A 449,302-nucleotide genomic window follows, 5' to 3' on the forward strand; every position below is an offset into this window, starting at 1 on the left:
AGGAGGTAGTCGTAGCCCTCGACCAGCGAGTAGCCGTAGTTGAGCGCCCCGACCTTCTTGTCGGGGTTCTTGCCGATGTCGTGGACGAAGACCTCGGTGAACTGCTCACCCAGGTCGTTGGTGATCTGGTGTGGGCCGGCGAACTCCGAGGCGACCTTGACGGTGGCGTCGGAGGAGTTGTTGACCACGACGTGGATGACGTCGGGCACCCGGGTCTGACCGAGGAGGGACTCGATGACCCCGGCGATCGACTCCTCCTCGTTGTAGGCGGGGATGATGCAGCCGATCGTGGAGCGGTGCCCGGTGAGGTTCTCCAGCACCGAGGAGAAGTCGTCGGCGAACCCGGGCTCCAGCGGCACATCGACCGGGGGACGGGGCACGGCCGACATGGGCGCGGTGCGGGGAAGGGCGACGGGGGAGTTCTGCTCGGTCATCGTGACATCCTGTGTCGTTCAGAGCGGCCTGCTTCTGCCGGGTGGCGTCCTGCCGCTGAGACCACAGTGCCCGCCCGACCGCGACATCAGGCCGAGGTCTCACCAAGCGCCCCGCAAGGTTGCCTCAAGGCTGGGTGGGGGGACCCGCCACCGCGGCGGAGCCGTCGGGGTAGATGGCGACCGGAAGGTACTGGTAGACCGTCTGCTGCGAGAAGGAGTTCTCGTCGTTGGCGTTGCCCTCGACCCAGACGGTGAGGGCGAACTCCAGCGTGATGCCGTAGGTGTCGGCGGGGAGCTGGCTGATCGTCGTCTCGGGGACGAGGAGGCCGCCCTGGAAGCTGTTGAGCAGCAGGCCGCGGTCCGAGCGCAGGGTGTCCGTCGGAACGAGCGTGCGGGGGTCGGCGCTGAACTGGAAGGGACTCTGCACCTGACCGCTCGTCTGAGCGGTCTGGGAGGTCACCGAGACCGAGGAGAGGTAGACGCGACGCTTGTCGGTGAGCACGGCCTTCTCATCCACGCGGTGATCGTGGACGTTCACGGCGAAGCCGAGCGTCTTCGCTCGTGTCGGGGTCCACTCCTGCGTGCGCTTCGGGTCGGCGGCCCACACATCCAGGCGCACTTCGAGCTGATCGGCCACCTCGGTGGACAGCGCGACCGAGCCGTCGTAGGTGAACTGCGAGTCGAAGTCCATCGACGGCGAGGCGAGCGGTGTCGGAGTCGCCGCCGCGGCCGGTGCGCCCGCGGATTGCTGGAACTGGTTGAACGCATCGGCGACCTGGGCGCACCCCGTCATCGCCACGGCGAGCGCGCCGGCGACGGCGACGACGAGGAGTCGCCGGGGGCGGCGGGTACGGGGGGCTGAGATACGCACGGCGGGACTCCTGACGGGCCGGAGGTGACGGGGTGGGGGCCGGTCGATTCCGCGAACTGTGGGCACACCGCCCGGTTCGGGTTCGAGCGGTCTGCGGAAGCAACCGGTCCCACCCCTCGCCGGTTACACAATCACGCCGATCGGCGATCTTGAGGATCTTGAGGTGATCTTGCGTCAGCCTTGCGCTGGGAGGTCCGTAGACTGACGCCACTGTCTTCCCCGCCGGAAGGCTTTCGCACTCATCCGCCTCCGGGAGGTTCCATGGGCACCCATCGTCGTGCCGCCGCGGGCGCTGCGGGAATCGCCTTCACCCTGTCGCTCGGTCTCGTCCTGACCGGCTGCGGGCCCGCGCCCTGGGACTTCGGCGCCGAGCCGACTCCCTCCGCCTCCACCAGCTCGACCCCGACCGAGGCCCCCACGCCGGTGCCCAACGACCTCTCCAGCGGGTCGACCGCCCGCGAGCTCGTCGCGGGCGCGGTCGCCGCGTCGGTGGATTACTGGTCGACGCTGTCGATGGATCGGTGGACCGCCGAGGCTCTCAAGCCCGTCAACCTGTCGATGACCACGACCGTCACTCCCGACGACGGCCAGAAGGTCTATCTCCAGCGTGCGGTCATGGTGGCGGTGCCGCAGGGACCGGATGGCGCGATGGCGCCGTTGGAGGCCCAGGTCGACCAGTCCTCGGTCGCCCCGGGGTATCTGGTGCTCTCGCCGTACAGCTACTCGCAGACGTTCAACGTGGGATCGGTGCCCGCCGATGCGACGCACGTCCAGCTGCAGTTCAGTTACGACTTCCTCGTGCAGACCACCCCCACCTCGAGCGAGTTCGCCAAGCAGACCGCGAGCGACACCGTCACGGTGGCGATCGCCGCGGCGCCGGACTCCGCCGACGACGCCGGGTCGGAGTCGGACGGCTGAGACGTCTCCGACGTCAGACGCCGACCCGCTCCCACCGGTCGCCGCCGGCGCGGCTCGCCGTTTCGGCGGCTGCCTCGGCGCGGTCCAGGAGCGCTTCGACATCGCCCTCGGCGGCGCTGTCGGGGTCCACCGCGACCCAGCCGACGCTGGCGGAGACCTGGATCTCCATGCCGCCGGCGTTCTCCATCCGCCCGACCCGCCCGAGCGCGCCGCGCAGAGCGGCGCGCAGCACCGGCTCGGGGCGGGAGACGAGCACCACCACCGTGCCCGGACGCCGTTCGGCGACGTCGGCGTCGGCGGGGAGGTCGACCAGGATCTCCTGCGCGAAACTCGTGCAGACCGCGTCGAATCCGGCCACGCCCACCGCATCCCGCACGTCGGCCTCGTCATCGAGCCGGAAGACCAGGAGCGCCCAGGAGCGCTCCCCCCGCCGGGCGGCGCGGGCGATGCGGTCGCGGCATCCCGAGGCGAACTCCTCCCACGGGGTGCGCTCCCCGGGACCGACCACCCGTTCACGGCGGGTGGCGAACCCCACCAGCGACACCAGTGCGCACACCATGTACACGATGAACCCGAGCTGGTTGACGGAGCGGACGAACTGCAGATCATCGCCGCTGGACGCGGGGAAGACGAAGCCTGCGATGGCGACGAAGGCGGCCAGCGCGGAGTTCAGCACCGAGATCACCACGAGGGGGTAGAGCACCGCGTCGCCGCGGTCGGGGAGACGCAGCCACTCGACCAGGAGGAGGAAGGCGAAGACCGCTGAGAGGAAGAACAGGATGCGGAAGGCGACGCTGTAGGCCTCGGTGGCCCCGGCCGCGACCAGGACGATCGGGCTGAGGACCGACAGCAGCGCCGCCAGCCACCACCGCGACGGCGCGCCCCGCAGCGTGCGGAAGCCCGCCCAGAAGAACCCCGGCGCGCCCAGGAGAGCGCCCAACGCCACCCGGCGCATCGTCTCGGAGTCGACGGTCTCGGCGAGAACGACGCCCCATGAGGATGTCATCGCCACAAGGAACGCGATCGACCACAGCAGCGTCGAGCGATGCGGTCGATCCAGGAACGCCACCCCGATCATGATGACGACACCGAGCGTCGCGACCGTGGCCTGCGCCAGCGCGAGATTCGGCCCGCTGAACGAGGGGATGCCGTCGATCATGCGTCGGCCGCCCGGGGCAGGACGACCTGGGCCGTGGTCCCCGCACCGACTTCCGAAGCGAGGGTGAGGGTTCCGGCATGCGCCTCGACGATGTCGCGGGCGATCCCGAGGCCCAGGCCCGTCCCCTGCGCCGTCTGCCCCGCTTCGGGCGAACGGAAATACGGCTCGAACACCCGGTCGATCTCGTCGGCCGGGATCCCGATCCCCGAGTCGATCACGTCCACACGCACGACGTAGCCGGCGACGGCCGCCCGCACCGAGACCGTCCCCTGGCGAGGCGTGTACTTCACGGCGTTCGTGAGCAGGTTGTCGAAGACCTGGCGAAGGCGGAAGGCGTCGCCCCGCACCGGCAGGACCGGCGGCAGCTCGGTGTGCAGGGTGATGTTGCGCGCCCGCGCGTTGGCCTGCACCCCGACCAGAGCCGCCTCCAGCACGCTTCGGAGGTCGATCTCATCCGTTCCCCGTGGCGCGGTGAACGACGATCGAGAGTCGCGGAGGGTCTGTTCGAGCATCGTGAGCATCCGCTCGGCCGAGGCCTCGATGACGGCGAAGTCGTCTCTGCTGACGGGGTCGACGTCGCGTTCGAGCGCGAGCTCGGCGCGACCGAGGATGACGGTCAGGGGGTTGCGGATCTCGTGGGAGGCCATCGCGACGACCTGATCCCGCGCGCGCTGCGCCTGCAGCAGCGCGGTGACCTCGCGCGCGACCAGGAGCATGCTGGCCTCACCCTCGCTCCGCGATGCCAGCGGGCTCGCCGACACCGTCACGGCCCGCCACGCGCCCTCGGCGTCGAGGAGCCAGTAGGTCTCGGGCTCGAAGGCCTCGCCGCGTGCCGCGCGGGCGAACGGGCGCTCGTCGACCGGCACTTCCGGTCCGTCGATGCCGGTGTGCTCCACCACGGCCGCGTCGGCCAGGCTCTCCTGCTCGCCGAGTCCGTAGAGACCGCGGTAGGCGGCGTTCAGCGCAAGCAGTTCGCCGGTGGGAGACAGACGCACGATGCCCAGATCGATGCCGTCGATCATCTCGGCGATCCGCCGCTCCTGCGCGGTCGCGCGATCCAGCGTCGACCGCAGTCGGCGTGCCTGCTGACGCAGCAGCCGCTTGAACGCCCGGGTGCGCCGGGACCCCACGTGCAGGGTGATGCCGATGAAGCTCAGCACGATGACGATCAGCACCACGCGGATCGTGGAGTCGGTGCCGGGGCCGAGGCTGGCGACGACGAGGAGGAAGAGGCCGACCGCACCGAGCGCGACGGCGAGGGTGCGGGCGCCGTAGTGCAGCGCGATCCACACGATGGGGAAGGTCCACAGGAACGCGAACCGCAGGTCGCCCTCGAGGTTGAGCAGCCCGACCGCGAAGAGGTCGGCGAAGGGCACGATCAGAACCGCCGCGGCCGACAACCGCCCCCACGGCGCGATCATCGTGGCCGCGGTGATCGCCACGAGCAGCAGGATGCCCCCGGTGAAGGTCCAGCTGGCCAGCTGCCCCGGCTGGATGAACAGCAGCAGGATGACCACGGCGAGAACCGTCGCGCCGAGCACGAGCTGGCTCAACCAGATCGATCGGGTTCGGCTGGAGATCGGCGCCGGAGCCAGCACGCGCGTATCCGGAGAGGTCGACCACGTTGCGGACGGCGCGGGGGCGACGTCGACCGTTCGCGACCTGCCCCCCGCTGACATACGCAGAGTTTAGCCACGGACGCCGAGGCACTCAGCCCGCCGTCGGAACCTCCGCCGGCTGCGCCGCCGTGATGTTCGCCGTCACCAGGATCGGCAGGTGATCCGACAGGCCCTGCGGAAGGGTGCGGACCCGATCGATCGTGAATCCGGATGAGGTCACGAAGTCGTAATGGCCGCGGAAGAATCGATAGCGGGTGTATGTGCGGGAGTCGCTAAGGCTGAGCTCGTACCCCTGCTCGCGCACCTTCTGCCCGAGGTTCTCCTTGAACACCGGGTAGTTGTAGTCGCCCACCATCAGCGTCGGAAGGCCCACCCCCAACTGCTCCAGCTCCGACAGCGCCGTGCGGATCTGATGTCGGCGTAGCGAGTTGAGTGCCGTCAGGGGCGCCGCGTGGAAGGACGCCACGATCAGGTCGGTGCCGTGATCGATGTCGTGCAGCCGCACCCCGAGCATCCGTTCCTCGGCGGGCTTCAGCAGGTGATCGTGCAGCGACTTCTTCAGCGCCAGGGCCCGCACCTCGACCGCGCGGAACGTGTTGGCGCGGTAGTAGACCGCAAGACCCAGCCGGTTGCGCGAGGTCGCGTCCGCGAGGCGGAGCCCCGCGATCTCGTCGGGGATGTCGGAGGTGTCGTACTCCTGCAGACACAGGACGTCGGCACCGTGGCGTTCGACGAGCTCGGCCAGCTCGCCCGCGGCGCGATGCTTGCGCAGGTTGTACGAGATCACTCTCATCGACGCCCAGCCTACGGCCGCGACGGGAGACGCGGGCTGACCAGGAGGTGTCCCATAAGCGATGATCAGGTTTCGTCACTCCGCTTCGCGTCGCGCCCGGGTCTGCTCGGCGCGGGCGGCGAGCAGGTCGTCGGAGGGGTAGCCCACCTCGGCGAGGGTCAGTCCGCGCGCGGCGAGGACGTGGATCTCGGGCACCTTCCCGCCGCGATCGCGGATCGCGGCGAGGTCTCCCGGATCGAGGCGCCCCTCCCCCACGGCGACGCACCCCCCGACCAGGGCCCGCACCATGCTGTGGCAGAACGCGTCGGCCCTGACGTCGGCGATCAGCACGCCGTCGGCGTCGCGGCGCCAACCGAAGTCCAGCAGGGTGCGGATGGTCGTCGCCTCCTCGCGCGGCTTGCAGTAGGCCGCGAAATCGTGGAGTCCGATGAGCGAGCGTGCCGCGGCATCCATCCGCTCCTCATCGAGGTGCGACCGCACGCTCGTGGTGCGGTGGCGCTCGAGAGGGTCGTATCCTGTGGCGCGGTCGGCGATGCGGTAGACGTAGCGCCGCCAGACCGCCGAGAAGCGGGCGTCGAACCCCGCGGGGGCGAGCGTGGTCGCCCGCACCGCCAGATCGGCGTACGCGCCCAGCACCCCGTTGATGCGACGCGCGAGCTGCGCGACGGGACCGTGCGTCGTGCCCGGACTCGCCGCGCCGCGCGGCGCGCGCGCGGCGGCCAGACGTTCCTCCTGCGCCGGGTCGAGGTCGAGGTGGGCGACCTGCCCGGTGGCGTGGACGCCGGCGTCGGTGCGCCCGGCGACCACGACGCGGGGATCGCCTCTGAGCACGCGGCCGAGGGCGGACTCCAGCGTCCCCTGCACCGTCCGAAGGCCCGGCTGACGGGCCCACCCGCGGAAGTGCGTGCCGTCGTAGGAGAGATCGAGGCGGATGCGCACCGCACCAGCGTAGTTCGCCCCGGCCGAACGCCCCGAGCCATCGCCACGGGGCGTTCGCGAGAGCATCGCTCTCGGAGATTCCTCGGGGGCCGGGACGAGGACCGACGTACACTGTGGTGTCCCCCCGCAGGATCGTCGACCTGACCGGTTACCTCATGACGCTCACCGCCCCCATACGTCTCAGCGCCCCCAGCTCGCCGACCGCCGATCTTCCGCGCCGGTATGCGGGATTGGACGGGATGCGAGCGGTCGCCGTGGCGCTCGTGGTCATCTACCACCTCTTCCCCGCCATGCTGCCGGGCGGGTTCATCGGCGTGGACGTCTTCTTCGTCATCAGCGGGTTCCTCATCACGAGCCTGCTGCTGCGCGAGCACGCTCGGAACGGCCGGATCGCGCTGGTCGGGTTCTGGCGTCGACGGGCACGGCGGCTCCTGCCGGCGCTCGCGCTGGTGGTGCTCGTCTGCTCCAGCGCGGCCCTCCTCGTCGGCGGCGATGTGCTCGTGCGCCTGGGGGCACAGGTGCTCGGAGCGGCGACCTTCAGCTACAACTGGGTCTCACTGGCCGGTGACAGCGGCTACTTCTCCGCCGCCACCCCCGAACTCTTCCGCAACTTCTGGTCGCTCGCCGTCGAGGAGCAGTTCTACGTCATCTGGCCGCTCCTGCTGCCGCTCTTCCTCCTCCTCCCCCGCGCGTGGGCGCGTGCCGGGGCGGCCGTGCTGCTGGCGGCGGCCTCGGCCGCGTGGATGGCGGTGCTGGTGACCTCCGCTCTCGGCACGCCCGGCGGCGACCTCACCCGCGTGTACTTCGGCACCGACACCCACGCCTTCGGCATCCTGCTGGGGGTGGCCCTGGCGTTCGCCACGACGAGGGTGCTCGCGCGTCCGTCGGCGACGTCGCGTCCGCAGTGGACCGGGCCGGTCGGCGCGGCGGCGATCTCGGGACTCGTGCTGCTGTCGTTCCTCGCACCGGTCGACGGGGTGGTGACCTTCCCCGGCGCGCTGGTGGCGGCGAGCCTCCTCTCCGCCGCGGCGATCATCGCCGGGGTGTGGCCCGGTTCGCGGTTCGGCGCGGCGCTCGACACCCAGCCGCTGCGGTGGATCGGCGACCGCTCGTACGGCATCTACCTCTGGCACTGGCCGATCCTCGTCCTGCTCCTCGCGGGGCTCCAGGGCACCGGCGCCGAGGCCGGGGTCCCCGGGAGCGTCGGCCTCACCGCCCTCGCGCTCACCCTCCTCGCCGCCGAGCTGTCGTATCGCTTCGTCGAGACGCCGGTGCGTCGGCACGGGTTCCGTGGATCGCTCCGCCGGCTCGGGAGGGCGCTGCGCGCTGGTGCGGGCGCGCGCATCGGTGCGGTGACCGCCGGCGCCGTCGCGATCGCACTCGTGGCCGGGACCGGTGCCGCGGTCGCCGCGGCACCGACGGTGTCGTCGGGACAGGCGATGGTGGATGCCGGTCAGCGCGCGCTCGCCGAGGTCGACGCCCCCGCAGCGCCCGCTCCGACCCCGTCACCGGAGGCGACGGGGTCGACCGGCGCGGAGGGTGCCCCCGCGGCATCCGGATCATCACCTCCTGCCGTGCCGGGCGTCCCGTCCGGCGACAGCGTGCCCCGCCCCGCCCCGACGCCTGTGACGGGGGATCAGATCTCGGCGGTCGGCGACTCGGTCATGCTCGCCTCTGCCCCGGCGCTGCTCGAGCGCTTCCCCGGCATCGCCGTCGACGCGGCCGTGTCACGCTCGGCGTGGGCGGGCCCGGGCATCCTGCAGCAGCTCGCCGACAGCGGGCAGCTGCGCCCGTACGTGGTCCTGGGCCTCGGGACCAACGGTCCGGTCGATCGCGACGCCCTGGAGCGGATGGCGACGATCGCGGGGCCCGAGCGCACCCTCATCCTCGTCAACGCCTTCGCGCCGCGCGACTGGATCCCCGGCGTCAACGCCGAGCTGGCCGACTTCGCCGCGACGCACCCGCGCGTGTTCATCGCCGACTGGTCGGGGGCGATCACCCCGAAGCCCGAGCTGCTCGCCGGCGACCAGATCCACCCCGACTCCGGGGGCGGGACGGTCTTCGCCGACGCCGTCGGGCAGGCCGTCGAGCGCGCGGAGGAGCATCGCGCCCTCCTCGCCTACGAGCAGGAGCTGCGCGCCTGGCGGCGCGCGCACTTCACCGTCGGCCGCGAGTTCGAGTAGCCCCCGGCGGGCCCCCGCACCAACGACGAGACCCGCCGCCCCTGGGGGCGGCGGGTCTCGGTACGACCGGGGTCGTTACTTCTTGTCGGCGTCGGCGTCGGCGGTGGAGTCGCCCTCCACCACGGCGTCCTCTGCGGCCTGCTCGGCGGCGGCACCCTCCTCGGGCGACTCCGAACCGGCGTCGGCACTCTGGTCAGCGGTGCTGTCTTCCACGGCGGCCTCCTCGGTGGTGTCCTCCGAGACAGTCTCCTCCGCGGCGGCGTCCTCCGAAGCGGGCTTGACAGCCGGGGCCGCGGTGGTCGACGTGCGCGAGCTCTTCACCTTCGGGGTGACCGGCTCCAGCACGAGCTCGATGACCGCCATCGGGGCGTTGTCACCCTTGCGGTTGCCGATCTTGGTGATGCGGGTGTAGCCACCCGGGCGGTCGGCGACCAGCGGCGCGATCTCGGTGAAGAGGACGTGCACGACCTCCTTGTCACCGATCACCGACAGCACCCGGCGACGCGCGTGCAGGTCGCCGCGCTTGGCGAAGGTGATGAGGCGCTCAGCCAGGGGACGCAGCCGCTTGGCCTTGGTCTCCGTGGTCTGGATCGACTTGTGGGTGAAGAGGGCCGCGGCGAGGTTCGCAAGAAGCAGGCGCTCGTGGGCGGGGCCGCCTCCGAGGCGGGGACCCTTCGTGGGCTTGGGCATGTCAGTTACTCCAGTCGAAAGTCAGTCGGGACGCCGCAGCTCAGGCGGTCTCGTCGTCGTAGCCGCCGTAGAAGTGCGCGCCGTCGAACCCGGGGACCGAGTCCTTCAGCGACAGGCCGAGCGAGACGAGCTTGTCGCGCACCTCGTCGACCGACTTCTGGCCGAAGTTGCGGATGTTCATCAGCTGCGTCTCCGAGAGGGCGACGAGCTCGCTGACGGTGTTGATGCCCTCGCGCTTGAGGCAGTTGTACGAGCGCACCGACAGGTCGAGGTCCTCGATCGGCATCGACAGCTCGTTGGACAGGACGGTCTCGACCGGCGCGGGGCCGATCTCGATGCCCTCGGCCTCGACGTTCAGCTCGCGGGCCAGGCCGAACAGCTCGGTCAGGGTGCGACCGGCCGAGGCGACGGCATCGCGCGGGGCGATGGAGGGCTTGGACTCGACATCCAGCACCAGCTTGTCGAAGTCGGTGCGCTCACCGGCACGGGTGGCCTCGACGCGGTACGACACCTTCAGCACGGGCGAGTAGATCGAGTCGATCGGGATCTGCCCGGCCTCGGCGTACTCGTTGCGGTTCTGGGTCGCCGACACGTAGCCACGGCCGCGCTCGATGGTCAGCTCGAGCTCGAAACGCGCGGTGTCGTTGAGGGTCGCGATGACCAGCTCGGGGTTGTGCACCTCGACGCCGGCGGGAGCGGAGATGTCGGCCGCGGTGACCTCACCGGCGCCGGTCTTGCGCAGGTAGGCGGTGATGGGCTCGTCGCGCTCGCTGGAGACGACCAGCTGCTTGATGTTGAGGATGATCTCGGTGACATCCTCCTTCACACCGGGGATGGTGCTGAACTCGTGGAGGACGCCGTCGATGCGGATCGACGTCACGGCAGCGCCGGGGATCGACGACAGGAGGCTGCGACGCAGCGCGTTGCCGATGGTGTAGCCGAAGCCCGGCTCCAGCGGCTCGACGACGAAACGGCTGCGGAACTCCCCGATCTTCTCCTCGGTCAGAGTGGGACGCTGTGCGATGAGCACGATGTGTTCCTTTCAATCACGTGCCCGCTATATGACACGTGCGGTGGGTGAAGTATTGAGTTGTGTTCAGGGATGCCGCGGGGGCGCGCACCACGAGGGACCGCGCCCCGCGGCATCCGTGAGTCAGAGAGCGAGCGTCAGACGCGGCGACGCTTGGGCGGGCGGCACCCGTTGTGCGCCTGCGGGGTGACGTCCTGGATCGAACCGACCTCGAGGCCGGCGGCCGTCAGCGAACGGATCGCGGTCTCGCGACCCGAGCCCGGACCCTTCACGAAGACGTCGACCTTCTTGACGCCGTGCTCCTGCGCCTGGCGGGCGGCCGACTCGGCGGCCATACCGGCGGCATAGGGGGTGGACTTGCGCGAGCCCTTGAAGCCCACACCCCCCGAGGACGCCCAGCTGATCACGGCGCCCGACGGGTCGGTGATCGAGACGATGGTGTTGTTGAACGTCGACTTGATGTGGGCCTGACCCACGGCGATGTTCTTCTTCTCCTTGCGGCGCGGCTTGCGCGCGGCGGACTTGGCCTGTGCCATGTGCGTGTTCTCCTAAACCCTGCAGGCCGCGCTCAGCGCGCCTTCTTCTTGCCGGCGACGGTGCGCTTCGGGCCCTTGCGGGTGCGCGCGTTGGTCTTGGTGCGCTGTCCGCGCACCGGGAGGCCGCGGCGGTGACGCAGGCCCTCGTAGGAGCCGATCTCGACCTTGCGGCGGATGTCGGCGGCCACCTCGCGGCGGAGGTCACCCTCGACCTTGAAGTTGGCCTCGATGTAGTCGCGGAGGGCGATGAGCTGGTCATCGCTGAGGTCCTTCACGCGGATGTTCTCGTCGATCTGCGTCTCGGCGAGGATCGCGTGCGAACGGGTACGGCCCACGCCGTAGATGTAGGTCAGGGCGATGACCACGCGCTTATCGCGCGGGATGTCGACGCCGGCAAGACGTGCCATGCGGCTCTCCTAGGAGTTGGTGGAGGTGTGGAGCAGGATCGGTGCCCGGGCCTCCGCCCCGAGGTGTCCCCCTTGCGGGTTCTGATCCTGCCTGTGTGTGTTCAGTTATGGGTCTTCGTCGTGAGGTCTGCGCTCAGCCCTGACGCTGCTTGTGGCGCGGGTTGGACTTGCAGATCACCATCACGTTGCCGTGGCGACGGATCACCTTGCAGTGATCGCAGATGGGCTTGACGGAGGGGTTGACCTTCATGATGTTCCTGTTCGCTGTCTTCGCCGGGCACGCGGGCTCTCCCGAGCCGCGAGGGGCGTTACTTCTCGACCGGTCTAGCGGTAGCGGTAGACGATCCGGCCGCGGGTGAGGTCGTAGGGGCTGAGCTCCACGACCACGCGGTCCTCCGGAATGATGCGGATGTAGTTCTGCCGCATCTTGCCTGAGATCGTGGCGAGCACCTTGTGACCGTTGGTGAGCTCCACGCGGAACATCGCGTTCGGCAGCGCCTCGGAGATGACACCCTCGATCTCGATGACACCGTCTTTCTTCGCCATAAACTCGCTAACGCTTGCATGCAGACCGGCCGGTCTGCGGTGGATGGGATTGTGGTGCGGCGACACGCCGATAAAGGCGCAACGCACCAAAGATCAACTATAGGTGATATCGCGTGCCGCGGCAAACCGTCCTTGCCCTTCGCCCGCGCACATCAGCCGCCCGCCCTTCCGCGCCACGCCCTTCCGCGCCACCATGGGGATTCATCCGTCGCAGATGCACGCTACATGCGCCCTCGGCGTACATCTGCGACGGATGAAGGAACGGAGAGGGGCGCGCGAAGCGCGCGGGAGCGGGTGGGCGCGGGTCGCGGGTCAGGAGAAGAGCGGGGCGAGATCGACCAATGGATCGCCCGTGAGTTGCAGGAACTCACCGTTCAGCAGGACCGTCGGCGTTCCCACTCGCCCGGTCTCGGGATTCGGCGGCGTCTGCTGCGTCATCGATGACACGAACCCGCTGTACCGCTGCTCGCTCACGCACGCGTCGACACCCTCGGCGCCGACCGACCCCGCGATCTCGATCAGCTGCGCGTCCGTCAGTCCCGACGAGCCCTCCGCCGGCTGGTTCGCGTACAGCGCCTGCATGTACGACACCGCGGAATCGGGCGCCGTCTCGGCGACGCAGTACATGGCGTTGGCCGCGCGCGTGGAGTACTCGGTGCCCTGGGAGTACCGGTCGAGGATCGCGATCGGATGGATGCCCAGGGTGATGGTCCCGTCGTCGACGAGCTGCTGCATCGACTCGCCGTAGGCCTGCTCGAACTGGTTGCAGATCGGGCACATGAAGTCGATGTAGGTGTCGAGGGTCTGCTCGCCCGTCCCGACCTCGATGGCACCGGTCTCGGCGTTGATCGAGGCCGACTGGGGTGCCGGCCCCGCGTCATCCGTCGCGTTGTTCGACCACACCACGATCGCCGCCGTCACGACGAGCGCCAGAACCACGGCGACACTCACGAGAATCGCGAACCAGTTGACCTTGCGCGTGGCGGTTGCCATCGGCGTCCTCCCTGAAAATCCCGGCGCTACCGGATCGGTGCCGGGGTGACGCCGAACGGCGCGAGCCCGGCTGCGCCGCCGTCGGGCGCGGTGAGCACCCACACACCCTCATCATGCACCGCGACGCTATGTTCCCAGTGTGAGCCGGCCGAGCCGTCGACGGTCGAGACGGTCCAGCCGTCGTCCTCGACGAACGTCGCATCCGACCCCGCGACGACCATCGGCTCGATCGCGAGGGCGAGCCCGGGCCGCACCTCGGGGCCGGGGTCGTCGACGCGGTAGTTGAACACCGACGGCGACTCGTGCATCTTCCGGCCGATGCCGTGACCGACGTACTCGCGGAGAATCCCGTAGTCCTCGCCGTGAGCCCGGATGTAGTCCTCGATCGCCGCGCCGACGTCGGCGATGTGCCGGGCGGAGGCGAGCGCCGCGATGCCCGCCCACAGCGACCCCTCCGTTACCCGCGAGAGCTGCTCCCGCTCGGCGACGAGCTCGGGGCGCGACGGGTCGGGCAGGACGACGGTGAACGCCGAGTCGCCGTTCCAGCCCTTGTACTCCGCGCCGGCATCGATCGAGAGGATGTCGCCGGGTTCGAGCGGGCGGTCACCGGGGATCCCGTGCACCACCTGCTCGTTCACCGACGCGCAGACGGTGTGCCGGTACCCGCGCACCATCTGGAAGTTCGATTTCGCCCCGCGCGAGACGATCAGATCGGATGCCGCGGCATCCAGCTCCCGCGTCGTGACGCCGGGTGCGATGAGGGCCTTCACGGCGGCGAGGGCATCGGCCGTGATGAGGCCGGGTTCGACCATCGCCCGCAGCTGCGCGGGGGTCTTGTAGATCGAGCGGCGCAGTCCCACGTTCAGACTCACGCGGCCGCGGGGCTCCCGAGCCCTCGGGCCCGGAGCGCGGCGAGGATGCGCTCGGTGATCTCGTCGACCGTGCCGGTGCCGTCGATCTCGTCGACGATGCCGCGCGTGGCGTACACGCCGATGATCGGCGCCGTCTCGCTCTCGTAGATCGCCAGGCGCTGCGCGATGACGGCCTCGGTGTCATCGGCGCGTCCCTGCTCGAGCGCACGCTTGCTCAGGCGGGCGATCGACTCCTCGCGGGGCACCTCGAGCACGATGACCGCGTCGAGCTCCTCCTCGCGGCCGCCCAGGAACTCGTCGAGGTGCATGACCTGCGGAAGGTTGCGCGGATATCCGTCGAGGAGGAAGCCGCTCGCGGCATCCTCCTTTGACAGTCGATCGCGCACGACCGCGCTCGTCAGCTCGTCGGGGACGAGCTGCCCGGCGTCGATGATCTCCTTGACCTGCACACCGAGCTCGGTGCCGCCTGCGACGTTCGCGCGGAAGACGTCGCCGGTCGAGACGACCGGCACGCCGAGCGCCTCGGCGATGCGGACGCCCTGGGTGCCCTTGCCCGAGCCCTGCGGCCCGACGATGAGGAGACGAGCCATCAGCGCAGAAGCCCTTCGTAGTGACGCTGCTGCAGCTGCGCGTCGATCTGCTTCACGGTCTCCAGACCCACACCGACGATGATGAGGATCGAGGCGCCGCCGAACGGGAAGTTCTGGTTCGCCCCCACGAGCGCCAGCGCGAACAGCGGCAGGAGCGCGACCAGGCCCAGGTAGATCGAACCCGGCAGGGTGATGCGGGTCAGCACGTAGTCGAGGTACTCCGCCGTCGGACGTCCGGCGCGGATGCCCGGGATGAAGCCGCCGTACTTCTTCATGTTGTCGGCGACGTCGACCGGGTTGAAGGTGATCGCGACGTAGAAGTAGGTGAAGCCGACGATCAGCAGGAAGTACAGCGCCATGTACAGCGGGTGATCGCCCGAGACGAGGTACTGCTGGATCCACGCCACCCAGCCCGGAACCTCCTGGCCCGGCTGCGGCTGGTTGAACTGCGCGATGAGCGCGGGGATGTACAGCAGCGACGAGGCGAAGATGACCGGCACCACACCGGCCATGTTGACCTTGATCGGGATGTAGGTGTTGGTGCCGCCGTAGGTGCGCCGGCCGACCATCCTCTTGGCGTACTGCACCGGGATCCGGCGCTGCGACTGTTCGACGAAGACCACCAGCGCGACCACGACCATGCCGACGGCGAGGACGAGGAGGAAGACCTCGAAGCCGCGCGACTGAGCGATCGCCCACATCGAGGCGGGGAACGCGGCGGCGATCGAGGTGAAGATCAGCAGAGACATGCCGTTGCCGATTCCTCGCTCGGTGACGAGCTCGGCGAACCACATGATGAGGCCGGTACCGGCGGTCATCGTGATGATCATCAGCAGCTGCGCCCACCACACGTCGTTGGTGAGCAGCTGCTCGCACTCGGGGATGCCGGTGATGCCGAAGAGCTGGCCGCTGCGCGCCACGGTCACCAGGGTGGTGGACTGCAGCAGCGCAAGCGCGATGGTCAGGTACCGGGTGTACTGCGTGAGCCTGGCCTGACCCGCCTGGCCCTCCTTGTACAGCGCCTCGAAGTGCGGGATGACCACGCGCAGCAGCTGCACGATGATGGTCGCCGTGATGTACGGCATCACACCGAGCGCGAAGATGGACAGCTGCAGCAGCGCACCGCCCGAGAACAGGTTCACGAGCGACAGCAGGCCCTCGGTCCCGGCGCTGTCGCGCAGGCAGGACTGCACGTTCGGGAAGTCCACGAACGGCGCCGGCACGTGCGCACCGAGTCGGTACAGGGCGATGATGGCGAGGGTGAAAGCGATCTTCCGCCGCAGATCCGGAGTGCGGAAGACACGCGCGATGGCGCTGAACAAGAGGCTGCCTCCATTGGGGATGCCGACGACCACGCGGGCACGCCGACTCCCAGGGTAACGCGAGGAGGGGCCGGAGCGAACTCCGACCCCTCCTGCAGGCCTTACTGGGCGGTGCCCGCCGACTCGCCGGCGGAGACCGAGCCGCCCGCGGCGACGATCTTCTGCTCAGCGGAGCCCGACACCTTGTCGACCGAGACGTTGAGCGCGACCGAGATGTCGCCGGTGCCGAGCACCTTGACCTTCTCGTTCTTGCGCACCGCGCCCTTGGCGACCAGGTCGCCGATGGTCACGTCGCCGCCCTGCGGGTAGAGCTCGGCGAGCTTGTCGAGGTTGACCACCTGGTACTCGACGCGGAACGGGTTCTTGAACCCGCGCAGCTTCGGCGTACGCATGTGGAGGGGCATCTGCCCACCCTCGAAGCCGACCTTGACCTGGTAGCGGGCCTTGGTTCCCTTGGTACCGCGACCGGCCGTCTTGCCCTTCGAACCCTCACCGCGACCCACGCGGGTCTTGGCGGTGTGAGCACCGGGGACCGGGCGGAGGTGGTGCACCTTGAGCACGCCCGGGCGCGAAGCCGGGGCATCCTTCTTCGGCGCGCTCTTCGCAGCGGTCTCCTTCTTGGGCGCAGTCTTGCGCGCCGTGGTCTTCTTCGGCGCGGACTCGACGGCCTCGGCCGTCTCTTCCTTCTTCTCCGCCATCAGTCGATCTCCTCAACCTTCACGAGGTGGGCGACAGTGCGCACGTACCCGCGGGTCTGGGCGTCATCGGGACGGACGACGGTGTCGCCGATCCGCTTGAGACCCAGGCTCCGGAGGGTGTCGCGCTGATTCTGCTTCTCGCTCACCTTGGACTTGATCTGCGTCACCTTCAGACGCGCAGCCATCAGGCACCTACCTTCGCTGCTGCCGCGGCCTCGGCCTCGGCGCGGACCAGACGGGCGGGAGCGACCTGGTCGAAGTCCAGTCCACGGCGCGCGGCGACGTGACGGGGCTCCTCCAGCTGCTTCAGCGCCTCGACGGTCGCGTGGACGATGTTGATCGTGTTCGACGAACCGAGCGACTTCGACAGCACGTCGTGGATACCCGCGCACTCGAGGACGGCACGCACCGGGCCGCCCGCGATCACACCGGTACCGGCGGCGGCGGGGCGCAGGAGCACCACACCGGCGGCAGCCTCACCCTGGACGGGGTGCGGGATGGTCGAGGCGACGCGGGGTACGCGGAAGAAGTTCCGCTTGGCCTCTTCGACGCCCTTCGAGATCGCCAGCGGCACCTCTCGGGCCTTGCCGTAGCCGACGCCCACGAGCCCGTTGCCGTCGCCGACGACGACGAGCGCGGTGAAGCTGAAGCGACGACCACCCTTGACGACCTTCGACACGCGGTTGATCGTCACGACGCGCTCGAGGAACTGGCTCTCGCTGCGGTCGCGCGACCCACGGTCGCGGTTCGGGTTGCGCTCACGTCCACCGCGGCGCGGCTCGCGCTCACGCTCGGCGGGAGCGGTGGCGGCCTCGGCCGGAGCCTCGGCAGCGGCCTCTGCGGTCACGTTGTTCTCCTTGTTGTCACTCACAGGTTGAGCCCCCCTTCGCGGGCGCCGTCGGCGATGGCCGCGACACGACCTGCGTATCGGTTGCCGCCGCGGTCGAACACCACGTCGGAGACGCCGGCGGCCTTCGCGCGCTCAGCGACCAGCTCGCCGACCTTGCGGGCCTTGGCGGTCTTGTCACCGTCGAACCCGCGCAGGTCGGTTTCGAGCGTCGATGCGGATGCCACGGTGTGGCCCTTGCTGTCGTCGACGACCTGGACGAACACGTGGCGTGCCGAACGGGTGACGACCAGGCGGGGACGCTCGGAGGTGCCGACGACCTTCTTGCGAAGGCGGGCGTGACGGCGCGACCGCGCGTCGGACTTCGTCTTCACAGCCATGGTTACTTACCAGCCTTTCCGGCCTTGCGCCGAACGACCTCGCCGGCGTAGCGCACACCCTTGCCCTTGTACGGCTCGGGCTTGCGGATCTTGCGGATGTTCGCAGCCACCTCGCCGACGGCCTGCTTGTCGATGCCGCTCACGGTGACCTTGTTGTTGCCCTCGACCGTGAGCGTGATGCCCGCGGGGGGCTCGACGAGCACCGGGTGCGAGAAGCCGAGCGCGAACTCGATCGAGCTGCCCTTCTGCGCGACGCGGTAGCCGGTGCCGACGACCTCGAGGCCCTTGGTGTAGCCCTGGGTGACGCCGATGATGTTGTTGTTGATGAGCGTGCGGGTCAGGCCGTGGAGCGACCGCGACTCGCGCTCGTCGTCGGGACGGGTGACGATCACCTGGTTGTCCTCGACCTTGACTTCGATGGGACGGGCCACGGTGAGCGCGAGTTCGCCCTTGGGGCCCTTGACCGCGACGTCCTGTCCGGTCACCGTGATGGTGACGCCGGAGGGGATGTCGATCGGGAGACGTCCGATACGCGACATGTCAGATCACCACACGTAGGCGAGGACTTCCCCACCCACGCCCTTCTGCTCGGCCTGACGGTCGGTGAGAAGACCGGAGGAGGTGGACAGGATGGCAACGCCCAGACCGCCGAGGACCGTGGGGATCTCGGAGGACTTCGCGTAGACGCGCAGGCCCGGCTTCGACACGCGCTTGATGCCGGCGATGGACCGCTCGCGGTTCGGGCCGTACTTCAGCGTCAGGGTCAGCGTCTGGCCGACACGGGCGTCCTCGACGGCCCAGTCGGAGATGTAGCCCTCCTGCTTGAGGATGTCGGCGATGTGGGTCTTGAGCTTCGAGCTCGGCAGCGACACGGAGTCGTGGTGCGCCGAGTTCGCGTTGCGCAGACGGGTCAGCATGTCAGCGACCGGGTCTGTCATCGTCATTTCTTAGCTTCTTTCGTTCATGAGGTATCGGCAGCCGTTACACGACTGACGACCTTCCATGGTCAGGTGTTACTGCTGTGCGCCCTCGGCGCGGAAGGGGAAGCCGAGGTGGCGCAGGAGCGCGCGGCCCTCGTCATCCGTCTTCGCCGACGTCACGATCGTGATGTCGAACCCGCGGACGCGGTCGATCTTGTCCTGGTTGATCTCGTGGAAGACCGACTGCTCCTGCAGGCCGAAGGTGTAGTTGCCGTTGCCGTCGAACTGCGTGCCCGACAGGCCGCGGAAGTCGCGGATGCGAGGCAGAGCCAGGTTGACCAGGCGGTCCAGGAACTCCCACGCGCGGTCGCCCCGCAGGGTGACGTGCGCGCCGATGGCCTGGCCCTCACGCAGCTTGAACTGCGCGATGGACTTGCGGGCCTTGGTCACGACCGGCTTCTGACCGGTGATCTTGGTGAGGTCGTCGACCGCACCATCGATCACCTTGCTGTCGCGAGCTGCCTCGCCGACACCGGTGTTGACCACGACCTTCACGAGGCCCGGAATCTGCATGACGTTGGCGTAGCCGAACTCGTCCTGCAGCTTCTTCTGGATCTCGGACTTGTACTTCTGCTTCAGGCGGGGCTGGATTTTGCCAGCCTCGACGGCAGTTGCGCTGCTCATATTCAGAGGTCCTTGCCTGACTTCTTCGCGTAGCGCACGCGGACGGTGCGCTTCACGCCGTCCTTGACCTGCTCCTCGACGCGGTGACCGACGCGGGTCGGCTTCTTCGTCTGGGGGTCGACCAGGGAGACGTTGGAGATGTGGATCGGGGCTTCCATCGTTTCGATGCCACCCGTCTTGGTGCCGCGCTGGGACTGGCCCACGCGGTTGTGCTTGGTGACGAAGTTCACGCCTTCGACGATCACGCGGTTCTGCTCGGGAAGGACCTCGAGGACCTTGCCCTGCTTACCGCGGTCTCCGCCGCGCTCGGGCTTGGCGCCCGAGATGACCTGAACCAGGTCGCCCTTCTTGATCTTCGCCATGATCAGATGACCTCCGGGGCGAGCGAGACGATCTTCATGAACCGCTTGTCGCGCAGCTCACGGCCGACCGGCCCGAAGATGCGGGTGCCGCGGGGCTCCCCGTCGCTCTTCAGGATGACGGCGGCGTTCTCGTCGAACTTGATGTATGAGCCGTCGGCACGTCGGGTCTGCTTGACCGTCCGGACGACGACCGCCTTGACGACGTCACCCTTCTTGACGTTGCCGCCGGGGATGGCGTCCTTCACGGTGGCGACGATGACGTCGCCCACGCCGGCGTACCGACGGTTGGAGCCGCCGAGCACGCGAATGGTGAGCAGCTCCTTGGCGCCGGTGTTGTCGGCGACCTTCAGCCGGGATTCGTTCTGAATCATGTCTTACTTCGCCTTCTCGAGGACCTCGACCAGACGCCACCGCTTGGTGGCCGACAGGGGTCGGGTCTCGTTGATGAGGACGAGGTCGCCGATGCCGGCCGTGTTGGCCTCGTCGTGCGCCTTCACCTTGGACGTGCGGCGGATGACCTTGCCGTACAGCGGGTGCTTCACGCGGTCCTCGACCTCGACGACGATGGTCTTGTCCATCTTGTCGCTGACGACGTAGCCGCGGCGGGCCTTGCGGTACCCGCGGGCATCGGCGTCGCGCACATCGTGCTCGGCGCTCTCGTGGCCCTTGACCTGCTCCTTGGCGGCGTCGGCCTTCTTCGCGGTGGCCATCACTCAGCCCCCTCTTCCTTCGCGGCCGAGTCAGCGGCATCCGCCTTCTTGGCCTTCGTCTTCTTGGTCTTCGTCGCGGTCTCCACCGGCGCGGGCGTGGCACGGATGCCGAGCTCGCGCTCACGGATCACGGTGTACAGCCGCGCGATGTCGCGCTTGACGGCGCGAATGCGGCCGTGGCTCTCGAGCTGGCCGGTGGCCGACTGGAAGCGCAGGTTGAACAGCTCTTCCTTGGCCTTGCGCAGCTCCTCGACCAGGCGCTGGTCTTCGAACGTGTCGAGCTCGCTCGGTGCGAGCGTCTTGGTGCCGATCGCCATTACGCGTCGCCCTCCTCGCGCTTGATGATGCGTGCCTTCAGGGGCAGCTTGTGGATGGCACGGGTGAGCGCCTCACGAGCGAGCTGCTCGTTCACGCCCGAGACCTCGAAGAGGACCCGGCCCGGCTTGACGTTGGCGACCCACCACTCCGGCGAACCCTTACCGGAACCCATGCGGGTTTCGGCGGGCTTCTTGGTGAGCGGTCGGTCGGGGTAGATGTTGATCCACACCTTGCCGCCACGCTTGATGTGACGGGTCATCGCGATACGAGCGGACTCGATCTGACGGTTCGTCACGTACGCGGGGGTGAGGGCCTGGATGCCGAACTCGCCGAAGGAGACCTTCGTGCCGCCGGTGGCCTGGCCCGAGCGACCCGGGTGGTGCTGCTTGCGGTACTTGACCTTGCGGGGAATGAGCATTACGCCGACGCTCCTTCTGCGACGGGGGCCTCGCTGCGGGGGCCACGGCGGCGGTCGCCGCGGTCGTCACGACCGCGCGACTTGGGCGCGTTCGCCTGCTCGCGTGCGAGTTCCTTGTTGGTGAGGTCGCCCTTGTAGATCCAGACCTTCACGCCGATGCGGCCGAAGGTGGTCTTGGCCTCGTAGAAGCCGTAGTCGATGTTCGCGCGAAGCGTGTGCAGCGGCACACGGCCCTCGCGGTAGAACTCCGAACGGCTCATCTCGGCGCCGCCGAGGCGACCGGAGACCTGGATGCGGACGCCCTTGGCGCCGGCGCGCTGCGCGCCCTGCAGACCCTTGCGCATCGCGCGGCGGAACGCCACACGAGCCGAGAGCTGCTCCGCGATGCCCTGGGCGACCAGCTGAGCGTCGGCCTCGGGGTTCTTCACCTCGAGGATGTTCAGCTGGATCTGCTTGCCGGTGAGCTTCTCGAGGTCGGCGCGGATGCGCTCGGCCTCGGCGCCGCGACGACCGATCACGATGCCCGGGCGGGCGGTGTGGATGTCGACGCGGACGCGGTCACGGGTGCGCTCGATCTCGATGTTGCTGACACCGGCGCGGTCGAGCTGCTTCTGCAGCAGCTGACGGATCTTGATGTCCTCGGCCACGTAGTCGGCGTAGCGCTGACCCGGCTTCGTCGAGTCGGAGAACCACCGCGACACGTGGTCGGTGGTGATGCCGAGGCGGAAGCCGTACGGGTTGACCTTCTGTCCCATTACTTGCTCGCCTTCTTGCTCGTGGCAGCCGGAGCCGTCTCGGCGACCTCGGGGGTCGACAGCACGACGGTGATGTGGCTGGTGCGCTTCTTGATCTGGAACGCGCGACCCTGGGCACGGGGCTGGAAACGCTTGAGCGTCGTGCCCTCGTCCACGTACGCGTTCTTCACGTACAGGTCGGCGTCGTCGAGGTACTCGTTCTCCTTGTCGGCCTTGACGCGAGCATTCGCGATGGCCGACTCGACGAGCTTGTAGATGGGCTCACTGGCGCTCTGCTGAGCGAACTTCAGGATGGCCAGGGCCTCCTGAGCCTGCTTGCCCTTGATGAGAGCGACGACACGACGAGCCTTCTGAGGGGTCACGCGGATGTGTCGCACGCGTGCGATGGACTCCACCATTTCTCTCTCCTTGCGCCCCCGCGTCAGCGGCGGCGGCCCTTCTTGTCGTCCTTCTCGTGACCGCGGAAGGTGCGGGTGGGCGCGAACTCGCCCAGCTTGTGGCCGACCATCGTCTCGGTGACGAAGACCGGGATGTGCTTGCGGCCGTCGTGCACGGCGATCGTGTGGCCGAGCATGGCCGGCACGATCATCGAGCGACGTGACCACGTCTTGATGACGTTCTTGGTTCCCGCCTCGTTCTGCGAAACAACCTTGCGAAGCAGGTGCTCGTCGACGAAGGGGCCCTTCTTAAGACTGCGTGGCATCTGAAGTTCCTACCTACTTGCGCTTCTTGCCGGCGTTGCGACGGCGGACGATGAGCTTGTCGCTCTCCTTGTTGGCGTGGCGGGTGCGGCCCTCGGCCTGACCCCACGGCGACACCGGGTGACGACCGCCCGAGGTCTTGCCCTCACCACCACCGTGCGGGTGGTCGACCGGGTTCATGGCGACACCACGCACGGTCGGGCGGACGCCCTTCCAGCGCTTGCGGCCGGCCTTGCCCCAGTTGATGTTGGACTGTTCGGCGTTGCCGACCTCGCCGATCGTCGCGCGGCAGCGGACGTCGACGTTGCGGATCTCACCCGAGGGCAGACGCAGCTGGGCGTACGGGCCGTCCTTCGCGACCAGGCGCACAGCGGCGCCGGCCGAGCGGGCCATCTTCGCGCCGCCACCGGGGCGGAGCTCGATGGCGTGGATGACGGTACCCGTGGGGATGTTGCGCAGCGGCAGGTTGTTGCCCGGCTTGATGTCCGCAGACGGACCCGACTCGACCACGTCGCCCTGCGCCAGCTTGTTCGGCGCGAGGATGTAGCGCTTCTCACCGTCGACGTAGTGCAGCAGCGCGATGCGTGCGGTGCGGTTGGGGTCGTACTCGATGTGCGCGACCTTGGCGTTCACGCCGTCCTTGTCGTCACGACGGAAGTCGATGACGCGGTACTGGCGCTTGTGGCCACCACCGATGTGACGGGTCGTGATACGGCCCTGGTTGTTGCGGCCACCGGTCTTAGCCAGCGGGCGGAGGAGGGACTTCTCGGGCGTCGATCGGGTGATCTCGGCGAAGTCCGCCACCGACGAGCCGCGGCGACCGGGGGTCGTGGGCTTGTACTTGCGAATAGCCATGTTCTCGTCCTTATCCCGCCGGTCAGCCGACCGCGGTGAAGATGTCGATGGTGCCCGACTTCAGGGTCACGATGGCGCGCTTGGTGTCCTTGCGCTTGCCCATGCCGAAGCGGGTGCGACGGGCCTTGCCCGTGCGGTTCAGCGTGTTGACCGAGGCCACCTTGACGCCGAAGATCTTCTCGATCGCGAGCTTGATCTCGGTCTTGGTCGCCCGCGGGTCGACGAGGAAGGTGTACTTGCCCTCGTCGATGAGCCCGTAGCTCTTCTCGGACACGACCGGCTTCAGGATGATGTCGCGCGGGTCCTTATTGACGGCGATGTTGCTCATGCCGAGACCTCCTGGGTGGTGGCCGTGCGAGCCGAGACGAAGGCGTCGTACGCGGCCTTGGTGAAGACGATGTCGTCGGAGACGAGCACGTCGTAGGCGTTGAGCTGATCGAAGGACAGCACGTGGACGTACGCGAGGTTGCGGACGCTCATGACGCTGACCTCGTCGGTGCGCTCCACCACGACCAGGACGTTCTTGACGGCGCCGAGTGCGGTGAGCACGGACGCCGCGGCCTTGGTCGAGGGCGCATCGGTCACGCCGAGGGACTCGACGATGTGGAGGCGCTCACCACGGGCGCGGTCGCTCAGGGCGCCCAGGAGCGCCGCGGCGATCATCTTCTTGGGGGTGCGCTGCGAGTAGTCGCGGGGCTGCGGACCGTGGACGGTGCCACCGCCGCGGTGCTGCGGCATGCGGACCGAACCCTGACGGGCGTTACCCGTGCCCTTCTGCTTGAAGGGCTTGCGACCCGAACCCGAGACGTCGCCGCGGGTCTTGGTGGCGTGCGTCCCCTGGCGGGCGGCGGCACGCTGGGCGACGACGACCTGGTGGATCAGCGGGATGTTCGTCTTGACGTCGAAGAGCGCGGCGGGCAGCTCGACAGAGCCGGCCTTCTTGCCGTCGGCCTTCAGGACGTCGAGCGCGAGAGTGGAGTCAGCCATGTCGATCAGGCACCCTTCACTGCGTTGCGGACGTAGACGGTACGGCCACGGGCACCGGGGACGGCGCCCTTGACGAGCAGCAGACCCTTCTCGGCGTCCACGGCGTGCACCGTGAGGTTGAGAACGGTCACGCGCTCGCCGCCCATACGGCCGGCCATGCGCATGCCCTTGAAGACGCGGCTCGGGGTCGACGATGCGCCGATCGAACCGGGCTTGCGGTGGTTGCGGTGAGCACCGTGCGAAGCCGAGACACCGGCGAAGTTGTGACGCTTCATCACACCCGCCGTGCCCTTGCCCTTGCTGGTGCCGACGACGTCGACCAGCTGGCCGGCCTCGAAGACGCCGTCCACCGTGAGCTCCTGACCGAGTGAGTAGTCAGCGGCGTCAGCGGTGCGCACCTCGGTGAGGTGACGGCGGGGGGTGACGCCCGCGGCCTCGAAGTGGGCCGTCAGGGGCTTGTTCACCTTGCGGGGGTCGATGGCGCCGGCGGCGATCTGGACGGCCGAGTAGCCGTCCTTCTCCGCGGTGCGGATCTGGGTGACCACGTTGGGGGTCACCTCGATGACGGTGACGGGAACGAGCTTGCCGTTCTCATCCCAGACCTGGGTCATGCCGAGCTTGGTGCCCAGCAGAGCCTTGGAGACTTTTTCGTTGATGTGTGCCATGTCGACGAACCTCAGAGCTTGATCTCGATGTTGACGTCGGCCGGCAGGTCAAGGCGCATCAGCGAGTCGACGGCCTTGGGCGTGGGATCGATGATGTCGATCAGACGCTTGTGGGTGCGCATCTCGAAGTGCTCGCGGCTGTCCTTGTACTTGTGGGGCGACCGGATGACGACGACGACGTTCTTCTCCGTCGGGAGGGGCACGGGGCCCACGACCGTCGCGCCGGCACGGGTCACGGTGTCGACGATCTTGCGCGCCGACGAGTCGAGACCGGCGTGGTCGTACGACTTCAGTCGGATGCGGATCTTCTGTCCCGCCATGTGTCTGCTCACTCTCTTTCCGCGTCGTACCGTCCCGGAGGGCCCGGGGGCATTGGACGCACGGTGGCGCTGACGCGCCGTGGCACTTTCGCACCGCTTGCGCAGTGCGTGCTGCACCGCTGTTCTTCTGTCAATCCGGGCACGCGCGGCACCCGGCTTCCATGTCCCCTTCGGCACGCGAACGCGCGGCTCACGAGCCGGATGGGGAAGGATGTGTGCTGTTCTGCTGCCCGCGGCCTAGGCCTGTGGCGCTTGCGCACCGCCTATGCACTGCCCTGGCAGTGATCCGTCGCACGCCGAAGCGCGCCGGAATGTGGAACTGGAACAGTCTACGTGTCGCCCGGGCGTGTCGCAAACTCGGGCGTGTCGCGCCCGCGTGTCGGACGCCGCGCCGCCCCCGACCCGCGAGGGTGCACGCCCAACCCGCGAGGGTGCACCCCCAGCCCGCGACGGTGCACGTTTCACATCCGGGCGCGGGCCGACCACCCCTGGCCGAGCAGCGAGGCCCACAGCGTCGTCGCATCCGCTCTCTCCGGCCACCCCCAGTGCATGCCGGTCCATCCCGTCGCCGCCTCGATCGCGCCGAAACGTTCGCGCTGATCCGCCACGACCTCCGACCCCGACCGACCGCGGGTGAAGCGCGGGTCGCTGGTCTTGACCATGCCGTCGAACTCGCCGAATCGTCGGAGCGCCGGCCACGCGAAGTCCAACCAGAAGCGGCCGAGTGAGGTCTCGACCGGCATCTGGAGGGCGGGAGCGGGCATCCCGAGCTCCCACATCAGGTATCGGCTCTCGCTCTCGCCCGGCAGCTGAGCGCGTCCGTCGGCGAGCTCGATGATCGTGCGTGCCACACGAACCCCCCGGCCGCCCCGGGCCGCGGTGATCCGGTGTCGCACGAGCCGTCGGAACCCGTCGGCCGCAGCCGGATCGAGCTCGCGCCGAGCGTCATCCCACGCCACCAGGCGCAACGCACCGTCGAACGCGGCGAGCGCAGCCTGCGCGGGCAGCATGCGGATCACGTCGGCGACCGTGCGATCCAGGCTCGTCACCAGCATCCCGTTGATCTCGGCGATGTCCTCATCGGGGAGGGCCAGCTTGTGCCTGACGACGTCGCCACGCGTTTTGGGCGGATTCTCCCCACGGGGGATGACATGCACACGATCGTGCGGCCGACTCAGCGGCAGGCCGTGCAGCGCCGCCGCCGTCACGTGCGAGAACACGATGGCGGACCGCGCAGACGCCGCGACAGCCGTGGCTCTCAGGACCTGCCGTTCGTCGGCGAAGGCTCCGGCCCAGGCTTCGGTGCGCACCAGAGCACCGGCGCGCAGCCGGGAGAAGCCGTGTGGCGGCGAGCGGAACTCCGCGCTGCGAAGGATGTCGGGGGTCGGCGTGATCGTCACGCGTCGAGCGTGACCCACCCGGACGATCGGCGGGCGGGATCGCCGGCGATCGGTGGAGACGAACCGAAGACCCCGGTCTGTGCAGGAGCGGTGGACGCCTACTGGTTGCCGATGTGCTTGTCGACGTTCGCGCGGACGTTGTCGACGTGCTGGTCCACGGAGTCGGGCGCGACCTTCTTGACGAACTCCGCCGCCGCGTCGAGCGCCTTGTCACTGGCGTCCTCGGCCTGCTGGCTCTTGAGTGCTTCGTCGATCTTGTCTTTGTGCTGGTCGAGGAACTGCTTGCCCTGGTTGACGAGGTCGTCGATTCCCATGAAGGACTCCTTTGTGCCGTTTGACCCATCATGGCCGTCTTCCGGTGGACGCGGGTAGACCCTTTCACCGCATATGAGGGCACCCTCGCGGGGAGGGAGGGCACCCTCGCGGGGAGGGAGGGCACCCTCGCGGGGGAAGCGAGAACCCCCCGGGCATGAGCCCGGGGGGTTCTCGTGGGTGCGCCTAGGGCGCGGAGATCACTTGAGGATCTTGGTCACCGTGCCGGCGCCGACGGTGCGGCCACCCTCACGGATCGCGAAGCCGAGGCCCTCCTCCATGGCGATCGGCTGGATCAGCTCGACCGTCATGTCGGTGGTGTCACCGGGCATGACCATCTCGGTGCCCTCGGGCAGCGAGATGACGCCGGTGACGTCGGTGGTGCGGAAGTAGAACTGCGGACGGTAGTTCGTGAAGAACGGGTTGTGACGGCCGCCCTCCTCCTTGGACAGGATGTACGCCGTGCCCTCGAAGTTGGTGTGCGGGGTGACCGAACCGGGCTTCACGACGACCTGGCCGCGCTCGACGTCGTCGCGCTTGAGACCACGAAGGAGCAGACCACAGTTCTCGCCGGCCCACGCCTCGTCGAGCTGCTTGTGGAACATCTCGATACCCGTGACCGTGGTCTTCTGCGTCGGGCGGATGCCGACGATCTCGACCTCGGAGTTGATGGCGAGGGTGCCACGCTCGGCGCGGCCCGTGACGACGGTGCCACGACCGGTGATGGTGAAGACATCCTCGATGGGCATGAGGAACGGCTTGTCCTTGTCACGCACCGGGTCGGGGATGGACTCGTCGGCGGCGTCCATCAGCTCGACGATCGACTCGACCCACTTGTCGTCACCCTCGAGAGCCTTCAGGCCCGAGACGCGGACGACCGGAGCGTCATCGCCGGGGAAGCCCTGGCTGGACAGCAGCTCGCGGACCTCGAGCTCGACGAGCTCCAGGATCTCCTCGTCGTCGACCATGTCGGCCTTGTTCAGCGCGACCATCAGGTAGGGCACGCCGACCTGCTTGGCGAGCAGAACGTGCTCACGGGTCTGAGCCATCGGGCCGTCGGTGGCGGCGACCACGAGGATCGCACCGTCCATCTGAGCGGCACCGGTGATCATGTTCTTGATGTAGTCGGCGTGACCCGGGGCGTCCACGTGAGCGTAGTGACGCTTGGGGGTCTCGTACTCGACGTGCGAGATGTTGATCGTGATGCCGCGCTGACGCTCCTCGGGAGCCGAGTCGATCGACGCGAAGTCGCGCTGCACGTTGGTGGCCGACGGGTACTTGTCGGCGAGCACCTTCGAGATCGCGGCGGTGAGCGTGGTCTTGCCGTGGTCGACGTGACCGATCGTTCCGATGTTCACGTGCGGCTTGGTCCGCTCGAACTTGGCCTTAGCCACTGGGTCCTCCTCAGGACGGTCGTGTAGAAGTTCCGGGCACTGGTTTGCGACCGGTCGTCTACGGGGATGGCTCTCAGTGTAGTAGAGAGGGTTTCTGGTGGTTGGTGTGCGCGTGGCCCCGGAGGGTCACTCGCCCTTGGTCTTCTGGACGATCTCGTCCATGACGTTGCGCGGAACCTCGGCGTAGCTGTCGAACTCCATGGAGTACACAGCACGGCCCGAGGTCTTCGAGCGCAGGTCGCCGATGTAGCCGAACATCTCCGACAGCGGCACGTTGGCACGCACCACCTTGACGCCGGCGGCATCCTCCATCGACTGGATCTGCCCGCGACGGGAGTTCAGGTCGCCGATGACGTCGCCCATGTACTCCTCGGGAGTACGCACCTCGACGGCCATGATCGGCTCGAGGATGACGGGGTTCGCCTTGCGGATGGCCTCCTTGAAGCCCATCGACCCGGCGATCTTGAACGCCATCTCCGACGAGTCGACGTCGTGCGCCGCGCCGTCGAGGAGGATCGCCTTCACGCCGACCATCGGGTAGCCCGCCAGGACACCGACGTTCATCGCGTCCTGGAAACCGGCGTCGACCGAAGGGATGTACTCGCGCGGGATGCGGCCACCGGTGACCTTGTTCTCGAACTCGTACGTCTTGTCGGCCGTGACCTCGAGCGGCTCGATCGCGAACTGGATCTTCGCGAACTGACCCGAACCACCGGTCTGCTTCTTGTGGGTGTAGTCGTGACGCTCGACGGTCTTGCGGATCGTCTCGCGGTACGCGACCTGGGGCTTTCCGACGTTGGCCTCGACCTTGAACTCGCGCTTCATGCGGTCCACGAGGATGTCGAGGTGCAGCTCGCCCATACCGCGGATGACGGTCTGGCCGGTCTCGGCGTTCTGCTCCACACGGAACGTCGGGTCCTCTTCGGCGAGCTTCTGGATCGCCAGACCCAGCTTCTCCTGGTCGGCCTTGGTCTTGGGCTCGATGGCGACCTCGATGACCGGCTCGGGGAAGGTCATCGACTCCAGGACGACCTGGTTGCTGCTGTCGGACAGCGTGTCGCCCGTGGTGGTGTCCTTCAGGCCGATGACGGCGTAGATGTGCCCCGCGGTGACCGAGTCGACCGGCATCTCCTTGTTGGCGTGCATCTGGAAGATCTTCCCGATGCGCTCCTTCTTGCCCTTGGTCGCGTTGACGACCTGGGCACCGGAGTCGAGGTGACCCGAGTACACGCGGATGTAGGTGAGGCGACCGAAGAACGGGTGCGTGACGATCTTGAACGCCAGCGCCGTGAAGGGCTCATCGCGGTCGGGGTGACGCTCGATGATGATCTCTTCGTTCTTGGGGTCCTTCGCCTCGATGGCGGGGACGTCCAGCGGCGAGGGGAGGTAGTCCACGACCGCGTCGAGCATCGGCTGCACACCGCGGTTCTTGAACGCCGAGCCGCACAGCACGGGGTAGACCTCGCTGGCGATCGTCATCTTGCGGATGGCGCCCTTGATCTCCTCGTGGGTGAGCTCCTCGCCGCCGAAGTACTTCTCCAGGAGGACCTCGTCGCTTTCGGCGACGGTCTCCATGAGCTTCTCGCGGTACTCGTTGGCCTTGTCCACGAGGTCGGCCGGGATCTCCTGGATCTCGTACTTCGCACCCATGGTCACGTCACCCTTGGCGTCACCGGGCCACACCAGCGCACGCATGTAGACGAGGTCCACAACGCCGACGAAGTCGTTCTCGGCGCCGATCGGGATCTGCAGGACGAGGGGCTTTGCCTTCAGGCGGTTGACGATCGTGTCGACCGTGAAGTAGAAGTCGGCACCGAGCTTGTCCATCTTGTTGACGAAGCAGATGCGGGGGACGTCGTACTTGTCGGCCTGACGCCACACCGTCTCGGACTGGGGCTCGACGCCCTCCTTGCCGTCGAAGACGGCGACGGCACCGTCGAGCACGCGGAGCGAGCGCTCCACCTCGACGGTGAAGTCGACGTGCCCGGGGGTGTCGATGATGTTGATCTGGTTCTTCTCCCAGAAGCACGTCACCGCGGCGGAGGTGATCGTGATGCCACGCTCCTGCTCCTGCTCCATCCAGTCGGTGGTGGCAGCGCCGTCGTGGGTCTCGCCGATCTTGTGGTTGACGCCCGTGTAGAAGAGGATGCGCTCGGTCGTCGTCGTCTTGCCGGCATCGATGTGCGCCATGATGCCGATGTTGCGGACCTTCTTGAGGTCGGTGAGCACTTCTTGTGCCACGGGGTGTCTTCCTTACCTTGTGTCGGGCTTCACCGGCCGGAGGGGTGGCCTCCGGCCGGTGAGAGGATGCTGGTTACCAGCGGTAGTGCGCGAAGGCGCGGTTCGACTCGGCCATCTTGTGGGTGTCCTCGCGACGCTTGACCGCGGCACCCAGGCCGTTCGAGGCATCCAGGATCTCGTTCTGGAGGCGCTCGGTCATGGTCTTCTCGCGACGGCCCTTGGCGTAGCTGACGAGCCAGCGGAGCGCGAGCGTGTTGGCGCGGTGCGGCTTGACCTCGACCGGCACCTGATAGGTCGAACCGCCGACGCGGCGGCTCTTGACCTCGAGGGTGGGGCGGACGTTGTCGAGCGCCTTCTTGAGGGTCGCGACGGCGTCCTGGCCGTTCTTGGCCTCCACGCCGCGCAGGGCGTTGTAGACGATCGACTCGGCGATGGACTTCTTGCCGTCGACGAGGATCTTGTTGACGAGCTGGGTGACGATCGGCGCACCGTAGACCGGGTCGTTGACGACGACGCGGCGAGGAGCGGGTCCCTTACGAGGCATCTAACTCAACCCTTCTTCGCGCCGTAGCGGCTACGGGCCTGCTTGCGGTTCTTCACGGCCTGGGTGTCCAGGGCGCCGCGGACGATCTTGTAGCGGACACCGGGGAGGTCCTTCACACGGCCGCCGCGGACGAGCACCAGCGAGTGCTCCTGCAGGTTGTGGCCCTCACCGGGGATGTAGGCGGTGACCTCGGTCCCGTTGCGCAGCTTCACACGGGCGACCTTGCGCATCGCCGAGTTCGGCTTCTTCGGGGTGGTGGTGTACACGCGGGTGCACACGCCCGCCTGCTGCGGGTTCGCCTTCAGGGCGGGCGCCTTGGTCTTCGAGACCTTGGGCGAGCGACCCTTGCGAACCAACTGCTGAATGGTTGGCACGTTCTCTCCTTGTCAGTGCTGCACGGTGACAGCGTCGTGGTTTCACCACAGATCCACCGGCGCAGCAGAATGACCTGACGCGATTTCAAGGGTGGATATGCCGTGGGGGTGGCCTGTTCGCAGAACCAATCCCTGTGCGGCGCCGGGACGGCCGCTCGCCGGACCCAATCGTCGTGAGGCACAGCGGACGGCGCGCGTGAGCGCACACCCGCTCAATGATACGCCCCTTTCCGGGACCGGGCAATTCAGACCGGAAGGGAGAGCAGTGCGACGATCGCGACGACGGCCGCCACCAGGACCACGACCGCCACGATCACCGCCACCGCGGCCCGCCACCGCGACCGCTGCCGCCGCTCGGCCGCCGCTCGGCCGGCATCCACGACGGGCTGCGCAGGTTGGGAGGCGGGGGCGGTGCGCGGCACGCGGGCAGCCGTGTCGGCGCGGGGGCCGTAGACGTCGGTCTCGGGACCGGGCCGTCGCGCCGTCCGCGCAGCCCCGTCGCCATTCGTCGCGCCGCCGGCGTCGGGGGCAGGACGGATGACACCGGTCGACCGCGCATCGGCGGTGCGCACCGTCCATTCGTCCACACCGTCGCCGCGGCTGCGCGCCCGCCCTGAGACGACCGTCTCCTCGGCGGGGGCATGCCGGCTGGAGGGCGCGGTGGTCTCGACCGGGGCCTGACGCCGCGAGAGCAGCGTCTGCTCGACAGGGGCCTGAGAGTCGAGCTCCGGCGCGCCGGGCGCCTGACGCTTCGAGGGCGCCGTCCGTTCGTCGGGGACGTCGGTCATCGTCAGCTGTTGCTGCGCACCAGGCGGATCTCGGCGTCACCGAGGAAGAACCGGTCCCCCGCCTCGACCTCGACCCCCGAGGGAGCCTCGACCTCGGTCCCCATCAGAGTCGCGAACACGACGCCGTTGGTGGAGCCGAGATCGAGGATGTACCAGGTGTCCTTTCGCAGTTCCAGGCGGGCGTGCGTGCTCGAGACCGTGGAGTCGTCGATCCGGATCAGCTGAGCCCGCGGGTGATCGGGATCGGGCAGGGGCTTACGGCCGAGGATCGCGACGTCGGAGGTGATCGCGATCGACTCCCCCGCGGGCGTGACGACCGCCCAGTTCGTCCGGCGGCGGCGCGCGACGATCGTCTGGTCGAGACCGTCGTCGAGGTCGGGCACCCCGGGCCGGGCGTACTGCGCCGAGACCGCTCCGCCTGCGGCCCGGGGGGTGCCGGCCACCGGTGCGCCGGCGATCGCGGACACCGGACCGGAGGTCTCGGGGAACGGCTCGGATTCGGGCATCGGCGAGTGCGCGGGCCGCCACGGCTCGTCATCGTCGGGCGCCGAGGGCGCAGGGCCGGCCTCGGGAGCCGGATCTGCGGACGGCATCCGGGTCAGGGGCGCCTGGAAGAGCGGGACGGATGACGCGGGGTCGGCGTCTTCGCCGGCATCCGTCGTATCGGCGGTGCCGCGACGACGGATGCCCGGGACGTCCTCGCCGCCGGCGGACGGCGTCGCGCCGTCGGAGGGAGCGGCGCCGTCGGAGGGGGTGACGGCGCCGGGGACGGCGGCGATCGGTGCGGGCGCCCCGGTGACGGCTCCGGTGACCTCTCCGGTGACGTCCTGGTCGAGGACGAATCCGTTCCACACCGACGCGGAACGACGGATCTCGGCGCGCGAGGCGGCAGCGCCGCCCGGTTCCGACGCGGCATCGGGCTCGCGCTCGTCGGCGCGGGCGCCGGAGACCCCCGCGGCGACGGCCTCGGCCCCGGAGGCGCCCTCGACCGGCGGGGCGGGGGGCGCCTCGTCGACATCCCCGCTCGCTGCGGGCTGCTCCGCCGGGTCGGGGTCCCACGACCGCACCGGGCGGAAGGGCTCGACCGACGGCCACACCGGTCCGGAACGCACCGGGCTGTCAGGTCGAGATGCGGCCGGCGCCGACGGCCACGACGGGAGGGAGGAGGGGTCGGATGCCGCCGGCGCGGCCTCCGACGCAGGCTCGGGATCCGTCGCCGGATCCGCTGCGGGCACGTCCTCCGCTGCGGGAGGGGTGAAACGCGGCGGCTCGGGCGCGGCGAACAATCCACTCAGCACGTCGTCATCGCCGGACTCCCGACCGGCTCCGGCCGACGCCGTCGCGATCGGCGCCGTGTCGCTGGGTTCGACCGCGAGGGTCGCGGCAGGAGGGGCCGCCCGGCGCGCCTCGTCGGTCGAGGATTCCTCGTCCAGTTCCGGATCGCCGAGATCGGCGTCAGCGGCCTCCCCCGCGCCGGCGCCACGGACGGTGTCCTCCCACGACGCCTCACTCCGGGTCGTCTCTCGCGAGCCGGCGTAATCGGGGGCCGGAAGGAGCGGGGTGTACACCGCTCCGCGCGCGGTCGGGACTCCGTAGACCCGGTCGTCGAACTCGTCCTCGTCCGAGCCGCCGGCCACGGAGACCGAGCCGCCGAGGTCGGGGTTGACGCTCCGGCGCGGGCCGGCGTCGTCGGTTCCCACCCACCGGGCCGATCCGAAGCCGAGTACCGAAGCCCACACCGGCAGGAGGAGCGCCGCCAGCACCGTCATCCCGGCGCCGTAGCCGAACTCCCGTCCGATGCGGTAGCAGGCGACGATCATCGCCACCCACATCAGCAGCGGCCCGAGCACGGGCAGCAGCAGGAGGAGCACCAGCCACCCCGAGAAGCCGCCGAGCTGCAGCAGCACCGCGATGTTCAGGATCGGCACCCACGCCTTCCAGCTCTGCTCGCCGGACTTGCGGAAGACCGCGCCCAGAGCCAGGGCGGTCCACACGTAGAGCACGACCGCGACGAGGGCGCTGGAGACCCCCAGTGTCACGACCAGCGATGCGTCGGTTGCGCTCATGTCGTTGCGCGCGCAGGGAGGAGTCCCCGGCGCTTCCCCCTCTCGACGGTGCGCGGGCTGTCGCCCCCAGGCGACAGATGTCGGATGAACGATCTCAACGATACGGTCGCGGCAAGTCCGCGCCAGAAGCCACGCTCACGGCGCAGCCGCCGCCGCTCCCCGTCGACGCCCCGCCAGAACTCGCGGACGTCGGCGTCGGAGAGGTCGGATCGCGAGAAGACCGCGCGATCGGCGGTGACCGCGAGCGCCCGTCCCGTCGGCGAATCGAGGCCGGCGGCGAACTCCGTTCGGGTCAGTGACGCGGGGGCGTCCCGGCCGGCATCGACCGCCGCGTCGACGTACTCGTCCCACCCGGAGGCCACGCGCGTGAGCGCGTCTCCGCGACGACGCCGGCCCCGCCGCCGCAGCGACTTGGCGAGGATGATCGCCAGGAACGGCCCGAGGACGAGCACCAGGATGAGGAGCACGAGGCCGGTGATCCGCAGGATCGGCCAGAGCCATGCGAGGTCCAGACCCGCCTGATCCTCGTCGGTGTCGTCGCGCGCCGAGTCCTCCTGGGTCGGGTCGGGCGGCACGACCTCCTCGACCGGGTCGGGGAGCACCTCCGTGACGTTCTCGGGGTCCCGCTGCTCGGTGACCTCGAGGCTCGGTGACTGCGCGTACTGCGGGGTGACGTCGATGGGCACCCAGCGTCCGTCGCTTCCCTGCACCTCTGTCCAGGCCGAGATGTCCTGCGCGCGGCACGCGCCGGACTCGCACACCGACACACCCGTGTCGGCCGATGCCAGTCGCGCGCCGACGACGACCCGCGAGGGGAAACCGACCTCTCGCGCGATGAGGGCGACGGCGACCGCGAACTGCTCGTCGTCACCGATCGCGGCGACGTAGTTGCCGGTCTCTGCGGCGCGCGGGTCGCTCTCTCGTTCGAGGAGGGTGTCGAACATGTCGTCGATGCGGGCGAGCGAGTGCCCGGCGGTGCTCGGCTGGAACCGGTAGTCGGGCAGGTCGCTCATCCACAGCGGGGGCTGCTCGCCGATCTCGAGCGCGTGGCTGAGGTAGCCGCGCTCGCGCAGCAGCGACACGAGACCCTCGAGGGCCGCGCCGCCCTCTCCGGCGGCATGCCGCTCGACCCATCGCGAGAGGTTCTCGGGTGCGGCCGGGGCGCCGTCATTCGGGGCGCCCGGCGCGGTGAGGCTCGACAGGGCGGGGAGCGCGGGCTCGACCCCCGCCACGGTGTACCGGTCGCCCGGGGCGAGCCCGCCGTCGGCGGTCTGCACGGCCGCGGCGAGCTCGGCGTTGTAGTAGAACCGGTCGGTGAGGGCGTCGGCCCGATCGCCGTCGAAGCGCACCGAGGCGACCCGGCCGAGCGTCGGCATCCAGATCCCCTCCCACTCGCCGATCTCGATTCCGGCCGTCGCCGGAGTGCCGGCTCCGGGATCGAGCGCGGAGGGGAGCCGCACGAACCGGGATGCCGCATCGGCGCCGCTGCGGAAGACCTCGCCGTCGTAGGTGTCGAGGGTCGCCAGCCGCACGCGATCGGGCACCTGCTCTGCGTCGGTGGTGACGGTGAAGAGCACGTCGCCTGCCCGATCGTCGGCGAACAGGGCACGGTATTCGGCGAGGGGGCTGACCTCGCGCGAGAGGTCGAGGTCGGGTCCGGTCGTCGAGCGCAGCACGTCGCGCGACCCGCCCTGAACGAGGAGCGGCACGACCCCGGCGCCGACCACGAGGGCGATGACGATCATGCCCGCGCCGAGCAGGGTGCGGCGCCGCTCGCTCCGCGAGGGGCGGCGGGTGATGCGGACTCCGCTGGAGAGCGCCGCGCGCTGCAGGGCGCGGGTGCGTTCGTCATGGCTCCGCCACGCCATCCACAGGATGCCGGTGAGCACCGCCAGGGCCCCGACCGCCGTCTCGACGGGCGCGGTCAGGGTGAACGGCCCGATCGCGAGCGGAGGGCTCACGACCGCCTGCCCGAAGAGCAGGCCGAAGCCGGTCATCGCCAGACCCACGGGCACCGCGGCGTAGGCGAGGCGGTCTTCGCGCCACGACAGCCGGAGCGCGGCCGCCGTGCCGACGAGGAAGACCACGAGGGCGGGGACGAGGAGGTTGCGGTACGACCCGACCGGCAGCTCGACGGTGACGAGGTCCTTCCAGCCGACGACGGCGCCCGCACCGAGCTCGGCGAGCCCCCTGAGGAACTCCCCCGGGCCGGTCAGGCGGGCGGGGACGGCGACGGGGACGCCCACGACGACGAAGACGCCCGCCAGGAGGGCGGCCACGAGCCATCCGCTCCATCGCCGCAGGTGCGCGAGGACCGCGATCGCGGCGGCGAGCGAGGCGGCGACCGCGACGAGGAGGATGAACGAGGTCGACCGGTAGACCGGCCATGCCGCCACGGCGGCGATGAGCACCATGAGCAGGGTGAACACACCCCCCGCGATCAGGCGCGGGATGTCGCCCTGCCGCTCCGTGCGGTTGTCCGAGACGCGCTCGGGTGCCTCGGCGACCCGGCTCACGAGGCCGCTCCCCGCACCAGGAGGCCCGAGAGATCGTCGAGCGTGCCGACGGTGAGCACGCTCAGCCCCGTGAGCACCCGCATGCGCGGGTGGGCCCGCTCGTCGCAGATGACCGCGGCCACGGCGGTGTCGGCGGGGAAGGTGAGCGCGGCCTGCTGCAGGCGTGGCAGGGTCACGGTCGACCCGACGACGAGGAAGGCCACCGACAGCCGCTCATTGGCCTCGGCCGTCAGCCGGCAGACGTCGACGATCGGCATGGTGCTCTCGAGCCGTTCGACCCCGCTGAAGCCGTCGAGCATCGCGCGCGGCGAGATGGTCGGCAGGTGACGGATGGCGCGGAGCCGCCCCCGCACGACGCGGGGGATCTCCGACCCCACCACGATGTCGAGGTCACGGGCGTCGCGGACGGCACGGAGGCCGAGCGAGGCGGCGGTGCTGACGGCGAGCTCGAACTCGTCGTCGTCGAGGTACTCGTTCTCGGCGACGCCGAGCACCACCGCCATGCGCGAGCGCCGCGTCTCTTCGTACTGGCGCACCATCAGGCGGCCGGTCTTGGCGGTGGACTTCCAGTGGATGTGCCGGCGGGAATCACCCGCGGTGTACTCGCGGATGGCGTGGAACGACATGTCCGCGTCGACGAGCCGCCGGGTGGGGCTCCCCTCGAGGTCGCGGACGAGACCGGCGCTCGTGGAGGGCAGGGCGACGGTGCGCGGGTGGACGAACACCTCGTGCACGTCGTCGAAGCTGTGCTCACGGCGGAGGAGCCCGAGCGGGTCGGATCGCACCGTCGTCGCGGGCCCGACCGGTACGATGCCGCGCCGGAGCGAGGGGATGTCCAGCGGCTGGGCAACGGTGTGGCCGGGGCGGAGGAGCGGCACGCCGAACTCGATCAGCCCCCGGCCGACCGGGATATCCAGCCGCCCGGGGAGGGCGATCCGCCGGCTGTCGTTGCGGACGGTGATCTCACCGGAGATCCCCTGACCGGCGACGACCCGCTCGTGCGTGAGGGCGAGGTCGACGTCGTAGGCGCGGGCGCCGAAGAGGAACGGGATGCTGAGGACGACCAGCACCAGCGAGATGCCGCCGGCGACCACCCACTCCGTCCAGCCGAACACGATCCCGATCACCAGGCCCACCGTGGCGGCCAGCGCGACGAGCGCGCCCGCGGGACGGATCGTCCGCGCTGCCCACGAGGCGGCGACCCGCGAGGCGTCGCCCACGGCCCGCCCGGCCGCGGTGACGGCGACCGCCGCGCGGACGAGGCGACCGGAGCGTCCCCCTGGCGCCAGCTGCGTGGTGCTCTGCAGCCCCGTCCCCTGCACGGTGCTGTGCAGGGTGTGCCCGCCCGCGCCCGTCCGCCCCCCGGTGCGGGAGGTGCGGGTCACGCGGGATTCGGTGGCGCTCATGGATCGGGTTCAGGCCTCAGACCGTGGCTTCGCGGCGGGTCGGGGGCGCGACATCCAGCAGCACCTGGCCGACGACGGCCTCGGGGGTCACGCCGTCGAACTCGGCCTCGGGCTGGAGGATGAGGCGGTGCGAGAGCACCGCGACGGCGAGCGCCTTGACGTCGTCGGGGGTGGCGTAGGTGCGGCCCTGCGAGGCGGCGCGGGTGCGGGTCGCGCGGGTGAGGGCGAGGGCGCCGCGGATGCTGACGCCGAGCCGCACCTCGTCCGCCGAGCGGGTGCCGTCGACCAGTCGCGCGATGTAGTCGAGGACGAGCGCGTCGACGTAGACGTTCGCGGCGAGATCGGCCATCCCCACGAGGGCCTGCGGGGTGATGACCGCCGGCAGGTCGGAGGTGGCGACTGCAGCGCCGTCGAGGATGCGCACGGTCGCGGCGTGGTCGGGGTAGCCGAGCGAGGTGCGCATGAGGAACCGGTCGAGCTGCGCCTCGGGAAGACGGTAGGTCCCCGCCTGCTCGACCGGGTTCTGCGTGGCGAGCACGAGGAAGGGCACACCCACCTGACGGCTCACGCCGTCGACGGTGACCCGGCCCTCCTCCATGACCTCCAGGAGCGCCGCCTGCGTCTTCGGGCTCGCGCGGTTGATCTCGTCGGCGAGGACGATGTTGGCGAAGATCGGACCGGCGTGGAACTCGAACGTTCCGCTCTTCTGGTCGTAGACCGAGATGCCGGTGATGTCGCCGGGGAGCAGGTCGGGGGTGAACTGGATGCGGGTGTTGGTGCCCTGCACCGACTGCGCCATCGCCCGGGCCAGCGAGGTCTTGCCGGTGCCGGGGACGTCTTCGAGGAGCACGTGACCGTCGCTGAGCATCGCCGTCAGCACCAGCTCGACGACGTGGCGCTTGCCGAGCACCGCGCGTTCGACGTTGTCGGCGAGCTGGCTGAAGGTCTGCGCGAACCAGGTGGCCTGCTCCTGCGTGATGGTCATCGTGTCGTTCCTCGGTTGTCGGTGGAGCGTGAGATCAGGGGGTGGGAGGGGCGCCGCCGTCGCCGGGCTGGCAGTCGGCCGGGAACCGTTCGGTGACGTTCTGCAGGCCCCAGCCGCGAGCCGACCAGTCCACGGTCACGGTGATGCCCTCGACACGGTCGGCCCCGACCGGCACAGCGAACGAGTCGGCGGTGTGCGGCAGGACGTTGTTGTCGGCGTCGAAGTACCGCAGGTTCGCCGGGCTGAAGGTGATGGCCGCGCCGTTGCCGCCGGGCCCCGTCGACGAGTCGCCCACGAGCGTGAGGGTGCTCCCGCCGACGCACGAGGTCGCCCGCCACGTCGCGGTCATCTGCCATGGGGCGCTCCCCTCGCGCGGCGTCACGGTCGCCTCGGCCGAGCGGGTGCCCCAGAACTGGTGCTCGTACCACACCCGGACGCGGGGGTCCTGTCCGAAGACGCTCGAGGGCAGGCCGGAGAAGCGCACCTGATTGCGGTTGGGGATCTCCTCGTTCGAGGTCGGCTGGTCGCGGATGACCCAGTCCGCCCGGTTGCCCGAGACGTTCGGCCGACCGTCGACGACGAAGGTGTACCCGGTCGGTGCCGCCGCCGACTGCGCCGCGCGGACCGTCGCGGTCGCGGTCGCCGTGCCGTAGACCTCGCCCTGGTAGACCGATTCGACGCACATCTCGAACTCGTACTCTTCGCCGTCCTCGAGGCCCGGGAAGGTCGCGGTCGCCCCGTTGTCGGCGGGGACGCAGCGGTCACCCTCCGGGACGATGCCGAAACGCAGGGTGGAACCCGCACCGTTGGGTCCGGCGCTCGCACGTGCGGTGACCGTCGAGGTGCCCTCGCCGTCGGAGACGGAGTCGAGGTCCAGCGCGGGGTTCAGCGGTGCGCCCACGCCGTTGGCGTTCACCGTGACCGAAGCGCCGGCGTTCACGCCGCCACCGCCGAGGCCGGGCGGACGGTCGAAGCGCGAGTACGGCGTGACGGTCACGGGCGTGGGGGCGTTGGATCCCACACGGTACGAGCGGACGTCGACCGTGGTGTCACGACTGCCGACGTTCACCACCGAGCGGTCGCCGGTGGGACTGGTGATCTCCAGCGACCCGGTGCGGGAGGGATCGATCCCCTCGATCCGTAGCGAGACGTACCCGCCCTCGCCGCGCGTTTCGAGCGGGGCCCACTGCACTCTGCCCGGCGCGGGCGGCGCGTCGTAGGCCCACGCCTCGGTGCGCACCGGACCGCGCGACTCGCCGACGGCGTTGACCGCGACCGCCTCGTAGGTACGTCGCTCGCCGTTGGGCGCCGAGATGGGCGGGCACGATCCGGCAGGACCGCATTCGGCGACCACCTGGCCGTTGAAGCGGATGCGGAAGCCGCTCAGCCCCGGGTAGGCCAGCCGGGCGTCGCCCGGGTCGACGCGGAGCGTGACGGTCTCGTTGCCGAACGCCGTCTGCACGAGCGCGGCCGGCGGCCGCGGGAATCCCTGGAGATCCAGCAGAAGGCGGCCGTCGCGCTCGCCCGCAGTGCGCCGGCCCTGCGCATCGACGACGGAGAACGTCGCCGAACAGGTCGCTCCCGGAGCATCCGGCGCCCACGACGCCACGACCGTGCGCGGCGACGACACCTGGAAGCTCACGCCCGCGCACGCGCCCGTCGGGCGGACGTCGACGACCTCGAGGGGCGTGCGCGGCAGCGGATTGATCTCTCCCGCACCGCCGATGACCGTGATGGTGCACGACGACCCGCTCGCCTGCGAGCACTGCTGGGTCACCGACCCGCCCTGCGGGAGGGTCGACGGCGCCTGGCCGACCCGCAGGATGAGCCGCGACGGCGCGGTGTTGGGGTGGCTCGACGCCGAGACCCCGACGACCTCCTCGCGTCCGGGCACCGCGGTGTCGGTGCCCGTCACGGTGACGATCGAGCCCTCGAGCGACACCTCGAACGCGCCGCCCGGGTACGACAGGGCGTACGCGATGCCGTCCCAGTCCTCGCGGAGCTGCCACGTGGTCATGTTCCGCAGATCGAAGGTGGCGGTCTCGCCCGGTCCGACGGTGAGGGCGCCGGGTCGCAGCTCGGGCTGCGGGTCCTGCGCCTCGACGAGGATCGGCACGGCGAGATAGCTGAAGTCCTCGGTCCCGGCCACCCGCACCGGCACCTGGCAGGCGTCGGTCCACGGCGCCCCCGCCCCGGCGTCGTACCGGATCTGCCCATCGCCGACGGCGGTGCAGACCGCCTCGCCACGCGCGCCGGAGGCCCGCACGTCGTCGCCGACCTCGAGCTCGGCGGTCCGCGGGATCGCGACGAGGTCGTCCATATCGAAAGTCACCGAGTCGAGCTCGGGCACCTCCACGGGGCGTGCGGACGACCGCAGCGCCAGCGACAGGTCGGCGTCGCCGGGAACGCGGAGGAAGCCGTAGCTGGTCACCTCACCGGAGGCCCCTTCACCGCTGACCGAGAACGGGATGACGCGGGTGGTGTCGGGGAGCGGACCCGAGATCTCCGCTCCGCGAACGGTGACATCGTCCGGTTCGCCCCAGAGATCCAGCTCGAGGTCGTTGATGTCGCCGCCCGACCAGGAGACGTTCCCCGAGAGCACGTCGACGCCGTCGACGAAGTCCTCGCGGGTCTCGGCGGTGAGCACAGTGTCCTCCACGATCGGGAAGTCCGGCACGCTCTCGCGCACGACCGTGACGACGATGAGCCCGCGACCGGTGTTGCCCGAGCTCGACGAGACGTCGTAGAGGAACGACATCGTGCCGGGCTCGGTTCCCGCCGCGATCACGACCTGGCTGTCGCCGACGGATCGGATCCGCTCCTCGAGCCGGGCGAACTCGGGGTTCTCCGAGCCGTCCTCGAGGGTCTCGGGCACGTCGGGCCGCACGTCGTCGACCGTCAGCTCTCCCATCGTGGGATCGCTGTCGTTGGAGAGCGGGTTGACGCGGATGGTGCTCTCGGCGCCCGCCTGCACCTGCACGTAATCGGTGAAGGTCACCGGGCTCGGGTTGGCGTCGCTGTCGAGCACGCCCACGCGCGCGATGCCCTCGCCGCGCTGACCGAACTCGTCGACAACGCGGTAGGGGAAGGTCACCTGGCCGCTGAAGCCCGACACGCTGGTGTAGACGATGGCGTCGCCGTCGGCCGAGATGGTGGCGACCCCCGACTCCGGCTGGGCGATGATGCGGTCGAGCGCCACCGCATCGCCGTCGGGGTCGACGCCGTAGCCGTCGAACTCGATCCGCGTCGACTGGCCGCTGAGGACGCGACCCTCCAGGGTGTCAGGAGCGGGAGCGCGATTCTCGTCATCGGGCAGCACCTGCACGATCACGCGCGCCTGATCCGACAGCGACGGCGCACCCGTGGTGTACACGTCGTAGTCGACGGCGTATTCGCCGGGCTCGTCGGGGGCGAGGTAGCGCAGCACGTCACCTGACCCGAAGGCCAGGGCCGCTGCGGAGGACGACGTCACCGTCGCGGGGTTGAGCGTGGGGCGTCCGCCGGCAGGGGCGACGTCGTTCTCGAGCACGGGGATGTCGATCTGCGTGCCGGCACGCACGACGACGGTGTCGTCCACCGCGATGGGAGCGAGCTCGGGTGCGGGAGGCAGCAGGTAGACGGTGGCCTGCCCCTCCACCGAGGAGCCCTGGTTCTCGGTGCCGTCGGTGACGGTGTAGGTGATCGTGCCGAGCCGCCCCGGCGAGCCGTCGGCGGTCGAACCCGACACGCGCAGGTAGTTCTGCGACAGCGTGTCGAACGACAGCGACGCTCCGGCGTCGGGCTGCGCCTGCACGTCGCTGAGGAGCAGGACGCGCCTCGTGGGGTTCGACACCGCGGCCAGGATGTCGAGCGTGGCATCCTGCTGCGGGCGGACGAAGGCGACCACCGGCGCCGTGGCCAGTTCGGTCGGGGCATCCGCTGCCAGCGCTGTGACGCGCACCGTGCCGTTCTCCTGTGTCGTGCCGTCGGTGACCGTCACATCGACGCGGTAGGTTCCGGGCTCTTCGGCGCGGAAGTCGAACGAGGTCGAGCCGCCGACGATCGTCGCGCTCGCGCGGGCGTCATCGAGCACGCGGACCGCATCCAGACGGACGGTTCCGGCGGTGCCGGTGACGTGGGGACCGACGTCGACGGTGGTGGTCGCCCCGATGATGTCGACGACGGCGAAGGACTGCATCGACAGCGTCGGCTGCGGCGACACCCGGATGACCAGCGACTTCGTCGCCACCGCGCCCCGGGTGTCGGCCACCGACACGACGATCTCGATGAGCTGCTCGGCGCCGCTGCCGTCGTCTGCATGCTGGTAGACGATGTCTCCCGCAGGGGTCGCGGCGACCTTGCCGACCCCCGAGGCGTTCTCGGCTGACAGCAGCAGCATCGGATCACCGTCGGGGTCGACCCAGCCCGTCATGACCGGCACGGTCACCGTGCCGCCCCGCGCGACCTCGGGGCTCGGCCACTCGGCGAGACACCGCTCGACGCCGCACCATACGGGAGCGCCGTTCTGCTCGTCACCGGCCACCAGCAGCGAGACCGTCGTCGGGCTCGAGGCGAGGCCGCCGGGGGCGGTGCCATCGGTCACGGCGTAGGAGAAACTCGCGGCCCCGCTCGCCCCGGGAGCGACGCGGACCGCGAGGCGCTGGCCGTCGTCGGTGATCGACACCGTCCCGAAGCCGGGGTCGAGCCCGGTCACCGAGGCCGGGTCGACGCTGAGGACGTCCTCGTTCGGATCGTGATCGTTCAGCAGCACGGGAAGGCTCACGAGCGCTCCGGGGCGCACTCCGAACGCGTCGGGCTCGGCGATCGGCGCCTTGGGGTCGATCACGACGCTCAGCTGCTCTTCGCTCGGCTGCGCATCGGAGACGACCTCGTCCTCGAGGCTCCACTGCTGGCTGGAGGGGACCAGACGCCCCTCGGGAACGGTCCAGACCCAGCCCGTCCGCGTCTCGTTGAGGATGACGGTGTCGCCGTTGGACGTGAAGACCGGGCGCCGCTGATCGGAGAGCTCCTGCCCCGCGTAGTCGAGCGGGCTGAGGGTGCCGCGCTCGGAGGTCCACAGCTGGCCGCCGAGGTCCCCCTCCGCCAGCCACGCGGCGTGGACCACGCCGTCTTGCACGAGAGGCTGGGCCGGGGTGCCGAGGAGCGTGGTGTCGCCCACCACCGGTTCGGGATCGCCGCCGTCGACGGGGATGCGCGCGAGCCCGGTGTCGGAGGCGAGGTACACCGCCTCCCCGTCGGGGTCGGGGGAACCGGCGACCACGGCTCCGGTGACCGGCGCGGGGCGCGCGGCATCCGTCCCCTCCACCAGGTACGACCCGTCCTCGCGATCCACCAGCACCCACGTGTCGCCGGCGCCGGTGATGGCGGGATCGGCGAGATCGTCGATCGACACGGCGTCGCGGGAACGCACGGTGGACGCGCCGATGTCGTAGGTCAGGACCGAGCCGTCGCCCTCGGAGAAGCTCAGGAGGATGCCGCGGTCATCGAGCGCGACGGCGTCGGCGGCGTACGACGGGGCGTCCTCGTCGTCGGACGGGAACGGCTCGAGCCGTGTGGCGGAGCCGCCCCCGTCGAGCGTGCCGGTGTACAGAACGCCCGACTCGGTCCGATAGACCACGAAGTCGCCCGCGGTGACGACCTCGACGGTGCCGTCCGGGGTGCTCGGCGACTCGCGAAGGGCCTCGTCGTCGAGGTCGACGGGGAGCGCCTCGTCGACGCGGGTCACCCGGCTGTTGCTTCCGGTGAAGAGGAACGTGCCCGAACGGGACTGGGCGACCTGGCTGGGGTCGGAGACGGTGCGGACGGTGTCGAGCTCGAGGATCGAGGTGTTCACCCGCGCATAGCGCGTGCCCTCGCCGGTCTGCAGCGCCCACACCGACGTGTCTACCGGCGGGGTCTCCTGCGCGTCGAGCCCCGGCCAGACGATGCTGGCCACCACGACCGTGGCCACCGCGACGCCGCCCGCCACGAGGGCGAGGAGAGGGCCGCGGCGGGGGATCCGCGCCGCGCGGGGACGCACGGCGTGCGCGGGTCGAGCCCGCCGCGCCGCCATCACAGCACCCCTGCCGCACGGAGGGCGGCGAGGACGACGGCGATGAGCGCAGCGGCGCCGGCACCGCCGAGGATCCACGGCAGGGCGCGGTGCGGTGCGGGCGCGGGGGCCGGTGACGACAGCGAGGTGTCCTCGTCGCGCAGCAGCGAGGCAACCCCCGTCGTCGCGGTCCGTTTGCGGGTCACCTCCCGCTCGAGACGGCTGCGCGCCGGGCCCCGCAGGGCGTCGTCGGACAGGTCGATGCCGCCGCTCGCGGCCCAGTCGGCCACGGGCACCTCCAGGGGGGTCGGCGACAGGCCGAGCCCCGCCTGAACCTCGCGGAGCGCGTCGGCGAACTCTCGCGAGGTGGTGTAGCGCTCACGCGGGTCGCGGCTCATCGCGCGGGCCAGCACGTCCTGCAGGGCATCGGGCACGTCGGCGCGGTTGATCGGGGTGTAGCTGGCCTTGGCGATGCGGCGCCGGAGGAGCTCCTTGGTGTTCTGGCCCTTCTCGCGCCGCTCGAACGGACTGTGGCCCGCCAGCAGCGAGTAGATCGTCGCGCCGAGACTCCACACCTCACTGGCGATCGTTCCGGCCGTCTCCTCGGCGACCACCTCGGGGGCACTCCACGGGATCGACATCGCCAGCACCTCTCCGGCGGTCACCCGCGCGAGCGAGGAGGAGATGCCGAAGTCGGCGAGCACCGGGGCACCGAAGGTGGTGACGAGGATGTTGCTGGGTTTGACGTCGCGGTGCACGAGCCCCGCCCGGTGGGCGGACTCCAGGGCGCTGGCCATCTTCACACCGATGGTGAGGACCTCGTCCACCGGCATCCGCTCGATCCGGTAGCGCTGGGCGAGGGAGCCCGGGCAGTACTCCATCACGATGTACGGGCGGCCGTCGGCGGAGATCCCGGCCTGGTAGACCGTCACGATCGACGGATGTGCTGACAGGTGGGCGAGGACGTCGGCCTCGGCGTTGAACATGCGCCGCAGCTCGGGGTCGCCCACGTCGCTGGGGAGGACCTTGACCGCGACGTCCCTCCGGGGCATGTCCTGCCCGTAGAGGAAGACGTCGGCGAAACCACCCGAGCCGAGGGGCCGGATGTACGACAGTCCCGGCAGGATCGGGGGTGCGGAGGGCAGGCGAGTCGTCACCGTATCCCCTCCCCGCACATCCGCCCGCCGACCGGCGGGATCACAGCGCAACGACGCTGGAAACCCGGCCATGCTAACAAAGCCTGCCTGCACCCTCGTCCAGGGCTGCGGAGAGCCTCGGTAACGGCTCGGGGATCCTCACAGACCCGCTCGCCCGCTCAGGGCAGAGGATTGGGGTCGTTCGGGTCGAACGGAGCGTCGAGCGACCGGGTCAGCTCGTCGAGCATCGCCTCGATCTGGGGCTCGACGTATTCGGTGACTCCGGCCTGGATGCGCAGGCGATGGTGCAGCAGGATGGTGCAGACTTCGCGCCCGACCATGTTGGCGTAGTCGTCGGCGAGCCCCACCTCCTGGCGGAGCGCCGCCTTGGCCTCCTCGGTGAGCGGGGGAAGCTCGGGCACGTCCGAATCGGCCTGGGCGGCGAGTCCCGACAGGGTGAACAGGAACGGCGCACCGGGCGTCGGTTCCGGGTCGAGCGGCAGACCTTCGAACTCGGGCTCGAGCCCCTCGGCGGGCCGGTAGCTGCGTGCGCGGTTGCGGGCGGCCTGCTGGTCGAGCTCGGCCTGGAGCATCGGGAGGTTCACGGCGGTGTACTCCGCGACGGCGTGGTCGACGATCGTCTTGATGCGGGTCGAGAGGCCGTGCTGCACCCCGTGCGGCACATCGGCGCCGAGCCCGGCGGCCGACAGGACGGGTGAGCCGAAGCAACGCCGGCACGGAGCGACGCGCCCTCGATGGGTCGCCGGCTCCCAGCGCGGCAACCACCGCAGCCAGGCGTCCACCGCCTGGCTGACCTGGGTCTCGAGCGACCGCTCCACCCCTACACGGTATCCCTGCGGATCGGCGGCGTCATGCGTCATCCCGCTCCTCCCCCTCCCAGGGCCACTGCGGCCGGCCGCCGCGGGTGCGCACCATCGCCACGCCGCTGACCCCGGCGATCGCCCCGGCCGCGGCGAGGACGAGTCCGAACCAGGATGCCGCGATGCCGCCGGCCACGGTCGAAGCGGTGCTCAGCTCCTCACCCGAGGCGACGACGGCGATCCAGACCACGACGACGTAGCCGAGATAGGCGCCGAGCCCCGTCCAGAGGGCGACGGAGTAGCGGGGCGACGCCGAGGCATTCGCGGGAGGCGGGGCGTCGGGCTGCGGAAGGAGCGGACGCGGCATGGCGCTCAGCAGAACGGCGGCGACCGCGAGTGTCGAGGCCGTGGCGGCGAAGACCCCCGGGAGCGGACCGAGACCCTGCACCTCGATGACGCTGCGATCGAGGGCGAGGCTGGTCATCCCCAGCCCGAAGATCATCAGGGCGACGTATCCCACGGTCGCGAACGTCACCGCGATGAGTGGGGGCACCGGCACGCGGGGGCGGTCGTCGACAGGCTCGATCACGTCAACCCGTCACTGCCGGCCGTCGCCTGCGTTCCAGCCTCGTCGCCTCAGCGCGCCCGGCTCACTGCCGGACGAGCTGGGGCCCCGCCTCGAGCGTGCGCTCGTACTCCCGCTGCGCCTCGTCGTTCAGCTCGGTGACCCGCCGTCCTCGCGATGCCACCCACGCGCCGAACCAGATCGTGAGCTCGCGTCCGAGGATGAACGCCACGATCGCCAGGGGTGCGAGCACCTGCTCGGCCGTGATCTCGGCACCCTCGCGCGCGGTGAGCGTCCAGAACGGCGCCTGGAAGAGCTGGCCCAGGATGTGACCCGCCCACGCGGCGAAGCCCACCAGCAGGCCGAAGATCACCCACGCGCCCCAGCGTCCGCGGTTGATGACGGCGCCGAGCAGCCAGAATGCGAGGAAGAAGACCAGGACGGGGATCCACAGCGACCAGCTCGCGAGGGCCGTCAGGGTCGTCGACACGAAGGTGTCGACCGTGACGTCTCCCGCGAGGGCGCCGAGACCCACCCAGGCGGCGAGGTAGAGCAGACCGAACACCAGTGCGGCCAGGAGGCCGATGGCGCCGGCCGCGGCGCGGTTGCCGCGGGGCCGGGGCGCCTCGGGCGCCTGCACGAAGATCGGCTGCGGCGCCGCGGTCTGCTGCGGCGGAAGGGGGGCGGAGACGACGGTGGGGGCGTCATATCCGCGGTCTGAGGCAGGTTCGCTCGGGGTCACCTGCGGGCGCGAGGATGCCGCGGCGGCACCGGCGGCGGCGCCTGCGGCGGCGGCGGGCGCGACGGAGCGGTCGGCGGAGGTGTCGGCCGAGGCCTCGTACGCCGCGAAGCGGTCGCGCTCGGCGTCGTCGCGGTAGTCGGCGGCGTCACGGTCGCCGGGAGCGTCCCACCGGGCGGTGGCGGGCTCGCTCGTCGGGGCGTAGGGCCGGTCATCCGCGGCGGGCGCGGCGGCCGCGCGGCCCTCACCGGCGTCGGTGTGCGCGGCGGAGTCGTGGGGCGAACCGTCGGTGGGGTGGCCGGGGTCGGCCTGGTCGGCCGCGCGGGCGGCGTCCTCGCGCACGGCGGCCTCGCGGGCGGCTTCGGCGTCGGCGAGACCCTCGTTCGCGCGCGTGACGACGTCGTCGTCCGCCGGACGGGGCTCCTCGACGGGGTCGCCGTACGACGACTTCGAATCACTCATCGTTCGCACTCCTCACGCGGGACTGGCGCCCCGCAGAGCGAAACTAGCGGCATCGATGCCCGGAACCGTGCAGGCGTGCCGCGCGGCGGCGGACCGATTCGCCGATCTGGCGCGAACCGACCCCTCCGGCGCCATTCCCGGATGGGAATATGCGGCCGACGGGCTTCTCCCGCGCGTCGCCGAGAGCCGTCGCGACGGGTTCGTAGAGTGTGGCCATGACGCACCGTGCGGTCGTCGCGGCAGCGGCGGCATCCGTCCTTCTTCTCACCCTGGTTCTCGGCGGCTGCGCGCCCGAGGAGGGTGACGAGGGTGCGTCCACCCCCTCGGCCGGGGCCTCGGCGACACCGACCTCCTCGAGCTCCGGTTCTCCCACTCCCTCCGCGACCCCCACGCCGTCTGTCGCCGTGGGGGCTGCGGCCGTGCCCGAGGATTGCGAGGCGCCGCTGTCGGAAGCTGTGCGCGCACAGCTGAGCGACGTGCCGCTGAACGATCCGGTGAACGGCGTGGCCGTCGGCCCTCAGACCGACGGGTCGCTGGTGTGCCTGTGGCGGGATCCCGGCGCCGACACCACCTTCCTGGAGACCTCCTACCTGCCGATGAACCGCGGGCCGGCACTCGACCTGCTGAACCAGCTGGCCGCGGACGAGGGGTTCACCTGCTACACCCCCGACGGGGGCACCCGCTGCGAGAAGACGTGGCAGAACGAGCAGTACCCCGTCACCGACGGACGGACGCTCTTCTGGCGTGACGACCTGCTCATCGACACGCGCTACTCGAATCTGGCCCCGAGCGGCTACACGGCGTCGATCGTCTCGTCGATCTGGCCTGCGGCGTAAGGCAGCCGATCAGCCCCAGAGTCGCGCCGCGATACGGCCGGCGTAATCCTCGGGGTGCCAGCCGCGCTCGACGCTCACGAGCCACCACCCGTCACGCAAGACGTGCGTCTCGATCGCGTCCGCGGTCGTCCGGGTGCAGGTGAGGCCGGGGGCGACGACGTTGCAGGCGAAACCCGCGCCGCGCAGGGCGGCCTCACCCGCGGCCGAGGCGTCGGGGGCGATGGTGGCGAGTGCCGTCTGCAGGGTCGCACCGTCGCGGGTGTGCCACCGGCACGAGACGCGGATGTCGGGGGCCAACGCCTCGACGAGGGGCGGCGCCGCGGTCTCGGGGACCGCCCCCGACTGGGCGAGCAGCGCCCCCGGGAACCAGGCGAGTTGCCGCCAGAGGTCGTCGGGGTAGATGTCCCGGCAGTCCAGGGGCGCCTCGCCGGCGAGGGCCGCCACCAGGGGGTCATCGGGCGGCGCCGCTTCGGCGCGGGCGGTGGCAGCGCGCAGGGTGTCGCCGGCCCAGGTCACCACGGTCGGGACCATCGGGGCGGCCAGCCACACCAGTGCTGCGACGACCGCCGCGCAGAGAAGTCCGACCGGAGCGGAGAGCCACAGGCTCCGACCCGGGATGCGCGCCACCTTCTTCCACCTCCGGATCCACGGTACGGCGGCGCACCCGCGCCGCGCGTGACGGCTCGCCGGGACGCGCACCTCTCCCGCCAGCCCCCGCGCGTCGGCGCTGCGCACATCAGCGCCGCCGCGCCGCGGCATCCGTCCGTCCCTCGCCGAGACACCACAACTCCGCCGAGGCACCACGCCGCGGGAGCGGACTCGGCGCGGATACGGTTTCTCGTCGCAAAGCCGAAGGGCCCCGGCGGATGCCGGGGCCCTTCGGGACGTACTGCGGAGATTCGACTCAGTTGTAGGTGCCGAAGTCGTCCGTGGAGAAGCTGTCGAAGTCGACGTAGCTCAGGTCCGCGTCGCTGTAGGCGCCGTCCGAGGCGAAGATGCGGTTGGGGTACCGCTCGCTCTTGGCCTCCTCCGTCGCCTCGACCACGACGTTGCGGTACTTCGCAAGGCCGGTGCCGGCGGGGATGAGCTTTCCGATGATGACGTTCTCCTTCAGGCCCACCAGCGGGTCGCTCTTGCCCTCCATGGCGGCCTGCGTGAGAACACGCGTGGTCTCCTGGAACGACGCGGCCGACAGCCACGATTCGGTGGCGAGCGACGCCTTGGTGATACCCATGAGCTCGGGACGACCCGACGCCGGACGCTTGCCCGAACCGACCGCTTCGCGGTTGATGCCCTGGTAGCGCTTGAGGTCGACCAGCTCGCCGGGAAGCAGCGTCGTGTCGCCGTGGTCGACCACGGTGACCTTCCGCAGCATCTGGCGCACGATGACCTCGATGTGCTTGTCGTGGATCGGCACACCCTGCGAGCGGTACACGCCCTGGACACCGTTCACGAGGTACTTCTGCACCTCGCGGGCACCCATGACGCGCATGACCTCCTTGGGGTCGAGCGTGCCGACCTGCAGGGGCTGACCCACGGTGACGTGCTGGCCGTCCTCGACCAGCAGCGTCGCACGCTTGAGCACCGGGTAGACCACCGGCTCGTCGCCGGAGTCGGGCGTGAGGATGATCTTCTTGCTCTTGTCGGTCTCCTCGATCGTGATGCGGCCGTCGGCCTCCGCGATCGGGGACGCACCCTTGGGGGTACGGGCCTCGAAGAGCTCCTGCACGCGGGGAAGACCCTGCGTGATGTCATCCGCCGACGCCGAACCACCGGTGTGGAAGGTACGCATCGTCAGCTGGGTACCGGGCTCACCGATCGACTGGGCCGCGATGATGCCCACGGCCTCACCGATGTCGACCATCTTGCCGGTCGCCAGCGAGCGGCCGTAGCAGCGGGCGCAGACACCGACGGCGGAGTCGCAGGTGAGCACGGAGCGCACCTTGATGGTCTCCACACCCGCCTCGACCAGCGCGTTGATGACCACGTCGCCGACGTCCGAGCCGGCCGCGGCGAGCACCTCGCCGGAGGCGCTGACCACGTCGGCTGCGAGCGTCCGTGCGAACACGGAGTTCTCGACGTTGGCGTCCTTGACCAGGGTGCCGTCGAAGCCGGGAGCGGCGATCGGCAGCTCCAGCCCCTTCGACGTGCCGCAGTCCTCCTCGCGGATGATGACGTCCTGCGAGACGTCGACGAGACGACGCGTGAGGTAGCCCGAGTCGGCCGTACGGAGGGCCGTGTCGGCCAGACCCTTACGGGCACCGTGCGTCGCGATGAAGTACTCCGCCACCGACAGACCCTCGCGGTACGAGGAGATGATCGGGCGCGGGATGATCTCACCCTTCGGGTTGTTCACCAGGCCTCGCATACCGGCGATGTTCCGGATCTGCAGCCAGTTACCACGCGCGCCCGACGAGACCATCCGGTTGATGGTGTTGTCCTCGGGGAAGTTGTCGCGCATCGCCTTCTGGACCTCGTCGGTCGCCTCGGTCCAGATCTTGATGAGTTCCTGACGACGCTCGGCGTCGGTGGTGAGACCCTTCTCGAACTGCGACTGGACCTTCGCGGCCTGCTTCTCGTAGCGACCCACGATCTCCGCCTTGTTCGGCGGGGTGAGGATGTCGCTGAGCGCAACGGTCACACCCGAACGCGTGGCCCAGTAGAAGCCGGCGTCCTTGATGCGGTCGAGCGTCGCGGCGACCTCCACCTTGGGGTACTCCTCGGCGAGCTTGTTGACGATCTGCGAGAGCTTGCCCTTGTCGGCCTGCTCGCGCACGAACGGGTAGCCCTTGGGCAGCGCGTCGTTGAAGATCGCCTGGCCGAGCGAGGTGTCGACGAGGCCGTGGCGCTCGTAGCCCTCGGGAGCCTCGCCCTCGAGGAAGGCGAGCCCGGGGATGCGGATGCGAACCTTCGCCTGCAGGTCGAGGGTGCCCTCGTCCTTGGCCAGGATCGCCTCGGAGACCGAGCCGAACACGCGACCCTCGCCCGCGGCGCCCTCCTTCACCGTGGTGAGGTGGTGGAGGCCGATGATCATGTCCTGCGAGGGCAGGGTCACCGGGCGGCCGTCCGACGGCTTCAGGATGTTGTTCGAGGCGAGCATCAGGATGCGGGCCTCGGCCTGGGCCTCGACCGACAGCGGCAGGTGCACGGCCATCTGGTCACCGTCGAAGTCGGCGTTGAACGCCGCACACACGAGCGGGTGGAGCTGGATGGCCTTGCCCTCGACGAGCTGCGGCTCGAACGCCTGGATGCCCAGACGGTGCAGGGTGGGCGCGCGGTTGAGGAGCACGGGGCGCTCGCGGATGATCTCCTCGAGCACATCCCAGACCTCGGGACGGGTGCGCTCGACGGCGCGCTTGGCGGCCTTGATGTTCTGCGAGTGACCGAGGTCGATCAGGCGCTTGATCACGAAGGGCTTGAACAGCTCGAGAGCCATCTGCTTGGGCAGACCGCACTGGTGCAGCTTCAGCTGCGGACCCACGACGATGACCGAACGGCCCGAGTAGTCCACACGCTTTCCGAGCAGGTTCTGGCGGAACCGGCCCTGCTTTCCCTTGAGCATGTCCGACAGCGACTTCAGGGCGCGGTTGCCGGTGCCCGTGACGGGGCGACCACGACGGCCGTTGTCGAACAGCGCGTCGACGGCCTCCTGCAGCATCCGCTTCTCGTTGTTGACGATGATCTCGGGGGCACCGAGGTCGATCAGGCGACGGAGGCGGTTGTTGCGGTTGATCACGCGACGGTAGAGGTCGTTCAGGTCGGAGGTCGCGAAGCGGCCACCGTCCAGCTGCACCATCGGGCGCAGCTCCGGCGGGATGACCGGGACGACGTCGAGCACCATCGAGGCGGGGCTCATGCCGGTCTGGAGGAAGGAGTTGACCACCTTCAGGCGCTTGATCGCGCGGATCTTGCGCTGACCCTTGCCCTCGGCGATCTGCAGGTGCAGGCTCTCCGCCTCAGCGGCAAGGTCGAACGCCTCCAGGCGGCGCTTGATCGACTCGGCGCCCATGTGGGCCTCGAAGTACTGACCGAAGCGGTCCTGCAGCTCCTGGAAGATCTCGTCCTCGCCCTTGAGCGAGCCGACCTCGAGGGTGCGGAAGTCCTCCCACACGCGCTCGAGCTTGGCGATGGCGTCGTCGGCCTGCTTACGGGCCTGCGCCATGTCCTTCTCGGCGGCGTCCTTGACCTTCTTCTTCTGGTCGGCCTTGGCGCCCTCCGCCTCCAGGGCGGCGAGCTCCTCCTCCAGCTTGGAAAGGCGCGCGGCGATCTTGGCGTCCCGGCGGTCGCCGAGCGTCTTGATCTCCAGGCGGATGTTGTTCTCCTGCGTGGCGAGGTCGCGGTGGCGCGCCTCCTCGTCGACGGAGATCACCATGTAGGCGGCGAAGTAGATGACCTTCTCGAGGTCCTTCGGCGCCATGTCGAGCAGGTACCCCAGGCGCGAGGGCACGCCCTTGAAGTACCAGATGTGGGTGACCGGGGCGGCCAGCTCGATGTGACCCATCCGCTCGCGGCGGACGGAGGACTTGGTGACCTCCACGCCGCAGCGCTCGCAGACGATGCCCTTGAAGCGGACGCGCTTGTACTTGCCGCAGGCGCACTCCCAGTCGCGGCTGGGCCCGAAGATCTGCTCTCCGAAGAGGCCGTCCTTCTCGGGCTTGAGCGTGCGGTAGTTGATGGTCTCGGGCTTCTTGACCTCGCCGAACGACCAGCGGCGGATGTCGTCGGCCGTGGCGAGGCCGATGCGAAGCTCGTCAAACGTTGTTGCGTCGAGCACTAGTTCTCCTGTTGTCAAAAGTGGGTTGCGGTCGGCGTCGACGGATCAGATCTCGTCGATTGACGACGACTCGAAGCGGCTCGAGATGTTGATGCCGAGCTCCTCAGCGGCGCGGTACGCCTCGTCGGTGCTGTCGCGGAGGCTGACCACGGTGCCGTCGGCCGAGAGCACCTCGACGTTCAGGCACAGCGACTGCATCTCCTTCATGAGCACCTTGAACGACTCGGGGATGCCGGGCTCCTGCAGGTTCTCGCCCTTGACGATCGACTCGTACGCCTTGACGCGGCCGGGGATGTCGTCGGACTTGATCGTGAGGAGCTCCTGGAGCGCGTACGCCGCGCCGTAGGCCTCGAGTGCCCACACCTCCATCTCACCGAACCGCTGACCGCCGAACTGCGCCTTACCACCCAGCGGCTGCTGCGTGATCATCGAGTAGGGGCCGGTGGAACGGGCGTGGATCTTGTCGTCCACGAGGTGGTGCAGCTTCAGGATGTACATGTACCCGACGGAGATCGGTGCCGGGAACGGCTCACCCGACCGGCCGTCGAACAGCTGGGTCTTGCCCGACGAGTCGATCAGGCGCACACCGTCGCGGGTGAGCGTCGTCGAGTCGAGCAGACCCGCGATCTCCTCCTCGGCGGCACCGTCGAACACGGGGGTCGCGACCTTGGTGCCGGGGGCGGCCTCGCGAGCCTCCTCGGGCAGGCGCACAGCCCACTCGGGGGTGCCCTCGACCTTCCAGCCCTGCTTGGCGATCCACCCGAGGTGGGTCTCCAGCACCTGGCCGAAGTTCATGCGACCGGGGATTCCGAGGGGGTTCAGGACGACGTCGACCGGCGTTCCGTCGGCGAGGAACGGCATGTCCTCGACCGGCAGGATCTTGGCGATGACGCCCTTGTTACCGTGGCGGCCGGCGAGCTTGTCGCCCTCGGTGATCTTGCGCTTCTGGGCGATGTAGACCACGACGCGGCGGTTGACGCCCGAGCCCAGCTCGTCGTCGCCGTCCTCGGCGTTGAACTCCTTAACGGCGATGATCGTGCCCTGCTCACCGTGAGGAACCTTCAGCGAGGTGTCGCGCACCTCGCGGCTCTTCTCGTTGAAGATGGCACGCAGCAGCCGCTCCTCGGCGCTCAGCTCGGTCTCACCCTTCGGCGTGACCTTGCCGACGAGGATGTCGCCGGGGCGGACCTCGGCACCGATGCGGATGATGCCGCGCTCGTCGAGGTCCTTCAGCAGGTCGGGGCTGACGTTGGGGAGATCACGGGTGATCTCCTCCTTGCCGAGCTTGGTGTCGCGGGCGTCGACCTCGTACTCCTCGATGTGGATCGAGGAGAGGGTGTCGTCCTTCACCAGCTCCTGGCTGAGGATGATGGCGTCTTCGAAGTTGTGACCCTCCCAGGTCATGAACGCCACGAGCAGGTTCTTGCCGAGCGCGAGCTCGCCGTTCTCGGTCGCCGGGCCGTCGGCGATGACCTCGCCGGCCTCGATGCGGTCGCCCGCCGAGACGATCACGCGCTGGTTGTAGCTCGTGCCCTGGTTGGACCGGTCGAACTTGCGCAGGAAGTAGTCCTGCGTGCCGCCCTCGTCGAGCTGGACGGTGACGACGTCGGCCGACACCTCCATGACCACACCACTCTTCTCGGCGGTGACGACGTCACCGGCGTCGACGGCGGCGTAACCCTCCATACCGGTTCCGACCACGGGCGACTCGCTGCGCAGCAGCGGCACAGCCTGACGCTGCATGTTCGCACCCATGAGCGCGCGGTTGGCGTCGTCGTGCTCGAGGAAGGGGATGAGGGATGTCGCGACCGACACCATCTGGCGCGGCGAGACGTCCATGTAGCCGATCTCGTCGGCGGGGATGAGGTCGACCTCGCCGCCGATCTTCCGCGCGAGGACCCGGTCCTCCTGGAAGTGGCCGTCCGCCTTCAGGGGGGCGTTGGCCTGGGCGATGATGTAGTCGCTCTCCTCGCTGGCCGTGAGGTAGTCGATCTGGTCGGTGACCTTGCCGTCGACGACCTTGCGGTACGGGGTCTCGATGAAACCGAACGAGTTGATGCGGGCGAACGAGGCCAGCGACCCGATCAGACCGATGTTCGGGCCTTCCGGGGTCTCGATCGGGCACATGCGGCCGTAGTGCGAGGGGTGGACGTCACGGACCTCGACGCCGGCGCGCTCGCGCGACAGACCGCCGGGGCCCAGCGCCGAGAGGCGACGCTTGTGGGTCAGACCCGCGAGCGGGTTGTTCTGGTCCATGAACTGCGACAGCTGAGAGGTGCCGAAGAACTCCTTGATCGCGGCCACCACGGGGCGGACGTTGATCAGGGTCTGCGGGGTGATCGCCTCGATGTCCTGCGTGGTCATGCGCTCGCGGACGACGCGCTCCATGCGGGAGAGTCCCGTGCGGACCTGGTTCTGGATGAGCTCGCCCACCGCGCGGATGCGACGGTTGCCGAAGTTGTCGATGTCGTCGACGTCGAGACGGATCTCGACGTTCTTGCCACCGCGCACACCCTCGAAGGTCTCGTCGCCGCGGTGCACGCGCACGAGGTACTTGATGGTGGCGACGATGTCGTCGACGGTCAGCACCGAGTCCGACAGCGGAGCATCCAGCCCCAGCTTCTGGTTGATCTTGTAGCGACCGACCTTCGCCAGGTCGTACCTCTTGGGGTTGAAGTAGAAGTTGTCCAGCAGCGCGCGGGCGGCCTCGGCGGCGACCTGCTCGCCCGGACGGAGCTTGCGGTAGATGTCGCGGAGCGCGTCCTCCTTGGACAGGATCGTGTCCTTGGAGAGGGTCTCCTCGATGGAGTCGAAGCCGCCGAACTCGTTCAGGATGTCTTCGCTCGACAGGCCGAGGGCCTTGAGGAACACCGTGACCGACTGCTTGCGCTTGCGGTCGATGCGGACGCCCACCTGGTCGCGCTTGTCGATCTCGAACTCCAGCCACGCACCGCGGCTGGGGATGATGCGCGCCGACACGATGTCCTTGTCGGAGGTCTTGTCGGGGGTCTTGTCGAAGTAGACGCCGGGCGAGCGCACGAGCTGCGAGACCACGACACGCTCGGTGCCGTTGATGATGAACGTGCCCTTGTCGGTCTGGAGCGGGAAGTCGCCCATGAAGACCGTCTGGGTCTTGATCTCACCGGTCTGGTGGTTCATGAACTCGGCCTCGACGTAGAGAGGGGCCGCGTAGGTCTTGCCGCGCTCCTTGCACTCTTCGATCGAGTACTTCTCGGGCTCGAGGTAGGGGTTGGTGAACGAGAGCTGCATGGTCTCGCTCAGGTCCTCGATCGGCGAGATCTCCTCGAAGATCTCCTCCAGTCCGCTCATCTCGGGCACATCGGTGCGACCGGCGGCCTTGGCCTCGGCCACCCGGGCTCGCCACTGCTCGTTGCCGACGAGCCAGTCGAAGGACTCGGTCTGCAGCGCGAGAAGGTCGGGAACCGTCAGCGTGTCGGAGATCTTCGCGAACGAGAGCCGCGATGCGCCGCGGCCGTTCTTCGGGGTGGTGGTGGGATTGGATGCGTTGGGCGCAGCAGCCAAGGGATAACCTCCGTGAGCCCGGATCGGGCTTCGTTTCCTTGTCGTCAGGTGGAGTGCTCAGTCCTCCCCGAAGCCTGCACGTCGCTCACCGCGGTGAAGCGGGGGCGTGCAGTCACAGCCGACCACCATATGAGGGCAGGGGGAAACCAAGAGCGCAACTACCAAGCATAGTCCGGATGACGCGCCGTGTCCAGCGCGATCCTTGACGAGTTGATGTTCCTCGGGTATAACCCCGCGAAAACCCCCGGCATTCCCCGACATCTGGCGGAGAACCCCTGGTGGGACCATGATGTCTGCATGACGGGGGGCGACGCCGCCACCGCCGGGCTCGTCGAGTCCGCGACCGTGACGGGGCACGAGCGGGTGATCCGCACGCCCGACCAGCGCCTGCGGATCTTCGTCAGCTCCACCCTCCGCGAACTCGCCGACGAGCGCGTCGCGGTGCGCAGCGCCATCGAGGCCCTGCGTCTGGCGCCGGTGATGTTCGAGCTCGGCGCCCGGCCGCATCCGCCCCGCGCGCTCTACCGCTCGTACCTCGCGCAGAGCGACGTGTTCGTGGGGATCTACGGTGACAGCTACGGGTGGGTGGCGCCGGAGGAGGAGGTCTCGGGTCTGGAGGACGAGTACAACCTCGCTCCCCGCGAGATGCCGAAACTCATCTACATCCGCGCCTCCGAGCACCGCGACCCGCGCCTGGTCGCCCTCATCGACCGCATCCGCGAAGACGACACCGCGGCCTACCTCTCCTTCACGTCGATCGACGAGCTCCGCGACCACGTCCGCGACGACCTGGCCACGCTCCTCGCCGAGCGCTTCGATGCCTCTCGTCCCCTCGCCGATCGAGAGATCTCCGATGTCGTCCCCGCCGCGGCGCCGAAGGTGCCCGTCCCCTACACCTCGACGATCGGACGGGAGGAGGATGTCGCGGCGGTCCGCGACCTCCTCACCGGGTCCGCCCACGTGGTCAGCCTCATCGGCCCCGGCGGAGTCGGGAAGAGCCGGCTGGCGATCGAGGTCGCCCGCGCGAGCGAGGACCTCTTCCCCGACGGGGTGTACTTCGTCCTCCTGGAGGGCGTGCTCGAACCGGGACTCGTCGTGCCCACGATCGCCTACTCCCTCGGCGTGCGCGACAACGGCGAGGCCCCGCTGGAAGAACGCATCGCCCGGGCACTGTCCGGCCGTCGCGTGCTCGTCGCCCTCGACAACTTCGAGCAGGTGATCGAGGCCGCTCCGCTGCTGGTGCGCCTCTCGCACGCCTCGCCTATGGCGACCTTCCTCGTCACCAGTCGCATCGTGCTCCACATCCGCGGAGAGCAGGTCTACGACGTCTCGGGGCTGCCCGTGCCCGACTCGTGGACGCGCGCCACGAGGGAGCGGGTGCGCGACACCCCCGCGTGCCGCCTGTTCGCCGACCGCGCGAGCGCGGTGAGTCCCGACTTCACCCTCTCCGACACCAATGCGCAGGATGTCGCCGACATCTGCCGTCGCCTGGAAGGCCTGCCGCTGGGCATCGAGCTGGCGGCGGCGAAGGTGCGGGTCCTCGGCACCCGCGGGATCGCCGAGCGCCTGGAGCAGAGCCTGCCGCTCCTGACCGCGGCGGTGCGCGACCTCCCCGACCGGCACCGCACGATGCGGGCCACCATCGAGTGGAGCGTGAGCCTCCTGCCGGCCTCGCAGCGCGCCATGCTCGAGGATCTCGGCGTCTTCGCCACCCGGTTCACGTTCGACGCGGTGGAGGCGATCGGACGGAGCCGACCCTGGGGCGCAGGGGCGATGGAGGATCTCGCGGCGCTCGTCGACTCCTCGCTGGTCAAACCCGTCGACGTCGACGGGCGTCCGGTGTTCTCGCTGCTGGCCCTGGTGCGCGAGTACGCGGTGGGGCGACTGAAGGAGCGGGGCGACGCCGCCGCGGTGCGGACCGCGCATGCCGATCACTACCGCGAGCTCGTCGCGCGCATCGCCCCCCGGCTGGGCGGACCGGGGCAGGCGGACGCGGTCGCGGAGCTGGGCCTGGATCTGCCGAACCTCCGCGCGGCGGTGCGTCACCTCATCCACACCGACCGGCTCGACGACGCCGGAGACTTCGCATGGTCGCTCCTCATCTACTGGTGGGTGGCCGGCTTCTTCGCCGAGGTGCGGGTGTGGATGCTGGAGCTTCTCGGCAAGGACCAGCCGATCACCCAGCACACACGCGCGGTGGCGTGGTTCTTCGCCCTGTGGGGCGAGATGTGGCAGCGTCCGAGCGAAGAGGCGGTGGCCGGTCTCGGGGAGTGCATCCGGCTGTTCGAGGAGAGTGGCGACGATGATGCCGCGGCGATGGCGCTCGCCGCGCGGGCGACGGCGCGGCTCCAGCTCGAGCTGCCCGACCTCGACACCGCCGACCGTGAGCTCACGACCGCGGTCGAGCGGCTCCACGACCTCGGCAACACCTGGGCCGAAGCCATCACCGAGGTCGCCCGCGGACGACTTGCGTGGCTCCGCGGGCTCACCGACGACGCGCTCGGACACTTCGACCGCGCCACCGCGGCGGCCGCCGCCGGCGGCGACCTCTTCACGACGTCGGTCGCCGGCAATCACCTCGCGCGACTGCAGCTCGTCCGCGGCGAGATCGACACCGCCGAAGCGCAGTGCGTGCGGACACTCCTGGTGTCGCTGCGCCTGCACTTCGAAGAGGGGATCGCCTACGGACTCGAGGGGCTGTGCGCCGTCGCCGCGGCCCGTGGGGACGGTGAGCGGGCGGGCGCGCTGTCGGCGGTGGCCGCCGTCATCCGCCACCGCATCGGCGTGTTCGATGCCGAGGCCTTCACCGTCCACACCCCTCAGCTGGACGCCATGCGCGCCGCCGACCCCGATGCGGTCGCCGCCGGGGAACGTCGCGGCGCAGAACTCACTCTTGCCGAGGCGCTGGCGCTGGCCCTTCCGGCCGACGCACGGGCCGAGGCATCGTCGCTGGTCGCCCGCTGGTGAGCCGAGGAGCGACCGCCGCTCACTCGGCCGGTCGCGCGTGGCGGAAGCGGATGCGGCTGCCCGGCCGGGCCTGGGCGAGAGCGTCGCGGGCGGCATCCGCCACGACCGCGATCACAGGGTAGCCGCCGGTGACCGGGGCATCGGGTCCGAGGATCGTCGGTCGACCGGAGGGCGGCACCTGCAGGGCGCCGGGCACCATCCCCTCGCTCGGGAGTTCGCCGCTGCGCACGCGGGCGAGAGACGGACCGTCGAGGCGGATGCCGACGCGGTCGGCGGCGCCCGAGACGGTCCACGTCGCCTCGAAAAGGGTCGCGCGGGCATCGTCGGTGAACCAGTCCGCGCGCGGCCCCGGCGCGAGGTCGATCTCGAGGTCGTCGCCGTCGGGCGCGCCCCACGGCGCGTCGGGGGCGGGCGGGACGGGGGCGTTCGGGTCGGCGCCGACGCTCAGCACGCAGCCCGCGGCGAGGGGGGCGGGCCCGAGACCCGAGAGGATGTCGGTGGCCCGCGACCCGCGGACCACCGGCCCGTCGACGCCGCCGCGGAGGGCGAGGAGTGCCCGCGCGCCCCGCTCGATCCACCCGACCTCGAGCTCGACGCCGGCGGGCCAGCGGTGCGCCACGTACGGGTCGATGTCGCGCCCCGCGAGCCGGAGCGGACCGCCGCCGCCGGTGACGGCGAACACCAGGTCGGCGCGGGCGACGGCGCGGAACCCGCCGAGGGTGATCTCGATCGCCGCCGCATCCTGGGGGTTGCCGACGAGACGGTTCGCGGCGCCGAGCGCGCGGCGGTCCATCGCCCCCGAGCGGGAGATGCCGAGGGCCGCCGAGCCGGGACGGCCGAGGTCCTGGACCGTGGCGAGCAGTCCCGGCTCCTCGACGCGGAACCCCCGCCCCGTCCCCGCCCCCGCTCCCGCTCCCGCCCCCGCTCCCGCCGCGAGGGTGCGCTCCTCCCCCGCGAGGGTGCGGTCCTCACCGGCGAGGGTGCGCACGTTCCCGGCGAGGGTGCGCTCGCCCCCCGCGAGGGTGCGGAACCGCACCCGCATGCCCGGGACGAGGAGCGCCGGATTCTCGCGCGCAGGGTCGAAGAGCGGCGCGTCCGTCGTGCCGAGGAGTCGCCACCCTCCGGGGGTCTCGCGCGGGTAGGCCCCCGAGAACACCCCCGCGACCCCCACCGCCCCGGCCGGGACGCGGGTCCGCGGGGTGTCGAGCCGCGCCACGTCGAAGGGCCACTCATCGCTGACGAGGTACCCGAATCCGGGCGCGAAGCCGGTGAACGCGACGGTCCAGGTCGCGGCCGCGTGGCGCTCCGCGAGCTCCGATGCCGACACTCCGAGGAGCGCCGCGGTCGCGTCGAGGTCGGGGCCGTCGTAGCGGATGTCGACCACGACCTCCGGAGCCGCCGGCGCGTCCGCCGTCGGGGCGGCGGCCGTGGCATCCGTCACCCACGCCCGCGCGCGCGACAGGCTCAGCACCGCGGGGTCGACGGTGATGAGCACGGTGCGCGCCGCGGGGACGATGTCGACGACCCCCGGCGGCACCGCGGCGACGAGGCGGGCGTGAAGCGACAGCACCTCGTCGAGTCCCGCGACCTCGACGAGCATCGCGCGGTCACCCATCGGCAGCATGTTCACCACGGCGCCCGCACGGCGACGCCGGCGTCATCCAGCGCGCGTCGCACCGCCTCTCCCATCGCCACCGCGGCCGGTGAATCGCCGTGCAGGCAGAGCGACGCCGCCGCGACGGTCAGCACCGACCCGTCGGCGGCGACGACCTCGCCCGATCGCGCCAGCCGGACCGCCCGCTCCGCAGCCGCCGCCGCGTCATCCAGCACCGCACCCGCTCGCCCCCGGGGCACGAGACCCCCGCCGGGCAGATATCCGCGGTCGAGGAACGCCTCGACGACGAAGGGCAGGCCGGCCGACTCGGCCGCCCAGGCGATCTCCCCCGGCATCCCGAGGATCGGCACGGCGCGTCCCTGCGACGCGGCGAGCTCGGCGACCGCCTCGGCCACCGCCCGCGCCGCCCCCGCGTCGGCGGAGACCGCGTGATAGAGGGCCCCGTGAGGCTTGACGTACCGGATGTCGGCCCCCGCCGTCGCCAGCGACCGGAGCTGCACCGCGACCTCGGCCCGCAGATCCGCCGGAGCGAGCGCCATCGGCACCCGGCCGAAGTTCACCGGGTCGGGATAGGACGGATGCGCCCCGACGGCCACGCCGTGAACAGCCGCGCGTGCCACCGCCTCGCGCATCGACCTCTCATCGCCCGCGTGTCCGCCGCAGGCGATGCTGGCGCTGGAGATGACGGCGAACATCGCGTCGTCGTCGGCCGTCGGCATCCCGTCGACCGTCTCACCCAGGTCGGCATTGAGGTCGATCACGCCCATGTCTTCACGCTACGCCGCGCGGCAACGTTACGGATGCGTAAAGGCTCCCGGCGCCGGATGCGCCGAGACCCGCGCCGGGGCAGGATGGGGGGATGCCTCGATCTTTCGAGCGGCCCGCGGCAGGGACGCCGCTGCTGCAGGTCCGCGACATGGCCGTGGAGTTCCGCACCGTCGACGGGACGGTCCACGCCGTCGAAGGCGTCGACCTCGATCTCGCCGCCGGTGAGACCCTCGCCATCGTCGGCGAGTCGGGGTCGGGGAAGTCGACTACGGCGATGGCGGTGATCGGTCTCCTCCCGGGCAACGGGCGGGTGACGCAGGGCAGCATCCTCTTCGAGGGCGAGAACCTCGTCGGAGCCCCCGAATCGGTGATGCGCCAGGTGCGCGGCCGTTCGATCGGCCTCGTGCCGCAGGACCCGATGTCGAACCTCAACCCGGTCGCGAAGATCGGCACGCAGGTGGCCGAGACCCTTCTCGCGCACGGCCTGGCGACGCGCAAGGACGTCGACCGCAGGGTCGTCGAGACCCTCGAGGCGGCGGGTCTTCCCGACGCCGCCGCCCGCGCCAAGCAGTACCCGCACGAGTTCTCGGGCGGTATGCGCCAGCGCGCGCTCATCGCGATCGGTCTGGCGTGCAACCCCAAGCTCCTCATCGCCGACGAGCCCACGAGCGCGCTCGACGTGACGGTGCAGAAGACGATCCTCGATCAGCTCGACCGGATGACCAGCGACACGGGCACCTCGGTGATGCTCATCACGCACGACCTCGGCCTCGCCGCCGAGCGCGCCTCGCGCGTGGTCGTCATGCACCGCGGGCGCATCGTCGAGCAGGGGCCCGCGCGACAGATCCTCGAAGACCCGCAGCAGCCGTACACCCAGGCGCTGGTGAAGGCCGCCCCGTCGGTGGCGGCGGTGCGACTGCGTCCCGAGGCCTTCCGCCGGCCCGAGAAGACGGATGCCGCCGCGTCGGCCGCGCCCGCGGCATCCGTGTCCGTCGTCGAGAGCGCGCCGGCTGCGCCGGCCGGCGCGCGTGCCGAGGCGGCCCCGGATCACATCGTCGAGGTCGAGGGGCTGACCAAGGTCTTCCCGGTGCGGGGGCAGAAGGACGACTTCGTCGCCGTGAAGGACGTCTCGTTCGCGATCCCGCGCGGGCAGACCGTCGCGATCGTCGGTGAGTCGGGGTCGGGGAAGACCACGACAGCCCGGATGATGCTGAAGGTCGTCGAACCGACGAGCGGCACCATCTCGTTCGACGGGGTCGACGTGTCGACCCTCAAGGGGCGGGCGCTGAAGGACTTCCGCCAGAAGGTGCAGCCGATCTTCCAGGACCCCTACTCGTCGCTGAACCCGATGTTCACCATCGAGCGACTGATCGAGGAGCCGCTGGAGTTCTACCGGCGCGGGTCGTCGACCGAGCGCACCAAGCGGGTGCGGCAGCTGCTGGATGACGTGGCGCTGCCGGCCTCGATGATGCGCCGGTACCCGTCGGAGCTGTCGGGAGGCCAGCGTCAGCGCGTCGCGATCGCCCGGGCTCTCGCCCTGTCTCCCGAGCTGATCGTCTGCGACGAGCCCGTCTCGGCGCTCGACGTGCTCGTGCAGGATCAGGTGCTGCGGCTTCTGCGAGACCTGCAGCGCGAGTACGGGCTGAGCTATCTTTTCATCTCCCACGACCTCGCGGTGGTGCGGCTGATCAGCGACTACGTCTGCGTGATGAAGGACGGGCACCTCGTCGAGGCCGCGTCGGGCGAGGAGATCTTCACCAACCCGCGCGACCCCTACACGCGGCGTCTGCTCGCCTCGATCCCGGGCAACGAGCTCGACATCGCGGTCTGACCCCGCGCCGCGGCATCCGCTCCTCCACTGCCCTGCCCCTCCCGCGGCGATGGCTGCTCCCCCGTCACGATCCGCCCCTCACCCGCGCGCGGAGGGGCCGAACGTGACGGGGGAGACGCGGGGGTGTTCGCTCCCCCGTCACGATCCGCCCCTCACCCGCGCGCGGAGGGGCCGAACGTGACGGGGGAGTGGATGCGGGGGTGAGGCGTGAGGGCGCGGCGGGAGGGCGCGGCGCTAGCGGGCGCGGGTGCGGGGATCCATCGCTTCGCGCAGCGCCTCGCCGAGCAGGGTGAACCCCAGCGCGGTGATCGTGATGCAGGCACCGGGAAGGAACGCCAGCCACGGCGCGATCGCGAGCTCGAGCTGCGCGTAGGTGAGCATGCGCCCCCACTCCGCGGTCTGCGGAAGCCCCCCGCCGAGACCGAGGAACGACAGCGCGGCCGCCTCGATCACCGCGGTCGCCAGCGACAGCGTGCCCTGCACGATGACCGGACCGATGGCGTTGGGCAGCACGTGGCTCATCGTGATCTTGCCGCGGCCGAGGCCGAGCGTCTGGGCCGACAGCACGTAGTCGGCCGACCGCTGCTGGAGCATCGACGCCCGCAGAAGCCGCGCGAACACCGGCACCTGCGCGGCACCGATCGCGATCATCACCGACAGCTGGGTCTGCCCGAGGATCGCCGCGATCGACACCGCCAGCAGCAGCGACGGCACCGAGAGCAGGATGTCGACGAAGCGCATCACGACGACGTCGACCCAGCCGCCGAACGCGCCGGCGATGAGGCCGAGCAGCATGCCGCCGAGAAGACCGAAAGCGGTCGAGACCACGCCGATCGTGAGCGACGCCTGCGCGCCCCAGATGAGCTTGGACAGCACATCGCCGCCGAAGCGGTCGAGTCCGAGCGGGAACTGCGGGAGCTCCCCCGGACCCGGGATGTAGGTCGGTGTGATGTACCGCTGGCCCGGCAGTTCGGTCGGGCCGTAGGGCGCGAGCACGGGCGCGAGGGCGGCGACGAGGATGAACAGGGCGATGATGACCGCCCCCACCCATGCCGAGGGGTTCCGACGCAGCCGCCGGAACACGTCGCGCCAGAAGCCGCCGCGCACCTGCGCGCCCAGCAGCTCCCGATCATCGATCGCGGTGTCGTCGACCGGCCCGCCGCTGGGGGCGGGGGGAAGCATCGCCGAGGTCATTGGACCCTCACTCTCGGGTCGATGAAGCTGTACGAGACATCCACGATCAGGTTGATCAGGGCGTACGCGATCGCGATGAAGATGATGAAGCCCTGCAGCACCGGGAAGTCACGGGTGAAGATGGCGCGGGCGAGGAACGATCCGATGCCGGGGAAGGCGAACACCGTCTCGGTGAGCACCGCCCCCGAGATGAGCAGTCCCGTCTGCAGACCCACCGTCGTGACGACCGGGAGCAGCGCGTTGCGCAGGATGAACCGCCCGCGGATCGTGCCCCGCGGCACGCCCTTGGCCATGCCGGTGCGGACGTAGTCGGCGTTCTGCACCTCGAGCACCGAGGCGCGGGTGATCCGCACGATGATCGCCAGGGGGATCGTCGCGAGCGCCACCGCGGGCAGGATCAGGTGCAGGATCGCGTCCCACGCGGCATCCCATTCGCCGGTGATGATCCCGTCGAGGATGTAGAAGTTCGTGTAGTGGGTCGCATCGATGCGCGGATCCTGTCGACCCTCCGACGGCAGCCAGCCCAGCTGCACCGCGAACACCCACTTCAGCAGGAACGCGAGGAAGAACACCGGGATCGTGATGCCGAGGAGGCTCGCGGCCACGGTGAGATGGTCGGTGGCCTTGCCGTGCCGGCGGGCGGCCCAGTATCCGAGGGGGATGCCGACGCCGACGGCGATGAGGAGCGCGGCGCTGGAGAGCTCGAGGGTCGCCGGGAAACGGCGCCAGAACTCTTCGGTGACGGCCCGCCCGGTCTGGATCGACGTGCCGAAGTCGCCCTGCAGCAGGCGCCCGAGCCAGACGATGTACTGCTCGAACAGCGGCCGATCGAACCCGTAGAGCCGGTTGATCTCGGCGACCGCCTCGGGGGTCGCCCGCTCACCGAGGAGCGCGACGGCGGGCCCGCCCGGCAGGGCGCGGACCCAGAGGAACAGCAGGATGGACAACCCGAACAGCGTCGGGATGAGCAAGAGGATCCTCTTGCCGATGGTGCGTATCACGGAAGGCAGCCTTCGAGGACGAGCGCCCCGGCTCCGGCAAGGGGGCCGGGGGCGCGGTCGTGCGGAGGAGAAGACGAGCGGATGTCGCGGCGCGGCGTGCGAGGCCGCGCCGCGACATCCGGATCGTCGTTACTCGGAGAGCTCGACCAGGTTGTAGACCTCGTCCTGCACGGGGCTCGCCGGGTACGAGGTGACGCGCTCGTCGAAGACGAGGGTCGGCACCGGGTGGGCGAGCGGAATCCCCGGGAGGAACTCCATGATCTGCGCGTTCGCGTCGGCGTAGGCCGACTCCTGCTCGTCGGCCGTGGCCAGGCCCCGACCGGTGGTCAACGCGCTGAAGATCTCGGCGTTGTCGAAGCCCCACTCGTTCGACGGTGCGCCGAAGAACGTCCCCACGAAGTTGTCGGGGTCGTTGTAGTCACCGGTCCAGCCGAGCAGGTGGATGCCGTGCTCGCTGCCGCCCTGGATGAGGTCGAGGTACTCGCCCCACTCGTTCGAGACGGGGTTGAGCACGATGCCGACGGCCTCGAGCTGAGACTGCAGGTTGGTGAAGATCTGCTCGGGGTTGGGCATGTACGGCCGCGAGATGTTGACCGGGTAGTTGAACGTGATGGTGAGGGGGTTCGACTCGTCGAAGCCCGCCTCGGCCAGCAGCGCCTGGGCCTGCTCGGGGTCGTACTCGTAGGTGGCGACGTCGGGGTTCCAGCCGATCACGCTGTCGGGCATGAACTGCGTGGCGACCTCGGTGCCCTCGGGGAGCACCTGCGAGATCAGCTGCTCCTTGTCGATCGCGTGGGCGATCGCCTGGCGGACGCGCTCGTCGGCGAGCTCGGGAACGGCCTGGTTCATGCCGAGGTAGAGCACGTTGAACGGGTCGCGGTTGATGAGGGTGAAGCCCGCCTCCTCCAGCGCGCCGAGGTCGGCGGGGGCGACGAGGTCGTAGCCGTCGATGCTTCCGGATTCCAGCGCCTGGCGCCGCGCGGTGGTGTCGCCGATCACCTGGAAGATGATCTCCTCGACGACGCCCTGCTCGCCCCAGTAGTCCTCGTAAGCGGTGAGGGTGGTGGTGCTGCCCGGGTCCCACGACTCGAACTGGAACGGACCGGTGCCGGTCGGGTGCCCCGTGGCGTACTCGCTGAGGGTCGGGGCCTCGGAGGTGCCGCCGACGTCGTCGGCGCCGTACTCCTCCAGCGCGGTGGGGCTCTGCATCGCGAAGGCGGGGAGCGACAGCGCAGGGATGAACCCGGCGAAGGGCTCGGTCAGCGTGACGGTGACCTCGGTGTCGCCGTTCGGCTCGCACCCGCCGTAGATCGAGGTGCCCGTGTCGGCGTAGCCGCGCATGAGCTTGCCCCAGTAGTACGACAGGCTCTCGCTCTGGGCGATGCCGGTGAAGTTGTTCTGGCGGTCGAAGTTGAAGCACACCGCTTCGGCGTTGAAGGGGGTGCCGTCGTGGAAGGTGACGCCCTCCTCGAGGGTGAAGGTGTAGCTCAATCCGTCCTCGGACTGCTCCCAGCTGCTGGCCAGGAGCGGCGCGGGGTCGGCCGTCCCAGGCTCGACGCCCACGAGGCCTTCGAAGATCTGCCTGGAGACGCGGAACGATTCGCCGTCGCTGGCGAACGCCGGATCCAGGCTCGACACGTCACCGGAGGCGCCGAAGATGAACGTCGAGTCGACGTCGCTCGGCTCCTCGCTTCCGCCGCCCTCCTCGCGCTGGCTCGCGCAGGCCGTCAGGATCAGCGATCCGACGGCGATGGCGGCAGCGCCGGCGAGCAGGCGCTTTCTCGTTGAGTGAAGCATCGTGTACTGCACCTTCCTTTTCGAGGGTCCCTTTCGGGTCGCGAGCACAGCGACGTGTGTGACAGCACCGGCCCACGGAGTGTGATCCCTCGACCGTACCCGCGCGCCGTCGCACGGATGGTCACGGTGAGGTTGCGATTCTGTTTCGGCGGCTGGGGGGAAGAAGGAGGGATGCCGCGGACTAGCGTTGAGCCATGGCGCGCGCTCGGGTGGAACAGGTGCGACCCTCGGCGCGGCTCGGCGACGGGACGCTCGCGATGATCGCGCCGTCGGAGTACGACACCGGCTGGGAGCTCATCGTCGACGGCACGCCGCAGTCGCACGTCGACCTCGACGACCCCACGCACCTGCACTTCGAGTACGTGTCGCGGATGGCGGCGGTGATCGACCGCCTGAAGCTCCCGGGTCAGCCCCTCACCGCCGTGCACCTGGGCGCCGGCGCGCTGACGGTGCCGCGGTACATCGAGGCGACCCGGCCGGGGTCGCGCCAGCAGGTCATCGAGCTCGAACAGCCCCTGGTCGACCTCGTGCGCGAGCATCTGCCCCTTCCGCGCGGGGCGGCGATCAGGATGCGGATCGGCGACGCCCGACGGGGCCTGGCCCGGCTTCCGCGCGCCCTGGTCGGCGCCGTCGACGTGCTCGTCTCCGACGTCTACGCCGGCGCGCAGACCCCGGCGCACCTGACGACGGTGGAGTTCTACCGTGAGGCCGCCGCACTCCTCGCCCCCGACGGAGTGCTGCTGGTCAACGTCGCCGACGGCGCCGGGCTCGCCTTCGCCCGCCGACAGGTCGCGACGGTGCGCGAGGCGCTCCCCCACGTCATCGTGCTGGCCGAGGTGCAGACGCTGAAGGGTCGTCGGTTCGGCAACCTCGTTGTCGCCGCCTCACCCACGCCCCTGCCGACCCAGTGGCTGCCGCGGCTGATGGCCGCAGGCCCTCACCCGGCGAAGGTGGCCGAGGGCGAGGAGGTCGTCGAGTTCGCGCGCGGCGCGCGCATCGCGACCGACGGCGACGCGACGCCGTCGCCCAAGCCCGCGGCATCCGTCTTCGAACGGTGAATCGCGATCCTGATGCCGCCCTGCGGCGTGCCACGCCGGCGCCGGCGCCGCGGTCGCGCAGACTGGGGGAGCGTGGGCGCGGGACCCTCGAGCGTGGAAGGAGTCGATCATGAGCTACATCCTGGGATACGACCCCGACACCCTGCGGGAGCAGGTCGACCCTGTCCGCTGCGAGGGGCGCCTGGACGAGATCGGCGAGCAGCGGAGCCTGCCGGCTCTGCTCGAACGGGTGTGGCTGCTGAAGGTGCTCGATCGACTCGATGACGCGCTGGTGCTCTCGGAGCAGTCGGTGCGGGTGGCCCGGATGGCGGGGACGCGGAAAGACCTGCTGCGCGCCCGCATTCTCCACGCCACCGTGCTGCAGGTGCGCGGACAGCTCGCCGCCGCCGAGCAGGAACTCACCGCGTGCGCCGAAGAGGCCGATGGTCAGGGCTGGTCGGGCATCGCGGCCTTCGCGTACCAGCATCGCGGCAAGACCCGCTACGACGGCGAGGACTACGACGCCGCGCGCACCGACTTCAAGCGCGCCCTGTTCCTCCGGCAGGAGTCGGGGGCCCCGGACGATCAGCTCGAATCGACGCTGTTGGCGATCGATGCGTCCGAGCGGCGGCGCATGCGGTCGTCGGTCGCGAGCTGAGTGTCGTAGGTACGTTCTACTGTTTCGGGCATGTCAGAACCTGAACGTGTGCGCGTCTGGGCGAACGCCCTGATCGACCAGCATCTCGGCCCCTCCTGGACCTTCGGCTTCGACAACGCCAAGCGGCGTGCCGGCCTCTGCGATTTCCGGCGCAAGCGCATCAGCGTCTCGCGCTACCTGTCGGCGCGCTACGACGACGACACCAACCATCAGACCCTTCTGCACGAGGTCGCCCACGCCCTCGCGGGGCCTGCGGCCGGACACGGCGCGGAGTGGAAGCGCATCGCGCGGAGCCTGGGCTACGTCGGGGGAACGACCCACGACGGTGAGACGGCTGTCGAGCTCGCGCCCTGGGTGGGGGTGTGCCCCGCCGGGCACACCGCGTACCGGCATCGGCGCCCGCCGCGCGCGACGTCGTGCGTCGCGTGCGCGCCGCGCTTCGACCGCCGTCATCTGTTCACCTGGACGCGGCGAGAGATCTCGGCGGCGACCCGGCTGGCGGCGATGACACCACGAGGGGATGCCGCCCCGGTCGAGTCAGATCCCGACGATGCGGGCCCCGCGCACGATCGGCACCGCTTCTGAGGCATCGATCTCGGCGGCTCGGACGACGTCTGACCGCAGGTCTTTCTCGATGAGTTCCTGGCCTGAGCCGCTCGCGGTGAGGAGGTGACGCACGGCGCCGCGGAGGCCGCGGAACGCTTCGCCCGCCGTCGCGGCCTCGGGTGAGGAGTGGTCGATCCCCCGGGTCGTGAGGGCGTCGATGACGGCGCCCGCACCGAGGAGATCCTCGACGGCGAAGCGCAGCGGCGCGCCGCCATGACCGAGCTCACCGGCGGGGATGATCGAGATCGAGGTGCGGCGGCCACGGCGCTCCTGCTCATCGGCGATCGCCTGAGCGACGGCGGAGGCGTTGCGAAGTCCCGCGAGGAGGACGACCGGGGCGGAGGGTTCGTCCTCGACCGCGTGGGGGCCGGTCTGGTCGGGGCCTGCGGCGGCTGCGGCCGCGGCGACCCGGGCGCCGTTGAGTGACACGGCGAAGGCCGCGTCATCCAGCATCATCTCCTCGCCTCGCTCGACCACGTCGATCACGGTGCTGGAGAAGCGGAGCACGTCGACGACGACCACGATGTCGGCGGGCGCGAGGCGCGCGAGGGCGTCGAGCCCCCAGTCCAGACGCACCTGGTACCGGGACTGATCGAAGGGCGAGGCCATTCCGTCAGCCTAAACGGGCGAGGCGGGCGACGCGGAATGACAGAGTGGGCACATGCGGATCATGCTCAAGCTCGTCATCGACTGCGATGCGGATGCCGCCTGGCGGGCGCTGCACTCCCCGCGCGCGGTTGCGGAACTGTACGGCCCGCTGGTGCAGCTGGCACCCCTCGAACCCGACGCGCTCCCGACCGCCTGGGAGCCGGGAGCGGAGGTCGGGGTAGAGATGAGCCTCGGCGGGCGGGTGTCGCTCGGCCGCCAGATCATCCACGCGAGCGACCGGACGATGAAGGGCCCGGACGGGCCGATCCGCATCTTCCGCGACAGCGGCATCCCGATCTCCGGGCCGCTCGCGGCCCTCGACGTCTGGGACCACCAGATGGCGGTGTCGCCGGCGCCCGGCGACCCGACGAAGACCCTGTGGCGCGACCGCCTCGTCATCGGCGGGGCGGCCGCGCCGGTGCTCTGGCCGGGCCTCTGGGCGGCGTGGCAGTGGCGCGCGGCACGCATCCGCGCACTCGCCCCGACGTGGGCGCACGAGCCGGCACCGGAGGATCCGGCGGCGGGCGCCTGACCGCCCGCCCCGCTCGATTCGTCGCAGCCGCCGCACCCACCCCGGCCGCGGTGTGGTGCGGCGCGCGCGGCGCGTCACTCGGCGAGCGCCTCCACCGGCGCGACCCGGGTCGCGAGGCGCGTGGGCACCACCGCGGCCACGAGGGTGAGCACCGCGGTCGCCGCGACCACGATGAGCACCGGAACGAGCGGCACCGCCGGCCACACGAAGGTCGGCCCCGGCGGAAGGCTCGGGTCGCCGGACACCGAGCCGAGCAGCGACTGCGCGCCGGCCCACCCGTATGCGACGCCGAGGACGAGACCGGTCGCGAGGGCGGCGATGGTGAGGTGCGCGGCTTCGAGCAGCACGACCCGGCGCACCTGGGGCGCCGTCAGGCCGAGGGCGCGGAGGAGCCTGAGCTCGCGACGGCGCTGCACGACACCCAGGGTGAGGAGGTTGACCAGACCCACCGCGGCGATCACCGCCGAGACGGCCACGAGCCCCATCATGACCGCGGCGAAGGTGTCGAGCACCGCTGCCATCTCGGTCAGCAGCTCGCCACCCGCCGACGCGGTGAGCACCGCCTTGGTCGACTCGATTGCGACGGCGAACATCGTCACGAGCGTCACCCCCATCACCACCCCGATCGCCATACGGCTCGAGCGCTCGGGGTAGCGGAGCGCGTTCTCGGCGGCCAGCCGCGCCGTGGCCGACCCGCCGAACAGCCGACCGATCAGCCGCAGGACCGGCGGCATGAGAAGGCTCGCCCCCAGCGCGATGCCGGTGAAGGAGAAGATGCCGCCGATGAACGCGACCGCGACCCCCAGCGGAGTGACGAGCCCGAGCGCGATGCCGGCCGCGAGGAGCGCACCGCCGACCGCGAACAGCGCGACGGCGGTGAGGTTGCGCCCGGTGCGACGGACGACCTCCTCACGCGTGACCTCGACGGCGCCCCCGAGGGCCTGCATCGGGGTGACGGTCAGCACACGCCGCGATCCGGCCCACGCCGCGACCCAGGTGGTGAGCGCGACGATCGTCGCGGGCACGAGCAGTTCGCCGGTGACGACACCGTACGAGACGCCGTCGAGCCCGAGCAGCTCGGTGCCGACGACCACGCCGAGCGCGGCGACGCCGGTACCGGCGACGAGGCCGCCGAGAGCGCCGATGACGCCGACGACGAGTCCCTGCCGGGCGACCTCCTGACGCTGCGCGCGCGCCGAGGCGCCGATGAGGCGCATGAGCGCGATCTGTCGGGTGCGCCCGGCGACCACGGTGGCGAAGGTGTTCGCGGTGACGATCCCGGCCACGTAGACCGCGACGCCGACGAGGATGACGGTGAGGAAGCTCAGCACGAACGCCAGCGTCCCGCTGTCTCCGAGGTAGGGGTCGGCGCGGAGGATCGCAGCGAGGAACCCCGTGACCGAGACGAGGAGCACGCCGAAGGCGCTCGAGATGCCGGCGACGAGGATGCTCGCGCCCATGCCGCGTTCGCGCAGGAACGCCCATCGCGGGGCGGCGGTCCGCGACATCCGGTCTGTTCTGTCGTCCGCCAGGGCGACCGCGCTCATGCCGTCACCTGCGCGGATGCGGGGCCCGACAGCTCGCCGGCGAGGAGGAAGGCCGAGATCTCTTCGGCGCTCTGTCGCGGCTTGTCGGCGGCGATGCGGCCGTCGCCGAGCACGATCACGCGGTCGGCGTGGCTGGCGGCCACAGGGTCGTGGGTGACCATCGCGATGGACTGGCCGTGCTCCCGGCTGGCATCGGCGAGGAGGCGCAGCACCTCGCGACCGCTGCGGGAATCGAGGTTGCCGGTCGGCTCGTCGGCGAACACCACGTCGGGGGCGGTGGCGAGGGCGCGGGCGATCGCGACGCGCTGCTGCTGGCCGCCCGAGAGCTGGTGCGGACGGTGGCCGAGCCGAGAGGCGAGCCCGAGCGATGCGACGAGCCGGTCGATGCGCGCGCGCTCGAGCGCAGAGGGACGCCTCCCGTCGAGGTCGAAGGGCAGCAGGATGTTGCCCAGGGCGTCGAGGGTCGGCACGAGGTTGAACGCCTGGAAGACGAACCCGACGCGCCGGCGCCGCAGGATGGTGAGCTCGAGGTCGGTCAGGCCGCTGATCTCGGTGTCGCCGAGCCACGCACGGCCCGACGTCGGGGCGTCGAGTCCCGCCATGACGTGCATGAGCGTGGACTTGCCCGAGCCGGACGGCCCCATGATCGCGGTGAACTCGCCGCGGCGGATGCCGATGGTCACGCCGTCGAGCGCGCGTACCGCGCTGTCGCCCGTGCCGTAGGTCTTGGTCAGCTGCTGCACCCGGGCAGCCAGGCCCAGGTCAGTGGAGGTGATGTGCATGCCTTCGACGCTAGGAATCAGCGGGGTGCGGGCGCGTCGGCCCCGCGGCCGATCCGTGTACATCGGAAGGATGACGCGGGGCGGCCGCACTGGTCGGGCGCGGGGCGTTTCGACGCGCTGCGCTCAGGCGAGGCCGTGCTCGAAGGCGAAGACCACCAGCTGCACGCGATCGCGGAGCGCGAGCTTGGTCAGGATGCGACTGATGTGCGTCTTGACCGTGGCCTCCGAGAGGTACTCCCGGGCGGCGATCTCGGCATTGGAGAGCCCGCGCGCGGCGAGCGCGAAGATCTCGCGCTCGCGCTCGGTCAGCTCGCCGAACGCGGCCGGTGCCGCCCGCGGCGCGGCATCGGCGAAACGGGCGAACAGATCACGGGTCGCCGAGGCGGCGATCACCGCCGACCCCGCATGCACGGTGCGGATCGCGGCCAGCAGGAACTCGGGGTCGGCGTCTTTCAGCAGGAATCCGCTCGCGCCCCCGCGGATCGCCCGCGCCGCAGCTTCGTCGAGGTCGAACGTGGTCAGCATCACCACCCGCGGCGGGTCGGGATCGCGCAGCAGTTCGGCGGTGGCGGCGAGGCCGTCCATCACCGGCATCCGGATGTCCATCAGCACCACGTCGGGCCGCGCCGACCGCACGACCGCGAGCGCCTCGCGTCCGTCGGCGGCTTCGCCGACGACCTCGAGGTCGGGCTGAGAGTCGACAACCATGCGAATCCCCGCCCGGAAGAGCGCCTGATCGTCGACCAGCACGACGCGGATCACGGCCTTGTCCCCTTCGCGCGACCCGCGGTCGTGCGCAGCCGAGGGGTGCGCGGCCGGGAGCGGGTCATGCCGGAACCTCCACCGGGATCCAGGCCCGTACGGTGAACGCGCCAGTCTCCTCTGCCGCGGAGAACTCTCCGCCCGCGAGCTGGGTGCGCTCGCGCATGCCGATCACCCCGTGCCCCGTGCGGGTCGGGACCGATGACCCGGCCGCGACGGGGTTGCTCACGGTGAGGTCGACACGCTTCGCGCCCCACGACAGCTGCACGTCGACCGGGCCGCCCGCCTCCCCGTGCCGGAGCGCGTTCGTCAGCGCCTCCTGCAGGATGCGGTACACAGCGATCTGCACCGATGCCGGCGGCTCGCCCGGCGGGGCGGGATCGATGTCGACGCGCAGGTCGACACCCGCGGCGCGCACCTGCGCCCACAACTCCTCGAGGTCGGCCAGGCCCGGCTGCGGGCCGTCGCCCTGGCTGTGGCGCAGCTGCGTCAGCAGCAGCCGCACGTCGGCGAGCGCGGCGCGAGCCGTCGACGAGATCGTCTGCAGGGCGGCCGTCGCCGCCTGCGGATCGGCCGCGGCGGCGTACCGCGCCCCATCGGCCTGAGCGACGACCACCGCCAGCGAATGGGCGACGACGTCGTGCATGTCGCGCGCGATCCGCGCGCGCTCGAACTCCGAGCGCGCCTCCTCCTCGGCGCGCTCCTGGGCGAGGCGGTTCTCGCGCGCGCGCCGCGCGGTGCGCACGAGGGCTCCGCAGGTCCAGGCGAGCATCAGCGCGAAGGTCGCTCCTCCGAGCACGATCACCGCGATGGGCAGCACCGACAGGTCGAGGGGCGCCGAGGAGAGCGGCCCGAGGTACAGATAGAGGGTGATCACGATGGCGCCCGTCACCGCCGACGCGAGCCCGGCCCAGAACACGCGGATGCTGCCGTAGGCCGCCGTGGCGTAGAGCACGCCGAAGATCGCGACGTCGACCAGGCTCGGCCCGCGCAGCAGGCTCATCTGCAGAACAGCGCCCGCCCACGCCAGCGCCAGCGCCACCCCCGGCGAGAACCGGCGGAACCCCAGCGCCACGCTGAACAGCAGCACGTAACCGACGACCCCGAGCACGGTCAGCGTCCCGGTGGGTGGCCCGAGCACCCCGACACCCGCGTTCAGCTCGAAGACGACGGCGACGAAGAAGAAGCCGGCCGCCAGCGCGATGTCGGTCGCGGTCTGGAGGGGACGAAGCGGTCGGAACACCGTTTCACGCTAGAGGAGTGGATGCCGCGTGGCATCCGTCCTCCGATGTATCTCCGCGACGCGGACACCGCCCCTTGTGGGCGCGCGGCCGAGGCTTTACTGTCCGGACACAGGCCGAAACCGGCGGGAAACGTCCGGGAAGAAGGATCAGTCCACGGGGTGAGTACTCACCGGACGGTCCCGACACCGGTCCCCGTCGGCGTCAGCACGAAGAAGTACTGGACGACACGGATGGAGATGCGTAGATGACGACGGTGCGCGCAGCGATCACACAGACCACCTGGACCGGCGACAAGGAGTCGATGCTCGACAAGCACGAGGGCTTCGCTCGGGATGCCACCGCACAGGGCGCACAGGTGGTGTGCTTCCAGGAGCTGTTCTACGGGCCCTACTTCGGGATCACGCAGGACAAGAAGTACTACCGCTTCGCCGAGGCCGCCGACGGCCCGATCGTGCAGCGCTTCGCCGCGCTCGCCAAGGAGCTGGGCACCGTGATGGTCCTGCCCATCTACGAGGAGGCCGAGACCGGGGTGTACTACAACACCGCGGTTCTGGTCGATGCCGACGGCACCATCCTCGGGAAATACCGCAAGCACCACCTCCCCCACCTCGACCGGTTCTGGGAGAAGTTCTACTTCCGTCCGGGAAACCTCGGCTACCCCGTCTTCGACAGCGCTGTCGGCCGGATCGGCATGTACATCTGCTACGACCGGCACTTCCCGGAGGGGTGGCGCGAACTCGGCCTGAACGACGCGCACATGGTGTTCAACCCCAACGCCACCAAGCCCGGCCTGTCGAACCGGCTCTGGGAGGTGGAGGGGCCCGCGGCCGCGGTCGCCAACGGCTACTTCGTGCTGCAGCCCAACCGGGTGGGCCGCGAGGACAACGAGTACGGCGACCTCGCGGTGGACTTCTACGGCACCAGCCAGGTGATCGACCCGCGGGGGAACTTCGTCGGCGAGCGCGGTTCGGGCACCGAGGAGGAGATCCTCGTGCGCGACCTCGACATGGAGATGGTGCGGGAGATGCGCGACGACTGGCAGTTCTACCGCGATCGTCGCCCCGACTCCTACACGAAGATCGCCCGCCCCTGACATCCATACCCATCGACATGAGCACGCGGACGAGCGGAGCGGCGCAGGCAGCGCCGACGCTGGCATCGGGTCTGGCGGGAGCGCCGGCCGAAGGCCGACGCGGGGGCATGCGTCGGCGCTGCCTGCGCCGCGCAGCAACAACCAAGGAGATCACTTCATGACCACCACACTCATCACCGGAGGCACCGTCGTCTCCGCGACCGGCCGCGGCGACGCCGACGTGCTCATCGACGGCGAGACCATCGTCGCGGTGCTGGCACCCGGTTCGCAGCTGCTCGGCACCGACCTGGCGGCATCCGTCGACACCGTCATCGACGCGACCGGCAAGTACGTGATCCCGGGCGGCATCGACGCCCACACCCACATGGAGCTGCCGTTCGGGGGCACCGCCGCCTCGGACACCTTCGAGACCGGCACGCGTGCCGCAGCATGGGGCGGGACGACGAGCATCATCGACTTCGCCGTGCAGCGCTACGGCGAGCGCGTCGAAGACGGACTCGCCGCGTGGCACGAGAAGGCCGCCGGCAACTGCGCGATCGATTACGGGTTCCACCAGATCATCGGCGGGGTCGACGACGACTCGCTCCGGGCGATGGACTCCCTCATCGACGAGGGGGTGACGAGCTTCAAGCTCTTCATGGCCTACCCCGGGGTGTTCTACTCCGACGACGCCCAGATCCTGCGGGCGATGCAGAAGTCGGCCGACACGGGCCTGCTGACGATGATGCACGCCGAGAACGGCCCCGCCATCGACGTGCTGGCCGCCCAGCTCGCCGAGGTCGGCAAGAAGGCGCCGTACTACCACGGCATCGCCCGCGCATGGCAGATGGAGGAGGAGGCCACCCACCGCGCGATCATGCTGGCGAACCTCACCGGCGCCCCGCTGTACGTGGTGCACGTCAGCGCCAAGCAGGCCGTCGACCAGCTGGCCTGGGCCCGCGATCAGGGCTGGAACGTCTTCGGCGAGACCTGCCCCCAGTACCTCTACCTCTCGCTCGAGGAGCAGCTGGGCGCCTTCAGCGAGGAGTGGGGTCAGTTCGAGGGCGCGAAGTGGGTGTGCTCCACGCCGCTGCGCAGCCGCAGCGAGGGCCATCAGCACCACATGTGGCAGGCCCTGCGCACGAACGACATCCAGATGGTCTCCACCGACCACTGCCCGTTCTGCATGAAGGGGCAGAAGGAGCTGGGGAAGGATGACTTCCGCGCGATCCCCAACGGGATCGGCTCGGTCGAGCACCGCATGGACCTGATGTACCAGGGCGTCGTCACCGGGAAGATCACACTCGAGCGCTGGGTGGAACTGACCTCCACGACGCCGGCGCGGATGTTCGGCCTCTACGGCAAGAAGGGGGTGATCCAGCCCGGCGCCGACGGCGACGTCGTGGTCTACGACCCCCACGGGCACACCACCATCTCTGCGGCCAGCCACCACATGAACATGGATCACTCGGCGTGGGAGGGCTTCGAGATCGACGGGCACGTCGACACCGTCATCTCCCGGGGCAAGGTCATCGTCGACGGCGGCACCTACCACGGCGGCAAGGGCGACGGGCAGTACCTGCGCCGTGGCCTCAGCCAGTACCTGGTGTGACGGCCATGGATTTCGGTGTCGTCCTGCAGACCAATCCGCCCGCGGCCCGCACGGTGCAGCTCGCGAAGCTCGCCGAGGCGCACGGGTTCAGTCACGTGTGGACCTTCGACTCGCACCTGCTGTGGCAGGAGCCGTACGTCATCCACTCGGCGATCCTCGCCGAGACCAAGCGCGTGATCGTCGGGCCGTTCGTGACGAACCCGGCCACCCGCGACTGGACGGTCACCGCCTCGGTGTTCGCGACCCTCAACGAGATGTACGGCAACCGCACCATCTGCGGCATCGGCCGGGGTGACTCGGCCGTGCGGGTGACGAACGGCAAGCCCACGACGCTGAAGGAGCTGCGGGAGTCGATCCACGTCATCCGCGAGCTCGGCAACTCGCGCCCGGTGGAGTACAACGGTGCGACCCTGCAGTTCCCCTGGAGCCGCGGGTCGGAGCTCGATGTGTGGGTCGCCGCCTACGGTCCGCTCGCCCTGAAGCTCACCGGCGAGGTCGGCGACGGCTTCATCCTGCAGCTGGCCGACGTCGACATCGCCGCGTGGATGATCACGACCGTGCGGGACGCCGCGGAGGCAGCCGGACGCGATCCCGACAGCATCGCGTTCTGCGTGGCCGCTCCGATGTACATCGGCACCGACCGCGCCCACATGCGCGAGCAGTGCCGGTGGTTCGGGGGCATGGTCGGCAACCACGTCGCCGACATCGTGGCCAAGTACGGTCAGCACGGGGCCGTTCCCGACGCGCTCACCGAGTACATCGCGGGGCGCACCGGGTACGACTACAACACCCACGGCAAGGCCGACAACGACCACGTCGACTTCGTGCCCGATGAGATCGTCGAGCGGTTCTGCATCCTCGGCACCGCCGAGGAGCACATCGCCAAACTCGAGCAGCTCCGGGCCCTCGGAGTCACCCAGTTCGCGGGGTACCTGCAGCACGACAACAAGGAGGAGACCCTCCGCGTCTACGGCGAGACCGTGATCCCGGCTCTGCAGGCGCACGTGGCGGCCAAGAAGTGAGGTCGGGATGACGAGAACGGATGTCGCTCCCGACGTCGTCACCGCCGCCAGCCGGTCCACATCGGTCCGGGCCGCACGCCCCGGCGGGCCACGCGGTGGCCGCCGGGGCGCGGCGTGGCTGTGGGGCGTCGTCGGGGTCGCCGCGGTCATCCTGCTGTGGGAGGCGTACAAGCTCCTGGCGCCCGAGAACGGGGTGCTCGTCGGCGACGTGCGCGTCCTCCCGCGCACCACCGACCTCGCGATGCCCCACGTCTGGGACATGGTGATCCGTCTCGCAGAACCCGTCACCCGGCAGGACGGCTCTCCGCCGCTCTGGGCGGCGGTGGCCCTCGCCGCCCTCACCACGCTGGGGATCGCGGCGGCCGGATGGCTCGTGGGCCTCGTGGTCGGCATGGCGCTCGCCCTGGTGATGCAGCGCTGGCAGCTGGCGGAGTGGGGACTTCTCCCCTGGATCATCCTCAGCCAGACCGTTCCGCTGATCGCCTTCGCGCCGATCGTCCGCAGCTGGGGATCGCGGATCGAGATCGCTGGCGCCCAGTGGCAGGACTGGATGTCGGTGGCCGTCATCGCCTCGTACCTCGCGTTCTTCCCCATCGCCGTCGGCGCCCTCCGCGGGCTGCAGTCCCCCGAACGCCTCCATGCCGAGCTCTTCCACACCTACTCCGCCGGATACTGGCAGACCCTCTGGCGCCTGCGGCTCCCCGCCGCGGTGCCCTACCTCCTGCCGGCCCTGCGCCTCGGGGCGGCGAACGCCGTGGTCGGCGCGGTCGTCGCCGAGGTGTCCACGGGCCTCCAGGGCGGGATCGGCCGGCTCCTCATCCAGTTCGCCGGCCAGGCCTCGGGCGACCCCGCCAAGGCCTGGGGCCCGATCTTCGGCGCTGTGGCCCTCGGGCTCATCGCCGCCGGGTCGATCGCGGTCCTCGGCGTCATCCTGAAGAACTATCGACGAGGCGAGGTCACCGCATGAGCGCCCCCACCCCCACCGCCCCACCGGTCACCACGACAGCAGCGGTCTCGGTGAGCGACGTGACCAAGACCTTCGCCTCGGCGTCGGGTGAGGTGCGCGCCCTCACCGCCGTCGACCTCACCGTCGCCCCCGGCGAGTTCGTCTCGCTGATCGGCCCGTCCGGCTGCGGCAAGTCGACGCTCCTGCGTCTCATCGCCGACCTCGACACCGCGTCATCGGGGCGCATCGAGGTCTTCGGCAAAGACCCTTCCCGCGCCCGCCGCGACCAGGACTACGGCATCGCCTTCCAGCAGGCGGGCCTCCTCCCCTGGCGCACCGTGGCGGCGAACATCGCCCTGCCCCTCGAGATCCACGGCGTCGGCGCCGCCGATCGGCGAACGCGCGTGGCCGAGCTCACCGAGATGGTCGGCCTCACCGACTTCGCCGACCGGTACCCGGACCAGCTGTCAGGAGGGATGCAGCAGCGCGTCGCGATCGCGCGCGCCCTCGCCGAACAGCCGCGGCTGCTGCTGATGGATGAGCCGTTCGGCGCCCTGGACGAGATGACGCGCGAGCGCATGCAGACCGAGCTCGCGCGCATCGCGACCGAGACCGGCGCGGCCGTCGTCTTCGTCACCCACTCCATCCCCGAGGCGGTCTTCCTCTCGGATCGGGTGGTCGTGATGTCGCCGCGCCCGGGACGGATCACCTCGGTGGTGGATGTGAGCTTCGGGGCCACCCGTCGCGATGAGGCCCTGCGCGAGGCATCCGTCTTCTTCGACAGCGTGACCGCGGTGCGCGCGGCCCTCCACGGCGAGACCGACGGCGAGCGCGCCGCGACCCGGGAGATGCGATGACAGCCGCGACCGCCGAGCGCCTCCGGATCATCGCCCCGATCGTCGTCGGGCTGGTCTTCCTCGGCGTGTGGCAGCTGCTCGTCGGGGTCGTCGGCGTCTCGGACTACCTGCTTCCCAGTCCCGCGGCCATCGCGGAGGAGTTCATCGCCTTCGCCCCCGCGATCGCCGACGCGACCCTCGTCACCGGCACGAACGCGCTGCTCGGACTCGTCGTCGGCACCGTCCTCGCCGTGGTGCTGGCGGCCCTCGCTGCACGGTGGCAGGCCGTCGACGGGATGTCGGCGCCGGTCGTCGCCGCGCTCGCCGTCGTGCCGATCGTGGCGCTGGCCCCGGTCCTGAACTCGATGTTCGGTGCCGACAGCCAGTTCGGGCGGCAGGCGATCGCGGCCCTGGCGTCGTTCGTTCCCGTCTTCGTCAACACCCTCCGCGGCCTTCGTCAGACCCGACCGGTGCACCGCGACCTCATGCGCAGCTACGCCGCCAGCTCATCCCAGGCCTTCCGCGTGGTGACGCTCCCGACGGCCGCGCCGTTCCTTCTCACCGGCATCCGGATCGCCAGCTCGCTCGCGGTCATCTCCGCCCTGGTGGCCGAGTACTTCGGCGGGCCCCGCGGAGGCCTGGGGAGCTTCATCTCCACCTCGGCGGCCACGAGCGCCTATGCGCGCGCGTGGGCCTACGTCGCCGCAGCCATCGCGCTGGGGCTCGTGTTCTTCCTGGCCACCGCGGCGCTCGAACGTCTGGTCCTGCGCCGCCTCTCTCCCGGGGGTGCGCGATGACGCCCGCCCCCGACAGCGTCCCCGCACCCGGCGGGGCCGGCACCGCACCATCCCATCGCACGACGTGATCCCGGAGGGGATTCGAAGGGAACCACCATGAGACACAGCACACGCCGCGGGCTCGCGGCCGGAGCGGCCGCGCTGACCGCGGCGCTCGTCCTCACCGCCTGCTCGGGCGGCGGCTCTGATTCGGGTTCGGGTGACGCCTCGGGCGACGGCTCCGACGGCGAGCTGACCCCGGTGACGCTCCAGCTGCAGTGGCTGCCGCAGGCGCAGTTCGCCGGCTATTTCGCCGCCGCCGATCAGGGCTTCTTCGAAGAGGAGGGCCTGGAGGTGGAGATCATCCCGTCCGGCGGCGACATCGTGCCGCAGGACGCCCTCGCCGCCGGCGACGTCGACTTCGCCATCGCCTGGGTGCCGAAGGTGCTCGGCTCGATCGAGGCGGGGGCCAACCTCACGAACATCGCCCAGATCTTCCAGCGCTCGGGCACCCTCCAGGTCTCGTGGGCCGATGCGGGCATCGAGTCGGTCGCCGACTTCGAGGGCAAACGGATCGGCTCGTGGGGGTTCGGCAACGAGTGGGAGATCTTCGCGGCGATGGCCGCCGAGGGGCTGGACTCCACGACCGTGGAGATCATCACGCAGGACTTCAACATGAACGCCTTCCTGCAGGGCGACATCGACGCGGCGCAGGCGATGACCTACAACGAGTACGCCCAGCTGCTCGAGACCGTCGACCCCGACACCGGTGAGCTGTACCAGCCCGAGGACTTCTCGGTCATCAGCTACCAGGACACCGTCGGAGCCATGCTGCAGGACGCCATCTGGGCCGACACCGAGCGTCTGGAGTCCGACGAGGCGTACGCCGAGACGGCCGTGGCGTTCCTGAAGGCGGTCATCAAGGGGTGGGCGTACGCGCGCGACAACCCCGAGGAGGCCGCCGACATCACCCTGGCGTCGGGGTCGGGGTGGGGCCCGAGCCACGAGCTGTGGATGATGAACGAGACCAACAAGCTCATCTGGCCCGCGGCCGACGGCATCGGCATCATCGACGAGGCCGCATGGGCTCAGACCGTCGAGGGGGCCCTCGCCGCGGTCAACGAGACCGGGGCGCGCCTCATCACCGAAGAGCCACCGGCGACGGCATACGACAACCAGTACATTCAGCAGGCGCTCGACGAGCTGGAGGCCGACGGCGTCGACGTGTTCGGCGAGTCGTTCGAACCCATCGAGGTCGAACTGCAGGAGGGCGGCAACTAGGCCCCGCCGCGCCATCCTCCGCCCGCGAGGCTGCATGTGCACGTCGAACCGAGAGGCCGCGATCGGTCTCGACGCCGCAGTGCAGTCTCGCGGGACCTTGGGCCCGGAGCCGCGTCGCACGCGACGCGATCATGGAGGTGACCGGCGGGGCGAGGGAGAAGTGAGGTCAGCTCGTGGCATCCGACAGTCGTGTCACCGTCGTGAACTCCGGCGCGTGGGGCTTCTTCTTCTTCCTGGCGTACATCGGCGCGGCCGTCTACTTCGTCTCGGTGTCGGACGGATCGTTCTGGGGGTTCATCCTCGGACTCCTCCAGGCGATCGTGTGGCCGGCGTACGTGCTCTACCACGCGCTCATGCTCCTCGGCGCCTGAGACGGAGCCGGCTCGGCGCGACCCTCTCCCCAACACGCCCGCGATCAGCGAGACTGCATATGCGCGCCGAGACGACGTTCGCCGCAGTGGGTCTCGTCGCCGCAGGGCGGTCTCGCGGGTGGGACCGCGCTCATCGATGAGGAGACAGCATGACCACCGACATCCAGACCGATCTCGACGTCCGAGCCAAGGAGCTCGATCGCGCGCATGTCTTCCACTCGTGGTCGGCGCAGGCCGGGCTCGACCTTCCCGTCATCGCCGGCGGGTCGGGGACGACGGTCTGGGATCACGCCGGCAATCGGATGCTGGACTTCTCGAGCCAGCTCGTCAACGTCAACATCGGTCACCAGCATCCCGCGGTGGTCGCCGCCATCCAGGAGCAGGCCGGGCGCCTGGCGACCATCGGTCCCGCGACGGCCAACCTGCAGCGCGGCGAGGCCGCCGCCCGCATCGTCGCCCGCGCCCCCGAGGGGATGAACCGGGTCTTCTTCACCAACGGCGGAGCGGATGCGATCGAGAACGCCATCCGGATGGCGCGGCTCCACGCCGCCGCCAAGGGCGAGGTGGGACGTGAGAAGGTGCTGTCGACCTACCGCTCGTACCACGGCAACACGGGGGCGGCGATCGTCGCGACCGGCGACTGGCGGCGCATCCCGAACGAGTACGCCCGCGGGCACGTGCACTTCTTCGGCCCGTATCTCTACCGCTCGGAGTTCTGGGCGACGACGCCCGAAGAGGAGAGCGCACGGGCGCTCCACCACCTCGAACGCGTCATCCAGGCCGAAGGGCCGGCGAGCATCGCCGCCCTGCTGCTGGAATCGGTGCCCGGCACCGCCGGGGTGCTGCTGCCGCCGCCCGGCTACCTCGCCGGGGTGCGCGAACTCGCCGACCGCTACGGCATCCTCCTCATCCTCGATGAGGTCATGGCGGGCTTCGGACGCACCGGCCGCTGGTTCGCGTTCGACGGCTACGACGTGGTGCCCGACCTCATCACCTTCGCCAAGGGCGTCAACTCCGGCTACGTGCCGGTCGGCGGGGTGATCATCTCCGACGAGATCGCCGCCACGTTCGACGAGCGGGTCTTCCCCGGCGGGCTCACCTACAGCGGACACCCGCTCGCCGCGGCATCCATCATCGCGGCCCTGGATGCGATGGAGTCGGAGGGCATCGTCGACAACGCCCGCCGCATGGGCGCCGAAGCGATCGGCCCCGGGCTCCTCGCCCTCGCCGAGAAGCACGAGGTCATCGGCGAGGTGCGCGGCGAAGGCGTGTTCTGGGCGATGGAGCTGGTCGCCGACCGCGAGACCCGCGAGCCGCTGCCGGCCTCGAGCATCGGCGCGCTGAAGAAAGACCTGATGGCGCGGGGCCTGCTGCCGTTCACCGCCGACAACCGCATCCACGTCGTGCCGCCCTGCGTGGTCACCGCCGACGAGGTCGCCGAAGCGCTGGAGATCTACGACGCCGCGCTCGCGACCGTGCGCCTCTGACGACACACTCGAACCACGTGTCCCTCACGAGGGGACCCACCGAAAGGATGAGATGACCGACACCACGACTCTGGAGCAGACGACGCCGTCCGCGACCGCGATCCTCGATCACTGGGTGGGAGGCGCCCCCTGGGCGGGAGCGGGCGACCGCACCGGCCCGGTGTACAACCCCGCGCTCGGCGCGGTGCAGAAGGAGGTGCGCTTCGCCACCGCCGACGACGTCGACCACGTGGTCCAGGTCGCCTCGGCCGCCGCGGCGGAGTGGAAGAACGCCAGCATCGCCAAACGCCAGCAGGTGATGTTCGCCTTCCGCGAGCTGGTGAATCAGCGCAAGGACGAGCTCGCCGCGATCCTCACGTCCGAGCACGGCAAGGTGATCTCCGACGCGCAGGGTGAGATCGCGCGCGGCCTGGAGGTCGTGGAGTTCGCCTGCGGACTCGGGCACCTCACCAAGGGGGCGTACTCCGAGAACGTCTCGACCGGCATCGACGTGTACACCCTGCGTCAGCCCCTCGGCGTCGTCGGGATCATCAGCCCGTTCAACTTCCCCGCGATGGTGCCGATGTGGTTCTTCGCGATCGCCCTCGCGGCAGGAAACGCCGTGGTGCTCAAGCCCAGCGAGAAGGACCCGACGGCGGCGAACTGGATGGCCGAGCGCCTCACCGAGGCGGGCCTGCCCGACGGCGTACTCAACGTCGTCCACGGCGACAAGGTGGCCGTCGACGCGCTGCTCGAGCACCCCGAGGTGCGTGCGATCTCCTTCGTCGGGTCCACCCCGATCGCCCGTTACGTCTATGAGACCGGAACCCGCCACGGCAAGCGCGTGCAGGCTCTCGGCGGAGCGAAGAACCACATGCTGGTCCTTCCCGACGCCGACCTCGACCTCGCCGCCGATGCGGCGGTGAACGCCGGCTTCGGCTCGGCGGGCGAGCGGTGCATGGCGATCTCGGTCGTTCTCGCCGTCGACGCCGTCGCCGACGCGCTGGTGGAGAAGATCTCGGAGCGGATGGCGACGCTGCGGACCGGCGACGGCACGCGGGGCTGCGACATGGGTCCGGTGATCACCGCGGCGCACCGCGACAAGGTCTCGTCGTACGTCGACGTCGCCGCCGGAGACGGCGCGGACGTCGTGGTCGACGGGCGCGGCATCGAGGTCGACGGCGACCCCAACGGCTTCTGGGTCGGGCCGACCCTCATCGACCGGGTGCCCACCTCCTCGGCGGCGTACCGCGACGAGATCTTCGGACCGGTGCTCTCGGTCGTGCGCGTGGACGGCTACGAGGAGGGGCTCGAGCTGATCAACTCCGGCGCGTTCGGCAACGGCACCGCGATCTTCACCAACGACGGTGGCGCGGCCCGGCGGTTCCAGCACGAGGTGCAGGTGGGGATGATCGGCGTGAACGTGCCGATCCCCGTGCCGGTCGCCTACCACTCCTTCGGCGGGTGGAAGGCGTCGCTGTTCGGCGACGCCAAGGCCTACGGCCCGCACGGGTTCGACTTCTTCACTCAGGAGAAGGCCGTGACGAGCCGGTGGCTCGACCCGTCGCACGGGGGCATCAACCTGGGCTTCCCCCAGCACTCCTGACGCGAGGTCGCTCTCGCGGATGAGGGCGGAGAGCGGGAGGAGGGATGCGGGGGGTCAGCGCGGGCGCGGGGCGAACACCGTCAGCGCGGCGGGGATGACGGTGAAGTGCAGCGTGAACTCCTCGCCGAGCGGCTCTTCGAGCTCGCCGTCGTGCACCCACACCTCGGGGCGACCCGGGCCCGGCCGCACGGTCATCGCGAATCCGGTCTCCAGGAGGCGCTCGACGTCGCGCTTCTCGGGCATCAGTCTCACCGCACGGAGCACGGCCGCCGTCCGCTTGCCGAAGGCGAGCGAGGCGATCGCGCGGAGGCGCGTGCCCCGGGCGTGATGGATGCGGATGTCGAGGACGGGATCCTCGAGGTTCTCGCGCTGCATCGTCGCGACCCGCTTCGGATCGTTCGTGCCCACACCGACGAAGACCGACCAGACGCGCGCGCGCCGGCCGTCGCGGATGACGTCGAGCGGCTCGGCGGTGCGCATCGTGCGCCACGCGGCGACGATGCCGCCGAGCCACTTCCCGAGCCGGCGGCGCCGGGTGTCGCGCTCCTCGATCAGCTCGGGATAGGCGCCCACCGACGCGGCGTTGAGGGCGAGCACCGGCTCCCCCTCGCCTTCGCGGACCTCCATGGCGCTCACCTCGACGGTGTCGCGCGCGAGGTACGCCTCGACCGCGGTCTCGACGTCCTCGAGGCCCGCCGACCGGGCGAAGTGGTTGAAGGTGCCTCCCGGCATCACCAGCAGAGGGACGCCGTGCCGCCGCGCCAGGCCCGCCATGCGCGAGACCGATCCGTCGCCGCCGTAGATGCCGAGCGCCGTGGGCGCGTCGCCTCCCGCGAACGCCGCGTCGACGACATCCGCCAGATCTTCACCGTCGCCCAGCTCGTGCACGCGCGCCGCGGGAAGGCGCTCGGAGAACAGCTCGGCGGGGTCGGTGCGGATCACCGCTGTCCCCGACCGGCTGTTGCGGAGGATGAGCAGGCCCGAACCGGCGGTCGTCATGCGTCGACCGTACCCCGCGGCACCCGGATCGGCCGGTTCTCGTAGAAGGTCTGCAGCACGACGGTGGTGCGGGTGTTCACCTGGGCGGCGGCACGGATGTCGCGGATCAGCGTCTCGAGGTGACGCGGGCTCTCGACGCGGACGAAGAGGATGTAGCTGGCGTCGCCGGCGATGGAGTGGCACGCCTCGATCTCGGCGAGGTGCTCCAGGCGCTCGGGGGCGTCGTCGGGCTGACCGGGATCGAGCGGAGTGATCTCCACGAACGCCGAGAGGGGCTTGCCGACCGCTTCGGCGTCGACCTGCGCCCGATACCCGGTGATGACCCCGCGCGCTTCCAGGCGCCGCAGGCGCGTCTGCACCGCCGACACCGAGAGGCCGACCGCGGCGGACAGCTCCGCCAGTGTCGCGCGGGCGTTCGTGCTCACGACCGAGACGATCCCCGCGTCGATGTCGTCGTCGAGGCGGGGGCCCGGGCCGTTCGCGTCGCCTCCGGTCATGGCCTGAGCGTAGCAGTGCGCTCCCCTACGACAGGAATTCCTCCTGCCGAGATGACACGGCGCAGGAATGTTTCCTATACTGAGGCGCATGAGCACCGTCATCCCTGCGCCCGCGGCGTCGCTGTCCGCGTCCGGAGTCGAGACCTCGGCCGAGTGGCTGGCCCTGAAAGCGGCAGCCGTCGAGATCCAAGGCCTCCAGGTGAAGGACGGTTCGATCCCCGATCCGCAGGTGCACGCGCGGGCCCGCGAGCTCGTGACCACCGTCGCCGAGGCCATCACCGCCCTCGCACCGCGCTTCCCTCACGACGAGGCCTACCTCGCCGCATCCGTCGTCGACCTCCGCCGCTGGGCCGACGGCGGCTTCGCCGAGCCCGACTTCCTCGACTCGCTCGTGGCCTTCCAGCCGCAGGAGCACCGCGTCGACGGCCTGCGCCACCTCGTCGTCTTCCCGATGTACACCCAGAACGGCTCGCCGAACCGGCACCTGGAGGCAGTCCTCGTCGAGGTGATCTGGCCGGAGTTCATCGCTCAGCTCGAGACCGAGTACACCAACCGCCTCTTCCTGTCGCTGCGGCTGCTGGATTTCACCCCCGGTTACGACACCAACAGCGCCGTGCTCTTCCCCGAGACGGTGGCGATGCGCGAGATCCCGACCTTCACCTGGGGCGCGATCTTCCAGGACCGCGAGGCCGCCCGCTATCGCCGGGTCACCCGGGCCGCCGCCGAGATCACGAAACTCGAGCTGCCCGCCGATGCCGCGCGCATGCTCGACGACCAGCGGCTGACCGAGAAGACCTTCGTCATGTGGGACCTCATCCACGACCGCACCCACATGCGCGGCGACCTGCCGTTCGACCCGTTCATGATCAAGCAGCGCATGCCGTACTTCCTCTACTCGCTGGAAGAACTGCGGTGCGACCTCACCGCGTTCCGGGAGTGCGTCAGCCTCACCGCACGGCTGCGGGCGCGGGTCGAGGCCGGCGAGACGCTCGACGCCACCGACGCCGAGATGCTCGAGCACGCGGTGCTGGTGCAGTACGCGGTGATCTTCGACCGCATCTTCCGCTTCGCCATCACCGGCTCGCGGGTGCGCAACTACGACGGACTCGGCGGCCAGCTGCTGTTCGCGTGGCTCCACCAGCGCGGCGTGCTGCACTGGACCGACACCTCGCTCGCCTTCGACTGGGACGGCGTGCCGGCCGCGGTCGTCGCCCTCGGCGACGCGATCGACGAGCTGTACTGGCGCTCGATCGATCGGCCGAAGACGGCGCACTGGCTCGCCGCCTACGACCTGGTGCGCCAGACCCTCACCCCGCACCCCGCGTCGCGCTGGGCGCGGGGCCTGCCCGACCACATCCTCGCGGGCACGCCGAAGGGCTACACCGATGCGGTTCTGGACGACGAGTTCCCGCTGTCGATGTTCTTCGAGGCGCTGGAGAAGAAGATGCGTCCGGTGATCGAGTCGACCGCCGGCATCCGGGGCACGGATGACTGACACCGTCACGGGCCGGGTCGTGCTGCTCGCCGGCGGCACGAGCACGGTCGGCCGGGTGGCGGCCGAGACCCTCGTCGCCGCAGGGGCGCACGTGGTGGTGGCCGGCCGCGACCCCGGCAAGCTCGCCGCCCTCGCGTCCGCCGTCCCCGGCGTGTCGACCGAGACGGTCGACCTCAGCGACGAGGCGCAGGTTCGCGAACTCGCACAGAGGGTGCACGCCCTGCACGGCCGCGTCGACGGCATCCTCCATCTCGTCGGCGGGTGGCGCGGCGGCGGCGGGCTGGCCGGGCAGAGCGACCACGACTACCGCGTGCTCGAGACCTCGCTCACCGCGCTCCGCCACACCACGCGCGCGTTCTTCGACGACCTGGTGGCCTCCCCCGTCGGGAGGCTGGCGATGATCTCCTCGACGGCGGTCGCGCGGCCCCTCGCCGGCGGTGCGAACTACGCCGCGGTGAAAGCGGCGAGCGAGGCATGGACCCGTGCTGTCGCGCAGGGCCTGGCGAAGGCGGCGAGGGATGCCGGTGAGCCGGCGTCGAGCGCCGCCGTGGTCTTCCGCGTGAAGAGCCTCGAAGGTCTCGAGGAGCGCGTCGCCGCCGCGTTCGTCTCGCTGTTCACCGCCGAGGCGTCGTCGGTGAACGACGAGGTCGTCACGCTCGACGCCTGATCGGTGCGCCTAGGCTTGATCGACGTGACGACCATCCACGACACCGCCGTGCGCGGCTTCGCCTCGGACAACTACTCCGGCATCCACCCCGACGTGCTCGCGGCCATCGCCGCCGCCAACGAGGGCCACCAGATCTCCTATGGCGAGGATGTCTACACCGAACGTCTCCAGCAGGTGTTCACCGCCCACTTCGGTGAGGGCGTCGAGGCGTTCCCGGTGTTCAACGGCACCGGGGCCAACGTGGTGGGACTGCAGTCGATGCTCCCCCGCTGGGGCGCGGTGATCGCGGCGTCCAGCGCCCACATCAACGTCGACGAGGGCGGTGCGCCCGAACGGGTCGCGGGGATCAAGCTCCTCACCGTCCCCACTGACGACGGCAAGCTCACGCCGGAACTCATCGACCGCGAGGCGTGGGGATGGGGCGACGAGCATCGGGCCCAGCCCCTCGTCGTCTCGATCACGCAGTCCACCGAGCTCGGCACCCTGTACACGCCGGAGGAGATCCGGGCGATCGCCGACCACATCCACCCGCTCGGGATGCGGCTGCACCTCGACGGCGCACGCATCGCCAACGCCGCCGCCGCGCTCGATCTGCCGGTGCGGGCCTTCACGCGCGAGGTGGGCGTCGACGTGGTGAGCTTCGGGGGCACCAAGAACGGAGCGATGCTCGGCGAGGCGATCGTCGTGCTCGACCCGGAGGCCTCGGCGGGGCTGACCTATCTGCGCAAGCTCAACATGCAGCTGGCCAGCAAGATGCGCTTCGTCTCGGCGCAGCTCGTGGCCCTCCTGGAGGGCGATCTGTGGCTGCGCAACGCCCGTCACGCCAACGCCATGGCCCAGCGCCTGCGCGGCGGAGTCGAGGCGGGCCTGGCCGACGGCTCGATCGCCGGAGTGGAGTTCACCCAGCCCACCCAGGCCAACGGTGTCTTCGCGATCCTCCCCGAGGGGGTCGCCGACCGGCTGCGACAGAAGTTCCGCTTCTACGACTGGGACGCCGCCCGCCGCGAAGTGCGGTGGATGTGCTCGTTCGACACCACCGAGGCAGACGTCGACGCCTTCGTCGCGGAGCTGTCGCGCCTGACGCGCGACGACTGATCAGCCGCGCGCGAGCGCGACGACGACCACGACGGCGAGACTGAGTGCCCCCGCGCCCGCCGCGCACAGCGCCAGCGCGAGCAGAAGGCCGGCCCCCGGCATCCGCCCTCGATCGCCCTCGCGGCGCAGGATGCCGTTGACGGCGCGATACCGACGCTCGGCGGAGACCCAGATCGCGCCCGAAGCGACGAGTCCCGCCACGCCCAGCAGCACCCACCAGGCGCTGCCGAAGACGACGGGGATCAACCGCATCGCCACGATCGAGCCGATGCCGAACGCCAGGGCCGTGCGTCGCCAGGCCAGCTCGGTGCGTTCGGGCTGGAGGCCGGGGTCGAACAGCGTGCTCATGCCAGCAGGATCGACAGCAGCACCAGGGCCCCGGCGACCGTGACGGCGGCGGCGATCACGGGCCCGAGAAGCGAGGAAGGCAGCGGCTCGGCCTCGCGGAGCGCCCTCTCGGTGCGGATCCAGCTCAGCCAGGCGAGGCCGGGGACGGCAACCCCGACGATGACCAGCACCAGGCTCGCCCCCAGTCGGAGACCCGGGTGGAGCTGAAGTCCCAGGAGTTCGAGGGCGACCCCGCCGGCGATGAGGGCGAGCGCGGTGCGGATCCACGCGAGGAAGGTGCGCTCGTTGGCGAGGGTGAAGCGTGCGTCGGGCTCGGCGCCGTGACGGAACACGGCGGCCGGGAAGCGGCGGCGGCCACGGGGATCACGCGGGGTCGACACGGTCCCACCCTAGGTCCGCCGCCGTCGACGCGGTGTTCAGCGGGCCTCCTTGCGGCGCGCGTAGGCCGCGGCGCTCCGGCTCGACAGCGCGAGCAGGATGAGGATGTCGATGCCGAGGGAGACGTAGGTGGTGGTGATCTCGATCTCCTGGCCCTCCGACCACCACCGCGCGAACGCGACGGAGATGGTGAGGGCGGCCAAGACCATGATCAGCACCCGGGCCCAGTTCGCACCGAGGAAGACCAGGAGCGCGAGCGTCGCCTCGAGCGCCAGGAACACTCCGCCGAACGCGGCGAAGAGAAGGAAGGTGCTCTGCTCCACGCGCCGCGGCACGTCGTCGCCGCCGATGATCGCCGCGACTTCTCCGACCCACTCCGGCCACACCCCCGACGAGGCGATGATCCATGCCGCGCCGGCGAGGACGCCGAGGACGATCAGCAGGGTGCCCGCGACGATCGTGGGCGGCCGCTTCATGTTCGGGTCGTGACCGGGAGCCTGGAGCAGGCGCTCGGCCGGTTCGAAGGCCACTCGCTTCTTGGGATGCCCCTCGTGCCTCACGCGCTCACCTCACCTCTGGCCGGCGCCGAGGGAACCGGCACGGCGCGGACGTCGACGACCGGGAGGTCGCCGTCGGTGCGGATGCTGTCGCCGCCGCCGTTTCGCGAGTGGTAGCCGGTGGAGAAGTCGGCGATGACGCTCACCGTGACCTGCGGCGCCCCCTCGCGCAGCGACCGGACGATGTGGTCGCGCTCGATGTCGGTGTCGGCGTCGATGCGGTGGGTGATCTGCAGCGTGAACAGCGACAGCCCGACCGCGGTGTCGAAGGTTCCGGCGGCGAGCCAGTCGACGCGGTAGCCACCGGGAAGCAGCCAGTCGTCGGGGCAGCGCCAGAAGCGCACGTGGTGGCGCTTGGCGGGATTGCCGTCGACCTCCTGCTGGAAGGCGAAGTCCTGCTGACGCCCGAAGAGGAACAGGGGGCTGACCGGCGCCTCCCCGTAGCTGCGGCGGGTCAGGGTCGAGGTGACGATGCGCCACGAGGAGGCGAGGGTGACGGGGTCGGCCTCGGTCCAGCGCGCCGCGCGCAGGGCGGCCTTGATCTGCTCGGCCTCGCCGACGAAGGCGAGGTTGACCGGGTCGCCCAACAGGCCGTCGCTCGTGCGGGTGCGGCCGATGAAGTAGTCGGGCACGTAGATCGTGGTGAGGATGCGGTGAAGGCGCGGCAGCACGAGGTAGGCGAGCAGCACCCAGAACGCGATCGCCACGAGGATGCCCCACCAGCCGACGCGGAACGACTCGGTGAGGCTGAGGTAGGCGAGCCAGATGGCGGCGAGACCGGCGAAGACGAAGAAGAACCAGTCGACCGCGACGCCCCGTGACACGCGGCGTCGCCGCGCACGCTCCGACCTCGGCGCCATCTCGATCAGCCCCAGAGCGGCCGCGACGGCTCGAAGGCGAAGGCGTCGGCAACGGTGTCGGGCGAGACATCCTCCAGACGCGAGGGCGTCCACCGCGGCGAGCGGTCTTTGTCGACGAGCTGCGCGCGGATGCCCTCGACGAGGTCGGGCTGGGTCGCGGCGAACCACAGCACCAGGCCGTACTCCTGCGCGAGCGCAGCCCGCAGGTCGGGAAGCGTTCGGGCGCGACGCACCGCCTCGAGCGTCACCGCGAGCGCAGTGGGCGAGAGCCCGCCGAGCGTATCGGCGGTCGCCGCCGCCTCGGGCTCGGGTCGGGCGCGAAGACGCTCGACGATCTCGACCACAGTGGCTGCGGCGAAGGCGTCATCGATCCACGGGCGCGCGGCGGCGAGCGACGGAGCCCCGGCGGTGTCGTCGAACAGCAGCACGATCTCGGTGGGGCTGGCCGGGTCGGCGCGGTTCTGGAGGGCCTCCCGAAGGGGCTCGAGGTTGTCGACGACCACGAGGTGATCGGCGAAGCCGGCGTAGAGGGCGTCGGCGGCGTCCATCGGGCGGCCGGTGAGCGCGAGGTATTCGCCCACGCGACCCGGCGCGCGGGCGAGAAGCCAGGAACCTCCGACATCCGGGGTGAACCCGATCCGGGTCTCGGGCATCGCCAGCTGTGAGCGCTCGGTGACCACGCGCACGGCAGCGTGCCCCGCGAGTCCGATACCGCCGCCCATCGTGGCGCCGTCGGCGAGAACGACGATCGGCTTGGGGTACTCCGCGATCCGGGCGTTCAGCGCGTACTCGGCGCGGAAGAAGACGCCCGCGGCATCCGGATCGCCGCCGAGGATCTGCTCGCGCAGGCCCCGCACATCTCCCCCGGCGCAGAATCCCCGCTCGCCGGCGCCGTCGAGCACGACGAGATCCACCCCGGGATGACGCTCCCAGGCGTCCAACGCCGCGTGCAGGTCGTGGATCATGCCGAGGTCGAGCGCGTTGATGGCGCGCGGGCGGTCGAGTGTGAGGTGTCCGAGGCCGTTGGCGATGCGGGTGAGCACGTGAGAACGGTCGGTGTCGGTCACACTGCCACGTTACCGGCCGCCGGCCTTTTCGCTCGGGAAGGGGTGATCGGCCAAGATGGGGAGAACGGCTTTCCACGACGAGGGGACTTCGGCATGCCCGATGGACACGTGCTGGACTTCTCCGGGGTGACCAAGAGGTTCGGTGCCGTCGCGGCGGTCGACGGGTTCACCGCGCGGGTCGAGCCCGGAGTCGTCACCGGGTTCCTCGGCCCGAACGGGGCAGGCAAGACCACGACGCTGCGGATGCTGCTGGGCCTCGTCCGCCCCGACGCCGGCGCCGCGCTGATCGGCGGCGAGCGCTACGCGCAGCTGCGTCACCCGCTGCAGACCGTCGGCGCCGTGCTCGAAGCCTCCAGCTATCACCCGGGGCGCAGCGCCGCGAACCATCTGAAGGTGTACGCCCAGGCGGCCTCGCTGCCCGAGTCGCGAGTGGACGAGGTGCTGGGCCTGGTGGGACTGGCGGATGTCGCGGGCCGGCGCATCGGCGGATTCTCCCTCGGCATGCGTCAGCGCCTGGGGCTCGCCTACGCTCTGCTCGGCGACCCGGGGGTGCTGGTCCTCGACGAACCGTCCAACGGCCTCGACCCCGAGGGCATCAAGTGGATGCGCGGGTTCCTCCGCCAGCTCGCGGCCGAGGGACGGACCGTGTTCGTCTCGTCGCACCTGCTCGCCGAGGTGGCCCAGACCGTCGACGCGCTGCTGATCATCTCCCGCGGACGCCTGGTCTTCCAGGGCGAGATCGCCGACCTCGCCGACCCGGCAGAGTTCGCCACCGTCGTCGACGCCCCCGATCGCGCGGCCCTCGTCGCCGCGATGGCGGCTGCCGGCATCGCGGGTGAGGTGCTGCGCACCGGCCTCACCGTCCGGGGGCACTCCACCGAGGAGATCGGCCGGGTCGCCGCCGAGGCGGGGGTCGCGCTGTCGTCGCTGCAGCGCAAGGGTCCGGCGTTCGAGGAGGTCTTCCTCGAGCTCGTCAACGGTGTGCGGACCCATCCGAGCGCCTCGGGGCTCCCCGCACCCCGACCCGCGCCTGAGCCGGCGGCCCAACCCAAGCCGGCACCCGAGCCCGAGTCGGCAGTTCCGCAGCCCGAGCCGGACGCACAGCCGCAACCCGGCAGCGCGATCGCGTCCGTCACCGCGCCCGACGAAGCACCCGCCCCCGCGCCCGACGACGCGCCGGCTCCCGCACCCGCCGCCGACCGCTCGTTCTCGGTCGCGAGCACCGGGGTGATCGATGTGATCGGCCCCGAGGACGACGGCCCGGGCGGCGACCCGACGACCGAGACGGGAGAAGCGCGATGAGCCTGATCGCCGCCAGCCGCTCCGAGAGCACGAAACTGTTCACCACGTCGATCTGGTGGGTGCTCGCGATCGCGCTCGTCGGGTACATCGGGTTCAACGCCGCCGCACTCGCCTTCGTCTTCTCGGCCGCATCGACCGGTTCGCTCGGCGGCGAGGGAGCCCCGGCGGTGCCGCCCGAGGGGATTCCGGCGCTGCTGTACAGCACCGCCACGGCGGTCGGCTACGTCTTCCCGCTTCTCATCGGCACGCTCATGGTGACGAGCGAGTTCCGCCACAAGACGCTCACCTCGACGTTCCTCGCCACTCCGCGTCGCGGACTCGTGCTCGGGGCGAAGCTCGTCGTGGGCCTGGTCGTCGGTCTTCTCTTCGGCGTGCTGGGCGTGATCGCCGCAGTGGGGCCGTCGGCGGCGTTCCTCGCCGGCTACGGCCTGGACACCGACCTCACCTCGGGCGACACCTGGGCGCTTCTGGGCCGCATGCTCATCGCCTTCGTCCTGTGGGTGTGGATCGGCATCGGGGTAGGCGCCCTGATCCGCAACCAGGTCGGCGCGATCGTCGGCGTCCTGGTCTTCACGCTGTTCCTCGAGCCGATCGCCCGCCTGGCGGCATCCTTCGTCGAGGGTCTGGGAGACGTGCTCGGTGTCCTCCCCGGCGCCGCCAGCGACGCCCTCGTCGGAGAGAGCATCCTGACCGCGGCCACGGGTGCCGGTGGGTCGGAACCTCTCGCGTGGTGGGCGGGCGGCCTCGTGCTCGTCGCTTACGCGGCCGTCCTCGTCGTGCTCGGCCACGTGGTCAGCTGGCGCCGCGACGTCACCTGAGTCGCGGACCCGACGCCGTCAGCGCGCGGAAGCCGGTGACGGAGCAGGGGCCGGTGACGGCGACGGACGACGGCGCGGCTTCTGCTTGGGCGCGACGGTCTCGATCGGCCCCGTGGCGGCGATGATGTCGACCACGTCGGTGGGGGTCGCATCGGTGTCGAGGCGCAGCGCCTGCGCGAGCGCGACGCCGTGGCGGGTGGTGAGGATCACCCGTGCGTACTCGGGGTGCCCGTCGAGGTCGATGACGACGCCCGGGCGGCGCCGCCGCACGATGACGAAGTCGGCGCCGTCCGCGATCTTGAAGGTCCCCATCGCGACCATGCCGGGCACGAACGTGCCGGGGCTCGCGGCGCCGCGGAGCCAGGTCCACGGGTCGTCGGTCAGCTGCACCTTGGTGATCGCCGACCGCTCGATAAGCACATTCCCCTTGTGGAATGACAGCGCGCGCTCGGTGACCGACAGCGCGACTTCGAGCCGCGTCGAGTCGAGCAGCAGGGTCACCATGCGACTAGTCTGCCAGCGCTCGGCGGGCGCTCGAGAACGCTTTTGCTCACAGAGCGGCAACGATCCTCGCGCCCCGCTGTCGGGCGACGGTGCCAGACTGGGAGCGTGACCCTGCTCGATCCGGTCCGCGCCTCCCGACTCTCCGCCCGCGACGTCCTCGCGCGAGCGGAGTCCGGCGCGCGGCTGGAGGTCGACGAGGCCGAGATCCTGCTGCAGGCCGAGGGCGCCGATTTCGAGCGGATGCTGGAACTCGCCGCATCCGTCCGCACGGCGGGTCTCGACGCCGCCGGACGCGGTCGCATCCTGACGTACTCGCGGAAGGTGTTCGTTCCGCTGACGACGCTCTGCCGCGATCGATGCCACTACTGCGTGTTCGTGGACACCCCGTCCCAGCTGAAGAAGAAGCACAAGCCGGCCTTCATGTCGCCCGAACAGGTGCTCGCCGTCGTGCGGCAGGGCCAGGCGATGGGGTGCAAGGAGGCGCTCCTCACCCTCGGCGACCGCCCCGAAGACCGCTGGCCCGAGGCACGGGAGTGGCTCGACGACCACGGATTCGCCTCCACCCTCGACTACGTCGGCCACATCGCGCGGCTCATCACCGCCGAAACCGGCATGCTCGCCCATCTGAACCCCGGCGTCATGTCGCTGGCCGAGCTCGAGACGCTCCGCCCCACGGCCCCGTCGATGGGGATGATGCTGGAGACGACCTCGCGACGACTGTTCGCCGAGCCCGGCCAGGTGCACTTCGGTTCGCCCGACAAGGATCCGGCGGTCCGCCTGGCGGTGATCCAGGACGCCGGGCGCGCGCGTGTGCCGTTCACGACCGGAATCCTCGTGGGGATCGGCGAGACGATCCGCGACCGGGCCGAATCGCTGGTGGCGATCCGCGCGGCAGACGAGGCCCACCGGGTCGACGGCATCGGCCACGTGCAGGAGGTGATCGTCCAGAACTTCCGCGCGAAGCCGCGCACCGCGATGCAGGGCGCCCCCGATGCCACGATGCGCGAGTACGTCGCCGCGGTCGCCACGGCGCGCCTGGTGCTCGGACCGCACGCGCGAGTGCAGGTGCCCCCGAACCTCTCCGACGCGCGTGAGCTCGAACTTCTCGTCCGCGCCGGCGCGGACGACTGGGGCGGGGTGTCGCCGCTGACCGCCGACCACGTCAACCCCGAGCGGCCGTGGCCCCAGCTCGACGAGCTCGCCGAGCGCACCGCCGAGCTCGGATTCACCCTCGCGGAGCGCCTCACCGCGCAGCCCGACTACGTCACCGACGCGGCGGCGTGGATCGATCCCGGTCTCCACGAGGCGGTCGCCCGCCTCGCCGACCCCGCGACGGGCCTGGCGAAGCCCGACACGTCGCCCGCCGCGGCATCCGATCGCCCACGCCGCTCCGAACTGCGCCTCTCGGTCGTGAACGGCACCGCCGGCGTCGACCCCCTGCTCGAGCGGGCCGCGACCGACCCGCTCACCGTCGACGACGCCGAGTGGGAGCGCCTGCTGACGGCGACGGGATCCGACCTCGACGCGCTGACGGCGACCGCCGACGACGTGCGCCGGTACACCGTGGGCGAGGCGGTGAGCCTCGTGGTCAACCGCAACCTCACGTCGACGGGGTTCCGCGCGGCGGGCCCCATCGACGCCGACACCTTCGACCTCGGCGACGTCGCCGCGATCGCCGCGGACGCGGTCGCGCTCGGCGCCACCGAGCTGTGCATCCAGGGGCGGCTGACCGAGGGGGAGGACCCGGAGGCGTACCTCGAGATCGTGCGGACCGCCCGGGCGGCGGGCCCGACGCTGCACCTTCACGCCTACCGCCCGCAGGACGTCTGGGACCTCGCCGACCGCGGCGGCCTGGGGCTCACCGGCGCGCTCGCGGCGCTCCGGGAGGCGGGCGTCGACACGGTGCCGGGGACGGGCGTGAAGGTGCTGAGCGAGCGTGTCCGGGCCGCCGTCGCGCCCGGTGACCTCGAGATCGACCGGTGGGAGGAGGGCATCACCGCCGCCCATCGCGCCGGTTTCCGGTCCACCTCTGTTCTCTTCTACGGCCACATCGAGACCGCGGCCGAGCGGATCGCGCACCTCCGGCGCCTTCGCGCACTTCAGACGGCCGGCGGTGGCGGGTTCACCGAGTTCGTCCCGATCCCCCTCCCCGGCCCTGCCGGCGGGGTGCCGCTGGTCGCCGGGCGTGCCGCGATCGACGAGCACCGGGCGATGGTCGCGGTGTCGCGACTGCTGCTGTCGGGGAGCATCCCGCACATCCAGATCCCCTGGACCCGGGTCGGCCGCGCCGATGCCGCGGTGCTCCTCGGCGCCGGCGGCGACGACCTCGGCGGAACGCTCCTGGACGGGCGGGTGAAGCCCGAGGCCGGGATCGAATACGGCCAGGAACTGCCGACGGCGGATGCCGCGGCGATCGCCGCACGCCTGTTCCGCCCGTTCCGGCTGCGCACGACCGACTACCGCACGGTGTCGCATCCCTCCTCCGGCATCGGGGCGGCCGAGTGAATTACGCTCCCCCTCCACCTCTCCCGCTGCCGCGGACCGCCGAGGTCGTGATCGTCGGCGCCGGCTTCGCCGGTATCGGCATGGCCATGGCCCTTCGCCGCGCCGGGCATGACGATCTCGTCATCCTCGAGCGGGCCGACGCCGTCGGGGGGACCTGGCGCGACAACACCTATCCCGGCGTCGCGTGCGACGTGCCCAGTCATCTTTACGGGTTCGCCGCACACCCGAACCCCGACTGGTCGGGCGTCTTCGCGCGCGGAGACGAGATCCGCCGCTACCTCGACGACGTCACCGATCGGGAGGGCCTGCGCAGCCTGATGCGCCTTCGCACCCCGATGCTCGGCGCCGAGTGGGACGACGTCACGGCGCGGTGGCGCGTGCGCACGCCTTCGGGCGAGATCACCGCCGAGGCACTCGTCCTCGCATGCGGCCGTCTGACCGAGCCGCTCATCCCCGAGGTACCGGGACTCGAGACCTTCCCCGGCCCCCTGTTCCACTCCGCGCGGTGGGACCACGCCACCGACCTCACCGGCCTCCGCGTCGCGGTCGTCGGCACCGGCGCGAGCGCGGTCCAGCTCGTTCCCGAGCTCGCCCGCACCGCGTCGCACGTCACGCTCTTCCAGCGGACGCCGGCGTGGATCGTGCCACGCGAGGCACGCGAGTACACCGACGCCGAGCGCGCCCGCTTCGCCGCCCACCCCGATGAGCTCGCACGTCTCCGCGATGACCTGTACCGCGAAGGCGAGGAGCGCTTCGCGTCGAGGTCGGGCGATGCCGCGGCATCCGAATCGGCCCGGGCGATCGCGCTGGCGCACCTGGGCCGGCAGGTCGCCGATCCCGCGCTCCGCCGCGCCCTCACCCCCGACTACGCCTTCGGCTGCAAACGCGTGCTGCTCTCGGACGACTTCTATCCCGCCGTCGCCTCCGACAAGGTCACGCTCGAGCCCTCTGCGCTCGCGGCGGCCGACGGCACGACCCTTCTCGCCGCGAGCGGACGGCGGGTCGACGTCGACGCCGTCGTGCTCGCCACCGGGTTCGCCTCGGCCCGCCAGCCGTACGCCGAACTCGTCCGCGGCGAGGCGGGCACCACCCTCGCCGAGCACTGGTCCGAAGGCATGAGCGCCTTCGCGTCGACCGTGGTGAGCGGCTTTCCCAACCTCTTCGTGCTGAACGGCCCCAACGCGTCACTCGGTCACAACTCCGCGGTGCTGATGATCGAGGAGCAGGCGGCCTACGCCGTCTCTGCGCTCGAGCGCCGCGGTCTCACGGCCGACGGTGTGCTGCGAGTGGATCCAGCCGCCGAGCACGCGTACATCGGGGAGATCGCCGCCGCGGCGGCATCCACCCCCTGGCTCTCGGGCGGCTGTCGCAACTGGTACGTGGACGACCGGTCGGGGCGGCTGACGCTGCTCTGGCCGGGGACCGTCGACGCCTTCCGGCAGCGGTTGTCGCAGACCGATGGAACGGAATTCACCGGGACCCCGGTGGGAGCACGAGGAAAGGAATCCACATGACGGTACCGCTGAGGTTCGGATACAAGGCGTCGGCGGAGCAGTTCGGTCCGGCAGAGCTGACCGACTTCGCCGTCCTCGCCGAGGAGATGGGGTTCGACTCGGTGTTCTTGTCCGACCACTTCCAGCCGTGGATGCACGAAGGCGGGCACGCCCCGGCGGCCATTCCGGTTCTCGGCGCGATCGGCGCCCGCACGTCGACCATCATCATGGGCACCTCGGTGCTGACCCCCACCTTCCGCTACCACCCGGCGGTGATCGCGCAGGCTTTCGCGACCCTCGGGGTGATGTTCCCGGGCCGCGTGATCCTCGGCGTCGGAACCGGCGAGGCTCTCAACGAGGTGACTCTGGGCCTCGATTGGCCCGACCCGCCCGAGCGGTTCCAGCGCCTGAAGGAATCGATCCAGCTCATCGACAAGCTCTGGGACGCCGAGCGGGTGACCTTCGAGGGCACGTATTACTCGCTCGACGGCGCGACGGTCTACGACCGGCCCGATCAGAAGGTGCCGATCTACATCGGCGCGTCGGGCCCGGCCGCGACGCGGCTCGCGGGCCGGATCGCCGACGGCTACATCACCACGAGCGGCAAGGACCCCTCGCTGTACACCGACACCCTGCTGCCGGCGCTGCACGAGGGGCTGGCGAAGGCGGGGCGCCCGGGCGACGCGATCGACACCCTCATGGAGGTGAAGGTCTCGTACCACCCCGACCACGCCACGGCGCTGGAGAAGACGCGCTTCTGGGCGCCGCTCGCCCTCTCGCCCGAGGAGAAGCGCGACATCCACGACCCGATCGAGATGCAGCGCCGAGCCGCCGAGCTGCCGATCGAGCGTGCCGCGTCGCGGTTCATCGTCTCGACCGACCCCGAGGAGCACGTCGAGCGGATCGCCCGCTACGTCGACCTCGGGTTCCGCCACCTCGTCTTCCACGACCCCGGTCACGACCAGGCCGCATTCCTCCGGACGTACGGCGAGGAGATCCTGCCCCGACTGCGGGCACGCTTCGCCGATGCCTGAAGCCTCCGCGTGGGTGATCGTCGTCCCGGTGAAGGCGACCACCCGGGGGAAGTCGCGGCTCGCCGTCGACGGGTTCGATCGTGTCGCGCTCGCGCGGGCGATCGCTCTGGACACCGTCGCGGCCGCCGCATCCTGTCCCCTCGTCTCGCAGGTGATCGTCGTGACCGACGAGGCGACGCTGCCGCTCCACGCGGCCGATATCCCCGGTCTGCGGTTCGTGCCCGAAGGAGAGGCGCGGGGACTGAACGCCGCGATCGCCGTCGGCATGGAAGCGGCGGGAGAGCGGATGCCGCGGGCCGCCCTCCTCGGTGACGTGCCGGCGCTGCGGGGCGAGGATCTCGCGGTCGCGCTCCGTGGAGCGGCGGGCGTCGAGCGCGGCGTCGTCGCCGACGCCGAGGGCACCGGGTCGACGCTCGTGACGGCGCGGGCGGGTGTGCCGTGGAGATCGGCGTTCGGTGAAGGGTCGTTCGCCGCGCATCGTGCGATGGGATGCGCGGCGCTGGAGGTGCCGAGCGAGTCGACGCTCCGACGCGATGTCGACACGGCGGATCAGCTGCGCGACGCGGCCGCGATCGGGCTCGGGCCGCGGACGGCGGCGATGCTCGGGTGAGCGGCTACGACGCGGGGTTCCTGGGCGTCGGGGTTCCGCTGCCCGAGTCTTCGCGGGGCGGGCGACTGCTCGACTACCCGCGGTTCAGCGTGCTGCTCGATGCGGAGCGGCGGCTCGCCTCGGTGACCGGCGTGAACATCGACGGGACGAGATTGCTCGATCTGCCGAGGACCGGGGACTGGCGGCTCGACCCGCGGGTGCCCGCGGCGGAGCAGACCGGCCCCGAGGTCTACGCCCGCAACGACCTCGACCGAGGACACCTGGTGCGGCGGCGCGATCCGGGCTGGGGGACGCCCGCTGAGGCACGGGATGCCACGGAGGCGACGTTCTTCTACACGAACGCCGCGCCACAGGCGGCCGACTTCAATCAGTCCAGGGAGCTGTGGCTGGGCCTGGAAGATCATGTGCTGGCCTTCGCCGAGGCATCCGATCAGCGGATCAGCGTGTTCACGGCGCCCATCTTCGGCGACGCGGATCCCCCGTATCGGGGTACCCGCGTGCCCCTGCGGTTCTACAAGATCGCCGCGTGGCTCGGTCGTACCGGGCTCGAGGCGGCGGGATTCGTGCTGGACCAGTCGGAGCTGGTCGACACCCGCGAGGGTGTGGTCGCCGTGGATCGTCTGGGAGCGTTCCGGACGTTCCAGGTGCCGATCAGCGATGTCGCCGCGGCGACGGGTCTGGAGTTCGGTCCGTTGATCGGAGCGGATGTGCTCGGAACGGCGGGTGCGCGGGCGGAAGGGTGGCGCGAGCTCACCGGGGTCTCGGATATCCGTTGGAGGCGGGGGTAGTCGGCGGGATCTTCGTTCTTACGTTCTACCCTTCTCGTACGCGAGAGATTCCAATGTCGGAACCCTCTGCGATGATTCTGGTAGGTCATCGAGACGGGGATTGCAGTGGATGCGGACGAGAAGCGGCGGCGGGCGGAGGAGAGGCGCGCCGGGGTGTTCGCGGATGAGCTGGCGAAGCTGCGGCGGCGTCGGGCTGAATCGCCCCGGGTCTCGTGGAGGGTCTGATTCCCCGAGAGGATGATGACTATGCCAGCGCAGAGGAAGTATCCGCCGGAGCTTCGTGAGCGTGCGATGCGGCTTGTGGCTGAGGCCCGGAAGGAGGATCCGGAGCTGTCGCTGAATCAGGCAGTGGTCCGGATCGGGCAGCGTGTCGGGGTCAATTCCGACACGCTGCGGGGTTGGTGCAAGCAGGCCGCGATTGACGCGGGCGAGCGTCCCGGGACGACGACGAGTGATGCGGCTCGGATCAAGCAGCTCGAGGCGGAGAACCGGGAGTTGAAGAGGGCGAACGAGATTCTGTTGGCGGCCTCGTCGTTCTTCGCGCGGGAGCTCGACCCGCGACTGCCGTGGTAGTTCAGTTCATCGACGATCATCGTGACCGGTTCGGGGTCGAGCCGATCTGCCGGGTGCTCAGCGAGCATGCCGTGCCGATCGCTCCGTCCGGTTACTACGCGTTCAAAAAGCGGCCGCCGTCGGCGCGGGCGATCAGCGACGCGGAGATGATCGTGCAGATCGAGAAGGTGTTCTGGGACCGAAAGCTCGGCCGCGGGATCAGCGGCGCCCGGAAGGTCTGGCACCTGCTGCGACGGCAGGGCACCGTCGTGGCCCGTTGCACGGTCGAACGGCTCATGCGGCAGCAGGGGCTGCGCGGGATCCGCCGCGGCAAGCAGTTCATCACCACCAAAGCGGACGGGGCGGCATTCCGGCCGCCGGATCACGTGCAGCGCTGCTTCCGCGCGAACCGGCCGAACGAGCTCTGGGTGGTCGACTTCACCTATGTTCCGACGTGGTCGGGGATGGCGTTCACCGCGTTCGTCACCGACGTGTTCTCCCGCAGGATCGTGGGCTGGCGGACCATGAACCGGATGCCCACCGACCTCCCGTTGGATGCGCTCGAGATGGCTCTCTGGATCAGAGACCGCGCGGGCCAGGACGTCACCGGCGTCATCCAGCACTCGGATGCCGGATCGCAATACACCGCGATCCGCTACGCCGAGCGCCTCGCCGACGTCGGCGCGATCGCATCGATCGGAACGGTCGGCGACTCCTACGACAACGCCCTCGCCGAGACAGTTGTGGGTCTCTACAAGACCGAGTGCGTGAAGATCGACGGCCCGTTCCGCACAGCCGACGAACTCGAGCTCGCCACGCTGTCCTGGGTGCACTGGTTCAACGAGAATCGGCTGCACTCATCGATCGGATACCTCACACCGATCGAGAAGGAGAACCAGTACTACCGTGAGGTCAACCCCCAGAGCCAGCCGGCGCTGGGAGAACTCGCCCTCCACTAAACCCGGGGCGATTCAGGCGGCGCTGGAGGCGAAGGAGACCCGGTTGCTCGCGGATGCGTATGCGTTGACGCTTGAGCAGCGATCTCGGGTGGGGTCGGTGTCGTCGCGGGAACGGGACATGCCGCTGCGGTCGATGGCGCTGGAACTGGGGATGGCGGTGCGGGTGAATGACCGGGCGATGCAGACCCAGATGCATGACGCGCACGAGTTGATCGAGCTGTTCCCTCAGACGATGGCGGCGCTGGTGGAGGGGCGGGTCAGTCGGGCGCATGCGCAGGTGATCCAAGACGCGGGCCGGGTGATCGAGGATGCCGCCGACCGGGCGGCGTTCGAACGCATCGTCCTCGTCGAAGCCGAACGGCAGACCGTGCCGAGGACGAAGAAGTACGCCCTCCAGCGTGCGGCGGTGTTGGACCCGAGGCCGTTGCAGGAACGACATGACACCGCGATCCGGGAACGCCGGGTGTGGGTCACCGACCTCGACGACACCCTGTCGACGTTGACGATCCTCGGTGGGAACGTGTACATCCACGGCGCGTTCAACCGGCTCACCGGGCAGGGCACCACGATCAAGGACGTCGACCGCGCGAAGCGGCGCGAGTACGCGGCGACGCAGGGTGAAGCGGGTGCGCCGGAGGAGGAAACGGCAGAGCCGTGGTTCGATGACCGGTCGTTGGATGAGATCCGCTGCGACCTCGCCCTGGACATGCTCCTCGCCGGGTCCCCGGTGATCGACCCCACCGACGGGGCGAAGGGTGGGCTCGGGGCGATCACCGCCGAGGTGCAGATCACCCTCCCGATCACCACCCTCACCGGGGTGACGACGTCGGGGGCCGAACTCAACGGAGTCACCCCGGTCGACCCCGAGACAGCCAGAAGGATGGCGGGAACGACCAGGGTCTGGGACCGGGTCATGACCGACCCCATCACCGGGGTCGTCACCGCAGTGGACAGGTATCAACTGCATCCCTCTCAAACCCGGTTCCTCAACGCCAGAGACGTCACCTGCCGAACACCGGGATGCCGCAGGCCCGCGAAACTCTGCGACAAAGACCATTCGAGGGACTTCGCGCTAGGCGGACCAACGTCCAACGACAATCTCTGCAACGAATGCGCCCGGCATCACACGTTGAAACACGCCACGAACTGGCACGTCGAACAACTCCCCGGCGGGGTGCTGAAATTCACCAGCCCTGGAGGGAAGAACTACGACAGCCACCCACCCTCACGGGTCGCGTTCGTCCCCACCGACGACGGCACGCTCACCGTCGCCCCCTTCTGACCAGGGTGGGCCGGGGAACCTGATCCGTCAGGCCGGCGTCGAGATCACCTCCTGGAGCCAGGCGCGGGCACGCGAGAGAAGTGCCCGAGCCGGCTCGGTGTCACGGGCCCAGCTCTCGAACCCGTGTGGACCACCCGGCACGACATCGAGGGTCGTCGGTACCCCGGCCGCAGTGAGCCGCCGTGCGTAGTCCTGCACCTCCGGAAAGAACAGTTCGATGTCGCCCACCGCGAGATAGGTCGGAGGAAGTGCCGAAACATCCTCCGTTCGTGCGGCAGCGGCATACGGTGGCACGTCCGCACCTCCCGCCCCGTCACCGAGATAGGCGGTCCACCCGGCCCGATTGAAACGGTTGTTCCAGATCGGATGGTCGATCTCGTCCAGAGTCGCGTCCGCCGCCGTCCGGTCGTCGATCATGGGCGCGAACAGCCACTGCCCGATCGGCTGCACCCCGCCCTCATCCCGGATGCGCTGCACCACCGCCGCCGCGAGCCCGCCTCCCGCACTCTCCCCACCGACGACGATCCGTCCGGGGTCGACCACGAGAGCACCGGCGTGAGCCTGGATCCAACGCCAGCCGGCGTGGACATCGTCGTGCGCCGCAGGAAAGGGATGCTCGGGCGCGAGGCGGTAGTTCACCGAGACGACGACGATGCCGAGGTCGCGTGCAGTCTCTGCGCACAGCCGTTCGTCCTGACGCGTGTCGCCGATGATCAGGCCACCGCCGTGGACCCACATCAACGCTGCGTCCTTCGAGCGCACGTGCGGCCGGTAGACCCGGGCGCGCTGGCCTGCCGCACGGATCGAGGCCACCTCGACGCCGACGATCCGCGGCACCGGCAGCACGCGCGCACCCCCGCGGAGCAGGGAGCGTACCCACCGCCGCGACACATCCGGAAGGCGCGTCCTGCGCGTCGACGCACGGAGCGCGGGGTCCACCCGATCGATATCCATCGTCACTCCTCCGGTCTGCTCGCGGGAGAGTTCCCCTCCCGAGTATCTTCGTCGCGTGACCGAAGGCATCCCTGCCGCGACCCACTGCACGACCTGCGCGATCGTGGGTGGCGGCCCCGCGGGTATCGTCCTCGGCCTCCTGCTCGCCCGCGCCGGCATCGAGGTGACGGTGCTCGAGAAGCACGCCGACTTCCTCCGCGACTTCCGCGGTGACACGGTCCACCCCGCCACCCTCGGTCTCCTCGATGACCTCGGCCTGTTCCCGCGATTCGACGCTCTGCCGCACTCGAAGATCCGTCGGGCGTACTTTCCGGGACGCGAGGGCTCCGACGTCTTCGCCGACTTCAGCCGGCTGCCGGTGCGGCATCCGTACATCGCCATGGTGCCGCAGTGGGATCTGCTCGACCTGCTTGCGGAGACCGCCGCCGCTGAATCCACCTTCACGCTCCTGCGCGAGCACGAGGTGACGGCGGTGACGCGCCGGAACGGCCGGGCGACGGGCGTCAGCTTCACCTCGCCGAACGGCGACGGCCATCTCACCGCCGACCTCGTCGTGGGGTGCGACGGCCGCTGGTCCACCGTCCGCCGCAGTGTCGGGCTTCCGGTGCGCGAGATCCCCGTCGGCTTCGACGTCTGGTGGTACCGACTGGCCAGCGACCGACACCTCGACGAGAGCCTCCTCCCCCGGGTGCGCAACGGCAAGGTCGCGATCGGCATCCCCCGGCGCGGCTACGTGCAGGTCGCCGCACTCGGATCGAAAGGCACGGATGCCGCGGTCCGCACCCGCGGCATCGACGCCTTCCGCCAGGACGCGGCGATGCTGTTCCCGGAACTCGCCGATGCGGTCGACACGATCGCGACCATGGACGACGTCAAGCACCTCGACGTGCGACTCGAGCGTCTGCGGCGCTGGCATGCGAACAACGTCCTCTGCATCGGCGACGCCGCCCACGCCATGTCACCGGTCGGAGGCGTGGGCATCAACCTCGCCATCCAGGACGCCGTCGCCGCCGCCCGCTTCCTCGCCGGCCCGCTCGCACGAGGAGAACTCTCCCGCCCCCATGGCAGCCGCGTGCTCGCCCGCGTCCGCAGACGCCGTCTTCCGGCGGTGGTCGTCATCCAGACCCTTCAGCGCATCCTCCACGCGCGCGTGATCATGCCCGGCCTGCGAGGGAGCCCCCTGGATCCTCCCGCGTGGCTCCTGCGCCTCGTGCGCGTCATCCCGGCGCTGACCGTCGTTCCCGCCTTCGCGATCGGGGTCGGCATCAGACCCGAGCGCGCGCCCCGCTGGGCAGGCCGGCCGGGGGCCGCTGCGCCGATCAGGCGCGAGGCTCGGTGAGCTGCAGGCGCAGCTCGAAGGGCTCGGATCCCGAGAACGCGGTGACACGACCCGCCGCCAACGTGTACACGGCGAACTCGGCGACGTTCACATGTCTTCGTGTGGGGGCGATGCCGTCCCAGACCCCGGTGTGGGTGCCGCTCCCCCGCACGTGCGCGGCGACGCGGTCGTCTTCTGCGACCACCTGGATGATCCGCCACCGCCAGTCGGGGAAGGCGTGGAAGAGGTCTTCCAGATCACCCACCCAGGCCTCGACACCCGCAGGCCGATGGGCGCGCCGCACCTCGGCGTGGACGAAACCGCGGATCGCGTCGAGGTCGTGGCGGTTGGCCGCATCGATGTAGTCCGCGAACCACTCGTGCATCTGCCAGGGCTCCACAGGCCCATTATCGTCAGCGAGCCGGGCACATCACCGTTCGCGGGCCAGGATCGCCCAGGTGTCGAGAGTCGTCCACTCGCCTTTGAACCAGTCCGCCTCCACCGCGCGACCCTCGTGCCTGAACCCCAGTCCGGTGAGGAGTCGCGCGACGGCGGCGTTGCGCTGATCCGACGTCGCGATCACCCGATGCGCACCGTGATCGTCGAACAGCGCGGCGACGACCGCCCCCAGGGCCTCGCCGGCGACACCGCGTCGCTGATGCTCGGCAGCCACCGTGACGCCGACCTCGTAGGTGTCGGGCTGCTCGGCCACGGTGTGGACGGCGACATCGCCGAGGAGGGCGCCGGAGGCGGCATCCCGCACGCCGATCTGCAGCCACTCCCCCGCCGACGGGGGGAATCGCGTCGGCTGCCCGGCGAGCAGGTCGTCGGCGTCGGTTGCGCTGTACTCGGGCGTCCACGACTGCCACCGCGCGACATCGGGGTCGCGACGGTAGGCGACGAAGGCGTCACGGTCGTCGGCGCCGAGCGGAGCCAGGACCAATCTCTCGGTGCGCAACGCGATCACGTCGGCAGGCTACCGCGGGTGACGGCGTCGAGGGCGGAAGCGGTCAGATCAGCAGATAGACGGCGCCGACCACCGTCAGGATGATCACAAGTCGCTCGAACAGTCGCTGGTCGATCCGGTCGGCGATCCAGCGCCCCCCGAGGGCCCCCGCCACCACGAGCGGCGCGAGGATCGCGTCGAGCACGAGACCGGGCACCGTGATGAGGCCGAGTCCGACGGAGAAGGGCACCTTGCTGATGTTCACGATCGCGAAGAGCCACGCCGCGGTGCCGAGGAACTCCTTCACGGGAAATCGTGCGGCGAGGAAGTACATCGACATCACCGGCCCGGCCGCGTTGGCGACCATCGTCGTGAAGCCGCCCAGCGTGCCGTAGACCGCCGCGGCCCCGCGCCGAGGCGGTCCCTCGACGAGAGCGGATGCCATGCGGCGACGCCACAGCGTGACCGCGATCACCCCCAGAAGAAGCACGCCGATGGTGCGCTTCACCCACGCGTCATCGGCGACGGCGAGGAAGAGCACCCCGACGAGAAGCCCGGCGACGATCGCGGGTGCCAGCCGGAGCAGCGCCCGCCAGTTGACGTGCCGCACGTACATCGTGATGGCGAACATGTCGGCGAGGATCAGCAGCAGCAGGATCGTGCCGGTCGACTCGCGGGCGGGAAGCACAGCGGCGAACGCTGCGACGGCGAGGGTGCCCGCCCCCGGCACCGCGGTCTTGGACAGCCCGATGACGACCGCCGCGACAGCGAGCAGAACCCAGGCGAACAGGCTGAGTTCGGGCACCCCTCAGACTTCGCGACCGGCGCCCGGCAGCCGGATCACGCCCGTCTGCGGCGCGAACTCGTCGGCGGCGTGGGGCAGCGAGAACGTCGCCACCGCGGCGATGAGCGCATCGACGGTCTGCGTGTCGGCGACGACGTCGACAGCCAGACCGGCACGACGGGCGTCGCGCGCGGTCCGGGGTCCGATGGCCGCGATGACCGTCGTGTCGGGAATGTGGGGGAACTGGGCGTGCACCTGTTCGGCCACCGACCCACTGGTGACGAGGATGGCGTTGATGCGGCCGCTCTCGACATCGCGGGCGACGCGGTCGGCGACGGGCACCCCGACCGTGCGATACGCGACGACGCTGCGCACCCGGTGACCCGCATCGCTGAGGCTGCGTGTGAGCACGGGCTTGGCGATCTCGCTCCGGAGGGTGAGGATGTCGACCGGCTCCGGCTCGAGGCCGATGAGCTGCTCGGCCATTCCCGCAGCGGAGTTGTCGCGCTCGGGGACGAGGTCGACCTTGTACCCGACGGCCTGCAGGGCTGCCGAGGTGGTCTCGCCCACGGCGGCGACCTTGGTGGACGCGGGGATCGTGGCGCGATAGGCGTAGAGCACGTCGACGGTGGTCGCACTCGTCACCGTGAGCCAACGGAAGGCACCCGCGGCGAGATCGGCCAAGGCCTTCTCGAGGGTCTCGTGATCACGCGTGGGGGCGAAGTTGATCAGCGGAGCGATGACCGGCGTTGCGCCCTGACGGCGAAGCGACGCCGCCACTCCATCACCCCACGGACCCCCGCGGGGCACGAGGACGCGCCAACCCCCGAGGGGCTTGGCTGACGGGTCCTGAGCTGCGTGGTTCATTCAGTCGACTCTCGTGGGGCGTGTTCGGCCGCCCGCACTTCGAGCAACCGACGCGCGCAGGTGCATGTGCGCGATCGGCAGCATCCGCTCCATTGCACTGCCTGCTTCCCGAGCATACCCCGGGCCGCTCAAGACCGCCTCGTGACCGATATTTCAGTTCACCGGGTGTACGAGCGCACGAACAGCCATACGAGTCCGCCCACGGCCGCTGCGGCCGCAACCACGGCGGCTGTCGCCGCCCCGGGACTGCGCCGCGCGAAGTCGCGCGCGCGCTCGACCTCGCGTTCGGTCGCCTCCGACACCCTGCGCGGGACGTTCGCCTTGACCTCGATCGCGGCGAGCGCAGCCTTCAGCTCGGCCCGCGCCTGCTCCACGGGGTCGTCGATGCCGATCGGCACCGCGGTCCGGGGAACGGGGACGGGGGCCACAGCGCTCTTGCGCGGCGAGATCTCAGAGCTCATCGCGCACCTCCTTCACGTCGAGGGCGATCGACTGGACCGGGGTCTCCCGGCTGGACAGCCGCCGGAAGCGGAGGTAGCCCAGCAGCGCCAGGATCACGGTGATGAGGATCATCACGGCGAACACGACGATGGCCGACAGCCACACCGGCCACCACGACGACAGGCCGGCGATGACGAAGGTGCCGAACACCGGCACCGACCAGAAGAGCACGAACAGAGCCGCGACGAACCAGCCCGCCCCGATGCCGGCATCCTTCGCGGTCTTCGCCAGCCACTTCTTCGCCGATTCGATCTCGGCGACGATGAGGTTCTTGACCAGCTCGGGAATCTCGCCGACAAGCGTCAGCAGACTGTCGTCAGCCCGGTCGCGGAAGCCGCGCGGGGTCGTCATATCAGGCTCCGGAGTGGGACGCGGGCGACGTCTTCGCCGCAGCAGCCGACGCGTCGGACGCGGCGTCGGCAGCGGCATCCTTCACGGCTTCCGCCGACGACTTCGCGGCGCGCTTGACCTCGGCGGCCTTCTGGTCGCCGCTGGTGTCCTTGGACGTCGCCGCCTTGGTCACCTTCACCGCGCCGTCCCACAGCGTGCCGGGGATGGATGCGGCGCTGGATTTTGCGAACTCCGTCACTTTCGCGACCTGCTTCTGCACCGGGGGCTGGTTCCACAGCTTCTCGGCCTGCGTCTTGATCTGCTCGTAGCGCTCGCGCCCCGCACGGGATCCCAGGACGTAGCCGGCGGCCAGTCCAATGACCAGCCCGATCTTGCCTCGCATGACGTCTCCTCACGTTCGTCGGGTGAAATCCCTTACACAGTAGCGGCGTATTCCTCTGACGGCATCCGCCCTTGACGTGTGCAGTCGCGCGGGGCACAATCAACCGGCCACGCCGCCGAAGAGGACGCCTCGTCGAAGCGCGTCGGCCTCGACGACCGCATCCTCCACGACCTGCGCGAGCCCCGTTCCGGCCAGCCAGGCACCGACGACGGCGATGCCGGGCGCCGCTGCGAGCGCGGCGCGGGCACGGGTGGCGCGCTCGGCCCGTCCCCGGGCTGTCGCGGGCGGCGGTTGTTCGTAGCGATATCGGCGCGCGCCGCGCAGACGGACGCCGTCGAGCGGGAGGGCGAGAAGAGCGGATGCCTCGGCGAGCGCCATCGCCGTCGCCGCGGCGTCGTCGAGCGCAGCCGTGGCCGGTGGATCCCCCGGGCCGCCGAAGGTCACCCGCGCGACGACGCCGTCCTCACCGGCTTCAGCGCGAAGCCCGTCCCACCGGCCGGTCTGGTGCAGGAGCGTCGATGCTCTGCGGGTTCCCGGCACGGCGTGCACCACCGGCCCCGGGCGGTCGACCGCGCCGCCGGGGGCGTCGAAGACGAGGGTGATCGATTCCAGGGGCACGGTGGGGGCGACATCGACCGCGAGCGAGGTGAGCTGCGGCGCGGCATCGGCCAGGAGCGCCCGTGCGGCGTCCTCGTCGACGGCGACGACGACCGCGTCGGCGGCGACGGCCTCGTCGCCGGTCTGGACCAGCCACGGCCGAGCGCCGACGTCGGGGGAGCGCCTGATCCCGGTCACCGGCGCCTCGGTGCGGATCTCGACGCCGAAGTCGTCGAGGCGTGCGGCGAGGCCGTCGACGATCCGCGACATCCCGCCCGAGAGCCCGGCGAGGCCCTCTCCTGCGCCGTCACGCTCGGCGCGGACGGCCGCCACGGCGCCGGCGAGAGAGCCGGTGCGGGTGAGGGCGGCGTTCAGGCCCGGCGCGACGTCATCGACGACGACATCGTCGGGATCGACCGCGTAACCGCCGACACTGAGCGGGGCGACGAGTCGGTCGCGGACCCGGTCGCCCATGCGGGTTCGCACCAGGCGCCCCAGGCTCTGCTCCTGACCGATCGTGAGCGGTGGGCGGAGCCGGTCGAGGTAGGCGCGCCACGCGCCGGACCATCCGATATGGCGGCGGACGTCGTCAGCCCACGCATTCGCAGGAATGCCGAAGACGGTCTCCGCCGGGAGCGGCGCGACGCCGGTCGCGCCCGCGATCCAGCGGCCGGCATGGTCGGGACGGATCACCGCATCGCCGAGCCCCACCTCGTCGAGGACGGCCGCGACCACCCCGCCGCGCGTGGAGAACCCGTCGGCGGCGAGATCCACCCCGACCCCGCCCACATCCTCGCGGCGGATGACGCCGCCGACCCGGGTGTCGCGCTCGAGCACGGTGACGTTCATGCCGACCTTCGCGCACTCGAGCGCGGCGACCAGGCCCGCGACGCCGCCACCGACGACGATCACGGCCTTGTCGGCGGGATTCGCGGGAACGGATGGGGCGTCAGCGGCGTCGGTCACGACGCAGTCTCCCTTCGGCGGCCACCAGTCGGCCGTCATGCAGTTCGGCGACCCGATCGGCGCGTGCGCGGAGGATCGGATCGTGGGTCGCGACCACCGCGGCGATGCCTCGGGTGTGGACGAGGTCGACGATGAGGTCCATCACCGCTGCCGCGGTGCGGGAGTCCAGCTGCGCGGTCGGCTCGTCGGCGATGAGCACGCGCGGCTCGGCGACGATCGCCCGCGCGATCCCGACCCGCTGCTGCTGCCCGCCCGACAGCTCGCCGGGCCGCTGCCCGGCGTGGTCGGCGAGCCCCACCTGCCGGAGGGCTTCGGCGACCCGCGCATCGCGTTCGCCGGGGTCGGTGCGGGCGATCCGCAGCGGCAGCTCGACGTTCTCGGCGGCCGAGAGTACGGGGATCAGTCCGAACGACTGGAAGACGAACCCGAGATCGCGGCGGCGAATCTCGGCCAGGGCGTCCTCGTCGAGCGATGTCGCCTCGGTCTCACCCACCCACACGCGACCCGCGTCGGGGCGATCCAGCGTGCCGAGGATGTTGAGGAGGGTCGTCTTCCCCGCGCCCGAGGGCCCGGTGACGACGACGAGCTCACCGGCACGCACCTCGAGGTCGATGCCGACGCAGGCGTGCACGTCGCCGGCGGCGCTGCGGAAGGTGCGCGTGAGACCCTCGCCGCGAAGGGCCGCGACACCGGGGCCGCTCACGGCCGATCCTCGCGGGGAGCGTCGGGGGCGGCATCCGCTCGCTCCTCCGGGCGCACCTGGACGTGGTCGGGTTCGAGCGCCAGTCGCACGCGGTCGCGGAGGTCCAGCGCCGCGACGAACTCATCGGGGAGCTGGAGTCGTCCCACCCGGTCGAGCACGGCGTACTCCTCGGCGATGTGCTCCTCGGCGCCGTGCTCATCGACGCGTGTGGAGCGCAGCACCTCGGTGGAGGTGCGCCCGTCGCGGATCTGCACGGTGCGCGCGACATGGTCGGACACCCCGGGGTCGTGCGTGACGATGAGCGTGGTGATTCCCCGCTCGCGGTTCACGGTGCGCATGGCTTCGAGCACCTGGGCGCTCGTGGCGTCGTCGAGTTCGCCGGTCGGCTCGTCGGCGAGGAGCACCCGCGGATCGTTCGCGATGCCGACGGCGATCGCGACCCGCTGCTGCTCACCGCCGGACATCTCCGCCGGTCGACGGGCGACGCAGTGCCCCACGTCGACGAGATCGAGAAGCTCCTGCACCCGCGCTCTCCGGGCGGCGGCCCCGCGGGGCGTTCCCGTCACGGCGAGGCTCGCCGCGACGTTCTCGGCGGCGGTGAGATAGGGGAAGAGGTTGCGCGAGGTCTGCTGCCACACGAACCCGACGCTGCGGCGGCGGAAGCCGACCCGCTCCTTCTCCTTCATCGTCAGAAGGTCGTGGCCGGCGACCACCGCCACTCCGGCGGTGGGACGATCCAGGCTGGAGAGGATCGACAGAAGCGTCGACTTCCCCGACCCCGAGGCGCCCACGACGGCGACGAGCTCTCCGGCGTCGACCCGCAGGTTCAGCCCCTGAAGGGCTTGGACCTCGATCCCCGGGCCGGAGGCCGTGGGCACCTGGAAGATGCGCACGAGGTCGGCGCACCAGATGTCGGCGTCGGGCGCCGCGCCCGGGCGCGAACGGGTGGTGGGATCCATGGTCCTATCCTTCCTCGACCGTACGCAGGAGGCGCGAGGTGCGGGCGCGGCGCGAGACCGCGAGGGCGATGAGCGTGGCGAGCGTCACGAGCGCGACGAAGGCGCCGAGGGTGACCCCGAGGATCACGGGGTCGACGGCATAGGCGGGCTGAGCCGTGGACCCGGTGAACGACCGGAGGTCGACCCCGGCCAGGATGACCAGCGGCACGAGAGTACCGAACAGGGTGCCCGCGACGAGAGCGGCGAGCCCCGCCGGCGCGACTTCCCACGTCGCCAGGGCGCGACCGATGCGGGCAGGGGCGCCGAGGGTGCGCAGCAGAGTGAGCAGCCGCGCCCGCGGCTCAGCGGCGAGGGTGAGCGTCATCACCACCGCGAGGGCGCCGAGGAGTGCGGCGAGCGCCGTCGCGGCGAGGAGCGCGGCGCGCAGACCCGCGACGGCGGGACTCGCTTCGATCTCGTCGGTGATCTCGCGGGCGGTGTCGATGCGGAGCGTGGGGCTCACCACCTGCTTTACGGCGTCGACGACCGCGACGGGGTCGGCGCCGGGCGCGAGCCGCAGCACGGCGGTGCGGTCGCTCGGATCCCGTCCGAGGGCCTCCTCGGCGGCCGAGGCGTCGAGCGCCAGCCAGGCCGCGCGCGCGCCGATCGGGGCCGGACCGTCGAGCACCCCCACGACCTCGGCGGGCACGGAGCCGACCCGCAGACCGTCACGACCGTCGATCTCGTCGGCGAGGGCCGTCGAGACGACGATCGGAATCGACCCTGACGCCGGTGCCAGCGAGACGCCGGGCGGCAGCATCCCCGGGCCCTCCCCCTGCACCGCGCGGAGGTCGTCGGCGTCGACGACGAAGGCCGAGGTGCCGACCCGCTCACCGTCGATGTCGAGGGTGACGGGCTCGGCACCCGAGATCCCGGTCGCCCCCGCCACGCCTTCCAGGGCGCCCAGCTGCGCGAGCTGGTCGCGGGTGATGATGCCGCCGGCCACCCTGATGTCGGCGCCGATCTGCGCGCCCGCCGATCGGTCGATGCCCGCCTGGACGGTGGAGAGGAGGATGCCGGAGGAGACCGCCACCGACACCCCGACCACGAGTGCGAGCACGGGGGTCAGCCCGATCGCGGGCTCCCGCAGCGCCCGCACGGCTCCGAGATAGCCCTCGAGGTCGCGGGCCCCGCGGGATCGCCGGAGGATCGCCGCGAGCGGCAGCGGATACAGCCGGAGCGTCACGACGCACGCGACGAGCGCGAGCAGCAGCGGGGTCGCGGCGGTGAGGAGGTCGGCGCCGTCACCCGCGCCGCGGATGAGCAGCAGGGTGAGCGCGAGGGCGGCGAGGACGAGCACTGCACCCTCTCCGATGACGCGCAACCGCGATCCGCGCCCGCCGAGGTCGGCGCGGGGCCGGCGGTCGGCGGCCGACGGCGCGAGGACGGCCAGCATGACGGCGGGAACAAGACCGACGGCGACCGCCAGCCCGACACCCGCGACGTCGGGAACGGTTCCGAGGGCCAGCTGCGTGAGGACCACGCCGATCCCGACGCCGAGGAAGGCCGGAAGGATGCCGCAGGCTACGCCGTCGAGCGCCAGAAGAGCCCGCAGCTGCGGGGTGTCCGCGCCACGCGCGGCCAGGAGGCGGAGGGCGGGCCGGCGGCGGTCGAACACGAGCCGACAGCCGAGGATCAGCACCGCGGCGGCGACGCCGATCGGGCCGGAGGCGATCATGGCGACCACCCCTGCGGTCGCCCGCTCCTGGGCGAGCGCGGCATCGATGGCGCCGATGACGTCGGCGGTGAACCGCAGGCTCAGGATGCCGCCGGTGCCGCCGGACGTCTCGGCGACGGTGTGCCCCACCGCAGTGAGGAGACGAAGGCCCGCGGCGACCGCCTCGGCGTCGCGTGCGTCGACCGCGGTCTCGTCGAAGGGGTACCAGACGGTCGTGGTGACGCTCGCGCCCTGCGGGGAGGTCGCGCGAAGGGACGCCGGATGGGCGAACCCGGTGCCGGTGACGACCCGCGGCCTGTTGCCGTCGTCGAAGATGTTCGGCTCGAGCACCGAGGCGACGTGCTGCCAGTACGCGCCGGCGGGATCGACGGGGGCGAAGACACCGACGAGCACGACGTCGACGATGCCGCCGAAGCCGGTGATCTGACGCGTGGCGTCGCGTTCCCACTCGAGCTCGTCGGCGGTGTCGGCCGACAGGATGATCTCGATCCTCCCGAAGGCCTGACCGTCCGCGACCTCGGCGCCCGGCTCGACGAAGACCGCGGGCTCGGGCAGCCGGCCGTCGACGATCTCGATCTCGTCTTCGTAACGGGGGTCCACGGCGACGGCGATCTCCGCCGTCCCCGGCTCGTCGGCCAGGGCGGCCGGTGAGCCGACGGCGACCGTGCGCGCCGGCTGCAGGATGTCGGGGAGCGGCGCCGCCGCCTCGCCGCGGATCCGTTCGACCTCGGTCGTGAAGCCTCCCCAGACATCGTCGACGACGCTCGGGTTGGAGAACAGCACCTCGGGCGCGACCTGCGGGATGCCGTTCTCGTCGGCAACGACGTCGCGCTCGACCGCGCTGAGCCCTGCGAGCCGGTACTGCACGGTCGCGTCACCGAGGCGCCCGAGGGCGACCGGAGCCGCGGTGGTGAGCACAGTGAGAACCAGCACGAGCAGGGCGACGACGAACGCTCCGCCCGACGCGAAGCCGAGGTGGTGGCGCAGGAGCGCCGCCCGGGTCACGCGGCCGCTCACCGGGCCTCCTCCCCCACGAGCGCGTCACGGGCCGCGCGGCCGACGCCCAGGCTCGCACCGACGACGATGAGAGCGAGCCCGGCGACGAGCGCCGTCACGACGCCGATGAGCGGCAGCCACGTAGGCTGAAGCGAGAGGGCGACGGGAAGGATGCCGGGCGTCGTCGCGCGGACGAGGGGTGCGGCCAGAACGAGCGCGACCGCCGTGCCGGCCGCCACGCCGAGGAGGGCGGAGCCGCCGAGGATCGCTCCGAGTTCCCCTGCGCGCAGCCGCGCCTGCCGACCAGCGGTGACGCCGAGCGCACGGAGGACCGCGAGCTCGGGCCCCCGCGCGAGAGCGAGCGACCGGATGATGGCGAGCGTGGCGATCAGCGCGAGGAGGGCAGCGCCGCCGGCGGCCACCCACCACCCCGGAACGAGCACCCCGACCATCCGGTCGGCCACCCCGGGAGCGGCCACGCGCACGGCACGGTCGTCGAACGCCGCGCTGAGCGCGGCGTCGGAATCCGCGCGGCCCGCAGCCCACACGCTGCCGGGGAGGGCGAACGACGTTCCCCGCTGCAGGGAGGCGACGAGAAGGTCTTCCGTCACCGCGAAGACAGCGTCGGCGCGCGACGCCCCGGGAATGGCTTCGACGACGGCGGTGACGAGCACCTCGCCGCGGCGCCCGGTGCCGGCCACCCGGTAGTCGAGACGGTCACCCACGGCGACGCCGAACCGCGCCCCGAACGCTTCGGAGACCGCGACCCGGAGGGCCTCGGCCGGCACGGCTGCAGGCCCGCGTTCCCGGCCGTCGGCGAGCCAGACCACCTGCTCGCGGTCCCCACCCTCGAAGACGACGGAGCCGGCGAGGTCGAGGGCCTCTCCGCCGACCGCCGAGACCTGGTCCAGTGTCACCGTTCCTGCGGGCACGCCGGGGGTCGGGCCCACGCGCACGATGAGCGCGGCCAGCGTCCACGGCGCTGCACCGTCGGGGAGAGCGGCTTCGGCCCCCACCTGCGCGCCGTCGATCGACGTCAGTGACAGCGGCTGGGCCACAGGCGTCCCGCGCGCGTCGAGGAGGATCGCGAGCGGCTGCAGCGCACCGCTCACGTCAGCACCCGTCCACTGCGTGGACACGATGACCGAGAGGCCGGTGGCTCCCTCGCCGAGCGTGACGGGCGCCGCGCGCACGACGTCGCCCGCACCGGCATCCTCGTCCTCACCGGTGACCGCCCGCACGAGCGCCTCGGGGTCGGCCGCGCCGCCCGCATCGGTCATGACTTCCGGACCGAGAGCCGCGGGGAGTGCGACGAGGCTCACCTCGTCGTCCCCGAACTCGAGGATGTCGGTGACCGCGCCCACCCCCTCGTCGATGCCCTCGACGGCGGTGGCCGCGGCGAGATCCGCGGGCGAGGCGCTCTGGGGCGCCAAGTCGACGCGGAGGTCGGCACCCACCCGCAGCGCGGCGGAATCGGTCGCGGCGGCGGCCCAGGTGCCGGCGAAGGTGCCGGCGAGGATCGCCTGCGACACCGTCAGGGCCACGAGCATCACGGCCACCCCCGAGAGCGGGAGCCGGCGGGCGATCTGGCGGCGGCCGAGCGCGGTCTCCAGGCCGCGGGCGCGCGCCGCCGGAAGAGCCGCGATGCGCGCGACGACCCCGAACGCGGCGAGCGCTGCCAGCGCCGCGGCGAGGAGGACGACGGTGGGGGTGAGCGCCACGATCGGGTCGAAGCCGCCCGGCCGGGCGAATCCGAGCTGCCAGAGGCCGAGGGCCGCTGCGGCGGCCACGAGGACCACGGCGGCGATCGTGGTCGCCCGCGCTCCCCGGCGACGCGTGTTCGAGCGCCGCGCCAGCGCCACGACGAGGATCACCGCGAGGAGCAGGGCGATCAGCGCTCCGACCGCCGCCTGCGAGAGCGCCGCGGACGCGGCATCCGTCCCTCCGATCGCCGACGCCAGCCCGGCGGCGGCGACCGCTCCTGCGATCGCGCCGGTGACACCCACCGACAGCGCCTCGATCGCATGGAGCACGAGCGCCTGGCCGCGCGAGAGCCCCCGGGCGCGGGCGGTGTCGGTCTCGTGCTCGCGCGCGGCGGCGAGCAGCCGACCGAGCTGCGCCACCGCGGCCCCCGCGACGACCGCGACGGTGACGAGGAGGGAGGGAAGCGCGGAGGCGAGCGACGCCGCGCCGACGGCGACCGCGGCGGCGACCTCGTCCTCGGGGGTGCCGGCGGCCGCGGCGGCACGGGCGAGCGACTCGGCATCGCCGGTGACGACGAGGATGAGGAGGACGGTGGCCACCGTCACGGCGACGGTCGCCGAGAGGGCGGCGAGATGCCCGGCGCGGGCACGGGCCCGGCGCACGACCAGGCGAGCCGTGCCGATGGTGCGCGGATCCGCCACGTCGCGCACCTCCTTGGTCCGATCGATGAGTGGTCCGATCGATGGCTCCTGACAACCTAACGGGTGCGAGACTGTCGGCATGACGCTTCACATCACCGGTGATGAGACCGCGGATCAGCTGCTCACGAACGATCCGCTCGCACTGCTGATCGGGATGCTGCTCGACCAGCAGGTGGCGATGGAGACCGCTTTCGCAGGGCCGTTGAAGATCTCCGAGCGGGCCGGCGCCTTCGACGCGGCAGCCCTCGCCGATTTCGAGCCCGATGCCTTCGCTGAGCTGTTCTCGGCCACCCCGGCGGTGCACCGCTTCCCCGGCTCGATGGCGGCGCGCGTACAGTCGCTGTGCACCGCCGTCGTCGAGGAGTGGGACGGCGACGCCTCGGCGATCTGGCGGCGCGGCGAGCCCGATGGCGCCGAAGTGCTGAAGCGCCTGAAGAAGCTCCCCGGGTTCGGGGAGCAGAAGGCCAAGATCTTCCTCGCCCTCCTCGGCAAGCAGTACGGCTACACCGGTGCCGGATGGCGGGAGGCCTCCGCCCCCTACGGTGAGGAGGGGGCGTTCCGCAGCGTCGCCGACATCGTCTCGCCCGAGTCGCTGACGAAGGTGCGCGAGTACAAACGCGCGGTGAAGGCGAAGGCGAAGGAGTCGTCGTGAAGACGACCGGCGGCGACGTCGAGCAGTACATCGCCGCGGTGACACCCGAACGTCGACGGCGGGACGCCGAGACGCTCGTGACGATGATGCGCGAGATCTCCGGCCGCGAGCCGGCGCTGTGGGGCACGATCATCGGCTTCGGCAGCTGCCACTACCGCTATCCCACCGGCACCGAGGGCGATATGCCGCTGCTGTCGTTCGCGCCGCGCAAGGCGTCGACCACGGTCTACGTCGACGCCGTCGCCGCGCACACCGACGACCTGGCGAAACTCGGTCCGCACACCTCGAGCGTGTCGTGCATCTACGTGAAGGACCTCGAGAAGGTCGATCTCGACGTGCTGCGCCACATCCTGGTGCAGAGCTTCGCGTCGGTGACGAGCGGCGGCGGCGAGGACGCCGCCATCACCGTCACCGGCTGAGCCGGTCACCGGCGAGCAGCGTGGCCGGCTGAGTCAGGCCCCCTTCAGGCGCTCCGCGAGGTAGGCACGAAGGCCCTCGAGAGGCACCCGTTCCTGACCCATCGTGTCGCGGTCGCGGACGGTGACCGCCCGGTCCTCGAGCGAATCGAAGTCGATGGTGACGCAGAAGGGCGTGCCGATCTCGTCCTGGCGGCGATAGCGACGACCGATCGCGCCGGCGTCGTCGAAGTCGACGTTCCACTGCCCGCGCAGGTCGTCGGCCACTTCGCGGGCGATCGGCGAGAGCTGCTCGTTGCGTGAGAGCGGCAGAACGGCGGCCTTCACCGGAGCCAGGCGCGGGTCGAGGCGCAGCACGGTGCGCGTGTCGGTGCCGCCCTTGGCGTTGGGCGCCTCCTCCTCGTGGTACGCGTCGACGAGGAACGCCATCATCGATCGGGTCAGACCGAACGAGGGCTCGATGACGTAGGGGGTGTACTTCTCCCCCGAGGCCTGATCGAAGAAGGTCAGCGACTGGCCCGATGCCTCGCTGTGGCTCTTGAGGTCGTAGTCGGTGCGGTTGGCGACGCCCATCAGCTCGCCCCACTCCTTGCCCGGGAAGCCGAAGCGGTACTCCAGGTCGATGGTGCCGGCGGAGTAGTGCGCGCGGTCCTCGGCGGGCACGTCGAAGCGACGCATGTTCGCCTCGTCGATGCCGAGGTCGACGAACCAGCTCCAGCAGGCCTCGACCCAGTGGTGGAACCACGTCTCGGCCTCGGCCGGCGGGGTGAAGTACTCGATCTCCATCTGCTCGAACTCGCGGGTGCGGAAGATGAAGTTGCCAGGGGTGATCTCGTTGCGGAACGCCTTGCCCACCTGGCCGACGCCGAACGGGGGCTTCTTGCGGCTGGCAGTGAGCACATTGGAGAAGTTGACGAAGATGCCCTGCGCGGTCTCGGGGCGCAGGTAGTGCAGCCCCGACTCGTCATCGACGACGCCGAGATACGTCTTCACCAGACCCGAGAACGCCTTGGGCTCGGTGTACTGCCCCTTCGTGCCGCAGTTCGGGCACGGCACCTCGGCCAGGCCGTTCTCGGCGGTGCGGCCCTTCCGCGCTTCGAAGTCCTCGATGAGGGTGTCGGCGCGGAAGCGCTTGTGACACTGCAGGCACTCCACGAGGGGGTCGGTGAAGGTGGCGACGTGGCCCGAGGCCTCCCACACGCGCTTGGGCAGGATGATGGAGGAGTCCAGGCCCACCATGTCGCCGCGTCCGCGCACGAAGGTCTGCCACCACTGGCGGCGGATGTTCTCCTTCAGCTCGGTTCCGAGGGGGCCGTAGTCCCACGCGGAGCGCGATCCGCCGTAGATCTCGCCCGCTTGGAAGACGAACCCGCGATGGCGAGCGAGGGCGATGACTTTATCGAGACGGGACTGGTCGGGCACCCGTCGATTCTAGTGAGCCCTATCGGACGAACGAGATCGACAGCGGGTAGGTGTACCACTGGCCACGGTTGGCGGCGACGGCGGCGAGGATGCAGAACACGATGTTGAGGACGTAGGCGGCCAGGATGACGAAGATCCCGATGAGGAAGAAGGTCAGGATGCCGCCGACGAGGTAGGCGATGATCAGGGTGAGCTGGAAGTTCAACGCGGTCGCGGTGTGCGCCCGCACGAACGGTCCGCGATCCCTCAGCACGAGATAGCCGATGAGGGGGGCGAGGAACCCGAGGAAGAGTCCGCCGAGGTGCACGAGGGTGGCCCAGAGCTTCTCATCGGACGGGTTCATCGGTTCGGCAGCGGGCGGGACGGGCGGCGGCGTGGTCATGTTCCTAGCATCCTGTCGAGGTTGACGGCGGCGGTGATGAGGGCGAGATGGCTGAACGCCTGCGGGAAGTTGCCGAGCTGCTCCCCGGTGAGGCCGATCTCCTCGGCATAGAGACCCAGGTGATTGGCGTAGGTCAGCATCTTCTCGAACGTCAGCCGCGCGTCATCCAGTCGGCCCGACCGGGCGAGGGCGTCGACGTACCAGAAGGAACAGAGGGTGAAGGTGCCCTCCGCCCCGCGCAGGCCGTCAGGCGATGCTGCCGGGTTGTAGCGGTAGACGAGGCTGTCGGAGACGAGCTCCTCGTCCATCGCCCGCAGGGTCGAGAGCCACAGGGGGTCGCGTGGCGAGACGAAACCGGTCCGCGGCATGACCAGGAGCGATGCATCCAGCACGTCCGTCCCCTCGTGCTGGACGAAGGCGTGACGCTTGTCGTCCCATCCGGCGGTCATGATCTCGGAGTAGAGCGCGTCGCGCTCGGTACGCCACCGGACGATGTCGGCAGGTTTTCCGATCGATTCCGCCAGACGGATGCCGCGGTCCAGCGCCACCCAGCACATCAGGCGTCCGAAGGTGAAGCGCTGCCGTCCGCCGCGGGTCTCCCAGACTCCTTCTTCATCGCGCTGCCAGTTGTCGCACACCCAGTCGAGCATGCGGGCGACCTCGGTCCACCCGCGGTGCGAAAGCATCAGGCCGTGGGCCTGAGCGTGGGCGATGGAGTCCATGACCTCGCCGTAGATGTCCAGCTGCAGCTGGTCCTCTGCGCCGTTGCCGATGCGGACCGGTCGGGAGCCGCGGTAGCCCTCGAAGTCCTCGAGCACCGTCTCGTCGAGGTCGTGGGTGCCGTCGACGCGGTACATGATCTTCAGCGGACCCGATTCGTCACCGACGCTCTCCTTGACGCGATCGGCGAGCCACGCCACGAAGGCCTCCGCCTCGTCGGCGTACCCGAGCGCGAGCAGAGCCGACACCGAGAACGACGCGTCGCGGATCCACGTGTAGCGGTAGTCCCAGTTGCGCTCGCCACCGACCTGTTCGGGGAGTCCGGCAGTGGGTGCGGCGACCATGGCCCCGGTGGGCGCGTAGGTGAGGAGTTTCAGGGTGATGGCCGAACGTGTGACAACCTCCCGCCAGCGACCGCGATAGGTCGATCTGTCCACCCATTCCCGCCAGAACCGCTGGGTGCGTCGGAACATCCGGTCCAGCTCACCGGCCGAAACCCGCTCGGCGCGGGTACCGCCGGTCTCCAGGAGCAGCCCCGTGCTTTCGCCGGCTCGAAGCTCGCCGCGGACGCGAAGGGCGCCGTCGACCATCTCCAGGTGGCCGGCGGGAGCACCGTCACGCTCGATGACGTCGCCGACCCGGTGAACGGTGAGGGTCTGGCCGGCGCCGGTGAACACCACACCGTGATCGGGCGAGGCCTCGATGCTCTCAGGAGGTCGTCCGTACCCGAACCGGGGGCGGACCTCGGCTTCGAACTCCATCACACCGCGCACGACGCGGATGAGGCGTGCGATGCGGTGACGCTGGGTATGCCCTCGTCCGGCGATCGGCATGAAATCGACGACCTCGCCGACACCGTCCTCGGTCATGAACCGGGTGATGAGGATGGCGGTGTCAGGGAGGTAGAGCTGCCGGGTCACGACGTCTTCGGCGATCGGCCGGATGCTGCAGAACCCGCCCGTCTCGGCGTCGAGGAGCGACCCGAAGATGCTCGGGGAATCGAACCGCGGCGCGCAGAACCAGTCGATCGTGCCGTCGGTGGCCACCAGCGCCGCCGTCTGCAGGTCGCCGATCACGCCGTGATCGGCGATGTTGGGGTAATCCGCCATGAGGCCCTCCCGTCGGATCCCATCGTGTCAGCTGGAAGGCCCGAAAAGGAGAGTTCTCTCATCTGATTGGAAGGCGGTTTCGCGGTTGTCTAGGCTGTGGAAGTCGTTGTCCACGATTCGGGGAGGTACGCGATGAAGTTCGCGATGGGGGCTGACACGCTGGGCGTGCTGGGAAAGGCGACCTCCGGGTCGAGTGACGAGCTGGCGCTGCTCGTGCGGCAGCTGCTCGAGGCGGCGGAGCCGCTGGAGGGGCAGTTCCAGGGCGCCGGACGCGTGGCGTTCGACCGCTTCAAGGCTCGCACCGACGCGATCTCCGGTGAGCTGAAGCTCGCGCTGGACGGCGTTCTGGGCGGTATCGCAGGGATGGACCGGTCGTTCCAGGAGGGTGAGGCGTCGATGGTCGACTCCACCACCAGCCTGGAGTCGGGTTCATCGTTCGACGCGGCGCGCTTCGGCGCTCGATGACGAGGGGGATCATCATGGCGAATCAGGGTGACCGTCGGGATTACAGCATTCCGGCATCGCAGAACGCACAGGACAACTTCAATCGTGTGGCCGCTCAGCTCGAGACGCTGATCGACGCGCACGATCGCGACGTGAACGCCGCGATGGCCGACTACGCCGCCGACGGCGTCTCGGAGGACTATCGCGCCAAGGAGCTCCGGTGGAAGAACGCCGCGGGCGAGGTGCGCTCGATCATCCAGACGCTCCGGTCGTCGCTGGAGCGCAATGACGAGTCGGCGCAGACCGCTCTCAGCAAGGCGCGTACCGCGGTCGAATCCATCGGCTGAGAAAGGCTGACCTGTGACGGGCTGGAGAATCCAACCGTCAGGGGTCGTCGCCGTACTGCAGGACGTCAACGTCGATGCCGAGGCTCTCGGCACGGCGCTGAACAACCTCAGTCCCGCCCTCGAGGGGGCGGTGACCGCCTCGCAGTCGGCCGCGATCGCTGAAGCGGTGCAGTCGTACTTCCAGATTCAAGAGGGTCCCCGAATCCAGGGGATGAGCACCCGGATCGGCGCCGCCGCGACGGGTGTCGTCAGCGCGACGGAAGCCTACGTGCAGGGTGACCTGGATATGGCGGCGAATGCGCAGTCTGCGGCACACGCGACGGTCTACCCGCCCGTGCTGCCACCGGGGGTGAGGTGAGAGATGCCGAGTGCCATCGATCCGGACGCGATTCCGGGTAAGGACATCGATCCGGACACCATCGAGCTCCACGCCGGAACGGTCAGCACGATCTCCGGTCAGGTGCGCGATCACGGCGCCGCCGTGCACACGAAGTGGCAGGGCATGGCCGCGGTGTACGAGGCGCCCGAGTCGGGCATCGTGCTCGACCTGATGCAGCCGGTGAACACGCAGTCCACGCAGGTCGGCGACAACCTCTCGGTCGTCTCGCAGGCGCTGACCGGGTTCGCCGAGACGGTGCGCCCGATCAAGGCGGCGCTCGACCAGCTGCGGCTGGACGCCCAGGCGTTCCGCGCCGAGATCGCGGGTGGCGTGCAGGTGCAGGAGCTGAACCCCGCCTACACCGCGTACGGGTCGTACGGCACGACGGCGGCGTCGTATCAGGGCTCGTGGAACGCGTACGGAGCGACCGGGTCGACGAGCTCGGCCGAGCCGGTGGAGCAGTACCGGACCGTCACGAAGGAGTGGCACGAGGTCCAGGAGTACGTCGATCGGAACAACGACCTCATCGCCCAGGTGAACGCGCAGCAGGTGCTGCTGTGGGAGGCCGAGCGCGACTGCGCGAACACCATCCGCGCCCTCTACGGCGCCGATCCGCTACGCGCGGCGCAGTCGGAGGACGACGCCCTCGGCTATGGGATTGAGGAGATCCCCGAGGGCACCGAGATGCCCTGGGGCGCCGAGGTCGAGCGCACCGAGGGCTGCGGCGAGGCGACGGCGAACTTCGTCTTCAAGGACTTCCTCTGGGAGGGCATCGCCGTCGGGGGAATCTGGGGCACCGTGCAGGGCCTCGGCACGCTCGTCCTCGGGTACAACCCCGAGACGGGCGACTTCTTCTCGGGCGACGCGTATGGCGCTGCCTGGGGGAACCTCGGCAACCTGCTGTTCGCCGGAATGGCCAACGGCGGGGTGCTCGCCCCCATTTTTCACGCCGACACGCTCATGCAGCAGTTCGGCGGCGACGGCTTCCTCCCGCAGGAGGTGCGTGACTTCAAGGCGCAGGCCGACGAGGCCGCGATCAACACCGGCAAGGCGCTCATCGCCTGGGATAAGTGGGCCGATGACCCGGGCACTGCGCTCGGCGAGTCGGTGTTCAACGTCGGCACCGCCCTGATCCCGGTGGGTGGCGCGGCGGTCGCCGGAGTGAAGACCGCCTCGACGGCGGCATCCGTCATCTCCCGGATGGCGCGGGTCGCCGACTTCGTCGACCCGGCCGCCTGGGCCGTGAACGGCACGATGCGCCTGGGAAGCGCCGGGCTCGGGAGCCTGGACAACCTCATCGGGCGTCTGGACAACACACCCGTCGACGTGAACCTCGGCCCGGTCGAGGTCTACACCGCGGCCGATTCGGCGTCGGCGATGCGCTTGCTGGATGACTTCGGCGTCGACCCGCAGAACGTCTACGCCCGGGTCGACGAGACCGGCGCACCGGTGCTGGAGTTCCCCGGCGGTGTGATCGAGATGCCGGCGGGCTCCCTCGACAACGCCGCCGCCGGTGGCATCCGCGCCGGCGACGGCGGGACCGGGGCATCCGTCTCCGTGCCCGCGCGCGAACCGGAACTGGTGAATGCCGGTGGCGTGCGCGGCGAGACCGGTCCGGCCCCCGTGAACGCGATCGTCGGCGAGGCGCCCGTGCGCACCGAGACCGGTGGGTCGGCCGGCTCCGGCGCAGACGCGAACACCCCAGCGCGAGAGGGCACAGGATCAGGTGACGGTTCGGGCCCGGGCGACGGTTCCGTTCCGGTCGACCGCGGCGGCGAGGGTGACGGCTGGACCCAGGGGCCGGAGCACCGCGGGGGAGACATCGATCCCCAGTACGGCGAGCCTCGCGCCGATCACGGCACGCTCGCCGACCAGTACGCGCCGCCGGCCGAGGTGCCGGCCGACATCCGGCACCTCGTCTCCGACCCCGAGGCGCCCTACGGTCGCGGCTCGGACGGCGAGCCGTACACCCGTGCCGAGTGGGAAGAGCGGTACATGGGTCCGGACAACCGGCCCATCTACCCCGGCAACGACGGCGCGGTGCCCGGCTCGCGGGTGTCGTACACCGACATGGAGGCGTTCCGCCGCGATCACGGCGACACGATCGACCGCTTCGGCGGGAGCGGGGGCGCCTACCTCTCGCCGGAGGGTGTGCTGTTCGAGCAGCGGGCGCTGCCGGGCGGCAACCTCAACGCCGGGTATCACGTGTTCCGCCTCACCGATGAGCTTCCTCCCGGGGTCCACATCGAGGTCTCCGAGGTCGCTCCGGCGTTCGGTCAGCCCGGCGGCGGCATTCAGCTGCAGTTCGTCGACGACGTCGACGGTGTTCTCAGCGTCGAGCAGCTGCTGTCCAACGACTACCGGATCATCGAGTCGACGTCTCCGACCCTGCCGAGTGGTCTCGACGCAGGGGCGAACGCACTCAGTGACTTCTCGTCGCCGGTCCCCGGGTCCGTCAATGTGACGGCACTTCACTTCGACAGCATCCCCGCCGACCTGCAGCGGTCGATCATCCGACACGAGTACCCGGGGCTCCTCGGTGTGAATGCGACGCGGTTCGACGGTCTTCAGGCCGGCACACTCGACCCGGGATTCGCGACTCGGGGATGGGATCAGAACTGCACGCGATGCGTGATCGCGTTCGATCGCGTCATGGAGGGGACACCGGCATCGGCGATGCCCTCCGCTGTGCCCCGTGACGTGGGAGACATCTTCACCGGACTCGGCATCACACCGAACTTCCAGTGGATGGGTGGATATCAGGACGTCGTCGCGCGGATGACCGCCCTGCCCGAGGGCAGCCGCGGGGTCGTCTACATCGCAAGACCGAATGGGTCGGCTCACGTGTTCAACGTCATTCACGATCGCAACGGCGTGGTGTTCTTGGATGCGCAGACCGGCTCTTTCGCCCGCCTCGAAGATGTGTCGAGAATCGGACTCATGGTGACGAAGAATGGCTGACGTCGTCGACGCCGTCGGGGCGCAGCGCATCGCCGCGGAGCTCCTCGCCGAAGGAGAGCGGAACGGAGGTGTCCCGTGCGTGCTCGTCGGTGAACCAGAGGATCACGGTCGCTGGTGGGTGCAGGGCTACCAGAGCCGCGCCTTCATGGAGGAGGGCGACATCATGCAGGCGCTTGCAGGCAACGGACCCTTCGCCATACCCAAGGATGGTTCGCCGCCGTTCCGCCTGGGGAGCGCGGAGCCGGCCGACATCCAGCTCGCCCGCATCCGCGAGCGTGAGTGATTCCGCCGTACGCGCGCGGTTGGTGAGGGCTTCGGCGTCCTGAAGAAGATCACACTGTGAACAAGTCAGATTTCGACGAGGTCGTCCGGGTGGAGCGTCTCGGACGATGGCTGGCGCGTTCGGAGCCGAGCGGCGCAACAGCGAACAAGCTGTGCCTCTTCGAGCGAGCCGGCACGTGGTACACGGTGACGACGGACGAGCGTGCGGGAGTCATCGAGACCACCCGGCGCTCCTACAGCAACCAATCGGAGGCCTTGGCGGACGCCGTCGAAGGACTGCGCTTTCTGAGAGACGTCCTTTCCCCCGGTCGCGGACTCGACGGAGCATGACGGACGAGATGGATGCCGCCAAGGCGCAGCGCATCGCGAGCCGATTGCTGACCGAGCCCGAGCTGACCGAACTGCTGGGCCGCCGCGTGCGAGACGCAGTGGAGGTATCGACACCATCGCGGACCGAGACGGTGTGGGGCCTCGCGGTCGCCGAGGGCAAGGTCCTGAACTGCGCGCTCGACCGTCCAACACGGACCAAGGACGCCACACTGTGAATACGCGGACGGTGGAGGAAGCGCGCCGACTTATCGAGGCCCTTCTCGAGGAGTCGACGGCCGAGGACGGGATCGAGCGGGTCGTCCTCGGTGACCCGGTCGAGTCGGGTCGGTACTGGGTGTTCTTCTACCAGGGGTGAGAGTACGTCGAGCGCGGCGATCTTGATGCGCTGCTGGTCGGAAACACGCCGATCGTCGTGCCGAAAGACGGTGGGGCGTCGTTCGCGCTTCCTTCGGTTCGCGACGTGAACGCACAGATTCGAGCGCTGGCCCCGGAGGATTCTCCGACCGGCCCAGCTACTGCATGAGGAAGTCGTTCACCTTTTGGAGTCCGCGGCCGGCGACGTAGGTGTAGCGCTTGGCGTCGCTGCGCTGACGGAAGGATGCGTGGTGTCCCCCGGCCCCGACGTCGTAGCCCTCATCGGTCCGGGTGACGGTGGTGTCGGGTGCGGGGTCGGCGGGGAAGACATCTCCGAGCCCGCGGTCCGCGCGCCAGATCGATGCCAGGCAGACCGCGAGGAACGCCTCCGCTTCTGATCGTGCCGAGAAGCGCCCGAGCGTTGCCCACTGACCCCGACTCTGCTTGTCGACGGTGAACCCCTCGCTGTCCTCTCGGATAGCGAATGCCGTCTCGAGGTCGCCCCACCCGACCAGGAACGTCCCGTCGTCCGTCATCGGGAGGTAACCCAGGCGGTCGGCCCACAGCGCGAGAATTCCAGCGTCATCCACACTCCTATTCTGACGGCGAACGGCATTCCGGCCGTGTGCATAGGCTTGTCGGCGATGTCGTGCGACGAAAGAGGAGACCGATGACGCCCGAGACCTCCTGGGCGAACGTTCGAACCACCCTGCGCGAGAACGGTGTCCCCGACCGGGCCGTCCTCCTCCCCGGGGACGACGGGGTGCCGTGGGAGGGAGCACTCGTCATCGCCGACGCGGGCGACCGGTGGACCCTCTCCACCGTCGACTACGGAACGGCGCGCGTGCTGCTGCGGCGCGCATCGGCGGCGGAGATCATCACCGCGCTGTTCCCGTACGCGCTGTCGCCGCTCCCCGAGCCGGAGGAACTGCCCGACAGCGAGCGGGAACGGCTTCTCACGTGGGCCGCCCCGCACGTGATGGATCTCGCCGCTCGCGGCGTGAAGGACACCGTGATCGACCTGCCCGCCGGTCTGCTGGTCGATCGGATCGGCGCCCTCGACGGATTCCTCCTCTACCCGACCGGCACGTCGTTCGAGGCGCGTTCGCTTCCGGTGACCGCCCTGGATCAGCCCCTCCAGTCGTTCCTCACGACGGCTCCCATCCGGGTCGCCGCCACCGTCACGCCGCCGTGGTTCGGACGAGAAGGGGGCGGCATCCGATTCGCGGTCCAGGATCCCTCGATGGGCATCCGCGACCTCGTGCGAGAAGGGCAGCTGAGGCGGATCGCGACCCCGTGAACACGCCCGCGGGGGATGTCGTCGACGCAGCCGACGCACGCCGCATCGCTCTTCGAATGCTGAGCGACGCGGAGCAACGCGGCGGAACTCCGTGCGTCCTCGTCGGACAACCCGAGGACCAGGGACGCTGGTGGGTGCAGGGGTATCAGAGCCGGGCCTTCATGGAGGACGGGGACGTCATGCAGGCGCTCGCCGGCAACGGCCCCTTCGCGATACCCGAGGACGGCTCAGCACCCTTCCGATTGGGCACCGCGGAACCAGCCGACGTTCAGCTCGCGAGGCTGAGGGAGCGGGAGTCATCCTGACGGCGGCCGCAGCGGTGGCCGGACAGGGAGCGCCAGGCAAGCCCCGACTAGGATCGGAGGGTTCGCCGGAACGGGAAGAACGCAAGAACAGGATGACCACACAGGATTCGCTGCGCTTGGCCGACGTCGACCCCCTCGTGCTCACCGCCCGCGCTCGCGCCGGCCAGCTCGCCGGGGCGATCTTCATCGACCTCGCCGCTCCCCTGGTGGCCGCGATCGGCGGCATCCTCGCCCTCGTCACGGGGGCCCCTGCCCTCGGCACCGCGCTTCTCGTCATCAGCGCGATCCTCGTCGCCGTCACCGCCTGGCAGTTCGCTCGCAGCGGCCGCGCCCTCGGCGGCCTGGCCGTCGGGCTGCGCACCGTCAAAGCACCCACGGGCGCGGCCGCAGGCCGCTCGTTCCTGCCGGCGCTGCTGCGCGGACAGCTCGAGACCTTCGACCTCCGTCGCGGCCGCGACCCCTTCGCGCCCGCTCTGGCTCCCGTCACCTTCCCCCAGGCGCCGGCACCGACGCCCCGGCCCCGATCCGCCGCGCGCGGGGGTGTGCCGCTCGTGCGCCTCGACTCCGGCGAGCGACTGTCGCTCGAATCAGCGCTCATCCTCGGACGCACACCCACCGCTCCCGCCGATGCGCCCGCCGAAGCGTTCCAATGGCCCGACCTCTCGCGCTCGCTGTCGAAGTCGCACGCCCGCCTGGAGTGGGACGGCGCACGCCTGTGGGTCACCGACCTCGGTTCCACCAACGGCACCTTCATCCGCACGGCCGGCAACCGGCATCCGCTGATCGCCCACCAGCGCACCCCGCTCCCGCTCCCCGCCGAGATCGACCTCGGCGACCGGAGCCTCTCGGTGACGGAGGCGCGATGACGCTGACGATCGACCATCCCCTCGCCGACGCGACCGGCGAGGGCTGGGTGCTCACCGAGATCCACAGCGAGGTGCTGAGCCTCTCGCAGGGGCTCAGCGACCTCCTCGGACGCACCGCCACCGAAGGCCGCAGGCCGCTCCTGGTCTCGGGCGAGCACACCCGGATGACCGAGCCCCTGGCCGAAGCACTGTCGTCGACGCAGGGGCACTGGATCATCCGCACCCGCACCGACGGCTTCTACGACGCCCGCTCCGGCGCCCGCCTCGACACCCCCGACGCCGCCCTCTCCATGGGCGGCCCCCTCGACCCTGCCCGCGTGCACCCGGCCTTCCTCCGCGCCACGATCCGAAGCCGCCTGCAGCTCGTCGTCTCGGTGTCCACGCGCCACCGGGTGAGCAGGCCCGTACGCCTCGGCGGCGTCCTCGACGCCGTGTCGGAGGTCGTCACCCAGGCGCCGCCCACGCACTGGGGCGCCCTCGAACCCCTGCTCGCAGCGTGGGACCGCGACGATCTCACCGAGCGCACCCGTCGGCGCATGCCGAACGACAGCCGCTGGATCGCCGTCTCCGCTTCTTCCCGACTCCTCGTCGGCACGCTGCACATCAGCCGCACCGGTCAGGGTCTGGAGGAGACGACGCGAGTCGTCGCAGACGTCGCCGGAGCGGATGACGCGGCATCGGCCGATCTCGCCGGGCTCGCCCGCCGGTCGCTCGCGGCCGCGGCGACGGTCGGCATGCCGCTCATCGGCGTGGTGCTCGGCTCGATCGGCTCGCCCGACCTGGCCCGCCGCGCCACCGCCTCGCCCGCACCCGAACCCCTGGCGCTGCTCGTCGGCCCTCCGGGGGTCCGCGCCCTCGGCGTCGACGCCGCCGGATGGACCGCCGAGGTCGGCGGCACCACCGTCGGCAGCCCGCGCCTCCCCGGCGCCCTGATCCCCCTCGGCTCGATCGACGGCGGCGGATGGCAGCGCCTGGACGAGGTCGTCGCCCCGCTCGACCGCGAACGCCTGTGGCGCCTCCTGGGACTCTCACCGGCCGTCGCCCGCCTGTTCTTCGAACGCGGAGGTACCCGCGATGCCTGATCAGAAGGACGCCGTGCTCATCGAGCAGGCGAAGATCCAGTGGATGCGACTGGGCTCGGCCCTCCTCTACGGACACATCGACGAACGCCGCACCGTCAACGACCACATGAAGCGTCTGATCGGCTCGATCATCGTCGCCGCGATCGCCTGCGCGGTGTGCGCGGGCATCTCGTTCGTCAGTCAGCTCCTGGCCGACCAAGCCGCCGCCCGCGAGCAGGCGAACGCGTCCGGAATCGTCCTGCCCTACGCACCGGAGGCCCTGTGAGCATCTACACCCGCGTCACCGTCGCCGGCGCCCACGCCCGCGCCGAGGTCGTCGTCCCGAGCGACGAGTCGCTCGGATCGGCTCTGCCGCGCCTGCTCGATCTCCTCGGCGAGACCGAGGGCACCGTCGCGCGCCCGCTCACCCTCGTCGCCCCCGACGGCGAACAGCTCGACATCGCCCGCACCCCCACGCAGCTCGACCTGCTCGACGGCACCCTGCTGCGCCTGGAGCGCCTCGAGGCAGCACCGCCCTCGCCCGTCGTCATCGACGTGACCGATGCCGCCGCCGACGCCCACGACAGCCGCCCTGACCGGTGGGACTCCCGCGCCCGCGCACTGGCGGCCGGCACCGGCATCGCGTTGGCCGTCGGCGGCGGCGCCCTGCTCCTGCCCCTTCCGGGCGACGCGGCCGCGGCGATCCAGATCGCGGCGTTCGTGATCCTCCTCGCCACTGCAGCCGGGCTCGGGCTCGGCGGGATCCGTCGGGTGTCGGCCGCCGTCGGGGCAGCCGCGGCAGGAATCGCGGCCGTGCTGGCCGTCGCCGCCGCCACCCTCACCTCCGATCTGCTCCTGGGTGCCGCGGTCGGACTCGCCACCGCGTCCACCACCGTCCTCGTCGCGATCGGCGTCGCCCGCCGGTCGCCCGGAGCCCTCGCCGGCGGCGCACTCGGCGCGGTGCTCGGCACGCTCCTGCTCGTCCTTCTCATCGCGGGCGTCACCGACCCCGCCGCCGCCGCGATCACCGCGGTGGTGGCCGCCTTCGTCACGGGGCCCCTGCCCTGGATCGCGCTGTCGGCCGCCGGGCTCACCACCCTCGACACCCAGGCCGCCGCCGGCGACCGCATCGGCCGCGACCGGGCGTTCTCGGCCATCGACGACGCCTACGCCGCCCTCACCTGGAGCGTGCTCGCGGTCGCAGCCGCCCTCGCCATCACCGGGGTGGCACTCGTCCTCGCCGATGCGCTCTGGCCGGGACTGGTCGCCCTCGCCATCGCGGCCGTCGCCGCGCTTCGCTTCCGCGCCTTCCCGCTCCGCGCGCAGGGCTGGGCGCTCTGGGCGGCTGTCGGCGCGATCGGGCTCACCGCGTTCCTCACGCAGCTCGCACCCCTCGGCTGGATCGCCCCCGCCGTCGGTGTCGCCGTCGCCGCCGTCATCGCCACCGCGAGCATCGTCTCGCCCAAGCCCGCCGCTCGCGCGCGCCTTCGCGGGCTCGGCAACATCCTCGAGACCCTCGCGGTCGTCTCGCTCCTGCCGCTGCTCCTGGGCGCCCTCGGCATCTACGACGAACTCCTCGGCATGTTCGGCGGCGGCTCATGAGTCAGGGTCTCGCCTCGATTCCCCGCATCGTCTTCGGCAGCGCCACCGCCGCGCAGACCGTGCTGGCGACGCAGGATGCCGCGATCCGCGCGCCCCTGTCCACGACGCGTCGCATCGGGATCCTCTCGCTCGCGCCGCACGCGTCCGTCACCCCCCTCGCCCTGCAGGTCACCCGCGCGATCACCGCGCGTCGCCCCGAGTCGGTGCTGACCGTCGACGTCACCCCCGACGGTGACCTGGCCCGGGCGCTCGAAGTCGCCGAGACGGCACCGAACGAGACGCGCGCGGGGGCGCGGACGACCGCCGAGGCACTGACCGGGCTCGAGGATCGCCGCGGCATCGTGGGCCTCCGCCCGCCCGCCACCGGCGACCCGGTGGGTGCGTGGCTGGCTGAGGCGGCACCGATCACCCGGTTCTTCGATGTCGCCGTCACCGATTTCGGCGCCCACCACCCCCTTGCCGACCTCGGTTCCTGCGCCGCGCTCAGCGATGTCGTGTGTCTCGTCGCCGACGCGTCCCGCGCCGCCGCCGAGAACGCGCGTGCGGTCGTTCCCGCGATCCAGGCGCTCGCCGAACGACCCGCCGTGGTTCTGGCCCTCACCGAAACCGACCCCGACTCCTCGGCGGTGGCGCGAGCGATCGCGGCGACCTCGTCGCATCCGGTCGTCTTCATCCCGCGCGCTCCGCGGGCCGCACGGCGCGCCGTCCTGAGCCTCGCCGCAGCCCTCGTCGCCGGCGGACGGGAGGTCACGGCATGACCCTCCGCGTCATCCACCGCCCCGCGCGCCTCACCACCCCGGTCGAGCCGCCGGCCGAGATCATGCTCGCACCGCCACCGCCCCTCGGCGAAGGGGCTTCGGGCTTTCCCATCCAGTCGCTCCTGCCGGTCGTGGGCAGCCTGTCGTCGATCACGATGATCGTGCTGCTGCGCAACAACCCGATCATGGTCGTCGTCGGCGCGGTCATCCTCGTCGTGGCCCTCGTCGGCGGCGTCGGCATGGCCTTCAGCTCGCGCGGCAACGCCGCGCGCCAGCGCCGACTCCAGCGCGAGCGCTATCTCGACTACCTCGAACGCACCCGCGGCGAGGTGCGCGAGCTCGCCGACGTCCACCGCGAGGCCTCCCTCGCCCTCCACCCGGCCCCCGCGACCCTGGTCGAAGTCGCGCTCAATCCCGCGCGACGCTGGGAGCGCCGGCCGGGCGACGCCGACTTCCTCCGCGTCAGGATCGGCACCGCCGACCTGCGCGCCGTCGATGTCTCGCTGCCGCCGGAACAGAATCCGGTGCAGCCGTTCGACCCGGTGATGCGCGAATCGGCCGAGCGGATGGTACGCCTCGCCGGTCTGTCGCAGGGGATGCCGGCAGAGGTCGACCTCGAGCGGGGCGGCCAGGTCTCGATCGTCGGAGACCGCGAGACGGCCCTCCAGGTCTGCCGCGGGATCGCCGCGCAGATCGCCGCGCTCCACTCGCCCGACGACGTCCACCTCGCCGCCGTCCTCCCCGCGCGCGTGCGCGACGAGTGGCGCGGATTCGATCTGCTGCCGCACGTCGCCGCGAGCGACATCCCCGCCGGCGCCCTCGCCGCACGGCGCATCGCACCGTCGCTGCCGGAGCTCCTCACCCTCCTCCGCGACGAGCTTCGCGACCGCGCCGCCGCCACCGCCGCGGCCCGCCGCGCCGGGCGACGCACCAAGCCGGGTCGTCTCGTCATCTTCATCGACGAGGACGGAGGCTCCGCGACCGCGCTCCCCCGCATCGACGCCGCGTTCGACCTGGCCGACCTCGGTGTGACCGTCGTCCACATCGTCGACGACCGGCTGAAGGAGCCCTCGACGGTCTCCACCCGCATCACCCTTTCGGGCGGGACCGCCACGGTGGAGACGCCGGGAAGCGGCGACCCCGCCGTCACCGATATCCAGCCCGACCCCGTTGACATCGCTCTGCTCGAGGTGATCGGGCGCCCGCTCGCGGGCCTCCGCCTCACCCGCACGAGCTCCACCGACAGCGGCACCGTGCTCGCCCCCGATGTCACCGAGCTGCTCGGGGTCGCCGACGTCGACACGATCGACGTCGGCTCGGCCTGGCGCCCCCGGAGCGCCGGAGACTTCCTGCGCGTGCCGATCGGCATCGACGACCGCGGCGCCCCGGTCCTGCTCGATCTGAAGGAATCGGCGCAGCTCGGCATGGGCCCCCACGGCATCTGCATCGGCGCGACAGGGTCGGGAAAGAGCGAGCTGCTGCGCACGCTCATCCTCGGACTCGCCCTGACCCACGCCCCCGACGATCTGTCGATGATCCTCGTGGACTACAAAGGCGGCGCGGCGTTCGCGCCATTCGCCCCGCTTCCCCACGTCGCCGGCATCATCGACAATCTCGCCGACGATCCGCAGCTGACCGAGCGCGCCCGCGCGAGCATCCAGGGTGAGGTGGTGCGCCGCCAGCGCCTGCTGAAAGAGGCCGGCAACGCGGCATCCATCGGCCACTACCGCCAGCTGCGCCGCGAGCGCGACGATCTGCCGCCGATGCCGCATCTCTTCCTCGTCATCGACGAGTTCGGCGAGCTCCTCACCGCCGAGCCCGACTTCGTCGAGCTGCTCCTCACGATCGGGCGCATCGGTCGATCGATCGGCGTGCACCTGCTGCTCTCGAGCCAGCGCATCGAGGCGGGGCGCCTGCGGGGCCTGGACACCTATCTGTCGTACCGCATCGGCCTGCGCACCTTCAGCGAGGCCGAATCGGCCGTCGTGCTCGACAGCCCCGACGCGTTCCACCTGCCCGCCATCCCCGGGTTCGGCTATCTGAAGGTCGACACCTCGGTGTACACGCGATTCCGCGCGGGTTACGTCTCGGGGCCGGTGCCGGAGCGGATCGAACGCGGCCCCGAGCGTGAGGTCGCGCCGCCGGTGCTGCCGCTCCCGCCCTACGACCTCCGCGCTCTGGACCCCGACCCCGGCGACACCGCCGGGCTCGACAGCTCGCAACCCGAGGTTCCGGTCACCGGGCGCACCCTCGTGCAGGCCGCGACCGAACGCGTCGCCCGCGGGGTCGCCCGCACCCGCCCGGTGTGGCTTCCCCCGCTCCCGCCGGTGCTCACCCTCGGCGGCGTGCTCCCCAGCAGCGAAGGCGAAGCCGTCGCCGGCACCCTGAGGGCACCCATCGGTCTGCTCGATGACCCGAGCCGGCAGCGGCAGGAGCCGTGGCTGCTGGATCTCACCCGCTCGGGCGGTCACGTCTCGATCATGGGCGCCCCGCAGTCGGGGCGCTCGACGTTCCTGCGAACCCTCGCGACCGCGCTCGCCTTCACCCATTCCCCGCGCGAGGTGAGCGTCTACGGCATGGACCTCACCGGCGGCGGGCTCGCGAGGATCGAGCCCTTCCCCCACGTCGGCGGCGTCGCGACCCGGGGACACCGGGAGCGCCTCGGGCGGCTGCTCGAAGAGCTCACCGGCATGCTCGCCGTCCGGGAACGGGTGTTCCGCGAGCAGAACCTCGACTCCCTCGCCGACATGCGCCGCCAGCACGCCGCGGGGCGGCTGCCCGAGCTGCCGAGTGCCGACGTGGTTCTGCTCGTCGATGGCCTCGGAGCCGTCCGCACCGAGTTCGAAGACCTCGAGGCACCCATCGCGCAGCTTCTCGAGAGAGGGGGCAGTTTCGGGATCCACGTCGTGGTGACCCTGTCCCGCTGGAACGAACTGCGGATGAACCTGCAGAACCTCGTCGGCACCCGACTGGAGCTGAAGCTCAACGACCCGGCCGACTCGCAGATCGCACGCAAGCTCTCCACCACCCTCCGGGCCGACGAGCCGGGCCGGGTGCTCACCGACGAGAAGCTCTTCGCCCAGATCGCGCTGCCGCTTCTCGAGGAGGCCGAGGACGATGACATCGGCGCCGCCCTCGAACGCATCGCCCGAGAGAGCGCCGCGCGGTGGGAGGGCCCCGAGGCTGCACCCATCCGGCTGCTTCCCGAGGTGCTCGAGCCCGCCGAGCTTCCCGACGCCTTCGACGAGCCCGATGCGATCCCGTTCGGCATCCGCCAGGACACCATGCAGCCGGTCGCCCTCGACCTCGCCACCGGCGACCCGCACCTGCTCATCTTCGGCGACAGCCGCTGCGGCAAGACCACGACCCTTCGGGGCATCGTCCAGGGCGCGATCGACCGGTACTCGCCCGAGGAGCTCGTCGTCGGTCTTCTCGACGCACGTGGCGAGCTCGCCGCGGACGTGCCCGACGCCTACCTCGGCGGACACGCCACTTCCGGCCGTCAGGGACGTCAGCTGGCGGAGTCGATCGCGACCGAGCTCGAGAAGCGCGCGATCGACCGCTCCGCGCCGGGCCCGCGCATCCTGGTCGTCGCCGACGACTTCGACATCCTCGCCGCCGGGGGCACCGAACCCCTCCGCCCGCTTCTGCCCTACCTCGCGTCGGCGCGTGACCTGCGCCTGAACGTCGTGGTCAGCCGGCCGGTCGCCGGAGCCTCGCGCGCGATGTTCGACCTGGCGCTGCAGGGCATCCGCGACACGGGCGGAACGGCGCTGATCATGTCGGGCGACCGCGCCGAGGGACAGCTGCTCCCCAAGCTCTACGCCGAGCCGATGATCGCCGGCCGGGGGCGCCTCGCCCGCCGCGGCGAGCGGCCGACCCTGGTGCAGGTGGCCCGATTCGATGCCGGTGCCGCCACGCAGGCGCAGCCGGCCCCGACCGAGACACCGGTTCCGGCGGGGTCCTCCGCGCCGGCGGAGAACGACTCCGGCGAACCGGGTCCGCGACGCCGACGGAGGATGTCCGATGCCTCGTAGCAGCGTGGTGCTCACCCCCGAGCCGGTGGATGCGGCCGCGATCGGGCGGGCCGCGGCATCCGTCCACGACCGGGTGACCGGCGGCGACGGCGCCCCTTTCGAGCTGCGTCCTCTGGATGACGGCGCCGTCCTGCAGGTCGTCGTCGACGGCGTCGTGGTGCTGTCGGTGCTGAGACCGCGCCTCGCGCCCGAGAGCCGCGAGCGGGAGCGCGTGCTGCCGGGCGTGACGGCGCCCGAGACCACGCGCTGGTGGACCGAGGCGTACACCCCGTGGCATGCCGGGGGCGCGCTGGGTGTGGCGATCCTCGACGCCCTGGACGGGGTCGCCATCCACGGCGGGGTGGGGCGCGAGGACTAGGGCGAGCCGGCGAATACGCACCAGTTCGACACCCAGGTGAGGATGTCGCCGCGCAGCGTCTCACCGACGAAGAGCTCGATCTCACCGGGCTCGCCGGCGAGGGTGAGGCGGACGTCGAAGATCGTGCCGCGCTTGTCCTCCTGCACCGCGTGGGGGTCGCAGCGCGAGGGGACGATCGGGATGTCGACGACGATCGGAGCGATATCGTCGGCCGCCACCGTCACATCGAGCGGGAACACGCCGTCCACCGTCTCCGGGCCGAAGTCGAGCAGGTTCGTCGCCTGCACCGCGACGAGCGTCGCGTCGCCGCCGGCCGGGGTCACCGTCAGCTCGAGGCTCGCGGGCTCCCCGGCCGGTGCGGGGGTGAAGCCGGTGAACGCCAGCGTCGCCGCCTCGGCGAGCGCGGCCGCCCGGCACTCACGCTCGTGCAGCGGCGCGAGGAAGCCCAGAGGGTCGGCGGCCCTCACCCGCGCGGTTCCCGCCGCGCCGTCGACACTGAATCCGAGCGCGACAGTCGGTTCGAGGGGCCCGGCGTCGTCGCGTGCGCACGCGACCTCGGGGAGCTGCACGCGGATGTCGACCTCGCCGCCGGCGGGAACGCGGCTCGTGCGCCCGGGCAGCACGCGGGTGGCCGGGGTGGCGAACCGGGGATCGTCGACAGCGACATCGCCGATCTCGAGGTCGACGTCGCTGCCGTTGACGACGTGCACCTGCGCCTGACGCACGGCGACGTCGGCGCGAAGCTGGACGATCTCCACGCTGACGCCCGTGGGCAGGGCGGTCGCGCTGTCGGACGCAGGCTCACGCGCTTCGCCGCCGCTCCCGCTCCCGCCCGCGCAGCCGGTCAGGAGGAGCGCGACGGCGAGGGCGACCGAACTCCTGCAGAATCGGCGAGCGCGCCCCCTCCGCTCGGCGTGTCGATGCGGTAGACCGCTGATCTGCAGGAGTTGGGGACGCCGCATCAGCGCTACCGCCGGATCTCCACCCGCTCCGCGGTGACCGCGTCGAGGAAAGCGCGGTCGATCTCGACCCCGAGCCCCGGACCGGTCGGCACCCGCACATGCCCGTCGTCGAGGACCGCGGGCTCGGTCACGATGTCACGGTCGTAGAACCGGCTCGCCGCCGACACGTCGCCGGGCAGGGTGAAGCCGGGCAGAGCGGCGAGCGCCGCGTTGGCGGCCCGGCCGATGCCGGTCTCGAGCATGCCGCCGCACCAGACGGGGACCCCCGCGGCCACGCACAGGTCGTGGATGCGCACCGCCTCGAGGTACCCGCCGACCCGGCCCGCCTTGATGTTGATCACCGACGCCGCCGCCAGCGCGAGCGCGTCGCCGGCTGCCTTGGCCGAGACGATCGACTCGTCCAGACAGATCGGCGTGCGCACGTGCTCGGCCAGCACGGCGTGGTCGACGAGGTCGTCCTCCTGCAGCGGCTGCTCGATCAGCAGCAGGTCGAAGGCGTCGAGGGCGGCCACGGTGTCGATGTCGGCGAGCGTGTACGCGGAGTTCGCGTCGACCTGCAGCGGCACCTCGCCGAACGCGTCGCGCACGGCGGCGGTGTCAGCGACATCCCGACCCGGCTTGATCTTGATCTTGATCCGCACGTACCCCTCGGCGAGGTAGGCGCCGACCGCGTCGACGAGCGCCGCGGGGTCGCGCTGCAGCCCCACCGAGACGCCGGAGGGCACCCGGTCGACCGCGGCTCCCAGGAACGCGCCCAGCGAGCGCGTCTCGGCCCGGAGGGCCGCGTCGAGGACGGCGAGTTCGAGACCGGCTTTGGCCATGCGGTGTCCGACGATGGGCGCGAGGAGGCCCGGAACCTCGTGCGGGGCGACCCGCCGTCGCTCGAGGAGGGCCGGCACGAGGAAGCGTGTCGCGACGTCCCACGCGCCCTGGGTGTACTCGCTGGAATACAGCGGCGCCGCCCCCGTGACGATCTCGCCCCACCCGTCGCCGTCCGCGGTGAGGGCACGCACGATGATCACCTCGCGCACCGTCTCGGTGCCGAACGAGGTCGTGAAAGGGGCCACCAGCGGCAGGTGCACCACGCGCAGCTCGAACCCCTCGAGGGAGACGGATGCCGCGGGCTGAGCGATGGGCATGCGCTCAGCGTACGCCCGGTCTCAGGCGGCGCACGGGGCGATGAGCGGACGGAAGGTCGAACGCGCACGACGCGGGCGAAGGCGCCGCGCCATGCGGGCGGTGAGTCGGCGACCCGCGCCGTCTGCCGCGGTCGGGAACAGTGCGGTGGTCGGAAACAGTGCGGTGCGCAGATTCATGTCGGACTCCCCTGTCTGGTGACGCCCCCAGCGTCACCAGAAGAGAGTCACCACGCGGCCTGCTGATACGCGAACATCAGGGCCTGACCAGCAGGTAACCGCGTGGAGCGTCGAATCCGCCGATCACGAGGCCGTCCGCGAGATGCGAGAGAAGCGCCGCGCGCACGTGCCGCCGCCAGGCGGCCGCCTCGGCCGGGGTGTCGCGCCGGATCGCGGCGATGTCGGGGGGCACCGGGACCTCGGCGACCACCCGGTCGTCGGCCGGCGTCGGCACGGGCGGCGCTGCGAGCGCCCACGACACCAGGATCCGGTCGGTCTCATCGCCCCGGTTGACCCCGTCGTCCATCGCGCCGTAATGGTTCACCAGGTATTCCGTCACCCGCGTTCCGAGCACCTGAAGGTTGAAGTGGGCGTTGCGCGCGACGAGGGGGTCGAAGGTCCAGGTGATGTGCCCGACGTCGCGTGCGAGCGCCCACTCGCGCTGATGCTGCTTCAGGATCCGCCCGAGGCCCTGACTCTGATGGCCGGGCAGGACGCCGGTGATGTGCGAGTGCATCGAGCGGGCGGCGGGCGCAGCGAAGAAGGCGACGGACGCGCCGACCATGTGCTCGTCGGCGTAGAGGCCCATGGCGTAGTTGCCGGTGTGGGCGAGCGCGCGCAGGAGGTTCGGCGGCATGCCCGACCGGTCACCGCCCCACACGTCGGAGAGCACCGCCGAGGCGGTGTGGACGGCCTCCACCGTGTCGAGCGGGCGAAGGGCGATTCCGGGCGGAGTGGGAACGGATGCCTCGGCCATGGCCTCACCCTACTCGCGCGGTTCTTCTCCCCGTCGATGGGTGATCCAGTACTCCAGCGACACCCCGGCGACGGCCTCGCCGTCGAAGATGACCGCGAGGCTGCCGACGAGGATGGCGTCGTTCAGCCACGCCCACGGCGAGCCGACCGGCGCCTCGATCTGCAGCGCCGTGATGCCCTCGGGTCCGCCTGGACCCGGGGTGAGCACACCCTCGTTCCGCACCGACAGCACCGTGCCGTCGGTGAGGCGCAGCAGGTAACGCGCCGAGACCGTCTCGGTGCCGTCGGGGCGGCGAAGGTTCCAATCCGCGCCGAGCGGGAGCACCTCGCCGAAGAGGACGGGGCCCGACACGGTGCCGGCGCCGATGGGGATGATGCGCCGCTCGCCGCCCACCACGGCACCGGCGACGACGGAGGCCTTGATCGGCACGCGCAGCCGGGCGAGGAGGCGCAGCTCGAGGGGCGGGTTCATCGAATCGAGCATGGCACCTCGCCCGGCGCACGCCAATCTCTCGTCTGGAATGTTCGTTCAGCGCACGACTGTTCACAAAGCGAGCGCCGGTGATGTCGAGCGGGAGTAGGCTGGCTCGGTGCGCGATCGAGCTGAGGACACCCGGAAGAGCCTCAGCCGAAAGCCTCGACAGGGTGCGATCGTCGCCGTGCTCGCGGTCGCGGGCCTGGCGTCATCCTTCATGTTCACCCTCGTGGTGCCCATCCAATCGAAGCTCCCCGAGCTCTTGGACGCCAGCCGCGAAGACACCGCCTGGGTGGTGACCGCGACCCTCCTCGCCGCCGCGATCAGCACCCCCGTGGCGGGGCGCCTGGGCGACATGTACGGCAAGCGCCGCATCGTGCTGGTGCTCCTCACCCTGCTCGTCATCGGTTCGGTCATCGCCGCGCTCTCTCCGGGGATCGTCGGGGTGATCGTCGGGCGCGCCCTTCAGGGGGCGGTGACCGGCGTCGTCCCGCTCGGGATCTCGATCCTCCGCGACGTGCTGCACGAGAACCGCGTCGACACCGCCATCGCGCTCATCAGCGCCACCCTCGGCGTCGGCGGCGCGCTCGGCCTCCCGATCAGCGCCCTCATCACCGAGCGCAGCGACTGGCATGTGCTGTTCTGGATGTCGGCGGGCCTCGGCGTCATCGTGTTCATCCTCGTGCTGTGGATCGTGCCGGTGAGCACACTGCGCACCGCTGGTCGCTTCGACTACGTCGGCGCGGCGGGCATGTCGATCGGACTCCTGGGCGTGCTGCTGGCGATCTCCCGCGGCAACGAGTGGGGCTGGGGTTCCCCCGCCGTTCTCGCGCTCGGGCTCGGAGGGCTCGCCATCCTGGTGGCGTGGGGCTGGTACGAGCTGCGGATCAGCGAACCGCTCCTGGACCTCCGGGTCGCCGCGCGCCGCCCGGTGCTGCTGACCAACATCGCCTCGATCGCGATGGGCTTCTCGCTGTTCGCCTCGAACGTGGTCTACCCGCAGATGCTCGAGCTTCCCGTCGCCACCGGCGGCTTCGGCCTGTCGCTCATCGCCGCGAGCCTCGTGGTCATGCCGGCGGGCCTGATGATGATGCTCCTCTCCCCGTTCTCAGGCCGCTTGGCCCGCATCTTCGGCCCGCGCCTGCTGCTCATCCTCGGCGCGTTCGCCCTCATCGTCGCCTACGGCTACACGCTGCTGTTCTCCCGCGAGGTGTGGGAGATCCTCGTCGCGAACATCCTCATCGGGGTCGGGATCGGCTTCGGGTACGCCGCGATGCCGATGCTCATCATGCGCTCGGTGCCGCAGTCCGAGACCGGCGCCTCGAACGGCCTCAACGCCCTCTTCCGCTCGCTCGGCACGAGCACCGCGGCCGCCGTCATCGGCGTCGTGCTCGCCACCTACGTCACGCCCTTCCAGGGCGTCGACGTGCCGACGGGCACCGCCTTCCAGGTCTCGTTCATCCTCGGCGGCGCCGCCGCGATCATCGCGCTCGTCGTCGCCCTCTTCATCCCCCGTCGCCACGACGCCCGCGAACGCCACCCGGCGCTCCCCGAACACGAGCGCGTCACCCGCTGAGGCGAGGACGATCCGCCGGGGCGCGGACGTTTCACCCTCGGATGTACGCGGCTCGGCCGGGTTTCCTCGCGCCGGCGAAATGGTCTCCACGGTCGGAGCATGCGGGCGTATCGTCATCGCATGGACAGCGATGACCGCGACCGGGCACCCGAGCAGGTCCCCGTCGGACCCCCGACGGGCGCGACAGCGGCGGACACGACCGAGAGACCGTTCGGGCGGGGCGAGGGCGATCACGACACCCGCTTCTTCGGCCAGCCGTGGGCTCTCGCCCACGTGTTCGGTGTGGAGATGTGGGAGCGGTTCAGCTTCTACGGCATGCAGGGCATCCTGCTCATCTACCTGTACTACTCCACGACGCAGGGCGGCCTCGGGCTCCTCGAGACCGTCGCGGCGGGCATCGTCGGCGCCTACGGCGGATCGGTCTACCTCTCCACCATCCTCGGCGCCTGGATCGCCGACCGCATCCTCGGCTCGGAGCGGGTGCTGTTCTACAGCGCGATCGTCATCATGGCGGGGCATATCGCCCTGGCCCTTCTCCCGGGCTTCCTCGGAGTCACCGTCGGCCTCATCCTCGTCGCGCTCGGATCGGGCGGGCTGAAAGCCAACGCCACCTCGGTGGTGGGCACCCTGTACACCGCCGACGACCCGCGTCGCGACGCCGGGTTCTCGCTGTTCTACCTCGGCATCAACCTCGGCGCGTTCTTCGGTCCGCTCCTCACCGGTCTCCTGCAGACGACCATGGGGTTCCACTGGGGCTTCGGCCTGGCCGCGGTCGGCATGGCGCTCGGACTCATCCAGTACTCCTTCGGGCGCAAGCAGCTCCCTCCCGAGGCGAGCATCGTGCCGAACCCGCTCCCGCGCCACCGGTACGGCCTCTTCCTCGGCATCGGCGCCGCCGGGCTCGGCCTGATCGTCGCGATGGTCCTTTTCGGCGTCATCACTGTCGACAACCTCTCGCTGGTCGTCATCGTGGTGACCCTCGCCGCGACGATCGCCTACTTCTTCGTCATCCTCTCCAGCCGCCGCATCACCTCGACCGAGCGCTCGCGGGTCTGGGGATTCCTGCCGCTGTTCATCACCAGCGTCGCGTTCTGGTCGCTGTACCAGCAGCAGTTCACCGTGGTGACGATCTACTCCGACCAGAAGCTGAACCGCGACATCTTCGGCTGGACGATGCCGGTGTCATGGGTGCAGTCGATCAACCCGATCTTCATCATCATCCTCTCGGGCGTCTTCGCGACCCTGTGGCTGAAGCTCGGCACCCGCCAGCCGTCGACGCCGGTGAAGTTCGCCATCGGCACGATGATCATGGGGGTCGCCTTCCTGCTCTTCCTGCCGTTCGCCGGCGGCGGGCCGAACTCCACTCCGCTCCTCGCGCTCGTGGGCATCCTGTTCGTCTTCACCGTCGCCGAGCTGCTGGTCTCTCCGGTCGGCCTGTCGGTGACCACCAAGCTCGCCCCCGAGATGTTCCACACCCAGATGGTGGCGCTGTTCTTCCTCTCGGTCGCGCTCGGCACCTCCATCTCGGGCTGGCTCGCCCAGTTCTTCGACGTGAACAACGAGGGGCCGTACTTCGCCATCCTCGGCGGGCTCGCGATCATCGTGGGCGTCGGGCTGCTGGTGTCGGTGAAGCCCGTGCTGGCGCTGATGAAGGGCGTGAAGTAGCGGATGACGCCGAGCGGGCGTCATCCGGACATCGCCGGCCGCGTGGTGATCGCGTTCCTGCTCTCGGATGCGGCGGCCTACGTCACGGGCGCGGAGATCCCGGTCGACGGCGGGTTCGCGTCATCCGCGGGGGCCAAGGTGCTCTCCGACCGGCTGAGGGGCGGTGTCGGGCACTCCTGACAGGATGGCGGGGTGCTCACCACCCTCGCCGTCGCCGGGTACCGGTCGCTGCGCGACCTGGTGCTGCCGCTCGACGCGCTGACGGTGATCACCGGCCCGAACGGGTCGGGCAAGTCCAACCTCCACCGGGCGATGCGCCTCCTCGCGCAGTCCGCCACGGGGTCGCTCATCGCGGCGATCGCCCGGGAAGGGGGGCTTCCCTCTCTGCTGTGGGCAGGCCCCGAGTTCGGCGGAACCCAGGGCACCGTGCGGCGCGAACCCATCGCCGTGAAGCTCGGGTACGCCTCGGACGAGCTCGGCTTCCTCGTCGACCTCGGCATTCCGCAGGCCGATCCGCAGAACCTCTTCAGCCGCGACCCCGAGATCAAGCGCGAGCAGGTGTTCGCAGGGCCGGTTGCGAAGCCCGCCGCGCTGCTCATCGACCGCAAGGGTGCGGCGACGCGCGTGCGCGAGGATTCCTGGACGACCCTGGCTCAACCGCTCGCACCGTGGGAGAGCATCGTCACCGACCTCGCCGACGGCGACACGGGGCCCGAGCTCCTGACGCTCCGGCGCACACTCGCCGGCTGGCGGTTCTACGATCACTTCCGCGTCGACGCCGACGCCCCCGCCCGTGCGCCGCAGATCGGCACGCGCTCGCACACCCTGGCGCACGGCGGCGAGAACCTCGCGGCGGTCTGGGCGACCATCCGCGATGCCGGCTTCGGTGCGGAACTCGATGGCGCCGTCGCCCGCGCCTTCCCGGGCGCCCGGGTGCAGATCGACGCGGCGGACGGTCGATTCACCCTGGCGATGCGGCAGCCGGGACTCCTCCGTGCCCTCGCGGCCGGCGAGCTCTCGGACGGCACGCTGCGATATCTGCTGCTTTGCGCGGCACTCCTCCCCGCCCGCCCGGCGCCCCTCCTCGTGCTGAACGAGCCGGAGGCGAGCCTGCACCCCGACCTGCTCGATCCCCTCGCCGAACTCATCGCCGCGGCATCCGCTCAGTCCCAGGTGATCGTCGTCACCCACGCCGAACGTCTGGCCGGAGCGCTCGAGCGATCGGGTGCGCTCACCCATCGACTGGAGAGCGGGACCGGCGGCACGCAGGTCGCGGGGCAGGGAGTGCTCGACCGGCCGGCCTGGAACTGGGGCTCGCGATAGTGCCCGTTGCCGCCGGTCAGAGGGTGAGCGTCTCCATCTCGATGTCGTCGAAGCCCATCGCGATGAAGAACGACAGCACCGCCAGCACGAGGCAGACCGGCGTCATCGTGAACCGCTCCGGCCTCGAGCGCGACAGCGCGTTCATCACGATCCCGAGCGCGAAGTAGCCGAAGACGACCCACATGCCCACCTCCGACACGACTCGCGGAAGGAGGTCGACCGCGCCGACCCGGCTCCAGGCGATGAGGACGATCACCGCATAGATCAGGATCGACACCACGCTCCCGACACGCAGCCGGGTCGGGAGAACGCGATGCTGCCCGCCCCAGGCGAAGTGACCGAGCGGGGCGCCGGCGGCGAGTGCCAGCTGGAAGGCGCCGAGGAGGACGAGCAGGACGGTGAGGGCGACGGCGAAGGGCACGCCCTCACGCTAGCGGGGCACGCGTCCTCACCGCGGTCAATGCACGACGATGACCTTCAGCAGCGCCATGACGGCGCCGAACGCGGCTGTCATCGCTGATCCGGCGAGACTGCGCGGCACCGAGGCGCCGCGTCGGCGGAACGCGATCCACCCGAGCGCGGCCAGCAGCACGGTGCCCGAGAGGAGAGCCGCCCAGATCGCGAGTTGGTCGTCCACCAGACGCGCCGTGCCGAGCAGGAGGATCGCGCAGGGGATCAGCGCGGAGACGAGCAACCCGTTGGACTGCCGCACCGCGCGGCGGAACGCGACCGACAGCGGGCGCGCATCGCGCCCGAAGCCGTGCCCGGCGACCGTGCCGGCGTAGACGTGAGCGCCCCAGAAGACGACGACGGTACTCACGACGACGACGAAGACGCTGAGACTCGTGGGATCCCCTGCGCCGCTCATCACGATCATCCCCGACACGAGGATCACGCCGTACACCGACTGCTCTGTCACGAAGCTCGAAGTCAGGGCGGCGAGGGGAGTGAGCTCCGGACGGGGATCCTCGGGAATGGATGCCATCGATTGCCTCCTCAGATCACGCGGGTCAGAACCCATCCGATCAGAACCAGGCGAACGGCACCAGGGCTGTCAGCACGGCGGCGACGGTGAAGATCGACATGCCGAATCCGATGAGGATCCACTGGATGCGACGGCGCTTGACCACCGCGGCGACACCGAGGAGGAACAGGGTGATCGCCATCAGCACGGTGTTCAGCTGCAGCCGGTCACCGAGGGTGTTGTACTCCTCCGCACTCTCGAAGAGCGCCGTGCTGCGGTCATCCTCTTCGGCCCAGGCACCGAAGCGGGCGGCGAAGTACTCCTCCGACTCGAACGGCCCGACGTAATCGCCGGTGGCGGTGGTCTCCTCGTCGGACCAGGTGATGGCCGCATCGAAGATCTCATCGACGAGCACGAACTGGAGGGTGTCGAACTTCGCACTCGCGGCGTCGGCGATCACGGGGTCGGGGTTGTCCATGTCGACCGACAGTTCGGTGAGCCGACCCCAGGTCTGGACGTCCTGCACGTAGGTCTGGTTCGCCTCGAGGTACAGCGACTCGGCCTCGGTCTGTGTGTTCTGCGCCTGCGAGTACGACGACGCGGTGAGACCGTCGTACAGCGTCGACTGGAACGAGGTGTAGGCGGTGGACACCGAGACGATGCCGAGAAGGATGACGACGAGCAGCTCCATGTCGCCGAAGAGGCCGGACAGGCGCGGCGGCTCGGCGGCCGAGGACGCGGGGGCGGGCGCGGGGGCAGGGGCAGGGGCAGGGGCGGTCATCGTGTCAGAAACTCCGAAAGTCCTTCGAGGAGGCGATCGACGTCGTCGTCGCTCGTGTACGCGGCGACCCCGATGCGCATGCCGGCTTCGACCGGGAGGCGGAGCGCCCGGAAGGTCTCCCAGGCATAGAAGCTCCCCGACGGGGCGAGGATGTCGCGCTCGGCGAGAAAGCTCGACGCCGCCGAAGCGACTCGGTCACCCAGGGTGACGTAGAGCGTCGGCGTGCGCCGGTCCGCGCGCGAGTGCACCTCGAGGCCGAGCTCGGTGACGCGGGTCTCGATGCGTTCGCGCAGCGCGTTCTCGTGCCGCTCGATCAGCTGGTGTGCCGCGACGAGGCGCTCGCGACGAGACGGGGCGGGCGGCGCGATCCCGGCGATCACGTCGACGGCGGCGGTGACGCCGGCAAGGGCCTCGTAGGGCAGGGTGCCCAGCTCGAAGCGCTCGGGCACCTGATCGGTCGAGGGGACGAGTTTGTCGGGGTGCAGGGTCTCCAGCAGCGCCGGGTCGGCGACGAGCACCGCACAGTGCGGACCGAAGAACTTGTACGGCGAGCACACGAAGAAATCCGCGCCGAGGGCGGTGACGTCGACCGAGGCGTGAGCGGCGTAGTGAACCCCGTCCACGTGGACGAGGGCCCCCACGGCGTGGGCGCGCGCCGCGATGCGAGCGACGGGCGGGATGGTGCCGAGGAGATTGGATGCCGCGGTGACCGCGACCAGCCGGGTGCGGTCGTTGACGATCTCGTCGAGACCTGACAGGTCGAGTTCGGCGGTGGCGGGATCCAGCGGCAGCCACCGCACGCTCACGCCGCGCGCCTCAGCCGCCTGCACCCAGGGGCGGACGTTGGCGTCGTGGTCGAGCTCGGACACGACGATCTCGTCACCCTCCGCCCACGAGGCGGCGAGGGTTCGGGAGAGGTCGTAGGTGAGCTGCGTGGCGCTCCGTCCGTAAACCACACCGCGCGGGTCGGCGGCCAGCAGGTCGGCCACGGCCGCGCGGAACGCGGCGACCGCGTCATCCGCATTCCGTTCGCTGCGCACCGACGAACCGCGATTGGACAGCGGCGCGGTCAGCGTGCGCGCGATCGCCTCAGCGACCGCGAGGGGCGTCTGGGTGCCGCCGGGGCCGTCGAAGTGCGCGATGCCGGAGGCGAGGGAGGGGAACTGCGAGCGGAACGCATCGACATCGAGACTCATGAACTCCGCCCACTTCCGCGCACGGAGCGAGGCTATCGCTCAGGGTAGGGAAGCGTCCGCTGCGGCGCGCAGGGGCTGTCGCAGTCCTCGGGGGCCGGGCGCTCGGCGCGGCGACGGCGGAAGGCGCGCCGTCACCCGGACGCCGGATTCGGGTCGATGAGATAGCCCAGCGCGAAGACGGTCCAGAAGACGGTGGGGACAGCGGCGATCCCACCCGCGGTCCACGAGACCCAGCGGCGGTCGCCGCGCGCGATCGCCCAGACCGCAGCGGTCACCCCGGCCATCGACAGCACGATGGACACCGGCGTGGAATTGACGGCTGAGCCGGTCGGTCCCGGGAGCGCCAGCGGGAGGAAGAGGGCGCCGGCGAGCAGTGCGACCGCGACGACGCCGAGAGCGAGTGCTGTCCACGCCAGAGCGCTCACCCGCTGCGGCGGCCGGGTGCGGTCGATTCGCCGACCCAGCGGAATGCCGACGGCGGCGCCCAGCGCGACGCCCAGCACCACGAAGACGATCATCGCTCAGCATTCCGGAACGCGCGATCGGTCTTCATGACCGCACGGTACGTGCAGACGGTCGGATCGTGGGGGCCGTTGGTCCTCCCCCCTACTCGTGCTCGGGCAGGATCGGCGTCGACCACCCGGGATCACGACCCAGCTGGGTGGCGCGGCCGACCGCAGAGGCCCCGAAGCGATCGCGAAGGCGATCGAGCACGTCGTCGAGAGCACCGTCGATCTGATCGCCGCCGGTGAAGTCGAGGGGGAGCTCGGGTTGCACGCTGTCGGCGTGCTCGAGATGCGACAGCGAGAGACCGATCAGGGTGATGCCCCGCTCGGTGATCGTCGGAAGGGCAGCGGCCAGCAGCATCCGTGCCGTGTCGATGAGCACCGACGTGCGATCGGTGGGGAACCGCAGCGTGCGTGATCTCGTCGCCTTGGTGTAGTCGCCGAAGCGCAGGCGGAGGACGACGCTCCGGCAGACCCGGTTGCCGTCGCGGAGCCGCCGGGCCAGCCGATCGACGATCTGGCTGAGGATGACATCGAGCTCGTCGGGGGTGCGGGGGCGGGTGCCGAGGGCCCGCTGCGACCCGATCGAACGGCGCCGGCGGGTGGTGTCGACCGGTCGCGGGTCGCGCAGGCGCGCGAGGGCGTGGAGGTGCGCGCCCGCTGCCCTCCCGAGGAGGCGTTCGGCAGTCGCCGCCTCGAGCTCGGCGAGCTGTCCGACGGTGCGAATCCCGAGACCGTGCAGCTTCTCAGCGGTCTTCGCGCCGACGCCCCACAGCCGCTCGACGGGCAGCGGCAGGAGGAAGGCCTCCTCCTCGCCGGGTTCGACGATGAGGAGGCCATCGGGCTTGCTCACGGCGCTGGCGACCTTGGCGAGGAACTTCGTACGGGCGACGCCGACCGAGATCGGGAGGCCGACCTCGGCGCGGACGCGTTCGCGCAGGCGGGCAGCGATGTCGGCGGGAGGACCGGCGATGCGGCGGAGTCCGCCGACCTCGAGGAAGGCCTCGTCGATCGAGAGCCCTTCGACCAGCGGGGTGGTGTCGCGGAAGATCTCGAACACGGCCTTGGGGGCCGCGGAGTACGCCTCCATCCGCGGCGGAACGACGATCGCGTCGGGGCAGAGCTCCCGCGCCTGGCGTTCACCCATCGCGGTCCGCACCCCGCGGGCCTTGGCCTCGTAGCTGGCGGCGAGCACGACGCCGCCGCCGACGATCACCGGGCGGCCGCGGAGCGCGGGCGCGTCGCGCTGCTCGACCGAGGCGTAGAACGCGTCGAGGTCGGCGTGCAGCACCGTCGCCGTGTCGTGCATCGACACCTCCCTCCCCGCGCGCATCGTCGCACGGGGGTGCGACATCGTCCTCTGCAGCGTCGTCGAGGCCCCCGGTCACCGCCCGCGCACGTGGTTCCACTGCAGAACGACGGGGCGCGCGTGCTCGAAGCCGAGCTCATTGACCGCCGAGGTGCCGAGCCAGAAGTAGCGGCCGCCCGACGCGGTGAGCCCGAGCCAGGTGCCGGTCAGGGCGCGGATGAAGTGGGCGTGGGAGAACATCAGCACGTGCTCGCCGCGCTCGAGGCGCGGACGGATGTCGCCGAGCAGCGACTCCGCGCGCGCGGTGACCTGGGCGACGCTCTCACCCGGGGTCTCGCCGGCAGGCGCGCCGTCGTCCCAGATCGACCAGGGGTGTCCGAGCTGGGCGATGATCTCGGGGGTGGTGAGCCCCTCGTATGCGCCGTAGTCCCACTCGTGGAGGCGCTCATCGGGCTCGGCGTCGGGAAAACCCGCGTACCGGGCGGTATCGACGGCGCGGCGGAGCGGGCTGGTGAGCACGCGGTCGAAGCGACGGGTGGCGAGGAGCGTGCCGGCCAGCTCGGACTTGTAGACGCCGGTCTCGGTGAGCGGGATGTCGGTGAGCCCGGTGTGGCGCCCGCTCTTGCTCCACTCGGTCTCGCCGTGTCGGACGAGGACCATCGTTCCCCGGGGTTCCGTGCTCGCGGTGCTCATCACCCCTTCATCCTGCCCTGCCCTCAGCCCTGGCCGGGAGGCCCGAGCGTTCCTCCGTCCGGCAGCTCCGGACACGCGGCCGCCTCGGTGAGGGCGGCGACCTCCGCCCGCACGGCGACACCGTCGGGCGTGCGGACGACCGTGTAGACGACACCCTCTTGCGCACCGTCGGCGGGGATGTAGCCGACAGTCAGGTTGTCGAGTGCGGGATCGTCGGGGTAGGGGCCGACCGCCGTCGTCGTCAGATCGGCGGTCGGATTCGCCAGGAGCCAGTTCGCCGTGTCGGCGACGGTCGCGTCGGGAATGGTCCAGAAACCCTCGAGCTCCTCGACCGGGGTGCACGGCCATCCCGTGAAGGAGAGGAATTCGCCCGCACTCGCGTCGGACCGCACGGCTCCGGGTGGGAGAGCGGCGGCCTCGAGCCACTCCTCGGCCTGTGCGAAGGCGGCGGGGTCGCCGGTCTCCGGCGGTGCAGCTCCCGTGGACGGCTCCGACCTCTCCGCCGCTCCGCCCGCGCACCCGGCGAGCGACGCCGCAGCGAGGAGAGCGAACAAGGCTGCCGCTGATCGAGACCGCATACGCCCAACGTAAACCCGCGGACGAGAGGGCGATCTCGTCCGCGGGAATCACACCAGCCGCAGGTCTGCCTCGATCGCGCGGGTCGTCGCCAGGAGCGCGGGAAGGTAGGTCTCGCGCACCCGGTCGACGGTGTCGCGTGTGGCGCTGGTGGAGATGTTGACGGCGGCCACGACGGTGCCCGTGCGATCGCGGATCGGCGCGGCGACCGAGCGGAGGCCGGGCTCGAGCTCGCCGTCGACGAGCGACCACCCCTGCGTGCGCACGCGGGCGAGCTCGGCGGCGAGCGCCTCGGGGTCGACGAGGGTGCGCTCGGTGAGGTGCTCGGGAGGGAGGAGGGCGAGGATGTCGGCGGCCGCCGCGTCCGGCAGGGCGGCCAGCAGCACCCGCCCCATCGAGGTGGCATAGGCGGGGAACCGCGTTCCGATCGTGATGCGGACGCTCATGATGCGACGCGTGGGCACACGGGCGACGTACACGACCTCGGCGCCGGCGAGGACCGCCGCCGAGACGCTTTCGTCGACCTCGCGCGAAAGCGCCTCCAGGTGGGGTTGCACGACCTCGGGCAGCGACAGCGCGGACAGGTAGCTGAAGCCGAGCTCGAGCACCTTCGGCGTCAGCGCGAACGCGCGACCGTCGCTGCGGACGTAGCCGAGGGTCTGCAGGGTGTGCAGGAACCGCCGCGCTGCCGCGCGGGTGAGGTCGGTGCGCCGCGCGACGTCGCTGAGGCTGAGCGAGGGGTGCTCGGCATCGAACGCGCGGATCACCCCGAGCCCGCGCGCCAGGGATTGGACGAACTCGCTCGACGGTTCGGGATCGGCGCTCACCGCTCGAGGACCACCGCGAGCCCCTGACCGACGCCGATGCAGAGCGCGGCGACCGCCACCCCCGAGCCGCGACGGGCGAGCTCGTGCGCCGCGCGACCGATGACGCGAGCCCCCGAGGCGCCGAGCGGGTGGCCGATCGCGATCGCTCCGCCGTGCACGTTCGCCTTCTCGGGGTCGAGCTCGGTCCACAGCTCCAGGCATGCGAGGCTCTGCGAGGCGAAGGCCTCGTTCAGCTCCATGACGTCGACGTCGGCCCACGTCCGACCCGCCCGGGCCAGGGCCCGGTTCGCCGCCTCCACGGGGGCGACCCCGAAGACATCGGGGTCGTTGCCGAAGGCGGCACGACCGGTGATCCGCGCCAGCGGCTCACCCTCCAGTGCCCCCTCGGCGCCGAGAAGGATCGCCGCGGCACCGTCGTTGATCGACGACGAGTTGCCGGCGGTCACTGTGCCGTCGGCGGCGAACAGCGCCCGCAGGCCTGCGAGCTTGTCGAGCGTCGTGTCGGCGCGGATTCCCTCGTCGCGGGTGAGCTCGGCGCCGGCGACCTGGACGATCTCGCCGTCGAAGACGCCGTCCGCCCACGCCCGGGCGGCGCGCTCGTGACTGCGCAGAGCGAAGGCATCCTGTTCTTCTCGGGAGATCCCGTAGATCGACGCGAGCTTCTCGGCGGACTCGCCGTTGGAGATCGTCCACTCCTTCGGCAGCGCCTTGTTCGTCATGCGCCAGCCGATCGAGGTGTTCCACATCGTCTGGTTGCCGGTGGCCGGCCACGGCTTCGGCGACTTCTCCACCACGAACGGCGCGCGGCTCATCGACTCCACGCCGCCGGCGAGGATGACGTCGGCATCGCCGGACTCGATCGCCCGCGCCCCCTGGATGACGGCCTCCATGCTCGAACCGCAGAGGCGGTTGACGGTCACGCCCGGCACCGTGGTGGGAAATCCCGCGAGCAGGGCGCCGAAACGCGCGACGTTGCGGTTGTCCTCACCGGCCTGGTTGGCGTCGCCGAAGATCACGTCGTCGATGCGGGCGGGGTCCAGGCCCGTCCGCTCGACGACGGCCTTCATCGCCACGGCGGCCAGGTCGTCGGGGCGGACGCCGGAGAGCGCGCCGCCGGCGCGGCCGAAAGGGGTGCGGACGGCGTCGTAGATGTAGGTCGCGGGCATGGGTCAGTGTCCTTCCGCCGGGGCCAGGCTGAGGCCCGTGAGTTCTTCGAGCGAGGCGACGGTGTTGTCGCCGAACGCCTCGCGCACCGCGAAGCCGCCCGGGGCCACGTCGAAGATCGCGTGGTCGGTGTAGACGCGGGTGACGCACCCGACGCCGGTGAGCGGGTAGGTGCAGGCCGTGACGAGCTTGGACTCGCCAGCCTTGGTGAGCAGGTCGGTCATGACGTAGACGTCCTTGGCGCCGATGGCGAGGTCCATCGCCCCGCCGACGGCGGGGATGGCGCCGGGCGCCCCCGTCGACCAGTTCGCCAGGTCGCCGGCCTCGGAGGCCTGGAACGCCCCGAGCACGCAGACATCGAGGTGTCCGCCGCGCATCATGCCGAAGGAGTCGGCGTGGTGGAAGTACGCCGCGCCCGGGAGGGCGGTGACGGCCTGCTTGCCGGCGTTGATGAGATCGGGATCGACGGCGCCGGCCTCGGGGGCCGGCCCCATGCCCAGGAGCCCGTTCTCGGTGTGGAGGATGATCTCGAGGTCGGCGGGAAGGAAGTTGGCCACGAGGGTGGGGGCGCCGATGCCGAGGTTGACGTACGCGCCCTCGGGGATGTCGGCGGCGATGCGGCGGGCGAGGTCGTCTCGCGAGATGCGGGTGCTCATCAGACGGGCCGTCCTTCCAGGTCGACGCCGCCCACGAAGGCGCCGTCTTTCAGCCAGGGTCGCTCACCGACGGCGACGACGCGGTCGACGAAGATGCCGGGGGTCACCACCGTCTCGGGGTCGAGGCTTCCCAGCGGCACGATCTGGTCGACCTGGGCGATCGTGCGGGTCGCGGCCGTGGCCATGATCGGGCCGAAGTTCCGGGCCGTCTCGCGGAAGACGAGGTTGCCCCACCGGTCGCCCTTCAGCGCGCTGATGAGGGCGACGTCGGCCTTGATCGGATACTCGAGCACGTAGGTGCGTCCATCGATCTCGCGGGATTCCTTGCCCTCCGCGAGTTCGGTACCCACTCCGGTCGGCGAGAAGAAGGCACCGATCCCGGCGCCGGCGGCGCGGATGCGCTCGGCGAGGTTGCCCTGTGGCACGAGTTCGAGCTCGATGTCGCCATCGCGGTACAGGCCGTCGAAGACCCACGAGTCGCTCTGGCGGGGGAACGAGCAGATGATCTTGCGCACTCGCCGCGTGGCGAGGAGGGCCGCAAGTCCCACATCCCCGTTGCCGGCGTTGTTGTTGACGATCGTCAGGTCTGTCGCGCCCTGTGCGATGAGGGCGTCGATGAGCTCGACCGGCTGACCGGCGCGACCGAAGCCGCCGATCATGACGGTGGCCCCGTCGGGGATGTCGGCGACGGCGTCCGCGACGCCCGTCACGGTCTTGTCGATCACACCGGCTCCTGCCTGACTCGTAAAATGTTCGCGATACGTACGCCTGTACGTATCGCGTACCCATGGTACGCCGGAACGCCCGTTGGCGCGACCCTTCGTCGCGGCGCGCGCCGCGGTCGTGTCCCCAACTCCTGCAGATCGGCGCCGATCGCGCCACAACCCGCCGCGGGGACCTGGGAGCGGGCCGTTCTGCAGGAGTTGGGGACGGAAGTGCCCGGGGAACGCGGTGCCGCGCGGCGGGGGCGCGGCGCGGCGCGGTCAGTCCTGCAGCGTCAGCGCGGTGGGGATCGGCACGATGCGCTCGCGCTCGCGGATGAGTTCCACGGCGTGGCGCACGAGCCGCACATCCTCGGCGAGTTCGGGCTCCCACCGCGGAACCGGCCGGGCGCGGCCGTCGGTGCCGGGGTCGACGAAGACCATGATGCACTGCGTGGTGAGGCTCTTCTCAGCGGGGGTCCGGGGGTCGGCCGAGAGCACCCGCACGACGATGTGCATGCTGCGGGGGCCGGTGTAGATGAGGCGGGCGTCGAGCTCGACGAGGTGCCCGATGCGCACCGGCGCGAGGAAGTGGATACCCCCGGAGTACACCGCGACGGCCTTGTCGGACGACCACGCGGCCGCGCACGCGTAGGCGGCCTCATCGATCCAGCCCATCACCGTGCCGCCGTGCGCGGCGCCGCCGAAGTTCACCGCGCTCGGCGGCGCGAGGAAGCGCATCTGCGACCGGGGCGCCGCGGTGTCTTCGGTGTAGACCTGGCCGAGCATGGCCTTCTTGATGGTGTCGCGGGCGGCGATCCGCGAGGTCGCGATCGCCCCGAGGGCCCGGTCGGCGTCGGTGCGCGGCGTCCACTCCGGCACCGACGCGGGGCGGCGGTCGTCATCGACGGCGACGAAGACGAGCATGCAGGTGGTCGCCGGTTCGTACTGACGGGATCGGATGTCCGCGGCCTCGACGGTCACGGCGACGTGGACGCTCGACCGGCCGGTGTGCACGACGCGGGCGTGCACGGCCACGAGCGATCCGGGCGCGATCGGGCGGGTGTGCTGCACGTTCCCGACGTACGCCGTGACGCAGTAGCGCCCGCTCCAGCCGACGGCGCAGGCGTAGCCCGCCTGGTCGATCCACTCCATCACGCTTCCCGCGGCGACGGTCAGGCCACCGGCGGCGGCATCATGGGGCAGCGCCAGGAAGCGCATCGTCACGCGATCGGCGGCGACTGCGGCATCCGTCATCGGCGGTTCGGTGGTCTCGGTCGCCGGCGGCTCTGCGGTCATGCTCACATCATGGTGCGTCGACGTAGACCTCTGCAGCGATGCGGAACGCGGGCGACGCCGTCGGCGATCTCCCGGACGAGGCTCTCGGGGGTGACCTCGTCGGATCCGCCCCAGACCGCCAGCACGGGCACGGTGATCTCGCCCAGCCGGTCGCGCACGTCGTGCGCGGCGAGCGCCTCGCAGCAGCGGGCGTAGCTCTCGGCGTCGGCATCGCGCAGGGAGTGCAGGAGCCGCCCGGTGAGGTCGGGGTTCCCGGCGATCGTGTCGGGGGCGAACCACCGCCCGGCCGAGGCGATGGTGAGCGACGACGTCGACTGCTGCCGCACCTGCGCGGCGCGCTCGTGCCATCCGTCGGCCGTGCCGATCTTCGCACCGGAGGCGATGATCGTTCGCGGAGCGGACGAGGGAGGGATGCCGCAGGGCCAGCTCCAACCCGATGGCGCCCCCGAGCGACACCCCGGCGTAGTGGAAGGGCTCGCCAATCTCGGCGGCGAGGGCGTCGGCGAGGTCGGCGACGGTGAACGGGTCGGTCGCCGCGGGAGAGGCGCCGTGACCGGGGAGGTCGAACGCGCGCACCCGGAACCGGGCCCGAAGCACCGGAACGACCTGCTCCCACAGGATCGTCGAGGTGCCGAGCGAGTCGCCGAGGACGACGAGCGGGGCACCCGGGGGCCGCCGGCGTCGGACAGGGTCAGCACGGGACGGTTCACGGGGCGGCGGCAGATCGGCGAACTGCGATCCGTCGTCGAGTCCGAGGCGGGCAAGTCCTACCTGGCGGAGGCCTACACCGGCTGGCCGCTGCCGCAGGCGGGCTGAGCCGTCGCCGGGCCGCGGCATCCGGCGGTGGTGGCCGCATCCCGCCCAGGCTCGCGCGGGAGGGAGTGCACCCTCGCGGGGAGCGGGTGCACCCTCGCGGGGAGCCAGTGCACCCTCGCCACTTCTTGGCCACCCCGTTCCCCTTCCCCTCCGCGCGCGTACGATCGGCCAAGCGGGGCCTCGTCAAGCGCCGCGCCGACCCCAACGACCGGCGCGCGAACGCCGTGGTCGCCACCGTCGCCGGTCAGGAGCTCGCCCGCGACGCGCAGCAGACCGCCCGCCGCGCGGAGGAAGCGGTGCACGGCGACCTCGACGCCGACGAGCGCCGCATCCTCATGGCCCTCCTCCGCCGTCTCGCGTTCGCCTCCTGACCGGACACGTTCCCCCGACTCGACCCGCGGCACTGGCGAATCGCGCCGCCGATGTGCACAGTGGTGCTGAGCGGCCTTCGCCACGCTCGAGGAGGACCCGATGCACACCACCGTCTTCGAACGCCGCCCACCCGCGGCCGCGGTGATCGATCATGCGCTGGGCGCGACCCGCCACAGCGTGTTCTGGCTCGACGACATCACCCCGCCCTCGTACCCGCGACTGGTCGGCACGCACCTCGCCGACCTCGTCGTGGTCGGCGCCGGCTACGCGGGGCTGTGGACGGCGCTCCGCGCCAAGGAACGCGATCCGGCACGACGGGTGATCGTCGTCGAGGCCCGTACCGTCGGCTGGGCGGCCTCCGGACGCAACGGCGGCTTCTGCGAGGCGAGCCTCACTCACGGCCACGACAACGGCGCCACCCGCTGGCCCGACGAGATCGACCGCCTCGACGAACTGGGGCGCGAGAACCTCGATGCCATCGGCGAGACCGTCACCCGCTACGGCATGGATGCCGAGTTCGAGCGCACGGGCACCCTCTCGGTCGCCGTCGAACCCCACCAGATCGAATGGCTGGCCGAGGAGGAGGGGTTCCTGGATGCCGCGGCCACCCGCGCCCTCGTCGACTCCCCCACCTATCTCGCCGGCGCCTGGGAGCGCGAGGAGACCGCGCTCGTCCACCCCGGCAAGCTCGCCGCCGAGCTCGCGCGGGTGGCCGTGGAGGCGGGGGTGGAGATCTTCGAGCACTCCCGGGTGGTCGACATCGACTCCGAGGCCGGAAGCCGGCCGATCGTCCGCACCTCCAACGGCGCCGTCCGGGCCGCCAAGGTGGCGCTCGCGACGAACGTCTTCCCGTCATTGCTGACCCGCACGCGGCTCTACACGGTGCCGGTCTACGACTACGTCCTCATGACCGAGCCTCTCACCGCGCAGCAGAAGGCCGCCATCGGGTGGGAGGGGCGCCAGGGCATCGCCGACCTCGCCAACCAGTTCCACTACTACCGGCTCACGCGCGATGACCGCATCCTCTTCGGCGGATACGACGCGATCTACCACTACGGCCGCAAGGTGCGTCCCGCTTACGAGGAGCGCGCCTCGAGCTACCGCACCCTGGCGTCGCACTTCTTCACCACCTTCCCGCAGCTCGAGGGGCTCCGCTTCTCCCACCGCTGGTCGGGCCCCATCGACACGTGTTCCCGGTTCTGCGCCTTCTACGGCGTCGCTCGTGGCGGCACCGTCGCCTATGCGGCCGGCTTCACAGGACTCGGGGTCGGCGCCACGCGGTTCGCCGCCGACGTCATGCTCGACCTGCTGGCCGGGACGCCCACCGAGCGCACCGAGCTGAAGATGGTCAAGGACAAGCCCATCCCCTTCCCGCCCGAGCCGGTGGCTGCCCTCGGGGTCACCCTCACCAAGTGGTCGCTCGATCGCGCCGACCACAACCAGGGTCGGCGAAACGTCCTGCTGCGCACGCTCGACGCGGTCGGGATGGGGTTCGACTCCTGACCCGCTTCACTCGACCCGCGCGAACGGCGTTGCGGCGAGATGTCAGACTTCTTTTCTGACCTTCTGCGGGCTGGGCGCGACCACGGCTGTGGAAAGCGGACCTATGCACGCGCACCTGTGAGGAGTTCTCCATGACGCTGCACACTGACGCTCTGCGTGATCATGCCTGTCTCATCGTGCACGGCCCTGACCAGCCCGGACTCGTTGCAGCGGTCTCCACACTGATCACTCGCAACAGCGGGAACATCGTCACCCTCGACCAGTATTCTGACGACCCGGAGGGCGGCGGGTTCTTCCAGCGCGTCGTCTTCCACCGGGCGAATCTGACCGCGGCGATGCCTGCCATCGAAAAGGACTTAGAGGAGACCCTCGCTCCGATCGGAATGACGTGGGTGCTCACCGATCAATCGGTCCCCAAGCGCATGGCGGTCCTGGCATCGACGAGCGATCACTGCCTCCTCGAGCTCCTCTGGCGCCACCGCCGAGGCGAGCTTCCGGTCACCATTCCGATGGTGATCTCGAACCACACCAACACTGCCGACGACGTGCGCTCCTTCGGGATCCCGTTCTTCCACGTCCCCTCTCAGGGCGCCGACAAGTCCAAAGCCGAGTCGGAGATTTTGAAGCTTCTCGGCGACAACGTCGACTTCGTCGTGCTGGCTCGTTACATGCAGATTCTTTCCGAGGACTTCCTGGAGAAGGTCGGTGTGCCCGTCATCAACATCCACCATTCGTTCCTCCCCGCCTTCATCGGCGCGGCGCCTTACCGAAAGGCCAAGGAGCGCGGTGTGAAGCTGATCGGCGCAACGAGCCACTACGTGACCGCAGACCTCGACGAGGGTCCGATCATCGAGCAGGACGTCGCGCGCGTCGATCACCGGATGACGGCCGCTGACCTGCAGGCGCGCGGCGCGTATGTCGAGCGCGCCGTGCTCTCGCGCGCCGTGCAGTGGCATGCCGAAGACAGGGTCATCCGTCACGGGAATCACACGATCGTCTTCAGCGATCGTCCCTGACGACGCCGCGCGTGTAATGTGCGAGCATGAGACGCCTCGTCACAGGCCTGGCCGGTCTGAGGCCGGTCTGGATCATCCTGGTCGCCGTCGTCACAGCAGTCCTGGTGAACCTCGCGATCTACGGCGTGGCGCGGCTTGCGGGAGTGGAGTTCTGGTTCACCGCCGCGGGCGGGCCGCTTCAGGTACTGCCGCCGGTGCTCACTCTTTTCACTGCGGCCCCGCTCGCGGCCGGTCTCACCATCGCTGCCGTCGTGGGGCGATGGTGGCGCAGCGTGTTCGTCGTCGCTGCGATCGTCGCGGTTATTCTCGAGATCGGATCGATCTTCACGCTGACCATCCCCGCCGACTTCGACACCGGCAGCACGCTCTCGCTCTCGCTGTGCCACATCGCGATGGCACCAGTCACCGTCATCGCCCTCTTTGCGCTTCGCGGACGCCGGCGATCGCAGGTACAGAAGGCTTCCGATGGGTGAGGTGTGCGCATGAAGGCGACGATCGCGGGCACGACGATGCCGGTTCTCGAACTGACCCTCGACCCCGGGGAGCGGGTCATCGCCGAAGGCGGCGACGTCTCATGGCTCACTCCGGGGTTCGACATCCAGACCTCCACCGCGTTCGGCTCGGGCGGCAAAGGCGGGTTCATGAGCGGCCTGAAGCGTTCTTCGGCGACTCGCTCTTCCTCGCGCAGGTGCACGGCCCGGGCCACGTCTGGCTGCAGTCGATGACGCCCGCGAAGCTCGCCGCGGCGATCGAGGCGTACCTGCCCGATAAGTCGGGCGACAACGGCTGAGTCCCGGATCGGGATGGGGGTCACCCGGCCCCGCCACCGCCCAAGCGGGTCCATGCGGCCTTGCCCTCGGCGCGCCGTGTCGCACGGAGAGGACTCACGTCCGCTGTCGAGCCCGCGCGCTGGAGGTCGTCACGCGTCATCCGCTTCTGGGCTCGCTCGCGCAACATCAGCAATGAAATGACGCTGAGCGCCATCACTGCGACGATGGCGAAGGCGATGGTGTACTCCATGGCGGCATCGTAGAGGCGCATCGCCCGAGAGGGAAGGGACAGCGGCCGCATGGCCCGCCTCCTCCTCACCGGCAGGTCCGCGACCGTCAGCTCGACCCCTGGGACGAAGAGCGGATGACGCGATTCCTCGCGACACAGAAAGACGTCGTGGTCTCGGGCACTGCCGAGAGCGAGGGCGTGTTCCGCGATCGATTCGCCCACGTGATCGTGCTCAGCGCGCCGATCGAGGTCCTCCTCGACCGGGTCACGCGGCGCGCGAGTAAGTCCTAAGGGAAGACGCCTGCTCAGCAGGAGAAGATCTGGTCGAGGCGGCTTCCGGGTGACCACCCCGCTCAGTACACGTACTCCATGAGCTCGACCCCGAGCGTGCGGAACGCCTCGTGCGCGCGGATGCGGTGCATCACCGACAGGTCGTCGAAGCACACGATGAGGGCGTAGGAGACTCCCGCGCGCGGACCGGCGATCACACCGGCCTCGACACGGATGCCGCGGTCGCGGCCGGTCTTGTTCAAGAACAGCAGTCCGTGATCGTCGCTCTCGTGCGCAAAGGGGTCGAGCCCTGTGGCCGAAGCGACGAGGGAGAGATCGTGGTTGAGGGTGAGCCACTCCGCGACCTGCGCGCTGACCGCGGGCGACACGGCCTGACTGTTCGCCAAGGCCGCGAAGACCTGCGCAAGGTCGCGGGCCGAGCTCAGGGCGAAGTGCGGGGCATCGTCGGGCCCCCGGTGGTCGCGGAACCGGTCGAGGAGTGCGGTGCGCGTGAGCCCGAGCGCGTCGATCCGCGCCCGCACGACGGGAAGGCCCACCCGCTCGAGCAGTCCGTTCGCCGCAAGGCCGTCACCCGCGGCGGCGGCGAGCACCGCCATGTCGACGAGCGGCAGCGTCGGGACCTTCAGGTGCTGCCAGAGCCCGGCCCCTTCGACGCCGGCCAGCGCCGCCCGGTCGAACAGCTCGAGAGGATCGAGCGTTCCGCCCTCGAACTGCGCGGCGACCTCGATCAGCAGGGGCACGACGCCGAGCCCGGCGACCGGCTGGGTGACGTGGTCATCACCGGCGAGCACGGTGGTACCGCGGTCGAGGTCGGTGATGCGCACCGAGACCTGCGCGCCCGATGCGGCGACGGCGTCGAGGGCGCGCAGCGTGGTGGTGAACGTGCGCGTGCCGCCCCCGCCGCGACGCGAGGCGCGCGCGCGTCCGCGGCGGGGTCCGCGCAGCGTGTCGGGTTCGCGACGGGAGCCGGGTCCGGATGACCCCTGCGACGGCGGTTCGATGGGCATCGCCACGCGACTGTCCCTCCTGCCAGACGGTTCGATCAACTGTCTACGCGAAGACGGCCTTCGCCACCAGACCGGCCGGGCTACCAGATGGTGACGCGCTTGTCCTTCTCGAGCCACAGCGCATCGGACTCGGCGACATCGAACGCGTCGTAGAACGCATCGATGTTACGGACGATCTGGTTGCAGCGGAACTCGTTCGGCGAGTGCGGGTCGATCGTCAGCAGGCGGATCGTCTCGGCGTCGCGACCCTTCTGCTGCCAGATCTGCGCCCACGACAGCAGCAGCCGCTGGATGCCGGTGTACCCGTCGATCTCGGGACCCGCCACCGGGGCGCCCTCGAGGTCGGCGCCGAGCGAGAGGCGGTACGCCTTGATCGCGATGCCGAGGCCGCCCAGGTCGCCGATGTTCTCGCCGATCGTCAGCGCGCCGTTGACCGTGTTCTCCTCTGCGAGGCCCTGCGGCACGAGCGCGTTGTACTGCTCGATGAGCACCGCGGTGCGCTCCTCGAAGGCCGCGCGGTCGGCATCCGTCCACCAGTCGCGAAGCGATCCGTCGCCGTCGAACCGGCTCCCCTGGTCGTCGAAGCCGTGACCGATCTCGTGACCGATGACCGCGCCGATGCCGCCGTAGTTGGCGGCCGCATCCCGGGTCTCGTCGAAGAACGGGTACTGCAGGATCGCCGCCGGGAACACGATCTCGTTCATCAGCGGGTTGTAGTACGCGTTCACCGTCTGCGGCGTCATGTACCACTCGTCACGATCGATCGGTCCGCCGACCTTGGCCAGCTGACGATCGTGCTCCCAGATGTGCGAGCGGCGGACGTTGCCGACGAGGTCGGCCTCGTCGATCTCGAGCGAGGAGTAATCCTTCCACTTCACGGGATAGCCGATCTTGGGCGTGAAGGCCTCGAGCTTGGCGAGCGCCCGCTCGCGGGTCTCGGGGGTCATCCACTCGAGCTCGGAGATGCTCTGCCGATACGCCTCGATGAGGTTCGCGACAAGCTCGTCCATCGCGTCCTTCGCCGCCGGCGGGAAGTGCCGCTCGACGTACACCTTGCCGATCGCCTCGCCCATGGCCGCCTCGGTGAGGCTCACCCCGCGCTTCCAGCGCTCGCGATTGACGGGCACGCCGGTGAGCTGAGTGCCGTAGAACGCGAAGTTCGCCGCGACGAAGTCATCCGACAGGAAGGGCGCGAGCGCGTGCACGACCTGGAACCGCAGCCACGCCTTCCAGTCCTCGAGCCGGTCTTCGCGCAGCAGTCCGCCGAGCCCCTCGATGAAGCTCGGCTGGTAGACGACGACGTCGCCGAACGCGTCCTCGAACCCGGGCGCGAGACCCTCCAGCCACGGCTGGAGGTCGGCGCCGGCGAGGCTCTTGACCTGCTCCCAGGTGCGCAGGTTGTAGGTGGCGACCGCGTCGCGGCTCTTGACGTTGTTCCAGTGGTGGGTCGCCAGCTCGGTCTCGAGCGAGAAGATGCGATCAGCGGATGCCGCGGGGTCGGCGACCCCGGCGAGCTCCAGCATCTTCTCGAGGTGGGCCCGGAACGCCGTGCGGGTGTCGGCGAAGTTCTCCAGGCGGTAGTAGCTCTCGTCGGGAAGGCTCAGCCCGCCCTGCACGAAGAACGGCACGTACCGCTGCGGGTTGCCGGGGTCGGGCTCGACGTAGAGCACCATGAGCGAGCCCGCGCCCTCGCGCTCGAACGCGCCCACCAGGCGCAGGAAATCAGGGATGCTGGCAACCTCGTCGATCCGCGCCAGCTGCGCGGTCAGCGGCGCGGCACCGAGTTCGGCGATGCGGCCTTCGTCCATGAAACTGGCGTAGAGGTCGCCGATCTTGCGGGTCTCGGTGCCGGGCTCGGCATCCTGCGACTCCTCGATGATCGCCCGAACGTCCTTCTCGGCCTGCTCGGCGATGAGGTGGAACGATCCCCACCTCGCCTTGTCGTCGGGGATCTCGGTGCGGTCGAGCCACGAGCCGTTCACGTGGCGGAAAAGGTCGTCCTGCGGGCGGATCTCGTCGCTGAGCTCGTCGAGCGCAAGGCCGGAGCGAAGTGCATCGGTCATGGGTTCCAGGATAGGCGGCGGTTCTGCGGGCGGCGTCCGAGCGGCTGTCGCTCGCCCGTCGACCCGCGCCGCACCCCCCTCTCCGCGCGCTTCTTCCACGCGGCCCGTCAAGAGTCGCGGCTCGGGATGCGGCGGAGCCGCGTTTTCTGACGGGTCGGCGATTCGTACGACTGCACTCAGCCGCGAACCGTCAAGAGTCGCGGCCCGGGATGCGGCGGAGCCGCGTTTTCTGACCGGTCGGCGATTCGTACACCCGCACTCAGCCGCGAACCGTCGAAAAACGCGGCCCGGAATGCGGCGGAGCCGCGTTTTCTGACGGGTCGGAAACTCGTGCGCCTGCACTCAGCCGCGAACCGTCGAAAAACGCGGCTCAGGATGCGGCGGAGCCGCGTCTTCTGACCGGTCGGCGACTCGTACGACCGCGGCCACGCGACTCGGGAGCAGATCACGACCGGTGTCGCCGGCGGGTTCTACGCTCGGTGGGGTGAGCGGGAGCGAGCAGAAGACCGGACGGATGACGCTGAATCGCGACATCCTGAGGCTCGCCGTCCCCGCGCTCGGCGCGCTCATCGCCGAGCCGCTCTTCCTCATCCTCGACTCGGCCTTCGTCGGCCACCTCGGGATCGCGCCGCTGGCGGCGCTCGGCATCGGAGCGGCGGTCCTGCAGACGATCGTCGGGCTGATGGTGTTCCTCGCCTACTCCACCACTCCCGCCGTCGCCCGGCGGTTCGGGGCGGGCGACCCCTCGCGCGCGGTGTCGGTCGGCATCGACGGCATGTGGCTGGCCCTCGGCATCGGAGCGATTCTCGCCCTTGCGGGATACCTCGCCACCCCGTTCCTCGTCGGCCTGTTCGGCGCCGGCGCCGAGGTCGCCGCCGACGCGCAGATCTACCTCGGCATCTCGATGTGGGGCCTGCCGGCGATGCTCATCGTCTTCGCCGCGACGGGGCTCCTGCGGGGGATGCAGAACACCGTGACGCCGCTGTGGATCGCGGGGCTCGGATTCGGAGCCAACGCGGTGCTGAACTGGGTTTTCATCTACGTCTTCGGGTGGGGGATCGCGGGGTCGGCTGCCGGCACGGTCGTCGCCCAGTGGGGCATGGTGGCGGCCTACGTGGTGGTCATCGGCCGGCTGGCGCGCCGGCACGCGGCATCCGTCCGCCCGCAGCGCGAGGGGGTGCGCGGCTCCGCTCTGCAGGGCGGATGGATGTTCCTGCGCACCGTCTCGCTGCGCGCGGCGCTGCTTGCGTCCGTCGCAGTCGCGACCGGCCTCGGCACCGACGAGCTCGCCGGGTGGCAGGTGGCCTTCACGATCTTCTCCACTGCGGCCTTCGCGCTCGACGCCCTGGCCATCGCCGCGCAGGCGCTGATCGGCAAGGGCCTCGGCGCCGGCGACGAACCGTTCGTGCGCCGCGTGCTCGGTCGCACGGTGGCCTGGGGAGCATGGTTCGGCGTCATCGTGGGCGCGGTCATCGCCGCGGCATCCGGGGTCATCGGCCTGGTGTTCACCGGCGACCCGGCGCTTGCCGCGCTCGTACAGCCGGCCCTGCTCGTTCTCGCCGTGACCCAACCCGTGTGCGGCGTGGTGTTCGTGCTCGACGGAGTGCTGATCGGAGCGGGCGACGGGAGATACCTCGCGATCGTCGGGGTGCTGAACCTCGTGCCCTTCGTTCCCGCGCTGGTGCTCGTGGCCATGTTCGCCCCGACCGGCGCCGCGGGCCTGGCGTGGCTGGCGGTGGCGTTCTTCGGCGTCTACATGCTCGCGCGTCTGGTCACGCTGGGGCGCCGGGTGCGCGGTCGGGCGTGGCTGACCGCGGGAGCGTGACCGCCGCCGGCGTCGCACCGATCACCGGCACCGGCCCGCGCAGCGCGCGGAGGGCGTAGAGGATCGTCGCAAGATCGACGCCCTCCTGGATGAGCGCGCCTGCGACGGCCGGGATGACGCCGGTCATCGCCACGATCATGAGACCGATGCTGAGGGCGATCCCGATCCAGATCGCCGCGAGCGCCACACGGAGCGTGTGGCGGCTGATCGCCACGGCCTCGACGACCTTGGCCAGGGAGTCGACGACCACGACGACGTCGGCGGCGTCGCCGGCCGCGGTCGCCCCGCGCGCACCCATCGCCACGCCGATGTCGGAGGCGGCGAGCACCGGGGCGTCATTGACGCCGTCGCCGACCATCATCGTGGGCCTCGGCTGCATGCCGGCGGCGAGGTGGACCTTCTCGGGCGGGAGGAGCTCGGCGTGCACCTCGGTGATCCCGACCTGCGACGCGATGGCGGCCGCGGTGGACTCCGCGTCGCCTGTGAGCATGGCCACCCGTTCAACGCCGTTGCCGCGCAGCCAGTCCACGACGGCCGCCGACTCGGGCCGGACAGCGTCGGCGAGCACGAGGGCGCCGGCGAAACGGTCGCCCACCGCGACGTAGGCTGCCGCCTGCCCCGAGACGAGGTGCGTGCGGGTGAGGGCGGGTGCGCGCGAGGCGATGAACGCCGGCTTCCCCACGGCGACGGCGGCGCCGTCGATGGACGCGGTCACCCCGTTGGTCGCCACCTCTGTCGCCGCCTCCGCCGGGCGCAGTGTGATGCCCTCCGCGGCCGCGACACGACGCACACCGTCGGCCAGCACGTGGGTCGAGTACTGCTCGGCCGAGGCGGCGAGAGTCAGCAGCTCCCGGCGATCGAACCCCTCGGCCGGTCGCACGTCGACGAGCTCGGGCCGTCCCGCCGTGAGCGTCCCGGTCTTGTCGAAGCACGCCGACCGGGCCCGTGCGAGCCTCTCGATGATGCCGCCACCCTTGACGATGACGCCGGCCTTCGCCGCGCGGGAGAGTCCGCCGAGGAAGGCGACGGGCGCCGCGATGAGGAGGGGGCACGGGGTGGCGAGCACCAGCACCTCGGCGAAGCGCGCCGGATCGCCCGAGATCGTCCAGGCGGTGCCGGCGAGCACGAGCGACACGGCGGTGAACGGGATCGCGAAGCGATCGGCGAGCCGCACCACCGGCGCCCGGGAGGCCTGCGCCTGCTTCACGAGGGCGACGATCTGCTGGTACTGACTCTCGGAACTCGGGCGGCGCGCCCGGATGCGCACCGCCTCCGACCCGTTGACCGCTCCGGAGAAGACCTCCATCCCCCGGTCGTGGGCCACCGGCATGCTCTCGCCGGTGAGAGACGACTCGTCGAACGTGCCGGTCTCGCTGAGCAGTTCGCCATCGACGGGAACGATCTCCGACGGGCGGACGAGAAGGATGTCGCCGACGGCGACCTCGTCGACGGGAACGTCCTTGATCCGCTCGGTCGCCGCCGCCGCCGCGTCCGCCGTCGGAAGCCCGGTCGGGCGCACCACGACGTGCGCCGTGCGCGGCGACCGATCGAGGAGAGCGGTGAGGTCGCGTGTCGCGCGTCGCGCGGCGAAGTCCTCGAGCGCCTCGCCGCCGGAGAGCATCAGCACGATGATGAGGGAGGCCAGGTACTCCCCGACGGCGAGGGTGGCGACCATCGCCACGACCGCCAGCACGTCCAGACCGATGTGCCCGCGCAGCACGTCGCGCACCATCCGGACGAGGGTCCACACGATGAACAGCCCCACGTACGCGCTCGCGATCCACCGCGCCTGCTGCTCCCCGCCCGCGGAGGCGATGATCGCCACCGCCGCCAGAACGACGAGCGTCGCCGCGATGATCGGGTACCGCACCAGAGTCCTCATCACCCCCATCGCTCCAGCATGGCGGTCGAGGTCAGCACCCACCAGGGGACCAAGGTCACGCCCCGCGGGGGAGCACCGTCACGCCCCGCGGGGGAGCACAGTCACGCCCAGCGACGACACCACTCGTACATGACGACCGCCCCCGCGGCGGAGGCGTTGATCGATCGCGTCGACCCGTACTGGGTGATCTCGACCACTGCCGATGCGGCGGCGAGCGCCTCGGGAGACAGCCCCGGACCCTCTTGACCGAACAGCAGCACGCATCGCTCGGGGAGGTCGGCACGGTCGAGCGCCACGGACCCTTCGACGTTGTCGATCGCGATGACGGGCAGCCCCTCGCTCTCCGCCCATGCGGCGAACGCCGCGACATCCTCGTGGTGGCGGACGTGCTGGTACCGGTCGGTGACCATCGCCCCGCGCCGGTTCCACCGCCGCCGGCCGACGATGTGCACCTCGGCGGCGAGGAAGGCGTTCGCGCTCCGCACGATCGAGCCGATGTTCATGTCGTGCTGCCAGTTCTCGATGGCGACGTGGAAGCCGTGGCGACGTCGGTCGAGGTCGGCGACGATCGCGTCCATCCGCCAGTACCGATAGGCATCGACGACATTCCGGGTGTCACCGGCGGCCAGCAGGTCGGGGTCGTACCGCGGGTCGTCGGGCCAGGCGTCCGGCCCGTCGGGCCAGGGCCCGACGCCGCGGGGCAGGGCGGGTTCCGACGGCTCGGTCGAGGCCGACCCCGGCTGCGGCTCGGACGGTGCGGCATCCACCGGAACAGGTTATCGCCGCGCGCGCAACCATTTTCCGAACCCTCCCCACGCCCGGCCGATCCTCGACATACTGGAGATTCGCCGACGACGAGACCATGTGGGGGATTCCTTGTTCGACGACGACAGACGCCAACGTGCCATCGAGGCCCTCGGTCTCCTCAACACGCGCCCCGACGAGCGCGTGGACAGGGTGACGCGTCTCGCGCAGGAGATCTTCGGCGTGCCGATGGTGAGCGTCACCCTCCTCGATCGCGACCGTCAGTGGCGGAAGTCGCAGATCGGCCTCGGCGGCAGCGACGCGTCGCGAGAGGGGGCCTTCTGCGACCTCACCGTCCGCACCGGAGACACGCTCATCGTCGAGGACGCGAGCATCGACGACTACTTCGCCGAGAATCCCTTCGTCGTGGGCGATCCGCACCTCCGGTTCTACGCCGGACACCCGCTTCAGGCGCCGGGCGGTGAGCACGTGGGCACCCTGTGCATCCTCGACACCCAGCCGCGATCGCTCGACGCCCGCGAGGTCGAGTTGCTGCGCGAGATGGCCCAGTGGGTGCAGACCGAGCTCATGGCCGAGGACGACCTCGACCACGCCACCGTCGTGCAGCAGGCGCTTCTGCCCCGCGAGACCCCCGAGGTCGCCGGGTACACCCTGGCGGCCGCGGCGACGGCGTCCGGCACACTGATGGGGGATCTCTACGACTGGTACCTGCACGACGGACGGCTGCGGATGACTCTGGCCGACGTCATGGGGAAGGGAACCGGCCCCGCGATCGTCGCCGCATCGGTGCGGGCGTCGCTGCGCACCGCGCCCGACCGCCCTCTCGCCGCCGCGGTCGCCGAAGCCGACCGGCTGCTCGAGTCCGATCTCGGACGCGCGGGCCTGTTCGTCACCGCCGTGCACGCCGAGCTCGAGCCCGACTCGGGCACGATCTCCTTCGTCGACGCCGGCCACAGCCTGGCGTTCATCCTCCACAGCGACGGCAGGTGGACACCCCTCCGCTCGACGGGCCTTCCCCTGGGCATGGGGTTCGACTACGACCGCACGGCGGCCTCGGTGCAGCTCGAGCCGGGGGATGCGTTCCTGTGCTGCAGCGACGGCCTCCTCGACATCCTCGACCAGGAGGACCCGTTCGGCCACGTGCTGCACGTCATCTCGACCGAAGGACCGGCAGGCGCCGTCGCCGAAGCGGTGCGGCTCGCCCACGAGCGCCGTGCTCCCGACGATGTCACGGTGCTGCTCGTGCGGCGGGACGCGTGAGGGCCGGGCACGCGCGATGACCGCGCGCTTCGTCTGGATCCGGATCCTCGCCCTCCTGTCGGTGCTCCTGGGCGTGAACTACATCGCCTGGCGGTGGCTGGATTCGATCAACTGGTCGGCGTGGTGGATCGCGGTCCCCCTCGTCATCGCCGAGACCTACAGCCTCATCGACACCTTCCTCTCCGCCGTGACGATGTGGCGCGCCAGAGATCGGCCGGCTCCCACCTCGCCACCGCAGGGCACGGCCGATGTCTTCATCACCACCTACAACGAGCCGATCGAGATGGTGATGGCCACGGCCCTCGCCGCACAGCGCATCGCCTACCCCCACAACACGTGGGTGCTCGACGACGGGGCACGACCCGAGATGGCCGCGGCCGCGCAGGAGGCGGGGCTCGGGTACATCACCCGGTCGGAGGACTGGACGGGCAAACCCCGCCATGCCAAGGCCGGCAACCTCAACAACGCCCTGATGGACACCGACGGCGAGTTCCTGCTCATCCTCGACGCCGACCAGGTGCCCGACCCGCTGATCCTGAACCGGACGCTCGGCTACTTCGCCGACGACCCCGACGTGGCGCTGGTGCAGACGCCGCAGTGGTTCGTCAACGTCGACGACGCCGACCCGCTGGGCAGTCAGGCACCGCTGTTCTACGGGCCCATCCAGCAGGGGAAGGATGGCTGGAACGCGGCCTTCTTCTGCGGATCCAACGCCGTCCTCCGTCGCGACGCACTCATGCAGCTCGGCATCGTCGGCTACGTCCGCGACCTCGAGCAGTCCACGGCCCGCACCCTCCGGGCTGCGGAGTCCCTCCTCTCGCGCGCAGCGCGCGACCGCGATGCCGACGAGGCCGTCCGCACCGAGCTGACGGCGCTGCGCGACGAGGTCGCCGGCGCGCGTCGCCAGATCGCCAACGGCGAGCCGATCGGCGAGGTGACCTATCGGGTGCAGAGCGCCGTGGACGCGGCATCCCGTCGCCTGGTCTCGCGCGATCTCGCGGCCCTGCAGGCAGACCTCGATGTCATCGCCCAGCTGCCGATCGAACGCGACCGCGAACTCGATGCGCTGGTCATCGACGACACCGCCCTCGACGCCCTCGCCACGCGCGAGATGTCACCACTCGGTGCGGTCGAGTCGGTCTCGGCACTCCTCGACGCCCTGCGGGTCGACCGGCCCGGCGAAGCGCAGCCGGTGCAGCCGATGGCGACGATCTCGGTCACCGAAGACATGGCGACCGCGATGCAGCTGCACTCCCTGGGGTGGCGAAGCGTGTACCACCACGAGATCCTCGCGCACGGCCTCGCCCCCGAAGACCTCCGCACGATGCTCACGCAGCGTCTGCGCTGGGCTCAGGGGACGCTTCAGGTGATGCTGCGCGACAATCCGCTCGTCAAGAAGGGGCTGTCGGCGGGGCAGCGGCTGATGTACTTCGCCACGATGTGGAGCTACCTCTCGGGATTCACCGCGCTGGTCTACCTCGCAGCCCCCGTGATCTACCTCGTCTTCGGCGTGATGCCGGTGACGGCCTGGAGCGTGGACTTCTTCGCGCGGTTCCTGCCGTACTTCATCATCAACCAGATCCTCTTCCTCGTCGTCGCGCGCGGGATCAAGACCTGGCGAGGGCAGCAATACGCCCTGGCGCTCTTCCCGGTGTGGATCGATGCGTGCGTGACCGCCTTCGCCAACGTCGTGCTGAAGCAGCCCCTCGGCTTCGCCGTCACGAAGAAGGACGGCCGGGCCGAAGGCGGCCCGCCGTGGCGGCAGATCTGGCCGCAGTTGACCGCCATCGCGGTGCTGGTGTTCGCCCTCGGGATCGGGCTGGCCCGGCTCGCGGTAGGCACCGCCGACGGCACGGGAACGCTCGTCAACACGGTATGGGTCGTCTACGACCTCGCGGTGTTGAGCGTGATCATCCAGGCCGCGCTCTATCGTGGCCCCAAGGCCCCGTTCACCGACGAAAGGCGGATCGCCCCGTGAACCTCACCGTCACCTCCGGCAGCGCCTACGCCGTCATCGCCCTCGAGGGGCGGCTGACGGCTCCGGGGGTGCCGCGCCTGCGGTCCGCCATCAGTGAACTCGTCGACGGCGGCAGCAACCGGGTCGTCATCGACCTCGCGGGGACCGAATTCGTCGACTCGTCGGGACTGGGCGCGCTCATCGGCGGGCTGAAGTCCGCGCGTCTGGCCGGCGGCGACCTGCGGATCGCCAGGGTGACCGAGCCGGTGCGACGGGTGCTGAAACTGACCAACCTCGATCGGGTGCTCCGTGAGTACGACACCGTCGAGGCGGCCTTCGATGAGCGTTGACGGGCTCCGGGTCGAGGGGCGCGCCGACGACAGTCTCCTCGACGAGGTGCACCAGGTGCTCGACCTGCTCTGGTCGGGCAGACCCCACGTCGATGAAGAGGACCGCACCCTGTTCACGCTCGCCGTGAGCGAGATCGCGACGAACATCGTCGAGCACGCGCGCGCCCGCGAGGAGATCTCCGTGAGCCTGGAGGTGTCCATCGACGACACGGGGATCCGAGCGGTGTTCTCCGACGACGCCGACCCCGCGCTCATCGACCTGCAGAACGTGTCGATGCCCGGCGAAGACGCCGAGTCCGGCCGAGGGCTCGCCCTGGCGCTGGCAACACTCGACGAACTCGAGCACTCCGGCGTGGCCGGCGGCAACGTGTGGCGGCTCACGCGCCGGTTCCGTCGAGGCTCGTAGGTAGCCTGGAGCGGTGGCCTCCCCCGCCGTCGACGACTACCTGAAGACGATCTACCACCACACCGAGTGGCAGGACGCCCGGATGACGCCGTCCCAGCTCGCGGCGGTGCTGGGCCTCGCCCCCTCGAGCGTCACCGAGATGGTGCAGAAGCTCGCCGCGCAGGGACTGGTCACCCACCGTCCGTACGGGCCGGTCACGCTCACCGAGAACGGCGAGCGTCGCGCCGCCGCGATCATCCGTCGGCATCGGCTCATCGAGACCTGGCTGGTGCAGGAGTTCGGGTACAGCTGGGACGAGGTCCACGACGAGGCCGAAGTGCTCGAGCACACCGTCAGCGACCGGCTGCTCGCCCGCATCGACGAGCGACTGTGTCACCCGCGGTTCGACCCGCACGGCGATGCGATCCCCGACGCCGCCGGGCGCGTCGAGCGCGAGCCCTTCGTGCTGCTCTCGGCCGCCCCCGCGGGGCATCGGGGGCGCGTGCTGCGCGTCAGCGATCGCGACCCCGATCTGCTCCGAGCCCTCGAGGTCATCGGCATCGCGGTCGGGCACGAGATCGAGGTCCGCCCGGCGGCGCGGGTGTCGGTCGACGGCGGCGATGCGCTCACCCTGCCCGAGGGCGCGACGTCGGCCGTCTGGCTGAGCGCCTGAGCCCGCGGCATCCGCCCTCTCCCCCCGCCAGCTCTTTCTTGCTCGACGCCCTCGCACCCCACCCGCTCTCGCTCACGGCCAGTGGATGCCCGAGGTCTCCTCGCAGAATCGCCACAGTCGCTCGGCGACCTCGGGGTCACGGGTGATCTTGGATGGACGCTGCTTCGCGGGCCGGCCCCGGAGGGTGAAGCGCGGCCCCCAGAACTCCCCGCCGCCCACCGTCGGGTCGACGAGCGCGCGCACGAGCGGCCATGCGCCCTCTTCCTTCGACTGGGTGACGGGCCCCTGCAGGTTGTCGACGAAGCGCGCCCAGCGCGACGGCTCGTTGACCCCGTGGATGCCGGGGGTTCGCCCGCTGATGCTGTAGCCGGGGTGCGCGACGACGCTCGACACCGGCACACCGGCCGCGCGCAGCCGGCGGTCGGCCTCGAGTCCGAGCGACGTGCACGCCACCTTCGACTGCGCATACGCGCGCCAGGGCGTGTAGCCCTCGACGAGCTGCGGATCGACCGGGTCGTACGGCGAGAGCGTCGCCGCGATGCTGCCGACCCACACCATCCGCCCCGCGACCGCCGACAGCGAGGTCAGGAGAGCCCCTGCCAGGGCGAAGTGGCCGAGCACGTTGGTGGCGAAGACGACCTCGTTGCCGCCGTACGTCGTCTCACGGGTTCGGGGGGGATGCACGACGCCGGCGTTCAGCAGCACGCCGTCGATGTTCCACCGGGCGCGGGCGGTCGCCGCGGCCGCGCGCACCGATCCGAGGTTGCTGGTGTCCAGCAGCAGGGTCTCGGTGGGTCCGACGGTGGCCGCCTCGGGTACGCGACGCTCGACGGCGGCGCGTGCCGCGACGAGGCGGTTCGGATTGCGGCCTGTCATGACGACCCGCGCCCCCGCGCGCACCAACTGCTCCGAGGCGAAGTACCCGAGGCCCCGCGTCGCACCCGTCACGAGATAGGTGCGGCCGGTCAGATCCGGCAGCGCTTCGGGGTCCCAGTCGGGCGCGGTCACCCCTCCGACAGTAGACCTCACCTCGTCCGGTGGCATCCCCCACTCCCCCGGTACGCTGGCCTCATGCGGACCCGCGCCGATATCGAATGCTGGCTCACCGACATGGACGGGGTCCTCGTCCACGAGAATCGTCCGATCCCCGGCGCCGCCGAGCTGCTCGCGCAGTGGCGCGACCGCGCGACGCCGTTCCTCGTCCTCACGAACAACCCGATCTTCACCCCGCGCGACCTGAGCGCCCGGCTGGCCCGATCGGGTCTGGAGGTGCCCGAGGAGCGGATCTGGACCTCCGCCCTCGCGACCGCCGACTTCCTCCGCTCGCAGCTGCCCGGCGGCACCGCGTTCGTCATCGGCGAGTCGGGCCTGACAACCGCCCTCCACGAGGCCGGGTTCGTCATGACCGAGACCCAGCCCGACTACGTCGTCGTCGGCGAGACGCGGCAGTACAACTTCGAGGCGATCACCAAGGCGATCCGCTTCATCAACGACGGCGCACGCTTCATCATCACCAATCCGGATGCCACGGGCCCGACCCCCCACGGAGTCGTCCCCGCCACCGGGTCGTTCGCCGCGCTCATCACCCGCGCGACCGGCAAAGAGCCCTATGTCGTCGGCAAGCCCAACCCGATGATGTTCCGATCGGCGCTGAACCGCATCGGGGCGCACTCGGAGACCACCGGCATGATCGGCGACCGCATGGACACCGACGTCGTGGCCGGCATCGAGGCGGGTCTCCACACGATCCTGGTGCTCACCGGCATCAGCGACCAGACCGAGATCGAGCGGTACCCGTTCCGACCCGACGAGGTCGTCGACTCCGTCGCCGACCTGCTCGCGACCGAGCCCTTCGAATCCGACCTCGCCGAGGCGTCGGACATGGGCGCGCTCGACGGACTCTAGATCGCTCTCGGCCCCGCCCTCCCTCGGCCGATAGAGTCGCCGCATGGGAGTGCTCGACGACGGCGAGCAGGTCATCGCGAAGGATGCCGAGGCGTGGCGCTCGTGGTTGGACCAGAACCACCGCACCTCGCGGGGCGCCTGGCTCGTCAGACCGCGGCCGGGATCGGACCTCGACCTCATCGGCTACGAAGACGCCATCCTCCAGGCCCTGTGCTTCGGCTGGATCGACGGACCGGTCCGCACCTTCGACGAACGCACGAGCGGCCTGTGGTTCGCGCCGCGCCGACCCACCAGCGGCTGGGCGGCGACGAACAAGGCGCGGGTCGCGCGACTCGAAGCCGAAGGGCTCCTCGAAGAGGCTGGCATCCGCGCGATCGAGGTGGCGAAAGCCAACGGGGCCTGGGGCGTGCTCGACAACGCCGAGGCGCTGCGAGAGCCCGACGATCTCGCCGCCGCCCTGGATGCGACCCCTCAGGCCCGCGCGGCGTGGGACGCCTTCCCGTCGTCATCCCGCAAGTACGGCATCGGGTTCATCGACACCGCACGCCGGCCGGAGACGCGGGCCGCGCGCATCGCGAAGATCGTCGCCGACGCGACGGAAGGGAAGCGCCCATGATCTCCGAGACCGAGCAGACGCTGCTGCTGCTGACCAGCGCCCTGATCATCGCCGGCACGCTCGTGGTGCTGATCTGGCAGCTCGTGCGGTCGCGTCGCGGACGCGGCCCCCGCGACGGCGAGTAACCCGCTCCCTCGCCGAGGTGCGCGCTACTGCGGGGCCAGCCCCAGGTCGTCGAGGTCGATCGCGGCGAGCCACTGCAGCCCGGCCGCCTCGACGGCATCCTGCGCCCCGGTCTTGCGGTCGACGATCACCGCGACCGCGACCGGCTCCGCGCCCTCGCGCCGGAGGGCCTCGACGGCCTTCAGCGCCGACTGGCCCGTGGTGGAGGTGTCTTCGACGACGACGACGCGCCTGCCCGCGACATCCGCGCCCTCGATCTGCCGGCCCCGGCCGTGGTCCTTCGGCTCCTTGCGCACGACGAAAGCGTCGAGGGGGCGCCCCGCCCGCACCGACTCGTGCAGCACCGCGTTGGCGATCGGGTCGGCGCCGAGCGTCAGCCCCCCGACCGCGACGACGCCGTCGACATCGCGGATGAGATCCAGCATGATCCGCCCGATCGCGGGAGCCGCCCGGTGGTCGAGCGTCAGCCGGCGCATGTCGACGTAATACGACGCCTTCTTGCCGCTCGAGAGCGTGAAGTCACCGTGGAACACCGCCTCATCCGTGATGAGGGCGATGAGGGCCTGGCGGTCGGCTTCGATGTCGGGCGTGGAGGCGACGGTCACGACGACGAGTCTAGATCCGGCGCGGTTCTACGCTGGAGGCATGCGCCTGGCCACCTGGAACGTCAACTCGATCCGCGCCCGCGTCGACCGCATCGTCGACTTCGCCGTCCGCGAGAGCGTCGACGTGCTGGCGATGCAGGAGATCAAGTGCAAGGCCGAGCAGTTCCCTTACGAAAGGTTCGAAGAGGCCGGCTATCAGGTCGAGGCGCACGGGTTCTCGCAGTGGAACGGCGTCGCGATCGCGAGCAGGGCGCCGATCGACGATCTCCGCACCGAGTTCCCGGGAATGCCCGGGTTCGCGAAGGGACATGAAGGTCCGGATGCTCCGCAGGAGGCGCGGGCTCTGGGCGCGCGCATCGACGGGGTCGAGGTGTGGAGTCTGTATGTGCCGAACGGTCGCGCGCTCGGCGACCCGCACTACGACTACAAGCTGCACTGGCTCGCCGCGCTCGAGCAGTACACCCGCGACGCCCTCGCCGCGGAGCCCGGTCTGCCCCTGGCGCTCGTCGGCGACTTCAACATCGCCCCCACCGACGCCGACAACGGCGACCCCGCGGTGGTGCCCGGCTTCTCCACGCACGTCTCGCCGCCCGAGCGCGAGGCGTTCTCGGCGCTGCAGTCGGCCGGGCTCACCGATGTGGTGCGACCGCTCGTGCCCACCGGCTACACCTACTGGGACTACAAGCGGCTGAAGTTCCCCCGCAACGAGGGGATGCGCATCGACTTCATCCTGGGCTCGGCGGGCCTGGCGGAGAAGGTCACCGGGGCGCAGATCCACCGCAACGAGCGCAAGGGCGAGCTGCCGAGCGACCACGTGCCGGTCGTGGTCGACCTCGACCTGAAGCCGCCGGTGGAGGAAGACGACGACCGCCCCATGATCTTCGGCTGAACCCCGAAGCCGCGTCCTCGCGACCCTCTCCCTCACGGGGGAGCCGTATGCTAGCCCCACATCCTCGAAAGGGGAGCGCAATGGGGAGCGTGTCAGAGACCCGGGGGACCTCCCGCGGGTGGGGAAGAGGCGCGGCCGCGGCCGTGATCTCGATCGTCGTGGTGCACGCCGCACCGAGCGGCCGCCGGTGACCGCCGGGGGCGCGCGCGTCGTCGTCGTGGGCGCCGGGTTCGGGGGGCTCGCCGCCGCCGCCCGTCTCGCCGCCGCCGGCCACGATGTCACCGTCCTGGAGAAGCGCGACCTCATCGGCGGGCGCGCGTACCGGTACGACATCAACGGGTTCCGCTTCGACGGCGGGCCCACGGTCCTGACCGCCCCGTTCATGTTCGAGGAGCTGTTCGCCCTCGCCGGGGAGAAACTGTCCGACCATGTCGAGCTGGTTCCCCTCGACCCCTTCTACCGTGCGTTCGACGCCTCGGGCGGACGCTTCGACTTCCGGGCGTCGCTCGACGACTTCCGTGAGGAAGTGGCTCGGCGCAGCCCCGCCGACGTGACCGGCTTCGACCGGCTGCAGCGCAAGATCAGCGGCATCTTCGACGCGTTCTACCCGTACACCGAACGCTCCATGATGCAGCTGCACGTCATGCTGCGGATGCTCCCTTACCTCCTGCGACATGGTGCGGCGCGCGGCATGCAGCACCTGGTGAACACCACGGTGCGCGACCCGTTCCTGCGGCGCGCCCTGGCGTTCCATCCGCTCCTCATCGGCGGCGACCCGGCTCGCACCCCGTCGCTGTACGCCCTCATCGTGGAGTTCGAGCGCCGCTGGGGGGTGCACTACGCCATCGGCGGCACGAGCGCTCTCGTCGAGGCGATCGGCGCGCTGGTGCAGCGCCTGGGCGGCACGATCCGCTGCGGCGCGGAGGTCGACCGCATCGTCCACACCGGCGGACGGGTCACCGGTGTGCGGCTCGTCGACGGGTCGGAGATCGATGCCGACGTCGTCGTCTCGGGCGCCGACCCCGGCGCCACCTACGAGCGCCTGCTGGCCGGCGCGCCGCAGGCGGCGCCGTCGCGGATGCGGATGCGACGGAGCACGCCGAGCATGTCGCTGCACGTGCTGTACTTCGGCGCCGACCGCACCTGGCCCGACACCCCGCTCGCTCATCACAACCTCCTCCTCGGCGGAGACGCGCGCGCGGTCATGCAGCGCGTCTTCCGCCCGAAAGCCCGCGACCTCGAGGGCGGCGCGCACCTGAAGGCCGACGACCTCTTCCTCTACGTGCACGTGCCGACCCGCACCGACGCCTCAGTCGCACCGCCCGGGTGCGAGGCCCTGTACGTGCTCGTGGCCTCCCCCGCCCTTCCTCCGCACGGCGAGCGGTCGGCGGAAGCCGCCGCGGACGAGGCCGCCCGCGTGCGCCGTCTCGTGCTCGACACGCTCGACGAGCGGTTCCTCCCCGGTCTGTCCGACCACATCGTCGCCGAGCACGCGATCGGGCCCGAGCACTTCCGCGACGTCCTGCAGACGCCGCGCGGCGCGGGCTTCTCGCTCCAGCCCACCCTCTTCCAATCCGGCTGGTTCCGCCCGCACAACCGCTCGCGCGCGGTCCGCGGTCTCTACCTCGTCGGTGCCGGCACGCACCCCGGCGCCGGAGTGCCGGCGGTGCTCGCCTCGGGCAAGATCGCCGCCGGCCTGATCGGCGAGGAGTACCCCCGTGTCGTCGCCCGCCGGGCCGGCGACGCCGACACGACCCGTGTCGCCGACGAGGTGCCCTCGTGAGCGCCGGGACGACGTCGCAGGGCTTCGCCGCCGGGTTCGGCGAGAGCCCTGAGGTCGCGATCGACGACGTGCCGGTTCGCGGCATCCTTCCCGACTGGTTGGAAGGGTCGCTCCTGCGCAACGGCCCCGGGTCGTTCCAGGTGGGTGAGCGGCGCTACCGGCACTGGTTCGACGGTCTGGCGATGCTCCACCGGTTCACCGTTTCGAGCGGCCGGGTGTCGTATCAGAACCGGTTCCTCGAGACCGAGGCCTACCGCGCGGCGCGCGACGAGGGGCGCATCGCCTTCCCCGAGTTCGCCACCGACCCGTGCCGGTCGCTCTTCGCCCGCGCGATGGCGGTGTTCGACCCCCAGCCCACCGACAGCGCGAAGGTCAACATCGCCAAGGTGGCCGAGAAGTTCCTCGCCCTGGCAGAGACGCCGATCCAGGTCGAGTTCGACCCGGTGACCCTCAAGACCGTCGGGGTGACAGGGTGGGACACGTCGAATTTCGGACGGATGACGACGGTGCACCCTCAGCTGGATGACGCGCGGGGCGAGGCGATCAACCTCGTCACGCGCTTCAACGCCTCGAGCCAGTACGTCTTCCGCCATCTCGACACCGCCACCCCCGGGGCGACCCCCACGACGCTCGCGCGTCGGCGGGTGGGCGAACCCGGCTACATCCACTCCTTCGGCATGTCGGAGCGCTACCTCGTGCTCGCGGAGTTCCCCCTCGTGGTGAACCCCGTCTCGCTCCTGCTGTGGCTGAAGCCGTACATCGAGAACTTCCGGTGGAAGCCCGAGCGCGGGACGAAGTTCCACATCTTCGACCGGCAGACCGGCGCACACGTGAAGACCGTCACCTCGCCGGCCTTCTTCGCCTTCCACCACGTCAACGCCTACGACGACGGCGACGATGTGGTGGTCGACCTCGTCGGCTACGACGACGCGTCGGTGATCGAGGCGTTCTACCTCCATCGGCTCGAAGAGCCCGACGCGCGGATTCCTCCCGGCACCCTGCGCCGATTCCGCCTGCCCCTCCGGGGCGGGGGGAAGACCGTGACCGGCGAGCAGATCTCGCCGACGCCGATCGAGCTGCCGAGCCTCGACTACGCCCGGATGAACACCCGGCCCGACCACCGCTACGTCTACGGCGTCAGCCTCGGCGATGAGCCGGGCTTCTACGACCGCCTGGTGAAGATCGACAACGTCAGCCGCACCACCACGACCTGGCGAGCCGAGGCCTGCTACCCGGGAGAGGGCGTCTTCGTCGGACGCCCGGGGCGCGAGGCCGAGGACGACGGTGTGGTGCTGTCGGTGGTGCTGGACGCCGCGGCGGAGACGTCGTTCCTTCTGGTGCTCGACGCCGCCTCGTTCACCGAGACCGCCCGCGCCGAGCTCCCCCACGCGGTGTTGCACGGCTACCACGGCCAGTTCTACGGCGAAGTCCGCCCCACCTGACCCCCGCGCGTCACTCGTAGAGGTCGGGCGGTTCGGGTGTACAGCCCGCGGGTTCGGAGTTGCCGCTGATCGTGAAGTCCTCGCAGTACAGCCACTGCGCCTGCGTGAGGCCCAGGATGAACGAGATGACGGCGATTCCACCGACCACCCCGAGGATCAGCCAGCGCGTCGCGCGCCGCGTGAACGAGCCGAAATCGGGCCAGACGATGCGCACCAGCACCCACATGGTCAGCGGCAGGCCGACGACGATGACGAGGATCCCACCGACCGCGAGAAGCAGCGCCGCGAGGTTCGTCTCGCTCTCGTTGAAGAGGTACGACAGCACGATCCACAGCGAAGGGATGAGAAGGAGAAGCGCGCGAACGAGCTTCGCACCGACGGGCTTGCGCTCCACGAGGACGAACACCAGCGCTGCCGTGGACGCCGCCCACAGCGTCAGTAGCTGATCGAAGAAGAGGTCGCCCCACGCGCCGAGGGTGAAGGCGGGCCACCACACCACCAGCGACATCCCGACCATCACCACCCCGATCGGGACCACCCGCTCCGTCGCCGACGGCTCCTCGATCTGCTGTTCGCTCACCCGCCGCACGCTAGCAGCGGATGACCCCGACAGGCCGATGCCCCCGCGGAGCGTCCCGCGGGGGCATCGTGAGGGGTGTCAGACGTTCAGCTGAGCCGCCAGATAGCGAGCGGGCTTCAGCGAGAGCCGCGGCTCCGCATCGCGGAGGGTCTTGATCACGCGCACCTCGTCCTCGGGCGCGACACCGGCTTCCTGGATCACGCCGCGCGCCCAGTCGCGGGCACGCACGGTCACGGCCTCCCCCTCGCCCGGAAACAGCTCCGCGAGTTCGCGGCGCGGGTCATCCCGGTCGCCCCACAGGAGGTTCTCCATCTTCGCCATCATCCGCTCCTTCCCTTCGTCGCCACCACCCTCTCAAACGCGGGGGCCGCCTCGCCTCCCCCGCGAGGCGGAGAATCGTCGATCCGCCGGCGGGAGGATGCCGGCACGCATCGCCGCCCCTACCGTGGAAGGATGACCACCCCCGCATCCAGGATCACGCGGGCTCCTGCGACCCCCGCGGAACTTCGTGCCGACGTCGGCCTGGCCGTCGGCCTGTGCGTCGGCGCGGTGCTGAGCGCGGCACTCGGCTCTGTCGCCGGCCTCTACTACGGGACCGACACCGCTCAGATCCAGTGGTCTTTGCTGTACGGGGTCGGCCTGACCCTCCCCCTCGCCCTCCGTCGCCGATACCCCGAGGTCGTCGCCGTCGCCGTGTCGCTGGCGTACTTCATCGGCGTCAGCGTCCGGATCCCCGAGATCTACGTGGGCAACATCGCCGTCTTCATCGCGTTCTACACCGTGGGCGCCTGGGTCGACAACCGCCGACGCGCGCTCATCGTGAGGGCGCTGATCATCGTCGGGATGTTCCTCTGGCTCCTGGTCACGACTTTCCAGTCGGCGACGGCGCCGACCGAGGAGGGACTCTCGCGCGAAGGCGTGTTCTCGCCGTTCGTCGCGTTCATGCTGATCCAGTTCCTCGTCAACGTCGCCTTCTTCGGCGGCGCCTACTACATGGGGGATCGCGCCTACGCCTCCGCCCTGCAGCGCCACGCGCTCGAGCTGCGCACCGGCGAGCTCGAGAAGGAACGCGAGGTGACGGCAGCCCAGGCTGTTGCGCTCGACCGGGTCAAAATCGCCCGCGAACTGCACGACGTCGTTGCCCACCATGTGTCGGCGATGGGCGTGCAGGCGGGTGCGGCCCGCGCGGTGATCGAGAGGGATCCGGATGCCGCGCGCGCGGCCCTCGCCGGAGTGGAGGCGTCTGCCCGTTCGGCACTGGAGGAGCTGCGTCACCTGCTCGAAACCCTCCGCACGCCCGACGCCGGGTCCACCGACGCGTCGACGCTGTCCCTGAAGGACGTCGCCGCGCTCGTCGCCCATGCCGAGGAGAACGGCCTGCCGACGAGCTACACCGTCATCGGCGACCCGAGACCCCTGCCCGACGTCGTGCAGGTGAACCTCTACCGCATCGCCCAGGAGGCGCTCACGAATGCACGGCGTCACGCCGGGCCCGACGCGCGTGCCGACGTGCGCCTGCGATTCGAGCGGGACGGGGTCGAGCTCGAGATCACCAACACCGGCCGCGTGGCCACACCCATGCGACCCGGTCTCGGGCTCGTGGGGATGCGCGAGCGCGCGGCCGCGTCCGGCGGCACGCTCGAGGCCGGGCCCCGCGTGCGCGGCGGATTCCGGGTGCGGGTGCACGTGCCGCTTCCCGCCGCGCCCCCGGCGGCGCCGAGGGATGACGCTGCCGTGACGACCGGAGCGGTCCGATGATCCGCGTCCTCCTCGTCGACGACCATGCCGTCATGCGGGCGGGCTTTCGCATGATCCTCGAATCCGAGGATGACATCGCGGTGGTCGCAGAGGCGGCGAACGGCTCCGAGGCGGTCGCCGCGGCATCCGTCCATTCTCCCGACGTGATCTGCATGGACGTGCAGATGCCCGGGATGGACGGGATCACCGCGACCCGCGCCCTCGTCGAGGCGGGATCGGAGGCTGCCGTCCTCATCGTGACCACCTTCGACCGCGACGACTACCTCTTCGAGGCGCTGTCGGCGGGGGCCAGCGGATTCCTGCTGAAGAACGCCGGGCCCGAGGAGCTCGTCCACGCGGTGCGGGTCGCCGCCGCGGGCGACGCGCTGCTCGCACCCGAGGTCACGCGCCGGGTGATCCAGCGGTTCGCGGGCGGCGGCGCGGACTCGGCCCTGAACGCGGCGCCGCGCCCGGCCCCGCCCACCTCGGTCGAGGAGGATCGGCCGAGCGGCGGACCTTTCGCGTCGGATCGTCCGCGTCTGGACCGAATCTCCTCGTCCGGGCCGACGGCGGCGGCGCCCGACGCCGCGCCCGCCGCGCCCGTCGTCGAGCTCACCGATCGCGAGACCGAGGTGCTGCGCCTCGTCGCGCAGGCGCTCAGCAACGCCGAGATCGCCGAGCGGCTCTTCATCGGCGAGGCCACGGTGAAGACCCACGTCTCCAACGTGCTGCAGAAGCTCGGCGCCCGCGACCGGGTCGCCGCGGTGGTCTACGCTCACCGGCACGGCCTCACCTGAGAGCGCGTCAGTCGCCCATCTCTCCCGTGCGGAGCGGGCCGGCGGGGGCGTAGCGAAGCAGCACGGCCCCCTTCTCGGACACGATCGGATCGCCGAGCAGCGTGAGCGTCGCGGGCGACGCCCCCTCGGGGAACACCCGCTTGCCCCGACCGATCACCACCGGGTAGGTGTAGAGCCGGAGCTCGTCGAAGGCCTCCGCGGCGAGGAGGGACTGCACGAAGTCGACGCTCCCGATGACGTGGATGCTCTCGTGCACCGCGCGGAGCGCGATGACGCCCGCCACCGCATCGTCACCCAGAAGCGTCGAGCCCTCCCAGGCGAGCGCGGGGGCGCCCCGGGACGCGACGTACTTCGGGATCGCGGCGAACTTCCGGCCGATGCGGCCGGCGCCGTCGCCCTCGACGTGGTCCGGCCAGTAGGCGGCGAAGATGTCGTACGTGCGCCGCCCGAGCACGAGCGCGTCCATCTCGTCGATGCCGCGGGCGATCTCGCGCCCCTCGATTTCGCCCATCACGGGCGCCTGCCAGCCGCCGTAGGGGAAGTCGCCCGATCGGTCTTCATCGGGCGCCCCCCGGCGCCTGGGCGACACCGTCCAGCGAGACGAACAGGTCGATGATGATGCGTCCGGTCACAGGTCCCCCTCGGCGTCGCGCTGACGTCGACAGCCATCCTCGCCCCTCGAGACCCCGGCCGGAAGAGCGACAGCCCCGGCCCGCCGAAGCGGAGCCGGGGCTGTCGAGGGGGGATGCGTCAGGCGCTGACGAGCTCGTGCGCGTAGCGGTCGACGAGGGCGTTGAACGCCTCGAGGTAGCCGACGAGGAACGCGGCGGTCTCGTCGTTGGTGACCTCACCCGAGTCGGTGAACAGACCCGGGGTGGTCTGGATGTAGCCCTCGGGCTGTCCGAGCGACGGGGCGTTGAAGTGGCTGAGGATGGCCTTCAGGTGCTGCTGGCCCGCGGCGGTGGCGATGCCACCCTGCGAGGTGCCGATGACGGCGGTGGGCTTGCCGTCGAAGGAGTTCTGACCCCAGGGGCGCGCGGCCCAGTCGAGGGCGTTCTTCAGCACGCCGGGGATGGAGCGGCTGTACTCGGGGGTGACGATGATGACGCCGTCGACGTCGGCGAGCGCCTGCTTGAAGTCGCGGGCGACCTCGGGGTAGTCGGCGTCGTAGTCGGGCGAATAGAACGGCAGGTCCTTGATCGGGATCTCGACGAGGGTCGTGCCCTCCGGGGCAAGACGCGCGAGCGCCTCGGCCAGGCGCCGGTTGATCGACGTCGACGAGATGCTCCCGACGATGTACCCGATGGTGCGGTTGCTCATTGAGTTCTCCTCCATAGATGGCGTCTCCCGGCGGGAGACCGCCGTCGGACATTCCAAGAGGGTGAAAGTCGCGGCATCCCTTATGTATTCCCGCGTATGGAAATTTTCTCTCGATGTCGAGGGATCCCCCGCAGGGGGGAGGGCCGAGCGAGCGCGAAACCCGCCCGGGGACGGATGTCGCGGCGCGACGTTCTCCGTAGCGTCGATGTCATCCCCCGCCGGTCCCGACCAGAAGGAGCACCCATGCTGGAACTGAGAGGCATCACCAAGGCGTACGGCGGCCGCCGCGCGCTCGACGACGTGTCGTTCGACGTGCGCCCGGGACGCCTGACGGGCTTCGTCGGCGGCAACGGCGCCGGCAAGACCACGACGATGCGCATCGTCCTCGGGGTCCTGGGCAAAGATGCCGGCACCGTCACGCTCGATGGATCTCCCGTCACCTCCGCCGACCGCCGCCGCTTCGGGTACATGCCCGAGGAGCGGGGGCTGTACCCGAAGATGAAGGTGCTCGAGCACATCGTCTATCTCGCGCGCCTCCACGGATTCTCCAAGGCCGACGCCACCGCCCGCGCCACCGCACTGCTCCAGGAGCTCGGCCTCGGCGAGCGCCTCGACGACAACATCGAGACGCTGTCGCTCGGAAACCAGCAGCGCGCCCAGATCGCCGCCGCTCTCGTGCATCAGCCCGAGGTGCTGATCCTCGACGAGCCGTTCTCGGGGCTGGACCCCCTCGCGGTCGACGTGGTCGCGAGCGTGCTGCAGCAGCGGGCCGCGGCCGGCACATCGGTGCTGTTCTCCTCGCATCAGCTCGACGTCGTCGAGCGCCTGTGCGACGACCTCGTCATCATCGCCGGTGGCCGCGTGCGCGCCGCCGGCGCCCGCGACGCCCTGCGCGCGGAGCACTCGGCCCACCGGTACGAGCTCGTGTCGGCCGGCGACGCCGGGTGGCTGCGCGACGAACCCGGCGTGAACGTCGTCGACTTCGACGGCGGGTACGCCGTGTTCGACGTCGATTCCGAGGAAGCCGCGCAGCGGGTGCTCCGCCGCGCGGTGGCCCAGGGAGATGTCGCGAGCTTCGCTCCGCAGCATCCCACCCTCGCCCAGATCTTCAAGGAGGTCATCCAGTGAGCACGTCCACCCTGCCCACCGCACCCAGCACCGCGCAGAGCGTGTGGCTGGTCGCCGAGCGCGAGATCGGGTCGAAGCTGCGCAGCAAGGCCTTCGTCATCTCCACCGCGATCCTCATCCTCGGCGCGCTCGCCCTGGTGATCTGGGGCGGCTTCACCGCCGGGAACTCGTCGGGCACGCCCGTCGCGGTCACCAGCAACGCGTCGCAGTACGTCGAGGGCGTCGAGGGGCTCGAGGTCACCGACGTGAGCGACCGCGCCCAGGCCGAGGATCTCGTCGCCTCGGGTGACGTCGACGCCGCGGTCGTGGGCGACTCGTCGTCGCCGCTCGGCTTCGTCATCATCGCCGACTCGAGTCCGCCCACCGACCTCATGCTCACCCTGGCGCAGGTGCCGCCCGTGGAGCTGTTGAACCCGGATGAGACCAACCCCCTCCTGCGCTACTTCGTCGCCCTCGGGTTCGGCATCGTGTTCCTCCTCGCCGCGTCGCTCTTCGGCGGCACCATCGCGCAGAGCGTCGTCGAGGAGAAGCAGACCCGCGTGGTCGAACTGCTGATCTCGGCCGTGCCGACACGCGCCCTTCTGGCCGGGAAGGTCATCGGCAACACGGTCCTCGCGGTGGGGCAGATCCTGGTGCTCGCCGCCGTCGCCGTCGTGGGACTCACCGTCACCGACCAGACCGCGTTGCTGCAGGGCCTCGGGGCGCCGATCGCCTGGTTCGCCGTGTTCTTCCTCTTCGGTTTCGTGCTGCTGGCCGCACTGTTCGCCGCGGCGGCGGCGATGGTGTCGCGGCAGGAGGACATCGGGTCGACCACGACGCCGTTGACCATGCTGATCATGGCGCCGTACTTCCTGGTCATCTTCTTCAACGACAACTCGCTGGTGCTGACGATCATGTCCTACGTGCCGTTCTCGGCACCCGTGGGCATGCCGATGCGACTCTTCCTCGGCGAGGCGCAGTGGTGGGAGCCGCTGGTGTCGCTCGCGATCCTCGCCGCGACCTGCGTCGGCGCGATCCTCGTCGGCGCGAAGATCTACGAGAACTCGCTCTTGCGCATGGGGGCACGCGTCAAGCTGCGGGAGGCGCTGGCCGCCTGAGGCGCCGCGCCAGGGGGGATGCCGGAGTCCCGGCATCCCCCCTCTTCTTCGCGGTGAGAAGCCCCATCGACGAACTAGGGTGGCGAGCATGAGCGCTGCGGAGAAGACGGCCACCGACCTGACCACGCTGATCATCCTCGGGGCCTCCGGAGATCTCACCTCGAGGCTCCTCCTCCCCGCCCTCGGGCAGCTGCTCACCCGTGAGTCCGACCGCCGGATCCACCTCCGCGGCGCGGGAATGGATGACTGGGATGACGACCACTGGCGCGAGGTCGTGAAGGCGTCGTTCGCCACGACCGGATCGGAGAAGGCCTTCCCCTCGGTGGCGGCGACGACCTATACGAGAGCCGACATCACCGACCCCGCCGATCTCACCGCGCTCATGAGCGGCAACGACGGCCGGGTCGCGCTGTACTTCGCCGTGCCGCCGGCGATCACCGAGCGCGCGTGCCAGGCGCTGACCGGGCTGGAGGTTCCCGAGGGCCTCATCCTCGCGATCGAGAAGCCGTTCGGCAGCGATGAGAAGACCGCCCGCGCCCTGAACGAGACCGTCGCGAAGATCGTCCCCGAGTCGCAGGTCTTCCGCATCGACCACTTCCTCGGCCGCTCGACGACCCTGAACATCCTCGGTGCGCGCCTGGCGAACCGGGTGCTCGAGCCGGTGTGGTCGGCCGAGCACATCGAGTCGATCTTCATCGGCTACGACGAGACCCTCGGGCTCGAGGGCAGGGCCGGGTACTACGACCACGCCGGAGCGCTGGTGGACATGATCCAGAGTCACCTCCTGCAGGTGCTCGCGATCGTCGCGATGGAGCCCCCGGCGTCACTGTCGGAGATCGACTTCCGCGAGGCGACCGGCGCGGTCCTCCGCGCCACCGACGTCTGGCAGGACGATCCGGTGGCCTCCTCGCGCCGCGCGCGCTACACCGCCGGCGTCGTGCAGGCGCGCCCCCTCCCGTCGTATGTCGATGAGCCGGGGGTGGATGCGGCACGCGACACCGAGACGCTCGCCCAGGTCGTCTTCGAGGTGCGCAACGCGCGGTGGCAGGGAGTGCCCTTCACCCTGCGGTCGGGGAAGGCGCTGGATGACGCGGAGCGCGAGGTGATCGTGCGGTTCAAGCCGGTGCGCCACCTGCCCGACGGTCTCACCGGGAGCACGGAGCCCACCGTGCTCCGCTTCGCGCTGGGTCCCGACCGGATGACGCTCGAACTGAACGTCAGCGGAGACGGCAACGCCTTCGAACTCGAACGCGCCCCGCTCATCGCCGACCTCGGCGAGGGAACTCTCAAGGCCTATGCCGAGGTGCTGTCGGGAATCCTCGACGGCGATGCGATGCTCGCCGTCCGCGGTGACGCGGCCGAGCAGTGCTGGCGGATCGTGCAGCCCGTGCTCGACGCGTGGCGCAGCGGCGAGGTGCCGCTGGACGAGTACCCCGCCGGCACCGACGGTCCCGCGGCGTGGCCGCGGCCGTAGTCGACCCGGCTAGCTGACTCCCCCGTCCCACGCGCGCACCCGGTGCACCGTCGCCGACTTCGGATAGGCGCCCGAAGGCGGTCCGATCTCGAACAGATCGATGAGCAGGAACATCGGTGAGGCGGGGGCCTGCGGCATCCGTTTGATCACTTTCCCTTCGACCCCGATCACCGTCTCGCCGTCGCCCCAGATCGCCGTCCACGTGTGCGGGCGCGAGGCGTCGAACGGAAGCGTCACCTCGCTCATGTCGCTCGTGAGCCGCGGGTCGCTGTGCGCCTTGATGCCGGTGCGCGCAGTCGTGGAGTCACCGATCGCGGAGGCGTCGATCTCGAAGACGCAGATCTCGCCGGCGTCGGCGGCCGAGAGGTGCTCGGTGCCGACGAACCACGCGGCGAGCATGCAGTCCGGGTCGCGCGAGGCCGAGACGGTGATGTCGACCCGACCCGACGTCGGCGCCCAGAGCAGGCGTGACGGCGTCTCGGTACGCACCGTCAGACCGTCGTCGCGGTGGCGGTGCGTGCCGATCGTCGACCCGACGGGACCTGAGAACGAGCCGGTCTGGATGTTGGAGACGCGCAGCGGCGCGTCCTCGGGTCGCCAGTCGAGCTGATCGGCGTCGATGCGCAGCTGCAGCCCGGCGCGGCTGAGGGCGTAGCGCGCCTCCGACCGGTCGGGCGTCGTCCAGTGCGGGAGGTAGTGCGCCACCCACCGCTCGGGGTCGAGCCCGCGCGAGAAGTCGTCGTCGAAGAGCGGCGGGTGCGTCGGCGGGGCGGGCAGCGCGGTCGTCATCCGGGCAGATCGTCGTCTTGGAAGACGGCGAGCACGTTGCCGGCCGGGTCTCGGAACCAGGCGATGTCGGGCCCGTTGTCGGTGGCGTGGACGATGCCGCGGTGATCGGTGGGGAACTCGTCGTCGGAGTAGATCTTCGTGTTCACTCCGCGCGCGTTCAGGTCGTCGACGGCGGCGCCGAGGTCTCGCACCGGGAAGTTCAGGATCGTGTAACTTGCGGGCTCGTGATTCGGCTTGTCGTAGATCAGCACCCGGCCGCCCGAGGCGACGTCGAGCACGAGGAAGCCCATGTCGTTGTCGGAGACCGTCATGCCCAGCGTGTCGCCGTAGAAGCGGCGCGCCGCCTCGATGTCGTCGACGCTGAAGCCGGGGAAAGCGTGGTCGGTGGTGAACATGGATCCTCCCGAGTGGTGTCGGTGCCAGCCTGGCGCGTTCGGCGGGCGGCGTCCAGGGCTGACGGCGTCTGATTGTTGACAGGCGTTGAACAGTTGTTCAATGATGTGCTTCGTGACACCTCCCTCCCCGGCTTCCGACGTCACGCGCCAGCGCATCCTCGATGCCGCGGTGGCGTGCTTCGCCCGCGACGGGTTCGCCTGCTCCGTCCGCACGATCGCCGCCGAGGCGGGCGTGAGCGCGGCGCTGGTCATCCACCACTTCACCGACAAAGCCGGCCTTCGTCGCGCCTGCGACGCCGCCGCGCTCCACGCCGTGACCCACAAGGGCTCACCCGACGACGAGGCGAGCCGCCGGTCCGCGGCGGAACACCTGACGCCTCACGTCCGCTACATCGCACGCGCGTTGATCGAGGGCGGCGACGGCGCAGCCGCGGTGTTCGACGCGCTCGTCGCGTCGTCCGATCGCGTCCTCGACACCGAGGGGATGGTCGCCGACGCCACAGCGGCGGCGCGAGAGGACGCCCGCGTCGCGCTCACCGCCTATTCGCTCGCCCCCCTTCTCCTCGGCGGCCTCATTGCCCGCCGCTTCGAACGAGAAGAGGTCGACGCCGACGTGCTCCTGCGCCTCCACAGCGGTCTGGCGGCCATCGGCCCGCTCCTCGCCCGCGGGGTTCGACCGTGAAGCTCCTCCTGCTCACAGCGGGGTCGCGCGGAGACGTCGAGCCCTTCGCCGCACTGGCTCGCCGGGCTCGGGAGCGCGGCCACGAGGTCACGCTCGCGATCCCGGACAACTCCGGCGTCGACCTCGACGGGCTTCAGACGGCCTCGCTGGGAGCGGACTTCCAGGCGATGATCGCCGCTCAGGGAACATCCATCCGCCAGGCCATGCGGAACTTCTCCTCGGTCGTCCGCCCGACCATGCGGGCGGTGATCGTCGGGTCGGCGCAGATCGGGCTCGCCCACGGAGCCGACGCGGTCATCGCCCACCCGAAGGTGCTCTCGGCTCCCCTCATCGCGGCGCGCCTCGGGGCGAAGCTGTTCGCCGTCGAAACCGTGCCCACCACCGTTCCCACCCGCGACTTCCCGGCCGCGGGAACGGTGTCGTTCGACCTGGGTCCCCTCAACCGCCTCACCTACCGCGCGGGCGGGGCCGCGGCGTCGATGTTCCGGCGAGAGCTGCGCGAGGCGGCGCGGGTGCTCGGCGATCCTCGGCCGCGGGCGCCCCGGGCCACACTTCTTCCGATCAGCCCACTGATCCTCTCGCGCCCGGCCGACTGGCCTCCGACAGCTCATCTCACGGGCGCCTGGAGCGGCCGCTCCGACGGGCGATCGGATGCCGCGGTGGCGGCGTTCCTGGCCCGCGGACCCTCGGTGTCGGTCGGCTTCGGGTCGATGGCACAGGGCGATCCGCTCGCGCGGGGTGCGGCGTTCGTCGCGGCGGCGCGCGAGCGCGGACGGCAGACCCTGGTGCTCCGCGGCTGGGGAGGTGCCGACGTGCCGCCCGAACTGCGGGGCGACGACGTGCTGGTCATCGACGACGCTCCGCACGACCAGGTGTTCCCCTTCGTCGACGTGGCGGTGCATCACGGTGGTGCGGGGACCGCCCAGGCCGCCGTGCGCGCCGGCACACCGTCGGTGATCGTGCCGTTCCTGGCGGATCAACCCTTCTGGGCCCGGACGCTGCAGGCTCGCGGCCTCGCTGCCGCCCCGCTCTCCCGGCGCCGGGTGACAGCGCGGCACGCGGGTGACGCCATCGACGAGGCCCTCCGGTGCCGGCCGCGCGCGGCCGAGCTCGGCCCCCTCGTCGCGGCGGAGGACGGCACCGGCCGCGCTTTCGAGCTGATCGAGGAGGCGTAGGCCGGGAACGCCGAGCGCGCTCGTCCCGAACTCCTGCAGAATCGGCAGATCCGCCGGCCTCGGGGCGTTATGCGCGGTTCTGGGCGCGGATTGCAGGAGTTGGGGTCACGTGTGCGCGGCGGGCGGGTTCTTGTCGGGGTGCAGGACCGTGAAGAGCGAGTACGTCTCGCCGTCGGGGTCGGGTCCGCGCTCCTTGAACTCGTTCACCAGCGCGTAGAGCCGCTCCTGCAGCTCTTCCCTGTGGGCGTCGTTGAGCTTCAGCCCCAGCCACGTCGTGTCGAGGTCATCGTCGGCGACCCCCTCGATCTGCTGCAGAAACGTCTCGACCAGCACGTGCGAGCCCCCCGGCATCGAGGTCCGCCACGACAGGCCGGTCGCCCGGTAGGGCACCTCTCGCGCGCCCTGCGCACCGGCGCGCTCGGGCTCGGGGGCGAGATAGCCGGTGTTCACCAGGGTCCGCACGTGGTGGAGCATCGTCCCGGGGTTCACCCCGAGCAGCTCTGCGAGCTCCTTGTTCGTGCGCGCCTCGAACGCGCACAGGCGCAGCACCCGGAGACGCAGAGGCGAGCTGAGCGCGCGCATCCGCGCCTCGGTCTCAGGATCGCCGGGGCGCAGCTCCACCCGTCCGCCGCTCACCCCCTCACTCAACCACACCGATTGACTTTCCTCAATCAGCGGGTCACACTGATCGACATGTCTCAATCAGTCGCGGTCGACACCGCAGCGAAAGGATCGCTCTGGCGTGACCGCAACTTCCTCACGATGTGGACCGGGCAGGCGTTCAGCCAGTTCGGCTCGCAGATCACCGAACTCGCGATTCCGGTGCTCGCCGTCATCCTCCTGCAGGCGACCGAGTGGGAGGTCGGCGTCCTGAACGCCGCCAACGTCGCCGCGTTCCTCATCGTCGGCCTGCCCGCCGGCGCCTGGATCGATCGGATGCGAAAGCGCCACGTCATGATCTGGGCCGACCTGGTCAGGGCGCTCGCGCTCGGCTCGCTGCCGCTGCTGTGGTTCGCCGGGATCCTCGAGATCTGGCACCTCATCGCCGTCGCGCTCGTGATGGGTGTCGCCACCGTCTTCTTCGATGTGTCGTACCAGAGCCTCATCCCCTCGCTCGTACGGCCGGGCCAGATCGCCGAGGCCAACGGCAAGCTCGAGGCGACCCACCAGGTCGCGGGGCTCGCGGGGCCGGCGGTGGGCGGCTGGCTCGTGGGCGTCCTCGCCGCCCCCGTCGCGATCCTCGCCACGGTGGCCACCTACCTCGCCTCCTTCGTCGCCCTGCTGTTCACCCGCGACCACGAACCGCCCCACGAGCGCGAGAGCCGCCGTCCGTTGCACCGCGAGATCGGCGAGGGACTCGGCTGGGTGTTCGGCAATCCGCTGCTCCGCCGCATCGTCTGCACGACCGGCACCGCGAACTTCTTCGGCACGATCGCCACGACGCTGCTGCCGATCTTCGTGCTGCGCGAGCTCGGTCTCTCCCCCGAGATGCTCGGCATCGTGTTCTCGCTCTCGGCCGTCGGGGGCCTCCTCGGCGCCATCGCGACGCCGCACATCGTGAAGCTCATCGGCGAGGCGCGCGCCATCCCGATCAGCGCCATCATCTTCTGCCTGGTGCCGTTCTTCCTCCCCGCGATCTCGCTCGTCCCCGAGCTCGCCTTCCCCCTGCTGGTCATCCAGTTCTTCGCGCTGAGCTTCTCGGTGCTGCTCTACAACATCACGCAGGTCACATTCCGGCAGCGCATCACCCCCGCGCGCCTGCTCGGGCGGATGAATGCCTCGATCCGCTTCGTCGTCTGGGGCGTGATGCCGATCGCCGCACTCGTCGCCGGCGCCCTCGGCACCTGGATCGGCACAGTGCCGACCCTGTGGATCGCCGCAGCCGGCGAACTGCTGTCGTGCCTGTTCGTGGTGATCGGCCCCTTCTGGGGGATGCGAGAGCTGCCCGACGCGCACGCAGACGCCTAGGAGCCGTTCCCACGGGACGCAAGCCCCGGCCCGACCCGGTGCCGGGCGTGGTTGAGTGTGAGCATGGTCGCACGCATCCTCTCCATCGGCACGGCGGTTCCCGCCACCGCGCTCGCCCAGAGCGATGTGCGCGACTTCTTCGTCCGGCAGCCCGGCGTCGACCGGCTCACCGGCCGGCTGATCGGCGCCGCCTTCGACGCCGCGGCGATCGATCGCCGGCACACCGTCCTGCACGAGTTCGGGTCGGTCGGAGAAGCGGCCGCGCCGGCCGCCCCCGGCGGCGGGTTCATCAGCGCCGCAGGAGCCCTCAACCGGCCGTCGACGGGCGACCGCAACGCCGCCTACACGGCGCTCGCACCCGAACTCTCCGCGCGGGCCGCACGCGCCGCGCTCGAGGACGGCGGGGTCGCGGCATCCGATGTCTCCCATGTCGTGACCGTCTCCTGCACGGGCTTCTTCGCGCCGGGCCCGGACTACCGGCTCGTCCGCGATCTGGGGCTGAGCACAACCGTCGAGCGGTATCACCTCGGGTTCATCGGTTGTGCGGCGGCGCTTCCCGGGCTTCGTGCGGCCGCGCGGATCTGCGCGGCCCAGCCGGAGGCCGTCGTGCTGGTCGTGTGCACCGAGCTCTGCTCGCTGCACATCCGCGCCTCGGACGACCCGCAGCAGATCGTGGCCGCGTCGGTGTTCGCCGATGGATCGGCCGCAGCGATCGTCACTGCCCGCGCTGATCTGGCGGCCGGGGCACCCGGCGCGACGCTCGAGCTCGACCGCTTCGCCACGACGCTGACCAGTGAGGGCGAGTCCGACATGGTCTGGACGATCGGCGACGAGGGCTTCCTCATGACCCTCTCGGCCGAAGTCCCCCGCATCATCGGACGCGAGATCCGGAACGCCGTCGGGGGATTCCTCGGCGGCGAACAGCCGACGACGTGGGCCGTGCACCCCGGCGGTCGAAGCGTGCTCGACCGGGTCGAGCAGGGTCTCGAGCTCTCGGATACCGCTCTCGACGAGTCGCGCGCGGTGCTGCGCGACTACGGCAACATGTCGAGCGCGACGATCCTGTTCATCCTTCAGCGATTGCTGCAGAGCGATCTGGGCGAGGGTGACCGCGTGGCGGCGCTCGCCTTCGGCCCGGGATTGACCGTGGAATCGGCTCTGCTCACCGCGCGCACCGGCGGGCACGCGTGACCCTCGCGGTGCGCGACACGCAGTTGCGGGAGCTCATGGACGACCCCGCGTGCGATCTCTCGCGCCTGAATGCGACCCTCCGCCGCTTCGCGGTGGTCAACCGCCTGGTATCGGGATGGGGCGCCGTGTACCGGTCACGGGTCGCGCCGTATCTGCGCGGGCTCGGACGCCCGGCCCGGGTGCTCGATCTCGGATGCGGCGGGGGCGACGTCATCGCCCGGCTCGCCGCGCTCGCGCGCCGTGACGGGCTGGCGGCCGAGTGGCTCGGCGTCGACCCCGATGAGCGGGCGGTGTCGGTCGCGACGCGGTATGCCGGTTCGGGCATACGGTTCGAGGCCACCGACTCGGGCACGCTGCGATCACGCGGCGACCGGTTCGACCTCGTGCTCTCCAACCACGTGCTGCACCACCTCGACCCGGCCGCGTTCGCGGCGTTCCGCGATGATTCGCTCGCACTGGTTCAGGGACCTTCCGGCGGCGTCGTGCTGCACGGCGACATCGCCCGCGGGCACCTGGCGTACGGGCTGTATGCCGTGGGGATCACGCCGCTCGCCCCGGGCTCGTTCCTGCGGACGGACGGGCTCCGCAGCATCCGTCGCTCGTATACCGCCCCCGAGCTCGCAGCCGCCCTCGGGCCGGGGTGGCGGGTCGAACAGCCGGCACCGTTCCGGGTGCTGGCCGTGGCGGAGGCCCGCCATGCCTGACGTCGTCGTCGTGGGCGCCGGACCCGTCGGTCTGCTGGCAGCCGCCGAGCTGCGACGCCTCGGCTGCGACGTCACGGTGATCGAGCGTCGGCCGGTCGCGGGGCCCGGATCACGGGCGATCGGGCTTCATTCGCCGTCGCTTGCCGCCCTCGAACCGGGGGGATACACCGAGCGCCTGCTCGCCGAGGCGCTGCGCGTGGATCGGGGGGAGGCGCGCGCGGACGGCGAGGTGCTGGGGGTGGTGCGCTTCGATCGGCTGTCGCGCCGCTTCCCCTTCGTCGCGACCCTGCCCCAGGCCGCGACCGAACGGGTTCTGACGGATGCCGCGCCGGACGTGGACCGGGGGGTCACCGTGCGAGGTGTCGTGGCCGAGCGCGCGGCGGTCCGGATCGATGTCGAGCGGGCAGAGGGGCCCGGCGAGATGCGCGCGGCGGTGGTGGTCGTGGCCTCGGGGGCGGGGGCGCGCGATCTCGTCTACCGCCCCGGCGCCGTCGCCGTGCGCGAATACGCCGACCGGTATCTCATGTCCGACGCACCGGCCGGCGGCCGGCCGGTCGCCGAGGTGCACCTCGACCGCGGGGGCGTTCTGGAGTCGTTCCCGATGCCGGGTGGACTGCGCCGGTTCGTCGCGTGGGATCCGTCGCCTGACGAAGACGCCCCCGCCGCGCGGACCGCTCGGCTGCGGGCGGCCGTCGCCGACCGCGTCGGGGCGGATGAGGCAGCCTCGATCACGGGGGCGACGTCGTTCCGGGTGCGCCGGGCCGTCGCGCCGCGGCTGCGACGCGGGAGGGTCGTGGTGATCGGCGACGCGGCCCACGAGGTCAGCCCGATCGGCGGGCAGGGGATGAACCTCGGGCTGCTGGATGCCGCCACGCTCGCACCGCTCGTTGCGGCGTGGGCGCGGCGCGGCGACGCGCCCGATGCCGAGCTCGCGCGATGGGAGCGGCGCCGGGTCGCCTCCGCGCGGCGCGCGGCCATGCTGGCGTCGCTCAACACCGGGCTCGGGCGACCGCTCGGCGCAGCCGGGGATCGGGCGCGCCGAGCGGCGCTGCGCGTGCTCCTCGCGGGGCCGGGTGGTCGCGCGTTCGCCCACGCCTACGCGATGGGCCTCGACCTCGACGCGTGAGGGCGCCCGCCCCAGCGCGAGGGTGCACTCCCCACCCGCGAGGGTGCACTCCCTACCCGCGAGGGTGCACGCGCTGGCCGGCCTCGCCGTCGACGCGTAGCGTGGTTTCGTGAGCTTCTCCGATGTCGTGAACCACCTCGACGCGACGCAGGTCGTCGCGATCATCACCCGCCGCCAGGACGGGTCGCCCACCGCCACCCCGATCTGGGCCGTCGTGATCGACGGCGTTCCCTATGTGCGCTCCGCCTACGGCGAGAAGGCGTGGTGGTATCGCCACGTGACGGCCGGTCGCGAGGTCGCGTTCGCAATGCGCGACGGCGCGGTGGCCGAACGCGACAAGGAAGCCGCCCTCGAGCTTCCGCGTGAGCGCGTCGCGCTCGAGCCCGTGCCTGTCGACGACCCGATCAACGACCGCATCGACGAGGCTCTCTGGGCGAAGTACGCCGACGCGCCCTCATCGGTCGAGGAGACGATCACTCCGCGCGCCCGCGCCTGCACCTTCCGCGTCGTCGCCCCCTGACCCTCAGGTCCGGCGCTCGTGCCGCCGGGGCTTGAGCCTCGGCGGAGCGTCGGTCGCCGGCATCCATTCACACGTGAAGCTCCCGCGATAGCCGAAGAGGAAGCCGAACCGAGCGTTTCGCACCTCGAGATCGACGTGGAAGCGCTCGTCCGACTCGTCGAACCACTCCCTCAGGACCGCCCGGCCGCTGAAGAGCATCGGGAACGAGAACGCGACCGGGCCCTCGTAGAACCGCTGCGCGTCCGACCGCAGCTCGAGCCCGCCGCGGTCGTCGACGGCGAGGTCTAGGTCGACCGCGAGGTGCTGGTGAGTGCCGAGGTAGTCCACGATGCGGTTGGCGTCTCGGATCATCGTGGCGTCGAACCGCCGTCGCGTGCCGCGCACGGCGTATTCGCGCACGAAGGTGACCGTCTCACGCCCGAACGGATCCCGGTAGGGATAGTTCTCGATGACGAACGGCACGTTCTCGCCGACATCGGGGACGAGGATGTTGCGGAGCCGGCCGATGTGGAGGAACGGCACGGTCCACCACGGTCCTCGCCGGATGGATGACATCACCCCGCGCCCGACGCACGCCTCGGCCGACGCGAGCCCCACCCCGAAGCGCCGCTGCATCATGGGATGCAATCGGGTGAAGTCGCTCCCAAGCACCTCGGCGAACATCGACATCACGCGCCATCCTTCGGGTCGGGAAGAGCCTCGAGGGTCGCCGGCGCCGTGGCGACGCCCGATCCACGACGGGCACGGGTCGGCGTCCTCGCGCACCTCGCCGCGCGCGGGCGGTCACGCCGCCACCACCACACGACGCTCACCAGGGGCCACCGCTCGGGCGGGACCCCGGTCTCGATCCAGATCCGGAGCCGGTCGAAGCTCCACGCCGTCGCCCAGCCGAGGAGCGGGCGGACGATCAGGTCGAGCGGCCCCCACCCGGGCGTGTAGTCGTATCCGGTCAGGAAGACGGTGCGATCCCCGTCGGGCACGTACCGCCAGAAGCCGTGACCGGAACGGATCGGCGAGAGTCGGTCTCGCGTGTGGAATCGCAGGGCCGACGTCCGGGTGCCGTCGGCACGTTGGCGTTCCCCGACGCTGACGCCGGTGCCGCGCACCGTGTGCAACGGCGTGCGCCGCTCGTATCGGAAACGGGTCGGCGTCGTGGCATCCGATTCCGGACGCGGATCCGGATCGATGCGCGAGAAGCGGATGTCCCAGCGAGCGTGTGAGACGGGGTCCTGGGTCAAGCGCCATACCGTCTCGACGTCCGCGGCGATCGCCGTCTCGACGTAGATCCGGTCCATTCCGACAGGGTAGGGCGCGGCATCCGCTCCCCGGCGACCGCCGGCCGGGCGTGTCATCCTCTCAAGGCGCCGCCCGACAGGATGAGCTGGACCGCCAGGAGAAGCGCCGACAGCATCACCAGCCGGAAGAGCGTCCGCCCCGGCGCGCGGTTCACCGTCAGCACGACGGTCGCAACCGCCAGCGCGACGACGGCTGCGAACAGCACCCACGACACCACAGCGATTCGTGCCGCGTCGCCGGCGACCGGTCCGAGCAGCACGGCCAGCGCCCCCGCGACGACGCCGAGCGCTGCGAGCACCGTCGATGCGCGCGCCCCGATCCGGTGGGGAAGCCCCCGCACCCCGGTCTTGCGGTCGGCATCGAGGTCGGGCAGCACGTTCGTCAGGTGCACCGAGGCACCGAGTGTCGCACCGGCGAGCGTCGCCCACGCGGGTGCGAGCGCCGGCGGCGAGGCTGCGAGGGTCGCCAGCGACGGGAGTGTTCCGAAGGCGACGAGGAACGGCACGATCGACAGCGGGGTCGACTTCAAGGGTCGGTTGTAGATCCAGCCCGAGAGGATGATCACGCCGTTGCCGACGAGCACACCCCACCCGAGCGGTGCGGACAGCGTCAACGCCACGACGACGCAGACGATCGCACCGATCCACGCGACCCGGCCGCTGACGTCTCCGCGGGCGATCGGCTTATCGGTGCGGCCGACCGCGCGGTCGCGGTCGGCGTCGATCGCGTCGTTGGAGATGCCGATCGACAGCTGGCCGAAGAACACGGCGGCAGCGAGCAGCGCGATGCGCCAGGCCTCCAGCCCCGCGGCGATGCCGAGACCCGTCGACAGCGCGGTGACGACGAGGGTCGGTCCGGGATGGGACGACCCCCACAGCGCCCGGACGATCCGCATTCCCTGAAGCTATCGGACGAGTGCACCCTCGCGGGGAGGGGGCGCACCCTCGCGGGCAGGGAGTGCACTCTCGCGGGCAGGGGGCGCACTCTCGCGCAGACGAGTGCACCCTCGCGGGGAGGGAGGGGTCAGTCCTCGAGGATCGCCTCGATGACCTCGTCCTCCTCTGCCGCTCCGCCGCCCGACCCCGCCGCAGGACCGTCGCTGGTGAGCACCAGCGCCGACCCGTCGGCGGCGACGTCGACGCGCACCAGGTCGCCGTCGCGCACCCCGCCCGAGAGGATCGCCATCGCGAGGCGGTCCTGGATCTCGGACTGGATGAGACGACGCAGCGGCCGCGCCCCGAACACCGGGTCGTACCCGCGCTCGGCGAGCCACGCGCGCGCGTCGGGAGTGACGGCCAGCGTCAGACGCCGGTCCTTCAGCCGCCGCTGCAGCAGGTCGACGGCGAGCTCCACGATCTGGGCGAGGTCGTCCTCGGTGAGGGCCTGGAAGATCACGATGTCGTCGAGGCGGTTGATGAACTCCGGCTTGAACGCCTGACGGACCAGCGCCTGCACCTGCTCGCGCTTGACCTCGGTCGACAGCGTCGGGTCGATGAGGATCGGCGACCCCAGGTTCGAGGTGAGGATCACGATCACGTTCTTGAAGTCGACCGTGCGCCCCTGCCCATCGGTCAGGCGCCCGTCATCCATCACCTGCAGCAGCACGTCGAACACCTCGGGGTGCGCCTTCTCGACCTCGTCGAGCAGCACCACCGAATACGGACGCCGCCGCACAGCCTCGGTGAGCTGACCGCCCTGCTCGTACCCGATGTACCCGGGAGGAGCGCCGACGAGCCGCGAGACCGAGTGCTTCTCGCCGTACTCCGACATGTCGATGCGCACCATGGCGTGCTCGTCGTCGAAGAGGAACTCCGCGAGCGCCTTGGCCAGCTCGGTCTTGCCGACGCCGGTCGGGCCGAGAAAGAGGAACGACCCCGTCGGCCGGTTCGGGTCGCTGATGCCCGCGCGAGACCTGCGCACCGCGTCGGACACCGCGCGCACCGCCTCGCGCTGACCGATGATGCGCTTGCCCAGCTCCTTCTCCAGGTGCAGCAGGCGCTCGGTCTCGCCCTGCATGAGGCGACCGACCGGAATGCCGGTCCACGCCGCGATCACGGCGGCGATGTCCTCCTCGGTCACCTGGTCGTTGACCATCCGGTCACCGGCGGGCTCCTCGCGCTCGGCCTCGACGAGGTCGCGCTCGAGCCGGGGGATCTCGGCGTAGAGGATGCGCGAGGCCTTCTCGAGGTTGCCCTCGCGCTGCGCGCGCTCGGCCTCGATGCGCGCAGCATCCAGCCGGGTCTTCAGGTCGCCGACCTTGTTCAGCGACGACCGCTCCCGCTCCCACCGCGCCTGCAGCTCGTCGAGCTTCGCCTGTTCCCCCGCGAGGCTGTCGCGCAGCACCGCGAGACGCTCGCGCGAGGCGTCATCCTTCTCCTTCTTCAGCGCCAGCTCCTCGAGCTTGAGCCGGTCGACGTGACGGCGCAGCTCGTCGATCTCGAGCGGCGCCGAGTCGATCTCCATCCGCAGGCGCGAGGCGGCCTCGTCGATGAGGTCGATGGCCTTGTCGGGCAGCTGGCGGCTGGGGATGTAGCGATGGGAGAGGGATGCCGCGGCGACGAGCGCCCCGTCGGAGATCGCGACCTTGTGGTGCGCCTCGTACCGCTCCTTCAGGCCCCGCAGGATCGCGACGGTGTCTTCGACCGACGGCTCTCCGACGTACACCTGCTGGAAGCGACGCTCCAGCGCGGCATCCTTCTCGATGAACTCGCGATACTCGTTGAGCGTCGTCGCACCGATGAGGCGCAGCTCGCCGCGGGCGAGCATGGGCTTGAGCATGTTCGAGGCGGCGACCGATCCCTCGCCGCCTCCGGCACCCATCAGCACGTGCAGCTCGTCGATGAAGGTGATGATCCGGCCCTCGGACTCGGTGATCTCCTTCAGCACGCTCTTCAGGCGCTCCTCGAACTGCCCGCGGTACATCGCCCCGGCGACGAGGGCGGAGATGTCGAGGGTGATGAGCTCTTTGTCCTTGAGCGATTCCGCGACGTCGCCGGCGACGATCCGCTGGGCGAGGCCCTCGACGACGGCGGTCTTGCCGACACCGGACTCTCCGATCAGCACCGGGTTGTTCTTGGTGCGCCGGGTGAGCACCTGGCTGACCCGGCGGATCTCGCTGTCGCGTCCGATCACGGGGTCGAGCTTGCCCTGGCGGGCACGGTCGGTGAGGTTGATCCCGAACTGCTCGAGGGCGCTCTGCTGCTCCTCTTGCCCGGGCATCTGCGTGGCTTGCATCGGTTCTCCTGAAAGTCTGGGTGCCCAGGTGGTGAAAACCTGAGTCGTTATGACTCAACTTTACCAGCGCGCCGGTCGCGCGGCAACGGTCTCCGCGGATGAGACCCCTCTCATCTGCGAAGATTCCCCTTCCCCGGCCGCCCCCGCGTCACTACGGTCGGGATGGTCGGCGTCGACGAGGTCGCCGACATCCGAAGGGAGAGCCATGCCGCTCACGAAGCGCAGGATCGCAGCGGTCACCGCCGCCACAGCCGTGATCGCCACCATGGGATTGGCCGCACCGGCCTTTGCCGTACCGGTTGCCGACACGCCCGAGAAGATCGTCAAGGCCGTCAAGATCAGCCAGGTGATGAATCACCTCCGGCAGTTCCAGAAGATCGCCGACGCCAACGACGGCAACCGCGCGTCGGGTCTGCCCGGTTACGACGCATCCGTCGACTACATCGTCAAGGAGCTCACCCGAGCGGGCTACGAGCCCGTCGTCCAGGAGTTCCCCTTCACCTACACCGAGGAGAACAGCGCGCTCAGCCGCCAGGATCCGGCCACGACGTGGGTCGACGGGCAGGACTTCCTCCGCAACGGCTTCGACCCCGCTGCGCCGGAAGGAACGGCCACCGGCGCTCTCGTGCCCGTCGATCTGGTGACACCCTTCCCGGCAGACGGCACGAGCACGAGCGGGTGCGAGGCCGACGACTTCACCGGCTTCCCCGCCGGTGGCGTGGCGCTCGTCCAGCGCGGCACGTGCGACTTCGTCGTGAAGGCACTCAACGCCCAGGCCGCCGGAGCCTCCGCGGTGATCGTGACGAACGACGGCCGTGCCGGGCTCGTCCAGATGAGCGGGGATGCCACGGGCCTGACCATCCCGGCCGTGTTCACGTCGTCTGCGGTCGGCGAGGATCTCGCCGCGACCCCCGGCGCGACCGTCACCGTGACGGTGGACTACTTCTCCGAGGAGCGCATCACCTCCAACGTCTTCGCCGAGACCAACACCGGCGACGACGGGAACGTCGTGATGGCGGGAGCGCACCTCGACAGCGTCCAGGCGGGCGCCGGCATCAACGACAACGGATCGGGCAGCGCTGCGTTGCTCGAGACGGCGATCCAGATGCAGCGCGTGGATCCCACGAACACCGTGCGCTTCGCCTGGTGGGGCGCGGAGGAGGAAGGCCTTCTCGGGGCCGACTACTACGTGTCGAACCTCACGCCGGAGCAGATCGACGACATCGCCCTCTACCTGAACTTCGACATGATCGGCTCGCCGAACCACGTCTACGGCGTGTACGACGGCGACAACTCCAGCGGCACCGCCCCGGAGGGCTTCATCCCCGCCGGTTCGGCGGAGATCGAGGACGTCTTCGAGCAGTTCTACGCCTCGCAGGGCGTGCCGTTCCAGGACACCGAGTTCTCCGGGCGCTCCGACTACGGGCCCTTCATCGCCGTCGGCATCCCGGCGGGCGGCCTGTTCACGGGCGCCGAGGGGATCAAGACCGAAGAGGAGGCGGCTCGCTTCGGGGGCCTCGCCGGCGTGGCGTACGACCCGTGCTACCACCAGCTGTGCGACAACCTCACCGGCGAGGGCCAGGACGAGGTGCTCTACAAAGACCTCGCCCGCTCGGTGAAGAATCGCCTGACGGGCAACGTCAACCGCACTGCGCTGGATGTGAACTCCGACGCGCTGGCATCCGCGATCGTCACGTTCGCGTTCGACACCTCGATCCTCACCGGCGGCGGCGACGGGTCTCAGGGGACCACGGGCGGTCCGTCGACGCCGGGAGGCGGATTCCTCCACGACCACGGCCACCACACCGAGGCGGCAGCGCGCTGACGCCTCAGCCCACGGGCTGAAGGACGGATGCCGCGGCGACGACGTGCGCCGCGGCATCCGTCTCTTTCGTGGTCGAGCTCTCTCCAATGCAGCAGAACCGATCACGGTAGGCGGTCGGGGTGATCCCCAGGGTGCGGGCGAAGTTCTGTCGCAGGACGGCGGCCGATCCGAAGCCGCTCTCCCAGGCGATGCGGTCCAGGCCGAGGTCGGTGGTCTCCAGCAGCCGCTGGGCGTGGATGAGGCGCTGCCGGGCGAGCCACGCCGCCGGGGTGGCGCCGTGGTCGGCCTTGAAGCGCCGCGCGAACGTACGCGGTGACATGTGGGCCTTCGCGGCGAGCTGCTCGACGGTGAGGTCACTGCGGAGGTTGTCGAGCATCCAGTCGGTCACGGGCGCGAGCGACTGCGACGTCGAGATCGGCAGCGGCTTGTCGATGAACTGGGCCTGACCGCCGTCGCGCTGCGGCGGAACGACCATGCGCCGGGCGATCTTGTTGGTCAGCTCCGCGCCGAGCTCCTGCCGGAGGAGGTGCAGGCACGCGTCGATACCGGCGGCTGTGCCGGCGCTGGTGATGATGCGGCCGTCCTGCACGTACAGCACGTCGGGGTCGACCTCGACGGCGGGGAACATCTCGGCCATCGTCGCTGCGTACATCCAATGCGTCGTCGCCCGTCGTCCATCGAGCACGCCGGCGGCGCCGAGCACGAACGAGCCGCTGCAGACGCTCAGGACCCACGCGCCGCGATCGACCGCGCGGCGTATGACCTCGATCACGCGCGGGTCGGGGTCACCCCAGTACTCGCGCGGCGTGGGCGAGACCACCACGAGATCGGCCTCGTCGGCGAAACCCAGGTCGGCGTCGACATTGATCGAGAAGCCGAGCTTCGACGGGACGGGGCCCGGTTCGGGCGTCACGACGCGGAAGTCGAAGTTCGGCACGCCGTCCGCCGAGCGATCCAGCCCGAAGGCCTCGCAGGCGACGCCGAACTCGAACGGGGCGAACCCGTCGGTGACGATGCAGGCAACGGTCTTCATTGCAGGTCCCTCCCGTACCACCCTCACGGTATGGCAGAAATCATTCGGATGGTGTCCATTCTGCCACTATTGGCAGGATCACACCAAGCGTAGCTTTTCTGCCATGACACTCCTGATCCTTCTCGCCGCCGCCTCGGTGTGGGGCATCGTCGCCTCCGCGATCGCCGTGCACCGCGACGGCTACCGCCGCGTGCCGACCGACGGCTCCCGACTGCCCTGACCCTAGACTCGGTACCTCGATGAGATGAGGTCGCCGTGTCCTACCCCACTCCCTCCGAGCCCACACCTGCGCCGAGCACCTCACCCGCGGCGTCTGCCGGCGCCTTCGCCCCACCGCCCGGCTACGCACCCGCCGGCGCGGCCCCGGCACCCGGCGGCACTCGCGGCGGCAGGAATCCGTGGGGGCTTGCCGCGATCATCTCCGCCGCCGTCCTGGTGCTGCTCCTCGTGCTGCAGTTGTTCGTGCAGGTGGGCATCCTGCTGTCGCAGACCTACGACCTGTTCGGCCCGATCACGGGCATCCTCGGAATCGTCGAGGGGCTTGTGGCCCTCGTCACCGTCGTCCTGGGTCTGGTCGGCCTCTTCCGGCGCGACCGATCGCCCGTGCTCGCGGCGATCGCCCTCGGCGCCGGCGGCTTCGCCCTGCTGAGCGCGGTGCTGTGGAACGTGCTCTACCCGCTCATCCTCAGCGCCGCCTGACCCGGTCGTACACCGCCACCATCGCCGCGGTCCGAGACGATTGCCGGAACGTCTCGGCGATCTCGGGCTGCGGGCGCGGCGCGCGCCCGGCGGCGATGTCGGAGACGGCATCGCGAAGGGTCAGCGCGAACGCGTTCGGCTCGGCGCCGACGCGCCACACCCCCTCGCCGAGCTCGTCGGCGATGTCGGGGTCTGCCACGATCGCCGGGGTGCCCAGCGACGCGGCTTCGAACACCGTCATCCCCTGCGTCTCGAAGCCGATCGAGCTCTGCACCACCGCGTCGGCGGCGGCGAGGCGACGGAGGGTCTCGGCGTAGGGCAGCCGCCCGGCGAAGGTCACACGTGCCGCCGGCCGGCGCCGCGACACGAGTCGTCGCGCCGCGCGGGCCTGACCGCCGCCGCCGATCACGGTCACGTCGGCGGCGACGCCGGAGTCGGCGAGCGCGTCGAGGAAGGGCAGCAGGCGTTTCTCCGGACTCATCCGACCGACCCACACCAGGCGGGGTCGCGGATGCGCCGGGCGAGGCGGGCCGGCGGCGCGCGCGGCATCCAGCATCTCGTCATCGATGCCGTTCCACACGACGTCGACGTGGCGCTCGGGTGCACCACCGGGACGGACGTGATGGGCCATGAGGCGATGGGCGAAGTGCGACGACGGAGCGGTCACCGCCGCGGCGCGTGCGGCGAACCGGCGGAGATAGGCCCACCCGTCCGTTCCGGGCTCCCTCGGCTCGCGCGGGAGAATCGCCCCGCTGGCCCACACGTTGAGCGCACGCAGCGCCAGGCGGGGGAACGGCGTCGTCGCCGCGATCCCGACGTCGACCCGGTTGTGCATGGTGTGCACGAGCGGCAGCGCGTGACGGGCGGCGAACCGGTGGCCGAGGATCGCACCCCAGAAGTCGCCCTGCACGTGCACGACGTCGACCGGCGGGCGTGCGGCCATCCCGGCATCGACGGCGTGGTCGGCGGCCCGTGTGGGAAGTGTCATGCCGTACTCGCGATCGAGGGTGACCGGCACCGACGGCAGGTCGAGGAAGGCGGGGTCGTCGACCCTGCGGGCATGCAGGCGCGGCTGCACGATGGTCACCGTGTGCCCGGCGCGCTCGAGGAATCGTCGCTGCAGCCTCATCGACACCTGCGCACCCCCGGAGGACTCGACGTGCTGGTCGCCGAACATCACGATGTGCACGCGGGGCGCCTCACTGGGGGATGGGCTCGCCGCGGTACAGGGCCTCGAAGGTGTCGAGGGTGCGGCCGATGTCGTGGACGACCACCCCGTCGAGCGAGGCCTGCTGCATGCGCTGCCGCTCCTCGGGGGTGGCGGTGAGGACGGCCGTGAGCCGGTCGGCCATCTCGGCGACGTTCCCCGGCTCGAACAGGTAGCCGTTCTCGCCGTCGTGCACGAGGTGAGGGAGCGCGACGGCGTTGGCCGCGACGATCGGCAGGCCCGAGGCCATCGCCTCCATCGTGGCGATCGATTGCAGCTCGGCGATCGAGGCGATCGCGAAGACGCTCGCCCGCGAGTAGATGGCCCGAAGATCCTCCTCCGACGCATGACCGTGGAAGGTGACGCGATCGGCCAGCCCCAGCTGGGCGGTGAGGTTCTCGAGGTTCTTGCGCTGATCGCCGCCGCCGACGATGTCGACCGAGACGTCGAGGGCCGGATCCAGCGTCGCGACCGCGTTCAACAGCACGTCGATGTGCTTCTCGCTCGTGAGGCGACCGACGAAGAGCACACGATTGCGGTCGCGCGGCGTGAGGTCGGGGGCGTAATTCGACCGGTCGATGCCGCAGCTGATGGGGATGACGTTCTGGATCTCGATCGTCGACTCGAGGAAATCGGCGGCGCGGCGGGTGGGTGTCGTGACCGCACGGGTCATCTGGAACGTGCGCCGCGCGTCGGCCCACGCGAGCTTCAGCACCACCTTGTTCATGGCGTCGGGGAGCGTGGTGAAGTCGAGGATGTTCTCGGCCATCACATGGTTGGTGGCGATGATCGGGATGCCGCGCTTGCGCGCCTCGCGCGACAGTCCGCGACCGATCACGATGTGCGACTGGATGTGCACCACGTCGGGCTTGACCTCGTCGAGCACCTGTCGGGCGTAGTGCTTCGACCGCCAGGGCCAGACGAAGCGCAGCCAGTCGTGCGGAGGCCAGCGCACCGAGGGCAGGCGATGCATCGTCATCGGCTCGCCCTCGATCACCTCGGTGTGGGCGGGGCTCTTGCGGTAGGCGCTGTTGGGGGCGATCACGTGCACGTCGTGGCCGCGGGCCACGAGGCCGGCGGCCAGGCGCTCGGCGAACCGGGCGGCACCGTTGATGTCGGGAGCGAAGGTGTCGCAGCCGATGAGGACCCGGAGCGGTCGCTTCTCGGCGTCGGAGCGTGTGGGGTCATCGGGCGTCGCGGGGGTGGTCACGGGAGGTGTGCCTGTTCTCTGCGGCGGAAGATGGCGCCGCGCAGGGTCGCGCGGCGGTCCCACTCTAATCGAGGCGGGGCATTCCCCCGAGGAGTGGGGCTCGGGCGGTGCGTGCGTCGAGGATTTGCGCAGGCCGCGCGCCTACCCTGGGGGCATGCCTCGACTCCAGGCCGATGCCTCCCCCGACCGCTGGGTTCCCGTCACCGGTTCGCTCGGATTCCGCGGGCGTCGCCATCGCAAGGCGGCGATCCGGATGCTGCTGGGCCAGGCCAATCGGGCGATGGGCGCCGAGGAGCGCCCCGGAAGCCGCGGGATGGCCTGGATGATGAGTCAGGCGGCACCGCTGCTGATGCGTCGCGCAGACGGCCGGCTTCTGATCTGGGTGTGGAAGGCCGATCCCGAGCTCGTCGTCCTCATGGCTCAGCTGCAGGAGCTCACCCCGCAGCTGCGCACCGCGCGGGCGATGATGCCGATCGAGTACGACGACACCGAATCGTTCTCCAACCCCCATCTGGGTGTCGGCGAGCGCCTGGTGATGGCGCTTCCGCCCGAGCCTCGCACTCCCCCGTTCGCCACCTACACGTGGGACACCGGCACCCACCTCGTCACGCTGACGGCGGTGTGCTCCGACCGGGAGCGCGTGGGGACGGTGATCCCCTTCGTGGATGAGGTGGCCCGCAGCATCCGTGTCATCGATGACCTGACGATCGACGGCTCTCCCGAGGTCCTGCGCATCGAGCCGCGCGCCTGACGGGTCGCGCTCCGGCGCCCGCCCCACGCACGCGCGACCCGTCGATTCCTGCGGCCCACGCGCGCGCGAGCCCACGATTCTTGACGGGTCGTGTCTACCAGTCTCCGCGCCCACCTACCCCCGCGCTCGCGACCCGTCGATTCCTGCGGGCCACCCCCCGCCGGACCGACGACTCCTGACCGGTCGCGCAGCTGGTCATCCGGGCCGCCATCCGCGATCCCGGAGAGCGTCGGACACTCGGCTCAGCACGAGGCTCAGCCGGATGCCACGGTGCTCTCTCGTCACGCGGATGTGACGCCAACCGAGCCGCGCGAGGGCGTCGAGTCGCTCGATGTCGCGGTAGTACTGCCCGTCATCGGTGCGGTGGTGGTCGCCGTCGTACTCCAGCCCGACGCGGTACTCCGGGTAAGCCAGATCGAGGATCGCGACGAGCCGGCCGGTTTCGTCGTAGACGGGGTGGTTCACCACCGGTTCCGGCAGTCCGTGCCCCGCGGCGTCGAGGCGCAGCCGGGTCTCGCGCGGAGAGTCGGTGCCCTGGCGCACCAGCGCCTCCGCCTCCCTCAGCCGCTTCGCACCGCGGCGGCCGCTCCACTGCGCAGTGGCACGCCGAAGTTCCTCCCGATCAGCGACCGGGTTCTGGCGTCGGACCAGCGCATCGCCGACGATGACGAGCTCTCTGACGGAGTGGTCCGAGGCGAGCTGACACCAGGCGTCGACGGGGTGCACCGCGGGCACGCCGGCCACGGCGCCGACGCGGACGGAACGATCGGTGATCTGATGTCCGCGCACGCCACGGGCCCGCATACGGGCGAGGGGTGCACGAGAGCAGACGTCCACCATCGCGGACGGGCCGCCGATCGCGTCGGCTCCGACGAGTGCGAGCGCAGCGAGGTGGCTCACCGCGTCACCGTCGCGAAGCCTCGGCGCCACCGCGCGCACGCGCTCGACGAACGACGATGCTCCGCGCGTGAAGGTACGCACGCCCTGGAACGGCGCGTCGAGGTCGCGCGCACGAAGTCGACCCGGCGACGCTCCCTCACGAAGCGCCTCGGCCACCGAGAACGGTTTGCCGACAAGGGCTGAGGGCAGAGGTTTCGGATGCGGCATCGCCCCAGCATCCCGCTGCCGGGAAGCCGGATGACGCGTCGCACCGTGCCGGTGGACAGCCCGCCGATTCGCGTCACTGTGCAGGAGTCGACGAGCACCTGGCGGCCCTGCGTGACCCGTCACCTTCTGCGGCTGATCCACCAAGCAGGCCGCAGGAATCGACGGGTCGCCCGCGCGGGGTGCTCAGGGGGGATGTGCGGGCGCGCGGGCATCGGCCGCGCGGGCATCGGCCGCGAGGGCATCGGCCGCGCGGTGCGAACGCGACCCGTCAAGAAGTGCGGCCCGATGAGCCCAGCACCCGCAGGAATCGACGGGTCGCGAGGAGGGGGAGGTGTGGGCGGGGTCGCGAGATGCGGGTGTGGCGCGGACGCGGGGCCGCGGAGCGGGGACGCGCGGACGCGGGGCCGCGGAGCGGGGACGCGCGGACGCGGGGGCGCGGACGCGGGGGCGCGGAGCGGGGACGCGGGGGCGGGGGCGCGGACGCGGGGGCGCGGACGCCCGGGCGGTCAGGCGGGGGCGCGAAGCGCCGCGACCACTTCGGCGACCGGCGCGACCCGCGCGTACGCGCTCGCGAGCGCGGCGAGGAACGCCGCGTGCACGTCGGCTCCGCCGACGGCGACTCCGCCGAAGGCCAGGTCGGGCGCGGCGCAGGCATCGGCGGCGACCGTCACCTTCCAGCCGAGATCGGATGCCGCGCGCACACTGGCGTCCACGCACATGCTCGTCATCATCCCGGCGATGACGAGCGATGCGCCGACGTGGGCGGCGAGCGCCTCGCCGAGCGGGCCCCCGTGGGAGGACGCGCCGTGGAACGCGTTCGGGTGATGCTTGACGACGACCGTCTCGTCGCCCTCGGGGGCGACCCGCGGGTCGATCTCGGCTCCCGGAGTCCCGGCCTCGAGGAAGCTCCCCGAACCGGATGACTCGTGGCGCACGTGCACGATCGGAAGCCCGGCCTCGCGGAAGGCCGCCAGAAGCTCCGCGGCACGCTCGGCTGCGGCATCCGGATCCACCAGGGGGAAGCGTCCGCCGGGGAAGTAGTCGCGCTGGATGTCGATGAGGACGAGGACCGGGGCCATCGACCCAGCCTAGGCGCGCGGGGTCATCGCGCGGGCGGGTCGCCGAGCTTGGCGCTCACCGCGGCCAACTGCTGGGCGAGCTCGCGCACCTGCCCACGCGTGGCCGGCTCGGTGTCGTCGCCGACAGTCGCCGCCGCGCGCTCGATCACCCACGACGACACCGTCGCCGTCACGACGCCGACCACCGCGATCCCGCCGCACATCAGCAGCACCGCCACGACGCGGCCCCACCAGGTGACGGGATAGAAGTCGCCGTAGCCGACGGTGGTGATGGTGACGAAGGCCCACCAGACCGCGTCGCCGAAGTTCTCGATGTTGGCGCCGGGGGCTCCGCGCTCGGCCTCCAGGACGGCGAGCGCGGCGATCCAGATGAGGATCGCGGCCGCTCCGGCGCCGTAGATCGCCACACGGTTGCGGATGGCGGATCCCGCCGTGCGCTGGAGCGCCTTGACGACGGTCAGCGCGCGAAGGAGCCGCAGCGGCCGAAGCGCCGGGATCACGACGACCGCGAGGTCGAACAGGTGACCTCGGAACCACTTCCCGCGCGGATCCGCCAGGGCCAACCGGACGATGTAGTCGACCGCGAAGACGACCCATGTGACCCCGATGACGACCCGTGCGACGGCGTAGGCCGGCCCCTGCAAGTCGGCGATCACCTGCCACGAGTACACGACGATGAAGACCAGCGACGTGATGATCAGCGGCCAATAGGTGAGTCTCTGCCATTGATCGGCGGTCAACGCCCGGGTCGCGGGTCCGCCGGTCGATGTGACGCTCACGGCACGACAGTAACGGCGGCGATCGGCCTCGGCCGGGAGCGCACGCCGGTGCTGGCGGCGTGCGCTCCCATCCCGTACCGTCTGATCAGGCGGTGATGCCGCCGGGTGAGAGGAGGCGCCGTGCCTCGAGATCCGTGGATGCCACCCCCGGGCCTGTCCGCCCACACGGCGGAGGGCAAGATCGAGCGGGGTCGGACGCCCCGTGGCGCGCTCTCCCAGCTCGTGGCCACCGGCCGAGACCCGATGGCCGTCCTCGATGCCCAAGACGTCGATCGCGTGCCGGAGCTCGTGCCGCTGCGCACCGCCCGCATGGGGGCGAGTCCTTTCGCGTTCTACCGGGGAAGCGCAGCGATCATGGCCGACGACCTGTCGCGCTGCCCGAGCACGAGCATCCTCGTCGCCTCCTGCGGCGACGCGCACCTGTCGAACTTCGGCCTCTACGGGTCGCCCCAGCGCACGCTCGTGTTCGATCTGAACGATTTCGACGAGTCGGCCTGGGCTCCCTTCGAGTGGGATCTCAAGCGCCTCGCCACCAGCGTCGTCATCGCCGGCCGCGCGACCTCGCGCGACGACGCCGTCGTCGAGGATGCGGCGCGGCAGGCCGTCCGCACGTATCAGCGGGGGCTCCGCACCGCCGCCAAGCGGTCTCCGCTCGAGCGGTACTTCGACCGCTTCGACGCGCTCGGTGCTCGCCTTTCGACCGATCCGGAGACGGCGGCGGTCGTCGAGCGCGCGGTGCGATCGGCGCAGAAACGCACCGGTTCCCGTGCCGCGCGCAAGCTGACGACGACCGATGAACACGGCCGCGTGACGCTCCTCGACGATCCCCCGGTGATGACCCATCTCACCGCCGGCGACGAGGAACGGGCATGGCGGGTCCTCGACGAGTACCGGCTGTCGGTCAATGTCGACATCCGGCTCCTGCTGCAGAAGTACGCGATGGCCGACGTGTCGGCTCGGGTGGTCGGCGTCGGCAGCGTCGGCACGCGCTGTCTGCTGATCGCGCTCCAAGACGGCGACGGCGATGTGCTCCTCCTTCAGGGGAAGGAGGCCGGCGAGAGCGTGCTCGTGCAGTACGGGCGCGTGACGCAGCCCGAGGCGGTCACGACCTTCATCGACACCTATGGCAACGGAGGGCGGGTGGTCGCGCTCCAGCGCATCCTGCAGGCGGTGTCCGATCCTTTCCTCGGTCATATCCGCCGATCGCCGTCCGGCGCGCGGCGCGACTTCTACGTGCGGCAGTTCCACGACATGAAGGGCGGCTTCGACGCCGAGGCGATGGAGGACAAGCCGTTCCGCTGGTACGCCATGGCGTGCGCGGCGACACTGGCGCGCGCCCACGGGCAATCACCGACGGGGGCCACCGCCGCCGGCTACGTCGGGGGCGGGCGGCGGTTCGAGGACGCCGTGGTGGAGTGGGCGTACGCCTACGCCGATCTGTCGTACGAGGACTGGGAGGAGTTCCGCCGCCACCGCGGCACCGAGGAGTGAGTGGGCGCGGCCCGCGCGATCAGCGCGCGGTGCCCTCGGCCGATCCCTCGGTCGGACCCGACGGGTCGGACAGGATGCAGATGATCTCGCGATCGCCGTCTCCCCACGACTGCTCGGACGGGTCGATCGAGTCTGCGATGAACACCGATTCCTCGTAGGAGATCCCGACGAACGGCTCGAAAGCAGACAGACACCCTTCCTCCGCAGCCGCGTCGACGGCCTCGGCGCCCGGCCACTCTCCGTCGGGCATATCGAAGAGATGGAAGACCTCGTAGTCGTGCGACTCGCCGCAGGGGACCACCGGCAGCTGATTGATCTCGGTCTCGGTCACCTCGGTGAAGCAGTCCCCCACCGCGATGGCGAACACGTCGGCGTTCCCGCCCTCGACGACCTCCTGCGACTCCTCGTCCCGCTCCACGGTGGAGGGAGCGGTGAAGCTCACGCATCCGGAGAGAGCGACGGCGAGGGTGCCGACGGCACCCGCGGCGAGAAGACGGTGGATGAGGCGTGAGGTATCCATGGAACTTTCGGGGATGTGTGAGGACAGGACGAACGCCGAGATCGATCCCGGCGCGGGCCTCAGCCTAGAAGGCGATCGCTCCCGCCCGCGAGTCGGCGGCACCCCCGCGCGTGTCGGCTAGGCCGATTCGTCTCGAGCGCCCGGAGAGAGCGGATGACGCGGGCGCCAGACCACCAGCTCGGTGGCGCGGCGCACGCGCGTGCCATGGCGCAGGGTGACGACAGAGCCGGTCGCGCCCGCCGCGAAGACCCGCGCCCCCGGGCGTGACTGGCGCTCCATCTCGAGTTGCTGTTCGAGGTCCCGCACACGACGGGTGAGGTCGTGCACGCGCTGTTCGAGGGAGATGAGCCGCGCGATCGCGGGGAGGCTCATACCGTCGGCGGACAGCCGCGCAACCTCGCGCAGCTGCTCGACGTGGCGGAGCGAGTAGCGGCGGGAACCGCCCTGAGTGCGAGCGGGGACGACGAGACCGAGCCGGTCGTACTGGCGCAGCGTCTGCGGGTGCATGCCCGACAGCTCCGCCGCCGCGGCGATGGCGAAGATCGGCGCGTCACCGTCGATGTCGACGTGGTCCGTCATCCGTCCCTCCCGTGTCAGCCGCGCGCCTTGGCCATGAGGTCCGCCCGCGGGTTCTCCTTCGGCTCCACCTCGTGGAAGCGTTCGAGCGCTTCGCGCGCGGCGCCCTCGAGGTGGGAGGGCACGACCACCTGCACCTCGGCGAGCAGGTCGCCGGTGCCCTTCTGAGTCGAGACACCGCGTCCCTTGACGCGCAGCACGCGTCCCGAGGGGGTGCCCGGCGCGACACGCAGCTTCACCGGGTCGCCACCGAGCGTCGGGACCTCGATCGTGGCGCCCAGAGCCGCCTCGGTGAAGGTCACCGGAACCACCACGCGCAGGTTCAGTCCCTCACGGGTGAACACCGGGTGGGGGCGCACCGTCACCTGCACGACGATGTCGCCGCTTTCGCCGCCGTCGGGAGAGGGACGTCCGCGACCGCGGAGGCGGATGCGCTGCCCGTCGGCGACGCCGGCGGGGATCTTCACCTTGAACGGCTTGCCGTCCTCGCCCTGGAGGGTGATGGTCTCGCCCTTCGTGGCGGTGACGAAGTCGATGGTCGTGCGCGCCGTGACATCCGACCCGCGGGTCGGGCCGCCGAAGCCGCGGAAGCCGCCGGTGGGCTGCCCGAACCGACCCGAGCCGAAGCTGCCTCCCTGCTGCTGGTTGAACATCGCGAAGATGTCGTCGAAGTCGGCCGACTCGTAGCGCCCACCCCCGCGGCTCTGACCGAACGCGCTGAAGACGTCTTCGAACCCGCCGGCGCCCGGGCCGCCCGCAGTGAAGCGCGCGCCCGAGCCCATGGCACGGATCTGGTCGTACTCGGCACGCTGCTCGGGGTCGGAGAGCACCGCGTACGCTTCGCTGATCTCTTTGAACTTCGCCTCGGCCGCAGCATCCCCCGGCTTGGAGTCGGGGTGATACTGCCGCGCGAGCTTGCGATAGGTCTTCTTCAGATCGGCGTCGGAGACCTCCTTGGAGACCCCCAGTACCTTGTAGAAGTCCTTCTCGAACCAGTCCTGGCTGGCCATGGCGTCTCCGGCCTACTCTGCCGGCACCGCGACGACGACCTTCGCCGGACGCAGCTCGGTCGAGCCCAGCCGGTAACCCGTCTCGACCACCTCGAGGATGGTCGCCTCGGTCGCGCCGGGGGTCGGCTGCTGGAAGATCGCCTCGTGGTGCTGGGGGTCGAAGGCCTCGCCGGCGGCGCCGTACGCCTCCACGCCCATGCGCTCGACGACAGCCCGCACCTTGTCGGCGATGGCGGCGAAGGGCGTGCCCTCGACGAGATCGCCGTGCTTGGCGGCACGGTCGAGGTCGTCGAGCACGGGGATCAGGCCTTTGGCGGCGGCCCCCTTGGCACGCTCGATCTCGATCTCGCGCTGTTCCTCGGTGCGGCGGCGGTAGTTGGCGTACTCCGCCTGCAGGCGCTTCAGGTCGGTGAGAAGCTGCGACTCCAGAGCCTCGACGCGGTCGGCGACGGCGTCGGTGTCATCCGCTGCCGCCGCGTCGGCGGACTGGGCGGCGCTGAGGATGTCGTCGACGGTGAAGTCGCCCTCCTCTGCGCTCGCTGCGTCCGCCGACGCGTTCGGTGAGGCGTCTGCCGACTCGGGCGCCGAACCGTCCTCGGGGTCAGGCCCGGGAACCGTGGGGTCGTCCTTGTCTTTCGCCATGGTTACTTCTTGTCTTCCTCGTCGTCGATGACCTCGGCGTCGACGACGTCCTCATCGTTCGACGGCTGGTCGCCCGCGGGCGCACCCTCGCCACCGGCGGCGGCACCGTCGGCCTGCGGCGCGGCCTGGTTCGCCGAGTAGATCGCCTCGCCGATCTTGCCCTGCGACTGCGACAGCTTCTCGAACGCCGACTTCACCGCGTCGTCGTCGTCACCGGCGAGCGCGGTCTTCAGCGCATCGACGTCGGCCTGGACCGACTCCTTGACGTCGGCGGGCAGCTTGTCGTCGTTGTCCTTGATGAGCTTGTCGACCGAGTAGGCGAGCGTCTCGGCCTGGTTTCGGACCTCCGCGGCCTCACGGCGCTTCTTGTCCTCCGCCGCGTGCTCCTCGGCCTCGCGCACCATGCGCTCGATGTCGTCCTTCGGCAGCGACGAGCCGCCGGTGATCGTCATCGACTGCTCCTTGCCGGTTCCCTTGTCCTTCGCCGAGACGTGCACGATGCCGTTGGCGTCGATGTCGAAGGTGACCTCGATCTGCGGGATGCCCCGGGGAGCCGGCGCGATGCCGGTGAGCTCGAACGTGCCGAGCGGCTTGTTGTCGCGGGTGAACTCGCGCTCGCCCTGGAAGACCTGGATCGCGACCGACGGCTGGTTGTCGTCGGCGGTCGTGAAGGTCTCGCTCCGCTTGGTCGGGATGGCGGTGTTGCGCTCGATGAGCTTGGTCATGATGCCACCCTTGGTCTCGATGCCGAGGCTCAGCGGGGTGACGTCGATGAGCAGGACGTCCTTGCGCTCGCCCTTCAGCACACCGGCCTGCAGGGCTGCGCCCACGGCGACGACCTCATCGGGGTTCACACCCTTGTTGGGCTCCTTGCCGGCCTCGCGCTGGACGAGCTCCGACACGGCGGGCATACGGGTCGAACCGCCGACGAGCACGACGTGGGCGATGTCGGCGACCTTGATGCCGGCCTCGCGGATGACATCCTCGAACGGCTTCTTGGTGCGGTCGAGGAGGTCCTTGGTGAGGTCCTCGAACTTCGCGCGGGTGATCGTCTCCGACAGCGAGACGGGGCCCGAGTCGGTCAGCGACAGGTAGGGGAGGTTGACCGAGGTGCTGGTCGAGGAGGACAGCTCCTTCTTCGCCTGCTCGGCGGCCTCCTTCAGTCGCTGCAGGGCGATCTTGTCGCCCGAGACGTCGACACCGGTGGTGTCCTTGAACTGCTTGATGAAGTACTCGACCAGACGCTGGTCCCAGTCGTCACCGCCGAGACGGTTGTCACCGGCGGTGGAGCGCACCTGGATGGTGGAGAAGTCGTCGTCCTTGCCCACCTCGAGGAGCGAGACGTCGAAGGTACCGCCACCGAGGTCGAAGACGAGGATGAGCTCGTCCTCCTTGCCCTTGTCCAGGCCGTACGCGAGGGCGGCGGCGGTGGGCTCGTTGATGATACGCAGGACGTTCAGACCCGCGATCTCGCCGGCCTCCTTGGTGGCCTGACGCTCGGCGTCGTTGAAGTACGCCGGCACCGTGATGACCGCGTCGGTCACGGTGTCGCCCAGGTACTGCTCGGCGTCGCGCTTGAGCTTCTGCAGGATGCGGGCCGAGATCTCCTGCGGCGTCCACTTCTTGCCGTCGACCTCGAAGGTCCAGTTCGTGCCCATGTGGCGCTTGACGCTCGAGACGGTGCGGTCGACGTTGGTGACCGCCTGACGCTTGGCGGTCTCGCCGACGAGGATCTCGCCGTCCTTGGTGTAAGCGACCACCGAGGGGGTGGTGCGGAAGCCCTCGGCGTTCGCGATCACCTTGGGCTCGCCGCCCTCCAGCACCGCGACGACGGAGTTCGTCGTTCCGAGGTCGATACCAACAGCACGTGCCATGTGTGTTTCTCCTTTTCACGGGGCCGAGAGCCTCGACCCGGGGCGTTGTCCGAAAGTCCACACGCGACCGGGTCACGGAGGGTTGAGTCGCGTTGGCTCAACACTACGCCACCCCCGCGCCATCGGTCAACTGAACTTGATATGAATTGACTCAAGTTCGATCCGCCCTCCGAGGCGGGGAGTCACATGGTGACGTCCCCGACGAGGTTGACCTTCACGCCGATGCGCTCGAACATCGCGGCTTTCGCCATGAGCGCCCGGTCGGCGGTCGCGGCGTCGGGGGAGTAGACGACCTGCGCGTGATTCGCCTTGTGCCGCGCCATGAACTGATCGCGCGTGACGCCGTGGAGGACGACGTGGGCGATCGGCCACTCGGGGTTGGTGGCCTCCTTCCGGCGCCGGGTCTCGTCGTCGGGCAGCTCGATCGCCGAGGCGCGGAAGATGTCGACCTGCACGATGCCGTCGGCGATGAAGACGCGACTGACGACGAGTTCCCCGGGCCGCGAGACGCCGTTGACGGTAGCGCCACCGGCGGGGAAGAAGACGTGGCCTTGGCGCCATCCTTCGGCCTTGTCCCACCCGCCGAGGTGCGAGGCGGGGACAGACCCCGAGATCTCGTAGACCCAGACGAAGCGTCCGTCGTACTCCTCTCCCCAGCGCACATCGTGGAGCGTGTTGTCGGGGATCAGGCCCATGGCGGTCCACACCCGGTCGGTGACGAGCGCGTCGACGGCCACGCCCTCGTCCGCCTCGTTGAAATGCGGAAAGGCGCGACCGGCGAAAAGCTCGCGCCTCCCGTCGCGAGAGAACACCGGCGGGCGTTCGGTGGAGTTCAGGATGCCCTCGGCGAGATCCGATGCCGGGACGAGATCCTTCAGTCCCTGCTGATACTGGATGCCGACGGCGTCGAGTCCGAAGTCGTCGGAGATGCGCAGCGCGGCGATGTACATTTTCAGCTGCCACTGCACTTGATCGCGCGTCAGCTCTGTGATGGGATCCTCGCCGTAGCGGAAGGTCATGCCGCGATCGACGAGCCACTCGTAGGCCGCATCGGCCTCTTTGTCCGTCACGCTCAGCATCTCGGCGTAGAGCGCGGACTGCGACAGTCGCTCCTTATAGATGCCGAGCGGATTGAGGAGCTCGTCGTCGAAGATGGCGTTGTACATCCCCATGCAGCCTTCGTCGAAGACGCCGATGATGGCCTTCTCCGCGAGGAGCTGATCGCCCAGCGCCCGGCCGAGCGCGACTTCGGCGGTGTCGGGGAGAGCAGGCAGGTCGCGCACGTGCGAGGCGTCGTGGGTGATGCGGCCGGTTTCGACCCATTCCCGCAATCCCTCTCGAAACCATTCGTCGGTGAAGTCGACCGACCAGATCGTGGCATAGTCCCGGCCCATCTTTGTCAGGCCCGCATTTAGGCCGAGAAGGCCGACGAGCCCGGGCCAGTCCCCCGCGAAGTTCGCCACCGTGAGAATGGGGCCGCGGTGCGTCCGCAATCCGGCGAGGACGTGGTGGGAGTACTGCCACACGGCCTCCGCGACGATGAGGGGGGCGTCCTCGGGGATCCGCGTGAAGACGTCCAGGCCCATGCGCTGGCTCGAGATGAAGCCATGACCCGTGTCGGGGTCGACCTCGTTGGCGCGGATGACCGTCCAGCCCAGCTCATTGAAGGCGCGGACGACCTCAGTCTCCATGGCCGCCTGCGTCGGCCACCCGGCGATGTTCGCCGACTCGCGCAAGTCGCCGGAGGCGATCAGGTAGGCCGTGCGGGGCGCCGCTGTCCGCGCCACCTGGGGCTGCGGGAATGTGTAGGTCATGAGGGGATTCCTTCCGTGCGCTGCAGGGCGGCGAGGGCGTGCGCGACGTCCCTCCCGCCCTGATAAAGATTCAGATACAGGTCGAAGAGCCGGTCGTAATGCGGGCCACGCGACGCATCCGGCGTGATGGTGTCCACGACAGGGTTCCAGTCATCGATGCGGGGCGGATCGGAGGACACCGCGCCCGCGGCGAGGAAGGCGGCGCCGTAGCTCGCACCGATGGTGATGCGCGGCACCTCCTGCGTAAGCCCCGTGACGTCCGAGACGGTCTGCAGCCACAGCCGGCCCTGAGTGCCGCCGCCCACCGCGACGATGCGGCGGACATCGGCGCCGGCGGCCCGCATCGTCTCGACGTTGTGGCGAACCCCGAAGGCGGTCGCCTCGAGTGCGGCGCGGTACAGGTCGCCGCGGGTGTGTCCGAGGGTGAGCCCCGCGATGACGCCGCGCGCATCCGCGTCGAGGATAGGAGTTCGCTCGCCGGCGAAGTACGGCAGCATCAGAAGCCCGCGGGCGCCGGGACCGGACACCTCCGCCTCAACGAGCAGCTGGGGGAAATCGGCGCCGGTGAGGTCCCGCAGCCACGCGGTGAGGGCACCGGAGGTCGCGAGGCCCCCGGCCAGATTGGTTGTCCCCGGGAAAGCGCCGACGGTCGTCCACATCGACGGCGTGCGCAGGACGTGGTTCCCTGTCGCCACCAGGAACATCGTCGTGCCGTACATCAGCATGAGGTCGCCGACGCCGTGGGCGCCCGCACTGACGGCTTCGGTCCAGGCGTCGATCGTTCCGGCGATGACAGGGGTGCCGGCGGCGATCCCCGTCTGCGCCGCGGCGTCGGGTGTCACCTCCCCGACGATGTCACCCGCCCACGCCAGACGGGGCGGCTCGATCCCCGGTGCGATGCGATCCCACCCGGAGGCGTGCCACGCGTGCGCCTCGATGTCGTACAGCGGCGTGCACTGGCTCGCCGACTGGTGATCCAGCACGTAGGCGCCGGTGAGCCGTCGCGCGAGCCAGGACGCGGGCATGAAGAGGCGCCGCGCCCGCGCGTAGGCATCGGGCTCCTCCTCGGCGATCCATGCGATCTTCGGACCCGCGGCCTGCGTCGTGAGCGCGGACCCGCCGACGCGGACGATGTGCTCAGCGCCGAGCTCCGCGGTCAACCGCTCGATCTGGGAGACGGCGCGGGTGTCTACGCCGTACAAGATCGTAGGCCGGACGGGCCGGTCGTCGGCGTCCGCGAGGAGTACGCACGGACCCATGCCGCTCACGCCCACCGCGATCACCTCGGCTCCGGATGCCGCGGGGTCCTCGTTCAGCTGCGTGCTCAGGTGGCAGAACTCGGCCCACCAGATGTTCGCATCCATCTCGACGTGGCCCGGGCGGGGCCGATGCACGTCGTGGGCGGCGGTCGCGGTGGCGAGTACCTCGCCGGTTGCGGCGTCGACGAGGACACCCTTCGTGCTGGACGTGCCGATATCGACCCCTAGGACGCAGCGTCGCGTCATCCGTACCTCCCGTGCTCGCCCGTCAGTGTAACGTGAAATCGATTTCAGTTCCACCGTGACCACGACGCAACGAGGTCGTCGCCGACGGGCGGGCTCGTCACCGGCCGGCGGGACGGACCTCACCGCGGAGGGTCACGAGGCGTGGCGGCTCATCATCGCCCCCGATGCGCTCCAGCAGCATGCGCGCCGCAGTCATCCCCATCTCGCGAGCGGGGAGTCGCACGACCGTGGCGAAGTCCGCCGGCGTCGTGGCGAATGGGAGCGAGCCGATCACTGCCACCCCGGTCCGCGGCGGAGCAAGATCGAGCTCGGCCAGGCGCTGGAGGACGCCCACGCCGAGAAGGTTGTTGCCCGCGACGACCGCGTCGGGTCGGTCGACCCCCGAGAACAGGGCGTCTACGCACTCCCGTCCACCCTCCACTCGGAACGTCGAGTGCTGCAGCAGCGCGGGTTCGGGCTCGACACCCCGCGCTCGAAGGGCGTCGGCCCAGCCGAGGGCGCGCTCGCGCGCGGTTTCGATGTCGGCGGGCCCCGACACGCACGCGATCCGCCGGAACCCTGCGTCCCACAGCCGCGCCGTGGCCTCGGCTCCGGCCTCGCGATTGGCCATCACGACGGCGTCGACGTCGCCGGCCCGACGGTCCACCGCGACGACAGGCCGCCCGCCTGCGGCGAACGGCGCGAGATCGGACGTCGGGCTCGCCGCCGCGATGAGCACCCCCGCCATGTGGGTGGATGCCGCGATGCGCAGGTACGACGCCTCCTTATCCGGATCCCCATCCGAGTTGCACAATACGACGGAGTATCCCGCCTCCGAAGCGATGTCCTCGATCCCGCGGGCCATCTCGGTGTAGTAGGGGTTCTCGATGTCGGGGATCACCAGCGCCACCGCCTGCGCATGCTGCGTTCGAAGAGTCCTCGCGGTCCGGTTAGGGACGAAGCCGAGCGCGTCGACGGCGCGGCGCACCGCCTCGGCTTTCTCCGGGGACACAGAGATGCCATTGAACACCCGGGACACGGTCGCGGGGGATACCCCGGCTTCGCGTGCGACGTCGTAGATGGTGGTCACGGCCATACTCAGTCGGATCCGCCCGCACCGACAGGCACGAGACTCGCGCCGGCGGCGTCGGCGCGCAGTTCGAACTCGAACCGGCTGCGGTCGCCGCGGTGGTACGCGATGAAGAATTCGAGGGGAACGCCTGCCGCGTCGCGGCTGACGCTGCGCAACCGCAGCAGGGCGGATCCGGGCGAGATCGCCAGCAGCTGCGCCTGCTCTGGTGAGGCCACCGTCGCCTCGGCCGAGCGGACGCCCGCGACCGCGCGCAAGCCATGCTCGGCGAGGACCCGGTACAGGGAACCCTCGCGCAGATCGGCACCGAACGTCACCGCGCCGACCGCCTCGGGCATCCAGGTCGTGGACAGCGACCAAGGGTCGTCGTCGACGTAACGAAGCCGTTCGAGAAGGATGACGGGGGCGTCGACCACGACGGCCAACGCCTCCGCGACTTCGGGCGTCGCGGGCACCGTCTCGTGGCGAAGCACGTCGCTTCGGACGTGACCGCCGCGGCGCTCGACGTCGTCGTACAGCCCGATCAGGGTGTGCATCAGCGCTTCACTGGTCTTGGGGCGGGCGACGAACGTGCCCTTTCCCTTCACCCGCTCGATGATCCCCTCGTGCTCGAGCTGCCCGAGGGCCTGGCGGACGACCGTCCGCGAAATCCCGTAGAGTTCGCAGAGCCGGTGCTCGCCCGGCAGCAGATCGCCCGGACGAAGGCTCTGCGAGGCGATCCCATCGATGATGAGTCGCCGCAGCTGGTCGTACATCGGCGCGGCGGAGCGCCGGTCAATGGCGGGCGACGACGGCGCGTCTGAGGTCGAAGCGAGGGTCATGGCTCAGTAGACCACGCCGGCGTGCAGGATCACATTGGCATAGGGAGTGAATTCGCCCGACCGCACGAAAGCCCGGGCCGCTGTTGACAGCCGCTTGAACTCGTCGTGCGGGATGAGCGCGATCTCCACTCCGAGGGGCTCGAGGCGCTCGCGGAGCGCCGCCAGGACGTGCGGGCTGCGCTCGGCGACCTCCGCCGACGCCGTCGCGCCCTCCACCGCGAGCTCAGCGAGCACCGTGTCGAGGACGTCGAGGAACGCAGGCGCTCCCGGGCGGTAGGCGAGGTCGATCCGTTCGCTCCCCGGCGGGATCGGAAGTCCCGCGTCGGTCACGACGACGAGATCCGTGTGGCCCGTTTCGCTGATGAGGCGGGACAGAGCGGGGTTGATTGTCGTGGCGGTGCGTCTCACGATCGGACTCCTGGTGCTGCATGGGCGGCGAGGAGAGCATCCACGCGGTCCGCGTGGGGAAGGCTGGGTGAAGCGCCGCGCACGGTGACGGTGAGCGCGCCGGCAGCGGCCGCGCGGCGCGCGGCGGCAACGAGCGGCTCTCCCGCGGCCAGGGCCGCACCGAGGTAGCCGGAGAAGGCGTCACCGGCCGCCGTGGTGTCGACGGGCGTGACCGGGAACGGCGGGATCAGTTCGACTTCGGAGTCGGTGACGAGCAGAGCGCCCGCTCCCGCGAGCGTCACGACAGCGGCGCGTGCGCCCCGGGCGAGGAACCAGCGTCCGGCGGCCTTGGCCGAGGCAGCATCGACGACGGGGATGCCGGTGAGCAGACTCGCCTCACTCTCGTTGGGAGTGACGACGTCGACGCACGCCCAGACGTCCTCCGGAAGCTCAGCCGCGGGCGCCGGATCCAGGACGACCGTCATGCCGCGATCGCGTCCGGCGCGCAGAGCATGACAGGCGAGCTCTGCGGGGATCTCCAGCTGCGTCAGGAGCACGGCGGCGCTTCCGTCGAGGGCGCCGAGGGCGGCATCGATCTGCGCGACGCTGAGCGCCGCGTTGGCGAGCGGCACCATCACGATGTCATTCTGTGCGGAGGCGTCCACCCGGATATGCGCGATGCCGGTCGGACCGGGGACGGTGCGCAGATGCGCGATGTCGACCCCGGCCTCGGTCAGGCCGTCGACGATCAGGTCGTGGAAGAGGTCGGATCCGACGCACGCGATGAAACTGGCCTCGGCGCCCGCACGTCCGGCCGCGACGGCCTGATTGGCGCCCTTGCCGCCTAGGACGAGGGTGAAGTCCTCGCCGAGAATCGTCTCACCGGGCACGGGCAGGCGCCCCGAGAACGTGGTGAGGTCGGCAGTGACGCTGCCAACCACCGCTACGCCGCGCGGCGCGGCGCGATCGGAGTCAGGCATCGGTGCCTCCCAGGGGATCTTTGACTTCACCGTCGGCTGTCATTACATTAGCCGAGTCGTCACCTGTAACGACAGGTTGGAGCCGAGAAGTCCGATGATCGCCGCCCCCGTGCTCTACGTCGACAGCGCTGACACCGTGGCGCTGAGCCCGCTTCTGCGGGACGGCCTCGTCCGCGGCGTCACGACCAACCCGACGATTCTCGAGCGCAGCGGCCGCCGCCTGGTCGAGCTCGCCGATCTCTACGCCCGATGGATCGAGGAGGGCGCCGAAGAGGTGTTCTTCCAGGCCTGGGGGACGGATGCAGCGCAGCTGCGCCGCGCCGGAGAAGATCTGCGAGAACTCGGCGACCGGGTCGGCGTGAAAGTCCCCGCAACGCGCGCCGGATTCGCCGCCGCCAAGATCCTCGTTCGAAGCGGCGCGACCGTCCTCGTCACGGCGGTGTACAGCGTTCCGCAGGCGCTTGTCGCGGCGTCGATCGGAGCCCGCTTCATCGCCCCTTATCTCGGCCGACTGACCGACGCGGGCGTTGACGGACACGCGCTCATCGGCCGGATGCAGGCTGTCTGCGCGGGCTCCGGGACGGACGTCCTCGCGGCGAGCCTGCGGTCCCCGGAGGACCTCGTCGCGTTGCGTGAGGCCGGGGTCGGTTACTTCACCGCCGCCCCTGCCGTCCTAGAGGCGACGCTGCTCGATCCGACCAGCGAACGCTCCGCCGCCGAGTTCGAGGATGCGATCGCGCGGCTGTCCTGACGGCCGCGCTCAGGGCCGCGCCGCCCGGCGGAGCCAGCGTTCGACTCCCGCGACGTGCGCCGACGTGAGCGCGGCCGCCAGGTCCGCGTCACCCTCCGCGATTGCGTCGAGGATGGCGCGGTGCTCCGCGAGCGTTCGCCTCACGGCGCCTTCCTCGGTCATCCCGCGCCATATCCGAGCGCGGACGGTCCGGCTGCTGAGCGAGTCGATGAGGCTGCTGAGGTAGGAGTTCCCGGCGATCTGGGAGATCCGGCCGTGGAATCGCAGGTCGTGCTCGACGAGCTCCGGGACGTCCGCCGATGCGGCCGCGCCGGCGATCTCGGCCTCCAGCTCCGCGACGTCCTCATCGGTCCGGCGCTGCGCCGCCTGTCCCGCGGCGTGGGATTCCAGGACGCGCCGCACCTGGAAGACCTCCAGCAGCGAGGCGTCGTCGTGCATGTCCACGACGAAGGAGATCGCTTCCAGGAGCAGGCTCGGTTCCAGGCTCGTGACGTACGTGCCGTCGCCACGGCGCACGCTGAGGACCCTGATGACCTCGAGCGCCTTGACAGCCTCGCGCAGCGAGCTACGCGACAGACCCAGCCGCTCGGACAGTTCCTTCTCCGGCGGCAGCCGGTCGCCCGGGCGCAGCTCGCCGCGCACGATCATGTCCTTGATCCGGTCGATCGCCTGGTCTGTGAGCGCCATGCCCTGATACTAAAGGTCGGATCTCTGCTGGCGGGGTTGCGTCGTCGCGGGAAGAATGGGCGCATGCGCGTCCTCGACTCCCACCTGCATCTGTGGGATCCGGCGGTCCTCGAGTATGCCTGGCTCAGCGACGACCTGCGCGCCCGCTTCGACACTCCGGAACTCGCGGCCGCGGTCGACGACGCTCCCCCGGCGGCCGCCCGCGCGTTCGTCTTCGTGCAGGCGGAGTGCGCGCACGCGCAGGCGCTCGCCGAGGTGGACTGGGTGCTCGCCCGGGCGGAGGCCGCGGGCATCGTCGGCATCGTGGCGCGCGCAGCCGTCGAGCGGGGGGAGGACGTCGTCGGGGAACTCGAGGCGTTGCGCACTCGTCCCCGCGTCGTAGGGGTGCGGCGGGTCCTGCAGGACGAAGCGCCCGGATTCGCGACGTCGCCCGCCGTGCGCGACGGGCTGCGGGCGGTCGCTGCGGCGGGCCTGGTCTTCGACGCGTGCGTGCGCGCCGGGGGATTGCGGGAGGTGATCGCTCTGGCAGACGCCGTGCCGGAGCTGCCCCTCATCCTGGACCACTTGGGCAAGCCGCCGGGCGCGCGGGCTGATCCGAAGTGGACGGAAGACCTGCGGGAGCTCGCGCGGCGACCGCACGTGATCGCGAAGGTGTCCGGGCTCCCGGCCGAGGCGAGGCCGCAGTGGACGGCGGACGACGTCCGTGCCGCACTCGACGTCGCGCGGGACGCGTTCGGGCCCGAGCGGCTGATGTTCGGCAGCGACTGGCCGGTGTCCGTCCCTTACTCTCGCTGGCTCCGGGCCGTTCTCGCCTGGACGGCCGACTGGTCGGGGGCCGAGCGCGACGACCTGCTGTGGGGGAACGCCGCACGAGCGTACGGCATGGCTTGAAGCGCACTGCAGGCCTGGAAGATACGCCGAGCACCTGCCCCGGGTGACATCGCGTGTCCACGAGAGAGGGGCGGGTGGGGGCGGTTCACGGGTGGGGGCGAAGGCGGAGGGATGCCATGCCGCCGTCGACCTCGATGACGGCGCCGGTCGTCGAGCCCGCGGCGGGGCTCACGAGATACACCACGGCGGCGGCGACTTCGTCGGGGTCTACCAGCCGGCCGTGCGGTTGGCGGGCCTCGAGCGCCGCGCGCTCAGCGGCGGGATCGTCGGCCGACGCGAGCAGCCGACCGACCCAGGGCGTGTCGGCGGTGCCGGGGTTGACCGCATTGACGCGAACCCCCTCACGAAGGTGGTCGGCCGCCATCGCCCGCGTGAGCGCGGACACCGCACCCTTCGACGCGCTGTACAGCGCGCGCTGCGGCAGCCCCGCCGTCGCGGCGATCGATGACACGGTGCACACGGCAGCGGCGGGCGAGCGTCGCAGCCACGGGAGGGCCGCCGCCACGGTGCGAGCCACTCCGGTGACATTGACCGACAGAACTCGCGCCCATTCGTCGTCGTCGTTGGCGGCGATGTCTCCCTGGGCGCCGATCCCGGCGCTGGTGACGACGATGTCGAGGCCGCCGAACCGCTCGGCCGCCGCGCGCACGGCGGCCTCGACGTCCGCACGGTCGGCGACGTCGGCGCGCAAAACCGCGGCTTCGGGCGTCGCGGTGCTCGGATCAAGGTCCAGCACCGCGACCCGTGCGCCCTCGCCCAGGAGGCGGCGCGTGATCGCCGCGCCGATTCCGGACGCCCCGCCCGAGACGATCGCGGCGAGCCCGTCGAGCGCGCCGGTCACGACCGGGCCTCCCAGGCCCGGAAGGTCTGACGTTGACGGCCGAGCCCCTCGATCTCGATCTCCACGACGTCCCCGGGTCGGAGATAAGGGAATCGGCCCGACAGTGCGACACCCTCGGGCGTCCCGGTGAGGATGAGGTCACCCGGCTCCAGGGTCAGAAACTGCGACAGGTGCCAGACCAGATGATCAACCGGGAAGATGAGGTCCGCGGTCGACGAGTCCTGCCGGGGCTCGCCGTTGACGAAGCTTCGCAGCCGCAGCTCTGTTGGGTCGACCTCGTCGGCCGTGACGAGCCAGGGCCCGAGCGGACTGAAGCCGGGTGCACACTTCCCCTTCGACCACTGCCCGCCCGACACCTCGAGCTGGAACGTGCGCTCCGACAGGTCGTTCGCGGTCACGTAGCCGGCGATGTGGTCGCGCGCCTGCTCGGGTCCATCCAGGTAGGCGCCGCGACGGCCGATGACGACGCCCAGCTCGACCTCCCAGTCGGTCTTGTCGCTGCCCCGAGGGATCGTGACGTCGTCGTCCGGTCCGGCAACGGTGTTCGGCGTCTTGAGGAAGATGATCGGCACCTCGGGTGGGGCGGATCCGGACTCAGCTGCGTGCGCGGCATAGTTCATGCCGACGCAGACGATGGCGGACGGCCGCGCGATCGGTGCGCCCACGCGCAGCCCCGACGCTCCTTCGAGCGGCGCGAGCCGGCGTTCGGCGCGCGCCGCGCGCACGACCCCGACGGGGTCGGCGGCGAGGAAGTCCCCCGTGACATCTGATGTCACCGGGCGAAGATCGTAGGTGTCCTCCCCGTCGAGCAGAACGGGGATCTCATGGCCCATGGGGCCGAGTCGCGCAAATCTCATGATTCTCCCGAGGACCCCGGGGTCATCGCCCGACGCTATTTCACGTAGGGGTGGGTCCGTTGACAGTATAGACATCCGATGTTTACACTTCGAGCGGCGCAACCGGCGCCGCAAGGGGGAGACTGTGAGCAAGATCGTCGCAGTGGAGACCACCGACGTGCGGTTTCCCACGTCGGTGAGCCTGGACGGCTCGGACGCGATGAACCCCGACCCGGACTACAGTGCCGCCTACGTCCGGATCGTGCTCGACACCGGCGAGAGCGGCTACGGCTTCGTCTTCACGATCGGCCGAGGCAACGACGTCCAGGTCGCGGCCGTCGACGCCCTCGCCCCGCACCTGGTCGGACAGGACGCCGAGGCCCTGCTGGCCGACATGGGCGCCACGTGGAGCTCCCTCGTCAACGACTCGCAGCTGCGCTGGCTCGGCCCCGAGAAGGGCGTCATGCACATGGCGATCGGCGCGGTGGTCAATGCCCTGTGGGACCTCAAGGCCAAGCGCGCGGAACTCCCCCTCTGGCTCCTGCTGGCGCGGATGACCCCGGAGGAGCTGGTCTCCCTCGTGGACTTCCGCTACCTCGGCAACGCGCTCACCGAGGCCGAGGCCCTCGACGTCCTGCGCGCCGCCGAGCCGGGGCGCGCCGATCGGGAAGCGGCGCTCCGCGCAACCGGCTACCCCGCGTACACCACTACGCCCGGCTGGCTCGGCTACTCCGACGACAAGCTCGCGCGCCTGTGCCGCGAGGCTGTCGAAGACGGATTCCCCCAGATCAAATTGAAGGTCGGCGCCGATGTCGAAGACGACATCCGGCGCCTGCGGATCGCACGCGAGGTGTGCGGCCCGGAGTACCCGATTGCGATCGACGCCAACCAGCGCTGGGAGGTGCCGCAGGCGATCGCGTGGATCACCGCCCTCGCACCGTACGGCCCCGCCTGGGTGGAGGAGCCGACGAGCCCCGACGACATCCTGGGACACGCCGAGATCGCCGCCGCCGTCGCTCCCATCCCCATCGCGGGCGGCGAGCACGCGCACAGCCGCGTGATGTTCAAGCAGCTTCTGCAGGCGCGGGGTATCGAGGTCGTGCAGATCGACGCTGTTCGCGTCGCAGGTGTGAATGAGAACATCGCCACGCTTCTGCTCGCGGCGAAGTTCGGCGCGCGCGTCTGCCCGCATGCCGGGGGGGTGGGGCTGTGCGAGGCCGTGCAGCACCTGTCGATGTTCGATTTCGTGGCGGTCAGCGGCACGCGCGAGGGGCGGATGATCGAGTACGTCGACCACCTCCACGAGCACTTCGTCGCGCCCGCCGACGTGCGAGGCGGCACCTACCGCGCACCGATGACGCCGGGGAACGGGATGGAGATGCGACCGGGGAGCATCGAGACCTACCGGTGGCGGGGAGCGCATGTCTACGCGTGAGTCCCGCACTCCCACGCTGACCGCCCTCGGCTACGGCGCGGCTAATCTCGGCAACCTTTTCCGACCCCTCGCCGACGATGAGGCGCGCCGGATCCTGGAGACCGCGTGGGACAGCGGAGTGCGGTACTTCGACACCGCCCCGCACTACGGCCTCGGCCTGTCGGAGCGACGCCTCGGCGCGTTCCTACGCGATAAGCCGCGCGACGAGTACGTGCTCTCGACGAAGGTCGGACGACTCCTCCGACCGAACCCGGACCACACCGGCGGGCTCGACCTCGCAGCTGACTTCCACGTGCCCGACACGCTCCGGCGGGTGTGGGACTTGAGCGCCGACGGGATCCGCCGGAGCCTCGACGAGTCGCGCGAGCGGCTCGGCATCGAGCGCATCGACATCGTCTACGTGCACGATCCGGAGCGGCACGACCTCGAGCAGGCCCTCGCGGAGGCGCTTCCTGCACTCGAGGCCGAGCGCGCCGCCGGGACGGTCGCAGCGGTGGGCATCGGCTCGATGTCGTCGGAGAGCATCGCGGCCTGTGTCCGGGGCGCCGACCTGGACGTCGTGATGATCGCCGGCCGTTACACGCTCCTCGAGCAGCCCGCCGCGGCAGATGCGCTACCGGCGTGCCGCGAGCGCGGCACCGCCGTGGTGGCGGCGTCCGTGTTCAACTCCGGCCTGCTGGCGGCCGAGCGCCCGACGCGGGCCGGACGCTACGAGTACGGTGCGGTGCCGGACGCCGTCTGGGAGCGGGTGCAGCGGATCGCGGACGTCTGCGAGGCCTGGAGCGTCGCCCTCCCAGCGGCCGCTGTTCAGTATCCGCTGCGCGATCCCCTCGTCCGGTCTGTCGTCGTGGGCGGCAGCCGGCCGGGCCACCTGACGGCGAACGCCGCCCATCTCGTCGCGCCCGTCCCGGAGGGGTTCTGGCGCGACCTCGACGACGCGGGCCTCGCGCCCGACGGGAAGGACCAGCGATGCTGACGGGGATCCATCCGCTGCTGACCGGGGAGCTGCTGCGCCACCTGGATGACATGGGGCACTCCGACGCGGTCGTCGTCGCCGACGCGCACTTCCCCGCGCATGCGCTCGGACGGCGCGTGCTCTCCATGCCGGGCACGACGACCCCAGCCGTCCTCGCCGCCGTCCGCTCGGTGCTCCCCCTCGATGACACCCCCGCGCTGGAGCTCATGCGCTCGGCGGACGGGGAGGTGCTCGAGGTGCAGCGCGAGCTCCTCGCCGCGGCGGGCGTGGATGCGGCCGGGGCGCGGTTCGCCGACCGCTTCGGCTTCTACGACCTGGCCGCCGCCGCCTTTCTGGTGATCCGCACCAGCGAGACCCGCGTGTACGGCAACGCCCTGCTGCGGAAGGGCGTCGTGAATCAACAACTAGATGTGAAATCGATTTCAGATTAGCCTTGAGCTCGTTACTCGCGCGACGGTCTACAGCGTCGGCGCGATGTGATCAAGTTGTTATTACAGGTCTTCCGTTCCGGTGACTCAGTAGATACATTTAGATACAACCTGGCGCCGCGAGCGACGCCGACTCTCGATGAAGCGGGTGAAGAAGTGAGCGAACCGATCCTCAAAGTCGAGGGCATCAGCAAGGGGTTCCCGGGTGTCCAGGCACTGAAGGACGTCCACCTCGAGGTGCGCCCCGGCGAAGTCCTGGTGCTCGTGGGCGAGAACGGCGCGGGCAAGTCGACGCTGATGAAGATCCTGTCCGGGATCTACCAGAAGGACGCCGGACGCATCGTCTTCGATGGCCGGGAGGTCGAGCTCACCGGCCCGCTGCAGGCGCAGCATCTCGGCGTGACGATCATCCACCAGGAGATGAACCTCATGCCCGACCTCACGGTCGCGCAGAACATCTATATCGGGCGTGAGCCCAGGACCGGCCCCTTCGTCTCCGAGCGCCGGCTCAACCGCCGGGCCGCGGAGCTGCTGGAGCGACTGGGGATCCACATCGACGCCCGCCAGCGCGTCGGCGAACTGACGGTGGCCAAGCAGCAGATGGTCGAGATCGCCAAGGCGCTCTCGTTCGATGCGAAGGTCCTCATTATGGACGAGCCCACCTCGGCGCTTACTGACACCGAGGTCGAGACGCTGTTCTCCCTTATCGAGCAGCTGAAAGCGCGCGGCACCGGTATCGTCTACATCTCGCACCGCATGGACGAGTTGCGCCGCCTCGCCGACCGCGTGACCGTGCTCCGCGACGGCGCCTACATCGGCTCGCTTGAGAAGTCGGAGATCTCAGTCCCCCGCATCATCGAGATGATGGTGGGCCGCGCCATCGACGAGGGACGCCGTCCGGAGGCTCGCGAGCACGAAGGCGATCCGGTGGTCCTGGAGGTCGAGGGGCTCTCGACCAAAGCGCTGCTCGACGACGTCTCCTTCCAACTGCACCGGGGCGAGATCCTGGGCTTCGCCGGACTGATGGGGGCGGGACGCACCGAGACGGCGCGCGCGATCATCGGCGCCGATCCGCGCGACGCCGGCGTCATCCGTATCGCGGGGCGCGAGCAACGCATCCGCCAACCCGCGGACGCCGTCCGCCACGGCGTCGGTTATCTCAGCGAGGATCGCAAGCTCCTCGGGCTCATGCTCGAGCAGGATGTCACCTTCAACACCGTCCTGGCCTCGATCGGTCGGTACGCCAACGCGATCGGCTGGATGTCCGATGGGAAGGCTAAGACAACGACGAAGGATTACGTCCAGAGGCTTCGCGTGAAGACGCCGTCGGTCAATCAGGTCGTGAAGCTGCTTTCCGGCGGAAACCAGCAGAAGGTCGTCATCGCGCGGTGGCTCCTGCGCGACTGCGACGTCCTCATCTTCGACGAGCCGACCCGCGGCATCGACGTCGGCGCCAAGGAAGAGATCTACCGCGTCATGCGAGAGCTCGCCGACAGCGGAAAGTCGATCATCGTCATCTCCTCAGAGCTCCCGGAGGTCCTGCGCGTGGCGAACCGGATCGTCGTCATGGCGAACGGTCGCGTGACAGGGACGCTGCGCAACGAGGACGCGAGCCAGGAAAAGATCATGCAGTTGGCCGCCCACGCGGAGGAGGAAGAATGACCACGCAGCACAATCCGGGGCCGTCGACGACGACGGTCATCCAGACGGCAGTCGCGGAGCCGAATGCATCTGGCGGTGTGGGGGCATTCCTTCGCCGTCAGTTGCAGCAGTCGCTCGCGTTCGGCACGCTCATCGTCCTGGTGGTGTTCTTCTCGATCTTCGGGAACAACTTCCTCACCTGGAGCAACATCTCCGGCATCCTGCTGGCGACCGCGGTTATCGGGATCCTGGCACTCGGTACGACCTTTGTGATCATCACCGGCGGCATCGACCTCTCGATCGGCACCGGGATGACGCTCTGCGCCGTCATGACGGGCGTGTTCATCGCGAACATGGGTCTGCCGGTGTGGGTCGGAGTCGTCGGCGGCGTCGCGACGGGCGTCCTCATGGGCGCGATCAACGGCGTCAACATCACGTTCTTCCGGCTGCCGCCGTTCATCGCCACCCTCGCGATGATGATGATCGCGCAGGGCCTGGCGCTCGTCATCTCCGGAGTGCGCCCGATCTACTTCTCCGGGCCCGCGCCGGACTTCAAGCAGATCGCCCTCGGCACCCTTGTCCCCGGCCTGCCCAACGCGGTCCTCATCACGATCGTGCTCGCGGTCGTGGCCTATCTCGCGCTGAACAAATCGATCCTCGGGCGCTACACGTTCGCGATCGGCTCCAACGAGGAGGCGACCCGGCTGTCCGGCGTCAACACGCGACGCTGGAAGATCATGGTCTACATGTTCGCCGGGGCTTTCACCGGCATCGCCGGTGTCGTCCTGGCCTCCCGGCTGGACTCAGCCCAGCCGCAGCTGGGCGTCGGTTACGAGCTTCAGGCGATCGCCGCGGTGATCATCGGCGGCACGTCGCTGCTCGGCGGTCGTGGGTCGATCCTCGGCACCGTCATCGGCGCTCTGATCATGAGCGTCCTTATCAACGGCCTGCGGATCATGGCGATCCAGACCGAATGGCAGAACGTCGTCGTCGGCGTCGTCATCCTCATCGCTGTGTTCTTCGACTCACTCCGCAACCGCACCTCCACCTGATCCCGGTCTGCGGCGACCCGTGCCCGCCGCAGACCGGAGGCCGTCCGCGGCCCCACCCGCAGGCACGACACCACGAACAAGTCCGCACGACCGACACCCGGTCATCACCGAACAATGGAGTTTTCATGAAGTACGGCAGAACGGCCGCGTTCGCGGCCACCGTTGCCATCTCGGCGCTCGCCCTGGCGGGATGCTCGAGCTCCGGAACCGGTACCGACGCAGGCGCCGGCAACCCGGGCGACGGCGACTCGATGTACATCGCGCTCGTCTCGAAAGGCTTCCAGCATCAGTTCTGGCAGGCCGTCAAGCAGGGCGCGGAGGAGAAAGCCGAGGAGCTCGGCATCGAGATCACCTTCGACGGGCCCGCCGCCGAGACTGAGGTCGACGCGCAGCTGCAGATGCTGCAGACGGCGATCGACCGGGGCCCTGACGCGATCGCCTACGCCGCGCTCGATCCCGAAGCCTGCATCCCGCTGTACGAGACCGCCGAGGCAGCGGGCATCCCGATCGTCGAGTTCGACGCACCGTGCGACAGCGACTACTCGCAGAGCCTGGCGGCGACCGACAGCCTGGCCGCGGGTGCGCTCGCCGCGCAGAACATGGCGGAGATCATCGGCGGCGAGGGCAAGGTCGCCATCGTCGGCCACAGCCAGATCAACTCGACGGGTGTCGAGCGCCGGGACGGCTTCGTCGAGGAGATCGAGGCCAACTACCCCGACATCGAGATCGTCGACATCCAATACGGCGATGGCGACCACCTGAAGTCCGCCGACATCGCCAAGGCGATGATCGCAGCGCATCCCGACCTCAAGGGGATCTACGGAACCAACGAGGGCTCTGCGATCGGCGTGGTCAACGCTGTCAACGAGCTCGGCCTCGATAAGGGCGAACTGACGATCGTCGGTTTCGACTCCGGCGCGGCCCAGGTCAACGCCATCAAGGATGGCACGATGGCCGGCGCCATCACCCAGGATCCCATCGGCATCGGCAAGACCGTGGTCCAGGCCGCGTACGACGCCGCGATGGGCGAAACGGTCGAGGAGTTCTACGACACCGGCTCCTACTGGTACAACGCCGACAACATCGAGGACCCGCAGATCGCGGCCGTTCTCTACGAGTGACTTCGCACTGACAACGAAGGCCGTCGCCGCACGCGGGTTCAGCGATCCCCGCAGCACCCTGGTCACAGGGGGTTGCGGGGATCGTGCTTTCGATGAAGCGGACGGGGTCGTCAACCCGTCCGCGTGATTCCAGCTCAGCGGGAGAGCGGAAGCAGACGCGCCGGATTGTCGATGAGCATCCGATCGACCGCGTCCGCGCCGATCCGGTCTCGTAGGCGCGGCACGTAGCGTTCGCCGAGGTAGCGGAGGCCGGGCATCCCGCCATAAGCGAGGTAGCGGGTGCGGCGGGCGACGTCCCCGCCGAGGAGGAGGCGCGCACCCCCGCCGCCCGCGACGACGCGCTCAGTGAGATCGAGCAGTTCGGCGTCGCTCCGGGTCCGCGGCCGCGCCATGCCGTCGTAGCCGAGGTACGCGCCGCGCGCGGCGAGGGACAGGTGCAGCCCGGGATCCGGATCGCGGTCAGCGTGCGCGAGGACCACTCGGTGCGCGGCCACGCCGCCGTCGGCGAGGAGGTCGAGCACCTCGTGAGCAGCGCTGCCGAACTCAAGGTGCACCATGACGGGCGCGCCGGTCGCCCGGTGCGCCGCCGCGACGGCGTCGAGCGTGGTCCGCTCGAACGCCGAGATCCGCCAGTAGTCGATCCCGGCCTTGAGCATGCCCGCTCGTGCCGGCTCACCGTCGGGACCGAGGGCGCGGGTACCGTCGGGATCGCCCTCGTCCGCGGTCATCCCGTCCGACACTTCCGCGGTCAGCCGGGCGGCGAGCGCGTCGGCGGACCACGACCGCAGCGGATGACCCGACGGGTAGTGCGCCTCCCTGTGGCGCCCCGTGGTCGCCACGACGTGGATTCCGGTGTTCGCGGCGATGCGCGCGATGCCCGCGGGGTCGCGGCCGAGGCCCAGCGGGGTCGCGTCCACCATCGCGGCGAAGCCGCTGTCGCGCAACGACGCCGCCTCCGCGCGGGAGGCGTCTTCGTCGTTCAGCTCGTCGCCCGGCAGGACCGGGGAGACCTGGAACAGGTGCTCGTGGTAGTCCGTCGCCCCGAGTTCGGCGGGGTCGAGATCGCCGAGCACGGCGCGGATCATCGCGTGGTCTCCGCCGCCCGGGCCAGCTCCTCCACCACCGCCGGGGTGAGCCGCAGGTCGAACACATCGGCCACGACCTGCGACCAGCCGTGGATGAAGTACCTCCAGCCGTCCACGACGTGGAGCCCGCGGTCGGCCTCCTGTGCCCGCGCCTGGTGCAGGAACTCCAGGCTACCGCGGTAGTTGAACTCCCACGCCCAGCCGTCCCGGGGGAAGCAGACGCCGTCGGGGAGCGGCGAGCCCGGCCGATCCTTGCCGAGACCCGTGGCGTTCACCACGAGCGAGGAGTCCGGCAGCGCCGCGACGAGCGCCGCGGACTCGGCGTCCTCGTCCACGCGGCGGTAGACGATGAGGTCCGCGGGGGTCCCGCGGCCGTCGTGAACCGCGCGGAGCTCGTCCAGAGCGCGATCGGTGCGCGCGGTCACGGTGATCCGCGTGGGACGATCAGCGGGATCGCGCTCGGCGAGCGCCCAAGAAAGGGCCGTCCCGGATCCACCCGCGCCCAGGATGAGCACTTCACCGCCGGTTCGGGCGAAGTGTTCGCGGGGTAGGGCGTCGTCGAGCGCGAGCGCAACCGTGACCGGATCCTTCGCCTGCCCCACGATGGTGTCACCGCGCTTGGAGATGCTGGAGATCTCCCTGCACGACACAGCGAACGGGTCGAGGTCGTCGAACATGTCGGCAGCGGCGGCGTACACATTCATCTTGTGGGTCGTCACGAGTGCGCCGCGGTGGTGAGGGTCGTCCCGGATCCGTGCGACGAGCTCACGGTACTGCGCTCTGGTGGCATCCAACGGCAGGTCGTGGCCGATCAGTCGATCCGTCGGCAGGTCCAGAATCTCGGCCCACAGCGGAAACACGACGTTGATCGACGAGGCCGCGGTGCTTACCCCGACGAACCCCATGTGGTCGCGGGTCATCGCGCCTCCTCCGCCGACCGGGCCGCGCGCAGCGCATCGGAGAACAGGTGCGCGCGCCGCTCGATCTCGGCGGTATCGCCCGCGGCGAGCGCTGCGCCGGGGACCAGGTCGCCGCCCGCGCCGACCGCGACCGCCCCCGCGGCGAACCACGCCGCGACGTTGTCGGGGGTGACGCCGCCCGTCGGCATCAGCGGAATGTGCGGGAGCGGAGCCCGGAGCGCCGCGAGGTAGCCGGGTCCGCTCAGCGACGCCGGGAACACCTTCACGATGTCGGCGCCGAGCGCGTGGGCGGTCATCACCTCGGTCGGGGTGAGCGCCCCGGTCATCGTCGTCGCCCCGGTCGCGGTCATCGCCGCGACGAGGGCGGGCACGGTGCCGGGGCTGACGAGGAACTGCGCGCCCGCGTCGATGGCGGTACGTGCGTGCTCTGCGGTGAGGACGGTGCCGGCGCCGACGAGCACGTCGTCGCCGTGGCGCTCCCGCACGGCGGCGATCACCGCCGGGGCGTCGGGCGTGCTGAAGGTCACTTCGATCCCTGAGACGCCTCCGCGGACGAGCGCGTCGACAGCCGCGAGGGCGGCGTCGGCGGAGGGTGCGCGCAGCACGGCGAGGACGCCGGCGCGGCGGACGAGAGCGAGCGGATCGGACATGGAGACCTCGTTCAGACGGCGTTGACGGGATGGGGCGGCGGATTGCCCGCGAGGACTGCGAGCGCGCACTCGAGCGACATCGCGCCCATGTGGTCCACCGCCTGGGTGGTCTGAGCGCCCAGGTGGGGGGTCAGGGTGACGCGGTCGGCGAGGTCCGGTGCGAGCAGCGGGCTGTCCTGCCCCGCGGTGTCACCGGCGAGCATGTCGGCCGCGAAGGCCCCGAGCGTGCCGGCGCGGAGCGCCATGGCGACGGCGGCCTCGTCGACGAGATCCGCGCGTGCGGTGTTGACCACGACGGCGCCGCGCGGCAGGAGACCCAGCCGCCGCGGGTCCAGGAGCACCTGGCCGCCAGGGGCGTGCAGGCTTACGATGTCCGCGGCCGCGAAAAGCGCGTCGAGGTCCGCCGGCTCAGCCCCGGCGGCCCGCACATCGTCCGCCGGCAGGTACGGGTCGGCGGCGAGAACACGCGCCCCGAAGCCAGACAGTCGCCGGGCGACGCCGCGCCCGATCCGCCCGAAGCCGACCACGCCAACCGTCGAGGCACCGAGCTCACGGCCGCGGCGGGCCGACCAGTCGCCGGCGCGGACTCGGCGGTCGCCGTCCGCGACGTGCCGGAGCGCGGCGAGCATCAGCCCAACGGCGTGGTCGGCCACCGCGTCGGCGTTAGCGCCCGGCGTGTTCGTCACGACGATGCCGCGCCGGGTCGCCTCTGCCACGTCGACCGCCTCCACGCCGACGCCGTAACGTGCGATTACTCGGAGCCCCAGCGACAGGTCGAAGTGCGCAGCGGTGATCGGACCGGTTCCGGCGATCCATGCGTCCACGCGTGGCAGAAGCGAGGCGAGGTCGGTCAGGTCGTGGTGAGAGGGTCCCCGCAGCAGCTCGTGCCCGGCGGCGAAGACGCGGCCGGCCAAATCGAGGTCGCCGCCGCCGAAAGAGCGACTGGTGGCGAGGATGACGGCCATCAGGAGCCTTTCCGGGCGAACCACGGCTCGAGCGCCGTGTAGGCGTCGACGAAGGCGCGGTGACGGGCGCTGTAGACCGCATGGCGGTCGGGATCGGGCACGAACTCCGCGGTCACCCGGCTGAGGGCGCGCGCGGCGGAGAAGTCCGCGAGGCCCAGCCCTACTGCCGCGGTGATGGCCGCACCGAGGCTGTTCGCTTCCTCCACCACCGAGCGGCGTCGGACCGGGATCCCCCAGATGTCGGCGAGCATCGCGAGCCACACATCGCTCTGGGCGCCGCCGCCGACGGCGTCGATGCGGTCGATGCGCGCTCCGGCGTCGCGGAGAGCGTGCAGGCACGACAGGAGGTTGAAGCCGACGCCCTCTAGGACAGCACGGACGAGCGCGTCCCGGCCGTGGTGCCGGGAGAGGCCAACGAACGCCGCGCGCGCGTCGGGGTTCCACCACGGCGAGCGCTCTCCCAGCAGGTAGGGCAGGAAGTACAGTCCGGCGGTGTCGACGTCAACCCCGGCGGCTGCGACGCGGGCACCGGTTTCCGGTCGGGCGGGGTCCGCGGCGAGGGCCTCACTGATCCACTGGACCGAGGCACCGCCAGCCTGCATGGTCGCGGTGGGGCTGAACAGCCCCGGGACGACATGGTCGAAGGTGAACGTCCGCAGCGCCGGGTCAAGGAGCGGCGCATCGGTGGCGAGGGCCATCCACGACGACGTGCCGAGACTGACGTACGCCCCGTCTTCAGGTGCCACGACACCCGACCCGACGGCGGCCATCGGACCATCCCCGCCGCCCATGACGACCTGGACGCGGACGGGGAGGCCGAGCTCCGCGGCGACGGCGGGCCGCAACGTTCCTACGACGGCGGTGGAATCGAGGATCTCCGGAAAGAGTGCGGCGTCGAGCCCGGCAGCCTCGATCACAGCGGTGGACCACGTCCCGCGGGCCTGGTCGTAAGCGTTCGTGCCGCTGGCATCCGAGCGATCGGTCGCCAGGCGACCGGTCAGGCGCTGCACGATGTAGTCCTTCGCCACGCCGAACCGCGCGACGCGCCTCCAGGTCTCCGGCTCGTGGTCGCGGACCCACATGACCTTCTCGATCGAGTAGGTGGGGTTCAGCCGGTGCCCGAGGATGCGGTAGGCGGCGTCGTCCCCGAGCGCGTCCGACAGCCGTCGCTGCTGCGCGGCAGCCCGGGTGTCCGCCCAGATGATCGCCGGACGGACGGGCGCGCCGGTGTCGTCGAGGAGGACGGCCCCCATCATCTGCCCGCTGATCACGAGCCCCTCGACGGCCGTCGCGGCGCTGTCCGCGCGCGCCAGGAGCGCGCGCGTGGCCTCGACCACCGCCTGCCACCAGTCTTCGGGGTCCTGCTCGGCGACCCCGCCCGCCGCGTAGCGGGTGGGGTAGGCCACGGTGACCGCGGCGACGAGGGTGCCATCGTCGCGGTGCAACGACGCCTTGTTGCCGGTTGTGCCGAGATCGTGGGCGAGGATCATCGCGCGACCGAGAAGTCCCGCAGCTCAATCGAGCCATCGGCTTTGCGATAGACCCGGCGCCCCATGCCGTGCGCGAGGACCCAGCTGTAGTCGTGCCCCGCGCCGCCTGGGTACACGGCAAGGAAGGAGTAAGGTTCGTCGCCCGTGTTGACCGAACGGTGCGCCCAGCCGGGCGGGATGTACCCGATCGTGCCTGGGCGCATGTCGACCCACTCGACGCGCTCGCCGTCGAACATCAGCAGTCCGCCGGTGCCTGCGAGGCCCAGGTAGATCTCCCCCTGGTGGTCGGGGTGTTGGTGTCCTTTCGTCATCCAGCACTCCCCGCCGGTCCTGCCGGGGTGGATGGTGGTGATCGACTGCGGCAGCTCCCGCTCGATCTCAGGGACCGGGGTCGATACGACGGTGTAGACGACCGGGTCATCGTCGGCGACGGCGTTCTCCCAGGCTGCGCGGTCGGCGAACAGGCCGTCGAGATCGCTCATCCGACGCGTGAGAGTGGGCCCGGGCGGGTCGAAGGTCAGCGCTTCCGCGTCGAACGTGATCGCGAAGGGAGCGATCGGCGGGATGCGGAAATCTGGCATGAGTCCTCCTCGACGGCAACCTGTAATTACATGTGAGTGTACCTGTAATGACAGGTCTCGTCCAGCATTACCACTCACGTCATATCGCGGTGGTTCGCTTCTTCCCGTGTTCACCGAAGACCCCTAGCGTGACGGACATGACCGCACCCGCCGAGGGCGTGCCGCCCGCCACCGCCGACAGTGCCGCCATCCCTGTGATGGGGCTCGATCTGCGGGAGGACACCTCCGCGCCGCGGCGTCAGATCTACGCGTGGGCGCTGTGGGACTGGGCGACACAGCCGTTCAACACGGTCATCCTCACCTTCATCTTCACCGCCCTGTATCTCACGACCGACGCGTTCCTGCCGGCCGACGTCGCCGCCCTCCCTGACGATGCGCCGGCCAAGGAGGCCGCCCTCGCCGACCTGGCGGTGGGCCTGGGGTGGGGCGGGACGATCGCGGGTCTGCTCATCCTCGCGATCGCACCGATCCTCGGGCAGCAGGCCGATGCCCGCGGGCGACAGAAGTTGTGGCTCGGAATCGGCACCGGTGCGCTCATCCTCTGCATGTTCGGGCTGTGGTTCGTCGAACCTGCGCCGGCGTACTTCTGGCTGGGTGTCGCGCTCATCTCTGCCGGCACCGTGTTCGGCGAGATCGCGGCGGTGAACTCCAACGCGATGCTCATCGGCATCGCCAGCCGCAAGACGATCGGCCGGGTGTCGGGACTCGGATGGGGCTTCGGCTACCTCGGCGGCATCATCGCCCTGGTGCTGGTGGTCGTGTTCTACAGCGCCGACTGGTTCGGCATCTCCGACGCCGACGGCCTGCCGTTCCGGATCATCGCCGTGGGGTGCGCGATCTGGGCGATCGTCTTCTCGATCCCGATCTTCCTCGCCGTCCCCGAGCCCTCCGCGGGGCGTCCCGAGCGGAAGGTGGGGTTCTTCGCCGCCTACGGTCTGCTGATCCGAGACGTCATCGGCCTGTACCGGAACCCGGGAACACGCCAGACGTTCTGGTTCCTCCTCGCCAGCGCCGTCTTCCGCGACGGCCTGGGCGGCGTCTTCGCATTCGGGGCCGTCATCGCCGCCCAGGTGTTCGGGTTCGAGTTCCTCGACCTCGTCATCTTCGGCGTCGCCGCGAACCTCATCGCAGGGGTGTCGACCATCATCGCCGGGCGGTTCGACGACCGATTCGGGCCCAAGTCGGTGATCGTCTTCTCGCTGAGCGGCATGGTGGTCGCGGGGCTCGCCGTCTTCTTCCTCGTCGACGCCGGAACCACGGTGTTCTGGATCGGCGGACTCGTGCTCTGCGCATTCGTCGGCCCCGCGCAGGCGGCCGCGCGGTCCTTCCTCTCGCGCGTCACTCCGGCGGGCCGAGAGGGCGAGATCTTCGGGCTCTACGCCACGACCGGACGCGCGGCGAGCTGGATGGCGTCGGCGATGTGGTCGGTGTTCATCATCATCGGAGGCGTGACCGCGTTCGGCATCCTCGGAATCGTGCTCGTCCTGCTCGTCGGGCTCCTGCTGCTCCTTCCCGTGCGCGCCCCGCGCTGACAGGCGGGCGGGACTCAGCCGTTGAGGTTGTCAGCGAGTTTCGCGAGAAGGCGCGCAAGCTCGGTGCGCTCGGCCTCGGTGAAGCTCTCGAGGGCCTGGGCGATCGCCTCGCGCCGCTCGCCGCGGAATCCCCGCACGACCCGTCGCCCGGCATCGGTCACGGCGACGCGGGTGCGCCGGGCGTCGTCGGGGTCGGCCTCGCGTCGCACCAGATCGAGCTGCACGCACTGCTGCACCAGGCGCGACGCGCGGGGCTGGTCGACGTCGATCGCCTCGCCGATCTCTCCGACGCTCAGCGGATGCGTCGCCGCGACGAGCGCCTCGAGCAGGCGCAGGCGCGCAGGTCCGCCGAAGTGCGGGGAGGCGCCCTCGGGGCCGGGCGCCGCCGGGCGCCGGTGGCCGTGCGGTCCCCGCTCCGACCAGGGATGCCGCGGGCCGGCGCCTTCGGTGTCGCCGCGCCCTGCCCAGGGCGGTCCGCCACGCCGGGGGCGGAGCCGGGCGAGGGCTGCGGCGATCTGATCGGCGGCGGCGATCCGGTCCGCGGGGTCGGGCGACGTGTCGGGGGGCGGATCGCTCACCCGGTCAGAATACATGCCTCTTGACATGTATTCGGGATACATGTCACACTGCATGTACATGCCAAATGACATACAAAATCGCGTCGCCGTCGGCGACGCTGTGAGAGGACACCCCATGAACACCGAATCACCCGACACCCCCGACACACCCGACCGGCCGCTCGGCTTCTGGCTGCGCGCGACCGATGCCCTGATCTCCCGAGAGGTCGACGCCGCGCTCGCGGCCCATGACGCCGACCGGCGCGAATGGATGGTGCTGAACGTGCTCGCAGGAGAGATCGACGCACGCGGATTCCGCGACCGTCTCGCCCGCAAGCCGAAGATGCTCCGCCATCTCGCCGACCGCGGGCTCGTCGCGCGCGAGGGCGATGACTGGGCCTTGACGGCCGAGGGTCGCGCACGACGCGACCTGCTGGCCGAGACCGTCGCCGGGATCCGGGCCCGCGTGGCCGGCGCCGTCTCCGCCGAGGACTACCGGACGACGATCGCCTCCCTCGAGGCGATCGCGCGCGAGCTCGGATTCTCCGAGGACGACCCTCGTCCGTGGCGCGGCACGCCGCGGCATCCGCGTCACCGCTTCGGCCTGCGCCCGTTCGTTCCCGGCGAACCGCGCCCCGGCGAGGGAGGCGGCCCCGGGCCGCGCTTCGGCGGCAATCCCCACCACGGCTTCCGCGGTGCCGGGCCCCGACCCGACGCAGACGCGGTCTGACCGACGCCGGATCAGGTCTGTCGGCGGATGAAGCGCATCAGGTAGGCGATGACGGCCAGCACGAGCAGGACGATTCCGAGCCAGAGCAGGAACTTCACCGCCTCGACGAACACTCCGAGGAGCAGCAGGACGATTCCGACGATGAGGAGGATGAGTGCGAGTGCGGGCATACGTCCAGCGTGACCCGCCTGCCTCCCGGCGGCAAAGGGTTGACAGCGGGTCCCGTGGCGTTCAGGCGCCGCGGGCTCCGGCGTCGGTGGCGCCGACGTCGGTCACGTGGAAGTTCAGGTGCGAGCGCGACGCCGTCGGGCCCCTCTGACCCTGATAGCGGTTGCCGTAGGGGCCCGAACCGTAGGGGGTCTCGGTGGGCGAGGAGAGCCGGAAGAAGCAGAGCTGCCCGATCTTCATGCCCGGCCACAGCTTGATCGGCAGGGTCGCGACGTTCGACAGCTCGAGGGTCACATGCCCGGTGAATCCCGGGTCGATGAAGCCGGCGGTGGAATGCGTGAGCAGACCCAACCGCCCCAGCGACGACTTCCCCTCCAGGCGCGCGGCGATGTCGTCGGGCAGGCTCACCTGTTCGAAGGTCGCGCCGAGCGCGAACTCACCCGGGTGCAGGATGAACGGCTCAGCGGGGTCGACCTCGATGAGGTGCGTGAGATCGGGCTGGTCCAGTGCCGGGTCGATGAAGGGGTACTTGTGGTTGTCGAAGAGCCGGAAGTAACGGTCCAGCCGCACGTCGACGCTCGAGGGCTGCACCATCGCGGGATCCCACGGCGCCAGACCGATGCGTTCGGCGTCGATCTCGGAGCGGATGTCGCGGTCGCTCAGCAGCACGCGGATCAGACTATCGCTGCCGCTGGTGTTATCCTTGCGAGGCGCTTCGGGCGCACCCTCCGGGGGTGTAGTTCAATGGCAGAACATCAGCTTCCCAAGCTGAGAGCGCGGGTTCGATTCCCGTCACCCCCTCCACCGAAGGCTCGACATGTTCGACAGTGACCTCCCGTACGAGGACTGGCTTGCGACCAAAGAGACCGTCCATCGGTTCGCCCAGATCGTGGGCAAGCTCCGCCTGTCGCTGAGCGTCCGACGCAATCACTGGTGGAACGTCCCCTTCCACCTCACGGCCTCAGGCATCACCACCCGCCCGATGGGCACGGAGCCCACCTTCGCCGTCGATCTCGACTTCCTCGACCACCGGGCCCTCGTCACGACCACCTCCGGAGATCGCGCCTCCTTCGGGCTCGCGGGCCGGAGCGTGGCGACGTTCCATGCCGAGTTCGTGCGAGTGCTCGACGGCTTCGGCATCGACACCTCGGCCATCCGCGAGGCCGCGCCCTTCGATCTCCCCGACGCCGACCGCCGCTTCGCCGATGACACGGAGCACGACGTCTACGACCCGGCAGCCGCAACCCGGTACTTCCGCACGCTGAGCGACGCCGGACTCACGCTGGAGGAGTTCGCGGCGCGGTTCTCGGGCAAGACCAGTCCGGTCCACCACTTCTGGCACACCTTCGACATCGCCCTCACCCGCTTCGCCGATGCCTCGGTCGAGCACGGCGCCGAGACCGACCCCGTCACGCGGGAGGCGTACTCCCGTGAGGTGACCAGTTTCGGCTTCTGGTTCGGGGACGCGCAGGTGCCCTACCCCGCGTTCTACGCCTACACCTCGCCCGAACCCGAGGGCCTGGCCGCAACACCGCTGCCGGCGGGCGCGGAGTGGGCGTCGCGAGGCTCCTCGCATCTTGCGATCTACCCGCTGCGCGCAGCCCGCGCGACAGGGGATCCCCGGGCGGCGGCCCTGGACTTCTTCGAGACGGCCTACCTCGCCGGCGCGAGGCTGGCGGGCTGGGACATCGAGCGCTACCGGTGCGTCGACGGCGTCACCGATCCCCATCTCTCGGCGTCGGCGGGCGCGCCTCGGCACTGACCGGCAGGGTATGCCAGGTCTCGTAGGCCATCGCGGCCGCGGCGGCGGCATCCTGCTTCTCGCACAGCGCGATGAAGCGCTCGTGGCGCTCCGCAGCCGCCGGCGCGTCACTGCCGAAGCGCAGGCGCTCGGCGCGGCGGACGATCGGACCGAACTGCTCGAGCACGGTCACGACGGCGGCATTGCCGAGCACCTCGATGGGAACGGCGTGCAGCTCGTCGTCGGCGTCGAGGGCTGCCGAGACGTCGCCGCGCTCCGCCGCGGCGGTGAAACGGCGATTGGCGTCGCGCATGCGGGCGATGTCGGCCGGAGTGAGCCGCCCCACCGTCTCGCGGACCGCGAGTTCGTGCATGGCGGCGACGACGTCGCGCGCATCGCGGAGCGCGGACTGCTCGATGGGACTCACGGTGGTCGAGCGACCCGGCTGCGACACGACCAGTCCGCTGCCGCTGAGTCGCAGCAGCGCTTCGCGCACCGGGGTGCGGCTCACACCGAGCCACGCGGCGAGGTCGCCGTCCCTCAGCTGCTCGCCGGGTTCGAAGGTGCCGTCGACGATGGCGTCACGGAGGCGCCGGTAGACGTCATCGCGGAGCAGGCTGCGCGGAAGCGACGAGGAGGCGGCAGGGATCGGCACCTGACATATTGCACACAGTGTGCGGCCTGGCCGCAACCGCGTCCCTCCCGTGCGTCGGCCTGCTGCTAGGGCAACGGCTCGGCTGTCTTGCGCGCAGCGCGTGCCGACGACCGCACCGCCCCGATGCTCGCCGCGATCACGAGGGCGATGCCGACGAGCTCGAGCCAGGCGAGCTCCTGACCGAGCAGGAGGAAGCCTGCCAGGGCGGCGGTGGCCGGGGCCAGGCTCATGAGGATGGCGAAGGCCGCCGCCGGGAGCCGGCGGAGGGCGATGAGCTCGAGCGCGTAGGGGATCGTCGACGACAGCACCGCCACCGCCGCTCCGAGCGCCAGGAGATCCCACCGGAGGAGCGCCGACCCGGCATCCCAGACCCCGAGCGGCAGCATCACGATGGCGCCGACGGCCATGGCGATCGCCAGCCCGTCGAGCCCTCGGAACTCGCGCCCGACGCGTGCCGACGCGAGGATGTAGAACGCCCAGCTCGCTGCGGCGCCCAGCGCGTAGAGCACCCCGATGGGATCGAGCCGGTCCCATCCCCCGCCGCCGAGCGCGACCACCCCCGCGAAGGCCAGCACCGCCCACAGCCATGCCGAGGCGCGCTTGGAGGCGACGATCGACAGGACCAGGGGGCCGAGCACCTCGATCGTGACCGTCACCCCGAGGGCGAGGCGTTCGAGCGCGAGGTAGAACAGCCCGTTCATGAGGGCCAGTACCAGACCGAACAGGATGACGGCGCGCCACGCCGCGCGCGAATGCCCGCGGAGCGCGGGGCGGGCGATCGCCAGCAGCAGCACCGCCGAGAAGGCCAGTCGCAGCAGCACCATGCCGAGGGGCCCGACCTGCGGGAACAGCAGCACCGCGATCGAGGCACCCACCTCCTGGCAGGCCAGGCCCGCCACCACGAGGAGGACGGCGGGGCTCGGAGCCCGGGTGCTCACGAGACCGGCGCGGTCACGGGAGGGGGCAGATCGCGTTCTGGGCGATGGCGTCGCGCTGCTGCTCGGGAGTCCAGGGCAGACCCGCCTCGGGTGCAGTCTGCCCCGACGCGGCGGGCGCCTTCGACGCGATCGCCGCGAGCTGCCAGGCCAGGAACGCCCCGATCCCGTCGGCGGCGCGCGAGTTGTTCAGCGAGACGGCGACGGTGAGTCCGGTCTGCGGGTCGGCGAAGGTGGCGGTGATGTACCCGGGGGTCGAGCCGTACTGGCCGATCATCGACCCCGCCTGGACGACGCCGCCGGCGGTGGTCTGCCACGACGGTGCCCCGTCGTACGGCGGCAGCGGGGTGTCATAGCGCTCATCGGTGTCTATTCCGAGGGCGTTGGCGGCCAGTCCCTGGGCGTAACGACCGAGATCGTCGATGGTCGTGACGACGCCGGCGTCGGTCCAGCCGAAACTCGCCGAGGCCTCGGTGATGTTCAGCGGCTCCGCGCAGTTGACGCCGCCTTCGACATCGGGCGACCAGAGCCCGTCGAGCACGGGACCCTCGGCTGCGGGTGCAGAGGCCGACGCGCCCGGCAGGCGGGTGCCGGCCAGGTCGAGCGGATCGAAGACCTCGTCCTGCAGCACCTCGGCCGCGGAGCGACCGGTCACCCGTTCGAGAACGAGCCCGGCGAGCAGGTACCCCGAGTCGGAATCGCGGAACGCGGCGCCGGGCGTCACGTCGGCGGTCGTGCCGACACCGTATCCGGCGAGCTCCCGCGGGTTCCAGACGCGGTCGGGCGTGGTGAGGAAACTGCTCTGCAGGCGCGGTGCGTAATCTCCCAGGCCCGAGGTGCCGTCGCACAGCTGCTCGACGGTGATGTCGGCGAGGCCGGCGAAGCCCGAGACGTAGTCGGTGATGGGCGCGTCGAGGTCGATCAGTCCCCGCTCGGCGACGAGGTAGACCGCGTCGCAGGTCATGGCACGGGTCACCTGTCCGGCACGGAAGACGCTGTCGGCGGAGGTCTCCGCGCCCCCGGGTGCGGTGGTTCCGACCCCTGACACCCACGATCCGCTCCAGGGCGCCCAGACGCCCACGACGGCGCCGGATGACCCGGTGGCGGCCATCGCGAAGGTCACCGCGTCCTGCAGCTGGGTGACCATCTCGTCAGGAAGGGAGCCTTCGACCTGGGCGGGCACGTCGATCGGCACCGTGTCGTCGGGGGAGCAGGCCGTCACGCCGATGGCGACCGTACCTGCCACAACCGTCGCGAGGGCGCCACGAAGAGCGCGCGATCGATCCGAACGCAGCCGCATGTCACCCCCCAGGAGCATCGTCGTCCTCGAGAATCTAAGCACACGAGGGCTGTGTGATCGCCCCGCGTCGTAGGGTGGTCAGCTGTGACCCACCGGTTCGACGACGCCACCGTCGCGGCGATCCTCCGCCACATGAACGACGACCACCGTGACGACAATCTGCTGATCGTGAGCGCGTTCGGCCCGTCGGGCGCGTACCGGACGGCACGGATGACCGGTCTCGACGGTGCGGGAGGCGAGTGGATGGCGCAGACCGACGCGGGCGACGAGGTCGCGGTGCGTGTGGACTGGCCCGGGGGCGCGATCACCGAGCGCCCCGAGGTGCGGCGCGAGATCGTGGCGCTGTACGACGAGGCGTGCCGTCGCCTCGGCGTCACGCCTCGACCGCACTGAGCGAGGAGCGTCGCAAAGCGCCGATCGGCGCTGGTTAGGTGACCCTAAGTCGCCTATGATGAGGCGCATGGCCGACCCCATCCCGTTCTCGGCGGCGCTGCGCGAGCGCTCCAGCAGCGCGCACTCCTCGAGCGAGCGCTCCGGTTTCATGGCCGACCTCATCGAGGGCGCCGGAACCCGCGAGGACTACGTCGCACTGGTGGCCCAGCACTGGTTCATCTACGAAGCGCTGGAATCGGCCGCCGAGCGGATGCGCCGCGACCCCGTGGCATCCGTCTTCATCTCCGACAAACTGACCAGGCTCCCCGCCCTCGAAGCCGACCTCGCCTTCCTGCTCGGCGCCGACTGGCGAGACCGCATCAGCCCGCTGCCGACGACGCGGGCCTACGTGGAGCGCATCCGGCAGGTCGGGGCCACCTGGCCGGGCGGTTTCGTGGCGCATCACTACACCCGCTACCTCGGCGACCTGTCGGGCGGGCTGTTCATCGGGCGTCTCATGGCGCGGCGCTTCGGCTTCGAGACCAACGGCATCGGCTTCTACCTCTTCGACGAGATCGCCGACCCCCGCGGGTTCAAGGAGGTCTACCGCGAGCAGCTCGATGCCGCCCCCTGGGACGCCGACGAGCAGGAGCGCGTCATCGACGAGGTGCTGCGCGCGTATCGCTACAACACCGAGCTGTTCGACGACCTCGCCGTCGCGAAGGCGGAAGCCGTCGCCTGAGGGTCAGGATACCGCGGGGCGGCGGACATGCTCGTGCATCCACCGGGCGACATCCGGGTCCACGCGGATGTCGCTCGGCCGGAGAGGTCGCGACAGGTAGAGCCCGTCGAGAGAGGTGAGTCTCGACAGGGCAACGTAGGTCTGGCCGGGTGCGAACGCGCCCGAGCCGAGATCGATCACCGCGCGGTCGTAGGTCTTGCCCTGCGACTTGTGGATCGTCACCGCCCACGCCAGCCGCAGCGGGAACTGCGTGAACTCGGCGACCACCTCGCGGGTGAGCGTACGGGACCCGGCGTTGTAGGCGTAGCGGAACCTCTCCCACACCGCGGGTTCGACATCGAACTCCTGACCGTCGACCTCGACGCGCACGGTGCCGCCGGCGATGCGGGTGACCGTGCCGATCGTGCCGTTGACCCAGCGCGGCGGGTCGCCGTAGCCCTGGGTGTCGTTGCGCAGGAACATCACCTGCGCCCCCACCTTGAGCTTCAGCTCGGTGTCGGCGGGGTAGTTCGCCTCGCCCCGCCCGAAGTCGCCGTTGATCTCGGCGACCGCGGTCTGCTCGCGGCCGACGAGCTCGGTGAGGTGCCGGCGGTTGATGTTGTTGACGATGTCGTTCCGTGTGGCGAGCGTGATGATGGGGTGCTCGCCGTCGTCGGGGTGCGGGGGCGTTCGGGCACCGGTGTCGTTGAGCACCTGGGCGATGTCGGCGGTGACACGTCCGTGACGGACGGCGTTCAGCATCGCCTTGAACGCGGGGTCGGCCTGCCGGTGGATCTCGGCGAGCTCGCGCACATGCAGAGAGGCGCCGTACGCGCCGAGCTCCATGAGTCCGTCGCCGGCGACCTCGCCGGTCCACACCTTGGCGTCGAAGAACCAGAACGAGCGGTAATGGTCGCGGATGTAGCGCATCTCGTCGCCGCGGGGCGGCACGGGAGCGAGCTGATACGGGTCGCCGAACATGACGATCTGCACGCCCCCGAAGGGCTCGGCGCGTCGACCCCGCGCCTGACGGAGGGCGCGATCGATGCCGTCCATGAGGTCGGCGTTGACCATCGAGATCTCGTCGATGACCAGGGTGTCGATGGCGTTGAGGATGCGCCTGGTCGCATCGGACTGGTCGAGGTCGGTGTTCGCGATGAGCCCGATCGGAAGCCGGAACAGCGAGTGGATCGTCTGACCCTCGACGTTCAGCGCGGCGACTCCGGTCGGCGCGCAGACCGCGATCTGCTTGGCGGTGTTCCACGCCAGGTGCTGCAGCAGCGTGGACTTGCCCGTGCCGGCGCGGCCGGTGACGAAGACGTGGTCGCGGGAGTCCTCGATGAGCCGGAACAGCGCCTCCTGCTCGGCGGAGAGCGCGGGCGTGGTCACCGGTTCATGGTAGACGGATGCCGCGGCTCCATGACGTCGGCGACGCTCGGCCAGCGCTTCGTGCCGGCCACCACACCCGTGACGATCTCGCGGAAGCGCGGACACGTGGAGATGTCGTGCGCTTGACAGCGCAAGGCGTGCTCGGTCATGAGGCGCGACCGCTCCATCTCGGCCATCCGCGCGGCGAGATCGGCGAGGTGGGCCTCGAGGACGCGGTGGCGCTCGGGCGCCCGATCGTCCAGCAGCACCCGGATCTGCTCCAGCGACATCCCCGCCCACTTGCCGCGCAGGATCACGGCGATGCGCACCAGATCGTCGTCGCTGTAGCGACGGCGGCCGCCGCTGTCGCGTGCCGGTGCGAGGAGACCGGCGTCCTCCCAGTGCCGCAGGACGTGGGTGGGCAGCGAGAAGCGCGCCGCCGCGTCGCCGATGGCCAGACCGCTTGACTTCATGTCGACATGAAGTCACACGATGAGGTCTGACGCAACCCCATTTGAGGAGGAACCATGATCGACGCGATCGTGATCGGCGGCGGACCCGCCGGCCTGCAGGCAGCTTTGACGCTGGGTCGGATGCATCGTGAGGTGCTGCTGTTCGACTCGGGCGAGTACCGCAACGGCACGGTCGACCACGCACAAAACCTCATCACGCACGACGGCCAAGCGCCCGCGGAGATCCGCCGGCTCGCGCGTGAGGAGCTCGCGGGCTACGCGACGGTGCAGGTCGTCGAGGCGACGGTGCACGCGGTCGAGGCTCGGGATGACGGCGGATTCGCCGCGATGACCGAGGACGGCGTCTTCGTCGCATCCGTCCTGATCCTCGCGACCGGCCTGCGCGACGAGCTGCCGCCGATTCCGGGGCTCGCCGAGGCGTGGGGGCGCGAGGTCGCGCACTGCCCGTTCTGCCATGGACATGAGCTCAGCGGAAAGCGCATCGGCATCCTCGGATCGGGGGCCCACGCGGCCACGCACCGGGCGATGCTCTCGCCGATCGGGTCGGAGGTCGTCGTGATCGACCCGGGCGAGGTGGCCGGCGTCGAGCGGACCGCCGACGGGCTGGTGCTGCGGCGGCGCGAGGGCGACGCCGTCGACGTCGGCGGACTCTTCGTCGCGCCGACGTCGACCCAGCGGTCGCCGTTCGCGGCGCAGCTGGGGCTTGCGACGCTGCCCTCGGGGGGCGTCGAGGTCGATGCCCTGGGCGGCACGAGCGTGTCAGGGGTGTTCGCTGCGGGCGACATGGCGCATACCGCGGCGATGCCCGGCCCGATGGCCTCGCTCGCCGTGGCGATCGCCGCCGGCCAGCTGGCCGCCGCAGCGGCCGTTCACCAGCTCGTCGCCCGCGAGATCGACGCGGAGCGGGGAACGGTTTCCTAGACTGGGCCCATGCAGCAGGGGGCGGCGGCGGGGGGCAGGCGTCGCTCGCGCTCGCGCCTGGCCACTGATCTGGCCGTGCTGGGGGTCATCGGCGCGCTCCTGATCGCCGCCTTCGTCGCGGCCGGCGCGACCCTGTACCGCGAGTTCTACAGCCCCGCCGCCTTCGTCGAGCGCTACCTGGGACTTCTCGCCGACGGGCATGCGGCCGAGGCCCTCGCCACCCCGGGGGTCTCGGTCGACATCGAGGCCCTCGAGGCGGCGGGACTGCCTCCCACTGCGTCGCAGGCGCTGCTGCGTCGCGACGCCCTCGCCGCCCTCGGCGGCGTGGAGATCGTCGGCGAGGAGACCGACCGCAGTGTCACCCGCGTGACCGCCGCCTACCGCGCCGGTCAGTTCGAGGGGACGACGACCTTCGAGGTCGAACGCGATGGATCGGTGGGTCCGCTCCCCACCTGGCGATTCGCCACGAGTCCCCTCGCGGTGATGCAGGTGGCCGTTCAGGGGTCGATGACCTTCGACGTCAACGGATTCTCGCTGGACAAGCGACAGGTCTCGCCCGACGGCGCGGAGGCCGACCCTTCGGCGCCGGTGTCGCTGCTGGTGTTCTCCCCCGGCATCTACTCCGTCTCGGTGGACACGGCGATCTCGAGCACGCCCGGGGTGGCCGTGGTGTCGGACAGCCCGTTCTCCTCGGTGCCGGTGTCGCTGCAGGCCCAGCCGACCGAGGAGTTCGTCTCGGTGGTGCAGGACCGTGTGGAGGAGTTCCTCACCGGGTGCGCCACCCAGGAGGTGCTCCAGCCGACCGGATGTCCTTTCGGCTACCGCGTGCAGGACCGCATCGTCTCGCCCCCGACCTGGTCGATCGCGCAGCAGCCCGCCATTCGTCTGGAGCCGGACGGGGCGAACTGGATCATTCCGCCGACCCCGGCCGTGGCGCGGATCGCCGTCGACATCCGCTCGCTCTTCGACGGACGCGTGGAGAGCACCGAGGAAGACGTGCCGTTCACGCTCGCGGGCAGCATCACGGTCGATCCCGAGGGGCGCGCCTCGATCTCGATCACGAGCTCGGAGACGCAGTGATCCCCGGCGGGACGGTCAGCGACTGACGCGGGCTCCGCGTTCGGCGCGCTCGGCGTCGCGCTGGGCGAGGGCGGCGAGCTGGGCGTTGTAGGCGTCGAGTTCGGCATCGCCCGTGCGATCGGCGTGGCGGTCGCTGCGCTTCTGGTCGCGGGCGTCGCTGCGGCTCCACTGGATCGCGACCGTGATGGCGAGGATGAGTGTCGGGAGTTCGCCGACCGACCAGGCGAGTCCGCCGCCGATGTACTGGTCCTCCAGCGGTGTGGGCCCCCAGGTGCGACCCATCGAGCCGAACCACTCGGCGACCATGAGGCCCGACTGCATCATCATGGCCACCCCGAAGAACGCGTGCATCGCCATGACGCCGATGAGCAGCAGCAGCCGGCCCGCGTACGGGAGGCGCCAGGGCACGGGGTCGATGCCGATGAGGGTGAGGGCGAAGAGGTATCCGGTGATGAGGAAGTGGGCGATCATCCACTCGTGGCCGAGGTGGTCGTAGAGCGACCAGCGGAAGAGGTCGGTGTAGTAGAACGCCCAGAGCGACCCGATGAAGAGCCCGGCGGCCACGAACGGATTCGTCAGCACGCGGGAGAACGGCGTGTGCACCGCCCAGAGGATCCACTCGCGGCCGCCGCGCGTACCGTCGTCGCGCTTGTGGATCGCCCGCGCCGCCAGGGTCACGGGGGCACCGGCGACGAGGAGGGCGGGAATGGCCATCGACAGCAGCATGTGGCCGAGCATGTGCACGCTGAACAGGTAGTCCTGGTAGGCGTTGATCGGACCGCTCGTCACCCAGAAGAGCAGCACGATCCCGAGCACCCACAGCACCGTGCGGTACACCGGCCACCGGTCACCGCGGCGGGTGAGGCGCCACACACCCGCGAGGTAGAAGAACAGTCCGAAGCCGGCCGCGGTCGCCCAGAGCAGGTCGAGGTCCCACGCGGTCAGCCATCGATCGAGGGTGAACTCGGGCGGCAGCGGAGCACCCGTGAGGACTTCCGCCGGGGTGCGCACGGTCGGGAGGGCGGTGTCGACCGGAGGGGGCGTTCGGGCGAGCGCGGCGGCGGCGCCGCTGGCGATGCCCATGAACGCCAGTTCGACGGCGATGATCCCCCAGAAGCGGCGGCCCGCGGCATCCGGAGTCCGATCCAGCCGTGAGATGGCGCCACGGCGGTACCAGGCGCCGAAGACCCCGATGGCGATGAGGGCGATGACCTTCACCCCCAGGATCGCGCCGTAGGGGCTGAAGAGGGCTTCGGGGGTGACCACGCCGATGGCCGCGCGGACGGTGCCCGAGAGGGCCACCACGAGGAACGCGGCCAGGGCGATGCTCGAGTAGCGGCTGAGGACGACGGTGAGGCGGGAGCGCTCGAGGACCGGTCGGAGGATGACGAGAAGCAGAAGGCCGCCGAGCCAGGCCGCCGCGGCGATGATGTGGAGCGCGAGGGCGACGACGGCGGAGTTGTGGTTCGCCTCTTCGCCGGAGTGCCCCTGCGTGGCCATCGGAATGAGCGCCGCGATCGCCGCGACGGCGACGAGCATCGTGGCGAGCCAGGAGCGCACCGCGAAGGTCAGGACCGTCAGAGCGGCGCCGGCGATGGTGGTGATCAGCCACGCCCGGCCGGGTTCGGTGTCGATGAGGAAGCGACCGAGCTGCGCGCCGAACTCGGCGCCGGCGTTGATGGCCGGGTTGAACGCGTCGACGAACGTGAGGAAGCCGGTGGCGGCGGCCGAGACGGTGAAGATCGCCGCCGAGACCGATGCGGTGTCGAGGGCGACATCGAACTCGCGTTCACCCGCGCGCAGGGCGAAGAGCGCCAGGACGAGGGCGCCGACCATGCCGGCGGCGGAGAGGTTGACGAGGAGCTTGGCGATGGGGAGGCCCCAGCGCGCGACGGGGCCGGGATCGCCGATCAGCAGCGGGGCCGCTCCCCCGCCGAGGGCGAGTCCCGCGACCAGGGTGACGAGCGCCGCGGCGACCAGGATCACGGGCCCGGTGGCCCGCAGCGCGCGGGAGTTCACCCCACCAGCCTACGGGCGGGCGGTGGGCGCGGGCTGGGTGCGGGAATGCGGAAGGGGGATGCCGCGGTGTGCGACATCCCCCTTCCGATCAGCGTGCGACCTTGATTACTTGACCGCAGCCTTGAGCTTGGAGCCGGCGGTCACCTTGACGCGCTTGCCGGCGGGGATCTTGATCTCTTCACCCGTCTGGGGGTTGCGGCCGGTGCGAGCCGAGGTCTCGACCTGCTCGAAGGAGATCCATCCGGGGATGGAGACCTTGCTGCCCTTGGCCACCGCCTCCGACACCGTGGAGAAGAGCGAGTCAAGCACGCCGGACACGGCGGACTGGCTCTGACCCGTGGCGCTCGCGATGCTCGCGACGAGTTCGGTCTTGGTGATGGACTTGTCAGCCATGTGGATTGTCCTCCAGGGCGACCACAGGTCGCCTTCTGCTACGTGGACCGGGGCGGGGTTCGCCGCCGGCTGGTCGGACCGACCGGGGTCGAATATACCCACGGAACCGCGGAATTTCGCGGATTTCGGCTCCTGGCGGACGGAATGGGCGGCGTGTCGTCGGAACTGTGGTGCTGTTGTGACGCCTGAGGCGGCCTTCGGGGGCCTTTCGCGGGCACGGCGGGCGCCCGCCACGGTCACTGCCCGTGGAGTCGGCGGAGGGCCGCCACCACGTCGCCGTGCCATCGCCGAGCGGCGGGAAGCACGCCGGTGAAGATGGGGGTGTCGTGGGTGACGCCGAGATACTGCACCGCGCTGGCATCGACGCCGGACTCGCGGAGCGCTGCGGCGTAGGCGGCACCATCACCCCGGAGCGGATCGAATTCGGCGGTGAGGATGACCGCGGGCGGGAGTCCTGCATGCGAGGCGGCGAGAAGGGGCGAGGCGAGGGGCTCGCGCGCCGTCCGCCGGTGGGGGAGGTAGGTGCGCGCGACCGACCGGAGCTCGCGCAGGGCGATGACGGTCGGAACACCCAGCGCCCGCGTCGCCCGGAGGTCGAGGTGCCGGCCCGTGAGGTCGAGGACCGGGACCTCAAGCACCTGGAGTCGGAGGGGCAGCGGATCGTCGCCGTCGCGGTTGATGAGGGTGACGGCTGCAGCGAGGTTCGCTCCCGCGGATGTGCCGAGGATACCGACGCGGTCCTCGTCGACGCCGAGCGCGGCCGCGTGGGCGAACAGCCAGCGCAGCACCGCGGCGCCCTGCTCGACGGCGACCGGATAGCGGTGCTCGGGGGCGAGGGCGTAGTCGACGGCGACGATGACGACGTCGGCGTCGGCGGCGCGGCGGCGGAACCCGGCGTCGGTGGTCGGGTAGTCGACGCCGCCGATGCGGAAGGCACCGCCGAAGAACGCCAGCACTGCGGGGAGCGGCGCCACGGCGGCATCCGCGTCGGATGAGCGCGGGTCGTAGACACGCACGCGCACGGCGGGCCGGCCCGGAACCTCGACGGTGTGCTCGACGGTGCGGATGTCGGGGCCCGGGGTTCCGACGGTCTCGAGCTCGGTGCGGTCCCATTTCAGGGCCGCGCGACGGTGCTTCGCCCGCGCGCGGGCGCGCGGGCCGGGCGACGCCTCGGCGCGCTTCCGAGGCGCGGGCGCGCTGGAGGGCGGCCCGAAGCGCCAGATCGCGGCCAGGCGCGTCTTCAGCCGAGAGACGGCCTGCCCGAAAAGGTACTTCCGGTGGACGCGAAGGCGGTCGGCGAAGACCGGGTCGAGTGGCACGGCGTTCCTTTCCCAGGGACACCTGAGTCTACGAGCGACGGATCCGGTGGGACCTCGGTCGGTGTCGGATCGGCGGGCATCGCCTACCGTGACCCGCATGACCTTCCCCGGTATCGTCGCCACCCTCGTCGGGATCATCCTGATCGTCACCGCGCTCTACGACGTCTTCCAGACGCTGCTTCGGCCGAGCGAGACCGGCCGCCTGACGCACCTCATCTTCCGACTGTCGTGGGCGATCGTGCCGAGTCGCCGTTTCCCGGCATCCGCGCCGCTGACCATCCTCGTCGTCATCGGGGTCTGGGTCGTGCTCATCACCCTCGGCTGGGCGCTGGTCTACCTGCCGCATATGCCGCACGGATTCGCCTACCAGAGTCTGGAACCGGCGGAGTTCGACCCGTTCGCCGAGTCGGTGACGATGTCGCTCGTCGCGCTCACCACCCTCGGGCTGGGTGACGTCGTGCCCGCTCAGCCGGTGTTGCGGCTGGTGTCTCCCCTGGAGGCGCTGATGGGATTCGCGCTGCTGTCGGCATCGGTCTCGTGGTTCATGCAGCTCTACCCGGCGCTTGCGCGCAGGCGCGCCTTCGGGCTGCAGATCGAGAGCCTTCGTCGTTCGCGGACCGCCGAGGACCTGGTGACCTTCAGCGATGAGCGCGCGGCGTCGATCGTCGATCGGGTGACCGAGTCGCTTGCGGTGCTCACGGCCGATCTGGTGCAGAACTCCGAGATCTTCTACTTCGCCGACGAGTCGCGCCGGCTGTCGGCCCCGCAGGCGATGGAGTACGTGCTCGAGCTGCGTGACGTGGCGCTGGCGTCTCCGCGCGCGGCCGTCCGCAGTGCGGGACGCGCCCTCGCCGTGATCGTGGACGAGCTCGCCGATCTGCTGAAGGCGCAGTATCCGCACGTGCGCGGGGAGTCGACCGACGAGGTGGTGACCGATGTCGCGGTGGCGCACCGGCGGATCTCGCGCTGAGGAACGGCGAAGGGCGGGAGCTCCGGAGAACTCCCGCCCTTCAGCGGCTGGCGCGTGTTACCAGGACGACTTCGTCACACCGGGCAGCTCGCCACGGTGAGCCATGTCGCGGAAGCGCACACGCGAGATGCCGAACTTGCGGAGGTTTCCGCGGGGACGGCCGTCGATCGCGTCGCGCTGACGCAGGCGGACCGGCGACGCGTTGCGGGGCAGCTTCTGCAGGCCCAGGCGGGCGGCTTCGCGCTCTTCGTCGGTGCTGGTGGGGCTGACGAGGGCCTTCTTCAGCTCGGCCCGCTTGGCCGCGTAGCGCTCGACGATCTCCTTGCGCTGGTTGTTGCGCGCGATCTTGCTCTTCTTGGCCATGAGATCAGCGCTCCTCTCGGAATTCGACGTGCTTGCGGATGACCGGGTCGTACTTCTTCAGCACGATGCGGTCGGGGTTGTTGCGGCGGTTCTTGCGCGTCACGTAGGTGTACCCCGTGCCGGCGGTCGAGCGCAGCTTGATGATCGGACGAACGTCCTGAGCCTTCTTCGCCATTAGAGCTTCACACCCTTCGCGATGAGGTCCTTCACGACCGACTCGATGCCGCGGACGTCAATGACCTTGATGCCCTTGGCCGACACGTTCAGCGTGATCTTCCGACCGAGCGAGGGAACGTAGTAGGTCTTCTTCTGCACGTTCGGGTCGAAGCGGCGCTTCGTCCGGCGGTGCGAGTGCGAGATGTTGTGACCGAAGCCGGGAACCGCTCCAGTCACCTGGCACACTGCTGCCATGGTGATGTCTCCTTCTGTACCGTGACACCGGACGGTGCCACCCAAGATCCCTTGTCTGCACCCCGTTTCGGGCGCGACCGTGGGCCGGCATCGAAGGAGGGGTACGAACTGCACGCTGGAGTGCGCGCAGACAAACCTCGATGCTACCGGATGCCGCGGGCCCGGCCTAATCAGCGTACTTGAGGGTTCAGGCGGTCAGGCGGTAGCGGGCTCGCCCGGCCAGTCTCGGCCTTCGCTGTGGATCGATCCAGGGTGGGGGCACGAGGTGCACGCGACCATCGACCCCCGCACCGTCGACGGTGATCTCCCACCCGTCGGAGTGCAGCCGATGGTGACAGCCGGTGCACAGGAGGGCCCCGTTGGCCAGATCCGTCCTGCCCCCGTCCCTGTCCCACCAGGAGATGTGGTGCACATGGCACCACATCGGCGGGGCACCGCAGTCGATGCATCCTCCATCGCGCTCGGCGATGGCGAGCTTCTGGGCCGTGGTGAACAGTCGGCGGGCGCGACCCCAGTCGAGTATCTCGCTTTCACCGCCGAGCACGCAGGGGATGACCTGCTGATCAGCGGCCAGTCGGCGGATCATCCCTGCGGGCACGGGCTGCGCGATGCCGTCGATCGTCGCCGTGCCGAGGCGGTTTTCGAGCGCCTCGAGATCCATGCGGATCACGACGGTCGCCGACGGAGCGGTCGGAACCCGATCGCATCCGATGGCGTGCCGGCAGATGTCAGCGAGGGCATCGGCGTTCATCTGTTTCACCGACCGGGTGTCGCGGTCATCGTCGGGGGAGTGCTCGTTCCGCCGGAGACTCGCGCCCACGAGCGACTCGATCGCTGCCTTCACCGGCGCTCCGGTCTCGACGTCGAGCTTCGCCGAGATGACCAGCATCCCGTCGCGCTCCTGGATCACGAGCGTCCGTGCGCCCCGCAGCTCCTCATGACGCGGGGCGACACCGTCGGGATCGAGGTGCGCCTCCACGCGCGCGAGCAGCTTGACCAGCTCGTCGGGGCGCAGCCCCGGCGCCAGGTCGCAGAGCTGCCGCTCGGCGTCCTCGAGCCGTGCGGAGTCGACCCGCAGCGCCAGCTTCGTCAACAGGGTCACGATCGACGCGGCGGCCGTCATCCCCATCCGTCCGGCGGATACCGCAGCTGCCACGTGCGGATGCCTGGCCGGGCGCTGCTCACCGCTCAGGGTGGCACGGGGCGCCGTCGCCTCGCCGACCTGGATCATCCGCAGGGACTCACCGACGCTCGTGCCGGTCGTCGTCGAGATGAGGACCGCGGGTGACGAGAATCCCTGCCTCTTCGCCAGCGAGTCTTTCCCGAGCTCGGCGCGCGATTGCCGAGCGACCTCCGCCGCGACGCCGGCGTATGCCGCGTCGACGTGCCTCTTCAACGATCCGAAAGCGTCGGTCACCGCGATCAACTCCGACGGAGTGAGCGCCGATGGCATGCGATCGCCACCCGCGAGCGCCAGTGCCTCGAGCGCCTGGGCGATCCTCGCAAGTGGTGACGTCATGTCCCGATGTTAGTACGGATGTACGAGTGTTGCAAGACTTGATTGCGAAGTTTTCTTCGATATGCTGATGTTGTCGCACACGGCGGCGCATCGACAGAATGAACGGCAAGGAGAGCAGAATGTCCTTCCAGGCCTATCTCGACACCATCGAACGCAAGACGGGTCTCACCCCTCGACAACTCGTCGACATCGCCCGCGAGCGAGGACTCGATGCACCCGGCGTGAAGGCGACCGAGATCATCGAGTGGCTGAAGTCCGATTACGACCTGGGGCGCGGTCATGCCATGGCGATGGTCCACGTCATCACCAAGGGCGATCGAATCGACCCGAAGCACGTCGGTTCGGGTGGCACGCACGCCGACGCGGGCGACCGTCTCTGGCTCGACGGCATCGCGACCAAGCCCGAAGGGTTCTGAGGTCGCGTTCGGCTTCGGAGGTCGCTCCAGGTCTGAGTTCGAGGTCTGAGGTCGAGGTCGAGGCCGAGGTCTGAGGTCGCGGTCGAGGATGAACACCGCGACCGCCGAGCGCACGGGATACCACCGTCGGTCGTCGTGCCGCTCAGATGTCGCGGCTGCCGGCCTCGCGGGCACCCCGTCCCCACCGGAAGGCCGACACCGTCGGGTCGCCGTCGATCCGGAAACGCCACGGGAACACGGCGGTTCCCGCGACTCCTGCGACACCGACCCGCGGCCCCGCGACCGTCTCCGGAAAAGGTTCATCAGAGAGGAGGAGTCTCGCCACCGCTCCCGCGCGCGGCTCGGAGGTGATCGCGTCGATTCCATCGTGAATCGGATGGCGCAGGCCGACCGCCTGCCCCAATCGGCCGGGCCCGCGAGCGAGGTCACGATCCGGGAGGGTGAGACGAGGAGAATCACCGCCGGTGGGAAGCGGCACGCGGGTGGCGGTGCGACGGCGGGCCGCGGCATCCTTCCCGCTCACGACCTCTCCCGCGCGGAGGAGGATTCCACCGGCGATGCCCTCGGGGCCGCACACGACGTTCACGCACGAATGGATCCCGTGACTGAGGTAGACGTAGAGGTGGCCGGGCTCGCCCCACATGGTGGCGTTGCGCGCGGTCGGCCCCATCCGGGCGTGCGACCCGGGATCGGGCACCGGGCCCGTGCCCCGACCGTGGTAGGCCTCGACCTCGGTGAGGCGGACGGCGACGGTCTCTCCGTCGACGCTCACCTCGAGGATTCCTCCGAGCAGCCGCGGCGCGACGTCGACGGGCAGACCCGTCACGTCGGCGCGGGAGGCCGGGCGGAGCCCCGAGCCGGCCCCGACAGGCTGATCGGGGATCGAACTCACCGCGGGGGCACCTGACACCACGAGATGTCGAAGCCCTGCAGCGAGACGACCTGCGTACCGTCGTCGATCTCGATGATGCGGGTCTGCAGCCGTTCGGGAAGCGGCAAGCGGTAGTCGTCGTACGCGTTCTGCGCCGCGGCCGGTGCGACGAGCACCGCCAGGTAGCGCGCGCTCGGCGATACGCAGGTCTGCACGACGGCGTCCTCCGCGCCGATCTCGGTCAGGGCGCTGGTGGCCCCGTCAGCTCCGACCCGCACGACGGCGGTCGATCCGGTCGGGCTGCCGTCGCTGCCGAACACCGCGGCGGAGCGGATCGTCCCGCCATCCGGCATGGGCGTGATCGTGGTGACCGTCCCGAGATCGGTATCGGGAACACCGAGCGGCTCTTCCGAGGCATCCGTCAGATCGATCACCGCCGGCCCGTCCGCGCGCTCGACAACCGCTTCCGACGAGCCGCGCGCGATCCCGCTGATCGACAACGCCGTCCCGAGCGCCGTCGAATCCGCACCGTCGGCGCCCGTCAGGAGAAGCTGCCCATCGAAGGAGAGGAGCAGGATGCTGTCGGTGTCGGGCACGAATCGCCACTCCGCGATGCGGGGGTCGGCGCCCTCGATCGCGATCTCGGTGGGTTCGACCTCGGCGGCGCCCCGGGCGAGCGATGCCGTGTACAGGCGGCTCTCCTGGGCGCCTTCGGCGCTGACATCCTCATCGGTGTACAGGTAACCGACCACTTCGCCGCGGTCGGCGCTCTGCAGATTCGTGACGAACCCGTCGCCGGGCAGCGGAAGGCTGCGTTCGTCGCCGCCGTCCAGATCCGTCACGATCAGCTCGGCCGATCCGTCGTCGTCGAGCACCGACATCACCAGGTGCCGCGAGGTCGCGCGGAAGTCCTCGATGTGCGGGTGGGTGAACACCGCCTCGGCATCGTCGCCGGTGAGATCGGTGCGGAACACCGTGTCGCCGCCATTCCCGCGCTGCAGCAGGAAGACCTCCGCGCGCGGCGTACGGAACGTCTCGGTGACCTCGGTGGCGGGTCCTCCGCCTGCCGCGGCCAGCCCTTCGATGGTGATCGTGTACTCGGTGTCATCCCGCAGCGGCAGCCCGAAGCGCACGCCGAGGTTCCGCCCCGAGGTGTCGACCGCGAAGGGGACCTCGGGGGTGATGCTGACCTGGTCGGCTGTCACCTCGGCCAGCGGCAGCGAGGTCGAGACGATCAACCGACCTCCGGAGGCCGCAGCGGCTGCCTCGGGGTCGACATCGACCGCCGTCACTCGTGGCCCCTGGAGAGTGCTCACAGCGGCACCCGCGAGACCCAGGGCGCCCAGAAGCGCGGCGACGATGAGGAAGGGCAGCACGAACGCGCGACGAGGCGTGGGCCGCGCACGCTCCGACGAGCGCGCGCGGTCAGTACTCATACGGGTCCTCGGGCTCGTCGATCAGTTCGACCGTCGCCGCATCGATGAACAGTCGTCCATCGGAGTTGGCGCGCACCATGCCGTCGACCGTGACCCACTGTCCGGTCTCGGCGTCGGCGGAGGCCTCGTTCTCGCCGACCGCGACAGGGATGCTGGCCGACTGGGCGTCGATGACGCAGTGGGTGATCACCAGGCGCGACAGCGCGAATCCGCCGCCGTCCCCGGGCGTGACGAATCCGGTCAGCGTCACCGGGTCGCCGTCGAACGCCTCGGGGTTCGTCGCGGTGGCGAAGACCGCCGACCACTCCCCGACGCCGAACGAGGCGGTGTCGCCGGTGCGGGCGAGGGTGACCACATCGGTTCCGCCGAAGAGGGGCGGCGCCCCGACGTCGCGCGAGATCGCGAGTTCGGCCGACAGGGAGCGCGGGGGGAGGACGAGTGTCAGCAGCACGACCGCCGTCGCGAGGACCGCCCCGGTCCCGGTCGCGATCATCCCGAGGGAGCGACGGCGGGACGCGCGCGATGCACGGGAGGGACGAGGACGGGATGCCGCGGTACGCGCCTGCGCACGCGTCGCGACCCGGGTGACGACGTGCGCCCCGTGGTCGAGGGAGTGGCGGACGTCGGGATCGGTCGCATGCCCGTTCCCGTGCTCGTGCCCGTGGTGGTGTCCCTCACCACCGTCACCATGATCGTGCCCGTGGTCGTCTTCAGCGCCGACCGGGAGAAGGAAGCTCAACACCGCACCGATCAGCACGAGGACCGACATCGACACCGCGAACCACGACGATTCGGGGTTGATGTAGAGACCCAGCCGCCCGGTGAGGGCGAGCGAGACGGTGATGACGGCGAGGATCGCGGCGAGGCCCACACCGAGCCAGCGCGTGAGGAGGGCGGAACGCTCAGGCAAAGAGGTTCACCCCCGTCCCGATCGCGAAGGCGGCGAGGAGCACCACGACGACGACACCTGCGAGCGCTCGGGTGGTGAAGGTGGTGCGCATGAGGGCGAGCATCTTGACGTCGACGAGGGGTCCGACGAGCAGGAACGCCACCAATGACCCTGGCGTGAACGTCGAGGCGAACGACAGCGCGAAGAACGAGTCGACGTTCGAGCAGATCGACACCACCATCGCCAAGGCGATCATCGCGACGATCGACAGCGCCGGGTTCGACCCGATCGCCAACAGGACGTCTCGCGGGATCAGCACCTGCACGGCTCCGGCGATCGCCGACCCGATGATGAGTGCCGGCATCACGGCCCGCAGCTCGATCACGAACTGCGCGAGACTGCGACGCCCGCGCTCGTTGAGGGCACCGGCCGACCCGGCCTCGACCGGACCGCGCGCCAGCTGCAGCGCGCAGGTGTCGCGGAAGCGGTCGGTGAGGAGCGCGTCGGGGTCGGGATGACGGCTGTAGAGCCACCCGATGAGGTTCGCGATGAGATACCCGCCGATGAGTCGGACGATCAGGATCCCGTCGTCGAAGCCGAACGCGGCGTGGGTGGTGATGATGACGATCGGGTTCACGATCGGCGCGGCGATGAGGAACGTCATCGTCTCGGACACGCTGAACCCGCGCATCAAGAGACCCCGGGCGAACGGGACGTTGCCGCATTCGCAGACCGGGATCAGCATGCCGAGGAGGGAGAGGACGGTCCGGCGCGCCCAGGCTCGCCGCGGCATCCATCTTTCGATCAGTCCCGGTGGCACCCACACCTGCACCGCGATCGAGAGCACGACGCCGAGGACGACGAAGGGAAGCGACTCGATCAGCACGCTGACGGCGAGCGTGAGCCCGTCCTGCGCGCGGGTGGGCAGCGGGTCGGGAAAGATCGCAGGGGCGAGAGCGTCGATGAGGAAGAGCCCGACGATGACCGCGGCACCGATGCCGAGGGCGACCAGCGCACGTGCGGACGACGACGGCCGCGGCCCCTCCGGGGTCACGGTGCGATCGCGGCGCCCGGGGGCGACGCGGGGGGCCGGATCAGTCCGTGTCACGCTCACCGGCTCCGGCCGTGCAGGCGGAGCAGTATCCGAAGATGTCGACGATGTGCTCGGCCTGACTGAACCCGTGGGCGGCCGCGGTGCGCCGCGCCCAGTCCTCGACATCCGTCGCTTCGATCTCGACGGTCACGCCGCAGTTGCGGCAGATCAGGTGGTGGTGGTGACCGGTCGACACGCAGGCCCGGTAGAGGCTTTCGCCCTCGGGGCTCTGCAGCGAATCGGCCTGGCCATTCGCGGCGAGCCCGGCCAGTGCCCGATACACCGTCGCCAGCCCGATACCGGTGTTCTCGTCGCGGAGGGTGGCGTGCAGCGACTGAGCGCTGACGAAGCCGCGGGCGTCGGCGAGGGCTTCGCGCACGCGTTCGCGCTGCCACGTGTTCCGCTGGGCCATGGTCAGGAGTTTACCGAGCCGCCCTGAGCCACCGCTGGACGCCCCTCTCCCCCACGCTCACGGGTCACCCGACCCTGGCGCGCACCGATCGCACGGCACACCAGATAGATCACGAACGAGATCGTGGTGATGTAGGGGCTCACCGGAAGCGTGCCGGCGATGGCGAGAAGGATGCCGCCCACCGCGGACACGAAGCCGAAGGTCGCCGCCAGCAGCGGCACCGAGAGGGGCCCGTGGGCCACGCGCATCGCCGCGGCGGCCGGTGTCACCAGCAGCGCCATGACCAGGAGGGCGCCGATGATGTGCACGGCGACGGCGACGATGAGGCCGAGCAGGAGCATGAACAGCAGCGACACTGCGGTCGTGGGCACGCCGCGCGCCGCTGCCGACTGCGGGTCGAGGGAGTCGAACCGCAGAGGCCGCCAGATCACCAGCATCCCGAGCAGCACGACTGCGCTGATGCCGATCAGCCAGCCGAGCTGGCCGGTCTGCACCGACACAATCTGCCCGGTCAGCAGGCTGAAGCGGTTGGCACTGCGCCCGTCGTAGAGGGAGAGGAACAGGATGCCGAGGCCGAGGCCGAACGGCATCAGGACGCCGATGATCGAGTTGCGGTCTCGGGCGCGAGCGCCGAGCCAGCCGATCAGGGCAGCGGCGATGAGAGATCCGAAGATCGAGCCGGTCACGACGTCGACGCCGATCAGGAGCGCCGCTGCGGCGCCGGCGAAGGAGAGCTCGCTGATGCCGTGCACGGCGAAGGCCATGTCGCGCTGCATGACGAAGACGCCGACGAGACCGCCGACCAGGCCCAGCGCGGCACCCGCCCAGACGGCGTTGGATACGAGTCCGAGCAGCTGGCCGTAGACCGGAAGGCCACCGAACATGGCCTCCCAGATGGCGTCCCAGCTCACGAGTGGTCCTCGTCGTGGTGGTGATGGTGGGTTTCCTCCGCGTCCGGCGCGCCGACCACGACGAGCCGGTCGCCCGCCCGCAGGACGAAGACGGGCGTGCCGTACAGCTCGGTGAGGACGTCGGAGCGCAGCACCTCGTCGGGGCTGCCCAGGGTGAACCGCCCGCCGGCGATGTAGAGGATCCGGTCGACCTTTCCCAGCAGCGGGTTGACGTCGTGCGTGACGAGGAGCATCGCGGCGTTGCGCTCGCGGCGATGCCGGTCGATCAGATCCACGACGGCTCTCTGGTTCGCCAGGTCGAGACTCGTCAGCGGCTCGTCGCAGAGGAGAAGCTTCGGCTCGTCGGCGAGGGCCTGCCCGATGCGGAGGCGCTGCTGCTCCCCACCGGAGAGCACTCCGACCGGGCGATCGGCGAACGCTCGCGCCCCCACCTCGTCGATCAACTTCTCCACGCGCGCGGCGTCGCGGCGTCGTGGGATCGGCAGTCCGAAGCGGTGGCCGTTGACTCCGAGGGCGACGACGTCGCGGCCCCGCAGGGCGACGTCGCGCGGCAGCGGCCGCGACTGCGGGATGTAGCCGATACGGCGGTTGCCCCCCGGGCGCACCGGCTCACCGAGCACCGAGATCGCGCCCGAGCTCAGCGACTGGAGGCCCAGGATCGCCTGCAGCAAAGTCGTCTTCCCCGACCCGCTCGGGCCGAGCACGGCGATGAGCTCACCGGGCGCGACGGAGAGGTCGAGCCCCGCCCACAGCTCGCGGCCCGATCGCCGCAGCGCGGCATCCCGGATCTCGAGCGCAGGCGCGGTGGCCGTCACTCCGCCAGAGCGTCGCTGAGCGCTGCGATGTTCGCCTGCATCCACGAGATGTAAGTCTCCCCCTCAGGGAGCGTTTCCGAAAACGCGATGACCGGGATGCCGAGAGTCTCGGCTTCTCCGACGACCTGCTCGGTCTCGGCTCCGCCCGTCTGGGTGTTGGTGATGACGACGCGCACATCGTCGGCGCGGAGCAGGTCGAGCGACTCGAGGAGTGTGGCGGGCGGAACATCCTGTCCCTCTTCCACCGCCTCGCTGAAAGCATCGGGGGTGACATTGTCGAGACCCGCTTCGGCCGCGAGGTAGACCGGCACCGGCTCGGTCACGAACACCCGCACGCCGTCGTTCGCGGAAGCGAGCTCGCTGAGCGAGTCTTCCAGGGCGTCGATCTCGGCGGTGAAAGCGTCGAGGTTCGCGGCGAAGACGTCGGCGTCGTCGGGGCGGAGCTCGGTGAGCTCGTCGGCGATCGTCTCCGCGACGTAGGCGATGGTGTGCGGGTCGTACCACACGTGCTCATTGAAGCCCTCGATGTGGTCGTGGCCGTGGCTGTGCTCTTCGCCCTCGGTGTGGGCTTCACCCTCGGCGTGGGCTTCGCCCTCGGCATGCGCTTCGCCCTCGGCGTGCGCGTGCTCCTCCTCCGCGGCCACCGCTGCATCCTCACCGGCCGTCGCGTCCTCGGAGTGTTCTTCGTCGCTGTGCTCTTCCCCGCCGGGGTAGTCGTGTGAGAACTCGACGGCCGTGATCACGTGGGCCTCGCTGCCGCTGGACTCGATGAGCGCGTCGATGAACGAGTCGTAGCCGCCGCCGTTCTCGACGATGAGCTCGGCGTTCGAGATGGCGAGCGTGTCCTGAGCGCTCGGCTCGTAGGAGTGCGGATCCTGAGCCGCCGAGGTGACGATCGAGGTCACCTCGACCGCGTCGCCGCCGAGCTGTTCGACGATCTGCCCGTAGACATTGGTCGATGCAACGACCTGGAGGGCATCGCCGGCGGGTGTGGCATCGGCGCCGCTCGAGGATGAGGACGCGGAGGTGGTGGCGCAGCCGGCGAGTGCCAGAGCGGATGCTGCGCTGAAGGCGAGGGCGGTGATGGTTCGGGTCGCACGCATGCCCCCCATTGTAGCGGAGTGATAATCGTTATCAGTCACGTTCCTTCGCCTCCCAGGCCACCCACTGCGGCAGAGGATCGTCGTAGGCCCGCCACGCCTCCGGTCCCGCCGCGAACTCGTCATCGGTCAGCGCCGCATCGTCGAGCAGTGCCACGACGGCGCGCACATCGAGATCCCAGCCCGTGATGGCGATCTCCTGGCCGATTGCCGACAGGCTGTCATCCGGAGGGATCGGATCCATCCACATCGCCGAGCCCGCCTGCTCCCACCGGGCCAAGAGCGTCGGCCGGGTGGCGAGACGACAGAAGCCCATCGACCGGATGACGGTGCCCCAGCGCCTCGAATCGATCTCGTTCAGCGACCGCACCAGCCGTCGCGGGTGGAACGGGCGCAACTGCTCGTACCGGAACGTCGTGACCCGCCGGTCGGTCATGTACGGGTCGTGCTTCTGGTCGAGCGCGCGCACCCATCCCGCTCGCTCGTACCGGCCCGCCCCGTCGGACACCGCGTCGCCGAGTGCTCGAAGATCGTCGGAGAGCTGACGACTGAGCCGGATGCGCGCCATCGGGCTCAGGTGCGAGGCAAGCGACATCAGCAGCGAAAGGGTGGGGGTGTCGCACACCTCCCACCCGACGAACGCGACCACGTCGGCGAGCTCGATGAGAGCGGCGGCCTGCCGCGCCCACGCGCCGGTGTCACCCCGATCGTCGCCGTGCGCCGCACCGGCGACCAGAGCCTCGTCACTGGCGAGGTCATCGAGGAGGTGGGCGGCGTCGACGACGCAGATGATGCCGAACAGGGGAACGCCGTCGATCTCGGCGCCCGCCAGGTGGGCCGCGTCGACATCGGTCGCCGCATCGATGACGACCGCACGCCCCCGCGGCGCATCGGCGGTGGCGTGATCGAGAACGAGACCCTGCCCATGCCGGCGCCCGCCGGTCGCGCCGACGACGCGCCGCTCGGTGAGCTCAGCCAGGCGCTGCGCATATCGGCGACGCTCTGGAGCGCACACTCCGACGACCAGAATCGAACCCGAATCCACATCCGACACCTCGGACCCCTCTCCGCCGGCCGCCGTCGCTTTGACGATCGACCCGTGGTGAGCCTAGCCTGTTATTGATAACTATTCTCAATAAGAGGAGGGCCCGTGAAGGTTCGCGCATCTCTGAAGTCTCTGAAGAGTCAGCCCGGTGCGCAGGTGGTGCGCCGGCGAGGCCGCGTGTTCGTGATCAACAAGCTCAATCCGCGGTTCAAGGGCCGTCAGGGCTGACCCGCGCCGCCGCGCGGCGGCGATCAGTGCTCGTCGTAGTGGTCGCCGTGCAGCGCGTGCTTGTGGCCGTCGTGGACGAAATCCACGTGGTCGCCGTGCGGCACGGCCTCGTGTCCACAGTCGGAACCGTGCTCGTGCTCGGCCAGGGAGTGCTCGGCGTGGGTTTCCGTGCTCATGGATCGCTCCTTATCGTGGTGATTTCTCCCGGGGGCTCTCTTCGAGAGCGTGGGCGATCGCGTCGTCGACGACGTTCGCGATGTGGTGATCGGCGAGCTGGTACGTCGCCTCGCGGCCGGCGCGCGACACCGTCACGATGCCCGCCTGTCGAAGCGTGCGCAGGTGCTGCGAGACCAGCGGCTGCGTCAGCCCGCTGCGCGACGCGAGTTCGGTCACGCCCGTCGCCTCGGCAGCCAGCAGGCGCAGCAGGCGCAGCCTCGACGTCGACCCCAGCACCTTGAACAGCGCTGCGGTGGCCTCGAGACCGGCATCCGTCTCCACGAACTCGAGCTCATCGGATATCTAAGAAGATTGCAATGCATTTATGCAATCGGGAATGATTCTCGCTGCGGTCAGGATGCGGGCGTTCGCCCCATCGCCCTCAGGCGACCCGCATCGAGCCGAAGCGTTCGATCGGCGAGCGCGAGCACGGAGTGCTCGTGCGACACACAGACGACGGCGACACCGGAACGCGCCGACTCCCGGAGGGTCGCACGGATGCACGCGGCGCTGTCGGCGTCGAGCCCCGTGGTCGGCTCATCGAGGAGCAGAAGCTCCGGCGTGCGCGCCAGCGCCTGGGCCAGCAGCGCCCGCTGACGCTGCCCCCCCGACACCTCTGCGAAGGACCGGGTCGCGAGATCGGCGATACCCAGCTGGTCGAGCACTGCCGCAACCCTCCGGCGGCGGGGGGCTCGCGCTGTCCGGCTCGGCACACCCAGAGAGACCACGTCTCCGACGGTGATCGGAAGCAGGGGCGACACCGCGACCAGCTGGGGGACGTAGGCCAGCGAGGCCGTCACCTCCCGCGTTCCCCGCGTCGGCTGCCGCACACCCGCGAGCACCTCCAGGAGCGTCGACTTGCCCGCGCCGTTCGGTCCCGCGATAGTCATGATCTCGCCGCGCACGACCTCGATGCTGACGTCGGACAGGGCGGAGCGGCCCGCGAACTCGACGCCGATCCGACTCAGGCGAACAATCGGAGACGGCGAGGCGGGGGCGCCTCGCGGGCGAGCGCGGTGCGTCACGAGGTTCAGCATCCGGCATCCTTTCGATTTTGAGAATCATTCTCATCAAGCCTACGGTGGGCTCGTGCCCGCTCTGATCGACGCCCTCTTCGCGCCCTTCGCGCTCGAGTTCGTGCAGCGGGCCTTCCTCGGCGGAGCGCTCGTCGCGGTGCTCTGCGGAGTCGTGGGCACCTGGGTCGTCATCCGCGGCATGGCCTTCCTCGGCGAAGCGCTGGGGCACGGGATGCTTCCCGGGGTCGCCCTCGCCACCGTTCTCGGCATCCCCGTGCTCGTGGGCGGGGCCATCGGCGCGACCGCCATGAGCGTCGGCGTGGCGGCCCTGCAGCGTCGGGGACGCCTGTCGTACGACACCAGCATCGGCCTGCTGTTCGTCGCGATGCTGTCGCTGGGTGTCATCGTCATCTCGTTCTCGGGAAACTTCGCCACCGACGCCACCGCCATCCTCTTCGGAGACATCCTTGCCATCTCCGCCGGCGACCTCGTCGTGCTCGCCGCCGCGTGCGGGATCGGCGTCCTGGTGGCCGCCCTCGCCCATCGCCGGTTCGTGGCCCTCGCGCTCGACACACGGATCGCGACCGTGCTGGGCTATCGTCCCCGTCTCGCCCAGGCGGTCCTCGTGGGGCTCGTCACCCTCGCCGTCGTCGCCTCGTACCAGGCTGTCGGATCGCTGCTGGTCGTCGGTCTCCTGCTCGCGCCTGCGGTGGCCGCCGGCGGGTGGACAGCGCGGATTCCGAGCCGGATGCTGCTGGCCGCCGCCTTCGGAATCGCGGCCGTGTTCACGGGCCTTCTCGCCTCGTGGCACTTCGCCTCCGCTGCCGGAGCGTCGGTCGCCGCGGCGGCCATCGCCCTGGCCGGGGGGTCGACCCTGATCCGCGCCGCTGTCGGCGCTCGCGGACGTCGGCGGCGCGGAGCGCCTGAGGGGCGCACGCCCGCGCCCGCCGTCGCCTGACCCGTCCATCCCCCTCTCGGAGAGAATCCATGCGTTCCCGCGTCTTCGCCCTCACCGTCGCCGTCCTCGCCGTCGGTCTCACCGCGTGCGCCGGCACCCCGGCGACCGCCCCCTCGTCCGAAGCCTCCGCCGCCGACGACGATCACGGCGAGCGCGCGGGCGCCACCGAGCTCACCGAAGCCCCGCTGGGACTGACGATGATCGACGCGGCCGGCACCGTGACCCACCTCGACCTGTGGGACGAGAACCTCTCCGACCTCGGTGCGATCGCCCCGCCCCGGAGCGTCGCGAGCGACGGGCGCTACCTCTTCGCCGAGACCCCCACCGGAGTCGAGATCGTCGACTCGGGCGTGTGGACCTGGGACCACGTCGACCACTTCCACTACTACCGCGCCTCCCCCGAGATCCTCGGGACGGTCGAGGGGCAGGGTCCGGTGCGCGTGGCGACGACGACCCAGTCGATGTCGGGGAGCACCGGAGTCTTCTTCGAGGGCTCGGGTGAAGCGGTGCTCCTGGACACCGAGGCTCTCTCGCGCGGTGAGCTGACCGAGCGGTTCCGGCTCGAGGTCACGCCGCACGACGGCCTGGTGGTCCCCGTCGGATCGTTCGCGCTGGTCACCGAGGCGGGGCCGGACGGCCGAGTCGAGCAGGTCGCCGCGTACACGGGCGACGGCGCCCCGGTGGGGATGCAGGCGACGTGCCCCGAGGCGCGCGGCACGATCACGACCCGCGTCGGCGCCGTGATCGGATGCCGCGACGCGGCCCTCCTCGCGGAGGTCGTCGCCGGCGAGCTCACGCTCTCGCGGATCCCGTATCCGCCCGGTACGACAGCAGCCCCCGCGGAGTCGTTCCACAACCGGGAGGGGCGCCCGACTGTGGCGGCTCTCGCCGGAGAGTTCGGCGCGGACGGGATCTGGCTGCTGAACACCCGCGCGCAGACCTGGACGCTCCTGCCCTCACCCGAGCCGTTGGTCACCGTCACCGCGGTCGACGACGACGCCGACACCGTGCTCGCCCTGACCGGGGACGGGCGTCTGATCGTGCTCGACGGCACCGACGGCGCCGTGCGGGCTCGGACCGAGCCGCTCGTCGCAGCCTCGATCGACGACGCCGGCGCCCGGATCCCGGCGATCGTCGCCGACGCGCAACGGGCGTACGTGTCCGGGCCCCGGGAGCAGAAGCTCTTCGAGATCGACTTCGCCGACGATGCGCGCATCGCGCGCACCTTCGACACGGCTGCGCCGTTCGAGTTCACCGCGGGGACCGGGCGATGAGCGCGCGTCGGACGCCGCGAGGGCGGCTCGTGGCGGCACTCCTCGTTGCGGGGTTGACGGCGTCGATGCTCGCCGGGTGCGCAGCGGCCGGTGAGGAGCGTCCGCTCGTCGTGGTGACCACCAACATCCTCGGCGACGTCGTCGAAGAGCTCGTCGGAGGCGAGGCGGAGGTCCTCACGCTGATGAAGCCCAACGCCGATCCGCACTCGTTCGAGATCTCGGCGCAGGAGGCGGCGCGGCTGCGCAGCGCCGACCTGATCGTCTCGAACGGACTCGGCCTCGAGGAGGGTCTGCAGCAGCACCTCGATGCGGCAGCGGCCGACGGCGTCGCCGCTTTCGTCGCCGGCGACGTGATCGACGTCCTCGCCTACCGCGACGGCGACGCGGCCGGCACCCCGGACTCGCACTTCTGGACCGATCCCGCGCGGATGCGTGACGTGGTGGATGCGCTGGAGCCGGTGCTGTCCGACCTCGACGGAGTCGCGTCGCCCGAGGTGACCGCACGCAGCGCGGAATACCGGTCCGCGATCGACGAGCTCGACGCCGAGATGACGCGGGCCTTCGCGGCGATCCCCGCCGAACGGAGGGCTCTGGTGACCAACCACCATGTGTTCGGCTACCTCGCCGACCGCTTCGACTTCGAGGTCGTGGGTGCGGTCATCCCGGGGGGCACGACCCTCGCCGCCCCGTCCGCGTCCGATCTGGCCGATCTCGTCACGGCGGTCGAGAGAACAGGCGTGCCGGCGATCTTCGCCGAGTCGTCCTCGCCGGATCGACTCGTCCGCGCGCTCGCCGAGGAGGCCGACGTCCATGTCGATGTCGTGGAGCTCTTCACCGAGTCGCTCACCGACGCCGAGGGCGGCGCTCCGGACTACCTGACCATGATGCGCGTCAACACCGAGCGCATCTCCACCGGACTCTCCCGCTGAGGGTCCACCCCATGAAGAAGAAAGGCATCATGCGCACTTCCCCTTTGCGCCGCGCGGGCATCACCGCGCTCACCATCGGAGCGGTCGTGACCCTGGCCGCGTGCTCGTCGGGCGCCGCAACCGGTTCCGCCGCACCGGCGACGCCCGACTCCCCGTCCGCCTCCCCCGGTCCTCGTGTCGCGGTCGGTTATGAGGGCGGGGTCGTCGTCCTCGACGGTGACACTCTCGAGCCGGTCGCCGAATTCGACTCCGAGGAGTTCATCCGCCTGAACCCGGCCGGCGACGACCGGCACGTGATGGTGACGATGAGCGAGGGCTTCCAGGTGCTCGACACCGCCGCGGGGACAGCGGAGGAGCCCGAGCTCACCGATCTCGTGTTCGAGGCCGACAAACCCGGCCACGTCGTCCGGCACGCCGGCAAGACGATCCTGTACGCCGACGGCACGAGCGACACCACCATCTTCGACACCGCCGACCTCGCGGCATCCGAGGGTCTTCCCGACGTCGAGACGATCGAGGGTGTGGAAGCGCATCACGGTGTGTCGATCGTCCTCGAGGACGGGACCTTCCTCACCACCGTCGGCAACGCCGACGGCCGCAGCGGCATCACCGCCCAGGACGCAGGCGGAACGGTCATCGCCGAGACCGATCAGTGCCCGGGCGTGCACGGCGAAGGGACCGCGAAAGATGAGGTCGTCGTGTTCGGGTGCGAGAACGGCGCGCTGATCTACGACGGCGGCGAGATCGTCAAGCTCGATTCGCCGGATCAGCCCTACGGCCGTATCGGGAACGCGTTCACGACCGAAACCAGCCCCATCGTGCTGATGGACTACAAGAACGATCCCGACGCAGAGGGGGTCCTGCTCAGCGCGGTCACCCTCGTCGACACCGACGCGCGCACCCTCGAGGTCATCGAGATGCCGGAGGGGGCGCAGTACACCTTCCGCGACCTCGCGCGGGGGCCCGGCGACCTCGGGTACATCCTCGCCTCCGACGGCTCGATCCACGTCCTCGACCCGACCTCGGGTGAGTTCGTCGACGAGTTCCCGGTGATCCAGGCTTGGGAGGGCCCGGCGGAGTGGCAGGACCCGCACCCCGCCATCCTCGTGTCCGGCGACATCGCCTACGTGACCGAGCCGGCCGCGAACGCGGTCCACGCCGTGGATCTCATCACCGGCGAGGTCGTCGCGACGACCGAGCTCGACGCCGTTCCGAACGAGTTCGCCGTCGCTGCCGGCTGACATCGACGAACGCGCACGCCCCCCGTCGCCTCGGCGGGGGGCGTGCGCGTTCGCACGACCGGTCGGGTCAGTGGCGGTGTCCGGCGGTCGCGTCAGGCGGAAGGGTCGTGACCGCGGTGTCGGAACCCGGCTCCACCACCAGGAACTGCGCCATCATGCCCGCGTCTTCGTGCCGCAGCAGATGGCAGTGGAGCATGAGCGGATGACTCGCGTCGGCGTGATCGAAACGGAGCACCATCTCCACCTCGACCCCGGGCGGGAGGTACAGGGTGTCTTTCGGTCCCGCAACGGCTGCCGGAGGATCGTCGCCGCCGTACCGCGTGACCTCGAAGTGGACACCGCGCACGTGGAAGTTGTGGGGGTAGGGCATGTCGTTCCGCACCCGCCAGCGTTCGATCGTGCCGCGCTCCACGACCGCATCGACCCGCTCCATCGACATCGCCTGACCGTTGATCTCGGTGCCGTCGAGCACCCACTCCCGCGTCATGACCGCATCGGCGGCGTCGAGCGGGTCAGCCGGTGCGAGCACCGGCGGAATCGTCCCGCGGCTCTCGAGGTCGTCGGCGGCGCGGAGCTGCAGAACGTCGAAGCGGTCGTCGCCGCCGCTGCCGCCCCCGAAGACCGGGAGGACGCCGCCGAGGTCGGGGCTCTCGCTGCGCAGCACGGTGGTCTCGCCCGGCGTCATCCGGACGAGGATCTCCGCCCGCTCCCCGGGCGAGAGCTGCAGGCTCTCGGTCTCCCGGGGCGCGGGCAGCAGTCCGCCGTCGGTGGCGATGTGCGAGAAGGCTCGTGCGTCATCGAATCCGAAGGCGTAGACGCGCGCGGTCGACGCGTTGACCAGGCGCAGCCGCACGACGTCCGTCGCCACTGTCAGGTACGGCGCGAGCGTCCCGTTCACGAGGATCTCGTCGCCGAGGTGTCCGGATGATCCGCCGTCGCGCTGACCGAGCGCGCCGGTTTCGGCGTCGAGCGCGACGTCTTGCATGATGACGGGGATGTCGTCGACCCCGTACTCGGCCGGGAGGGGCAGACCCGCGGAGAGCGCGTCGTCGATCAGGAACAGCCCGGCGAGCCCCCGTCGCACATGCTCCTCGGTGGCTCCGTGCGGATGCGGGTGGTACCAGAGCGTGGCGGCCTCCTGGTCGATCGTCCACTGCGGAGACCAGGTGCCGCCGGGGTCGATCGGCTGGTGCACGCCTCCGTCCATCTCACCCGACAGCCGCATCCCGTGCCAGTGGACGCTCGTCGTCTCATCCAGCCCGTTCGTGACGTCGATGCGCACGCGGTCGTTCTGCGCGGCACGGATGGTGGGCCCGAGGTAGGTCCCGTTGAAGCCCCACGTGGGAGTCTCGAGCCCGTCGACGAACGCCGTGGAGCCGGCTCGGGCATCGAGCGCGAACACCTTGGTGCCGTCGGGATCGATGACGGGCTCGAGGAGCTCGGGGATCGCCAGGGGGGTGTCGAAGTCGACGGCGCCGACCGTGTCGACGGCCGGGGCGTTGCCGATGCCGGTGGCGTAGGCGGCCCCCACGCCTGCGGCCGAGACGACGAGGGTGGCGACGATGCCGATGACGACCTTCGGGCGGCGGAGGCGGGGGCGGGCAGGGCGGTCGGGGCTGTCGGGGCGAGGAGGAAGGGCGGACATGTCTCCACGCTCGCGGACCGCGCCCTTCGCCGGCACCGGGGAGACCCGACGCTTCCCGGGGGTTTCCCACCTCTCGACGACCCTGCTACCCGGCGAGAGTGCATCTGGCCGCCGAGGGTGCGGGGTCCACCCGCATTCTCGGCGCGCCGATGCACTCTCGCGGAGAGAAGGGGAGGCGGGGCGGGTCAGTCGAGCAGGAGCGCGGGCTCTTCGAGGATCGAGGCGACGTCGGCGATGAAGCGCGACATCCCGTCGCCGTCGATCACGCGATGGTCGAACGACCCGGCGACGGTGGTCACCCAGCGCGGGCGCACCTCGCCGTCGACGACCCACGGCTTCTGGCGGATCGTGCCGAGCGCCACGATGCCGGCTTCACCGCCGTTGATGATCGGGGTGCCGGCATCCATCCCGAACACCCCGATGTTGGTGATCGTGATCGTGCCCCCCTGCTGGTCGGCGGGGGTGGTCTTCCCGTCGCGCGCGGTGAGGGTCAGCCGCTCGAGCGCGCGAGCGAGGTCGCGCATCGACAGGTCCTGCGCGTCCTTGATGTTCGGGACGAGGAGTCCGCGCGGGGTCGCCGCGGCGATTCCGAGGTTGACGTAGTGGTGCAGCCGGATCTGCGCGCCGCCATCGCCGTCGATCCACGAGGCGTTGACCATCGGCGTCCGCCGCACCGCCCAGATCACCGCGCGGGCCATGATGAGCAGCGGCGAGACCTTGATGTCGGCGAAGTCGGGCGAGGCCTTCAGCCGCTTGACGAGCTCCATCGTGCGCGTGGCGTCGACGTCGGTCCAGACCGACACGTGCGGCGCCGAGTAGGCGGTGCGCACCATGCTGTTCGCCACGGCCTTGCGCACACCCCGGACGGGGATCGACTCCTCGCGTCCGTCGTCCTCCGTCGCCGATCGTGACGGACCGGAGGACGAAGGATCGGATGCCGCTGCTGCGGCCGGCTCGGGGGCGCGCGAGCTCGCACCGCCGACCGGAATGGTCTCCTCGCGGACATCCCCCCACTCCGGGGTCTGGATGTTGCGGAAGACACTCGCCTGCGAGGCGTGGCGCATCACGTCGTCGCGGGTGACCTCCCCCGCCGCCCCGCTCGGGGTCACCGCGGCGAGGTCGACGCCGAGGTCGCGTGCGAGCTTGCGGATCGGGGGCTTGGCGACGACGCCGACCGACTGGGTGACCGGACGCTCGGCGGGCTTCCGGCGCCGCGACTGCACGGCGCCCGCGGAGCCGTATCCGACGAGCACCGAGCCCGACTCCTCCGACTCCGCGCGCTGCTCGCCGTGCTCGCTCTGTCCGACGGTGACGGGGGGCACCGGCGGGGCCCCCGCATCCGCCGGGTCGATCGTGATGATCGGCGCGCCGACGTTCACCGTCGCCCCCTCGTCGGCGAGGAGCTCGCCCACGCGCCCCGCGAACGGGGAGGGCAGCTCGACGAGCGACTTGGCGGTCTCGATCTCGACGATGACGTCGTTGACCGCAACGGCGTCGCCCGGGGCGACCCGCCACGTCACGATCTCGGCCTCGGTCAGACCCTCCCCGACGTCGGGGAGGAGGAACGTCTGGGTGCTCATGGGACTCCTCAGTAGGCGAGGGCGCGGTCGACGGCCTCGAGGATGCGGTCGGCGTCGGGGAGGTAGGTGCCCTCGAGCTTGGCCGGGGGGAAGGGGGTGTCGAAGCCCGACACCCGGAGGACGGGCGACTCCAACGCGAAGAACGCCTTCTCCATGACGGTGGCGGCGACCTCGCTGCCGAGCGAGGTGAACCCGGGCGCCTCCTGCGCGTAGACCATCCGGCCGGTGCGGCGCACCGAGTCGAGCACCGGGCCGTAGTCGACGGGCGAGAGCGACCGCAGGTCGATGACCTCGCAGCTGGTGCCCTCCGACTCGGCGAGCGCGGCGGCCTGCAGCAGCGTGTGCACCATCGCGCCGTGGCCGACGAGCGTGACGTCGGTTCCCCGGCGCACGAGGCGCGACGCGTGGAGCGGCAGCGCGGGCGCGCGCGTGTCGACCTCGCCCTTCTGCCAGTAGCGGCTCTTGGGCTCGAGGAAGATGACCGGGTCGTCCGACGCGATCGCCTCCTGCATCATCCAGTAGGCGTCGTTGGGGGTCGAGGGGCTCACCACACGCAGACCGGGGGTGTGGGTGAAGTAGGCCTCGGGGCTCTCCTGATGGTGCTCGACCGCACCGATGTGACCGCCGTAGGGGATGCGGATGACGATGGGCATCCGCACCGCCCCCTCGTGCCGATTCGTGATCTTGGCCAGCTGCGAGGTGATCTGGTCGAAGGCGGGGAAGACGAATCCGTCGAACTGGATCTCGAGCACGGGGCGGAATCCCGCCATCGCGAGTCCGATCGCCGTGCCGACGATGCCCGACTCGGCCAGCGGCGTGTCGATCACCCTGCGGTCGCCGAACTCGGCCTGCAGCCCCTCGGTGACCCGGAAGACGCCGCCGAGGCGCCCGATGTCCTCGCCCATCAGCAGCACGCGGTCACTGCCGGCCAGGGCGGCGCGGAGCCCGAGATTGAGGGCCTTCGACAGGGGAAGGGAGCGGATGACGCCGGCGTCGGCCGGGTCGCCCGCGGGCTCGGGCGCGGGGGTCGAGATCGGCTGAGCGGTGGTCATGACGTCCCCTCCTCGAACGACGCCTCGTAGTCGGCGAGCCAGCGCTGCTGCTCGTCGATGAGCGGGTGAGGCTCGGAGTACACGTGGTCGAACATGAGGTCGGTCGGGACGCCACCGAGGGCGTTCGTGCGCACGCGCGTGTCGTCGGCGAGGGCCCGGGCCGAGGCTTCGACATCGGCGAAGAACGCATCGGAGGCGCCGCGCGAGCGCAGGTAGGTCGCCATGCGGGCGATCGGGTCGCGCCGAGCCCAGGACTGCTCCTCGTCGGAGGTGCGGTACTTCGTCGGGTCGTCGCTGGTGGTGTGGGCGCCCATCCGGTAGGTGATCGCCTCGATCGCGCGGGGTCCCTGACCCGTGCGCGCCTCGTCGAGCGCGACGCGGGTCACGGCGTAGCCGGCGAGCACGTCGTTGCCGTCGATCGGGATGGCGGGGATGCCGTAGCCGTCGCCGCGGCGGTACAGCGGCGAGCGCGACTGCGTCGAGACCGGCACGGAGATGGCCCACTGGTTGTTCTGCAGGAAGAACACCTCGGGCGTCTGGTAGCTGGCGGCGAAGACCATCGCTTCGTGCACATCCCCCTGACTGGAGGCCCCGTCGCCGTAGTAGACGATCACCGCCTCGTCGCGCTCGAGATCGCCGGTGCCGCTGCGACCATCGAAGACGAGTCCCATCGCGAGTCCGGTGGCGTGCAGCGTCTGCGCGCCGAGCACCAGCGTGTAGATGTGCGTGTTGCCGTTGCGTGGATCGGTCGGATCCCAGCCGCCGTGGGTGAGTCCGCGCATGAGGCGGATGATGTCGACCGGGTCGACGCCGCGGATGCGGGCGACCACGTGCTCACGGTAGGACGGGAAGACGTGGTCCTGGGCTCGCGCGGCGCGGGCGGAGCCGACCTGGGCGGCCTCCTGACCGAAGCTCGGCGGCCAGAGGGCGAGCTGACCCTGGCGCTGCAGGTTCGTCGCCTGCACGTCGAAGGCGCGGATCTCGGCCATGTCGCGGTACAGCCCCTCGAGCTCGGCGTCGCTCAGCGCGTCGATGACAGCGAGATACGGCTCGGCCGCGGGCGTCGGTGACAGCGTGCCGTCGGCATCGAGGATGCGGACGAAACGGGCGTCGGGAACCGGGTCTCCCGAAGCGGCGGGGTCAGACGAGGCGGGGCCTGCGTGCAGAGTCACCGTTCTACGCTAGCCGCCGGCCCGGATGGGCTTCTGGGAGGTCTCTCACAACGGAGGCCGCGATTCGTAGGACGTGATCCACAGACTCCTCCTCACCGACCGAGATCCGGATGCCGTCGCCGGCGAACGGACGGACGATGAGTCCGGCCTTGGCGAACGTCTCGGCGATGGCCACGGTGTTCTCGTGCGCGGGAAGCCACACGAAGTTGCCCTGCGCCTCGGGAACGGCCCAGCCGGCATCGCGGAGAGCCTCGGCCAGCCGGTCGCGGCGGGCGGCGATGTGCCGGACGCGATGGAGGAGCTCGTCCTCGGCGTCGAGGCTCGCCAGTGCCGCCGCCTCGGCATGCGCCGTGACCGACAGCGGGATCGCCGTCGTGCGCGCGGCATCGAGGATGCGCGGGTGCCCGATGGCGTATCCGACGCGGAGAGCGGCGAGACCGAACGCCTTGGAGAAGGTGCGGAGCACCACGACGTTGGGCAGCTCCGCCCCGCCGCGCGTGCGGTTGCCGAGCACGGTGAGTCCATCGACGGCACCGGGGGCGGTGACGAACTCGGCATACGCCTCATCGAGGATCACGAGGATGTCGGAGGGCACACGTCGCATGAAGGCGTCGAATTCGTCCTGACCGACCACCGGTCCGGTGGGGTTGTTCGGGCTGCAGACGAGGATCGCGCGGGTGCGGTCGGTGATCGCGTCGGCCATCGCACCGAGGTCGTGACGGGAATCGGCGGTCAGCGGCACCTGCACAGGGGTGGCGCCGGCGAGCACCGCGAGCCACGGGTAGGCCTCGAACGAGCGCCAGGCGTAGACGACCTCATCACCGGGTCCGGACGTGGCCAGCACGAGCTGAGCGAGGATCGAGACGCTCCCCGCACCCACGTGCACCTCGTCGACGGTCACGCCGAACCGTGCGGCCAGGCGCTCACGGAGGCGCGTGGCCGTGGCATCCGGATACCGGTTGAAGGCGCTGGCCGACCGCACCGCCTCGAGCACACCCGGCAGCGGGTCGAACGGGTTCTCGTTGCTCGAGAGCTTGAAGGCGTCGGGCCCCGCCTGCGTGCCCTGCTTGTACGGCGGCAGGGAGGCGATGCCGGGGCGCACGCGAACCGGGATGTCTGCAGCGTCGCTCACGGCACCGAGTCTACGGCGGGATGACCCCCGGGCCACGGGCAGGCTGATCCCGGCGGACGAAGGGCATCGCGACGCGCGTCAAGGTCTCGCGGGCGCCGGTGCGGCGTGGCACACTCACCGCATGGGCTTCCTCATCCGCGTGGTCGTGAACGCGTTCGCGATCTGGGTCGTCACCCTCATCCCCGCACTCCAGGTCTTCGTCATCCCGTTCGCGCCGGGAGAGACGCTGCAGCTGGTCCTCACCCTGCTGCTCGTGGCGGCCATCTTCGCGCTGGTGAACACGGTCATCGGAACGGTCATCAAGGTGCTGGCCTTTCCGCTGTACATCCTCACCCTCGGCCTGATCGGGCTGCTCATCAACGCGTTCCTGCTGTGGCTGACCGCGTGGTTCACCCAGTGGTGGAGCTTCGGGCTGCGCGTCGAGGAGTTCTGGTGGGGCGGCATCATCGCCGCGCTCATCATCTCGGTGATCAACTGGATCGCCGGCATCATCCTGCGTCCTCGCCGCCGCGAGGACTGAGCCGCCCGGCAGCCGGCGGCTGCGGGCGCGCCGCCGCGTACTCGGTGACGGCGATGCCTTCCGCCTGACCGAGCCGTGCGAACACCTCGTGCACGGTGGCGACCCTCGGATCGCCCGACGCGTCGACCAGGGCCGCGCTCTCGGCATAGCTGCGCATCGAGTGCGCCGGCACCGTCGCATCCACCACTCCGGAGTCGGCGTGGGCCTCGCGCTCGGCGGTGAAGCTGCCCGGCGCCCCGACGGCGGTTTCATGTCCGCCCCCGGCGAGCACCGCGACGGGGTCGTCGGAGTGACGGATCGCGACGGCCAACGTGTCGGCGCCCACGTCGGCCTCGACGGGCGATCCGAACGAGACCATCGTGGCCATGTCGTACAGCCCTTCCAACGCCAGGTGCGCCGCGATCATCGCCCCCTGCGAATGGCCGAAGGCGTGGACGGTGTCGCCCGGCTTCGCGCCCGCCGCCTCCAGGGCGGCGAGGGTCGCCTCGTACGACGCCGAGCGGTTGCCGGTGTACAGCTCGGCGTTGGACTGCACATCCCAGGGATCCTCGCCCCCGACACCGAGCGACTGCGTGCCGGCGATGTACACCGCGAACTGCTCGGTGCCGTCGGGCATCGTGTACTTCTCGACGCGAACACGCGCCTCACCCGCTCCCGGCATCCGAGCTGCAGCTGACGCCAGATCGGGGGGTGCTGTCGTCATCCGCGGCGGCGGCGGCGTCGACCGCAACACGATCGCCGACGGCTCACCCTCGAGGCGCGCGTCGCGCGAGAGGCGTCCCCACCCGCCGACACCGAAGATCGCGGCGGCGCCGAGCGTGGCACCACCGAGCGCGACGCCCCCGATCGCCGCGCCGAGCTCGCTGAAGATGCCCCCGAGTTCGCTTCCGGTCTCGGTCGCCTGACGCACGAGGTAGCTCGGCCACATCACCGCCCGATCGAAGCGGGCGATGAACGCCTCGCCCTCGGCGCCGGGGAACATCCGCAGCAGCTCGGCGCGGCGGCGTTCGACGGCGGTCACCCCGGCACCGTCGCCGCGCGCCGACAGGGCGGCGTGCTCGGCGTCCAGCTCGACCAGCTCGTAGACGGCGGCGGCGTGGCGGAGGTCACCGGCGATCTGCACCGCCTGCACGATCGTGGCGTCGAGATCGCGCGCGAAGACGCTCGCCGCCCCGACCGCCGCCCACCCGAACCGCCGTTCGTCGGCGAGTTCGGCACGAGCGGCCCCGAAGCGGCGCTGCAGCACGTCGAGGTCGTCGATCATCCGATCGAAGCGCCCCGCCGCCTCGCGGAGCGATTCGGTGTCGACCGAGACCGCGCCGCCTCCGCGGATCTCGAGGCCATCGCTCACCAGCATCCCTCCGCCATCGATGCCGCCCGGTCACCGGCGCACTGCGCCTCGAAGATGACCGTCTCGAGCTGGCAGGTGAGGCCCGAGACATCGCCCGCCCACCGTGCGGCCTTGTCGTGGAAGGCTTCGGCGGCCCGGGCGCGCCAGCCGGTGGCGTGATCGAGGGAGCGGGCGGTCATCGCCGCGTCGGCGAGCGCGAACGCGACGGAGCGCAGCTCGCGGACGACGGCGGCGAGCGCGACCGCACTCGCCTCGGCACCAGGAGAGCAGGTGGCGGTGGAGAGCATGGGACGATGATCGAGGTCCGGCTGTCCCCGCGGGGGCGGGTGCGGCGATCTGTGAGGGGATGGCGCCGAACGCCGGGCTGTGCAGGAATGGTCGACGCCCTTGCACGCCGCGTCTTCACCCCCAGAATGGAATCCATGTCCGCGAGCGCCTCGCCTCCCGCGCCGTTCCGCGTCGTGTTCGTGTGCACCGGGAACATCTGCCGTTCCCCCATGGCCGACGTGGTGTTCCGGGCTTTCGCCGACCACGCCGGGCTCGCTTCGCGGGTCGTCTCCACGAGCGCGGGCACCGGCGACTGGCACGTGGGCGAACGCGCCGACGAGCGGACGCTGGCGGCACTGGAGCGTCGTGGCTACGACGGTTCCCGCCACCGGGCGCGCCAGTTCACGCAGTCGGATTTCGAGCGCACCGACCTCATCGTGGCCCTCGACCGCAGCCACGAACGGATCCTCCGCGGTTGGGCGCCCTCCGACACCGACGCCGACAAGATCGCTCTGCTCCGCTCGTTCGACTCCGCGGCCGACGGCGTGGACGTGCCCGACCCCTACTACGCGGGGCCCGCGATGTTCGATCAGGTGCTCGCTATGATCGAGAACGCGAGCCGGGCGCTCTTCCGGCAGCTGGAACCCGCCATCCGTCCCGCGACCACGTCTCCGTGAGGTGCTGACGCGGGGCCGCGTCGTCACGGGAGCATCGTGCCCTCTCTTCCCCCTCAGCCGCTCAGCCCGCTCGACGGGCGCTACCGTGCCGCGGTCGCACCGCTGGCCGACTACCTCTCCGAGGCGGGGCTGAACCGCGCCCGCGTCGAGGTCGAGGTCGAATGGCTGATCACCCTGACCGAATCCTCGCTCTTCGGCACCCGGCCGCTGTCTCCGGCGGACAAGGACCGCCTGCGCGTGCTCTATCTCGACTTCGGGCAGACCGAGATCGACTGGCTCGCCGAGAAGGAGGCGGTCACCCGCCACGACGTCAAGGCCGTCGAATACCTCGTGCGCGATCGCCTGACCTCCCTCGGGCTCGACGGCATCGCCGAGCTCACGCACTTCGCGTGCACGAGCGAGGACATCAACTCCACCGCCTACGCCCTCACCGTCAAGCGCGCGGTGCACGAGGTCTGGCTGCCGAAGCTCCGCGAGGTGATCGCCGCGCTCTGGCATCTGGCCGACGAGCACCGGGATGCCGCGATGCTGGCGCGCACGCATGGACAGCCGGCGACCCCCACGACCATGGGGAAGGAGCTGGCGGTGTTCGCCGGGCGTCTGGAGCGGGTGGCCCGCGGCATCCAGGGGTCTGAGTACCTCGCAAAGTTCTCGGGAGCGACCGGCACGTGGTCGGCGCATCTCGCCGCCGACCCGCAGGTGAACTGGCCGACGCTCTCGCGTGAGTTCATCGAGGGCCTGGGGCTCGACTTCAACCCCCTCACGACCCAGATCGAGTCGCACGACTGGCAGGTCGAGCTCTACGACCGTGCGCGTCACGCCGGCGGCATCCTGCACAATCTCGCGACGGATGTCTGGACCTACATCTCCCTCGGGTACTTCGCGCAGATCCCCGTCGCCGGCGCGACCGGGTCGTCGACCATGCCGCACAAGATCAACCCGATCCGCTTCGAGAACGCCGAGGCGAACCTCGAGATCGCGGGGGGCCTGTTCGCCACGCTCGCCTCGACGCTCGTGACCTCGCGCCTGCAGCGCGACCTCACCGACTCGACCACGCAGCGCAACATCGGTGTGGCCTTCGGCCACTCCCTCCTCGCGCTCGACAACCTGCTGCGCGGTCTCGGCGAGATCTCGCTGCGCCGCGACGTGCTGCTGGCCGATCTCGACGCGAACTGGGAGGTTCTCGCCGAGGCGATCCAGACCGTCGTGCGCGCCGAGATCGCCGCGGGCCGCTCGCAGATCACCGACCCGTACGCACTGCTGAAGGACCTCACCCGCGGGCGCCGCGTCGGCGGGCCCGAGCTGGCGGAGTTCGTGCGCGGCCTCGACATCGGCGACGAGGCGAAGGAGCGGCTGCTCGCCCTCACGCCGGCCGGGTACGTGGGTCTCGCCGCCGACCTCGTGCCGCCCGCGCGCTGACCTCCGCACGCCGCCCACCTCCCTGTTCCCCCGCCTCCCTGCCCCGCAGCCCTCTCGTCCTTCGGCGCGCGACGGTGGCGGGGACGGGGGCGGAAGAGCGGGAGCCGGGATGCCACGGGGCGCGGGAGAATCGAAGGGTGACCCTCGAGCGCGGTGCCCCGCCGCTGTCGCGGCGCGCCGTCATCTCCCAGCGCTGGAGCGACGCGGTCTTCCTGCACTGGCGGGTCGAGCCCGACGCGGTCGCGCCACTCCTCCCCCGCGGGGTCGAGCCCGACGTCTTCGACGGATCGGCGTGGGTCGGGCTCGTCCCGTTCGTTCTGAGCGAGTTCCGGTTCCTGCCGCTTCCTCCGGTGCCGTTCGTCGGCACGTTCCGCGAGATCAACGTCCGCACCTACGGCGTCGACGCCGCCGGGCGGCGCGGCGTCGTCTTCCGCACCCTCGAGGCCGAGCACGTGGCGCCGGTGCTCGCGGCGCGGGCGATCTTCGGGCTTCCCTACCGGTGGGCGCGGATCGGGATGCGCGACACCGGCCCGCTCATCGAATACCGCTCCCGGCGCCGCCGCCTCGACGGCCGCGCCGTCGGCCCGGGAACCCGCATCGCCGTCGAACGCGACACCGAGGCGGTCGATACCGCGCTGTCGCGCTTCCTCACGGCGCGGTGGGGATTCCACGAGACCCACCTCGGGCAGACGATCTGGGCGGCCAACGAGCACGTGCCGTGGCCGCTCGTCGAGGCGCGGGTGCGCGCGCTCGACGACGCCCTGGTGTCCGACGCCGGATTTCCTCGCCTGGCCGGCCGGACGCCGGATTCCGTGCTGGCGACGCCGGCGCAGCATCCGGGGTTTCACACCCGCTTCAGCCGCGCCCTCCGCGTCTGAGCCGCTACGGGGTGGTCGACCCGCCGGTGGGTGCGTCGGGCGCGTCGGCGGGGTCGTCGTAGAGCACCGGGCGATCCATCGGCTTCTGCACGGTGGCGGGGTCGACGGCAAGGAGCAGCAGCGAGAGGATGAGGAGGGTGACGATGAACGTCACACCCGCGACGATGCCGGCGACCACGAGCGCTCGTGAGGCCTGCTCGCCGCCGCCCTGCTGGAAGAACCCCATCGACATGAGGGTGACGAATCCCGCGAAGAGCGCGGCCCCGAAGGCGAGGCCCAGCAGCTGAACGGGCTTGAGCAGATCGCGTCGGGTGAGCTTGTCGGTCATCGGGAATCCTCCGGGGATGACACCGCAGCGGTGTCATCGATGGGTGCGGCGGACGGGGAATCCACCTCGGGGCGCGGCGAGAAGCCGGCGATCGCCAGCCAGACCGCGATGATGGCGGCATAGCCGCCCAGGATGCCGACACCGATCGTCGTGCCGGTGAGGGTGAAGGTGCCCGCCTCGTCGATGGTGTACTCCAGCGCGTACGACACCGGCACCGAGATGAGAGCGACGCTCAGCACGAGGGTGATGAGGCCCACGGCCAGACCGTCGCGGGCTTCGCGGGCGGGCGCGGCGAGCTCGGGCGCGCCGCGGGAGAGGCGCGCCTCACGCCACGACGACAGCGCCTCGGTGAGTCCGGTCGCGAGGGCCCAGGTGGCGACGATGACCACGAACGTGACCTCCGATCGCCACGCCGGGATGCCTCCCGCCATTCCGGCGACGATGCTGAGGATGCCCATCACGATGGCCTGCCACCGCGCGCCGGCGGGATACACGAGCCAGGCGGCGAGGAGGAAGACCAGACCGGTCGCGATCGCGAATCCGCTGAAGACCGACAGTCCGATCGAGGCCGAATGATCGGGCGAGAAGGTGATCATCACCGCGACGATCGCCGCGAAGAGGGCACGCGCCAGCTGCAGGTCGCGCGCACGGAAGGCGCGGGGCGTGGCAGCAGCAGGCATGACGGCGTTTCAGACGGGGATCGGGGCGTTTCCAGTGTAGGCCGTGGGCGCCTGGCGGATTCGGCGATGCTTCACCGGCGAGAGAAGCGGATGCCGCGGGCTCACGCCCCCTCGAACAGCCGGTCCAGCACGCGCCGCGCCTCCGACACGTGCGCAGGATGCGGGCTGTCGATCATGAGAAGCGCCTTCCACAGCGCCCAGCCGCGTCCGCGAGCCCATGTTCCGTCGTCGACGGTGAGATCACGGCGGAAGACCGCCGCCGCGGGTCCGTCGAAGAAGGTCCACACGATGACGGTGTCGCAGGCGGGATCGCCGACGGCGCTGCATCCGAAGTCCACCACCGCGCCGAGCCGTCCCTCGCGGACCAGCAGGTTGTTGATGGACATATCACCGTGCACCCACACCGGCGGCCCGTCGAAGGCTGCGGCGAGGGCGTCTCGCCAGATCCCCTCGGCGAGGTCGCGCTCCCGGCCGGAGACACGATCGACGATCGCCACCGTCTCGTCGTGGTAGTGCGCCAGGGGACCACCGCGGTAACCGCTGTGCAGACCCGCGGCCGGGCCATCGGCGGCGTCCACGGCGCGGAGGGCGACGAGAAAGGCGGCGAGGTCGGCAGCGAACTCCCGGGTGTCATCGATCTCGACGACAGCTGCCGGGTCGCCCTCGATCCAGCCGTAGATCGACCACGGGCCCGGAAAGGCGCGGGAGGGGCGTCCGATGCCGTGCAGGGTCGGGATCGGAAGCGGCAACGATCGCGAGAGGTGCGGCAGCCACCGTTGCTCCTTCGCCACCTGCGGTACGTATCCGGGCGCCGAGGGCAGGCGGACCGAGAGTGCATCTCCGAGGCGGAACATGCGGTGGTCGTTCCCGCCGTACGGCACACCGCGCACCGGCAGGTCGACCCATGCGGGGAACTGCTCGGCGATCAACGACCGGACGAGATCTTCGTCGATTCGCGATGCATCGATGTCGCCGATCGGATGCTCCCCGGTCACTGCTGCGGGCAGAACATGCGCGGCCGGGGGCCGGTGCGGTCGAACGTGTGCTGCGACATGGGCGCGCCGCAGAGGGGGCAGGGTCGCTCGGCGCGTTCGGGCTCGGGCTCGGTGTCATAAGGCCCGACCGCGGCGGGCCCGGCCTTGCGGATGAGCACGGCGTTCATCCAGTTGAACCAACCGCCCTCCTCGCGAATCCGCTCCTTGAGGGGCTTTCGCGCGGGGCGGGGCTCGGAGGGGGACATACCCCTTACCCTACGCTCGCGCATCGCGGGCGTCCGGTCAGCCGAGCTTGGGGAGAACCCGGTGGAGCAGCCTCTCGATCGCGGCGGGATCGATGTCGGGGATGCGGCCGTCAGCGGCCTCGGCCGCCCAGCTGCGGCCGATGTAGCGCATCAGCCCCGCGACGAGAGACACGATGAGCCCCGCCTGGCGCTCGCGCTCCGCGGGGTCTTCGTCGGGGTACTGGTTCTTCAACCGCAGCACCAGGATCTCGCGGACCTCCGACTCGACGGCCTCGATACGCTCCAGCTGGCGGGTGATCAGCATCGGGTTGCTCCCGATCGCGCGGATGCGCCGGGCCAGCTGCTCGGGGTCGGCGTCGAGCCCGCCGGGATCGACCCGGATGAGCTGCGCCGCGCCCGCCAGCAGCGGCCCGGTGGAGACGATGAATTCGCGCGCCGCGCGCTCGTCGACCGTCGGCGGATCCACGCCCAGCAGAGCCGCATCCTTCGTCTTGAAATGGTTGAAGAAGGTGCGCTGGCTCACTCCGGCGAGCTCGCAGATCATGTCGACCGTGACCGCCTCGTAGCCGCGCTCGAGGACGAGATCCGTCGCCGCACGCTCGATGGCGCGGGTCTTCTCGATCGCGTCCTTCCGCCGGGGGGCGGGTCGTGCGGGCGGGGTGGTCGACATGATCTGCGGCTCCTTCGTCACTCCGACCGTAGCGACTCGACGAGGTCCTGCCGGTCGGCTCGGCGCGTCGAGAGCTTCGGATGCAGCGGATGTCAGCGGGGAACCCGACCGACGCCCCGGCTGCAGAAGGAGGCGACCTGATACGTGGACATGATGCCTCCTCACCGCTGGCGTTGCGCGATGATGGCACGCAGGCCAGGTGCGGCTCCAGGCCTGGACGACGACCGGGAATCGTGCCTGGTGGCACAGCCGAGGAGAGGACGCGATGAGGCGGACCAGCCAAGACGACCCGGCGCGCGGCGCCGTCGTGCTCATCACCGGCGGCGCGCGGGGGATGGGTGAGTTGTACGCGCGGCGAGCGGTCGCCGCCGGCGCCCGCGCCGTGGCGCTGTGGGACATCGATGAAGAGCGGGCGACCGCACTGGCGGCCGACCTCGGCCGGTCGGGCGTGGACGTGCGCGCCTACGCCGTCGACGTCTCGCAGCCGGAGTCGATCCGCGACGGGGTCGCACGTGTGCGCGACGACGTCGGGGCACCCGACATCCTGATCAACAACGCCGGCATCGTCCGTGGGGCGCCGTTCTGGGAGCACGACCCCGTCCGCGACATCGAGGCGACGATGCGGATCAACACGCTCGCGGCGATGTGGCTCACCCGGGAGGTGCTCCCCCACATGATCGCCGACCGCTCGCGGCCGAAGCGCATCCTCAACATCGCCTCGGCCGCCGGGACCCTCGCCAACCCGCGCATGAGCGTGTACGCCGCGTCGAAGTGGGCGATGATCGGGTGGAGCGAGTCGGTGCGGCTGGAGCTCGCCGCCGCCGGTCACCGCCACATCGCGGTGACGACCTTCTGCCCGAGCTACGTGTCGACCGGCATGTTCGCCGGCGCCCGCGGGCCCCTGCTGACCCCCATCATGACCCCGGTCCAGGCGACCGCGGCCGCCTGGCGTGGAATGCGCCGCGGCACGCCGATGGTGCTGCGCCCCTGGACGGTGAAGCTCGCGATGGCCCTCCGCGGCGTGCTGCCGACGAGGGCCTGGGATGCCATCGCGGGCCGGGTGTTCCGCGTCTATTCGTCGATGGACGCCTTCACCGGACGCGGTGGCGACTGACGGCTCACTCCGCCACGGGGAGGCGGGCTGCGCGATCGAGGTCGATCCCCACGGCGAGGAAGCCGACGGTGTCGGGGTCGGCGCTCAGCTGCTCGGCGAGGGCGGAGTCGACGCGACGCAGCGCCGCGGCGAAGTTCTGCGGCGCGTCGGTGTCGTGCTCGTGCCGGGCCGCGTCGATGTGGCCGATCAGCTCGGTGCGGCTCCAGGTGTGCTGCACGGCCTTTCCGGCGTACCACTCGCGAAGACGCTGATCTTCGAGGCGGGTGAGCAGCTCGACGACATGACCCCACGGCAGCTGTCCGACCGGCTGCTGGACGATCCCGCCGCGCGGGGGCCACGAGGCGGCGAAGTCGCGCATGCGACGAAGGCCCTCGACCGTGAGGCTCGTCATGGTCGGGTAGGTGTGACGGAGCCGGTGCGCGAGCGCCTCCAGCGCGGCATCCTGGTCTTCGGCGGCATTCTCCTGCGCGAGGATCGTCGCGCCGATCTGCCAGTACAGGCCGATCACCTCCGCGTTCGCACGGCGCTGGAGGGTGTGACGCGCGGCCTTGACCTGGCCGACCAGCGTCTCCACGGTGTTCTCGACCGCGACGCTTTCGACGGCACCGTCTTCGGTCGCGGTCTGGGCATCCTCGCTCATCACGTCAGCATGTCGCACAACGGTGCGATCACGACAGATCGGCGCCCGAGGAGATCTCCGACAGCGATCAATCCGCGCGGTCGAAGAGCCACTCCTGCACCTCCTCGAAGTACTCCGTGTCGACCGCGACCGGACCCATGTACGGGTGATCGAAGCTCGCGATGGTGAAGATGACGATGGCCACGTACGAGGCGAGCACCGCCGCCATGACGAGGTGAGTACGCAGCCGTCCCATCTGGATCATCCCGATGAGCACCGCCGTGATCGCCGCGCCCGAGTACAGGACGAACCACAGGATGCCGGGCAGCTCTAGCCCGATCACCCCGATCCGCGCGCTGCGCGCCGACATGAACTCGTTGAACGACCAGATCGCCGCCGCATGGACGTTCGCCTCCCCCTCACCCTCGGGCTCGAACGAGAACAGAACATCTTCGATCGCGGCGACCTCCGCCACAGACTGCGAGGGGATCCGTCCCTCGCGCTGCGCCTCCCAATCCACCTCCCGGACGTGGTCGACGTAGGAGACGATCAGCGCCTGGAGCTCGCCTCGCTCAGGCTCGGGGAATCCGGCCGTGTCGCGATAGAGCACCGCGACCGCCGATGCCTCATCCCTCACGATCTCCTCGACACCGCGATAGTTCTCGTACGAGGCGGCGGCGATGAGCGCGAGGGTCACGCCGTAGAGCACGCCGAAGGTCGCCATCACGTAGGCGAGGATCCGGTCCCACTCGCGCATCTGCTTCTTGTCGCCCGGCACCCAGCGACGCAGCGCGATGACGATCAGCAGCGACGCCGCGACGAAGAGGATGACGAAACCGGGCAGCGCGACCCCGACCGGCAGCTGGTAGAGCCACATGAATGGCATTGTGCCCGCAGGTGGGTCCGGCGCACGGGAAGCGGATGCCGCGGCTCGCCGTCGCGGCATCCGAAATCTTTCTCGACGGCGATGTCGATTCCGCTCCGCCCGGTTCGACGCGATAGTGGGAGGGCCCTCCTCCCCGAACGAAACGGAGATTTTCATGGCCAAGTACATGCTCATCATGCGCAACAGCGGTTCGGTGGAGAACTACGAAGACATGGACTTCGAGGCGATCATCAACGCGATGGGCGCCTACAACGAGTCGATGATGAAGGCCGGGGTGCTTCTCGGCGGCGACGGTCTGACCGATGCGGCGCAGGGGTCGGTGGTGGAGTTCACCGGCGAAGCGCCCATCGTGACCGACGGGCCCTACGGCGAGGTGCACGAGCTTTTCAACGGCTTCTGGACGATCCAGGTCGGGTCGCAGGAGGAGGCCGTCGAGTGGGCGAAGAAGGCCCCCCTCGGCCCCGGCAACAAGATCGAGGTGCGCCGGATGACCGACGAGTCCGACTTCGCGGACTATGCCGACAACGAGTACATCCAGAAGGAGAAGGGCTGGCGCGAGGAGCTCGGCACCGAATGAGCGCCGATCCGCGCCGCGTGCTGGAGGCCGTGTGGCGCATGGAGGGTGCGCGTATCGTCGCCGCGGTGGCGAAGGCGACCGGCGACGTCGTCCTCGCCGAGGATGTCGCGCAGGAAGCGATCGTCGAGGCCCTGGGCTCGTGGCGCGAGCACGGCGTGCCCGACAACCCGGGTGCGTGGCTGACGGCGGTCGCGAAGCGGCGGGCGGTGGACGCCTGGCGACGCCGGTCGGCGCTCGATGAGCGCCACCGCGCCATGGCGCACGACCTCTCGGAATTGGCCGCGGACGCGTGGGAACCGATCGACGACGATGTGCTGCGGCTTGTGTTCACCGCGTGCCACCCGGCGCTCTCGCGGGAATCGCAGGTCGCCCTCTCCCTGCGGGTCGTCGGAGGGCTCACGACCGTTGAGATCGCGCGGATGCTGCTGGTGCCCGTGCCGACGGTGCAGGCGCGCATCACCCGGGCGAAGAAGACCCTGCAGGCTGCGAAGGTACCGTTCGAGACGCCTGATCCTGCGGAGTGGCCGGCTCGGCTGCAGACCGTTCTGAGCGTGGTGTATCTGATCTACACCGAGGGGTATGCCGCCACGAGCGGTGACCGGTGGGTGCGCGCCGACCTGGCCGACGAGGCGTTGCGGCTCGGTCGCATGCTCGCCGGGTTGATGCCGCGCGAGGCCGACGCGTGGGCCCTGCTGGCAGTGATGGAGCTCCAGGCCTCACGGTTCGGGGCGCGGACGGATGCCGGGGGGCAGCCCGTGCTGCTGGCGGATCAGGACCGCGCCCGGTGGGACCGGGCCCAGATCGCGCGGGGGCGCGCCGCGCTCGCGCGAGCCGACGTCGTCGGGCGCGGGCGGGGCGCGTACGCGTTGCAGGCGGCGATCGCCGAGCAGCACGCGATCGCCCCGACCTTCGCCGACACCGACTGGGAGCAGATCGTCGTGCTGTACGAGGTGCTGGGCCGGATCGCCCCGAGCCCGGTGGTCGACCTCAACCACGCGGTCGCCGTCTCGATGTCCGTCGGACCGGGCACGGCGCTGGCGATGGTCGACCGGCTAATCGCGCAGGGCGCGCTGCGCGGCTCGCACCTCATCCCGAGTGTGCGCGGCGAGCTGCTCGCTCAGCTCGGCCGGGCGGAGGAGGCCCGCGCCGAGCTCCTGGCCGCGGCGGCGCTGACAGGCAACGAGCGCGAGGCCGAGGTGCTGCGGGCGAAGGCCGCCGCGGTCGGTGGGTGATCCGCGTCGTCCCGCACTCCTGCAAATCCCCGGCCGAAAGGCGGGGAAAACACTTGCTGCGCGCCCTGCGCTCGATTCTGCAGGAGTTGAGGACACTCCGCCGCGTCGGCGGACCCGCCGACGCGGGTTGAGCGGCAAGCACGCGCGCCCTAGGCTCGCGGCAGAGCGTCACACCCCGATTCGGCACCACCCTCGCGAAAGCAGGTTCCGATGGCCCAGTTCACCCGCGGATTCGGCTCGCGTCGGCGTGACGCCGACCCGGATCTCCCGCCCGGCCAGTACCTCACCACCGACTTCCCCGTCCTCTCCGCGGGCCCCACACCGCGCATTCCGCTTTCGGAATGGTCGTTCTCCATCCGCACCGAGACCGGTGAGACGGCGCGGTGGAGCTGGGACGACTTCACCGCTCTGCCGTCGGAGGAGGTGTCGACCGACATCCACTGCGTCACGCGATGGTCGAAGCTCGGCACCTCGTGGCGGGGCGTCGCCCTCGACACGCTCTTCGAAGACGTCGAGACGAGCTTCGACTACGTCATGGCCCACTCCTACGGCGGGTACACCACGAACGTGCCGCTCGAGGACCTGCTCGACGGCAAGGCCTGGATCGCGTACGAGTTCGACGGTGAGCCGCTCGACCCCGAACACGGAGGCCCCGCCCGCCTCCTGGTACCGCACCTCTACTTCTGGAAGAGCGCCAAGTGGGTGCGGGGCCTCGTCATGCAGCAGCACGACGATCCCGGGTTCTGGGAGCAGAACGGCTATCACCTGCGCGGCGACCCCTGGCTGGAGGAGCGGTACTGGTGAGGACGACCGGGTGGCTTGCCGCGCGCATCGCCGCGGTCCGGCCGACCACGAGCCACGCGCGCGTCCTCACCCTCGACGTCCCCGGCTGGCCCGGCAACGATCCGGGCCAGCACCTCGACATCCGCCTCACCGCGGAAGACGGCTACCAGGCCGAGCGGTCGTACTCGATCGCCTCGTCAGGGCCGGGCGAACGCGTCGAACTCGCGGTGGACACTGTGCCCGACGGCGAGGTCTCGCCCTACCTCGTCGACGTGGCCGAGGTCGGCGACGTGCTCGAGGTGAAAGGCCCACTCGGCGCATACTTCGTGTGGCATGAGTCCGACCCCGACCCGGTGCAGCTCGTTGCGGGCGGATCGGGGATCGTGCCCCTCCTCGCGATGGCGCGAGCGCACGACCGGTCGGAAAGCCCCGTGCCCTTCCGCCTGCTCTACTCGGTGCGCAGCCCCGACGACGCCCTCTACCGCGACGAGATCCTCGACCTCGCCGGTCGCTCCCTGGACCTCACGTGGGCGTACACCCGCGCCGCCCCCGAGGGCTGGCCGGAGCCCGTCGGCCGGTTGACGCCCGACCGGGTCGCCGCGGCGACATGGCCGCCCGCGCGGCATCCGCTCACCTTCATCTGCGGACCGACCCGCTTCGTGGAAGCCGCGGCGGACGCGATGGTCGCCACCGGTCATGACCCGGCGCGCGTGCGCACCGAACGATTCGGAGGATGACGATGTCCGACGACCCCACCCGCGTCTCCCACGCCACACACCCCGGCCGGGACGACCCTCACACGGCGCACGTCGTCGACGGAAACGCCGTAGTAGGCGCCCTGGAGGATCTCCTCGCGGGTGACCTCAGCATGCTGATCGTCGAGTGCGGCGGCTGTCACACCGCGGCGCCGCTCGCGGAATGGCAGGTCGAGGCCGACCGCGACGCGTTCATCGTGCGGTGCCGGTCGTGCACGCACACCCTGTGGACGCTGATGCGCACCGGCGACGTCCCCTCGCTGCTCATCGCCGGAGGTTGCGGTCTGCGCCGTGCGCCTGACGACGCGGAGCGGCATCCGGCCGGGTGACCCACCCGCTCGCGACCCGCAGTCCGGCGACGACGCCGCCGCTCAGTCCAGGGCGTGATCGGCGCGTCGCTCGGGAAGTCGCAGCACGGCCTGGACCGGCAGGTGGTCCGAGGGCCGGCGGCCCTGCGGGGCCGACGGGTTGATCGCGACGCGCTCCACCTCGATGTCGCGTGTGACGACGATCCAGTCGATGCGCTTCCGGCCCACGCGGGGATCACCGTAGTTCGGGAAGGTGCCCCATTCGGGCGTGACCCGCTCGTCGGCGACCGCCCAGGCGTCTCGCAGCGCCGCATCCCGCAGCAGCTCCCTGATCGGCACCGTCCCCTCCCCGGAGTTGAGGTCGCCCACCACCACGCCCGGGAGCGCCGTCTCGGCAACGAGGAGGCGCACGGCCTCGGCCGAGCGACGCCTCGCCGTCCGGGAGATGTGGTCGAAGTGCGTGTTCACCACGACGAACGCCGCGGATGTCGCCCGGTCGCGCAGCCGCGCGATGACCGCGACGCGGGGCACCCTGTTGCCCCACGAACGCGATCCGGGCTCATCCGGATGGTCCGACAGGGCGATCTGCCGCCAGCTCTCGAGCTCGAGGCGGTCGGCGTCGAAGAAGAGCGGGCAGGCTTCTCCCCCGCCATCCCGGCGTCGTCCGTGACCGATCGCCACGTAACCCGGGCCGAGCGCGGCATGGACGTCGCGCGCCTGGTCGGGGAGAGCCTCCTGCACACCCAGGACGTGGGGCCGTTCCGCTCCCAGCAGTGCGGCGACCGCGGCTCGCCGGTGACTCCACCGGTCCACGCGCCGCAGCGTCGGAGAAAGCCGACGGCGGATGTTGAAGGTCATGACGTGCAGGGCGGGCGGCGCCACGGGTCCGATCAGGGGGGACGACATCCCTTTCAGGCGCCCGAGATGCGGGTCCAGGCGGCCTTTCCCTCGGCGCGACGGGCCGCTTCGTACGGAGACGGAGTCGCGGCCTGCCCGACCCGGAGCGTGTCGTCATGCGGCGTCGACGTCTTGCGTCGAGGCCGGGTGACCCACAACGCCACCGCCGTGACACCGGCGGCGATGCCTCCGAGTGCCAACAGCTCGATCATGCTCAGAGCGTACGCCCGCGCGGCGGGCGGGAGGGCCGGATCAGTGGATCGACGCGTCCGCTTCGGTCAGCCGCCAGGAGTGGAACACCACGGTCAGTCCGGCGCGAGACGGCGCGGCGACGAGCGGACCCGCCGATGCCTCGGCGGCGCCGTCGAACGGCGCCAGCCGCAGCAGCCGCATCGGCTCGCCGGCCACACCGCCGCGCACCGTGATCGCGTCGTCACCCCGGCTCACCCGGATGACCAGGCGATGGCCGCTCCACCCGGGCACGGCGCCGACCGACCAGTCCGAACGCCGGTCGGTGACGACGGCGCCCGCACCGAGCTCACCATCGCAGAACTCCACACCGCTCTTGATCCAGCGCTCCTCGTCGATCCGCACGAAGATCCCGGCCTGATCGAACTGCTCGGTGAAATCGGCCGTGAACTCGACTTCCATCGCCGAACCGACGGGGAACGGGGCGATGAGCCCGTGCTCGGAGGCGTGCTCGAAGCCGTACGCGGTGCGCAGCCAGGCGTCGCTGCCTTCGACGGCCGTGACGACCAGGTCGTCACCGCGCCGTTCGGCGGAGACGGGCTCGTGGGTCCAACGCCCCTCGGACCAATCGAGACGGCGGGGAGAGATCGAGGTGCTCATGCCTCCATCGTCGCACCGGAGGCGGGGCTGCGCCGGATGCGGATCGGCCCCTTCGCCGTCGACGGGTCGACCACACGGCCGCCCTGGGTGATCTCCACTTCACCTGCCGCGACGAGGCGCCGCGCGGCCCGCCGCGCGGGCTCCATCAGCTCACGCCATTCCTCGCCGCCGACGGCCTTCGCCGCTTCGGACGGACACATCGACGAGCTCGCCGCACGCGACGCGAGGGTCTGCCGGATCGACGCCTCGAGCTCACGGTCGATGGGCGTCACACCGCGGCGGCGGCACGCATCGGAGCAGTACTTCACCGCGTCCCAGTTCGCCGCCCATCGGGCGCGGTACTCCATGGTGCGGCCGCAGGACGCGCAGATCTTCGGATGCCGCGGCTCGGCGGCATCCGAACCTCTCCGTGCGCGACCCATGTCTCCATGGTGCCGCGCGAGAGAGGGTCAGAGGGCCGGACGACCCGTCGTCGTCATCGTGATCTCGCGGGCTCCCTCGACGTCGCGGGCTCCGAGGGCCACTGACACCGACGAGAAGGCGCCGAGGCGCGCGGCGTGGGTGCCGCCGCAGGGGATCTCGACCGTGGCGTCCGGAAGCTCGCACACCCAGGCGCGGCGCGACGACAGTCCGTCTCCGTCGCGCTCGATGCGGACGGCGGCGTCGGAGACTACCCATTCCGCGAGCAGCATGTTCGCGTGCGATTCGATCGCGGGGAGGTCATCGAGCCCGGCGGCGGAGAAACCCTTCCGCCGCAACGACTTGCCGACCCGGTAGACGTCCACCGAACCCTCGGGATGGATGCGGCTCGTCTGGATCGCCAGTGCGTCGAAGTCGGGGTGGCCGAGCGCATCCCTCATGACGTCTTTCGTCCACGCCCCCGCGAGGGCGGCATTCAGGGCGAGGGAGGCGAGGTGGCAGACGGTGTGTCCGGACGAGAGCGCGGCGCGATGATCGGCATCGACGACCGCGTCCACCTCGGCGCCCACCGCGGGCGCCGAGCCCTCGACGATGTGCGCGACGACGAAGACCCAGCCCTCCGTCCCGATCCGCACGGGCAGGTCGGACCCGAGGAAGAGGCGACCGTCCTGGATGCCACCGACCACCGCGTCGACGACGGGGAACGTCTGCCCTGCGGCCTCGAGGGTCGCGCGGTCGGCGGGCTGATCGGGCCAGGCCGCGGTGACGGGATGCACGCACGTGACGTCGAGCAGGACAGCGGAACGCCCGTCGCCGAGTTCCTCGACATGCAGCACCCGTCCGGTGCTCGATGTGGCGCCCTGGGGGTACGTCACGACGGTGTCGGTGTCGGGCAGGCCGGTCGGGGCGGAAGGGGTGACGCGAGGCTCGGGCACGCCCCCACCCTAGACGGCGGTCGGGGCGGGTAGATTCGCCCTGTGCGCGCCGTCCTCATCCATGCCGTCCGCGGCATGCCCACCGTGACCGACGTCGCCGAGCTCGCGGCGCCAGAGGGAGGCGTCGTCGTCGACGTCCGCGCGACGGGCCTGTGCCGCAGCGACTGGCACGCCTGGGCCGGCCGCGACGAGATCACCTTCCCGCACGTGCCCGGCCACGAACTGGCGGGCGTCGTCTCCGAGCTCGGCGCGGGCGTCGCCCGTTTCCGTGTCGGCGACCGCGTCACGGTGCCCTTCGTCTGCGGGTGCGGAACGTGCGAGTGGTGCCGGGCGGGGGATGCCCAGGTGTGCCCCGACCAGCAGCAGCCGGGGTTCACCCACTGGGGATCCTTCGCGGAGAGGGTGGCCCTCCACGCCGCCGACACGAATCTCGTCGCCCTCCCCGACGCGGTGTCGTTCGAGGCCGCCGCTGCGCTCGGCTGCCGGTTCGCGACGGCCTTCCGGGCGCTGACCGCCCGGGCCCGCGTCGCGCCCGGCGAATGGGTGACCGTGGTGGGGGCGGGCGGCGTGGGCCTCAGCATCGTGATGATCGCGGTCGCCCTCGGCGCGAGGGTGATCGCCATCGACACCAACCCCCGCGCGCTCGCGGTGGCGAGCCGCCTCGGTGCGGCGCACGTCGTCGTCGGGGGCGCGGACGCACCGCCCGTCCCCGATGTCGTCCGCGAGCTGACCGGCGGCGGTTCGCACGTCTCGGTCGACGCGGTCGGCAGCGCTCAGACCGCCGCGGATGCGGTGCTGAGCCTCCGCCGCCGCGGACGGCACGTGCAGATCGGACTGCTGCCGACGGACGACGGCCGCTCCCCCGTTCCCATGGCGCGTGCGATCGCCTGGGAGCTCGACATCCTCGGCAGCCACGGGATGCCGGCGGCGGACTACCCCGGGATGATGGAGCTCGTCGCGGCGGGCAGGCTCCGCCCGCAGGACCTCATCGAGCGCGTGATCGGGCTCGACGAGGCATCCGCGCTCCTCCCCCGCTTCGACACCGCCGCGCCCGCGGGAATGACGATGATCGACCCGCACCTCGTGCTCCCCTAGGATCGCTCCGACGGAGGGGGACGCCGATGACGGCTGGGTATGAACCGGGGTACGGCCAGGGTTATGGGCCCGGGTACGCGGCGATGCCGACGCCGCAGCCGGCGCGGAAGAAGATCTTCGACATCCTCGGGCTCATCGCCGTCATCATCGCGATGGTCGGGCTGGTGCCGACACTCTTCGTCTTCCTCATCGGGCTCATCCCCGAGATGAACGCCATCTGGTGGCTGCTGATCGCCCTCATCCCGATGCTCGGCATCGGCGGGGCACTCGTGCTGCTGCTGGCGATCATCGGGTTGATCGTGGGCATCACGCGCAAGCGCCGCTACGGCCTCTCGATCACCGGCGTCGTGCTGGGTGTCATGATGCTGGTGCCGATCGGACTGCTGTACTTCAGCTCGACCGTGTGACACCGGAGGCGCGGGGAACCATTCGCCGCTCGACGACCGCCATCACCAGGATCGACGCCATCGCGACGATCGCGAGCCCGATCGTGAGGATCGCCAGCCCGTCGAAGAGCAGCCACTCGGCGAAGACGCCGCCCAGGACGTTGCCGAGCAGGTAGCCCGCGCCCACGACCACCGAGTACACCCCCATGATCAGACCGCGGTCCTCGCGGAACTCGGACGAGATGTCGCTGAGGTGGGTGAGGGCGGCGGGGGTGAACCCCGCTTCGAGGAACATCCCCGCGATCACGATCGGGATCGCGACCGCCAGCGGTGCGCCGCGATTGAGCAGCAGCAGTCCGATCGACGCGACGACCGCGCCCGCCACGGTGACGAAGAGGGTGGGGATCGTCGGCAGGCGGCCGATGAAGAACGCCCACGCCACGATGCACAGGCTGAAGACGAGCACGTAGACGCCGAGGACGGCGGAGAGGCCCGCCTCGTTGTCGGCGAAGGCGCCGGGGAGGAGCTGGCCCTCGGCGGTGCGGTCGCCGGCGAGCACGAAGGTGATCTGCGAGGTGACCCAGGTGCCGAGGATGGCGTTGACCGCGATCCACGCCGGCAGGAAAGCGAGCAGGCGCGGTTGGCCGATGATCCGGATGCGCTCACGGACGCCACGCGTCCGCCGGGGCGTCGCGCCCGCGGCATCCGGTCGCACGAAGACGACCACCAGCAGGGATGCCGCGACATAGACGGCCGCGAGGGCGACGAACGACCACAGTCCCCACGCTCCGTACAGGAGCGGACCGGTCACCGCTCCGAGCGCGATGCCGCCGGAGGACGACAGCTCGTAGATGCTCGTCACGCGGCCCCGTCGCATCCGGTCGTCGTCGCTGGCGTCGGCGAGCAGGCCGAGGGTCGCGGGGGCGGCGATCGCGGCTCCCGCCCCGTCGAGGAGGCGGGATGCCGCGACGACCGCGATCACGAGGGCGGCGGACGGCGCCACGGCGATCAGCGACGCGCCGGGGGTGATGAGGATGCCGGCGGCGGCGAGCAAGGGCGCCGCGATGAGGAAGACGCGACGCCCCCGCCGGTCGCTCGCCGATCCCGCGATCGGGGCGAGGACGAGCTCGGCGAGGAAGCTCAGCCCCGAGAGCACCCCCAGGATGAGGGCGCCGACGGGTGCTCCGGCGCGAGCGAGGTCGACGAAGTAGGCCCCGAGCGCCAGCGCGCCGGCGGCCGACGCGGTGCGCAGGAGGAACTGGGCGACGAGCACCGCCGGCGTGCCGACGGGGCGCGCTACCGTGCGGGGAGCTGCCACCCTCAGACCGTGACGAGCACTTTGAGTGCTTCGCGCGCGTCCATGGCGGCATACCCGGCCGGCACCTCGTCGATCGGCATCGTGACGTCGAAGACGCGACCGGGCTCGATGGTGCCGTCGAGCACCTGCGGGATGGCTTCCTCGATGTAGGCGCGCACCGGTGCGGGGCCGCCGGTGAGCGTGAGGTTCCGCCCGAAGAGGGAGCGGAAGCCCACCCCCGCCTCCTCGTACTGCGGCACGCCGACCCGGGAGATCACTCCTCCCGTCCGCGCGACACGATACGACTGCTCGTAGGCGGGCATGTGTCCGACGGCTTCGAGCACGGCGTGGGTTCCCAGGCCGTCGGTGATCTCGAGCACGCGCTGGACGCCCTCATCGCCGCGCTCGGGCACGACGTGGGTCGCGCCCCACTCGACGCCGAGGTCGGTGCGCGCGCGGTGACGGCCCATCAGGATGATGGTCTCGGCGCCCAGCTGCTTCGCCGCGAGCACCGCCGACAGACCCACCGCGCCATCCCCGACGACGGTGACGGTCTGGCCGGGACGCACCCGGGCCATGAACGCGGCGTGATAACCGGTGAGGTACACATCCGACAGGGTGAGGAGCGACGGGAGCACCGCGGTGTCATCCTCGGTCACCCCCGGCACGGGGACGAGGCTGCCGTCGGCGAGAGGGATGCGGGAGAGCTCGGCCTGGAGGCCCGCGGTCTGGCGCGTGGCGTAGAAGCCGCCGTGCGGGCAGGCCGTCTGGAAGCCGTCGCGGCAGGTGGGGCAGGTGTTGTCCGACCAGGCGAACGGGGCGATGACGAGATCGCCCTTCTTCACCGTCGTCACCGCGGAACCGGTCTCCTCGACGACGCCGAGCAGCTCGTGCCCCATGCTCTGGCCGCGCGAGGAGGGCTTCATCGAGTGATAGGGATGCAGGTCGGAGCCGCAGATGCACGTGCGGACGGTGCGGACGATCGCGTCGGTCGGCTGCTGGATGACGGGATCGGCGACCTCTTCGACGCGCACGTCGCCGGCGCCGTACATGATGGTGGCCTTCATCGCGTTCTCCCCTGCAGCGTCATGTCTTCATCGAAGCACAGCGCGAGCGGCCCCGGGCCTCGTCGTCCGCGCATCTGCCGGCGGCGACCCGTCGAGAACGGCGACTCGGCGGAGACCGAGACCGCCGAATTCGACGGGTCGTGACGCACGCGGGGCCAGGCGCGCCCTGCCCACTACGCTCGCACCATGGAGGAGTGGGAAGACGACGCGGCGGCGACCCTCGAGCGCCTGAGCGGATCGAAGATGGCAGATGCGTACGTGGGCACCATCCGGATCCTCTCCCTCACGCCGCCCACCCTCCGCCGGCGCTACCAGACCTGCACGATGGACGTGGCGCTCGAAGCGCCCGGACTCGAGAGCGAGACCCTGCAGACCGAGGTCGTGCTCGACAAGCGGTACTGGCCCGAGGTGGGAACCGTGCTGCGCGCCCGCATCTCGCGGCGCAAGCCGCGGATGATCGACGCCGACTGGGAGGCGCTCGCCCGCCGGTGAGCGCGCTCCGGCCGCCACGCGACGCCTGGGAAAGGGCGGTGCAGAGGTGCTGGGGTTGCCGTATCGCGTTGACGTGCCGGCGCACGCCCGGTTCGATCGAACCATGAGCAGCACCGCCTCGCCCGCCGTTCGACGGACGGTGTCGGCCGCCGTGTTCCTGCTGGGCGCGCTCTACACGAGCCTCGTGCTGTGGGTGACGCTTCGCCCGCTGCCGTGGGCGACCGAGGGGTCGGAGGCGCGCTGGGGCATCCTCAACCCCGCCGCGTGGACCGATGAGGCGGCGTGGACCGACGGGCGGAGCCTTGAGATCCTGCTGAACGTCCTGATGTTCGTGCCGATCGGGGTTGCCACCGGCCTGCTCCTGCGGGGCGCGCTCGCGCTCGCGCTGCCCCTGCTGCTCACCCTCGGGATCGAGCTGGCGCAGATCCCCCTCGACCGCATCTCCCACCCGCGGGACCTCGTCGCGAACGGGCTGGGCGCCGTGGTCGGCGTGGCGCTTGCCGCCATCATCCGTCGTCATCCCGCCTGGCCGGGACGCACGCGCGTTCAGTCGAAGGTGTCGGTCCAGGACGCGATGTCGACGCCGTGATCGTCGGGCGACGCCGGCGACCACCATCGCGGCGCGTACGTGTCGTCGGCACGCCTGACCGTCGCCACCGCCTGCGCCGCACCGTCGTCTGACACGAGACGGGACATCAGGCGACGGTGGCGAAGACCGCGTTCCGCCAGGGGTCGTCGAAGGAGAGTCCCCGGCCGTCGTCGCGCACCGCGACGCCGTGGTGCTGCAGACGCTCACCGAGCTCGCCGAGGTCGTCGGCATCGGGGAGCACCAGGTCGACGCGACCGAGCCCGAGCGCCGGCATGCGGGGGCCCGCGCCCCTCGAGTTCCAGACGTTCATCGCCATGTGGTGGTGGTATCCGCCCGCACTGACGAAGAGGGCCGAACCCCGGAGATCGGCGGTCTCGGCGAAGCCGAGGCCGTCGACGTAGAACGCCCGCGCGCTGGCGATGTCGCCCACCGACAGATGCACGTGGCCCACGCCTGCGGTGTCACGGGCGGTGGCTCCCGCCGCGGCATCCTCCGTCAGGTGCTCGCGGAGGAACGCGTTGGGGTCGAGGAAGAGCGTCCCCATCTCGACGCGCCCGTGCGTCCACGACCACTCGGTGCGCTCCCGATCCCAGTACAGCTCGATGCCGTTTCCCTCGGGGTCGGTGAAGTAGAACGCCTGGCTGACCAGGTGATCGGCGCTGCCGGTGAAGGTCTGCGGCGCCTGACGCGCCACCGAGTACACCGCGGCGGCGAGCGCCGCCTGCGATTCGAACAGGATGGCCGTGTGGTAGAGCCCGGCTGCGCCCTGCGGCGCATGACGGAGCTCGGGCGCGTGGACGAGGATGACGATGGCTCGCCCCGCACGCCCGAGAGTGACGGTGTCGCCCTCGGCCCCCAGCACCTCGAGAGTGACGACATCGCGGTAGAACCGCGTCATCGCGTCGAGGTCGCCGACGAGAAGGGTCACCGGGCCCATCGCCGTGGCGTCGGCGAGCCGGGAAGAGGTCTGGCCCGTGGCATCCATGTCCTGTCCAACCTCGGCAGCGAACCCGGCATTCCGCGACGCGCGGGGACGCCCCGCTCCTTCGAACTCCCCAAGAACCCATACCGAAACCCCACCGGATGTGTCTACTGTCATCTCAGGTGCGCAGATCCCGGTCGCGCGCCGGCCACCGAGGCACTCGATGAAGAGGAGACCCGCATGAAGAAGCTCATCAATGCCCCCGCAACGGTGCTCGCTGACGCGCTGCGAGGGGTGGAGGCCGCCCATCCCGAACTCGAGGTCGACCACGAGAACCGTCTGGTGCTGCGCCCGACCGCCGGCAACGAAGGCCAGGTCGCGCTCGTCTCGGGTGGCGGCTCGGGGCACGAGCCGTTGCACAGCGGTTTCGTCGGCCCGGGCATGCTCGCCGCGGCCTGCGCGGGCGAGATCTTCACCTCGCCCACCCCTGACCAGATGCTCGCCGCTGCGACGAAGGTGAACACCGGCGCCGGCGTGCTCTTCATCGTGAAGAACTACACCGGCGACGTGCTGAACTTCGAGATGGCCGCCGACCTCGCCAAGGATGAGGGGATCGAGACGGCGTCGGTCCTGGTGGCCGACGACGTCGCGGTCGAGGACTCGACCTGGACGGCCGGGCGCCGGGGCATCGGCGGCACCGTCATCGTCGAGAAGGTCGCGGGGGCCGCCGCCGCCGAAGGCCGCCCCCTCGGCGAGGTGGCCGCCGTGGCCGAGAAGGTCTCGAAGGCGAGCCGGTCGATGGGCGTCGCCCTCACCAGCTGCACGGTGCCCTCCGCCGGCAAGCCCAGCTTCGACCTGCCCGAGGACGAGATCGAGATGGGCGTCGGCATCCACGGCGAGCCCGGTCGTACGCGCGTGCCGCTCGCGAGCGCGCACGACATCGCCGAGGAGCTCGTCTCGTCGATCACCGCCGACCTGAACTTCACGGGCGGGCCGGTGATCGCCATGCTGACGGGCCTCGGCGGCACCCCGCTGATCGAGCTGTACGTCGTCTACGCCGAAGTGGCCGCGGCGCTGAAGCAACGCGGCATCGAGGTCGCCCGCTCCCTGGTGGGCGACTACATCACGAGCCTCGACATGGCCGGGTGCTCGCTCACCCTCACCCAGGCGGATGACGAGGTGCTGCGCCTGTGGGATGCCCCCGTCAACACCAGCGGCCTGCGATGGGGTGCCTGAGATGACGGATGCCGTCACCACCGCCACGCTGCAGGACTGGCTCCGCCGCGCCGCCGCGGCGCTCAGCGAGAACGCCGACTACCTCACCCAGCTCGACTCGGCGATCGGCGATGCCGACCACGGCACGAACATGAACCGTGGGTTCACCGCCATCACCGCCAAGCTCGATGCAGGCTCGCCCGCCGACATCCCCGCCCTGTTCAAAACCGTCGGGATGACGCTGATCTCGTCCGTCGGCGGCGCGAGCGGACCCCTGTACGGCACCCTGTTCCTCGAGATGGGCAAGAACTCTCCCGCAGACGGTGAGATGAGCGCAGCCGACCTTGAGAACGCGCTGCGTGCCGGGGTGGCGGGCATCGTCGCGCGCGGTCACGCCGAGGTGGGCGACAAGACGATGGTCGACGCACTCGACCCGGCGATCGATGCCCTGTCGGCGTCGGTCGCCTCGGGCGCGTCGGCGGCCGATGCGGTGACGGCGGCAGCGGAGGCGGCGCAGAAGGGATCGGACGCCACCGAGCCGCTCGTCGCGCGCAAGGGCCGAGCCTCGTACCTCGGCGAGCGCAGCGCCGGGCACATCGACCCCGGTTCGGTGTCGGCGACGATTCTGCTGCGGACGATGAGCGAGGCGCTGACGGAGTCTGCGGGGTGATCGGCTTCGTCGTCGTCTCGCACAGCCGTCCCCTGGCCGAGGCGGCGCTCGACCTCGCGATGCAGATGGTGCACGACGAACCCCCGCCGGTGCGGATCGCTTCGGGCGCCCAGGGCGGATTCGGCACCGACGCGGCCGCGATCGCCGACGCGATCGACGAGCTCGCCGACGCCGACGGGGTGCTGATCATGACCGACCTCGGCTCGGCGGTGCTGAGCGCTGAGCTGGCCCTCGACCTGCGCGAGTCGTCGCAGCCGGTGCGGATCAGCGACGGGCCGTTCGTGGAGGGCTTGACCGCAGGCATCGTGCGGGCCCTCTCGGGCTGCACCCTCGACGAGGTCGCCGCTGAAGCCCGGGGCGCCCTGGCCGCAAAGCGGCGGGACGAGGCAGACGAAGCTCCGCAACCGGCGGATTCTGCACCGGCGCCTGTCGACGGGATCACCGCCGAGGAGCCGCTGGTCAACAAGGTCGGACTGCACTCGCGCCCGGCGGCGACGCTCGTCCGCGCCGTGCGGACGTTCACCGCCGACATCCGGATCTCGAACGCCACCTCGGGAGCCGGACCGGTGAAGGCCAACAGTATGGTCGGCCTGCTGTCGTTGGGAGCGTCCAAGGGCGACGTTCTGCGCATCGAAGCCGACGGGCCCGACGCCGAGCAGGCGGTCGCCGCCCTGCGGGATCTGGTGAAGGGCGGCTTCGGCGAGAACGACTGAGCGCTGGGCCACCCGGCACGAACCGGACTGCCCGGCGCTGACCGCCCGGGCACCGCGCGCTACGGTCTGACCATGGGATTCGAGATCGGCACGGCGAGCGCCGCCGAAGTGACGATGATGGCCGAGTGGGCTGCGGCCGAGGGGTGGAACCCGGGCGTCACCGACGCGCAGGCGTTCGCCGTCGCCGACCCCCGCGGGTTCCTCATCGGCCGGCTCGACGGCGAGCCCGTGACATCCATCTCGGTCATCGGCTACGGCGACGCGTTCGGGTTCCTCGGTATGTACATCGCCCGCCCCGATGTGCGGGGGAAGGGCCTCGGTTTCCAGACGTGGCGGGCCGGAATGGAACGGATGACGGGACGCGTCGTCGCCCTGGACGGGGTCGTCGCGCAGCAGGAGAACTACCGTCGGTCGGGGTTCGGCCCGGCGTGGACGAACATCCGGTATGAGGGCGCTCCGGCGACCGCGTCGCCGCCCGCGGGTGTGCGCCTCGTCGATGCCCGAGACATCCCGTTCGACCGCCTGGCGGCGTACGACCGGCGCTTCTTCGGGGCGCCCCGCGACGCGTTCCTCGCGGCGTGGGTGAGCCTGCCCGCGCGGAGCGCCCGGGTCGCCCTGCGCGGCGACGAGATCGTCGGGTTCTCGGTGCTGCGCGATGCCCCTGCCGCCTCGCGGCTCGGACCCGTCTTCACCGACGACGCTGCGATCGCCTCGGCGCTCGCCAGCGCGCTCGCGGAGGACCTCGGAGCGACCTCGGTGGCCGTCGACGTGCCCGGCGTCAATCCGCGCGCCGTGGCATGGGCGCAGGCGCAGGGGTGGGCGCCGTCGTTCGAGACGGCCCGCATGTACACGGGAGAGCCGCCGCGGATCGACACCGACGGCCTCTTCGGGATCACGAGCCTCGAGCTGGGGTGATATCCGCTGTCAACCTGATGCCGCGGGGCGGCCCTCGGGCGTAGCGTGTGGGGTACGACGACGAAGGAGACGATCGTGAGCGACAGGTCCACCCCCGATGAGGGCGAGTACACCGACGAAGAAACGCGCAGCGGCCGTTTCACCCACCAAGGCGACGAAGTGCCGGGGCAGTACGAAGACGCCGAGCGGGCAGATGGCACGCGCACCGCGGATCACCGCGGAGCCCCTGGCGAGTACGAGGATGCCGAAGGGCGCGACGGCACCCGCACCCACCCCGAGGGAACGCCCGGCGAGTACACCGACGTCGATCAGGACGGTCACCGCTAGGCGCCCGCGCCCGGGCCGGATCGACTCCTGCGGCCCTGAGTAGGGTGGGCCCGTGAGCGAGGACAGCACGGTCGGAACCCGATTCGGCGATCACGGGGAGCCGGTGTCGCCGCAGCATCCGGATGTCGCGCTGTGGCGAACCGCCACGCGCGACGACATCGACGCCATCCACGGCGTCTTCGCTGCGGCGGATGCCGTCGATCACCCCTCCTGGGTCACTCCTCGCGAGGAGGTGGCCGACACGTTCGACCTTCCCCACATCGACCACACGCGCGACACCCTGATCGGGTTCGCCGAGGATGGGACGGCGGTCGCCGCGGGCAGCTCGTTCCTTCACCCTTCGCGGGATGAGAAGTTCAGCGTGCACCTCGCAGGTTCCGTGCATCCCGCGTGGCGCCGGCGCGGCATCGGCCGCGAGCTGTTCGCGTGGCAGAACGCCCGGGCGGAGCAGCAGGTCGCCGAGGCCGCTGCGGAGGCGACGGTGGAGCTGCCCGCGGAGCTGAAGACGTACGCCGAGGCGATCAACGTCGGTCATCAGGCCCTTGCCGCGTCGTTCGGCTTCACCCCGGAGCGGTGGTTCGCCACGATGGTGCGGCAGCGATCCGCCGTGCCCGACGTGACGAAGCCCGACGGTGTCGAGGTCGTCGCATACTCGAGCGATCGGGAAGACGACGCCCGCACGGCGCGCAACGACGCGTTCCGCGACCACTGGGGCAGTCTCCCTTCGACCCCGCAGGGGTGGGGGAAGTTCGTCGGCAGCGAATTCTTCCGCGGCGACCTCTCCCGACTCGTCGTCGACGCCGACGGACGGATCATCGCCTTCTGCCTCGTCACCGTGAACCATGACGACTGGGAGGCCCGGGGACGCAGCAACGCGTACATCGACCTCATCGGCGTGGTGCGTGACCGGCGCCGTGAAGGGCTCGCGCCACTCGTCATCTCCCACGCGCTGCGCGCCATCGCCGACGCCGACATCGACGAGGCGATCCTCGACGTCGACACCGAGAGCCCGACCGGCGCGAACACGCTCTATTCGGGCCTGGGTTTCGTCGCCGAGGAGCGCTCGGTCGCGCTCGTCCGGCGTCCCTAGTGATGGAAGCTGCCCGCCTCCTCCTCTGACATCGGCACCGTGATCGGGTGGTTGTCGAAGTGGGCGATGGCCGAGCGGTAATCGTCCATCAGCAGTGACGCCTCGTCGCGACCGAAGCCGTGGCGGACGAGGATGCGCTGCACCACCGTGTTCTCGCAGTCGGCCGGGAGCGAGTAGGCCGGCACGAGCCATCCCCGCGTGCGCAGCCGGTCGGCCAGATCGAAGAGGGTGAAGGGCGCCTCCTGCCCGGGTTTCAGCCGCCAGGAGATCGCAGGGATGCCACCTGCCGGCGCCCCGTCATGGATGATCTCGAACGGGCCGAGCTGGGCGATCTCCGCGGCGATGTGCTGCGCAGTGTCGTAGCAAGACTGCTGCACCCGGCGGTAACCCTCGCGTCCGAGGCGGAGCAGCAGATAGTACTGGGCGATGACCTGCCCGGCCGGCCGGGAGAAATTCAGGGCGAAGCTCGGCATGTTGCCGCCGAGGTAGTTCACGTCGAAGATGAGGTCCTTCGGCAGGTCGGCGGCGTCGCGCCAGATGATCCATCCGACACCCAGCGGCGCGAGCCCGAACTTGTGGCCGCTGGCGTTGATCGACTTCACCCTCGGCAGTCGGAAGTCCCACACCAGGTCGGGCGTGACGAAGGGGGCGAGGAACCCGCCGCTGGCGGCGTCGACGTGCATCGGCACATCCAGCCCGGTGTCGCGCTGAAGCTGATCGAGCGCATCGCTGATGGCGCTGACCGGCTCGTACGCGCCGGTGAAGGTCACCCCGAGCGTCGGCACGACACCGATCGTGTTCTCGTCGACCCGGGCCAGCGCCTCCTCAGGGGTCATCAGGAGGCGGTTCTGCGCCATCGGGACTTCCCGGAGCTCGACGTCCCAGTAGCGCGCGAACTTGTGCCAGCAGACCTGCACGGGCCCGGTGACGAGGTTCGGCCGGTCGGTCGGCTGGCCTGCCGCGCGGCGTCGTTCGCGCCACTTCCACAGCAGCGCCATCCCGCCGAGCATCGCCGCCTCGCTCGAACCCGTCGTGGACGTCCCCATGGTGTCGACGGCGTCGGGCGAGTTCCACAGGTCGGCGATGATGTGCACGCAGCGCTCCTCGATCGCCGCCGTCTGGGGATACTCGTCCTTGTCGACCATGTTCTTGTCGATCGAGCGCGCCATGATGTCCTGGATCTGCGGCTCGAGCCAGGTCTGACAGAAAGTCGCCAGGTTCTGCCGGGAGTTTCCGTCGAGCATCAGCTCGTCGACCACGATCTGGTGCGCTCGATCGGGCAGGTGCTCGTCGTCGGGGATGCGGTACTTCGGCAAGGTGCTCGCGGCATAGGGCGAGGCGAAGATCTCATCCAGCAGTTCGTCTCGGAGCGACTTCCGGTTGTGCAGCACTGCTTCCTCCTGAAGGAACCGTCGGTGCGCGAGACACGCGGCGAGGATGACGACGGCGGGGTCACCGCCATCGTGCCGGTGTTCCTGCGCGAGGACCAGACCCGGGATGCTTCGCGGGGGTGCGGCAGGGGTGACGTGGCGGGAGGTGCCCGCGGCGTTCGTCACGACGGTCGGCGGGGCTCCCGCCGACCGTCGTGGAGAGGAGGGCATGTCCGCTACGCGACCGCCGTCCCCTCGAGCTCGACCATCTGGCCGGGGATGGCCAACCGGCCCACCCCGAGCATCGTCGTCGTCGGGGCGACCCCGGCGGCGCCGAGCCGGGCAGCGAGCACGCCGTAGTGCGGCAACAGCGCGTCCACATCCGTGGTGTAGACGTTGAGCCGGACGAGATTCTTCAGTGACATCCCCGCAGCGGTGAGGACCCCCTCGAGGTTGTCCGCCGCCAAGGCGAGCTGAGCCGCGAGATCACCGTCATGCTCCGGCCGGCCGTCAGCGCTCATGGCGGTCTGTCCCGAGATGTAGAGGGTGCGGGTCTCTCCTGAGACGACCTCACCCTGGTTGAAGCCCATCGCCTGCGACCACGTCACCGGGTTGACTGCTGTTCGTTCCATTTCCACTCCGATCTCTGTGTGTGCGGGAGCCGGCGGGCGGTGGCCGCGTCGTCGGCGCCTGCTCTCATGAGCCTCGCGATGAAACATGACACCCTGTGTCATATATCCGCACGAGAATGAGAAAATGCGTGCGGATCGGTTGGTCTCGCTGGTGCTGCTGCTGCGCCAGCGGGGTCGGATGACGGCCCGCGAGCTGGCCGGCGAGCTCGAGGTGTCACCCCGCACGGTGCTGCGCGACATCGAGGCGCTGTCTTCTGCCGGCGTGCCGGTGTATGTCGACCGCGGTCGGCACGGGGGCTTCTCCCTGCTTCCCGGATTCCGCACAGAACTGACCGGCCTCAATCAGGACGAAGCGCTCGCGATGCTCACGGCCGGTTCCACGCGGGGTGGGAGCATCTTCGGCCTGAGCGCCCCGCTCGCATCGGCGATGCGGAAGGTGATCGACGCGCTGCCCGACGGACACCGCGCCAACGTGGACGATGCCGCCCGGCGTTTGCTGGTCGAACCGGAGACCGATCTGCTGTCCCGGCGAACGGCCCCCGAGGAACTGGTGGCCGGGGTCATGAGCGAGGTCCGCCGCGCGGTGCTGGCCGGACACAAGCTGCGATTCGACTACGCGGCCCCCACCGGAACGCCTCGATCGCACCTCGTCGACCCGATCGGCCTGGTGACCGTGCGCGACCGAACCTATCTGCTCGCCCTCGCCGCGGGGGAGGACCGCACGTATCGGCTGTCACGGATGCTCTCCGCCGAGGAGCTCGCCGAACCGGCCGACCGCCCGGCTCGGGTCGACCTGGACCGTGTCTGGGCCGAGCGCAGCGCGCGTTTCCTCGCCGATGATCACCTGTCCGTGACCCTCGAGGTCAGGGCCTCGCGCCGAGACGAACTGCTCGGAACGGTGCGGGCCCTCCGTGCGGAACGGCCGGCCGAACCCGGATGGCTGCGGCTGGACGTCGCATTCGACGACCTTCGCCACGCCGTGTGGGCGGTGTGGCAGCTCGAGCTCGACGCGCGCGTCCTCGCACCCGATGCTCTCTGCGAGGCCGTCGCGAGGCGCGCGCGTGAACTGGTCGCTCTCTACCCGTCGTGACCCTCGGCGGTTTCGCTGGTCAACGGTTTCCACATCTCTTCCGCCGAATACGGTCAGCACACGGCCGGTCTGGCAGGGTGGGTGGGGGTGTCGGGTGGGCCGCCGCCGTTCTGCGTGACAAGGGGAGTCATACATGGAGATCGCCGGAGTCGTCGGCATCCTGATCATCGTCGGTATCGCGGTCGTCGCCGCGGTCGTCATCGGTCTGATCGCACTGCTGTTCGCACGGAGCTGGATCAAGGTCGCCCGCGCCGACGAGGCGTTGGTGATCTCGGGCCGCAAGCAGAAGGTGCAGAGCACGGTGCTGGCCGCCGACGGCACGAGCTCATCGGAGATGTCGGAGTCGCCGGTCACGGTGATCGTCAACGGCAAGTCGCTCGTGAACCCGATCACGCAGCGCCACGAGATCATCTCCCTGCGGTCGCGCCAGGTGTCGCTGAACGCCGAGGCGCAGTCGCTCGACAACGTCACGCTGAACGTCGATGGAGTGGCGATCGTGAAGATCGGCTCCGACCCGCTGTTCGTGCGCCGCGCCGCGGAGCGCTTCGCCTCGCAGGACGCCGCGATCGAGCAGTTCACCACCGAGCAACTCGAAGGTGCACTGCGCGGCATCGTCGCGACCCTGTCGGTCGTGGAACTGATGCGCGAGCGCAAGAAGTTCTCCGACCAGATCGCCGCCGACGTCTCGCACGAACTCGCCGAGCAGGGTCTCATCCTCGACTCGTTCCAGATCAAGGGCATCACCGATGCCGTGGGCTACATCCAGTCGCTCGGTGCTCCCGAGATCCAGGCGAAGCGCCAGGCCGCCGAGATCGCTCAGACCAACGCCGATCGTGCGATCAACCAGAAGATCATCACGAACAAGGAAGCGAATCTCGTCGAGCAGACCGCCCTCGACACCAACACCGCCAACGCTGATGCCGGTGTCGGTCGGGCCCGCGCCGAGGCCGAGCAGGCCGAGTACCTGGCCCGCGCCCAGGCCGAGCAGGCAGTGCTGCAGCAGCAGGCGGAGAACAAGCAGGCCCAGCTCGATGCCGACGTCAAGCGTGTCGCCGACGCGCAGCGCTACGAGGCCGAGACCCGCGCGCAGGCGGAGCTCTACACCCGCGAGCGGGCGGCCGAGGCCGCGGCGATCGAGCAGGTGAAGCAGGCCGAGGCACGCACGCGTATCGCCGAGCAGCAGGCCGAAGCCGACCGCGCCCGCGCGGCCGGTGAGGCCGCGGCGGCAGAGGCCAAGGCGACCGGTGAGGCGAACGCGCTGCGCTCCCTCGCCGATGCCGAGGCCACGGCGCGACGCCTGCGCGCCCAGGCCGAGGCCGACGCGATCCGCGCCGAGGGTGAGGCGCGCGCTGCGGCGGTGCAGGCCGAGGCCCAGGCCATCGCCTCGAACCAGGAAGCCTTCCTGTCGCAGCGGGTGCTCGACGTGCTGCCCTCGATTATGGCCGAGTTCGCCAAGGGCTACTCCACGATCGGCAACGTCTCGATCATCGGCAGCTCGGGCGACGACGGCGCGTCGGATGTCGTGGGCGGCGACAGCGCGAAAGCGCTGCGCTCGGTCTTCGACAGCGTCGAGTCGGCCACAGGACTCGACCTGGCCTCGATCATCCAGGGCCAGGCGGTCGGCCGGGGAATCGGGACGGGGATGGCGGGGGCCGCGGCGCCTGCGGCTGCTCCGGCACCGGCCCGCAAGCCCGCGGCACGCCGCGACTCCGCGGACGACCCCGCCGGCAACTGACGGACGCCGACGGCCTCAGAGCGACGCGTCGGGCTCGGGGAGTGTCCAGTTCGCCTTCCGGCGGATGAAGAATCGCGTGATGGCGACGGAGAAGACGAAACCGGGCACGATGCCGGCAACGGTGACCACCAGGGCGCTGCTCGTCTGAACGGCGGGATTCGTCAGAAGTGACTGGGCGACGACCTGGAAGCCGAGATGGAAACCTATCGGCGTCCAGACGCTGTCTGACACCAGTCGCTGGATGCCGAGGACGACACCCATGACGAGGAAGAGCGAGCCCCTCTCCGCGATCACGCCCCAACCGGTCGTCGTGACCCACAGTGTCGTGCCGAGGAGCGCGAGGAGGACGGCTTGGATGAGCACGGCCCGCACGGGCGCGACCGATGCCGACAGAGTGCGGTAGACGTAGCCCCGGAAGATCACCTCTTCGGGAATGGCCTCCAGCAGGAGGACCGTCACCACAGTGAAGGCGACAGTGCCGACCAACGTGGCCGGTGGGAGGTCTGTCGTGATCCGGACCCACCCCGCCGCATTCGCGACCCCCAGCCCGATCGCCGAGGGGACCACGAACGAGCCCACCCCGATGAGAAGGGGTCGCCACAGGCTCGGCCCCGTCTCGAGCCGCAGTGTCGACCACGGCCGGCGATCGAGAAAGCGTCGGACGACCACGATCATCGGCACCGTGAGGGCGAGGACGAAGAGGGCGCTGGAGAAGCGTCTGGCCGGGCCCACCTCATCCCCCCAGACGGCAGTGGAGAGCCAGACCATGAGACCCCAGATCACGATGGTCCCTGCCAGGACCACCGTGACGCGCCACCCCGTTCCGACAAGCGGGCCGGGCGTGGTGGTCGCAGTGGGCATGTTCGACCGTAACCGGAGCGGGATGAGCTCGGCGACATGCGCGGCCGGCCCGGTCAATGCGTAGCGAGCGCCGTCACGCACCGCAAGGCCCACGCGGGTGGACCCATTCCGGCATACCGTCGGACCATGACTGACACCTTCACTCCCCGGCATGCCATCGTCACCGCCTCCGATTCCGGAATCGGTGCAGCGACCGCCATTGCTCTCGCCGAGGCCGGGCTGGACGTGGGCATCACCTGGCACTCCGACAAGGACGGCGCCGAGAAGACCGCCGAAGAGGTGCGTGCCCGCGGCTCCCGGGCGGTGGTGACGCAGTTCGACGCGACCGATCTCGGGGGAGCCGCAAAGGTCATCGACGCGTTGGCCGACGAACTCGGCGGCGTCGACGTGTTCGTCAACAACGCCGGCGGCGGGTCGGGGGGTCCGTTCCTCGATCTCGACGTCGAAGCCTGGCGGAAGGATGTGCTCCTCAACCTCGACGGCGCGTTCGTGGGGATGCAGGCTGCGGCGCGCCGGATGGTCGCGACGGGCCGTGGTGGACGGATCATCGCCATCACCAGCGTCCACGAACACCAGCCCCGCGTGGGAAGTGCCGCGTACGTCGCGTCGAAGCACGGGCTGGGCGGTCTGGTGAAGACGATGGCGCAGGAGCTCGGCGAGTACGGAATCACCGTCAACGCCCTCGGTCCGGGAGAGATCGCCACACCCCTGAACGACATGGACGCCGACGAGGCCGAGAACACGCATCGCCCCGGCATCCCGCTCGGTCGTCCGGGAAGGCCTGACGAGATCGCGGCTGTGGCGGCGTTCCTCGCTTCGCCTGCGGCGTCCTACGTCACGGGGGCCAGCTGGGTCGTCGACGGCGGGATGCTGCAGATGGGTCCTCAGGCCGGATCTCACCTCACTTCCGACGAATGGCGTCGCGCGGGGAGCTGACCTGGGGGCACCCCACCCCTTGCCTGATCGCGGATCGCTGGGTACTCTCGAGGTCCCCCGACGGAAGGATGTCGATCATGAGAGCCTACGTACGCTGAAGTACCAAAACGAACCCCCGCCCGATGTGATCGAGCGGGGGTTTCGTCGTTGCACGACGAGGTCAGGAGAGGCGGCGCATCTGGGAGTTCGTCCGTCGCACATGTACGCCCAGACTCGCCGGACGCGTACATCTTCGACGAACGAACGGGGCGGACAGGGCGGACGGATGGCCGCGCATCGACGTCACCGCACCATTCGCGCGTCGGTGATCAGCGGGGCATGCGGGTCGTTCTGCTCGACGCCGTCGAAGCGGAACCCGTTGCGGAGGTAGAAGGCGACCGCGCGGGGATTCTCCTTCGCGACCCAGAGCATCGCCGGCCCCTCACCGACGGTCTCATCGAGCAAGGCCTGCCCGGCGCCCGTTCCGTGATGGTCAGCGAGGACGTAGATCGCGTAGAGGAGCCGGTCGCGCGGCGGTGCCTCGGCGTCCCGTCCTTCACCGGGCCCAAGCCAGGCGAACCCGATGATGTCACCGCCGATCTCCGCGACGCGAATCGTCATGTCGTCCCGTGGCTCAGCGAGCACGTGTCTCCAGAGCCGCTGGCGACCGGCCAGGTACGACGGGGAGAAGAAGTCTGCGGGGAGAAGGTGCGAGTAGGTCTCCCGCCAGGCTGCGACGTGCACCTCGGCGATCGCTGCCGCGTCCGCCGGTCGCGGCGCTCGAATCGTCGCTCTCATGTCTTCCGCATGTCAGGGCGTTCGCCGGCTGATCGATCGTTCGATGCGCGCTGAGACGGGTCGAGGTCCGCGAGCAACGCCTCGACGCCCACGATTTCAACGTCGGCGCCGAGGAGCTCGCGGTTCTGACCACGAACGACCTGCCAGCGATCACGATCGAGGCGATAGCGCGTCTGGGTCGTCGCGGCGCCGTCGCGAACGACCCGCTGGACACCGTCGACGACGTAGCCGGTGCGGCGCGAGACCGCGTGCGACGCCGGATTGTCAGCGAACGCGGCGGAGACCACGCTCTGCGCGCCGAGTGCTTCGAAACAGAAGTGGAGCATGAGCGCGCGCATCCGGCTTCCGATGCCGAGGCCTTGATGAGCTCGTCCCAGCCAGGATCCAGTCTCGACCTCGCGAAGCACAGACCACTGCTGGCCTGAAGCGCTCTGGATGCCGACCGGCTCCCCTCCCACCAGCACGCCGAACTCGAGCACCAACCGGTCGACACCGATCTGGGAACGCGCCGCCCACTGGAAAGTGAGGACGTTGCGAGCCACATCCCGCGCGCTGCCTCGCGTCCAGGGGCGGGCGAAGGGCATCAGGCTCTCGTCGTGGATCCCTCTACCCGCGAGCAGGGCCAGGTCAACAGCGAGCTCGTCATCTATCCACCGCAGCTCGAGATCCCCCGCGCGAATCCGAAGTCCGGCAGCCGGCCACAGGTCGACCAGTCGTGATGACGTCATCCGTCGATCATGCCTCTTCGACGCGATCCCCCGCACAGCGCTGCCTCACGTCTCGGCGAGTGCTTTACCAAGTGCGTGACCGGAGCCCCACGCCGTGCGGACAGCGGCCCGATCACCCCAGGCATCGCCGCAGGCGGACAGCCCCGGAGTCCGGAAGAACGGCGCACCGGTCGTTTCCACGGGGCGGGCGAACGTCCAGCGATGGGCGAACGTCACGGCGGGTTCGGCGTCGATCCGCAGGAGCCGTCGCACGGCGTCGAGCACGGGCGGGATCGCCGTCGCAGGATCGTGGAGGTGCCTACGGGCGCGCTCGGCTGCCGTGTGCACGACGAGCACGGGTGCGGCGTCGCCCCGGCGGTCGCCGTCGTCGGCGATGAACGACACGTCCGGGTCGGCGTCGACGAAGGCGCCGTGAAAATCGATCGGCCATTGCCTGCTGTCCCATCGCAGCGCCACGGCGATGACGGGCTCCCACGCGAGCTCACCGCCGGGAGCAACGTCGATAAGGCGCGCAGCCTGGGGGCCGGGCATGGCGAGAACGACCTCGCCGGCCTCGTCCCCGTCGATGCGGTGCGGCTCGACGCGCTCGACGGTGTGTTCGGTGCGCACATCGAGGCCTTCCGCGAGATCTACAGCGAGCGATCGCAGCCCTCGCGGCGCAGCCCAGCGCATCGGTCCCTTCTTGCGCGTCTGTTCACCGTCGGCGTCGATCACGGCGAAGGTGTCGGTCCAGGGGCGGGCGAGGCCACGGTCCGCCCATGCGCGAACGACGCTGTCGAAGTCGGAATCGTCCGAGACGAAGTAGGAGGCACCGAGATCGACCGGGCGCCCCCAGAGCGTTCGGCTCGACAGACGCCCGCCGACCCGACGCCCGCGATCGAGAACGCGGACCGACAGGCCTCCGACCGTGACCGCTCGGGCGCACGCGAGCCCGGAGATTCCGCCACCGACCACCGTCACGTCCACTGCCATACCTAAATCCTGGCCTGTCTACGGAACCGGTCGGGCCGGATCCTGAGCCGATGAACTCGGTGGGAACCGCTGTAGATTCCGCCGACAGATGCCCGGATCGAGCGGTCCTCGGGGGGAGAAGCCCCAAGACCACCACGCCGAATTCCGGTGAAAGATGTCTCACCCGTCGCAATGGCGGAAGAAGCGATCTCTAGACCAGCAAGAACGGTACGGACGCGACAGCGAGCCCCAGCAGGCAGAGGACGACTGCGATCGGGACCGACCGTTTCACGGTTCCGGTGCCGAGCGTGTCGACGAGTTGCTGCAACCGTTCACGGACCCGCTTCCCACTGATGATGCCGACGACGAGCAGGAGGAGACACGGCAGGCAGTAGATCACCGTGTATCCGGCGAGGATCGCCAAGCCCGTGCCTGGCGTCACTCCGGTCGAGACCATCCTCTCGATGGCAATGAAGTACGGGAACGCATTCGGGAGGTCAGCGGCGGTGAGGAGCATCCCGAACGGCAGGGCGGTCCAGGGGCTGAACCAGCCCGGAACTTCGATGGCGCGTCGCGGGCGATCTCGCAATCGGCGGATGCCGGCGACGATGAGCGCGATGCCCGCTGCGCCGAATGCCACGAACCGAAGTCCGATGACGATCCCTTCTACCGCTCCGGCCGCGGCGCCAGCGGTGAGGAACAACGCGGCCCCGACGGTGAAGACCGTCAAGGCAGCGCCGAGGACGGCGGCGCCGGCGACGAGCGCCGGCCGGCGAGGAGCGGCCAGCAGGACGAGGGTGACCGCCACGATCGTCGCCGGGTTCAGCGAATCGAGCAGCGCCAGCCCCGCGATGCCGGCGATCAGTACACCCGTCATCGAGCATCATCCGTGGACGCGCGCTCGAAGGTCAGGAAGCGCAGGAGCGCGTCAACGTTCTCCTGGTCGCGATTGAGGCCGACCAGTGAGTTGGCCACGAGTGCATCGCCGACGAGGCGGATGGCGTGCGCCTGGATCTCGTCTCCCACCTCGGAGGCGATCAGCGCCTCCCACCGGTCGATGGCGACGACGGAGTCTCTGAGGAGGGGGCCGAATTCGTCATCGGTCGGCCGAAAGCTCGAGGCGAGGGCCTGCAACAGCGCCCTGTCGTTGTCGTCAGGGAGAGACAGTTCCAGCCACGTTCGCGCCGCGGCGCCCACCGCAGCTGCTTCGACCATGGCGGCATCGACCTCATCGAGTGCCTGTCGAGCCAGTCCCACCACCAGAGCAGACCGGGTGGGGAAGTGGTGCATCAAGCCACCTTTGGACACCCCCGCGGCCTCCACGACGGCATTCAGAGACGGGACCGCACCCCCCTCGAGCGTCAGGCGGCGGGCTGTGTGCAGAATCTGCGACCGCATGCTGATGATACTAACCGACCGGGTGGTCGGTCGGTACCCCAGCATGGGAAGGGCCAGATGCAGATGTCGTGCCAGCTACGGCGGGATCGACACGTGCAGTGGGAATTCACAGAAGACCGCGCTACATCCCCACGGCCATGTCGGTGAAGCGGGAGAAGTGCCCCTGGAACGCTACGACCACGGTGTCGGTCGGGCCGTTACGGTGCTTGGCCACGATCAGGTCGGCTTCGCCGGCGCGAGGGCTGTCGCGCTCGTACGCCGCCTCACGGTGGAGCAGGACGACCATGTCGGCATCCTGCTCGATCGAACCCGACTCGCGGAGGTCGGACAGGGCCGGCTTCTTGTCCGCCCGCTGCTCGGGACCACGGTTCAGCTGCGACAGGGCGATCACCGGCACCTGGAGCTCCTTGGCGAGAAGCTTCAGGGCACGGGAGAACTCCGAGACCTCCTGCTGACGCGACTCGACGCGCTTGCCGCTCGTCATGAGCTGCAGGTAGTCGATGATGACCATCTTCAGACCCACTCGCTGCTTGAGGCGGCGGCACTTCGCGCGGATCTCGACCAGGGTCATGTTGGGGCTGTCGTCGATGTAGAGGGGAGCATCGTTGATGCGTCCGCGGGTGGAGGCGATCGTCGTCCAGTCGCGCGAGTCGAGCGTGCCCTTGCGCATGTTCTGCAGCGGTACGGCCGCCTCGGCGCTCATGAGGCGCATGGCGATCTCACTCCGCCCCATTTCGAGGGAGAAGACGATGGTCGGCATGTTGTTCTTGATCGCGGCCGCGCGCGCAAAATCCAGAGCCAGCGTTGATTTGCCCATAGCCGGCCTCGCTGCCACGACGATCATCTGCCCGGGGTGCAGACCGTTCGTGAGCTGGTCGAGCCCCGAGAAGCCGGTCGGGATGCCGGTCATCTGACCATCGCGCCCACGCGCGGCCTCGATCTCGTCCACCGCGGCGTCGACGGCAATGGTCAGCGGGACGTAATCCTCGGTCTCCTGCCCGCTGTTGACGGAGTAGATCTCGGCCTGAGCGTTGTTGACGAGCTCGATCGCGTCGCCCTCGCCCTTGTAGCCCATCTGCACGATGCGGGTCCCGGCCTCGACGAGGCGCCGCAGCAGCGCCCGCTCGGCGACGATGGATGCGTAGTAGCCCGCGTTCGCCGCGGTCGGCACGATCGAGGTCAGGGTGTGCAGGTAGTCCGCCCCACCCGCTCGCTGCAGGTCACCGGTCTTGATGAGCTCATCCGTGACCGCGATGACATCCGTCGGCTCACCGTGCGAATACAGAGAAAGGATCGCCTCGTAGATGATCTCGTGCTTCGGGATGTAGAAATCCGCGCCGCGCAGCGTCTCGATGACGTCGGCGACGGCGTCCTTCGACAGCAGCATCCCGCCCAGCGTGCTCTGCTCGGCCGCCATGTCGTGCGGCGGTGTGCGCTCCGGCTCGCGCCGACCGCCCATGCGTTCATCAGAGATGTCTGCGATCGACATAGGCGATGTGTTCTCCCCATCCTTCGTGCGCGCGCGGAAGCGACGACCCGTCACGCCGGCCCCGGGACCCGATGTTCCCGCAGCGTCCGCGTCGACGCTGTGCGTGCGGCTCGTCCTGAGCTCCACTCACGGTAAGGAGGGGGTCGGACACTCGCAAGACGGCCTGTGGATAACTCTGTGCAAACTCTGCGCGAAACGCCGTCTGGCCTGTGAACAACGGTTGTGGACAACTCTGGGAATGATCACCGATGCGGTGACGGATTGAGCTTATGATCTGGACTTTTTTCGCTCACAGAATGTGGATAACGATGTGCTTGAAGTACTCGTTGAAGGTTTGCCGACTTGACAAACAGATGTGGACAACGTGCGCGGTCAGGTGACGGTCACTCGGATGCCGCGGCACCGCGAGGATGGAGGGGTGACCTACCAGATTCTCGAGGTTCCCGTGGACGATCCGCGCGCCGCGGCACTGCGCGCTGCACTCGACGAGGACCTCGAACGACGCTACGGACCCCTGAACCGGGATGAGCCGGCGCACATCAAGGCAGCACGGATCGAGGCGCTGCGCGTCGCGCCGGAGGAGGTCGTGTCGACCTGGATCGCAGTCACCGATGACGCGCCCGTCGGGCACGTCATGCTTCGGCGCCTGGGATCCGAATGGGAGCTGAAGCGCCTCGTCGTCACAGCCGCCGCCCGTGGCCGCGGGATCGGACGCGCCCTCACGGAACGGGTCATCGACCGGGCGCGTGCCGGGGATGCGCGCCGGGTCATCCTGCAGACAGGCGCTCCGCAGCCCGAGTCGATCGCGCTGTACACCAGCCTCGGATTCACCCCGATGCCGGTGTACGAGCCCTACCGCGCGACGATGCCGAACTCGCTGTGCTTCGAGCTGCGGCTTGCCCCGAGCCCCTTGACAGTGTCATAGGCCAGTCATAGGGTCGGAAATCCAGGCACCCCAGATCCGCGCGATGGCGCGCGGAGCGAATCATTCGCGTGCGGAGGTGAAGGATGGACGCGGCGGTCCCCGGTCGGAACCCACGACTCGTGCAGCTTGTGCTGGCGGGGTTGGGAATGGCGATCGGCTGGATGCTGCTGTCCTTCGTGCTCGGGCTGTCGTCCTCGAGCGCCCTCGCGGATGAGTCTCAGGACTCTGGGGGACTGTTGAGCACTGTCGGCACGGTCGTCGACGGTGGGGCCGAGGCCGTCGAGACGGTGGCCGAGCCCGTCACCGATACCGCGGGCGCAGTGGTCGGGGGCGGCGTCTCCGCCGTTCAAGAGACCGCCGAGCCGGTGACCAGCACGGCGACCTCACTCCTGTCTGGCGGCTCTGAGCAGCCCGCTGACGGGGCGGCCACCGTCGCGGGTGGCACGGACACCGTCCAGGAGGCGGCAGCGCCGCTCGCGGCGGTCGCCGCCCCTGTGACCGACACCGTCTCGAGTGTCGCGACGGAGGAACCGAGCACGGTTCAGGGAATCGCGGCGCCGGTCGTCGGTGCCGTCACCGACGTCGCGGGCGACGCGGGCGATACGGTCAGCGACACCACGCGACCGGTCACAGAGCCCGTCCGCGGGGTCGTCACCAGTGGAACCCGCATCGTCGATGACGCGACGGGTGCGGTCACCGGCACCGCCGCGGGTCTCGTCGACGGCGTCACCGACGGAGCCGGCGATCTTCTGGATGCCGCTCCGCTGCAGCCCGTCGTGCGCCCGGTCGCGGGACTCGCCTCCACCGCCGTCGATGGTGGCGGCGCGCTGATCGAAACCGTCGGCGGGCAGCGCCCGGTGTCGCAGGTCGTCGGCGTCGTGACCGACGTCGTCGAGCAGACGCCGGTCGTGGGCGATATCGCCGATGACCTGGGCGTTACCGACGCGGCGGAACAGCTCGGCGGATCCGTCGACGACGGCGTCGGCACCGTCGGCGGTGTCGTGAGCGGCTCCGGTGAGAACCTCGCCCCCGCCGCCCCCGCCGGTTCCCTTCCGAGCGTTCGGCCGCCGCTCCCCGGCGGGCCTCTCGCAACGGGAGGGTCTCCGGCGCCGGTGACGGTGGACGCGCCTGTCGACCACGCGGTGCGGGAATCGGATGCCACCGGCGCGGCGTCGTCCGCGGCATCCGATCTTCTCGAACGCACCCAGCGGCTCATGGACGAGCGTTTCCGGCAGTCACCGGCGACCGCGTCGTCCGATCTCCCCAACCCCGCTCCGACCGCCGACGAGGCGGCCGGGACCGCCGACGCCGTCGGCGGCAACCGACCTTTCCACACGACCGGGGGATCCCTCCCCGTCGACGCCACCGCGGCAGGGCCCGGTGGCGCCAGCCTCGGCGCCTGGGGGCTGATCGCCTTCGGACCGCTCTTCGCATACCGTGCCTGGATGCGACGTTCGGCTCCTGAGGACGATCGCCTGCCCGGGGCGCCGATCTTCGAGACAGACGCCTCCCCCGACTGATGGACTCCGCGCCGCTTTGCGGCGCTGCCCGAGTCATCCGCGTTCGCGCGACATCCATCAGTTCAAGGGAGAAACTTCCATGCACACGTTCGTCAAGCGTGCCCTCTGGGGCACGGTGATCGCCGGCGGTCTCACGCTGTTCGGCGCAACGGTCGCCTCCGCGGCCGAAACCACCGGAGAGGACGGGCTCCTCTCCGGCACCCAAGCCGTCGTCGATCTGAACGCGCCGGTCTCGGTCGTCGGCAACGCCGTCTCCGTGATCGGTGACAGCGAATCGACGTCGGAGTCCGCGACGGCGCAGCCGTCTGCGGCGCAGCCGGCAGGGTCGGCGGTCTCGCAGCCGACCCAGACCACCGACGGCTCCGACGGCGTCGGGTCGGGCTCGCAGGCCGTGCTCGGCATCGAGGCCCCTGTCACCGTCGCCGGCAACGCCATCTCGGTGCTCGGTGACAGCACGTCGGAATCGTCGACGACGACCACGGCGCCGGTCACGGCTCCGGTCGCAGCCGAGACCTCCGGCGAGGACAGCATCCTCGGCGGGACACAGGGGATCGTGTCGGTCGATGTTCCGATCACCGTCTCGGGTAACGCCGTGTCGGTCATCGGCGACAGCGACAGCTCGTCGACCACTGAGACCGGGACGACCGGCGGTGGGAACGGCGGCAGCGGCGGCGGGATCACCGGCGTGACCTCCGGCGAAGACAGCATCCTCGGCGGAACCCAGGTCATCGCCCCCATCACCGCACCCGTCACCGTCGCCGGGAACGCCATCGCGGCATCGGAGACAGCAACAGCTCCTCCGACACCGCCATCACCACCGGCGGGAACGGCGGCAGCGGCGGCGGGATCACCGGCGTGACCTCCGGCGAGGACAGCATCCTCGGCGGAACCCAGGTCATCGCCCCCATCACCGCACCCGTCACCGTCGCCGGGAACGCCATCTCCGGCATCGGAGACAGCAACAGCTCCTCCGACACCACCGTCACCACCGGCGGGAACGGCGGCAGCGGCGGCGGGATCACCGGCGTGACCTCCGGCGAGGACAGCATCCTCGGCGGAACCCAGATCCTAGCGCCGATCACCGCACCTGTCACCATCGGCGGCAACGCCATCTCCGTCATCGGTGACAGCGAGACCGGGTCGACCACGGTTGTTCCGGGCACCCCCGGCACGCCTGGGAATCCGGGCGAGCCCGGCACCCCGGGTACGCCCGGCGAGCCCGGAACGCCGGGGACCCCGGGTACGCCCGGCGAGCCCGGAACGCCGGGGACCCCGGGAACACCCGGTACGCCCGGCCAGCCCGGAACCCCCGGCACCCCCGGCACCCCGGGCCAGCCCGGCCAGCCCGGCACACCCGGAACCCCGGGAACGCCCGGCACCCCCGGCCAGCCCGGAACCCCGGGAACCCCCGGAACGCCCGGTCAGCCCGGTCAGCCCGGTCAGCCCGGCGCGCCCGGCACGCCCGGCACGCCCGGCACCCCCGGAACCCCTGGTGAGCCGGGAACCCCTGGCGCAACCGGTGCATCCGCTGTTCCGTCGCTCGCCGCCGAGCGCGTGATGGGAAGCACGGCAACCGCCACCGCACCCCTCGCCGCCACCGGCGGCACGGCAACAGGTCCCGCGGCTCTGCTGCTGGCGCTCGGACTCATCGTCCTGGGTGCGGGCCTGCGGAAGGTGCGTCACCGTACGGCGTGAATCCACACGGTCACGGACGCGCATCGCGAGGGATGCGCACCGTGATCGTCACGCCGCTACGACGGATGCCGCGGGGCGATAGCCCCTGGGGGATGGGCTGCTTCGCGGCATCCGGCTCTCCATCTCGGGCGTCCTGCCCCGAGCCACCCGGTCCGCGGCGGCTCGTGCGGCATCGACGCCGTAAGCGCGGGCGAAGGAGAGAACGACGGATGCCGCGGAGCCGCCCCCTGGGAAGAGGGCCGCTCCGCGGCATCCGGAACCCGCTCGGCGGGTCGACGCGTTATTTCGCGGCGACGACCTGCAGCGTGATGACGGCGGTGAGGTCGTCACGCAGGCGAACGGTCGCCTCGTGCTCGCCCACGGCCTTGATCGGCGAGGTGATGTGGATGGTGCGCTTGTCCAGCTCGCCGAGGCCGGCGGCCTTGACCGCGTCGGCCACGTCACCGGTCTTGACCGAGCCGAACAGACGCCCCTCGGCGCCGGCCTTGACGGTCAGCTTGACGGTGTTGGACTCGAGACGGTTCTTCAGCGCCACGGCTTCTTCGTGGTCGTGGAACGCGCGGGCCTCGCGGGCGGCGCGAATCGACGCCACCTGCTTCTCGCCACCGCGGGTCCACTGCACGGCGAAGCCCTGCGGGATGAGGTAGTTACGGGCGTACCCGTCCTTGACATCGACGACGTCACCGGCCGAACCGAGGCCGGCGACCTCGTTCGTGAGAATCAGCTTCGACATGGGTGCTCCTTAGCGGCCAGCGCCGGAGTAGGGCAGGAGCGCCATTTCGCGGGCGTTCTTGATCGCGCGGGCGATCAGACGCTGCTCCTGAACCGAGACACCGGTGATACGACGGGCGCGGATCTTGCCGCGCTCCGAAATGAACTTGCGAAGCGTGGCGACGTCCTTGTAGTCAATGACGCCGACGCGGATCGCCTTCGCGGGAGCGGCGTTCTTCGCGCCCTTCCGCGGCTTGCGGCGGTCGCCGCTCGACTTTCCAGCCATGGTGTTCCTTTACGTTTCTTGAGATCTCTTAGAAGGGCGTGTCGTCGCCGTAGGCGGCGGACCCGGGGGTGCTCCAGGCGTCGGCGCCGCCGGCGTTCGACGAGCCGGGGGTCGCCCACGGCTCATCCGCCACCTGCGCCTGCTGACGGCCTCCGCCGCCGCCGCCACCGCTCGATGCGCGCGTGACCTGGGCCGTCGCATAACGCAGCGACGGACCGATCTCGTCGACCTCGAGCTCGATGGAGGTGCGGTTGTTGCCCTCGCGGTCCTGGTAGTTGCGCTGCTTCAGGCGACCGGTCGCGATGACGCGGGAGCCCTTCGTCAGCGAACCGGCGACATGCTCGGCGAACTCCCGCCACACGCTCGCGCGGAGGAACAGCGCGTCGCCGTCCTTCCACTCGTTCGCCTGACGGTCGAAGGTACGCGGCGTCGATGCGATCGTGAAGTTCGCGACGGGCAGGCCGTTCTGCGTGTAGCGCAGTTCGGGATCTGCCGTGAGGTTTCCCACGACGGTGATGATCGTTTCGCCGGCCATCGTCGTTACGCCTTCGCTTCAGCCGACTCGCGGCGCGGGGCCCGGGCGGGAGCGGCAGCCTTGCGGGCGGCCTTCTCGTCGGCGCGCTTCTTCTCGGCGGCGACCATGGCCTGTGCCTCTTCGGCACGCAGGACCTTGGTGCGCATGATGCTCTCGTTGAGCTTCAGCTGACGGTCGAGCTCCTGAGCGGCCTCGCTGGTCGAGGTGAAGTTCACGACGGCGTAGATGCCCTCGGTCTTCTTCTGGATCTCGTAGGCGAGACGGCGGCGACCCCAGATGTCGACGTTGTCGATCGAGCCATCAGCGTTGGTGATGACCTTCAGGAACTTGTCGAGGTTCGGGGCGACCTGGCGCTCGTCGATCTCAGGGTTCAGGATGACCATGAGCTCGTACTGGTGCGTGTGCGTCACTTACCCACCTCCTTCGGACTAGAACGGCTGCCGGGCATTTCCCGGTAGCAGGAGGGTGTGTGCACGTCGTCACGGGCTCACAGGCGCACAGGCCCAGCCGGACAACCCTCCCATGCTACCGGATGGTCGGTCGCGGCGCGATTCCGCCGGTCAGCCGAGGGCGTTCGCGATCGCGCGGATCTCCTCAGGGCCGACGCGGCAGCACCCGCCGATGCCGCTCGCGCCGGCGTCGCGCCACGCCGTAGCGTCGTCAGCGAGTGAGCGCCCGGCACCCGACCACCGCCGCTCGTCCGCCCGCCACGCCTCTCCGCTGTTGGGGTACACCAGCAGCGGAGCATCCGTCGCCGCACCCAGCACACCGAGGGCATCCGCGACACCGCGCGGGTCGCAGCAGTTGAGTCCGACGGCGACCAGTCGGGGGAGGGATGCCGCGATTCCGGCCGCCTCGGCGAGTGACTCACCGGTGCGCAGCATCCCGTCGTCGCCGATCGTGACGCTCACCCACGCCGGCACGTCGAGGTCGGCGAGCTCGGCAGAGATCGCCTCCACCTCGGCCAGAGAGGGAATCGTCTCGACCGCGAGCACGTCGGCACCCGCCGCGGCCAGCGCCGCGAGGCGCGGGCGGTGCCAGGCCCGCAGCTCGGCCACCGTCATCCCGTAGCCGCCGGTGTACTCGCTGCCGTCGGCGCGAGCGGCACCGTATGGTCCGACCGACGCGGCGACCCAGGCCTCCCCGGACTCGAGTCCCGCCGCGGCGCGTGCCTCCCGAGCGATCTCGACACTGCGGGAGAGGAGCGCGTCGACCTCGCTCCGGTCCAGCCCCACCGCCGCGAGGCCCTCGTAGCTGACCTGATACGACCCCGAGATCGCCACCCGCGCGCCGGCGGCGAAGTACGCCTCGTGCGCGCGGCGTACGGCGCCGGGGTCATCCCGCAGCAGCCGCGCCGTCCACAGGTGCGACGAGAGGTCATGACCGTGGGCTTCGAGCAACGTGCCGAGGCCGCCGTCGAGCACGACGATTCCTCGCGTCAGGGCCTCGGCGAGTGTCGGCACGGCGACAGTGTAGATCGCGCGGGTGTCACGATCCCGACGACCCCGTCGACGCCACCCCCGTTGACGCGGGCGCGCCGGGGCGGCGGACGACGGTCTGCAGCAGCGCGGTGAGTCCCGCCAGTCCGTCCGCGCGCGCGTACGCCGCGGCGAGCGAGCGCGCCCGCTCGCGGAACGAGGGCTCACCCAGCACCCGCTCCACCGCCTGACCGACCGCCTCGGTCGACGGCGTCGAGGTGCGCAGGTTGACCCCGGCCCCCGTCCACCCCACCCGGGCGCTCACCTCGACCTTGTCCTCGGTCTGACCGGCGACCACCAGCGGCACCCCCGCGGCGAGGGCCTGTTGCACACCGCCGTACCCGCCGTTGGTCACCATGACATCGACCCGAGGGAGCAAACGGCCGTAGGGGAGGTACCGCGCGACCCGGGCGTTCGCCGGCACCCGGGCCCCGAGCGCCTCGACCGGACGACCGCCCGTCGACACGACGACGAGCACATCCCGCTCGGCGAGCGCCTCGAGCGTCGGCCCGACGAGCTGATCGAAGTCGCTGTTGGCGATCGTGCCCTGCGTGACGTGGACCACGGGGCGATCGGTGTCGAGGTCGTCCCACCAGGCGGGAACAGAGGAGTCGGATGCCGCGGGCGTCAGCGGCCCCACGAAGTGCACGTTCGGGGCGAGATCCGAGCGCGGGTACTCGAAGGCCGAGACGCTGAACTGCGCGATCGCGTCCGCGTGGCGCGGCCAGTCGAGGAAGAGACCGCCGAACGTCGCGCCCACCTCGCGCCGGCTGACCGCGTCGGCCTCGCGCTGGACGCCGCCGAAGATGACGTGCCGAGCGGCCACGCGCAGTGCGGCGTTGCGCGCCCGGCCCATCCACCCCGCTCGCGGCGTGACGCCGAGGCCGAAGGGCGCCGTGTCGCGGCTGGGAACCCCGAGTGGGAAGATCCCGAGCACGATCACCGGCACCCGCTCACGGTCGGGGAGGTGGAGGGCGAGCGCCGACCCGAGGAAGAGCGGTTCGGTGAGCACGGCGTCGATCGGGTGTGCGGCGAGTTCCGCGCGCACCATCGCGAGCTGCGCCGGTGCGGGTCGGAGGAAGAGGGTGCTCATGTCGAAGCGCAGCGCAGCGGGCCCCGTCAGTCCGACCCGGTCGGGAAAGGCCTCATCGGCGTGGTCGAGATCGACATCGGCGTCGTCGGTCATCCCGACGAGTTCGGCACCCGCCGCCTGCACCTGCGCCGCGTACCGCCGGCTGGTGAGAAAGCGCACGGTGTCACCCCGGTCGACGAGGTGACGGGCGATGCGCAGCAGCGGCATGACGTGGCCGTGGGCGGGTGTGCAGGTGATGAGAAAGGTGGACATGAGCGGACTCCCCCGTAGAATCGATAACCCTAGGAAGTATTCACTACCCCGTGAGGTTAGTCAATAGATGTCTCCCCCCTCAGCCGCCGGCCGCAGCTACCGCTCGGAGCTTCGCGCGCAGCAGGCGATGCAGACGCGACGGAAGATCGTCGCCGCCGCCGCCGATCTCTTCGCCACGCAGGGCTATCAGGCCACGACCCTCGCCGCGATCGCGCGGCGCGCCGGCGTCTCGGCCGAGACCGTCAAGGCCGCGGCGTCGAAGGCGGAGCTGCTCATCGCCGCCTTCGAGGTCACGTTCGCCGGCACCGAGGCCGCACCGTCACTGGCCGAAACCGAGGTCGCCGCCGACGTGCTCGACCTTCCGGACGAGGTGTTCCTCACCACGGTGATCCGCCAGATCGGAAGTGCCAATGCCCGCGGGTACGCCCTGTGGACGGTGCTGCTCGGCGCCGCCGCATCCGATCCCGTGGTCGAGGCAGCGCTGCAGGGCATCCTCGACCGTCGCGCCGCCGACTACCGTCGGCTCGTCGACGAATTGATCGCACGCCGCCTCGTCCCCTCATCCGCCGATCCACCGGGCCGCGCGGCCGCCGTGTCGTTCCTCCTCTCCCCCGAGGGGTATCAGCAACTCGTCGGTCAGTCGGGCTGGACCCACGAGGCCTACCTGAGGTGGGCGGAGCGCGCCGTGCGCGCCGAGATGTCCGCGAGCGCCGGGTAGCCTGGCGCCGTGGCGCGGACACCGATGGAATGGACCGGGGATGTCGTGGCGGGAGCCTGGCTGCGCGACCGACTCGACGCCGACGGCCCGGAGTGGGGCGCGACCATGCACGCCTGGGTGCCGCGCGGGTACGAGGCCTATGCGCGCATCTTCCACCCGGCTGACCGTGATCGCCCCGTCGGGCGCTCCTGGCCGCCGCTTCCCTACGGTCGCCACCACCGGGAGTGGGCGGCCTTCCAGGCCGACGCACCGCAGATCGACGCCGAGCGGGTGAGCTGGGCCACCGTGGCCGAGGCCTTCGGCACCACCATGCACGCCCAGGCGCAGTGGCACGGCGTCGTCGGCTCCCGTGAGGTCGAGGGTGAGGACGGGCCGAGGGATGCCGCGGGCTGGCGCTACTCCGATCCGCCGACGGGTGAGCTTCCCAGCGACCTCGTCGCCGCCGCGACCCGGACGCTGCTCGCACACACCACCACCCCGGCCGACGGGTTCGTCGCGCTGTGGGAGGGATGGGGTGGGCTCGTCGGACACCTCGGATACGGTCCATCGCGCGTGCTCTTCACCGCCGCCGGCGAGGCCATCGATCCGACGACTGATCGGCACGCGAACTTCCTCGCGACATCCGCGCGCGACCAGTTCAACGACGTGTTCCGGAAGCCCTCGTGGCAGCCGGGCATCCTCGACGACGAGGTGTCTCGCGGCGCACGCCTGCGTCTGCCGAACCGCGACCACGTGCTGTTCCACGCCGACCTCACCCTGCTGGCCGACCCGGCGTGGCCGTGGCAGGTGCCGTGGCGCGACACCGCGCTGGAGGCGCCCGGCGGCGCGGCATCCGCTCTGTCGCCGAGTCTTGTGTGGCCGGCCGACCATGCCTGGGTCCTCGCGACCGAGGTCGACGCCGACTCCACGTTGATCGCAGGCTCGGCTGCGGCGATCCGCGCGGTGTGCACCGACGCGTGCCTGGAAGCATGGTCGATCGACGAAGGCGCCGACCTGTCGTGGGGCGGCGATGAGGTGAACCGATGACGGCACCGCGGGATGGGGTGATGAGAAGGTCGTACCCGTTCGACGCCGGCCCGCTCGTGCAGCCGGTCGACGGGCGAGCGGTGCGGGAGTTCGCGAGGCGCCTTCGCGCAGAGGGCCGCGTCACCAGCATGTTCGGCTCGCCGCAGGCGATCATCGGATTCGTCGTCGCCGGCGTGGTGCTGCTGATCGTGGGGTCGTCGTTCCTCAGTGTGATCGCGGGGATCGTGTTCGCGCTGGCGCAGAGCAACGGCCTCGCGGCTGCGGTCGCCGCGCTCGTGCCGACGGTGTTCGTGATCGGAGCGATCGCGCTGGCGATCGTGCTCATCATCCGTGCGGTGCAGGGCTCCGCCGAGCGCTGGTACCGCCTCGACGGGTTCGCCCGGGCGAACGGCATGACCTACGTGCCGCAGTTCGGCTCGCCCGGCCTTCCCGGCATGATCTTCTCCCAGGGACGGTCGCGCCAGTCGACCGACCTGGTGCGCGGCGACCGGCCCCGGTTCGTGGAGTTCGCGAACTACCGCTACGTCACCGGGTCGGGAAAGAACCAGACCACCCACAAGTGGGGCTACGTGGCCGTGAAGCTCGACGTGCCGCTGCCGCACATCGTCCTCGACGCCACCGGCAACAACGGACTGTTCGGATCGAACCTGCCGCTCACCTTCGACCGAGATCAGCGTCTCGGTCTCGAGGGCGACTTCGACCGCTACTTCTCCCTCTTCTGCCCGGCCGGCTACGAGCGCGACGCCCTCTACCTGTTCACTCCCGACATCATGGCCCGGTTCATCGACAACGCCGCCGCTCTCGACGTCGAGATCGTCGACGACTGGCTCTTCCTCTACGCCAAACGCGACTTCTCCACCCTCGACCCCGCCACCTGGGCCTGGCTGTTCTCCGTCGTCGGTGCCCTGCTCGACAAACTCGCCCAGTGGGCGCGCTGGCGCGACGAGAGACTCGGCGACGCGGCCGCGCATGCTGCCCACGCTGCGGCCGCAGCATCCGCTCTCCCCCCGTCCGGATCGTCGGCACCCGCCGCGACCGCCGTCCCGTTCGCGGTGCCGCCGGCGGCGCTGCGTCCTCCGCCCGGGGTCGCCGCCCCCGGGCGGCGCCTGAAGCGCGGGGTGCCGTGGGTCGCAATCATCGTCTTCGGCGTGATCGGGCTGTTCTGGCTCATCGGTCAGACGGGATTCCTCGGCCTGTTCTTCCGCTGACCCGCGGGTGTCCACCTTCTCCCGTTCTCGGGTGCACTCAGCGGGAGAAGGGGTGGTGGGGAGTCCCGCGACGGCGGAGAGTGGGGGTGAAGAGACCACCTCGAGCAAGGAGGCGCCATGAAGGCCGTGCAGTATCGCGAGATCGGAAGGGGGCCCGAGGTCGTCGAGATCGACGTTCCCGAGCCGGGGCCCGGCGAGATCCGGCTGAAGGTGACGGCGGCCGGGCTCTGCCACTCCGACTGGTTCCTCATGGATCTGCCCGAGGAGCAGTACATCTACGGCCTTCCGCTCACGCTCGGTCACGAGGGCGCCGGCATCGTCGACAAGCTCGGCGACGGTGTCTCGGGAGTCGAGGTCGGCGGCGCGTACGCGGTGTACGGCCCCTGGGGATGCGGCCTCTGCCACGCCTGCGCGCAGGGCGCGGAGAACTACTGCCCGAACGCCGCCGACCTCGGCATCGCCCCTCCCGGGCTCGGGGCCCCCGGCGCCATGGCCGAGTACATGATCGTCGACGATCCGCGTCACCTGGTGCCGCTCGGCGATCTCGATCCGGTCGAGTTCGTGTCGCTGACGGATGCCGGCCTGACGCCGTACCACGCGATCCGAGCCGCACAGCACAAGCTCTACCCGGGCGCCACGGCGGTGGTGATCGGGGCAGGCGGTCTCGGGCACGTGGGCATCCAGATCCTCCGTGCGATCTCGGCCGCTCACGTCATCGCCGTCGACCTCAACGACGACAAGCTCGCCCTGGCCGCCGAGGTCGGCGCGCACGAGACGCTGGTGTCGGGGCCGGACACGGCGGTGCGCATCCGCGAGCTGACCGGCGGACGCGGAGCGGAGGCGGTCTTCGACTTCGTCGGTGCGCAGCCGACGCTGGACATGTCGCGTGAGGTCGTCGCGATCGACGGGTACATCCACATCGTCGGGATCGGCGGCGGGGTGCTCCCCACGGGGTTCTTCTCCACACCGTTCGGCGCGGCCGTCCGGGCGCCGTACTGGGGAACACGGTCGGAGCTGCAGGAGGTGTTCGACCTCGCCCGGGTCGGCGAGGTCTCGGTGCACGTCGAGCGCTACGGCATCGACGACGCTGTCGCCGCCTACCGGAGGCTCCACGAGGGCACGGTGCGAGGGCGCGCGGTCGTCGTTCCGAGCTGAACCCGGGCGCAGCGGCAGATCGGCGCTGCGCGCGACCGCGGGGATGGCGGACAACGCCGTGGGAGGGATGCCGCGGCGCGGCGAGTCGGCCCCGACCCCCGTGGTTGCGACCGACCCGAGAAGTCGCATGCTCCCGGAGCGTCCGGCCGAGGCCGGGGTTAGGGTATTGCGGTGCAGATTCGTGTGACGCCCGCGGGGCGTGAGGAGGTCGCCGGCGCTCTGTGCGCCGAGCGGAGGTAGTCGTGCGCGCCGCGAAGAAGCGGCGCCGACGCCTCTTCTTCGCGGGCGGTCTGCCCGCGGCATCCGATTCCGCTCGCTCGAGCGAGCCGCACACGAAAGCCGTGACTATGCACGCACTCACCGAGAAGGACATCCGCGCGTCCTTCGTCAACGCCTCGCAGCGCGAACGCGCCGCCGTCGTCATGCCCGATCTCGCGGAGATCGACTGGGCCGAACGCGACTTCCTCGGCTGGCGTCCGCCGAAGACGCCGCTTGCCGCCTACGCGGTGATCCCCGTCGACGACGACCTCATCGGGATCGTCCTCCGCCAGACCGAACAGCGCACGCTCGCTCGCACCCAGTGTGCATGGTGCGAGGACGTGACCCTTCCGAACGAGGTCGTGCTCTTCAGCGCGAAGCGCGCCGGGCGCGCGGGGCGCAACGGCAACACAGTCGGAACGCTCGTCTGCGAACACTTCGAGTGCTCGCAGAACGTCCGCCGGCTGCCGCCGCCCGCCTATCTCGGCTTCGACGTCGAGGCGGCCCGGGCGCGCCGGATGGAGGCGCTGCGCCTGCGCATCACCGACTTCGCGCGCGACCTCCGCGACAACACCTGACGCCCATCCGCTCGCCGAGAGTGCACCTGGGCGCCGAGAGCGCGGGGTTCACCCGCATTCTCGGCGCGCCGATGCACTCTCGCGGATGAGACCGGCGAGGGCGGGGCTCGGTGCCGCGATCAGGCCGACGGGGCGAGACCGAACGCCTCCAGTTCGGCGTCCACGAGCATGCGGGAGCGGATGATGAAACGGTGGCCGGTCGGCCCCTCGACGCTGAAGCCCGCGCCCCGGCCGGGCACCACGTCGATGGTGAGGTGGGTGTACTTCCAGTACTCGAACTGCGCCTCGGAGATGTAGACCTCGATCGGCTCGTCGAGCCCCACCTCGAGCGAGCCCAGGTGCACGTCGCTGGGACCGATGAGGAACATGCCGACCGGGTAACACATCGGTGCGCTGCCGTCGCAGCATCCTCCCGACTGATGGAACATCAGCGGGCCGTGCTGCGCGGTGAGGGTGCGCAGCAGGCTCGCCGCCGCGTCGGTGACGGCCACGCGGCTGTGCGGCTTCGGTTCGCTCATCGATCTCTCCTTTCGGGCGTTTCGTCTCGCTGCGCTCGCTCAACGACTGGGCGGGGGACCGGTCGTTGAGCGAGCCGCGAAGCGGCGAGACGAGACGCCGCCGGGTTCAGAAGAAGCCCATCGCGCCTTCGGCGTACGACACCAGCAGGTTCTTCGTCTGCTGGTAGTGGTCGAGCATCTTCAGGTGGTTCTCGCGACCGATGCCCGACTGCTTGTATCCGCCGAACGCCGCGTGCGCGGGGTACTGGTGGTAGGTGTTCGTCCAGACCCGGCCGGCTTCGATCGCGCGGCCCGCGCGGTAGGCGATGTCGCCCGAACGGCTCCACACCCCGGCGCCCAGGCCGTAGAGGGTGTCGTTGGCGATGTGGATCGCGTCGTCGAAGTCGTCGAACGAGGTGACCGAGACGACGGGACCGAAGATCTCCTCCTGGAAGATCCGCATGTCGTTCGTCCCCTCGAAGACCGTGGGCGCGACGTAGTAGCCCTCGGACAGGTCGCCGCCGAGGTCGACGCGCTCGCCGCCGGTGAGCAGCTTCGCACCGCCGGCCTTCCCGATGTCGATGTACGACAGGATCTTCTCCAGCTGGTCGTTCGACGCCTGCGCGCCGATCATCGTCGCCGGGTCGAGGGGATTCCCCTGCACGATCTTCGACACCCGGTCGAGCCCGTCTCCGAGGAAGCGGTCGTAGATCGAGCGCTGGATCAGCGCACGCGACGGACAGGTGCAGACCTCGCCCTGGTTGAGCGCGAAGAACGTGAAGCCCTCGAGCGCCTTGTCGTAGTAGGCGTCATCGGTGGAACGGGCGACGTCCTCGAAGAAGACGTTGGCGCTCTTGCCCCCGAGTTCCAGCGTGACCGGGATGAGGTTCTGCGACGCGTACTGCATGATGAGGCGCCCGGTGGTGGTCTCGCCGGTGAAGGCGACCTTGCGGATGCGCTTGTGCTGCGCGAGCGGCGCCCCCGCCTCGATGCCGAAGCCGTTGACGATGTTCACCACCCCCGCCGGCAGCAGATCGCCGATGATCTCGAACAGGAACAGCAGGGATGCCGGGGTCTGCTCCGCCGGCTTCAGCACGACGCAGTTGCCCGCGGCGAGGGCCGGAGCGAGCTTCCACGTCGCCATGAGGATCGGGAAGTTCCAGGGGATGATCTGCCCGACCACACCCAGAGGTTCGTGGAAGTGATAGGCGACGGTGTCTTCGTCGAGCTGGCTGAGCGAGCCCTCCTGTGCCCGCAGCACACCGGCGAAGTAGCGGAAGTGGTCGACGGCGAGCGGGATGTCGGCGGCGAGCGTCTCGCGGACGGGCTTGCCGTTTTCCCACGTCTCGGCGACGGCGATCTTCTCGAGGTTCTCCTCGATGCGGTCGGCGATCTTGTTGAGGATCACAGCGCGCTCGGCCGGCGTCGTCCGCTTCCAGCCCTCGAACGCCCGCCACGCGACATCCACCGCCCGGTCGATGTCTTCGGAGGTGCCGCGCCCCACCTCGCAGAAGGGCTTGCCGTTGACGGGCGAGATGTTCTCGAAGTACTGGCCCTTGATCGGCTCGACGAACTCGCCCCCGATGTAGTGGCCGTACCGGGGTCGGTAAGCGGCCAGGGCGCCGCGCTGGCCGGGGGCGGCGTAGATGCTCGACACGCCTTCTTCGACGATGGTCATGGATGTCTCCTTCGACAGGTTCGCGACAGGTCGTCGTCGCGTGCCCCGACGCTAGGTCAGCGGAGGTTGCATCCGGTTGCGAGCTCACTCCTCGAGCTGCGCGACCCGAGCGACGAGGGCCGCCCGTTTCGGCGAGCGCGGCGGCAGCATCGAAAGGCACAGGCGCAGCACCTCGACGTCGTCGGCACCCGCAACGGTGTCGGCGTAAGCGAGGAGGACCTCGACGGACGCCTCGGCGAGCAGCGCTTCGCGCAGGGTCGAGGCGACCGTGTCGCGGAACTCCTCCACCCCCGGCGCGATCGAATCGGGCAGCACCTCGCCTCGATACGCCGACAGGGCCACCCGGTGGGCGCCGCGGTCGAGCAGCGACAGAAGGTGGTGCGCGTCGGTCTCGACGGCCGTCGTCAGACGGTACGGACGTGACGCGGGGACGAGGTCGGGCGAGATCTTCTCCAGCATCTTGCGCAGCCGCACCATCTCGGCGCGAAGCGTGACGACCGATTCGGCATCGCCGTAGACGAGCTCGCTCAGGCGCTCGGCCGAGAGGCCCTGCCGGTGGATGGCGAGGAGCAGCAGCAACTCGGCGTGACGGCCGCTCACTTCGGCGACGTTCTCGCTGTCACCGGCGCCGACCTCCAAGAGCGCCCGGTCGCGTCCGAGCACGCGCAGGGTGGCCCGGATGGGTGTCGGGCCGGCGGTGCGCGACCGCGGGCGCGGGCGCGGGGAGGGGGACGGATGCGACGGTGCCGCCCGCTCGCGCAGCCGAGCGATGAGCAACTCGCCCTCGATGGCTCGAGCCGCGGCATCCACCAACAGCTGCGCCTGCGGTGTCGCGGCTTCGGGCCCGCCGGTGACGTCGATCACCCCGAGGAGGCGCCGTGTCTCAGGGTCGTGCACCGGAGCCGCCGTGCACGACCACGGTTGCACGAGGCGGTTGAAGTGCTCGGCGCCGTGGATCTGCACCGAGCGGTCGAGGGCGAGGGCGGTGCCGGGGGCGGAGGTGCCCACCGCATCCTCCGACCAGTTCGCGCCCGCGACGAAGCCCATGTCTCCGGTGAGCGTCCGGATGCGGTGATCGCCGTCGACCCAGATGAGCCGGCCGGCGGCGTCACCGACCGCGACGATGACCCCCGACTCGGCGGCGCCGCCGGGGAGCAGCAGCCCGCGCACCATGTCGATGACCGACCCGAGCGGATGACTGCGCCGGTACTCCTCGAGCGCATCGGCGTCGAGGTCGAGCGGCGGAAGGTCCTCGGCTCCGACGAGACCCTGAAGCGAACGGCGCCATGACTCGCGCACGAGTGGGCGCACATCGTCGAGTCGGCGGTCAGCGGCGTTGCCGGCGAGCAGTTCTTCGTGCGCGCGCTCGATCAGCAGCCGCGTGGTCTCGGGCGAGACCTCGCGGCGCGACGACCACGACGATGTCACGCCGGCTCCGTTCGTCAGCGAGCGGTTGCCGCCAGTGTACGTCCGCGCATCGTCGCGGCGGGCAGCTGCTCTCACTCCCCCCGATCGCGCGCCAGGATCTGGAGATAGTGAGGGTTCTCCATGATCCCGAGGAGGTTGCCGAAGGGGTCGACCACCACCGCGGTACGGAATCCCTCTCCGCGGTCCATGACCGGCTGGTACAGCTGCGCGCCGAGATCAAGAAGCGACGCGAGGGATGTGTCGACGTCGTCCACGGCCCACTGCATGACGGCGCCCGCGGGGCCTTCGGGCATCGGCGGTCGGTACTGACCGTCGATGATGCCGAGCTCGTGTTCATCATCGCCGACCCGGAATTCGACGTATCCAGGCACGGTGTAGTACGGCTCGATACCGAGCACGTTCGCGTACCAGGCGCGCGCGGCCTCGAGATCGTCGGCGTCCTAGCTGATGGTGGCGAATCCTCGCAGCATGGCTCTCTCTTTCCTCGCCACCAGCATCCGCGCTGACCCGGTCAGATCCTGTCCGCGATACTCGCCGGGTTACGCGCCGGGCACCCCGAAGCGCTCGCGCGGCGCCTGACGCGTCAGGCCGAACGGGCCGCCCACCAGGCGCGGAGGCGCCGCTCGGCCTCCTCCTCGCCGAGCACCCCCTCGTCGAGACGCAGGTCGAGGAGGAACCGGTACGCCTCGCCGACCTCGCGGCCGGGGCGGATGCCGAGCACCGCCTGGATGCGATTGCCGTCGAGCTCAGGGCGCACCGCGTCGATCTCCTCCTGCTCGCGGAGGGCGGCGATGCGGTTCTCGATGTCGTCGTACGCCGAGGCGAGCCGCGCCGCCTTGCGGCGATTGCGGGTGGTGACGTCGGCCCGGGTGAGGATGTGCAGCCGCTCGAGCTCGGCGCCGGCGTCGCGCACGTATCGCCGCACGGCCGAATCGGTCCACGCGCCTTCGGCGTAGCCGAAGAAGCGCAGGTGCAGCTCGATCAACCGGGTCACCGTGGCGATGGTGTCGCTGTCGAATCGCAGCGACTGGAGGCGCTTGCGCGCCATGCGCGCACCCTTCACGTCGTGATGGTGGAAGGTGACGCCGCCGCCGGGCTCGAGCCGCCTCGTCGCGGGCTTGCCGATGTCGTGCAGCAGCGCCGCCAGGCGCAGCGGCACGTCGGGTGCGGCATCCGGGAACCGCTCCTGCTCGAGCTGGATCGTCTGACGCAGCACCGTCAGCGAGTGCTCGTAGACGTCCTTGTGGTGATGGTGCTCGTCGATCTCGAGGCGCAGTGCCGGCACCTCGGGGAGGAAGAGGTCGATCAGCCCGGTCTCGACGAGAAGACGGATGCCGCGCGCCGGGTCATCGGTCTGCAGCAACTTCACCAGCTCGCCCTGAATCCGCTCAGGGCTCACGATCGAGAGGGTGTCGCGCAATTCGGCCATCGCCGCCACGGTGTCGGCGTCGACGTCGAACGCCAGCTGCGACGCGAATCGGGCGGCCCGCAGCATCCGGAGCGGGTCATCGCCGAAACTCACCCGCGGGTCGCCGGGAGTGCGCAGCCGCCGACCGACGAGGTCTTCGACACCGCCGGTCGGGTCGACCAGGGTGCACGAAGGCACCCGGAGCGCCATCGCGTTCACCGTGAAGTCGCGCCGTGCGAGATCACCGTCGAGAGTGTCGCCGAATTCGACGGTGGGCTTGCGGGTGACGCCGTCGTAGCTGTCGGCGCGGTAGGTCGTGATCTCCACGCTCTCGCCCTGCACCTTCGCGCCGATCGTGCCGAAGGCGCGCCCGATATCCCACTGCGTGGAGCTGATGGGCATCACGATCCGCAGGATGTCGTCGGGCGACGCATCGGTGGTGAAGTCGAGGTCGTTCGTGCGCCGCCCGAGGAACGCGTCGCGCACCGGTCCCCCCACGATCGACAGCTCGCGGCCGGCGGCGTCGAACGCGGCGGCGAGGGTCGACACGACCGGTGATGCGGCGAGCGCGCTCAGGCGCGCAAGACCCTCGGCCATGTTGAGCATGGCTTCCACGATATCCGCCGACTTAGTCGGCGAACCGGAGGAAGCCGGTGAACAGCAGCTCCCGCACCCGGGGAAGCAGGTCTGCGCGCAAGGCGACCGGGTCGACCTCGAGCAATTCGGCGATCGCGTCGACGAGGGGTCCGACAGCCAGATCGCCGTCACTCGCGCCGACGAGGGCGGCGAGCGCGGGGTCGACGGGCACGACCCGCCCGAACCCTCCCCCCTGGTGCAGCTCGATGACGGTGGGCGCCTCTTCGCCGGGGCGGTGGTGGCGGGCCTCCGTCACGTCGGGCGCGACCCGGAGAACGGATGCCGCGAGCGCGGCGTCACCGGCGGGTCCGTCGCCGAGCGACACGAGCTGTGCATGCGCCGCGAGCGAGGCGGCGAGATCGGCACCGGTGGCCTCGGCCGTGCCGCGGACCCGCTCGTACCGCTCGAGCGTGACCCGCCACGACGGGGGCCGGTGCAGCAGGATGTAGCCGAATCCGACCTCGGTGACCCCGCGGCGGGCGAAGTCGTCGAGCCACGCCTCCATCAGTCGGGCGTACTCCGGCGTTCCGGGGGCCGTCCCTCCGTCGCGGATCCACAGTTCCGCATACGCCAAGGGGTCGAGGCGCTCGCGCTCGATCACCCAGGCGTCGAGGGCCACGGGCGCGTCTGCCACCCAGCCGCGAACCCGATCGAGACCGTCCTGACCATCGCGGTACTCCCAGTTGCCGAGCAGCTGCGCGACGCCGCCGGGAGCGAGATGCACCCCGAGCCCGGTGACCACCTCGGCGACGAGGGCATCGCCGACGAGCCCGCCGTCGCGGTACTCGTAGGCCGGCACCCCCTCGACGCGGGGGGTGATGACGAAGGGCGGGTTCGAGACGATCCGCTCGAACTGCTCGCCCGGCTCGAGGGGGTCGAAGAGGCTGCCGGCCCGGGTTTCCACCTCGGCGACATCGTTCAGAAGCGCATTCAGGCGGGTGAAGCGGAGGGCGCGCGCCGAGATGTCGGTCGCCACCACCCGGCGCACCCCGCGCCGGAGCCGAAGAGCCTGGATGCCGCAGCCGGTACCGAGATCGAGCCCGCGCTCGCCGCCGTGAACGGCATCGCCCGGCAGCTGCAAGCGCGCGAGCGTCTGTGACGCGCCGCCGACCCCGAGCACATGGCCCTCCGCGAGCGGACCCGCGAGGGCCGCCTCGTCGAGGTCGCTGGCGATCCACCATTCGCCCTCGCCGTGCTCGTCGACGAACGATTGGGGGCGGATGATCGCGAGCGGCTGCACCGCGGCATCCGATTCGTCCGTCGTCTTCACCAGCCCGAGAGCGACCAGTCCCTCGATGCCGGTGCGGGGGACGGATGCCGCGACGCGGCCCGCCCGCTCGGCGACGCCGAGCACGAAGAGGCGCCCGAGCACGGCGAGTGGATCGGTCCGGTCACCGAGGGCTGCCACCGCGGGGCCCCGCAGACCCCGGGCGATGGCGGTATCGGCCGTCGGTCCCCACGCGCCGCGGAGGGCCTCGGATGTGAAGCCGGCGGCACGCAGGTCGTCGGCGAGCGACCGGCAGCGCACCGGGTCGGGCTCGGGAAGCGGCGCGACGCTCGGGCGGGATCCGGGGAGTGGCATCTGCCCATTCAAGCCGATCGTCCGATTCACCCTCGAGCCATGCGATCAGCCGGTGCGCGCGCGACCGATCAGACGATGCGCGGAAGGGCATCGGCAACCTCGAAGGCCCGGACCGTAGAATCACACCCGGCCGCGGGTCTTCGGTCGCACACAGCGACTCCCGGGGCGACTATCTATGACGCTGAGCCCCTCCGAGTCGCGGGCGAGATCCCGACGCGGCACGCGCGCCCACTGGAGCGCGGCGGTCGCCGCGTTCGTGACCCTGCTGGCGCTGGTGGGAGCCCCGACGAGCGCGACCGCCTCGGCTGTCGCGGAGCCCGTATCGGCGACGCAGGGGCGTACCGCAGCCACCCCCGCTCCGACGCCGATCCCGTCGGACACCCCCACGCTCTCGGGCGAGGTGGCGCTCCGCCTCGCTCCCATCGGAGGCGGCGTGGTGGCTCCCGGTCAGTCGCTCACCGCCTCGGTGACCGTCGACAACGGCACCGAGCTCCCCACCGCCGGGGCCGAGGCCGTCCTCTCGGTCGGACTCGAGGCACTGCCGAACCGCGCCGCGCTCGACGCGTGGCTCGGGGGCACGGACGGCGCCACCGTGCAGGAGGCCGGAGGGGCACAGGTCGAGCCGGTGGCGTCCGGCGCTCGGCAGACGGTCGCCGTCACGGTCGCCGCCGATGACGCCGTCCTCGCCGGGAAGGCCCCCGGTGTCTACCCGGTCGCCGCCCGCGTCGCGGGCCCTGAGGGCGAGCTCGAGGCCCGCAGCGTCATCGTCGTGCCCGATCCCGCCGCCACCGCCGCCGTGGCCGCCGTGGTGCCGATCACCGCCCCCGCGCTCTCGGGCGGGCTTCTCACGGCCGACGAGCTCTCCACCCTCACCGCCCCCGGCGGCGATCTCGACGCGCAGCTCACCGGCGTCGAAGGGACCGCGGCCATCCTCGCGATCGATCCGGCCATTCCCGCCAGCATCCGCGTTCTCGGCGACAGTGCCCCTGAGCAGGCCGTCGAGTGGCTCGACCGCCTGCTGTCACTGCCGAACTCCCGATTCGCAACCCAGTTCGGCGACGCCGATGTGGCCACTCAGCTGCGTGCTGGGCTCACCGTGCCGCTTCAGCCGACGTCGCTGCTGTCGTACATGGACGCCGACGACTTCGCCCCGGGCGACGACGAGCCCGTGGAGGACGGCACTGACGACAGTGCCGGCGCGAACGGCCCGTCCGGTGCGCCGAGCGGCCAGGCATCCACCCCGGGAGCAGGCACCGCGACGCCCGGAGCGGGCTCCGCCACGCCGTCCGCCACCCCATCGGCGCCCGTCGACCCCTCCGCCCCCGTCTACCCCGACCTCGCCGAGCTGCTGTCGATCGGCAACGCGCGCGAGGCGGTGTACTGGCCCGCCGGCGACGCGGTCGCACCCGACACCGTCGCCGGACTCGCGCCGCTCGGCACCGAGAGCTCGCCGGCCCTCACGCTCGTGCCCTCCGACCGCACCGCCGCCGGCTCGGGTGGCGCGGCCGTGCCGGCACGAGGAGATGCGGGCGGGGCGGGCGTCCTCGTCTATGACAGCCGACTCTCCGACGCGCTGCAGACCGCCTCGCTCCTCGACGACGCCGTGCTGCGGGGCGCCGAACTCGCCACGGCGAGCGCCGAGCTCGCGTTCGCCAAGGCCGACGCGCCCGGAGCGGCCCTCATGGTGGCCTTCGACCGGTCGTCGGCCCGCTCCTACGTCGCCCTCGACACCGCGATCGCCGCGGCGCTCGAGGCGCCCGGCGTGACCGCCCTCTCCCTTCCGGGTCTCATCGCCGTGCCACCGACCACGACCGAGCTCGTCTCCCTCACCGACGATGAGGCCGCCCTCGAAGCCGAGCGCGCGGGGGCGACATCTGCCCTGATCGACGATGAAGCCCGCATCGGCCGGTTCTCGAGCATCATGGACGACCCCCAGCTGCTCACAGGACCCGAGCGCGCTGAGCTGCTCCAGCTTCTCGGGGTGTCGTGGCTGGCCACGCCCGCCGCTCGCACCCTCGCGGTCACCGAGCACCGCACCGCGACCGAGGAGACCCTCGCGTCGGTGGAGATGCTGCCGCCGAGCACCACGCAGCTCATCAGCGCCGACTCGGCGCTGCGTCCCTGGGTGCGCAACGACCTGCCGTGGCCGGTGAACCTCGAGCTGCGGGCGGCCCCTGACGATGTACGCCTCGACGTGCAGGAGGTGACGGCCTTCTCGGTTCCCGCCGGATCGAACGCCCGCGTCGAGATCCCCGTTCAAGCACGGCTGGGCAACGGCGAGGTGCAGGTCGACCTTCAGCTGCGAAGCCCCACTCTCGAGCCGATCGGACAGACGCAGTCGGTCGAGGTCGTCGTCAGCGCCGAGTGGGAGTCGATCGGACTGATCGTGCTGGCGGCATTCGTCGGGCTCTTCCTCGTCATCGGGGTGATCCGCACGGTCCGACGCCTTCACCGGCGTAAGGCCGCGGATGCCGCGGGCGGGGCCGCGTGAGCGGCATCGGGCGCGCAAGCGTCCTCATCGGAGCGGGAACGATCGTCTCGCGGGTGACGGGGCTCCTGCGCACCATCGTGCTCGTCGCGGCGATCGGTTCGGTCGGCAGCAAAGCCGCCGATGCTTTCACGATCGCCAATCAGCTCCCGAACAACATCTACGCGATCATCTCCACCGGCATCCTCACCGCTGTGATCGTGCCGCAGATCGTCCGGGCCAGCACCGACACCGACGGCGGACAGCGCTTCATCTCCAAGCTGTTCACCCTCGGCACCGTCGTGCTCCTCGTCACCACGGCGATCGCCCTCCTCGTCGCCCCGTGGCTGATCGCGCTCTACGCCGACGGCTTCACCGCCGATCAGCTCGCCCTCGCCACGGCCTTCGCCTACTGGTGTCTGCCGCAGATCTTCTTCTACGGCCTGTATGCGCTCGTCGGCGAGACCCTCAACGCCCGCCGCGTGTTCGGGCCGTTCACGTGGGCGCCGATCGTCAACAACGTCATCTCCATCGTCGGATTCGGCGTCTTCATCGCCGTGTTCGGCTCCAACCTCGAGTTCGTGAGCGAGTGGGACGCCACAAGGGTGGCCGTCCTCGGCGGCACCGCCACCCTCGGCATCGTGGTGCAGGCGGTGCTGCTGCTGGCGTTCTGGCGGCGCACCGGCATCCGCATCCGTCCTGACTTCTCTTGGCGCGGCGTCGGCCTCGGTCAGGTCGGGCGTCTTGCCGGTTGGACGTTCCTCATGGTGCTCGCGGGGCAGCTCGCCGGTCTCGTGCAGACCCGTGTGGTCTCCGAGGCGTCGGGTGCCGGCGCGTCGCTGACCGTCATGGCCAACGCGTGGCTGATCTTCATGCTGCCGTACTCGATCATCGTCATCTCGATCGGGACGCCGTACTTCACCCAGCTCAGCGAGCACGCGGCCGCAGGCCGCGAGGCCGAGGTGCGCGCCGACGTCGGGCGCAGCATCCGCACCCTCGGCTTCTTCATCGTGGTCGCAACCGCTGCCGTCGCGGTCGCCGCCGTGCCCGCCTCCCGGATCTTCACCAACTCCGCCGGCGACGCCGTCGAGGCGGCCTGGGTGCTGCTGGCCTATCTCGTCGGGCTCGTGCCGCTCGCGGTGCTGTTCACCATCCAGCGCACGTTCTACGCCTACAACGACACCCGGACCCCGTTCTTCTTCACCCTGTTCCAGTGCGGGATCGTCGTTGCGACGGCGTGGGCGGCGCGCGCGGCGTACGAGGCCGGCATCCTCCCCCTCGAAAGTCTCGCGGCCGCCGTCGCCCTCGGACAGTCGTTCGCGAGCCTCGTGCAGGTCATCATCGCCACGCTGCTGCTGCGGCGACGAGTCGGCGACATCCACGTGCGGGGATGGATGCTGTCGCTCGGCCGGTTCGCTCTCGCCGCCCTTCCCGCGGCGGCCGTCGGCTGGGGGGTGTTCCTCCTCCTGGGCGGGGTCGACGGGTGGACGGTGTCCGACCGGTTCCTCGGTGCTCTCGGCACGGTGGTGATCGGCGTCGTGGTGCTGGGCGTGTACGTCGGGGTGCTCGCGCTTCTGCGCGCGCCGGAGCTGACGCCGGCGCTGGGCATGGTGCGTCGTTTCCTGCCCGGCAGGCGCTGAGCTCGCCGCCGCGCTCCCTGTTGTTCACGTCCCGGCTGTGGAATGTCGGACGTCTACCATGTGTTGAGAACCCCGGAAGCAATCGAAAGGGGCGCGTCGTGCGTCACGTCATCATCATCGGATCGGGCCCTGCCGGCTACACGGCGGCCATCTACGCGGCCCGGGCCAACCTCGAACCTCTCGTCATCGCCAGCTCGGTCGAGGCGGGCGGCGAGCTGATGAACACCACCGAGGTGGAGAATTTCCCCGGGTTCCCCGAGGGCATCCAGGGCCCCGAGCTCATGGCCAAGATGCAGGAGCAGGCCGAGAAGTTCGGCGCCGAGGTCGTCTACGACGACGTCGTGTCGCTCGAGCTCGACGGCGACGTCAAGCGCGTCACCCTGGGAAGCGGTGCCTCGCACGAGGCGGAGTCGATCGTCTTCGCGACCGGATCGGCCCCCCGCAAGATCGGCATCGAGGGCGAGTCGCGCCTGTCGGGCCGTGGTGTCTCGTACTGCGCCACCTGCGACGGGTTCTTCTTCCGTGAGCGCGTCATCGCCGTCGTCGGTGGTGGCGACTCGGCCATGGAAGAGGCCACGTTCCTGACGAAGTTCGCCTCGAAGGTCTACGTCATCCACCGCCGCGACGAGTTGCGCGCCTCGAAGATCATGCAGGATCGCGCATTCAAGAACGACAAGATCGAGTTCGTGTGGAACAGCGAGGTCGTCGACATCCTCGGCGAGGAGGCCGTCACCGGTCTCGTCCTCGAGTCGACGCTCGACGGGTCGCGTCGTGAGCTCGCGCTCGACGGGATCTTCGTCGCCATCGGGTACGACCCGCGCGTGCACCTCGTGCACGGCAAGCTCGACCTCACCGACGCGGGAACCGTGTGGGTCGACGGCCGCTCCTCGCGCACCTCGGTGCCGGGCGTCTTCGCCGCCGGTGACGTCATCGATCCGACCTACCGCCAGGCCGTCACCGCGGCCGGCAGTGGCACGGTCGCCGCGCTGGATGTGGAGCACTACCTCGCCGCACTCGGCGAGGCCGGTGAGCCTGCGCCCGACGTCGCGGAGATCGACAACCTGCCGAGTGTGAACGCCTAGGAGGGGCGTACACATATGACGCAGGGGAACACAGCGCACCGCGCGTGCGTTTGATTGCACAGTTGGACTTGAGAAGAAGGAGACAGCTATGACCGCGAAGGCCACCACCTCCGCCACGTTCGAGCAGGATGTCCTGAAGGCCGACGGCCCCGTGCTCGTCGACTTCTGGGCCGAGTGGTGCGGACCGTGTCGCATGGTCTCGCCCGTTCTGGACCAGATCCAGGCCGAGAACCCCGAGAAGATCACGGTTCTGAAGCTCAACGTCGACGAGAACCCCGACCTTGCGATGAAGTACCAGATCACGTCGATCCCGGCGATGAAGGTCTTCAACAAGGGCGAGGTCGAGAAGACGATCATCGGCGCCAAGCCGAAGTTCGCGCTCGAGCAGGACCTGGCGTCCTACCTGTCCTGAGCTCTTCACAGCGACCGTCTCGTGCGCCGTCGCTACACCCCGACCCGTGGCCTGATCAGCGGACTGCCGATCCGCGTGCGCGACCCGTAACAGCGTGTCCCGCGCCACCTTCGCCCGCCGCCGCACCGCCTCACCGTCACCGGTACTGAGTACATCCATGACAGCGTCAAACCACGCCGAAGCACTCGGCCACGCCACCACACCGCTGTACGCTCCAGCCGGCGCCGGCAATGTCCAGCTCCTCGACGAGCGCGACACGCCGGTTGAGGTAACCCCAGCCCGGCGTCCACGGATATCTGCAGGTGCGATGAACGCACCTCCTCCCAAAGGGGTACGACAAAGGCCCGGTTCCCGCCGGGTGTGTGTTACATCGCTTCATCTGCTTGGGCGCCAACCACAGAGCAGAGGAAGCACAGGCTTCGAGGCCCGCCACTGGCGGGCCTCAACTGGTTAAGGCGAGTTGATAGGCAGCTCCCCGTCCTGGATTTCGACGGCCGGCCACCACGTCGGCACTCCTCGAACGTCGACCTCGATGTGATCAACGAGCTGTTCGAGGAAGTACGACGGGGAGACTTTTAAGTGCAGCGCCAGAGCCTCAACCCGCTCCTTAGCGCGCCGCTCAATCTCCCAGCCAGCCCGAATGGGGTCCACCATTGTGCCGCGTTTGCGACGATAGGGAGTCGGACCCTGGAGTGACATAGGGCCATGTAACCGTACGGACACCCTCCGGCTTGGGTGTGACACGCCGTCTTCCTGTACCCGTACGGGTGATGTTGACGGCAACGTCTCACGCTGCGCTTGGCCTCTGGGCGTTCTGAACGGCGCGGGCCGCGTTTCGGGCGGTAACGGCGCCTCGAAGATTCTGTACGAGTCCGGGCCGCGCCTGGCCTCTGACTCCGTCCGATCGCCCGTGTGGTGTCTACAGACCGTTGGATCCATTCAGCGAGCGTTACAAAACTCTAATCTTCTATCAGCAACCATTTTCCTGGACTTTTCCTGAGGGCCGTGCTTTCTAAGCGTGTTCGCGCCAAGGGTCCTCGCCCAGAAGCTTCGAGAAGTTCGTTTCCACCCCTGAGCTACGTGAAGTAGTCGTGCACTCCACGCTCCTTGGCGATGATCTGACGCGCCTACTTCTCTACGTCTAGAAGGCCTGCCAGCGATGGCGAGCGCAGCGGCATCCGCCGTGCAGCTCGAGCGCGACGTCGTTGATGGATGTTGCCAAGCGGGGGTCATCAGGGTGCGAGGACAGGGAATCATCGGTGCTGTTTGCGGTCTTGTGCTGGTGGTGACCTCAGTACATCCCAGCTCAGGAGTGAATCGCCCCGGGTTTAGTGGAGGGCGAGTTCTCCCAGCGCCGGCTGGCTCTGGGGGTTGACCTCACGGTAGTACTGGTTCTCCTTCTCGATCGGTGTGAGGTATCCGATCGATGAGTGCAGCCGATTCTCGTTGAACCAGTGCACCCAGGACAGCGTGGCGAGCTCGAGTTCGTCGGCTGTGCGGAACGGGCCGTCGATCTTCACGCACTCGGTCTTGTAGAGACCCACAACTGTCTCGGCGAGGGCGTTGTCGTAGGAGTCGCCGACCGTTCCGATCGATGCGATCGCGCCGACGTCGGCGAGGCGCTCGGCGTAGCGGATCGCGGTGTATTGCGATCCGGCATCCGAGTGCTGGATGACGCCGGTGACGTCCTGGCCCGCGCGGTCTCTGATCCAGAGAGCCATCTCGAGCGCATCCAACGGGAGGTCGGTGGGCATCCGGTTCATGGTCCGCCAGCCCACGATCCTGCGGGAGAACACGTCGGTGACGAACGCGGTGAACGCCATCCCCGACCACGTCGGAACATAGGTGAAGTCGACCACCCAGAGCTCGTTCGGCCGGTTCGCGCGGAAGCAGCGCTGCACGTGATCCGGCGGCCGGAATGCCGCCCCGTCCGCTTTGGTGGTGATGAACTGCTTGCCGCGGCGGATCCCGCGCAGCCCCTGCTGCCGCATGAGCCGTTCGACCGTGCAACGGGCCACGACGGTGCCCTGCCGTCGCAGCAGGTGCCAGACCTTCCGGGCGCCGCTGATCCCGCGGCCGAGCTTTCGGTCCCAGAACACCTTCTCGATCTGCACGATCATCTCCGCGTCGCTGATCGCCCGCGCCGACGGCGGCCGCTTTTTGAACGCGTAGTAACCGGACGGAGCGATCGGCACGGCATGCTCGCTGAGCACCCGGCAGATCGGCTCGACCCCGAACCGGTCACGATGATCGTCGATGAACTGAACTACCACGGCAGTCGCGGGTCGAGCTCCCGCGCGAAGAACGACGAGGCCGCCAACAGAATCTCGTTCGCCCTCTTCAACTCCCGGTTCTCCGCCTCGAGCTGCTTGATCCGAGCCGCATCACTCGTCGTCGTCCCGGGACGCTCGCCCGCGTCAATCGCGGCCTGCTTGCACCAACCCCGCAGCGTGTCGGAATTGACCCCGACACGCTGCCCGATCCGGACCACTGCCTGATTCAGCGACAGCTCCGGATCCTCCTTCCGGGCCTCAGCCACAAGCCGCATCGCACGCTCACGAAGCTCCGGCGGATACTTCCTCTGCGCTGGCATAGTCATCATCCTCTCGGGGAATCAGACCCTCCACGAGACCCGGGGCGATTCAGTCCCGGGCAACCCACGGCATCCGCCGCACCAGGTCAGCAGCCAGACGCTGCACCTCGAGACCGCGAGGAACCCGAAGACCTGAGAACCGCTTTGCTTTTGTCGATGCCGCCCGCCGCGAAGCGGTGGGCCTCAGCGTGCGCGAACGCGCGCGCGTTGGTGATTTTTCTGAAAGGTGAGAAGAGACGTTAACCCCCTTTGCAGGGGGTAGGTGGACACTTTCCACAGCGCGAGAATCATCACCGCGTTCAACAGAAGCTTCCGGGACGCGATAGCCGACAGGGAGCGTCAACGCCCGTGTCGATGCCGCCCGCACCTGGTACCCCCCATGATGCCCCGTCGCCTCCACTCGCTCCGCAGCGGTCAAGTACCGGCCCTCCACAACCGTCACCGCAAGGCCCAACGCCTCCAGCAGCAGCCGCGCCCGCTGCACCGTTTTCGCACTCATCCCCAGCTGCGCTCGAGAGCCCCGATCCCGCGTTCAACGTCGTGGATCGGGGCTTTCGTCGCTTCTCCCCGTCTATGCCGCGAGCGGCATAGAGTCCGGTCCGGCGTGTGACGACGCTCAGGACGCGTCGGCCTGCACCGATGCATCCCACCGGCGATAGGACGTCTCGGTGCCCAGGAGTCGCCAGACGGCACGCGTCAGCGGCGGATAGTCCAAAGCGATCTGCCGGAGAACCCGGTAATGGCGTGACGCGTTCAATCGCACTCCGCCATTGGCCTCGATGTGCTCGGCGCGGAGGGTGAAGACGACGAGTTCGTCGACCGTCGGAAGATCCTCCATGAAGTCCCACGGGTCTTCGCCCGCCCGGAGCCGTTCGGTGACGATCACCGACAACTCGTCCGAGGCTTCCGCCCGCAGGAGTTCGAGGCTGGCACGGCGGCGTGGTGAGCGGTCGTGAGATGTCACTCACCCAGCGTACGTGCCCTCCCTGACACTCGGCTCATCACAGTCCGAGGTTGTGGACTCAGCTGTCGCCGTAGCCGTTCTCGCCGAGCTCGGCGAGAATGCGGTTCAGGTCCTGAATACTAGCGAAATCGATGCTGATCTGGCCTTTTCGCGCGGTCAGCGAAATCTTCACGCGGGTGTTCAGGCGATCCCCGAGCCGTTCCGCCAGCTCGTCGAGATGGCCGCGGCGTGCGCCGGCCTTCGGGCGGGAGGTGCGGATCAGACCGGCATCCGTGAGCTTCGCAGCCGACTCGGCCGCGCGGACCGAGAGGTCCTCGTTCACGATCTTGTCAGCGAGGCGCTGCATCGCATCATCGTCGGGGAGGGAGAGGATGGCGCGGGCGTGCCCGGCGCTCAGCACGCCCGCCGCCACGCGCTGCTGAACCGGGACGGGCAGCTTGAGCAGGCGGATGGTGTTGCTGATCTGGGGACGCGACCGACCGATGCGGGCCGCGAGCTCCTCCTGGGTGATGCCGAAGTCTTCGAGGAGTTGCTGGTATGCGGAGGCTTCCTCGAGCGGGTTCAGCTGCGAACGGTGCAGGTTCTCGAGCAGCGCATCGCGGAGCAGGTGCTCGTCGGATGTGTCGCGAACCACCGCGGGGATGGTGGTGAGCCCCGCCTCGCGCGCTGCGCGGGTGCGCCGCTCCCCCATGATGAGTTCGTAGGAGCCATCGCCGAGGTCGCGGACGACGACCGGTTGGAGGACGCCGAACTCGCGAACGCTGTGTACGAGCTCTGCCAGATCGTCCGCGTCGAAGTGCGTTCGCGGCTGCCGAGGGTTCGGGACGATCGCGTGCGGGTCGACGTGCACGAGGCGGGCACCGGGCACCGCGACGAGGTTCGCGGCGTCGTCGTCCGAAGACGTCGGCGACGTGCCGTCACTCGAGGTGACGTCGCCGGTCGCGCCCGTTGCGGAATCAGCGTCCGGTGCGGCGTCGCCGGAATCGTCCGGGCGTTCCTCCACAGCGACAGCGCTGCGGGCGAAGAAGACGTCGGCGGGTCGTGACTCGCTGGGTTCACTGGTGGGGATCAGCGCGCCGATGCCGCGTCCGAGTCCTGTGCGCTTCGCCATCAGGCGTCTCCTTCATGCTGGGTGGTGCTTTCGCGGCGGAGGACCTCCACCGCTGCTTCGCGGTAGGCGACGGCGCCTGCGGACTGGCCGTCGTAGGCGATGACGGTCTGCCCGAAGCTCGGCGCCTCCGATACGCGGACAGAGCGGGGAATCACCGTCTGCAGCACCTCCTTCGGGAAGTGCTGCCGAACTTCCTCGGCGACCTGCTGCGCGAGACGGGTGCGCCCGTCATACATCGTCAGCATGATGGTCGAGAGGTGCAGGCGCGGATTCAGGTGCTTCTGGATCATCCTCACCGTGCCGAGCAGCTGGCTCAGTCCCTCGAGTGCGTAGTACTCGCACTGAATGGGGATCAGGAGCTCATGCCCGGCCGCGAAGGCGTTGATGGTCAGCAACCCGAGCGAGGGGGGGCAGTCGATCAGAACGAAGTCGAGGTGCTCGGTCGTTGTGGCGAGGAAATCATCGACGGCCGTGCGGAGCCTGTGTTCTCGCGCGACCTGCGACACCAGCTCGATCTCGGCGCCGGCGAGGTGGATCGTACTCGGCGCGCAAAGGAGGTTGTCGGACTCAGGACTCGTCTGAATGATATCCGCGAGAGGAAAGTCGTCGATGAGGACGTCGTAGATGCTCGGCGTATCCGCGTCATGCGGGACACCGAGGGCCGTGGAGGCGTTTCCCTGCGGATCGAGGTCGATGACGAGAACCCGTGCACCGAGAGATGCGAGCGCAGCGGCGAGGTTGACCGTTGTTGTCGTCTTCCCGACGCCGCCCTTCTGGTTTGCGACCGTGAACACACGGGTCTTCCCTGAGAAGTGGACGTCGACACTCTCCAGTCGTCGGCGTCGAGCCGTGAGGTCGGCGAGTTCTCGCGCGAGGGGTGTGTCGTCGAAAGTGACGGATGCTGCGGGCGTCCGGTTCTCGGCGTGTTCCACGTGAAACGCTCCGCTCGCTTCGTTCATCACTCGTTCCACTCTAATCGCGAATCCTGACATCCCCTGACGCCCCTCCGCCTCGCCGCAACCCGGCAACGTCCCATTTTCGGTGGTCGCGTAGGCGGCAGAGCCGCGGTATCGCGACCCGACGTCGGCATTCGAGGAGGTGGCACGCCCGCCGTATCGAGACCCGTTTCCGCCGGCGCCCAGCATCTGCGCTGTCGGCCGCGTTTCACGTGAAACGCCGGAGTACCGGCGCTGATCAAGTGGCGGCCCTGCGGCCGCATCGAGACCCGTAGACGTCCGACTGCTCGGTGGTCGAGTAGGCGGCGCGGTCGCCGTATCGAGACCCTCGCCGGCCCAGGCGCAAGCTCAAGGTTGCCTGGGCGTTTCACGTGAAACACCACGCCGAGCGCGGGGGCCGAGTAGACGGCGCGACTACCGTAGCGAGGTCGATGGGCTTCGCACCACTTGGTGGCCGGGTACGCCGCGCAGCCGCCGTACTGAGCCCCGCGCCGCCCAGGCGCGAGGCCGAATGTGACGGGATCATGTTTCACGTGAAACATCGCACTGTATGCGGGGTCGGAGCAGACGGCGCGACCGCCGTAGCGATATCGGGGCTTCCCACCCCTCGATGGCCGGGCAGCCCGCGCAGCCGCCGTACTCAGCCCCACATCCGCCTGTGACCGGCCTCGACACTTGAAGCCCTGTTCCACGTGAAACACCTACGCGGTTGAGTAGTCAGCCCAACTGCTATCCCAAGACCAATAGGCGTCCAACCGCTTGATGGTCGAGTAGGCGGCGCAACCGCCGTATCGAACCCGCTTCCGCCGCATCCGTCGGCGGCCGGCTCTTGCGCCAACGGAAGTGTTTCACGTGAAACACCGGCGTACCTACGGTGGACGAGGAGGCGGCACAACTGCCGTATCGACACCTATCCGCGCCCGTGCCCGATTTCTGCGCTCTCGGCTCTGTTTCGCGTGAGACAACCTCGGTGGTCGCGTAGTCAGCGCATCCGCCGTCTCGAGACCAACAGGCATTCAATCGCCTGGTGGGCGAGTAGGCGGCGCGCCCGCCGTGTTGAGACCCGCGCCACCCTCAGGCAGGAGTCCGAAGGTTACCCATCGCGTTTCACGTGAAACAGTGCGGTAAACCCCTGGCTGAGCAAGCCGGGCAACCGCGGTCGCTAGACGCCGATGTCGATCGCGCCGGCTGCCCGATCTCCTGGTGCCGTTGCATCCGGAAAGCATGAGCAGCGTGCGGTCGCGAACATGTTCTGAGCGGACGCTGTGTTGACACCGTCGCGCTCGACAGCCGGCTCACTCAGACGACTCGCACCTTTTCGATCCGACCCCTCACCCTCCTGCCTTGCCGACGCAGATGGGCGTCAGCTGCCTTGCGGCCCCTGGCCCCGAGATCGCACGCAATGGAGGACCGCAATCTGCTCGCGCCAAAGTGGAAATGTCGGGTCTTGATCAAACGGCCTACTTGTCTGTCAGAGGCGTTTCACGTGAAACGCACCTGGCGGGCTACGGCGCAGCCACGTGTTGCCACGCTTTCCTACTATCCCTCAGTGACGCAATCGCGCCTACGAGGTGCATACGCACACTCGCGCGCGCTACACAACAGCCGCGCACTCGAAGGACCGACCTAACGACAGACGCTGTAGCGGCTCGTCGTCTTTTCCCTCAGAGCAGTCGGGGTCCTACGGTCGCATGTAAAGGGTTCAAGCGTTTCACGTGAAACACACGGCACCTCCCGGGCCGATGACACGAGACTCAGCGCCACCGCAGACGGTCGCTGTGTGCGTGCGCCCCGCACCCTCGTGTGCGCAGCCCGCCGAGCCGGTCCGAAAGGGTTCCGTGATCCGCAAAGCACCGCGATGCCGCCCTGAGGGCGCAAACGATGTATCGGTGCCGCCTGCGCGTCATCGTGACCGACAGGGCTTGCGACTCAGTCGGTTCCATTGCTCGAGTCGTCCACGAACAAGCGCGAGAGTTTCGTTCGACCCCATCCCTGCACCTGCGTCTCGCGACGGAAAGCATCGGCAGCGTTCTCGAATTCTTCCACGGAGAGGAGACGGAGGAGGAGCGGCGCTCGCGTATACAGCGCGCCCATCTCTTCGTTGTGCTGAGTGACACGCCGCTTAAGATCGCGTGTGCTGCCGGCGTAGGTCGAGCGGTCACTGCATTCGAGGATGTCCATTTAAGCCAGGGGACGATCGTTCCCTGCGCGCCGCGCGAAGGATCGAAATGCAGGCGAGAGCGTGGATAAGTCACGCGTTTGCCGATATGCGCAGGGAGAGTGGCGGGCCAACTGCGGCGCGCGGGGAATCTCGAGTCGTTGCCTGCGCCGCTACGTGAGCGCCTAGGGACGGGCGACACGGCCGCGGAGTGCGCGGGTGGGCTCCGCCAGGACGCCCTCGCCGAGGATCTCCACTCGCGCGTCCACAACATGGAATCTGCGGAGCTGCTTCGTCGCCGCCTCGATCTCCGCCTGCGCGTTCTGACCCTTGAGGAAGATCAACTCACCCCCGTCACGCACCAGGGGTGCGGTCAACGGCAGGAGGGTCCGAAGGGCACTGACCGCGCGTGCGGTGACGGCATCGAGAACAGCCCCCTCGGACCACTCTTCCGCTCGGGCGCGCACCACCTCGACGTTCGAGAGACCGAGATCGTGGACCTGCTCCGACAGCCACGCGACACGGCGCTCCATCGGCTCGACAAGGACCCAGTGCACGTCGGGGCGCGCGATCGCCAGCACGATTCCAGGAAGGCCCGCTCCCGAACCGATGTCGCCCACCCGGCCTGCGGGGAACAACGGCGCAGCGATGACGCTGTTCAACACATGACGCGTCCACAGCCGCGGGAGTTCCAGGGGACCGATGAGCCCTCGCTCCTCGCCGTGATCCGCCAATGCCCGGGTGAACTGCCGGGCCCGATCGATCTCGGCTCCGAACAGAGCCGCGGCGACAGCCGGCTCCGCCTCGAGGGATGCCGGAGTTTCGGGGGAACCGCCCTCGTCAGCCACGTCGGATGACGGTGTGGCGGTCGGCACCCTCGCCGTACGACTCCGACACGAGACCACGCTCCGCGACGATGTCGTGGATCAGCTTGCGCTCGTAGCTCGACATCGCCGGCAACGAAGCCTGCGTCGCTCCCTCGTCCAGACGCGCGGCCGCGCGGTCCACGAGCTTCTCCAGCTCGCGCTGACGCGCGTCGCGCGAACCGCCGATATCGAGGATGACGCGCGACAGCCGACCGGTGCGATTCTGCACCGCGATGCGCGTCAGTTCCTGCAGCGCCTGCACGGTGTCAGGATCCGAGAGCAGGGAAAGCGATTGCCCACCGTCGCCCTCCAGCGACACGTAGGGACGCCCTCCGCGGACATCCAGAGTCAGATCGCCGTCGACGTCGGCGATGTCCAGGAGCCCCTCGATGAAGTCGGCCGCGATGTCGCCCTCCTGCTCCAGCTGCTCGACGGACGGCTCTTCGCGGTGCGGGCGTGCGTCAACGGGCGCGACGTCAGACATGGGTTTCCTTCGAGGGGGGAGGGTCGGGGATCAGCTCGCCGCAGGATCGGGCTTCTGCCCCGCCTGCGAATTCGGGCGCTGCTGTTTCTTGGCTCGCTGCTTGCTCATCGGCTGCTGACGCTTGGGCTGCGTCGCCTTCGCCCGCTCGGCTTCCTCGAGCAGTCGCTGCTGCTCGGCCTGGAACTTCTCGATCGGAACGACCTTGCCCGACGAGTCGATGGCCTTGCCCTTGCGTGCGAGCCGCTCCTCGCGCGCCTTCGCGGCGTCGGAACCAGGAGTCGGCATCTCACGGATGACGAGGAACTGCTGCCCCATCGTCCAGAGGTTCGACACGAACCAGTAGATGACGACACCGAGCGGGAAGAAGACACCCGAGAACACGAAGGCGAACGGCAGGACGTACAGCATGATCTTCTGCATCTGGTACGCCTGGCCGGTCTTGGCCTCGGGGGAGAGGTTCTTCGAGATGATCTGCAGCTGGGTGAAGAACTGCGAAACGATCATCAGCACGACGAGCGTGAGCAGGATGATGATCGCGACGGTGTTCTGACTGTTGAACGCGTCGATCAGGGTCTCATGGAGCGACGCGACGCCGAAGAGTTTGGCATCGTAGAACTGCTGCGTCAGCTCGTTGTTGAGCAGGCCGACACCAGCGAAATCCGGTCGGTCGGCGATGAAGCGCACGTCGTTGAGGACACTGAACAGCGCGAAGAAGATCGGCATCTGCACCAGCAGCGGCAGACAGCTCGAGACCGGCGTCGTGCCGTGCTTCTTGTAGAGAGCCATCGTCTCGCGGCTCATCGCCTCGCGAGAGAGCTGGTCGCGCTTACCCCGGTACTTCTCCTGAACCTTTCGCAGTTCAGGAGCGATCTCCATCATCTTTCGCTGGCTCTTGATCTGCCGGACGAACAGCGGGATCAGCGCCGCGCGCACCACGATGACGAGGCCGACGATCGACAGCACCCACGTGATGCCGTCTGCGGGCGGAAGCCCCACCGCGGTGAAGAGCGTGTGCCACGCGACGAGCACGAGCTCGACCACCCATTTCAGGGGCCAGAGGATGATGCCGATGAGATCCATGTGACGGATCAGTCCTTTCCAGGGGTGGCAGCCACGACGAAGCCGTGAGGGGTGATGCCGTGACGGAAATCGGGGCGGAGGGGAACGTCATCGACGCCGCCCTTCGCCCAGGGGTGGCAGCGCGCAAGCCGCGCCGCCGTCATGGCCGTCCCGACGATGGCGCCGTGCTGCTGCACCGCACCGACCGCATAGGCCGAACAGGACGGGTAGTACTTGCACACATCACCGTACGTGTGGGAGATCGTCGCACGGTAGGCATGGAGAAGACCGAGAAGCGCATTACGAGGGAGCAGCGGCACCGAGGAGACAAGAGCGGATGCGTCGAAGTGCGCCTCGCCGCGGGCATAGGCCGGCAGCACGCTCATGACGCGATCTTCCGTGACAGACACCGGGTGACTTCGTCGCGGAGGTCGGCGAATGTCGCGTTCGCCGCACTGGGGAGGGCGCGGATGACGATGTCCCGCCCCTCGCCGACATCGGGCAACGCCTCTGCACACACCGCTTTCAGCCGTCGCCGAACGGTGTTGCGTACGACCGCGCCGCCGACCTGTCGGCTGACGATAAAACCGAACCTCGGTGCCGTCGAGTCCGCGGCGCGCATCGCGTACGTCACGGTGTGAGCGCCTGCACAGCGGCGCCCCCGCCGGACGACAGCTTTATAGTCCGATCCGCGGGTGAGCCGATGCGACCGCGCGAGCACCGGTCAGATCAAGCGGAGAGCTCGGTGCGCCCCTTGGAGCGGCGAGCCGAGAGGATGGCGCGGCCGGCGCGGGTGCGCATCCGGGCGCGGAAGCCGTGCTTCTTGGCCCGGCGACGGTTGTTGGGCTGGTAGGTGCGCTTGCTCATAGAGATCAACTCCGGATCAGGTGTCACCGGGACGGGGTTCTACCCTTGGAGGACCGGGGACGACGTTACGGGGACTGCCACGAGGGCATAAGTCAACCGACTAAGGCTACGTCGAGATGCCTGAGAACTCAAACCGACGCGCTCTCCGGGCCTCTCGCCGCATTACCAGTGTGACCTACTTCGGCAGTGGCACGACACGCCGCCGCGCCATACAGTGGAGTTTGCTCCCGCGACCCGCGCTGACTAGCGTGGCTCCGGCAGTTATCCACAGGCCCGGCGTGTCGACTCCGCACGGCCTGGGACCGCGAATCTCACCCGGGGGGCACATGGCCGAGCAGGACGCACCAGATGTACCGTTCTGGCCTGCCGTCATGGAGATTCTGGCGTCGGACGAACGTGTCACCCCGCAGCTCCACGGCTTCCTGAACCTCGCCGTTCCTCAGGGTGTCATCGGGGGAACGCTCTACCTCGACGTCCCCAACGACCTCACCGCCGCACAGGTGAACAAGCGCATGCGCGCTCCGCTGCTCGAGGCTCTCTCCCGTGTGGATGTCGACGGCGGTCCGGCCGCCAGTGCTTTCCGCGTCGTGGTCAATCCCGACCTGGTCGCCACCCCGATGTCCGCCCCGGTCGCCCAGGCAGCGGCGGTGGAGCCCAACGGCTCCGCGTCGACGGTCACCGCCACGCTCACCCCGATCCGCTCGCCGCGCGAGGAGCCGATGGAGCCCGCATCGGTGTCCCGCACCGACACGCGACTGAATCCGAAGTACACCTTCGACAACTTCGTCATCGGACAGTCCAACCGATTCGCCCACGCTGCGGCGGTCGCCGTGGCCGAGGCTCCGGCCAAGGCCTATAACCCGCTGTTCATCTACGGCGACTCCGGGCTGGGGAAGACCCATCTGCTGCATGCCATCGGCGACTACGCGATCAGCCTCTACGCCGGCATCAAGGTCCGATACGTCTCGAGCGAAGAGTTCACGAACGACTTCATCAACTCCATCGCCAACAACCGCGGATCAGCGTTCCAGGCCAGGTATCGCGATGTCGACATCCTTCTCATCGACGACATCCAGTTCCTCCAGGGCCGTGCCGAGACGCAGGAAGCCTTCTTCCACACGTTCAACACACTGCATGACCACGACAAGCAGGTCGTGATCACCAGCGATGTGCCGCCCAAGCACCTCACCGGCTTCGAAGACCGCATGCGCAGCCGGTTCGAGTGGGGTCTCATCACCGACGTGCAGGCGCCCGACCTCGAGACCCGCATCGCCATCCTGCGCAAGAAGGCGCAGTCCGAGCGGTTGCACATCCCCGACGAGGTGCTGGAATACATCGCCACCGTCGTCTCCAGCAACATCCGCGAACTCGAGGGCGCGCTGATCCGCGTGTCGGCGTTCGCCAGTCTCAACCGTTCGAACCTGGACATGTCCCTGGCCCAGACGGTGCTGCGTGACATCGTCGATCAGGATGACGCGAACATCATCTCGCCGACCGACATCATCACGGCGACCGCTCAGTACTTCAAACTCACCGTCGACGACCTCTACGGCTCGAGTAGATCCCAGGCGGTGGCGACCGCGAGACAGATCGCGATGTACCTCTGTCGGGAGCGCACCAACCTGTCGCTGCCGAAGATCGGCCAGCTCTTCGGAAACCGTGATCACACGACCGTGATGTACGCCTACAAGAAGATCAGCGACCTGATGAAGGAACGTCGGTCGATCTACAACCAGGTGACCGAGATCACCACGCAGTTGGGTCGCGGCGGGCGCTGACCTCACCGATTTCCCGTGCCGCATGCGTCGCGGCATCGTGCGACGGCGTATGCCGTAATCCGTGCTTGACACGACCCCCTGGGCGACGCCATTATCCGGTTCCTCACAGTGTGGAAAACTTGTGGATAACTCGGCAGCCCTGCGGAATCACTGTGCACGCACTGCACGCACCTGTGGAGAACTGTGGATAAGCCGGGGTTCGCGTTCCGACTGTTCACCCCGTCGTCCGCAGCCGCTCCACAACTCACACGCGTGTAGTTTCCGTGTGATCAGTGGCATCTACCCGGTTCTCCACAGTTTCCACAGCTGTTAACAAGAAGACAGAGAGAGATCTAAAGAAAGCTCATCCGATCACCTCCACAGGCTCGGCCGATGGAGAGAACACGTCCGGATGCGGCGTGATGCGGGCACTAGCATGGGCGAGGCCGACTACTAGCATGAGAAGGCCCAGCCCGACGTCGAGGGAGCACCCGTGAAGTTCCACGTCAATCGCGATGTGTTCAGCGAAGCCGTGTCATTCGTGGTGAAGCTCCTTCCGCAGCGCAATCCGCAGCCGATCCTGGCCGGTGTTCTCATCGAAGCGGGCGACTCCGGGCTGTCACTGTCGGCGTTCGACTACGAAGCGTCGGCCCGCACGACGATCGACGCGACGGTCGATGAGCCCGGCACGATCCTCGTGCACGGACGCCTGCTGTCCGAGATCGCCAGCCGTCTGCCGAATGCCCCGATCCAGATCGCGGTGGAGGAGGACGGTGGAATCCTCCTCACCTGCGGGTCGGCGCGCTTCACCCTGTCGTCGATGCCGGTGCAGGAGTACCCCGCGATCCCCGAGGTCACGGGCGAATCGGGCCTCGTGCCCGCAGAGGATTTCGCCACCGCGATCGCGCAGGTGGCCTTCGCAGCATCCCGCGATGACGTCACGCCCGTCCTCACGGGCGTCCAGCTCGAGGTCACCGGCACCCGGCTCAGCCTCGTCGCCACCGACCGGTACCGCGTGGCGTTGCGCGAGATTCCGTGGGACGGCGGCTCTGCGGCATCCGACGAGGCCACCACCGCCCTCGTTCCCGCGCGCACCCTGACCGAGGTGGGCAAGACCTTCGCCCACGGCGGCGACATCTCGATCGCCTTCTCCGGCGCGGGTGACCGCGAGATCATCGCCTTCACCGCCGGCAACAAGACAGTGACCTCCCTGCTGATCAAGGGCAACTTCCCGCCCGTGCGGCGGCTGTTCCCCGAGCAGACCGAGCACCATGCCGTGGTCAATACCGCCGAACTGGCCGAGGCCGTGCGTCGCGTCTCGCTGGTGCTCGACCGGTCTGCACCGCTGCGATTCACCTTCACCTCCGAAGGGGTGGCCATGGACGCGTCGGGCACCGAGCAGGCCCGCGCGACCGAGTCGGTGGATGCCACGCTCCTCGGCGACGACGTGACGCTGGGTCTGAACCCGCAGTACCTTCTCGAATCCCTGGGCGCGGTGCGCAGCGAGTTCACGCGCATCACGTTCACCTCGAGCGAGAACGCCAACAAGCTCAGCCCGGTGCTCATCACCCCGCAGACCTCGGTCGACAAGGGTGGCGCGGAGTCGTTCAAGTACCTGCTGCAGCCGAACCTGCTGCTGCGCTGAGTCGCTCCGGGCCTCCGGATCGACGTCGGAGCGTCGAACTAGGCTGTCACGGTGATCGTCGAGCATCTGAGTCTGGCCGACTTCCGCAATTACGCGGCCGTCGACCTTGCTCTGCGCCCGGGTCCCAACGTCTTCGTCGGCAAGAACGGGCAGGGGAAGACGAATCTCGTCGAGGCGATCGCCTTCTTCGCCACCCTGGGGTCGCATCGGGTCTCGAATGATGCGCCGATGGTGCGCGACGGAGCCGAATACGCGATCGTTCGTGCACGACTCGCCCATGGGGAGCGTCGCGTGCAGCTCGAAGCCCAGGTCAACCGACAGGGATCCAACAAGGCACGCGTCAACGGAGCGCCCGTGCGCACGGCCGAATTGCCGCGTTATGCGCAAGTGGTGCTGTTCGCCCCCGAGGACCTCCAGATCGTTCGCGGCGATCCGTCGGCGCGACGCCGTTTCGCCGATCAGCTGCTGGTGCAGCGAGCCCCGCGCATGGCCGGAGTGCTCGCCGACTACGATCGCGTGCTCAAGCAGCGCACCGCACTGCTGAAGTCGGCGCGCGCCCGCGGACTCAAAGCCGAGGCCCTTTCGACCCTCGATGTGTGGGACGACAAGCTCGTCACGCTCGGAACCGAGATCATCCGTGCGCGGATCGCACTCGCCGCCGATCTCACCCCGCCTGTCGCCGCGGCGTACCGTGCGATCGCGGGCGAGGATCACCGACCCGAGCTCGAATGGGCCCTGTCGTTCTCGCGCGATTCCGATTCCGATTCCGATTCCGATTCCGACGAGGATGCCACCACCACCGCGGACGAGCCGAGGACAGATGCCGCGTTCGTGGCCATTCCCTCGACCGCCGACGTCGTCGCCCAGTTCCGTGCCGCCCTGGCAGCGCGGCGTCCCGCCGAACTCGATCGCGGCGTCACGCTCGTCGGTCCGCATCGAGACGACCTCGTTCTCCGTGTGCGCGGACTGCCCGTCAAAGGCTATGCATCGCACGGCGAGTCGTGGTCGGTCGCCCTGTCGCTGCGTCTCGCGTCGGCCGAACTGCTGCGGGCCGACTCGCAGCTCGGCGACCCGATCGTCATCCTCGATGATGTCTTCGCCGAACTCGACAGCGGGCGTCGGGGACGCCTGGCGGAGTTGACGGCGGGGTTCGAGCAGGTGATCGTCACGGCAGCGGTCGGCGCCGATGTGCCCGGAGCGCTGCGCGCGCACACGCTCCGGGTCGAGGCGGGCGAGATCTTCGATTCCGAGGACTCCGAGTCACCGGCGCCGGCGGTCCTCGCCGTCGACCGCCTCGGTGGGGGCGTCGCGAATGACTGAGGCCGACGCCGAATCGGTTCCCGAGACGATTGCCACCTACCTGCGTCTTCGCGGTCTCGATCCGTCTCCTCGGGCACTGCGTCGTCGCCGTCGCACACGTGACGTCGACGAGGCGCATCAGCCCTTCGCGCCGGGGCGCGATCCCAAAGGAGTGGCCGACGTGCTCGCCGATCTCACCCGGCAGGCCGGGTGGGAGCCCCAGTTGGCCCGAGAAGACGTGGTGCGCACGTGGAACGAGGTGGCCGGCGAGAACACGGCGCAGCACACCCGTCCAGTGGCCTTCGACCGCGGCATCCTCACCGTCCAAGCCGACTCGACGGCGTGGGCCAAGCAACTGCAGCTGATGCGCGCACACATCCTGTCGGAGATCGTTCGCCGCTACCCCGAGGCGGGTGTGGAGTCCATCCGTTTCATCGGGCCGGACGTCCCCTCCTGGAAATGGGGTCCGAGAGCCATTCCAGGGCGCGGTCCGCGCGATACCTACGGTTGAGCCACGTCCGATCCTGTCCGGACGCATTTCATGCCGCCACAGCGGCGTAGAGGGCGTGAAACGAGTCATCGACTTGATAGACTGTGAAGGTTCGTGAACCGATGTGGAGCGCTGGAAATCTATGACGTCTGTGACCCCTGAAAGCGTTCCCGAAAGCACCGAGCCGCGTTCCGCGGACAACCGCGTGGCAGGCGAATACGGAGCCGACGACATCCAGGTGCTCGAGGGCCTCGAAGCGGTCCGCAAACGCCCGGGCATGTACATCGGCTCGACCGGCGAGCGCGGCCTGCACCACCTCGTCTACGAGATCGTCGACAACGCCGTCGACGAGGCGCTCGCGGGCTACTGCGACGCCATCGAGGTCACGATCCTCGAAGACGGCGCCATCCGCGTGATCGACAACGGCCGCGGCATCCCTGTCGACATGCACCGCACGGAGGGCAAATCCACCGTCGAGGTCGTCTTGACCGTGCTGCACGCCGGCGGCAAGTTCGGTGGCGGCGGCTACGCGGTCTCGGGTGGTCTGCACGGGGTCGGTTCATCGGTCGTGAACGCGCTGTCGTCTCGCCTCGAGGTCGAGGTGCGCCGCCAGGGCCACGTCTGGCGTCAGTCGTATCGCGACGGCGGTGTGCCGCAGGCACCCCTGTCGAAGGACGAGCCGAGCGACCAGACCGGAACGACGGTGACCTTCTGGCCCGACGCCGGCATCTTCGACACCGTCGATTTCGACTACGAGACCCTGCGCACCCGCTTCCAGCAGATGGCGTTCCTCAACAAGGGGCTGCGGATCACCCTGAGCGACGAGCGCGAAAGCGCCGTGTCGGTCGAGGCCGACGAGTCCGGCGAGGAGAAGCCGCACCATCCGCGTGACAGCTTCTTCTACGAGCGCGGCCTGGTCGACTACGTCGAGTACCTGAACAAGGTGCGCCGGGCCGAGATCGTCAACGAAGAGGTGATCGCGTTCGAGTCCGAAGATACCGACCGCAAGATCGCCCTCGAGATGGCGATGCAGTGGACCACGAGCTACACCGAGAACGTATTCACCTTCGCCAACACCATCAACACCCACGAGGGCGGGACGCACGAGGAAGGGTTCCGCGCGGCGCTGACCGCGCTCGTGAACCGGTACGCCCGCGCCAACAACCTCCTGAAGGAGAAGGACGAGAATCTTTCGGGTGAGGATGTCCGCGAGGGCCTCACCGCGGTCATCTCCGTCAAGCTCTCGGAGCCGCAGTTCGAGGGGCAGACCAAGACCAAGCTCGGCAACACCGAGGCCAAGGCGTTCGTGCAGAAGGTCGTCGGCGATCGGCTGGGCGATTGGTTCGACCGCAATCCGGTGCAGGCGAAGAACATCATCCGGAAGGCCATCGATGCCGCGACCGCACGCCTTGCGGCCCGGAAAGCCCGTGAAACCGCGCGCCGCAAGAGTGTCTTCGAGTCGGCAGCGATGCCCGACAAGCTGAAGGACTGCACCAGCAAAGACCCCTCGATCAGCGAGATCTTCCTCGTCGAGGGTGACTCGGCCGGCGGATCGGCCGTGCAGGGGCGTGACCCGCGTACGCAGGCGATCCTCGCTCTGCGCGGCAAGATCCTCAATGTCGAGCGTGCGCGCCTGGATCGCGCGCTCGGAAACAAAGAGGTCCAAGCGATGATCCAGGCCTTCGGCACGGGCATCGGCGAGGACTTCGACATCACGAAGGCGCGCTACCACAAGATCGTGCTGATGGCCGATGCCGACGTCGATGGTCAGCACATCACGACGCTCCTGCTCACTCTCCTCTTCCGCTACATGCGCGGGCTGATCGAGGCGGGTTACGTCTACCTCGCACAGCCGCCGCTCTTCCGGCTGAAGTGGTCGAATGCCGATCATGAGTACGCCTTCAGCGACCGGGAGCGCGACGCGATGCTCGTCGAAGGGCAGGCCCGCGGCAACCGACTGCCCAAGGCCAACGATGGTGGCATCCAGCGCTACAAGGGTCTCGGCGAGATGAACGATCACGAGCTCTGGGAGACCACGATGAATCCCGAGACCCGGATCCTCCGCCAGGTGACCATCGACGACGCCGCGGCGGCCGACGAGATCTTCTCGGTCCTGATGGGCGAAGACGTCGAATCGCGGCGCGGATTCATCCAGCGCAACGCCAAAGACGTGCGCTTCCTCGACATCTGACGACGCGATCCATGCGCGTTCCGTCTCGCGCGAGACGAAACGAAGAAAGTAGAGACAACTGATGGCTGACGACGAGCGTCCTGACGCGAACGCCGGACACAACCACGGACGCATCGACCAGGTCGACCTGCAGCTGGAGATGCAGCGCAGTTACCTCGACTACGCGATGAGCGTGATCGTGGGTCGTGCCCTGCCGCGGGTGGAGGACGGCCTGAAGCCCGTGCACCGCCGGGTGATCTACGGCATGTACGACGGGGGCTACCGTCCCGACAAGGCCTTCTCGAAGTGCACCCGTGTCGTCGGCGAGGTCATGGGTCAGTTCCACCCGCACGGTGACGCACCGATCTACGACACCCTCGTCCGTCTCGTCCAGCCGTGGGCACTGCGGTACCCGCTCGCCCTCGGCCAGGGCAACTTCGGATCACCCGGCAACCAGGGCGCTGCGGCACCTCGATACACCGAGACGAAGATGGCTCCTCTCGCGCTGGAGATGGTGCGCGACATCGAAGAGGAGACGGTCGACTTCGAGCCGAACTACGACGGACGCACCCAGGAGCCCGTCGTTCTCCCCTCTCGGTTCCCCAACCTGCTCGTCAACGGATCCGTCGGCATCGCGGTCGGTATGGCCACCAACATCCCTCCCCACAACCTGCGAGAGGTGGCCTCCGGTGCGCTGTGGGCGCTCGAGAACCCGGATGCCACGCGCGAGGAGCTGCTCGAGGCGCTGATGGAGCGCATCCCCGGGCCGGACTTCCCCACCTCGGCGCAGATCCTCGGCACCCGTGGCATCAAAGAGGCGTACCGTACCGGTCGCGGGTCGATCACCATGCGGGCGGTGGTGAACGTCGAGGAGATCCAGGGTCGCACCTGCCTCGTGATCACCGAGCTGCCTTACCAGGTGAACCCCGACAACGTCGCCGTGAAGATCGGCGACCTCGCCCGTGACGGCAAGATCACCGGCATCGCCGACATCCGCGACGAGACCTCGGGCCGCACGGGTCAGCGCCTGGTCATCGTCCTCAAGCGCGACGCGGTCGCCAAGGTCGTGCTGAACAACCTGTACAAGCACACGCAGCTCCAGGAGAACTTCGGCGCCAACATGCTGGCGATCGTCGACGGTGTGCCCCGCACTCTTTCGCTCGACCAGTTCATCTCGTACTGGATCACGCACCAGGTCGATGTGATCGTCCGCCGCACCCGCTTCCGCCTGCGCAAGGCCGAGGAGCGGATGCACATCCTCCGCGGCTACCTGAAGGCGCTCGACGCGCTCGACGAGGTCATCGCGCTCATCCGCCGGTCGCCGACCGTCGACGACGCGCGCGAAGGCCTGAAGTCCCTCCTCGACATCGACGATCTCCAGGCGGACGCGATCCTGGCGATGCAGCTGCGTCGTCTGGCGGCCCTGGAGCGCCAGAAGATCGTCGACGAGGCGCGCGAGATCGAAGCGCAGATCGCCGAGTTCAACGCGATCCTCGCCGATCCGGCACGTCAGCGCGAGATCATCCGCGACGAGCTGACCGCCATCGTGGAAAGGTTCGGCGACGACCGCCGCACCGAGATCCTGCCCGGATACGACGGCGACATGTCGGTCGAAGACCTGATCCCCGAAGAGGAGATGGTCGTCACCGTCACCCGCGACGGTTACATCAAGCGCACGCGCAGCGACAACTACCGCTCGCAGCACCGCGGCGGTCGCGGGGTGAAGGGGGCGCAGCTTCGCGCCGACGATGTGGTGGAGCACTTCTTCGTCACCACCACCCATCACTGGCTGCTCTTCTTCACCACGAAGGGCCGGGTCTACCGCGCGAAGGCGTACGAGGTCCCCGAGGCCGGTCGCGACGCCAAGGGACAGCACGTCGCGAACCTGCTCGCGCTGCAGCCCGGCGAGGAGATCGCGCAGATCCTCGACATCCGTGACTACAACGTCGCCACGCACCTCGTGCTCGCAACGCGCAGCGGACTGGTCAAGAAGACCCGCCTCACCGAGTACGACACGAACCGTCAGGGCGGGGTCATCGCGATCAAGCTGCGCGGCGCCGATGAGGAGAACGGTGACGAGCTCGTCAGCGCGATGCTCGTGAACGACGGCGACGACCTCCTTCTCATCAGTCGGCACGGGATGTCGCTGCGCTTCACCGCCACCGATGAGGCGCTGCGTCCGATGGGCCGCGCCACCGAAGGTGTGAAGGGCATGTCGTTCCGGGGCGATGACTCGCTCCTGTCGGCCTCGGTGGTCTCGGAAGACGGATTCGTCTTCGTCGTCACCGAAGGCGGTTATGCCAAGCGCACCTCCGTCGACCAGTACCGCAGTCAGACACGCGGCGGTCTCGGCATCAAGGTGGCGCGTCTGACGGAGGATCGCGGCGTTCTCGCGGGCGGTCTCATCGCCTCGGAGGACGACGAGGTCTTGGTGGTCCTTGCCAGCGGCAAGGTGGTACGCTCTGCGGTGGCCGAGGTGCCTGCCAAGGGACGCGACACGATGGGTGTCGTGTTCGCCCGTGCCGGCGACGATGATCGGATCATCGCGATCGCCAGGAACTCCGAGCGTAATCTCACAGAGAACGGCGAGGCACCCGAGGCAGACTCGAGTCTGGCGGCCGACCCAGACCTCCCGGCCGGTGCGGTGCCGCAGGAGGCGGATGCACCCGACACCCCTGAGACGCCCGAAGGAAGTACTGACGCATGAGCACGGTAGCCGACAAGCTCGCCCGTAAATCCAGCAGCAAGACCAGCGCCAAGCAGGTGCGCCTGCGTCTGGTGTACGTCGACTTCTGGTCGGCGGTCAAGCTGTCGTTCCTCGCGGCCGTGGCTGTGGCGATCGTCACGGTCGTCTCGCTGGTCATGATCTACCTCGTGGTGTCGACCACCGGGCTCATCGCCGAGGTCGACGAGCTGCTGGCCAGCTTCACCGACGGCGGATTCGTGCTGGCGCAGTTCCTCGGTCTTCCGCAGGTGCTCGCGTTCGCGGCGGTCGTGGGCATCTTGAACCTCGTCGTGGTCACGGTGCTCGGTGCGGTCATGGCCGGCATCTACAACCTGGCGGTCAAGGTCACCGGCGGCCTGCTGGTCGGCTTCACCTCCAACTGACCGATTCGAGAAAACCGGTCGCGTCCGGTAATCTCTTGGAGGTTGACGACGCGAGTCGCCGACACAATCGGGGCTATAGCTCAGGCGGTTAGAGCGCTTCACTGATAATGAAGAGGTCCCAGGTTCAAGTCCTGGTAGCCCCACCATCCCTGCCCCGGGGCCTTAGCTCAGTTGGTAGAGCGCCTGCTTTGCAAGCAGGATGTCAGGAGTTCGAATCTCCTAGGCTCCACAGCGAAGAAGGGCCGGCCCGGAGGGTCGGCCCTTCTGCTGGTTTAGGGTCGTGCGTATGGACCTGCGCGTCGCCGCGTACGCGGTCGTCGTCGACGCCGCGGACCGCCTCCTCCTCGCACACTGGAACGAGGGGCGCCGGGCCGCCTGGACGCTCCCCGGGGGCGGCCTCGAGCCTGGCGAGGATCCGGCATCGGCGGCCCGCCGCGAAGTCTTCGAGGAAACCGGCTTCGACGTCGAACTCGCCGAACTGCTCGGAATCAACTCCCGCGTCATTCCGGGCAACCGCCGCATCACTCCCGGTGCGACCGAGCCGCTTCACACCCTGCAGATCGTCTACCGTGCGCATGTCACCGGCGGACGACTGCGCCACGAGGTCGGCGGCAGTACCGACCGGGCCGGGTGGTTCTCGCTCAGTGAGGTGGCTCGGCTGCAGCACGTGCGGTTGGTCGACATCGCCCTCGGGATGGCGGGGTACACCGATCAGGAACCGGGCGTCGCCGCCGCGTCGGGTTAGTTTCCCTCTGCCGGCTGCGAGATGTCCGCCACCGTCGCGCCGTAGGCGGCGATCAGCGCATCGGCATCGACGAAGAGGCTGTAGCCGTGCGCGCCCGCGCCCATCGCGATCCGCTCGCCCACGATCCGCTCATCGGCGTAGATCGGCCAGTCGGTGGTGCTTCCGATGGGCACGATCGTCCCTCGCTCGTAACCGGTCGCGGCGAGAGCGGCATCCGGATCAGGAAGCTTCAGACGATTGACGCCGACGACCGCGCGGAGCTTCGGCCATGAGATCGCCCGATCGCCCGGGACGAGGGCGAACAGATACGAGTCATCCGCTCTTTTCACCACCAGCGTTTTGACGATGCCCGCGGGAGGTATTCCGAGAAGCTCGGCCGCCTCGGGAAGGCTCTTCGCCGCCGGACGCTCACGAAACTCGACGGAGAGGCCGCGCTGATCGGCGGCCTCTCTCACACGTTCTAACGCTGAGTTCAAGCGTCGGGGGCGCGCAGCGGGTCGTCGGCCACCCACAGCTCGTCGTCTGCCCGCAGGGTCTGCCAGGCGGCATAGAGCACGCCGGCAGCGGCGGCGACGCCGAGGATGATGGCGATGACGCCGCCCGCGCCCATGCCCTGCTTCTTGGGCTCGAGCACCGAGAACTTCTTCGACAGCGCCTTCGTGGCGTCCTTGCCGTACTTCTCGGCCTTCTTGGAGTACGTCTTCGAGTCGGGCAGCGCCAGACCCTTCCCCTTGGCCAGCCGTGCGCGGGTGTCATTGGCCGCATCCCACACCGACATCGCCGAACCGACCACGGCGCCCGTGGCGGGAATGACACGGTGGGTGAGCACATCACGCGAGACGTCGAGGCTCTTGGTGATGTACGGCTCGGCGTACTTGCCGTACGTGGCCTGCACCTGGGGGCCGAGGTCTTCGCGACCGTACTTGCCGAGCTGGCGGCCGGCTTCACGGGCGACGTTCGCGGCCTGGCCGACGAGCACCTGCTGCGACTCCCACAGATTGTTGGCTTCACGCTGAAGCTTGCGGAGTTCCTTCTTGCGCTTACGGCTGAGGCTCACGGGGCCCTCCCTCTGGACAGGCGTGATCGGACGTTTCGTCCATCTTGCCAGACTGCCCCCTGACCGCCAGGGCTTGCACGGGACTCTGAAAGAATGTACTCATGCCCATTCACACCGCTGTCGCCACGATCCACACCAACCACGGAGACATCGTGGTCAACCTCTTCGGCGACCAGGCCCCCCGCACGGTTCAGAACTTCGTCGGCCTCGCCGACGGCTCGGGCTCCTGGACCCACCCCGCCACCGGCAAGCCCGGCGAAGGCCCCCTCTACAACGGTGTCATCTTCCACCGCATCATCCCCGGCTTCATGATCCAGGGCGGCGACCCGCTCGGCCAGGGCACCGGCGGCCCGGGATACACCTTCAACGACGAGATCAGCCCCGAGCTCGACTTCAACGCCCCCTACAAGCTGGCGATGGCCAACGCCGGTCTCCGCCGCAACGGCCTCACCGGCAAGCCCGAGGGCACCAACGGCTCGCAGTTCTTCATCACCACCGACCCGACCCCGTGGCTGCAGGGCAAGCACACGATCTTCGGCGAGGTCGCCGACGACGCCTCGCGCGCCGTCGTCGACGCGATCGCGAAGGTTCCCACCGCAGCCGGCGACCGTCCGGTCGAGCCGGTCGTCATCGAGTCGATCGACGTCGTCACCGCCTGAGCGGCGGCGCCGCTGACACGGACGTGAGCTCCGACGACCTTCGTCGCAACAGCGACAACTTCTGCTACCGGCATCCCGACCGGCAGAGCTTCGTCCTGTGTCAGCGGTGCCTGCGCACCATCTGTCCCGAGTGCCAGACGCAGGCGCCCGTGGGGGTCATCTGCCCCGAGTGCCTCGCTGAGCAGCAGGCGTCGCGGACGACCGCGCAGAAGAAGGCGGAGCGCCGGTGGGCGCGCCGCCCCGCCGCGGTCGTCGTCGGCGACACCCGGCCCCTCGCGACGTACGCGATCATCGGCCTCACGGCGCTGGTGTACCTCGTCTCGTTGATCCCCGGGTTCGGGAGCACCGTGACCGACACCCTTTCGTTCTGGGCGCCCACGCTCTACCCCGAGGCCTTCGGCGTCTTCCAGCCCTGGCGCCTGCTCACCGTGTCGCTCGTCCACTCGGGCTTCTGGCACATCGGTCTGAACATGCTGGCGCTGTGGCTCATCGGTCGCAGCCTCGAACCGCTCCTGGGCAGATGGCGCTTCATCGCGCTCTACCTGATCAGCACGCTCGGCGGCTCGGTGGCGGTGGCGCTGCTGTCGTTCGGAACCCCCGTCGTCGGTGCCTCGGGCGCGGTCTTCGGCCTCTTCGGGGCGCTGCTCATCATCGGCCGGCACCTCGGTGCGCCGGTGACCGGCATCGCCATCGTGCTCGGCATCAACCTCGTCATCGGGTTCATCCCCGGATTCAACATCTCCTGGCAGGCGCACGTCGGCGGTCTGATCGCGGGACTTCTCGTCGCTGTCATCCTCACCCGGACGCGTGCCCGTTCGCGACGCCCCCTGCAGATCGCCCTGCTCATCGCCCTGACGGTCGGGTTGCTCGCGCTGCTGCTGGTGCCGCCCGCACTCTACTTCTGAGGGCACTTATCCACAGATTCATCCCCACCTGGGGATGAATCACACCGGTGTAATTAGGTCCTGTGGAAAGGACGGATGCCGCGGCATCCGTCTTCGTCCGCCCGCCCCGCTCCGGCTCGCCCGCCGCCTGCCCGCTCCCGCGGAGATTCACCGTGTCTCGTGGGGGGTGGGAGGGTCAGCGCCAGCGGGTGGTCATCAGGAACCCGATGAAGGCGATGCCGAAGCCGATCGCGAGGTTCCAGGCGCCGATGCCGGGGATCGGCCACTGCATGCCGCTGATGTAGAAGACCAGGACCCAGACGAGGCCGATCAGCATGAGGCCGATCATGATCGGCTTGAACCACACCGGGTTGGGGGCGGCTTCGCCCTCCGCGCGCTCGATGAGCGTGTCGTCGTCCCTGCCTGAGCGTGCCATGGGCCCCATTCTATCCGCCAGCGGGATCCCAGCGAGAGGTGGCTACAATCGCCCCGTGGGTGACGAGCGTGACGTGCGGATGACCGAGCCGGCCCTGCGCCGTGATCGCACCGCCCGCGCGGCGTCGTCACAGGCCGCGCCTCCCGGGAAAGCACCGCGTCACGCGAAGCCGAGACCGCGCGTCTCGATCGTCGGCGTCTTCGGTGAACTGCTCATCACCGCCGGCGTCGTGACCCTGCTCTACGTCGGGTGGCAGATGTACCTCGGCGACCTCATCTTCGGCGCACAAGCGAACGCCGAGGGACGGGAGCTGTCGGAGCAGTGGGCGGAGCAGTACGGCGAGGGCCTGCCCGAGGCCGTGCCGACTCCCTCCGACCAACCCGCCGACGCTGAGCCGGCGCCGGCCGAGCCGGTGATCCTCCCCGAGCCGACCGGCACCGAAGACTTCGCCATCATGCGCATCCCGCGCTTCGGCTCGGACTACGCCTGGACCATGGCGGGTGGTGTCACCCGCGCGGGAACCCTCGACAACTTCCGCATCGGCCACTACCCCGGCAGCAAGATGCCCGGCGAAGTCGGCAACTTCGCCGTCGCGGGTCACCGCACCACCTACGGCGCACCGTTCAATCGCATCGCCGAGCTCCACGTCGGAGACGCCATCGTGATCGAGACGCCGGCGGGGTGGTACACGTACCGCTTCCGCACCCTCGAGTACGTCACGCCCGACGAGGTCGAGGTGCTGCTCCCGGTGCCGCAGATGCCCGACGTCCCGGCGAACGGGCGCTACATCACGATGACCAGCTGCAGCCCGATGTTCTCGCTCGCCGAGCGCATCGTCGCCTATGGCGTCTTCGAGTCGTTCCAGCCCTACGCCGACGGACCGCCGGCCTCGCTCACCGAGGGAGTCAGCTGATGTACGCCGCGTTCTGGCGGGTTCTTCCCGGCCCCTGGTGGGTGCGGCTGTTCATCGTGATCGTCCTCGTCGCCGCGATCCTCTACGGGTTGTTCTTCTACGCCTTCCCCTGGGTGAGCCAGTTCGTCAATCCGCAGGAAGTGACGGTCGAGTGACGGCCGACGTGCTCGTCGTCGACAATCACGACAGCTTCGTCCACACCCTGGTCGGCTACCTCCACCAGCTGGGCGCGTCCACCCGCATGGTGGAGGCCGACGCGCTGGATCCGCAGGCTCTCGACGAGACCCTCGAGGGTCACCGCGGCGTCCTGGTCTCCCCCGGCCCCGGCACGCCCGCCGACGCCGGGGCGTCGATCGCGGTCGTGCGTGCCGCATCGGCCCGCCGCATCCCTCTTCTCGGGGTGTGTCTCGGCCATCAGGCCATCGCCGAGGCCTACGGTGCCCGGGTGGGTCACGCCCCGGAGCTGATGCACGGGATGACCTCGGAGGTGCGCCACGACGGCAGCACGCTCTTCGCCGGGCTCACCGACCCGTTCACCGCCACCCGGTATCACTCGCTCGCCATCGAGCGCCCCACGCTCCCGCCCGAGCTGGTGGTGACGGCCGAGACCGAGAGTGGTGTGATCATGGGCATCGCTCACCGCTCCGTGCCGGTGCTGGGCGTGCAGTTCCACCCCGAGAGCGTGCTCACCGAGGGTGGTCACCGGCTGCTGGGCAATTGGCTCGAGACGCTCGGTTTCCACGGGGCTGCCGAGCGCGGCGCCACGCTGAGCCCGCGGCGCTGACTCCGTTCGCCGACGCGAGGAGAATCGGCCGAGGCGAGGGCGATCTCGCGCCGGCTGTACTCGCCTCGGCCGATCGTCCGCGTGCGAGAAGGAGGATGCCGCGGCTCGAGCCTGCGCGACAGAGCCTGCGCGACGGAGCCTGCGCGACGAAGCCCCTCGCCGGAGCCCCAGCGACGGAGTCCCTCGCCGGCTCAGGCCCCGGTGCAGTACGTCAGGGTGATCGTCGACCGCACCGGCACATCACCGGGGGCGAGGGACTGCTGCGACACCGTCGTCGGGTTCGTCGCGGGGCAGCCGGGGTCTTCCGCGGTCTCGACCGTGAGGCCGAGCTCGTCGGACTGCAGCTCGCGCGTCGCGGCGTCGACGGTGTAACCGCGGTAATCGAGGATCGTGACGTTTCCCGTGGCAACGACGAGGTTAACCACCGTGCCGGCCGGCACCTCGGTGCCCGCGTCGCGATCGGCCGAGAGCACCATGCCCGCCTCGCGGCCGGGGTCGTTCTCGGTGCGGATGGTTCCCACGCGGAGCCCCGCATCGGTGAGCGCCTGCGCCGCGGCATCCCGCGTCAGTCCCTCGAGGGTGGGCACCGTCGCAAGATCCTGACCCTCGGAGAGCACGACGAGCACGCCCTGCCCGGGCGAGACCGAGACGCCGGAGGCGGGGTCGGTGCGGATGACCGCACCCTCGGGCACGTGGACGCTGGGTTCGGTGATCTGGGACGGAACGAGGTCCTGCCCCTCCAGCTCCACCACGGCGCGCTCGTAGGTCATGCCCGACACGTCGGGGACGATCCGGGCGCTCGAGGGCACCTCGTTCGACGGCTGGATCGTCACCGCCCAGAACAGTACCGAGATCAGCAGAACCGCCAGCAGCGCGACGCCCGCCCAGATCCATGCGACCGGCGGGCCCGCCTGGGTGCGCTTCATCGTGGTGTCGGTGCTGAGCTGACGCAGTGATCGCGCGGTCTCGGCAGCGGCGCGCGGGTTCGGACCGTAGAGCTCGCTGGTGAGGGCCCCCACCTGACGCTTGGACGGGGCCTTGCCGTCGATGGTGGCATCCAGTGCCTCGCGGAAGCCCGCGGCATCCTGGTAGCGCTGGAAAGGATCCTTCGCCAGCGCCCGCAGCACGACGGTGTCGAGCGCGCGCGGCACGGTCTCGACGATCTCCGACGGGGTGAGCGGGGTCTCGCTGACGTGCTGGTAGGCCACTGCCACCGGGGATTCGCCACGGAACGGCTGACGACCGGTCAGCAGCTCGTAGAGCACCACACCGGTGGAGTACAGATCGGCGCGCGCGTCGACCGGCTCGCCCTTGGCCTGCTCGGGGGAGAAATAGGCGGCGGTGCCGAGGATCTGCGTCGTCTCGGCGACGGTGGACGATGAGTCCGACACCGCGCGCGCGATCCCGAAGTCCATCACCTTGACCTGGCCGGCGTCGGTGACCATGACGTTGCCGGGCTTGATGTCGCGGTGCACCACGCCGGCGCGGTGCGAGTACTCCAGGGCCTCGAGGATGCCGTCGACGTAGCGCACCGCATCCGAGACGGGCACCGGGCCCGCGGCGATGATGTCCTTCAGCAGGCGCCCGCGCACGAGTTCCATGACGATGAACGGCACCGGACGCGTCACTCCGTCGACGCCGGACTCGGAGTCTTCGCCGGCGTCGTACACGCGCACGATCGCGGGGTTGGCCATGCGACTGGCTGCCTGCGCCTCGAGCCGGAAACGGGTGCGGAAGGCATTGTCGTCGGCGAGATCGCGGTCGAGGATCTTGATCGCGACCTGACGGCCGAGCGTCAGGTCTTCGCCGCGGTACACCGTGGCCATCCCGCCGCGACCGATGATCTCATCGACGCGGTATCGCCCTGAAAGCACGCGCGTCTCAGTGGTCACAGTCACCCCCTGGTGGAACGGGTACAGCCTAACGGACGGTCCCGAGGTACTCCCTGAGACCGGATCGGATGCCGGGGATCAGCCGTCGGCGCCGTCGTCGCCGCCGCCTTCGCCGCCGCCGTCGGTGGGCGAGGGCGAGGGTGCGGCCTCGATCGTCGCCTGGGCTTCGGGCGAGTTGCCGGAGGTGCGCTCGCCGGAGGGTCCTCCGGTGCAGGTGACCGTGTAGGTGACGAGCACCGTGCCGCTGGCGTTGTTCGGCACCGACAGCTGCGCCTGGCGCGTGTTGGTGTCGAACGGCATGGTGTTCTGTCCGTTGGAGAACGTGCCGTTCACCGCGGTCAGCGTGTAGGCGCCGGGCGATCCTTCACCGGCGGGGCAGGCGTAGCCCTGCCAGTTAACGGTGAGGGTGCCGCCGGGCGCGACCGTGCCCGAGCTGAGGGTCGGCGCGGTCGGCTGCGGCAGCTCGGTCTGCGGACCGTAGAACGACAGCGTCAGCACCTGGTCGGGGGTGATGGATCCCTGCGGCTCGTAGTCGTACACGAGCGAGACCTCATCGGCGGTGGGTGCGGCGTTGCCCTGCTGGCAGTTGACGGTGAGCACGCCGGCGTCGAGCGCCGCCGCACGCGCGGTGTCGCAGTCGACGCCGACGAGACCGAGTGCGTCGAGGTCGATGCGGTCCTGGGTGGGCGTCGCGGACGGAGTCGTCTGGGAGGGCGTCGGGCGCGAGGTCGTCGTCGACCCGGACGGGTCGGGCGACGGGTCGCCCTGGTTGGCGAACAGGGCCCAGAGCGTCCCGCCGAGCACGAGGAGCAGGATGACGATGAGGGCGACGAGCGGCCAGGTCCAGCGGCTGCGCTTCTTCTTCTCCGGCTCCTGCGGCTCGGCGTAGTCGGGCAGCGGCGCCGACAGGATCTGGGTCGCCGCGGCCGTCGCACCGGCAGGGGCGAGCAGTTGGGTGGCGTCATCGGCCAGCACGGCGGCACCGGCGACGGCGGGCACCGCGGCCGCGGCCGCCGCGAGGTCTCCCCGGCGGAGAGCGGATGCCGCCCGCGCGACCGCGGCGGCGGAGGCCGGTCGATCCTCGGGCTTCTTCGCGATCATCGCCATGACGAGGTTCTGCACCGGCTGCGCGACCGTGGGCGGCAGCGGCGGAGGCTGCTCGTTGATCTGCGCCATGGCGATCGCGACCTGCGACTCGCCGGTGAAGGGGCGCTTGCCGGCGAGGGATTCGTAGGCGACGATGCCGAGCGAGTAGGTGTCGGTCGCAGGAGATGCCGGGTGACCCGATGCCTGCTCGGGCGAGAGGTACTGCACGGTCCCCATGACCTGACCGGTCGCGGTCAGCGGCACCTGGTCGGCGATGCGGGCGATGCCGAAGTCGGTGATCTTCACCCGGCCGTCGGGGGTGATGAGGAGGTTGCCGGGCTTGATGTCGCGGTGCACCAGGCCCGCCGCGTGCGCGGCCTGCAGCGCCGCCGCGGTCTGCGCGACGATGTCGAGGGTCTTGTCGGTCGACAGTGCGCCGTCGCGCTCGAGGATCGTCGACAGCGCCTCGCCGGGCACGAGCTCCATGACGAGGAAGGCCGAGCCCGCCTCCTCGCCGTAGTCGAAGACGCTCGCGATCCCCTCGTGGTTCACGAGGGCCGCGTGCCGGGCCTCGGCGCGGAAGCGCTCGAGGAACCCGGGGTCGCCCATGTACTCGTCCTTGAGGATCTTGATCGCGACCGTCCGTCCGATGACGTGATCGGTCGCCTCCCAGACCTCGCCCATCCCGCCGATGGCGATGCGCGAGTCCAGCTCGTAACGTCCTCCGAAGGTCACTCCCTGCGTCGGTCTCATCTTCCCAACACCGCCTCCATGACCGTCTTCGCGATGGGCGCCGCGATTGTGTTCCCGCTGCCGGACTGGCCCTGTCCGCCACCGTCTTCGATGACCACCGCGACGGCGACCTGGGGGTCGTCGGCGGGTGCGAAACCGGTGAACCAGAGCGTGTACGGCTCGTCTGATCCGTTCTCCGCCGTGCCGGTCTTCCCGGCCACGTCGACCCCGTCTATTCTTGCACCGCTCGCCGCGCCGTCCTGGACATTGGCGACCATCATCGCCACCATCTCCTCGGCGAGATCCTCATCCAGCGCGCGGCCGAACTCGGTGTTCTCGAAGGTCTGCTGCACCGACAGATCCGGCCCGATGACCTGATCGACCATGCGGGGATTCATGACGACACCGCCGTTGGCGATCCCCGCCGAGACCATGGCGATCTGCAGCGGCGTCGCATCGACCTGACCCTGGCCGAACCCGGTGAGCGCGGTCTGCGGGTCATCCAGTGCGCGGGGGTAGGGCGAGGCGGTCGAGGTGAGCGGGATGTCGAAGCTCCGATTGAAGCCGTACTTCTCGGCCTCTTCGCGGATCGCAGTGTCGCCGAGTTCGACGGCGAGCTCGGCGAAGGGGATGTTGCAGCTGAGGCGCAGCGCCTCGGCGAGCGTGACCGTCTCGCCCGGACCGCACGCACCGCGGCTGGCGTTGTAGACCACGTTGCTCGACTGCGGCAGCTGGTACACCGCGGGGTTCGGCAGCTCGGACTCGGGCGTGTAATCGCCGGAAGCGAGGGCGGCCGAGGCGACGACGAGCTTGAACGTCGACCCCGGCGGGTTCAGATCGCCGCCGATCGCGCGGTCGATGAGCGGGTCGGCCGGGTCGGCCAGCAGCTGCTCGTAGGTCGCGTTCACCTGCTCGGGGTCGTGGATGGCCAGCGAGTTGGTGTCGTAGCTCGGGCTGGTCACGAGCGCGAGCACGCGGCCGGTGTCGGGCTCGATCGCGATGACCGCGCCCTGCAGGTCGCCGAGGGCGTCGTAGGCGGCCTGCTGCACCGTGGCATCCAGGCTCAGTTCGACGTTCGAGCCGCGCGGCGGCTGTCCGGTGAAGATGCGCTCGATGCGGGAGAGGAACTGCGCGTTGGAGGTGCCGCTGAGCTCGCCGTTCATCGCCTGTTCGATTCCGGTCGACGCGCCCAGAGCGGGGTTGATGTAGCCGGTGACCGGTGCCCACATGTCGCCGTTCTGATACACCCGCTGCCAGCTGTAGACATCATCGGAGGGGACGGATGACGCGATCTCGATCCCGCTCGCGACGATCGAGCCGCGCTGCACCTCGTACGAGTCGTAGAGCGCGCGCGTGTTGGCCGAGTTCGTGGCGAGGGTCTCGGCCTGGATGACCTGGATGATGCTCGTCGACCCGAAGAGGGCGAGGAACATCAGCAGCACGATGATGCTGAGCCGGCGCAGTTCCTTCGTCATCCGATCACCACCCGGGGGCGGCTGCGCACGGCGTCCGAGATGCGCAGGAGCAGGGCGACGATGATCCAGTTCGCCACGAGCGACGAACCGCCCGCCGCGAGGAACGGGGTCGTGAGGCCGGTGAGGGGGATGAGGCGCGTGACGCCGCCGACCATGATGAACACCTGCAGCGCGATCGTGAACGCCAGGCCCGTGGCCAGGAGCTTGCCGAAGTCATCCTGTCCCGCAAGCCCGATGCGGATGCCGCGGCTGACGAAGACCATGTACAGGCAGAGGATCGCGAAGACGCCCACGAGCCCGAGCTCCTCGCCGAGGCTCGGCAGGATGTAGTCGCTCTGCGACAGCGGGGTGATGTACGGGCGGCCCTGACCGAGCCCCGTGCCGATGAGGCCGCCGTGGGCGAGCCCGAAGATGCCCTGGACGAGCTGATAGCTGCCCCCGGAGCGCTCGATGATCTCGGGGTCGAACGCGTTCAGCCAGTTGGCGAAGCGCCCGCCGACGTAGGGCAGCACGCGTGAGGCGAGGAAGGCGCCGGAGGCGGCGAGGGCGACACCGATCAGCACCCAGCTGGTCTTGCCGGTGGCGACGTACAGCATCGCCACGAACATGCCGAAGATGAGCGTGCCGGTGCCGAGGTCGCGCTGCATGACGATGATGCCGAGCGAGACGAGCCAGATCACCAGCAGCGGACCGAGCTCTCGGGCCCGTGGCCAGGTCATGCCGAGGAACCGGGTGCCGGTGGAGGTGAGGCTCTCCCGGGTGCGGACGAGGTAGCCGGCGAAGAAGATGGCCAGGGCGATCTTGGCGAGCTCCCCCGGCTGGAACGACACGAAACCGAGCGAGACCCAGACATCGGCGTTGGCGTTCGTGCCGAGGCCGGGGACGATGGGAAGCAGCAGCAGGGCGATGCCGGCGAAGCCGGAGACATAGGTGTAGCGGAAGAGCACCCGGTAGTTGCGGAGGAAGATCACCACGACCACCGCGGCGACCACCGCGATGGCCGCCCAGGCCATCTGGCGCGTCGACGCGGCATCCCATCCCTCGTCGCGGATCGCGATGTCGATCCGGTAGATCATCGCGATGCCGAGGCCGGTGAGGATGGTGGCGATCGGGACGACGAACGGATCGGCGTCGCGCGCGCGGAAGCGCAGCACGATGTGGAGTGCCAGCACCAGCACGGTGAGGCCGCCGCAGTAGTAGAGGAACGTCGGCTCGATCGCGCCGATCGCCCCGAGCTGCACGAGGGCGACGGCCGCCCACGTCAGCGCGCAGGCGAAGAGCAGCAGGAACAGCTCGCGGTTTCGCTGCGTCTGCGGCACGCGGATGCGCTTGAGCGCGCGGATCACCGCGGTGTCGGTCGAAGGGGCGTCGGGTCGGGTGACGCCGGGAGGTGCGGTCATGAGTTCGCCTCCGCGGCGATGCGCAGTCGATCGACGATCGTCCGGGCGTCGTCGAGCGATTGTGCGGTGATCGTCCGTTCGACGGTCGTGCGCGAGAACGGGGGGAGGTCGGTCAGGTCGATGCCGGTGTCTTCGAAGGGGGTCGACAGCGGGAGGGGACCGATGTCCTGCTGGACGCCGCGGTAGATGACGACCGTGTCGTCGTCGGCTCCGACGAAGTAGCGGGTCTGGGTCCACTGGTACGCCAGGATCAGCGTCGTGGCGATGGCGGCGATCACGAGGATCAGCCCCGCGAACCACGCGATCCGTCGCCGGCGCGCGCGGCGCCGGTCTTCTTCGATGAGCTCCTCGAGGAACTCGGCGTCGGGCTCGAAGTGGGTGGGTTCGTTCGCCGCCCCACGGTTGGGGTGCAGCCAGCTGCTGCGTCCGGGGCGGGCGGCGGGCACCTCGACGCCGATCGGGTTCGAGGCCGAGCCGACGATCGTGGGGGTGCCGAAGAAGACCGGATGCTGCCCGCCGACGTCGACCAGGACGATGGTGACGTTGTCGGGGGCACCGCCGTCGAGGGCCTGCTTGAGCAGCGCATCGGCGGTGCGGCCCGGGGCGAGGCCGAGCCCGAGGGCTTTGGCGGTATGCGGGTCGTCGACCACGCCCGACAGTCCGTCGGAGCACAAAAGCCACCGGTCGCCCGGCTGGGTCGGCATGATGAACGTGTCGACCTCGGGATCGGGATCCATGTCGCCGAGCACCCGCATGAGCACCGACCGGCGCGGGTGGTAGCGCGCCTCCTCCGGGGTGATGCGGCCCGAGTCCACCAGGCGTTGGACGAAGGTGTGGTCGGTGGTGATCTGGGTGAGCGCGCCGTCGCGGTACAGATAGATGCGCGAGTCGCCGATGTGGGCGATGACGGCATAGTCGTCGACCATCAGCAGCGCGCTGACGGTCGTGCCCATGCCGGCGAGCTCGGGCTTGACGCCGACGGTGTCGATCAGGTGCTGGGCGGTCTCGGCGATGGCGTCGCGGAGCGCCCGTTCGGCCGTCGCGGTCGACGAGAACGAGTCATCGAGGTCACGCAGCCTCTCGATGGCGAGGCTCGAGGCGACATCCCCGCCCGCGTGGCCGCCCATGCCGTCGGCGACGACGAAGAGGTTCGACCCGGCATACCCGGAGTCCTGGTTGTTGGAGCGCACCTTGCCGGTGTGCGAGATCGCGGCGCTCGAGCCCTGGAAGACCATGAAGGAGGGGTCCGTCCGCTACTTCCGGAGCTCGAAGGTGGTCGCCCCCACGCGGATCGGCGCACCGACGGTGATGGCGACCGGCGCTGACACACGCGCGCCGTCGTGCCAGGTGCCGTTGGTGGAATCGAGGTCCTGCAGCATCCACTGATTGCCCCACAGCATGATGCGGGCGTGGTGACTGGAGGTGTAGTCGTCGCGGATCACGAGGCCCGATTCACTGGAGCGTCCGATGGTGAGCGGCTCGCTGCCGAGCGGCAGTTCGAGACCGGCCTTCGGGCCGCTGGTGATGACGATGCGCGAGACGGTGGTGGGGGTCGCCGGTCCGCCCTTCTGCGGGGCGGCGGGTGCGGCGGCGGGGCGCGCGCGGGCGACGGGCTCCGTGAGCGCCGAGGGCGAGGACGGCGACTTCGTCACGGCGGGGCCGGCCGGGGCGGCGGCCGCGGCGGCCGGCTCGGGCATCTTCCGGGCCTTCATGCCGAACAGGTCGGCGCGCAGCGAATACACCACCGCGAAGACGAAGAACCACAGCAGCACGAGGAAGCCGATGCGCAGAAGCAGGAGGGTCAGTTCACTCACGACAGCGGCCCCTGTTCGCGGATGTCGAAGGCGCGCGTGGCGTCGGGGGCCGGCCGGGAGGGCCGAGGAGGGACCGCCTGCGCCACCACGCGGAAGACGATATCGGTTCGACCGATCGTGATGGTGGAGTCGGGCGCCAGCGGTGCTTCGCTCACGCGGCTGCCGTTGAGAAGGGTGCCGTTGGTCGAGCCGAGGTCGCGGACCATGGCGCGCTCGCCGTCCCACAGCACCTCGACGTGCTTGCGGCTCGTCCCGGCATCCGAGATCGTGACGTCGGCGTCGCTGCCGCGGCCGATGACGGTGCGGCCCTTCAGCAGCGGGTGCCGCTTGCCCTCGACGTCGATCACGCCGCGCCACGACACCGCACCTTCGGCGCTGGAGCTGTCGACGCGGAGCGTTCCCGTGGAGAGCTGATCGTCGCGCTCGAGGGTGATGGTGACGGGGCCGGCAAAGCTGTACCCCTGCGCGCGCGCGTGGGTGTGCACGAGGGACTGGAGTTCTTCGGCGAGGGCCGGACCGATCGCGCGCATCCGCTCATCGTCGCTCGGGGCGAGACGAACCGTGAAGGTGTGCGGGGTGAGGATGCGGTCGCGGCTGACGACGGCGGCCTTCTTGTCCAGTTCACTGCGAAGCGCCGAGGCGATTTCGACAGGCTGGATCCCGCTACGGAAGGTCTTGGCGAAGGCGCTGTTGACGGCGCGTTCGAGTCCCTTCTCGAAGCTGTCTAGTAGTCCCACGGGGCTCCTCAGGCAGGCGATCCAGTCGGTACATGTTAGTTGTCCAGTCTGGACAGGCGATCCACACCGCGTCCGACCCGCCGTTCCCGGGATTCCGTCGGACACTCTCCGCACGCCGTGCGCGGGGCCGCGACCCGTCGAAGAACGCGGTCGCGCAGCATCCCGAACCGCACTTTCTGTCGTCTCGCGTGCGACGGCGAAGGTTCGAGTGCGGCGGCAGGCGGCGCCGGGGGCCGCCCGGGAGCCGTGATATCCTCGGGAAGTTGAGTTTCGCGGGTCGATGATCCGTGGCTCGCGCGAGTGGCGGAATAGGCAGACGCGCTGGCTTCAGGTGCCAGTGCCCGAAAGGGCGTGGGGGTTCAACTCCCCCCTCGCGCACAGCGACGAATCAGCCCCCGACCGGGGATTTCCCGGGCGGGGGCTTCGTCGTTCGCGGGCGGCCTGCGGCCCCTGCATGATCGACGCGTACGCGATCCTGTCAAGACGTAGAGCCGCAACGGCCCCAGGGTCATGCTGGAAACGCGGGGCGCCAGCCGCCCCGTGTCGCGCACGACGAGAGGACGATGATGTCAACGAACAGAGCTGTCGCGTACAAAGGGCCCGGAAAGGTCGAGGTGATCGACACCGCCTACCCCGAGTTCGAACTCAAGGACGGGCCGGGCGTGAACCCGGCGAACGTCGGCCGCAAGGTGCCTCACGGAGCGATCCTCAAAACGGTGTCGACGAACATCTGCGGTTCGGACCAGCACATGGTGCGCGGCCGCACCACGGCTCCCGCGGGCCTCGTCCTCGGGCACGAGATCACCGGTGAGGTCGTGGAGGTGGGCCCCGACGTCGAGTTCATCAAAGTCGGAGACATCGTCTCGGTCCCCTTCAACATCGCCTGCGGCCGGTGCCGCAACTGCAAGGAGGGCAAGACGGGGATCTGCCTCAACGTCAACCCCGACCGACCCGGCAGCGCCTACGGCTACGTCGACATGGGCGGCTGGGTGGGCGGCCAGGCCGAGTTCGTGCTCGTGCCCTACGCCGACTGGAACCTGCTGAAGTTCCCCGACCGCGACCAGGCGCTGGAGAAGATCCTCGACCTGACGATGCTGTCGGACATCTTCCCCACGGGCTTCCACGGTGCCTACACCGCCGGGGTCGGACCGGGTTCCACCGTCTACATCGCCGGTGCCGGTCCCGTCGGGCTCGCCGCGGCCGTGGGCGCCCAGCTTCTCGGTGCGGCGGTCGTGATCGTCGGCGACCTGAACGAGGAGCGCCTCGCACAGGCACGCTCGTTCGGCGCCGAGACCGTCGATGTGTCGAAGGGTGACCCGAAGGACCAGATCGAGCAGATCCTCGGGGTGCCCGAGGTCGACTGCGCGGTCGATGCGGTCGGCTTCGAGGCGCGCGGCCACGGCGCGGACTCCAGCCACGAGGCGCCGGCGACCGTGCTGAACTCGCTGATGGACCTCACCGCCGCCGGCGGCGCCCTCGGCATCCCCGGGCTCTACGTCACGGGCGACCCGGGCGGCATCGACGAGGCTGCTAAGGTCGGCTCGCTGTCGCTGCGACTCGGGCTCGGGTGGGCGAAGTCGCTGTCGTTCACGACGGGCCAGTGCCCGGTGATGAAGTACAACCGCCGGCTGATGATGGCGATCCTCCACGACAGGGTGCAGATCGCCAAGGCCGTCAACGCCACGCCGATCTCACTCGACGACGCCCCGCGCGGCTACGAGGAGTTCGACCAGGGCGCGGCGCGCAAGTACGTGCTGAACCCGAACGGATACATCAAGGCCGCGTGATGACGCGCCCGTGCTCGCGGGGCGAACACGCCCCGCGAGCACGACGTCACATCCCCGCTCAGCGGAACCGCCGCCGATACGCCAGCGCGGCGCCGAGGTAGGCGACCACGAGGATCCCTCCGCACCAGACGAGGGCGATCCAGAGGTCCGCGCCAGGAGCCTCGCCCGCGAGAAGCGCCCGCATCGCGTTCACGATCGACGTGACCGGCTGATACTCCGCGAACCACCGCACCGGCCCCGGCATCGTGTCGGTCGGAACGAAGGCCGAGCTCAGGAACGGCAGGAAGATCAGCGGGTACGAGAAGGCGCTGGCGCCGTCGACGGTCTTCGCCGTGAGTCCCGCGATCACGGCGAGCCAGGTGAGCGCGAGGGTGAACAGGAGCAGGATGCCGCCGACCGCGAGCCATGCCCCGAGGCTCGCAGGGCTCCGGAACCCGATGACGAGCGCCACGGCGACGACGACGGCCAGAGACACCGCGTTCGCCACGACGGACGTGAGGACGTGGGCCCACAGCACCGATGACCGAGCGATGGGCATCGATTGGAAGCGCTCGAAGATCCCGCCCTGCAGATCGAGGAAGAGCCGGTAAGCGGTGTAGGCGACGCCCGACGCCACCGTGATGAGCAGGATGCCGGGAAGGAGATAGTCCACGTACGACTCGCCTCCCGTCTGGATGGCCCCGCCGAAGACGAAGACGAACAGGAGCAGGAAGGCGATCGGCATCACCGCGGTGGTGACGATCGTGTCGGGGCTCCGCAGGATGTGGCGGAGCGATCGACCGGTGAGCGCGGCGGTGTCGCCGACGACGTGCATGGTCACGGGGTGTCCTTTCCGCCGACGATCGCGAGGAAGATCTCCTCGAGGCTCGGCTGCTTCTCGACGTACTCCACGCGCGCGGGCGGAAACCGCCGCTTGAGGTCGTCGAGGGTGCCCTCGGCGATGATGCGGCCCTCGTGGAGGATCGCGATGCGGTCGGCCAGCTGCTCGGCCTCGTCGAGGTACTGGGTGGTGAGGAGGATGGTCGTGCCGCCGCGGGCGAGCTCGCGGACGGCATCCCACACGTCGATGCGTGCCTGCGGGTCCAATCCCGTGGTCGGTTCGTCGAGGAGCACGACAGGCGGGTCGCCGATCAGGCTCATCGCGATGTCCAGGCGTCGTCGCATGCCGCCTGAGTAGGTCCCGACGCGGCGGCCGCCCGCATCCGTCAAGGAGAAGCGCGCCAGAAGCCCGTCGGCGACGTCGCCCGGATCGGAGACGTGGCGGAGCCGGGCGACGAGGATGAGATTCTCACGACCCGTGAGCACCTCGTCCACCGCGGCGAACTGGCCGGTGAGGCTGATCGTCTCCCTGACGCGCGCGGCCGCGGTCGCAGCATCCTGTCCCTAAATCTCGACCGATCCGGCGTCGGCGCGAAGGAGAGTGGCGAGGATGCGGATCGCCGTCGTCTTACCCGCGCCGTTGGACCCGAGGAGCGCGTAGATCGAGCCCGTCGGCACATCGAGGTCGACGCCCCTCAGGACCGCGAGGTCGCCGAAGGCCTTCTCGAGCCCGCGGATCCGCACCGCGGACCGGACATCGTGGGTCAGCGGTGTGCTCACGGCGTCTCCTCCTTCTCCGCCTGCTCGATCGCCGCGGCGAGCCGCTTCTGCTCCTTGGTGATCCACGATCCGATGCCGTAGTTGGACGTGAAAGCGTCGACGAACTCGACCGGATCGTCGCCGACGACCTCGCGCACCGGCGTGCCGTCGGCGGCAGCGCTCTCGAAGAGCTCGGCCAGGTCGTCGAACATCTGCAGCAGCAGCTCGCCCTGGTCGGTGCCGCCGTTGTACATCAGGTAGCGCTCCACGCCCTTGGCTGCGGTGCGGTACGGGGTCGGCAATGCCTCGATCCGCGCGCGGTACGCCTTCCAGCGCCGCTTGTCGGCGAGCGATCCGGTCACCCACTCGATCCAGTTGGTCATGATGATCTCCCTTCGCGGAGCTGTTCCAGTCGTTCGGAGAGGAAGCTCCAGGTCCTCCAGAACTCGTCGAGGTAGTCGCGGCCGGCGGCGTTCAGGCTGTAGACCTTGCGCGGCGGGCCCTTCTCCGACGGCACCTTCTCGACATCGACGAGACCGCGCTGCTCGATGCGCACCAGGAGCGCGTACACGGTGCCCTCGGCGATGTCGGTGAACCCCTCGTCTCGCAGCCACGTGGTGATCTCGTAGCCGTACGCGCGACGGGTGGCGAGGATCGCGAGCACGATCCCCTCGAGGATGCCCTTCAGCATCTCTGTGGTCTGCTTGCCCATCGGTGCCTCCCTCAGTACTCAGTGTTGATGAGTACCAGTACATAGTAACGCTGACTACCGAAAGCGCAACAGCGCCTTGAATGCGCGGGGCGAACGGACGCGGCGGCGGCGCGGGCGCCGGCCGTGGGAGAGAGGATGCCGCGGAGCGGCGTCAGTTGCCGTCGAGAACGGGGAGCAGCGTATACACGGCTTCTTCGACGTCGCGTCCGACGCCGGGCGCGAACGAGGTCGTGCGAGACACCTCGGTGAAGCCGCACCGCGTGAGGACAGCGCGGGAGGCCGCGTTGTGCACGGCCACGCGAGCGAAGAGCGGACGGACCGGTTCACGCGAGACCAGCAGGCGCAACGCGTGCGTGGCCACGCCCCTCCCCCACGCGTGGCGGGCGATCCAGTACGTCGCCTCGCGGTCGCCGTCGACGGTGAACGACCCGACGGCGCCGGCGAACGCGCCGTCTTCGGTGACGATGCGGTAGGTCACATCCGGGTCGGTGCGGATGCGCGCGATCCAGCGGTCGAACGCCTCGCGGTCGTCCGGATCGTCGGCGGTGAAGGCCGCGAGCTCCACGGCGGCGCGGTCTCGCATCATCTCGAACACGGCGTCGAGATCGTCGTCGTCGAGGTCTCGCAGTTCGATGTGGCCCACGTGGCCAACCTAGCGAGGGTCGTCCCCGCAGGGCGAGGACAGGTGGTTCAGCTCCATGAGGATGCTCTCGGCCGCGTGGCCGTCCCGCGCGACCACGGCATCCCGGAGACGCCGGTACCGGGCGGTGCGGAGGTCGACGTCCTCATTCGGCGGCGTCCACCCCTGCAGGTTCCGCTGTATCGCGAGACCTGCCTCGCGCATGATGGTGATGAACACGTGGTTCGCCGTCGCCCGGATCAGCAGCTGGTAGAAGGCCGTCGTGCTCCCGAGGAGCCCCAGGCCGTCGTCGCGCTCCGAGCGATCGATGAGGGCGTTCACGGCGTCGACCAGGTCGGCGTGCTCCTCGGGGGTCGCTCGAGCAAGTCCGAGGATCGCCGCGTCGCCGGCGACGTACGTCATGAACTCGGTCGTGTGCGGATAGGCGTCGGGGTGCGGCTCCTTGACCCGTGTGTACTTATTCGCGGCGACCTCGACGAGGCCGAGGCGTTCCAGACGCTGCAGCGCTTCCCGTACCGGGGTGCGCGAGACGCCGAGTCGGGAGGCGAGTTCGACGTCGCGAAGGCGATCGCCCGGCCGCAGCGTGCCGCGCAGGATGGCTTCACCCAGCACCGCATAGACGTCGTCGCCGAGCGCCGTGCCCTCGCGGGGCGTCAGTGGAGCGAACTCGTCATCTGTCATGGCGGGACAAGTGTATTCAACCGAAACATCAGCTCGCATCCCTGCTGATATATCGGTACAGTTTGCACTGTCGCGACCACGCGTCGTCCCTGTGGCGACGCTCGCGACATATCCGGGGGGATCCGTCGACGCCCGGGCCTCGAGCTCTCTGCTCGGCCCGGGCGGACGATGGAGCGGGGTGCTTCGCCGTGAGGCGGCATCCGTCGTCGTCTTCTTCGCAACGTTTCTGTCACCATCTCCCGGCGGGGCGCCGGCCTTCGTTAGCGTGGGTCACGCCACGCGGGCACCGGGTTCGCGGGTGGAACGAAGGCAGTAGATGAGCACGCAGGGCACGGTCAAGTGGTTCAACTCCGAGAAGGGCTTCGGCTTCATCGCACCGGATGACGGGAGCGCCGACGTGTTCGCGCACTACTCGGCGATCCAGGCGAGCGGCTACCGCTCCCTCGAGGAGAACCAGCGCGTCGAGTTCGAGGTGGCGCAGGGCCCCAAGGGCCTGCAGGCCGAGAACATCCGCCCCGTCTGACGCAGGGGCTCAGTCCTTTCCGCGCACCAGCTCCAGGCCCGCGCCGGCGAACTGTCGCAGGGTGGCATCGGGGAGGAACGCGCGGGTGAGGCCGGCCGCGATCCGCGAGAGGTCGCCCTCGTCGCGGTACAGCAGGTACATCGTCTCGTAGCGCGGGTTGAACTTCTGCTTGAACCGGTGGAGCGACCGGAACCCGTAGACCGGCTCGAGCATCTGCGCGAGGCGGTCGGTGAGGTCGGCGATGACCCCGGTGTCGGCCGGGTTCTCGTGGGCGAGCGGCGCGCCCGAGAGCGAGAGCACGGCCGCGCCCTCGTCGGCGAAGTGCCGCGCCGATGATCCGATCAGGAACTCCATCACCGGGCCGAAGCCGCCCTCGCGGCGGCGCATGAGGTCGAGCGTCCACCCGCGGACCTCGCGGCCCGCGCCGTAGACGGGGAGCCACGAGAGAAAGCCGTCGACGTCGCCGGCGGGCGACAGCGCCAACGCCAGGCGCACCTCGGGGTCGGCCGCCTCGATGAGCGTGCCCAGGGTGAACCGCATCTCGGGGAGGCCCTTGTCGCCCACCCACGCCTCCGAGATCGCGCGCAGCTGCGCCTGAACGCCCCACGGCTCGTCGCCGAGACGCGTGATCCGGAACGTCATGCCCTCGCGCTCGGCGCGATTGAGCGACGAGCGCACCGCGCCCCACGCCTTCCCCGTGAACTGCAGACCGGGAAGATCGACGATCGTATCGTCGGCGACGACGAGGCTCCGCCATCCCTCGGGAACCGCCGCGCGAGTGGCTTCGCCGGCGCTGAAGAAGCAGGGGATCAGGCCCGCGCGCTCGGCCGCGTCGGCGAACTCGCGCACCGAGGCCGGCCGCGAATCCTCCGGCCCGAGCGGATCGCCGAGGGCGATGGCCGTACCGAGGTGCCGCTGGTAGGGCACGACGCCACCGGTCGTCCGGGCGTAGGCCATGCCCTCCCACGTCGCCATCCACGACAGGGTGCCGCCACCGTCGACGCGGATCATCTCCTTCACCTCGGCGACCGTCGGCACCGGCGTCGCTCCGAGCCCGCGGCGCGGCTTCGCGCGGAACGCGGCGCGCACCCAGATGAGGTAGACCACGAGCATCAGCCACAGCGCCGCCGAGACGAGGCCGATCTCGGTTTCGCCATCGATCACGACCTCGACCTGCGCCTCGGTGCTCAGAGTGATCGCCACCAGGATCAGCACGCCGACGAGAACATTGAGCACGCCGAGGATGACGGCGAGCACCCATGCCCACCGGCGCCCGAGACGCAGGCCGTTGGCGATGACGGCGATGATGACGGTGTCGACGGCGACGTCGAAGAAGCCGCCCGAGTCCGGCTCGGTGGGGCCGAACGGCCCGTTGGTCGGCACGATGATGAGGGCGATCTGGATGACGCCGAGCACGACGATCGACACGAAGGCCAGCAGCCGCTGCTCGCGCACCGTGATGCGCTGAAGGCGCAGCGACCGATCGACGAAGAGGATGAGCACCACGGCGACGACGTGCTCGAGGTCGGGGAGCGCGCCCCAGAACAGCAGCGCGACGAAGACGAAGCCGAGCAGGACGAGCCACGCGCGCACCCGCCACGGCGGCGGGAACAGACCGACCGCCGCCGCGATGCACGCCATCGTGCCGCCCGAGGCGCCCACATCCAGCGCGGCCGCCTCGGTCTGCGCCCACTCCCACGGCAGAAGCGCGGCGAACCACAGCAGCAGCGCCGTGGCACACACGGCGAAGAGCTGGCCGATCCAGAAGTACGCCAGGGCGACGCGCGTGCCGCGGTGGTATTCCAGATAGGCCATACCCCAGAAGCCGGCGATGGTGAAGACGTACACCCACGGCTGGTTGACGAAGAACGTGCCGGTGATCGGTGTCCACCACCGCCCCTCCAGAAGCGCGGGAAGGCCGTACGCAACGGTCTCGTAGAGGTCGGCGTCCTCGAACGCGCGCCACAGTCCCTGCCAGATCACACCGGCGGCGAGGATCAGGGCGACCAGGGTGAGCGTCGCCGGGATCCGACCGATGACCCGGATGACCGGATGCGGCGTGTGCGACGACGCACTCGCGGCATCCTTCGTCGTGATCCCGCCCGCGTCGTCGCCCGCCCCCGCCATGGCACTCACCCTAGCGAGGGCTCGCCGGCTCACGCGGGATCGATGGCTCCACCGCTGTTCGCGGCGTACTGTGCGAGCGCCTGGGCGTCTTCGGCGTGCCGGAGCGCGCGCCGAGCGGCGTCGAGCGCCTCGACCGGATCCTGAGCCTGCCGGGCGGCGGCGAGGTCGCGCTGCGCGGAGATGAGGCGCGCTCGCGCATCCGCGCCGGTGCGCACCCCCGACATCGCCGCTTCGGCGAGGGCGACGCCGTTGCGCGCGGCGGCGAGGGTGCCGGGCAGGGCGGTGCGGGCGCCGCGGAGCCGCTGCTGCGCGGTGCGCGCATCGCCGAGGGCTCGGTCGAGGCGGTCGCGCAGGCGCGCGATCTCGCCGATCGTGTGGGTGGGGCGGCGCGCCGCTCCCGCCTCGAGCGCGTCGAGGGAGGACGCGACGGCGCGGATCTCGTCGCCGAGGCGCTCCGCGTCGGCGGGTTCGAGCTTGGCCCGGATCGTCGTCGCCGCCCGCAGCGCAGCCCGTGCCGAATCGAACTCGTCCGAGAGCGCCTGCGATGCCTGCGTGATGAGGCGGTAGGTCTCCTCGAGCGTCCGGGCATCGGCCTCGGCGCGGCGGAGAGCCCGCTCGCCCGCGGCGAGCTCGGCGAGGGCATTGCGGGTCGGATCGGCCGCTGAGCGCGACGCCTCGGCGAGGCGCTCCTCGGCCTCGTCGGCCTCGGTGACGGCCGCTCGGGCTGCTGCCGCGGCATCCTTCCATTCGCGCTCGTCGAACCGGGCGAGCTGCGCGATGAGGGCTTCGGGATCGCCCATCGCCGCCCGCACCTCGGCCAGCCGTGCCTGCGCCGAGCGGACCTGGTCGGCGGCCGAGACGTGCGCGGTCACCCACGCGGCGTGCGCGGTGCGGGCGCCGTCGACCGTCCGGAGGGCGGCTTCCACGCGTCGGGTGACCGCCTCGGCGGCGCGCCGCACGCGCGCGGCCTCCTCGCCGCCCTCGAGCCGCCCGGCCAGGCGCCGGTACTCCTCGAATCCGTCGTCGCGCACGTGCTGTGCGGTCATGCGCGCGCGGCGCAGGGTCGTCGGGGCGTCGCCGCCGTAGAGCGCCCCCGACAGGCTCACTTCGATGTCGAGGTCGTCCACCGCGTCATCCAGTCTCACCAGGGCGCGACCGGCGTCGTTCCGCGCCGCCTCGGCGGCGGCGCGCGCCTTGGGCGAGCGCCGCGAGCGTCGCAGTGCGATGAGCCCGGCGACGACGGCGAGGGCTGTCACACCGAACACGACGGCGGCAGGGATCACCCAGCGGAGGAGGTCGTCGGCCTGCTCGGTCATCGGGCGCCTCGCTCAGCCGTCGCCGTCGGAGGAGTCGTCGGAAACGAGGAGGAGCCTCCGCAGCTGCGCCGCATCCGAGACGACGGCCTGCGCCCCCTCGGCTTCATGGGGCCAGCTGAATCCCCACGTGACGAAGATCACGGGCACCTCGTGCTCGGCGCCGCCCTCGATGTCGTGGTGGCGGTCACCGATCAGCACGGGTCGGTCGGTGTCGACGCCGGCGGCCTCGAGGCGGCGGAGGGCCTCGGCGACGATGTCGGACTTCGCGCTCAGCGTCTTCTCGTCGGGGGTCGCCCCGGCGATCGCGGTGAAGAGGGGCGAGAGGTCGAAGTGGTCCATGAGGGCGACCACCTGCACTTCCGGCTTCGAGCTGGCGGTCGCCTGCGGGATGCCGGCGGCATGAGCGTCCTGGATGATCTCGGCGATGCCGGGGAAGAGCCGCGCGTCGGTGGTGTAGCCCTCCTGCTTGCCGAGGGCGCGGTAGAACGCCACGGCCTCGGTCGACTCGGCGGGCGTCATGGCGACATTCACCTGGAACGACTCGTACATCGGCGGCCCGATCCAGTGGGCGAGCTCGTCCCGCGTGGGCGCGGGCTTGCCGAAGTGCTCGAGGGTGACGGTGAGACGGCGGAGGATGCCGACCGAGGCGTCGATGATCGTGCCGTCGACGTCCCAAAGGATGCAGGTCCAGGGTGAGCGCGTCGACATGACCTCCACGCTACAAGTCCGCGGAGCGCGCACGGACATCCGGTCAGAAGAGCCGCAGGTGCCCCGAGTCGACGCCCTTCATCTCCTCGTAGTCGAGGGTGAGGCACCGGATGCCGCGGTCGGCGGCCAGGACCCGCGCCTGCGGCTTGATCTCCTGGGCGGCGAAGACGCCGCTCACCGGCGCGAGGTGCGGATCGCGGTTGAGCAGCTCGAGGTAGCGGGTGAGCTGCTCGACGCCGTCGATGTCGCCGCGGCGCTTGACCTCGATGGCGATGGTGCCGCCCTCGGGGTCGCGCAGCAGCAGGTCCACGGGTCCGATGGCGGTGGGGAACTCCCGCCGTACGAGCGAGACCCCCTCCCCCACGATCGTGACCTGTTCCGCGAGCAGCCGCTGCAGGTCGGCTTCGACGCCGTCCTTCTGCAGGCCCGGGTCGATCCCGAGGTCGTGCGACGAATCGTGCAGCACCTCGTACAGGTGCACCAGCAGGGCGTCGCCGGTCTTGGCGTGCGTGACGCGCCACTGCTCGACGACGCCGGCCGCCGCGGCATCCTCATCCGGCGTCTGCACCGTCAGGGTGCACGGCGGACTCATCCAGTTCAGCGGCTTGTAGGAGCCGCCGTCGGAGTGCACGAGCAGACTCCCGTCGCCCTTGTGGACGAGCAGACGCGTCGCGAGCGGGAGATGAGCGGTGAGGCGGCCCGTGTAGTCGACGGAGCAGCGAGCGATGACCAGGCGCACCCGTCGAGCGTAGTCGCCGAACCGAGGTGATGAGGAGGCTCAGTGGTGCGGGTGCCCGGCGCCGACGGTCGACCCGGCGATCGGGCGCGCGGCAGGAGAGGCGATGCCGGATGCCACGATGAGCGCGACCAGGATGAACAGCGTGTTCAGCAGCCCGATCTGCTCGCTGATGAACCCGAGGATCGGCGGCCCGCAGAGGAACGCCACGTAGCCGATGGTGGCCGCCGCGCTCACCCGGGCGGCCGCCCGGGCCGGGTCGTCGGCGGCCGCGGACATGCCGAGGGGGAACCCGAGCGATGCGCCCGCACCCCAGAGCGCCGCGCCGACGAAGACGAGCGGCAGGTTGGGGGCGAGGATGAACAGCAGAAGGCCGATCGCGGCGGTGACCGCCAGGATCCTGAGGGTGTTGACACGACCGAAACGGTCGACGAGCGGTCCGCCCAGCACGCGCACGACGGTCATGCTGACCGAGAAGACGGTGAGCCCTGCGGCGCCCACGGCCTCGGTCGCACCGTGGCCCTCCACGACGCCCAGGGCCAGCCAGTCGTTGGCGCCGCCCTCGGCGAAGGCCATGCCGAGCATGATCACGCCGAGCGCGTAGGTGCGGGGTTCGCGCCAGGCCGACAGGTTGGTGTGCAGGCGCGTGCGCCAGTCGACTTTCTCGCCCGGTGTCGGGTCTTCGGCGAGCTCGCGGGCCGGAACGGCCGGGTAGGTGGCCAGGGCGATGGCGAGCACGACGACCGCCATCGTCACGGTGTGGGCGAGCACGTTGATGCCGGCCGCGGCGGCCAGGGCGCCGACGCCCGCACCGATGACGGTGCCGAAGCTGAAGAAGGCGTGGAAGAGGGGGAGGATCGTCTTGTTCGACTGCTTCTCGATCGCCGCGCCGTCGACGTTCATCATCACGTCGACCGCGCCGTTGCCGAAGCCGAAGAGGCACAGGCCGAGCAGCACGATCGCGTACGAGGGGACGGCGTCGGTGCCCACGCCGACGATCGCGACACCGGCGGCGAAGGTGATCATCGCGCCGAGCATGCCGCGCTTGGCACCGAACCGGGCGAGCACAGCCGACGCGAGGGAGAGTCCGAGGATGGACGCGATGCCCGCGCCGAGGAGGAGGAACCCGATCTCGACGTTGTCCACCCCGAGCGCGCTCTTGATGGCCGGCACCCGTGACGCCCACGTCGCGATGCTGAGGCCACTGGCCATGAAGATCGCGAAGACGGCGGTGCGCCAGCGCACCAGCTGAGGGCGGGTCAGGACGAGTTCCACCCGAGAAGGATACCGAATCGTTTCGATCCGCGGAACGGCGCGGCGGTTACGCTGGATGGATGAGACGCACCGACGAACGGCGCCGTGCCACGATCGCCGATGTCGCCCGGGCAGCGGGGGTGTCGGCGTCGACGGCGTCGGTCGTCTTCAGCGGCAAGACGCCGGTGTCGGATGCCACGCGGACGCGGGTGCTCGACGCGGCGGCGTCTCTCGGCTACACCGGACCCGATCCGCGGGCGGCTTCGCTGCGGCGCGGGCGGTCGGGCATCGTCGGTGTCGTCTTCGAGGAGCACCTCGGCACGGCCTTCCTCGACCCGGTGAAGACCCTGATGATGGACGGCCTCACCGAGGGCGTCGCCGAGCTCGGTGCGGGGCTCCTCCTCCTCCGCGACGACGAGACGGCCGAGACGGCACCGTCGCTCACCACCGCTCCGATCGACGCCGCCGTGCTGATCGGATGCAGCCCGCTGATGCGTCGATCGCTCGACACGGTCCGGGCCCGCGGCATCCCGGTGGTGGTCATCGAGGGGGATGCCGGAGGGGACATCCCCCGCATCGGTCTGGACAACAGGGAGGCCCAGCGCCACGCAGCGCGGCACCTGCGGGCGCTCGGCCACGAGGACGTAGTGGTCCTGACGCTTCCGGTGAACGCCGACCGCCCGCGCGGATTCTTCGGCCCTGAGGTCGAGGTCACCGTCGACGTCACCCGCGATCGTCTCGCCGGCGCGCGCGACGTGTATCCCGATGCGCCCGCCTACGCCGCGGCAGGCAGCTTCATCGACGAGGGGTTGGCGGCGGGCCGCGATCTGCTGGCGGGTCCCGACCGACCCACTGCGGTGATCGCGCAGAGCGATCTGCTCGCGGCGGGGGTGATCCGGGCCGCCGAAGAGGCGGGACTGCGCGTGCCCGACGACCTCAGCGTGACCGGGTTCGACGGCATCGTCGTCGATGGGCTCGCGCCCTACTCGTTGACCACTCTCGTCCAGCCGGCAGCCGACAAAGGACGCGCCGCCGGACTGGCCGTGGCGAGCATGCTGGAGGGTGGGAGCGCTGTCTCGATGCACTTCACCTGCGCGTTCCGCGAGGGGAACACGTCGGGTCCGGCGCCGGTCGCCCAATAGAATGGACCCGACCCCGATCGCCTGAGTCGTGCTGCCCGGCCGACCGACGACCCTGAGGAGGCCGCATGTTGGTCTTCCTCGGAGTGTTCGCGGCGGCCGCGCTGATCCTCCCCTGGTTGGTCCATCGCCTCGGCGCACGCGCGTTCTTCTTCGCAGCCGCGGTGTCGGCCGGTGCCTTCGTCTACACGGTGATCCTCGGACCCGGTGTGCTCGCCGGGAACATTCCGTTCGAGTCATACGACTGGATCCCCCCGCTCGGCATCGAGCTGTCGATGCGGATGACCACGCTGTCGTGGGTCCTCGCGCTCGTCGTCACGGGTGTCGGCGCCCTCGTGCTGCTGTACTGCCGGTGGTACTTCCGTGACAACGCCGAGGGCCTCGGCCAGTTCGCCGCGGTGCTGCTCGCCTTCGCGGGAGCGATGTACGGGCTCGTGCTCACCGACGACCTCGTCGTGCTGGTGATGTTCTGGGAGGTCACCAGCGTCCTGTCGTACCTGCTCATCGGGTACTACCACCGCCGCGGCGCGAGTCGTCGCTCGGCCCTGCAGGCCCTGCTGGTGACGACCCTGGGCGGCCTGGTGATGCTGATCGGCGTCGTGCTGCTCGTCGTCGACACCGGCACCTCGAGCATCTCCGAGATCCTCGCCGCCCGGCCCGAGGGCCCCGTCGTCGTGGCCTCCCTCGTGCTCCTGCTCGTCGGCGCGCTCAGCAAGTCGGCGGTCTTCCCGTTCCACTTCTGGCTCCCCGGCGCCATGACCGCCCCGACACCTGTCAGCGCGTACCTCCACGCCGCAGCGATGGTGAAGGCCGGCATCTACCTCATCGCCCTGTTCGCCCCGTTCGAGGCGAACGAACCGGGGTGGCGGCCCATCGTCGTCTCGCTCGGTGTCTTCACGATGCTGCTCGGCGGGTTCCAGGCCCTCCGCGAGACCGACCTCAAGCGCCTCCTGGCGTTCGGGACGGTCAGCCAGCTCGGGTTCCTCACCGTCATCCTCGGGTACGGCGTCCGCGACACCGCACTTGCGGGGCTCGCCCTCCTCCTCAGCCATGCGCTGTTCAAATCCGCGCTCTTCCTCGTCGTCGGAATCATCGACCGTCAGCTCGCCACCCGCAACATCGGCGAGCTGTCGGGGCTCGGCCGGCAGGCGCCGGTGCTCGCGACCCTGTCGATCGTCGCCGTCGCCTCGATGGCGGGATTGCCGCCGACGATCGGCTTCGTCGCCAAGGAGACCGCGCTGACCGCACTCCTCCATCAGGCGCAGGGCGGCGAGGCCTGGGCGATCGTGGGCATCCTCGGTGTCGCGGCGGGTTCGGCACTGACGATGGCCTACGGCATCCGGTTCGTCTGGGGAGCCTTCTGGACCAAGCGCACCGGACCCGACGGCGCGCCACCGAAGCGCACCGAGTGGCCCGGCGCCCCGGCGGGATTCCTCGCCGCCCCGCTGATCCTCTCCGCCCTCACCCTCGTCGCGGGGCTCGCGGCCCCGGCCGTCGACACGGTGCTCGCCACCTACGCCGACGAGGCCCCGCTCGCCACCCCGGGCGTGGAAGAGCCCGAGCCGTACTACCTGGCGCTCTGGCACGGTCTGGAGCCGGCGCTGTTCATCTCACTGGGCACGATCGCGCTCGGCGCGGCGATCTTCTGGGCGACGGTGCGAAAGGATCTCTCCCGGCGCGTCCTGCCCTTCGAGGCGTTCGACGTCTACAACGCCGTGCTCCGCGGCATCGCCCGCCTGTCGGTGGCCACGACCACGTTCACCCAGCGCGGGTCGCTGCCGGTCTACATCGGGACGATCTTCATCGTCTTCGTCGTCGCCGAGGCGACCGCCCTCATCATGGGCGGTCCGGACTGGCGGGCGGACGTCGACCTGTTCCAGGATCCCGCCCAGTTGGCCATCGCACCCGTGATGATCATCGCGGGACTCATCGCCGTCCGCGCGAAGAAGCGATACACCGGCGTCGTGCTGGTCTCGGTGACGGGGCTGGGAATGGCCACGCTCTTCGCGATCAGCGGCGCCCCCGACCTCGCGCTCACCCAGATCCTCATCGAGACGGTCACCCTCATCGCGTTCGCGCTCGTGCTGCGGCGGATCCCCTCGCGGATGGGGGAGCACAACGCCTCGGTCGCCGCGATTCCGCGGGCGCTCGTGGCCGGCGCGGTCGGCATCACGATGATGGCGGTCGCCGTCATCGCGACCGGCGCGCGTCTGCAGGATCCGGTTTCGGTGGCATGGCCCGACCTCGCATACGAGCTCGGGCATGGACGCAACGTCGTCAACGTCGCCCTCGTCGACATCCGCGGGTGGGACACGATGGGCGAGCTCGGCGTGCTCATCCTGGCGGCGACCGGCGTGGCATCCCTCGTCTTCGTCACCGACCGCAAAGACAACCTCACCGCCACCAACGCCCTGCCTCGCGTGGGTGGACGCGATCGCCGTCTGCTCGTCGAGACCCCCTCAGGCGTCAAGCCTCGGAACGCGGGGAGCGGGCGTCAGCGCATGGCGTGGCTCGTGGGCGGTCAGCAGGTGCGTCCGGAGAACCGCTCGATCCTCCTCGAGGTGATCGTGCGCATCCTCTTCCACTCGATCATCATCGTCTCGCTCTATCTGCTCTTCGCCGGCCACAACCTGCCCGGCGGCGGCTTCGCCGGGGGTCTGGTCGCCGGAATGGCGCTGGTGATGCGGTACGTCGCGGGCGGGCGGTACGAGCTCGGAGTCGCCGCGCCGACCGACGCCGGACGCCTTCTCGGGGTCGGGATGTCGATCGCGGTGGGCTGCGCCATCGTGCCGCTCCTCTTCGGCGCACCGCCGCTGACGAGCACCTGGTTCGAAGCCGAGCTCCCGATCCTCGGCCACGTGGAGTTCGTCACCTCCACCCTGTTCGACGTCGGGGTGTACCTCGTCGTCGTCGGCCTCGTGCTCGACGTGCTGCGCTCGCTCGGCGCCGAGGTCGACCGACAGATGCAGCGCAGCAAGGCCAGGGGGGTGAGCGTGTCGTGAGCGTCTCCCTCACCCTCATCCTCATCATGGGCGTGCTCTTCGCCTGCGGCGTCTACGCGATGCTGGAGCGCAGCCTCACCCGCGTGCTCATCGGCTTCCTCCTCCTCGGCAATGCGGCGAACCTGTTCCTCCTCGTCGTGATCGGCCAGCCCGGCATCGCCCCGTTCTTCGGATCCGGCGAACCCGAGGAGATGTCCGACCCCCTTCCCATGGCGCTGACCCTGACGGCGATCGTCATCACCTTCGCGGTGTCGGCGTTCCTCCTCGCCCTGATCTACCGCTCGTGGCAGCTCGGTCAGGCCGATACGGTCACCGACGACGAGGCCGATCTGGCGGTGCGCGATCGCGGCGCCGCCGACGAGGACATGATCGACGACGAGACCGAGATCGAAGACACCGATGACGACGCCACCACCGACTTCGTCGGCCTCGACACCGCGCCGATCACGGTGCTCGGCAGCCGCGACATCTCCGGTGTGCAGGATGACGCCCCGGTGAACCTTCCCGAAGCGTCGCGTCGGTCGCGGCGAGGCGACTCGACCGAGCGAGGGGGAGACGCATGATCGCCCTCGTACCGCTTCTCGCGACCCTCCCGCTCCTGGGCGCTGCACTCGCGCTCGTGGCCGGCCGGCATCGGCGCACCCAGGTCGCCATCTCGATCGTCACGTTGACGACGGTCACGGTCATCGCCGCGATCCTGCTGGTCGTCGTCGATCAGGGCGGCGATGCCCTGGCCGTCTCGGTCGGCGACTGGCCGATCCCCTTCGGCATCGTGCTCTACGTCGATCGGCTCTCGGCGCTCCTCATCGTCGTCTCGAGCATCGTGCTCCTGGCGGTCCTGCTGTTCTCGGTCGGCCAGGGTGCGGCCGACAACGACGACGAGACGCCGGTGTCGATCTTTCACCCGTCGTACCTGCTGCTGGCGGCGGGGATCTTCACGGCCTTCATCGCCGGTGACCTGTTCAACCTGTACGTCGGGTTCGAGATCCTGCTCGTCGCCTCCTATGTGCTGATCACCCTGGGGAGCACCGAGAACCGCATCCGCACCGGCGTCGTCTACATCGTCGTCTCGCTCGTCTCGTCGATCCTCTTCCTCGCGGCGATCGCCGCGATCTACGGGGCCCTCGGCACCGTGAACATGGCGCAGATCTCCGAGCGGATGATGGAGCTTCCGCAGGACACCCAGACGGTGCTGCATCTGCTGCTTCTCGTGGCGTTCAGCATCAAGGCCGCCGTCTTCCCGCTGTCGTTCTGGTTGCCCGACTCCTACCCGACCGCTCCGGCGCCGGTGACCGCGGTGTTCGCGGGCCTGCTGACGAAGGTCGGCGTTTACGCGCTCATCCGCACTGAGACCCAGCTCTTCAACGACAACGACCTGAACTTCCTCCTGATGTGCGTCGCGCTCGCCACGATGATCGTCGGGGTGCTCGGTGCGATCGCGCAGGCCGAGCTCAAACGCATCCTCTCGTTCACCCTCGTCAGCCACATCGGGTACATGATCTTCGGGCTCGCGATCGCGACCCCGGCGGCGATCGGCGCGACGATCTACTACACCGTCCACCACATCGTCGTGCAGACCACCCTCTTCCTCGCGGTGGGGCTCATCGAGCGCCGCGCGGGAAGCACGTCGATCCTGCGGGTGAAGGGGCTGATGCGGGCCGCGCCCGTCATCGCGGTGCTCTACTTCATCCCCGCCGTGAACCTCGGCGGGCTCCCGCCCTTCTCGGGCTTCATCGGCAAGTTCGCCCTCTTCGACGCCGCCGCCGAGGTCGGCACCCCGATCATGCTCGTGCTGATCGTCGGCGGCATCGTGACGAGCCTTCTCACCCTTTACGCGCTGATGCGCGCGTGGAACCTGTCGTTCTGGCGCGAGGACGACGACTCCACCGAGACCGAGGCGCGCATCTCGTACCTCGGCCAGGCGCCCGCCGCGGGCATCCAGACCGAGCGGCGCGTGATCCCCCGCATCATGACGGCGGCGACGACGGGGATGGTGGCGATCACGGTCGCGCTGACGGTCTTCGCCGGGCCGCTCTACGGCGTGTGCGAACGCATCGGCGCCGCGCTCCTCGAGCCGATCCAGCTCGTGCAGCTCGAGGAGGAGGCGGACTCATGAGCGAGGATCGCGCGACTCCGCCCCCGGCTCGCGGCATGCTCGGGATCACGTGGCGTCAGCTGCCGTTCTTCCTGTGGCTGATCGCTCTGTGGATGCTGCTGTGGGGCCAGTTCACCGTGCTGGCGTTCCTGACCGGTCTCGTCGCGGCAGTCGTGGTCACGCGCGTGTTCCGGCTGCCACCCGTCGCGCTGTCGGGTCGCCTCAATCTCTGGTACGGCCTGGTCTTCGTCGTGACCTTCCTCGTGGCGCTCGTGCGCGGCTCGCTCCTGGTGGCCTGGCAGACCGTCCGCCCGGGGAAGCTCCCCGGATCGGCCATCATCGCCGTGCACCTGCGCACCGATGACGACCTGATCATGACCCACACCGCGGTGACCTCCTCGCTGATCCCCGGTTCGCTCGTCGTGGAAGCCGACCGAGACCGTCGCGTGCTCTACCTGCACGTCATCGGGGTGGATGACGACGACGACATCGACCTGCAGCGCAAGACCGTGCTCGGCTGGGAGGCGCGGATCGTGCGCGCCGTCGGATCACGGGCTCAACTCGACGTCATCCGTGAAGCGACGGTCGACACCCCGCGACAGGGAGGAACGCCGACATGAGTACCGTGCTCCTCATCGCCATCTTCGTGATCTTCGTCGTCGCGGCACTGCTCACGCTGTGGCGCATCGTCGTCGGTCCGTCGATCCTCGACCGCGCCGTGGCATCCGATGTCCTCCTCACCGAGGTGCTGTGCGTGCTGGGCGCGGAGATGGCCATCAATCAGCACACGCGCACCCTTCCCGTTCTGCTCGTGATCGCGGCGGTCGGGGTGTTCGGATCGATCTCGATCGCCCGGTTCGTCGCACGGAAGGACACGGCAGAGCGATGACCGATGCTCTCGACCTCGTCGCCCTCGTGCTGATCCTCGCGGGGAGCCTGCTCTGCCTCACGGCCGCCATCGGTCTCCTGCGGTTCAACGATGTGGCCTCGCGTCTGCACGCGGCGACCAAGCCGCAGATCCTGGGCCTGCTCCTCATCTGCATCGCCATCGCACTGGCGCTGGAATCGTGGCCGGTCGTCGCCTTCCTCGTGCCGGTGATGCTGCTGCAGATGGCGACCGCCCCGCTCTCGGCCCACATGATCGCCCGTCAGGCGCACCGCAACGGCACGATCGACGACCGTGATCTGCTCGTCGACGAACTCGCCGAGCAGAAGCAGACCCCGCCCGCCGCGGGGGGCTGACCCGGCCGCCCCCTGCTCTTTCAGTCCGAGGGGATCAGGCGCAGCGTGTGCGTGGTCGTCGCCGCGACGGCGTCGGGGGTGAAGGCCCAGGGAAGAAGCTCCGCACGCTGCCACGCCGGAGTCTGATCGACGTAGTTCGGGTGGAAGGCGTGGCCGCTCGCACCGGTCAGGTGATGCCAGCCCGACCGGTCGAGATCGCCGAGGTCGACGACCATGCGCATCGACGGCACGGTCACGGTCTCGAAGCCCTGCCCGAGCACCCATCCTGTCGCGTTCGCCACCGACGAGCCGCCGCCGACGGGGTAGGGGCCGCGATTGAACAGCATCTCGATCGGCGCGATGCCCGAGGTTCCGAACGTGTCATTCGTCAGATCGAGGGCATGCAGGGTGCCCCACTTCCACATCCGGGGGTTGTCGCCCTGGAGCGTCACGAGCCGCTCGTACGCATCGGTCGCGGTGCGCTCGAGCATCTCGGCCTGCGACGACACGTCGAGCCCCTCGTTCTGCCACCACGGCGACGACGGGTCGGAGAGCAGGGTGTCGACGACGAGGAACTTGCGGGCCTGGTTTCCGAGGGGAGCCGCGGTATCGCGCTCGCGCACGAAGATGTTCTGCACCAGTTCGTCCCAGAGCACGTTGGCGTAGGCCGCCGCGGCGGAGCCGGCGTGGTTCTGGCCGTCCCACCCGCCGAGGAGGTCGAGCGCAGCATCCGTTCCCGCGTCACCGGTCTGAACGCCGGCGTACGCGGCGATGAGACGCGGGCCCATCCACATGGCGTTGTCGGCCTGGATGTCGCGCATGTCGGTCGCGGTCAACGGTCCCGCCGCGATCCGCCGCTCGAGCATCTCGACGATGCGGGCTCCGCGCCAGCCGTAGTCCCAGTCGCGGGTGAGCTGATAGGGGTAGTCCTCGCCCACGATGGCGTTGTTGGCGGTGACGATGTAGCCGGCTTGGGGGTTCAGCGAGACCGGAAGCTCTTCGAACGGGATGTATCCCTGCCAGGCGTAGGCGGAGTCCCACCCCGGCTGCGGCAGCGACCCGTCGCCGGCGCCGCGGATCGGCAGCTTGCCGGGCGTCTGGTAGCCGATGTTCCCGGCCGTGTCGGCATAGACGAGGTTCTGCGCCGGCACGTCGAAGAGCGACGCGGCCGTGCGGAAGGAGTCGAAATCGCCCGCCTGATTGAGGGCGAAGATGGCCGCCGGCGTCGTGCCGGGTTCGAGCGCCGTCCACCGGAGGCTCACGGCGTACTCCCCATCGGGCGCGCCGGTCGGCGCGGCCGGAGCCCCGTCGGTGCCGACGAACGGGTCGTCGGCGATGCCGGCGTACTCCGCGCTGGCGTCGGAGATGAGCGGCCCGTTCTCGGTGGCCCGCACAGTGATCTCGACGTCGTCGCCGCCGGCGACCGCGATGGTCTCCTGCCGCACGGTGAGGGGCAGCAGCTGCCCGTCGCGCCAGTACGCGTCGTCCTGCACGCGCTCGAGGTACAGGTCGGTGACGTCGGTGGTGAGGTTGGTGAAGCCCCACGCGATGTCGGCGTTGTGGCCGATGATCACCCCCGGCATCCCCGAGAACCCGAAGCCGGCAACGTCGAAGGGACAGTCCTGCTGCACGCGTTCGCACTTCAGCTGCACCTGATGCCAGACGCTCGGGAGCGACGCGCCCAGGTGCGGGTCGTTGGCGAGGAGCGGCATGCCGGTGTCGGTGAGGGCGCCCGACACGACCCACGAGTTGGAGCCGATGCCCTCGCCGATCGGCCCGATGAGGGTGCTGACGGCGGCGACGACGTCGCCGACCTCGGTCCAGTCGACGGCGGCCTCGACGATCGGTGCGGCCTGGGTCGTCGCGGTCGCGCTCGCCGGCACGGGGGTTCCCGCCTCGTCGAGCACGGGCACGATCACGGGATTCCGGTCGAAGGGATAGGTCGGGTAGAGGTCGGCGAGTTCCTCGGGCGTGAACGATGCCGCCGCGACCGCGCGGTTGGTCTCGTCGCCGATGTTCGAGCGGAGGTCCCAGGCCATCGCCTTCAGCCAGGCGACGGAGTCCTCGGGCGTCCACGGCTCGATCTCGTAGTCGGCGTTCTGCAGACCCAGGACGGCGTATTCGAAGGAGGCGTCGGGGCCCTGATGATCGGCCAGGTACGCGTTCACCCCGTCGGCGTAGGCGTCGTAGTACGCGAGGACGGTCGGGTCGAGCGAGGCGACCTCCTGGGCGGCGATCTCGCGCCATCCGAGTGTCCTCAGGAAGATGTCGGTCTGCAGCTGGGATTCGCCGAAGAGCTCCGAGAGCCGGCCGCTCGTGACGTGACGGCGGAAGTCCATCTCCCAGAACCGATCCTGTGCGTGGACGTACCCCTGCGCGTAGAAGAGGTCGCGGGAGGTCGCGGCGGTGATGGTCGGGATGCCGAGGGCGTCGCGCTGCACGCTCACCTCGGCGGTCAGACCGGGGAGGGTCTTCTCGCCGTCGAGCTGGGGGAACGACCGCTGCACGGAGTAGACGACGACGCTCGCGACGATGAGGGCGAGCACGACGAGGCCGACGAAGACGGAGTACGCGATGAGGGCGATGCGGCGGCCGAGGGATCGTCGTGCGGGCGGTTCGGGCTCGTCGAACAGCTCGACGTCGTCGATCACGTCTGCGGGCTTCGTCATCGAAGGAGACCTCCAGTCGCGAGACCCGGTGCCGGAGAGCGTGGATCTCGGTGCCGTTCGGGCGACACCGGAGAATCGTATCCCGAGGGTCGGGGCGCGGCGCGCGGGATCAGTCGGTGCCGGTGTCGAACGCCGCAGCCTCCGACGCGGCGTCGGTCGCTTCGGCCAGCCGACCGCGCTCGTCGGGCTCGGCCGGCTCGATGATCTCGTCGGCCCCGCCCTGCTCGAGCTTTCCGACCAGCTCCCCGGTGGCGCCGCCGATGAGCCCGAGCCCGGCGAAGAGCTCGAGACGGGCGCGGGAGTCGGCGATGTCGAGGTTGCGCATCGTCAGCTGGCCGATCCGGTCGGTGGGGCCGAACGCGGCGTCTCCGACCCGTTCCATCGACAGCTTCTCGGGGGCGTACGACAGGCCCGAGGCCACCGTGTCGAGGATCGTGTAGTCCTCGCCGCGGCGAAGGCGCAGGGTGACGGTTCCCGAGATCGAGGACCCGACCCACTTCTGGATCGACTCACGAAGCATCAGCGACTGCGGCTCGAGCCAGCGGCCCTCGTACATCAGGCGGCCGAGGCGGCGACCCTGCTCGTGATAGGTCGCGAGGGTGTCTTCGTTGAGGATGCCGTTGACGAGGCGCTCGTACGCGATGAACAACAGCGCCATCCCGGGCGCCTCGTAGATGCCCCGCGACTTCGCCTCGATGATGCGGTTCTCGATCTGGTCGCTCATGCCGAGGCCGTGACGGCCGCCGACGGCATTGGCGGCCCGGACGAGCTCGACGGGGTCGCCGAACTCCTCGCCGTTGATCGCCACCGGCCGACCGGCGTCGAAGGTGATGCTGACGTCTTCGGGGGCGATCTCGACGCCGTCGTCCCAGAACCGCACGCCCATGATGGGCTGCACCGTCTCGAGCGACACGTCGAGGTGCTCCAGGGTCTTCGCCTCGTGGGTCGCCCCCCAGATGTTCGCATCGGTCGAGTACGCCTTCTCGGCGCTGTCGCGGTAGGGGAAGCCATGGGCCAGCAGCCACTCGCTCATCTCGGTACGACCGCCCAGCTCGGTGACGAAGTCGGCGTCGAGCCACGGCTTGTAGATGCGGAGGGCCGGGTTGGCGAGAAGGCCGTAGCGGTAGAACCGCTCGATGTCGTTGCCCTTGTAGGTCGAGCCGTCGCCCCAGATGTCGACGCCGTCGTCCTTCATCGCGCGCACCAGCAGCGTGCCGGTCACAGCGCGCCCGAGGGGCGTGGTGTTGAAGTAGGTGCGGCCGCCGGAGCGGATGTGGAACGCGCCGCACGCCAGCGCCACGAACCCCTCCTCGACAAGGGCGGTCTTGCAGTCGACGAGGCGCGAGATCTCGGCGCCGTACTGCAGGGCGCGGTCGGGGATCGAGGCGATGTCGTCCTCGTCGTACTGGCCGAGGTCGCCGGTGTACGTGCAGGGCACCGCTCCCTTGTCGCGCATCCACGCGACGGCGACGGAGGTGTCCAGACCCCCCGAGAAGGCGATGCCGACGCGCTCGCCGACGGGCAGGGACTGAAGGACCTTCGACATGGCCTCAAGTCTAGTGAGAGGGGGTTTGCGCCCTGCTCCGCGGTGCGGGAGGGTTTTCTCATGGCTGTGCATGTCAATGTCGACACCTTCGTGCGTGCCGAGACCGATCGGATGTTCGCCGACATCCAACGCGACGCCGGCGGCGTGAACGTCTTCAAGCACAACCGCGAGCCCGCCGACGTCGCCCATCAGACCGTCATCCGACTCAATCGAGACACCCTCTACAGCTTCGCGATCGTGGATCTGTCCGAGGGCGCCCGGGTGTCGATCCCGGATGCCGCAGGCCGGTACCTGTCGGTGATGGTGCTCGACCGCGACCACTACGTGCGTGCGGTGTTGCACGACCCGGGCGAGCACGATCTCGCGGCCCTCGCCTCGGGTGCCGATCACGTGCTCGTCGCCGCGCGGACACTCGTCGACCCCGATGATCCCGAGGACATCGCCGAGGTCGCCGCCCTGCAGGATCAGCTCTCGCTCGAGGCCGTGTCGTCGCGCCCCTTCGAGCCGGGGGACTGGGATGCGGCATCTCTCGACGCCACTCGCGACGCGCTGCTGACGCTCGCGCGGGGTCTTCGCGCGTTCGACCGCACCTTCGGCGACCGTGACGAGGTCGATCCGGTCCGCCACCTCATCGGCACCGCCGCCGGCTGGGGCGGCCTGCCGCTGTGGGAGGCCTCGTACCTGGGGGTGGACCCGCAACTGCCCGTCGGGCACTACGAGCTCACCATGCACGAGGTGCCGGTCGACGGCTTCTGGTCGGTGTCGGTCTACAACGCCCGCGGCTTCTTCGAGCCGAACCCCGAGGGTCGCTACTCGGTGAACAGCGTCACCGGAGTCCGCGACGAGGACGGCTCGATCACGGTGCGATTCACGCCTCCCGGTCAGGTGGAGGGGCCGAACGACATCCCGCTGCCGGAGCAGTGGAACTTCCTCGTCCGGCTGTACCGCCCCCGTGCCGAGATCCTGGAGGGCCGCTGGCAGGTGCCCGATCTGGTGCGCGAGGCGGTGGACGACGATCAGGCGCCGGAAGGCGGGCCGGCTGAGCCCGTCGACGAGGGAACGGATCCCGACGATGAGCCGGGGATCGCCGCCGACCCCGTCGAGACCGAGGTGGAGACCCCGACCGACGACGCCTCCCGGGCGTGATCGCGGCGTCGCCCTGCGGCGACGACGACCGCGGCGGTGACCACGATCCCGAGGGCGATGACGACGACCCAGAAGGCCACGCCCGCGTAACCCGGGAAGATCAGGTCGGGGTTGTTCGGGTTCAGGAACGGGTACGGGTACCAGAACGGCTGACCCGACGCCGGGTTGGTGATCAGCGGCCCGCGCACGAGGGTGTACACCACCCACACGATCGGGAAGACGAGGATGACGCCGACGTCGCGCCACGGCAGCGCACGGCGTCCGGGGCCGAGGAACAGATCGAGCAGCAGGAAGAGCGGCGCGATCACGTGCAGGATCTCATTCGACCAGGGCACCGTGACCCCCTGAGGCAGGGGCACGTTCCGCAGCAGGGTGTTGTAGACCACGCCCGTGATCACCATGTAGGTCGTCACGCTCGCAAGTGCGACGGCGAGGGCGGGCGGATCGGTCGCTGATGCGGCATCCGTTGTTCTCGTCCGCCGCGCCACAGCCCAGCGCGCACCAGCCCAGAGGAGCACCACCGCGGCGGCGCAGTTGGACAGGATCGTGAAGAAGCTGAAGAAGTTCGTCACCACCGTCGGCAGGTGCGAGCCGTCGGCGATGCCGATTCCGATGGTGCGGACGGCCTGCCCGATCACGGCGGTGATGATGGCGACGGCGGCGAGGAGGCGCAGGACGTTCCACGCGGCGGCCCAGCGAGAGGATGCCAGCATGGGCCGACTCTAGCGGGGCGGTCGGGGGGCGCGGGGGGCTCGCCCGATAGGATCGGGTGTAACCGTCCGACAACGGGGGAGTGGGCCATGCCAGGCATTGTGATCGTCGGCGTTCAGTGGGGTGACGAGGGCAAGGGCAAGGCCACCGACCTCCTGGGTGAACGCACCGACTGGGTCGTGAAGTTCAACGGCGGCAACAATGCCGGACACACCGTCGTCATCGGCGACGAGAAGTACGCGCTGCACCTGCTGCCCTCCGGCATCCTGTCGCCGGGAGTGAACGCGGTCATCGGCAACGGTGTCGTGATCGACCTCGAGGTGCTCTTCGCCGAGCTGAAGGCGCTGCAGGCGCGCGGCCTCGACACCTCGCGCCTGAGGATCAGCGCCAACGCGCACGTGATCACCCAGTACCACCGCACCCTCGACAAAGTCACCGAGCGCTTCCTCGGCAAGCGCCAGATCGGCACGACCGGTCGTGGGATCGGCCCCGCCTACGCCGACAAGATCAACCGGGTCGGCATCCGCGTGCAGGACCTCTTCGACGAGAACATCCTGCGGCAGAAGGTCGAGGGGGCGCTCGATCAGAAGAACCACCTCCTGCTGAAGGTCTACAACCGCCGCGCGATCGCCGTGGAAGAGGTCGTCGAAGACCTGCTGTCGTACGCTGAGCGTCTGCGCTCGATGGTCGCCGACACGTCGCTGCTGCTCGATGAGGCCCTCGACCGAAACGAGGTCGTGGTGTTCGAGGGGGGGCAGGCGACCATGCTCGACGTCGACCACGGCACGTATCCCTTCGTCACGTCGTCGTCGGCGACGGCGGGTGGCGCGGCGACCGGATCGGGGGTCGGCCCCCGGCGCCTCGATCGCATCGTCGGCATCGTCAAGGCCTACACGACCCGCGTCGGCTCGGGCCCGTTCCCGACGGAGCTGTTCGACGAGCACGGCGACTTCCTGCGCTCGCGCGGGTTCGAGTTCGGCACCACCACGGGGCGCCCGCGCCGTGTGGGCTGGTACGACGCGCCCATCACGCGGTACGCGACCCGCATCAACGGCATCACCGACCTCGTGCTCACCAAACTCGACATCCTCACCGGTCTCGACGAGATCCCGGTGTGCGTCGCCTACGACGTCGACGGCGAGCGGTTCGAGGAGGTGCCGGTCAACCAGACCGACTTCCACCACGCGCGCCCGATCTACGAGATGTTCCCCGGATGGAAGGACGACATCTCGAGCGCCCGGACCTTCGACGACCTTCCCCTGGCGGCGCAGGACTACGTGCTGGCGCTGGAGGAGATGAGCGGCACCCGCATCTCGGTGATCGGCGTGGGCGCGGCTCGCGACGCGGTCATCGTGCGCCACGACCTGGTCGACTGATGCGGTTCCTCGTCGGCGGGTACTCCGCCGACAGCGGCGGGATCGCCACCGGGATCGGGGTGCTCCTGGCGGGGGAACCCGACTCCGGTTCCGCCGCCGGACCGCTCGCCGTGGTCGGTGAGGCGGTCTCGGCGAGCTCGCCGTCGTGGGTCAGCTGGAACGAGGGGACGGATGTCGCCTACGCGACCCTCGAGGCAGAGGGAACCGTGCGTGCGTTCCGACGCATCGGCGAAGACCGGTTCGCTCCGCTCGGCGACGCGGTCGAGGCGGGGGAAGCGGTGTGCCATGTCGCGGTGTCGCCGGACGGCGGGACTCTCGTCGCGACGTGCTGGGGCGACGGGCGCGTGGTGCGTTATCCGCTCACGAGCGATGGTCGGATCGGGCGGCCGTCCTTCGCGCCGGCCGCGGTGGATCCGTCGGCCCCGGGCGGGGTGACGGGGGCTGTGTCGGATGTCGAGGCGGCCGCAGCCGAGGTCGGCATCGACCTGGCGGCTTTGGGCCTCGGTGGGCGTGGAGACGCAGGTCTCTTCGGTGGGCGAGGACTCGACGGGGTGGCTGGGCTCGACGGGATGGCGTCGTTCGGCGGCATGGGTGGCGGCGTGAGCGGCGATGCCGACGCGGCGGCCCTGACGGGGCCGGTCGATCGACCGGAGCCGGCCGAGGAGCGGGTCTCGCGGGCGCATCAGACGGTGTTCCTGACCGGCGGGCTCGTCGCGACATCCGATCTGGGATTCGATCTCGTGCGCTTCTGGCGCCTCGTGGACGGGAGGCTGCAACCGCTGCACGACGTCTCGCTGCCCTACGGCAGCGGTCCGCGGCACATGGTGTGGCACCCGAGCGGGCACCTGTACGTGGTGACGGAGTACAGCTGCGAGGTCTTCGCGCTCGCGCGCGACGAGGCGGGGCGCTGGCGCGTGGTGTCGGGAGCGCCCCTCGGAGCCGGAACGCTCGCCGGAGACAGCGCCGCCGAGCTGGCCCCGTCGCGCGACGGCGCGTTCCTCTACGCCGGTGTGCGCGGGAGCAACACGATCGCCGTCGTCGCCGTGCGCGGCGCGGGGGAGACCCTCGCGCCCGTCGCCCTCGTCGAGGCGGGCGTGGACTGGCCGAGACACCACCTCGTGGTGCGCGACACCCTGCTGGTCGCCGGGGAACGCTCCGACGACGTGGTGTCGCTGACCCTCGACATCCGCTCCGGGGTGCCCGGCCGCGTTCGCCATCGCACGTCGGCGCCGTCGCCGACCTGCCTGACGCCCCTCGTCTGACCCGCTCCATTCCCACGACCCGTCGACTTCTGCCGTGCGGATGCCGCGGGAGCGACGTTTTTCGGCGGGTCGCGGTGCCTCGGGGGCGCGTGCTGCGCCCGTGGTGGCGCCCGCTACAGCTTCGCGTCCTGGCGGGGGATCACGACCTGCTTGATGATCAACAGGATCGACGCCGTCACGGGGATCGCCACGAGCGCTCCGAGAAGCCCCAGCAGCGTGCCGCCGACGAGCGCGCCGATGACGACGAGCGCCCCGGGCACCGCGATCGCGCGGCTCATCACGCGCGGGGTCAGGACGTATGCCTCGATCTGGATGTAGATGAGGTACGCGATCGCGAAGATCAGCGCCGTGAGCGGGTTGGTGAACAGCGCGAGGATGCTGGCGAAGATCCAGTACAGCACCGGACCCACGAGGGGGATGAGCGTGATCGCGAACGCCGCGACCGCCATCAGGGCCGGGAAGGGCAGACCGAGGAAGAGGTGCAGGAAGAACGCCACGAGCGAGTTGAAGAACGCCAGCACCACCATGCCCATGAGATATCCGCCGATCGAGTCGGTGATCTCATCGGTCATCGACCGCACCTTCGGGCGGTAGCGGGCGGGGCTCAGACGGGTGAAGGCGACCTTCATGGTGTCGAGGGATGCCAGGAAGTACAGGCTCAGCACCAGCACGATCAGGATGCCCGAGATCGTCGTCGCGATGGTCGCACCGACCTGCAGGACCCCGCCGCCGATCGCGGCGATGTTCGCGGGGTTGGTGATGAAGGTCTCGAACTCCCCGAGCAGGCTGCCGATCTGGTCGCCGAAGGTGTCTTGCAGCCAGGCGTAGACGTCGGAGGCCTGGAAGGCGTTGATCGTCGAGGGCAGGTCGGAGAAGAACTGGGAGATCTGTCGCACGAGAGTCGGAACGACGAGCGACACGACCCCGACGACGATGACGACGAAGCCTGCGAAGACGATGAGGATCGCCCACCCCCGTCCGAGTCCGCGCCTCTCGAGGAAGCGCACGATCGGGTCGAGCCCGAGCGCTGCGAACAGGGCGAAGGCGATGTAGATCAGCACCGTGGAGAGGTTGATGAACGCGACACCGAGCCCGAGGGCGACGAGTCCGCCGAGGGTGAGGAAGAAGCCGATCGCGAACGGATTGTTCACGCTGGTGAAGAGGGTGCGGCGCCGGACGTAGGTCGTTTCGACGGAGGGCTCGGACGCGTCGGTGACAGGGTCGTCCGCAGGCGACGAAGCGGACGGGCGGGCGTCGGTCATGGTCACACTCTAGGGGCGTGCGGCCCGCGACCTCGGCGGCGCTCGGGGCCGCGCGGTATGGTCGTGGATCGGGGAGGGAAAGCCATGACGACCGAAGATCCCACGACCACGCTTCTGCGGTTGCGCGCGAGCATCGACAACGTCGACGCGGCGCTGGTCTTCCTTCTGGCCGAGCGCTTCCGCTGCACGCAGCAGGTGGGGGAGTTGAAGGCCGCGCACGGCATGCCGGCCTCCGACCCCGGACGCGAGGAGCAGCAGATCGCACGCCTGAAGCGACTGGCCCAGGAGGCCGACCTCGATCCCGAGTTCGCCGAGAAGTGGTTCAACTTCGTCGTCGCCGAGGTGATCCGCCACCACACCGCCGCGGGCGCTGTGAGCGAAGGGCGCTGACATGGGCGATCGGCTCGAGATCGGCACCCTCCTCGAGGCAGCCGAACCGACCCCCGCACAGGTGCTCGCGCGAAAGCTCAACCGGCACACCTTCTGGTGCGGGCAGAGCGGGTCGGGCAAGACCTACGCCCTCGGCGTGCTGCTCGAGCGCGTCATCCTGCACACCCGCCTGCCCCTGGTCATCCTGGATCCGAACTCGGATTTCGTCGGCCTCGGCACGGTGCGGGAGGGAGCGGATGACGCGGTGCGCGCCGCCTGGGACGAGCGCGACATCCGGGTGTTCCGCCCGGGGCGCGACCGCCCCGACGCCCTGCAAGCGCGATTCCTCGATATGCCGTGGCGCTCGCGCGCGGCGCTGCTCGAGCTGGATCCGATTCGCGACGCCGAGGACTTCAACGCCCTGCTGAAGCTCGAGGAAGAACTCGACGTCGTCCGCCGCGGAAGCCTCGTCGCTCACCTGAGGTCGGGCGACGACCCCGCCCGTCACCGCCTCGCGACCCGGCTCGAGAACCTCGGCCTCGGCGGGTGGGGGCTGTGGGCCTGGCGCGGCCGGAGCGTCACCGACGACATCCGCGAGCAGCCCGACGCGACGGTGCTCGACCTCGGCGGCTTCCCCACGCGGGCCGAGATGCTCGCGGCGGCGCTTGCGGTGCTCGATCACCTGTGGGAGCACCGCGCCGAGCGGGTGGGCCGGTTGATCGTCATCGACGAGGCCCACAATCTCGTGCAGCCGAACCCGATGACCCCGGTGGAGCGAGAGCTCACCGAGCGCATCGTGCAGATCGCGGCCGAAGGCCGGAAGTACGGGCTGTGGCTGCTGCTGTCGACGCAGCGGCCCTCGAAGGTGCACCCCAACGCCCTGTCGCAGTGCGACAACCTCGCCCTGATGCGCATGAGCTCGCCGCGCGACCTGGCCGAGCTCGGCGAGGTGTTCGGCTATGCGCCGGCGGCGCTGGTGGAGCGCTCGCCGCTGTTCGCTCAGGGGCAGGCGCTGTTCGCGGGCGGGTTCGTCGAGACGGCCGGGCTTGTGCAGATGGGTGAGCGCCTGACCGTGGAGGGCGGAAGCGACGTGGCGGTGCCGATCCGCTGACGGGATCCGGGGCCGTTGTCAAGGGCGGGAGGGATGTCGCTGGCCCGACGTAGTCTCGAACGCATGTCCGACAACACATCCAGCGCCGAGACCCTCGGTGCGACCACGTCCGACGACACCACCAACCCCGCGGAGAAGGATCCAGCCGACTGGGTCACCGGCGACGAACCCATGACCGCTCCGCAGCGCAGCTATCTCGACACCCTGGCCCGCGAGGCGGGGGAAGAGCTCTCGGCCGATCTGACCAAGGCCGAGGCCTCGGAGCACATCGAACGGTTGCAGGAGAAGACGGGCCGCTCGTCGAGCTGACCCGGCGCGCGACGCGCCGGCGATTCTGGGACGGTGACATCATCGGAGCGTGAAGGGCTCCGAGCGTTCCGAACTGGATCTTCTTCGTCGGCGCGCGTACGGGCCCGCCGCCGACATCGACGATGACCCGGACGCCCTTCGCCGTCTGAGGGAGCTCGAGCGGCAGACGATAAGTTCGTCTGCCGACGGCGTCCGCCCCGAACCATCCGACGCTCCGCGTGCGTCGCCGTCACCACGGGGCGCGTCGGTGACGTCGGTCGTGCAGGCGGAGGAGCAGGGCCTGTCGGGGCAGGCCCCGTCCCTCGGACCGCAGTCGGAGGGGTCCGTCGTACCGGGCGACGCCACAGCGACCGGGATCGCCGGTTTCGACGAGGGGACGGCTGGGTCTGCGGCCTCGAACGGGGCGCCGCGGCATCCGACTCGCTCTTCGCCTCGTCTGCGAGCGCCCTCCCTCATCTGGGTCGGATGGATCGCGTCCCTCGCCGCGGTCGCGGTAGTGACGGCGGTGGTGACCTACGGGCTGGTCCGTTTGGCGCCGGTCGAGTCATCGCACGGCGCGCCCCAGATCGCGGCGCTCGAGCCCGAGTCGACGACGACGATCCCGACCGGGTGGTTCGGAGTGGGAGCCAGTTCCGCCGTGTACGAGTTCTTCGGGCTGACTCTCTTCGAGACGACGACCGGGTTCTACGGCACCGGCGGTGACTGCTTCACTGTCGTCCTGACCGCCGACCTGCCGGAGGATGAGGAGGCCGCTCAGAACGGCTACTCGACGTCCGGCCCCGTGTACTCGGGGTGCCGCGTCGGCGAGTTCCCTGCGACCGTCTCGCTCGCGGTCGACAGCGCGTCCCCTCCCGAGTTGCGGGAGCGATTCCCCGGTGCGGCGTTGCAGTTCGTGAAGGTGGACGACCAGATCGGGGTGTTCCTGGGATCGCTCCCCTCCGACTAGGACGGCGTCCCCTCGTTCGACCGTTCCCCCGTCACGTTCCGCCCTCGTTCGATCGCTCCCCCGTCACGTTCCGCCCCGTTCGGGTGAGCGACGGGGCAGAACGTGACGGGTGAGCAGAGGGGGGAGGCCTCGCGACGGCCGATCAGGGCGTCGCGCGGCGAAGCGTCGCGAACGCCGCAGCGCCGAGCGCGGCGGCCGCGACGAGTCCCCACGCAGCCATGCCGAGGGGTCCCTGCTCGCCGATCCATCCGAACACCTCGCCCCAGGCGTTCAGCCGGCCGACGATGAACATGGCTCCCACGAGAAGCGCGCCGAGCCCGATGAGGCTGACCGTGAAGACCGTGGGCCCGAAACGCTTGTACACGGTCGCACCGGTGAACCCGAGCGTGAACATCAGCATCGCCACGGTGAAGAAGATGAACGCGGCGCCCAGGGGGCCGCCCTGCCAGATCTCGGCCGAGTAGAAGAAGTAGCCGTTGAGCCCCCAGCCGCCGGTCAGCGTCTCGATCCAGCCGCCGATGACGAAGATCACCGCCAGGCTCGCCGCGCTGAGCGCCGCGATGAGGTACGTGCCGAAGAAGAACTCGCGGCGCGTGACGCTCATCGCCTGCGAGAACGGGAACGTCAGGGTGAGCGCCTGGACGCCGACGACCGCGAGATACCACAGGGGTGCCTGGGCGCCGCCGCCGTAGAAGTTCCCGGTCACGCCCGACCCGGCGAGGATCCACCAGATCGCGACGGACAGGATGAAGGCGCCGCCGAGGACGAGGAGGGGCACCCAGAGGTAGGTCTGGCGGTTGATCAGCTGCATCCGGACGACGCGCAGCGTGCGGTTCATCGGAGTGCTCCTTCTTCGAGTGAGGTGAACGAGCCGCCCTGCTCGGCGGCGTGCTGGGTGGTGCGGACGATGAGCTGCTGCAGCGAGATGGGAGCGACATCCAGTCCGGCGGCGGCCATGCGGGCGCGGTCGTCGGCCGAGAGCCGACCGAGGACGGTGACCGAGGTGGTGCGCCCGAGACTCTGCCGGTGGATGATCTCGCGACCGGCGGTGAAGCTCTCCACCGCCGCGGCGTCGCCGACCACGTTCGTCGCGCGATCGCGGATCTCGTCGGTCTCCTCGTCCATGACGATGCGGCCCCGGTCGATCACCAGCACCCGGCCGAGGAGATTCGATACCTCATCGATGAGATGGCTGGAGAGGATGATCGTGCGGGGGTGCTCGGCGTAGTCGCTGAGCAGACGGTCGTAGAAGATCTGGCGGGCTACCGCGTCGAGACCGAGGTACGGCTCGTCGAAGAAGGTGATCTCAGCGCGTGAGGCCAGGCCGATGATGACGCCGACCGCCGAGAGCTGACCGCGCGAGAGCTTCTTGATCGTCCGGCCCTTGAGTGGTAGCTGGAAGTCGTCGACGAGCTGATCGGCGAGCTCCTGGTCCCAGTGGGGGAAGAAGAGCCGCGCCATCCTCAGCGCGTGACGCGGAGTCGCGTCATCCGGGTACTTCTGGCTCTCTCGCACGAAGCACATGCGCTGCAGCACGCGAGCGTTCTCGTACGGGTGCTCGCCGAACACGCGCACCGTGCCGCTGGTGGCGAAGTTCTGTGCGGTGAGGATCGACATCACGGTCGTCTTGCCGGCGCCGTTGCGGCCGAGGAGGCCGTAGATGGTGTCCTTCTCGATGGAGAAGCTGACGTCGTCGACCGCGACGGTGTCGCGGTAGCGCTTGGTCAGGTGCTCCACCTGGATCACGTGGGTCATCGTGGTGTCCTTTCGGGACTCAGGGTTCGGTGACCGCGGCGCGGTCGTTGATCAGTGCCGTGAGGTCGGCGGGGCCGAGTCCGAGCTTGCGCGCCTCGGCGAGCAGCGGTTCGACGTACCGGTCGGCGAATGCGGTGCGGCGCTCGTCGAGCAGACGCTCGCGTGCGCCGGGAGCGACGAACATGCCGATTCCGCGTCGCTTGTACAAGACGCCCTTGTCGACGAGCATGGTCACTCCTTTGGCAGCGGTGGCGGGGTTGATGCGGTGGAACGCGGCGAGCTCGTTCGTCGACGGCGCCTGGCTCTCTTCGGTGAGGCTGCCGTCGATGATCGCGTCCTCCACGCTTTCGGCGATCTGGAGGAAGAGCGCCCTGCCGTCTTCGACCATGGGGTTCCTTACTGGTTCATTAGTTGACTAACTAACCATGCAACACAGCGCCTCTCGCTGTCAACCCTCCGCACGCAGCCGTCGCGCACACCGCCGTCGCGGCGCACGTCGGCCGGGCGAGGGGTCGCTTCGCCCGTCACGTTCTGCCCCGCTACCCGCGCGGGCGGGGGCGGATTGCGACGGGGGAGCGGTAAGGGGGTGTCTCGCGGTCGCTTCGCCCGTCAGGTTCTGCCCCGATTTCGCGCGGGCGGGGGCGGATTGCGACGGGGGAGCGCCGGATGCCGCGGAGCGGCGCTCAGGCGGACGGCGCGGGCGGCGCCGCGGGCGGCGGCGCGGTCGAGGGGTGTGCGGGGAGCTCCCGCGCGACCTTCTTCTCCAAGACCTCGATCGCGTCATCCGACAGCAGAAGGAGCCCGTCGAGCTCCTCGCGCACGCGGCGGTAGGCGAGCTGCCGCTCCGCCGGGGTCGCCGCCTCATCGATCGCGACCGAGAGCAGCTGCTGCGCGGTGTCGAGGCGCTTGCGCTCCTCGGCGCTGAAATTGGCGTCCTTCAGCCGCCGCGCGTCGCGCTCGGCCAGGTCGAAGGCGACCTCGTAGTCGGTGACGGCCTCGCGGTACTCCCGCAGCTGCTCGGGGCTGATCCGCGCCGTGGCCGACGGCGGTCGCAGCCGGTCGGCGACGCGCTTCGCGCGAAGGAACGCCGCCGTCAGCGGCTGGCGTCCGTCGCTCATCGCGGGAAAGGCGATCAGTTTGGCGACATCCAGTTCGTACTCGAGCCAGCGGGCGGTGACGTCGTCATGGATGGCGAGCAGCTGCGTGAGAGTGGCGTCAGCCGAGTCGGATGCCGCGTGGGCCGCGTCGTCGACCGCGCCGCCCCAGGTCGCCGCCAGCGCGCCGACGGCGGGGATGGCACCGGAGCGCAGCTCGGCCTTGGCACGCATCATCTCCAGCCGCCGCCGGTGCCGGCGCTCCGACGCGCGGTCGAACGACTTGATGGCACCGCCGATGGCGGCTCCGATCGGGAAGATCAGCCACCAGAACATCCAGATGTTCGACCAGTCCACCCGTCATCCCCACTCGATCGTCATCGGCGCTCCCCGCGGCGCGTCAGTCCCGCGGCCGCCGCGCTCCGCGCGAGGGGACGGGCCACACAGGAGTCCCCGGGGCCTGCGGCGGGCGGGCGTCCTGGGCCTCGGATGGGGTGCCACCGGTCGGGGCCGACTCGGCCTGTGGGGCGGTACCCGCCGCATCCGCCCGTCCGCCGGCACGTTCGCGATTGCGCGCATTCGACTCCGCGACACGGGCGATCGCCTCGGTGCCGCGTGCGATCACCGTCTGCGCGACCGACTGGGCCAGATCGACCCAGTGGGGGTCATCCTGACGTGAAGGACCATTGCCGGCTCCGGCCGCCCGCCACGCCTCGCGCTCCGCGCGCTCGAACAGCTTCCCGAGATTCTCGACCGCCGCGCGGTACTGCGCGAACTCGACGGGCGTCATCCTGGTGACAGCGGTGGGAGGACGAAGCCGTCCGGCCTCCGCGCGAGCGGCGAGGTAGGCCGCGGTCGAGGGCTGGCGCACATCGCTCATGGCGGGGAACGCGATGCGCTTCGCGGGGTCGGTCTCGTACTCCAGCCAGCGGGCGTCGATCGCGGTGTGCGCGGCCATCAACCGGGCGAGGGGGAGGGTGTCGGTGCCCGACTTCGCGCGGGGGATCGTCGCCCGCGCGGCCGACACCTGGATCCGGCGGAGGCGGATCTCGGCATGCGCGGCGCGCACCTCTCGCTGAGCCTGCTGCAGCCGTTGCCGGGCGAGGGTCACCTCCGACGCCGGGACACGCTCGGCGGCGCGGTCGGCCTGCGCCCGGGCGAGCTCCGCCCGCGCGACCCGCACCTCGACGCGTGAGGCGGTGACGGCGTCACGCGCTTCGCGCAGCTCATGCCGTGCGGCGTGGAGGGCGAGCCGCCGCGAGCCCTTCGCGCGCTGATGGCGCAGCCCGAACCATCCGATGGTTCCGGCGCCGGCTGCCGACGCTCCGATCCACCAGAACTCGGCGATCGCCATGAGCGGGTCCACCCGGCCATGCTAGCCACGGTGGCTGGATGCGGGCCACGAGTTCTGCGGCACGCCCCGCCGGGGTCAGCCGAAGAGCAGCGACAGGACCGTCGCCCCGCCCCCGACGAGGATGAGCGAGAGGATGACGACCCACGCCACCACCTTGATCCGGCGCTGGCGCGCATCGCTGTACATGGCGAAATCGTCGTCGTCGCTCATCGGCTCTCCGTCCGGGGGTCTCGTCCAGTCTAGAGAGCGCCCCGCCGCATCCGTCCGCGCCCAGCGTGCGGCGGACGAACGCGCGACGATAGCCGACCGATCGACGGGCGTCAACGCCGCGGGCGGATCCATCCCCGCTCGATAGATTTCCCCTCGACGGGGCCGAACCCGGCTCTGTCGACGAAAGGAGTGCGACATGGCGCGCATCATCGAAACCGTCGATGTCGATGTCCCGGTCTCCACGGCCTACAACCAGTGGACCCAGTTCGAGACCTTCCCCGAATTCCTCAGCTTCGTCCAGTCGATCACCCAGCTGGATGACACCCACAACCACTGGCGCGTGAAGATCGGCGCCGTCGAGCGCGAGTTCGACGCCGAGATCACCGAGCAGCACGCCGATGAGCGCGTCGCGTGGCGCAGCACGGGCGGCGAGGATCACGCCGGCGTGGTGACCTTCCACAAGCTCAGCGACAACGAGACCCGCGTCACGGTGCAGCTGGACTGGGAGCCGCAGGGCTTCGTCGAGCACGTCGGGGATGCCCTCGGCATCGACGACCGCTCGGTCAAGAAGGACCTGAAGAATTTCAAGACGTTCATCGAGTCGCGCGGTGCCGAAACCGGCGCGTGGCGGGGTGACGTGCAGGCCTGATCCAGGTCTGCAGGCGGGGGCCGGAAGAGCCGGGGGCGAGATGCTCCCGGCTCTTCGACGTTCGTGGCGCGTTACCCCGCGACGGGCTCCGTGATCGTGGGGCCGAAGGCGTCGGGGAGGGTCGCGCGAGAGATCATCCCGAGCTCGGGCACCGGCACCGAGAACAGCCCCTGCACCTGCAGCTCGGCGTCACCGTCGGCGGGCGCGTCGGTCACACCGATGCGCAGCACCGGATAACCACGGCCCTCGCAGAGCCCGCGGAACTTCACATCGTCCTCGCGGGGCACCGACACCAGCACGCGCCCGGTCGACTCCGAGAAGAGAGCGGATGCCGCGTCGACACTGTCGCGCTCCATGATCTCCGTCAGCCACACCCGCGCTCCGACACCGAACCGCAGCACGGAATCGGCAAGAGCCTGCGCGAGCCCGCCGGTCGACAGGTCGTGGGCGCTGGAGACCAGTGCCTGCTGCGAAGCGGCGTGGAGCAGTTCGGCCAGGCGCTTCTCCTGCGCGAGGTCGACCGCCGGCGGGCGTCCGCCGAGGTGGCCGTGCACGGTGTCGGCCCACGCTGATCCGCTGAGCTCGGTCGAGGTGACACCGAGGAGGTAGATGTTCTCGCCGGCGTCCTGCCAGCCCGACGGGATGCGGCGGGCGACATCGTCGATGATGCCGAGCACGCCCACCACAGGGGTGGGGTGGATCGGCTGGTCGCCGGTCTGGTTGTAGAACGACACGTTGCCGCCCGTGACCGGAACACCGAGTTCGAGGCATCCGTCGGCCAGTCCCTCGACCGCGCGGGAGAACTGCCACATGACCTCGGGGTTCTCGGGGCTGCCGAAGTTCAGGCAGTCGGTGACGGCGGTCGGTTCGGCCCCGGTGACGGCGACGTTGCGATAGGCCTCGGCGAGGGCGAGCTTGGCGCCCTCGTAGGGGTCGAGCTGGCAGTAGCGACCGTTGCAGTCGGTCGCGATGGCGAACCCGAGACCCGACTGCTCGTCGACGCGGATCATGCCCGCATCGTCGGGGAACGACAGTGCGGTGTTGCCCATGACGTAGTAGTCGTACTGGTTGGTCACCCACGACGGGTCGGCGAGGTTGGGGCTTCCGACGAGGGCGAGGAACTGCTCGCGCAGGCTCGCCGGGTCGTTCTGGCGGGGGAGGGCCGCGGCCGAGTCATCCCGCAGCGCGTCGATCCACGTCGGGTAGGCGACGGGGCGCTCGTACACCGGCCCGTCGACGGCGACCGTGGAGGGATCGACGTTCACGATCTCCTCGCCGTGCCAGAAGATCTGCAGCCGGCCGTCGCCGGTGACCTCGCCGAGGACGCTCGTCTCGACATCCCACTTCGTGGTGACCGCCAGGAAGGCGTCGAGCTTCTCTGGAGCGACGATCGCCATCATCCGCTCCTGGCTCTCGCTCATGAGGATCTCCTCCGGCGTGAGCGTGGGATCGCGCAGCAGCACCTTCTCGAGGTCGACCCGCATGCCCGACCCGCCGTTGGCGGCGAGCTCGCTCGTCGCGCACGAGATGCCGGCGGCCCCGAGGTCTTGGATCGCCTCGACGAGCTCACCGCGGTAGAGCTCGAGGCAGCACTCGATGAGCACCTTCTCGGCGAACGGGTCGCCGACCTGCACCGCCGGGCGCTTCGTCGGGCCGGTGGCGTCGAACGAGTCGGAAGCGAGGATGGATGCTCCGCCGATGCCGTCGCCGCCGGTGCGGGCGCCGAACAGCACGACCTTGTTGCCCGCGCCGCTGGCGTTGGCGAGCTTCAGATCCTCGTGGCGGAGGACGCCGACGGCGAGGGCGTTGACGAGGGGGTTGCCCTGGTAGACGCGGTCGAAGACGGTCTCGCCGCCGATGTTCGGCAGTCCCAGGCAGTTGGCGTAGAACGAGATGCCGCTGACCACGCCGTGAACGACGCGGGCGGTGTCGGGGTCGTCGATCGCGCCGAAGCGGAGCTGGTCCATGACGGCGACGGGGCGCGCCCCCATCGAGATGATGTCGCGGACGATGCCGCCGACACCGGTCGCGGCGCCCTGGAAGGGCTCGATGTAGCTCGGGTGGTTGTGAGACTCGACCTTGAAGGTCACCGCCCAGCCCTCGCCGATGTCGACGACGCCGGCGTTCTGCCCCATACCGACCATGAGGCGCTTCTTCATCTCGTCGCTGACCTTCTGGCCGAACTGGCGCAGGTAGATCTTGGACGACTTGTAAGAGCAGTGCTCGCTCCACATCACGGAGTACATCGCCAGCTCGCCGCTCGTGGGTCGGCGGCCGAGGATCTCGCGGATGCGGTCGTACTCGTCGGGCTTCAGGCCCAGTGCGGCGTACGGCTGCTCTCGCTCGGGCGTCGCGAGGGCGTTCGAGACGGTGTCTGCCAGGGAAGTGGAGGGGGTGGTCACGCGGCTGAACTCCTGGAGATCGCGGGGCGCCGGACGCGATCAGTCTAGTTGTGCCCCCGACATCCCGTTCGGCGCAATCAGCGCTCCAGCACGAACCCCGCGTGATGCAGCTGATCGCCGTGGAACTGCCCGAAGGCCCAGAATCCCGAGTCGTCGAGGTAGGTGATCCTCGATCCGTCGATCCAGAACTGCCCGGTCCAGGCGTCTCGCCGGCCGCCGCGGGTCTCGCTGTACCTGCCGTCCGCCGTCAGGTACTGGGTCATGTCGCGACGCGTGTCGGTCCACGCCGTGAGGCGCGGATCGCTGGGGTTCAGGTCGGTGCCCGCCGGCCGAAGTGAGTGACCGTCCCGAACGATCACCGAACCGTCGACGACGACCGCGCGAAGTCGCTCCGGGCGGACGACGAGCATGTGCCGGATCTCGTCGGGCCCGACCCTGCCGTCGACGACGGCGAAGGTCGCAGGGTTCCCCGGGATGAGGTCGAACGCAGCGGAGGCGGGTGGATCCGGCGCGGCGAACACGGTGTCGACGAAGAGCGGCACCACCGAGGCGCCGCGGCCGTCGATGACCGTCCTCGCAGATCCGGGGTCCGTATCGGCGACGATCGTCGAGCCTCGGACCGAAAGGTCGCCGACGGCGGTCTCGGCGGGTGTCCGGTGAAGGGTGGCACCCGAGACGGTGAGGCCGACCATCGCTACCACTCCCTGCGCTCAACTGCCATAAGCGGGATGCTACGGGGCGCGAGCGACTAGCGTAGGGGCCTGGCGTCTTGGAGCGGTCGTGTTCCGATCGCCGACGCCGTGAGGAGAAGCGCACATGTCGGTAGGCCTGCTCGCCGTCGTCGATGACATCCTCACCGCGGCATTGAAGGCGAGTGCGAAGACGGCGGGCGTCGTCATCGACGATGCGGCGGTGACGCCGCAGTACGTCCAGGGCATCACCCCCGCGCGCGAGCTCCCGGTGGTGTGGAAGATCGCGCTCGGCAGCCTCGTCAACAAGTTCGTCATCATCATCCCGATCGCGCTGCTGCTCACGGCGTTCGCGCCCTGGGTACTGCCGTTCCTCCTCATCATCGGTGGTGGGTTCCTTTGCTACGAGGGCGCCGAGAAGGTGCTGGAGTGGTTCGGCACGCACCACGAGACCGAGGATGACGAGCCGCGGGACGAGAAGAAGCTCGTCTTCGGGGCCATCCGCACCGACCTGATCCTGAGCACCGAGATCATGCTCATCGCCCTGACGAGCCTCGATCCCGATTTCGGACTGGGGATGACGCTGGCCGCGCTCGCGGTCATCGGGCTCGGCATGACCGCGCTCGTGTACGGAGCGGTCGCCCTGCTCGTGAAGATCGACGACATCGGACTCCGGCTCATGAAGAGTCCGTCGCGCCGCGTTCGCCGCACGGGAGCGCGCGTCGTCGCCTCGATGCCCGCGGTGTTCCGCGTGATCAGCGTGGTCGGCACGGTCGCGATGCTCTGGGTCGGCGGGCACCTTGTGATCACCAACCTGGCGGAGACGTTCTGGCATGGCCCGTACGACGTCCTGCACGCGATCACGCATCTGGTGGAGGCTGCAGGACCGGTCGTGGTCTGGATCGTCGACACGGCCGTCTCCGCGGTCTTCGGCCTCATCGCCGGACTTCTCATCGTCGGTGTGGTGATGGGTGTCCGTCGCCTCCTCCCCTCGTCGCGCAGGGCGAGCGCCCACCACGCGGCCCCGTCGGACTGATCCGGCGGCTCTCTCGGAGCCCACGGTGATCTGTCCTCGCTCCGGCCCGCTTCAGCCGTGCTTCAGCACGTGTCGGACAGACTGTCTCCGATGCGCGTTCTTGTAGTCGATGACGAGGTGCGGCTGGCCGACGGAGTGCGCCGCGGCTTGGAAGCCGAAGGCTTCGCCGTCGACGTCGCGCACAACGGAATCGACGGGCTGTGGCGGGCGCGCAACGCGCGCTACGACGCGATCGTGCTCGACCTGATGATGCCCGGGATGAGTGGCTGGAAGGTGTGCGAAGCGCTGCGCGCCGAGGAGAACTGGACTCCCGTGCTCATGCTGACCGCGAAGGACGGCGAATGGGACCAGGTGGAGGCCTTCGACACCGGTGCCGATGACTACGTGACGAAGCCGTTCTCGTTCGCCGTGCTGGTGGCGCGCCTTCGCGCACTGATCCGCCGAGGTGGGGTGGAGAGGCCCGTGGTGTGGGAGGCGGGCGATCTGAGGGTCGACCCGGGCGCGCGCCGGGTCTGGCGGGGCGAGACCGCCGTCGAGCTCACCGCGCGGGAGTTCTCGGTGCTGGAGTACCTGATCCGCCACCGCGGCCAGGTGGTGTCGAAGCGCGACCTCATCGCAGGCGTCTGGGACGACGACTTCGACGGCGACCCGAACATCGTCGAGGTGTACGTCGGGCACCTGAGGCGCAAACTCGACCGGCCGTTCGGGCGCGAGACGATCGAGACCGTCCGCGGCGCCGGCTACCGACTGGCGGCGGACGGTGGCTAGGCCGGCCTGGCGCTCGGTGCGCGCCCGGACCACTATGGCCGCAACACTGGTCGTGGCCGCCGTGCTCATCGCGGGTGCGGTGGGTTTCTTCCAGGTTCTCCGCACGAGCGTCTCGGCTGCGTCGGAGCGCGCTGCCACCATCCGGTCGGAGGAGCTCGCCGATCGAATCGAGGCGGAGGGCTCCGGCGTCGTGACCGGCCTGGACGACGAGATCGTCCAGATCGTCGCTGCCGACGGACGGGTGGTGGCCGCCAGCGAGGAGGCCGAAGGCGAGGGCGTTCCTCTCTCGGACGACCCGATCGTCGCACCGATCGACGACGACCCGGTGCTGTTCGTCTCGGAGGATCTGGACGACGATCTCGTGCTGGTGGTGGGCGTGCCGATCGACGACGACACCGAGACACTCGGCACGGTCGCGCTGCTGCTGGCGATCGCGGTGCCGCTGATCCTCGGGTTGGTGGCGGCGACGACGTGGTTCGTGGTGGGCCGGGCCCTCCGCCCGGTTGCGCGGATACAGGCGCAGGTCGCCGGCATCACGGCCGACCGTCTCGAGCAGCGCGTGCCCGTCCCGGATTCCGGCGACGAGATCGCCGCGTTGGCGGTGACGATGAACGGCATGCTCGACCGGCTCGACGCGTCCGCTCAGGCGCAGCGCCGATTCATCTCCGACGCCTCCCACGAGCTCCGGTCGCCGCTGTCGACGATCCGCCAGCACGCCGAGCTCGCGCAGACCCATCCCCAGGCGATGTCGATGGCCGACCTCGCCGAGGTGGTGCACGATGAGGGGCTGCGGATGCAGGGTCTCGTCGATGCACTTCTGCTGCTCGCGCGGCTCGATGAGGCTCCCGCCACGTCCGGGCGGCCCGTCGATCTCGACGACCTCGCCCTCGCAGAGGCGACACGGTTGCGAGCGGCCGGACACCAGGTGGATGCTGCGGGTGTGGGTGCCGCCCGAGTGCAGGGCGATCCCCGACTGCTGGCGCAGCTCGTGCGCAATCTCGCCGACAACGCCGCGCGGCACGCGCGGGGGCGGATCGCGATCTCGGTCGAGCAGCACGGTTCTCACGCGACCCTGACGGTCGAGGACGACGGTGACGGGGTTCCCGTCGCCGATCGCGACCGCGTCTTCGACCGGTTCGTCCGTCTCGACGAGGCGCGCGCACGCGACGACGGCGGGGCGGGCCTCGGTCTCGCGATCGTCCGCGGCATCGCGACGTCGTCGCGCGGCGACGTGACGCTCGATGAGTCGCGCTGGGGCGGCGCCCGCTTCACCGTGACCCTGCCCGCGGCATCCTGAAAAGCGATTCAGGGTCCTTCAGTCTCGCTTCAGCACCCGGCGGGCACTCTGACGGCATGAGCGAATCGACCCGTGACCCCCAGAGCATCCCCACCGAACCCGCCCTGCCCGCCGACACCGCCGCCTCCGCGCCAGCCCCCACTCCAGGCCGGAAGCGCCCGCGCACGCGCACGATGCTGATCGCCGGAGGTGCCGTGCTGGGCGGCCTCCTCCTCGCCGGGGGTGGAATCGCCGCCGGTGCTGCGATCGCCGACGCGGTCGAGGATGATGACGACGACCGTGCCGTCGTCGGTGCGACCTCGAGCGACGACGACCGAGCGGGTGGACCGGCCGGGGCTGAAGCCGCCGCCGCCGACATGGGCACCGACTCCGCGGCGGAGCTCAGTGACCTCATCGCGGCCGCCGCCGCGGTCGCCGAGGGCGACCCGGTCGCGATCGACGCCGAGCGTGACGGCAGCTGGGATGTCGAGTTCCGCACCGGCGCCGGCGACGAGACCGAGGTGCGCGTGAGCCCGGACGGCACGGCGACGGTCATCTCGACCGACACGTCGGATGACGACGACCGCTCGCCGCAGGGTGTCCTCGACAGCGCGACCGTCGACGCCCTCGTCTCTGCGGCGCTCGGCGAGACCGAGGGGCGGATCACCGACCTCGAGGTCGATGACGACGCGACCTCTCCCTATGACGTGACCGTCCTCACCGACGACGCCCGCTTCATCGATCTGAACCTCGACGCCGACTTCGCCGTGCTCACGGCCGACGTCGACGACTGACGCGACATCGTCGGACGGAACGGCCCGGGCGGAAGCCCGGGCCGTTCCGCGTTCGGGGACTCGGACGGTCATCGAGATCGACGGTCTTCGGTCCGGTGTCGGCGAAATCTCGGACGAGAGTCGAAGCCGAGAGCCCTCTTGACGCGCTGAGCCGGAAGGTCTAACGTACAACCAAATGGTTGTACAAACGGAGCTCAGTGATGACGACATCGACCGCGTGTTCCACGCGCTCGCGGCGGCGACGCGTCGCGACATCCTGCGCCGCGCGATCGAGGCCGAGCACTCGGTGTCGGATCTGGCCCGGGAGTACGACATGTCGTTCGCCGCGGTGCAGAAGCACGTCGCGGTGCTCGAAGCGGCCGGCCTCATCGTCAAGCGCGCCGAGGGCCGGGAGCGGCTGGTCCGGGCGGACCCGGCCATGATCGCCCGTGCCCGCGCGCTGCTGGCCGCCTATGAGGCGCTGTGGCGTTCGCGCATCTCGCGCCTCGACCAGCTCCTCGCCGAAGATCCGCCGACACCGGCATCCGCAGCATCCAACGAAGGAGAATGACATGCCCGTCACCGACGTGACCACCGACGCCGAAGCGCTCACCATGACGCTCGAGGCCGAGTTCGACGCCCCCGTCGAGCGACTCTGGCGCGCGTTCACCGACCCGCAGCAGCTCGAGCGCTTCTGGGGTCCTCCGGGGTGGCCGGCGCGTTTTCCGAAGTTCGACTTCACCGTCGGCGGGCACGCGCGCTACGTCATGACCAGCCCGCAGGGCGAGCAGTCGTGGGGTTCGTGGGAGTTCCTCTCCATCGACCCCCCGCGGGGCTTCACCGTGCTCGACGCCTTCGCCAATGAAGAGGGCGCGCCGCTGGAAGGGATGCCGGTCATGCGCGTCGTCTTCGCCTTCGAGTCGACCGCCACCGGATCGCGCCTGGTCAACACGACCTACTTCGCGTCGTCCGAGGCCCTCGAGCAGGTCGTGGCGTTCGGCGCGGTCGAGGGCTCGACGCTCGCGATCAACCAGCTCGACCTCGTGCTGCACGACCTCCGCGAATACGCCGCGGGGCGCGGCACCGAGCTCGAGATCCTCGACGACCAGCACGTGCGCATCACCCGCGTCATCCGCGGCCCGCGCGAGCTGGTCTGGAAGGCCCACCACGACTCTGACCTGCTGAAGAAGTGGATGCTCGGACCCGACGGCTGGACGATGCCCGTGGCCGAACAGGCCGAAGCCGTCGGCGACACGTTCCGAAACGTCTGGGTGCCCGGCCCGGGCGTGGAGGGAGAAGAGTTCGGTTTCGAAGGCGAGTTGCTCCTCAGCGACCCGCCGCGCCGTGAGGTGTCGACCGAGCGGATGATCGGGATGGACGGACCGGGCACGATCAACGATCTCTCGTTCTACGAGGAGGACGGGGTGACGCTCCTGACGCTGGTCATCGAGTATCCCGACAAGGAGACGCGTGACATGATCCTCGCCACCGGCATGGTCGACGGCATGGAGGCCAGCTACGCGCGCCTCGAGGGCGTGCTCGCGACCGTCTGAGCGGCGTCATCCGATCGGTGGAGAGATCGTAGGGGGGTGGCCGGTTCGGTCACCCCCCTACGATGTGACCGTGGACTTCAGCTTCGCTTTCACGCCCGATCTCATCGCGGTGTTCCTCACGCTGTTCGTGCTGGAGATCGTCCTCGGCGTCGACAACGTCATCTTCATCTCGATCCTCGCCTCCAAGCTTCCGAAGGAGCAGCAGGCGCGGGCGCGGAACCTGGGCCTGACGCTGGCGATGCTGATGCGCGTCATCCTGGTGTTCTTCGCCGGATGGCTGATCACCCTCACCGAGGAGGTCTTCGCCGTCGGCGATCTGAGCTTCTCGTGGAAGGACATCATCCTCATCGCGGGCGGCCTGTTCCTGCTCTACAAGGCCGTCACCGAGATCCACCACAAGCTCGAGGGCGCCGAGGACGAGCACGGCGCGTCCGGCTCGAAGGCGATCTCGTTCGGCGCGGTGATCGGCCAGATCCTCGTGCTCGACCTGGTCTTCTCGCTCGACTCGGTCATCACCGCCGTCGGGATGACGACGAACCTCGTGGTGATCGTCACGGTCGTCGTGCTGTCGTTCGGCATCATGCTCTTCGCCGCGCGGTTCATCTTCGAGTTCGTCAACAAGCACCCCACGGTGAAGATGCTGGCCCTGTCGTTCCTGCTCCTCATCGGCGTGTTCCTCATCGCCGAGGGCTTCGGGTTCTACATCGACAAGGCCTTCATCTACGGGCCGATGGCGTTCGCGATCTTCGTCGAGGCGCTGAACCTCACCTACGCCGCGCGCCGGGCGAAGCGCGAGAAGAAGCCCGAGCGTCCGGTGAAGCTCCGCCCCCGCTACCGCGACGTCGACGAATCGGTCGCCGTCGCCGCGGCGCTGTCGCGGTCGAAAGACCCGTCGGCGGGCGCCGTCGGCCTCTCGCGCAAGCCCGTCGCCGGCGAGGGTGCGGTCGACGCCGAGCGCGCCGGCCTGGGGTGACGCCGAGGCACGCCTGACCCGAGAACCACGTATCAGGATCACCTCGAGACTCCTCTGCTCTGGGGTGGCGGCCGCAACGGCGCGCCATCAGACTCAGCAACGACGACCACGGCCGTCCACCCGACGCCCAGAACGAGGAAGTTCGCCATGACCCTGTCAGACACCACGATCGATCCCACCGCCCGACCGGGCACCGACGCGCGGGCGGAGCGCCTCCGCTCCGCACTCGGCAGCCGCGTCGTGCTGCCCGGCGACGCGGAGTGGGATCTCGCCCGGATGCCCTGGAACCTCGCGGTCGACCAGCGTCCCGTCGCCGTCGCCCGACCCGAAACGGCCGAGGACGTCGTGGAGATCGTGCGTGCCGCGACCGCGGCCGGGTTGAAGATCGCCCCGCAGTCCACCGGACACGCCGCCGGTGCCCTGGCCGACACCGGCCTCGCCGACACCGTCATCGTCAGCCTGGCGCGCCTTCGAGGCGTCACGGTCGACCCCGTCGCCCGCACGGCCCGCGTGCTGGGTGGATCGCACTGGAACGACGTGCTGGAAGCGACGGCGCCCCACGGCCTGACCGCGCCCCACGGGAGTGCCGGAGACGTCAGCGTCGCCGGTTACAGCCTCAGTGGGGGCCTGTCGTTCTACGCGCGGACACACGGTCTCGCCGTGAACTTCGTCCGCGCCGTTCAGGTGGTCACGGCCGACGGCGCCCTCGTCCGTGCGAGCGCCGACGAGAACCCCGACCTGTTCTGGGCGATCCGCGGCGGCTCCGGTGCCTTCGGGGTCGTGGTCTCGCTCGAGATCGACCTGCTTCCCTACGCGGATGTGTTCGCCGGCATGCTGCTGTGGGATGCCGCGCGGGCGTCCGAAGTCGCGCACGCCTGGGCGGCGTGGACCGCGACGGCTCCCGAGAGCGCGACGACGACCCTGCGCATCCTGAACCTCCCGCCCCTGCCCGAGCTCCCGCCCTTCCTCTCCGGCCGGTCGGTGGTCGTCGTCGACGGCGCGGTGCTCGAGACGGATGACGCGGCTGCGGCCGTCCTCGCGCCGCTGCGCGGCCTCGCGCCCGAGATCGACACCTTCGCCCGCATCCCTGCGGCCGGGCTGGTGGCCGTCCACATGGATCCGCCGCAGCCGACTCCCGCAGTGACGCAGCACGCGGTCCTCGACGAGCTTCCGGATGACGCCGTGGCGGCGTTCCTTCACGCCGGCGCGAATCGTGACCTCTTCATGACCGAGCTGCGCCACATCGGCGGAGCCGTGGCGCGGCCGGCGGCCCACGGCGGTGCGGTCTCGGCCCTGCGCGGGCAGTACCTGTGTCACACCGTCGCGATGATCCCGGTGCCCGAAGCCGCGGCCGGTGCCACCGCCACGGCTCGCGCGGCGGTGGCGCTGTTCGCGCCGTGGCACATCGACGCCCTCGCCCTGACGTTCGTGGACGGCGGAGCCGATCGCCGCGTCGGGTACGGCGAGGCGACCGGTCGGCTCGGTGAGCTCAAGCGCCGGTTCGATCCCGGCGCGGTGTTCTCGGCCGCCCAGCCGGTGGGCTGACCTCGGGCACCGCGGCGGTCACGACCCCGTCGAGGTCAAGCCGGGGAGCGCCTCGCCGAGCGAGGTCACGATCGACTGCACCGCGATCGCGAGGAGGAGCAGTCCGAAGATCCTGGTGAGCACGTTCATGCCGGCGGGGCCGAGGAGCTTCGCGACGAACGGACCGAAGTACAGTACGGCCGAGCAGATGAGCCCGACCACGATCACGATGCCGAGCCCCGCGACGTAGTCGATCACCGAGGTGTACGAGTGCGCGAAGGTGATGGCGAGGGCGATCGCCCCCGGCCCGGCGATGACCGGGATGGCCAGCGGCACGACGACCGGCGACCCGGCGGGATCGTTGGTGGCGACCGGACTCGGCCGGGCGAGGAGCATCGCCCATCCGATCGCGGCGACGAGCAGGTTGCCGGCGATCTTGAACGTGGTGATGTCGATGCCGAAGATCTGCAGCACCCACGTGCCGGCCAGGAGCGACACGGCGAGGATCACGATGACCGCGAGCCCGACGAGAAGCCCGATCCGGCGCTGCTGCGCCGGCGTGCGGCCGTCGGTCACCTGCAGGAAGACCGGCAGCGTGCCGATCGGGTTGCAGATGGTGAAGAGCGCCACGGCGCTCGTGATCAGGGTGGGGGCGGCGATCGCGGTGTCCATGCGGCTCCGGGTGAGGACGGGGGCGCCCTCATCCTAGGACGAGCGAGACCTGCCGACGTGTCCCGCCGTCACAGCCAGCGCTTGTGCTTGAACACCCCGTAGAGACCCGCGGCGACCCCGACCATCAGCACGAGCGAGAACGGATAGCCCCACTCCCACGACAGCTCGGGCATGTTCTCGAAGTTCATGCCGTAGACGGTGCCGACGAGGGTGGGGGCGAAGATGATCGCCGCCCAGCCGGAGATCTTCTTCAGCTCTTCGTTCTGTGCGAGGTTGAACTCCGTCATCCGCCGCATCTCGTCGTTCTGCCGCTGCGCGACGAGGGTCGACTCGACGGTGAGGGCGTTCTCGAGGATGGTGCGGAACGCCGCCGACCGTTCCACGACCCGCAGCGCGTGGTCGAGCACATCGCGCAGGTTGCGCTGAAGCTCGACCTCGACCCGGTACTTGTCCGACCCGCGCAGCAGCGCCTCGAGCATTCCGACGAGCGGCCGCGATGCCCGCTGGAAGTCGATGACCTCGCGGGAGAGCTCGTAGATGCGGCGTGACACGCTGCTCTCTTCGTCGAAGAGCTGATCCTCGATCTCGTCGATGTCGTTCTCGAGCCCGGCGATGACCGGCTCGTACTCGTCGACCACCTCGTCGAGGATGGCGTACAGCACGGCCTCGGGTCCCATCGAGAGCAGCTCGGGGGCGTCTTCGAGTCGCCGCCGCACGCGGCCGAGGTTCGGCGACTCGGCGTGGCGGATCGTCACGACGAAGTCGGGACCGACGAACAGGTGCAGTTCGCCGAATTCGACCCGCTCCTCCGCATCGAGGTAGCGTGCGGGCCGCAGCACGACGAACAGGGTGTCGCCGTAGCGCTCGAGCTTCGAGCGCTGGTGTCCGCTGAGGGCGTCTTCGACGGCGAGCGGATGCAACGAGAACTCCTCGGCGACCTGTCGGACTTCCTCCTCGCTCGGTCGGTAGAGCCCGATCCAAGCCATCGCGCCACGCGCGCGCATGACCTCGAAGGTCTCGTCGAGGTCGGTGGGGTCTTCGGTGCGGACGCCGTTGACGTACACGCCGTTGTCGATCAGCGCCATCATCTCTTCTCCGGTCGGTTCATGCCGCGCGAGCGGCGAACAGCAAAGGGCGGATGCCGCGCCACCGCGCTGCTGCAGAATCGATCCAGGCGAGCGGGCCGAACCAGCCCGAGAGCGGGTCAGCGAACCGGGAAGCCCGACACCGGCAGCAGGACGGTGACGCGCGGACTATGACCAGCCATCACGCACCACCTCCTCTCGGGTCGGGACCGCACTCACGATAGTCGATCACGACGTCACCCGGGGAGCGAACCGGTCCCATGCACCTGCCCACGTCGCCTCGAAATCGCCCCGCGAGCGGCGTCCCGCCCGCCAGGACTCCTCCGCGTAGGACAGGGCGCGGGCCACGCGGTTCAGTTCACGCCGGCGCAGGTCGGAGTCCTCGCATCCGATCGCGCAGGTCACCCACTCCTCGCGGATGCGGCCGAGGAACGGCCCCATCCCCACCCAGAGGGCGATGGCGGGCGCCAGCCACACCACCGCCGCGAGGACCACCGTCGCGGCCGTACCCAGGATGTCGGACAGGAGCAGGCCCGCCGCGACCCCCACGATCAGTCCGACGAAAGGCCAGAGCCGCATCAGCACCCACAGGCGCCGTTCGAGGTCGGTGGTATCAGGGGGGAGGATCACCAGGCGCACGCGCATCTCGCCGTAGCGGGCGATCGTCGTTTCGAGAAACCCCCAGCTGCCGCGCAGTGGGCGCGATCCGGGAGCGGTGGGGAGGGGACGCATGAATCGATCCTCGTCACCGTCCGACCACGGGTATCCGGTCCCGACGGATCACCTACGCCACGCGACGTGATCCTCACGACTTCCTGACGCCCATGCCGGGCAGGATGGCACCATGCTCACCATCCGCGTCACCGCTCCTTCGGCGCTCGCCCGCGAGCTCGCGCCGCAGCTGCGGGCGCAGCCCACCGTGATCGATCTCGCCGTGGTCCCGGGCGCCGCCGCCGCAGGCAACGGTGACCTGCTGATCTTCGACGTCGCACGTGAGGACGTCAACAACATCGTCCGGCTGCTCCGGCACGCCGGCGTGCCCGAGCGGGGCGCGATCGTCGTCAGCGAGCCACTGGCGGTGGTGTCGGATGCCGCGCACGCGGCTGAACGCGCCGCTCCGGGTCATCCCGCGGACGGCGTGCTGTGGGCTCAGCTGGCCAGCCGCTCCACCGAGGACGCCCGGCCGTCGTGGAGCTTCTTCGCCTTCCTGCTGCTGGCGACGCTGATCGCCGGGATCGGGCGACTCTTGGATCAGCCCATCCTCATCATCGGCGCGATGGTGGTGGGTCCGGAGTTCGCCCCCATCGCCGCGATCTGCTACGCCGTGGTGCGCCGCCGGCGGGGGATCATCGGGCCCGCGTCGGTCACGCTCTTCGGCGGCTTCGCGGTGTGCGCGCTGATCGCATGGGGGGTATGGGCGCTCCTCTACGTCTTCGGCGTCTTCACCTACGAGCAGGCCACGACCGGCGACGCGACGCAGTTCATCGTCAGCCCCGACGCCTGGTCGTTCGTGATCGCCGTGCTGGCGGGCATCGCGGGGGTGCTCTCGCTGACGACATCGAAGTCGTCCGCGCTCGTCGGCGTGTTCATCTCCATCACCACCGTGCCGGCGGTGGGCACGATCGGGCTGACCCTCGCGGTCGGCGCCTGGGCCGAGGCCGGCGCGGCGCTGGTGCAGCTCGCGCTGAATCTCGCCGGACTCCTCCTGGCGGGAACGGTGACGCTCTTCGTGCAGCTGCACGCCGGGCGGGCCATCTCGCGCCGTGTCGAGTCGCGCCGAGTGGCTCGAGCCGCGGCCGATCAGGCGGGGTCGACGACGAGCCGGTAGCCCATGCCCGATTCGGTGAGCAGGTGAACCGGATGCGACGGGTCGGGCTCGAGCTTGCGGCGCAGCTGCGACATGTACAGCCGGAGGTACCCCGAATCCTGGACGTTCTCGCTGGCCCAGATCTCCTTCAGCAGGGTTTGGCGGGTGACGAGGGCGCCGGGGTTTCGGGCGAGGAACTCGAGCATCCGCCACTCGGTCGGGGTGAGGTGCACGCGGGCACCGGACCGGGTGACGGCCCGCGCCGAGAGGTCGACCGTGACGTCGCCGAAGACCACCATCGGTTCGGATGCCGCCCCGCCGCGTCGGCGCGAGAGCGCCCGCAGCCGCGCGAGCAGCTCGTCGATCTGGAAGGGCTTGGTGACGTAGTCGTCGGCGCCCGCGTCGAGCGCGTCGACCTTGTCGGCCGAGCCGGTGCGCCCCGACACCACGATGATGGGGGCGCTCGTCCAGCCTCGCAGGGCCTCGATCACCTGCATGCCGTCGAGCCGCGGCATCCCCAGATCCAGCAGGATGATGTCGGGATGCGCCTGGGCGGCCATCGCCACGGCGGCGGCGCCGTCGGGCGCGGCCACCACCTCGTAGCCGTGTGCGGCCAGAGTGATGCGCAGCGCCCGGACGAGCTGCGGGTCGTCGTCGGCGAGGAGGATCTTCACGCGCGCTCGCTTCGGGTCGGGATCGGTGCGGGGGTGTCGGCCAGCGGCAGCGAGATCACCATCGTCAGGCCTCCTCCGGGGGTGTTCTCGGGGGTGAGCGCGCCGCCCATCCCCTCGGTGAATCCCCTCGACAGGGCCAGGCCCAGGCCGAGCCCTGTGGTGTTGTCGACATCTCCCAGTCGCTGGAAGGGCGCGAACATGTCCTCCTGGCGCTCGGCGCTCACACCGGGACCGCGATCGACGATGCGGATCTCGGCGCTCTGTCCGAGACGGCTCGTGGTCACGAGCACCCGGGCCCCGTCGGGGCTGTGCCGCCGGGCATTGGCGAGCACATTGACGAGCACCCGCTGGAGGAGCACCGGGTCGGCGGTGAGCGCGGGAAGGTCGGGGTCGAGCCCGAGCTCGACGTCGTCCGGTCCGAGGTCGAGCTCGTCGAGGGCCGCGAGGACCGCGCCGGCGGCGTCGACGGGCGACAGCGAGACCGCGAGCACGCCGGCCTGCACCCGGCTGACGTCGAGCAGATCGGTCACCAGCTGCGCCAGGGTGGACAGGCTCTCGTCGGCGGTCTCGAGGAGCTCCCGTCGATCGGCGGGGCTGAGCTGATCGCCCGCGGCGCGGAGCCCGCCGATCGCGGCGAGGGCGGCGGCGAGGGGGCGCCGCAGATCGTGGCTGACCGCCGACAGAAGCGCGGAGCGCACCTGGTCGGCCTCGGCGAGGGCGTCGGCCGCGCGCGCCGTCGCGGTGAGGTCGGTGTGCTCCAAGGCGGCGGCGAGCTGCGCGGCGATCGCGTCGAGGAGACGTCGCTCCCGGGCGCCGAGCGTTCCGTGCAGCTCGAGACGGCCCCGGGGTTCGCCGTCGGGCCCGCGGCCGATGTCCATCGTCACGGAGTCGTCGCCGCGCACGGGCTCGCCGTCGGTCGCGATCGTCGTGCCGTCGGCGGTCGCGAGGCGCACCCCAGCCAGGCCGAGGGCCTCTCGGGTGCGGGTGACGAGGGCGGGGATGGCGCTCTCGCCGCGCAGCACGCTGCCGGCGACCGTGGCGAGGAGCTCGGACTCGGCGGCCGCGCGCCGGGCGACGCGCGCGGCGCGGGCCGCCTGGTCGACGATGAAGCTGACGAGGATCGCGATCACCACGTAGAGCGCGAGCGCGAGGGCGTGCAGGGGGTCGGAGATGGTGACGTTGTAGAGCGGCTCGACGAAGAGGAAGTCGAGGGTCAATCCCGACAGCACGGCGGCGAACAGCGCGGGCCAGATGCCGCCGATGAGGGCGACGACCACGACGAGCAGCTGGTAGAAGAGCACGTCGGAGGTGATCGACTCCTCGCTGCGGAAGGTCGAGAGCACGACCGACAGCAGCGGTCCGCCGACGAGCGCGGTGACGAAACCGAGCACGCGGCGTTTGATGCTGAGAGCTCCGCCACGCACCCGGGGGAGGGCGAAGCGCCCGCCGGCGGCGGCGTGCGTGACGATGTGCACGTCGATGTCGCCCGACTCGCGGATGACGGTCGCGCCGATGCCCGGGCCGGTGAGCGCGGCGGCGAGCCGCCCGCGACGGCTCACCCCGATCACGAGCTGCGAGGCGTTGACCGACCGGGCGAACTCGACCAGCGCGCGGGGGATGTCGTCGCCGACGACCTGGTGGTAGGTGCCGCCGAGCGACTCGACGAGGGCGCGCTGCTGGGCGAGCGCGGCCGGGCTCGAGGTGCGCAGCCCGTCCTGGCTGGACACGTGCACCGCGAGCAGCTCGCCGCCGGCCGAGCGGGCGGCGATACGCGCGCCGCGACGCAGGAGCGTCTCGCCTTCGGGCCCACCGGTGAGGGCCACGACCACACGCTCGCGGGCCTGCCAGGTGCCCTCGATGCCGTGCTCGGCGCGGTAGGTCTTCAGAGCGCTGTCGACCTCGTCGGCCAGCCACAGCAGGGCCAGTTCGCGGAGCGCCGTGAGGTTGCCGAGGCGGAAGTAGTTCGACAGGGCCGCGTCGATCCGCTCCGCGGGGTAGACGAGCCCTGACGAGAGCCGGTCGCGCAGCGACTGGGGGGCGAGATCGACCACCTCGATCTGGTCGGCGCCGCGCACGACGGCGTCGGGCACGGTCTCGCGCTGCGGGATGCCGGTGATCTGTTCCACCACCCCGTTCAGCGACTCGATGTGCTGGACGTTGACGGTGGTGATCACGTCGATCCCCGCGTCGCGGAGGGCCTCGACGTCTTTCCACCGCTTGTCGTGCGGGGATCCCGGCGCGTTGGTGTGGGCCAGCTCGTCGACGAGCGCGATCTCGGGGCGACGGGCCAGCACCCCGTCGAGGTCTAGCTCGGTCAGCTCGACCCCGCGATGCTCCACGATGCGGCGCGGCATGACCTCCAGACCCTCGATCTGGGCGGCCGTCGCGGCACGGCCGTGGGTCTCGACGATCGCGACGACGACGTCGCGCGCCTCTCCCGCCAGGCGCCGGCCCTCTTCGAGCATCTCGTAGGTCTTGCCGACGCCCGGTGCCGCTCCGAGCAGCACGCGCAGCCGCCCGCGCTTCACCGTCTCACCCCGGCGAGGGCGATGCGGTGGGCGCGGGCGGCGGGCATGACGGGTGGTCCTTCTGTCTCTGCGGCGTCAGTCCTGGTTCCGGGCGTCCAGCGCGAGATTCAGCTGCAGGACGTTGACGCGCGGTTCCCCGAGAATCCCGAGGTCCCTGGACTGGATCATAGACTCCACCAGCTTGCGGACGTCCTGCTCCGGGAGCCCGCGGGCCTCGGCCACACGCGGCACCTGGAGGAGCGCGTAGGCGGGACTGATGTGCGGGTCGAGCCCCGAGGCCGACGCGGTGACCGCGTCGGCGGGGATCTCGTCGGGCGAGACGCCCTCGAGCTCGGCGATCGCGGCCTTGCGTTCCTCGATCGCGGCGATGAGGTCGGCGTTCTCGGGCCCCCAGTTCGACCCGCTCGAGGCGCCGCCGTCGTAGCCGTCGCCGGCCGCCGAGGGGCGGGACTGGAAGTACTCCGGAAGCGCCTCGCCGTCGGCATCCGTCCAGGACTGCCCGATGAGGGCCGAGCCCACGACGGCGCCCGATGCGTCGCGCTGCAGGGAACCGTTCGCCTGCCAGGGGAGGGCCAGCTGGCCGATGCCGGTGATGAGGAGGGTGTAGCCGAGACCGAGGATGACGGTGAAGGCGACCATCGCGCGGACGGCGACGCCGACGCTGCGAAGGGTGGTGCGGGTGGCGGACATGAGGGGGACTCCTTGTTCGGGCCGAGAATGCAGGGGCTCAGAAGCCCGGGATGAGGCTCACGACCATGTCGATGAGCTTGATGCCGATGAACGGGGCGATGACGCCGCCGAGCCCGTAGATCAGCAGGTTGCGCGTCAGCAGCTGCGAGGCGCTGGCGGGACGGTAGGCGACGCCGCGGAGCGCGAGCGGAATCAGGAAGACGATCACGATCGCGTTGAAGATGATGGCGCTGGTCACCGCCGACGCCGGCGACGACAGGCCCATCACGTTCAGCGCGGCGAGCCCGGGGAAGACCCCCATGAACATGGCCGGGATGATCGCGAAGTACTTCGCGATGTCGTTGGCCAGCGAGAAGGTCGTCAGGGCGCCGCGGGTGATGAGCAGCTGCTTGCCGATGCGCACGATGTCGATGAGCTTCGTCGGGTCGCTGTCGAGGTCGACCATGTTGCCGGCCTCCTTCGCCGCCGACGTCCCCGTGTTCATCGCCACCCCGACGTCGGCCTGTGCCAGCGCCGGAGCGTCGTTGGTGCCGTCGCCTGTCATCGCGACCAGGCGCCCGCCCTCCTGCTCCCGCTGGATCAGGGCGAGCTTGTCTTCCGGCGTCGCCTCGGCGAGGTAGTCGTCCACCCCGGCCTCGGCGGCGATCGCCTTGGCGGTGAGGGGGTTGTCGCCCGTGATCATCACGGTGCGGATCCCCATCGCGCGCAGTTCGTCGAACCGCTCGCGGAGGCCGTCCTTGACGATGTCCTTGAGGTGGATGACGCCGAGGATGCGCCCTCGCGGCTCGCCGGGCTGCGCGGGCTCGACCGGGGCGAACGTCGCGACGACGAGCGGCGTGCCGCCGGACGACGCGATCGCGTCGGTCTCGCTGACGACCTGGGCGCGCACCTGGGTCGACACCGCCGCGCCCTCCGCCTCGAGCCACGCCAGCACCGCCGACCCGGCTCCCTTGCGCACCTGGGTGCCGTCGGGCAGGTCGAGCCCGCTCATGCGGGTCTGCGCGGTGAAGGGCACGGCGACCGCTCCGGCGGGCATCCGGGCGCTGACGCCCTCGGCGGCGGCGAGCTCGACCACCGACGTCCCCTCGGGGGTGGGGTCTGCCAGCGACGACAGCGCCGCGGCCTCGGCCACCTGCCGGGCGTCGACCCCCGGCATCCGCACGAACGCGCTCGCACGACGATTGCCGTAGGTGATCGTGCCGGTCTTGTCCAGGAGCAGCGTGGTGACATCGCCCGCGGCCTCGACGGCGCGTCCCGACATGGCCAGGACGTTCCGCTGCACGAGCCGGTCCATCCCCGCGATGCCGATCGCCGACAGCAGCGCACCGATCGTGGTGGGGATGAGGCAGATCAGCAGGGCGATCAGCACCGGGATGCTCGCGGGCGCGGCGGCGTAGCCGGCGATGGGGTTCAGCGTCAGCACGACGATGACGAAGACGATCGACAGGCTCGCGAGGAGGATGTTCAGCGCGATCTCGTTCGGCGTCTTCTGCCGGCTCGCCCCCTCGACGAGGGCGATCATGCGGTCGACGAACGTCTCGCCGGGCTTGGAGGTGATGCGCACGACGATGCGGTCGGACAGCACGCGGGTGCCGCCGGTGACGGCGCTGCGGTCGCCGCCCGATTCGCGCACGACCGGGGCGGACTCGCCGGTGATCGCCGACTCGTCGACGGTGGCGATGCCGTGCACGATGTCGCCGTCGCCGGGGATCAGCTCACCGGCCGAGACCACGACGACATCGCCGAGGGTCAGGTCGGCCGACGAGACCGGCGCGGTCGCAGCGCGTTCGGCGGCCGGGTCGCCGGCGGCGTCGTAGCCCGACACCCGGTTCGCCATCGTGGAGGTGCGGGTCTTCCGCAGGGTCGCCGCCTGCGCCTTGCCGCGTCCCTCGGCGACCGATTCGGCGAGGTTGGCGAAGATCACGGTGAGCCAGAGCCACACCGCGATGCCCCAGGTGAATCCGGCGGGCACGGGGGTGCCGCCCGACTCGCCCGCGCCGCCGAGGAAGGGCTCGGCGATCGCGATCACGGTGGTGAGGGCGGCGCCGACCCACACGAGGAACATGACGGGGTTCCGCCACAGCGCGGCGGGGTTGAGCTTGCGCAGCGCCCCGGGGAGGGCCTGGGCGAGCTGGGCCGCACCGAAGGCGCGCGGGGCGCGCGGCTCTTCGGTCGAGCGGGGGGACGGAGTCGAGACGTCGGGGGTGCCGGACGACGTGGTGAGTGTGGACATGTTCAGACGAGACCTTCCGCCAGGGGACCCAGCGTGAGAACGGGGAAATAGGTGAGCGCGGTGACGACCACCGCGAGGATCGCGAGAAGGCCGACGAACTGCGGCCGGTGCGTCGGCAGGGTGCCCACCGTCGTCGGGACGGGCTTCTGGGCCGCCAGCGATCCGGCGAGGGCCAGCACGAGCACCATCGGCAGGAACCGGCCGAGCAGCATCGCCACCCCCAGGGCGGTGTTCAGCCACGGGGTGTTGGCCGTCAGGCCGGCGAAGGCCGATCCGTTGTTATTCGCCGCCGAGGTGAAGGCGTACAGCACCTCGCTCAGCCCGTGGACGCCGGGGTTCCAGATCGAGGTCGACTCGACGTCCTCGCGGATGCCGGGGAGGGCGAAGCTCAGCGCCGTCCCGGCGAGCACGAGGGTCGGGGTGACGAGGATGTAGAGGCTCGCGAGCTTGATCTCGCGCGGCCCGATCTTCTTCCCCAGGTACTCCGGGGTACGGCCGATGAGCAGGCCGCCGACGAACACCGCGATGACGGCGAGCACCAGCATCCCGTACAGTCCCGAGCCCACGCCGCCGGGCGCGATCTCGCCGAGCATCATGTTGATCATCGGGATCATGCCGCCCAGAGCGGTGTACGAGTCGTGCATCGAGTTGACCGCGCCGGTGGAGGTCAGCGTGGTTGCGGCGGCGTAGAACGTCGAGCCGAAGATGCCGTAGCGCACCTCCTTGCCCTCCATCGCACTGCCGGCCAGCTGCGGGGCGGTGCCGAGGGCGAGCGACTCCAGCCAGCTGACCGCCGCGATCGAGACGATCGCGATCGAGGCCATCACGGCGAGGATCGCGTAGCCCTGGCGGTCGTCGCCGACCATGCGGCCGAACGCCCGCGGCAGGGCCACGGGGATCGCGAGGATCAGAAGGATCTGCAGCACGCTCGTCCACGGGGCGGGGTTCTCGAACGGGTGCGCCGAGTTGGCGTTGAAGAATCCGCCGCCGTTCGTGCCGAGCTCTTTGATGGCCTCCTGCGAGGCGACCGGACCGCCGGGGATCACCTGGGTGCCGCCGGTGGCGGTGGTGATCTCGGTGAAGCCGTTGACGTTCTGCACGACGCCGGCGAAAAGCAGGGCGATGGCCGCGAGGATCGACAGCGGCAGAAGCAGACGCCCGACGCCTCGGACGAGATCGACCCAGAAGTTGCCGATCGTGGCGGCGCCCCGCCGGGCGAATCCCCGGACGAGGGCGACCGCGACGGCGATGCCGACGGCCGCCGAGACGAAGTTCTGCACGGCGAGCCCGGCGAACTGCACCGTGTAGCCGAGGGTCAGCTCGGGGGAGTACGACTGCCAGTTCGTGTTGGTGACGAACGAGACCGCGGTGTTGAAGGCCAGCGCCTCGGGCACGGCGGGAAGACCCAGCGAGTAGGGCAGGAACAGCTGCAGCCGCTGGAGGGTGTAGACGAAGAGCACCCCGACGACCGAGAAGATCAGCACGCTCCGCGCGTAGACCTGCCAGCTCTGCTCGGAGCGGGAGTCGACGCCGATGAGGCGGTAGAGCCCCCGCTCGACGCGCAGGTCGCGGTCGGAGGTGAAGAGGTGGGCGATGTAGTCGCCGAGGGGACGGTAGATCAGCACGAGGAGGAGGACGACGGTGGCGACCTGCAGCACACCGGCCCAGACGGAGGAGGCGTCCATCAGAACTTCTCCGGCTTCACCAGGGCGACGACGAGGTAGACGACGGCCGCCACGGCGAGGGCGGCGGCGATGAGCGAGAGCGC

Annotated in this window: 460 protein-coding genes, 4 tRNA genes, 4 pseudogenes and 2 other annotated features (2 of these 470 only partly in view); of the genes and pseudogenes, 190 read left to right on the top strand and 278 right to left on the bottom strand. The window is 70.2% G+C overall.

The window, feature by feature from the left end:
* Together DT073_RS00845 and DT073_RS00850 are read right to left on the bottom strand one after the other, a co-directional pair.
* On the bottom strand, positions 1-389 hold the beginning of the coding sequence (locus tag DT073_RS00845) for a glycosyltransferase family 2 protein (RefSeq protein WP_205783075.1). Its footprint begins 1,045 nt before the window's first position; 389 of the gene's 1,434 nt are visible here — the first part of the coding sequence; its start codon is at positions 387-389; its stop codon lies off the left edge, out of view.
* A 169-nt stretch (positions 390-558) separates the two neighbouring features.
* Entirely contained in the window at positions 559-1,305 is a 747-nt protein-coding gene (locus DT073_RS00850) for a fructose 1,6-bisphosphatase (RefSeq protein ID WP_240638666.1), read from the bottom strand.
* 261 nt (positions 1,306-1,566) lie between these two features.
* Between DT073_RS00850 and DT073_RS00855 the strand changes: the two genes are divergently transcribed.
* A complete protein-coding gene (locus DT073_RS00855; protein WP_240638667.1) occupies positions 1,567-2,223 on the top strand; it encodes a hypothetical protein in 657 nt (218 codons plus the stop codon).
* 13 nt (positions 2,224-2,236) lie between these two features.
* Here the strand turns inward: DT073_RS00855 and DT073_RS00860 are convergent, their stop codons facing one another.
* From DT073_RS00860 to DT073_RS00875, 4 genes are all read right to left on the bottom strand, one after another.
* Complete coding sequence (locus DT073_RS00860) at positions 2,237-3,382, bottom strand: nucleotidyl cyclase domain-containing protein (RefSeq protein WP_124291686.1); 1,146 nt, start codon at positions 3,380-3,382, stop codon at positions 2,237-2,239.
* Positions 3,379-5,061: a sensor histidine kinase gene (locus DT073_RS00865; RefSeq protein WP_124291687.1), complete on the bottom strand. Its 1,683-nt coding sequence runs from the start codon at positions 5,059-5,061 to the stop codon at positions 3,379-3,381. Before DT073_RS00865 ends, DT073_RS00860 begins: the two co-directional genes overlap by 4 nt.
* 31 nt (positions 5,062-5,092) lie before the next feature.
* The gene (locus DT073_RS00870) at positions 5,093-5,794 is read right to left on the bottom strand and encodes an endonuclease/exonuclease/phosphatase family protein (RefSeq protein WP_124291688.1); all 702 of its coding nucleotides are present in this window, start codon (positions 5,792-5,794) and stop codon (positions 5,093-5,095) included.
* 75 nt (positions 5,795-5,869) lie between these two features.
* Positions 5,870-6,733, bottom strand: coding sequence for a tRNA pseudouridine synthase A (locus tag DT073_RS00875; RefSeq protein WP_124291689.1), 864 nt, complete (start codon positions 6,731-6,733; stop codon positions 5,870-5,872).
* Positions 6,734-6,849: 116 nt separating this feature from the next.
* Here DT073_RS00875 and DT073_RS00880 point away from each other — a divergent pair, with 116 nt between their 5' ends.
* Positions 6,850-8,916, top strand: a complete 2,067-nt coding sequence (locus DT073_RS00880) for an acyltransferase family protein (RefSeq protein WP_240638668.1) — start codon at positions 6,850-6,852, stop codon at positions 8,914-8,916.
* A gap of 75 nt (positions 8,917-8,991) precedes the next feature.
* On the opposite strand, the gene rplQ is transcribed toward DT073_RS00880, so the two are convergent.
* The 46 genes from rplQ to DT073_RS01110 form a co-directional block, all read right to left on the bottom strand.
* Positions 8,992-9,606, bottom strand: a complete 615-nt coding sequence (gene rplQ / locus DT073_RS00885; protein ID WP_124291690.1) for a 50S ribosomal protein L17 — start codon at positions 9,604-9,606, stop codon at positions 8,992-8,994.
* 40 nt (positions 9,607-9,646) lie between these two features.
* Positions 9,647-10,636, bottom strand: a complete 990-nt coding sequence (locus DT073_RS00890; RefSeq protein ID WP_124291691.1) for a DNA-directed RNA polymerase subunit alpha — start codon at positions 10,634-10,636, stop codon at positions 9,647-9,649.
* Positions 10,637-10,773: 137 nt separating this feature from the next.
* A complete protein-coding gene (gene rpsK, locus DT073_RS00895) occupies positions 10,774-11,172 on the bottom strand; it encodes a 30S ribosomal protein S11 (protein WP_013583990.1) in 399 nt (132 codons plus the stop codon).
* A 32-nt stretch (positions 11,173-11,204) separates the two neighbouring features.
* A complete protein-coding gene (rpsM, locus tag DT073_RS00900) occupies positions 11,205-11,579 on the bottom strand; it encodes a 30S ribosomal protein S13 (RefSeq protein WP_124291692.1) in 375 nt (124 codons plus the stop codon).
* Between the two features lie 133 nt (positions 11,580-11,712).
* Positions 11,713-11,829 carry a 50S ribosomal protein L36 gene (gene rpmJ / locus DT073_RS00905; RefSeq protein ID WP_022893853.1) on the bottom strand — a complete coding sequence of 39 codons (117 nt, stop codon included), beginning with the start codon at positions 11,827-11,829 and terminating at the stop codon, positions 11,713-11,715.
* A 74-nt stretch (positions 11,830-11,903) separates the two neighbouring features.
* Positions 11,904-12,125: a translation initiation factor IF-1 gene (gene infA / locus DT073_RS00910; RefSeq protein WP_028496510.1), complete on the bottom strand. Its 222-nt coding sequence runs from the start codon at positions 12,123-12,125 to the stop codon at positions 11,904-11,906.
* A 312-nt stretch (positions 12,126-12,437) separates the two neighbouring features.
* Positions 12,438-13,118, bottom strand: a complete 681-nt coding sequence (locus DT073_RS00915; protein WP_124291693.1) for a DsbA family protein — start codon at positions 13,116-13,118, stop codon at positions 12,438-12,440.
* A 26-nt stretch (positions 13,119-13,144) separates the two neighbouring features.
* Positions 13,145-13,978, bottom strand: a complete 834-nt coding sequence (gene map, locus DT073_RS00920; protein WP_124294272.1) for a type I methionyl aminopeptidase — start codon at positions 13,976-13,978, stop codon at positions 13,145-13,147.
* An 8-nt stretch (positions 13,979-13,986) separates the two neighbouring features.
* The gene (locus DT073_RS00925; protein ID WP_124291694.1) at positions 13,987-14,580 is read right to left on the bottom strand and encodes an adenylate kinase; all 594 of its coding nucleotides are present in this window, start codon (positions 14,578-14,580) and stop codon (positions 13,987-13,989) included.
* Entirely contained in the window at positions 14,580-15,902 is a 1,323-nt protein-coding gene (gene secY / locus DT073_RS00930; protein WP_124294273.1) for a preprotein translocase subunit SecY, read from the bottom strand. Before secY ends, DT073_RS00925 begins: the two co-directional genes overlap by 1 nt.
* A 101-nt stretch (positions 15,903-16,003) precedes the next feature.
* Positions 16,004-16,600 carry a 50S ribosomal protein L15 gene (gene rplO, locus DT073_RS00935; protein WP_124291695.1) on the bottom strand — a complete coding sequence of 199 codons (597 nt, stop codon included), beginning with the start codon at positions 16,598-16,600 and terminating at the stop codon, positions 16,004-16,006.
* Entirely contained in the window at positions 16,600-16,785 is a 186-nt protein-coding gene (gene rpmD / locus DT073_RS00940; protein ID WP_124291696.1) for a 50S ribosomal protein L30, read from the bottom strand. Before rpmD ends, rplO begins: the two co-directional genes overlap by 1 nt.
* Entirely contained in the window at positions 16,785-17,447 is a 663-nt protein-coding gene (rpsE, locus tag DT073_RS00945) for a 30S ribosomal protein S5 (protein ID WP_124291697.1), read from the bottom strand. Before rpsE ends, rpmD begins: the two co-directional genes overlap by 1 nt.
* A 20-nt stretch (positions 17,448-17,467) precedes the next feature.
* A complete protein-coding gene (gene rplR / locus DT073_RS00950) occupies positions 17,468-17,827 on the bottom strand; it encodes a 50S ribosomal protein L18 (RefSeq protein ID WP_124291698.1) in 360 nt (119 codons plus the stop codon).
* A 2-nt stretch (positions 17,828-17,829) separates the two neighbouring features.
* A complete protein-coding gene (gene rplF, locus DT073_RS00955) occupies positions 17,830-18,366 on the bottom strand; it encodes a 50S ribosomal protein L6 (RefSeq protein WP_124291699.1) in 537 nt (178 codons plus the stop codon).
* Positions 18,367-18,372: 6 nt separating this feature from the next.
* Positions 18,373-18,771: a 30S ribosomal protein S8 gene (gene rpsH / locus DT073_RS00960; RefSeq protein WP_124291700.1), complete on the bottom strand. Its 399-nt coding sequence runs from the start codon at positions 18,769-18,771 to the stop codon at positions 18,373-18,375.
* A gap of 69 nt (positions 18,772-18,840) precedes the next feature.
* Entirely contained in the window at positions 18,841-19,431 is a 591-nt protein-coding gene (gene rplE / locus DT073_RS00965; RefSeq protein ID WP_124291701.1) for a 50S ribosomal protein L5, read from the bottom strand.
* 2 nt (positions 19,432-19,433) lie between these two features.
* Positions 19,434-19,793 carry a 50S ribosomal protein L24 gene (gene rplX / locus DT073_RS00970; protein ID WP_124291702.1) on the bottom strand — a complete coding sequence of 120 codons (360 nt, stop codon included), beginning with the start codon at positions 19,791-19,793 and terminating at the stop codon, positions 19,434-19,436.
* A 2-nt stretch (positions 19,794-19,795) separates the two neighbouring features.
* Positions 19,796-20,164 (bottom strand): 50S ribosomal protein L14, encoded by a 369-nt coding sequence (rplN, locus tag DT073_RS00975; RefSeq protein WP_124291703.1) that lies wholly within the window; start codon positions 20,162-20,164, stop codon positions 19,796-19,798.
* 3 nt (positions 20,165-20,167) lie between these two features.
* Entirely contained in the window at positions 20,168-20,503 is a 336-nt protein-coding gene (rpsQ, locus tag DT073_RS16120; protein WP_164478113.1) for a 30S ribosomal protein S17, read from the bottom strand.
* Complete coding sequence (gene rpmC / locus DT073_RS00985; RefSeq protein ID WP_124291704.1) at positions 20,503-20,820, bottom strand: 50S ribosomal protein L29; 318 nt, start codon at positions 20,818-20,820, stop codon at positions 20,503-20,505. The genes rpsQ and rpmC overlap by 1 nt, the downstream gene beginning before the upstream one ends.
* Positions 20,820-21,239: a 50S ribosomal protein L16 gene (rplP, locus tag DT073_RS00990; RefSeq protein WP_124291705.1), complete on the bottom strand. Its 420-nt coding sequence runs from the start codon at positions 21,237-21,239 to the stop codon at positions 20,820-20,822. The genes rpmC and rplP overlap by 1 nt, the downstream gene beginning before the upstream one ends.
* Positions 21,239-21,994 (bottom strand): 30S ribosomal protein S3, encoded by a 756-nt coding sequence (gene rpsC, locus DT073_RS00995; protein ID WP_124291706.1) that lies wholly within the window; start codon positions 21,992-21,994, stop codon positions 21,239-21,241. The genes rplP and rpsC overlap by 1 nt, the downstream gene beginning before the upstream one ends.
* A complete protein-coding gene (rplV, locus tag DT073_RS01000; protein ID WP_124291707.1) occupies positions 21,994-22,392 on the bottom strand; it encodes a 50S ribosomal protein L22 in 399 nt (132 codons plus the stop codon). The genes rpsC and rplV overlap by 1 nt, the downstream gene beginning before the upstream one ends.
* A gap of 23 nt (positions 22,393-22,415) precedes the next feature.
* On the bottom strand, positions 22,416-22,697 hold the full coding sequence (rpsS, locus tag DT073_RS01005; protein ID WP_124291708.1) for a 30S ribosomal protein S19: 282 nt from the start codon (positions 22,695-22,697) through the stop codon (positions 22,416-22,418).
* Positions 22,698-22,710: 13 nt separating this feature from the next.
* On the bottom strand, positions 22,711-23,550 hold the full coding sequence (rplB, locus tag DT073_RS01010; RefSeq protein WP_124291709.1) for a 50S ribosomal protein L2: 840 nt from the start codon (positions 23,548-23,550) through the stop codon (positions 22,711-22,713).
* 22 nt (positions 23,551-23,572) lie between these two features.
* On the bottom strand, positions 23,573-23,878 hold the full coding sequence (rplW, locus tag DT073_RS01015) for a 50S ribosomal protein L23 (protein WP_124291710.1): 306 nt from the start codon (positions 23,876-23,878) through the stop codon (positions 23,573-23,575).
* The gene (rplD, locus tag DT073_RS01020; protein ID WP_124291711.1) at positions 23,875-24,537 is read right to left on the bottom strand and encodes a 50S ribosomal protein L4; all 663 of its coding nucleotides are present in this window, start codon (positions 24,535-24,537) and stop codon (positions 23,875-23,877) included. Before rplD ends, rplW begins: the two co-directional genes overlap by 4 nt.
* Before the next feature lie 5 nt (positions 24,538-24,542).
* Positions 24,543-25,202, bottom strand: a complete 660-nt coding sequence (gene rplC / locus DT073_RS01025; protein WP_124291712.1) for a 50S ribosomal protein L3 — start codon at positions 25,200-25,202, stop codon at positions 24,543-24,545.
* Positions 25,203-25,213: 11 nt separating this feature from the next.
* Positions 25,214-25,522, bottom strand: a complete 309-nt coding sequence (rpsJ, locus tag DT073_RS01030; RefSeq protein WP_045246810.1) for a 30S ribosomal protein S10 — start codon at positions 25,520-25,522, stop codon at positions 25,214-25,216.
* Positions 25,523-25,983: 461 nt separating this feature from the next.
* The gene (locus tag DT073_RS01035) at positions 25,984-26,922 is read right to left on the bottom strand and encodes a type IV toxin-antitoxin system AbiEi family antitoxin (RefSeq protein ID WP_124291713.1); all 939 of its coding nucleotides are present in this window, start codon (positions 26,920-26,922) and stop codon (positions 25,984-25,986) included.
* Positions 26,923-27,020: 98 nt separating this feature from the next.
* Entirely contained in the window at positions 27,021-27,236 is a 216-nt protein-coding gene (locus tag DT073_RS01040; protein ID WP_124291714.1) for an Rv0909 family putative TA system antitoxin, read from the bottom strand.
* 198 nt (positions 27,237-27,434) lie between these two features.
* Positions 27,435-28,628: an elongation factor Tu gene (gene tuf, locus DT073_RS01045; RefSeq protein WP_124291715.1), complete on the bottom strand. Its 1,194-nt coding sequence runs from the start codon at positions 28,626-28,628 to the stop codon at positions 27,435-27,437.
* A 126-nt stretch (positions 28,629-28,754) separates the two neighbouring features.
* Positions 28,755-30,869, bottom strand: a complete 2,115-nt coding sequence (gene fusA, locus DT073_RS01050) for an elongation factor G (protein WP_124291716.1) — start codon at positions 30,867-30,869, stop codon at positions 28,755-28,757.
* Positions 30,870-30,942: 73 nt separating this feature from the next.
* Positions 30,943-31,413: a 30S ribosomal protein S7 gene (rpsG, locus tag DT073_RS01055; protein WP_124291717.1), complete on the bottom strand. Its 471-nt coding sequence runs from the start codon at positions 31,411-31,413 to the stop codon at positions 30,943-30,945.
* Positions 31,414-31,418: 5 nt separating this feature from the next.
* The gene (gene rpsL, locus DT073_RS01060) at positions 31,419-31,787 is read right to left on the bottom strand and encodes a 30S ribosomal protein S12 (protein ID WP_018171438.1); all 369 of its coding nucleotides are present in this window, start codon (positions 31,785-31,787) and stop codon (positions 31,419-31,421) included.
* A 245-nt stretch (positions 31,788-32,032) separates the two neighbouring features.
* A complete protein-coding gene (locus DT073_RS01065) occupies positions 32,033-32,575 on the bottom strand; it encodes a hypothetical protein (RefSeq protein ID WP_124291718.1) in 543 nt (180 codons plus the stop codon).
* Positions 32,576-32,577: 2 nt separating this feature from the next.
* Positions 32,578-34,641: a DUF5684 domain-containing protein gene (locus tag DT073_RS16125; protein WP_124291719.1), complete on the bottom strand. Its 2,064-nt coding sequence runs from the start codon at positions 34,639-34,641 to the stop codon at positions 32,578-32,580.
* The gene (locus tag DT073_RS01075) at positions 34,638-37,157 is read right to left on the bottom strand and encodes a transglutaminase TgpA family protein (RefSeq protein ID WP_240638669.1); all 2,520 of its coding nucleotides are present in this window, start codon (positions 37,155-37,157) and stop codon (positions 34,638-34,640) included. The genes DT073_RS16125 and DT073_RS01075 overlap by 4 nt, the downstream gene beginning before the upstream one ends.
* Positions 37,154-38,563: a DUF58 domain-containing protein gene (locus DT073_RS01080; RefSeq protein WP_124291720.1), complete on the bottom strand. Its 1,410-nt coding sequence runs from the start codon at positions 38,561-38,563 to the stop codon at positions 37,154-37,156. Before DT073_RS01080 ends, DT073_RS01075 begins: the two co-directional genes overlap by 4 nt.
* 16 nt (positions 38,564-38,579) lie before the next feature.
* A complete protein-coding gene (locus tag DT073_RS01085) occupies positions 38,580-39,548 on the bottom strand; it encodes an AAA family ATPase (protein WP_124291721.1) in 969 nt (322 codons plus the stop codon).
* Between the two features lie 34 nt (positions 39,549-39,582).
* On the bottom strand, positions 39,583-45,600 hold the full coding sequence (locus DT073_RS01090; protein WP_124291722.1) for an Ig-like domain-containing protein: 6,018 nt from the start codon (positions 45,598-45,600) through the stop codon (positions 39,583-39,585).
* Positions 45,600-46,736, bottom strand: coding sequence for a serine/threonine-protein kinase (locus DT073_RS01095; protein WP_124291723.1), 1,137 nt, complete (start codon positions 46,734-46,736; stop codon positions 45,600-45,602). The genes DT073_RS01090 and DT073_RS01095 overlap by 1 nt, the downstream gene beginning before the upstream one ends.
* A gap of 158 nt (positions 46,737-46,894) precedes the next feature.
* The gene (locus DT073_RS01100; RefSeq protein ID WP_124294276.1) at positions 46,895-47,554 is read right to left on the bottom strand and encodes a spermidine/putrescine ABC transporter substrate-binding protein; all 660 of its coding nucleotides are present in this window, start codon (positions 47,552-47,554) and stop codon (positions 46,895-46,897) included.
* A gap of 31 nt (positions 47,555-47,585) precedes the next feature.
* The gene (locus DT073_RS01105) at positions 47,586-48,125 is read right to left on the bottom strand and encodes a DUF6121 family protein (protein ID WP_124291724.1); all 540 of its coding nucleotides are present in this window, start codon (positions 48,123-48,125) and stop codon (positions 47,586-47,588) included.
* A gap of 61 nt (positions 48,126-48,186) precedes the next feature.
* Positions 48,187-49,302, bottom strand: a complete 1,116-nt coding sequence (locus tag DT073_RS01110) for an ABC transporter (protein ID WP_124291725.1) — start codon at positions 49,300-49,302, stop codon at positions 48,187-48,189.
* A 215-nt stretch (positions 49,303-49,517) separates the two neighbouring features.
* Here DT073_RS01110 and DT073_RS01115 point away from each other — a divergent pair, with 215 nt between their 5' ends.
* A complete protein-coding gene (locus DT073_RS01115) occupies positions 49,518-50,138 on the top strand; it encodes a hypothetical protein (protein WP_124291726.1) in 621 nt (206 codons plus the stop codon).
* Positions 50,139-50,147: 9 nt separating this feature from the next.
* Here the strand turns inward: DT073_RS01115 and DT073_RS01120 are convergent, their stop codons facing one another.
* The 3 genes from DT073_RS01120 to rpoB all read right to left on the bottom strand — a co-directional run bounded on the left by DT073_RS01120 (position 50,148) and on the right by rpoB (position 58,455).
* Positions 50,148-50,897, bottom strand: a complete 750-nt coding sequence (locus DT073_RS01120; protein ID WP_240638670.1) for a hypothetical protein — start codon at positions 50,895-50,897, stop codon at positions 50,148-50,150.
* Positions 50,898-51,042: 145 nt separating this feature from the next.
* A complete protein-coding gene (rpoC, locus tag DT073_RS01125; RefSeq protein WP_124291727.1) occupies positions 51,043-54,912 on the bottom strand; it encodes a DNA-directed RNA polymerase subunit beta' in 3,870 nt (1,289 codons plus the stop codon).
* Positions 54,913-54,957: 45 nt separating this feature from the next.
* Positions 54,958-58,455: a DNA-directed RNA polymerase subunit beta gene (gene rpoB / locus DT073_RS01130; protein ID WP_124291728.1), complete on the bottom strand. Its 3,498-nt coding sequence runs from the start codon at positions 58,453-58,455 to the stop codon at positions 54,958-54,960.
* A gap of 297 nt (positions 58,456-58,752) precedes the next feature.
* Here rpoB and DT073_RS01135 point away from each other — a divergent pair, with 297 nt between their 5' ends.
* Positions 58,753-61,422: a DUF4062 domain-containing protein gene (locus DT073_RS01135; protein WP_164478114.1), complete on the top strand. Its 2,670-nt coding sequence runs from the start codon at positions 58,753-58,755 to the stop codon at positions 61,420-61,422.
* Positions 61,423-61,441: 19 nt separating this feature from the next.
* Here DT073_RS01135 and DT073_RS01140 read toward each other — a convergent pair whose 3' ends face one another.
* Together DT073_RS01140 and pxpA are read right to left on the bottom strand one after the other, a co-directional pair.
* Positions 61,442-63,037 carry a 5-oxoprolinase subunit B/C family protein gene (locus tag DT073_RS01140; protein ID WP_240638671.1) on the bottom strand — a complete coding sequence of 532 codons (1,596 nt, stop codon included), beginning with the start codon at positions 63,035-63,037 and terminating at the stop codon, positions 61,442-61,444.
* Between the two features lie 11 nt (positions 63,038-63,048).
* Positions 63,049-63,804, bottom strand: coding sequence for a 5-oxoprolinase subunit PxpA (pxpA, locus tag DT073_RS01145; RefSeq protein ID WP_124291730.1), 756 nt, complete (start codon positions 63,802-63,804; stop codon positions 63,049-63,051).
* A 92-nt stretch (positions 63,805-63,896) separates the two neighbouring features.
* Between pxpA and DT073_RS01150 the strand changes: the two genes are divergently transcribed.
* Positions 63,897-65,636, top strand: coding sequence for an ABC transporter ATP-binding protein (locus tag DT073_RS01150; protein WP_124291731.1), 1,740 nt, complete (start codon positions 63,897-63,899; stop codon positions 65,634-65,636).
* 234 nt (positions 65,637-65,870) lie between these two features.
* On the opposite strand, the gene DT073_RS01155 is transcribed toward DT073_RS01150, so the two are convergent.
* The 3 genes from DT073_RS01155 to DT073_RS01165 all read right to left on the bottom strand — a co-directional run bounded on the left by DT073_RS01155 (position 65,871) and on the right by DT073_RS01165 (position 69,628).
* On the bottom strand, positions 65,871-66,830 hold the full coding sequence (locus tag DT073_RS01155; RefSeq protein ID WP_124291732.1) for an ABC transporter permease: 960 nt from the start codon (positions 66,828-66,830) through the stop codon (positions 65,871-65,873).
* On the bottom strand, positions 66,827-67,831 hold the full coding sequence (locus DT073_RS01160) for an ABC transporter permease (protein ID WP_124291733.1): 1,005 nt from the start codon (positions 67,829-67,831) through the stop codon (positions 66,827-66,829). Before DT073_RS01160 ends, DT073_RS01155 begins: the two co-directional genes overlap by 4 nt.
* A gap of 129 nt (positions 67,832-67,960) precedes the next feature.
* Positions 67,961-69,628 (bottom strand): ABC transporter substrate-binding protein, encoded by a 1,668-nt coding sequence (locus DT073_RS01165; RefSeq protein WP_124291734.1) that lies wholly within the window; start codon positions 69,626-69,628, stop codon positions 67,961-67,963.
* A 194-nt stretch (positions 69,629-69,822) separates the two neighbouring features.
* On the opposite strand from DT073_RS01165, the gene DT073_RS01170 reads away from it, so the two are divergent.
* From DT073_RS01170 to DT073_RS01180, 3 genes are all read left to right on the top strand, one after another.
* Positions 69,823-70,686 carry a spermidine synthase gene (locus DT073_RS01170; RefSeq protein WP_124291735.1) on the top strand — a complete coding sequence of 288 codons (864 nt, stop codon included), beginning with the start codon at positions 69,823-69,825 and terminating at the stop codon, positions 70,684-70,686.
* Between the two features lie 109 nt (positions 70,687-70,795).
* Positions 70,796-71,323, top strand: coding sequence for a hypothetical protein (locus DT073_RS01175; protein ID WP_124291736.1), 528 nt, complete (start codon positions 70,796-70,798; stop codon positions 71,321-71,323).
* A 30-nt stretch (positions 71,324-71,353) separates the two neighbouring features.
* A complete protein-coding gene (locus DT073_RS01180) occupies positions 71,354-71,908 on the top strand; it encodes a SprT-like domain-containing protein (RefSeq protein ID WP_124291737.1) in 555 nt (184 codons plus the stop codon).
* On the opposite strand, the gene DT073_RS01185 is transcribed toward DT073_RS01180, so the two are convergent.
* A complete protein-coding gene (locus DT073_RS01185) occupies positions 71,861-72,538 on the bottom strand; it encodes a 2-phosphosulfolactate phosphatase (RefSeq protein WP_124291738.1) in 678 nt (225 codons plus the stop codon). The genes DT073_RS01180 and DT073_RS01185 overlap by 48 nt on opposite strands.
* A 52-nt stretch (positions 72,539-72,590) precedes the next feature.
* Here DT073_RS01185 and DT073_RS01190 point away from each other — a divergent pair, with 52 nt between their 5' ends.
* The gene (locus DT073_RS01190) at positions 72,591-73,109 is read left to right on the top strand and encodes a hypothetical protein (protein WP_124291739.1); all 519 of its coding nucleotides are present in this window, start codon (positions 72,591-72,593) and stop codon (positions 73,107-73,109) included.
* 74 nt (positions 73,110-73,183) lie between these two features.
* Here DT073_RS01190 and DT073_RS01195 read toward each other — a convergent pair whose 3' ends face one another.
* The 4 genes from DT073_RS01195 to DT073_RS01210 form a co-directional block, all read right to left on the bottom strand.
* A complete protein-coding gene (locus tag DT073_RS01195) occupies positions 73,184-74,656 on the bottom strand; it encodes an FtsX-like permease family protein (RefSeq protein ID WP_240638672.1) in 1,473 nt (490 codons plus the stop codon).
* Complete coding sequence (locus DT073_RS01200; RefSeq protein ID WP_124291740.1) at positions 74,653-75,438, bottom strand: ABC transporter ATP-binding protein; 786 nt, start codon at positions 75,436-75,438, stop codon at positions 74,653-74,655. Before DT073_RS01200 ends, DT073_RS01195 begins: the two co-directional genes overlap by 4 nt.
* A 123-nt stretch (positions 75,439-75,561) precedes the next feature.
* Complete coding sequence (locus DT073_RS01205) at positions 75,562-76,200, bottom strand: response regulator transcription factor (RefSeq protein ID WP_124291741.1); 639 nt, start codon at positions 76,198-76,200, stop codon at positions 75,562-75,564.
* A 64-nt stretch (positions 76,201-76,264) separates the two neighbouring features.
* Positions 76,265-77,443, bottom strand: coding sequence for a histidine kinase (locus DT073_RS01210; RefSeq protein WP_124291742.1), 1,179 nt, complete (start codon positions 77,441-77,443; stop codon positions 76,265-76,267).
* Between the two features lie 245 nt (positions 77,444-77,688).
* On the opposite strand from DT073_RS01210, the gene DT073_RS01215 reads away from it, so the two are divergent.
* The 10 genes from DT073_RS01215 (at position 77,689) to DT073_RS01260 (ending at position 88,432) form a co-directional block, all read left to right on the top strand.
* Positions 77,689-78,537 (top strand): nitrilase-related carbon-nitrogen hydrolase, encoded by an 849-nt coding sequence (locus tag DT073_RS01215; RefSeq protein WP_124291743.1) that lies wholly within the window; start codon positions 77,689-77,691, stop codon positions 78,535-78,537.
* A 157-nt stretch (positions 78,538-78,694) separates the two neighbouring features.
* On the top strand, positions 78,695-80,128 hold the full coding sequence (gene hydA, locus DT073_RS01220) for a dihydropyrimidinase (RefSeq protein ID WP_124291744.1): 1,434 nt from the start codon (positions 78,695-78,697) through the stop codon (positions 80,126-80,128).
* A 5-nt stretch (positions 80,129-80,133) separates the two neighbouring features.
* The gene (locus DT073_RS01225; protein WP_124294280.1) at positions 80,134-81,150 is read left to right on the top strand and encodes a TIGR03842 family LLM class F420-dependent oxidoreductase; all 1,017 of its coding nucleotides are present in this window, start codon (positions 80,134-80,136) and stop codon (positions 81,148-81,150) included.
* Between the two features lie 7 nt (positions 81,151-81,157).
* On the top strand, positions 81,158-82,117 hold the full coding sequence (locus DT073_RS01230; protein WP_124291745.1) for an ABC transporter permease: 960 nt from the start codon (positions 81,158-81,160) through the stop codon (positions 82,115-82,117).
* Positions 82,114-82,953: an ABC transporter ATP-binding protein gene (locus tag DT073_RS01235; RefSeq protein ID WP_124291746.1), complete on the top strand. Its 840-nt coding sequence runs from the start codon at positions 82,114-82,116 to the stop codon at positions 82,951-82,953. The genes DT073_RS01230 and DT073_RS01235 overlap by 4 nt, the downstream gene beginning before the upstream one ends.
* Positions 82,950-83,729, top strand: a complete 780-nt coding sequence (locus DT073_RS01240) for an ABC transporter permease (protein ID WP_124291747.1) — start codon at positions 82,950-82,952, stop codon at positions 83,727-83,729. Before DT073_RS01235 ends, DT073_RS01240 begins: the two co-directional genes overlap by 4 nt.
* Before the next feature lie 96 nt (positions 83,730-83,825).
* The gene (locus tag DT073_RS01245) at positions 83,826-84,989 is read left to right on the top strand and encodes an ABC transporter substrate-binding protein (protein ID WP_124291748.1); all 1,164 of its coding nucleotides are present in this window, start codon (positions 83,826-83,828) and stop codon (positions 84,987-84,989) included.
* Between the two features lie 173 nt (positions 84,990-85,162).
* Positions 85,163-85,360, top strand: coding sequence for a hypothetical protein (locus tag DT073_RS01250; protein ID WP_124291749.1), 198 nt, complete (start codon positions 85,163-85,165; stop codon positions 85,358-85,360).
* A 149-nt stretch (positions 85,361-85,509) separates the two neighbouring features.
* Positions 85,510-86,847: an aspartate aminotransferase family protein gene (locus tag DT073_RS01255; RefSeq protein ID WP_124291750.1), complete on the top strand. Its 1,338-nt coding sequence runs from the start codon at positions 85,510-85,512 to the stop codon at positions 86,845-86,847.
* A 52-nt stretch (positions 86,848-86,899) separates the two neighbouring features.
* Complete coding sequence (locus DT073_RS01260; RefSeq protein WP_124291751.1) at positions 86,900-88,432, top strand: CoA-acylating methylmalonate-semialdehyde dehydrogenase; 1,533 nt, start codon at positions 86,900-86,902, stop codon at positions 88,430-88,432.
* A gap of 54 nt (positions 88,433-88,486) precedes the next feature.
* On the opposite strand, the gene DT073_RS01265 is transcribed toward DT073_RS01260, so the two are convergent.
* Positions 88,487-89,431, bottom strand: coding sequence for a diacylglycerol/lipid kinase family protein (locus tag DT073_RS01265; protein ID WP_240638673.1), 945 nt, complete (start codon positions 89,429-89,431; stop codon positions 88,487-88,489).
* The gene (locus DT073_RS01270) at positions 89,428-89,928 is read right to left on the bottom strand and encodes an Lrp/AsnC family transcriptional regulator (RefSeq protein ID WP_124291752.1); all 501 of its coding nucleotides are present in this window, start codon (positions 89,926-89,928) and stop codon (positions 89,428-89,430) included. The genes DT073_RS01265 and DT073_RS01270 overlap by 4 nt, the downstream gene beginning before the upstream one ends.
* 88 nt (positions 89,929-90,016) lie before the next feature.
* Between DT073_RS01270 and DT073_RS01275 the strand changes: the two genes are divergently transcribed.
* The 3 genes from DT073_RS01275 to DT073_RS01285 are packed head-to-tail and all read left to right on the top strand — an operon-like array spanning position 90,017 to position 93,185.
* Positions 90,017-91,423: a DUF6421 family protein gene (locus tag DT073_RS01275; protein ID WP_240638674.1), complete on the top strand. Its 1,407-nt coding sequence runs from the start codon at positions 90,017-90,019 to the stop codon at positions 91,421-91,423.
* On the top strand, positions 91,416-92,090 hold the full coding sequence (locus tag DT073_RS01280; RefSeq protein WP_124291753.1) for an SDR family NAD(P)-dependent oxidoreductase: 675 nt from the start codon (positions 91,416-91,418) through the stop codon (positions 92,088-92,090). The genes DT073_RS01275 and DT073_RS01280 overlap by 8 nt, the downstream gene beginning before the upstream one ends.
* Before the next feature lie 24 nt (positions 92,091-92,114).
* Positions 92,115-93,185, top strand: coding sequence for a threonine aldolase family protein (locus tag DT073_RS01285; protein ID WP_124291754.1), 1,071 nt, complete (start codon positions 92,115-92,117; stop codon positions 93,183-93,185).
* Here DT073_RS01285 and DT073_RS01290 read toward each other — a convergent pair whose 3' ends face one another.
* From DT073_RS01290 to DT073_RS01310, 5 genes are read right to left on the bottom strand one after another with little or no spacing between them, the layout of a single operon-like run.
* Positions 93,186-93,533, bottom strand: coding sequence for a DUF202 domain-containing protein (locus DT073_RS01290; RefSeq protein WP_124291755.1), 348 nt, complete (start codon positions 93,531-93,533; stop codon positions 93,186-93,188). It abuts the gene before it with no gap.
* Positions 93,530-93,913: a YidH family protein gene (locus tag DT073_RS01295; protein ID WP_124291756.1), complete on the bottom strand. Its 384-nt coding sequence runs from the start codon at positions 93,911-93,913 to the stop codon at positions 93,530-93,532. The genes DT073_RS01290 and DT073_RS01295 overlap by 4 nt, the downstream gene beginning before the upstream one ends.
* 36 nt (positions 93,914-93,949) lie before the next feature.
* Entirely contained in the window at positions 93,950-94,471 is a 522-nt protein-coding gene (locus tag DT073_RS01300) for a hypothetical protein (protein ID WP_124291757.1), read from the bottom strand.
* Positions 94,468-95,292: an LssY C-terminal domain-containing protein gene (locus tag DT073_RS01305; RefSeq protein WP_240638675.1), complete on the bottom strand. Its 825-nt coding sequence runs from the start codon at positions 95,290-95,292 to the stop codon at positions 94,468-94,470. Before DT073_RS01305 ends, DT073_RS01300 begins: the two co-directional genes overlap by 4 nt.
* A 41-nt stretch (positions 95,293-95,333) precedes the next feature.
* Positions 95,334-96,395 (bottom strand): enoyl-CoA hydratase/isomerase family protein, encoded by a 1,062-nt coding sequence (locus DT073_RS01310; RefSeq protein ID WP_124291759.1) that lies wholly within the window; start codon positions 96,393-96,395, stop codon positions 95,334-95,336.
* A 93-nt stretch (positions 96,396-96,488) separates the two neighbouring features.
* On the opposite strand from DT073_RS01310, the gene DT073_RS01315 reads away from it, so the two are divergent.
* Together DT073_RS01315 and DT073_RS01320 are read left to right on the top strand one after the other, a co-directional pair.
* Positions 96,489-97,697: an ABC transporter ATP-binding protein gene (locus DT073_RS01315; RefSeq protein WP_124291760.1), complete on the top strand. Its 1,209-nt coding sequence runs from the start codon at positions 96,489-96,491 to the stop codon at positions 97,695-97,697.
* Positions 97,694-98,515 carry an ABC transporter permease subunit gene (locus DT073_RS01320; protein WP_124291761.1) on the top strand — a complete coding sequence of 274 codons (822 nt, stop codon included), beginning with the start codon at positions 97,694-97,696 and terminating at the stop codon, positions 98,513-98,515. The genes DT073_RS01315 and DT073_RS01320 overlap by 4 nt, the downstream gene beginning before the upstream one ends.
* Positions 98,516-98,533: 18 nt before the next feature.
* On the opposite strand, the gene DT073_RS01325 is transcribed toward DT073_RS01320, so the two are convergent.
* Positions 98,534-99,019, bottom strand: a complete 486-nt coding sequence (locus tag DT073_RS01325) for a hypothetical protein (protein ID WP_124291762.1) — start codon at positions 99,017-99,019, stop codon at positions 98,534-98,536.
* Between the two features lie 105 nt (positions 99,020-99,124).
* Between DT073_RS01325 and cofG the strand changes: the two genes are divergently transcribed.
* The 7 genes from cofG (at position 99,125) to DT073_RS01360 (ending at position 108,242) form a co-directional block, all read left to right on the top strand.
* Positions 99,125-101,524, top strand: coding sequence for a 7,8-didemethyl-8-hydroxy-5-deazariboflavin synthase CofG (gene cofG / locus DT073_RS01330; RefSeq protein ID WP_240638676.1), 2,400 nt, complete (start codon positions 99,125-99,127; stop codon positions 101,522-101,524).
* The gene (locus DT073_RS01335) at positions 101,521-103,038 is read left to right on the top strand and encodes a flavin-containing monooxygenase (RefSeq protein ID WP_240638677.1); all 1,518 of its coding nucleotides are present in this window, start codon (positions 101,521-101,523) and stop codon (positions 103,036-103,038) included. Before cofG ends, DT073_RS01335 begins: the two co-directional genes overlap by 4 nt.
* Positions 103,035-104,051 carry a glucose-6-phosphate dehydrogenase (coenzyme-F420) gene (gene fgd / locus DT073_RS01340; protein WP_124291763.1) on the top strand — a complete coding sequence of 339 codons (1,017 nt, stop codon included), beginning with the start codon at positions 103,035-103,037 and terminating at the stop codon, positions 104,049-104,051. Before DT073_RS01335 ends, fgd begins: the two co-directional genes overlap by 4 nt.
* Positions 104,044-104,661: a 2-phospho-L-lactate guanylyltransferase gene (gene cofC, locus DT073_RS01345; RefSeq protein WP_124291764.1), complete on the top strand. Its 618-nt coding sequence runs from the start codon at positions 104,044-104,046 to the stop codon at positions 104,659-104,661. Before fgd ends, cofC begins: the two co-directional genes overlap by 8 nt.
* Positions 104,658-105,449, top strand: a complete 792-nt coding sequence (locus tag DT073_RS01350; protein WP_205783138.1) for a DNA/RNA non-specific endonuclease — start codon at positions 104,658-104,660, stop codon at positions 105,447-105,449. The genes cofC and DT073_RS01350 overlap by 4 nt, the downstream gene beginning before the upstream one ends.
* 246 nt (positions 105,450-105,695) lie before the next feature.
* Positions 105,696-106,960, top strand: a protein-coding gene (locus tag DT073_RS01355; RefSeq protein ID WP_240638678.1) for an IS3 family transposase whose coding sequence is annotated in 2 segments (ribosomal slippage) — positions 105,696-105,987 and positions 105,987-106,960 — 1,266 coding nt in all. Because the reading frame shifts where the segments join, the coding sequence is not laid out codon by codon here.
* Positions 105,980-106,108, top strand: a sequence feature (AL1L pseudoknot). It overlaps the preceding gene by 129 nt.
* Positions 106,908-108,242 carry an HNH endonuclease signature motif containing protein gene (locus tag DT073_RS01360; protein WP_240638679.1) on the top strand — a complete coding sequence of 445 codons (1,335 nt, stop codon included), beginning with the start codon at positions 106,908-106,910 and terminating at the stop codon, positions 108,240-108,242. The genes DT073_RS01355 and DT073_RS01360 overlap by 53 nt, the downstream gene beginning before the upstream one ends.
* A gap of 27 nt (positions 108,243-108,269) precedes the next feature.
* On the opposite strand, the gene DT073_RS01365 is transcribed toward DT073_RS01360, so the two are convergent.
* Positions 108,270-109,196, bottom strand: a complete 927-nt coding sequence (locus tag DT073_RS01365) for an alpha/beta hydrolase (protein WP_124291767.1) — start codon at positions 109,194-109,196, stop codon at positions 108,270-108,272.
* Between the two features lie 55 nt (positions 109,197-109,251).
* On the opposite strand from DT073_RS01365, the gene DT073_RS01370 reads away from it, so the two are divergent.
* Positions 109,252-110,535 carry an FAD-dependent oxidoreductase gene (locus tag DT073_RS01370; protein WP_240638680.1) on the top strand — a complete coding sequence of 428 codons (1,284 nt, stop codon included), beginning with the start codon at positions 109,252-109,254 and terminating at the stop codon, positions 110,533-110,535.
* Here the strand turns inward: DT073_RS01370 and DT073_RS01375 are convergent.
* From DT073_RS01375 to DT073_RS01430, 12 genes are all read right to left on the bottom strand, one after another.
* Positions 110,516-110,914, bottom strand: coding sequence for an ester cyclase (locus tag DT073_RS01375; RefSeq protein ID WP_124291768.1), 399 nt, complete (start codon positions 110,912-110,914; stop codon positions 110,516-110,518). The two genes, DT073_RS01370 and DT073_RS01375, sit on opposite strands and share 20 nt — an antisense overlap.
* A 30-nt stretch (positions 110,915-110,944) precedes the next feature.
* Complete coding sequence (locus tag DT073_RS01380) at positions 110,945-111,481, bottom strand: GNAT family N-acetyltransferase (protein ID WP_124291769.1); 537 nt, start codon at positions 111,479-111,481, stop codon at positions 110,945-110,947.
* Positions 111,482-111,524: 43 nt separating this feature from the next.
* Positions 111,525-112,265, bottom strand: a complete 741-nt coding sequence (locus tag DT073_RS01385) for a sulfite exporter TauE/SafE family protein (protein ID WP_124291770.1) — start codon at positions 112,263-112,265, stop codon at positions 111,525-111,527.
* Between the two features lie 3 nt (positions 112,266-112,268).
* On the bottom strand, positions 112,269-113,111 hold the full coding sequence (locus tag DT073_RS01390; RefSeq protein WP_124291771.1) for a uroporphyrinogen-III synthase: 843 nt from the start codon (positions 113,109-113,111) through the stop codon (positions 112,269-112,271).
* Positions 113,112-113,269: 158 nt separating this feature from the next.
* On the bottom strand, positions 113,270-113,572 hold the full coding sequence (locus DT073_RS01395) for a hypothetical protein (RefSeq protein WP_124291772.1): 303 nt from the start codon (positions 113,570-113,572) through the stop codon (positions 113,270-113,272).
* Positions 113,562-113,963, bottom strand: coding sequence for a phage holin family protein (locus DT073_RS01400; protein WP_124291773.1), 402 nt, complete (start codon positions 113,961-113,963; stop codon positions 113,562-113,564). The genes DT073_RS01395 and DT073_RS01400 overlap by 11 nt, the downstream gene beginning before the upstream one ends.
* Position 113,964: 1 nt before the next feature.
* A complete protein-coding gene (locus tag DT073_RS01405; RefSeq protein WP_124291774.1) occupies positions 113,965-114,345 on the bottom strand; it encodes a hypothetical protein in 381 nt (126 codons plus the stop codon).
* Positions 114,346-114,444: 99 nt separating this feature from the next.
* Entirely contained in the window at positions 114,445-115,908 is a 1,464-nt protein-coding gene (locus DT073_RS01410; RefSeq protein WP_240638681.1) for a protoporphyrinogen/coproporphyrinogen oxidase, read from the bottom strand.
* Complete coding sequence (locus DT073_RS01415; protein ID WP_124291776.1) at positions 115,892-116,611, bottom strand: ABC transporter ATP-binding protein; 720 nt, start codon at positions 116,609-116,611, stop codon at positions 115,892-115,894. The genes DT073_RS01410 and DT073_RS01415 overlap by 17 nt, the downstream gene beginning before the upstream one ends.
* On the bottom strand, positions 116,608-117,570 hold the full coding sequence (locus tag DT073_RS01420) for an ABC transporter ATP-binding protein (RefSeq protein ID WP_124291777.1): 963 nt from the start codon (positions 117,568-117,570) through the stop codon (positions 116,608-116,610). Before DT073_RS01420 ends, DT073_RS01415 begins: the two co-directional genes overlap by 4 nt.
* Positions 117,571-117,574: 4 nt before the next feature.
* Positions 117,575-120,304 (bottom strand): FtsX-like permease family protein, encoded by a 2,730-nt coding sequence (locus DT073_RS01425; protein WP_124291778.1) that lies wholly within the window; start codon positions 120,302-120,304, stop codon positions 117,575-117,577.
* Positions 120,301-122,688 (bottom strand): FtsX-like permease family protein, encoded by a 2,388-nt coding sequence (locus DT073_RS01430; RefSeq protein WP_124291779.1) that lies wholly within the window; start codon positions 122,686-122,688, stop codon positions 120,301-120,303. The genes DT073_RS01425 and DT073_RS01430 overlap by 4 nt, the downstream gene beginning before the upstream one ends.
* Before the next feature lie 79 nt (positions 122,689-122,767).
* Between DT073_RS01430 and DT073_RS01435 the strand changes: the two genes are divergently transcribed.
* Positions 122,768-123,340, top strand: coding sequence for an HhH-GPD-type base excision DNA repair protein (locus tag DT073_RS01435; RefSeq protein WP_124291780.1), 573 nt, complete (start codon positions 122,768-122,770; stop codon positions 123,338-123,340).
* Positions 123,337-123,759, top strand: coding sequence for a DUF1801 domain-containing protein (locus tag DT073_RS01440; protein ID WP_124291781.1), 423 nt, complete (start codon positions 123,337-123,339; stop codon positions 123,757-123,759). The genes DT073_RS01435 and DT073_RS01440 overlap by 4 nt, the downstream gene beginning before the upstream one ends.
* 33 nt (positions 123,760-123,792) lie before the next feature.
* Here the strand turns inward: DT073_RS01440 and DT073_RS01445 are convergent, their stop codons facing one another.
* The 3 genes from DT073_RS01445 to DT073_RS01455 are packed head-to-tail and all read right to left on the bottom strand — an operon-like array spanning position 123,793 to position 127,389.
* Positions 123,793-125,178, bottom strand: a complete 1,386-nt coding sequence (locus DT073_RS01445; RefSeq protein WP_124291782.1) for a glycine--tRNA ligase — start codon at positions 125,176-125,178, stop codon at positions 123,793-123,795.
* 19 nt (positions 125,179-125,197) lie between these two features.
* The gene (locus DT073_RS01450; RefSeq protein ID WP_240638682.1) at positions 125,198-125,560 is read right to left on the bottom strand and encodes a DUF4870 domain-containing protein; all 363 of its coding nucleotides are present in this window, start codon (positions 125,558-125,560) and stop codon (positions 125,198-125,200) included.
* Positions 125,557-127,389, bottom strand: a complete 1,833-nt coding sequence (locus tag DT073_RS01455; RefSeq protein ID WP_124291783.1) for a glycoside hydrolase family 15 protein — start codon at positions 127,387-127,389, stop codon at positions 125,557-125,559. The genes DT073_RS01450 and DT073_RS01455 overlap by 4 nt, the downstream gene beginning before the upstream one ends.
* A 132-nt stretch (positions 127,390-127,521) precedes the next feature.
* Here DT073_RS01455 and DT073_RS01460 point away from each other — a divergent pair, with 132 nt between their 5' ends.
* The 8 genes from DT073_RS01460 to DT073_RS15760 are packed head-to-tail and all read left to right on the top strand — an operon-like array spanning position 127,522 to position 132,487.
* Positions 127,522-127,854: a hypothetical protein gene (locus tag DT073_RS01460; protein ID WP_124291784.1), complete on the top strand. Its 333-nt coding sequence runs from the start codon at positions 127,522-127,524 to the stop codon at positions 127,852-127,854.
* Between the two features lie 14 nt (positions 127,855-127,868).
* A complete protein-coding gene (locus tag DT073_RS01465; protein WP_124291785.1) occupies positions 127,869-128,180 on the top strand; it encodes a pore-forming ESAT-6 family protein in 312 nt (103 codons plus the stop codon).
* Positions 128,181-128,193: 13 nt separating this feature from the next.
* Positions 128,194-128,538, top strand: a complete 345-nt coding sequence (locus DT073_RS01470) for a DUF6507 family protein (protein ID WP_124291786.1) — start codon at positions 128,194-128,196, stop codon at positions 128,536-128,538.
* A 3-nt stretch (positions 128,539-128,541) separates the two neighbouring features.
* Positions 128,542-131,520 (top strand): glycohydrolase toxin TNT-related protein, encoded by a 2,979-nt coding sequence (locus tag DT073_RS15755; RefSeq protein ID WP_164478116.1) that lies wholly within the window; start codon positions 128,542-128,544, stop codon positions 131,518-131,520.
* Positions 131,513-131,803: a YrhB domain-containing protein gene (locus tag DT073_RS01490; RefSeq protein WP_124291787.1), complete on the top strand. Its 291-nt coding sequence runs from the start codon at positions 131,513-131,515 to the stop codon at positions 131,801-131,803. Before DT073_RS15755 ends, DT073_RS01490 begins: the two co-directional genes overlap by 8 nt.
* 56 nt (positions 131,804-131,859) lie before the next feature.
* Positions 131,860-132,132, top strand: coding sequence for a hypothetical protein (locus tag DT073_RS01495; protein ID WP_124291788.1), 273 nt, complete (start codon positions 131,860-131,862; stop codon positions 132,130-132,132).
* Positions 132,129-132,347, top strand: a complete 219-nt coding sequence (locus DT073_RS01500) for a hypothetical protein (protein WP_124291789.1) — start codon at positions 132,129-132,131, stop codon at positions 132,345-132,347. Before DT073_RS01495 ends, DT073_RS01500 begins: the two co-directional genes overlap by 4 nt.
* Positions 132,344-132,487 carry a hypothetical protein gene (locus tag DT073_RS15760; protein ID WP_164478117.1) on the top strand — a complete coding sequence of 48 codons (144 nt, stop codon included), beginning with the start codon at positions 132,344-132,346 and terminating at the stop codon, positions 132,485-132,487. The genes DT073_RS01500 and DT073_RS15760 overlap by 4 nt, the downstream gene beginning before the upstream one ends.
* A gap of 157 nt (positions 132,488-132,644) precedes the next feature.
* Here the strand turns inward: DT073_RS15760 and DT073_RS01505 are convergent, their stop codons facing one another.
* Positions 132,645-133,076 (bottom strand): Imm61 family immunity protein, encoded by a 432-nt coding sequence (locus tag DT073_RS01505; RefSeq protein WP_164478118.1) that lies wholly within the window; start codon positions 133,074-133,076, stop codon positions 132,645-132,647.
* Between the two features lie 80 nt (positions 133,077-133,156).
* Here DT073_RS01505 and DT073_RS01510 point away from each other — a divergent pair, with 80 nt between their 5' ends.
* The 9 genes from DT073_RS01510 (at position 133,157) to DT073_RS01545 (ending at position 142,773) form a co-directional block, all read left to right on the top strand.
* Complete coding sequence (locus tag DT073_RS01510) at positions 133,157-133,786, top strand: TNT domain-containing protein (protein WP_164478119.1); 630 nt, start codon at positions 133,157-133,159, stop codon at positions 133,784-133,786.
* Positions 133,783-134,091: a YrhB domain-containing protein gene (locus DT073_RS01515; RefSeq protein ID WP_124291792.1), complete on the top strand. Its 309-nt coding sequence runs from the start codon at positions 133,783-133,785 to the stop codon at positions 134,089-134,091. The genes DT073_RS01510 and DT073_RS01515 overlap by 4 nt, the downstream gene beginning before the upstream one ends.
* 92 nt (positions 134,092-134,183) lie before the next feature.
* Positions 134,184-134,957: an FHA domain-containing protein gene (locus DT073_RS01520; RefSeq protein WP_124291793.1), complete on the top strand. Its 774-nt coding sequence runs from the start codon at positions 134,184-134,186 to the stop codon at positions 134,955-134,957.
* A complete protein-coding gene (locus DT073_RS01525; protein WP_124291794.1) occupies positions 134,954-136,039 on the top strand; it encodes a DUF6177 family protein in 1,086 nt (361 codons plus the stop codon). Before DT073_RS01520 ends, DT073_RS01525 begins: the two co-directional genes overlap by 4 nt.
* Complete coding sequence (locus DT073_RS15765; RefSeq protein WP_164478120.1) at positions 136,032-136,304, top strand: hypothetical protein; 273 nt, start codon at positions 136,032-136,034, stop codon at positions 136,302-136,304. The genes DT073_RS01525 and DT073_RS15765 overlap by 8 nt, the downstream gene beginning before the upstream one ends.
* Positions 136,301-137,620 (top strand): EsaB/YukD family protein, encoded by a 1,320-nt coding sequence (locus DT073_RS01530; RefSeq protein WP_164478121.1) that lies wholly within the window; start codon positions 136,301-136,303, stop codon positions 137,618-137,620. Before DT073_RS15765 ends, DT073_RS01530 begins: the two co-directional genes overlap by 4 nt.
* On the top strand, positions 137,617-138,378 hold the full coding sequence (locus DT073_RS01535; protein ID WP_124291796.1) for a hypothetical protein: 762 nt from the start codon (positions 137,617-137,619) through the stop codon (positions 138,376-138,378). The genes DT073_RS01530 and DT073_RS01535 overlap by 4 nt, the downstream gene beginning before the upstream one ends.
* A complete protein-coding gene (gene eccCa / locus DT073_RS01540; RefSeq protein WP_124291797.1) occupies positions 138,375-142,415 on the top strand; it encodes a type VII secretion protein EccCa in 4,041 nt (1,346 codons plus the stop codon). The genes DT073_RS01535 and eccCa overlap by 4 nt, the downstream gene beginning before the upstream one ends.
* Complete coding sequence (locus DT073_RS01545; RefSeq protein WP_124291798.1) at positions 142,405-142,773, top strand: hypothetical protein; 369 nt, start codon at positions 142,405-142,407, stop codon at positions 142,771-142,773. Before eccCa ends, DT073_RS01545 begins: the two co-directional genes overlap by 11 nt.
* On the opposite strand, the gene DT073_RS01550 is transcribed toward DT073_RS01545, so the two are convergent.
* The 5 genes from DT073_RS01550 to DT073_RS01565 all read right to left on the bottom strand — a co-directional run bounded on the left by DT073_RS01550 (position 142,770) and on the right by DT073_RS01565 (position 146,330).
* Positions 142,770-143,531 (bottom strand): hypothetical protein, encoded by a 762-nt coding sequence (locus tag DT073_RS01550; RefSeq protein WP_240638683.1) that lies wholly within the window; start codon positions 143,529-143,531, stop codon positions 142,770-142,772. The two genes, DT073_RS01545 and DT073_RS01550, sit on opposite strands and share 4 nt — an antisense overlap.
* Before the next feature lie 209 nt (positions 143,532-143,740).
* Positions 143,741-144,874 (bottom strand): o-succinylbenzoate synthase, encoded by a 1,134-nt coding sequence (menC, locus tag DT073_RS01555; RefSeq protein ID WP_124291799.1) that lies wholly within the window; start codon positions 144,872-144,874, stop codon positions 143,741-143,743.
* A 21-nt stretch (positions 144,875-144,895) separates the two neighbouring features.
* Positions 144,896-145,051 carry a hypothetical protein gene (locus DT073_RS15770; protein WP_164478122.1) on the bottom strand — a complete coding sequence of 52 codons (156 nt, stop codon included), beginning with the start codon at positions 145,049-145,051 and terminating at the stop codon, positions 144,896-144,898.
* 76 nt (positions 145,052-145,127) lie between these two features.
* Positions 145,128-145,847, bottom strand: coding sequence for a GNAT family N-acetyltransferase (locus tag DT073_RS01560; protein WP_124291800.1), 720 nt, complete (start codon positions 145,845-145,847; stop codon positions 145,128-145,130).
* A gap of 9 nt (positions 145,848-145,856) precedes the next feature.
* A complete protein-coding gene (locus DT073_RS01565; RefSeq protein WP_124291801.1) occupies positions 145,857-146,330 on the bottom strand; it encodes a DUF3237 domain-containing protein in 474 nt (157 codons plus the stop codon).
* A 106-nt stretch (positions 146,331-146,436) separates the two neighbouring features.
* Here DT073_RS01565 and DT073_RS01570 point away from each other — a divergent pair, with 106 nt between their 5' ends.
* The 4 genes from DT073_RS01570 (at position 146,437) to DT073_RS01585 (ending at position 150,885) form a co-directional block, all read left to right on the top strand.
* Entirely contained in the window at positions 146,437-147,897 is a 1,461-nt protein-coding gene (locus DT073_RS01570; protein WP_276310440.1) for an MFS transporter, read from the top strand.
* 120 nt (positions 147,898-148,017) lie between these two features.
* Entirely contained in the window at positions 148,018-149,562 is a 1,545-nt protein-coding gene (locus DT073_RS01575) for a peptide MFS transporter (RefSeq protein WP_124291802.1), read from the top strand.
* Positions 149,563-149,565: 3 nt separating this feature from the next.
* Positions 149,566-149,742: an SDR family oxidoreductase gene (locus tag DT073_RS01580; protein ID WP_124291803.1), complete on the top strand. Its 177-nt coding sequence runs from the start codon at positions 149,566-149,568 to the stop codon at positions 149,740-149,742.
* Between the two features lie 12 nt (positions 149,743-149,754).
* On the top strand, positions 149,755-150,885 hold the full coding sequence (locus tag DT073_RS01585; RefSeq protein ID WP_124291804.1) for an AAA family ATPase: 1,131 nt from the start codon (positions 149,755-149,757) through the stop codon (positions 150,883-150,885).
* A 16-nt stretch (positions 150,886-150,901) separates the two neighbouring features.
* On the opposite strand, the gene DT073_RS01590 is transcribed toward DT073_RS01585, so the two are convergent.
* The 15 genes and pseudogenes from DT073_RS01590 to DT073_RS16180 all read right to left on the bottom strand — a co-directional run.
* A complete protein-coding gene (locus DT073_RS01590; RefSeq protein ID WP_124291805.1) occupies positions 150,902-151,306 on the bottom strand; it encodes a hypothetical protein in 405 nt (134 codons plus the stop codon).
* Positions 151,307-151,342: 36 nt separating this feature from the next.
* Positions 151,343-151,870 carry a hypothetical protein gene (locus DT073_RS01595; RefSeq protein WP_124291806.1) on the bottom strand — a complete coding sequence of 176 codons (528 nt, stop codon included), beginning with the start codon at positions 151,868-151,870 and terminating at the stop codon, positions 151,343-151,345.
* Between the two features lie 40 nt (positions 151,871-151,910).
* Entirely contained in the window at positions 151,911-152,630 is a 720-nt protein-coding gene (locus DT073_RS01600; protein ID WP_124291807.1) for a hypothetical protein, read from the bottom strand.
* Complete coding sequence (locus DT073_RS01605; protein ID WP_124291808.1) at positions 152,627-153,826, bottom strand: cysteine desulfurase-like protein; 1,200 nt, start codon at positions 153,824-153,826, stop codon at positions 152,627-152,629. Before DT073_RS01605 ends, DT073_RS01600 begins: the two co-directional genes overlap by 4 nt.
* A gap of 131 nt (positions 153,827-153,957) precedes the next feature.
* Entirely contained in the window at positions 153,958-154,344 is a 387-nt protein-coding gene (locus tag DT073_RS01610; protein WP_124291809.1) for a hypothetical protein, read from the bottom strand.
* Positions 154,345-154,432: 88 nt separating this feature from the next.
* Positions 154,433-155,641 (bottom strand): DNA polymerase IV, encoded by a 1,209-nt coding sequence (dinB, locus tag DT073_RS01615; RefSeq protein WP_124291810.1) that lies wholly within the window; start codon positions 155,639-155,641, stop codon positions 154,433-154,435.
* A 75-nt stretch (positions 155,642-155,716) separates the two neighbouring features.
* Positions 155,717-156,334, bottom strand: a complete 618-nt coding sequence (locus DT073_RS01620) for a histidine phosphatase family protein (protein ID WP_124291811.1) — start codon at positions 156,332-156,334, stop codon at positions 155,717-155,719.
* Positions 156,335-156,357: 23 nt separating this feature from the next.
* Positions 156,358-156,912, bottom strand: a complete 555-nt coding sequence (locus DT073_RS01625; RefSeq protein ID WP_124291812.1) for a hypothetical protein — start codon at positions 156,910-156,912, stop codon at positions 156,358-156,360.
* A 48-nt stretch (positions 156,913-156,960) separates the two neighbouring features.
* The gene (locus tag DT073_RS01630) at positions 156,961-157,737 is read right to left on the bottom strand and encodes an IclR family transcriptional regulator domain-containing protein (protein WP_124291813.1); all 777 of its coding nucleotides are present in this window, start codon (positions 157,735-157,737) and stop codon (positions 156,961-156,963) included.
* Positions 157,734-158,903, bottom strand: a complete 1,170-nt coding sequence (locus DT073_RS01635) for a thiolase family protein (protein WP_124291814.1) — start codon at positions 158,901-158,903, stop codon at positions 157,734-157,736. Before DT073_RS01635 ends, DT073_RS01630 begins: the two co-directional genes overlap by 4 nt.
* 3 nt (positions 158,904-158,906) lie before the next feature.
* Positions 158,907-159,557 (bottom strand): 3-oxoacid CoA-transferase subunit B, encoded by a 651-nt coding sequence (locus DT073_RS01640; RefSeq protein ID WP_124291815.1) that lies wholly within the window; start codon positions 159,555-159,557, stop codon positions 158,907-158,909.
* A complete protein-coding gene (locus DT073_RS01645; protein WP_124291816.1) occupies positions 159,557-160,282 on the bottom strand; it encodes a 3-oxoacid CoA-transferase subunit A in 726 nt (241 codons plus the stop codon). Before DT073_RS01645 ends, DT073_RS01640 begins: the two co-directional genes overlap by 1 nt.
* Positions 160,283-160,540: 258 nt before the next feature.
* Entirely contained in the window at positions 160,541-161,557 is a 1,017-nt protein-coding gene (locus DT073_RS01650; RefSeq protein ID WP_240638910.1) for an acyl-CoA thioesterase, read from the bottom strand.
* A 2-nt stretch (positions 161,558-161,559) separates the two neighbouring features.
* On the bottom strand, positions 161,560-161,883 hold the full coding sequence (locus DT073_RS16000) for an alpha/beta fold hydrolase (protein WP_240638918.1): 324 nt from the start codon (positions 161,881-161,883) through the stop codon (positions 161,560-161,562).
* Between the two features lie 127 nt (positions 161,884-162,010).
* Positions 162,011-162,394: pseudogene (locus DT073_RS16180) on the bottom strand (alpha/beta fold hydrolase); the annotation flags it as partial.
* A 104-nt stretch (positions 162,395-162,498) separates the two neighbouring features.
* Between DT073_RS16180 and DT073_RS01660 the strand changes: the two are divergent.
* From DT073_RS01660 to DT073_RS01680, 5 genes are all read left to right on the top strand, one after another.
* Positions 162,499-162,744: a MarR family winged helix-turn-helix transcriptional regulator gene (locus DT073_RS01660; protein WP_124291817.1), complete on the top strand. Its 246-nt coding sequence runs from the start codon at positions 162,499-162,501 to the stop codon at positions 162,742-162,744.
* A gap of 100 nt (positions 162,745-162,844) precedes the next feature.
* Positions 162,845-164,248, top strand: coding sequence for an NAD(P)/FAD-dependent oxidoreductase (locus DT073_RS01665; protein ID WP_124291818.1), 1,404 nt, complete (start codon positions 162,845-162,847; stop codon positions 164,246-164,248).
* Between the two features lie 131 nt (positions 164,249-164,379).
* Positions 164,380-165,264, top strand: a complete 885-nt coding sequence (gene purU, locus DT073_RS01670) for a formyltetrahydrofolate deformylase (RefSeq protein ID WP_124291819.1) — start codon at positions 164,380-164,382, stop codon at positions 165,262-165,264.
* 26 nt (positions 165,265-165,290) lie between these two features.
* Positions 165,291-165,737: a DUF6069 family protein gene (locus DT073_RS01675; RefSeq protein ID WP_124291820.1), complete on the top strand. Its 447-nt coding sequence runs from the start codon at positions 165,291-165,293 to the stop codon at positions 165,735-165,737.
* A 9-nt stretch (positions 165,738-165,746) separates the two neighbouring features.
* The gene (locus tag DT073_RS01680; protein ID WP_205782975.1) at positions 165,747-165,989 is read left to right on the top strand and encodes an AIM24 family protein; all 243 of its coding nucleotides are present in this window, start codon (positions 165,747-165,749) and stop codon (positions 165,987-165,989) included.
* Positions 165,990-166,074: 85 nt separating this feature from the next.
* Here the strand turns inward: DT073_RS01680 and DT073_RS01685 are convergent, their stop codons facing one another.
* Complete coding sequence (locus tag DT073_RS01685) at positions 166,075-166,284, bottom strand: hypothetical protein (protein WP_124291821.1); 210 nt, start codon at positions 166,282-166,284, stop codon at positions 166,075-166,077.
* A gap of 114 nt (positions 166,285-166,398) precedes the next feature.
* Here DT073_RS01685 and DT073_RS15775 point away from each other — a divergent pair, with 114 nt between their 5' ends.
* Positions 166,399-166,554 (top strand): hypothetical protein, encoded by a 156-nt coding sequence (locus DT073_RS15775; protein WP_164478123.1) that lies wholly within the window; start codon positions 166,399-166,401, stop codon positions 166,552-166,554.
* A gap of 62 nt (positions 166,555-166,616) precedes the next feature.
* On the opposite strand, the gene DT073_RS01690 is transcribed toward DT073_RS15775, so the two are convergent.
* A complete protein-coding gene (locus DT073_RS01690; RefSeq protein ID WP_124294290.1) occupies positions 166,617-167,561 on the bottom strand; it encodes a serine hydrolase in 945 nt (314 codons plus the stop codon).
* Positions 167,562-167,641: 80 nt separating this feature from the next.
* Entirely contained in the window at positions 167,642-169,624 is a 1,983-nt protein-coding gene (locus DT073_RS01695; protein ID WP_164478124.1) for a M13 family metallopeptidase, read from the bottom strand.
* Between the two features lie 514 nt (positions 169,625-170,138).
* Between DT073_RS01695 and DT073_RS01700 the strand changes: the two genes are divergently transcribed.
* Entirely contained in the window at positions 170,139-171,449 is a 1,311-nt protein-coding gene (locus DT073_RS01700) for an MATE family efflux transporter (protein ID WP_124294292.1), read from the top strand.
* On the opposite strand, the gene DT073_RS01705 is transcribed toward DT073_RS01700, so the two are convergent.
* Both DT073_RS01705 and DT073_RS01710 read right to left on the bottom strand, forming a co-directional pair.
* Positions 171,397-173,340 (bottom strand): heavy metal translocating P-type ATPase, encoded by a 1,944-nt coding sequence (locus tag DT073_RS01705; RefSeq protein WP_124294293.1) that lies wholly within the window; start codon positions 173,338-173,340, stop codon positions 171,397-171,399. The genes DT073_RS01700 and DT073_RS01705 overlap by 53 nt on opposite strands.
* A 92-nt stretch (positions 173,341-173,432) precedes the next feature.
* Positions 173,433-174,098, bottom strand: a complete 666-nt coding sequence (locus DT073_RS01710; protein WP_124291822.1) for a TrmH family RNA methyltransferase — start codon at positions 174,096-174,098, stop codon at positions 173,433-173,435.
* Between the two features lie 97 nt (positions 174,099-174,195).
* On the opposite strand from DT073_RS01710, the gene DT073_RS01715 reads away from it, so the two are divergent.
* Genes DT073_RS01715 through DT073_RS01735 form a run of 5 tightly spaced genes read left to right on the top strand, consistent with a single transcriptional unit; the run spans position 174,196 to position 178,721 of the window.
* Positions 174,196-175,356 carry a PP2C family protein-serine/threonine phosphatase gene (locus DT073_RS01715; RefSeq protein ID WP_124291823.1) on the top strand — a complete coding sequence of 387 codons (1,161 nt, stop codon included), beginning with the start codon at positions 174,196-174,198 and terminating at the stop codon, positions 175,354-175,356.
* Between the two features lie 16 nt (positions 175,357-175,372).
* Positions 175,373-177,334 carry a glycosyltransferase family 2 protein gene (locus DT073_RS01720; RefSeq protein ID WP_124291824.1) on the top strand — a complete coding sequence of 654 codons (1,962 nt, stop codon included), beginning with the start codon at positions 175,373-175,375 and terminating at the stop codon, positions 177,332-177,334.
* The gene (locus tag DT073_RS01725) at positions 177,331-177,663 is read left to right on the top strand and encodes an STAS domain-containing protein (RefSeq protein ID WP_240638684.1); all 333 of its coding nucleotides are present in this window, start codon (positions 177,331-177,333) and stop codon (positions 177,661-177,663) included. The genes DT073_RS01720 and DT073_RS01725 overlap by 4 nt, the downstream gene beginning before the upstream one ends.
* Positions 177,653-178,069 carry an ATP-binding protein gene (locus DT073_RS01730; protein WP_124291826.1) on the top strand — a complete coding sequence of 139 codons (417 nt, stop codon included), beginning with the start codon at positions 177,653-177,655 and terminating at the stop codon, positions 178,067-178,069. Before DT073_RS01725 ends, DT073_RS01730 begins: the two co-directional genes overlap by 11 nt.
* A 13-nt stretch (positions 178,070-178,082) precedes the next feature.
* Positions 178,083-178,721: a metal-dependent transcriptional regulator gene (locus tag DT073_RS01735; protein WP_124291827.1), complete on the top strand. Its 639-nt coding sequence runs from the start codon at positions 178,083-178,085 to the stop codon at positions 178,719-178,721.
* Between the two features lie 72 nt (positions 178,722-178,793).
* Here DT073_RS01735 and DT073_RS01740 read toward each other — a convergent pair whose 3' ends face one another.
* Positions 178,794-179,729: an SDR family NAD(P)-dependent oxidoreductase gene (locus DT073_RS01740; protein ID WP_164478125.1), complete on the bottom strand. Its 936-nt coding sequence runs from the start codon at positions 179,727-179,729 to the stop codon at positions 178,794-178,796.
* A 63-nt stretch (positions 179,730-179,792) separates the two neighbouring features.
* On the opposite strand from DT073_RS01740, the gene DT073_RS01745 reads away from it, so the two are divergent.
* From DT073_RS01745 to DT073_RS16130, 3 genes are read left to right on the top strand one after another with little or no spacing between them, the layout of a single operon-like run.
* Positions 179,793-180,626 (top strand): HAD-IIA family hydrolase, encoded by an 834-nt coding sequence (locus DT073_RS01745; RefSeq protein WP_124291829.1) that lies wholly within the window; start codon positions 179,793-179,795, stop codon positions 180,624-180,626.
* Between the two features lie 43 nt (positions 180,627-180,669).
* Complete coding sequence (locus DT073_RS01750) at positions 180,670-181,242, top strand: YdeI/OmpD-associated family protein (RefSeq protein WP_124291830.1); 573 nt, start codon at positions 180,670-180,672, stop codon at positions 181,240-181,242.
* Positions 181,239-181,367, top strand: coding sequence for a hypothetical protein (locus DT073_RS16130; RefSeq protein ID WP_276310441.1), 129 nt, complete (start codon positions 181,239-181,241; stop codon positions 181,365-181,367). The genes DT073_RS01750 and DT073_RS16130 overlap by 4 nt, the downstream gene beginning before the upstream one ends.
* Positions 181,368-181,391: 24 nt before the next feature.
* Here DT073_RS16130 and pyrE read toward each other — a convergent pair whose 3' ends face one another.
* Positions 181,392-181,970 carry an orotate phosphoribosyltransferase gene (pyrE, locus tag DT073_RS01755; RefSeq protein ID WP_124291831.1) on the bottom strand — a complete coding sequence of 193 codons (579 nt, stop codon included), beginning with the start codon at positions 181,968-181,970 and terminating at the stop codon, positions 181,392-181,394.
* A gap of 40 nt (positions 181,971-182,010) precedes the next feature.
* On the opposite strand from pyrE, the gene DT073_RS01760 reads away from it, so the two are divergent.
* The 3 genes and pseudogenes from DT073_RS01760 (at position 182,011) to DT073_RS01770 (ending at position 186,084) form a co-directional block, all read left to right on the top strand.
* Positions 182,011-182,859 (top strand): exodeoxyribonuclease III, encoded by an 849-nt coding sequence (locus DT073_RS01760; RefSeq protein ID WP_124291832.1) that lies wholly within the window; start codon positions 182,011-182,013, stop codon positions 182,857-182,859.
* Between the two features lie 100 nt (positions 182,860-182,959).
* A pseudogene (gene crtI, locus DT073_RS01765) lies at positions 182,960-184,642 on the top strand (phytoene desaturase family protein); the annotation flags it as partial.
* A complete protein-coding gene (locus DT073_RS01770) occupies positions 184,639-186,084 on the top strand; it encodes a carotenoid oxygenase family protein (RefSeq protein ID WP_205782976.1) in 1,446 nt (481 codons plus the stop codon). The pseudogene crtI and the gene DT073_RS01770, both read left to right, overlap by 4 nt.
* 10 nt (positions 186,085-186,094) lie before the next feature.
* Here the strand turns inward: DT073_RS01770 and DT073_RS01775 are convergent, their stop codons facing one another.
* Together DT073_RS01775 and DT073_RS01780 are read right to left on the bottom strand one after the other, a co-directional pair.
* Positions 186,095-186,664 (bottom strand): hypothetical protein, encoded by a 570-nt coding sequence (locus DT073_RS01775; RefSeq protein WP_240638685.1) that lies wholly within the window; start codon positions 186,662-186,664, stop codon positions 186,095-186,097.
* A gap of 78 nt (positions 186,665-186,742) precedes the next feature.
* On the bottom strand, positions 186,743-186,988 hold the full coding sequence (locus DT073_RS01780) for a hypothetical protein (protein ID WP_164478127.1): 246 nt from the start codon (positions 186,986-186,988) through the stop codon (positions 186,743-186,745).
* Between the two features lie 129 nt (positions 186,989-187,117).
* Between DT073_RS01780 and DT073_RS01785 the strand changes: the two genes are divergently transcribed.
* Complete coding sequence (locus DT073_RS01785) at positions 187,118-188,422, top strand: sensor histidine kinase (RefSeq protein WP_124291835.1); 1,305 nt, start codon at positions 187,118-187,120, stop codon at positions 188,420-188,422.
* Positions 188,419-189,198, top strand: coding sequence for a response regulator (locus DT073_RS01790; protein ID WP_124291836.1), 780 nt, complete (start codon positions 188,419-188,421; stop codon positions 189,196-189,198). The genes DT073_RS01785 and DT073_RS01790 overlap by 4 nt, the downstream gene beginning before the upstream one ends.
* A 7-nt stretch (positions 189,199-189,205) precedes the next feature.
* On the opposite strand, the gene DT073_RS01795 is transcribed toward DT073_RS01790, so the two are convergent.
* Positions 189,206-189,709 carry a dihydrofolate reductase family protein gene (locus DT073_RS01795; protein WP_240638686.1) on the bottom strand — a complete coding sequence of 168 codons (504 nt, stop codon included), beginning with the start codon at positions 189,707-189,709 and terminating at the stop codon, positions 189,206-189,208.
* A gap of 239 nt (positions 189,710-189,948) precedes the next feature.
* A complete protein-coding gene (locus DT073_RS01800; protein ID WP_124291837.1) occupies positions 189,949-190,518 on the bottom strand; it encodes an NADPH-dependent FMN reductase in 570 nt (189 codons plus the stop codon).
* Positions 190,519-190,761: 243 nt separating this feature from the next.
* Here DT073_RS01800 and DT073_RS01805 point away from each other — a divergent pair, with 243 nt between their 5' ends.
* From DT073_RS01805 to DT073_RS01815, 3 genes are all read left to right on the top strand, one after another.
* Positions 190,762-191,646, top strand: a complete 885-nt coding sequence (locus DT073_RS01805) for an ABC transporter ATP-binding protein (RefSeq protein WP_124291838.1) — start codon at positions 190,762-190,764, stop codon at positions 191,644-191,646.
* A complete protein-coding gene (locus tag DT073_RS01810) occupies positions 191,643-192,743 on the top strand; it encodes an ABC transporter permease (RefSeq protein WP_124291839.1) in 1,101 nt (366 codons plus the stop codon). The genes DT073_RS01805 and DT073_RS01810 overlap by 4 nt, the downstream gene beginning before the upstream one ends.
* A gap of 88 nt (positions 192,744-192,831) precedes the next feature.
* A complete protein-coding gene (locus DT073_RS01815) occupies positions 192,832-194,217 on the top strand; it encodes a glucose-6-phosphate dehydrogenase (RefSeq protein WP_124291840.1) in 1,386 nt (461 codons plus the stop codon).
* A gap of 9 nt (positions 194,218-194,226) precedes the next feature.
* On the opposite strand, the gene DT073_RS01820 is transcribed toward DT073_RS01815, so the two are convergent.
* Both DT073_RS01820 and DT073_RS01825 read right to left on the bottom strand, forming a co-directional pair.
* Positions 194,227-195,006, bottom strand: a complete 780-nt coding sequence (locus DT073_RS01820) for a LamG domain-containing protein (RefSeq protein WP_124291841.1) — start codon at positions 195,004-195,006, stop codon at positions 194,227-194,229.
* Positions 195,003-195,401, bottom strand: a complete 399-nt coding sequence (locus tag DT073_RS01825) for a VOC family protein (RefSeq protein ID WP_124291842.1) — start codon at positions 195,399-195,401, stop codon at positions 195,003-195,005. Before DT073_RS01825 ends, DT073_RS01820 begins: the two co-directional genes overlap by 4 nt.
* Positions 195,402-195,513: 112 nt before the next feature.
* On the opposite strand from DT073_RS01825, the gene DT073_RS15930 reads away from it, so the two are divergent.
* Entirely contained in the window at positions 195,514-196,083 is a 570-nt protein-coding gene (locus tag DT073_RS15930) for a TetR/AcrR family transcriptional regulator (protein ID WP_240638687.1), read from the top strand.
* The gene (locus tag DT073_RS01835) at positions 196,080-197,258 is read left to right on the top strand and encodes a glycosyltransferase (protein WP_124291843.1); all 1,179 of its coding nucleotides are present in this window, start codon (positions 196,080-196,082) and stop codon (positions 197,256-197,258) included. The genes DT073_RS15930 and DT073_RS01835 overlap by 4 nt, the downstream gene beginning before the upstream one ends.
* A 105-nt stretch (positions 197,259-197,363) precedes the next feature.
* On the opposite strand, the gene DT073_RS01840 is transcribed toward DT073_RS01835, so the two are convergent.
* On the bottom strand, positions 197,364-197,894 hold the full coding sequence (locus DT073_RS01840) for a winged helix-turn-helix domain-containing protein (protein WP_240638688.1): 531 nt from the start codon (positions 197,892-197,894) through the stop codon (positions 197,364-197,366).
* Positions 197,895-197,951: 57 nt separating this feature from the next.
* On the opposite strand from DT073_RS01840, the gene DT073_RS01845 reads away from it, so the two are divergent.
* The 5 genes from DT073_RS01845 to DT073_RS01865 all read left to right on the top strand — a co-directional run bounded on the left by DT073_RS01845 (position 197,952) and on the right by DT073_RS01865 (position 202,767).
* Positions 197,952-199,226, top strand: coding sequence for an MFS transporter (locus tag DT073_RS01845; RefSeq protein ID WP_124291844.1), 1,275 nt, complete (start codon positions 197,952-197,954; stop codon positions 199,224-199,226).
* Positions 199,227-199,289: 63 nt separating this feature from the next.
* Positions 199,290-200,417 carry a type III polyketide synthase gene (locus DT073_RS01850; protein WP_124291845.1) on the top strand — a complete coding sequence of 376 codons (1,128 nt, stop codon included), beginning with the start codon at positions 199,290-199,292 and terminating at the stop codon, positions 200,415-200,417.
* Positions 200,414-201,121, top strand: a complete 708-nt coding sequence (locus DT073_RS01855; protein WP_124291846.1) for a methyltransferase domain-containing protein — start codon at positions 200,414-200,416, stop codon at positions 201,119-201,121. The genes DT073_RS01850 and DT073_RS01855 overlap by 4 nt, the downstream gene beginning before the upstream one ends.
* On the top strand, positions 201,114-202,247 hold the full coding sequence (locus tag DT073_RS01860) for an FAD-dependent oxidoreductase (RefSeq protein WP_124291847.1): 1,134 nt from the start codon (positions 201,114-201,116) through the stop codon (positions 202,245-202,247). The genes DT073_RS01855 and DT073_RS01860 overlap by 8 nt, the downstream gene beginning before the upstream one ends.
* 109 nt (positions 202,248-202,356) lie before the next feature.
* Positions 202,357-202,767 carry a DUF2255 family protein gene (locus DT073_RS01865; protein ID WP_124291848.1) on the top strand — a complete coding sequence of 137 codons (411 nt, stop codon included), beginning with the start codon at positions 202,357-202,359 and terminating at the stop codon, positions 202,765-202,767.
* A 3-nt stretch (positions 202,768-202,770) separates the two neighbouring features.
* On the opposite strand, the gene DT073_RS01870 is transcribed toward DT073_RS01865, so the two are convergent.
* The 4 genes from DT073_RS01870 to DT073_RS01885 all read right to left on the bottom strand — a co-directional run bounded on the left by DT073_RS01870 (position 202,771) and on the right by DT073_RS01885 (position 207,297).
* Positions 202,771-203,436 (bottom strand): DUF4166 domain-containing protein, encoded by a 666-nt coding sequence (locus DT073_RS01870; RefSeq protein WP_124294297.1) that lies wholly within the window; start codon positions 203,434-203,436, stop codon positions 202,771-202,773.
* Positions 203,436-204,062, bottom strand: a complete 627-nt coding sequence (locus tag DT073_RS01875) for an SRPBCC family protein (RefSeq protein WP_124291849.1) — start codon at positions 204,060-204,062, stop codon at positions 203,436-203,438. The genes DT073_RS01870 and DT073_RS01875 overlap by 1 nt, the downstream gene beginning before the upstream one ends.
* Positions 204,063-204,115: 53 nt before the next feature.
* Complete coding sequence (locus DT073_RS01880) at positions 204,116-204,958, bottom strand: UbiA family prenyltransferase (protein WP_124291850.1); 843 nt, start codon at positions 204,956-204,958, stop codon at positions 204,116-204,118.
* A 128-nt stretch (positions 204,959-205,086) separates the two neighbouring features.
* Positions 205,087-207,297 carry an ATP-dependent Clp protease ATP-binding subunit gene (locus tag DT073_RS01885; protein WP_124291851.1) on the bottom strand — a complete coding sequence of 737 codons (2,211 nt, stop codon included), beginning with the start codon at positions 207,295-207,297 and terminating at the stop codon, positions 205,087-205,089.
* A 205-nt stretch (positions 207,298-207,502) separates the two neighbouring features.
* Here DT073_RS01885 and DT073_RS01890 point away from each other — a divergent pair, with 205 nt between their 5' ends.
* Positions 207,503-209,122: a M28 family peptidase gene (locus tag DT073_RS01890; RefSeq protein ID WP_124291852.1), complete on the top strand. Its 1,620-nt coding sequence runs from the start codon at positions 207,503-207,505 to the stop codon at positions 209,120-209,122.
* A 4-nt stretch (positions 209,123-209,126) separates the two neighbouring features.
* Here DT073_RS01890 and DT073_RS01895 read toward each other — a convergent pair whose 3' ends face one another.
* Positions 209,127-210,155 carry a GlxA family transcriptional regulator gene (locus DT073_RS01895; protein WP_124291853.1) on the bottom strand — a complete coding sequence of 343 codons (1,029 nt, stop codon included), beginning with the start codon at positions 210,153-210,155 and terminating at the stop codon, positions 209,127-209,129.
* Positions 210,156-210,410: 255 nt separating this feature from the next.
* Between DT073_RS01895 and DT073_RS01900 the strand changes: the two genes are divergently transcribed.
* Positions 210,411-210,854, top strand: coding sequence for a hypothetical protein (locus DT073_RS01900; protein ID WP_124291854.1), 444 nt, complete (start codon positions 210,411-210,413; stop codon positions 210,852-210,854).
* Here the strand turns inward: DT073_RS01900 and DT073_RS01905 are convergent.
* Positions 210,841-212,043: a glycosyltransferase gene (locus DT073_RS01905; protein ID WP_124291855.1), complete on the bottom strand. Its 1,203-nt coding sequence runs from the start codon at positions 212,041-212,043 to the stop codon at positions 210,841-210,843. The genes DT073_RS01900 and DT073_RS01905 overlap by 14 nt on opposite strands.
* Before the next feature lie 10 nt (positions 212,044-212,053).
* Positions 212,054-213,271 carry a glycosyltransferase gene (locus DT073_RS01910; RefSeq protein ID WP_124291856.1) on the bottom strand — a complete coding sequence of 406 codons (1,218 nt, stop codon included), beginning with the start codon at positions 213,269-213,271 and terminating at the stop codon, positions 212,054-212,056.
* A gap of 154 nt (positions 213,272-213,425) precedes the next feature.
* On the opposite strand from DT073_RS01910, the gene DT073_RS01915 reads away from it, so the two are divergent.
* Positions 213,426-214,022, top strand: a complete 597-nt coding sequence (locus DT073_RS01915) for a hypothetical protein (RefSeq protein ID WP_124291857.1) — start codon at positions 213,426-213,428, stop codon at positions 214,020-214,022.
* A 195-nt stretch (positions 214,023-214,217) separates the two neighbouring features.
* Here DT073_RS01915 and DT073_RS01920 read toward each other — a convergent pair whose 3' ends face one another.
* The 3 genes from DT073_RS01920 to DT073_RS01930 form a co-directional block, all read right to left on the bottom strand.
* Complete coding sequence (locus DT073_RS01920; RefSeq protein WP_124291858.1) at positions 214,218-215,129, bottom strand: hypothetical protein; 912 nt, start codon at positions 215,127-215,129, stop codon at positions 214,218-214,220.
* Between the two features lie 506 nt (positions 215,130-215,635).
* Complete coding sequence (locus DT073_RS01925; RefSeq protein ID WP_124291859.1) at positions 215,636-216,208, bottom strand: cysteine hydrolase family protein; 573 nt, start codon at positions 216,206-216,208, stop codon at positions 215,636-215,638.
* Positions 216,209-216,231: 23 nt separating this feature from the next.
* Positions 216,232-216,987, bottom strand: a complete 756-nt coding sequence (locus DT073_RS01930; protein ID WP_124291860.1) for a potassium channel family protein — start codon at positions 216,985-216,987, stop codon at positions 216,232-216,234.
* A 120-nt stretch (positions 216,988-217,107) separates the two neighbouring features.
* Between DT073_RS01930 and DT073_RS01935 the strand changes: the two genes are divergently transcribed.
* Complete coding sequence (locus tag DT073_RS01935) at positions 217,108-218,478, top strand: DUF2252 domain-containing protein (protein WP_240638689.1); 1,371 nt, start codon at positions 217,108-217,110, stop codon at positions 218,476-218,478.
* Between the two features lie 19 nt (positions 218,479-218,497).
* Here DT073_RS01935 and DT073_RS01940 read toward each other — a convergent pair whose 3' ends face one another.
* The 11 genes from DT073_RS01940 to DT073_RS01990 all read right to left on the bottom strand — a co-directional run bounded on the left by DT073_RS01940 (position 218,498) and on the right by DT073_RS01990 (position 229,676).
* Entirely contained in the window at positions 218,498-218,998 is a 501-nt protein-coding gene (locus tag DT073_RS01940) for a septum formation family protein (protein ID WP_124291861.1), read from the bottom strand.
* A 117-nt stretch (positions 218,999-219,115) separates the two neighbouring features.
* Positions 219,116-219,577: a heat shock protein transcriptional repressor HspR gene (locus DT073_RS01945; RefSeq protein WP_124291862.1), complete on the bottom strand. Its 462-nt coding sequence runs from the start codon at positions 219,575-219,577 to the stop codon at positions 219,116-219,118.
* A gap of 14 nt (positions 219,578-219,591) precedes the next feature.
* The gene (locus DT073_RS01950; RefSeq protein ID WP_124291863.1) at positions 219,592-220,584 is read right to left on the bottom strand and encodes a DnaJ C-terminal domain-containing protein; all 993 of its coding nucleotides are present in this window, start codon (positions 220,582-220,584) and stop codon (positions 219,592-219,594) included.
* A 12-nt stretch (positions 220,585-220,596) separates the two neighbouring features.
* Positions 220,597-221,226 (bottom strand): nucleotide exchange factor GrpE, encoded by a 630-nt coding sequence (locus tag DT073_RS01955; protein WP_124291864.1) that lies wholly within the window; start codon positions 221,224-221,226, stop codon positions 220,597-220,599.
* A gap of 2 nt (positions 221,227-221,228) precedes the next feature.
* The gene (gene dnaK / locus DT073_RS01960; RefSeq protein ID WP_124291865.1) at positions 221,229-223,100 is read right to left on the bottom strand and encodes a molecular chaperone DnaK; all 1,872 of its coding nucleotides are present in this window, start codon (positions 223,098-223,100) and stop codon (positions 221,229-221,231) included.
* 182 nt (positions 223,101-223,282) lie between these two features.
* Positions 223,283-224,914 (bottom strand): fucose isomerase, encoded by a 1,632-nt coding sequence (locus DT073_RS01965; RefSeq protein ID WP_124291866.1) that lies wholly within the window; start codon positions 224,912-224,914, stop codon positions 223,283-223,285.
* The gene (locus tag DT073_RS01970) at positions 224,911-226,419 is read right to left on the bottom strand and encodes an FGGY-family carbohydrate kinase (protein WP_124291867.1); all 1,509 of its coding nucleotides are present in this window, start codon (positions 226,417-226,419) and stop codon (positions 224,911-224,913) included. Before DT073_RS01970 ends, DT073_RS01965 begins: the two co-directional genes overlap by 4 nt.
* 97 nt (positions 226,420-226,516) lie before the next feature.
* Positions 226,517-227,494, bottom strand: coding sequence for a LacI family DNA-binding transcriptional regulator (locus tag DT073_RS01975; protein ID WP_240638690.1), 978 nt, complete (start codon positions 227,492-227,494; stop codon positions 226,517-226,519).
* A gap of 2 nt (positions 227,495-227,496) precedes the next feature.
* Positions 227,497-228,309 (bottom strand): GntR family transcriptional regulator, encoded by an 813-nt coding sequence (locus tag DT073_RS01980; protein WP_124291869.1) that lies wholly within the window; start codon positions 228,307-228,309, stop codon positions 227,497-227,499.
* Between the two features lie 3 nt (positions 228,310-228,312).
* Positions 228,313-228,717: a D-ribose pyranase gene (gene rbsD / locus DT073_RS01985; RefSeq protein WP_124291870.1), complete on the bottom strand. Its 405-nt coding sequence runs from the start codon at positions 228,715-228,717 to the stop codon at positions 228,313-228,315.
* Positions 228,714-229,676 carry a ribokinase gene (locus DT073_RS01990; protein WP_124291871.1) on the bottom strand — a complete coding sequence of 321 codons (963 nt, stop codon included), beginning with the start codon at positions 229,674-229,676 and terminating at the stop codon, positions 228,714-228,716. The genes rbsD and DT073_RS01990 overlap by 4 nt, the downstream gene beginning before the upstream one ends.
* Positions 229,677-229,770: 94 nt before the next feature.
* Here DT073_RS01990 and DT073_RS01995 point away from each other — a divergent pair, with 94 nt between their 5' ends.
* On the top strand, positions 229,771-230,427 hold the full coding sequence (locus DT073_RS01995; RefSeq protein WP_124291872.1) for a transaldolase family protein: 657 nt from the start codon (positions 229,771-229,773) through the stop codon (positions 230,425-230,427).
* A gap of 9 nt (positions 230,428-230,436) precedes the next feature.
* On the opposite strand, the gene DT073_RS02000 is transcribed toward DT073_RS01995, so the two are convergent.
* On the bottom strand, positions 230,437-231,114 hold the full coding sequence (locus DT073_RS02000; protein ID WP_124291873.1) for a FadR/GntR family transcriptional regulator: 678 nt from the start codon (positions 231,112-231,114) through the stop codon (positions 230,437-230,439).
* Between the two features lie 63 nt (positions 231,115-231,177).
* Here DT073_RS02000 and DT073_RS02005 point away from each other — a divergent pair, with 63 nt between their 5' ends.
* A complete protein-coding gene (locus DT073_RS02005) occupies positions 231,178-232,005 on the top strand; it encodes an amidohydrolase family protein (protein WP_124291874.1) in 828 nt (275 codons plus the stop codon).
* Positions 232,006-232,090: 85 nt separating this feature from the next.
* On the opposite strand, the gene DT073_RS02010 is transcribed toward DT073_RS02005, so the two are convergent.
* Both DT073_RS02010 and DT073_RS02015 read right to left on the bottom strand, forming a co-directional pair.
* The gene (locus tag DT073_RS02010) at positions 232,091-232,846 is read right to left on the bottom strand and encodes an SDR family NAD(P)-dependent oxidoreductase (RefSeq protein WP_240638691.1); all 756 of its coding nucleotides are present in this window, start codon (positions 232,844-232,846) and stop codon (positions 232,091-232,093) included.
* Positions 232,843-233,703 carry a fumarylacetoacetate hydrolase family protein gene (locus DT073_RS02015; protein WP_124291876.1) on the bottom strand — a complete coding sequence of 287 codons (861 nt, stop codon included), beginning with the start codon at positions 233,701-233,703 and terminating at the stop codon, positions 232,843-232,845. The genes DT073_RS02010 and DT073_RS02015 overlap by 4 nt, the downstream gene beginning before the upstream one ends.
* Positions 233,704-233,827: 124 nt before the next feature.
* Between DT073_RS02015 and DT073_RS02020 the strand changes: the two genes are divergently transcribed.
* From DT073_RS02020 to DT073_RS02045, 6 genes are all read left to right on the top strand, one after another.
* On the top strand, positions 233,828-235,117 hold the full coding sequence (locus DT073_RS02020) for an enolase C-terminal domain-like protein (protein ID WP_124291877.1): 1,290 nt from the start codon (positions 233,828-233,830) through the stop codon (positions 235,115-235,117).
* Complete coding sequence (locus DT073_RS02025) at positions 235,104-236,093, top strand: aldo/keto reductase (RefSeq protein WP_124291878.1); 990 nt, start codon at positions 235,104-235,106, stop codon at positions 236,091-236,093. The genes DT073_RS02020 and DT073_RS02025 overlap by 14 nt, the downstream gene beginning before the upstream one ends.
* On the top strand, positions 236,087-236,524 hold the full coding sequence (locus tag DT073_RS02030) for an RbsD/FucU family protein (protein WP_124291879.1): 438 nt from the start codon (positions 236,087-236,089) through the stop codon (positions 236,522-236,524). The genes DT073_RS02025 and DT073_RS02030 overlap by 7 nt, the downstream gene beginning before the upstream one ends.
* A 153-nt stretch (positions 236,525-236,677) precedes the next feature.
* Complete coding sequence (locus DT073_RS02035) at positions 236,678-238,183, top strand: sugar ABC transporter ATP-binding protein (RefSeq protein WP_124291880.1); 1,506 nt, start codon at positions 236,678-236,680, stop codon at positions 238,181-238,183.
* Positions 238,180-239,214 (top strand): ABC transporter permease, encoded by a 1,035-nt coding sequence (locus DT073_RS02040; RefSeq protein WP_124291881.1) that lies wholly within the window; start codon positions 238,180-238,182, stop codon positions 239,212-239,214. Before DT073_RS02035 ends, DT073_RS02040 begins: the two co-directional genes overlap by 4 nt.
* A 125-nt stretch (positions 239,215-239,339) precedes the next feature.
* Positions 239,340-240,335 carry an ABC transporter substrate-binding protein gene (locus tag DT073_RS02045; RefSeq protein WP_124291882.1) on the top strand — a complete coding sequence of 332 codons (996 nt, stop codon included), beginning with the start codon at positions 239,340-239,342 and terminating at the stop codon, positions 240,333-240,335.
* A gap of 134 nt (positions 240,336-240,469) precedes the next feature.
* Here the strand turns inward: DT073_RS02045 and DT073_RS02050 are convergent, their stop codons facing one another.
* Genes DT073_RS02050 through DT073_RS02075 form a run of 6 tightly spaced genes read right to left on the bottom strand, consistent with a single transcriptional unit; the run spans position 240,470 to position 246,026 of the window.
* Positions 240,470-241,420 carry a phosphotriesterase family protein gene (locus DT073_RS02050; RefSeq protein ID WP_124291883.1) on the bottom strand — a complete coding sequence of 317 codons (951 nt, stop codon included), beginning with the start codon at positions 241,418-241,420 and terminating at the stop codon, positions 240,470-240,472.
* Positions 241,417-242,340, bottom strand: coding sequence for a shikimate dehydrogenase family protein (locus tag DT073_RS02055; RefSeq protein WP_124291884.1), 924 nt, complete (start codon positions 242,338-242,340; stop codon positions 241,417-241,419). The genes DT073_RS02050 and DT073_RS02055 overlap by 4 nt, the downstream gene beginning before the upstream one ends.
* The gene (locus DT073_RS02060) at positions 242,337-242,990 is read right to left on the bottom strand and encodes a bifunctional 4-hydroxy-2-oxoglutarate aldolase/2-dehydro-3-deoxy-phosphogluconate aldolase (RefSeq protein WP_124291885.1); all 654 of its coding nucleotides are present in this window, start codon (positions 242,988-242,990) and stop codon (positions 242,337-242,339) included. The genes DT073_RS02055 and DT073_RS02060 overlap by 4 nt, the downstream gene beginning before the upstream one ends.
* An 11-nt stretch (positions 242,991-243,001) precedes the next feature.
* A complete protein-coding gene (locus DT073_RS02065) occupies positions 243,002-243,955 on the bottom strand; it encodes an NAD(P)-dependent oxidoreductase (RefSeq protein WP_124291886.1) in 954 nt (317 codons plus the stop codon).
* Positions 243,955-245,445 (bottom strand): xylulokinase, encoded by a 1,491-nt coding sequence (gene xylB / locus DT073_RS02070; RefSeq protein ID WP_124291887.1) that lies wholly within the window; start codon positions 245,443-245,445, stop codon positions 243,955-243,957. The genes DT073_RS02065 and xylB overlap by 1 nt, the downstream gene beginning before the upstream one ends.
* On the bottom strand, positions 245,442-246,026 hold the full coding sequence (locus tag DT073_RS02075; RefSeq protein WP_124291888.1) for a glucose-6-phosphate isomerase family protein: 585 nt from the start codon (positions 246,024-246,026) through the stop codon (positions 245,442-245,444). Before DT073_RS02075 ends, xylB begins: the two co-directional genes overlap by 4 nt.
* A gap of 137 nt (positions 246,027-246,163) precedes the next feature.
* Between DT073_RS02075 and DT073_RS02080 the strand changes: the two genes are divergently transcribed.
* Complete coding sequence (locus DT073_RS02080; RefSeq protein ID WP_124291889.1) at positions 246,164-247,558, top strand: MFS transporter; 1,395 nt, start codon at positions 246,164-246,166, stop codon at positions 247,556-247,558.
* A gap of 14 nt (positions 247,559-247,572) precedes the next feature.
* Here the strand turns inward: DT073_RS02080 and DT073_RS16010 are convergent, their stop codons facing one another.
* Complete coding sequence (locus DT073_RS16010; RefSeq protein WP_240638692.1) at positions 247,573-248,136, bottom strand: MarR family winged helix-turn-helix transcriptional regulator; 564 nt, start codon at positions 248,134-248,136, stop codon at positions 247,573-247,575.
* Positions 248,137-248,251: 115 nt separating this feature from the next.
* On the opposite strand from DT073_RS16010, the gene DT073_RS02090 reads away from it, so the two are divergent.
* Positions 248,252-248,845, top strand: a complete 594-nt coding sequence (locus DT073_RS02090; RefSeq protein WP_124291890.1) for a winged helix DNA-binding protein — start codon at positions 248,252-248,254, stop codon at positions 248,843-248,845.
* Positions 248,846-248,856: 11 nt separating this feature from the next.
* Here DT073_RS02090 and DT073_RS15780 read toward each other — a convergent pair whose 3' ends face one another.
* Both DT073_RS15780 and dcd read right to left on the bottom strand, forming a co-directional pair.
* Positions 248,857-249,015 (bottom strand): hypothetical protein, encoded by a 159-nt coding sequence (locus DT073_RS15780; RefSeq protein ID WP_164478128.1) that lies wholly within the window; start codon positions 249,013-249,015, stop codon positions 248,857-248,859.
* Positions 249,016-249,076: 61 nt separating this feature from the next.
* Positions 249,077-249,682: a dCTP deaminase gene (gene dcd, locus DT073_RS02095; protein WP_124291891.1), complete on the bottom strand. Its 606-nt coding sequence runs from the start codon at positions 249,680-249,682 to the stop codon at positions 249,077-249,079.
* A 61-nt stretch (positions 249,683-249,743) separates the two neighbouring features.
* Here dcd and DT073_RS02100 point away from each other — a divergent pair.
* Positions 249,744-249,817: transfer RNA gene (locus DT073_RS02100), tRNA-Gly, on the top strand.
* Positions 249,818-249,830: 13 nt separating this feature from the next.
* On the top strand, positions 249,831-250,775 hold the full coding sequence (locus DT073_RS02105) for a DUF5996 family protein (RefSeq protein WP_124291892.1): 945 nt from the start codon (positions 249,831-249,833) through the stop codon (positions 250,773-250,775).
* Here DT073_RS02105 and DT073_RS02110 read toward each other — a convergent pair.
* The 3 genes from DT073_RS02110 to DT073_RS02120 form a co-directional block, all read right to left on the bottom strand.
* Positions 250,729-251,409 (bottom strand): GntR family transcriptional regulator, encoded by a 681-nt coding sequence (locus tag DT073_RS02110; protein ID WP_124291893.1) that lies wholly within the window; start codon positions 251,407-251,409, stop codon positions 250,729-250,731. The two genes, DT073_RS02105 and DT073_RS02110, sit on opposite strands and share 47 nt — an antisense overlap.
* A 65-nt stretch (positions 251,410-251,474) precedes the next feature.
* The gene (locus DT073_RS02115) at positions 251,475-252,347 is read right to left on the bottom strand and encodes an EamA family transporter (protein WP_124291894.1); all 873 of its coding nucleotides are present in this window, start codon (positions 252,345-252,347) and stop codon (positions 251,475-251,477) included.
* A 13-nt stretch (positions 252,348-252,360) separates the two neighbouring features.
* Positions 252,361-253,566 carry a serine hydrolase domain-containing protein gene (locus tag DT073_RS02120; RefSeq protein WP_240638693.1) on the bottom strand — a complete coding sequence of 402 codons (1,206 nt, stop codon included), beginning with the start codon at positions 253,564-253,566 and terminating at the stop codon, positions 252,361-252,363.
* A gap of 162 nt (positions 253,567-253,728) precedes the next feature.
* Between DT073_RS02120 and DT073_RS02125 the strand changes: the two genes are divergently transcribed.
* Together DT073_RS02125 and DT073_RS02130 are read left to right on the top strand one after the other, a co-directional pair.
* Positions 253,729-254,037, top strand: coding sequence for a DUF2470 domain-containing protein (locus tag DT073_RS02125; protein ID WP_124291896.1), 309 nt, complete (start codon positions 253,729-253,731; stop codon positions 254,035-254,037).
* 67 nt (positions 254,038-254,104) lie between these two features.
* Positions 254,105-254,758, top strand: a complete 654-nt coding sequence (locus DT073_RS02130; protein WP_124291897.1) for a biliverdin-producing heme oxygenase — start codon at positions 254,105-254,107, stop codon at positions 254,756-254,758.
* Between the two features lie 3 nt (positions 254,759-254,761).
* Here the strand turns inward: DT073_RS02130 and DT073_RS02135 are convergent, their stop codons facing one another.
* Complete coding sequence (locus tag DT073_RS02135) at positions 254,762-256,126, bottom strand: ATP-dependent DNA helicase (RefSeq protein WP_124291898.1); 1,365 nt, start codon at positions 256,124-256,126, stop codon at positions 254,762-254,764.
* Positions 256,123-256,578 (bottom strand): helix-turn-helix domain-containing protein, encoded by a 456-nt coding sequence (locus tag DT073_RS02140; protein ID WP_124291899.1) that lies wholly within the window; start codon positions 256,576-256,578, stop codon positions 256,123-256,125. Before DT073_RS02140 ends, DT073_RS02135 begins: the two co-directional genes overlap by 4 nt.
* 54 nt (positions 256,579-256,632) lie before the next feature.
* Between DT073_RS02140 and DT073_RS02145 the strand changes: the two genes are divergently transcribed.
* Both DT073_RS02145 and DT073_RS02150 read left to right on the top strand, forming a co-directional pair.
* A complete protein-coding gene (locus DT073_RS02145) occupies positions 256,633-257,499 on the top strand; it encodes an NAD(P)/FAD-dependent oxidoreductase (protein ID WP_124291900.1) in 867 nt (288 codons plus the stop codon).
* Positions 257,500-257,508: 9 nt separating this feature from the next.
* Positions 257,509-258,579, top strand: coding sequence for a hypothetical protein (locus tag DT073_RS02150; protein ID WP_124291901.1), 1,071 nt, complete (start codon positions 257,509-257,511; stop codon positions 258,577-258,579).
* Positions 258,580-258,594: 15 nt separating this feature from the next.
* Here DT073_RS02150 and DT073_RS02155 read toward each other — a convergent pair whose 3' ends face one another.
* The 3 genes from DT073_RS02155 to DT073_RS02165 all read right to left on the bottom strand — a co-directional run bounded on the left by DT073_RS02155 (position 258,595) and on the right by DT073_RS02165 (position 262,310).
* Positions 258,595-260,598: a bifunctional copper resistance protein CopD/cytochrome c oxidase assembly protein gene (locus tag DT073_RS02155; protein WP_124291902.1), complete on the bottom strand. Its 2,004-nt coding sequence runs from the start codon at positions 260,596-260,598 to the stop codon at positions 258,595-258,597.
* Positions 260,599-260,703: 105 nt separating this feature from the next.
* Positions 260,704-260,991, bottom strand: coding sequence for an HU family DNA-binding protein (locus tag DT073_RS02160; RefSeq protein WP_124291903.1), 288 nt, complete (start codon positions 260,989-260,991; stop codon positions 260,704-260,706).
* Positions 260,992-261,227: 236 nt separating this feature from the next.
* Positions 261,228-262,310 (bottom strand): alpha/beta hydrolase, encoded by a 1,083-nt coding sequence (locus tag DT073_RS02165; protein WP_124291904.1) that lies wholly within the window; start codon positions 262,308-262,310, stop codon positions 261,228-261,230.
* 97 nt (positions 262,311-262,407) lie between these two features.
* On the opposite strand from DT073_RS02165, the gene DT073_RS02170 reads away from it, so the two are divergent.
* Positions 262,408-263,280: a potassium channel family protein gene (locus DT073_RS02170; protein WP_124291905.1), complete on the top strand. Its 873-nt coding sequence runs from the start codon at positions 262,408-262,410 to the stop codon at positions 263,278-263,280.
* 57 nt (positions 263,281-263,337) lie between these two features.
* On the opposite strand, the gene rpsN is transcribed toward DT073_RS02170, so the two are convergent.
* The 4 genes from rpsN to DT073_RS02190 all read right to left on the bottom strand — a co-directional run bounded on the left by rpsN (position 263,338) and on the right by DT073_RS02190 (position 265,573).
* Positions 263,338-263,643 (bottom strand): 30S ribosomal protein S14, encoded by a 306-nt coding sequence (gene rpsN / locus DT073_RS02175; protein ID WP_124291906.1) that lies wholly within the window; start codon positions 263,641-263,643, stop codon positions 263,338-263,340.
* A gap of 4 nt (positions 263,644-263,647) precedes the next feature.
* Positions 263,648-263,818: a 50S ribosomal protein L33 gene (gene rpmG, locus DT073_RS02180; RefSeq protein ID WP_005051772.1), complete on the bottom strand. Its 171-nt coding sequence runs from the start codon at positions 263,816-263,818 to the stop codon at positions 263,648-263,650.
* Positions 263,818-264,054 carry a 50S ribosomal protein L28 gene (rpmB, locus tag DT073_RS02185; RefSeq protein ID WP_124291907.1) on the bottom strand — a complete coding sequence of 79 codons (237 nt, stop codon included), beginning with the start codon at positions 264,052-264,054 and terminating at the stop codon, positions 263,818-263,820. The genes rpmG and rpmB overlap by 1 nt, the downstream gene beginning before the upstream one ends.
* Before the next feature lie 187 nt (positions 264,055-264,241).
* Complete coding sequence (locus tag DT073_RS02190; RefSeq protein ID WP_240638694.1) at positions 264,242-265,573, bottom strand: HNH endonuclease; 1,332 nt, start codon at positions 265,571-265,573, stop codon at positions 264,242-264,244.
* A gap of 119 nt (positions 265,574-265,692) precedes the next feature.
* Between DT073_RS02190 and DT073_RS02195 the strand changes: the two genes are divergently transcribed.
* Positions 265,693-265,989, top strand: coding sequence for a DUF4287 domain-containing protein (locus DT073_RS02195; protein ID WP_124291908.1), 297 nt, complete (start codon positions 265,693-265,695; stop codon positions 265,987-265,989).
* Between the two features lie 142 nt (positions 265,990-266,131).
* Here the strand turns inward: DT073_RS02195 and DT073_RS02200 are convergent, their stop codons facing one another.
* Genes DT073_RS02200 through DT073_RS02240 form a run of 9 tightly spaced genes read right to left on the bottom strand, consistent with a single transcriptional unit; the run spans position 266,132 to position 274,561 of the window.
* Positions 266,132-266,881 (bottom strand): DNA-3-methyladenine glycosylase, encoded by a 750-nt coding sequence (locus DT073_RS02200; protein ID WP_240638695.1) that lies wholly within the window; start codon positions 266,879-266,881, stop codon positions 266,132-266,134.
* Positions 266,878-268,296 (bottom strand): hypothetical protein, encoded by a 1,419-nt coding sequence (locus DT073_RS02205; protein WP_124291910.1) that lies wholly within the window; start codon positions 268,294-268,296, stop codon positions 266,878-266,880. Before DT073_RS02205 ends, DT073_RS02200 begins: the two co-directional genes overlap by 4 nt.
* Complete coding sequence (locus DT073_RS02210; protein WP_124291911.1) at positions 268,286-269,206, bottom strand: TIGR03943 family putative permease subunit; 921 nt, start codon at positions 269,204-269,206, stop codon at positions 268,286-268,288. The genes DT073_RS02205 and DT073_RS02210 overlap by 11 nt, the downstream gene beginning before the upstream one ends.
* A complete protein-coding gene (locus DT073_RS02215) occupies positions 269,199-270,239 on the bottom strand; it encodes a permease (RefSeq protein ID WP_124294301.1) in 1,041 nt (346 codons plus the stop codon). The genes DT073_RS02210 and DT073_RS02215 overlap by 8 nt, the downstream gene beginning before the upstream one ends.
* A gap of 40 nt (positions 270,240-270,279) precedes the next feature.
* Positions 270,280-270,690 (bottom strand): Fur family transcriptional regulator, encoded by a 411-nt coding sequence (locus DT073_RS02220; RefSeq protein WP_124291912.1) that lies wholly within the window; start codon positions 270,688-270,690, stop codon positions 270,280-270,282.
* 2 nt (positions 270,691-270,692) lie between these two features.
* Positions 270,693-271,574 (bottom strand): metal ABC transporter permease, encoded by an 882-nt coding sequence (locus DT073_RS02225; RefSeq protein WP_502697167.1) that lies wholly within the window; start codon positions 271,572-271,574, stop codon positions 270,693-270,695.
* A gap of 23 nt (positions 271,575-271,597) precedes the next feature.
* Entirely contained in the window at positions 271,598-272,416 is an 819-nt protein-coding gene (locus DT073_RS02230) for a metal ABC transporter ATP-binding protein (RefSeq protein WP_124291914.1), read from the bottom strand.
* Positions 272,413-273,519, bottom strand: coding sequence for a metal ABC transporter solute-binding protein, Zn/Mn family (locus DT073_RS02235; RefSeq protein WP_205782980.1), 1,107 nt, complete (start codon positions 273,517-273,519; stop codon positions 272,413-272,415). The genes DT073_RS02230 and DT073_RS02235 overlap by 4 nt, the downstream gene beginning before the upstream one ends.
* Positions 273,520-273,550: 31 nt before the next feature.
* Positions 273,551-274,561: a GTP-binding protein gene (locus tag DT073_RS02240; RefSeq protein WP_124291915.1), complete on the bottom strand. Its 1,011-nt coding sequence runs from the start codon at positions 274,559-274,561 to the stop codon at positions 273,551-273,553.
* Between the two features lie 105 nt (positions 274,562-274,666).
* Here DT073_RS02240 and ykgO point away from each other — a divergent pair, with 105 nt between their 5' ends.
* Positions 274,667-274,789 carry a type B 50S ribosomal protein L36 gene (ykgO, locus tag DT073_RS02245; protein WP_124291916.1) on the top strand — a complete coding sequence of 41 codons (123 nt, stop codon included), beginning with the start codon at positions 274,667-274,669 and terminating at the stop codon, positions 274,787-274,789.
* A gap of 23 nt (positions 274,790-274,812) precedes the next feature.
* On the opposite strand, the gene DT073_RS02250 is transcribed toward ykgO, so the two are convergent.
* From DT073_RS02250 to DT073_RS02260, 3 genes are all read right to left on the bottom strand, one after another.
* Positions 274,813-274,965: a zinc transporter permease gene (locus DT073_RS02250; RefSeq protein ID WP_124291917.1), complete on the bottom strand. Its 153-nt coding sequence runs from the start codon at positions 274,963-274,965 to the stop codon at positions 274,813-274,815.
* A 10-nt stretch (positions 274,966-274,975) separates the two neighbouring features.
* On the bottom strand, positions 274,976-275,287 hold the full coding sequence (locus DT073_RS02255; RefSeq protein ID WP_124291918.1) for an ArsR/SmtB family transcription factor: 312 nt from the start codon (positions 275,285-275,287) through the stop codon (positions 274,976-274,978).
* Positions 275,288-275,358: 71 nt separating this feature from the next.
* Positions 275,359-276,042, bottom strand: coding sequence for a metal ABC transporter ATP-binding protein (locus DT073_RS02260; RefSeq protein ID WP_124291919.1), 684 nt, complete (start codon positions 276,040-276,042; stop codon positions 275,359-275,361).
* A gap of 52 nt (positions 276,043-276,094) precedes the next feature.
* Between DT073_RS02260 and aztB the strand changes: the two genes are divergently transcribed.
* From aztB to aztD, 4 genes are read left to right on the top strand one after another with little or no spacing between them, the layout of a single operon-like run.
* A complete protein-coding gene (gene aztB / locus DT073_RS02265; RefSeq protein WP_240638696.1) occupies positions 276,095-276,979 on the top strand; it encodes a zinc ABC transporter permease AztB in 885 nt (294 codons plus the stop codon).
* Between the two features lie 29 nt (positions 276,980-277,008).
* A complete protein-coding gene (locus tag DT073_RS02270; RefSeq protein WP_124291920.1) occupies positions 277,009-278,253 on the top strand; it encodes an ABC transporter in 1,245 nt (414 codons plus the stop codon).
* The gene (gene aztC, locus DT073_RS02275) at positions 278,250-279,182 is read left to right on the top strand and encodes a zinc ABC transporter substrate-binding protein AztC (RefSeq protein ID WP_124291921.1); all 933 of its coding nucleotides are present in this window, start codon (positions 278,250-278,252) and stop codon (positions 279,180-279,182) included. Before DT073_RS02270 ends, aztC begins: the two co-directional genes overlap by 4 nt.
* A gap of 29 nt (positions 279,183-279,211) precedes the next feature.
* Positions 279,212-280,423 carry a zinc metallochaperone AztD gene (aztD, locus tag DT073_RS02280; protein WP_124291922.1) on the top strand — a complete coding sequence of 404 codons (1,212 nt, stop codon included), beginning with the start codon at positions 279,212-279,214 and terminating at the stop codon, positions 280,421-280,423.
* Positions 280,424-280,490: 67 nt separating this feature from the next.
* On the opposite strand, the gene DT073_RS02285 is transcribed toward aztD, so the two are convergent.
* From DT073_RS02285 to DT073_RS02305, 5 genes are all read right to left on the bottom strand, one after another.
* Positions 280,491-282,068, bottom strand: coding sequence for a multicopper oxidase family protein (locus DT073_RS02285; RefSeq protein ID WP_205782989.1), 1,578 nt, complete (start codon positions 282,066-282,068; stop codon positions 280,491-280,493).
* A gap of 185 nt (positions 282,069-282,253) precedes the next feature.
* The gene (locus DT073_RS02290; protein WP_124291923.1) at positions 282,254-283,648 is read right to left on the bottom strand and encodes a dihydrolipoamide acetyltransferase family protein; all 1,395 of its coding nucleotides are present in this window, start codon (positions 283,646-283,648) and stop codon (positions 282,254-282,256) included.
* A gap of 8 nt (positions 283,649-283,656) precedes the next feature.
* Positions 283,657-284,700, bottom strand: a complete 1,044-nt coding sequence (locus tag DT073_RS02295) for an alpha-ketoacid dehydrogenase subunit beta (protein WP_124291924.1) — start codon at positions 284,698-284,700, stop codon at positions 283,657-283,659.
* Positions 284,697-285,794: a thiamine pyrophosphate-dependent dehydrogenase E1 component subunit alpha gene (locus DT073_RS02300; RefSeq protein ID WP_235015038.1), complete on the bottom strand. Its 1,098-nt coding sequence runs from the start codon at positions 285,792-285,794 to the stop codon at positions 284,697-284,699. The genes DT073_RS02295 and DT073_RS02300 overlap by 4 nt, the downstream gene beginning before the upstream one ends.
* Positions 285,795-285,876: 82 nt before the next feature.
* On the bottom strand, positions 285,877-287,004 hold the full coding sequence (locus DT073_RS02305) for a histidinol-phosphate transaminase (protein WP_124291925.1): 1,128 nt from the start codon (positions 287,002-287,004) through the stop codon (positions 285,877-285,879).
* A 121-nt stretch (positions 287,005-287,125) separates the two neighbouring features.
* Between DT073_RS02305 and DT073_RS02310 the strand changes: the two genes are divergently transcribed.
* Entirely contained in the window at positions 287,126-287,524 is a 399-nt protein-coding gene (locus DT073_RS02310; RefSeq protein WP_124291926.1) for a phage holin family protein, read from the top strand.
* On the opposite strand, the gene DT073_RS02315 is transcribed toward DT073_RS02310, so the two are convergent.
* Together DT073_RS02315 and DT073_RS02320 are read right to left on the bottom strand one after the other, a co-directional pair.
* The gene (locus tag DT073_RS02315; protein ID WP_124291927.1) at positions 287,493-288,875 is read right to left on the bottom strand and encodes a hypothetical protein; all 1,383 of its coding nucleotides are present in this window, start codon (positions 288,873-288,875) and stop codon (positions 287,493-287,495) included. The two genes, DT073_RS02310 and DT073_RS02315, sit on opposite strands and share 32 nt — an antisense overlap.
* Positions 288,872-289,162, bottom strand: a complete 291-nt coding sequence (locus DT073_RS02320; protein WP_124291928.1) for a hypothetical protein — start codon at positions 289,160-289,162, stop codon at positions 288,872-288,874. Before DT073_RS02320 ends, DT073_RS02315 begins: the two co-directional genes overlap by 4 nt.
* Before the next feature lie 135 nt (positions 289,163-289,297).
* Between DT073_RS02320 and DT073_RS02325 the strand changes: the two genes are divergently transcribed.
* The 3 genes from DT073_RS02325 to DT073_RS02335 all read left to right on the top strand — a co-directional run bounded on the left by DT073_RS02325 (position 289,298) and on the right by DT073_RS02335 (position 292,116).
* On the top strand, positions 289,298-289,819 hold the full coding sequence (locus DT073_RS02325; RefSeq protein ID WP_124291929.1) for a low molecular weight protein-tyrosine-phosphatase: 522 nt from the start codon (positions 289,298-289,300) through the stop codon (positions 289,817-289,819).
* A gap of 36 nt (positions 289,820-289,855) precedes the next feature.
* On the top strand, positions 289,856-291,238 hold the full coding sequence (gene purB / locus DT073_RS02330) for an adenylosuccinate lyase (protein ID WP_124291930.1): 1,383 nt from the start codon (positions 289,856-289,858) through the stop codon (positions 291,236-291,238).
* A 137-nt stretch (positions 291,239-291,375) separates the two neighbouring features.
* On the top strand, positions 291,376-292,116 hold the full coding sequence (locus tag DT073_RS02335) for a YqjF family protein (RefSeq protein ID WP_124291931.1): 741 nt from the start codon (positions 291,376-291,378) through the stop codon (positions 292,114-292,116).
* 4 nt (positions 292,117-292,120) lie between these two features.
* Here the strand turns inward: DT073_RS02335 and DT073_RS02340 are convergent, their stop codons facing one another.
* The 5 genes from DT073_RS02340 to DT073_RS02360 all read right to left on the bottom strand — a co-directional run bounded on the left by DT073_RS02340 (position 292,121) and on the right by DT073_RS02360 (position 295,034).
* The gene (locus DT073_RS02340) at positions 292,121-292,444 is read right to left on the bottom strand and encodes an amino acid transporter (protein ID WP_124291932.1); all 324 of its coding nucleotides are present in this window, start codon (positions 292,442-292,444) and stop codon (positions 292,121-292,123) included.
* Positions 292,441-293,124, bottom strand: coding sequence for an acyl-CoA synthetase (locus DT073_RS02345; RefSeq protein WP_124291933.1), 684 nt, complete (start codon positions 293,122-293,124; stop codon positions 292,441-292,443). The genes DT073_RS02340 and DT073_RS02345 overlap by 4 nt, the downstream gene beginning before the upstream one ends.
* A gap of 101 nt (positions 293,125-293,225) precedes the next feature.
* Positions 293,226-294,119, bottom strand: coding sequence for an aminoglycoside phosphotransferase family protein (locus tag DT073_RS02350; RefSeq protein ID WP_240638697.1), 894 nt, complete (start codon positions 294,117-294,119; stop codon positions 293,226-293,228).
* Positions 294,116-294,364 carry a hypothetical protein gene (locus DT073_RS02355; protein ID WP_124291935.1) on the bottom strand — a complete coding sequence of 83 codons (249 nt, stop codon included), beginning with the start codon at positions 294,362-294,364 and terminating at the stop codon, positions 294,116-294,118. Before DT073_RS02355 ends, DT073_RS02350 begins: the two co-directional genes overlap by 4 nt.
* A gap of 37 nt (positions 294,365-294,401) precedes the next feature.
* Positions 294,402-295,034, bottom strand: a complete 633-nt coding sequence (locus DT073_RS02360; RefSeq protein ID WP_124291936.1) for a TetR/AcrR family transcriptional regulator — start codon at positions 295,032-295,034, stop codon at positions 294,402-294,404.
* 265 nt (positions 295,035-295,299) lie between these two features.
* On the opposite strand from DT073_RS02360, the gene DT073_RS02365 reads away from it, so the two are divergent.
* On the top strand, positions 295,300-296,148 hold the full coding sequence (locus DT073_RS02365) for an SDR family NAD(P)-dependent oxidoreductase (protein WP_124291937.1): 849 nt from the start codon (positions 295,300-295,302) through the stop codon (positions 296,146-296,148).
* Positions 296,149-296,152: 4 nt separating this feature from the next.
* On the opposite strand, the gene DT073_RS02370 is transcribed toward DT073_RS02365, so the two are convergent.
* Both DT073_RS02370 and DT073_RS02375 read right to left on the bottom strand, forming a co-directional pair.
* Positions 296,153-296,788 (bottom strand): DUF1016 N-terminal domain-containing protein, encoded by a 636-nt coding sequence (locus DT073_RS02370; RefSeq protein ID WP_124291938.1) that lies wholly within the window; start codon positions 296,786-296,788, stop codon positions 296,153-296,155.
* A gap of 67 nt (positions 296,789-296,855) precedes the next feature.
* Entirely contained in the window at positions 296,856-297,644 is a 789-nt protein-coding gene (locus DT073_RS02375; protein WP_240638698.1) for a bestrophin-like domain, read from the bottom strand.
* A 163-nt stretch (positions 297,645-297,807) separates the two neighbouring features.
* Here DT073_RS02375 and DT073_RS02380 point away from each other — a divergent pair, with 163 nt between their 5' ends.
* From DT073_RS02380 to DT073_RS02400, 5 genes are all read left to right on the top strand, one after another.
* Positions 297,808-298,230 (top strand): YciI family protein, encoded by a 423-nt coding sequence (locus tag DT073_RS02380; RefSeq protein ID WP_124291940.1) that lies wholly within the window; start codon positions 297,808-297,810, stop codon positions 298,228-298,230.
* Positions 298,227-299,462, top strand: coding sequence for an RNA polymerase sigma factor (locus DT073_RS02385; RefSeq protein WP_124291941.1), 1,236 nt, complete (start codon positions 298,227-298,229; stop codon positions 299,460-299,462). The genes DT073_RS02380 and DT073_RS02385 overlap by 4 nt, the downstream gene beginning before the upstream one ends.
* A gap of 210 nt (positions 299,463-299,672) precedes the next feature.
* A complete protein-coding gene (locus DT073_RS02390; RefSeq protein ID WP_124291942.1) occupies positions 299,673-300,266 on the top strand; it encodes a sulfite oxidase-like oxidoreductase in 594 nt (197 codons plus the stop codon).
* Positions 300,263-300,982 carry a ferredoxin reductase gene (locus DT073_RS02395; RefSeq protein WP_124291943.1) on the top strand — a complete coding sequence of 240 codons (720 nt, stop codon included), beginning with the start codon at positions 300,263-300,265 and terminating at the stop codon, positions 300,980-300,982. Before DT073_RS02390 ends, DT073_RS02395 begins: the two co-directional genes overlap by 4 nt.
* Positions 300,979-301,329 (top strand): DUF6510 family protein, encoded by a 351-nt coding sequence (locus DT073_RS02400; protein WP_124291944.1) that lies wholly within the window; start codon positions 300,979-300,981, stop codon positions 301,327-301,329. The genes DT073_RS02395 and DT073_RS02400 overlap by 4 nt, the downstream gene beginning before the upstream one ends.
* Before the next feature lie 42 nt (positions 301,330-301,371).
* Here the strand turns inward: DT073_RS02400 and DT073_RS02405 are convergent, their stop codons facing one another.
* From DT073_RS02405 to DT073_RS02425, 5 genes are read right to left on the bottom strand one after another with little or no spacing between them, the layout of a single operon-like run.
* Entirely contained in the window at positions 301,372-302,214 is an 843-nt protein-coding gene (locus DT073_RS02405) for an endonuclease/exonuclease/phosphatase family protein (RefSeq protein ID WP_124291945.1), read from the bottom strand.
* A 5-nt stretch (positions 302,215-302,219) separates the two neighbouring features.
* A complete protein-coding gene (locus DT073_RS02410) occupies positions 302,220-302,417 on the bottom strand; it encodes a hypothetical protein (protein ID WP_124291946.1) in 198 nt (65 codons plus the stop codon).
* 40 nt (positions 302,418-302,457) lie between these two features.
* Positions 302,458-303,054 (bottom strand): DUF1349 domain-containing protein, encoded by a 597-nt coding sequence (locus DT073_RS02415; protein ID WP_124291947.1) that lies wholly within the window; start codon positions 303,052-303,054, stop codon positions 302,458-302,460.
* Positions 303,051-303,476: a DUF2256 and DUF3253 domain-containing protein gene (locus DT073_RS02420; protein WP_124291948.1), complete on the bottom strand. Its 426-nt coding sequence runs from the start codon at positions 303,474-303,476 to the stop codon at positions 303,051-303,053. The genes DT073_RS02415 and DT073_RS02420 overlap by 4 nt, the downstream gene beginning before the upstream one ends.
* Positions 303,477-303,503: 27 nt before the next feature.
* A complete protein-coding gene (locus tag DT073_RS02425) occupies positions 303,504-304,409 on the bottom strand; it encodes an alanyl-tRNA editing protein (RefSeq protein WP_240638699.1) in 906 nt (301 codons plus the stop codon).
* A 42-nt stretch (positions 304,410-304,451) separates the two neighbouring features.
* On the opposite strand from DT073_RS02425, the gene DT073_RS02430 reads away from it, so the two are divergent.
* Entirely contained in the window at positions 304,452-305,504 is a 1,053-nt protein-coding gene (locus DT073_RS02430) for an alcohol dehydrogenase catalytic domain-containing protein (RefSeq protein WP_124291949.1), read from the top strand.
* A 26-nt stretch (positions 305,505-305,530) separates the two neighbouring features.
* Positions 305,531-305,911: an Asp23/Gls24 family envelope stress response protein gene (locus tag DT073_RS02435; RefSeq protein WP_124291950.1), complete on the top strand. Its 381-nt coding sequence runs from the start codon at positions 305,531-305,533 to the stop codon at positions 305,909-305,911.
* On the opposite strand, the gene DT073_RS02440 is transcribed toward DT073_RS02435, so the two are convergent.
* Together DT073_RS02440 and DT073_RS02445 are read right to left on the bottom strand one after the other, a co-directional pair.
* Positions 305,895-307,208, bottom strand: a complete 1,314-nt coding sequence (locus tag DT073_RS02440) for an MFS transporter (protein WP_164478129.1) — start codon at positions 307,206-307,208, stop codon at positions 305,895-305,897. The two genes, DT073_RS02435 and DT073_RS02440, sit on opposite strands and share 17 nt — an antisense overlap.
* A 2-nt stretch (positions 307,209-307,210) precedes the next feature.
* On the bottom strand, positions 307,211-308,254 hold the full coding sequence (locus DT073_RS02445; protein ID WP_205782991.1) for a zinc-binding dehydrogenase: 1,044 nt from the start codon (positions 308,252-308,254) through the stop codon (positions 307,211-307,213).
* A gap of 186 nt (positions 308,255-308,440) precedes the next feature.
* Here DT073_RS02445 and DT073_RS02450 point away from each other — a divergent pair, with 186 nt between their 5' ends.
* On the top strand, positions 308,441-308,746 hold the full coding sequence (locus tag DT073_RS02450; RefSeq protein WP_124291952.1) for a hypothetical protein: 306 nt from the start codon (positions 308,441-308,443) through the stop codon (positions 308,744-308,746).
* A gap of 103 nt (positions 308,747-308,849) precedes the next feature.
* Positions 308,850-309,335: a VanZ family protein gene (locus tag DT073_RS02455; protein ID WP_124291953.1), complete on the top strand. Its 486-nt coding sequence runs from the start codon at positions 308,850-308,852 to the stop codon at positions 309,333-309,335.
* On the opposite strand, the gene DT073_RS15785 is transcribed toward DT073_RS02455, so the two are convergent.
* Both DT073_RS15785 and DT073_RS02460 read right to left on the bottom strand, forming a co-directional pair.
* On the bottom strand, positions 309,293-309,442 hold the full coding sequence (locus tag DT073_RS15785) for a hypothetical protein (RefSeq protein ID WP_164478097.1): 150 nt from the start codon (positions 309,440-309,442) through the stop codon (positions 309,293-309,295). The genes DT073_RS02455 and DT073_RS15785 overlap by 43 nt on opposite strands.
* Entirely contained in the window at positions 309,442-310,320 is an 879-nt protein-coding gene (locus tag DT073_RS02460) for a VOC family protein (RefSeq protein WP_124291954.1), read from the bottom strand. Before DT073_RS02460 ends, DT073_RS15785 begins: the two co-directional genes overlap by 1 nt.
* 177 nt (positions 310,321-310,497) lie before the next feature.
* Here DT073_RS02460 and dhaK point away from each other — a divergent pair, with 177 nt between their 5' ends.
* The 6 genes from dhaK (at position 310,498) to DT073_RS02490 (ending at position 315,187) form a co-directional block, all read left to right on the top strand.
* On the top strand, positions 310,498-311,493 hold the full coding sequence (dhaK, locus tag DT073_RS02465; RefSeq protein WP_124291955.1) for a dihydroxyacetone kinase subunit DhaK: 996 nt from the start codon (positions 310,498-310,500) through the stop codon (positions 311,491-311,493).
* Position 311,494: 1 nt separating this feature from the next.
* Positions 311,495-312,142 carry a dihydroxyacetone kinase subunit DhaL gene (gene dhaL, locus DT073_RS02470; RefSeq protein WP_124291956.1) on the top strand — a complete coding sequence of 216 codons (648 nt, stop codon included), beginning with the start codon at positions 311,495-311,497 and terminating at the stop codon, positions 312,140-312,142.
* The gene (locus tag DT073_RS02475; protein WP_124291957.1) at positions 312,139-312,855 is read left to right on the top strand and encodes an HPr family phosphocarrier protein; all 717 of its coding nucleotides are present in this window, start codon (positions 312,139-312,141) and stop codon (positions 312,853-312,855) included. Before dhaL ends, DT073_RS02475 begins: the two co-directional genes overlap by 4 nt.
* Before the next feature lie 72 nt (positions 312,856-312,927).
* Positions 312,928-313,770 (top strand): GNAT family N-acetyltransferase, encoded by an 843-nt coding sequence (locus DT073_RS02480; RefSeq protein ID WP_124291958.1) that lies wholly within the window; start codon positions 312,928-312,930, stop codon positions 313,768-313,770.
* Between the two features lie 75 nt (positions 313,771-313,845).
* The gene (locus DT073_RS02485; RefSeq protein ID WP_124291959.1) at positions 313,846-314,097 is read left to right on the top strand and encodes a hypothetical protein; all 252 of its coding nucleotides are present in this window, start codon (positions 313,846-313,848) and stop codon (positions 314,095-314,097) included.
* Positions 314,098-314,149: 52 nt separating this feature from the next.
* A complete protein-coding gene (locus DT073_RS02490) occupies positions 314,150-315,187 on the top strand; it encodes a GNAT family N-acetyltransferase (RefSeq protein WP_124291960.1) in 1,038 nt (345 codons plus the stop codon).
* On the opposite strand, the gene gad is transcribed toward DT073_RS02490, so the two are convergent.
* Both gad and DT073_RS02500 read right to left on the bottom strand, forming a co-directional pair.
* The gene (gad, locus tag DT073_RS02495; protein WP_124291961.1) at positions 315,184-316,788 is read right to left on the bottom strand and encodes a glutamate decarboxylase; all 1,605 of its coding nucleotides are present in this window, start codon (positions 316,786-316,788) and stop codon (positions 315,184-315,186) included. The two genes, DT073_RS02490 and gad, sit on opposite strands and share 4 nt — an antisense overlap.
* Positions 316,789-316,793: 5 nt before the next feature.
* Complete coding sequence (locus DT073_RS02500; RefSeq protein WP_124291962.1) at positions 316,794-317,189, bottom strand: RidA family protein; 396 nt, start codon at positions 317,187-317,189, stop codon at positions 316,794-316,796.
* A gap of 124 nt (positions 317,190-317,313) precedes the next feature.
* Here DT073_RS02500 and DT073_RS02505 point away from each other — a divergent pair, with 124 nt between their 5' ends.
* Both DT073_RS02505 and DT073_RS02510 read left to right on the top strand, forming a co-directional pair.
* Positions 317,314-318,279, top strand: coding sequence for a helix-turn-helix transcriptional regulator (locus DT073_RS02505; RefSeq protein ID WP_124291963.1), 966 nt, complete (start codon positions 317,314-317,316; stop codon positions 318,277-318,279).
* Positions 318,280-318,412: 133 nt separating this feature from the next.
* Positions 318,413-320,014, top strand: a complete 1,602-nt coding sequence (locus DT073_RS02510) for an SPFH domain-containing protein (protein WP_124291964.1) — start codon at positions 318,413-318,415, stop codon at positions 320,012-320,014.
* A 15-nt stretch (positions 320,015-320,029) separates the two neighbouring features.
* Here DT073_RS02510 and DT073_RS02515 read toward each other — a convergent pair whose 3' ends face one another.
* A complete protein-coding gene (locus DT073_RS02515; RefSeq protein ID WP_164478130.1) occupies positions 320,030-320,875 on the bottom strand; it encodes a CPBP family intramembrane glutamic endopeptidase in 846 nt (281 codons plus the stop codon).
* Between the two features lie 126 nt (positions 320,876-321,001).
* Between DT073_RS02515 and DT073_RS02520 the strand changes: the two genes are divergently transcribed.
* Positions 321,002-321,811 (top strand): SDR family oxidoreductase, encoded by an 810-nt coding sequence (locus tag DT073_RS02520; RefSeq protein ID WP_124291966.1) that lies wholly within the window; start codon positions 321,002-321,004, stop codon positions 321,809-321,811.
* Between the two features lie 282 nt (positions 321,812-322,093).
* Here DT073_RS02520 and DT073_RS02525 read toward each other — a convergent pair whose 3' ends face one another.
* From DT073_RS02525 to dnaB, 6 genes are all read right to left on the bottom strand, one after another.
* On the bottom strand, positions 322,094-322,588 hold the full coding sequence (locus DT073_RS02525) for a GNAT family N-acetyltransferase (protein WP_124291967.1): 495 nt from the start codon (positions 322,586-322,588) through the stop codon (positions 322,094-322,096).
* Positions 322,585-323,316 (bottom strand): GNAT family N-acetyltransferase, encoded by a 732-nt coding sequence (locus DT073_RS02530; protein ID WP_124291968.1) that lies wholly within the window; start codon positions 323,314-323,316, stop codon positions 322,585-322,587. Before DT073_RS02530 ends, DT073_RS02525 begins: the two co-directional genes overlap by 4 nt.
* 45 nt (positions 323,317-323,361) lie before the next feature.
* The gene (locus DT073_RS02535; RefSeq protein ID WP_124291969.1) at positions 323,362-324,288 is read right to left on the bottom strand and encodes an NAD(P)/FAD-dependent oxidoreductase; all 927 of its coding nucleotides are present in this window, start codon (positions 324,286-324,288) and stop codon (positions 323,362-323,364) included.
* 190 nt (positions 324,289-324,478) lie between these two features.
* Positions 324,479-325,144, bottom strand: a complete 666-nt coding sequence (locus tag DT073_RS02540; RefSeq protein ID WP_124291970.1) for a GAP family protein — start codon at positions 325,142-325,144, stop codon at positions 324,479-324,481.
* Positions 325,141-325,665 (bottom strand): TetR/AcrR family transcriptional regulator, encoded by a 525-nt coding sequence (locus DT073_RS02545; protein ID WP_164478131.1) that lies wholly within the window; start codon positions 325,663-325,665, stop codon positions 325,141-325,143. The genes DT073_RS02540 and DT073_RS02545 overlap by 4 nt, the downstream gene beginning before the upstream one ends.
* 121 nt (positions 325,666-325,786) lie before the next feature.
* Entirely contained in the window at positions 325,787-327,154 is a 1,368-nt protein-coding gene (gene dnaB, locus DT073_RS02550; RefSeq protein WP_124291972.1) for a replicative DNA helicase, read from the bottom strand.
* Positions 327,155-327,572: 418 nt separating this feature from the next.
* On the opposite strand from dnaB, the gene DT073_RS02555 reads away from it, so the two are divergent.
* The 4 genes from DT073_RS02555 to DT073_RS16015 all read left to right on the top strand — a co-directional run bounded on the left by DT073_RS02555 (position 327,573) and on the right by DT073_RS16015 (position 331,294).
* Positions 327,573-328,079 (top strand): GNAT family N-acetyltransferase, encoded by a 507-nt coding sequence (locus DT073_RS02555; RefSeq protein ID WP_240638700.1) that lies wholly within the window; start codon positions 327,573-327,575, stop codon positions 328,077-328,079.
* 83 nt (positions 328,080-328,162) lie between these two features.
* Entirely contained in the window at positions 328,163-329,599 is a 1,437-nt protein-coding gene (locus DT073_RS02560) for a hypothetical protein (protein ID WP_164478132.1), read from the top strand.
* 79 nt (positions 329,600-329,678) lie between these two features.
* The gene (locus tag DT073_RS02565; RefSeq protein WP_124291975.1) at positions 329,679-330,458 is read left to right on the top strand and encodes a chaplin family protein; all 780 of its coding nucleotides are present in this window, start codon (positions 329,679-329,681) and stop codon (positions 330,456-330,458) included.
* The gene (locus DT073_RS16015; protein ID WP_240638701.1) at positions 330,455-331,294 is read left to right on the top strand and encodes a hypothetical protein; all 840 of its coding nucleotides are present in this window, start codon (positions 330,455-330,457) and stop codon (positions 331,292-331,294) included. Before DT073_RS02565 ends, DT073_RS16015 begins: the two co-directional genes overlap by 4 nt.
* A 280-nt stretch (positions 331,295-331,574) precedes the next feature.
* Here the strand turns inward: DT073_RS16015 and rplI are convergent, their stop codons facing one another.
* The 6 genes from rplI to DT073_RS02600 form a co-directional block, all read right to left on the bottom strand.
* Positions 331,575-332,027, bottom strand: a complete 453-nt coding sequence (rplI, locus tag DT073_RS02575) for a 50S ribosomal protein L9 (protein ID WP_124291976.1) — start codon at positions 332,025-332,027, stop codon at positions 331,575-331,577.
* A 9-nt stretch (positions 332,028-332,036) separates the two neighbouring features.
* A complete protein-coding gene (rpsR, locus tag DT073_RS02580) occupies positions 332,037-332,291 on the bottom strand; it encodes a 30S ribosomal protein S18 (RefSeq protein ID WP_124291977.1) in 255 nt (84 codons plus the stop codon).
* A 28-nt stretch (positions 332,292-332,319) separates the two neighbouring features.
* Entirely contained in the window at positions 332,320-332,826 is a 507-nt protein-coding gene (locus tag DT073_RS02585) for a single-stranded DNA-binding protein (RefSeq protein ID WP_124291978.1), read from the bottom strand.
* Between the two features lie 5 nt (positions 332,827-332,831).
* Positions 332,832-333,209 (bottom strand): 30S ribosomal protein S6, encoded by a 378-nt coding sequence (gene rpsF / locus DT073_RS02590; protein ID WP_235015035.1) that lies wholly within the window; start codon positions 333,207-333,209, stop codon positions 332,832-332,834.
* A gap of 177 nt (positions 333,210-333,386) precedes the next feature.
* Positions 333,387-334,289 (bottom strand): homocysteine S-methyltransferase, encoded by a 903-nt coding sequence (gene mmuM, locus DT073_RS02595; protein WP_124291980.1) that lies wholly within the window; start codon positions 334,287-334,289, stop codon positions 333,387-333,389.
* 25 nt (positions 334,290-334,314) lie between these two features.
* A complete protein-coding gene (locus tag DT073_RS02600) occupies positions 334,315-335,649 on the bottom strand; it encodes a glycosyltransferase (RefSeq protein WP_124291981.1) in 1,335 nt (444 codons plus the stop codon).
* Positions 335,650-335,716: 67 nt separating this feature from the next.
* On the opposite strand from DT073_RS02600, the gene DT073_RS02605 reads away from it, so the two are divergent.
* The 5 genes from DT073_RS02605 (at position 335,717) to DT073_RS02625 (ending at position 340,592) form a co-directional block, all read left to right on the top strand.
* The gene (locus DT073_RS02605) at positions 335,717-336,367 is read left to right on the top strand and encodes a TetR/AcrR family transcriptional regulator (RefSeq protein WP_124291982.1); all 651 of its coding nucleotides are present in this window, start codon (positions 335,717-335,719) and stop codon (positions 336,365-336,367) included.
* 9 nt (positions 336,368-336,376) lie between these two features.
* Positions 336,377-337,393 carry a hypothetical protein gene (locus DT073_RS02610; protein WP_240638702.1) on the top strand — a complete coding sequence of 339 codons (1,017 nt, stop codon included), beginning with the start codon at positions 336,377-336,379 and terminating at the stop codon, positions 337,391-337,393.
* Positions 337,390-338,601, top strand: a complete 1,212-nt coding sequence (locus DT073_RS02615; protein ID WP_124291983.1) for a hypothetical protein — start codon at positions 337,390-337,392, stop codon at positions 338,599-338,601. Before DT073_RS02610 ends, DT073_RS02615 begins: the two co-directional genes overlap by 4 nt.
* Positions 338,602-338,718: 117 nt before the next feature.
* A complete protein-coding gene (locus tag DT073_RS02620) occupies positions 338,719-339,756 on the top strand; it encodes an NAD(P)-dependent alcohol dehydrogenase (protein ID WP_124291984.1) in 1,038 nt (345 codons plus the stop codon).
* 347 nt (positions 339,757-340,103) lie between these two features.
* A complete protein-coding gene (locus DT073_RS02625) occupies positions 340,104-340,592 on the top strand; it encodes an FBP domain-containing protein (RefSeq protein WP_124294309.1) in 489 nt (162 codons plus the stop codon).
* A 119-nt stretch (positions 340,593-340,711) separates the two neighbouring features.
* On the opposite strand, the gene DT073_RS02630 is transcribed toward DT073_RS02625, so the two are convergent.
* The 6 genes from DT073_RS02630 to DT073_RS02655 form a co-directional block, all read right to left on the bottom strand.
* Positions 340,712-341,110, bottom strand: a complete 399-nt coding sequence (locus tag DT073_RS02630) for a DUF779 domain-containing protein (protein WP_124291985.1) — start codon at positions 341,108-341,110, stop codon at positions 340,712-340,714.
* 106 nt (positions 341,111-341,216) lie between these two features.
* Positions 341,217-342,767: an acetaldehyde dehydrogenase ExaC gene (gene exaC / locus DT073_RS02635; RefSeq protein ID WP_124291986.1), complete on the bottom strand. Its 1,551-nt coding sequence runs from the start codon at positions 342,765-342,767 to the stop codon at positions 341,217-341,219.
* Between the two features lie 84 nt (positions 342,768-342,851).
* The gene (locus DT073_RS02640; RefSeq protein WP_124291987.1) at positions 342,852-344,195 is read right to left on the bottom strand and encodes a GAF domain-containing protein; all 1,344 of its coding nucleotides are present in this window, start codon (positions 344,193-344,195) and stop codon (positions 342,852-342,854) included.
* A gap of 71 nt (positions 344,196-344,266) precedes the next feature.
* A complete protein-coding gene (locus DT073_RS02645) occupies positions 344,267-344,593 on the bottom strand; it encodes a VOC family protein (RefSeq protein WP_240638703.1) in 327 nt (108 codons plus the stop codon).
* A gap of 185 nt (positions 344,594-344,778) precedes the next feature.
* Positions 344,779-346,209 (bottom strand): CCA tRNA nucleotidyltransferase, encoded by a 1,431-nt coding sequence (locus tag DT073_RS02650; protein WP_124291988.1) that lies wholly within the window; start codon positions 346,207-346,209, stop codon positions 344,779-344,781.
* Between the two features lie 22 nt (positions 346,210-346,231).
* Positions 346,232-347,821 (bottom strand): DUF7059 domain-containing protein, encoded by a 1,590-nt coding sequence (locus DT073_RS02655; protein WP_124291989.1) that lies wholly within the window; start codon positions 347,819-347,821, stop codon positions 346,232-346,234.
* A gap of 175 nt (positions 347,822-347,996) precedes the next feature.
* Between DT073_RS02655 and DT073_RS02660 the strand changes: the two genes are divergently transcribed.
* The 4 genes from DT073_RS02660 (at position 347,997) to trxA (ending at position 353,422) form a co-directional block, all read left to right on the top strand.
* Entirely contained in the window at positions 347,997-350,312 is a 2,316-nt protein-coding gene (locus DT073_RS02660; protein WP_124291990.1) for a DUF6049 family protein, read from the top strand.
* Positions 350,309-351,928 carry a murein biosynthesis integral membrane protein MurJ gene (murJ, locus tag DT073_RS02665; protein ID WP_124291991.1) on the top strand — a complete coding sequence of 540 codons (1,620 nt, stop codon included), beginning with the start codon at positions 350,309-350,311 and terminating at the stop codon, positions 351,926-351,928. Before DT073_RS02660 ends, murJ begins: the two co-directional genes overlap by 4 nt.
* Before the next feature lie 98 nt (positions 351,929-352,026).
* Complete coding sequence (gene trxB / locus DT073_RS02670) at positions 352,027-353,010, top strand: thioredoxin-disulfide reductase (protein ID WP_124291992.1); 984 nt, start codon at positions 352,027-352,029, stop codon at positions 353,008-353,010.
* 88 nt (positions 353,011-353,098) lie between these two features.
* Positions 353,099-353,422 carry a thioredoxin gene (trxA, locus tag DT073_RS02675; RefSeq protein WP_124291993.1) on the top strand — a complete coding sequence of 108 codons (324 nt, stop codon included), beginning with the start codon at positions 353,099-353,101 and terminating at the stop codon, positions 353,420-353,422.
* 1,328 nt (positions 353,423-354,750) lie between these two features.
* On the opposite strand, the gene DT073_RS02685 is transcribed toward trxA, so the two are convergent.
* The 11 genes from DT073_RS02685 to rpmH all read right to left on the bottom strand — a co-directional run bounded on the left by DT073_RS02685 (position 354,751) and on the right by rpmH (position 364,480).
* Positions 354,751-356,015, bottom strand: a protein-coding gene (locus DT073_RS02685; protein WP_240638678.1) for an IS3 family transposase whose coding sequence is annotated in 2 segments (ribosomal slippage) — positions 354,751-355,724 and positions 355,724-356,015 — 1,266 coding nt in all. Because the reading frame shifts where the segments join, the coding sequence is not laid out codon by codon here.
* Positions 355,603-355,731, bottom strand: a sequence feature (AL1L pseudoknot). It overlaps the preceding gene by 129 nt.
* A gap of 616 nt (positions 356,016-356,631) precedes the next feature.
* Positions 356,632-356,979 carry a tryptophan synthase subunit alpha gene (locus DT073_RS02690; RefSeq protein ID WP_124291995.1) on the bottom strand — a complete coding sequence of 116 codons (348 nt, stop codon included), beginning with the start codon at positions 356,977-356,979 and terminating at the stop codon, positions 356,632-356,634.
* 58 nt (positions 356,980-357,037) lie between these two features.
* A complete protein-coding gene (locus tag DT073_RS02695) occupies positions 357,038-358,090 on the bottom strand; it encodes a ParB/RepB/Spo0J family partition protein (RefSeq protein ID WP_124291996.1) in 1,053 nt (350 codons plus the stop codon).
* Positions 358,090-359,049, bottom strand: coding sequence for a ParA family protein (locus tag DT073_RS02700; protein WP_124291997.1), 960 nt, complete (start codon positions 359,047-359,049; stop codon positions 358,090-358,092). The genes DT073_RS02695 and DT073_RS02700 overlap by 1 nt, the downstream gene beginning before the upstream one ends.
* A 1,926-nt stretch (positions 359,050-360,975) precedes the next feature.
* Positions 360,976-361,227 (bottom strand): GIY-YIG nuclease family protein, encoded by a 252-nt coding sequence (locus DT073_RS02705; RefSeq protein WP_124291998.1) that lies wholly within the window; start codon positions 361,225-361,227, stop codon positions 360,976-360,978.
* 162 nt (positions 361,228-361,389) lie between these two features.
* Positions 361,390-362,052, bottom strand: a complete 663-nt coding sequence (gene rsmG, locus DT073_RS02710) for a 16S rRNA (guanine(527)-N(7))-methyltransferase RsmG (protein ID WP_205782997.1) — start codon at positions 362,050-362,052, stop codon at positions 361,390-361,392.
* Positions 362,045-362,554, bottom strand: coding sequence for a Jag family protein (locus DT073_RS02715; RefSeq protein WP_124292000.1), 510 nt, complete (start codon positions 362,552-362,554; stop codon positions 362,045-362,047). The genes rsmG and DT073_RS02715 overlap by 8 nt, the downstream gene beginning before the upstream one ends.
* Positions 362,555-362,584: 30 nt before the next feature.
* Positions 362,585-363,634, bottom strand: a complete 1,050-nt coding sequence (gene yidC, locus DT073_RS02720) for a membrane protein insertase YidC (RefSeq protein WP_124292001.1) — start codon at positions 363,632-363,634, stop codon at positions 362,585-362,587.
* A gap of 8 nt (positions 363,635-363,642) precedes the next feature.
* Complete coding sequence (yidD, locus tag DT073_RS02725; RefSeq protein WP_124292002.1) at positions 363,643-363,999, bottom strand: membrane protein insertion efficiency factor YidD; 357 nt, start codon at positions 363,997-363,999, stop codon at positions 363,643-363,645.
* The gene (gene rnpA / locus DT073_RS02730; protein ID WP_124292003.1) at positions 363,996-364,334 is read right to left on the bottom strand and encodes a ribonuclease P protein component; all 339 of its coding nucleotides are present in this window, start codon (positions 364,332-364,334) and stop codon (positions 363,996-363,998) included. The genes yidD and rnpA overlap by 4 nt, the downstream gene beginning before the upstream one ends.
* A gap of 8 nt (positions 364,335-364,342) precedes the next feature.
* Positions 364,343-364,480 carry a 50S ribosomal protein L34 gene (rpmH, locus tag DT073_RS02735; RefSeq protein WP_124292004.1) on the bottom strand — a complete coding sequence of 46 codons (138 nt, stop codon included), beginning with the start codon at positions 364,478-364,480 and terminating at the stop codon, positions 364,343-364,345.
* 326 nt (positions 364,481-364,806) lie between these two features.
* Here rpmH and dnaA point away from each other — a divergent pair, with 326 nt between their 5' ends.
* From dnaA to DT073_RS02785, 10 genes are all read left to right on the top strand, one after another.
* A complete protein-coding gene (gene dnaA / locus DT073_RS02740) occupies positions 364,807-366,258 on the top strand; it encodes a chromosomal replication initiator protein DnaA (protein WP_124292005.1) in 1,452 nt (483 codons plus the stop codon).
* 472 nt (positions 366,259-366,730) lie between these two features.
* The gene (gene dnaN, locus DT073_RS02745; RefSeq protein WP_124292006.1) at positions 366,731-367,882 is read left to right on the top strand and encodes a DNA polymerase III subunit beta; all 1,152 of its coding nucleotides are present in this window, start codon (positions 366,731-366,733) and stop codon (positions 367,880-367,882) included.
* Positions 367,883-367,933: 51 nt separating this feature from the next.
* Positions 367,934-369,202, top strand: coding sequence for a DNA replication/repair protein RecF (gene recF / locus DT073_RS02750; RefSeq protein WP_124292007.1), 1,269 nt, complete (start codon positions 367,934-367,936; stop codon positions 369,200-369,202).
* Positions 369,195-369,692 carry a DciA family protein gene (locus DT073_RS02755; protein WP_124292008.1) on the top strand — a complete coding sequence of 166 codons (498 nt, stop codon included), beginning with the start codon at positions 369,195-369,197 and terminating at the stop codon, positions 369,690-369,692. The genes recF and DT073_RS02755 overlap by 8 nt, the downstream gene beginning before the upstream one ends.
* 121 nt (positions 369,693-369,813) lie before the next feature.
* Positions 369,814-371,862 (top strand): DNA topoisomerase (ATP-hydrolyzing) subunit B, encoded by a 2,049-nt coding sequence (gene gyrB / locus DT073_RS02760; RefSeq protein WP_124292009.1) that lies wholly within the window; start codon positions 369,814-369,816, stop codon positions 371,860-371,862.
* Between the two features lie 61 nt (positions 371,863-371,923).
* Positions 371,924-374,548: a DNA gyrase subunit A gene (gene gyrA / locus DT073_RS02765; protein WP_124292010.1), complete on the top strand. Its 2,625-nt coding sequence runs from the start codon at positions 371,924-371,926 to the stop codon at positions 374,546-374,548.
* Positions 374,545-374,949: a DUF3566 domain-containing protein gene (locus DT073_RS02770; RefSeq protein ID WP_124292011.1), complete on the top strand. Its 405-nt coding sequence runs from the start codon at positions 374,545-374,547 to the stop codon at positions 374,947-374,949. Before gyrA ends, DT073_RS02770 begins: the two co-directional genes overlap by 4 nt.
* A gap of 69 nt (positions 374,950-375,018) precedes the next feature.
* Positions 375,019-375,095 (top strand) — tRNA-Ile (locus DT073_RS02775).
* A 10-nt stretch (positions 375,096-375,105) separates the two neighbouring features.
* Positions 375,106-375,178: transfer RNA gene (locus DT073_RS02780), tRNA-Ala, on the top strand.
* Positions 375,179-375,235: 57 nt separating this feature from the next.
* Positions 375,236-375,694, top strand: a complete 459-nt coding sequence (locus DT073_RS02785) for an NUDIX hydrolase (RefSeq protein WP_124292012.1) — start codon at positions 375,236-375,238, stop codon at positions 375,692-375,694.
* Here DT073_RS02785 and DT073_RS02790 read toward each other — a convergent pair.
* Both DT073_RS02790 and DT073_RS02795 read right to left on the bottom strand, forming a co-directional pair.
* Positions 375,691-376,170, bottom strand: coding sequence for an aminoacyl-tRNA deacylase (locus tag DT073_RS02790; RefSeq protein ID WP_124292013.1), 480 nt, complete (start codon positions 376,168-376,170; stop codon positions 375,691-375,693). The genes DT073_RS02785 and DT073_RS02790 overlap by 4 nt on opposite strands.
* Positions 376,167-376,751 (bottom strand): DNA helicase, encoded by a 585-nt coding sequence (locus tag DT073_RS02795; RefSeq protein ID WP_124292014.1) that lies wholly within the window; start codon positions 376,749-376,751, stop codon positions 376,167-376,169. Before DT073_RS02795 ends, DT073_RS02790 begins: the two co-directional genes overlap by 4 nt.
* A 101-nt stretch (positions 376,752-376,852) precedes the next feature.
* On the opposite strand from DT073_RS02795, the gene DT073_RS02800 reads away from it, so the two are divergent.
* Positions 376,853-377,410, top strand: coding sequence for a peptidylprolyl isomerase (locus tag DT073_RS02800; RefSeq protein ID WP_124292015.1), 558 nt, complete (start codon positions 376,853-376,855; stop codon positions 377,408-377,410).
* A 23-nt stretch (positions 377,411-377,433) separates the two neighbouring features.
* A complete protein-coding gene (locus tag DT073_RS02805; protein WP_124292016.1) occupies positions 377,434-378,315 on the top strand; it encodes a rhomboid family intramembrane serine protease in 882 nt (293 codons plus the stop codon).
* Between the two features lie 175 nt (positions 378,316-378,490).
* Here DT073_RS02805 and DT073_RS02810 read toward each other — a convergent pair whose 3' ends face one another.
* Positions 378,491-378,730 (bottom strand): cell division protein CrgA, encoded by a 240-nt coding sequence (locus tag DT073_RS02810; RefSeq protein WP_124292017.1) that lies wholly within the window; start codon positions 378,728-378,730, stop codon positions 378,491-378,493.
* A gap of 55 nt (positions 378,731-378,785) precedes the next feature.
* On the opposite strand from DT073_RS02810, the gene DT073_RS02815 reads away from it, so the two are divergent.
* Genes DT073_RS02815 through DT073_RS02820 form a run of 3 tightly spaced genes read left to right on the top strand, consistent with a single transcriptional unit; the run spans position 378,786 to position 380,427 of the window.
* Positions 378,786-379,643, top strand: a complete 858-nt coding sequence (locus DT073_RS02815) for a class E sortase (RefSeq protein WP_240638704.1) — start codon at positions 378,786-378,788, stop codon at positions 379,641-379,643.
* The gene (locus DT073_RS15790) at positions 379,643-379,798 is read left to right on the top strand and encodes a hypothetical protein (RefSeq protein WP_164478133.1); all 156 of its coding nucleotides are present in this window, start codon (positions 379,643-379,645) and stop codon (positions 379,796-379,798) included. Before DT073_RS02815 ends, DT073_RS15790 begins: the two co-directional genes overlap by 1 nt.
* Positions 379,795-380,427 carry an anthranilate synthase component II gene (locus DT073_RS02820; protein WP_124292018.1) on the top strand — a complete coding sequence of 211 codons (633 nt, stop codon included), beginning with the start codon at positions 379,795-379,797 and terminating at the stop codon, positions 380,425-380,427. The genes DT073_RS15790 and DT073_RS02820 overlap by 4 nt, the downstream gene beginning before the upstream one ends.
* 191 nt (positions 380,428-380,618) lie before the next feature.
* On the opposite strand, the gene pknB is transcribed toward DT073_RS02820, so the two are convergent.
* The 7 genes from pknB to DT073_RS02855 all read right to left on the bottom strand — a co-directional run bounded on the left by pknB (position 380,619) and on the right by DT073_RS02855 (position 389,563).
* Complete coding sequence (pknB, locus tag DT073_RS02825) at positions 380,619-382,319, bottom strand: Stk1 family PASTA domain-containing Ser/Thr kinase (RefSeq protein WP_124292019.1); 1,701 nt, start codon at positions 382,317-382,319, stop codon at positions 380,619-380,621.
* 78 nt (positions 382,320-382,397) lie between these two features.
* Positions 382,398-384,158 (bottom strand): serine/threonine-protein kinase, encoded by a 1,761-nt coding sequence (locus DT073_RS02830; protein WP_124292020.1) that lies wholly within the window; start codon positions 384,156-384,158, stop codon positions 382,398-382,400.
* Positions 384,155-385,612, bottom strand: coding sequence for a peptidoglycan D,D-transpeptidase FtsI family protein (locus DT073_RS02835; protein WP_124292021.1), 1,458 nt, complete (start codon positions 385,610-385,612; stop codon positions 384,155-384,157). The genes DT073_RS02830 and DT073_RS02835 overlap by 4 nt, the downstream gene beginning before the upstream one ends.
* The gene (locus DT073_RS02840) at positions 385,609-387,012 is read right to left on the bottom strand and encodes an FtsW/RodA/SpoVE family cell cycle protein (RefSeq protein ID WP_124292022.1); all 1,404 of its coding nucleotides are present in this window, start codon (positions 387,010-387,012) and stop codon (positions 385,609-385,611) included. Before DT073_RS02840 ends, DT073_RS02835 begins: the two co-directional genes overlap by 4 nt.
* Positions 387,009-388,247: a PP2C family protein-serine/threonine phosphatase gene (locus tag DT073_RS02845; RefSeq protein WP_124292023.1), complete on the bottom strand. Its 1,239-nt coding sequence runs from the start codon at positions 388,245-388,247 to the stop codon at positions 387,009-387,011. Before DT073_RS02845 ends, DT073_RS02840 begins: the two co-directional genes overlap by 4 nt.
* Positions 388,248-388,265: 18 nt before the next feature.
* A complete protein-coding gene (locus DT073_RS02850) occupies positions 388,266-388,826 on the bottom strand; it encodes an FHA domain-containing protein FhaB/FipA (protein ID WP_124292024.1) in 561 nt (186 codons plus the stop codon).
* Complete coding sequence (locus DT073_RS02855; RefSeq protein WP_124292025.1) at positions 388,823-389,563, bottom strand: FHA domain-containing protein; 741 nt, start codon at positions 389,561-389,563, stop codon at positions 388,823-388,825. Before DT073_RS02855 ends, DT073_RS02850 begins: the two co-directional genes overlap by 4 nt.
* Positions 389,564-389,857: 294 nt before the next feature.
* On the opposite strand from DT073_RS02855, the gene DT073_RS02860 reads away from it, so the two are divergent.
* A tRNA-Leu gene (locus DT073_RS02860) sits at positions 389,858-389,941 on the top strand.
* Positions 389,942-390,129: 188 nt separating this feature from the next.
* Entirely contained in the window at positions 390,130-391,350 is a 1,221-nt protein-coding gene (fdhA, locus tag DT073_RS02865; RefSeq protein ID WP_124294311.1) for a formaldehyde dehydrogenase, glutathione-independent, read from the top strand.
* Positions 391,351-391,408: 58 nt separating this feature from the next.
* On the opposite strand, the gene DT073_RS02870 is transcribed toward fdhA, so the two are convergent.
* The 6 genes and pseudogenes from DT073_RS02870 to DT073_RS02895 form a co-directional block, all read right to left on the bottom strand.
* A complete protein-coding gene (locus tag DT073_RS02870; RefSeq protein ID WP_124292026.1) occupies positions 391,409-392,170 on the bottom strand; it encodes an ABC transporter permease in 762 nt (253 codons plus the stop codon).
* Positions 392,167-392,937, bottom strand: a pseudogene (locus tag DT073_RS02875) (ABC transporter ATP-binding protein). The gene DT073_RS02870 and the pseudogene DT073_RS02875 overlap by 4 nt, the downstream one beginning before the upstream one ends.
* An 8-nt stretch (positions 392,938-392,945) precedes the next feature.
* Positions 392,946-393,311 (bottom strand): DUF1048 domain-containing protein, encoded by a 366-nt coding sequence (locus DT073_RS02880; protein ID WP_353681944.1) that lies wholly within the window; start codon positions 393,309-393,311, stop codon positions 392,946-392,948.
* Positions 393,308-393,640, bottom strand: coding sequence for a PadR family transcriptional regulator (locus DT073_RS02885; RefSeq protein ID WP_124292027.1), 333 nt, complete (start codon positions 393,638-393,640; stop codon positions 393,308-393,310). Before DT073_RS02885 ends, DT073_RS02880 begins: the two co-directional genes overlap by 4 nt.
* A 151-nt stretch (positions 393,641-393,791) precedes the next feature.
* Positions 393,792-394,283, bottom strand: coding sequence for a GNAT family N-acetyltransferase (locus DT073_RS02890; RefSeq protein WP_124292028.1), 492 nt, complete (start codon positions 394,281-394,283; stop codon positions 393,792-393,794).
* A 9-nt stretch (positions 394,284-394,292) separates the two neighbouring features.
* The gene (locus DT073_RS02895; protein ID WP_124292029.1) at positions 394,293-394,961 is read right to left on the bottom strand and encodes a GntR family transcriptional regulator; all 669 of its coding nucleotides are present in this window, start codon (positions 394,959-394,961) and stop codon (positions 394,293-394,295) included.
* 316 nt (positions 394,962-395,277) lie between these two features.
* On the opposite strand from DT073_RS02895, the gene DT073_RS02900 reads away from it, so the two are divergent.
* Entirely contained in the window at positions 395,278-395,484 is a 207-nt protein-coding gene (locus tag DT073_RS02900) for a cold-shock protein (protein ID WP_124292030.1), read from the top strand.
* Positions 395,485-395,493: 9 nt separating this feature from the next.
* Here the strand turns inward: DT073_RS02900 and DT073_RS02905 are convergent, their stop codons facing one another.
* The 5 genes from DT073_RS02905 to DT073_RS02925 are packed head-to-tail and all read right to left on the bottom strand — an operon-like array spanning position 395,494 to position 401,646.
* Positions 395,494-397,611, bottom strand: a complete 2,118-nt coding sequence (locus DT073_RS02905) for a DUF2156 domain-containing protein (protein ID WP_124292031.1) — start codon at positions 397,609-397,611, stop codon at positions 395,494-395,496.
* A gap of 29 nt (positions 397,612-397,640) precedes the next feature.
* Positions 397,641-398,927: a hypothetical protein gene (locus DT073_RS02910; RefSeq protein WP_124292032.1), complete on the bottom strand. Its 1,287-nt coding sequence runs from the start codon at positions 398,925-398,927 to the stop codon at positions 397,641-397,643.
* Between the two features lie 12 nt (positions 398,928-398,939).
* Entirely contained in the window at positions 398,940-399,635 is a 696-nt protein-coding gene (locus DT073_RS02915; RefSeq protein ID WP_124292033.1) for an HAD hydrolase-like protein, read from the bottom strand.
* Between the two features lie 43 nt (positions 399,636-399,678).
* Complete coding sequence (gene nucS, locus DT073_RS02920; RefSeq protein WP_124292034.1) at positions 399,679-400,374, bottom strand: endonuclease NucS; 696 nt, start codon at positions 400,372-400,374, stop codon at positions 399,679-399,681.
* A 39-nt stretch (positions 400,375-400,413) separates the two neighbouring features.
* On the bottom strand, positions 400,414-401,646 hold the full coding sequence (locus DT073_RS02925; protein WP_205782999.1) for an MFS transporter: 1,233 nt from the start codon (positions 401,644-401,646) through the stop codon (positions 400,414-400,416).
* Between the two features lie 59 nt (positions 401,647-401,705).
* Here DT073_RS02925 and DT073_RS02930 point away from each other — a divergent pair, with 59 nt between their 5' ends.
* The 7 genes from DT073_RS02930 (at position 401,706) to mnhG (ending at position 409,103) form a co-directional block, all read left to right on the top strand.
* The gene (locus DT073_RS02930) at positions 401,706-402,767 is read left to right on the top strand and encodes a LacI family DNA-binding transcriptional regulator (RefSeq protein ID WP_124292035.1); all 1,062 of its coding nucleotides are present in this window, start codon (positions 401,706-401,708) and stop codon (positions 402,765-402,767) included.
* Between the two features lie 65 nt (positions 402,768-402,832).
* Positions 402,833-405,766 carry a Na+/H+ antiporter subunit A gene (locus DT073_RS02935; RefSeq protein WP_124292036.1) on the top strand — a complete coding sequence of 978 codons (2,934 nt, stop codon included), beginning with the start codon at positions 402,833-402,835 and terminating at the stop codon, positions 405,764-405,766.
* Positions 405,763-406,329, top strand: coding sequence for a Na(+)/H(+) antiporter subunit C (locus DT073_RS02940; protein ID WP_124292037.1), 567 nt, complete (start codon positions 405,763-405,765; stop codon positions 406,327-406,329). The genes DT073_RS02935 and DT073_RS02940 overlap by 4 nt, the downstream gene beginning before the upstream one ends.
* Complete coding sequence (locus DT073_RS02945) at positions 406,326-407,882, top strand: Na+/H+ antiporter subunit D (RefSeq protein ID WP_124292038.1); 1,557 nt, start codon at positions 406,326-406,328, stop codon at positions 407,880-407,882. The genes DT073_RS02940 and DT073_RS02945 overlap by 4 nt, the downstream gene beginning before the upstream one ends.
* Positions 407,879-408,481: a Na+/H+ antiporter subunit E gene (locus DT073_RS02950; protein WP_240638705.1), complete on the top strand. Its 603-nt coding sequence runs from the start codon at positions 407,879-407,881 to the stop codon at positions 408,479-408,481. Before DT073_RS02945 ends, DT073_RS02950 begins: the two co-directional genes overlap by 4 nt.
* Positions 408,478-408,750, top strand: coding sequence for an MrpF/PhaF family protein (locus tag DT073_RS02955; protein WP_124292039.1), 273 nt, complete (start codon positions 408,478-408,480; stop codon positions 408,748-408,750). The genes DT073_RS02950 and DT073_RS02955 overlap by 4 nt, the downstream gene beginning before the upstream one ends.
* Positions 408,747-409,103 (top strand): monovalent cation/H(+) antiporter subunit G, encoded by a 357-nt coding sequence (gene mnhG / locus DT073_RS02960; RefSeq protein ID WP_124292040.1) that lies wholly within the window; start codon positions 408,747-408,749, stop codon positions 409,101-409,103. The genes DT073_RS02955 and mnhG overlap by 4 nt, the downstream gene beginning before the upstream one ends.
* A gap of 20 nt (positions 409,104-409,123) precedes the next feature.
* Here mnhG and DT073_RS02965 read toward each other — a convergent pair whose 3' ends face one another.
* Positions 409,124-411,751: a penicillin acylase family protein gene (locus tag DT073_RS02965; RefSeq protein WP_124292041.1), complete on the bottom strand. Its 2,628-nt coding sequence runs from the start codon at positions 411,749-411,751 to the stop codon at positions 409,124-409,126.
* A 109-nt stretch (positions 411,752-411,860) separates the two neighbouring features.
* Positions 411,861-413,297 carry an argininosuccinate synthase gene (gene argG, locus DT073_RS02970; protein ID WP_124292042.1) on the bottom strand — a complete coding sequence of 479 codons (1,437 nt, stop codon included), beginning with the start codon at positions 413,295-413,297 and terminating at the stop codon, positions 411,861-411,863.
* A 111-nt stretch (positions 413,298-413,408) separates the two neighbouring features.
* Between argG and DT073_RS02975 the strand changes: the two are divergent.
* Positions 413,409-414,239, top strand: a pseudogene (locus DT073_RS02975) (DUF1254 domain-containing protein); the annotation flags it as partial.
* A gap of 74 nt (positions 414,240-414,313) precedes the next feature.
* Here DT073_RS02975 and DT073_RS16020 read toward each other — a convergent pair.
* Positions 414,314-415,156 (bottom strand): Pr6Pr family membrane protein, encoded by an 843-nt coding sequence (locus DT073_RS16020; protein WP_240638706.1) that lies wholly within the window; start codon positions 415,154-415,156, stop codon positions 414,314-414,316.
* 87 nt (positions 415,157-415,243) lie between these two features.
* Here DT073_RS16020 and DT073_RS02985 point away from each other — a divergent pair, with 87 nt between their 5' ends.
* Together DT073_RS02985 and DT073_RS02990 are read left to right on the top strand one after the other, a co-directional pair.
* Complete coding sequence (locus tag DT073_RS02985) at positions 415,244-416,530, top strand: adenylosuccinate synthase (RefSeq protein ID WP_124292044.1); 1,287 nt, start codon at positions 415,244-415,246, stop codon at positions 416,528-416,530.
* Positions 416,530-417,792: a lactonase family protein gene (locus DT073_RS02990; RefSeq protein ID WP_124292045.1), complete on the top strand. Its 1,263-nt coding sequence runs from the start codon at positions 416,530-416,532 to the stop codon at positions 417,790-417,792. Before DT073_RS02985 ends, DT073_RS02990 begins: the two co-directional genes overlap by 1 nt.
* A 113-nt stretch (positions 417,793-417,905) precedes the next feature.
* Here DT073_RS02990 and DT073_RS02995 read toward each other — a convergent pair whose 3' ends face one another.
* Positions 417,906-419,054 carry an AI-2E family transporter gene (locus tag DT073_RS02995; protein WP_124292046.1) on the bottom strand — a complete coding sequence of 383 codons (1,149 nt, stop codon included), beginning with the start codon at positions 419,052-419,054 and terminating at the stop codon, positions 417,906-417,908.
* Between the two features lie 84 nt (positions 419,055-419,138).
* On the opposite strand from DT073_RS02995, the gene DT073_RS03000 reads away from it, so the two are divergent.
* The 4 genes from DT073_RS03000 (at position 419,139) to DT073_RS03015 (ending at position 421,789) form a co-directional block, all read left to right on the top strand.
* Entirely contained in the window at positions 419,139-419,444 is a 306-nt protein-coding gene (locus DT073_RS03000; protein ID WP_124292047.1) for a chorismate mutase, read from the top strand.
* A gap of 1 nt (position 419,445) precedes the next feature.
* The gene (locus DT073_RS03005) at positions 419,446-420,534 is read left to right on the top strand and encodes an ATP-binding protein (protein ID WP_124292048.1); all 1,089 of its coding nucleotides are present in this window, start codon (positions 419,446-419,448) and stop codon (positions 420,532-420,534) included.
* Positions 420,535-420,597: 63 nt separating this feature from the next.
* Positions 420,598-420,843 carry a DUF3072 domain-containing protein gene (locus tag DT073_RS03010; RefSeq protein WP_124292049.1) on the top strand — a complete coding sequence of 82 codons (246 nt, stop codon included), beginning with the start codon at positions 420,598-420,600 and terminating at the stop codon, positions 420,841-420,843.
* Between the two features lie 49 nt (positions 420,844-420,892).
* Positions 420,893-421,789, top strand: a complete 897-nt coding sequence (locus tag DT073_RS03015; protein WP_124292050.1) for a hypothetical protein — start codon at positions 420,893-420,895, stop codon at positions 421,787-421,789.
* A gap of 142 nt (positions 421,790-421,931) precedes the next feature.
* Here the strand turns inward: DT073_RS03015 and DT073_RS03020 are convergent, their stop codons facing one another.
* The 6 genes from DT073_RS03020 to DT073_RS16135 all read right to left on the bottom strand — a co-directional run bounded on the left by DT073_RS03020 (position 421,932) and on the right by DT073_RS16135 (position 426,202).
* The gene (locus DT073_RS03020; protein WP_124292051.1) at positions 421,932-422,627 is read right to left on the bottom strand and encodes a hypothetical protein; all 696 of its coding nucleotides are present in this window, start codon (positions 422,625-422,627) and stop codon (positions 421,932-421,934) included.
* Complete coding sequence (locus DT073_RS03025) at positions 422,624-423,544, bottom strand: ABC transporter ATP-binding protein (RefSeq protein WP_124292052.1); 921 nt, start codon at positions 423,542-423,544, stop codon at positions 422,624-422,626. Before DT073_RS03025 ends, DT073_RS03020 begins: the two co-directional genes overlap by 4 nt.
* A gap of 19 nt (positions 423,545-423,563) precedes the next feature.
* Positions 423,564-423,932 carry a GntR family transcriptional regulator gene (locus DT073_RS03030; RefSeq protein ID WP_124292053.1) on the bottom strand — a complete coding sequence of 123 codons (369 nt, stop codon included), beginning with the start codon at positions 423,930-423,932 and terminating at the stop codon, positions 423,564-423,566.
* Positions 423,933-424,227: 295 nt separating this feature from the next.
* A complete protein-coding gene (locus DT073_RS03035; protein WP_502697158.1) occupies positions 424,228-424,995 on the bottom strand; it encodes a hypothetical protein in 768 nt (255 codons plus the stop codon).
* Between the two features lie 43 nt (positions 424,996-425,038).
* On the bottom strand, positions 425,039-426,004 hold the full coding sequence (locus DT073_RS03040) for an efflux RND transporter periplasmic adaptor subunit (protein ID WP_124292054.1): 966 nt from the start codon (positions 426,002-426,004) through the stop codon (positions 425,039-425,041).
* A gap of 63 nt (positions 426,005-426,067) precedes the next feature.
* Positions 426,068-426,202, bottom strand: a complete 135-nt coding sequence (locus DT073_RS16135; RefSeq protein ID WP_276310442.1) for a hypothetical protein — start codon at positions 426,200-426,202, stop codon at positions 426,068-426,070.
* A 196-nt stretch (positions 426,203-426,398) separates the two neighbouring features.
* Here DT073_RS16135 and DT073_RS03045 point away from each other — a divergent pair, with 196 nt between their 5' ends.
* The gene (locus DT073_RS03045; RefSeq protein ID WP_124292055.1) at positions 426,399-426,851 is read left to right on the top strand and encodes an SRPBCC family protein; all 453 of its coding nucleotides are present in this window, start codon (positions 426,399-426,401) and stop codon (positions 426,849-426,851) included.
* 71 nt (positions 426,852-426,922) lie between these two features.
* On the opposite strand, the gene purL is transcribed toward DT073_RS03045, so the two are convergent.
* A complete protein-coding gene (purL, locus tag DT073_RS03050) occupies positions 426,923-429,253 on the bottom strand; it encodes a phosphoribosylformylglycinamidine synthase subunit PurL (protein WP_124292056.1) in 2,331 nt (776 codons plus the stop codon).
* Positions 429,254-429,330: 77 nt separating this feature from the next.
* Positions 429,331-429,945, bottom strand: coding sequence for an Atu4866 domain-containing protein (locus DT073_RS15940; RefSeq protein WP_205783002.1), 615 nt, complete (start codon positions 429,943-429,945; stop codon positions 429,331-429,333).
* A gap of 124 nt (positions 429,946-430,069) precedes the next feature.
* Between DT073_RS15940 and DT073_RS03060 the strand changes: the two genes are divergently transcribed.
* From DT073_RS03060 to DT073_RS03095, 8 genes are all read left to right on the top strand, one after another.
* Positions 430,070-430,978, top strand: coding sequence for a DUF808 domain-containing protein (locus DT073_RS03060; protein ID WP_124292057.1), 909 nt, complete (start codon positions 430,070-430,072; stop codon positions 430,976-430,978).
* Positions 430,979-431,068: 90 nt separating this feature from the next.
* On the top strand, positions 431,069-431,746 hold the full coding sequence (locus DT073_RS03065) for a response regulator transcription factor (protein ID WP_124292058.1): 678 nt from the start codon (positions 431,069-431,071) through the stop codon (positions 431,744-431,746).
* 34 nt (positions 431,747-431,780) lie between these two features.
* Entirely contained in the window at positions 431,781-433,043 is a 1,263-nt protein-coding gene (locus tag DT073_RS03070; RefSeq protein ID WP_124292059.1) for a sensor histidine kinase, read from the top strand.
* Between the two features lie 56 nt (positions 433,044-433,099).
* Positions 433,100-433,816 carry a hypothetical protein gene (locus DT073_RS03075; RefSeq protein ID WP_240638707.1) on the top strand — a complete coding sequence of 239 codons (717 nt, stop codon included), beginning with the start codon at positions 433,100-433,102 and terminating at the stop codon, positions 433,814-433,816.
* A gap of 175 nt (positions 433,817-433,991) precedes the next feature.
* Entirely contained in the window at positions 433,992-434,366 is a 375-nt protein-coding gene (locus tag DT073_RS03080; RefSeq protein ID WP_124292060.1) for an ArsR/SmtB family transcription factor, read from the top strand.
* Position 434,367: 1 nt separating this feature from the next.
* Positions 434,368-435,348: an SRPBCC family protein gene (locus tag DT073_RS03085; RefSeq protein WP_124292061.1), complete on the top strand. Its 981-nt coding sequence runs from the start codon at positions 434,368-434,370 to the stop codon at positions 435,346-435,348.
* A gap of 70 nt (positions 435,349-435,418) precedes the next feature.
* Positions 435,419-436,321 carry a TerC family protein gene (locus DT073_RS03090; protein WP_124292062.1) on the top strand — a complete coding sequence of 301 codons (903 nt, stop codon included), beginning with the start codon at positions 435,419-435,421 and terminating at the stop codon, positions 436,319-436,321.
* A 147-nt stretch (positions 436,322-436,468) separates the two neighbouring features.
* Positions 436,469-437,866 (top strand): FAD-binding oxidoreductase, encoded by a 1,398-nt coding sequence (locus tag DT073_RS03095; RefSeq protein ID WP_124292063.1) that lies wholly within the window; start codon positions 436,469-436,471, stop codon positions 437,864-437,866.
* 18 nt (positions 437,867-437,884) lie between these two features.
* On the opposite strand, the gene DT073_RS03100 is transcribed toward DT073_RS03095, so the two are convergent.
* The 3 genes from DT073_RS03100 to DT073_RS03110 all read right to left on the bottom strand — a co-directional run bounded on the left by DT073_RS03100 (position 437,885) and on the right by DT073_RS03110 (position 440,334).
* Positions 437,885-438,517 carry a MarC family protein gene (locus DT073_RS03100; RefSeq protein ID WP_124292064.1) on the bottom strand — a complete coding sequence of 211 codons (633 nt, stop codon included), beginning with the start codon at positions 438,515-438,517 and terminating at the stop codon, positions 437,885-437,887.
* Positions 438,518-438,585: 68 nt separating this feature from the next.
* Positions 438,586-439,602, bottom strand: coding sequence for a magnesium and cobalt transport protein CorA (locus DT073_RS03105; protein WP_124292065.1), 1,017 nt, complete (start codon positions 439,600-439,602; stop codon positions 438,586-438,588).
* 228 nt (positions 439,603-439,830) lie between these two features.
* A complete protein-coding gene (locus DT073_RS03110) occupies positions 439,831-440,334 on the bottom strand; it encodes a DUF6611 family protein (RefSeq protein ID WP_124292066.1) in 504 nt (167 codons plus the stop codon).
* 112 nt (positions 440,335-440,446) lie between these two features.
* Here DT073_RS03110 and DT073_RS03115 point away from each other — a divergent pair, with 112 nt between their 5' ends.
* The gene (locus DT073_RS03115; RefSeq protein WP_124292067.1) at positions 440,447-441,430 is read left to right on the top strand and encodes a DUF389 domain-containing protein; all 984 of its coding nucleotides are present in this window, start codon (positions 440,447-440,449) and stop codon (positions 441,428-441,430) included.
* On the opposite strand, the gene DT073_RS03120 is transcribed toward DT073_RS03115, so the two are convergent.
* The 6 genes from DT073_RS03120 to kdpF all read right to left on the bottom strand — a co-directional run.
* On the bottom strand, positions 441,403-442,083 hold the full coding sequence (locus tag DT073_RS03120) for a response regulator (protein ID WP_124292068.1): 681 nt from the start codon (positions 442,081-442,083) through the stop codon (positions 441,403-441,405). The genes DT073_RS03115 and DT073_RS03120 overlap by 28 nt on opposite strands.
* Positions 442,080-444,611, bottom strand: coding sequence for a DUF4118 domain-containing protein (locus DT073_RS03125; RefSeq protein WP_124292069.1), 2,532 nt, complete (start codon positions 444,609-444,611; stop codon positions 442,080-442,082). The genes DT073_RS03120 and DT073_RS03125 overlap by 4 nt, the downstream gene beginning before the upstream one ends.
* Positions 444,612-444,686: 75 nt before the next feature.
* Entirely contained in the window at positions 444,687-445,301 is a 615-nt protein-coding gene (kdpC, locus tag DT073_RS03130; RefSeq protein ID WP_124292070.1) for a potassium-transporting ATPase subunit KdpC, read from the bottom strand.
* Positions 445,302-445,338: 37 nt separating this feature from the next.
* Positions 445,339-447,534, bottom strand: coding sequence for a potassium-transporting ATPase subunit KdpB (kdpB, locus tag DT073_RS03135; RefSeq protein ID WP_124292071.1), 2,196 nt, complete (start codon positions 447,532-447,534; stop codon positions 445,339-445,341).
* Positions 447,535-447,536: 2 nt separating this feature from the next.
* A complete protein-coding gene (gene kdpA / locus DT073_RS03140; protein ID WP_124292072.1) occupies positions 447,537-449,219 on the bottom strand; it encodes a potassium-transporting ATPase subunit KdpA in 1,683 nt (560 codons plus the stop codon).
* Positions 449,219-449,302, bottom strand: partial view of a K(+)-transporting ATPase subunit F gene (gene kdpF, locus DT073_RS03145; protein WP_124292073.1) — the 3' portion only. The gene runs 6 nt beyond the window's last position; the window shows 84 of its 90 coding nt (coding positions 7-90); its start codon lies off the right edge, out of view — the gene reads right to left on this strand; its stop codon occupies positions 449,219-449,221. The genes kdpA and kdpF overlap by 1 nt, the downstream gene beginning before the upstream one ends.

It is taken from the genome of Microbacterium sp. ABRD28, from assembly GCF_003850245.1.
Taxonomy (GTDB): Bacteria; Actinomycetota; Actinomycetes; order Actinomycetales; family Microbacteriaceae; genus Microbacterium.

Excerpts from the sequence above, each read along its gene's own strand:
- DT073_RS02060 (WP_124291885.1), bottom strand. The coding sequence starts at position 242,990 with ATGTCCGATCCGCTCGCTCTCGTCCGCCGCGCCGGCGTCCTCGCCGTG.
- DT073_RS01110 (WP_124291725.1), bottom strand. The coding sequence starts at position 49,302 with ATGAGTGATTCGAAGTCGTCGTACGGCGACCCCGTCGAGGAGCCCCGT.
- DT073_RS02295 (WP_124291924.1), bottom strand. The coding sequence starts at position 284,700 with ATGACCACCGCTCAGCCGATCTCGACCCCCGCGCCCGAGCCCGCGGGC.
- DT073_RS01190 (WP_124291739.1), top strand. The coding sequence starts at position 72,591 with ATGCGGATCATGCTCAAGCTCGTCATCGACTGCGATGCGGATGCCGCC.
- DT073_RS03065 (WP_124292058.1), top strand. The coding sequence starts at position 431,069 with ATGCGCGTTCTTGTAGTCGATGACGAGGTGCGGCTGGCCGACGGAGTG.
- DT073_RS00865 (WP_124291687.1), bottom strand. The coding sequence starts at position 5,061 with ATGTCAGCGGGGGGCAGGTCGCGAACGGTCGACGTCGCCCCCGCGCCG.
- DT073_RS00870 (WP_124291688.1), bottom strand. The coding sequence starts at position 5,794 with ATGAGAGTGATCTCGTACAACCTGCGCAAGCATCGCGCCGCGGGCGAG.
- DT073_RS02510 (WP_124291964.1), top strand. The coding sequence starts at position 318,413 with ATGGAGATCGCCGGAGTCGTCGGCATCCTGATCATCGTCGGTATCGCG.
- DT073_RS01680 (WP_205782975.1), top strand. The coding sequence starts at position 165,747 with ATGAAGGCGACGATCGCGGGCACGACGATGCCGGTTCTCGAACTGACC.
- DT073_RS01395 (WP_124291772.1), bottom strand. The coding sequence starts at position 113,572 with ATGAGCTCTGAGATCTCGCCGCGCAAGAGCGCTGTGGCCCCCGTCCCC.
- DT073_RS01970 (WP_124291867.1), bottom strand. The coding sequence starts at position 226,419 with ATGACGCGACGCTGCGTCCTAGGGGTCGATATCGGCACGTCCAGCACG.
- DT073_RS01885 (WP_124291851.1), bottom strand. The coding sequence starts at position 207,297 with ATGCAAGCCACGCAGATGCCCGGGCAAGAGGAGCAGCAGAGCGCCCTC.
- rplN (WP_124291703.1), bottom strand. The coding sequence starts at position 20,164 with ATGATTCAGAACGAATCCCGGCTGAAGGTCGCCGACAACACCGGCGCC.
- DT073_RS03105 (WP_124292065.1), bottom strand. The coding sequence starts at position 439,602 with ATGGCGCTGATCGACAACGGCGTGTACGTCAACGGCGTCCGCACCGAA.
- DT073_RS01820 (WP_124291841.1), bottom strand. The coding sequence starts at position 195,006 with ATGACGACCGCGCTGCCCGCCCCGCCGACGCACCCGCCGCTCTTCGAC.
- DT073_RS01155 (WP_124291732.1), bottom strand. The coding sequence starts at position 66,830 with ATGACCTCGGCGATGCTTCCCCCCGCCCCCAGCGGCGGGCCGGTCGAC.
- DT073_RS01180 (WP_124291737.1), top strand. The coding sequence starts at position 71,354 with ATGTCAGAACCTGAACGTGTGCGCGTCTGGGCGAACGCCCTGATCGAC.
- mnhG (WP_124292040.1), top strand. The coding sequence starts at position 408,747 with ATGACCGATGCTCTCGACCTCGTCGCCCTCGTGCTGATCCTCGCGGGG.
- DT073_RS01685 (WP_124291821.1), bottom strand. The coding sequence starts at position 166,284 with ATGGAGTACACCATCGCCTTCGCCATCGTCGCAGTGATGGCGCTCAGC.
- DT073_RS01780 (WP_164478127.1), bottom strand. The coding sequence starts at position 186,988 with ATGATGGCGAAGATGGAGAACCTCCTGTGGGGCGACCGGGATGACCCG.
- DT073_RS02910 (WP_124292032.1), bottom strand. The coding sequence starts at position 398,927 with ATGACCGAGCAGGCCGACGACCTCCTCCGCTGGGTGATCCCTGCCGCC.
- DT073_RS02220 (WP_124291912.1), bottom strand. The coding sequence starts at position 270,690 with ATGGCCCAGCGGAACACGTGGCAGCGCGAACGCGTGCGCGAAGCCCTC.
- DT073_RS02950 (WP_240638705.1), top strand. The coding sequence starts at position 407,879 with ATGAGCGAGGATCGCGCGACTCCGCCCCCGGCTCGCGGCATGCTCGGG.
- DT073_RS01510 (WP_164478119.1), top strand. The coding sequence starts at position 133,157 with ATGACGCCCGAGACCTCCTGGGCGAACGTTCGAACCACCCTGCGCGAG.
- DT073_RS01450 (WP_240638682.1), bottom strand. The coding sequence starts at position 125,560 with ATGACCACGCCGCCGCCCGTCCCGCCCGCTGCCGAACCGATGAACCCG.
- DT073_RS01805 (WP_124291838.1), top strand. The coding sequence starts at position 190,762 with ATGCTGGAACTGAGAGGCATCACCAAGGCGTACGGCGGCCGCCGCGCG.
- DT073_RS01800 (WP_124291837.1), bottom strand. The coding sequence starts at position 190,518 with ATGAGCAACCGCACCATCGGGTACATCGTCGGGAGCATCTCGTCGACG.
- DT073_RS01140 (WP_240638671.1), bottom strand. The coding sequence starts at position 63,037 with ATGGGTGACCGCGCGATGCTCGTCGAGGTCGCGGGACTCGACGAGGTG.
- DT073_RS01565 (WP_124291801.1), bottom strand. The coding sequence starts at position 146,330 with ATGCTCGATTCGATGAACCCGCCCCTCGAGCTGCGCCTCCTCGCCCGG.
- DT073_RS02660 (WP_124291990.1), top strand. The coding sequence starts at position 347,997 with ATGACGCTGAGCCCCTCCGAGTCGCGGGCGAGATCCCGACGCGGCACG.
- rplE (WP_124291701.1), bottom strand. The coding sequence starts at position 19,431 with ATGAGCAGCGCAACTGCCGTCGAGGCTGGCAAAATCCAGCCCCGCCTG.
- DT073_RS01365 (WP_124291767.1), bottom strand. The coding sequence starts at position 109,196 with ATGGATATCGATCGGGTGGACCCCGCGCTCCGTGCGTCGACGCGCAGG.
- DT073_RS02800 (WP_124292015.1), top strand. The coding sequence starts at position 376,853 with ATGCCCATTCACACCGCTGTCGCCACGATCCACACCAACCACGGAGAC.
- DT073_RS02450 (WP_124291952.1), top strand. The coding sequence starts at position 308,441 with ATGGAGGAGTGGGAAGACGACGCGGCGGCGACCCTCGAGCGCCTGAGC.
- DT073_RS00860 (WP_124291686.1), bottom strand. The coding sequence starts at position 3,382 with ATGATCGACGGCATCCCCTCGTTCAGCGGGCCGAATCTCGCGCTGGCG.
- DT073_RS15940 (WP_205783002.1), bottom strand. The coding sequence starts at position 429,945 with ATGGTCGGCCTCACCGTCTCGGGTGCCACCCTTCACCGGACACCCGCC.
- DT073_RS01405 (WP_124291774.1), bottom strand. The coding sequence starts at position 114,345 with ATGCGAGGCAAGATCGGGCTGGTCATTGGACTGGCCGCCGGCTACGTC.
- DT073_RS02385 (WP_124291941.1), top strand. The coding sequence starts at position 298,227 with ATGAGCGCCGATCCGCGCCGCGTGCTGGAGGCCGTGTGGCGCATGGAG.
- DT073_RS02195 (WP_124291908.1), top strand. The coding sequence starts at position 265,693 with ATGTCCTTCCAGGCCTATCTCGACACCATCGAACGCAAGACGGGTCTC.
- DT073_RS02755 (WP_124292008.1), top strand. The coding sequence starts at position 369,195 with ATGACTGAGGCCGACGCCGAATCGGTTCCCGAGACGATTGCCACCTAC.
- DT073_RS01265 (WP_240638673.1), bottom strand. The coding sequence starts at position 89,431 with ATGACGACCGCCGGTTCGGGCCTGCTCATCCTCCGCAACAGCCGGTCG.
- DT073_RS01255 (WP_124291750.1), top strand. The coding sequence starts at position 85,510 with ATGACCACCGACATCCAGACCGATCTCGACGTCCGAGCCAAGGAGCTC.
- dhaK (WP_124291955.1), top strand. The coding sequence starts at position 310,498 with ATGAAGAAGCTCATCAATGCCCCCGCAACGGTGCTCGCTGACGCGCTG.
- DT073_RS01150 (WP_124291731.1), top strand. The coding sequence starts at position 63,897 with ATGCCTCGATCTTTCGAGCGGCCCGCGGCAGGGACGCCGCTGCTGCAG.
- rpmB (WP_124291907.1), bottom strand. The coding sequence starts at position 264,054 with ATGGCAGCAGTGTGCCAGGTGACTGGAGCGGTTCCCGGCTTCGGTCAC.
- DT073_RS02400 (WP_124291944.1), top strand. The coding sequence starts at position 300,979 with ATGACGATGTCCGACGACCCCACCCGCGTCTCCCACGCCACACACCCC.
- DT073_RS01090 (WP_124291722.1), bottom strand. The coding sequence starts at position 45,600 with ATGGCGGCGCGGCGGGCTCGACCCGCGCACGCCGTGCGTCCCCGCGCG.
- DT073_RS01815 (WP_124291840.1), top strand. The coding sequence starts at position 192,832 with ATGAGCGCTGCGGAGAAGACGGCCACCGACCTGACCACGCTGATCATC.
- DT073_RS01665 (WP_124291818.1), top strand. The coding sequence starts at position 162,845 with ATGCACACCACCGTCTTCGAACGCCGCCCACCCGCGGCCGCGGTGATC.
- DT073_RS01545 (WP_124291798.1), top strand. The coding sequence starts at position 142,405 with ATGCCTCGTAGCAGCGTGGTGCTCACCCCCGAGCCGGTGGATGCGGCC.
- DT073_RS02515 (WP_164478130.1), bottom strand. The coding sequence starts at position 320,875 with ATGCCCACTGCGACCACCACGCCCGGCCCGCTTGTCGGAACGGGGTGG.
- DT073_RS02360 (WP_124291936.1), bottom strand. The coding sequence starts at position 295,034 with ATGTCGACCACCCCGCCCGCACGACCCGCCCCCCGGCGGAAGGACGCG.
- DT073_RS02080 (WP_124291889.1), top strand. The coding sequence starts at position 246,164 with ATGACCGCACCCGCCGAGGGCGTGCCGCCCGCCACCGCCGACAGTGCC.
- DT073_RS01760 (WP_124291832.1), top strand. The coding sequence starts at position 182,011 with ATGCGCCTGGCCACCTGGAACGTCAACTCGATCCGCGCCCGCGTCGAC.
- DT073_RS02625 (WP_124294309.1), top strand. The coding sequence starts at position 340,104 with ATGCACGCACTCACCGAGAAGGACATCCGCGCGTCCTTCGTCAACGCC.
- rplD (WP_124291711.1), bottom strand. The coding sequence starts at position 24,537 with ATGGCTGACTCCACTCTCGCGCTCGACGTCCTGAAGGCCGACGGCAAG.
- DT073_RS02140 (WP_124291899.1), bottom strand. The coding sequence starts at position 256,578 with ATGAAGTCAAGCGGTCTGGCCATCGGCGACGCGGCGGCGCGCTTCTCG.
- DT073_RS01950 (WP_124291863.1), bottom strand. The coding sequence starts at position 220,584 with ATGGCCAGCCAGGACTGGTTCGAGAAGGACTTCTACAAGGTACTGGGG.
- DT073_RS01400 (WP_124291773.1), bottom strand. The coding sequence starts at position 113,963 with ATGACGACCCCGCGCGGCTTCCGCGACCGGGCTGACGACAGTCTGCTG.
- DT073_RS03085 (WP_124292061.1), top strand. The coding sequence starts at position 434,368 with ATGCCCGTCACCGACGTGACCACCGACGCCGAAGCGCTCACCATGACG.
- DT073_RS01420 (WP_124291777.1), bottom strand. The coding sequence starts at position 117,570 with ATGGATCCCACCACCCGTTCGCGCCCGGGCGCGGCGCCCGACGCCGAC.
- DT073_RS01940 (WP_124291861.1), bottom strand. The coding sequence starts at position 218,998 with ATGGATACCTCACGCCTCATCCACCGTCTTCTCGCCGCGGGTGCCGTC.
- DT073_RS01520 (WP_124291793.1), top strand. The coding sequence starts at position 134,184 with ATGACCACACAGGATTCGCTGCGCTTGGCCGACGTCGACCCCCTCGTG.
- fdhA (WP_124294311.1), top strand. The coding sequence starts at position 390,130 with ATGTCAACGAACAGAGCTGTCGCGTACAAAGGGCCCGGAAAGGTCGAG.
- dnaK (WP_124291865.1), bottom strand. The coding sequence starts at position 223,100 with ATGGCACGTGCTGTTGGTATCGACCTCGGAACGACGAACTCCGTCGTC.
- DT073_RS01845 (WP_124291844.1), top strand. The coding sequence starts at position 197,952 with ATGTCTCAATCAGTCGCGGTCGACACCGCAGCGAAAGGATCGCTCTGG.
- DT073_RS02420 (WP_124291948.1), bottom strand. The coding sequence starts at position 303,476 with ATGGGTCGCGCACGGAGAGGTTCGGATGCCGCCGAGCCGCGGCATCCG.
- yidC (WP_124292001.1), bottom strand. The coding sequence starts at position 363,634 with ATGGATCTCATCGGCATCATCCTCTGGCCCCTGAAATGGGTGGTCGAG.
- gad (WP_124291961.1), bottom strand. The coding sequence starts at position 316,788 with ATGCCCTCCTCTCCACGACGGTCGGCGGGAGCCCCGCCGACCGTCGTG.
- DT073_RS02615 (WP_124291983.1), top strand. The coding sequence starts at position 337,390 with ATGACGGCACCGCGGGATGGGGTGATGAGAAGGTCGTACCCGTTCGAC.
- DT073_RS02995 (WP_124292046.1), bottom strand. The coding sequence starts at position 419,054 with ATGACCGACGCCCGCCCGTCCGCTTCGTCGCCTGCGGACGACCCTGTC.
- rplC (WP_124291712.1), bottom strand. The coding sequence starts at position 25,202 with ATGGCACACATCAACGAAAAAGTCTCCAAGGCTCTGCTGGGCACCAAG.
- DT073_RS01195 (WP_240638672.1), bottom strand. The coding sequence starts at position 74,656 with ATGAGCGCGGTCGCCCTGGCGGACGACAGAACAGACCGGATGTCGCGG.
- DT073_RS02290 (WP_124291923.1), bottom strand. The coding sequence starts at position 283,648 with ATGAGCACCCAGACGTTCCTCCTCCCCGACGTCGGGGAGGGTCTGACC.
- DT073_RS02235 (WP_205782980.1), bottom strand. The coding sequence starts at position 273,519 with ATGCGTGCGACCCGAACCATCACCGCCCTCGCCTTCAGCGCAGCATCC.
- DT073_RS01690 (WP_124294290.1), bottom strand. The coding sequence starts at position 167,561 with ATGCCCATCGAACCGCCGTCGCAGGGGTCATCCGGACCCGGCTCCCGT.
- DT073_RS02325 (WP_124291929.1), top strand. The coding sequence starts at position 289,298 with ATGTCCGCGAGCGCCTCGCCTCCCGCGCCGTTCCGCGTCGTGTTCGTG.
- DT073_RS03060 (WP_124292057.1), top strand. The coding sequence starts at position 430,070 with ATGTCGGTAGGCCTGCTCGCCGTCGTCGATGACATCCTCACCGCGGCA.
- DT073_RS02965 (WP_124292041.1), bottom strand. The coding sequence starts at position 411,751 with ATGACGAAGCCCGCAGACGTGATCGACGACGTCGAGCTGTTCGACGAG.
- rpmG (WP_005051772.1), bottom strand. The coding sequence starts at position 263,818 with ATGGCGAAGAAGGCTCAGGACGTTCGTCCGATCATCAAGCTGCGCTCG.
- DT073_RS00915 (WP_124291693.1), bottom strand. The coding sequence starts at position 13,118 with ATGGCAACCGCCACGCGCAAGGTCAACTGGTTCGCGATTCTCGTGAGT.
- DT073_RS01215 (WP_124291743.1), top strand. The coding sequence starts at position 77,689 with ATGACGACGGTGCGCGCAGCGATCACACAGACCACCTGGACCGGCGAC.
- DT073_RS01085 (WP_124291721.1), bottom strand. The coding sequence starts at position 39,548 with ATGACCATCACGCAGGAGCAGGCCACCTGGTTCGCGCAGACCTTCAGC.
- DT073_RS02410 (WP_124291946.1), bottom strand. The coding sequence starts at position 302,417 with ATGATCGAGCTGTTGGCACTCGGAGGCATCGCCGCCGGTGTCACGGCG.
- yidD (WP_124292002.1), bottom strand. The coding sequence starts at position 363,999 with ATGAGCGTGCTGCCGGCCTATGCCCGCGGCGAGGCGCACTTCGACGCA.
- DT073_RS02500 (WP_124291962.1), bottom strand. The coding sequence starts at position 317,189 with ATGGAACGAACAGCAGTCAACCCGGTGACGTGGTCGCAGGCGATGGGC.
- DT073_RS01890 (WP_124291852.1), top strand. The coding sequence starts at position 207,503 with ATGCCGCTCACGAAGCGCAGGATCGCAGCGGTCACCGCCGCCACAGCC.
- DT073_RS01640 (WP_124291815.1), bottom strand. The coding sequence starts at position 159,557 with ATGAGCACCCGCATCTCGCGAGACGACCTCGCCCGCCGCATCGCCGCC.
- DT073_RS02365 (WP_124291937.1), top strand. The coding sequence starts at position 295,300 with ATGAGGCGGACCAGCCAAGACGACCCGGCGCGCGGCGCCGTCGTGCTC.
- DT073_RS02835 (WP_124292021.1), bottom strand. The coding sequence starts at position 385,612 with ATGACGAAGGAACTGCGCCGGCTCAGCATCATCGTGCTGCTGATGTTC.
- DT073_RS01925 (WP_124291859.1), bottom strand. The coding sequence starts at position 216,208 with ATGGCCCCGGTCCTCGTCCTCATCGACATCCAGCGCGACTACTTCCCC.
- DT073_RS02370 (WP_124291938.1), bottom strand. The coding sequence starts at position 296,788 with ATGAGCGAGGATGCCCAGACCGCGACCGAAGACGGTGCCGTCGAAAGC.
- DT073_RS02585 (WP_124291978.1), bottom strand. The coding sequence starts at position 332,826 with ATGGCCGGCGAAACGATCATCACCGTCGTGGGAAACCTCACGGCAGAT.
- DT073_RS01695 (WP_164478124.1), bottom strand. The coding sequence starts at position 169,624 with ATGACCGATGCACTTCGCTCCGGCCTTGCGCTCGACGAGCTCAGCGAC.
- DT073_RS02130 (WP_124291897.1), top strand. The coding sequence starts at position 254,105 with ATGGCCGACCCCATCCCGTTCTCGGCGGCGCTGCGCGAGCGCTCCAGC.
- DT073_RS01795 (WP_240638686.1), bottom strand. The coding sequence starts at position 189,709 with ATGGGCGAAATCGAGGGGCGCGAGATCGCCCGCGGCATCGACGAGATG.
- DT073_RS00855 (WP_240638667.1), top strand. The coding sequence starts at position 1,567 with ATGGGCACCCATCGTCGTGCCGCCGCGGGCGCTGCGGGAATCGCCTTC.
- DT073_RS16125 (WP_124291719.1), bottom strand. The coding sequence starts at position 34,641 with ATGAGCGCAACCGACGCATCGCTGGTCGTGACACTGGGGGTCTCCAGC.
- aztD (WP_124291922.1), top strand. The coding sequence starts at position 279,212 with ATGCGCACTTCCCCTTTGCGCCGCGCGGGCATCACCGCGCTCACCATC.
- DT073_RS01460 (WP_124291784.1), top strand. The coding sequence starts at position 127,522 with ATGAAGTTCGCGATGGGGGCTGACACGCTGGGCGTGCTGGGAAAGGCG.
- DT073_RS02050 (WP_124291883.1), bottom strand. The coding sequence starts at position 241,420 with ATGATCCGCGCCGTGCTCGGCGATCTCGACCCCGCCGAACTCGGGGCG.
- hydA (WP_124291744.1), top strand. The coding sequence starts at position 78,695 with ATGACCACCACACTCATCACCGGAGGCACCGTCGTCTCCGCGACCGGC.
- DT073_RS15780 (WP_164478128.1), bottom strand. The coding sequence starts at position 249,015 with ATGCCCGCACTCGCACTCATCCTCCTCATCGTCGGAATCGTCCTGCTG.
- DT073_RS02345 (WP_124291933.1), bottom strand. The coding sequence starts at position 293,124 with ATGCCTGCTGCTGCCACGCCCCGCGCCTTCCGTGCGCGCGACCTGCAG.
- DT073_RS02545 (WP_164478131.1), bottom strand. The coding sequence starts at position 325,665 with ATGCGGTCGCAGATTCTGCACACAGCCCGCCGCCTGACGCTCGAGGGG.
- rplX (WP_124291702.1), bottom strand. The coding sequence starts at position 19,793 with ATGGCGAAGATCAAGAAGGGCGACCTGGTTCAGGTCATCTCGGGCGCC.
- DT073_RS02605 (WP_124291982.1), top strand. The coding sequence starts at position 335,717 with ATGTCTCCCCCCTCAGCCGCCGGCCGCAGCTACCGCTCGGAGCTTCGC.
- DT073_RS02340 (WP_124291932.1), bottom strand. The coding sequence starts at position 292,444 with ATGACCGACAAGCTCACCCGACGCGATCTGCTCAAGCCCGTTCAGCTG.
- DT073_RS02455 (WP_124291953.1), top strand. The coding sequence starts at position 308,850 with ATGAGCAGCACCGCCTCGCCCGCCGTTCGACGGACGGTGTCGGCCGCC.
- rpsN (WP_124291906.1), bottom strand. The coding sequence starts at position 263,643 with ATGGCCAAGAAGAGCAAGATCGCGCGCAACAACCAGCGCAAGGAGATC.
- dnaB (WP_124291972.1), bottom strand. The coding sequence starts at position 327,154 with ATGTCGATCGCAGACATCTCTGATGAACGCATGGGCGGTCGGCGCGAG.
- DT073_RS02695 (WP_124291996.1), bottom strand. The coding sequence starts at position 358,090 with ATGGCGAAGCGCACAGGACTCGGACGCGGCATCGGCGCGCTGATCCCC.
- DT073_RS03045 (WP_124292055.1), top strand. The coding sequence starts at position 426,399 with ATGGCGCGCATCATCGAAACCGTCGATGTCGATGTCCCGGTCTCCACG.
- DT073_RS01200 (WP_124291740.1), bottom strand. The coding sequence starts at position 75,438 with ATGCACATCACCTCCACTGACCTGGGCCTGGCTGCCCGGGTGCAGCAG.
- DT073_RS02935 (WP_124292036.1), top strand. The coding sequence starts at position 402,833 with ATGTTGGTCTTCCTCGGAGTGTTCGCGGCGGCCGCGCTGATCCTCCCC.
- dhaL (WP_124291956.1), top strand. The coding sequence starts at position 311,495 with ATGACGGATGCCGTCACCACCGCCACGCTGCAGGACTGGCTCCGCCGC.
- DT073_RS01635 (WP_124291814.1), bottom strand. The coding sequence starts at position 158,903 with ATGCCCGCGACCTACATCTACGACGCCGTCCGCACCCCTTTCGGCCGC.
- DT073_RS01825 (WP_124291842.1), bottom strand. The coding sequence starts at position 195,401 with ATGTTCACCACCGACCACGCTTTCCCCGGCTTCAGCGTCGACGACATC.
- rpmD (WP_124291696.1), bottom strand. The coding sequence starts at position 16,785 with ATGGCTGCGCGTCTGAAGGTGACGCAGATCAAGTCCAAGGTGAGCGAG.
- DT073_RS02170 (WP_124291905.1), top strand. The coding sequence starts at position 262,408 with ATGACCTTCCCCGGTATCGTCGCCACCCTCGTCGGGATCATCCTGATC.
- gyrB (WP_124292009.1), top strand. The coding sequence starts at position 369,814 with ATGACGTCTGTGACCCCTGAAAGCGTTCCCGAAAGCACCGAGCCGCGT.
- DT073_RS01875 (WP_124291849.1), bottom strand. The coding sequence starts at position 204,062 with ATGGACCGGATCTACGTCGAGACGGCGATCGCCGCGGACGTCGAGACG.
- DT073_RS01860 (WP_124291847.1), top strand. The coding sequence starts at position 201,114 with ATGCCTGACGTCGTCGTCGTGGGCGCCGGACCCGTCGGTCTGCTGGCA.
- DT073_RS02355 (WP_124291935.1), bottom strand. The coding sequence starts at position 294,364 with ATGTCCCCCTCCGAGCCCCGCCCCGCGCGAAAGCCCCTCAAGGAGCGG.
- DT073_RS02045 (WP_124291882.1), top strand. The coding sequence starts at position 239,340 with ATGAAGTACGGCAGAACGGCCGCGTTCGCGGCCACCGTTGCCATCTCG.
- DT073_RS02190 (WP_240638694.1), bottom strand. The coding sequence starts at position 265,573 with ATGACGTCACCACTTGCGAGGATCGCCCAGGCGCTCGAGGCACTGGCG.
- DT073_RS15790 (WP_164478133.1), top strand. The coding sequence starts at position 379,643 with ATGTACGCCGCGTTCTGGCGGGTTCTTCCCGGCCCCTGGTGGGTGCGG.
- DT073_RS01965 (WP_124291866.1), bottom strand. The coding sequence starts at position 224,914 with ATGACCTACACATTCCCGCAGCCCCAGGTGGCGCGGACAGCGGCGCCC.
- DT073_RS01115 (WP_124291726.1), top strand. The coding sequence starts at position 49,518 with ATGACGCACCGTGCGGTCGTCGCGGCAGCGGCGGCATCCGTCCTTCTT.
- trxA (WP_124291993.1), top strand. The coding sequence starts at position 353,099 with ATGACCGCGAAGGCCACCACCTCCGCCACGTTCGAGCAGGATGTCCTG.
- DT073_RS15775 (WP_164478123.1), top strand. The coding sequence starts at position 166,399 with ATGACGCGATTCCTCGCGACACAGAAAGACGTCGTGGTCTCGGGCACT.
- fgd (WP_124291763.1), top strand. The coding sequence starts at position 103,035 with ATGACGGTACCGCTGAGGTTCGGATACAAGGCGTCGGCGGAGCAGTTC.
- rpmJ (WP_022893853.1), bottom strand. The coding sequence starts at position 11,829 with ATGAAGGTCAACCCCTCCGTCAAGCCCATCTGCGATCACTGCAAGGTG.
- rpsH (WP_124291700.1), bottom strand. The coding sequence starts at position 18,771 with ATGACGATGACAGACCCGGTCGCTGACATGCTGACCCGTCTGCGCAAC.
- xylB (WP_124291887.1), bottom strand. The coding sequence starts at position 245,445 with ATGATCCTCGCCCACGATCTCGGCACAACCGGCAACAAGGCGTCGTTG.
- DT073_RS02150 (WP_124291901.1), top strand. The coding sequence starts at position 257,509 with ATGCAGCAGGGGGCGGCGGCGGGGGGCAGGCGTCGCTCGCGCTCGCGC.
- DT073_RS02655 (WP_124291989.1), bottom strand. The coding sequence starts at position 347,821 with ATGCCACTCCCCGGATCCCGCCCGAGCGTCGCGCCGCTTCCCGAGCCC.
- DT073_RS01895 (WP_124291853.1), bottom strand. The coding sequence starts at position 210,155 with ATGAAGACCGTTGCCTGCATCGTCACCGACGGGTTCGCCCCGTTCGAG.
- DT073_RS01955 (WP_124291864.1), bottom strand. The coding sequence starts at position 221,226 with ATGGCGAAAGACAAGGACGACCCCACGGTTCCCGGGCCTGACCCCGAG.
- DT073_RS01945 (WP_124291862.1), bottom strand. The coding sequence starts at position 219,577 with ATGACGGACCACGTCGACATCGACGGTGACGCGCCGATCTTCGCCATC.
- cofC (WP_124291764.1), top strand. The coding sequence starts at position 104,044 with ATGCCTGAAGCCTCCGCGTGGGTGATCGTCGTCCCGGTGAAGGCGACC.
- rplP (WP_124291705.1), bottom strand. The coding sequence starts at position 21,239 with ATGCTCATTCCCCGCAAGGTCAAGTACCGCAAGCAGCACCACCCGGGT.
- DT073_RS03115 (WP_124292067.1), top strand. The coding sequence starts at position 440,447 with ATGCTCACCATCCGCGTCACCGCTCCTTCGGCGCTCGCCCGCGAGCTC.
- DT073_RS01120 (WP_240638670.1), bottom strand. The coding sequence starts at position 50,897 with ATGCCGCGGCGCGGCGGCGCTGATGTGCGCAGCGCCGACGCGCGGGGG.
- DT073_RS02040 (WP_124291881.1), top strand. The coding sequence starts at position 238,180 with ATGACCACGCAGCACAATCCGGGGCCGTCGACGACGACGGTCATCCAG.
- DT073_RS03075 (WP_240638707.1), top strand. The coding sequence starts at position 433,100 with ATGAGCGAATCGACCCGTGACCCCCAGAGCATCCCCACCGAACCCGCC.
- DT073_RS01880 (WP_124291850.1), bottom strand. The coding sequence starts at position 204,958 with ATGCGGATCGTCCGGGCGCTGTGGGGGTCGTCCCATCCCGGACCGACC.
- gyrA (WP_124292010.1), top strand. The coding sequence starts at position 371,924 with ATGGCTGACGACGAGCGTCCTGACGCGAACGCCGGACACAACCACGGA.
- DT073_RS01675 (WP_124291820.1), top strand. The coding sequence starts at position 165,291 with ATGAGACGCCTCGTCACAGGCCTGGCCGGTCTGAGGCCGGTCTGGATC.
- DT073_RS02105 (WP_124291892.1), top strand. The coding sequence starts at position 249,831 with ATGTTCGACAGTGACCTCCCGTACGAGGACTGGCTTGCGACCAAAGAG.
- DT073_RS01580 (WP_124291803.1), top strand. The coding sequence starts at position 149,566 with ATGACGCCGAGCGGGCGTCATCCGGACATCGCCGGCCGCGTGGTGATC.
- DT073_RS02700 (WP_124291997.1), bottom strand. The coding sequence starts at position 359,049 with ATGAACGAAGCGAGCGGAGCGTTTCACGTGGAACACGCCGAGAACCGG.
- DT073_RS02990 (WP_124292045.1), top strand. The coding sequence starts at position 416,530 with ATGCGGTTCCTCGTCGGCGGGTACTCCGCCGACAGCGGCGGGATCGCC.
- rplQ (WP_124291690.1), bottom strand. The coding sequence starts at position 9,606 with ATGCCCAAGCCCACGAAGGGTCCCCGCCTCGGAGGCGGCCCCGCCCAC.
- DT073_RS02915 (WP_124292033.1), bottom strand. The coding sequence starts at position 399,635 with ATGTCGACGCGCTCACCCTGGACCTGCATCCTTTGGGACGTCGACGGC.
- DT073_RS01610 (WP_124291809.1), bottom strand. The coding sequence starts at position 154,344 with ATGATCGTCTTCGTGGTGCTGGGCGTCGCGCTGGGCGCCGCCGTCGGC.
- DT073_RS02435 (WP_124291950.1), top strand. The coding sequence starts at position 305,531 with ATGACGGCTGGGTATGAACCGGGGTACGGCCAGGGTTATGGGCCCGGG.
- DT073_RS03070 (WP_124292059.1), top strand. The coding sequence starts at position 431,781 with ATGGCCGCAACACTGGTCGTGGCCGCCGTGCTCATCGCGGGTGCGGTG.
- DT073_RS01270 (WP_124291752.1), bottom strand. The coding sequence starts at position 89,928 with ATGACCGGAGGCGACGCGAACGGCCCGGGCCCCCGCCTCGACGACGAC.
- rpsR (WP_124291977.1), bottom strand. The coding sequence starts at position 332,291 with ATGGCTGGAAAGTCGAGCGGCGACCGCCGCAAGCCGCGGAAGGGCGCG.
- DT073_RS02505 (WP_124291963.1), top strand. The coding sequence starts at position 317,314 with ATGCGTGCGGATCGGTTGGTCTCGCTGGTGCTGCTGCTGCGCCAGCGG.
- DT073_RS01705 (WP_124294293.1), bottom strand. The coding sequence starts at position 173,340 with ATGGGGGTGATGAGGACTCTGGTGCGGTACCCGATCATCGCGGCGACG.
- DT073_RS02415 (WP_124291947.1), bottom strand. The coding sequence starts at position 303,054 with ATGAGCACCTCGATCTCTCCCCGCCGTCTCGATTGGTCCGAGGGGCGT.
- DT073_RS02520 (WP_124291966.1), top strand. The coding sequence starts at position 321,002 with ATGACTGACACCTTCACTCCCCGGCATGCCATCGTCACCGCCTCCGAT.
- DT073_RS01435 (WP_124291780.1), top strand. The coding sequence starts at position 122,768 with ATGACGCTTCACATCACCGGTGATGAGACCGCGGATCAGCTGCTCACG.
- rpsS (WP_124291708.1), bottom strand. The coding sequence starts at position 22,697 with ATGCCACGCAGTCTTAAGAAGGGCCCCTTCGTCGACGAGCACCTGCTT.
- DT073_RS02530 (WP_124291968.1), bottom strand. The coding sequence starts at position 323,316 with ATGACGTCATCACGACTGGTCGACCTGTGGCCGGCTGCCGGACTTCGG.
- DT073_RS02930 (WP_124292035.1), top strand. The coding sequence starts at position 401,706 with ATGAGACGCACCGACGAACGGCGCCGTGCCACGATCGCCGATGTCGCC.
- rplW (WP_124291710.1), bottom strand. The coding sequence starts at position 23,878 with ATGAGCAACATCGCCGTCAATAAGGACCCGCGCGACATCATCCTGAAG.
- rplV (WP_124291707.1), bottom strand. The coding sequence starts at position 22,392 with ATGGTGGAGTCCATCGCACGCGTGCGACACATCCGCGTGACCCCTCAG.
- DT073_RS02905 (WP_124292031.1), bottom strand. The coding sequence starts at position 397,611 with ATGGCGGGGGCGGGCGACGACGCGGGCGGGATCACGACGAAGGATGCC.
- eccCa (WP_124291797.1), top strand. The coding sequence starts at position 138,375 with ATGACCCTCCGCGTCATCCACCGCCCCGCGCGCCTCACCACCCCGGTC.
- DT073_RS01700 (WP_124294292.1), top strand. The coding sequence starts at position 170,139 with ATGACGCTGAATCGCGACATCCTGAGGCTCGCCGTCCCCGCGCTCGGC.
- kdpB (WP_124292071.1), bottom strand. The coding sequence starts at position 447,534 with ATGTCCACACTCACCACGTCGTCCGGCACCCCCGACGTCTCGACTCCG.
- exaC (WP_124291986.1), bottom strand. The coding sequence starts at position 342,767 with ATGACCATCGTCGAAGAAGGCGTGTCGAGCATCTACGCCGCCCCCGGC.
- DT073_RS02560 (WP_164478132.1), top strand. The coding sequence starts at position 328,163 with ATGGACGCGGCGGTCCCCGGTCGGAACCCACGACTCGTGCAGCTTGTG.
- DT073_RS02885 (WP_124292027.1), bottom strand. The coding sequence starts at position 393,640 with ATGGGCAAGCAGACCACAGAGATGCTGAAGGGCATCCTCGAGGGGATC.
- DT073_RS01390 (WP_124291771.1), bottom strand. The coding sequence starts at position 113,111 with ATGAACCACGCAGCTCAGGACCCGTCAGCCAAGCCCCTCGGGGGTTGG.
- DT073_RS01280 (WP_124291753.1), top strand. The coding sequence starts at position 91,416 with ATGACTGACACCGTCACGGGCCGGGTCGTGCTGCTCGCCGGCGGCACG.
- DT073_RS03005 (WP_124292048.1), top strand. The coding sequence starts at position 419,446 with ATGGGCGATCGGCTCGAGATCGGCACCCTCCTCGAGGCAGCCGAACCG.
- dnaA (WP_124292005.1), top strand. The coding sequence starts at position 364,807 with ATGGCCGAGCAGGACGCACCAGATGTACCGTTCTGGCCTGCCGTCATG.
- rpsG (WP_124291717.1), bottom strand. The coding sequence starts at position 31,413 with ATGCCTCGTAAGGGACCCGCTCCTCGCCGCGTCGTCGTCAACGACCCG.
- DT073_RS03030 (WP_124292053.1), bottom strand. The coding sequence starts at position 423,932 with ATGGTCGAAGACGGCAGGGCGCTCTTCCTCCAGATCGCCGAAAGCGTG.
- DT073_RS01465 (WP_124291785.1), top strand. The coding sequence starts at position 127,869 with ATGGCGAATCAGGGTGACCGTCGGGATTACAGCATTCCGGCATCGCAG.
- DT073_RS02005 (WP_124291874.1), top strand. The coding sequence starts at position 231,178 with ATGCGCGTCCTCGACTCCCACCTGCATCTGTGGGATCCGGCGGTCCTC.
- DT073_RS01560 (WP_124291800.1), bottom strand. The coding sequence starts at position 145,847 with ATGGCCGAGGCATCCGTTCCCACTCCGCCCGGAATCGCCCTTCGCCCG.
- DT073_RS02260 (WP_124291919.1), bottom strand. The coding sequence starts at position 276,042 with ATGCTGAACCTCGTGACGCACCGCGCTCGCCCGCGAGGCGCCCCCGCC.
- DT073_RS01225 (WP_124294280.1), top strand. The coding sequence starts at position 80,134 with ATGGATTTCGGTGTCGTCCTGCAGACCAATCCGCCCGCGGCCCGCACG.
- DT073_RS01750 (WP_124291830.1), top strand. The coding sequence starts at position 180,670 with ATGGGAGTGCTCGACGACGGCGAGCAGGTCATCGCGAAGGATGCCGAG.
- DT073_RS02405 (WP_124291945.1), bottom strand. The coding sequence starts at position 302,214 with ATGTCGTCCCCCCTGATCGGACCCGTGGCGCCGCCCGCCCTGCACGTC.
- DT073_RS00925 (WP_124291694.1), bottom strand. The coding sequence starts at position 14,580 with ATGGCTCGTCTCCTCATCGTCGGGCCGCAGGGCTCGGGCAAGGGCACC.
- DT073_RS02380 (WP_124291940.1), top strand. The coding sequence starts at position 297,808 with ATGGCCAAGTACATGCTCATCATGCGCAACAGCGGTTCGGTGGAGAAC.
- DT073_RS02600 (WP_124291981.1), bottom strand. The coding sequence starts at position 335,649 with ATGTCCACCTTTCTCATCACCTGCACACCCGCCCACGGCCACGTCATG.
- rpmH (WP_124292004.1), bottom strand. The coding sequence starts at position 364,480 with ATGAGCAAGCGCACCTACCAGCCCAACAACCGTCGCCGGGCCAAGAAG.
- DT073_RS02160 (WP_124291903.1), bottom strand. The coding sequence starts at position 260,991 with ATGGCTGACAAGTCCATCACCAAGACCGAACTCGTCGCGAGCATCGCG.
- DT073_RS02540 (WP_124291970.1), bottom strand. The coding sequence starts at position 325,144 with ATGACGGGTGTACTGATCGCCGGCATCGCGGGGCTGGCGCTGCTCGAT.
- DT073_RS01625 (WP_124291812.1), bottom strand. The coding sequence starts at position 156,912 with ATGCGGTCTCGATCAGCGGCAGCCTTGTTCGCTCTCCTCGCTGCGGCG.
- DT073_RS01620 (WP_124291811.1), bottom strand. The coding sequence starts at position 156,334 with ATGAGCACCGCGAGCACGGAACCCCGGGGAACGATGGTCCTCGTCCGA.
- DT073_RS01175 (WP_124291736.1), top strand. The coding sequence starts at position 70,796 with ATGAGCTACATCCTGGGATACGACCCCGACACCCTGCGGGAGCAGGTC.
- DT073_RS01650 (WP_240638910.1), bottom strand. The coding sequence starts at position 161,557 with ATGACCGCAGAGCCGCCGGCGACCGAGACCACCGAACCGCCGATGACG.
- DT073_RS02015 (WP_124291876.1), bottom strand. The coding sequence starts at position 233,703 with ATGAGATTTGCGCGACTCGGCCCCATGGGCCATGAGATCCCCGTTCTG.
- dinB (WP_124291810.1), bottom strand. The coding sequence starts at position 155,641 with ATGCACGACACGGCGACGGTGCTGCACGCCGACCTCGACGCGTTCTAC.
- DT073_RS02205 (WP_124291910.1), bottom strand. The coding sequence starts at position 268,296 with ATGAGTACTGACCGCGCGCGCTCGTCGGAGCGTGCGCGGCCCACGCCT.
- DT073_RS02715 (WP_124292000.1), bottom strand. The coding sequence starts at position 362,554 with ATGTCTGACGTCGCGCCCGTTGACGCACGCCCGCACCGCGAAGAGCCG.
- DT073_RS01490 (WP_124291787.1), top strand. The coding sequence starts at position 131,513 with ATGGCTGACGTCGTCGACGCCGTCGGGGCGCAGCGCATCGCCGCGGAG.
- DT073_RS01605 (WP_124291808.1), bottom strand. The coding sequence starts at position 153,826 with ATGAGTCTCGATGTCGATGCGTTCCGCTCGCAGTTCCCCTCCCTCGCC.
- DT073_RS02075 (WP_124291888.1), bottom strand. The coding sequence starts at position 246,026 with ATGCCAGATTTCCGCATCCCGCCGATCGCTCCCTTCGCGATCACGTTC.
- rpsC (WP_124291706.1), bottom strand. The coding sequence starts at position 21,994 with ATGGGACAGAAGGTCAACCCGTACGGCTTCCGCCTCGGCATCACCACC.
- rpsJ (WP_045246810.1), bottom strand. The coding sequence starts at position 25,522 with ATGGCGGGACAGAAGATCCGCATCCGACTGAAGTCGTACGACCACGCC.
- DT073_RS02525 (WP_124291967.1), bottom strand. The coding sequence starts at position 322,588 with ATGAGAGCGACGATTCGAGCGCCGCGACCGGCGGACGCGGCAGCGATC.
- DT073_RS01040 (WP_124291714.1), bottom strand. The coding sequence starts at position 27,236 with ATGGGAATCGACGACCTCGTCAACCAGGGCAAGCAGTTCCTCGACCAG.
- menC (WP_124291799.1), bottom strand. The coding sequence starts at position 144,874 with ATGCCCATCGCTCAGCCCGCGGCATCCGTCTCCCTCGAGGGGTTCGAG.
- DT073_RS03100 (WP_124292064.1), bottom strand. The coding sequence starts at position 438,517 with ATGGACACCGCGATCGCCGCCCCCACCCTGATCACGAGCGCCGTGGCG.
- DT073_RS02090 (WP_124291890.1), top strand. The coding sequence starts at position 248,252 with ATGAACACCGAATCACCCGACACCCCCGACACACCCGACCGGCCGCTC.
- DT073_RS01525 (WP_124291794.1), top strand. The coding sequence starts at position 134,954 with ATGACGCTGACGATCGACCATCCCCTCGCCGACGCGACCGGCGAGGGC.
- DT073_RS02650 (WP_124291988.1), bottom strand. The coding sequence starts at position 346,209 with ATGCTCAACATGGCCGAGGGTCTTGCGCGCCTGAGCGCGCTCGCCGCA.
- rplR (WP_124291698.1), bottom strand. The coding sequence starts at position 17,827 with ATGGCTGTGAAGACGAAGTCCGACGCGCGGTCGCGCCGTCACGCCCGC.
- rplF (WP_124291699.1), bottom strand. The coding sequence starts at position 18,366 with ATGTCGCGTATCGGACGTCTCCCGATCGACATCCCCTCCGGCGTCACC.
- aztC (WP_124291921.1), top strand. The coding sequence starts at position 278,250 with ATGAGCGCGCGTCGGACGCCGCGAGGGCGGCTCGTGGCGGCACTCCTC.
- DT073_RS02810 (WP_124292017.1), bottom strand. The coding sequence starts at position 378,730 with ATGGCACGCTCAGGCAGGGACGACGACACGCTCATCGAGCGCGCGGAG.
- DT073_RS01455 (WP_124291783.1), bottom strand. The coding sequence starts at position 127,389 with ATGGCGGATTACCCCAACATCGCCGATCACGGCGTGATCGGCGACCTG.
- rplI (WP_124291976.1), bottom strand. The coding sequence starts at position 332,027 with ATGTCGAAGCTGATTCTCACGAACGAGGTCGCCGGCCTCGGTTCGGCC.
- DT073_RS01135 (WP_164478114.1), top strand. The coding sequence starts at position 58,753 with ATGACGGGGGGCGACGCCGCCACCGCCGGGCTCGTCGAGTCCGCGACC.
- DT073_RS01275 (WP_240638674.1), top strand. The coding sequence starts at position 90,017 with ATGAGCACCGTCATCCCTGCGCCCGCGGCGTCGCTGTCCGCGTCCGGA.
- DT073_RS01320 (WP_124291761.1), top strand. The coding sequence starts at position 97,694 with ATGAGCCTGATCGCCGCCAGCCGCTCCGAGAGCACGAAACTGTTCACC.
- DT073_RS15770 (WP_164478122.1), bottom strand. The coding sequence starts at position 145,051 with ATGAATCTGCGCACCGCACTGTTTCCGACCACCGCACTGTTCCCGACC.
- DT073_RS02390 (WP_124291942.1), top strand. The coding sequence starts at position 299,673 with ATGGCCCAGTTCACCCGCGGATTCGGCTCGCGTCGGCGTGACGCCGAC.
- DT073_RS01575 (WP_124291802.1), top strand. The coding sequence starts at position 148,018 with ATGGACAGCGATGACCGCGACCGGGCACCCGAGCAGGTCCCCGTCGGA.
- DT073_RS16130 (WP_276310441.1), top strand. The coding sequence starts at position 181,239 with ATGATCTCCGAGACCGAGCAGACGCTGCTGCTGCTGACCAGCGCCCTG.
- DT073_RS01990 (WP_124291871.1), bottom strand. The coding sequence starts at position 229,676 with ATGCCTGACTCCGATCGCGCCGCGCCGCGCGGCGTAGCGGTGGTTGGC.
- DT073_RS02310 (WP_124291926.1), top strand. The coding sequence starts at position 287,126 with ATGGGCTTCCTCATCCGCGTGGTCGTGAACGCGTTCGCGATCTGGGTC.
- DT073_RS02145 (WP_124291900.1), top strand. The coding sequence starts at position 256,633 with ATGATCGACGCGATCGTGATCGGCGGCGGACCCGCCGGCCTGCAGGCA.
- DT073_RS01975 (WP_240638690.1), bottom strand. The coding sequence starts at position 227,494 with ATGGCCGTGACCACCATCTACGACGTCGCACGCGAAGCCGGGGTATCC.
- DT073_RS02480 (WP_124291958.1), top strand. The coding sequence starts at position 312,928 with ATGGGATTCGAGATCGGCACGGCGAGCGCCGCCGAAGTGACGATGATG.
- DT073_RS02985 (WP_124292044.1), top strand. The coding sequence starts at position 415,244 with ATGCCAGGCATTGTGATCGTCGGCGTTCAGTGGGGTGACGAGGGCAAG.
- DT073_RS01790 (WP_124291836.1), top strand. The coding sequence starts at position 188,419 with ATGATCCGCGTCCTCCTCGTCGACGACCATGCCGTCATGCGGGCGGGC.
- DT073_RS02770 (WP_124292011.1), top strand. The coding sequence starts at position 374,545 with ATGAGCACGGTAGCCGACAAGCTCGCCCGTAAATCCAGCAGCAAGACC.
- DT073_RS02030 (WP_124291879.1), top strand. The coding sequence starts at position 236,087 with ATGCTGACGGGGATCCATCCGCTGCTGACCGGGGAGCTGCTGCGCCAC.
- DT073_RS02055 (WP_124291884.1), bottom strand. The coding sequence starts at position 242,340 with ATGACCCGCGACCACATGGGGTTCGTCGGGGTAAGCACCGCGGCCTCG.
- DT073_RS01535 (WP_124291796.1), top strand. The coding sequence starts at position 137,617 with ATGAGTCAGGGTCTCGCCTCGATTCCCCGCATCGTCTTCGGCAGCGCC.
- DT073_RS02025 (WP_124291878.1), top strand. The coding sequence starts at position 235,104 with ATGTCTACGCGTGAGTCCCGCACTCCCACGCTGACCGCCCTCGGCTAC.
- DT073_RS02270 (WP_124291920.1), top strand. The coding sequence starts at position 277,009 with ATGCGTTCCCGCGTCTTCGCCCTCACCGTCGCCGTCCTCGCCGTCGGT.
- DT073_RS02945 (WP_124292038.1), top strand. The coding sequence starts at position 406,326 with ATGATCGCCCTCGTACCGCTTCTCGCGACCCTCCCGCTCCTGGGCGCT.
- DT073_RS02705 (WP_124291998.1), bottom strand. The coding sequence starts at position 361,227 with ATGGACATCCTCGAATGCAGTGACCGCTCGACCTACGCCGGCAGCACA.
- DT073_RS15765 (WP_164478120.1), top strand. The coding sequence starts at position 136,032 with ATGCCTGATCAGAAGGACGCCGTGCTCATCGAGCAGGCGAAGATCCAG.
- DT073_RS01170 (WP_124291735.1), top strand. The coding sequence starts at position 69,823 with ATGGCGCGCGCTCGGGTGGAACAGGTGCGACCCTCGGCGCGGCTCGGC.
- DT073_RS01720 (WP_124291824.1), top strand. The coding sequence starts at position 175,373 with ATGACCGCGCGCTTCGTCTGGATCCGGATCCTCGCCCTCCTGTCGGTG.
- DT073_RS01185 (WP_124291738.1), bottom strand. The coding sequence starts at position 72,538 with ATGGCCTCGCCCTTCGATCAGTCCCGGTACCAGGTGCGTCTGGACTGG.
- DT073_RS02845 (WP_124292023.1), bottom strand. The coding sequence starts at position 388,247 with ATGGTCTTCCAGGGCTCGAGCGCCGCGATCTCGCACACCGGCAAGGTG.
- purU (WP_124291819.1), top strand. The coding sequence starts at position 164,380 with ATGACGCTGCACACTGACGCTCTGCGTGATCATGCCTGTCTCATCGTG.
- rplO (WP_124291695.1), bottom strand. The coding sequence starts at position 16,600 with ATGGCGGAGAAGAAGGAAGAGACGGCCGAGGCCGTCGAGTCCGCGCCG.
- DT073_RS01165 (WP_124291734.1), bottom strand. The coding sequence starts at position 69,628 with ATGCTTCACTCAACGAGAAAGCGCCTGCTCGCCGGCGCTGCCGCCATC.
- DT073_RS02225 (WP_502697167.1), bottom strand. The coding sequence starts at position 271,574 with ATGTTCGGTGGCCTTCCGGTCTACGGCCAGCTGCTCGGACTCGTATCC.
- DT073_RS02955 (WP_124292039.1), top strand. The coding sequence starts at position 408,478 with ATGAGTACCGTGCTCCTCATCGCCATCTTCGTGATCTTCGTCGTCGCG.
- DT073_RS02630 (WP_124291985.1), bottom strand. The coding sequence starts at position 341,110 with ATGAGCGAACCGAAGCCGCACAGCCGCGTGGCCGTCACCGACGCGGCG.
- DT073_RS01850 (WP_124291845.1), top strand. The coding sequence starts at position 199,290 with ATGGTCGCACGCATCCTCTCCATCGGCACGGCGGTTCCCGCCACCGCG.
- DT073_RS02840 (WP_124292022.1), bottom strand. The coding sequence starts at position 387,012 with ATGACCGCACCTCCCGGCGTCACCCGACCCGACGCCCCTTCGACCGAC.
- DT073_RS01315 (WP_124291760.1), top strand. The coding sequence starts at position 96,489 with ATGCCCGATGGACACGTGCTGGACTTCTCCGGGGTGACCAAGAGGTTC.
- DT073_RS02445 (WP_205782991.1), bottom strand. The coding sequence starts at position 308,254 with ATGAAGGCCACCATCATGTACGGCGCCGGCGACGTGCGCGTCGAAGAG.
- DT073_RS01230 (WP_124291745.1), top strand. The coding sequence starts at position 81,158 with ATGACGAGAACGGATGTCGCTCCCGACGTCGTCACCGCCGCCAGCCGG.
- DT073_RS03010 (WP_124292049.1), top strand. The coding sequence starts at position 420,598 with ATGTCCGACAACACATCCAGCGCCGAGACCCTCGGTGCGACCACGTCC.
- DT073_RS01785 (WP_124291835.1), top strand. The coding sequence starts at position 187,118 with ATGACCACCCCCGCATCCAGGATCACGCGGGCTCCTGCGACCCCCGCG.
- DT073_RS01915 (WP_124291857.1), top strand. The coding sequence starts at position 213,426 with ATGCCTCGACTCCAGGCCGATGCCTCCCCCGACCGCTGGGTTCCCGTC.
- rpsK (WP_013583990.1), bottom strand. The coding sequence starts at position 11,172 with ATGGCACAGGCCAAGTCCGCCGCGCGCAAGCCGCGCCGCAAGGAGAAG.
- DT073_RS02830 (WP_124292020.1), bottom strand. The coding sequence starts at position 384,158 with ATGAGACCGACGCAGGGAGTGACCTTCGGAGGACGTTACGAGCTGGAC.
- DT073_RS16135 (WP_276310442.1), bottom strand. The coding sequence starts at position 426,202 with ATGAGCGACGACGACGATTTCGCCATGTACAGCGATGCGCGCCAGCGC.
- rplB (WP_124291709.1), bottom strand. The coding sequence starts at position 23,550 with ATGGCTATTCGCAAGTACAAGCCCACGACCCCCGGTCGCCGCGGCTCG.
- pxpA (WP_124291730.1), bottom strand. The coding sequence starts at position 63,804 with ATGGGCGTGATCGACCTCAATGCCGACCTGGGTGAGACGGTCGACGGG.
- DT073_RS02785 (WP_124292012.1), top strand. The coding sequence starts at position 375,236 with ATGGACCTGCGCGTCGCCGCGTACGCGGTCGTCGTCGACGCCGCGGAC.
- DT073_RS16020 (WP_240638706.1), bottom strand. The coding sequence starts at position 415,156 with ATGCTGGCATCCTCTCGCTGGGCCGCCGCGTGGAACGTCCTGCGCCTC.
- DT073_RS02460 (WP_124291954.1), bottom strand. The coding sequence starts at position 310,320 with ATGGATGCCACGGGCCAGACCTCTTCCCGGCTCGCCGACGCCACGGCG.
- DT073_RS01240 (WP_124291747.1), top strand. The coding sequence starts at position 82,950 with ATGACAGCCGCGACCGCCGAGCGCCTCCGGATCATCGCCCCGATCGTC.
- DT073_RS01995 (WP_124291872.1), top strand. The coding sequence starts at position 229,771 with ATGATCGCCGCCCCCGTGCTCTACGTCGACAGCGCTGACACCGTGGCG.
- DT073_RS01745 (WP_124291829.1), top strand. The coding sequence starts at position 179,793 with ATGCGGACCCGCGCCGATATCGAATGCTGGCTCACCGACATGGACGGG.
- DT073_RS01730 (WP_124291826.1), top strand. The coding sequence starts at position 177,653 with ATGAGCGTTGACGGGCTCCGGGTCGAGGGGCGCGCCGACGACAGTCTC.
- DT073_RS02375 (WP_240638698.1), bottom strand. The coding sequence starts at position 297,644 with ATGTGGCTCTACCAGCTGCCGGTCGGGGTCGCGCTGCCCGGTTTCGTC.
- DT073_RS01325 (WP_124291762.1), bottom strand. The coding sequence starts at position 99,019 with ATGGTGACCCTGCTGCTCGACTCGACGCGGCTCGAAGTCGCGCTGTCG.
- DT073_RS03020 (WP_124292051.1), bottom strand. The coding sequence starts at position 422,627 with ATGAACCGCACGCTGCGCGTCGTCCGGATGCAGCTGATCAACCGCCAG.
- DT073_RS02880 (WP_353681944.1), bottom strand. The coding sequence starts at position 393,311 with ATGACCAACTGGATCGAGTGGGTGACCGGATCGCTCGCCGACAAGCGG.
- DT073_RS03095 (WP_124292063.1), top strand. The coding sequence starts at position 436,469 with ATGACCCTGTCAGACACCACGATCGATCCCACCGCCCGACCGGGCACC.
- infA (WP_028496510.1), bottom strand. The coding sequence starts at position 12,125 with ATGGCGAAGAAAGACGGTGTCATCGAGATCGAGGGTGTCATCTCCGAG.
- DT073_RS01980 (WP_124291869.1), bottom strand. The coding sequence starts at position 228,309 with ATGACCCTCGCTTCGACCTCAGACGCGCCGTCGTCGCCCGCCATTGAC.
- DT073_RS01600 (WP_124291807.1), bottom strand. The coding sequence starts at position 152,630 with ATGACCGCCCCTGCCCCTGCCCCTGCCCCCGCGCCCGCCCCCGCGTCC.
- DT073_RS02565 (WP_124291975.1), top strand. The coding sequence starts at position 329,679 with ATGCACACGTTCGTCAAGCGTGCCCTCTGGGGCACGGTGATCGCCGGC.
- DT073_RS03110 (WP_124292066.1), bottom strand. The coding sequence starts at position 440,334 with ATGCGTCCCCTCCCCACCGCTCCCGGATCGCGCCCACTGCGCGGCAGC.
- DT073_RS01870 (WP_124294297.1), bottom strand. The coding sequence starts at position 203,436 with ATGTCGATGTTCGCCGAGGTGCTTGGGAGCGACTTCACCCGATTGCAT.
- DT073_RS01260 (WP_124291751.1), top strand. The coding sequence starts at position 86,900 with ATGACCGACACCACGACTCTGGAGCAGACGACGCCGTCCGCGACCGCG.
- DT073_RS01245 (WP_124291748.1), top strand. The coding sequence starts at position 83,826 with ATGAGACACAGCACACGCCGCGGGCTCGCGGCCGGAGCGGCCGCGCTG.
- DT073_RS02535 (WP_124291969.1), bottom strand. The coding sequence starts at position 324,288 with ATGGCAGTGGACGTGACGGTGGTCGGTGGCGGAATCTCCGGGCTCGCG.
- DT073_RS02065 (WP_124291886.1), bottom strand. The coding sequence starts at position 243,955 with ATGGCCGTCATCCTCGCCACCAGTCGCTCTTTCGGCGGCGGCGACCTC.
- DT073_RS03080 (WP_124292060.1), top strand. The coding sequence starts at position 433,992 with ATGGTTGTACAAACGGAGCTCAGTGATGACGACATCGACCGCGTGTTC.
- DT073_RS02000 (WP_124291873.1), bottom strand. The coding sequence starts at position 231,114 with ATGGCGCTCACAGACCAGGCGATCGACCGGATCAAGGACATGATCGTG.
- DT073_RS01595 (WP_124291806.1), bottom strand. The coding sequence starts at position 151,870 with ATGGCATCCATTCCCGAGGATCCCCGTCCGGAGCTCACTCCCCTCGCC.
- rpsM (WP_124291692.1), bottom strand. The coding sequence starts at position 11,579 with ATGGCACGTCTTGCCGGCGTCGACATCCCGCGCGATAAGCGCGTGGTC.
- DT073_RS03000 (WP_124292047.1), top strand. The coding sequence starts at position 419,139 with ATGACGACCGAAGATCCCACGACCACGCTTCTGCGGTTGCGCGCGAGC.
- DT073_RS02895 (WP_124292029.1), bottom strand. The coding sequence starts at position 394,961 with ATGACAGATGACGAGTTCGCTCCACTGACGCCCCGCGAGGGCACGGCG.
- DT073_RS01500 (WP_124291789.1), top strand. The coding sequence starts at position 132,129 with ATGACGGACGAGATGGATGCCGCCAAGGCGCAGCGCATCGCGAGCCGA.
- DT073_RS01920 (WP_124291858.1), bottom strand. The coding sequence starts at position 215,129 with ATGCCGCATCCGAAACCTCTGCCCTCAGCCCTTGTCGGCAAACCGTTC.
- DT073_RS01065 (WP_124291718.1), bottom strand. The coding sequence starts at position 32,575 with ATGACCGACGTCCCCGACGAACGGACGGCGCCCTCGAAGCGTCAGGCG.
- kdpC (WP_124292070.1), bottom strand. The coding sequence starts at position 445,301 with ATGTCCGCCACCCGCACCACCCTTCGCAGCGTCGGCGTCGCCGTCCGC.
- DT073_RS01080 (WP_124291720.1), bottom strand. The coding sequence starts at position 38,563 with ATGAGCGCCACCGAATCCCGCGTGACCCGCACCTCCCGCACCGGGGGG.
- rpsQ (WP_164478113.1), bottom strand. The coding sequence starts at position 20,503 with ATGGCCACCGCGAAGAAGGCCGACGCCGCCAAGGAGCAGGTCAAGGGC.
- DT073_RS15755 (WP_164478116.1), top strand. The coding sequence starts at position 128,542 with ATGCCGAGTGCCATCGATCCGGACGCGATTCCGGGTAAGGACATCGAT.
- DT073_RS01290 (WP_124291755.1), bottom strand. The coding sequence starts at position 93,533 with ATGAGCACGCTGTTCGACCCCGGCCTCCAGCCCGAACGCACCGAGCTG.
- DT073_RS02285 (WP_205782989.1), bottom strand. The coding sequence starts at position 282,068 with ATGTCCGCCCTTCCTCCTCGCCCCGACAGCCCCGACCGCCCTGCCCGC.
- DT073_RS03025 (WP_124292052.1), bottom strand. The coding sequence starts at position 423,544 with ATGACCCACGTGATCCAGGTGGAGCACCTGACCAAGCGCTACCGCGAC.
- DT073_RS01235 (WP_124291746.1), top strand. The coding sequence starts at position 82,114 with ATGAGCGCCCCCACCCCCACCGCCCCACCGGTCACCACGACAGCAGCG.
- rpsF (WP_235015035.1), bottom strand. The coding sequence starts at position 333,209 with ATGGTCATCCTGAACCCTGAGATCGACGAGCGCCAGGTCGCCCCGAAC.
- DT073_RS02320 (WP_124291928.1), bottom strand. The coding sequence starts at position 289,162 with ATGCTCTCCACCGCCACCTGCTCTCCTGGTGCCGAGGCGAGTGCGGTC.
- DT073_RS15785 (WP_164478097.1), bottom strand. The coding sequence starts at position 309,442 with ATGTCCCGTCTCGTGTCAGACGACGGTGCGGCGCAGGCGGTGGCGACG.
- DT073_RS02900 (WP_124292030.1), top strand. The coding sequence starts at position 395,278 with ATGAGCACGCAGGGCACGGTCAAGTGGTTCAACTCCGAGAAGGGCTTC.
- rpmC (WP_124291704.1), bottom strand. The coding sequence starts at position 20,820 with ATGGCGATCGGCACCAAGACGCTCGCACCGAGCGAGCTCGACACGTTC.
- kdpA (WP_124292072.1), bottom strand. The coding sequence starts at position 449,219 with ATGGACGCCTCCTCCGTCTGGGCCGGTGTGCTGCAGGTCGCCACCGTC.
- argG (WP_124292042.1), bottom strand. The coding sequence starts at position 413,297 with ATGTCGAAGGTCCTTCAGTCCCTGCCCGTCGGCGAGCGCGTCGGCATC.
- DT073_RS02620 (WP_124291984.1), top strand. The coding sequence starts at position 338,719 with ATGAAGGCCGTGCAGTATCGCGAGATCGGAAGGGGGCCCGAGGTCGTC.
- DT073_RS02250 (WP_124291917.1), bottom strand. The coding sequence starts at position 274,965 with ATGAGCACGGAAACCCACGCCGAGCACTCCCTGGCCGAGCACGAGCAC.